This window comes from Sanguibacter sp. Z6_81, assembly GCF_057180625.1.
On sequence record NZ_JBXUFV010000002.1, the window covers coordinates 1 to 457,063 of the forward strand.

Annotated in this window: 414 protein-coding genes, 7 tRNA genes, 1 pseudogene and 1 riboswitch (1 of these 423 cut by a window edge); of the genes and pseudogenes, 209 read left to right on the forward strand and 213 right to left on the reverse strand. The window is 70.5% G+C overall.

Annotation, left to right across the window (positions count from 1 at the left end):
• Nucleotides 1-408: 408 nt before the first annotated feature.
• On the reverse strand, nucleotides 409-1,449 hold the full coding sequence (locus AC2AXK_RS04970; RefSeq protein WP_484344253.1) for a hypothetical protein: 1,041 nt from the start codon (nucleotides 1,447-1,449) through the stop codon (nucleotides 409-411).
• A gap of 234 nt (nucleotides 1,450-1,683) precedes the next feature.
• On the opposite strand from AC2AXK_RS04970, the gene AC2AXK_RS04975 reads away from it, so the two are divergent.
• The 14 genes from AC2AXK_RS04975 to AC2AXK_RS05040 all read left to right on the forward strand — a co-directional run bounded on the left by AC2AXK_RS04975 (nucleotide 1,684) and on the right by AC2AXK_RS05040 (nucleotide 19,412).
• Entirely contained in the window at nucleotides 1,684-2,463 is a 780-nt protein-coding gene (locus AC2AXK_RS04975) for a hypothetical protein (RefSeq protein WP_484344254.1), read from the forward strand.
• A complete protein-coding gene (locus AC2AXK_RS04980; RefSeq protein ID WP_484344255.1) occupies nucleotides 2,460-3,479 on the forward strand; it encodes an HAD-IIA family hydrolase in 1,020 nt (339 codons plus the stop codon). The genes AC2AXK_RS04975 and AC2AXK_RS04980 overlap by 4 nt, the downstream gene beginning before the upstream one ends.
• A gap of 96 nt (nucleotides 3,480-3,575) precedes the next feature.
• Complete coding sequence (locus AC2AXK_RS04985; protein WP_484344256.1) at nucleotides 3,576-3,764, forward strand: hypothetical protein; 189 nt, start codon at nucleotides 3,576-3,578, stop codon at nucleotides 3,762-3,764.
• Entirely contained in the window at nucleotides 3,761-4,660 is a 900-nt protein-coding gene (locus tag AC2AXK_RS04990) for a TlyA family RNA methyltransferase (RefSeq protein WP_484344257.1), read from the forward strand. Before AC2AXK_RS04985 ends, AC2AXK_RS04990 begins: the two co-directional genes overlap by 4 nt.
• Nucleotides 4,657-5,568 carry an NAD kinase gene (locus tag AC2AXK_RS04995; RefSeq protein WP_484344258.1) on the forward strand — a complete coding sequence of 304 codons (912 nt, stop codon included), beginning with the start codon at nucleotides 4,657-4,659 and terminating at the stop codon, nucleotides 5,566-5,568. The genes AC2AXK_RS04990 and AC2AXK_RS04995 overlap by 4 nt, the downstream gene beginning before the upstream one ends.
• 2 nt (nucleotides 5,569-5,570) lie before the next feature.
• Nucleotides 5,571-7,307 (forward strand): DNA repair protein RecN, encoded by a 1,737-nt coding sequence (gene recN, locus AC2AXK_RS05000; protein ID WP_484344259.1) that lies wholly within the window; start codon nucleotides 5,571-5,573, stop codon nucleotides 7,305-7,307.
• A 5-nt stretch (nucleotides 7,308-7,312) separates the two neighbouring features.
• On the forward strand, nucleotides 7,313-8,488 hold the full coding sequence (gene steA / locus AC2AXK_RS05005) for a putative cytokinetic ring protein SteA (RefSeq protein WP_484344260.1): 1,176 nt from the start codon (nucleotides 7,313-7,315) through the stop codon (nucleotides 8,486-8,488).
• 60 nt (nucleotides 8,489-8,548) lie between these two features.
• Complete coding sequence (locus AC2AXK_RS05010) at nucleotides 8,549-9,586, forward strand: copper transporter (RefSeq protein ID WP_484344261.1); 1,038 nt, start codon at nucleotides 8,549-8,551, stop codon at nucleotides 9,584-9,586.
• Complete coding sequence (locus AC2AXK_RS05015; protein WP_484344262.1) at nucleotides 9,583-10,461, forward strand: hypothetical protein; 879 nt, start codon at nucleotides 9,583-9,585, stop codon at nucleotides 10,459-10,461. The genes AC2AXK_RS05010 and AC2AXK_RS05015 overlap by 4 nt, the downstream gene beginning before the upstream one ends.
• The gene (gene murJ, locus AC2AXK_RS05020) at nucleotides 10,458-12,128 is read left to right on the forward strand and encodes a murein biosynthesis integral membrane protein MurJ (RefSeq protein ID WP_484344263.1); all 1,671 of its coding nucleotides are present in this window, start codon (nucleotides 10,458-10,460) and stop codon (nucleotides 12,126-12,128) included. Before AC2AXK_RS05015 ends, murJ begins: the two co-directional genes overlap by 4 nt.
• Nucleotides 12,115-13,335 carry a glycosyltransferase gene (locus tag AC2AXK_RS05025; protein WP_484344264.1) on the forward strand — a complete coding sequence of 407 codons (1,221 nt, stop codon included), beginning with the start codon at nucleotides 12,115-12,117 and terminating at the stop codon, nucleotides 13,333-13,335. The genes murJ and AC2AXK_RS05025 overlap by 14 nt, the downstream gene beginning before the upstream one ends.
• 82 nt (nucleotides 13,336-13,417) lie before the next feature.
• Nucleotides 13,418-15,103 (forward strand): CTP synthase, encoded by a 1,686-nt coding sequence (locus AC2AXK_RS05030; RefSeq protein WP_484344265.1) that lies wholly within the window; start codon nucleotides 13,418-13,420, stop codon nucleotides 15,101-15,103.
• Nucleotides 15,100-15,735: an NUDIX domain-containing protein gene (locus tag AC2AXK_RS05035; RefSeq protein WP_484344266.1), complete on the forward strand. Its 636-nt coding sequence runs from the start codon at nucleotides 15,100-15,102 to the stop codon at nucleotides 15,733-15,735. The genes AC2AXK_RS05030 and AC2AXK_RS05035 overlap by 4 nt, the downstream gene beginning before the upstream one ends.
• 170 nt (nucleotides 15,736-15,905) lie before the next feature.
• Nucleotides 15,906-19,412 carry a carbohydrate binding domain-containing protein gene (locus AC2AXK_RS05040; RefSeq protein WP_484344267.1) on the forward strand — a complete coding sequence of 1,169 codons (3,507 nt, stop codon included), beginning with the start codon at nucleotides 15,906-15,908 and terminating at the stop codon, nucleotides 19,410-19,412.
• 70 nt (nucleotides 19,413-19,482) lie between these two features.
• Here the strand turns inward: AC2AXK_RS05040 and AC2AXK_RS05045 are convergent, their stop codons facing one another.
• From AC2AXK_RS05045 to AC2AXK_RS05055, 3 genes are all read right to left on the reverse strand, one after another.
• Nucleotides 19,483-20,436 carry a COX15/CtaA family protein gene (locus AC2AXK_RS05045; protein ID WP_484344268.1) on the reverse strand — a complete coding sequence of 318 codons (954 nt, stop codon included), beginning with the start codon at nucleotides 20,434-20,436 and terminating at the stop codon, nucleotides 19,483-19,485.
• Nucleotides 20,437-20,520: 84 nt separating this feature from the next.
• A complete protein-coding gene (locus AC2AXK_RS05050; protein ID WP_484344269.1) occupies nucleotides 20,521-21,324 on the reverse strand; it encodes an ABC transporter permease in 804 nt (267 codons plus the stop codon).
• The gene (locus AC2AXK_RS05055) at nucleotides 21,321-22,238 is read right to left on the reverse strand and encodes an ABC transporter ATP-binding protein (protein ID WP_484344270.1); all 918 of its coding nucleotides are present in this window, start codon (nucleotides 22,236-22,238) and stop codon (nucleotides 21,321-21,323) included. Before AC2AXK_RS05055 ends, AC2AXK_RS05050 begins: the two co-directional genes overlap by 4 nt.
• 209 nt (nucleotides 22,239-22,447) lie before the next feature.
• Between AC2AXK_RS05055 and AC2AXK_RS05060 the strand changes: the two genes are divergently transcribed.
• The 8 genes from AC2AXK_RS05060 to AC2AXK_RS05095 all read left to right on the forward strand — a co-directional run bounded on the left by AC2AXK_RS05060 (nucleotide 22,448) and on the right by AC2AXK_RS05095 (nucleotide 29,233).
• A complete protein-coding gene (locus tag AC2AXK_RS05060) occupies nucleotides 22,448-23,146 on the forward strand; it encodes a helix-turn-helix transcriptional regulator (RefSeq protein ID WP_484344271.1) in 699 nt (232 codons plus the stop codon).
• Nucleotides 23,143-24,588: a Fe-S cluster assembly protein SufB gene (gene sufB, locus AC2AXK_RS05065; protein ID WP_484344272.1), complete on the forward strand. Its 1,446-nt coding sequence runs from the start codon at nucleotides 23,143-23,145 to the stop codon at nucleotides 24,586-24,588. Before AC2AXK_RS05060 ends, sufB begins: the two co-directional genes overlap by 4 nt.
• Entirely contained in the window at nucleotides 24,588-25,847 is a 1,260-nt protein-coding gene (sufD, locus tag AC2AXK_RS05070; RefSeq protein WP_484344273.1) for a Fe-S cluster assembly protein SufD, read from the forward strand. Before sufB ends, sufD begins: the two co-directional genes overlap by 1 nt.
• Nucleotides 25,844-26,185, forward strand: a complete 342-nt coding sequence (locus AC2AXK_RS05075) for a non-heme iron oxygenase ferredoxin subunit (RefSeq protein ID WP_484344274.1) — start codon at nucleotides 25,844-25,846, stop codon at nucleotides 26,183-26,185. Before sufD ends, AC2AXK_RS05075 begins: the two co-directional genes overlap by 4 nt.
• Nucleotides 26,186-26,194: 9 nt before the next feature.
• Nucleotides 26,195-26,956: a Fe-S cluster assembly ATPase SufC gene (sufC, locus tag AC2AXK_RS05080; protein WP_484344275.1), complete on the forward strand. Its 762-nt coding sequence runs from the start codon at nucleotides 26,195-26,197 to the stop codon at nucleotides 26,954-26,956.
• Nucleotides 26,957-27,033: 77 nt separating this feature from the next.
• On the forward strand, nucleotides 27,034-28,353 hold the full coding sequence (locus AC2AXK_RS05085; protein ID WP_484344276.1) for a SufS family cysteine desulfurase: 1,320 nt from the start codon (nucleotides 27,034-27,036) through the stop codon (nucleotides 28,351-28,353).
• Nucleotides 28,350-28,865 carry a Fe-S cluster assembly sulfur transfer protein SufU gene (gene sufU, locus AC2AXK_RS05090; RefSeq protein ID WP_484344277.1) on the forward strand — a complete coding sequence of 172 codons (516 nt, stop codon included), beginning with the start codon at nucleotides 28,350-28,352 and terminating at the stop codon, nucleotides 28,863-28,865. Before AC2AXK_RS05085 ends, sufU begins: the two co-directional genes overlap by 4 nt.
• 17 nt (nucleotides 28,866-28,882) lie before the next feature.
• Nucleotides 28,883-29,233 (forward strand): metal-sulfur cluster assembly factor, encoded by a 351-nt coding sequence (locus AC2AXK_RS05095; RefSeq protein WP_484344278.1) that lies wholly within the window; start codon nucleotides 28,883-28,885, stop codon nucleotides 29,231-29,233.
• Nucleotides 29,234-29,371: 138 nt separating this feature from the next.
• On the opposite strand, the gene ypfJ is transcribed toward AC2AXK_RS05095, so the two are convergent.
• The gene (ypfJ, locus tag AC2AXK_RS05100) at nucleotides 29,372-30,259 is read right to left on the reverse strand and encodes a KPN_02809 family neutral zinc metallopeptidase (RefSeq protein ID WP_484344279.1); all 888 of its coding nucleotides are present in this window, start codon (nucleotides 30,257-30,259) and stop codon (nucleotides 29,372-29,374) included.
• 186 nt (nucleotides 30,260-30,445) lie between these two features.
• On the opposite strand from ypfJ, the gene AC2AXK_RS05105 reads away from it, so the two are divergent.
• From AC2AXK_RS05105 to AC2AXK_RS05120, 4 genes are read left to right on the forward strand one after another with little or no spacing between them, the layout of a single operon-like run.
• Nucleotides 30,446-31,213 carry an ABC transporter permease gene (locus tag AC2AXK_RS05105; RefSeq protein WP_484344280.1) on the forward strand — a complete coding sequence of 256 codons (768 nt, stop codon included), beginning with the start codon at nucleotides 30,446-30,448 and terminating at the stop codon, nucleotides 31,211-31,213.
• Nucleotides 31,213-32,037, forward strand: a complete 825-nt coding sequence (locus AC2AXK_RS05110) for an ABC transporter ATP-binding protein (RefSeq protein WP_484344281.1) — start codon at nucleotides 31,213-31,215, stop codon at nucleotides 32,035-32,037. The genes AC2AXK_RS05105 and AC2AXK_RS05110 overlap by 1 nt, the downstream gene beginning before the upstream one ends.
• A complete protein-coding gene (locus AC2AXK_RS05115) occupies nucleotides 32,034-33,068 on the forward strand; it encodes an ABC transporter substrate-binding protein (protein ID WP_484344282.1) in 1,035 nt (344 codons plus the stop codon). Before AC2AXK_RS05110 ends, AC2AXK_RS05115 begins: the two co-directional genes overlap by 4 nt.
• Nucleotides 33,061-33,972, forward strand: a complete 912-nt coding sequence (locus AC2AXK_RS05120) for an NAD(P)-dependent oxidoreductase (RefSeq protein ID WP_484344283.1) — start codon at nucleotides 33,061-33,063, stop codon at nucleotides 33,970-33,972. Before AC2AXK_RS05115 ends, AC2AXK_RS05120 begins: the two co-directional genes overlap by 8 nt.
• A gap of 266 nt (nucleotides 33,973-34,238) precedes the next feature.
• Here AC2AXK_RS05120 and AC2AXK_RS05125 read toward each other — a convergent pair whose 3' ends face one another.
• From AC2AXK_RS05125 to AC2AXK_RS05140, 4 genes are all read right to left on the reverse strand, one after another.
• The gene (locus tag AC2AXK_RS05125) at nucleotides 34,239-34,901 is read right to left on the reverse strand and encodes a GntR family transcriptional regulator (RefSeq protein WP_484344284.1); all 663 of its coding nucleotides are present in this window, start codon (nucleotides 34,899-34,901) and stop codon (nucleotides 34,239-34,241) included.
• Between the two features lie 78 nt (nucleotides 34,902-34,979).
• A complete protein-coding gene (larC, locus tag AC2AXK_RS05130; RefSeq protein ID WP_484344285.1) occupies nucleotides 34,980-36,191 on the reverse strand; it encodes a nickel pincer cofactor biosynthesis protein LarC in 1,212 nt (403 codons plus the stop codon).
• On the reverse strand, nucleotides 36,188-36,922 hold the full coding sequence (gene larB, locus AC2AXK_RS05135) for a nickel pincer cofactor biosynthesis protein LarB (protein ID WP_484344286.1): 735 nt from the start codon (nucleotides 36,920-36,922) through the stop codon (nucleotides 36,188-36,190). The genes larC and larB overlap by 4 nt, the downstream gene beginning before the upstream one ends.
• 7 nt (nucleotides 36,923-36,929) lie before the next feature.
• Entirely contained in the window at nucleotides 36,930-38,348 is a 1,419-nt protein-coding gene (locus tag AC2AXK_RS05140) for a lactate racemase domain-containing protein (RefSeq protein ID WP_484344287.1), read from the reverse strand.
• A 105-nt stretch (nucleotides 38,349-38,453) separates the two neighbouring features.
• Between AC2AXK_RS05140 and larE the strand changes: the two genes are divergently transcribed.
• The 8 genes from larE (at nucleotide 38,454) to AC2AXK_RS05180 (ending at nucleotide 45,284) form a co-directional block, all read left to right on the forward strand.
• Nucleotides 38,454-39,302: an ATP-dependent sacrificial sulfur transferase LarE gene (gene larE, locus AC2AXK_RS05145; protein WP_484344288.1), complete on the forward strand. Its 849-nt coding sequence runs from the start codon at nucleotides 38,454-38,456 to the stop codon at nucleotides 39,300-39,302.
• A complete protein-coding gene (locus AC2AXK_RS05150; protein WP_484344289.1) occupies nucleotides 39,299-39,682 on the forward strand; it encodes a YidH family protein in 384 nt (127 codons plus the stop codon). Before larE ends, AC2AXK_RS05150 begins: the two co-directional genes overlap by 4 nt.
• Nucleotides 39,679-40,017 (forward strand): DUF202 domain-containing protein, encoded by a 339-nt coding sequence (locus AC2AXK_RS05155; RefSeq protein WP_484344290.1) that lies wholly within the window; start codon nucleotides 39,679-39,681, stop codon nucleotides 40,015-40,017. The genes AC2AXK_RS05150 and AC2AXK_RS05155 overlap by 4 nt, the downstream gene beginning before the upstream one ends.
• Nucleotides 40,018-40,045: 28 nt before the next feature.
• Nucleotides 40,046-41,722, forward strand: coding sequence for an ABC transporter substrate-binding protein (locus AC2AXK_RS05160; RefSeq protein ID WP_484344291.1), 1,677 nt, complete (start codon nucleotides 40,046-40,048; stop codon nucleotides 41,720-41,722).
• A complete protein-coding gene (locus AC2AXK_RS05165; RefSeq protein WP_484344292.1) occupies nucleotides 41,719-42,693 on the forward strand; it encodes an ABC transporter permease in 975 nt (324 codons plus the stop codon). Before AC2AXK_RS05160 ends, AC2AXK_RS05165 begins: the two co-directional genes overlap by 4 nt.
• A 31-nt stretch (nucleotides 42,694-42,724) precedes the next feature.
• Entirely contained in the window at nucleotides 42,725-43,558 is an 834-nt protein-coding gene (locus tag AC2AXK_RS05170) for an ABC transporter permease (RefSeq protein ID WP_484344293.1), read from the forward strand.
• Nucleotides 43,559-43,650: 92 nt separating this feature from the next.
• Complete coding sequence (locus AC2AXK_RS05175; protein ID WP_484344294.1) at nucleotides 43,651-44,622, forward strand: ATP-binding cassette domain-containing protein; 972 nt, start codon at nucleotides 43,651-43,653, stop codon at nucleotides 44,620-44,622.
• Complete coding sequence (locus AC2AXK_RS05180; protein ID WP_484344295.1) at nucleotides 44,616-45,284, forward strand: ABC transporter ATP-binding protein; 669 nt, start codon at nucleotides 44,616-44,618, stop codon at nucleotides 45,282-45,284. Before AC2AXK_RS05175 ends, AC2AXK_RS05180 begins: the two co-directional genes overlap by 7 nt.
• A gap of 53 nt (nucleotides 45,285-45,337) precedes the next feature.
• Here AC2AXK_RS05180 and AC2AXK_RS05185 read toward each other — a convergent pair whose 3' ends face one another.
• The 3 genes from AC2AXK_RS05185 to AC2AXK_RS05195 form a co-directional block, all read right to left on the reverse strand.
• Nucleotides 45,338-45,961, reverse strand: a complete 624-nt coding sequence (locus AC2AXK_RS05185; RefSeq protein ID WP_484344296.1) for a CbiQ family ECF transporter T component — start codon at nucleotides 45,959-45,961, stop codon at nucleotides 45,338-45,340.
• Nucleotides 45,962-46,032: 71 nt separating this feature from the next.
• Nucleotides 46,033-46,776, reverse strand: coding sequence for an energy-coupling factor ABC transporter ATP-binding protein (locus AC2AXK_RS05190; protein ID WP_484344297.1), 744 nt, complete (start codon nucleotides 46,774-46,776; stop codon nucleotides 46,033-46,035).
• A gap of 16 nt (nucleotides 46,777-46,792) precedes the next feature.
• A complete protein-coding gene (locus AC2AXK_RS05195; protein ID WP_484344298.1) occupies nucleotides 46,793-47,500 on the reverse strand; it encodes a biotin transporter BioY in 708 nt (235 codons plus the stop codon).
• 162 nt (nucleotides 47,501-47,662) lie between these two features.
• On the opposite strand from AC2AXK_RS05195, the gene AC2AXK_RS05200 reads away from it, so the two are divergent.
• On the forward strand, nucleotides 47,663-49,261 hold the full coding sequence (locus tag AC2AXK_RS05200; RefSeq protein ID WP_484344299.1) for an ABC-F family ATP-binding cassette domain-containing protein: 1,599 nt from the start codon (nucleotides 47,663-47,665) through the stop codon (nucleotides 49,259-49,261).
• Between the two features lie 55 nt (nucleotides 49,262-49,316).
• On the opposite strand, the gene AC2AXK_RS05205 is transcribed toward AC2AXK_RS05200, so the two are convergent.
• Genes AC2AXK_RS05205 through AC2AXK_RS05215 form a run of 3 tightly spaced genes read right to left on the reverse strand, consistent with a single transcriptional unit; the run spans nucleotide 49,317 to nucleotide 50,846 of the window.
• Nucleotides 49,317-50,165: an SURF1 family cytochrome oxidase biogenesis protein gene (locus AC2AXK_RS05205; protein ID WP_484344300.1), complete on the reverse strand. Its 849-nt coding sequence runs from the start codon at nucleotides 50,163-50,165 to the stop codon at nucleotides 49,317-49,319.
• Nucleotides 50,166-50,206: 41 nt separating this feature from the next.
• Entirely contained in the window at nucleotides 50,207-50,455 is a 249-nt protein-coding gene (locus AC2AXK_RS05210) for a hypothetical protein (RefSeq protein ID WP_484344301.1), read from the reverse strand.
• Nucleotides 50,448-50,846, reverse strand: a complete 399-nt coding sequence (locus tag AC2AXK_RS05215) for a DUF3099 domain-containing protein (protein WP_484344302.1) — start codon at nucleotides 50,844-50,846, stop codon at nucleotides 50,448-50,450. The genes AC2AXK_RS05210 and AC2AXK_RS05215 overlap by 8 nt, the downstream gene beginning before the upstream one ends.
• A 252-nt stretch (nucleotides 50,847-51,098) precedes the next feature.
• On the opposite strand from AC2AXK_RS05215, the gene AC2AXK_RS05220 reads away from it, so the two are divergent.
• The 3 genes from AC2AXK_RS05220 to AC2AXK_RS05230 all read left to right on the forward strand — a co-directional run bounded on the left by AC2AXK_RS05220 (nucleotide 51,099) and on the right by AC2AXK_RS05230 (nucleotide 53,275).
• Nucleotides 51,099-51,830: a beta-ketoacyl-ACP reductase gene (locus tag AC2AXK_RS05220; protein WP_484344303.1), complete on the forward strand. Its 732-nt coding sequence runs from the start codon at nucleotides 51,099-51,101 to the stop codon at nucleotides 51,828-51,830.
• A 153-nt stretch (nucleotides 51,831-51,983) separates the two neighbouring features.
• Nucleotides 51,984-52,751, forward strand: a complete 768-nt coding sequence (fabI, locus tag AC2AXK_RS05225) for an enoyl-ACP reductase FabI (RefSeq protein WP_484344304.1) — start codon at nucleotides 51,984-51,986, stop codon at nucleotides 52,749-52,751.
• Nucleotides 52,748-53,275 (forward strand): SixA phosphatase family protein, encoded by a 528-nt coding sequence (locus AC2AXK_RS05230; protein WP_484344305.1) that lies wholly within the window; start codon nucleotides 52,748-52,750, stop codon nucleotides 53,273-53,275. Before fabI ends, AC2AXK_RS05230 begins: the two co-directional genes overlap by 4 nt.
• A gap of 20 nt (nucleotides 53,276-53,295) precedes the next feature.
• Here the strand turns inward: AC2AXK_RS05230 and serB are convergent, their stop codons facing one another.
• Nucleotides 53,296-53,985 (reverse strand): phosphoserine phosphatase SerB, encoded by a 690-nt coding sequence (gene serB / locus AC2AXK_RS05235; protein WP_484344896.1) that lies wholly within the window; start codon nucleotides 53,983-53,985, stop codon nucleotides 53,296-53,298.
• Nucleotides 53,986-54,124: 139 nt separating this feature from the next.
• Nucleotides 54,125-55,363 carry a glucose-1-phosphate adenylyltransferase gene (locus AC2AXK_RS05240; protein WP_484344306.1) on the reverse strand — a complete coding sequence of 413 codons (1,239 nt, stop codon included), beginning with the start codon at nucleotides 55,361-55,363 and terminating at the stop codon, nucleotides 54,125-54,127.
• Nucleotides 55,364-55,420: 57 nt separating this feature from the next.
• Here AC2AXK_RS05240 and glgA point away from each other — a divergent pair, with 57 nt between their 5' ends.
• Nucleotides 55,421-56,641, forward strand: coding sequence for a glycogen synthase (glgA, locus tag AC2AXK_RS05245; protein ID WP_484344307.1), 1,221 nt, complete (start codon nucleotides 55,421-55,423; stop codon nucleotides 56,639-56,641).
• A 9-nt stretch (nucleotides 56,642-56,650) separates the two neighbouring features.
• On the opposite strand, the gene AC2AXK_RS05250 is transcribed toward glgA, so the two are convergent.
• Nucleotides 56,651-57,487, reverse strand: coding sequence for a hypothetical protein (locus AC2AXK_RS05250; protein ID WP_484344308.1), 837 nt, complete (start codon nucleotides 57,485-57,487; stop codon nucleotides 56,651-56,653).
• A 63-nt stretch (nucleotides 57,488-57,550) separates the two neighbouring features.
• On the opposite strand from AC2AXK_RS05250, the gene AC2AXK_RS05255 reads away from it, so the two are divergent.
• The 8 genes from AC2AXK_RS05255 (at nucleotide 57,551) to AC2AXK_RS05290 (ending at nucleotide 65,604) form a co-directional block, all read left to right on the forward strand.
• Nucleotides 57,551-58,375: an ABC transporter ATP-binding protein gene (locus AC2AXK_RS05255; protein ID WP_484344309.1), complete on the forward strand. Its 825-nt coding sequence runs from the start codon at nucleotides 57,551-57,553 to the stop codon at nucleotides 58,373-58,375.
• Nucleotides 58,376-58,458: 83 nt separating this feature from the next.
• Nucleotides 58,459-58,935 carry an NfeD family protein gene (locus AC2AXK_RS05260; RefSeq protein ID WP_484344310.1) on the forward strand — a complete coding sequence of 159 codons (477 nt, stop codon included), beginning with the start codon at nucleotides 58,459-58,461 and terminating at the stop codon, nucleotides 58,933-58,935.
• 67 nt (nucleotides 58,936-59,002) lie between these two features.
• Nucleotides 59,003-60,154 carry an SPFH domain-containing protein gene (locus AC2AXK_RS05265; RefSeq protein WP_484344311.1) on the forward strand — a complete coding sequence of 384 codons (1,152 nt, stop codon included), beginning with the start codon at nucleotides 59,003-59,005 and terminating at the stop codon, nucleotides 60,152-60,154.
• 16 nt (nucleotides 60,155-60,170) lie between these two features.
• Nucleotides 60,171-61,904 carry an ABC transporter ATP-binding protein gene (locus AC2AXK_RS05270; protein ID WP_484344312.1) on the forward strand — a complete coding sequence of 578 codons (1,734 nt, stop codon included), beginning with the start codon at nucleotides 60,171-60,173 and terminating at the stop codon, nucleotides 61,902-61,904.
• 77 nt (nucleotides 61,905-61,981) lie between these two features.
• A complete protein-coding gene (locus AC2AXK_RS05275) occupies nucleotides 61,982-63,877 on the forward strand; it encodes an ABC transporter ATP-binding protein (protein WP_484344897.1) in 1,896 nt (631 codons plus the stop codon).
• An 84-nt stretch (nucleotides 63,878-63,961) separates the two neighbouring features.
• Entirely contained in the window at nucleotides 63,962-64,780 is an 819-nt protein-coding gene (locus tag AC2AXK_RS05280; RefSeq protein ID WP_484344313.1) for a TrmH family RNA methyltransferase, read from the forward strand.
• 66 nt (nucleotides 64,781-64,846) lie between these two features.
• Nucleotides 64,847-65,173 (forward strand): cupin domain-containing protein, encoded by a 327-nt coding sequence (locus tag AC2AXK_RS05285; RefSeq protein WP_484344314.1) that lies wholly within the window; start codon nucleotides 64,847-64,849, stop codon nucleotides 65,171-65,173.
• Nucleotides 65,174-65,220: 47 nt separating this feature from the next.
• Nucleotides 65,221-65,604 (forward strand): YccF domain-containing protein, encoded by a 384-nt coding sequence (locus tag AC2AXK_RS05290; RefSeq protein WP_484344315.1) that lies wholly within the window; start codon nucleotides 65,221-65,223, stop codon nucleotides 65,602-65,604.
• A gap of 3 nt (nucleotides 65,605-65,607) precedes the next feature.
• Here AC2AXK_RS05290 and AC2AXK_RS05295 read toward each other — a convergent pair whose 3' ends face one another.
• Nucleotides 65,608-67,107 carry an MFS transporter gene (locus AC2AXK_RS05295; protein ID WP_484344316.1) on the reverse strand — a complete coding sequence of 500 codons (1,500 nt, stop codon included), beginning with the start codon at nucleotides 67,105-67,107 and terminating at the stop codon, nucleotides 65,608-65,610.
• Between the two features lie 163 nt (nucleotides 67,108-67,270).
• Nucleotides 67,271-67,567 (reverse strand): annotated as a pseudogene (locus AC2AXK_RS05300) (hypothetical protein); the annotation flags it as partial.
• 118 nt (nucleotides 67,568-67,685) lie between these two features.
• Here AC2AXK_RS05300 and AC2AXK_RS05305 point away from each other — a divergent pair.
• Nucleotides 67,686-67,949 (forward strand): hypothetical protein, encoded by a 264-nt coding sequence (locus tag AC2AXK_RS05305; RefSeq protein ID WP_484344317.1) that lies wholly within the window; start codon nucleotides 67,686-67,688, stop codon nucleotides 67,947-67,949.
• 64 nt (nucleotides 67,950-68,013) lie between these two features.
• On the opposite strand, the gene AC2AXK_RS05310 is transcribed toward AC2AXK_RS05305, so the two are convergent.
• The 3 genes from AC2AXK_RS05310 to AC2AXK_RS05320 all read right to left on the reverse strand — a co-directional run bounded on the left by AC2AXK_RS05310 (nucleotide 68,014) and on the right by AC2AXK_RS05320 (nucleotide 69,763).
• On the reverse strand, nucleotides 68,014-68,565 hold the full coding sequence (locus tag AC2AXK_RS05310; protein WP_484344318.1) for a hypothetical protein: 552 nt from the start codon (nucleotides 68,563-68,565) through the stop codon (nucleotides 68,014-68,016).
• A gap of 67 nt (nucleotides 68,566-68,632) precedes the next feature.
• Nucleotides 68,633-69,226, reverse strand: a complete 594-nt coding sequence (locus AC2AXK_RS05315; protein WP_484344319.1) for a YbaK/EbsC family protein — start codon at nucleotides 69,224-69,226, stop codon at nucleotides 68,633-68,635.
• Between the two features lie 6 nt (nucleotides 69,227-69,232).
• Nucleotides 69,233-69,763 (reverse strand): YbhB/YbcL family Raf kinase inhibitor-like protein, encoded by a 531-nt coding sequence (locus AC2AXK_RS05320; RefSeq protein ID WP_484344320.1) that lies wholly within the window; start codon nucleotides 69,761-69,763, stop codon nucleotides 69,233-69,235.
• Nucleotides 69,764-69,903: 140 nt separating this feature from the next.
• On the opposite strand from AC2AXK_RS05320, the gene AC2AXK_RS05325 reads away from it, so the two are divergent.
• From AC2AXK_RS05325 to AC2AXK_RS05350, 6 genes are read left to right on the forward strand one after another with little or no spacing between them, the layout of a single operon-like run.
• Nucleotides 69,904-70,734 (forward strand): hypothetical protein, encoded by an 831-nt coding sequence (locus AC2AXK_RS05325; protein WP_484344321.1) that lies wholly within the window; start codon nucleotides 69,904-69,906, stop codon nucleotides 70,732-70,734.
• Nucleotides 70,731-72,368, forward strand: coding sequence for a DNA polymerase Y family protein (locus AC2AXK_RS05330; protein ID WP_484344322.1), 1,638 nt, complete (start codon nucleotides 70,731-70,733; stop codon nucleotides 72,366-72,368). The genes AC2AXK_RS05325 and AC2AXK_RS05330 overlap by 4 nt, the downstream gene beginning before the upstream one ends.
• Nucleotides 72,361-75,756: an error-prone DNA polymerase gene (locus AC2AXK_RS05335; RefSeq protein ID WP_484344323.1), complete on the forward strand. Its 3,396-nt coding sequence runs from the start codon at nucleotides 72,361-72,363 to the stop codon at nucleotides 75,754-75,756. The genes AC2AXK_RS05330 and AC2AXK_RS05335 overlap by 8 nt, the downstream gene beginning before the upstream one ends.
• A 51-nt stretch (nucleotides 75,757-75,807) precedes the next feature.
• Complete coding sequence (locus AC2AXK_RS05340) at nucleotides 75,808-76,821, forward strand: dihydrodipicolinate synthase family protein (RefSeq protein WP_484344324.1); 1,014 nt, start codon at nucleotides 75,808-75,810, stop codon at nucleotides 76,819-76,821.
• Between the two features lie 26 nt (nucleotides 76,822-76,847).
• On the forward strand, nucleotides 76,848-77,696 hold the full coding sequence (locus AC2AXK_RS05345; protein WP_484344325.1) for a serine hydrolase domain-containing protein: 849 nt from the start codon (nucleotides 76,848-76,850) through the stop codon (nucleotides 77,694-77,696).
• 32 nt (nucleotides 77,697-77,728) lie between these two features.
• Nucleotides 77,729-78,592 carry an alpha/beta hydrolase family protein gene (locus AC2AXK_RS05350; protein ID WP_484344326.1) on the forward strand — a complete coding sequence of 288 codons (864 nt, stop codon included), beginning with the start codon at nucleotides 77,729-77,731 and terminating at the stop codon, nucleotides 78,590-78,592.
• A 186-nt stretch (nucleotides 78,593-78,778) separates the two neighbouring features.
• Here the strand turns inward: AC2AXK_RS05350 and AC2AXK_RS05355 are convergent.
• Nucleotides 78,779-78,863: transfer RNA gene (locus AC2AXK_RS05355), tRNA-Leu, on the reverse strand.
• Nucleotides 78,864-79,122: 259 nt separating this feature from the next.
• Here AC2AXK_RS05355 and AC2AXK_RS05360 point away from each other — a divergent pair.
• From AC2AXK_RS05360 to AC2AXK_RS05370, 3 genes are all read left to right on the forward strand, one after another.
• Nucleotides 79,123-80,334 carry an AI-2E family transporter gene (locus AC2AXK_RS05360; RefSeq protein WP_484344327.1) on the forward strand — a complete coding sequence of 404 codons (1,212 nt, stop codon included), beginning with the start codon at nucleotides 79,123-79,125 and terminating at the stop codon, nucleotides 80,332-80,334.
• A 100-nt stretch (nucleotides 80,335-80,434) separates the two neighbouring features.
• Nucleotides 80,435-82,510 (forward strand): M3 family metallopeptidase, encoded by a 2,076-nt coding sequence (locus AC2AXK_RS05365; RefSeq protein WP_484344328.1) that lies wholly within the window; start codon nucleotides 80,435-80,437, stop codon nucleotides 82,508-82,510.
• 5 nt (nucleotides 82,511-82,515) lie between these two features.
• On the forward strand, nucleotides 82,516-83,853 hold the full coding sequence (locus AC2AXK_RS05370) for a M20/M25/M40 family metallo-hydrolase (RefSeq protein ID WP_484344329.1): 1,338 nt from the start codon (nucleotides 82,516-82,518) through the stop codon (nucleotides 83,851-83,853).
• A 37-nt stretch (nucleotides 83,854-83,890) separates the two neighbouring features.
• Here AC2AXK_RS05370 and AC2AXK_RS05375 read toward each other — a convergent pair whose 3' ends face one another.
• Nucleotides 83,891-84,130, reverse strand: coding sequence for a DUF5703 family protein (locus tag AC2AXK_RS05375; RefSeq protein WP_484344330.1), 240 nt, complete (start codon nucleotides 84,128-84,130; stop codon nucleotides 83,891-83,893).
• A gap of 172 nt (nucleotides 84,131-84,302) precedes the next feature.
• On the opposite strand from AC2AXK_RS05375, the gene AC2AXK_RS05380 reads away from it, so the two are divergent.
• Genes AC2AXK_RS05380 through mshC form a run of 3 tightly spaced genes read left to right on the forward strand, consistent with a single transcriptional unit; the run spans nucleotide 84,303 to nucleotide 86,851 of the window.
• Entirely contained in the window at nucleotides 84,303-84,593 is a 291-nt protein-coding gene (locus tag AC2AXK_RS05380) for a primosomal protein (protein WP_484344331.1), read from the forward strand.
• Between the two features lie 48 nt (nucleotides 84,594-84,641).
• Entirely contained in the window at nucleotides 84,642-85,508 is an 867-nt protein-coding gene (locus AC2AXK_RS05385; RefSeq protein ID WP_484344332.1) for an undecaprenyl-diphosphate phosphatase, read from the forward strand.
• Nucleotides 85,509-85,567: 59 nt separating this feature from the next.
• Nucleotides 85,568-86,851 carry a cysteine--1-D-myo-inosityl 2-amino-2-deoxy-alpha-D-glucopyranoside ligase gene (gene mshC, locus AC2AXK_RS05390; RefSeq protein ID WP_484344333.1) on the forward strand — a complete coding sequence of 428 codons (1,284 nt, stop codon included), beginning with the start codon at nucleotides 85,568-85,570 and terminating at the stop codon, nucleotides 86,849-86,851.
• A gap of 12 nt (nucleotides 86,852-86,863) precedes the next feature.
• Here the strand turns inward: mshC and AC2AXK_RS05395 are convergent, their stop codons facing one another.
• A complete protein-coding gene (locus AC2AXK_RS05395) occupies nucleotides 86,864-87,805 on the reverse strand; it encodes a PAC2 family protein (protein ID WP_484344334.1) in 942 nt (313 codons plus the stop codon).
• Between the two features lie 134 nt (nucleotides 87,806-87,939).
• On the opposite strand from AC2AXK_RS05395, the gene AC2AXK_RS05400 reads away from it, so the two are divergent.
• On the forward strand, nucleotides 87,940-88,815 hold the full coding sequence (locus tag AC2AXK_RS05400) for a PfkB family carbohydrate kinase (RefSeq protein WP_484344335.1): 876 nt from the start codon (nucleotides 87,940-87,942) through the stop codon (nucleotides 88,813-88,815).
• 59 nt (nucleotides 88,816-88,874) lie between these two features.
• Here the strand turns inward: AC2AXK_RS05400 and AC2AXK_RS05405 are convergent, their stop codons facing one another.
• A complete protein-coding gene (locus tag AC2AXK_RS05405) occupies nucleotides 88,875-89,408 on the reverse strand; it encodes a hypothetical protein (RefSeq protein ID WP_484344336.1) in 534 nt (177 codons plus the stop codon).
• Nucleotides 89,409-89,502: 94 nt separating this feature from the next.
• Between AC2AXK_RS05405 and AC2AXK_RS05410 the strand changes: the two genes are divergently transcribed.
• Entirely contained in the window at nucleotides 89,503-90,243 is a 741-nt protein-coding gene (locus tag AC2AXK_RS05410; RefSeq protein WP_484344337.1) for an HAD family hydrolase, read from the forward strand.
• Here the strand turns inward: AC2AXK_RS05410 and AC2AXK_RS05415 are convergent.
• Nucleotides 90,215-91,237 carry a RecB family exonuclease gene (locus tag AC2AXK_RS05415; RefSeq protein WP_484344338.1) on the reverse strand — a complete coding sequence of 341 codons (1,023 nt, stop codon included), beginning with the start codon at nucleotides 91,235-91,237 and terminating at the stop codon, nucleotides 90,215-90,217. The two genes, AC2AXK_RS05410 and AC2AXK_RS05415, sit on opposite strands and share 29 nt — an antisense overlap.
• Before the next feature lie 53 nt (nucleotides 91,238-91,290).
• On the opposite strand from AC2AXK_RS05415, the gene AC2AXK_RS05420 reads away from it, so the two are divergent.
• The 4 genes from AC2AXK_RS05420 to dop all read left to right on the forward strand — a co-directional run bounded on the left by AC2AXK_RS05420 (nucleotide 91,291) and on the right by dop (nucleotide 96,993).
• Nucleotides 91,291-92,418, forward strand: coding sequence for a site-2 protease family protein (locus AC2AXK_RS05420; protein ID WP_484344339.1), 1,128 nt, complete (start codon nucleotides 91,291-91,293; stop codon nucleotides 92,416-92,418).
• 6 nt (nucleotides 92,419-92,424) lie between these two features.
• On the forward strand, nucleotides 92,425-93,573 hold the full coding sequence (locus AC2AXK_RS05425; RefSeq protein ID WP_484344340.1) for a tRNA (adenine-N1)-methyltransferase: 1,149 nt from the start codon (nucleotides 92,425-92,427) through the stop codon (nucleotides 93,571-93,573).
• A gap of 37 nt (nucleotides 93,574-93,610) precedes the next feature.
• A complete protein-coding gene (gene arc, locus AC2AXK_RS05430; protein WP_484344341.1) occupies nucleotides 93,611-95,296 on the forward strand; it encodes a proteasome ATPase in 1,686 nt (561 codons plus the stop codon).
• 92 nt (nucleotides 95,297-95,388) lie between these two features.
• Nucleotides 95,389-96,993, forward strand: coding sequence for a depupylase/deamidase Dop (gene dop, locus AC2AXK_RS05435; RefSeq protein WP_484344898.1), 1,605 nt, complete (start codon nucleotides 95,389-95,391; stop codon nucleotides 96,991-96,993).
• Nucleotides 96,994-97,001: 8 nt separating this feature from the next.
• Here dop and AC2AXK_RS05440 read toward each other — a convergent pair whose 3' ends face one another.
• Entirely contained in the window at nucleotides 97,002-100,856 is a 3,855-nt protein-coding gene (locus AC2AXK_RS05440) for a DUF2157 domain-containing protein (protein WP_484344342.1), read from the reverse strand.
• A 151-nt stretch (nucleotides 100,857-101,007) separates the two neighbouring features.
• Between AC2AXK_RS05440 and AC2AXK_RS05445 the strand changes: the two genes are divergently transcribed.
• From AC2AXK_RS05445 to hisF, 6 genes are all read left to right on the forward strand, one after another.
• Complete coding sequence (locus AC2AXK_RS05445) at nucleotides 101,008-101,199, forward strand: ubiquitin-like protein Pup (protein WP_484344343.1); 192 nt, start codon at nucleotides 101,008-101,010, stop codon at nucleotides 101,197-101,199.
• Nucleotides 101,200-101,205: 6 nt separating this feature from the next.
• On the forward strand, nucleotides 101,206-102,057 hold the full coding sequence (prcB, locus tag AC2AXK_RS05450; protein ID WP_484344344.1) for a proteasome subunit beta: 852 nt from the start codon (nucleotides 101,206-101,208) through the stop codon (nucleotides 102,055-102,057).
• Nucleotides 102,054-102,761, forward strand: coding sequence for a proteasome subunit alpha (gene prcA / locus AC2AXK_RS05455; protein ID WP_484344345.1), 708 nt, complete (start codon nucleotides 102,054-102,056; stop codon nucleotides 102,759-102,761). The genes prcB and prcA overlap by 4 nt, the downstream gene beginning before the upstream one ends.
• Nucleotides 102,758-104,122 carry a Pup--protein ligase gene (gene pafA, locus AC2AXK_RS05460; RefSeq protein ID WP_484344346.1) on the forward strand — a complete coding sequence of 455 codons (1,365 nt, stop codon included), beginning with the start codon at nucleotides 102,758-102,760 and terminating at the stop codon, nucleotides 104,120-104,122. The genes prcA and pafA overlap by 4 nt, the downstream gene beginning before the upstream one ends.
• Nucleotides 104,123-104,183: 61 nt before the next feature.
• Nucleotides 104,184-105,089, forward strand: coding sequence for an FKBP-type peptidyl-prolyl cis-trans isomerase (locus AC2AXK_RS05465; RefSeq protein ID WP_484344347.1), 906 nt, complete (start codon nucleotides 104,184-104,186; stop codon nucleotides 105,087-105,089).
• A gap of 122 nt (nucleotides 105,090-105,211) precedes the next feature.
• The gene (hisF, locus tag AC2AXK_RS05470) at nucleotides 105,212-105,985 is read left to right on the forward strand and encodes an imidazole glycerol phosphate synthase subunit HisF (RefSeq protein ID WP_484344348.1); all 774 of its coding nucleotides are present in this window, start codon (nucleotides 105,212-105,214) and stop codon (nucleotides 105,983-105,985) included.
• Nucleotides 105,986-105,996: 11 nt separating this feature from the next.
• Here the strand turns inward: hisF and AC2AXK_RS05475 are convergent, their stop codons facing one another.
• Nucleotides 105,997-106,662, reverse strand: a complete 666-nt coding sequence (locus AC2AXK_RS05475) for a TIGR03085 family metal-binding protein (protein ID WP_484344349.1) — start codon at nucleotides 106,660-106,662, stop codon at nucleotides 105,997-105,999.
• A 127-nt stretch (nucleotides 106,663-106,789) separates the two neighbouring features.
• Here AC2AXK_RS05475 and AC2AXK_RS05480 point away from each other — a divergent pair, with 127 nt between their 5' ends.
• The 13 genes from AC2AXK_RS05480 (at nucleotide 106,790) to pyk (ending at nucleotide 125,321) form a co-directional block, all read left to right on the forward strand.
• Complete coding sequence (locus AC2AXK_RS05480; protein WP_484344350.1) at nucleotides 106,790-108,592, forward strand: ABC transporter ATP-binding protein; 1,803 nt, start codon at nucleotides 106,790-106,792, stop codon at nucleotides 108,590-108,592.
• A complete protein-coding gene (locus tag AC2AXK_RS05485; RefSeq protein ID WP_484344351.1) occupies nucleotides 108,589-110,424 on the forward strand; it encodes an ABC transporter ATP-binding protein in 1,836 nt (611 codons plus the stop codon). The genes AC2AXK_RS05480 and AC2AXK_RS05485 overlap by 4 nt, the downstream gene beginning before the upstream one ends.
• A 99-nt stretch (nucleotides 110,425-110,523) precedes the next feature.
• On the forward strand, nucleotides 110,524-110,940 hold the full coding sequence (gene hisI, locus AC2AXK_RS05490) for a phosphoribosyl-AMP cyclohydrolase (RefSeq protein WP_484344352.1): 417 nt from the start codon (nucleotides 110,524-110,526) through the stop codon (nucleotides 110,938-110,940).
• Between the two features lie 8 nt (nucleotides 110,941-110,948).
• Nucleotides 110,949-112,520, forward strand: coding sequence for an anthranilate synthase component I (locus AC2AXK_RS05495; RefSeq protein ID WP_484344899.1), 1,572 nt, complete (start codon nucleotides 110,949-110,951; stop codon nucleotides 112,518-112,520).
• A complete protein-coding gene (locus AC2AXK_RS05500) occupies nucleotides 112,517-113,248 on the forward strand; it encodes a Trp biosynthesis-associated membrane protein (RefSeq protein WP_484344353.1) in 732 nt (243 codons plus the stop codon). Before AC2AXK_RS05495 ends, AC2AXK_RS05500 begins: the two co-directional genes overlap by 4 nt.
• A gap of 64 nt (nucleotides 113,249-113,312) precedes the next feature.
• Nucleotides 113,313-113,582 carry an HGxxPAAW family protein gene (locus AC2AXK_RS05505; RefSeq protein ID WP_484344354.1) on the forward strand — a complete coding sequence of 90 codons (270 nt, stop codon included), beginning with the start codon at nucleotides 113,313-113,315 and terminating at the stop codon, nucleotides 113,580-113,582.
• Between the two features lie 185 nt (nucleotides 113,583-113,767).
• Nucleotides 113,768-114,580: an indole-3-glycerol phosphate synthase TrpC gene (gene trpC / locus AC2AXK_RS05510; protein ID WP_484344355.1), complete on the forward strand. Its 813-nt coding sequence runs from the start codon at nucleotides 113,768-113,770 to the stop codon at nucleotides 114,578-114,580.
• Between the two features lie 91 nt (nucleotides 114,581-114,671).
• Complete coding sequence (gene trpB / locus AC2AXK_RS05515; protein WP_484344356.1) at nucleotides 114,672-115,916, forward strand: tryptophan synthase subunit beta; 1,245 nt, start codon at nucleotides 114,672-114,674, stop codon at nucleotides 115,914-115,916.
• Complete coding sequence (gene trpA / locus AC2AXK_RS05520) at nucleotides 115,913-116,737, forward strand: tryptophan synthase subunit alpha (protein WP_484344357.1); 825 nt, start codon at nucleotides 115,913-115,915, stop codon at nucleotides 116,735-116,737. The genes trpB and trpA overlap by 4 nt, the downstream gene beginning before the upstream one ends.
• Nucleotides 116,734-117,642 (forward strand): prolipoprotein diacylglyceryl transferase, encoded by a 909-nt coding sequence (gene lgt, locus AC2AXK_RS05525; protein WP_484344358.1) that lies wholly within the window; start codon nucleotides 116,734-116,736, stop codon nucleotides 117,640-117,642. Before trpA ends, lgt begins: the two co-directional genes overlap by 4 nt.
• A 140-nt stretch (nucleotides 117,643-117,782) precedes the next feature.
• Nucleotides 117,783-122,357, forward strand: a complete 4,575-nt coding sequence (gene gltB, locus AC2AXK_RS05530) for a glutamate synthase large subunit (RefSeq protein WP_484344359.1) — start codon at nucleotides 117,783-117,785, stop codon at nucleotides 122,355-122,357.
• Nucleotides 122,350-123,816 carry a glutamate synthase subunit beta gene (locus tag AC2AXK_RS05535; RefSeq protein WP_484344360.1) on the forward strand — a complete coding sequence of 489 codons (1,467 nt, stop codon included), beginning with the start codon at nucleotides 122,350-122,352 and terminating at the stop codon, nucleotides 123,814-123,816. Before gltB ends, AC2AXK_RS05535 begins: the two co-directional genes overlap by 8 nt.
• 86 nt (nucleotides 123,817-123,902) lie before the next feature.
• On the forward strand, nucleotides 123,903-125,321 hold the full coding sequence (pyk, locus tag AC2AXK_RS05540; RefSeq protein ID WP_484344361.1) for a pyruvate kinase: 1,419 nt from the start codon (nucleotides 123,903-123,905) through the stop codon (nucleotides 125,319-125,321).
• Nucleotides 125,322-125,424: 103 nt separating this feature from the next.
• On the opposite strand, the gene AC2AXK_RS05545 is transcribed toward pyk, so the two are convergent.
• Nucleotides 125,425-126,210, reverse strand: a complete 786-nt coding sequence (locus AC2AXK_RS05545) for a metal-dependent hydrolase (RefSeq protein WP_484344362.1) — start codon at nucleotides 126,208-126,210, stop codon at nucleotides 125,425-125,427.
• 215 nt (nucleotides 126,211-126,425) lie between these two features.
• Between AC2AXK_RS05545 and AC2AXK_RS05550 the strand changes: the two genes are divergently transcribed.
• On the forward strand, nucleotides 126,426-127,397 hold the full coding sequence (locus AC2AXK_RS05550) for a hypothetical protein (protein ID WP_484344363.1): 972 nt from the start codon (nucleotides 126,426-126,428) through the stop codon (nucleotides 127,395-127,397).
• A gap of 46 nt (nucleotides 127,398-127,443) precedes the next feature.
• Nucleotides 127,444-128,664, forward strand: a complete 1,221-nt coding sequence (locus AC2AXK_RS05555; protein ID WP_484344364.1) for an NAD(P)/FAD-dependent oxidoreductase — start codon at nucleotides 127,444-127,446, stop codon at nucleotides 128,662-128,664.
• A 10-nt stretch (nucleotides 128,665-128,674) separates the two neighbouring features.
• Here AC2AXK_RS05555 and AC2AXK_RS05560 read toward each other — a convergent pair whose 3' ends face one another.
• The 3 genes from AC2AXK_RS05560 to AC2AXK_RS05570 all read right to left on the reverse strand — a co-directional run bounded on the left by AC2AXK_RS05560 (nucleotide 128,675) and on the right by AC2AXK_RS05570 (nucleotide 130,669).
• Entirely contained in the window at nucleotides 128,675-129,310 is a 636-nt protein-coding gene (locus AC2AXK_RS05560) for a M15 family metallopeptidase (RefSeq protein ID WP_484344365.1), read from the reverse strand.
• A 231-nt stretch (nucleotides 129,311-129,541) separates the two neighbouring features.
• Complete coding sequence (locus AC2AXK_RS05565) at nucleotides 129,542-130,198, reverse strand: M15 family metallopeptidase (RefSeq protein WP_484344366.1); 657 nt, start codon at nucleotides 130,196-130,198, stop codon at nucleotides 129,542-129,544.
• A 397-nt stretch (nucleotides 130,199-130,595) separates the two neighbouring features.
• Nucleotides 130,596-130,669: transfer RNA gene (locus tag AC2AXK_RS05570), tRNA-Leu, on the reverse strand.
• Between the two features lie 104 nt (nucleotides 130,670-130,773).
• Here AC2AXK_RS05570 and AC2AXK_RS05575 point away from each other — a divergent pair.
• Both AC2AXK_RS05575 and AC2AXK_RS05580 read left to right on the forward strand, forming a co-directional pair.
• Entirely contained in the window at nucleotides 130,774-131,472 is a 699-nt protein-coding gene (locus AC2AXK_RS05575) for an ANTAR domain-containing response regulator (protein ID WP_484344367.1), read from the forward strand.
• A 99-nt stretch (nucleotides 131,473-131,571) separates the two neighbouring features.
• The gene (locus AC2AXK_RS05580; RefSeq protein WP_484344368.1) at nucleotides 131,572-132,258 is read left to right on the forward strand and encodes an N-acetyltransferase family protein; all 687 of its coding nucleotides are present in this window, start codon (nucleotides 131,572-131,574) and stop codon (nucleotides 132,256-132,258) included.
• On the opposite strand, the gene AC2AXK_RS05585 is transcribed toward AC2AXK_RS05580, so the two are convergent.
• On the reverse strand, nucleotides 132,229-132,639 hold the full coding sequence (locus tag AC2AXK_RS05585; protein WP_484344369.1) for a hotdog fold thioesterase: 411 nt from the start codon (nucleotides 132,637-132,639) through the stop codon (nucleotides 132,229-132,231). The genes AC2AXK_RS05580 and AC2AXK_RS05585 overlap by 30 nt on opposite strands.
• Between AC2AXK_RS05585 and polA the strand changes: the two genes are divergently transcribed.
• Nucleotides 132,638-135,352 carry a DNA polymerase I gene (polA, locus tag AC2AXK_RS05590; RefSeq protein WP_484344370.1) on the forward strand — a complete coding sequence of 905 codons (2,715 nt, stop codon included), beginning with the start codon at nucleotides 132,638-132,640 and terminating at the stop codon, nucleotides 135,350-135,352. The two genes, AC2AXK_RS05585 and polA, sit on opposite strands and share 2 nt — an antisense overlap.
• A 57-nt stretch (nucleotides 135,353-135,409) precedes the next feature.
• Here polA and AC2AXK_RS05595 read toward each other — a convergent pair whose 3' ends face one another.
• Nucleotides 135,410-136,231, reverse strand: coding sequence for a class I SAM-dependent methyltransferase (locus AC2AXK_RS05595; RefSeq protein WP_484344371.1), 822 nt, complete (start codon nucleotides 136,229-136,231; stop codon nucleotides 135,410-135,412).
• Nucleotides 136,232-136,379: 148 nt separating this feature from the next.
• Here AC2AXK_RS05595 and AC2AXK_RS05600 point away from each other — a divergent pair, with 148 nt between their 5' ends.
• Both AC2AXK_RS05600 and rpsA read left to right on the forward strand, forming a co-directional pair.
• Complete coding sequence (locus AC2AXK_RS05600; protein ID WP_484344372.1) at nucleotides 136,380-137,405, forward strand: 6-phosphofructokinase; 1,026 nt, start codon at nucleotides 136,380-136,382, stop codon at nucleotides 137,403-137,405.
• A 209-nt stretch (nucleotides 137,406-137,614) separates the two neighbouring features.
• Complete coding sequence (rpsA, locus tag AC2AXK_RS05605; RefSeq protein WP_484344373.1) at nucleotides 137,615-139,102, forward strand: 30S ribosomal protein S1; 1,488 nt, start codon at nucleotides 137,615-137,617, stop codon at nucleotides 139,100-139,102.
• An 85-nt stretch (nucleotides 139,103-139,187) separates the two neighbouring features.
• Here rpsA and AC2AXK_RS05610 read toward each other — a convergent pair whose 3' ends face one another.
• The gene (locus AC2AXK_RS05610; protein WP_484344374.1) at nucleotides 139,188-141,089 is read right to left on the reverse strand and encodes an ABC transporter ATP-binding protein; all 1,902 of its coding nucleotides are present in this window, start codon (nucleotides 141,087-141,089) and stop codon (nucleotides 139,188-139,190) included.
• Between the two features lie 114 nt (nucleotides 141,090-141,203).
• Between AC2AXK_RS05610 and AC2AXK_RS05615 the strand changes: the two genes are divergently transcribed.
• The 3 genes from AC2AXK_RS05615 (at nucleotide 141,204) to uvrB (ending at nucleotide 144,530) form a co-directional block, all read left to right on the forward strand.
• Nucleotides 141,204-141,701, forward strand: a complete 498-nt coding sequence (locus AC2AXK_RS05615) for a MarR family winged helix-turn-helix transcriptional regulator (protein WP_484344375.1) — start codon at nucleotides 141,204-141,206, stop codon at nucleotides 141,699-141,701.
• Between the two features lie 63 nt (nucleotides 141,702-141,764).
• Complete coding sequence (gene coaE, locus AC2AXK_RS05620; RefSeq protein WP_484344376.1) at nucleotides 141,765-142,379, forward strand: dephospho-CoA kinase; 615 nt, start codon at nucleotides 141,765-141,767, stop codon at nucleotides 142,377-142,379.
• Between the two features lie 51 nt (nucleotides 142,380-142,430).
• Nucleotides 142,431-144,530 (forward strand): excinuclease ABC subunit UvrB, encoded by a 2,100-nt coding sequence (uvrB, locus tag AC2AXK_RS05625; protein ID WP_484344377.1) that lies wholly within the window; start codon nucleotides 142,431-142,433, stop codon nucleotides 144,528-144,530.
• Nucleotides 144,531-144,559: 29 nt separating this feature from the next.
• On the opposite strand, the gene AC2AXK_RS05630 is transcribed toward uvrB, so the two are convergent.
• The 3 genes from AC2AXK_RS05630 to AC2AXK_RS05640 form a co-directional block, all read right to left on the reverse strand.
• Nucleotides 144,560-144,847, reverse strand: a complete 288-nt coding sequence (locus tag AC2AXK_RS05630) for a YciI family protein (protein WP_484344378.1) — start codon at nucleotides 144,845-144,847, stop codon at nucleotides 144,560-144,562.
• Between the two features lie 68 nt (nucleotides 144,848-144,915).
• Nucleotides 144,916-146,229: a sensor domain-containing phosphodiesterase gene (locus AC2AXK_RS05635; RefSeq protein ID WP_484344379.1), complete on the reverse strand. Its 1,314-nt coding sequence runs from the start codon at nucleotides 146,227-146,229 to the stop codon at nucleotides 144,916-144,918.
• 80 nt (nucleotides 146,230-146,309) lie between these two features.
• The gene (locus AC2AXK_RS05640; RefSeq protein WP_484344380.1) at nucleotides 146,310-147,068 is read right to left on the reverse strand and encodes an MBL fold metallo-hydrolase; all 759 of its coding nucleotides are present in this window, start codon (nucleotides 147,066-147,068) and stop codon (nucleotides 146,310-146,312) included.
• Between the two features lie 111 nt (nucleotides 147,069-147,179).
• Here AC2AXK_RS05640 and uvrA point away from each other — a divergent pair, with 111 nt between their 5' ends.
• Nucleotides 147,180-150,119 (forward strand): excinuclease ABC subunit UvrA, encoded by a 2,940-nt coding sequence (gene uvrA / locus AC2AXK_RS05645; RefSeq protein WP_484344381.1) that lies wholly within the window; start codon nucleotides 147,180-147,182, stop codon nucleotides 150,117-150,119.
• A 3-nt stretch (nucleotides 150,120-150,122) separates the two neighbouring features.
• On the opposite strand, the gene AC2AXK_RS05650 is transcribed toward uvrA, so the two are convergent.
• Entirely contained in the window at nucleotides 150,123-150,608 is a 486-nt protein-coding gene (locus AC2AXK_RS05650) for an OsmC family protein (RefSeq protein WP_484344382.1), read from the reverse strand.
• A gap of 152 nt (nucleotides 150,609-150,760) precedes the next feature.
• Between AC2AXK_RS05650 and uvrC the strand changes: the two genes are divergently transcribed.
• From uvrC to AC2AXK_RS05695, 9 genes are all read left to right on the forward strand, one after another.
• A complete protein-coding gene (uvrC, locus tag AC2AXK_RS05655) occupies nucleotides 150,761-152,806 on the forward strand; it encodes an excinuclease ABC subunit UvrC (protein WP_484344383.1) in 2,046 nt (681 codons plus the stop codon).
• The gene (gene rapZ, locus AC2AXK_RS05660; RefSeq protein WP_484344384.1) at nucleotides 152,803-153,741 is read left to right on the forward strand and encodes an RNase adapter RapZ; all 939 of its coding nucleotides are present in this window, start codon (nucleotides 152,803-152,805) and stop codon (nucleotides 153,739-153,741) included. Before uvrC ends, rapZ begins: the two co-directional genes overlap by 4 nt.
• A 6-nt stretch (nucleotides 153,742-153,747) precedes the next feature.
• The gene (locus tag AC2AXK_RS05665) at nucleotides 153,748-154,722 is read left to right on the forward strand and encodes a gluconeogenesis factor YvcK family protein (RefSeq protein ID WP_484344385.1); all 975 of its coding nucleotides are present in this window, start codon (nucleotides 153,748-153,750) and stop codon (nucleotides 154,720-154,722) included.
• Nucleotides 154,723-154,786: 64 nt separating this feature from the next.
• Nucleotides 154,787-155,767 carry a DNA-binding protein WhiA gene (gene whiA, locus AC2AXK_RS05670; RefSeq protein WP_484344386.1) on the forward strand — a complete coding sequence of 327 codons (981 nt, stop codon included), beginning with the start codon at nucleotides 154,787-154,789 and terminating at the stop codon, nucleotides 155,765-155,767.
• Between the two features lie 228 nt (nucleotides 155,768-155,995).
• On the forward strand, nucleotides 155,996-157,000 hold the full coding sequence (gene gap, locus AC2AXK_RS05675; RefSeq protein WP_484344387.1) for a type I glyceraldehyde-3-phosphate dehydrogenase: 1,005 nt from the start codon (nucleotides 155,996-155,998) through the stop codon (nucleotides 156,998-157,000).
• Between the two features lie 127 nt (nucleotides 157,001-157,127).
• On the forward strand, nucleotides 157,128-158,330 hold the full coding sequence (locus AC2AXK_RS05680) for a phosphoglycerate kinase (RefSeq protein ID WP_484344388.1): 1,203 nt from the start codon (nucleotides 157,128-157,130) through the stop codon (nucleotides 158,328-158,330).
• A gap of 32 nt (nucleotides 158,331-158,362) precedes the next feature.
• Nucleotides 158,363-159,157 carry a triose-phosphate isomerase gene (tpiA, locus tag AC2AXK_RS05685; RefSeq protein ID WP_484344389.1) on the forward strand — a complete coding sequence of 265 codons (795 nt, stop codon included), beginning with the start codon at nucleotides 158,363-158,365 and terminating at the stop codon, nucleotides 159,155-159,157.
• Between the two features lie 180 nt (nucleotides 159,158-159,337).
• Complete coding sequence (gene secG / locus AC2AXK_RS05690; RefSeq protein WP_484344390.1) at nucleotides 159,338-159,583, forward strand: preprotein translocase subunit SecG; 246 nt, start codon at nucleotides 159,338-159,340, stop codon at nucleotides 159,581-159,583.
• Between the two features lie 37 nt (nucleotides 159,584-159,620).
• Nucleotides 159,621-159,974 carry an RNA polymerase-binding protein RbpA gene (locus tag AC2AXK_RS05695; protein ID WP_484344391.1) on the forward strand — a complete coding sequence of 118 codons (354 nt, stop codon included), beginning with the start codon at nucleotides 159,621-159,623 and terminating at the stop codon, nucleotides 159,972-159,974.
• 75 nt (nucleotides 159,975-160,049) lie between these two features.
• On the opposite strand, the gene pgl is transcribed toward AC2AXK_RS05695, so the two are convergent.
• From pgl to tkt, 5 genes are all read right to left on the reverse strand, one after another.
• Entirely contained in the window at nucleotides 160,050-160,853 is an 804-nt protein-coding gene (pgl, locus tag AC2AXK_RS05700; protein ID WP_484344392.1) for a 6-phosphogluconolactonase, read from the reverse strand.
• A complete protein-coding gene (locus AC2AXK_RS05705; protein WP_484344393.1) occupies nucleotides 160,850-161,773 on the reverse strand; it encodes a glucose-6-phosphate dehydrogenase assembly protein OpcA in 924 nt (307 codons plus the stop codon). Before AC2AXK_RS05705 ends, pgl begins: the two co-directional genes overlap by 4 nt.
• Nucleotides 161,774-161,825: 52 nt before the next feature.
• Nucleotides 161,826-163,367, reverse strand: a complete 1,542-nt coding sequence (gene zwf, locus AC2AXK_RS05710; protein ID WP_484344394.1) for a glucose-6-phosphate dehydrogenase — start codon at nucleotides 163,365-163,367, stop codon at nucleotides 161,826-161,828.
• A gap of 136 nt (nucleotides 163,368-163,503) precedes the next feature.
• Entirely contained in the window at nucleotides 163,504-164,700 is a 1,197-nt protein-coding gene (tal, locus tag AC2AXK_RS05715; protein WP_484344900.1) for a transaldolase, read from the reverse strand.
• Nucleotides 164,701-164,774: 74 nt separating this feature from the next.
• A complete protein-coding gene (gene tkt / locus AC2AXK_RS05720; protein ID WP_484344395.1) occupies nucleotides 164,775-166,952 on the reverse strand; it encodes a transketolase in 2,178 nt (725 codons plus the stop codon).
• 378 nt (nucleotides 166,953-167,330) lie between these two features.
• Between tkt and AC2AXK_RS05725 the strand changes: the two genes are divergently transcribed.
• The 13 genes from AC2AXK_RS05725 to AC2AXK_RS05785 all read left to right on the forward strand — a co-directional run bounded on the left by AC2AXK_RS05725 (nucleotide 167,331) and on the right by AC2AXK_RS05785 (nucleotide 178,439).
• Entirely contained in the window at nucleotides 167,331-168,263 is a 933-nt protein-coding gene (locus AC2AXK_RS05725; protein WP_484344901.1) for a heme o synthase, read from the forward strand.
• 20 nt (nucleotides 168,264-168,283) lie between these two features.
• Nucleotides 168,284-169,213, forward strand: a complete 930-nt coding sequence (gene xerD / locus AC2AXK_RS05730) for a site-specific tyrosine recombinase XerD (protein WP_484344396.1) — start codon at nucleotides 168,284-168,286, stop codon at nucleotides 169,211-169,213.
• A gap of 149 nt (nucleotides 169,214-169,362) precedes the next feature.
• Entirely contained in the window at nucleotides 169,363-170,178 is an 816-nt protein-coding gene (locus AC2AXK_RS05735; protein ID WP_484344902.1) for a ParA family protein, read from the forward strand.
• A complete protein-coding gene (locus tag AC2AXK_RS05740; protein WP_484344397.1) occupies nucleotides 170,162-170,986 on the forward strand; it encodes a segregation and condensation protein A in 825 nt (274 codons plus the stop codon). The genes AC2AXK_RS05735 and AC2AXK_RS05740 overlap by 17 nt, the downstream gene beginning before the upstream one ends.
• Nucleotides 170,979-171,671 (forward strand): SMC-Scp complex subunit ScpB, encoded by a 693-nt coding sequence (gene scpB / locus AC2AXK_RS05745; protein ID WP_484344398.1) that lies wholly within the window; start codon nucleotides 170,979-170,981, stop codon nucleotides 171,669-171,671. The genes AC2AXK_RS05740 and scpB overlap by 8 nt, the downstream gene beginning before the upstream one ends.
• Nucleotides 171,672-172,463 (forward strand): pseudouridine synthase, encoded by a 792-nt coding sequence (locus AC2AXK_RS05750; RefSeq protein ID WP_484344399.1) that lies wholly within the window; start codon nucleotides 171,672-171,674, stop codon nucleotides 172,461-172,463. It abuts the gene before it with no gap.
• 48 nt (nucleotides 172,464-172,511) lie between these two features.
• Complete coding sequence (aroH, locus tag AC2AXK_RS05755) at nucleotides 172,512-172,874, forward strand: chorismate mutase (protein WP_484344400.1); 363 nt, start codon at nucleotides 172,512-172,514, stop codon at nucleotides 172,872-172,874.
• Nucleotides 172,871-173,599: a (d)CMP kinase gene (cmk, locus tag AC2AXK_RS05760; protein WP_484344401.1), complete on the forward strand. Its 729-nt coding sequence runs from the start codon at nucleotides 172,871-172,873 to the stop codon at nucleotides 173,597-173,599. Before aroH ends, cmk begins: the two co-directional genes overlap by 4 nt.
• Nucleotides 173,596-174,300, forward strand: a complete 705-nt coding sequence (locus AC2AXK_RS05765; RefSeq protein ID WP_484344402.1) for a lysophospholipid acyltransferase family protein — start codon at nucleotides 173,596-173,598, stop codon at nucleotides 174,298-174,300. The genes cmk and AC2AXK_RS05765 overlap by 4 nt, the downstream gene beginning before the upstream one ends.
• A gap of 48 nt (nucleotides 174,301-174,348) precedes the next feature.
• Entirely contained in the window at nucleotides 174,349-175,893 is a 1,545-nt protein-coding gene (gene der, locus AC2AXK_RS05770) for a ribosome biogenesis GTPase Der (protein WP_484344403.1), read from the forward strand.
• 98 nt (nucleotides 175,894-175,991) lie between these two features.
• Nucleotides 175,992-177,386: a UTP--glucose-1-phosphate uridylyltransferase gene (locus AC2AXK_RS05775; RefSeq protein ID WP_484344404.1), complete on the forward strand. Its 1,395-nt coding sequence runs from the start codon at nucleotides 175,992-175,994 to the stop codon at nucleotides 177,384-177,386.
• Between the two features lie 81 nt (nucleotides 177,387-177,467).
• Nucleotides 177,468-177,541, forward strand: a tRNA-Pro gene (locus tag AC2AXK_RS05780).
• A gap of 190 nt (nucleotides 177,542-177,731) precedes the next feature.
• Nucleotides 177,732-178,439 (forward strand): DUF4389 domain-containing protein, encoded by a 708-nt coding sequence (locus tag AC2AXK_RS05785; protein ID WP_484344405.1) that lies wholly within the window; start codon nucleotides 177,732-177,734, stop codon nucleotides 178,437-178,439.
• Between the two features lie 42 nt (nucleotides 178,440-178,481).
• Here the strand turns inward: AC2AXK_RS05785 and AC2AXK_RS05790 are convergent, their stop codons facing one another.
• The 4 genes from AC2AXK_RS05790 to gadC all read right to left on the reverse strand — a co-directional run bounded on the left by AC2AXK_RS05790 (nucleotide 178,482) and on the right by gadC (nucleotide 182,603).
• Entirely contained in the window at nucleotides 178,482-179,156 is a 675-nt protein-coding gene (locus AC2AXK_RS05790; protein ID WP_484344406.1) for a hypothetical protein, read from the reverse strand.
• 66 nt (nucleotides 179,157-179,222) lie between these two features.
• Entirely contained in the window at nucleotides 179,223-180,614 is a 1,392-nt protein-coding gene (gad, locus tag AC2AXK_RS05795) for a glutamate decarboxylase (protein ID WP_484344407.1), read from the reverse strand.
• 70 nt (nucleotides 180,615-180,684) lie between these two features.
• Nucleotides 180,685-181,128, reverse strand: a complete 444-nt coding sequence (locus AC2AXK_RS05800; RefSeq protein ID WP_484344408.1) for a hypothetical protein — start codon at nucleotides 181,126-181,128, stop codon at nucleotides 180,685-180,687.
• A gap of 5 nt (nucleotides 181,129-181,133) precedes the next feature.
• Complete coding sequence (gene gadC / locus AC2AXK_RS05805; protein ID WP_484344409.1) at nucleotides 181,134-182,603, reverse strand: glutamate/gamma-aminobutyrate antiporter GadC; 1,470 nt, start codon at nucleotides 182,601-182,603, stop codon at nucleotides 181,134-181,136.
• A gap of 218 nt (nucleotides 182,604-182,821) precedes the next feature.
• Between gadC and AC2AXK_RS05810 the strand changes: the two genes are divergently transcribed.
• The 4 genes from AC2AXK_RS05810 to AC2AXK_RS05825 all read left to right on the forward strand — a co-directional run bounded on the left by AC2AXK_RS05810 (nucleotide 182,822) and on the right by AC2AXK_RS05825 (nucleotide 188,510).
• Nucleotides 182,822-183,886 (forward strand): DUF2776 family protein, encoded by a 1,065-nt coding sequence (locus tag AC2AXK_RS05810; protein ID WP_484344410.1) that lies wholly within the window; start codon nucleotides 182,822-182,824, stop codon nucleotides 183,884-183,886.
• Between the two features lie 83 nt (nucleotides 183,887-183,969).
• Nucleotides 183,970-185,586, forward strand: a complete 1,617-nt coding sequence (locus AC2AXK_RS05815; RefSeq protein WP_484344411.1) for an APC family permease — start codon at nucleotides 183,970-183,972, stop codon at nucleotides 185,584-185,586.
• Nucleotides 185,587-185,704: 118 nt separating this feature from the next.
• A complete protein-coding gene (locus AC2AXK_RS05820; protein ID WP_484344412.1) occupies nucleotides 185,705-187,621 on the forward strand; it encodes a glycoside hydrolase family 127 protein in 1,917 nt (638 codons plus the stop codon).
• 283 nt (nucleotides 187,622-187,904) lie between these two features.
• Entirely contained in the window at nucleotides 187,905-188,510 is a 606-nt protein-coding gene (locus AC2AXK_RS05825; RefSeq protein WP_484344413.1) for a class I SAM-dependent methyltransferase, read from the forward strand.
• Between the two features lie 24 nt (nucleotides 188,511-188,534).
• On the opposite strand, the gene AC2AXK_RS05830 is transcribed toward AC2AXK_RS05825, so the two are convergent.
• A complete protein-coding gene (locus AC2AXK_RS05830; RefSeq protein ID WP_484344414.1) occupies nucleotides 188,535-189,080 on the reverse strand; it encodes a TetR/AcrR family transcriptional regulator in 546 nt (181 codons plus the stop codon).
• Nucleotides 189,081-189,157: 77 nt separating this feature from the next.
• Here AC2AXK_RS05830 and AC2AXK_RS05835 point away from each other — a divergent pair, with 77 nt between their 5' ends.
• The 9 genes from AC2AXK_RS05835 to AC2AXK_RS05875 all read left to right on the forward strand — a co-directional run bounded on the left by AC2AXK_RS05835 (nucleotide 189,158) and on the right by AC2AXK_RS05875 (nucleotide 197,243).
• Nucleotides 189,158-190,114 carry an SDR family NAD(P)-dependent oxidoreductase gene (locus AC2AXK_RS05835; RefSeq protein ID WP_484344415.1) on the forward strand — a complete coding sequence of 319 codons (957 nt, stop codon included), beginning with the start codon at nucleotides 189,158-189,160 and terminating at the stop codon, nucleotides 190,112-190,114.
• Between the two features lie 161 nt (nucleotides 190,115-190,275).
• Entirely contained in the window at nucleotides 190,276-191,460 is a 1,185-nt protein-coding gene (locus AC2AXK_RS05840) for a GDSL-type esterase/lipase family protein (RefSeq protein WP_484344416.1), read from the forward strand.
• A 95-nt stretch (nucleotides 191,461-191,555) separates the two neighbouring features.
• A complete protein-coding gene (locus AC2AXK_RS05845) occupies nucleotides 191,556-191,804 on the forward strand; it encodes a hypothetical protein (protein ID WP_484344417.1) in 249 nt (82 codons plus the stop codon).
• Nucleotides 191,801-192,751 (forward strand): SRPBCC family protein, encoded by a 951-nt coding sequence (locus AC2AXK_RS05850; RefSeq protein WP_484344418.1) that lies wholly within the window; start codon nucleotides 191,801-191,803, stop codon nucleotides 192,749-192,751. The genes AC2AXK_RS05845 and AC2AXK_RS05850 overlap by 4 nt, the downstream gene beginning before the upstream one ends.
• 90 nt (nucleotides 192,752-192,841) lie before the next feature.
• Nucleotides 192,842-193,660 (forward strand): oxidoreductase, encoded by an 819-nt coding sequence (locus AC2AXK_RS05855; protein ID WP_484344419.1) that lies wholly within the window; start codon nucleotides 192,842-192,844, stop codon nucleotides 193,658-193,660.
• A gap of 29 nt (nucleotides 193,661-193,689) precedes the next feature.
• Nucleotides 193,690-194,229, forward strand: coding sequence for a TetR/AcrR family transcriptional regulator (locus AC2AXK_RS05860; RefSeq protein WP_484344420.1), 540 nt, complete (start codon nucleotides 193,690-193,692; stop codon nucleotides 194,227-194,229).
• A gap of 48 nt (nucleotides 194,230-194,277) precedes the next feature.
• Nucleotides 194,278-194,925, forward strand: coding sequence for a hypothetical protein (locus tag AC2AXK_RS05865; protein WP_484344421.1), 648 nt, complete (start codon nucleotides 194,278-194,280; stop codon nucleotides 194,923-194,925).
• Nucleotides 194,926-195,019: 94 nt separating this feature from the next.
• The gene (locus tag AC2AXK_RS05870) at nucleotides 195,020-196,615 is read left to right on the forward strand and encodes an ABC-F family ATP-binding cassette domain-containing protein (RefSeq protein WP_484344422.1); all 1,596 of its coding nucleotides are present in this window, start codon (nucleotides 195,020-195,022) and stop codon (nucleotides 196,613-196,615) included.
• A gap of 100 nt (nucleotides 196,616-196,715) precedes the next feature.
• Nucleotides 196,716-197,243: a DUF4240 domain-containing protein gene (locus tag AC2AXK_RS05875; RefSeq protein ID WP_484344423.1), complete on the forward strand. Its 528-nt coding sequence runs from the start codon at nucleotides 196,716-196,718 to the stop codon at nucleotides 197,241-197,243.
• Between the two features lie 57 nt (nucleotides 197,244-197,300).
• On the opposite strand, the gene AC2AXK_RS05880 is transcribed toward AC2AXK_RS05875, so the two are convergent.
• Nucleotides 197,301-197,900 carry a hypothetical protein gene (locus AC2AXK_RS05880; protein WP_484344424.1) on the reverse strand — a complete coding sequence of 200 codons (600 nt, stop codon included), beginning with the start codon at nucleotides 197,898-197,900 and terminating at the stop codon, nucleotides 197,301-197,303.
• A gap of 190 nt (nucleotides 197,901-198,090) precedes the next feature.
• Nucleotides 198,091-198,762, reverse strand: coding sequence for a DUF1294 domain-containing protein (locus AC2AXK_RS05885; protein ID WP_484344425.1), 672 nt, complete (start codon nucleotides 198,760-198,762; stop codon nucleotides 198,091-198,093).
• A 93-nt stretch (nucleotides 198,763-198,855) separates the two neighbouring features.
• Between AC2AXK_RS05885 and AC2AXK_RS05890 the strand changes: the two genes are divergently transcribed.
• From AC2AXK_RS05890 to AC2AXK_RS05910, 5 genes are all read left to right on the forward strand, one after another.
• A complete protein-coding gene (locus tag AC2AXK_RS05890) occupies nucleotides 198,856-199,446 on the forward strand; it encodes a DUF6318 family protein (RefSeq protein ID WP_484344426.1) in 591 nt (196 codons plus the stop codon).
• A gap of 30 nt (nucleotides 199,447-199,476) precedes the next feature.
• Nucleotides 199,477-200,328 (forward strand): PKD domain-containing protein, encoded by an 852-nt coding sequence (locus AC2AXK_RS05895; RefSeq protein WP_484344427.1) that lies wholly within the window; start codon nucleotides 199,477-199,479, stop codon nucleotides 200,326-200,328.
• Nucleotides 200,329-200,347: 19 nt separating this feature from the next.
• Nucleotides 200,348-202,897 (forward strand): ATP-dependent helicase HrpB, encoded by a 2,550-nt coding sequence (gene hrpB, locus AC2AXK_RS05900; RefSeq protein WP_484344428.1) that lies wholly within the window; start codon nucleotides 200,348-200,350, stop codon nucleotides 202,895-202,897.
• Between the two features lie 13 nt (nucleotides 202,898-202,910).
• Nucleotides 202,911-203,933: a non-homologous end-joining DNA ligase gene (ligD, locus tag AC2AXK_RS05905; protein ID WP_484344429.1), complete on the forward strand. Its 1,023-nt coding sequence runs from the start codon at nucleotides 202,911-202,913 to the stop codon at nucleotides 203,931-203,933.
• 66 nt (nucleotides 203,934-203,999) lie between these two features.
• Nucleotides 204,000-204,392 (forward strand): VOC family protein, encoded by a 393-nt coding sequence (locus tag AC2AXK_RS05910; protein WP_484344430.1) that lies wholly within the window; start codon nucleotides 204,000-204,002, stop codon nucleotides 204,390-204,392.
• A 129-nt stretch (nucleotides 204,393-204,521) separates the two neighbouring features.
• On the opposite strand, the gene AC2AXK_RS05915 is transcribed toward AC2AXK_RS05910, so the two are convergent.
• The 4 genes from AC2AXK_RS05915 to AC2AXK_RS05930 all read right to left on the reverse strand — a co-directional run bounded on the left by AC2AXK_RS05915 (nucleotide 204,522) and on the right by AC2AXK_RS05930 (nucleotide 209,094).
• The gene (locus AC2AXK_RS05915) at nucleotides 204,522-206,654 is read right to left on the reverse strand and encodes an endo-1,4-beta-xylanase (protein WP_484344431.1); all 2,133 of its coding nucleotides are present in this window, start codon (nucleotides 206,652-206,654) and stop codon (nucleotides 204,522-204,524) included.
• 214 nt (nucleotides 206,655-206,868) lie between these two features.
• Entirely contained in the window at nucleotides 206,869-207,930 is a 1,062-nt protein-coding gene (locus tag AC2AXK_RS05920; protein ID WP_484344432.1) for an ATP-dependent DNA ligase, read from the reverse strand.
• A 62-nt stretch (nucleotides 207,931-207,992) separates the two neighbouring features.
• Nucleotides 207,993-208,580 carry a PilZ domain-containing protein gene (locus AC2AXK_RS05925; RefSeq protein WP_484344433.1) on the reverse strand — a complete coding sequence of 196 codons (588 nt, stop codon included), beginning with the start codon at nucleotides 208,578-208,580 and terminating at the stop codon, nucleotides 207,993-207,995.
• A 160-nt stretch (nucleotides 208,581-208,740) separates the two neighbouring features.
• Nucleotides 208,741-209,094, reverse strand: coding sequence for a VOC family protein (locus AC2AXK_RS05930; RefSeq protein WP_484344434.1), 354 nt, complete (start codon nucleotides 209,092-209,094; stop codon nucleotides 208,741-208,743).
• Between the two features lie 111 nt (nucleotides 209,095-209,205).
• On the opposite strand from AC2AXK_RS05930, the gene AC2AXK_RS05935 reads away from it, so the two are divergent.
• Entirely contained in the window at nucleotides 209,206-210,162 is a 957-nt protein-coding gene (locus AC2AXK_RS05935) for an oxidoreductase (protein ID WP_484344435.1), read from the forward strand.
• On the opposite strand, the gene AC2AXK_RS05940 is transcribed toward AC2AXK_RS05935, so the two are convergent.
• Both AC2AXK_RS05940 and AC2AXK_RS05945 read right to left on the reverse strand, forming a co-directional pair.
• On the reverse strand, nucleotides 210,156-211,223 hold the full coding sequence (locus AC2AXK_RS05940; protein ID WP_484344436.1) for a hemolysin family protein: 1,068 nt from the start codon (nucleotides 211,221-211,223) through the stop codon (nucleotides 210,156-210,158). The two genes, AC2AXK_RS05935 and AC2AXK_RS05940, sit on opposite strands and share 7 nt — an antisense overlap.
• A complete protein-coding gene (locus AC2AXK_RS05945) occupies nucleotides 211,220-212,620 on the reverse strand; it encodes a hemolysin family protein (RefSeq protein ID WP_484344437.1) in 1,401 nt (466 codons plus the stop codon). Before AC2AXK_RS05945 ends, AC2AXK_RS05940 begins: the two co-directional genes overlap by 4 nt.
• Before the next feature lie 212 nt (nucleotides 212,621-212,832).
• On the opposite strand from AC2AXK_RS05945, the gene AC2AXK_RS05950 reads away from it, so the two are divergent.
• Nucleotides 212,833-213,360: a hypothetical protein gene (locus AC2AXK_RS05950; protein ID WP_484344438.1), complete on the forward strand. Its 528-nt coding sequence runs from the start codon at nucleotides 212,833-212,835 to the stop codon at nucleotides 213,358-213,360.
• Nucleotides 213,361-213,414: 54 nt separating this feature from the next.
• Nucleotides 213,415-213,714 carry a hypothetical protein gene (locus tag AC2AXK_RS05955; protein WP_484344439.1) on the forward strand — a complete coding sequence of 100 codons (300 nt, stop codon included), beginning with the start codon at nucleotides 213,415-213,417 and terminating at the stop codon, nucleotides 213,712-213,714.
• A gap of 65 nt (nucleotides 213,715-213,779) precedes the next feature.
• Here AC2AXK_RS05955 and AC2AXK_RS05960 read toward each other — a convergent pair whose 3' ends face one another.
• A complete protein-coding gene (locus AC2AXK_RS05960; protein ID WP_484344440.1) occupies nucleotides 213,780-214,112 on the reverse strand; it encodes a DUF3817 domain-containing protein in 333 nt (110 codons plus the stop codon).
• Nucleotides 214,113-214,199: 87 nt separating this feature from the next.
• Between AC2AXK_RS05960 and AC2AXK_RS05965 the strand changes: the two genes are divergently transcribed.
• Nucleotides 214,200-215,906 carry a methyltransferase domain-containing protein gene (locus AC2AXK_RS05965; RefSeq protein WP_484344441.1) on the forward strand — a complete coding sequence of 569 codons (1,707 nt, stop codon included), beginning with the start codon at nucleotides 214,200-214,202 and terminating at the stop codon, nucleotides 215,904-215,906.
• A gap of 21 nt (nucleotides 215,907-215,927) precedes the next feature.
• On the opposite strand, the gene AC2AXK_RS05970 is transcribed toward AC2AXK_RS05965, so the two are convergent.
• From AC2AXK_RS05970 to AC2AXK_RS05995, 6 genes are all read right to left on the reverse strand, one after another.
• Nucleotides 215,928-217,091, reverse strand: coding sequence for an FAD-dependent oxidoreductase (locus AC2AXK_RS05970; RefSeq protein WP_484344442.1), 1,164 nt, complete (start codon nucleotides 217,089-217,091; stop codon nucleotides 215,928-215,930).
• Nucleotides 217,084-217,914: a class I SAM-dependent methyltransferase gene (locus AC2AXK_RS05975; RefSeq protein ID WP_484344443.1), complete on the reverse strand. Its 831-nt coding sequence runs from the start codon at nucleotides 217,912-217,914 to the stop codon at nucleotides 217,084-217,086. The genes AC2AXK_RS05970 and AC2AXK_RS05975 overlap by 8 nt, the downstream gene beginning before the upstream one ends.
• Entirely contained in the window at nucleotides 217,911-219,110 is a 1,200-nt protein-coding gene (locus tag AC2AXK_RS05980) for a type III polyketide synthase (protein ID WP_484344444.1), read from the reverse strand. Before AC2AXK_RS05980 ends, AC2AXK_RS05975 begins: the two co-directional genes overlap by 4 nt.
• A 9-nt stretch (nucleotides 219,111-219,119) precedes the next feature.
• Complete coding sequence (locus AC2AXK_RS05985; RefSeq protein WP_484344445.1) at nucleotides 219,120-220,628, reverse strand: SDR family oxidoreductase; 1,509 nt, start codon at nucleotides 220,626-220,628, stop codon at nucleotides 219,120-219,122.
• Nucleotides 220,629-220,725: 97 nt separating this feature from the next.
• Nucleotides 220,726-222,681: an IPT/TIG domain-containing protein gene (locus tag AC2AXK_RS05990; RefSeq protein ID WP_484344446.1), complete on the reverse strand. Its 1,956-nt coding sequence runs from the start codon at nucleotides 222,679-222,681 to the stop codon at nucleotides 220,726-220,728.
• Nucleotides 222,682-223,033: 352 nt separating this feature from the next.
• Nucleotides 223,034-223,606, reverse strand: a complete 573-nt coding sequence (locus AC2AXK_RS05995) for an arsenate reductase/protein-tyrosine-phosphatase family protein (protein ID WP_484344447.1) — start codon at nucleotides 223,604-223,606, stop codon at nucleotides 223,034-223,036.
• A gap of 159 nt (nucleotides 223,607-223,765) precedes the next feature.
• Here AC2AXK_RS05995 and AC2AXK_RS06000 point away from each other — a divergent pair, with 159 nt between their 5' ends.
• Together AC2AXK_RS06000 and AC2AXK_RS06005 are read left to right on the forward strand one after the other, a co-directional pair.
• Nucleotides 223,766-225,706, forward strand: coding sequence for a DUF4012 domain-containing protein (locus AC2AXK_RS06000; RefSeq protein ID WP_484344448.1), 1,941 nt, complete (start codon nucleotides 223,766-223,768; stop codon nucleotides 225,704-225,706).
• Nucleotides 225,707-225,785: 79 nt separating this feature from the next.
• Nucleotides 225,786-226,310: a peptidase gene (locus AC2AXK_RS06005; protein ID WP_484344449.1), complete on the forward strand. Its 525-nt coding sequence runs from the start codon at nucleotides 225,786-225,788 to the stop codon at nucleotides 226,308-226,310.
• Between the two features lie 89 nt (nucleotides 226,311-226,399).
• Here the strand turns inward: AC2AXK_RS06005 and AC2AXK_RS06010 are convergent, their stop codons facing one another.
• Nucleotides 226,400-228,007 (reverse strand): tyrosine-protein kinase domain-containing protein, encoded by a 1,608-nt coding sequence (locus AC2AXK_RS06010; RefSeq protein ID WP_484344450.1) that lies wholly within the window; start codon nucleotides 228,005-228,007, stop codon nucleotides 226,400-226,402.
• 613 nt (nucleotides 228,008-228,620) lie between these two features.
• On the opposite strand from AC2AXK_RS06010, the gene AC2AXK_RS06015 reads away from it, so the two are divergent.
• The 5 genes from AC2AXK_RS06015 (at nucleotide 228,621) to AC2AXK_RS06035 (ending at nucleotide 234,025) form a co-directional block, all read left to right on the forward strand.
• Nucleotides 228,621-230,009: a sugar transferase gene (locus AC2AXK_RS06015; RefSeq protein ID WP_484344451.1), complete on the forward strand. Its 1,389-nt coding sequence runs from the start codon at nucleotides 228,621-228,623 to the stop codon at nucleotides 230,007-230,009.
• Nucleotides 230,010-230,045: 36 nt separating this feature from the next.
• Complete coding sequence (locus AC2AXK_RS06020) at nucleotides 230,046-230,969, forward strand: glycosyltransferase family 2 protein (protein WP_484344452.1); 924 nt, start codon at nucleotides 230,046-230,048, stop codon at nucleotides 230,967-230,969.
• Nucleotides 230,959-232,128: a glycosyltransferase gene (locus AC2AXK_RS06025; protein ID WP_484344453.1), complete on the forward strand. Its 1,170-nt coding sequence runs from the start codon at nucleotides 230,959-230,961 to the stop codon at nucleotides 232,126-232,128. Before AC2AXK_RS06020 ends, AC2AXK_RS06025 begins: the two co-directional genes overlap by 11 nt.
• 86 nt (nucleotides 232,129-232,214) lie before the next feature.
• Nucleotides 232,215-233,429: an O-antigen ligase family protein gene (locus tag AC2AXK_RS06030; protein ID WP_484344454.1), complete on the forward strand. Its 1,215-nt coding sequence runs from the start codon at nucleotides 232,215-232,217 to the stop codon at nucleotides 233,427-233,429.
• Nucleotides 233,430-233,464: 35 nt separating this feature from the next.
• Nucleotides 233,465-234,025 (forward strand): acyltransferase, encoded by a 561-nt coding sequence (locus AC2AXK_RS06035; protein ID WP_484344455.1) that lies wholly within the window; start codon nucleotides 233,465-233,467, stop codon nucleotides 234,023-234,025.
• Between the two features lie 33 nt (nucleotides 234,026-234,058).
• On the opposite strand, the gene AC2AXK_RS06040 is transcribed toward AC2AXK_RS06035, so the two are convergent.
• Nucleotides 234,059-235,348, reverse strand: a complete 1,290-nt coding sequence (locus tag AC2AXK_RS06040) for an oligosaccharide flippase family protein (RefSeq protein WP_484344456.1) — start codon at nucleotides 235,346-235,348, stop codon at nucleotides 234,059-234,061.
• A gap of 195 nt (nucleotides 235,349-235,543) precedes the next feature.
• Between AC2AXK_RS06040 and AC2AXK_RS06045 the strand changes: the two genes are divergently transcribed.
• From AC2AXK_RS06045 to AC2AXK_RS06055, 3 genes are all read left to right on the forward strand, one after another.
• Nucleotides 235,544-236,803 (forward strand): nucleotide sugar dehydrogenase, encoded by a 1,260-nt coding sequence (locus tag AC2AXK_RS06045; RefSeq protein WP_484344903.1) that lies wholly within the window; start codon nucleotides 235,544-235,546, stop codon nucleotides 236,801-236,803.
• Between the two features lie 357 nt (nucleotides 236,804-237,160).
• Nucleotides 237,161-237,358 carry a DapH/DapD/GlmU-related protein gene (locus AC2AXK_RS06050; RefSeq protein ID WP_484344904.1) on the forward strand — a complete coding sequence of 66 codons (198 nt, stop codon included), beginning with the start codon at nucleotides 237,161-237,163 and terminating at the stop codon, nucleotides 237,356-237,358.
• Between the two features lie 270 nt (nucleotides 237,359-237,628).
• A complete protein-coding gene (locus tag AC2AXK_RS06055) occupies nucleotides 237,629-237,934 on the forward strand; it encodes a YtxH domain-containing protein (protein WP_484344457.1) in 306 nt (101 codons plus the stop codon).
• 75 nt (nucleotides 237,935-238,009) lie between these two features.
• Here AC2AXK_RS06055 and AC2AXK_RS06060 read toward each other — a convergent pair whose 3' ends face one another.
• A complete protein-coding gene (locus AC2AXK_RS06060) occupies nucleotides 238,010-239,131 on the reverse strand; it encodes a hypothetical protein (RefSeq protein ID WP_484344458.1) in 1,122 nt (373 codons plus the stop codon).
• 227 nt (nucleotides 239,132-239,358) lie between these two features.
• Between AC2AXK_RS06060 and AC2AXK_RS06065 the strand changes: the two genes are divergently transcribed.
• On the forward strand, nucleotides 239,359-240,813 hold the full coding sequence (locus tag AC2AXK_RS06065; RefSeq protein WP_484344459.1) for a glycosyltransferase family 2 protein: 1,455 nt from the start codon (nucleotides 239,359-239,361) through the stop codon (nucleotides 240,811-240,813).
• Nucleotide 240,814: 1 nt separating this feature from the next.
• A complete protein-coding gene (locus tag AC2AXK_RS06070; protein ID WP_484344460.1) occupies nucleotides 240,815-241,096 on the forward strand; it encodes a hypothetical protein in 282 nt (93 codons plus the stop codon).
• Here the strand turns inward: AC2AXK_RS06070 and corA are convergent.
• Nucleotides 241,038-242,054, reverse strand: a complete 1,017-nt coding sequence (gene corA / locus AC2AXK_RS06075) for a magnesium/cobalt transporter CorA (protein WP_484344461.1) — start codon at nucleotides 242,052-242,054, stop codon at nucleotides 241,038-241,040. The genes AC2AXK_RS06070 and corA overlap by 59 nt on opposite strands.
• Complete coding sequence (locus tag AC2AXK_RS06080) at nucleotides 242,051-242,788, reverse strand: GAF and ANTAR domain-containing protein (RefSeq protein WP_484344462.1); 738 nt, start codon at nucleotides 242,786-242,788, stop codon at nucleotides 242,051-242,053. Before AC2AXK_RS06080 ends, corA begins: the two co-directional genes overlap by 4 nt.
• A 186-nt stretch (nucleotides 242,789-242,974) precedes the next feature.
• Between AC2AXK_RS06080 and AC2AXK_RS06085 the strand changes: the two genes are divergently transcribed.
• Nucleotides 242,975-243,619: an ANTAR domain-containing protein gene (locus tag AC2AXK_RS06085; protein WP_484344463.1), complete on the forward strand. Its 645-nt coding sequence runs from the start codon at nucleotides 242,975-242,977 to the stop codon at nucleotides 243,617-243,619.
• A gap of 44 nt (nucleotides 243,620-243,663) precedes the next feature.
• Here the strand turns inward: AC2AXK_RS06085 and AC2AXK_RS06090 are convergent, their stop codons facing one another.
• Nucleotides 243,664-244,395: an ANTAR domain-containing protein gene (locus AC2AXK_RS06090; RefSeq protein ID WP_484344464.1), complete on the reverse strand. Its 732-nt coding sequence runs from the start codon at nucleotides 244,393-244,395 to the stop codon at nucleotides 243,664-243,666.
• Between the two features lie 217 nt (nucleotides 244,396-244,612).
• On the opposite strand from AC2AXK_RS06090, the gene AC2AXK_RS06095 reads away from it, so the two are divergent.
• On the forward strand, nucleotides 244,613-245,068 hold the full coding sequence (locus AC2AXK_RS06095; RefSeq protein WP_484344465.1) for a tellurite resistance TerB family protein: 456 nt from the start codon (nucleotides 244,613-244,615) through the stop codon (nucleotides 245,066-245,068).
• 19 nt (nucleotides 245,069-245,087) lie between these two features.
• Here AC2AXK_RS06095 and AC2AXK_RS06100 read toward each other — a convergent pair whose 3' ends face one another.
• The 3 genes from AC2AXK_RS06100 to AC2AXK_RS06110 all read right to left on the reverse strand — a co-directional run bounded on the left by AC2AXK_RS06100 (nucleotide 245,088) and on the right by AC2AXK_RS06110 (nucleotide 248,278).
• Nucleotides 245,088-246,362 carry an ATP-grasp domain-containing protein gene (locus AC2AXK_RS06100; protein ID WP_484344466.1) on the reverse strand — a complete coding sequence of 425 codons (1,275 nt, stop codon included), beginning with the start codon at nucleotides 246,360-246,362 and terminating at the stop codon, nucleotides 245,088-245,090.
• Between the two features lie 159 nt (nucleotides 246,363-246,521).
• Nucleotides 246,522-247,145 (reverse strand): FMN reductase, encoded by a 624-nt coding sequence (locus tag AC2AXK_RS06105; protein WP_484344467.1) that lies wholly within the window; start codon nucleotides 247,143-247,145, stop codon nucleotides 246,522-246,524.
• A complete protein-coding gene (locus AC2AXK_RS06110) occupies nucleotides 247,142-248,278 on the reverse strand; it encodes an LLM class flavin-dependent oxidoreductase (protein ID WP_484344468.1) in 1,137 nt (378 codons plus the stop codon). Before AC2AXK_RS06110 ends, AC2AXK_RS06105 begins: the two co-directional genes overlap by 4 nt.
• Nucleotides 248,279-248,445: 167 nt before the next feature.
• On the opposite strand from AC2AXK_RS06110, the gene AC2AXK_RS06115 reads away from it, so the two are divergent.
• Complete coding sequence (locus tag AC2AXK_RS06115) at nucleotides 248,446-249,015, forward strand: tyrosine-type recombinase/integrase (protein WP_484344469.1); 570 nt, start codon at nucleotides 248,446-248,448, stop codon at nucleotides 249,013-249,015.
• 71 nt (nucleotides 249,016-249,086) lie between these two features.
• Nucleotides 249,087-249,527 carry a hypothetical protein gene (locus tag AC2AXK_RS06120; RefSeq protein ID WP_484344470.1) on the forward strand — a complete coding sequence of 147 codons (441 nt, stop codon included), beginning with the start codon at nucleotides 249,087-249,089 and terminating at the stop codon, nucleotides 249,525-249,527.
• Nucleotides 249,528-249,566: 39 nt separating this feature from the next.
• On the opposite strand, the gene AC2AXK_RS06125 is transcribed toward AC2AXK_RS06120, so the two are convergent.
• From AC2AXK_RS06125 to AC2AXK_RS06160, 8 genes are all read right to left on the reverse strand, one after another.
• A complete protein-coding gene (locus tag AC2AXK_RS06125) occupies nucleotides 249,567-250,058 on the reverse strand; it encodes a DUF6328 family protein (protein WP_484344471.1) in 492 nt (163 codons plus the stop codon).
• Nucleotides 250,059-250,136: 78 nt separating this feature from the next.
• On the reverse strand, nucleotides 250,137-250,721 hold the full coding sequence (locus AC2AXK_RS06130) for a Dps family protein (protein ID WP_484344472.1): 585 nt from the start codon (nucleotides 250,719-250,721) through the stop codon (nucleotides 250,137-250,139).
• Nucleotides 250,722-250,796: 75 nt separating this feature from the next.
• Nucleotides 250,797-251,462 (reverse strand): hypothetical protein, encoded by a 666-nt coding sequence (locus tag AC2AXK_RS06135; RefSeq protein ID WP_484344473.1) that lies wholly within the window; start codon nucleotides 251,460-251,462, stop codon nucleotides 250,797-250,799.
• Nucleotides 251,459-252,778 (reverse strand): DUF58 domain-containing protein, encoded by a 1,320-nt coding sequence (locus tag AC2AXK_RS06140; protein ID WP_484344474.1) that lies wholly within the window; start codon nucleotides 252,776-252,778, stop codon nucleotides 251,459-251,461. Before AC2AXK_RS06140 ends, AC2AXK_RS06135 begins: the two co-directional genes overlap by 4 nt.
• A complete protein-coding gene (locus AC2AXK_RS06145) occupies nucleotides 252,775-253,797 on the reverse strand; it encodes an AAA family ATPase (protein ID WP_484344475.1) in 1,023 nt (340 codons plus the stop codon). The genes AC2AXK_RS06140 and AC2AXK_RS06145 overlap by 4 nt, the downstream gene beginning before the upstream one ends.
• The gene (locus AC2AXK_RS06150) at nucleotides 253,794-254,270 is read right to left on the reverse strand and encodes a hypothetical protein (protein WP_484344476.1); all 477 of its coding nucleotides are present in this window, start codon (nucleotides 254,268-254,270) and stop codon (nucleotides 253,794-253,796) included. The genes AC2AXK_RS06145 and AC2AXK_RS06150 overlap by 4 nt, the downstream gene beginning before the upstream one ends.
• Nucleotides 254,267-255,073 (reverse strand): DUF4129 domain-containing protein, encoded by an 807-nt coding sequence (locus AC2AXK_RS06155; protein ID WP_484344477.1) that lies wholly within the window; start codon nucleotides 255,071-255,073, stop codon nucleotides 254,267-254,269. The genes AC2AXK_RS06150 and AC2AXK_RS06155 overlap by 4 nt, the downstream gene beginning before the upstream one ends.
• Complete coding sequence (locus tag AC2AXK_RS06160) at nucleotides 255,070-256,284, reverse strand: DUF3866 family protein (protein WP_484344478.1); 1,215 nt, start codon at nucleotides 256,282-256,284, stop codon at nucleotides 255,070-255,072. Before AC2AXK_RS06160 ends, AC2AXK_RS06155 begins: the two co-directional genes overlap by 4 nt.
• Nucleotides 256,285-256,318: 34 nt before the next feature.
• Between AC2AXK_RS06160 and AC2AXK_RS06165 the strand changes: the two genes are divergently transcribed.
• The 9 genes from AC2AXK_RS06165 to AC2AXK_RS06205 all read left to right on the forward strand — a co-directional run bounded on the left by AC2AXK_RS06165 (nucleotide 256,319) and on the right by AC2AXK_RS06205 (nucleotide 267,829).
• The gene (locus AC2AXK_RS06165; protein WP_484344479.1) at nucleotides 256,319-257,380 is read left to right on the forward strand and encodes a helix-turn-helix transcriptional regulator; all 1,062 of its coding nucleotides are present in this window, start codon (nucleotides 256,319-256,321) and stop codon (nucleotides 257,378-257,380) included.
• Nucleotides 257,373-258,380 (forward strand): helix-turn-helix transcriptional regulator, encoded by a 1,008-nt coding sequence (locus AC2AXK_RS06170; RefSeq protein ID WP_484344480.1) that lies wholly within the window; start codon nucleotides 257,373-257,375, stop codon nucleotides 258,378-258,380. Before AC2AXK_RS06165 ends, AC2AXK_RS06170 begins: the two co-directional genes overlap by 8 nt.
• Nucleotides 258,381-258,406: 26 nt before the next feature.
• The gene (locus AC2AXK_RS06175; protein ID WP_484344481.1) at nucleotides 258,407-258,730 is read left to right on the forward strand and encodes a hypothetical protein; all 324 of its coding nucleotides are present in this window, start codon (nucleotides 258,407-258,409) and stop codon (nucleotides 258,728-258,730) included.
• Nucleotides 258,731-258,781: 51 nt separating this feature from the next.
• Nucleotides 258,782-259,126, forward strand: a complete 345-nt coding sequence (locus AC2AXK_RS06180; protein ID WP_484344482.1) for a twin-arginine translocase TatA/TatE family subunit — start codon at nucleotides 258,782-258,784, stop codon at nucleotides 259,124-259,126.
• 5 nt (nucleotides 259,127-259,131) lie between these two features.
• Nucleotides 259,132-259,962 (forward strand): twin-arginine translocase subunit TatC, encoded by an 831-nt coding sequence (gene tatC / locus AC2AXK_RS06185; RefSeq protein WP_484344483.1) that lies wholly within the window; start codon nucleotides 259,132-259,134, stop codon nucleotides 259,960-259,962.
• 125 nt (nucleotides 259,963-260,087) lie between these two features.
• Nucleotides 260,088-263,033: a DEAD/DEAH box helicase gene (locus AC2AXK_RS06190; RefSeq protein ID WP_484344484.1), complete on the forward strand. Its 2,946-nt coding sequence runs from the start codon at nucleotides 260,088-260,090 to the stop codon at nucleotides 263,031-263,033.
• Between the two features lie 93 nt (nucleotides 263,034-263,126).
• Complete coding sequence (locus AC2AXK_RS06195; protein ID WP_484344485.1) at nucleotides 263,127-264,809, forward strand: amidohydrolase; 1,683 nt, start codon at nucleotides 263,127-263,129, stop codon at nucleotides 264,807-264,809.
• 420 nt (nucleotides 264,810-265,229) lie between these two features.
• Nucleotides 265,230-266,975, forward strand: coding sequence for an apolipoprotein N-acyltransferase (gene lnt, locus AC2AXK_RS06200; protein WP_484344486.1), 1,746 nt, complete (start codon nucleotides 265,230-265,232; stop codon nucleotides 266,973-266,975).
• A 95-nt stretch (nucleotides 266,976-267,070) separates the two neighbouring features.
• Nucleotides 267,071-267,829, forward strand: a complete 759-nt coding sequence (locus AC2AXK_RS06205) for a polyprenol monophosphomannose synthase (RefSeq protein ID WP_484344905.1) — start codon at nucleotides 267,071-267,073, stop codon at nucleotides 267,827-267,829.
• Between the two features lie 99 nt (nucleotides 267,830-267,928).
• Here the strand turns inward: AC2AXK_RS06205 and AC2AXK_RS06210 are convergent, their stop codons facing one another.
• Nucleotides 267,929-268,273, reverse strand: coding sequence for an RNA polymerase-binding protein RbpA (locus AC2AXK_RS06210; protein ID WP_484344487.1), 345 nt, complete (start codon nucleotides 268,271-268,273; stop codon nucleotides 267,929-267,931).
• Nucleotides 268,274-268,584: 311 nt separating this feature from the next.
• Nucleotides 268,585-269,172, reverse strand: coding sequence for a hypothetical protein (locus AC2AXK_RS06215; RefSeq protein ID WP_484344488.1), 588 nt, complete (start codon nucleotides 269,170-269,172; stop codon nucleotides 268,585-268,587).
• Between the two features lie 179 nt (nucleotides 269,173-269,351).
• On the opposite strand from AC2AXK_RS06215, the gene AC2AXK_RS06220 reads away from it, so the two are divergent.
• Complete coding sequence (locus AC2AXK_RS06220) at nucleotides 269,352-269,723, forward strand: ArsR/SmtB family transcription factor (protein WP_484344489.1); 372 nt, start codon at nucleotides 269,352-269,354, stop codon at nucleotides 269,721-269,723.
• A 22-nt stretch (nucleotides 269,724-269,745) separates the two neighbouring features.
• On the opposite strand, the gene AC2AXK_RS06225 is transcribed toward AC2AXK_RS06220, so the two are convergent.
• The gene (locus AC2AXK_RS06225; protein WP_484344490.1) at nucleotides 269,746-272,451 is read right to left on the reverse strand and encodes a cation-translocating P-type ATPase; all 2,706 of its coding nucleotides are present in this window, start codon (nucleotides 272,449-272,451) and stop codon (nucleotides 269,746-269,748) included.
• A gap of 301 nt (nucleotides 272,452-272,752) precedes the next feature.
• On the opposite strand from AC2AXK_RS06225, the gene AC2AXK_RS06230 reads away from it, so the two are divergent.
• Nucleotides 272,753-274,009, forward strand: a complete 1,257-nt coding sequence (locus tag AC2AXK_RS06230) for a phospholipase D-like domain-containing protein (RefSeq protein WP_484344491.1) — start codon at nucleotides 272,753-272,755, stop codon at nucleotides 274,007-274,009.
• Between the two features lie 79 nt (nucleotides 274,010-274,088).
• On the opposite strand, the gene AC2AXK_RS06235 is transcribed toward AC2AXK_RS06230, so the two are convergent.
• Both AC2AXK_RS06235 and AC2AXK_RS06240 read right to left on the reverse strand, forming a co-directional pair.
• The gene (locus tag AC2AXK_RS06235; protein ID WP_484344492.1) at nucleotides 274,089-274,262 is read right to left on the reverse strand and encodes a hypothetical protein; all 174 of its coding nucleotides are present in this window, start codon (nucleotides 274,260-274,262) and stop codon (nucleotides 274,089-274,091) included.
• 129 nt (nucleotides 274,263-274,391) lie between these two features.
• A complete protein-coding gene (locus tag AC2AXK_RS06240) occupies nucleotides 274,392-277,790 on the reverse strand; it encodes a pyruvate carboxylase (RefSeq protein WP_484344493.1) in 3,399 nt (1,132 codons plus the stop codon).
• 214 nt (nucleotides 277,791-278,004) lie between these two features.
• Here AC2AXK_RS06240 and AC2AXK_RS06245 point away from each other — a divergent pair, with 214 nt between their 5' ends.
• Nucleotides 278,005-278,778 (forward strand): ParA family protein, encoded by a 774-nt coding sequence (locus tag AC2AXK_RS06245; RefSeq protein WP_484344494.1) that lies wholly within the window; start codon nucleotides 278,005-278,007, stop codon nucleotides 278,776-278,778.
• A gap of 1 nt (nucleotide 278,779) precedes the next feature.
• On the opposite strand, the gene AC2AXK_RS06250 is transcribed toward AC2AXK_RS06245, so the two are convergent.
• The 8 genes from AC2AXK_RS06250 to clsA all read right to left on the reverse strand — a co-directional run bounded on the left by AC2AXK_RS06250 (nucleotide 278,780) and on the right by clsA (nucleotide 284,203).
• A complete protein-coding gene (locus tag AC2AXK_RS06250) occupies nucleotides 278,780-279,439 on the reverse strand; it encodes a MerR family transcriptional regulator (protein ID WP_484344495.1) in 660 nt (219 codons plus the stop codon).
• Nucleotides 279,440-279,630: 191 nt separating this feature from the next.
• Nucleotides 279,631-280,116 carry a bifunctional nuclease family protein gene (locus AC2AXK_RS06255; RefSeq protein WP_484344496.1) on the reverse strand — a complete coding sequence of 162 codons (486 nt, stop codon included), beginning with the start codon at nucleotides 280,114-280,116 and terminating at the stop codon, nucleotides 279,631-279,633.
• Between the two features lie 31 nt (nucleotides 280,117-280,147).
• A complete protein-coding gene (gene ftsR / locus AC2AXK_RS06260) occupies nucleotides 280,148-280,906 on the reverse strand; it encodes a transcriptional regulator FtsR (protein ID WP_484344497.1) in 759 nt (252 codons plus the stop codon).
• Nucleotides 280,907-280,971: 65 nt separating this feature from the next.
• Nucleotides 280,972-281,466: an FHA domain-containing protein gene (locus AC2AXK_RS06265; protein WP_484344498.1), complete on the reverse strand. Its 495-nt coding sequence runs from the start codon at nucleotides 281,464-281,466 to the stop codon at nucleotides 280,972-280,974.
• Between the two features lie 200 nt (nucleotides 281,467-281,666).
• Nucleotides 281,667-282,398, reverse strand: a complete 732-nt coding sequence (locus AC2AXK_RS06270; RefSeq protein ID WP_484344499.1) for a DUF881 domain-containing protein — start codon at nucleotides 282,396-282,398, stop codon at nucleotides 281,667-281,669.
• On the reverse strand, nucleotides 282,395-282,727 hold the full coding sequence (locus tag AC2AXK_RS06275; RefSeq protein ID WP_484344500.1) for a small basic family protein: 333 nt from the start codon (nucleotides 282,725-282,727) through the stop codon (nucleotides 282,395-282,397). The genes AC2AXK_RS06270 and AC2AXK_RS06275 overlap by 4 nt, the downstream gene beginning before the upstream one ends.
• Before the next feature lie 31 nt (nucleotides 282,728-282,758).
• Nucleotides 282,759-283,640 (reverse strand): DUF881 domain-containing protein, encoded by an 882-nt coding sequence (locus tag AC2AXK_RS06280; protein WP_484344501.1) that lies wholly within the window; start codon nucleotides 283,638-283,640, stop codon nucleotides 282,759-282,761.
• Entirely contained in the window at nucleotides 283,637-284,203 is a 567-nt protein-coding gene (clsA, locus tag AC2AXK_RS06285) for a cardiolipin synthase ClsA (protein WP_484344502.1), read from the reverse strand. The genes AC2AXK_RS06280 and clsA overlap by 4 nt, the downstream gene beginning before the upstream one ends.
• A 327-nt stretch (nucleotides 284,204-284,530) precedes the next feature.
• Between clsA and AC2AXK_RS06290 the strand changes: the two genes are divergently transcribed.
• The gene (locus AC2AXK_RS06290; protein WP_484344503.1) at nucleotides 284,531-286,429 is read left to right on the forward strand and encodes a DEAD/DEAH box helicase; all 1,899 of its coding nucleotides are present in this window, start codon (nucleotides 284,531-284,533) and stop codon (nucleotides 286,427-286,429) included.
• Nucleotides 286,430-286,493: 64 nt separating this feature from the next.
• Here AC2AXK_RS06290 and AC2AXK_RS06295 read toward each other — a convergent pair whose 3' ends face one another.
• The gene (locus AC2AXK_RS06295; RefSeq protein ID WP_484344504.1) at nucleotides 286,494-287,564 is read right to left on the reverse strand and encodes a LacI family DNA-binding transcriptional regulator; all 1,071 of its coding nucleotides are present in this window, start codon (nucleotides 287,562-287,564) and stop codon (nucleotides 286,494-286,496) included.
• Between the two features lie 361 nt (nucleotides 287,565-287,925).
• Here AC2AXK_RS06295 and AC2AXK_RS06300 point away from each other — a divergent pair, with 361 nt between their 5' ends.
• From AC2AXK_RS06300 to AC2AXK_RS06315, 4 genes are read left to right on the forward strand one after another with little or no spacing between them, the layout of a single operon-like run.
• Complete coding sequence (locus AC2AXK_RS06300; protein ID WP_484344505.1) at nucleotides 287,926-288,912, forward strand: sugar phosphate isomerase/epimerase family protein; 987 nt, start codon at nucleotides 287,926-287,928, stop codon at nucleotides 288,910-288,912.
• A complete protein-coding gene (locus AC2AXK_RS06305) occupies nucleotides 288,909-289,829 on the forward strand; it encodes an NAD(P)-dependent oxidoreductase (RefSeq protein ID WP_484344506.1) in 921 nt (306 codons plus the stop codon). The genes AC2AXK_RS06300 and AC2AXK_RS06305 overlap by 4 nt, the downstream gene beginning before the upstream one ends.
• On the forward strand, nucleotides 289,826-291,616 hold the full coding sequence (locus tag AC2AXK_RS06310) for a dihydroxyacetone kinase family protein (RefSeq protein ID WP_484344507.1): 1,791 nt from the start codon (nucleotides 289,826-289,828) through the stop codon (nucleotides 291,614-291,616). The genes AC2AXK_RS06305 and AC2AXK_RS06310 overlap by 4 nt, the downstream gene beginning before the upstream one ends.
• Nucleotides 291,613-292,104: a ribose-5-phosphate isomerase gene (locus AC2AXK_RS06315; RefSeq protein ID WP_484344508.1), complete on the forward strand. Its 492-nt coding sequence runs from the start codon at nucleotides 291,613-291,615 to the stop codon at nucleotides 292,102-292,104. The genes AC2AXK_RS06310 and AC2AXK_RS06315 overlap by 4 nt, the downstream gene beginning before the upstream one ends.
• Nucleotides 292,105-292,150: 46 nt before the next feature.
• Here the strand turns inward: AC2AXK_RS06315 and AC2AXK_RS06320 are convergent, their stop codons facing one another.
• The 24 genes from AC2AXK_RS06320 to AC2AXK_RS06435 form a co-directional block, all read right to left on the reverse strand.
• Entirely contained in the window at nucleotides 292,151-292,606 is a 456-nt protein-coding gene (locus AC2AXK_RS06320; protein ID WP_484344509.1) for a PH domain-containing protein, read from the reverse strand.
• Nucleotides 292,607-292,669: 63 nt separating this feature from the next.
• Nucleotides 292,670-293,518 carry an ATP phosphoribosyltransferase gene (gene hisG, locus AC2AXK_RS06325; RefSeq protein ID WP_484344510.1) on the reverse strand — a complete coding sequence of 283 codons (849 nt, stop codon included), beginning with the start codon at nucleotides 293,516-293,518 and terminating at the stop codon, nucleotides 292,670-292,672.
• A 47-nt stretch (nucleotides 293,519-293,565) separates the two neighbouring features.
• Nucleotides 293,566-293,829, reverse strand: coding sequence for a phosphoribosyl-ATP diphosphatase (locus AC2AXK_RS06330; protein WP_484344511.1), 264 nt, complete (start codon nucleotides 293,827-293,829; stop codon nucleotides 293,566-293,568).
• A gap of 79 nt (nucleotides 293,830-293,908) precedes the next feature.
• Entirely contained in the window at nucleotides 293,909-294,385 is a 477-nt protein-coding gene (gene ribH / locus AC2AXK_RS06335) for a 6,7-dimethyl-8-ribityllumazine synthase (protein WP_484344512.1), read from the reverse strand.
• Complete coding sequence (gene ribA, locus AC2AXK_RS06340) at nucleotides 294,382-295,761, reverse strand: GTP cyclohydrolase II (RefSeq protein WP_484344513.1); 1,380 nt, start codon at nucleotides 295,759-295,761, stop codon at nucleotides 294,382-294,384. Before ribA ends, ribH begins: the two co-directional genes overlap by 4 nt.
• Entirely contained in the window at nucleotides 295,758-296,363 is a 606-nt protein-coding gene (locus AC2AXK_RS06345) for a riboflavin synthase (RefSeq protein WP_484344514.1), read from the reverse strand. The genes ribA and AC2AXK_RS06345 overlap by 4 nt, the downstream gene beginning before the upstream one ends.
• 8 nt (nucleotides 296,364-296,371) lie before the next feature.
• Nucleotides 296,372-297,529 carry a bifunctional diaminohydroxyphosphoribosylaminopyrimidine deaminase/5-amino-6-(5-phosphoribosylamino)uracil reductase RibD gene (ribD, locus tag AC2AXK_RS06350; RefSeq protein WP_484344515.1) on the reverse strand — a complete coding sequence of 386 codons (1,158 nt, stop codon included), beginning with the start codon at nucleotides 297,527-297,529 and terminating at the stop codon, nucleotides 296,372-296,374.
• 105 nt (nucleotides 297,530-297,634) lie between these two features.
• A riboswitch (FMN riboswitch) is annotated at nucleotides 297,635-297,758 on the reverse strand.
• A 70-nt stretch (nucleotides 297,759-297,828) separates the two neighbouring features.
• Nucleotides 297,829-298,491 (reverse strand): ribulose-phosphate 3-epimerase, encoded by a 663-nt coding sequence (gene rpe / locus AC2AXK_RS06355; RefSeq protein WP_484344516.1) that lies wholly within the window; start codon nucleotides 298,489-298,491, stop codon nucleotides 297,829-297,831.
• Nucleotides 298,492-298,561: 70 nt separating this feature from the next.
• Nucleotides 298,562-300,061: an RsmB/NOP family class I SAM-dependent RNA methyltransferase gene (locus AC2AXK_RS06360; RefSeq protein WP_484344517.1), complete on the reverse strand. Its 1,500-nt coding sequence runs from the start codon at nucleotides 300,059-300,061 to the stop codon at nucleotides 298,562-298,564.
• Complete coding sequence (gene fmt, locus AC2AXK_RS06365) at nucleotides 300,058-301,035, reverse strand: methionyl-tRNA formyltransferase (protein WP_484344518.1); 978 nt, start codon at nucleotides 301,033-301,035, stop codon at nucleotides 300,058-300,060. The genes AC2AXK_RS06360 and fmt overlap by 4 nt, the downstream gene beginning before the upstream one ends.
• 36 nt (nucleotides 301,036-301,071) lie before the next feature.
• Complete coding sequence (locus AC2AXK_RS06370; protein WP_484344519.1) at nucleotides 301,072-303,312, reverse strand: primosomal protein N'; 2,241 nt, start codon at nucleotides 303,310-303,312, stop codon at nucleotides 301,072-301,074.
• 20 nt (nucleotides 303,313-303,332) lie between these two features.
• Nucleotides 303,333-304,526: a methionine adenosyltransferase gene (gene metK, locus AC2AXK_RS06375; RefSeq protein WP_484344520.1), complete on the reverse strand. Its 1,194-nt coding sequence runs from the start codon at nucleotides 304,524-304,526 to the stop codon at nucleotides 303,333-303,335.
• A 52-nt stretch (nucleotides 304,527-304,578) separates the two neighbouring features.
• The gene (coaBC, locus tag AC2AXK_RS06380; RefSeq protein WP_484344521.1) at nucleotides 304,579-305,820 is read right to left on the reverse strand and encodes a bifunctional phosphopantothenoylcysteine decarboxylase/phosphopantothenate--cysteine ligase CoaBC; all 1,242 of its coding nucleotides are present in this window, start codon (nucleotides 305,818-305,820) and stop codon (nucleotides 304,579-304,581) included.
• Nucleotides 305,821-305,834: 14 nt separating this feature from the next.
• Nucleotides 305,835-306,125 (reverse strand): DNA-directed RNA polymerase subunit omega, encoded by a 291-nt coding sequence (gene rpoZ / locus AC2AXK_RS06385; RefSeq protein WP_484344522.1) that lies wholly within the window; start codon nucleotides 306,123-306,125, stop codon nucleotides 305,835-305,837.
• Nucleotides 306,126-306,200: 75 nt separating this feature from the next.
• Nucleotides 306,201-306,803 carry a guanylate kinase gene (gene gmk, locus AC2AXK_RS06390; RefSeq protein WP_484344906.1) on the reverse strand — a complete coding sequence of 201 codons (603 nt, stop codon included), beginning with the start codon at nucleotides 306,801-306,803 and terminating at the stop codon, nucleotides 306,201-306,203.
• A 2-nt stretch (nucleotides 306,804-306,805) separates the two neighbouring features.
• Complete coding sequence (gene mihF, locus AC2AXK_RS06395; RefSeq protein WP_484344523.1) at nucleotides 306,806-307,117, reverse strand: integration host factor, actinobacterial type; 312 nt, start codon at nucleotides 307,115-307,117, stop codon at nucleotides 306,806-306,808.
• 45 nt (nucleotides 307,118-307,162) lie between these two features.
• Entirely contained in the window at nucleotides 307,163-308,050 is an 888-nt protein-coding gene (gene pyrF, locus AC2AXK_RS06400; protein WP_484344524.1) for an orotidine-5'-phosphate decarboxylase, read from the reverse strand.
• Nucleotides 308,047-311,370, reverse strand: coding sequence for a carbamoyl-phosphate synthase large subunit (carB, locus tag AC2AXK_RS06405; RefSeq protein ID WP_484344525.1), 3,324 nt, complete (start codon nucleotides 311,368-311,370; stop codon nucleotides 308,047-308,049). The genes pyrF and carB overlap by 4 nt, the downstream gene beginning before the upstream one ends.
• A gap of 2 nt (nucleotides 311,371-311,372) precedes the next feature.
• Entirely contained in the window at nucleotides 311,373-312,644 is a 1,272-nt protein-coding gene (gene carA, locus AC2AXK_RS06410; protein ID WP_484344526.1) for a glutamine-hydrolyzing carbamoyl-phosphate synthase small subunit, read from the reverse strand.
• The gene (locus AC2AXK_RS06415) at nucleotides 312,641-313,225 is read right to left on the reverse strand and encodes a PH-like domain-containing protein (protein WP_484344527.1); all 585 of its coding nucleotides are present in this window, start codon (nucleotides 313,223-313,225) and stop codon (nucleotides 312,641-312,643) included. The genes carA and AC2AXK_RS06415 overlap by 4 nt, the downstream gene beginning before the upstream one ends.
• A complete protein-coding gene (locus AC2AXK_RS06420) occupies nucleotides 313,222-314,580 on the reverse strand; it encodes a dihydroorotase (protein ID WP_484344907.1) in 1,359 nt (452 codons plus the stop codon). The genes AC2AXK_RS06415 and AC2AXK_RS06420 overlap by 4 nt, the downstream gene beginning before the upstream one ends.
• Entirely contained in the window at nucleotides 314,580-315,587 is a 1,008-nt protein-coding gene (locus AC2AXK_RS06425; protein ID WP_484344528.1) for an aspartate carbamoyltransferase catalytic subunit, read from the reverse strand. The genes AC2AXK_RS06420 and AC2AXK_RS06425 overlap by 1 nt, the downstream gene beginning before the upstream one ends.
• Entirely contained in the window at nucleotides 315,584-316,210 is a 627-nt protein-coding gene (gene pyrR / locus AC2AXK_RS06430; RefSeq protein WP_484344529.1) for a bifunctional pyr operon transcriptional regulator/uracil phosphoribosyltransferase PyrR, read from the reverse strand. The genes AC2AXK_RS06425 and pyrR overlap by 4 nt, the downstream gene beginning before the upstream one ends.
• Before the next feature lie 120 nt (nucleotides 316,211-316,330).
• The gene (locus AC2AXK_RS06435; RefSeq protein ID WP_484344908.1) at nucleotides 316,331-318,058 is read right to left on the reverse strand and encodes an AMP-binding protein; all 1,728 of its coding nucleotides are present in this window, start codon (nucleotides 318,056-318,058) and stop codon (nucleotides 316,331-316,333) included.
• Nucleotides 318,059-318,157: 99 nt separating this feature from the next.
• Between AC2AXK_RS06435 and AC2AXK_RS06440 the strand changes: the two genes are divergently transcribed.
• Nucleotides 318,158-320,374 (forward strand): putative bifunctional diguanylate cyclase/phosphodiesterase, encoded by a 2,217-nt coding sequence (locus tag AC2AXK_RS06440; RefSeq protein ID WP_484344530.1) that lies wholly within the window; start codon nucleotides 318,158-318,160, stop codon nucleotides 320,372-320,374.
• A gap of 109 nt (nucleotides 320,375-320,483) precedes the next feature.
• Here the strand turns inward: AC2AXK_RS06440 and nusB are convergent, their stop codons facing one another.
• From nusB to AC2AXK_RS06605, 33 genes are all read right to left on the reverse strand, one after another.
• Nucleotides 320,484-320,900 carry a transcription antitermination factor NusB gene (gene nusB, locus AC2AXK_RS06445; RefSeq protein WP_484344531.1) on the reverse strand — a complete coding sequence of 139 codons (417 nt, stop codon included), beginning with the start codon at nucleotides 320,898-320,900 and terminating at the stop codon, nucleotides 320,484-320,486.
• Nucleotide 320,901: 1 nt separating this feature from the next.
• Nucleotides 320,902-321,465: an elongation factor P gene (gene efp / locus AC2AXK_RS06450; RefSeq protein WP_484344532.1), complete on the reverse strand. Its 564-nt coding sequence runs from the start codon at nucleotides 321,463-321,465 to the stop codon at nucleotides 320,902-320,904.
• Nucleotides 321,466-321,588: 123 nt separating this feature from the next.
• Nucleotides 321,589-322,005, reverse strand: a complete 417-nt coding sequence (locus tag AC2AXK_RS06455) for a hypothetical protein (protein WP_484344533.1) — start codon at nucleotides 322,003-322,005, stop codon at nucleotides 321,589-321,591.
• Complete coding sequence (locus AC2AXK_RS06460; protein WP_484344534.1) at nucleotides 322,002-322,664, reverse strand: sigma factor-like helix-turn-helix DNA-binding protein; 663 nt, start codon at nucleotides 322,662-322,664, stop codon at nucleotides 322,002-322,004. The genes AC2AXK_RS06455 and AC2AXK_RS06460 overlap by 4 nt, the downstream gene beginning before the upstream one ends.
• A 65-nt stretch (nucleotides 322,665-322,729) precedes the next feature.
• Entirely contained in the window at nucleotides 322,730-323,179 is a 450-nt protein-coding gene (gene aroQ, locus AC2AXK_RS06465; RefSeq protein ID WP_484344535.1) for a type II 3-dehydroquinate dehydratase, read from the reverse strand.
• Between the two features lie 49 nt (nucleotides 323,180-323,228).
• Complete coding sequence (locus AC2AXK_RS06470; RefSeq protein WP_484344536.1) at nucleotides 323,229-323,591, reverse strand: hypothetical protein; 363 nt, start codon at nucleotides 323,589-323,591, stop codon at nucleotides 323,229-323,231.
• A gap of 10 nt (nucleotides 323,592-323,601) precedes the next feature.
• Entirely contained in the window at nucleotides 323,602-324,750 is a 1,149-nt protein-coding gene (gene aroB, locus AC2AXK_RS06475) for a 3-dehydroquinate synthase (protein WP_484344537.1), read from the reverse strand.
• Nucleotides 324,747-325,313, reverse strand: a complete 567-nt coding sequence (locus AC2AXK_RS06480; protein WP_484344538.1) for a shikimate kinase — start codon at nucleotides 325,311-325,313, stop codon at nucleotides 324,747-324,749. The genes aroB and AC2AXK_RS06480 overlap by 4 nt, the downstream gene beginning before the upstream one ends.
• 1 nt (nucleotide 325,314) lies before the next feature.
• Complete coding sequence (gene aroC / locus AC2AXK_RS06485) at nucleotides 325,315-326,502, reverse strand: chorismate synthase (RefSeq protein WP_484344539.1); 1,188 nt, start codon at nucleotides 326,500-326,502, stop codon at nucleotides 325,315-325,317.
• A gap of 94 nt (nucleotides 326,503-326,596) precedes the next feature.
• Entirely contained in the window at nucleotides 326,597-327,355 is a 759-nt protein-coding gene (locus AC2AXK_RS06490; protein WP_484344540.1) for a hypothetical protein, read from the reverse strand.
• Between the two features lie 2 nt (nucleotides 327,356-327,357).
• Nucleotides 327,358-328,056: a PilN domain-containing protein gene (locus AC2AXK_RS06495; protein WP_484344541.1), complete on the reverse strand. Its 699-nt coding sequence runs from the start codon at nucleotides 328,054-328,056 to the stop codon at nucleotides 327,358-327,360.
• Nucleotides 328,053-329,108, reverse strand: coding sequence for a type IV pilus assembly protein PilM (gene pilM, locus AC2AXK_RS06500; RefSeq protein ID WP_484344542.1), 1,056 nt, complete (start codon nucleotides 329,106-329,108; stop codon nucleotides 328,053-328,055). The genes AC2AXK_RS06495 and pilM overlap by 4 nt, the downstream gene beginning before the upstream one ends.
• Nucleotides 329,109-329,200: 92 nt before the next feature.
• Nucleotides 329,201-329,998 carry a prepilin peptidase gene (locus AC2AXK_RS06505; RefSeq protein ID WP_484344543.1) on the reverse strand — a complete coding sequence of 266 codons (798 nt, stop codon included), beginning with the start codon at nucleotides 329,996-329,998 and terminating at the stop codon, nucleotides 329,201-329,203.
• Nucleotides 329,999-330,003: 5 nt separating this feature from the next.
• On the reverse strand, nucleotides 330,004-331,590 hold the full coding sequence (locus AC2AXK_RS06510; protein ID WP_484344544.1) for a hypothetical protein: 1,587 nt from the start codon (nucleotides 331,588-331,590) through the stop codon (nucleotides 330,004-330,006).
• Between the two features lie 41 nt (nucleotides 331,591-331,631).
• Nucleotides 331,632-332,324, reverse strand: coding sequence for a prepilin-type N-terminal cleavage/methylation domain-containing protein (locus AC2AXK_RS06515; protein ID WP_484344545.1), 693 nt, complete (start codon nucleotides 332,322-332,324; stop codon nucleotides 331,632-331,634).
• Entirely contained in the window at nucleotides 332,321-334,216 is a 1,896-nt protein-coding gene (locus AC2AXK_RS06520) for a PulJ/GspJ family protein (protein ID WP_484344546.1), read from the reverse strand. The genes AC2AXK_RS06515 and AC2AXK_RS06520 overlap by 4 nt, the downstream gene beginning before the upstream one ends.
• 195 nt (nucleotides 334,217-334,411) lie before the next feature.
• Nucleotides 334,412-334,846 (reverse strand): prepilin-type N-terminal cleavage/methylation domain-containing protein, encoded by a 435-nt coding sequence (locus AC2AXK_RS06525; protein WP_484344547.1) that lies wholly within the window; start codon nucleotides 334,844-334,846, stop codon nucleotides 334,412-334,414.
• A gap of 278 nt (nucleotides 334,847-335,124) precedes the next feature.
• Complete coding sequence (locus AC2AXK_RS06530; RefSeq protein WP_484344548.1) at nucleotides 335,125-335,544, reverse strand: prepilin-type N-terminal cleavage/methylation domain-containing protein; 420 nt, start codon at nucleotides 335,542-335,544, stop codon at nucleotides 335,125-335,127.
• Between the two features lie 255 nt (nucleotides 335,545-335,799).
• Nucleotides 335,800-336,261 carry a prepilin-type N-terminal cleavage/methylation domain-containing protein gene (locus tag AC2AXK_RS06535; RefSeq protein ID WP_484344549.1) on the reverse strand — a complete coding sequence of 154 codons (462 nt, stop codon included), beginning with the start codon at nucleotides 336,259-336,261 and terminating at the stop codon, nucleotides 335,800-335,802.
• Between the two features lie 255 nt (nucleotides 336,262-336,516).
• A complete protein-coding gene (locus AC2AXK_RS06540) occupies nucleotides 336,517-336,984 on the reverse strand; it encodes a prepilin-type N-terminal cleavage/methylation domain-containing protein (RefSeq protein ID WP_484344550.1) in 468 nt (155 codons plus the stop codon).
• A gap of 251 nt (nucleotides 336,985-337,235) precedes the next feature.
• Nucleotides 337,236-337,697 (reverse strand): prepilin-type N-terminal cleavage/methylation domain-containing protein, encoded by a 462-nt coding sequence (locus tag AC2AXK_RS06545; RefSeq protein ID WP_484344551.1) that lies wholly within the window; start codon nucleotides 337,695-337,697, stop codon nucleotides 337,236-337,238.
• Nucleotides 337,698-337,811: 114 nt separating this feature from the next.
• Nucleotides 337,812-338,231 carry a type II secretion system protein gene (locus AC2AXK_RS06550; RefSeq protein WP_484344552.1) on the reverse strand — a complete coding sequence of 140 codons (420 nt, stop codon included), beginning with the start codon at nucleotides 338,229-338,231 and terminating at the stop codon, nucleotides 337,812-337,814.
• A complete protein-coding gene (locus AC2AXK_RS06555) occupies nucleotides 338,228-339,457 on the reverse strand; it encodes a type II secretion system F family protein (protein ID WP_484344553.1) in 1,230 nt (409 codons plus the stop codon). Before AC2AXK_RS06555 ends, AC2AXK_RS06550 begins: the two co-directional genes overlap by 4 nt.
• Nucleotides 339,457-340,905: a type IV pilus twitching motility protein PilT gene (locus AC2AXK_RS06560; RefSeq protein WP_484344554.1), complete on the reverse strand. Its 1,449-nt coding sequence runs from the start codon at nucleotides 340,903-340,905 to the stop codon at nucleotides 339,457-339,459. Before AC2AXK_RS06560 ends, AC2AXK_RS06555 begins: the two co-directional genes overlap by 1 nt.
• A 71-nt stretch (nucleotides 340,906-340,976) precedes the next feature.
• Nucleotides 340,977-342,650: a GspE/PulE family protein gene (locus AC2AXK_RS06565; RefSeq protein ID WP_484344555.1), complete on the reverse strand. Its 1,674-nt coding sequence runs from the start codon at nucleotides 342,648-342,650 to the stop codon at nucleotides 340,977-340,979.
• A gap of 122 nt (nucleotides 342,651-342,772) precedes the next feature.
• Nucleotides 342,773-343,654: a shikimate dehydrogenase gene (locus AC2AXK_RS06570; protein ID WP_484344556.1), complete on the reverse strand. Its 882-nt coding sequence runs from the start codon at nucleotides 343,652-343,654 to the stop codon at nucleotides 342,773-342,775.
• Nucleotides 343,651-344,832, reverse strand: a complete 1,182-nt coding sequence (gene mltG / locus AC2AXK_RS06575) for an endolytic transglycosylase MltG (protein WP_484344557.1) — start codon at nucleotides 344,830-344,832, stop codon at nucleotides 343,651-343,653. Before mltG ends, AC2AXK_RS06570 begins: the two co-directional genes overlap by 4 nt.
• Before the next feature lie 99 nt (nucleotides 344,833-344,931).
• Entirely contained in the window at nucleotides 344,932-345,438 is a 507-nt protein-coding gene (gene ruvX, locus AC2AXK_RS06580; protein WP_484344558.1) for a Holliday junction resolvase RuvX, read from the reverse strand.
• Nucleotides 345,435-348,128, reverse strand: a complete 2,694-nt coding sequence (gene alaS, locus AC2AXK_RS06585; protein WP_484344559.1) for an alanine--tRNA ligase — start codon at nucleotides 348,126-348,128, stop codon at nucleotides 345,435-345,437. The genes ruvX and alaS overlap by 4 nt, the downstream gene beginning before the upstream one ends.
• Nucleotides 348,129-348,212: 84 nt before the next feature.
• The gene (locus AC2AXK_RS06590; RefSeq protein WP_484344560.1) at nucleotides 348,213-348,572 is read right to left on the reverse strand and encodes a hypothetical protein; all 360 of its coding nucleotides are present in this window, start codon (nucleotides 348,570-348,572) and stop codon (nucleotides 348,213-348,215) included.
• Entirely contained in the window at nucleotides 348,572-348,961 is a 390-nt protein-coding gene (locus AC2AXK_RS06595) for a DUF948 domain-containing protein (RefSeq protein WP_484344561.1), read from the reverse strand. Before AC2AXK_RS06595 ends, AC2AXK_RS06590 begins: the two co-directional genes overlap by 1 nt.
• Nucleotides 348,962-349,174: 213 nt before the next feature.
• The gene (rpsD, locus tag AC2AXK_RS06600; RefSeq protein WP_484344562.1) at nucleotides 349,175-349,801 is read right to left on the reverse strand and encodes a 30S ribosomal protein S4; all 627 of its coding nucleotides are present in this window, start codon (nucleotides 349,799-349,801) and stop codon (nucleotides 349,175-349,177) included.
• Nucleotides 349,802-349,978: 177 nt separating this feature from the next.
• Entirely contained in the window at nucleotides 349,979-351,364 is a 1,386-nt protein-coding gene (locus tag AC2AXK_RS06605) for a replication-associated recombination protein A (RefSeq protein ID WP_484344563.1), read from the reverse strand.
• A gap of 70 nt (nucleotides 351,365-351,434) precedes the next feature.
• Here AC2AXK_RS06605 and AC2AXK_RS06610 point away from each other — a divergent pair, with 70 nt between their 5' ends.
• Together AC2AXK_RS06610 and AC2AXK_RS06615 are read left to right on the forward strand one after the other, a co-directional pair.
• Nucleotides 351,435-353,684: an MMPL family transporter gene (locus tag AC2AXK_RS06610; RefSeq protein ID WP_484344564.1), complete on the forward strand. Its 2,250-nt coding sequence runs from the start codon at nucleotides 351,435-351,437 to the stop codon at nucleotides 353,682-353,684.
• A gap of 40 nt (nucleotides 353,685-353,724) precedes the next feature.
• On the forward strand, nucleotides 353,725-354,222 hold the full coding sequence (locus AC2AXK_RS06615) for a hypothetical protein (protein WP_484344565.1): 498 nt from the start codon (nucleotides 353,725-353,727) through the stop codon (nucleotides 354,220-354,222).
• Between the two features lie 147 nt (nucleotides 354,223-354,369).
• On the opposite strand, the gene aspS is transcribed toward AC2AXK_RS06615, so the two are convergent.
• The 12 genes from aspS to hisS form a co-directional block, all read right to left on the reverse strand.
• Nucleotides 354,370-356,145 carry an aspartate--tRNA ligase gene (gene aspS / locus AC2AXK_RS06620; RefSeq protein WP_484344566.1) on the reverse strand — a complete coding sequence of 592 codons (1,776 nt, stop codon included), beginning with the start codon at nucleotides 356,143-356,145 and terminating at the stop codon, nucleotides 354,370-354,372.
• Nucleotides 356,146-356,301: 156 nt separating this feature from the next.
• Entirely contained in the window at nucleotides 356,302-359,283 is a 2,982-nt protein-coding gene (locus AC2AXK_RS06625; protein ID WP_484344567.1) for an AfsR/SARP family transcriptional regulator, read from the reverse strand.
• A complete protein-coding gene (locus AC2AXK_RS06630) occupies nucleotides 359,274-359,732 on the reverse strand; it encodes a TadE/TadG family type IV pilus assembly protein (RefSeq protein ID WP_484344568.1) in 459 nt (152 codons plus the stop codon). The genes AC2AXK_RS06625 and AC2AXK_RS06630 overlap by 10 nt, the downstream gene beginning before the upstream one ends.
• 5 nt (nucleotides 359,733-359,737) lie before the next feature.
• Nucleotides 359,738-360,121: a TadE/TadG family type IV pilus assembly protein gene (locus AC2AXK_RS06635; RefSeq protein ID WP_484344569.1), complete on the reverse strand. Its 384-nt coding sequence runs from the start codon at nucleotides 360,119-360,121 to the stop codon at nucleotides 359,738-359,740.
• Nucleotides 360,122-360,180: 59 nt separating this feature from the next.
• On the reverse strand, nucleotides 360,181-360,636 hold the full coding sequence (locus tag AC2AXK_RS06640) for a TadE family protein (protein ID WP_484344570.1): 456 nt from the start codon (nucleotides 360,634-360,636) through the stop codon (nucleotides 360,181-360,183).
• A 140-nt stretch (nucleotides 360,637-360,776) separates the two neighbouring features.
• Complete coding sequence (locus AC2AXK_RS06645; RefSeq protein ID WP_484344571.1) at nucleotides 360,777-361,031, reverse strand: hypothetical protein; 255 nt, start codon at nucleotides 361,029-361,031, stop codon at nucleotides 360,777-360,779.
• A gap of 93 nt (nucleotides 361,032-361,124) precedes the next feature.
• On the reverse strand, nucleotides 361,125-362,039 hold the full coding sequence (locus AC2AXK_RS06650; protein ID WP_484344572.1) for a type II secretion system F family protein: 915 nt from the start codon (nucleotides 362,037-362,039) through the stop codon (nucleotides 361,125-361,127).
• Entirely contained in the window at nucleotides 362,036-362,929 is an 894-nt protein-coding gene (locus AC2AXK_RS06655; protein ID WP_484344573.1) for a type II secretion system F family protein, read from the reverse strand. Before AC2AXK_RS06655 ends, AC2AXK_RS06650 begins: the two co-directional genes overlap by 4 nt.
• The gene (locus tag AC2AXK_RS06660; protein ID WP_484344574.1) at nucleotides 362,919-364,226 is read right to left on the reverse strand and encodes a TadA family conjugal transfer-associated ATPase; all 1,308 of its coding nucleotides are present in this window, start codon (nucleotides 364,224-364,226) and stop codon (nucleotides 362,919-362,921) included. Before AC2AXK_RS06660 ends, AC2AXK_RS06655 begins: the two co-directional genes overlap by 11 nt.
• A gap of 41 nt (nucleotides 364,227-364,267) precedes the next feature.
• Entirely contained in the window at nucleotides 364,268-365,044 is a 777-nt protein-coding gene (locus AC2AXK_RS06665; RefSeq protein WP_484344575.1) for a CpaE/TadZ family protein, read from the reverse strand.
• The gene (locus tag AC2AXK_RS06670) at nucleotides 365,044-365,766 is read right to left on the reverse strand and encodes an SAF domain-containing protein (RefSeq protein WP_484344576.1); all 723 of its coding nucleotides are present in this window, start codon (nucleotides 365,764-365,766) and stop codon (nucleotides 365,044-365,046) included. Before AC2AXK_RS06670 ends, AC2AXK_RS06665 begins: the two co-directional genes overlap by 1 nt.
• Nucleotides 365,767-365,971: 205 nt before the next feature.
• Complete coding sequence (gene hisS / locus AC2AXK_RS06675; protein ID WP_484344577.1) at nucleotides 365,972-367,366, reverse strand: histidine--tRNA ligase; 1,395 nt, start codon at nucleotides 367,364-367,366, stop codon at nucleotides 365,972-365,974.
• Nucleotides 367,367-367,588: 222 nt separating this feature from the next.
• Here hisS and AC2AXK_RS06680 point away from each other — a divergent pair, with 222 nt between their 5' ends.
• A complete protein-coding gene (locus AC2AXK_RS06680; protein WP_484344578.1) occupies nucleotides 367,589-369,085 on the forward strand; it encodes a DUF349 domain-containing protein in 1,497 nt (498 codons plus the stop codon).
• Nucleotides 369,086-369,161: 76 nt separating this feature from the next.
• Nucleotides 369,162-369,779, forward strand: coding sequence for a hypothetical protein (locus tag AC2AXK_RS06685; protein ID WP_484344579.1), 618 nt, complete (start codon nucleotides 369,162-369,164; stop codon nucleotides 369,777-369,779).
• Here AC2AXK_RS06685 and AC2AXK_RS06690 read toward each other — a convergent pair.
• From AC2AXK_RS06690 to pdxT, 10 genes are all read right to left on the reverse strand, one after another.
• Nucleotides 369,769-372,213 (reverse strand): RelA/SpoT family protein, encoded by a 2,445-nt coding sequence (locus AC2AXK_RS06690; protein ID WP_484344580.1) that lies wholly within the window; start codon nucleotides 372,211-372,213, stop codon nucleotides 369,769-369,771. The genes AC2AXK_RS06685 and AC2AXK_RS06690 overlap by 11 nt on opposite strands.
• Before the next feature lie 50 nt (nucleotides 372,214-372,263).
• Entirely contained in the window at nucleotides 372,264-372,812 is a 549-nt protein-coding gene (locus AC2AXK_RS06695) for an adenine phosphoribosyltransferase (protein ID WP_484344581.1), read from the reverse strand.
• The gene (secF, locus tag AC2AXK_RS06700) at nucleotides 372,809-373,954 is read right to left on the reverse strand and encodes a protein translocase subunit SecF (protein ID WP_484344582.1); all 1,146 of its coding nucleotides are present in this window, start codon (nucleotides 373,952-373,954) and stop codon (nucleotides 372,809-372,811) included. Before secF ends, AC2AXK_RS06695 begins: the two co-directional genes overlap by 4 nt.
• Complete coding sequence (gene secD, locus AC2AXK_RS06705) at nucleotides 373,954-375,939, reverse strand: protein translocase subunit SecD (protein ID WP_484344583.1); 1,986 nt, start codon at nucleotides 375,937-375,939, stop codon at nucleotides 373,954-373,956. Before secD ends, secF begins: the two co-directional genes overlap by 1 nt.
• A gap of 82 nt (nucleotides 375,940-376,021) precedes the next feature.
• Nucleotides 376,022-376,420, reverse strand: coding sequence for a preprotein translocase subunit YajC (gene yajC, locus AC2AXK_RS06710; protein WP_484344584.1), 399 nt, complete (start codon nucleotides 376,418-376,420; stop codon nucleotides 376,022-376,024).
• A 126-nt stretch (nucleotides 376,421-376,546) separates the two neighbouring features.
• Nucleotides 376,547-377,617: a Holliday junction branch migration DNA helicase RuvB gene (ruvB, locus tag AC2AXK_RS06715; protein WP_484344585.1), complete on the reverse strand. Its 1,071-nt coding sequence runs from the start codon at nucleotides 377,615-377,617 to the stop codon at nucleotides 376,547-376,549.
• A complete protein-coding gene (gene ruvA, locus AC2AXK_RS06720) occupies nucleotides 377,610-378,236 on the reverse strand; it encodes a Holliday junction branch migration protein RuvA (RefSeq protein ID WP_484344586.1) in 627 nt (208 codons plus the stop codon). Before ruvA ends, ruvB begins: the two co-directional genes overlap by 8 nt.
• Before the next feature lie 110 nt (nucleotides 378,237-378,346).
• Nucleotides 378,347-378,916, reverse strand: a complete 570-nt coding sequence (ruvC, locus tag AC2AXK_RS06725; protein ID WP_484344587.1) for a crossover junction endodeoxyribonuclease RuvC — start codon at nucleotides 378,914-378,916, stop codon at nucleotides 378,347-378,349.
• Nucleotides 378,917-378,954: 38 nt separating this feature from the next.
• Nucleotides 378,955-379,710, reverse strand: coding sequence for a YebC/PmpR family DNA-binding transcriptional regulator (locus tag AC2AXK_RS06730; protein WP_484344588.1), 756 nt, complete (start codon nucleotides 379,708-379,710; stop codon nucleotides 378,955-378,957).
• A 3-nt stretch (nucleotides 379,711-379,713) separates the two neighbouring features.
• Nucleotides 379,714-380,316 carry a pyridoxal 5'-phosphate synthase glutaminase subunit PdxT gene (gene pdxT, locus AC2AXK_RS06735; RefSeq protein ID WP_484344589.1) on the reverse strand — a complete coding sequence of 201 codons (603 nt, stop codon included), beginning with the start codon at nucleotides 380,314-380,316 and terminating at the stop codon, nucleotides 379,714-379,716.
• Nucleotides 380,317-380,439: 123 nt separating this feature from the next.
• On the opposite strand from pdxT, the gene AC2AXK_RS06740 reads away from it, so the two are divergent.
• Nucleotides 380,440-381,153 (forward strand): hypothetical protein, encoded by a 714-nt coding sequence (locus AC2AXK_RS06740; protein ID WP_484344590.1) that lies wholly within the window; start codon nucleotides 380,440-380,442, stop codon nucleotides 381,151-381,153.
• 40 nt (nucleotides 381,154-381,193) lie between these two features.
• Here the strand turns inward: AC2AXK_RS06740 and AC2AXK_RS06745 are convergent, their stop codons facing one another.
• From AC2AXK_RS06745 to AC2AXK_RS06795, 11 genes are all read right to left on the reverse strand, one after another.
• Complete coding sequence (locus AC2AXK_RS06745; protein WP_484344591.1) at nucleotides 381,194-381,727, reverse strand: NUDIX hydrolase; 534 nt, start codon at nucleotides 381,725-381,727, stop codon at nucleotides 381,194-381,196.
• The gene (gene pdxS / locus AC2AXK_RS06750; protein WP_484344909.1) at nucleotides 381,724-382,602 is read right to left on the reverse strand and encodes a pyridoxal 5'-phosphate synthase lyase subunit PdxS; all 879 of its coding nucleotides are present in this window, start codon (nucleotides 382,600-382,602) and stop codon (nucleotides 381,724-381,726) included. The genes AC2AXK_RS06745 and pdxS overlap by 4 nt, the downstream gene beginning before the upstream one ends.
• Nucleotides 382,603-382,725: 123 nt before the next feature.
• Complete coding sequence (locus tag AC2AXK_RS06755) at nucleotides 382,726-383,442, reverse strand: hypothetical protein (protein ID WP_484344592.1); 717 nt, start codon at nucleotides 383,440-383,442, stop codon at nucleotides 382,726-382,728.
• A complete protein-coding gene (locus AC2AXK_RS06760) occupies nucleotides 383,439-384,629 on the reverse strand; it encodes a glycosyltransferase family 4 protein (RefSeq protein ID WP_484344910.1) in 1,191 nt (396 codons plus the stop codon). The genes AC2AXK_RS06755 and AC2AXK_RS06760 overlap by 4 nt, the downstream gene beginning before the upstream one ends.
• A gap of 11 nt (nucleotides 384,630-384,640) precedes the next feature.
• Complete coding sequence (locus AC2AXK_RS06765) at nucleotides 384,641-385,594, reverse strand: phosphatidylinositol mannoside acyltransferase (protein ID WP_484344593.1); 954 nt, start codon at nucleotides 385,592-385,594, stop codon at nucleotides 384,641-384,643.
• A 3-nt stretch (nucleotides 385,595-385,597) separates the two neighbouring features.
• Nucleotides 385,598-386,275: a phosphatidylinositol phosphate synthase gene (gene pgsA, locus AC2AXK_RS06770; protein WP_484344594.1), complete on the reverse strand. Its 678-nt coding sequence runs from the start codon at nucleotides 386,273-386,275 to the stop codon at nucleotides 385,598-385,600.
• Nucleotides 386,269-386,925, reverse strand: a complete 657-nt coding sequence (locus AC2AXK_RS06775; RefSeq protein WP_484344595.1) for an HIT family protein — start codon at nucleotides 386,923-386,925, stop codon at nucleotides 386,269-386,271. Before AC2AXK_RS06775 ends, pgsA begins: the two co-directional genes overlap by 7 nt.
• On the reverse strand, nucleotides 386,922-388,883 hold the full coding sequence (gene thrS / locus AC2AXK_RS06780; RefSeq protein ID WP_484344911.1) for a threonine--tRNA ligase: 1,962 nt from the start codon (nucleotides 388,881-388,883) through the stop codon (nucleotides 386,922-386,924). Before thrS ends, AC2AXK_RS06775 begins: the two co-directional genes overlap by 4 nt.
• Nucleotides 388,884-389,109: 226 nt before the next feature.
• Nucleotides 389,110-389,184 (reverse strand) — tRNA-Val (locus AC2AXK_RS06785).
• An 86-nt stretch (nucleotides 389,185-389,270) separates the two neighbouring features.
• Nucleotides 389,271-390,125, reverse strand: coding sequence for an aminotransferase class IV (locus AC2AXK_RS06790; RefSeq protein WP_484344596.1), 855 nt, complete (start codon nucleotides 390,123-390,125; stop codon nucleotides 389,271-389,273).
• 4 nt (nucleotides 390,126-390,129) lie between these two features.
• A complete protein-coding gene (locus AC2AXK_RS06795) occupies nucleotides 390,130-391,218 on the reverse strand; it encodes a chorismate-binding protein (protein WP_484344597.1) in 1,089 nt (362 codons plus the stop codon).
• Nucleotides 391,219-391,401: 183 nt separating this feature from the next.
• On the opposite strand from AC2AXK_RS06795, the gene AC2AXK_RS06800 reads away from it, so the two are divergent.
• From AC2AXK_RS06800 to AC2AXK_RS06815, 4 genes are all read left to right on the forward strand, one after another.
• Nucleotides 391,402-391,473 (forward strand) — tRNA-Gly (locus tag AC2AXK_RS06800).
• A gap of 40 nt (nucleotides 391,474-391,513) precedes the next feature.
• Nucleotides 391,514-391,584: transfer RNA gene (locus AC2AXK_RS06805), tRNA-Cys, on the forward strand.
• Between the two features lie 82 nt (nucleotides 391,585-391,666).
• Nucleotides 391,667-391,741, forward strand: a tRNA-Val gene (locus AC2AXK_RS06810).
• Between the two features lie 106 nt (nucleotides 391,742-391,847).
• Nucleotides 391,848-392,357, forward strand: a complete 510-nt coding sequence (locus AC2AXK_RS06815; protein ID WP_484344598.1) for an N-acetyltransferase family protein — start codon at nucleotides 391,848-391,850, stop codon at nucleotides 392,355-392,357.
• A gap of 55 nt (nucleotides 392,358-392,412) precedes the next feature.
• On the opposite strand, the gene AC2AXK_RS06820 is transcribed toward AC2AXK_RS06815, so the two are convergent.
• The 3 genes from AC2AXK_RS06820 to AC2AXK_RS06830 all read right to left on the reverse strand — a co-directional run bounded on the left by AC2AXK_RS06820 (nucleotide 392,413) and on the right by AC2AXK_RS06830 (nucleotide 396,151).
• Nucleotides 392,413-394,452 (reverse strand): glycoside hydrolase family 31 protein, encoded by a 2,040-nt coding sequence (locus AC2AXK_RS06820; protein WP_484344599.1) that lies wholly within the window; start codon nucleotides 394,450-394,452, stop codon nucleotides 392,413-392,415.
• A 126-nt stretch (nucleotides 394,453-394,578) separates the two neighbouring features.
• Nucleotides 394,579-395,532 (reverse strand): putative PEP-binding protein, encoded by a 954-nt coding sequence (locus tag AC2AXK_RS06825; protein ID WP_484344600.1) that lies wholly within the window; start codon nucleotides 395,530-395,532, stop codon nucleotides 394,579-394,581.
• 25 nt (nucleotides 395,533-395,557) lie between these two features.
• The gene (locus tag AC2AXK_RS06830; RefSeq protein WP_484344601.1) at nucleotides 395,558-396,151 is read right to left on the reverse strand and encodes a TetR/AcrR family transcriptional regulator; all 594 of its coding nucleotides are present in this window, start codon (nucleotides 396,149-396,151) and stop codon (nucleotides 395,558-395,560) included.
• Nucleotides 396,152-396,609: 458 nt separating this feature from the next.
• Here AC2AXK_RS06830 and AC2AXK_RS06835 point away from each other — a divergent pair, with 458 nt between their 5' ends.
• A complete protein-coding gene (locus AC2AXK_RS06835; protein ID WP_484344602.1) occupies nucleotides 396,610-398,745 on the forward strand; it encodes a DEAD/DEAH box helicase in 2,136 nt (711 codons plus the stop codon).
• A gap of 89 nt (nucleotides 398,746-398,834) precedes the next feature.
• On the opposite strand, the gene AC2AXK_RS06840 is transcribed toward AC2AXK_RS06835, so the two are convergent.
• Nucleotides 398,835-399,518 carry a DUF4352 domain-containing protein gene (locus AC2AXK_RS06840; protein ID WP_484344603.1) on the reverse strand — a complete coding sequence of 228 codons (684 nt, stop codon included), beginning with the start codon at nucleotides 399,516-399,518 and terminating at the stop codon, nucleotides 398,835-398,837.
• A 173-nt stretch (nucleotides 399,519-399,691) separates the two neighbouring features.
• Between AC2AXK_RS06840 and AC2AXK_RS06845 the strand changes: the two genes are divergently transcribed.
• Together AC2AXK_RS06845 and AC2AXK_RS06850 are read left to right on the forward strand one after the other, a co-directional pair.
• Nucleotides 399,692-400,972: a sensor histidine kinase gene (locus tag AC2AXK_RS06845; protein WP_484344604.1), complete on the forward strand. Its 1,281-nt coding sequence runs from the start codon at nucleotides 399,692-399,694 to the stop codon at nucleotides 400,970-400,972.
• 3 nt (nucleotides 400,973-400,975) lie between these two features.
• Nucleotides 400,976-401,644, forward strand: coding sequence for a response regulator transcription factor (locus AC2AXK_RS06850; RefSeq protein WP_484344605.1), 669 nt, complete (start codon nucleotides 400,976-400,978; stop codon nucleotides 401,642-401,644).
• 32 nt (nucleotides 401,645-401,676) lie between these two features.
• Here the strand turns inward: AC2AXK_RS06850 and AC2AXK_RS06855 are convergent, their stop codons facing one another.
• A complete protein-coding gene (locus AC2AXK_RS06855; protein WP_484344606.1) occupies nucleotides 401,677-402,042 on the reverse strand; it encodes a hypothetical protein in 366 nt (121 codons plus the stop codon).
• A gap of 177 nt (nucleotides 402,043-402,219) precedes the next feature.
• Nucleotides 402,220-402,453 (reverse strand): hypothetical protein, encoded by a 234-nt coding sequence (locus tag AC2AXK_RS06860; RefSeq protein WP_484344607.1) that lies wholly within the window; start codon nucleotides 402,451-402,453, stop codon nucleotides 402,220-402,222.
• Nucleotides 402,454-402,688: 235 nt separating this feature from the next.
• On the opposite strand from AC2AXK_RS06860, the gene glgX reads away from it, so the two are divergent.
• From glgX to AC2AXK_RS06880, 4 genes are all read left to right on the forward strand, one after another.
• Nucleotides 402,689-404,857: a glycogen debranching protein GlgX gene (gene glgX / locus AC2AXK_RS06865; RefSeq protein WP_484344608.1), complete on the forward strand. Its 2,169-nt coding sequence runs from the start codon at nucleotides 402,689-402,691 to the stop codon at nucleotides 404,855-404,857.
• Between the two features lie 106 nt (nucleotides 404,858-404,963).
• Nucleotides 404,964-407,507: a malto-oligosyltrehalose synthase gene (gene treY, locus AC2AXK_RS06870; RefSeq protein WP_484344609.1), complete on the forward strand. Its 2,544-nt coding sequence runs from the start codon at nucleotides 404,964-404,966 to the stop codon at nucleotides 407,505-407,507.
• Nucleotides 407,504-409,405, forward strand: a complete 1,902-nt coding sequence (gene treZ, locus AC2AXK_RS06875; RefSeq protein WP_484344610.1) for a malto-oligosyltrehalose trehalohydrolase — start codon at nucleotides 407,504-407,506, stop codon at nucleotides 409,403-409,405. The genes treY and treZ overlap by 4 nt, the downstream gene beginning before the upstream one ends.
• Nucleotides 409,402-410,259, forward strand: a complete 858-nt coding sequence (locus AC2AXK_RS06880; RefSeq protein ID WP_484344611.1) for a polyphosphate kinase 2 family protein — start codon at nucleotides 409,402-409,404, stop codon at nucleotides 410,257-410,259. Before treZ ends, AC2AXK_RS06880 begins: the two co-directional genes overlap by 4 nt.
• A 94-nt stretch (nucleotides 410,260-410,353) precedes the next feature.
• Here AC2AXK_RS06880 and zapE read toward each other — a convergent pair whose 3' ends face one another.
• Nucleotides 410,354-411,382, reverse strand: a complete 1,029-nt coding sequence (zapE, locus tag AC2AXK_RS06885) for a cell division protein ZapE (protein ID WP_484344612.1) — start codon at nucleotides 411,380-411,382, stop codon at nucleotides 410,354-410,356.
• A gap of 38 nt (nucleotides 411,383-411,420) precedes the next feature.
• On the opposite strand from zapE, the gene AC2AXK_RS06890 reads away from it, so the two are divergent.
• The 3 genes from AC2AXK_RS06890 to AC2AXK_RS06900 are packed head-to-tail and all read left to right on the forward strand — an operon-like array spanning nucleotide 411,421 to nucleotide 413,254.
• Entirely contained in the window at nucleotides 411,421-411,891 is a 471-nt protein-coding gene (locus AC2AXK_RS06890) for a SufE family protein (RefSeq protein ID WP_484344613.1), read from the forward strand.
• Nucleotides 411,888-412,772 (forward strand): dihydrofolate reductase family protein, encoded by an 885-nt coding sequence (locus tag AC2AXK_RS06895; protein ID WP_484344614.1) that lies wholly within the window; start codon nucleotides 411,888-411,890, stop codon nucleotides 412,770-412,772. Before AC2AXK_RS06890 ends, AC2AXK_RS06895 begins: the two co-directional genes overlap by 4 nt.
• Nucleotides 412,769-413,254: a hypothetical protein gene (locus AC2AXK_RS06900; RefSeq protein ID WP_484344615.1), complete on the forward strand. Its 486-nt coding sequence runs from the start codon at nucleotides 412,769-412,771 to the stop codon at nucleotides 413,252-413,254. The genes AC2AXK_RS06895 and AC2AXK_RS06900 overlap by 4 nt, the downstream gene beginning before the upstream one ends.
• A gap of 57 nt (nucleotides 413,255-413,311) precedes the next feature.
• Here the strand turns inward: AC2AXK_RS06900 and cuyB are convergent, their stop codons facing one another.
• Genes cuyB through gndA form a run of 3 tightly spaced genes read right to left on the reverse strand, consistent with a single transcriptional unit; the run spans nucleotide 413,312 to nucleotide 416,759 of the window.
• On the reverse strand, nucleotides 413,312-414,046 hold the full coding sequence (gene cuyB / locus AC2AXK_RS06905) for a cysteate racemase (RefSeq protein WP_484344616.1): 735 nt from the start codon (nucleotides 414,044-414,046) through the stop codon (nucleotides 413,312-413,314).
• On the reverse strand, nucleotides 414,043-415,326 hold the full coding sequence (locus AC2AXK_RS06910) for a carboxylate--amine ligase (RefSeq protein ID WP_484344617.1): 1,284 nt from the start codon (nucleotides 415,324-415,326) through the stop codon (nucleotides 414,043-414,045). Before AC2AXK_RS06910 ends, cuyB begins: the two co-directional genes overlap by 4 nt.
• Nucleotides 415,323-416,759 (reverse strand): NADP-dependent phosphogluconate dehydrogenase, encoded by a 1,437-nt coding sequence (gene gndA / locus AC2AXK_RS06915; protein WP_484344618.1) that lies wholly within the window; start codon nucleotides 416,757-416,759, stop codon nucleotides 415,323-415,325. Before gndA ends, AC2AXK_RS06910 begins: the two co-directional genes overlap by 4 nt.
• A gap of 143 nt (nucleotides 416,760-416,902) precedes the next feature.
• Between gndA and AC2AXK_RS06920 the strand changes: the two genes are divergently transcribed.
• The 6 genes from AC2AXK_RS06920 to AC2AXK_RS06945 all read left to right on the forward strand — a co-directional run bounded on the left by AC2AXK_RS06920 (nucleotide 416,903) and on the right by AC2AXK_RS06945 (nucleotide 423,787).
• Nucleotides 416,903-417,538, forward strand: a complete 636-nt coding sequence (locus tag AC2AXK_RS06920; RefSeq protein WP_484344912.1) for a DUF3000 domain-containing protein — start codon at nucleotides 416,903-416,905, stop codon at nucleotides 417,536-417,538.
• Complete coding sequence (locus tag AC2AXK_RS06925; RefSeq protein WP_484344619.1) at nucleotides 417,535-418,854, forward strand: HRDC domain-containing protein; 1,320 nt, start codon at nucleotides 417,535-417,537, stop codon at nucleotides 418,852-418,854. Before AC2AXK_RS06920 ends, AC2AXK_RS06925 begins: the two co-directional genes overlap by 4 nt.
• A 168-nt stretch (nucleotides 418,855-419,022) precedes the next feature.
• Nucleotides 419,023-420,297, forward strand: a complete 1,275-nt coding sequence (locus AC2AXK_RS06930; RefSeq protein WP_484344620.1) for a thiolase family protein — start codon at nucleotides 419,023-419,025, stop codon at nucleotides 420,295-420,297.
• Nucleotides 420,298-420,306: 9 nt separating this feature from the next.
• On the forward strand, nucleotides 420,307-422,442 hold the full coding sequence (locus tag AC2AXK_RS06935; RefSeq protein WP_484344621.1) for a 3-hydroxyacyl-CoA dehydrogenase NAD-binding domain-containing protein: 2,136 nt from the start codon (nucleotides 420,307-420,309) through the stop codon (nucleotides 422,440-422,442).
• Nucleotides 422,443-422,659: 217 nt separating this feature from the next.
• Nucleotides 422,660-423,487 carry a sulfurtransferase gene (locus AC2AXK_RS06940; protein ID WP_484344622.1) on the forward strand — a complete coding sequence of 276 codons (828 nt, stop codon included), beginning with the start codon at nucleotides 422,660-422,662 and terminating at the stop codon, nucleotides 423,485-423,487.
• Between the two features lie 9 nt (nucleotides 423,488-423,496).
• Nucleotides 423,497-423,787 carry a DUF1416 domain-containing protein gene (locus AC2AXK_RS06945; RefSeq protein WP_484344623.1) on the forward strand — a complete coding sequence of 97 codons (291 nt, stop codon included), beginning with the start codon at nucleotides 423,497-423,499 and terminating at the stop codon, nucleotides 423,785-423,787.
• Between the two features lie 106 nt (nucleotides 423,788-423,893).
• On the opposite strand, the gene AC2AXK_RS06950 is transcribed toward AC2AXK_RS06945, so the two are convergent.
• The 3 genes from AC2AXK_RS06950 to pflB all read right to left on the reverse strand — a co-directional run bounded on the left by AC2AXK_RS06950 (nucleotide 423,894) and on the right by pflB (nucleotide 427,539).
• Nucleotides 423,894-424,277, reverse strand: coding sequence for a VOC family protein (locus tag AC2AXK_RS06950; RefSeq protein ID WP_484344624.1), 384 nt, complete (start codon nucleotides 424,275-424,277; stop codon nucleotides 423,894-423,896).
• A 65-nt stretch (nucleotides 424,278-424,342) separates the two neighbouring features.
• Nucleotides 424,343-425,260 carry a pyruvate formate-lyase-activating protein gene (gene pflA, locus AC2AXK_RS06955; RefSeq protein ID WP_484344625.1) on the reverse strand — a complete coding sequence of 306 codons (918 nt, stop codon included), beginning with the start codon at nucleotides 425,258-425,260 and terminating at the stop codon, nucleotides 424,343-424,345.
• The gene (gene pflB, locus AC2AXK_RS06960; protein WP_484344626.1) at nucleotides 425,257-427,539 is read right to left on the reverse strand and encodes a formate C-acetyltransferase; all 2,283 of its coding nucleotides are present in this window, start codon (nucleotides 427,537-427,539) and stop codon (nucleotides 425,257-425,259) included. The genes pflA and pflB overlap by 4 nt, the downstream gene beginning before the upstream one ends.
• A gap of 201 nt (nucleotides 427,540-427,740) precedes the next feature.
• Here pflB and AC2AXK_RS06965 point away from each other — a divergent pair, with 201 nt between their 5' ends.
• A complete protein-coding gene (locus AC2AXK_RS06965) occupies nucleotides 427,741-428,310 on the forward strand; it encodes a pyridoxamine 5'-phosphate oxidase family protein (protein WP_484344627.1) in 570 nt (189 codons plus the stop codon).
• 54 nt (nucleotides 428,311-428,364) lie between these two features.
• Here the strand turns inward: AC2AXK_RS06965 and dxs are convergent, their stop codons facing one another.
• Nucleotides 428,365-430,251 carry a 1-deoxy-D-xylulose-5-phosphate synthase gene (dxs, locus tag AC2AXK_RS06970; protein ID WP_484344628.1) on the reverse strand — a complete coding sequence of 629 codons (1,887 nt, stop codon included), beginning with the start codon at nucleotides 430,249-430,251 and terminating at the stop codon, nucleotides 428,365-428,367.
• A gap of 158 nt (nucleotides 430,252-430,409) precedes the next feature.
• Between dxs and AC2AXK_RS06975 the strand changes: the two genes are divergently transcribed.
• Genes AC2AXK_RS06975 through AC2AXK_RS06985 form a run of 3 tightly spaced genes read left to right on the forward strand, consistent with a single transcriptional unit; the run spans nucleotide 430,410 to nucleotide 433,853 of the window.
• Nucleotides 430,410-431,666: a M18 family aminopeptidase gene (locus AC2AXK_RS06975; RefSeq protein WP_484344629.1), complete on the forward strand. Its 1,257-nt coding sequence runs from the start codon at nucleotides 430,410-430,412 to the stop codon at nucleotides 431,664-431,666.
• Nucleotides 431,667-431,692: 26 nt separating this feature from the next.
• Complete coding sequence (locus AC2AXK_RS06980) at nucleotides 431,693-433,141, forward strand: GuaB1 family IMP dehydrogenase-related protein (protein WP_484344630.1); 1,449 nt, start codon at nucleotides 431,693-431,695, stop codon at nucleotides 433,139-433,141.
• A 4-nt stretch (nucleotides 433,142-433,145) separates the two neighbouring features.
• The gene (locus AC2AXK_RS06985; RefSeq protein WP_484344631.1) at nucleotides 433,146-433,853 is read left to right on the forward strand and encodes an NUDIX hydrolase; all 708 of its coding nucleotides are present in this window, start codon (nucleotides 433,146-433,148) and stop codon (nucleotides 433,851-433,853) included.
• Between the two features lie 136 nt (nucleotides 433,854-433,989).
• On the opposite strand, the gene AC2AXK_RS06990 is transcribed toward AC2AXK_RS06985, so the two are convergent.
• From AC2AXK_RS06990 to AC2AXK_RS07000, 3 genes are all read right to left on the reverse strand, one after another.
• On the reverse strand, nucleotides 433,990-436,812 hold the full coding sequence (locus AC2AXK_RS06990; RefSeq protein WP_484344632.1) for an aconitate hydratase: 2,823 nt from the start codon (nucleotides 436,810-436,812) through the stop codon (nucleotides 433,990-433,992).
• 597 nt (nucleotides 436,813-437,409) lie between these two features.
• Entirely contained in the window at nucleotides 437,410-438,780 is a 1,371-nt protein-coding gene (locus AC2AXK_RS06995; protein WP_484344633.1) for a class I SAM-dependent RNA methyltransferase, read from the reverse strand.
• 118 nt (nucleotides 438,781-438,898) lie between these two features.
• Entirely contained in the window at nucleotides 438,899-440,902 is a 2,004-nt protein-coding gene (locus AC2AXK_RS07000; protein ID WP_484344634.1) for an APC family permease, read from the reverse strand.
• Between the two features lie 146 nt (nucleotides 440,903-441,048).
• Between AC2AXK_RS07000 and AC2AXK_RS07005 the strand changes: the two genes are divergently transcribed.
• Nucleotides 441,049-441,699, forward strand: coding sequence for a potassium channel family protein (locus AC2AXK_RS07005; RefSeq protein WP_484344913.1), 651 nt, complete (start codon nucleotides 441,049-441,051; stop codon nucleotides 441,697-441,699).
• Nucleotides 441,699-442,361 carry a potassium channel family protein gene (locus AC2AXK_RS07010; protein ID WP_484344635.1) on the forward strand — a complete coding sequence of 221 codons (663 nt, stop codon included), beginning with the start codon at nucleotides 441,699-441,701 and terminating at the stop codon, nucleotides 442,359-442,361. The genes AC2AXK_RS07005 and AC2AXK_RS07010 overlap by 1 nt, the downstream gene beginning before the upstream one ends.
• Here the strand turns inward: AC2AXK_RS07010 and AC2AXK_RS07015 are convergent.
• The 4 genes from AC2AXK_RS07015 to dut form a co-directional block, all read right to left on the reverse strand.
• Nucleotides 442,306-443,076, reverse strand: coding sequence for a DUF3159 domain-containing protein (locus tag AC2AXK_RS07015; RefSeq protein ID WP_484344636.1), 771 nt, complete (start codon nucleotides 443,074-443,076; stop codon nucleotides 442,306-442,308). The genes AC2AXK_RS07010 and AC2AXK_RS07015 overlap by 56 nt on opposite strands.
• A 30-nt stretch (nucleotides 443,077-443,106) precedes the next feature.
• Nucleotides 443,107-443,475: an OB-fold nucleic acid binding domain-containing protein gene (locus AC2AXK_RS07020; protein WP_484344637.1), complete on the reverse strand. Its 369-nt coding sequence runs from the start codon at nucleotides 443,473-443,475 to the stop codon at nucleotides 443,107-443,109.
• The gene (locus AC2AXK_RS07025) at nucleotides 443,475-444,191 is read right to left on the reverse strand and encodes a DUF3710 domain-containing protein (RefSeq protein WP_484344638.1); all 717 of its coding nucleotides are present in this window, start codon (nucleotides 444,189-444,191) and stop codon (nucleotides 443,475-443,477) included. The genes AC2AXK_RS07020 and AC2AXK_RS07025 overlap by 1 nt, the downstream gene beginning before the upstream one ends.
• 116 nt (nucleotides 444,192-444,307) lie before the next feature.
• Nucleotides 444,308-444,781 carry a dUTP diphosphatase gene (gene dut / locus AC2AXK_RS07030; protein ID WP_484344639.1) on the reverse strand — a complete coding sequence of 158 codons (474 nt, stop codon included), beginning with the start codon at nucleotides 444,779-444,781 and terminating at the stop codon, nucleotides 444,308-444,310.
• 58 nt (nucleotides 444,782-444,839) lie between these two features.
• Here dut and AC2AXK_RS07035 point away from each other — a divergent pair, with 58 nt between their 5' ends.
• A complete protein-coding gene (locus AC2AXK_RS07035) occupies nucleotides 444,840-445,355 on the forward strand; it encodes a DUF3093 domain-containing protein (protein WP_484344640.1) in 516 nt (171 codons plus the stop codon).
• An 80-nt stretch (nucleotides 445,356-445,435) separates the two neighbouring features.
• On the opposite strand, the gene AC2AXK_RS07040 is transcribed toward AC2AXK_RS07035, so the two are convergent.
• Together AC2AXK_RS07040 and AC2AXK_RS07045 are read right to left on the reverse strand one after the other, a co-directional pair.
• Nucleotides 445,436-445,735: a DUF4193 domain-containing protein gene (locus AC2AXK_RS07040; protein ID WP_484344641.1), complete on the reverse strand. Its 300-nt coding sequence runs from the start codon at nucleotides 445,733-445,735 to the stop codon at nucleotides 445,436-445,438.
• Between the two features lie 228 nt (nucleotides 445,736-445,963).
• Nucleotides 445,964-446,818 carry an inositol monophosphatase family protein gene (locus tag AC2AXK_RS07045; RefSeq protein WP_484344642.1) on the reverse strand — a complete coding sequence of 285 codons (855 nt, stop codon included), beginning with the start codon at nucleotides 446,816-446,818 and terminating at the stop codon, nucleotides 445,964-445,966.
• Between the two features lie 144 nt (nucleotides 446,819-446,962).
• Between AC2AXK_RS07045 and sepH the strand changes: the two genes are divergently transcribed.
• Nucleotides 446,963-448,153, forward strand: coding sequence for a septation protein SepH (gene sepH / locus AC2AXK_RS07050; protein WP_484344643.1), 1,191 nt, complete (start codon nucleotides 446,963-446,965; stop codon nucleotides 448,151-448,153).
• 7 nt (nucleotides 448,154-448,160) lie between these two features.
• Here the strand turns inward: sepH and AC2AXK_RS07055 are convergent, their stop codons facing one another.
• From AC2AXK_RS07055 to AC2AXK_RS07065, 3 genes are read right to left on the reverse strand one after another with little or no spacing between them, the layout of a single operon-like run.
• Complete coding sequence (locus AC2AXK_RS07055; RefSeq protein WP_484344644.1) at nucleotides 448,161-449,348, reverse strand: alkaline phosphatase family protein; 1,188 nt, start codon at nucleotides 449,346-449,348, stop codon at nucleotides 448,161-448,163.
• Nucleotides 449,348-449,950, reverse strand: a complete 603-nt coding sequence (locus tag AC2AXK_RS07060) for a DUF5998 family protein (RefSeq protein ID WP_484344645.1) — start codon at nucleotides 449,948-449,950, stop codon at nucleotides 449,348-449,350. Before AC2AXK_RS07060 ends, AC2AXK_RS07055 begins: the two co-directional genes overlap by 1 nt.
• Nucleotides 449,951-449,979: 29 nt before the next feature.
• The gene (locus AC2AXK_RS07065) at nucleotides 449,980-452,757 is read right to left on the reverse strand and encodes a bifunctional acetate--CoA ligase family protein/GNAT family N-acetyltransferase (protein WP_484344646.1); all 2,778 of its coding nucleotides are present in this window, start codon (nucleotides 452,755-452,757) and stop codon (nucleotides 449,980-449,982) included.
• A gap of 102 nt (nucleotides 452,758-452,859) precedes the next feature.
• Here AC2AXK_RS07065 and AC2AXK_RS07070 point away from each other — a divergent pair, with 102 nt between their 5' ends.
• Both AC2AXK_RS07070 and metH read left to right on the forward strand, forming a co-directional pair.
• Nucleotides 452,860-455,328, forward strand: a complete 2,469-nt coding sequence (locus tag AC2AXK_RS07070) for a DNA gyrase/topoisomerase IV subunit A (protein WP_484344647.1) — start codon at nucleotides 452,860-452,862, stop codon at nucleotides 455,326-455,328.
• A gap of 103 nt (nucleotides 455,329-455,431) precedes the next feature.
• A protein-coding gene (gene metH / locus AC2AXK_RS07075) for a methionine synthase (RefSeq protein WP_484344648.1) crosses the window boundary here: on the forward strand, nucleotides 455,432-457,063 show its beginning. The gene runs 1,899 nt beyond the window's last position; the window shows 1,632 of its 3,531 coding nt (coding positions 1-1,632); the start codon lies at nucleotides 455,432-455,434; its stop codon lies beyond the right edge, outside the window.

The following is a 457,063-nucleotide window of genomic DNA, read 5'->3' on the forward strand; positions in this document are numbered from 1 at the left end:
GGAGACTGTGTGGGAGAGTAGGACGCCGCCGGACAACCATTGTCGAAGGCCCACCCCTCAAGGGGTGGGCCTTCGTCATGTCGTAAACTTGAAGACCACGGGGCGCTGCAGCCACAGGATGCCTGCTGAGCGCCGGTGAGAACGTTGATTGAGCCGCGACCTCGTTGGAGGCCGCGATGCGGCACGAGGCCGTGGGGCCAGGTGGTCGACAGAGCACCTCAGGAACGCTCGGCCTGCACCGCAGGTTGCCAGAGTGCCCGCGGTTTACTTGAAGAGGGAGAGCACGTGAGCGACGACCAGGAACGCCCGGGAAGCAACGACCGGCGGGACGAGAGCAGGGGTGCGGGACGCCCTGAGCGTGGCTCCCGTGACAACGGAAGCCGTGCCCCGCGACGGGATGGCAGCAGCTCACGTCCTGAGCGTGGCTCGCGGCCGTACGGTGACCGCGCGCCTCAGGGCGATGACCGTGGTCCGCGTCGTGACGACCGTGATCGTGCGCCTCAGCGTGACTCGCGGCCGTACGGTGAGCGTGCGCCTCAGCGCGACTCGCGTCCCTACGGCGACCGTGCTCCGCAGCGTGATGACCGTGGCCCGCGTCGTGACGACCGCGACCGTGCGCCCCAGCGTGACTCGCGTCCCTACGGCGACCGTGCCCCGCAGCGCGATGACCGTGCCCCGCAGCGCGATGACCGTGGTCCCCGTCGGGACGACCGCGACCGTGCGCCTCAGCGTGACTCTCGGCCCTACGGTGACCGTGCGCCTCAGCGTGACTCTCGGCCCTACGGTGACCGTGCGCCTCAGCGTGACTCTCGGCCCTACGGTGACCGTGCGCCTCAGCGCGACTCTCGGCCCTACGGTGACCGTGCGCCTCAGCGCGACTCGCGTCCCAACGGCGACCGTGCTCCGCAGCGTGATGACCGTGGTCCCCGTCGGGACGACCGCGATCGTGCGCCCCAGCGTGACTCGCGTCCCTACGGCGATCGTGCGCCCCAGCGTGACTCGCGTCCCTACGGCGACCGTGCGCCGCAGCGCGACTCGCGTCCCTACGGTGAGCGCGCTCCGCAGCGTGATGACCGTGGCCCGCGTCGTGACGACCGTGACCGTGCTCCGCAGCGTGATGACCGTGGTCCCCGTCGTGACGACCGCGACCGTGCCCCGCAGCGCGACTCGCTTCCCTACGGCGACCGTGCTCCGCAGCGTGATGACCGTGGTCCCCGTCGTGACGACCGCGATCGTGCGCCCCAGCGTGACTCGCGTCCCTACGGCGACCGTGCTCCGCAGCGCGACTCGCGTCCCTACGGTGAGCGCGCTCCGCAGCGTGATGACCGTGGCCCGCGTCGTGACGACCGCGATCGTGCGCCGCAGCGTGACTCGCGTCCCTACGGCGACCGTGCTCCGCAGCGTGACTCGGCCGCCGGTCGGGAGCGCGCGGAGATGCGGGACGGTCACAGCTCACGTCCGCAGCGGGCACCGCGAACCTTCGGCGAACGCCCCCGGACAGACTCGCGCTCGTCCCACCACGACGAAGCGCCGCGCGCCACGCGACCTCCCGAGCGTGATGCCGCGGGAGTTCGCCCCCCCAGGCACTCCAATCCTGCCGAGGGCCGCGGTCGTGATGAGCGCGCACCCCGCCGCGAAGCGCCCGCCGGTACGGAACGTCGAAGCTCGGGACCGGCGGCACCGGTGGCGCCCTCGATCCCCGAGGGTGTGCAGTTCTCGGACCTCGACCGCGACGCCCGCGGGCGGCTGCGGACCTTGACGAAGGACAACGCGGAAGGCGTCGCCCTGCATCTCGTGATGGCTGGCCGGCTCATCGACACGGACCCCGAGCTGGCGTACGAGCACGCCCAGGCGGCGGTCCGCCGTGCCGGGCGTGTCGACATCGTGCGGGAAGCCGCAGGCCTGACCGCATACAGCACCGGCCGCTTCGCGGAGGCTCTGCGCGAGCTGCGTACCGCTCGCCGTCTCAACGGCTCGTCCGAGCACCTCGCGGTGATGGCCGACTGCGAGCGTGGCCTCGGTCGGCCCGAGGCAGCGCTCGCTCTTGCGGCGTCGCCCGAGGCCGAGACTCTCGACGAGCTGCAGAAGATCGAGCTGGGCATCGTCGTCAGTGGAGCCCGGAGCGACCTGGGTGAGATGGAGTCGGCGGAAGCGACACTTGCCGCGCTCGATGTGCCCGCTGGACACAGAGACATCGAGCTCCGGGTGATCGAGGCTCGCCTCGCGCTGCTGCAGGAGGCAGGCCGTGACGAGGACGCGGCGCGGTTGCTCACCGGGCTGTCGGCCCGGGAGCGCGTGCTCGTGGGTGCAGACGAGCACAGCGACGAGGATGATGTCGTCGTCTTCGACCTCGAGGGGGACGAGAACGCGGATGATCGGTCGCAGGACGAGGCTGCTCAGCCGACCGCCGCACCCAGCGATTCGGTCGCGCCGACCCGTGCCGCCCCGCTGGACGAGGCATGAGGGCGGTGCTCAGAGCGAGCGAGAAGCCGCTCGCAGAGGCGTACGACCTCGCTCTGGTCGACCTCGACGGGGTCGCGTACGCGGGCCACGAGCCGATCCCGTACGCGGCGGAGGGCCTTGCTGGGGCACGGGCAGCGGGCATGCGGCTCGTGTTCGTCACGAACAACGCGTCCCGTGAACCCGTATCGGTCTCCGACCAGCTCTCCTCCCTCGACATCCCTGCGGTGCCGGACGATGTGATGACCGCCGCGCAGGCATGCGCACGGATGCTCGGCGAGCACGTCGAGCCAGGTTCGCGCGTGCTCGTCGTCGGAGGTGCCGGACTCGTCACGGCCGTGACCGAGCAGGGATACGTCGTCGTGACGTCCGCTGACGACGAGCCTGCGGCAGTCGCTCAGGGATTCGCTCCGACGCTCGGCTGGTCAGACCTCGCGGAGGCGGCCTATGCGATCTCGCGGGGGGCCGTGCACGTCGCCAGCAACCTCGACCTCTCGCTGCCCACAGCGCGCGGCTTCGCCCCGGGTAACGGATCCCTCGTCGGCGCCGTCGTCGCGGCGACCGGTGTCACGCCGTTCAGCGCGGGCAAGCCGTCCCCGGCGATGTACGCGATGGCGGTCGAGCGCGCGGGAGCGGCGAAGCCGCTCGTCATCGGGGACCGGCTCGACACGGATCTTGCGGGAGCGCGCGCTGGTGGGTATCCCGGGCTGCACGTGCTCACGGGTGTCAACAGTGCCCGGGACGACATCCTCGCCGTCCCGGGCGAGCGGCCCGACTTCATCGGGGCAGACCTGCGCAGCGTCCTGCAGCCGCACCCGGCGCCGGTGCAGAAGGACGGCTGGTGGGCCTGCAACGATGCCGCAGCGCGGGTGACCGACGGCCGGCTCGAGCTGTCGGAGATGCACGACTCGTCGCTCGACCTCGTCCGTGCGGCGTGCGGCGCGGCCTGGTCGTTCGTGGACGATGGTGGCGTGCTCGATGCGTCGACGGTTCCAGATCTTCCTGTGGGCAGTGCCTGAGTGCACCCGACCGCTGGGTAGTGTGACTGGTCGCGCTCGGCACGAGCGCTCTCCGTGACAACGCACGGTACCGACGACCGACGGGAGAACCACCCCGTGACAGACCCCACCGCGGTACCAGGAGTACCCACCGCTGCCGTCGCAGACAGCTCCGGCCGGGTGACGGAGGCGCTCGCCGCGCTCGACGTCCTCCAGGGGCTCGACGAGCGACCCGTCGCCGAGCACCCCGCGGTGCTCGAGACCGTGCACGAGGCTCTGCGGGCAATTCTCGAGAGCGGCCGGTGAGCTCGATCCACCCGTCCGAGGGTCGCGGTGCGGCGCGGCTCGACAGCGAGCTCGTCCGCCGTGGGCTTGCCCGGTCCCGCGGTACAGCAGGCCAGCTCATCGCGGAGGGCAGGGTCGAGGTTGCCGGACAGATCGCCCGAAAGCCAGCGACGCCGGTCGTTCCCGACGCCGTCGTCGTGGTCCGCCGCGACCCGTCAGTCCCTGACTTCGTCTCACGTGGGGCGTTCAAGCTCGACGGAGCGCTGGCCGCGCTGGGCGTCGACGGCCCCGCGGTGCGAGGCGCCGACTGCCTGGATGTCGGTGCCTCGACAGGTGGATTCACCGAGGTCCTCCTGCGGCGCGGCGCACGACGGGTGATTGCTCTCGACGTCGGGCACGGCCAGCTCGTGGACGCACTGCGCGACGACGAGCGCGTCCACGTCATCGAGGGATACAACGCCCGGGAGCTGGCCGCCGAGGACCTTCCGTGGCAACCCGGGATCGTCGTCGCCGATGTCTCCTTCATCTCCCTGACGATGATCCTGCCTGCGCTCGCACGCGCCGTCGGGCCGCGCGCGGACATGCTGCTCATGGTCAAGCCGCAGTTCGAGGTCGGCAAGGAGCGTCTGGGACAGGGAGGCGTCGTGCGTGATCCTTCGTTGCATGCCGAGGCGGTGCGCGCCGTCACCGCGTGCGGCGCTGCGCTCGGGCTGGGCACCCGGGCGATCGTGCCCAGTCCCTTGCCCGGTCCGCACGGCAACCGGGAGTTCTTCGTCTGGTTCGCGCGTGCAGCTGCCCATCACGCGCCGGGAGATGACACCATCGACCGTGCGGTCAGCGCGGTGCCCGAGGGGTCCGTGCCGAGCGTCACCTGGGTCGACCGACCCGATCCGTCGACTGTTGGAGGACGAGCGTGAGCCGCAAGATCCTGGTCGTGACCCACGGGGGCCGGCAGCAGGCCGTCGCGAGCCTGCGCGGTGCGGTCCCGGAGCTGCGCTCAGCGGGGTTCGACGTCGTCCTGCACGACCACGATCTCGCTGCGGAGCTCGGCACGCACAAGTTTGCGCTCGACGACCCCATGGCCTCGCTGGACGACACCGAGCTCGTCATGGTGCTCGGGGGCGACGGGACGATCCTGCGCGCCGCCGAGATCACCCACGGGAGCGAGGTGCCGATCCTGGGCGTGAACCTCGGGCACGTCGGGTTCCTCGCCGAGAGCGAGCGGGAGGACCTGCGCGATGCGGTCCGCCGGTTGGCGGACCACGACTACGCGGTGGAGGAACGCGGGGTCCTCGACGTCGTCGTCCACCGACCGGGGGCCGAGGTCTTCCGTGACTGGGCGCTCAACGAGGCGACGATCGAGAAGAACGAGCGCGCCCGCATGATCGAGGTCGCCATCGAGGTCGATGGTCGGCCGTTGTCCTCCTTCGGCTGCGACGGTGTCGTCATGGCCACGGCGACCGGCTCGACCGCGCACGCGTTCTCCGCCGGCGGGCCCGTGATGTGGCCCGACGTCGACGCCAAGCTGCTCGTCCCGTTGTCCGCGCACGCGCTCTTCGCACGGCCCCTCGTGGTCGGCCCGCAGTCCCGCTTCGCCGTGGAGGTCACGACGGTCTCGGGAGCCGAAGGAGTGCTCATCACCGACGGGCGGCGGCGTACCGAGCTCCCCGTCGGCTCCCGGGTCGAGGTGTCCACGGGGGCCACACCCGTCCGGTTCGCACGGCTCAGCCAGGCCCCCTTCACCGATCGGCTCGTGAGCAAGTTCTCGCTGCCCGTCGTCGGGTGGCGGGGGACGTCCGACGACCAACCGCACGGGAAGGTGTGAGCGTGCTGCAGGAGATGAGCATCGAGAACCTCGGCGTGATCAGCGCCGCCCGGGTCGAGCTGGGCCCGGGTCTCACCGCCATCACCGGCGAGACCGGGGCGGGGAAGACGATGGTGCTCACCGGGCTGGGGTTGCTCATGGGAGGGCGCAGCGACCCGCAGTCGGTTCGGGCCGGGGCGGCGAACGCGGCAGTCGAGGGACGTGTCACCGTCGACGACCCTGCGCTCGCCGAGCGGGTGGCGGACGCCGGTGGGGTGCTCGACGAGGACGGGACCCTCGTCATCGCCCGGACGGTCGCCGTCCAGGGTCGGTCCCGGACCCATCTGGGAGGGCGGAGCGTGCCGCAGGCGGTGCTCGCCGAGCTGGCGGCCGACCTCGTGACGATCCATGGGCAGTCGGACCAGATGCGTCTGCGCTCCCCGCAGCGGCAACGTGAGGCGCTCGACGAGTTCGCGGGCGACGCCCTCCTGGCGACCCTGGAGGAGTACCGCAGGTGCTGGAACCGGCGGGCGAGGATGCGGGCGGAGCTGACCGAGATCACCGAGCGCGCGGCGGAGCGCGCCCGCGAGGCGGAGATGCTGCGGTTCGGTCTCGCGGAGGTCGAGCGCGTCGAGCCGACGGCGGGCGAGGACGTCGAGCTCGGGCAGGAGGCCGAGCGCCTGAGCAACTCCGAGGAGCTGCGCGCAGCTGCCCGCGACGCGCTCGTCGCCGTCGCGGGAGACGACCCCGAGTCGGTCTCCCTGACCCCGGAGGCGAGCGCAGTCGCTCTCGTCGACCGCGCCCGGCGACAAGCGGAGCACGGCGGGGCCCACGACCCCGCGCTCGCTGCCGTCGCGGCGCGTCTCGCTGACGTCGCGTACGCGCTCGCCGACATCGGTGGTGACCTCGCGAGCTACCTGTCCGGGCTGGACGCCGACCCTGCCCGCCTCGAGGCCGTGGAGGCGCGCCGCGCCGAGCTCGGGCACCTGACCCGGACCTACGGCCGAGACGTCACCGAGGTGCTCGAGTGGGCGTCTGCGGCGAGCGCACGGCTCATCGAGCTCGAGGACGACGACGAGCGGATCGGTGTCCTCGGAGCCGAGCTCGACGAGCTGGACACGGAGCTGGCGACGCTCTCCGGCCAGCTCAGTGCCGCGCGGACCCGGGCCGCCGTGGAGCTCGGGGACGCCGTCACCCGTGAGCTGCGCGGTCTGGCGATGGGTGGGGCGACCCTCGAGGTCGAGGTGAGCCCTCTCGACGAGCCCGGGCCGTGGGGGAGCGACGCCGTCCAGATGCTGCTCAGTGCGCACCGGGGCGGTCCACCGCGGCCCCTCGGCAAGGGCGCCTCCGGTGGTGAGCTCTCCCGGGTGATGCTGGCCATCGAGGTCGCGCTCGCGACCTCGAGCGCCTCCGGGGCCCGTCGGACACCGACGATGATCTTCGACGAGGTGGATGCGGGCGTCGGCGGCAAGGCGGCTGTCGAGATCGGACGACGGCTCGCGCACCTGGCGCGCTCGACGCAGGTCGTCGTCGTCACGCACCTGGCACAGGTGGCTGCGTTCGCCGACACGCACCTCGTCGTGACGAAGGCGGCACCCGGGACCTCGTCCCAGGACGAGATCACCCAGTCGGGGATCCGGGTCGTCGGGGACGCCGACCGCGTCCAGGAGCTCGCACGGATGCTCTCCGGGCAGGACGGGTCGGAGGTCGCGCAGCGCCACGCGGAAGAGCTCCTGGCGATGTCCGCTGTGCGATCATGAGACTGATGAGAATCTTCACGAAGTCGGCTCCGGTCGCCACGGGACCCGGCCTGCGTGGTGTGGCCAAGGTCGACCGCCGGACCAAGGACCTCACCAAGCGCATCGACGTCGGCGACATCGCCGTGATCGACCACCAGGACATCGACCGGATCGCCGCGGAGGCGCTCGTCGGTGCCCGTCCTGCCGCGATCCTCAACGCGTCGCGCTCGATCTCTGGCCGGTACCCCAATCTCGGACCGAGCATCATCGTCGAGGCGGGCATCCCGCTCATCGACGATCTCGGCCCCGACGTCATGTCGATCCGGGAGGGGCGCACCATCCGCGTCGAGGACGGCTCGGTGTACCTCGGCGACCATCTCGTGGCCGAAGGCATCGAACAGAGCCCGGAGTCGGTCGCCTCAGCGCTCGAGGAAGCCCGCGAAGGTCTGTCCGCCCAGCTGGAGTCCTTCGCTGCGAACACGATGGACTACCTCCGCCGAGAGCGGGACCTGCTGCTCGACGGCGTGGGAGTCCCCGAGATCTCGACGAAGATCGCCGGGCGGCAGGTCCTCATCGTCGTCCGCGGCTACCACTACAAAGAGGACCTCCTCACGCTGCGGCCGTACATCAAGGAGTACCGACCGATCCTCATCGGCGTCGACGGCGGCGCGGACGCGATCATCGATGCGGGGTGGTCCCCGGACCTCATCGTCGGAGACATGGACTCGGTCTCCGACAAGGCGCTGCGCTCCGGGGCCGAGATCGTCGTCCACGCGTACCGGGACGGACGAGCCCCCGGGATGGAGCGCGTGGACGCCCTGGGTGTCCCGCACGTCGTCTTCCCGGCCGCAGGCACGAGCGAGGACATCGCGATGCTCCTGGCTGACGACATGGGCGCAGAGGTGATCGTCGCGGTCGGCACGCACGCCACCCTCGTGGAGTTTCTCGACAAGGGCCGTGCCGGGATGGCCAGCACCTTCCTCACCCGGCTGCGCGTGGGGGGCAAGCTCGTTGACGCGAAGGGCGTCTCTCGCCTCTACCGGCACCGGATCTCCAACGCCCAGCTCGTGCTGCTCGCGGTGGCCGGGCTCGTCGCCGTCGCAGCAGCGATCACGTCGACCTCCGTCGGTCAGACCTTCCTCGGTCTCACGGCCGCGCGCCTCGACGACCTCTGGTCGTGGGTGACCCACCTCTTCACGTGACGTCCGGCCCGTGGTCGCCCGCCCACGATCTCTTCCCACTTCTCAGAAGGTTCCACTCCCGTGATCGACTTCCGGTACCACATCGTCTCGCTCATCTCCGTGTTCCTTGCACTGGCCGTCGGGATCATCCTCGGCGCGGGGCCGCTCAAGGAGTCCATCGGTGACCAGCTCACGGGACAGGTGGACGTCCTGCGTACGGAGAAGGACGAGCTGCGTGAGCAGGTCGACTCGACCCAGGCGACACTCACGAGCACCGATGCGTTCGTCGCGGCGTCTGCGCCCGACCTTCTCGAGGGAGTGCTTGCGGGCCGCCGCGTCGGGATCGTCCAGCTCGGCGCGATCGACGACGCCGTCATCGTGGGCGTCGAGGCCCAGATCGCCGCAGCCAGCGGGACGATCAGCATGCGCACGCAGCTCACGCCGGCGTGGACGGACCCTGAGACGGCGGACTCCCGCCAGTCCTACGCGACAAGCCTCACGGACTACCTCGCGGACACCGCCACCACGGACGGGTACGACGTCACGCTCGCTCGTGCGCTCGTCGAGGCGATGACCGCCGCCGACCCCGCCGCACCGGACGCGTTCTCGGCCGACGCGATCCTTGTCCAGGAGATCCTCGTCAGTGCGGAGCTCGTCGAGGTGCTCGGGACGCCCACAGGACCGGCTGACGTCATCGTCGTGCTGTCCGGAGGGGCGCCGACCGTGGGAGACAAGGAGTCTCCGAGCGACGACGAGCTGCGTGCGGCCGCGGCCCTGCAGCGCAACGTCGCCGTCGCCGCCCAGGCAGGGTCGGAGGGCGCCGTGCTCGCGACCGGGACGCCCGCGGAGAACGGTGTCGTGACGATCGTCCGGGAGGACGAGTCGTTGTCCGGGTCGATCACGACCGTCAGCGACATGAACAGGATCACGGGGCAGGTGACGATCCCGCTCGCTCTCGCTGCACGCGTGGCGGGGGTCGTGGGGCAGTACGGGCCCGAGGAGGACGCCACGGCGATCATGCCCGCTCGAGTGGCCCTGGAACCCGTGGACCGGACCCCGGTCGTGGGCGACGGCGCGGAGGCGACGGAGCCCGACCCGGCGATCGAAGGCGCAGGGTGAGCGCCCGCTGGCTGGGCGCCGCACTTGTCGGTGCCCTGACGACGAGCGCCGCCCGCCGCGCCCTCGGGGCGCGGCCACCGGGCGGCAGCGCGCAGTGGACCAGGGAGAACCACCGGTCCGAGCAGGTGAGCCTGCTCGAAGGGCCGGCGGTCGTGCTCGGTCTCATCGGCGGGGCGCTCGCCACCGACGGTGGACCACGTCGGTGCGCGGCGGCGGTGCTGGCCACGGCTGCCGCGGGTGCCTTCGGCGTCCTGGACGACCTCACGGAGGACGTGAGCACACGCACGAAGGGACTGCGCGGTCACCTCACGGCTGCCGCGAACGGGCAGGTGACGACGGGCGCCCTGAAGGTCGTCGGGATCGGGGCCGCGGGACTGGTCGCCGCGGCGCTCGGCGGTGACGCCACACCGTCGTCGCGCACCCGCCGGGTCGTCGACATCGCCGTCGATGGTGCCCTCATCGCTGCCTCCGCGAACTTCATCAACCTCCTCGATCTCAGGCCAGGACGCGCGCTCAAGGTCGGCATGGGGGCTGCCGCCAGCCTCGTGGTCCTCGCGCCCGGCGGCGCAGCCGCAGGCGCGGTGCTCGGAGCTGCCGGCGCCGCGATGCACCGGGACCTCGCGGAGCAGGACATGCTCGGCGACGGTGGAGCGAACGCCCTGGGCGCGCTCCTCGGCACCCAGGTCGCGTTCTGGGCCCCACGTCCGGTGCGGGTCACCGCGCTCATGGTCCTCGTCGGGCTCACTGCGGCGAGCGAACGGATCAGCTTCTCCCGGGTGATCGCCGACGTCCCGTGGTTGCACCGCGTCGACATGTGGGGTCGACGCCCCCCGTCTTCCCCGTCCATGCCCACCACGCAGAGCGCCGCGGAATGAGAGCACGGTTCGCCCCTGCGGCGCAGAGCCTCGCCGGGGCGGCCGTGCTCATCACTGTCGTCACGATCGCCAGCCGGGTACTGGGCTTCGGCCGCTGGGCGGTGCAGGCGGACCAGCTCGGTGTCGGCGGCGTCAACGCGGCGTACGCCGCAGCGAACCTCCTGCCGAACGTGCTGTTCGAGGTCGCTGCGGGCGGTGCGCTCGCGGGCACGGTCATCCCCCTGCTCGCGGGGCCGCTCCTGCGCCAGGAGAAGGAGACCGTCTCCGCCATCGCGTCCGCCCTGCTCACCTGGGCGCTCGCGGTGCTCCTGCCTCTCGGAGTCCTCGTCGCGGTCTTCGCCGACGAGATCGTCGGGCTCATCGCGGACACGGGCGAGGGGGTCGACGCCGAGGTCACCGCGTTCTTCCTCGCGGTGTTCGCGGTCCAGATCCCGCTCTACGGTGTCGGGGTCGTGCTCGGTGGCGTCCTGCAGGCCCATCGGCGCTTCTTCTGGCCCGCGTTCGCACCGATCCTCTCCAGTGCTGTCGTCATCGTCGCGTACGTCGTGTTCGGTGCGCTGGCGGACGGCCAGCAGGGAACGCCTGCGGAGCTGTCGGACTCCTCCCTCAACTGGCTCGCCTGGGGCACCACCGCCGGTGTCGCGGCGATGAGCCTGCCGCTGCTCGTCCCCGTCGCCCGGACCGGCACGCGGCTGCGCCCGACGTTCCGGCTTCCGCCCGGCGTCTCGCGTCGGGCACGGCACCTCGCGACGGCGGGCATCGGCGCGCTGCTCGCGCAGCAGCTGTCCGTGCTCGCCGTGTTCTACGCCGCGACCCGGTACGGGGGCAGCACCGCGTACAACGTGTACACCTTCGCCCAGGCGGTCTACGTGCTGCCCTACGCGATCCTGGCGGTGCCGCTCGCCACTAGTGCGTTCCCGCGCCTGGCCTCCCGGGCGTCCGCGGGTGACCGCGAGGGCTTCGCCCGCCTGAGCGGTGCGACGACGAGGGCTGTCCTCGTCGTGTCCGCGGTCGGTGTGGCAGCGCTCGTCGCGGGGAGCGGACCGGTCGAGGCAGTCTTCGACTCGTTCACGCCAGGAGGCGTGCGGAGCATGGCCGTCGCGATCGCCTGGGCCGCCCCCGGTCTCGTCGGCCTCGGCCTGATCTTCCATCTCTCACGGATCCTCTACTCGATCGACCAGGGCCGGGCCGCGGTGGTCGGGACCGCGACGGGGTGGGTCACCGTCGTCATCGTCTCCCTCGTCCTGCCCGCTCTGCTCGTCGGCAGGAGCATCGACGTCACACGGACCCTCGCGGCGATCGGAGTCGCCCACACGGTCGGCATGAGCGTCGCTGCCGGCATGCTTCTCGCGTCGCTGCGCCGGCACGTGGGCCACGGGGTGCTCCGGGGATTGCCCCGGACCGCCCTCGTCCTGCTCATCGGGACCGTGGTCGGCGCTGGGGCCGGGCACCTGCTCACGTCCCAGCTCCTGCCCACGGACCCGTCGATCGTGGTCAGCGTGCTCGTGGGGATCCTCGGAGCCGCCGTCGGCGGAGGGATCGTCGTCGGAGCGGTCCTCGTCGCCGACAGGTCAGCACTGAGTGGTCTGCGTGGGACGACAGGCACGAGCGGGGCCGACGCGGCCGTCGCACCGAGCGTCACGGGGGCGAGCGATGAGCAGCACTGAACGGCCGATCGTGCTCCAGGTCCTCGGGTCCAGTGCCGGAGGTGTGGCACGACACGTCGCCCAGATCTCTGCCGCGCTGGCGGGCGGGTCCCCGGACCAGTCCGCGTACACGGTGAGGATCGCTGGACCCGATTCGGTGCGACCGATCGTCCTCCCGGTCGATGGGGCGGTCGGTGAGGCGGTCGGTGACGATCCGCACGGATCGGACGCACACGTCGAGCACGGGCAGCCAGTCGTGGCGCCTCCGGAGTTCCACCCGGTGGAGATCGCCGACCGACCTGGCGCTGCGGACACACGGTCCGTCCGGCGCCTGCGCGAGCTCGCCCGGGACGTCGACGTCGTGCACGCGCACGGACTGCGAGCAGGTGCGCTCGCGGTGCTCGCGGTGCGGACGGTGCCGGTCTCCGTGCGTCCCCGCCTCGTGGTGACCCTGCACAACCTCCCGGTCGGCTCGCGAGCGGTCCGCCTCGTGTCGCAGGCGCTCGAGCGGATCGTCGCGCGCGGCGCCGACGTCGTGCTGGGGGTCAGCATGGACCTCGTGCGGCTCGCCCAGACGCGCGGCGCCCGGGCGACCGCCCGGGCGCTCGTCCCCGCACCAGCAGCGAGCACTGTCGTGGCCGAGGCGGACGAGGTCCGACGCGAGCTCGGTGTGCAGGACGGCCAGCGGCTGCTCGTCACGGTCGGACGGCTCGCTCCCCAGAAGGGCCTCGAGACGCTCTGCGACGCTGCGGAGCTCCTGCGTCCCGCTGCGGTGACCGGCGACGACGTCGTGACGCAGCAGGACGTCCTGTGGGTGCTGGCAGGCGGAGGGCCGCTCGAGGCGACACTGCGGCAGCAGGTGACGGACAGGAGCCTGCCGGTGCGCCTGCTGGGGTTCCGCGACGATGCGCCCGCCCTGCTGGGGGCGGCGGACGTCGTCGTGAGCACCGCGGTGTGGGAGGGGCAGCCGTTGTGGCTCCAAGAGGCGCTCGCGGCCGGAGCCGCGGTCGTCGCGACGGACGCCGGCGGGACCCGGGAGGTCACCGGCAGCGCCGCACGCCTCGTGCCTGTGGGGGACGCCGTCGCGCTGGCGAACGCCGTCCGTGCTCTCCTCGACGACGACGAAGCGCTCGCGGCGCTCCGCGCACAGGCACGGGACCGGGCGTCAGAGCTGCCGACGATCACCGACGTCGTGGAGAGCCTCGTCCCGCTCTACCGAGGGGTCTGACGCTGGCGGGCCACGGCGCTCGCCCTTGGCCGCCCAGGCCGGCCGATCCGGGGGAGCGGGCTCGGTGATAGAGTCGAACCCCGTGGCAGATCATGGGAACAGGTTTCAGTCCAACAGCCGAGTCCGGTCGGGATCGACGACGCGGCACATCTTCGTGACCGGGGGTGTGGCCTCCTCCCTCGGTAAGGGATTGACGGCCTCCAGCCTCGGCAGACTCCTCCGTTCGCGCGGTCTGCGCGTGACGATGCAGAAGCTCGACCCCTACCTCAACGTGGACCCGGGGACGATGAACCCGTTCCAGCACGGTGAGGTCTTCGTCACCGAGGACGGCGCCGAGACAGACCTCGACATCGGTCACTACGAGCGGTTCCTCGACGTCGACCTCGCAGCAGCGGCCAACGTCACGACGGGTCAGGTCTACTCGCAGGTCATCGCCAAGGAGCGGCGCGGGGAGTACTTGGGCGACACGGTGCAGGTCATCCCGCACATCACCGACGAGATCAAGGCGCGGATGCGCGCCCAGGCCGGCGACGACGTCGACGTCATCATCACCGAGATCGGTGGCACGGTCGGCGACATCGAGTCCCAGCCGTTCCTCGAGGCCGCCCGCCAGGTGCGTCACGACGTGGGACGCGACGACGTGTTCTTCCTCCACGTCTCCCTCGTGCCGTACATCGGGCCGAGCGGGGAGCTGAAGACCAAGCCGACGCAGCACTCGGTCGCCGCCCTGCGGAGCATCGGCATCCAGCCCGACGCCATCGTGCTGCGCGCCGACCGCGACGTGCCGGAGGGCACCAAGCGCAAGATCGCCAACATGTGCGACGTCGACAACGAGGCCGTCATCACCTGCAAGGACGCGCCGAGCATCTACGACATCCCGAGGGTCATCCACTCGGAGGGCCTCGACGCGTACGTCGTGCGCCGGCTGGGCCTGCCCTTCCACGACGTCGACTGGCACGGTTGGTCGCAGCTGCTCGAGCGCGTCCACGAGCCCGCCCACACCGTCGAGGTCGCTCTCGTCGGCAAGTACGTCGACCTCCCGGACGCCTACCTCTCCGTCACCGAGGCCCTGCGCGCCGGCGGGTTCGCCAACGACGCGAAGGTCTCGATCCGCTGGGTCCCGTCCGACGAGTGCCAGACGCCCGAGGGTGCGCAGAGGGCGCTCGGTGGCGTCGACGCGGTCCTCGTCCCCGGTGGCTTCGGCATCCGCGGTATCGAGGGCAAGCTCGGCGCGCTGCGCTGGGCGCGCGAGGGCAAGGTGCCCACGCTCGGCATCTGCCTCGGCCTGCAGTCGATGGTCATGGAGTACGCGCGCAACGTCGTGGGCCTCGAAGGCGCGTCGTCGTCCGAGTTCGACCCGGACACCCGGCACCCGGTCGTCGCGACGATGGCGGAGCAGAAGGCGATCGTCGGCGGAGACGGCGACCTCGGCGGGACGATGCGCCTCGGGTCGTACGAGGCCGTGCTGGCGCCCGGCTCGGTCGCAGCGGGCGTGTACGGCTCCGAGCGTGTGTCCGAGCGCCACCGCCACCGCTACGAGGTGAACAACGCCTACCGTGCCCAGCTCGAGGAGGCGGGGCTCGTCATCAGCGGCACGTCGCCGGACTCGCTGCTCGTCGAGTTCGTCGAGCTGCCCGCGTCGGTGCACCCGTACTACATCTCGACCCAGGCGCACCCGGAGTTCAAGTCGCGTCCGACGCGTGCCCACCCGCTGTTCTCCGGGCTCGTGACGGCGGCCCTGGCCGCCCGGGACACGGCACAGGCATGACCGGCGGTGCAGGGGACCGGCTGGTCGACGTCCGGGCCCCTCGCCCCGTGACCGCTCACGAGGTGCTGCACGAGGGACGGATCTTCGACCTCGTGCGCGACGACGTGGACCTGGGCGGCTCGACGGTCCGTCGCGAGTACGTCGATCACCCCGGAGCGGTCGCGGTCGTCGTCCTCGACGAGGACGAGCGGATGCTGCTGCTCAAGCAGTACCGGCACCCGGTCGCCCGGGAGCTGTGGGAGCCGCCGGCTGGCCTGCTCGACGTCAGCGGAGAGCCGGCGCAGACCGCTGCCGCCCGTGAGCTCGCCGAGGAGGCGGACCTCGTCGCCGCCCGCTGGGACGTGCTCGTGGACTACTTCACGACCCCTGGCGGCAACAACGAGGCGCTGCGGGTCTTCCTCGCACGTGACCTGTCGCCGGTTCCTCAGGCAGACCGGCACGTCCGCGAGGACGAGGAGCGGGACATGGAGGTGCGCTGGGTACCGCTCGACGAGGCCCGCGCCGCGGTGCTGAGGGGGGACCTGCACAACCCGTCGGCGGTCGTCGGGGTCCTTGCCGCGACGGCGGCACGTGACTCGGGGTGGACCACGCTGCGTCCGGCGGACGCCCCGTGGCCTGAGCGGAAGGGCTGAGGCCGAGCGGAGGGAGCGCCTCGGACGTGCGGAGCGATGTCCGCGCTGCCCCTTTTCGGTAGCACTGTCCAGAGTGTGCGGGGACCGCTACGCTGTGCGGCACAGGACTCGACCAACGGCGGTCGGGTTGACCGCCCACGGGTGGTCGTCGAGCTCGGGGGAGTCGTCCTATGTCCGCACGCCCGTCAGGCACGCTGTCCCGTCTCGCTGCGTTCACCGCCGCAGTGCCCCTCGTGCTCGTGCCGATCCTCCTCGCTCCGGGAGCGCCAGCGGCTGAGCCTGCCGCCCTGTCGGTCCTGGCCGACTTCGAGGGAGGTGCTCCCGCCGGCTTCTTCTCCTACGGCTCCGCCGGCTTCGGCATCGTCGAGGTCGCCGAGGGGGCGCCGGAGGCGCGCCCCGGGCAGGTAGGTCCGGCGGAGGTGCTGTCGTACGGCTTTGACGTCACCATGGAGGGTGCGTTCGGCGGGGTCGGCAACAACCTCTCGACCGCCTCGGACTGGTCCGCGTTCGACGGGGTCCAGCTGTGGTTCCGGGGGACCGGCAGCGGCGCCGAGTTCCAGGTCGAGATCTTCGACGGCGGGTCGGATGCCGACACGTCGGAGCGGTTCGACCACACGGTCGTCGACGACGCCGTGGGGTGGGAGCTCGTGCAGATCCCGTGGGCGGACTTCGCCCGGGCGACGGACTTCCAGCCGGCAGGCGCGCCGGACGACGGGCTGGGCCTGACGACGATGTGGGGGTTCGCGCTGCCCGCCGCTTCCGGGGTCGCGACGGTGCTCGTCGACGACATCGCCGTCTACTCCGAGACCGCGGTCACCCCGACCGTCTCCTTCTCCGCCGCGGCGCTCCAGGCGGTCGAGGGATCCACGGCGCAGGTCACGGTGGGTCTGGACGTCGCCTCGAGCGATCCGGTGACCGTGACCTACGCGACGGCCGACGGCACGGCGACGGCCGGGAGCGACTACACGGCGACGAGTGGCACCCTGACGTTCGCGCCCGGGGTGACGTCCCAGTCCTTCTCCATCACCACGACGGCCGACGACGCGCCCGAGGCAGACGAGACCGTCGGCCTCTCCCTCGCCGAGGCTGCAGGGGCGACCCTGGGGTCCTCGGTCGCGACACTGACCATCCTCGACGACGACACGGCACCGACCGGCCCGTCGCACGACCGATCGATGCTCGTCGATGACTTCGAGCAGCCGTTGCCGTCCGGTGCCGACGGCGCCGTCCCGGTGGGCTGGTTCACCGCGCAGGATCCCCAGGGGACGGTGACGTTCGGCCCCACGACCACCCCGCCGGCACCGGTCCCGGGCTCGCCCGCGGGCAACACCGCCCTCGGTGCGACCTACGACGTCCAGTCCTACGGCGTCGTCGTGCACAACTTCACCGACGAGACCGCGTCGGCGTGGCAGCCGCAGGACTGGAGCTCCTACGAGGGGATCGGGTTCTGGATGTACGGGTCCGGGACCGGCAACGGCCTCTTCCTCGACGTCGTGGAGAACCGGAACGGGGGATCGACGACCGACGATGCGGAGCGGTTCGTCGTGAACTTCACGGACAGCTGGACCGGGTGGCGGTACCTGGAGTTCGACTTCGACGACTTCTCCCGCAAGGAGATCGGCAACGGCGCACCCAACGACGGGTTCGAGAGGACCGACGTCCATGGCTACGCCATCGGTGCGCTCCGGACCGACGTCCCGCGCACGTTCTTCGTCGACGACGTCGTCGTCTACGGGCAGGCCGAGCAGGCGCCGCTCTCCGTGGGCTTCGACCGCGCGGGCTACACCGCGGTCGAGGGCTCACCCGCCACGGCCGTCGTCCGGCTCAACCGGGCGTCGGACGCCGACGTCTCGGTGGCGTACGCGAGCGCCGACGCCACGAGCAGGACCGCGACCGAAGACCTGTCGGCGACGCTCGACCGGGACTACTCGGCAGTGAGCGGGACGGTGACCATCCCCGCCGGGGAGCGGGAGGCGACCATCACCGTGCCGACGCTGCAGAACGCCAAGCACGAGGTCGACGAGACGTTCCTCCTGGGCCTGTCCGACCCGGTCGGTGCCGAGCTCGGGTTCGTGCGCACGGCGACGGTGAGCATCGAGGACGACGACGAGATCGACCCTCGGCTCATCGACGACTTCGAGTCCTTCCCATGGTTGTTCGGGACGCAGGGCGAACCAGGGCTGGCCGTCCGGGAGATCGCGAGCGGCACCTCGGCCGCCTACCCGGGACAGGACTCGTACGAGCACGTCCTCGACATCACGACGGACGGCCAGGCGTCGATCTTCCGCGACTTCCCCGTGGGACAGGACTGGTCGCAGTCGCAAGGACTGAGCTTCTGGTTCGAGGGGCAGGGCGACGGCGGGACGGTGACGGTCGACCTGGCCGACAACGGTGTGCCCGATCCCGGTGCGACCGGGTGGACCCAGGTGTGGAGCGACGAGTTCGACGCACCAGCAGGCACACCAGCCGACCCGACGCGGTGGTCGTACGAGACCGGCGGGTGGGGATGGGGCAACGACGAGCTCCAGTACTACACCGACAGCACGGACAACGCGGCCCACGACGGCGCCGGCAACATGGTGATCACCGCCCGGGAGATCGACCCTGCCACCACGGACCTGCAGTGCTGGTACGGGCCGTGCACGCACACCTCCGCGCGGCTGGTCACGGAGCAGAAGGCCGAGTTCGCGTACGGGCGCATCGAGTCCCGGGTGCTCGTGCCGCGCGGAGCGGGGATCTGGCCCGCCGTCTGGGCGCTGGGGACGGACTTCCGCGAGATCGGATGGCCGCAGACCGGCGAGATCGACATCATGGAGTTCGTGGGCAAGCTGCCCAACGAGGTCTTCGGCACGATCCACGGCCCCGGCTACAGCGGCGGGGCGTCCTTCGGGAACACCTATGAGCTCGACGAACCCGTCTACGAGGACTGGCACACGTTCAGCGTCGAGTGGACGCCCGGCGCGATCACCTGGTTCGTCGACGGGATCCAGTACCACGAGGCGACGCCCGCGGACGTGGCTGACAACCCGTGGGTGTTCGACCACCCGTTCTCGCTCCTGACGAACGTCGCGGTCGGCGGCAACTTCGGCGGGCCCCTCGGGGACGACCTGGACTTCCCCCAGTCGCTCACGCTCGACTACGTACGGGTTTTCCAGGCGGCGGACACGGCTGAGCGGTTCGAGGCCCAGGTCGTCGACGACCAGGCGGGCTGGCGCGAGGTGGTGGTCCCCTTCGACAGCCTTGTCCGCAGCGCCGATCAGCCAGCGGGAGCTCCTGACGACGGACTCACCCTCACGGACGTCCAGGGGTACGGCTTCACCCTCGCGCCAGACGGCTCCCCGAGCGATCGCGCCGCCGCGGCGGCAGTGTCACGGGTGAGCATCGACCGCGTGATGCTCCTCGACGAGCTCCCCGCCGGGCTCCCACCCGTCGTCGCCCCACCCGTCGTCGCGCCGGGTGTGGAGCCTGTCGTCGAACCCGCGCCCGGGCTGGTCCCACCGCGGACGAGCAGTGCGCCGGTGCTCCGAGGGCCGGCCGGCGGGCGGTACGGGTCGCTCCCGGCGACCGGCTCGGACGGGGTCGGCACGCTCCTGGCCGTCGTGATGCTCACACTCACGCTCGGTGGTGGTCTCTACGGCGCGGCCCGGGTCCGTCGGCGCGGAGGCGAGGTCACCTGACAGCCGCGGCCGCGGGGGTTCGGCCGGGCTGCCCGCCGTGGCGAGACCGGTGCTGGCACCGGACCCGTGGTCAGGACCGGGTGCGGAGTGCGAGGGGAACGCGGACGCAGCCGACGGTGAGGAGCGCAGCGCCGAGCATGTGCACGCCCACGAGGATCTCGGGCAGGCCAGTGAAGTACTGGACGTAGCCGATGGCCCCCTGGGCGAGAGTCACAGCAACGAGGACCCACACGACGCGGCGCGCTCGCGTGCCATGTAGCGCGCTCCGGTGCACGAGGACGACGAGGACCGCGAGGACGGCGAGGAAGACCCAGACCGACGCCGCGTGGAACCGGGTGATGTGCGCGGGATCCAGCGCGAAGCGGTACCCGACCTCGCTGTCGCCCGAGTGCGGTCCCGCACCGGTGACGATGACCCCCAGCACGAGGACCGGGACAAGGAGCACCTGCAGCAGGTAGCCCGTCGCGCGTGCCGCTCGAGAGGCGACGGGAACCGGAGGGCCGTCACCCTCGGCGCTGCGGTCGAGGAGCACGGCGGACACCGCGACGAGCGCCATCGAGATGAGGAAGTGGGAGCCGACGATCGCGGGGTGGAGGTCCATGTGGACGGTGATCCCACCGATGACCGCCTGGACGGCCACTCCGGCGAGCGGGAGCGTGCCGAGCACCCGGTACGCGGTGCTGCGTCGCCGGTCCGTCCACACGAGCAGCAGGACGGCCAGGGCGGCGATGCCCACGACGCCGGTGAGCGTCCTGTTCCCGAACTCGATGAACGGGTGGTAGCTCGTGGCCTCGTGCAGCACCGGGGTGAACTGACCGGGCTCGCAGAGCGGCCACGTGGAGCACCCCAGACCGGAGCCGGTGAGGCGCACCGCGCCACCCGTGACGACGATCCCGATCTGCGCGACGAGATTGGCAAGGAGAGCCGTGCGTGTCCAGGGCCGCGCCCGCGCGAGCCAGCCCGCCTCGGGCGCGGGTGCGCCAGCAGTGCCGGGAGCTTCGGGTGCGGAGGTCGGAATGCTCACGATCCCACGGTAACCGCCGTGCGGTCGCCGATCGTCACCCCGCCGGTGTGACATTGGCCGGGTGCGGGTGCGGGTGCGGTGGCGTCAGTGCCAGCGGAAGAACCGAGCCGCAGCCGACCCGAGCAGAACCGTCCACACGACGAGGACCGCCACGGCACCGAGCGGGATGGTCCCGTCGAGGAGGGCGCTGCGCATGGCCTCGCCGAGAGCACCCGACGGCAGGAGGCTCACGACGCTCCCGAGAGCGCCCGGCAGCCGGTCTGCTGGCAGGAGCACACCGCCACCCACCGTGAGGAGCACGAGCAGGACGTTGCCGAGCGCGAGGACGCCCTCTGCGCGCACGGTCCCGGCGAGGAGCATCGCGAGAGCCGTGAATGCCGCGGTGCCGAGCAGCACGGCCAGGAGCGCGAGAGGGACGCCGGTGCCGACCGGTCTCCACCCGAGCGCGAGGGCCGTGCCCGCGAGGACGACGATCTGCACGGCCTCGACGACGAGCACCCCGGCGACCTTCGCCGCCAGCAGTCCACCGCGGCCCAGGGGAGTCGTGGACATGAGCCGCAGGACGCCGTTGCGCCGGTCGAACGCGGTCGCGATGGCCTGCGACGTGAACGCGCAGCTCATCACGGCGAGGGCGAGGATCCCCGGCGTGACGAAGTCGATCCGGGAGGCGCCTCCGGTGTCGAGATCGATGATCGTCGTCCGGGTGAGCCCGAGGAGCAGGAGGACGGGCAGCAGGATCGTCACCATGAGCTGCTCGCCGTTGCGCAGGATCAGCGTCGTCTCGAAGACCGACTGGGCGAGGATCCGGTGGCGTGCGCTCGCGGCGCGCGGGGCGTCGCCCGGCTGCGGCGCTGCGCGCGACGGCCCGGGGTCATGGGTGGCGGTCATCGCAGCTGCCGTCCTGTGAGGTCGAGGAACACGTCCTCGAGCGTGCGGCGCCCTGACGTCAGGCCGGTGAGCAGGATGTCCTGGGCGGCGCACCACCGCGTGAGCTCGAGCAGCAGCGCGGGGGTCGCGGGTGCGGTGACGACGTAGCTCCCGGGACCCGAGGCGACGACGGCGTGCCCCAGGGCGGCGCCGAGCGACTCCAGGTCGAGGTCGGCCACGGTCTCGAAGGAGACGGACGCGGCGCCACCCGTGACGAGCTCGGCCGGAGACCCCTCGGCGATGACCGCTCCGTGGTCGAGGACGACGACATGGTCGGCGAGCGCCTCGGCCTCGTCCATGAGGTGGGTCGTCAGCACGATCCCGACGCCGTGGTCGCGCAGCTCGTGGACGAGCTCCCACACGGCGTGCCGGCTCTGCGGGTCGAGGCCCGCGCCCGGCTCGTCGAGGAAGACCACGTCCGGGCGTCCGACGATCGCCGCGGCGAGCGCCAACCGCTGACGCTGTCCGCCCGACAGCCGGCGCACCGTGGTGCGGGCGAAGCTCTCGAGGCCGAGCCGCTCGACGAGCTCGCCGACATCGAGGGGATCGGCGTACATCGCTGCGACGTGACGCAGCACCTGGAGCGCTCGGGCTGACGTGGGCAGCCCGCCGTCCTGGAGCATGACGCCCACCCGGGCGCGCAGCTCGGGTCCCTCCCGCGCCGGGTCCATGCCCAGCACCCGGACGGTCCCTGCGTCGGGGACGCGCAGACCCTCGCAGCACTCGATGGTCGTCGTCTTTCCCGCACCGTTGGGTCCGAGCACCGCGGTGACCTCACCCATCCGGGCGACGAGGTCGAGTCCGCGGACGATCTCGCGGCCGTCGTAGCGCTTGACGAGGCCGGTGATCTCGACCGCTGCGGGGGAGGGGGGCACGCTGCCCGAGTCTACGGGGCGGGGTGGGGACCTTGGCGGTCCCGCGCGGGTGTGATCCCGAGCACCGGCGGGGCGTGGCGGTGCGGCAGGTGAGGGTTTCCTTCCTTGCGGGAATCGATTTAGCCCACAAGGATGTTGCCTAATAGACGTGCCACCTGGGTGCGTCGACAGGCCGGTCATGGCTGCACGCAGTGGACGGAGGTGGCGGGATGAGTCTGGCAGCAGGAGCTCGCGTACCCAGCACCGACTCCGCGGCGGGCGACGAGTCGACGACCCGCGACCGCGTCCTGCGCCTCATCGTCGCTGAGGGACCGATCACCGCGGCGTCCCTCGCTGCGACGCTCCATCTCAGTGCTGCAGGCATCCGGCGTCACATCGGGTGCCTCGAGGAGACCGGGATGGTCGCCGTGCACGACGGCGGCCGCCGGTCCGGCACCCGGGGGCGACCAGCACGTGCCTACGTCGGCACCGAACGGGCTCACACGACGATGGCGGGGCAGTACCCGGACATCGCCGCACAGGCGCTGCACTTCCTCTCTGACGTCGCTGGCCCGGACGCCGTCGAGGAGTTCGCGGCCCGTCGCCTCGAAGGTTTCGAGGCGCGCTACGCCGAGAAGGTCACCGCGACCGACGTCCCCGGCCGGGTCGAGCAGCTGGCCGAGGCGCTGTCCGCCGACGGCTTCGCGGCGAGCGTCCGGCCCGTCAACGGCGCGATGACGCTCCAGCTGTGCCAGGGGCACTGCCCCGTGCAGCACGTCGCCGCAGAGTTCCCCCAGCTGTGCGACGCGGAGTCCAAAGTCTTTTCCCGTCTGCTCGGTTCTCACACCCAACGCCTCGTGACCCTCGCCTCCGGCGGGCACGTGTGCACCACCAACGTCCCCGTCACACCCGTGGAAGGAACACGATGAGCGCACCTACGCAGGACTCCAACGCTCCCGCAGTCGAGACCGACGAGGAGATCATCGCCTCGATCGGCTCCTACGAGTACGGCTGGCACGACAGCGACGCCGCCGGCTCGCTCGCGCGGCGCGGACTCGACGAGGACGTGGTGCGGAACATCTCGAGCCTCAAGAACGAGCCGGAGTGGATGCTCAAGCTCCGCCTCAAGTCCTTGAAGCTCTTCGAGAAGAAGCCCATGCCGAACTGGGGCAGCGACCTCTCGGGCATCGACTTCGACAACATCAAGTACTTCGTGCGGTCGACGGAGAAGCAGGCCACCACCTGGGAAGAGCTGCCCGAGGACATCAAGGCGACGTACGACCGCCTGGGCATCCCGGAGGCGGAGAAGCAGCGCCTCGTCTCGGGCGTCGCAGCCCAGTACGAGTCGGAGGTCGTCTACCACCAGATCCGTGAGGACCTCGAGGAGCAGGGCGTCATCTTCGTCGACACCGACACCGGTCTGCGCGAGTACCCCGAGATCTTCGAGCAGTACTTCGGCTCGGTCATCCCCGCGGGCGACAACAAGTTCGCGGCGCTCAACACCGCGGTGTGGTCCGGTGGCTCCTTCGTCTACGTCCCTCCGGGCGTGCACGTCGAGATCCCGCTCCAGGCGTACTTCCGGATCAACACCGAGAACATGGGCCAGTTCGAGCGGACGCTGATCATCGCCGACGAGGGCTCCTACGTGCACTACGTCGAAGGCTGCACGGCGCCGATCTACCAGAGCGACTCGCTGCACTCCGCGGTCGTGGAGATCATCGTCAAGAAGAACGCTCGCGTGCGCTACACGACCATCCAGAACTGGTCGAACAACGTCTACAACCTCGTCACCAAGCGCGCCACGGCCGCCGAGGGCGCGACGATGGAGTGGGTCGACGGCAACATCGGCTCGAAGGTGACGATGAAGTACCCGGCGATCTACCTCATGGGCGAGCACGCCCGTGGTGAGACGCTCTCCATCGCCTTCGCGGGCGAGGGCCAGCACCAGGACGCTGGCGCCAAGATGGTGCACGCCGCCCCCCACACGTCCTCGTCGATCGTCTCGAAGTCGGTCGCCCGCGGCGGTGGACGCACGTCCTACCGAGGCCTCGTCCAGGTCCTCGAGGGCGCCAAGCACTCCGCGTCCAACGTGCTCTGCGACGCGCTCCTCGTCGACCAGATCTCCCGCTCCGACACGTACCCGTACGTCGACGTCCGCGAGGACGACGTGTCGATGGGTCACGAGGCGACCGTCTCGCGCGTCAGCGAGGACCAGCTGTTCTACCTCATGTCCCGAGGCATGGCGGAGACCGAGGCCATGGCCATGATCGTGCGTGGGTTCGTCGAGCCCATCGCTCGTGAGCTGCCCATGGAGTACGCCCTCGAGCTCAACCGCCTCATCGAGCTCCAGATGGAAGGGTCCGTCGGCTGATGACCAGCTCTGCCCCCAGCACCACCACACCAGCCCCGGAGGGCGGTCTGACGACCGACCACTCACGCGCGGTCGCCGACGGCGCACACTCGCACGGCACCGGCGGGACGCCCCAGGGATCCCGCGCCGAGCGCGTGACGTCGTTCGACCTCGCGACGATCGGCGTGCCCACCGGGCGCGAGGAGGAGTGGCGCTTCTCACCCGTGGGCCGGCTCGCGCCGCTCTTCGACGCCAACCTCGCGTCGCTCGGTGTCCGGACGACCGTCGTCGAGGCGCACGAGGTCTCCGTGCAGATCGTCGGGCGTGACGACGCACGGCTCGGCCTGGCCGGGCGCCCCGGCGACCGCACCGCGGTCACGGCCTGGAACGCCGTCAAGGAGGCGACGATCGTCACGATCCCCGCCGAGGCCGTCGCCTCGGACGTGACGTCGATCCGCGTCGAGGGCATCGACACCACCCCGACGGCCTCCCACCTGCTCATCCACGCCCAGGCGATGAGCGAGTCCGTCGTCCTCCTCGACCACGTGGGGACCGCGACGCTGTCCGAGACCGTGGAGATCGTCGCCGAGGACGGCGCCCACCTCACCCTCGTGAGCGTCCAGGACTGGTCCGCCGGTGCCGTGCACGCGAGCTCGCACCGCATCCGCATCGGACGCGACGCGAAGGTCAAGCACGTCGTCGTGACGCTCGGCGGCGACGTCGTGCGCGTGACCCCGGACGCGGAGTTCGTCGGCGAGGGCGGTGAGGTCGAGATGGTGGGCCTGTACTTCGCCGACGCCGGTCAGCACCAGGAGCACCGCTTGTTCGTCGACCACGCCGTCCCGCGCTGCAAGTCCCGTGTGACGTACAAGGGCGCGCTGCAGGGCCAGGAGGCGCACACGGTCTGGGTGGGCGACGTGCTCATCCGCGCCGCCGCCGAGGGGACCGACACCTACGAGCTCAACCGCAACCTCGTCCTGTCGGACGGTGCGCGCGCGGACTCGGTGCCGAACCTCGAGATCGAGACGGGTGTCATCGAGGGGGCCGGCCACGCGAGCGCGACCGGACGCTTCGACGACGAGCAGCTGTTCTACCTGCAGGCCCGCGGCATCCCCGAGGCCGACGCGCGTCGGCTCGTCGTGCGCGGGTTCTTCGCCGAGCTCATCCAGGAGATCGGGGTGGCCTCCGTCGAGGAGCGCCTGCTCGCCTCCATCGACGCCGAGCTGGCGAAGTCGATGAGCGTCATCGAGGGCGGCCTGCCCGCCGCGGCTGGCGCATGAGCGCCCAGCTTGCCTGCCTGACGACCGACGTGGCGCCGGAGACTGCGCTGCGCGTGGAGCTCGAGGGCGAGCGGGGAACCGTCGAGGTCGCGATCGTGCGTGACTCCGACGGCGACCTGCACGCCGTCTCGGACCTGTGCACCCACGGTGCTGTGTCGTTGTCCGAGGGCGAGGTCGAGGGTTGCTTCATCGAGTGCTGGTTGCACGGGTCGCAGTTCGACCTGCGCACCGGCCAGCCCACCGCACTGCCCGCCACGCGTCCCGTGGCCGTCTACCCCGTGAGCGTCGACGGCGAGCGAGTGCTCGTCGACGTCGACGCCCCCCTGTCGTCTTCCTAGGAGATCAGAATGTCCACGCTTGAAATCCGCGACCTGCACGTGAGCGTCGAGACCAAGGAGGGCCCCAAGCCGATCCTCCGCGGCGTCGACCTGACCATCAACAGCGGCCACACGCACGCCATCATGGGCCCCAACGGCTCGGGCAAGTCCACCCTCGCGTACTCCCTCGCCGGGCACCCGAAGTACGAGGTCACCGGTGGGACGGTCACGCTCGACGGCGCCGACGTCCTCGCCATGAGCGTCGACGAGCGCGCCCGCGCGGGCATGTTCCTCGCGATGCAGTACCCCGTCGAGGTGCCGGGTGTCTCGGTCTCGAACTTCCTCCGCACGGCCAAGACGGCGATCGACGGCCAGGCGCCGCCCCTGCGGAGCTGGGTCAAGGACATGAAGGGCGCCATGGAGGCGCTGCGCATGGACCCGTCCTTCGCGGAGCGCTCCGTCAACGAAGGCTTCTCCGGTGGTGAGAAGAAGCGCCACGAGATCCTCCAGATGGAGCTGCTCAAGCCGAAGATGGCCATCCTCGACGAGACCGACTCCGGCCTCGACGTCGACGCGCTGCGCGTCGTGTCCGAGGGCGTCAACCGGGTCAAGGCGAGCGGCGACGTCGGCGTGCTGCTCATCACGCACTACACGCGCATCCTGCGGTACATCACCCCGGACTTCGTGCACGTCTTCGTCGACGGGCGCATCGCCGAGGAGGGCGGCCCCGAGCTCGCCCAGCGCCTCGAGAACGAGGGCTACGACCGGTTCCTCACCACCGCGACCGCCTGAGCGTCACGCGTCAGCACGACTGCAGCACACGAGATGGTGGTGACCCGTCCGCGGGTCACCACCAGAAGCGAGGGACGATGACCGCCACCGACCTGGGACGGCCCGCAGCGCTGAGCGCCGCGGAGCTCGCCGCCGTGCGCGCCGACTTCCCGCTGCTCGCGCGGACGGTGCGCGGTGACCGTCCCCTCGTGTACCTCGACTCGGGTGCCACCTCCCAGAAGCCCGACCCCGTGCTCGATGCGGAGCAGGACTTCTACCTCGAGCGCAACGCCGCGGTGCACCGGGGCGCGCACCAGCTCGCCGAAGAGGCGACCGAGGCGTTCGAGGCCGCGCGTCGGGCCGTCGCCACCTTCGTGGGGGCGGACGAGGGCGAGATCGTCTGGACGACGAACGCCACGGCCGGGATCAATCTCGTCGCGTACGCGTTCTCCAACGCCACCGCAGGACGCGGGGGAGAGGCCGCGCGCCGGTTCGCCCTCGCCCCGGGCGACGAGATCGTCGTCACCGAGGCGGAGCACCACGCCAACCTCGTCCCGTGGCAGGAGCTCGCTGCGCGGACAGGTGCCGTGGTCCGCTGGATCGAGGTCGACGACGACGGTCGGCTGCGGACGGAGCAGCTGGCCTCGGTGGTCACGGAGCGCACGCGGATCCTCGCGTTCACCCACGCGTCGAACGTCACCGGAGCGGTGACCGACGTCGCGCCGTTCGTCGAGCGTGCCCGCGCGGTCGGCGCGGTCACCGTGCTCGACGCCTGCCAGAGCGTCCCGCACATGCCGGTGGACCTGCACGCCCTCGGCGTGGACTTCGCGGCGTTCTCCGGCCACAAGATGCTCGGACCCACAGGTGTCGGCGCGCTCTACGGGCGCCGGGAGCTGCTCGAGGCGATGCCGCCGGTGACCACCGGGGGCTCGATGGTCGAGGTCGTCACGATGACCTCGACGACGTACGCGCCCCCGCCGCAGCGGTTCGAGGCCGGTACGCAGATGGTCGCCCAGGCCGTCGGGATGGGCGCCGCCGCGACGTACCTCGCGGACCTCGGCATGGAGGCGGTCGCAGCGCACGAGCGCGAGCTCGCTGCCGAGCTGTTGCAGATCGCCCACATCCCGGGTGTCCGGGTCATCGGTCCGCTCGACACGACGAACAGGCTCGCTGCCGTCTCGTTCGTCGTCGACGGTGTGCATGCCCACGACGTCGGGCAGATGCTCGACGACGCCGGCATCGCGGTCCGGGTGGGGCACCACTGCGCGCAGCCGTTGCACCGCCGGTTCGGCATCGCCGCGACGGCCCGCGCCTCCGCGTCCGTCTACACGACCGTCGACGAGATCCGGGTGTTCCGGGAATCGTTGGCGGGTGTCCGGGCGTTCTTCGGACTGACTGACAAGGACGGTGATGCATGACCAGCTCGATGCAGCAGCTCTACCAGCAGGTGATCCTCGACCACTCGCGCACCCCCCACGGGCGCGGCCTCGTCGAGTCCGACCCGGCGGCGCTGGCCGCGGAGTCGCACCAGGTGAACCCGACCTGCGGCGACGAGGTGACGATGCGCGTGCAGTTCACGCAGGACGAGTCGGGCGCCACGCGCGTCGAGCGCGTGAGCTGGGAGGGCCAGGGATGCAGCATCTCGCAGGCCTCGTTGTCCGTCCTCACGGAGCTCGTCACCGGCAAGGACGTCGCCGAGAGCGAGCACGTCGCGTCCGTCTTCCGTGACCTCATGTCCTCCCGCGGGAAGGGCCTCGACGGGGACCTCGAGGAGCAGCTCGGTGACGGCGCGGCATTCACCGGTGTCTCCCAGTTCCCGGCGCGCATCAAGTGCGCGCTCCTCGGGTGGGCCGCCCTGCGGGACACCTTCGCGCGTACCGGGGTCCTGTCGGACTCCCCGGCCCGCTCCACCTCGTCCAGCCACAGCTGACCTCCCAAGGAGACCCCATGACCAGTGACACGACGAACGGCGCGGCGACTGCCGACGCACCCACGAACGTCGCCGACGTCGAGGAGGCCCTCCGGGACGTCATCGACCCCGAGCTCGGGATCAACGTCGTCGACCTCGGGCTCATCTACGGGCTGGTCCTCGACCAGAACAACCACGTGGTCATCGACATGACGCTCACGTCTGCGGCTTGCCCGCTGACCGACGTCATCGAGGACCAGGCCGGCCAGGCGCTCGAGGGCGTCGTCGACGGGTTCCGCATCAACTGGGTGTGGATGCCGCCGTGGGGCCCGGAGAAGATCACCCAGGACGGCAAGGACCAGCTGCGGGCACTGGGCTTCAACGTCTGACGCCGCCTGCCACCAGGACCACGAACGCGCTGCTCGTCGACGACGGGCGGCGCGTTCGGCGTTGCGCACGCCCTCCGGCGGCAGCGCGATCCTTCGGTGGTGCCGCTCGGGCTGCTCAGCGCTGGGGGATGCCGCCCCTCAGAGGGTCGCGGCCTCGAGGGCGTTGCACTGATCGAACGTGCCGCCCTCGTAGCCCGTGGTGAACCACCGCTGACGCTGCTCGGCGGAGCCGTGCGTCCACGCTTCCGGGTTCACGCGGCCGCTCGACGCCTCCTGGATGCGGTCGTCCCCGACCGCCTCCGCGGCGGAGAGGGCGTCGGCGAGCTGCTCCGGCGTGATGGGCTCGAGGAACGCCTTACCCGTGTCCGGGTCGATGGTCCGGGACGCGTTGCCCGCCCACATCCCGGCGAGGCAGTCGGCCATGAGCTCGATGCGGACGGAGTCCGACTCCGGTCCTGCTCCGGACCGGTCGGCGCCGCCCATGGCGCCGGTGATCTGCTCGATGTGGTGACCCACCTCGTGGGCGACGACGTACTGCTCCGCGAGCGGCCCGCCCGATGCGCCGAACTGGTCACGCAGGACGTCGAAGAAGCCCGTGTCGACGTAGACGGTCTCGTCCGCCGGGCAGTAGAACGGGCCGGTCGCACTCGTCGCCGCGCCGCACCCGCTCGTCGTCGACCCGGTGAAGGCGACCGCTGCCGGCATCGTGTACTCGACGCCCGTGTGGTCCGGCAGCGCCGTTGCCCAGTAGGTGTCCAGCGCTTCCAGCGTCCAGCCGTAGCGGCACTCCGAGTCGCTGTTGGCGCGGTCGGCCGTCTCGCACCCCGTGAGGTCCGTCTCTGTCTGTGCCTGACCGCCGCTGTCGTCCTGACCGACGAGGCCCGTCAGGTCGACGCCGAGCAGCTGGGCGATCACGAACAGCGCGATCGCCCCGAGACCACCACCCAGAGCGATGCCGCCAGTGCGTCCTCCGGACCTCTTCCGGACCCGGCTGCTGTCGAAGGATCCGCCCTCCTGGAATGTCATGGGTGGCAGGTTACCCGGCACCAGGGGCTCACACCGCGGCAGCGACGATCGGATCGCGTAACGATCCGGGGTGGTGGTCCCACAGCGGCCGCACAACTCGAGAGTTGCATGTTGCATGTAGATATCGCATACTCTGCGGAGTGGCTCGATTCCGAGCCGTTACACAACGACGTGTAGGAGGTGTGTGTGAGTCGCAAACTCAGGCACGCGATGCTTCCGGTATTCGGGTTCTTGATCTTTATCGCGGCGTGGTTGATCCTGGCCATGAGTGGAGCCCTCGGCGCCGGCCAGGTCCCGAGTCCGGGCGCCGTGCTGAGCACGCTGGTCGATAGGTTCGCTCACGGCGGCCTCCTGAAGGACGTCCAGCTCAGCGTCCTGCGAGTGCTTATCGGCGTGCTGATCGGTTGCACTGCCGCCCTCCCCGTCGGGTTTCTCCTCGCGTGGTACCCGATCCTCCGTGGGATGTTCGACCCGCTCGTGAGCTTCTTCCGAGCGTTGCCGCCCATCGCGCTGATCCCGCTCGTGATCGTCTATCTCGGCATCGGCGAGCAGGCCCGCATCTCCATCCTCGTCTACGCCGCATTCTTCGCGTCGGTCGTCGTGATCTACGAGGGTGTGTCCGCCATCGACCAGATCTACGTGACGGCTGCACGCGCAATGGGCGCGACCGAGCTGGAGCTCTTCCGGCGGGTCGTCATCCCCTTGACGTTCCCACAGGTGCTTGTCGCTGTCCGCGTGGCGCTCGGTGTCTCGTGGGCGACGCTGGTCGCAGCTGAGCTCATTGCTGCGCGGCGTGGTTTGGGCGCGACGATCCAGAGCGCCGCGAACTTCTTCCAGATGGAGCTCATCTATGGGGGCATCATCCTCATCGGCATCGCAGCTCTGGTGATGGACCGGTTGTTGAGCATGCTCATGAAGCGCATGGTGCGCTGGCAAGAAAGGGTGGAACGTTGATGTCCATTCAGGACGACCGGACGACCAAGCCCGTGACGAAGATCCGCTTCGAAGACATCCGGATGGGCTTTGGCGCCGGGAAAAAGCGAGTCGAAGTGATGGACGGCGTCAGCTTTGACGTTCATGACGGAGAGTTTGTGAGTGTCCTCGGCCCCAGTGGTTGTGGGAAGTCCACGCTGATGACGATCGCGGCCGGGTTCCTCATGCCGAGCGGCGGCGTCGCCCGGGTCGACGGGGAGATCGTGACCGGACCTGACCACCGACGAGGAGTCGTCTTCCAGCAGTACGCGATCTTCCCGTGGATGACCGTCGCAGAGAACATTGCGTTCGGACTCACGCTGCGTCGGACACGGCGCCCGAAGGCCGAGGTGGCGGAGATCGTCGACCGGTACGTGAGGCTCATGGGTCTGCAGGGCTTCGAGGGCGCGCTTCCCAAGACGTTGTCCGGCGGGATGCGCCAACGTGTGGCAATTGCTCGTGCGTACGCCACGGACCCCGAGGTGCTGCTCATGGACGAGCCGTTCGCCGCACTCGATGCCCAGACTCGAGAGTTCATGCAGGAACTGCTGCACGACGCGAACCAAGAAGACCAGCGCACCGCGATGTTCATCACCCATTCGGTCGAAGAAGCGATCTTCCTGAGCCATCGCGTGGTCGTCCTCTCGGCGCGCCCGACGACCGTCTACGAGATCATCGACGTAGACGTGCCCTTCCCCCGCAACGCTGAGTCGAGGCTGGCGCCCGAGTTCATCGAGCTCCGACGCCACCTCGAGGGCGTCATGCGCAGCATGTCCCATTTTCCGGCATCGAAGAAGGCATCATGAGAAAACCATTTCGAAATTTTGCTGCTGTCGCCGTTGGGGCCCTCGCGCTAAGCGGGTGTGGGCTGCTCGACGAATCTGACGGTGGCGGCGAAACCATTGAGGGCGCGACTGTGGTTCGTGTCGGCTATCTCCACACGATCGGCGTGGACGACAAGCTGTGGCTGGGCAAGGCAGAGGGATACTTCGCCGACGAGGGTCTCGACCTTCGGCTCAGCCAGTTCGACACCGGGGTAGCGGTCAGCCAGGCTCTCGCCGGCGGCAGTATCGACGTGGCGATCATGGGCGGTGTGACCGCGAACTTCCCCGCGCAGGGCGAGGGCCAGATCTTCATGGCGAACACGATCGAGACCGACACCGGGCAGGTATGGGCGCACCCGGATTCAGGAATCACGTCGATCACTGATCTTCCCGGCAAGACGATTGTGACCACCGAGGGGACGACAGCGGACATCCTACTTTTCCGGGCATTCGAGGAGGCCGGCATAGATCGCGCGGACGTCGACGTCGTCAACGCGGCGATGCCCAACGCTGTCCAAGCATTCGCCTCAGGGTCGACGGACGCGATTGCTCTGTGGGTCCCGTTTGACCTCCGCGTCGTCGATGCCGTCCCGGACGCAGTGCTCGTCGACAGCGGCAAGAACTACCCCGATGCGGCAGTGGTATCAGGCTGGATCGCGAACAACGAGTGGTACGTGGAGAACACGGAGACGATCGAGAAGATCATCGCTGGATGGCTGACGAGCAATGAGGCCTTCCGCGCTGATCAGGAAGCGGCGCTCACCACCGTGCATGCGGAGGCCTATGCGGAGGACGCGACGTTGGAGGACCTTCAGCACCAGATCAGTTTCCAAACTGACTACACGAACGAGGAATGGCTGGAGCACTACCGTTCCGGTGCGGTCCTCAACTGGGTCGGCAAGGCGGAAGAAGCCTTCGTTGCGCTTGGCGGTGTCCCAGAGTACGTCGAGCCTTCCGAGTTCTTCGACACATCACTGTTCATCAGGGTCGCAGAGGAGAAGTTAGGTGAGTGATCGTGTGGTTTCGCGCAGCGTCGGCGTCATCGGTCTGGGTGCGATGGGCTTCCCGATCGCGCGCAAGTTGCACGGCGCCGGAACCAGGCTGAGTGTCTTCGACATCGGGGATGCTGCCCGTAGCCGGGCCACTGCGGCAGGGATCTCGGTAGCGTCCAGCGTCGCCGCTCTCGTGCAATCGAGCGATGTCGTTGTTCTGTCACTGCCCACGCCCGGCATCGTTGACGATGTCATTGATCAGATCGTTGCTGTCGGAGGCACTGCTCCGCTGGTCCTTGACACGAGCACAGTCGATCCACGTACCTCCGCCAGGAGTCAGCAGCTCTTGGCAGCAGCTGGCGGCGACTACGTCGACTGCCCAGTGCTGGGGCGCCCGGGTGCGGTGGGCCGGTGGACGTTGCCGCTCGGCGGTACTGCCTCCGCATGCGGCGTAGCGCAAGATGTCCTGGCGCCGGTCGCCTCCACGATCCTTCCCGTCGGTCCGGTCGGTAGTGGTGTCACTCTGAAGTTGCTGAACAATCTCATGCTCGGCACGATCAATGCCGTCACTGCGGAGGCGCTCGTCCTCGCCGAGGCGGCCGGGCTCGACCCGGGCGTGTTCGTCGATACGGTCATGAATTCCGGGGCAGCCTCTGTGAGCGGCCTTTTCAAGGAGGTTGCGCCGCGCGCTGTAGACGGGAACTTCGACGCCACGTTCTCCGTGCGACTCATGCACAAGGACAACGCGCTGGCCCTCGAGCTCGCGCGGCACCACGGGCTCAACCTCGCGGTGGCTACGGCGGCCCAAGAGCTCAACTCGCAGGCGATCGAGTCAGGTCACGGTGACGAGGACTCTGTAGCCGTGATCAAAGTGCTCGAGTCGTTGAGCGGGTGCGTGGCTCGCCGGCACGGAGCCAGTCACTGAGAGCACGACGGAGCGCCTGCCCAAGGGCCGCTTCTAGTGGTGTTCGCACCATCCGACGGTCTTATTCGTCGTCAGCCGACCACGCAGGCGCTCGCCGGGGGTATCCCGGGCGAGCGCCCACGTGGTCGGCTGTTGAGATGCCGGGCGACCTCATCGAGGGTCTCGGAACCGGGGGCTTCCAGAGGTTCGGGTCGTTGGGGCACGCACTGGCGCAGCACGTCGTCGTTCAAGACGCGTTGACAAGCCAGCGTGGGTCATAGAGCTGGTCAGGTGGCTGGTGCTGCGCTTACGAGCTCAGCGATGTCTTGACGCACGCGAGCCACGTGGGCGGTAGCCGCGGCGCAGGCGGCGTCGGGGTCTCGGGCGGAGATTGCGTTGAAGATCTCTCGGTGCTCGGTGAGTGCGCGCTGGTGCCATACCGGCGTCGCCGAGAGCATTGCGATCGTGATCTTGCCCTGGACGCGCTCGAGCGAGTCGCTCAGCTCTTTGTTCCTTGCTGCTGACCTGATCAGCGCGTGGAACTGCATGTCGAGCTCAATGTGAGACTCCGACCGCTCGACGGCCTTCTCGTGCTCGTTGAGCGTCTTGCGAAGCGCCGCGAGCTCGTCCGGGGTGACCCGCTCGCACGCGAGGCGAGCCGCGAGGCCTTCGAGGGCTCCCCGAACCTCGTAAAGGGGCACGAGCGCTGACGGATCGAGGCTGGTGACGACGGCCCCCTTGTGGGGGGCCTCGGTGGCGAGGCCCTCCTGGACCAGCCGTTGGACAGCCTCACGCACGGGGCTGCGGCTGACGGCGAGCTGGTCCGCGAGGCTGGGGATGCTGAGCTTGGTGCCGGGTGCGATCTGCTTGGTGAGAATCGCACGGTGCAGGCGGTCGTAAACGTCGTCCGCGACGCGCGGGCGTGGCGTCACTTCTTCGAGGTTGAGCATCACGGAGTCATCGGCCTCTCGGACGTGTTTGTCCCGGATCGCCGAGTCTACATGCAGATCCCGCTGCGGGTTGGTGTGTCACCGCGAGCTTTCGTTTGACCAGAATTCACCGAGGGCGCGTGCCAGGATCGTTTTGGGTGGTTGTCCAAGCTCGTCCGCTGCCACGGCGATGTCGTCCCACTCGGGCTGAGCGTTCACGGTCACGCCGTCGTGGGCTGCGAGCTTGACGCGGATGAGCTGCCCGTCGACCGTCACGGTCGTTGTCTCGCGCTCGAGCGCGTATTTCGCAACCCGGTACGCGCGCAGACCGATCGCAGAGGTCCGCGTGAAGATGATCGAGCGCATGGCGGCTGCCGCGGACGGTGTCGTGAGCACACTCAGCGTGTGGGCGGACCGCCCCTTCTTCATGACGATCGGCGTCAGCCACGCGTCCTCCGCCCCTGCTGCCAATAGCGAGGACAGGACGTCGGGCCATATTCTGCCGTCGAGATCGTCGATGTTGGACTCCATGACGATGCTCTCGGAAACGGCGGTGGTGGCAGGGGCGCTAGGCCCAGCCGTGACGCCCGCGTTCGTGCTGTTAAGCGGTGTGCCAATCACAAGTCGAACGACGTTGGCCCGGTCCGCGATGTCGCGGGTTCCGGCGCCGAAGCCCTGGCGAACGACGTGGAGCGGCGGCTGATCACCCCAGGCGCTGGCCAACGCGGTGACCAGTGCAGCCCCTGTCGGTGTGGTGAGCTCCTGCTGGACGGGCCCGCCGTAGCAGGGGACGCCCTTGAGCAGCTGGACGACGGCGGGTCCGGGCACAGCAAGAGTGCCGTGCGCGGCCTGAACAGTGCCGCCGCCCAGTGCGAGCGGAGAGATTACGAGCCGGTCCAGACCAAGGTGGGCGAACCCGGCGCATACGCCGACGACGTCGGCGATGGCATCGAGTGCACCGACCTCGTGGAAGTGGACGTCCTCCGGAGCGCTGTCGTGCACGGTGCCCTCGGCGCGGGCGAGGGCTTCGAAAGCACGCAACGCCTGTTCGCGGCCAGGGAAATCGACGTCCTGGAGCATCGCGCGGATATCGCGCCAGGTCCGGTGGTGGTGAGACTCGTCGACGTCAACGTGCACCTTGGTTGCGGCGATACCGGCCTTCACGACCCGTTCGCGCCGAAGGACGATGCGCTCCGGCGCGACCGACGCGACCGCGGCATCGATGACCGACAGCGGAACGCCGGCGTCGACGAGCGCGCCGAGGAGCATGTCGCCGCTGACCCCCACCGCGCACTGCAGCCACCCGATCATCGTGCGCCCACCCGTGGCTGTGCCCGGCGTGCGATGCGAGCGGCATGGACTCCGGCGCCGAAACCGTTGTCCACATTGACGACGACGATGCCGGGTGCGCACGAGTTGAGCATGGAGAGCATGGCAGCGTATCCGTGGGCCCCGGTCCCGTATCCCGTCGAGGTCGGTGCTGCGACGAGGGGAACCCCGGTGAGCCCGCCGACGACGCTCGGCAGGGCGCCTTCCATCCCCGCGACGACGACGAGGGCGTCGGCCTCGTCGAGACGGTCGCGGACAGCGAGGATCCGGTGGAGTCCTGCAACGCCGACGTCGTTGATGCACTCGACGCCCGCGCCGTGCGCCGTTGCGGTCACAGCAGCCTCACCGGCGACGGTGGAATCGGCTGTGCCCGCGCTGAGCACGAGGACCAGGCCTCGAGGTTCAGGTAATGGACCGAGCAGCGCGGTTCGAGAGGTGGCGTCGACGACGGCGTCGGGCAGTTCGGCACGCACCGCAGCGAGAGTTGCGGTGTCGAGGCGCGTCGCGAGGATGGCCCGGTCGTTGGTCTCTCGTGCGAGAGCTCTGAGGATGGAGACGACTTGTGCGGGCGTCTTCCCCTGGCCGTAGACGACCTCCGGATCCCCGGTACGAGACGTCCGCCCGATGTCGAGGCGGGCGAACCCGAGGTCGAGGATCGCGTCCGGACTGTGTCGGCCCTGCGTGGTCTTGGAGCGTGAGTCCTTCGTTGTCATGGCCGCGTCAGCCTCGCGTGGCGGTGAGGTGGAAGGCCGGCTTGCTCAGCTCGGGGACCACGAGGACTCGGGGTTCACGCCCGAGGCTCGCCCGGGCTTCGCGTAGCGCTTCCTCGACGGTTGATGTCGTCCGGGCACCCATGGCTCGGGCCAGACCTGGCTTCTTTGCTCCAGCGACATAGATCGCACTGGAGTGTTCCCGGGCGAGTCCGCCCATGTAGATCATGGAGAAGGCGTGGAACGGGTGGTACCCGAAGTTGTTCCGGTACTGGTAGATCCACTCGGCATCGGTTGCCAGTCCTTCTTCGTGCTCGCGCATGTCGGCTGGGTGCTGGCAGCCCTGCAGGAGCTCAAACGCTGCCTCGTAGGGCGGAAACTCCGAGGAGTTGAACCAGCCGTCGCAGACGGATGCCGCGATGACGACCGGCTTGTCGACTAGGGCCTTCTTGGCGCGCACGACGCTCGCTCCGATAGCTTGCATCATGAGCACGGGGTTGCTGCCCATGCCTGCCCCGTAATGGAAGTTTCGCGGCATGCCGACGATGAGGATGTCGGCTGGCTCTATGTCGAGCTGCAGATCGGTACGAGCGGTCGCGAGCGGCCAAGACGCCTGCTCCACCTCCGGGATGGTCCCGGCGAACACTCCGAGCTGTCGCGACCGGGAGTCGAGGACGGCGTCGACGCTGAAGAACGGCCTGGCCATGGCCTCCTCCATGCGGCGTCCGATGGCGGTGAGTTGTGCGCGGAAGCGGCTGGACGTGGAGGCGGGCACGAAGTCGTCGCGGTAGAGGCTGCGGGGGGAGTGGTGTGACGCGATGGAGCGCCAGGATGTCAGACCGGTCGCCGGCATCTTGTACCCACCACTGAAGCCACCGTACGGGTTGCCAGCGGTGTGACCGATGAGGACGGCAAGGTCGGACTCGATGACGGTCCTGTTGGCTTGGACGGCGTCGCCGAGCGCAGACTCGCCGAGGTCGACCATGTTCCCGGGGTCCTCGGCGTCATGGTTGACGAGGTTCTCCGCCGGGATGCGGTCGAGAACATCCTGGCCGAGGTAGTCGACCATCTCCGCCAGGCGATTCTTGCGGTGGAGTCCGATGGCGCACACGAGTGTGATGTCACGGGGGTCGACCCCGGCTGCCTCCAGCTGGTCGAGGATGAGGGGTAGCGCGACCTTGCGGTGCGCGGTGGCGTGGGTGCCGCCCTTGACACGGTCGGGGAATGCCACAGCGACCTTGGAGCCAGGGCCGACGAGCGCGCTGATCGGCGGTGTGCCGAGAGGGGAAGCCAGTGCTAAGCGCGTCGCACCGATCGGGTCCTCCAGTGCTGGAGGTTCGTGGTGCGCTGCATCGGCCCGCACGACGGTCGCATCATCTGGCAGCTCGACAACTACGTGGCCGTCTCCGTACTCAAGTGTCTCGCGCATCTCTGTCCTCTCATTGGCGGGCTATGACTAACTTCATGTTACATGTAGATTGAACTTGCAGGTCGCCGATACCCGGCGTCGGTGGTCACGGACAGGAGACGTGAAATGAGTGCAACGACGCTCGCAAGCGCTTTGTACGACCCGTTTCGGGAACTTCCCGACGACGAGGAGCAGTGCGCAGTGCGGTTCGCCGACGCGATCAGTCACACCGCGAAGGTCGCGGTCGCGTTCTCCGGGGGGGTCGACTCGAGCGTCGCGCTCGCGCTCGCCGTCCGGAGCAAGGGCGCGGACCAGGTCATCGCTGTGCTCGGTGTGAGCCCGAGCCTGGCCAAGGCCGAGCGCGAGCAGGCTCATCACGTCGCGTCCGTCATGGGCGTCGTGCTTGTCGAGGTGCTCACGCAAGAGATGGATGACCCGAGGTACGTGGCGAACGACGCAGACCGATGCTATTTCTGCAAGCATGAGCTCTACTCGCGGTCCGCTCTCGAGAGCGTCTCCGCGACGGGAGCACACGCTCTGCTGAACGGAGACACCGCCGACGACGCCGTGACCACCGACCGTGCAGGCCGCCGAGCGGCCCTCGAGCTCGGTGTCATCTCGCCCCTCGTTGATGCTGGGATCGGTAAGACGCACGTGCGGTCGATCGCGCGCAGCCTCGGTCTGCCGGTCTGGGACAAGCCATCGTCCCCGTGTCTCGCCAGTCGCATCCCGCGCTCGGTCCCGGTCACCATCGGACGACTGCAAGAGGTCGAGCGGGCCGAGGACGGGTTGCGCGCGCTCGGACTGCGTGAGCTGCGCGTGCGCCACCGTGAGGGAACCGGCCTCGTCCAGCTCGGTCCGAACGAGGAGGTGCTCGCCCAGGACGCGGCCGTCCGCGCCGACATCGAGAAGGCTGTCCGGGATGCCGGGTTCCAGCATGTCGAGATGTCTCCGCAGACTTTGCGCAGGGCATGACCGGAAATGCGGCCAAGGCGCCACGTGCCCGGTTCCCTCGCTCCGTGTACGGGTTCGGCATCGAGCCTGACGTGCGTTTCACGTTCGCAAACGAGAGAACTTTCCTGGCCTGGGTGCGCACCGCGCTCGCACTCGACGCTGCTGGCGTCGCGCTCCAGGCGTTCGCGTTGCCCATCGATGGAGGAATGGCCAGAGCCGCTTCCTTTGTCTTTGTCCTCCTGGGGACAGCGGCGCCCGCACACGCGTGGATCAGCTGGACTCGGGCCGAGCGTGCGATGCGCCAGAGTCGACCCTTGCCGGCGCCCGGGTTCGCGAGCTGGTTGGGACTGGGGACTCTCGTGGGGGGCTTGCTCGTGCTCCTCGGGCTCCTCCTCGGATGACCACGGTCCGCACCGTCTTCGACGACGGGCTGCAACCAGAGCGCACCGCACTCGCTTGGCGCCGTACGGCGCTCGCACTCGCGACCGCGGGAGCGGTAGGCGCCCGGCTGCTCATGCCCGTCCTGGGGTGGAGCGCGGTTGCACTCGGCTCAGTCGTGGTTCTCGGCTCTGTCGCTGTCCAGGCGTGCGCGACCGCACGGTACTCAGGGATCAACCACTATGTCGTCCTTGGCACTCGGCAGGCGCTCCCCGACGCGCGGCTGCCTGCCCTCATGGCAGTGCTGGCGGTCATGACGAGCGGCGGCGCCCTGACCTATCTGATCTGGCAAGTGTGATCCAGGCCGGACACGAACGGAGGACACCATGAGTTCACTCACGGAGCGTGCCATGTGTTGCAGTGGACGCAGGACGTTGAGGCGCCCCTCAGGGCTCAGGGCCTGTGCGCTTCTCATCGCCGCTGTGCTCGCAGCTACGGCGGGTTGCGCGGACGTGACACGTACCGGCGCGGTCGACGACCGGTCCGACGCACTCGTCCTTGCAGACGGGTACGAGACGGAGGCGCTCAACCCGGTTGCTGGACACGGCGCCAACGGGGCCTCACGGTTCTACGATGGGCTCGTCCGGCTTGGAGCCACGACCGACGACGGCATCCCGACGCTGGAACCCGCTCTGGCCGCCAGCGCTCCGCAGGCCAACTCGGACGCGACAGTGTGGACGGTGCGCCTGCGCGAGGGGACGACCTTTCACGACGGCAGCGCATTCGGAGCCGAGGATGTCGTGGCGACCTATCAGGCAGTCATCGACCCCGCTGTCGCGTCCCCGTTGGCGTCCAACCTGTCGATGCTCGACTACGTCGAGCAGGTCGACCAACACACTGTCGAGTTTCACCTCGACGCAAGCTATGTGCCCTTCGCCAGCAAGCTGTTGCTCGGTATCGCACCGAGCGAGGCGGTCGAGCTCGGGACCCCCGTCGAACGGTGGGCACTGAACACCGAGCCGATCGGCACGGGGCCGTACTCGCTTGACGCACTCCGCGGCGACCAGGCCGTGCTCATCGCGAATCCCAACTACTGGGATGGAGCGCCCGAAGTCAGACAACTGACGCTCGTGACCGTCCTCGACGACAACACACGGGCCCAGCGGATGGCAGCCGGCGATTTCGATGGAACGACGCTTCCACCGTTGGTGGCTCGCACATTCGAGCACGACGACGACATCCAGGTGGTGAGTTCCAGGAGCGCAGACTTCCGCTCCGTCACGTTGCCCACAGGGAATCCTGTCACGCGCGACCCTGCTATCCGGATGGCGCTGAACCTGGGTGTCAATCGCGACTCCGTCGTCGAGCACGTCCTCGGCGGGTACGGCACCGCTGCATCGACCCCCGTCCCCCCGGCCTTCGGGGACCTGTATGTTCCAGACGCCCGCTTCGAGTACGACCCCGACCGCGCCCGGGCGCTCCTTGACCAAGGTGACTGGGTACCGGGGGCGGACGGGATTCGCGAGAAGGACGGGCAGCGGGCGGAACTCACGCTGATGTACTTCCCCGAAGACACCCTGCGCCGGGACCTCGCCACTGCGTTCACCAGCGACGCGCTCGTGCTCGGCATCGAGGTCACTCCGGAGGCTGTCGATCGATCCGCGTTCCAGCCGCGGTTGTCGACTGATGCCGGGGTCGTCGGCGGTGGCGACTACCCGTTCGACCCTGACACGCACCTCTTTCCTGTCCTATCGTCCTCCTTCAACGCGGACGGCGTTGGCGGCGCGTTCGACAACCCGGGCGAGTACAAGAACGCATCCGTTGACGCCGCGCTCGAGTTCGGCAGGACGTCCACTGACCCCATCAAGCGCGCCGAGGCGTATCGAGCGGTGCAGCTCGAGTACATCGCGGATCCAGCCCAAGTCACCCTCGTGTTCCTCGACCACGTGTACGTGATGCGTGACAACGGGTGGCACGGGTTCGAGACCGTTCTCGAACCTCATTCCCACGGCGTCAGCTGGGGGCCGTGGTGGAGCGTGGCACGGTGGACGCGGGACGCATGAGGTTGACGGTTGCGCGGATCGCCCTGCGGCGCCTCGCTGCGGCGGTACCCGTCATGCTCGCGGTCTCCCTGGCCGTGTTCGCGCTCGCCGCAGCCTCGCCGTTTGATCCCCTGGTCGGGTATTTCGGTGACCAGTACTTCACAGCGAGCACGGCTGCACAGGAAGCCACGGTCGAGGAACTCGGCCTCGACGAACCCTGGCTGGTCCAGTACCTCCAGTGGCTTGCCCAGCTCGTCAGCGGGGACCTTGGCATCTCCCGCTCGTTCGGACAACCGGTCGTCACAGTCCTCGCCGACCGACTCCCCGCCACGTTCCTGCTGATGGGGACGGCCATGCTGATCGCGGTACCGACCTCGCTCGTTCTTGGAACCTGGGCAGCGTGCAGGCCCGGAGGTCTCAGTGATCGGGCGATCACGTGGAGTGCCACTGCGGTCCAGGGCATCCCTCCTTTCCTGCTCGCGATGATCTCGGTCGTCACGCTGAGCGTCGGCCTGCGGCTCCTGCCCGTCGGAGGCCTCACCGATGCAGGAGAAGTCGTCGGCCTTGTGCAGGTCGCCCGACACCTCGTTCTCCCCGCAGGCGTCCTCGCCGTGTCGATGATGCCTTGGCTCGTGCTCCACCTCAGAGAGTCACTTGCGGCTTCCTTGGCGGAGGACTATGTGCGCGGCGCACGCTCCCGCGGACTCACTGAGGGCACCGTTCTCCTTCGGCACGCTCTGCCCACCGCGCTCTTGCCGTTCGCGACGGTCGTCGGCTCAAGGATTGCCGAACTGGTCGGTGGTGCCATCGTGGTTGAGGAGATTTTCTCATGGCCGGGTCTCGCTCAAGCAGTCGTGACAGCGGCCCAGCGTGTCGACTTCCCGCTCCTCGCGGCGCTGTCCTTGCTCGCGACGGCGGCCGTCCTGCTCGGTTCCCTGGTCGCTGACGTCGTCTATGCCGTGCTCGATCCCCGGGTCAGTATCAATGCTTGACGCACCTTGGCGGGTGGCATCGAGCCCGCGCATGCTCGCGCATCCCGCCAGACGGACCGGGGTGTGGATTCCGTGCACGGTTCTCGCGGTCGTCGTCCTCTACGCCGTCGTGGTACCCGCAGTGCTGCACGTCGATCCACGGGAGGCGGACTTCTCTGCAGCGCGCACCACTCCCTCGGCCACCGCGTGGTTCGGCACCGATTCCGCGGGCCGTAGTCTCTTCGTCCGGGTTGCCGAAGGGCTGCGAGTCTCGCTGCTCGTCGCTGGCGCCAGCGCCCTTCTTGCCGCGACGCTCGGCGCAGTCGTCGGCGCGCTGAGCGCTGTGGCCGGCGGGCTCGTAGACGCCGTAGTCATGCGGTGCATCGACACTGTGAACGCGGTGCCGCACCTTCTTACGGGAGTCGTAATTGTCGCCCTCTATCCGGGGAACGTCTGGGTCATCATGCTGTCGATTGCTCTGACGCATTGGACCCAAGTCGCTCGTGTCGTCCGCGCTGAAGCGCTCTCGCTGCGATCGCGTGAGTTCATCGATGCGGCAATTTGCGGTGGGTCGTCTCGCTGGTACGTCACGCGGCGCCATGTGCTGCCCGCCGTCCTACCGCAGGCGATCTTGTGCAGCGCGCTCATGGTCCCGCACGCCGTATGGCACGAGTCGACCTTGAGCTTCCTCGGTCTCGGGCTCGCCCCGCACCAGGCGAGCCTGGGCACCCTCCTTGAGGACGCTCGCACATCGATCCTTCTTGGCGCATGGTGGACCTTGGCTTTCCCAGCAGCGGCATTGCTGGTCACCACCTTCGCCGTCACGACCCTCGCACACCACGTGCGTCCGGTGTCCGCGGGCGCCGACCAGCGGAGTGCCGCGTGACCGCGCCGGTGATCGAGACACGCGCTCAAGCCGTCGTTCCTCACGCGGCATTCGGGGACTGTGCACGCGTCGCACCGGACGCGGCGCTCACCGTGAGCGACCTCGGTGTCCGGCTCACGACCGGTCGGCGCCGCCGACAGCGCATCCATGCCGTGACAGACGTCTCTCTGACGCTCCGAGCTGGCCAGGTCACCGTGCTGGTGGGGGAGAGCGGCTCAGGAAAGTCCACCCTCGTCTCCGCGCTGCTCGGACTCCTCCCGCCGAATGCGAACATTCGCGGCCGGGCGATCCTCGCGGCACGCGGTGGGGCCCCGAGCGTCGATCTCCTCGCCATCTCGGATCGCACGTTCGCGACGCGTGTCCGCGGTCGCCGGATCGCCTACGTCCCCCAGTCGGTCGCAACCCACCTCACACCTGTACGGACAGCCTTGAGCCAACTGGCTGAGACTGTCAGGACGCTCGAACCCGACGTGGGGGACGTCGCCGGACGCGTCCGGGAGATCGCCGATCGGGTGCAGCTGGATGCCGGCGACCTGCGGCGGTACCCACATGAACTCTCGGGAGGGGTGGCTCAGCGCGTCGCGATCGCCATGGCACTCGTTGGCAACCCCGACGTTATCGTGGCCGACGAGCTCACAACGGGGCTCGATCATGCGCTCGCAGATCTGGCCGTCGATGGGCTCCGTTCACTGGCGGACGAGGGTCGGACTGTCCTTCTCGTGACGCACGACCTCAGGGCGGCGGGGCGGGTAGCAGATGAGCTGGCTGTCATGTATGCGGGACGGCTTGTCGAGGTCGGCCCGGCGCTCGAGGTGCTGAACAATCCCTGGCACGACTACACCTCGGCGCTTCTCGGTGCGCTCCCGGAGAACGGTCTTGTCCCGATGCCCGGGGACCCGGCACAGGTGACGTCGGAGGAGTCGGGCTGTCTCTTTCATGAGCGAGTGCGCGGAATCTGTGATGGTTCGACCGCCCGGCAGATTGGCGCTCGCAGGGTCGCGTGCGGTCAGGGTGTGCTCGGTGATGCACGCCAGGCGACAGAATCAGGGAATGGCGCGTGCTGAGCGTTCGTGGACTCGTCGCGGGGTACGTCCACGGGCACCCGGTGCTCGACCGGATTGAACTGGACCTCGCCCGTGGAGAAATCGTCGGACTGGCAGGGGAGAGCGGCAGCGGCAAGTCGACGCTGGCGCGAGTCTTGTGTTTCCTCCTCAGACCCTGGGAGGGAGAGGTGCTGCTCGACGGTGAGCGCGTGACCAGCCAGCGGTACGGGGTCGCACGGCCTCGGCGAACCGCAGTCGGAGTCGTCTTCCAGTCTCCGCGCCACTCGGTCGATCCGCGACTGATGCTTCGTGAAGTGATCCTCGAACCGCTGCGTTCCGCACGCACACCTCGGGCGGATCAGGAAGAGAGGCTGACGGAGCTCCTCCCCATGGTTGGCCTCACGGCGTCTCTCATGGACAGGCTTCCACACGAAGTGAGTGACGGGCAGCTGCAACGTGCATGCCTCGCGCGGGCGCTCGTCCTGCGGCCACGGTATCTCGTGTGCGACGAGATGACGGCGATGCTCGATGCACCATCGACAGCGCGGATCGTGCGGTTGATCAAGGAGATCGTGGAAACTGATGGAACCGGGGTTCTCATGATCAGCCACGATGAACGCCTGCTCGACGTGTCCTCGGACAGGCTGGAGCGTCTGGGTCGCAATGGGCGGCTGGTGCGATAGAGCGGAGCGGACCAGCCTGACGATTGCTGCCTCTCACGGTCGGTGCCGCTCACCTAGCGGTGGTCCACAGCGTGTCCGGTCTGGTGCCGGTCCGCGCTGTCCTCGTCGTCGGACCCCTCGAGGATGCCGCGGGCGGACAACGCATCACCCGTGGTGTGGGCGCGCGCGACGGCGCGGAGCGCGAACGGCACGAGCAGTGCGCGGAGGTTGCGCTCGAGACCGCGCGCCCGGGCGGCGTCGCGCACCTCTGCGGTGATGGAGATGAGAGCGGGGATGGAGCGGAGCATGAGGGCGATGGCTAGGGCGAGTGCTTGCGGGTCGAGCCCCACTCTGCGCAGCGGGCGCGCAGCCCGGACGAGCACGTCGATCATCCGGTCGGTGCGTGTCGTCGCCGTGACGACGGTCGCGAGCACGACGAGCGTGACGAGCGTCCCTGCCGTGACGGCGCCCTGGTGCCAGTCCCTCGACCACCACTGGTACAGCCCGAGGAGGCCCGCGACGACGAGGATGGGGAGCAGCGAACGGAGGGTGCGCCCGAGCGGCAGGCGGGCGACGGCGATGAGGCTCAGGGCTGCGACGAGTGCGCCGCCGACGACGGCGGGGTCGCGCGCGAGGGACAGCGCGACCGACACGACGAGCAGGCCAAGGAACTTCGGTCCGGGTGCGAGGGTGTGCAACCACGAGGTCCCGGGGGTGTAGATGCCCAGCGGCCCCGCCCAGGGGGGCCGTTCGGAGCGGCGCCGGCGCCTCATCGGTCGTCTGCGGCGCTCCACCGCTGGGACATGAGCTGCCGGTAGTGGGAGACGGCGGGAGCGGGAGCGCCGTCGAACACGACGGCTCCGCGGTCGACGACGAGCACGCGCTCGGCGCGCGCGGCTGCGTCGAGGTCGTGGGTGACCTGGATGACCTGCTGGTCCACGGATGCGAGCAGCTCGTCGACATGGGTACGCCACCGCAGGTCGAGGAGCGTCGTCGGCTCGTCGCACACAAGGATGCGAGGTTCCGTCGCAAGCACCCCTGCGAGGGCCAGGAGCTGCTTCTGCCCACCGGAGAGGGCATGGATGCTCACGTCGGCGAGATGGGCGAGGGAGAACCGTTCGAGGATCGCCCGTGCCCGGGCGTCCCGCTCCCGTCCTGAGAACCCGAGACGGCGCAGGGAGAGGCCGATGTCCTCGACGGGCGTGGGCATGACGAGCTGCGCATCCGCATCGCTGAACACGAAGCCGACCATCCGCCGCACGCGAGCACCGTCGTCGTGGGAGTCGAGCCCGTGGACCCGGACGTAGCCGGTCGTCGGGACCGCGAGGCCGTTGATGAGCCGGGCGAGCGTCGACTTGCCGGACCCGTTCGCACCTATGACGACGATGCGGCGCTCGTGGAGCGTGAGCGTCGTCCGCTCGAGGATCGTGATCTCGTCAGGGGCACGCTTACGAGTGGCGCGGCCGCCGCCGGTGCCACGGACGACGACGCTGGCGTCGTCGAACTCGATCACGAGGACGTCACGGCCGTCACGGGCGACGGGTGCGACGCGGGCGGAGGTCGGGGAACGCCCGCAGGACAGCGGTCGCCACGATGGCCGCCACGGCGCTCTTGACGAGGTCACCGGGGATGAAGACCGCATCGGAGACGACGGCCTCGGCGAAGGACTGGTTCGCGTGCCACATCCACCCGAGGATGCCGAGGGGGTGGATGGTCAGCATGCTCGCGGCGACGCAGGACGCGAACGTCAGGCCGGTCTGCGCTGCGCGGCTCGCGCTCGCCGGGATCCGGGCCACGAGGGCGCCCGCGATCATCGCAGCGAGGGGGAACGCGGCGATGTACCCGGCGGACGGGGTGAGGAACACGCCAGGCCCGGAGCGTCCCTGGGAGAAGATCGGGACGCCGGCCACCGCGACGGCGATGTAGAGCAGCACCGCGAGGGCAGCCCGCCGCCAGCCGAGGACCGCGCCGGTGAGCATGATGGCGAACGTCTGGAGCGTGATCGGCACCATCGACCCGCCGACGTTGATCGCGGGGAGGATCGCGCACACGGCGATGAGCGCCGCGAAGGTCGCGATGAGGGCGATGTTCGTCGCGGGGGAGGAACGGACGATCTCCCGGCGCACCGGTTCCTGCGCGTCGTCGTGCTGAGCCGCGGGGTATGGATCATCTGGCGTCGGGCTGCTCGTCGCCGGGCTGTGGGGGGTCGTCGTCTGTGCGCGTGCCGTGTCCTTCATCGCGTCTCCCATGGGACTCGGGGCCCTCCGCTCGTGCGGGACGTGCGCGGATCACACGTGTGATCGGTGCAGCTGGTGCCTGGTGAAGGCTATCGACCGATAGAATCGATGGCGTTTGTGCCCGCCCCCAACACTTGTGGGCATCCTACGGAGGAAACCTCAGTGATCACTGCTCACGCCGTCGAACTACGCTTCGGCGCCCGGGTGCTCCTCGAAGAGGCTTCTTTTCGCATCGCTCCGGGCGACCGGATCGGTCTCGTCGGGCGCAACGGCGCCGGCAAGACGACCCTGACGAAGACCCTGGCGGGGGAGACACTCCCCACCAAGGGCCAGATCACCCGCACGGGTGACATCGGCTACCTTCCCCAGGACCCGCGGACCGGCGACATGGAGATGATCGCCATGGACCGGGTCCTCTCGGCCCGCAACCTCGACAAGCTCGTGCGGCAGATGCGTGAGACCGAGGGCGCGATGGCGAGCGCCGACGAGGAGACCCAGCTCGCGGCGATGGAGCGGTACCCGGCGCTCGAGGAGCGCTTCACCGCTGCCGGTGGGTACGCCGCGGAGAGCGAGGCCGAGCGCATCGCCTCCAACCTCGGCCTCGACGAGCGCGTGCTCTCCCAGCAGATCGGGACGCTCTCCGGCGGTCAGCGACGCCGGGTCGAGCTCGCCCGCATCCTGTTCTCGGGCGTCGGCACGCTGCTGCTCGACGAGCCCACGAACCACCTCGACGCCGACTCCATCGTCTGGTTGCGCGAGTACCTCAAGAGCTACGCCGGCGGCTTCGTCGTCATCAGCCACGACAACGAGCTCATGCGAGCCACCGTCAACAAGGTGTTCCACCTGGACGCGAACCGTGGAGAGCTCGACCAGTACAACCTCGGCTGGGACGCCTACCTCCTGCAGCGGGAGACGGACGAGCGCCGCCGCCGCCGCGAGCGGACCAACGCCGAGAAGAAGGCGTCGGTGCTGCTCGTGCAGGCCGAGAAGATGCGTGCCAAGGCCACCAAGGCCGTCGCAGCCCAGAACATGATCCGCCGCGCCGAGCGCATGCTCAGCTCCCTCGAGGGCGAGCGCGCGAGCGACAAGGTGGCCAAGCTGCGGTTCCCGACTCCCGCCCCCTGCGGGCGCACGCCCCTGACAGCCTCGGGCCTGAGCAAGGTCTACGGCTCCCAGGAGGTGTTCACCGGGGTCGACCTCGCGATCGACCGCGGCAGCCGCGTCGTGATCCTCGGCCTCAACGGTGCTGGGAAGACGACGCTGCTGCGCATCCTGGCGGGCGTCGAGGAGCCGAACTCCGGCGAGGTGCACCCGGGGCACGGGCTCAAGCTCGGGTACTACGCCCAGGAGCACGAGACCCTCGACATGAACCTCACGGTCGTGGAGAACCTGCGTCACAGCGCCCCGGACCTCACCGACGGCGAGGTGCGCTCGACCCTGGGGTCCTTCCTGTTCTCCGGTGACGACGCGAACAAGCCCACGAAGGTGCTCTCCGGCGGTGAGAAGACGCGTCTCGCGCTCGCTGCCCTCGTCGTGTCCTCGGCGAACGTGCTGCTCCTGGACGAGCCGACGAACAACCTCGACCCGGCATCCCGCGCCGAGATCCTCGGAGCGCTGAAGAGCTACGAAGGCGCCGTCGTCATGGTCACCCACGACCACGGCGCGGTGGAGGCGCTCGCCCCCGAGCGGGTGCTGCTCCTGCCCGACGGCGACGAGGACCTGTGGAACGACGGCTACGCGGAGCTCATCGAGCTCGCCTGACCCCGGCTCCCGCACAGCTGGTGCGAGCCGCGTCAGCTGTGCGGCACGAGCACGGTCAGCGCGCGCGGTGCGAGGCGATGAGGTCGTCCTCGTCGTCCTCCGCCGACCGTCCGCGCCCACGTCCGGGACCGCTGCCGCGCCCGGCGTGCGAGGGGTCGGCGAACGGGTGCGGGGCCCCGTCCAGGTCGGCGAGGACCTGCTCGTGCTTCTCCCGGCGCACGAGCACGACCGCCCCGATGCCGGCACCTGCCGCGAAGACCCACCACTGGAAGGCGTAGGACAGGTGGGAGCGCGGGTCGGTGTCGGGCTCGGGCAGCGGCCGCGGAGCGTCAGACGGCGCCGGCTCCTCCGTGGCGAGCGCACCGTACGCACCGTACGTCGCACCTTCCGCCCAGCCCGCCCCGTCCGGACCCGCCTCGAGCACCTGCGCGGTGTTGATCGCCTGGACCTGGCCGACCGGTGCGCCCCGCGACGAGGGGGCTTCGTCCGCGCGGAGCCGCACGACGATCTCGACCTCTCCGGAGGGCGGCAGCGGCATGTCCGCGCCCGTCGTGTCGCTCCGGTACTGCGACCATCCCCGGTTGACGACGAGCACGGTTCCCGAGTCCGTGACGAACGGGACGAGGACGTGCACGGCCGGCTGGCTGTCGACCGGACGGTTGCGCAGCAGCACGGTCGCCTCGGGGACATAGGTACCGCGCACCCGCACCGGCCGCCACACGTCGTCGTCGTCGACGGGTGAACCCACGTCGGGCAACAGCTCGGCGAGGTCCACGGGCTCCGCCGCGTAGTTGGAGGTGATGAGGTCGATCGCGGCGTCGCGCGCGACGTGCCGGTTCCACTGCCACCAGCCAGCGAGCACGCACACCGTCATGACGAGCGCGACGACGGACCAGAGGGTCACCCATTGCAACGGTGTGCGGGCGGGAGCGGGGGCGGGCGAGGTCAAGGCGTCGGGAACCGCTCGAGGTCGGTGACGGGCACGGTGCTGCGCAGGAACCCACGAGCTCCGAGGAAGGTCTCGAGGTGCTCGCGGTGGTCGCCGCACGCCAGCCACACCTTGCGGCGCTCGGGGGTGTGCAGCTTCGGGTTGTTCCACAGCAGACCCCACGAGGCGTCGGAGCGGCATCCCTTCGAGCTGCACACGAGGTCGTCGTCGGAGACAGGGTCTGCCAGACCCAGGAGGTCAACCACTGCGGTCCGTCCTGTCGTCGTGCGGGCTGGTGTCGTGCGTCGTCGTGCCGGGCGTCGCGCCGTCGGGCGGAGCCGTGGCATGGGACGGCAGCTGACGGTACTCCATGGGTGCGGGTGCGACGGAGCGCCGCGGACGGCCCGAGTTGGCGTCGATGACCGCGAAGTAGGGCAGGAGGACCGCTCCCGCGAGCAGGACCCACATGAGCGGTCCGTCGACGAAGACGGCTCCCGCGAAGCACGCCATGCGGATGGCCATCTGGATGAGGTAGCGCTTCGCCCGACGGGACTGGTCGTCGGCGAGCGACTCCGTGGCGGACGTGATGCTGTGCACCTCGACCGTCGCGCCCCCGCCAGTGCGGGGCCCGGAATGCCCGGCGCCACGAATCTTCACGCTGCCGAGTTTACGCCGGGTGTCTGGGCAGGCTCTGGGAGCAGGGGGACCGATGCTGTGACTCCCAGCACGTCCACGGGACCACCAGCCCTCCCCGGGGTGCGTCGCTTTGGAGGTTTCCCACGACCTGGGTCCGCGCAGTCGTGGGTCGACCCCTGAGCGTTCGGCACCGCCGTCGGCTACCGTTTTTATGCGGCGACGGAGGAGCTCCCCGCGCGCACCCCACTTGCTGCCTGTGTATGGAGGAAACCTGTGACTGCCGCTGAGGACACCACCAGGACGGCCCGTGTCGTCCTCGTGACCGGCGCGAACCGAGGCATCGGCCGCGCCATCGCCGAGCGTTTTGTCGCTGCGGGGGACCGCGTCGCCACCATCTACCGCAGCGGCGAGCTGCCCGAGGGTGTCTTCGGCGCGGTCGCCGACATCACCGACACTGCGGCCGTCGACGCTGCCTTCACGGCCATCGAGGCCGAGCTCGGACCCGTCGAGGTGCTCGTCGCCAACGCGGGGATCACCAAGGACCAGCTCCTCATGCGGATGACCGACGAGGAGTTCGAGAGCGTCGTCGACGTCAACCTCACGGGCACGTTCCGTTGCGTGCGCCGGGCGTCGAAGGGCATGATCCGGCTGCGCCGCGGCCGCATCATCCTCGTGTCGTCCGTGGTCGGACTGTACGGCGGCGCGGGTCAGGTCAACTACGCCGCCTCCAAGGCCGCCCTCATCGGGATGGCACGCTCCGTCGCCCGGGAGCTCGGCGCCCGCAACATCACGGCGAACGTCGTCGCACCCGGGTTCATCGACACGGACATGACGGCCCAGCTCCCGCAGGAGCGGCAGGACGCGTACAAGGCGATGATCCCGGCTGGTCGCTTCGCGCTGCCCGCCGAGGTGGCGGGCGCTGTGGAGTTCCTCGCGTCCCCCGACGCCGGGTACATCAACGGCGCGGTCATCCCGGTCGACGGCGGCCTCGGCATGGGTCACTGACCGCACCACCTTCGCACGGGCGTGGCCCGCGTCCCGGGAGGGGCGTCAGCGCTGCACGCCCGCCCACGTATATTCGGACGATGCGCACGGCTTGTTCCTCGCGCAGCGAGCTGACACGTGCACCACGTCTTTACCCTTACCGGAAGGAATCTGATGGGCCTGCTTGAAGGCAAGAAGTTGCTCGTGACGGGGGTCCTCACCGACCACTCGATCGCATTCCACGTCGCCCGCCTCGCACAGCAGGAGGGGGCCGAGGTCGTGCTCACGTCGTTCGGGCGTCAGTTCCGCCTCACGCAGGCCATCGCTAAGCGGCTGCCGGAGGCCGCGCCGGTCGTCGAGCTCGACGTGACCTCCGCCGAGCACCTCGCAGCGCTCGAGGGCGTCGTCCGCGAGCACGTGGACCACCTCGACGGTGTCGTGCACTCCATCGGGTTCGCCCCGCAGTCCGTCATGGGCGGCAACTTCCTCTCGGGCGAGTGGCCTGACGTCGCGACGGCGCTCGAGGTGTCGGCCTACTCGCTCAAGTCGCTCGCCGTGGCCACGAGGCCGCTGCTGAGCTCCGGCGGCTCCATCGTCGGCCTCACCTTCGACGCGCGGTACGCCTGGCCCGTCTACGACTGGATGGGCGTCGCCAAGGCGGCGTTCGAGTCCACGTCGCGGTATCTCGCCCGCGACCTGGGCCCCGAGGGCATCCGCGTGAACCTCGTCTCCGCCGGTCCGTTGCGCACGACCGCCGCGAAGTCGATCCCGGGCTTCGAGAAGATGGAGGGCGGCTGGCCCGAGCGCGCCCCGCTCGGCTGGGACCAGACGAACCCCGAACCCACGGCACGCGCCGTGGCTGCTCTGCTCTCCGACTGGTTCCCTGCGACCACGGGGGAGATCGTCCACGTGGACGGCGGAGTCCACGCGATGGGCCTGTGAGCTCGCCCGACCCCATGCGCCGGCTGGTCCTGCTCCGTCACGCGACGGCAGAACCGGCCGGCGCCGGTCATGACGCCCAGCGTCCGCTCGCGCTCGCGGGACGTCGGCAGGCGACCCGCGTCGGTCAGGGTCTGCTCCGTCGGGAGCTCCTCCCGGACGGGGTGCTGTGCTCCGACGCCGTGCGCACCCGTCAGACGTGGGACCTCGTGCGTGGCGGACTCGGCGGCGCCGAGCAGCACGTGACGATCGCGCCCGAGCTGTACGAGGCCGACGTCGCGCGTGTCCTGGCGCACGTCCGCGAGGTGCCGGACGACGTCCGGACACTGCTTGTCGTCGGGCACGAGCCGGTCATGTCGGCCGTGGGGGAGTATCTCGCGGGGCCGGGGTCCGACGGAGCGGCCCTCGCCCAGGCGCAGGTCGGGCTGCCGACGGCTGCCTACCTCGTCGTCGAGGTCAGCGGTGGTTGGAGCGGGATCGCTCGGAGTGCTGGCCTGCTCGCGGCGTTGGTGCACGCGGACGTCTGACCGCACGACCTCGGCACGGGTCAGGCAGTTCGCCGGGAGACCTCGTCGATGACGTCCAGCGCGGCGTCGAGGCGAGGTCCGTCGATCGCGTACGGAGCCTGCTCACGCACGAGCGGCTTCGCGGCGAACGCGATGCCGATGCCCGCCGCGGCGATCATGTCGAGGTCGTTCGCACCGTCACCGATAGCCACCGTGTGCTCCACGGGGATGCCGGCGTCGGCAGCGAACTCCCGCAGGCTCTGGGCCTTGTAGGCGCGGTCGACGACCTGCCCGGTGGTGCGCCCGGTGAGCATGCCGTCGACGACCTCGAGCCGGTTGGCGCGGAACAGGGTGATCCCCAGGGTCGCCGCGAGCGGAGCGACGACCTCGGTGAAGCCGCCGGAGACGAGGGCGACGATCCACCCGCGCCGCTGGCACTCCGCGACGAGCTCGCGCGCCCCGGGCGTGAAGCTCGTCCGGGAGAGCACGTCGGCGAGGACGCGCTCCGGGACGCCCGCGAGCGTCGCGACGCGCTCGCGCAGGGACGCGGCAAAGTCGAGCTCGCCGCGCATCGCACGCTCGGTCACAGCGGCGACCGCGTCCCGGGTGCCGGCGTGCTCCGCGATGAGCTCGATGACCTCCTGCGAGATGAGGGTCGAGTCGACGTCCATGACCACGAGCCGGCGCGGTCCCACGGCGTCGGACTCGTGCGTCGGGGTGGGCGCCGGGATGGACGGGGGTGTGCTCGACGTCTTCACCGGCCCAGAGTAGGACGTGGCCCGTGGGCTCCCTGCCGGGTGCCCACGGGCCGGACGTGCCCCGACGACCCGCGGCGGGTCGTCGGGTCCTGCTGTTCGACGCTGTGTCCTGCTACTCGACGATGGTGCCCTTGGGGACGACGGTGATGCCCGAGGGCGTCACCGTGAAGCCGCGTGCGCGGTCCTCCTCGGCGTTGAGCCCCACGCGCGCACGTTCCTTGATGACGACGTTCTTGTCGATGATGGCGCGGTGCACCTGGGCGTGCCGGTGCACGGCGACGTTGTCGAGCAGCACGCTGTCGGACACCGCGGCCCAGGAGTGGAGGTGGACGTCGGGGGAGAGGACCGACCCGACGACGGTCGCCCCGGAGATGAGCACACCGGGGGACACGATCGAGTCGGCGGCGTGACCGAGCCGACCGGCGCCGGCGTGCACGAACTTTGCGGGCGGGAGGCCGACGTAGCCGGTGTGCAGGGGCCACTGCGAGTTGTAGAGGTTGAACACCGGCGTCACTGCGATGAGGTCCTTGTTGGCCTCGTAGTAGGAGTCCACGGTCCCGACGTCGCGCCAGTAGTCGCGGTCCCGGTCGGTGGAGCCGGGGACGTCGTTGTGGATGAAGTCGTAGACGCCTGCCGTCCCCCGGTCGACGAAGTACGGGACGATGTCCCCGCCCATGTCGTGCTTCGAGGAGAGGTTCTCCGCGTCCTTGGTGACGGCCTCGACGAGCGCGTCCGCGTTGACGACGTAGTTGCCCATCGAGGCGAGGATCTCGCCGGGGGAGTCGGGCAGGCCGGTCGGGTTGGCCGGCTTCTCGAGGAAGGCCCGGATCTTCGTCTGGTCCTGCGGGTCGGTGTCGATGACACCGAACTCCGTCGCGAGGGCGATCGGCTGACGGATCCCTGCGACGGTCATCTCCGCGCCGGACGCGATGTGCGCGTCGACCATCTGGGAGAAGTCCATGCGGTAGACGTGGTCCGCGCCGACGACGACGACGATGTCGGGCCGCTCGTCCTCGATGATGTTCAGGCACTGGAAGATCGCGTCGGCGCTGCCGAGGTACCAGTGCTTGCCGACCCGTTGCTGGGCCGGGACCGGGGCGACGTAGTTACCGAGGAGAGCCGACATCCGCCACGTCTTGGAGATGTGGCGGTCGAGGCTGTGCGACTTGTACTGGGTGAGCACGACGATGTGCAGGTAGTGCGAGTTGACCAGGTTGGACAGGGCGAAGTCGACCAGTCGATAGATTCCGCCGAACGGCACGGCGGGCTTCGCCCGGTGCGCTGTGAGCGGCTTGAGCCGGTTTCCTTCGCCGCCTGCCAGGACGATCGCGAGAACTTTGGGGGCTGCCATGCCCCGACCTTATGGGTGCGGACGCCGCGGTGCATCAGAAGCGCTACCGTGTCGCACGTGAGAGTAGATCTGCTGACCCGTGAGTACCCGCCCCACGTCTACGGAGGCGCGGGCGTGCACGTCGCCGAGCTCTCCGCCGTGCTGCGCAGCCGCCTCGACGTGCGCGTCCGGTGCTTCGACGGACCGCGCACCGATCCGTCGACGCCCGCGGGCGTGACGGGGTACGCACCGCTCGCGGAGCTGACGGGGGCGAACCCGGCACTGGCGACGTTCGGGGTGGACCTGGCGATGGCGGGGGACGTCGCGGGCGCCGACCTCGTGCACTCGCACACCTGGTACGCGAACCTCGCGGGGCACCTCGCGGGTCTGCTCCACGGCATCCCGCACGTGCTGTCCGCGCACTCGCTCGAGCCGTTGCGCCCGTGGAAGGCGGAGCAGCTCGGTGGCGGCTACGCGCTGTCGAGCTGGGCGGAGCGCACGGCCTACGAGGGCGCCGCCGGGGTGATCGCGGTGAGCGCCGGGATGCGCGAGGACATCCTGCGGGCGTACCCGACGGTCGACCCGGCGAAGGTGCACGTCGTGCACAACGGGATCGACCTCACCGGGTGGCGCCGACCTGAGGGTGCGGAGGCGGAGCGCGCAGAGCGTGTGGTGCGCGCGCTGGGCATCGACCCGGAGCGTCCGGCGGTCGTGTTCGTCGGCCGTATCACCCGCCAGAAGGGTCTGCCCTACCTGCTGCGCGCGGCGGAGCGCCTGCCCGCCGACGTGCAGCTCATCCTCTGTGCCGGCGCCCCCGACACGCCCGAGATCGCCGCCGAGGTCTCCGGAGCCGTGGCGGAGCTGTCCACCCGACGCACCGGCGTCGTGTGGATCGAGGAGATGCTGCCGCGCCCGGACCTGTGCGCGGTGCTCGCTGCCTCGACCGTGTTCGTGTGCCCGTCCGTCTACGAGCCGCTCGGCATCGTCAACCTCGAGGCGATGGCCGTCGGGCTCCCCGTGGTGGGCAGCGCGACCGGAGGCATCCCCGAGGTCATCGACGACGGGGTCACCGGCCTCCTCGTGCCGCTCGAGCAGGTGCAGGACGGCACAGGCACACCGCTCGACCCCGAGCAGTTCGTCTCGGACCTCGCCGAGGCGCTCACCGCGGTCGTCACCGATCCGGTCCGGGCTGCCGGGATGGGGCGCGCGGCCCGGACCCGTGTCGAGGAGCACTTCGCGTGGGACGCCATCGGTGACCGCACGGTCGAGGTGTACGAGGCCGTTCTCGCAGGGGCGTGAGCCCTCTGCTCACCGTCCCTGCGTGACGAGGGTGGCGGCGGCCATCGCGCGGCGCGCCACGCGGTCGATCTCGCGCAGCGCGGTCGCGCGCTGGTCCGCCTGCCACATGTTGATCGCGCCACCGTCGTCGACGGTGGCGAGGTCGACGATCGCCCGCAGCCGCGCTGCGGACTGGAAGACGTGCGTGCGGCGCGGCTCGAGGGTCCTGGGCAGGAGCGCGCGGAGGTCGACGGGGTCCCGGAGCGCGATGATCGCGTCCTGGGCGTCCTCTCGCCACCGCGAGATGTCGAGCTCGGTGAGCGCCGCCGTGGCCTCGCGCAGCCCGCGCTGCAGCGCACGCTCCGCGTCACCGAGCGCGCCGACCGTGCCGATCGCGCGATGCTCCCACGCGGGGATGCGCGTCATCTGCCACGCGACGAGATGACCCGGCTCGAGTGCGCTGCCGAAGGTCTCGATCTCCGGGACGAGAGCCCAGTGCTCGAGCTCCTGCTGTTCGTGCGGGTCGTCTGACCGGAGTGTGACGAGGACGCACTCCTCAGCCTCGATCGCCGCTGAGCTCACCGCGGCAGGCGCCCCCATGACGTCCCCGGGCCCGGGGAAGAGGGCCATGGCCGCCGCCACCCGCCCGGTCCAGGACCGCAGCAGCGCAGCGAGGGTCGGGTCGTGCAGCCCGGTGGGGAGCTCACCGGCGAGCGTGTGAGGTTCATCATCCTGCACCACGGCCCGCAGGGCCTCGTGCTGGGATGCGTCGCCGGGGCGGACGGCGTGCACCCACAGGGCCAGGGACGCGGCGCGTGGCAGGATCGCGCCCGGTCCGGGTCGCGCGGCAGGAGGTGGAGACGTCACCGCACAAAACTACGCGACGGGCGTGTCCACGGATCAGCGGGGATGCGGATAGGGTCGGGGACCATGACCTGGGTTCTCGACCTGCAGAATGTCTCTGTCCGCCGCGCTGAGAAGAACATCGTCGACGACGTCTCCTGGCAGGTGGCGGAAGGTGAACGGTGGGTCGTCCTCGGCCGCAACGGTGCCGGCAAGACGACGCTTCTCCAGCTCGCGGCTGCACGCATGCACCCCACGACCGGCACCGCGAGGATCCTCGAGTCCCAGCTCGGACGCGTCGACGTCTTCGAGCTCCGGCCGCGGATCGGGCTCGCGAGCGCGGCGCTCGCCGACCGCATCCCCGCCTCCGAGCGCGTCCTCGACGTCGTCCTCACGGCCGCGTACGCCGTGACGGGCCGCTGGCGCGAGGCCTATGAGGACCTCGACCAGACGCGCGCCATGGACCTCCTCGCCGCGTTCGGGGTCGAGCACCTCGCCGACCGCCGGTTCGGGACGCTCAGCGAGGGTGAGCGCAAGCGCGTCCAGATCGCCCGGTCGCTCATGACGGACCCCGAGCTGCTGCTGCTCGACGAGCCCGCCGCCGGCCTCGACCTCGGGGGCCGCGAGGAGCTCGTCGGAGCACTCGCAGAGCTCGCCGCGCACCCCCAGTCGCCCGTCCTCGTCCTCGTCACGCACCACGTCGAGGAGATCCCGCCGGGCTTCACGCACGTCATGCTCATGCGGGACGGCTCGGTCCACAGCGCCGGTCCGGTCGCCGACGTCCTCACGGACGAGAACCTCTCGGCCGCCTTCGGCCTCGCGCTCGAGGTGACGCACGCCGACGGCCGCTGGTCGGCACGCGCTGCCTCTGTCGGGTCCGAGCCGGGTCGAACGCGCGGTCAGGCGCACTGACACCCCCGCTCGTCCTGTCAGGAAGCCGCCCTGTCCGGTAAAGTTCGGGTAAAGACGCAACGGAGCTGTCGAGAGGGGTCGTCATGGACTGGTACTGGTGGGTCGCCATCGCGCTCGTGCTCGTCGTCGTCGAGATGATCTCGCTCGACCTCATCCTCATCATGTTCGCGGGCGGCGCCGTTGCCGCGGCCGTGACGAGCCTGCTCGGCGGAGGGCTCGTCGTCCAGATCATCGTGTTCGGCGTGACGTCGACCGTGCTCCTCCTCGCGCTGCGTCCGTACCTCCTCGACCACCTGCGCAAGCGGGTGCCGCTCACCGAGACGAACGTCGCGGCGCTCACGGGCAAACCGGCCGTCGTCGTCGCGGCGGTCACGGACGACGCGGGCCGCGTCAAGCTCGAGGGCGAGGTGTGGAGCGCGCGTGCCGCGACGCCCGCCGTGTACGCGGTCGGCACGGACGTGCGCGTCGTGCGGATCGACGGGGCCACGGCCGTCGTCGAGGCCGAGCCCGCTGCTCCTGGTGGCACGGACCTGCGTTTCCCGCCCCGCGGCGTCTCCTGACGAGAGCCCGCCACAGACCACTCGATGTGCTCCCTGCAGGGAGCGCCCACTGGAAGGACGCGACCACATGGACGCAGACGGCGCACAGATCTTCGGCATCATCCTCGCGGCGCTCATCGCGCTCGTCTTCATCATCGCCCTCGTGCGCGCGGTACGCGTCGTGCCGCAGACCGTCTCGCTCATCGTCGAGCGCCTCGGTCGGTACTCGCGGACCATGGACGCAGGCCTGCACTTCCTCATCCCGTTCATCGACCGCGTCCGCGCCGGCGTCGACCTCCGCGAGCAGGTCGTGTCCTTCCCACCGCAGCCCGTCATCACCTCCGACAACCTCGTCGTGAGCATCGACACGGTCCTGTACTTCCAGGTGACCGACCCCAAGGCCGCGGTCTACGAGATCTCGAACTACATCACCGCGATCGAGCAGCTCACCGTCACCACGCTCCGTAACGTCATCGGCTCCATGGACCTCGAGCAGACGCTCACGAGCCGTGACCAGATCAACGGCCAGCTGCGCGGCGTCCTCGACGAGGCCACCGGCCGCTGGGGCATCCGCGTCAACCGGGTGGAGCTCAAGTCCATCGACCCGCCCCAGAGCATCCAGGGCTCGATGGAGCAGCAGATGCGCGCCGAGCGTGACCGTCGTGCAGCGATCCTCACCGCCGAGGGCTTCAAGCAGTCGCAGATCCTCACCGCCGAGGGTGAGAAGCAGGCCGCGATCCTGCGGGCCGAAGGTTCCGCGCAGGCTGCCATCCTCACCGCCGAGGGTGAGGCACGGGCGATCCTCCAGGTCTTCGACGCCATCCACGAGGGTGACGCCGACCCCAAGCTCCTCGCGTACCAGTACCTCCAGATGCTGCCGCAGATCGCGAACGGCACGTCCTCGAAGATGTGGATCGTCCCCACCGAGTTCACCGCAGCGCTGGGGTCGATCACGAAGGGCTTCGGTGGCGACACCGAGACGGCGCCCTCCGGTGGAGCTGGCGGTCCGTCGACCGGGGAGACGCGCCGCGAGCGGTCCGCCGCGTCGTTCAAGCCGTCCCTCGAGGACCCGACGCAGGCGCTGGCTGAGGCCCGTCGTCTCGCAGAGGCCGCGACGGCGGACGCGACGAGCGCCGGCATCGTGCCGCGCAGCGAGGGTGCGCACCGTCCGCCGCAGGCCCCGGCCGTCCCGCCGGTGGAGCCGCAGCCCGGGAGCGGCACCGCTCCCGAGGCGCAGTAGGCACCCTCGGCCACCGATGCTCCTGACCCTTCTGCGCACACACCTGCGGCCCTACTCGGGACCGCTGGTGCTCGTGCTCGTCCTGCAGCTCGTGCAGACGATGGCCTCGCTGTTCCTGCCGAGCCTCAACGCGGACATCATCGACCGGGGCGTCACCCAGGGCGACACGTCGTACATCCTGCGGGTGGGTGTGCTCATGCTCGGGGTGAGCCTCGGTCAGATCGCGTGCGCGATCGTCGCGGTGTACTTCGGGTCGCGGGTGGCGATGGGGTTCGGCCGGGACGTCCGTGCCGCCCTGTTCACCCACGTGCAGACGTTCTCCGGTCGGGAGGTCGCCCACTTCGGTGCGCCGTCGCTCATCACCCGCACGACGAACGACGTCCAGCAGGTCCAGATGGTCGTCATGCTCGGTCTGACGATCATGGTCATGGCGCCGATCATGCTCGTCGGCGGGGTCGTCATGGCGCTGCGGGAGGACGTGGGGCTCTCCTGGCTGCTGCTCGTCATCGTTCCCGTCCTCGGCGTGACCATCGCGGTCATCGTCGCCCGGATGATCCCGTCCTTCCGGCAGATGCAGAAGCGCATCGACCGCATCAACGCCGTGCTCCGCGAGCAGATCTTCGGTATCCGGGTCATCCGCGCGTTCGTGCGCGAGCGGCACGAGGAGGAGCGGTTCGGCGTCGCCAACACGGACCTCTTCGACGTCTCGCTGCGGGTCGGCAAGCTCATGGCGCTCATGTTCCCGCTGGTCATGCTCATCATGAACCTCGGCAGCGTGCTCGTGCTGTGGTTCGGTGCGTCGCGCGTGAACTCGGGCGAGATGCAGGTCGGGTCCCTCACGGCCTTCCTCAGCTACATCATGTTCATCCTCATGGCCGTGATGATGTCGACGATGATCTTCATGATGGTGCCGCGCGCCGCGGTCTCCGCGGAGCGCATCATCGAGGTCGTCGAGACGCCGTCGAGCGTCGTGGAGAGCGCCGCCCCGGTCCGCATGCCCGCCGTGCGCGGCGTCGTGGAGTTCCGGGACGTGGAGTTCGCCTACCCGGGCGCCGAGGACCCCGTGCTGTCCGACGTGGCCTTCACGGCGGAGCCGGGGCGGACCACCGCGATCATCGGGTCCACCGGCGCGGGCAAGACGACCCTCGTCAACCTCGTGCCCCGCCTGTTCGACGTGACGGGAGGAGCTGTCCTGCTCGATGGCGTCGACGTGCGGGACATCGCGGGGCAGGACCTGTGGGCGCAGATCGGGATGGTGCCGCAGCGGCCGTACCTGTTCTCCGGGACGATCGCGTCGAACCTCGCCTACGGGCTGCCTGACGCGACGCCCGAGCAGATGTGGGACGCGCTCGAGGTCGCGCAGGCGCGCGACTTCGTCGCGGCGCTGCCCGAGGGGCTCGAGGCGGAGGTCTCGCAGGGAGGCACGAACTTCTCCGGCGGGCAGCGTCAGCGCCTCGCCATCGCGCGCGCACTCATCCGGTCGCCGCGCGTCTACCTCTTCGACGACTCGTTCTCCGCGCTGGACTACGCGACCGACGCCGCGCTGCGGCGTGCGCTGGCACCTCGGACCAAGGACGCCACGGTCATCCTCGTGGCGCAGCGGGTGGCGAGCATCCGGGACGCGCACACGATCGTCGTGCTCGACAACGGTCGCGTCGTGGGCCGTGGCACGCACGAGGAGCTCCTCGCCACGTGCCAGACGTACCAGGAGATCGTCCTCTCCCAGCTCTCGGCAGAGGAGGCAGCGTGAGCGACGACGAGAACGTCACCGAGAAGCCTGCGGCACCTGTGCCCCGCCCTCCCCGGGGCCACGGTCCGGGTGCCGGGATGGGGATGCCCGCCGAGAAGCCCATGGACTTCACCGGGTCGCTCAAGCGGTTCGCCGGGTACCTCGGCGTGGAGCGTCTGCGCGTGGCGCTCGTCGTCGTGCTGGCCGTCGCCTCCGTGGCGCTGTCGGTGTCCGGGCCGAAGATGCTCGGCTCGGCGACGAACATCATCTTCGAAGGGTTCCTCAGCTCGCGGCTGCCTGCTGGCACGTCCCTCGACGAGGCCGTGGCAGGGCTGCGGGCGCAGGGCGAGGACCAGCTGGCCGACATGCTCGCGCCGATGGACCTCGTGCCGGGTGCAGGTCTCGACGTCGCCGCGCTGCGCACCGTGCTGCTGTGGGTGGTGGCGATCTACGTCGGCGCCTTCCTCTTCGGGTGGCTGCAGGGCCGCATCACAGCGATCGTCGTCCAGGGAACCGTGCTGCGTCTGCGGGACGAGGTGGAGCGCAAGCTCAACCGGCTCCCGCTCGCGTACTTCGACACCCACAAGCGCGGGGAGGTGCTCTCCCGTGTCACCAACGACATCGACAACGTCGCGCAGACGCTGCAGCAGACCCTCTCCCAGCTCGTGTCCTCGGTCCTGACGATCATCGGTGTCCTCGCGATGATGTTCTGGATCTCGCCGCTCCTCGCGCTCGTCGCGCTCGTGACCATCCCGCTCTCCGTCATCGTCACGGCGGCGATCGCGAAGCGCTCCCAGCCGCAGTTCGTCCGCCAGTGGGCAGCGACCGGGCGCCTCAACGCGCACGTCGAGGAGATGTTCACCGGGCACGCGCTGGTCAAGGTGTTCGGTCACCAGGACGAGGCGATCCGGACGTTCGCGACCGAGAACGACGACCTCTACGAGTCGAGCTTCAAGGCCCAGTTCATCTCCGGGATCATCCAACCCGCCATCGGATTCATCGCGAACCTCAACTACGTCGTCGTGGCCGTGGTCGGTGGGCTGCGGGTGGCGTCCGGGTCGCTGTCCCTCGGGGACGTCCAGGCGTTCATCCAGTACTCGCGCCAGTTCACGCAGCCCATCACGCAGGTGGCGTCGATGATGAACCTCCTGCAGTCGGGCGTCGCGTCCGCCGAGCGTGTGTTCGAGCTGCTGGACGCCGCCGAGCAGTCGCCCGACCCCGCCGACCCCGAGCACGTGCCCGTCGTGCGCGGGCGGGTGACGTTCGAGGACGTCGCGTTCAGCTACTCGCCGGACGCGCCGCTCATCACGTCCCTGTCGCTCGTCGCCGAGCCCGGTCAGACCATCGCGATCGTCGGACCGACCGGGGCGGGCAAGACGACCCTCGTCAACCTCCTCATGCGCTTCTACGAGGTCAACGCCGGGCGCATCTGCCTCGACGGGGTAGACATCTCGCGCATGACGCGCGACGAGCTGCGGTCGAGCATGGGGATGGTGCTCCAGGACCCCTGGCTGTTCAAGGGCACGATCGCGGAGAACGTCACGTACGGCGCGCGCGGCGAGGTCACGGAGGACGACCTGCTGCGGGCGACGGTCGCCACCCACGTCGACCCGTTCGTCCGGACCCTGCCCGACGGCTATGACACCGTGCTCGACGACGACGGGTCGAGCGTGAGCGCGGGGGAGAAGCAGCTGCTCACCATCGCGCGTGCGTTCCTCGCCGACCCCGCCATCCTCATCCTCGACGAGGCGACGAGCTCGGTGGACACCCGCACCGAGGTGCTCGTCCAGCAGGCGATGAACGCCCTGCGCGCCGGGCGCACGAGCTTCGTCATCGCGCACCGGCTGTCGACCATCCGGGACGCGGACGTCATCCTCGTCATGGAGCACGGGGACATCGTCGAGCAGGGGTCCCACGAGGAGCTGCTCCACGCCGGTGGAGCGTACGCGCGGCTCTACGAGAGCCAGTTCGCCGCGGCCGTCGCCGACGGGTAGGCGGCTCCTGACCGGATGGGCCCCCCAGCGCGACCGATCCCCTCGGTGGAGCAGGGTGCTCCGTGGATCCGGGAGAATCGTCAGGTGCTTCCTCTCACCATCACCGACGCCACCGACGAGCGCGTCGCGGACTACACGAACCTCACCGACATCGTGCTGCGCTCGAAGCACGAGCCCGAGAAGGGGCTGTTCATCGCGGAGAGCTCGACGGTCATCCGTCGGGCGCTCGCCGCTGGGCACCGGCCCCGGTCGTTCTTCATGGCGGAGAAGTGGCTCGAGTCGATGGCAGACGTCCTCGCCGAGTGGCCTGACGTGCCGGTGTACGTGGGGACGCCCGCGGTGCTCGAGTCGATCACGGGGTTCCACCTGCACCGCGGGGCGCTCGCGGCCATGCACCGGCCGGCGCTGCAGCCGGTGGCGGAGCTCCTGGCCGGGGCACGGGACGGCGCCGGGGCTCGTCGGGTCGCGGTGTTCGAGGACATCGTCGACCACACGAACCTCGGTGCGGCGTTCCGGTCAGCTGCCGCGTTGGGGGTGGATGCGGTGCTCGTGACGCCGCGGTGCTCGGACCCGTTGTACCGGCGCAGCGTGCGGGTGAGCATGGGGACGGTGTTCCAGGTGCCGTGGACGCGGATCGAGAGCTGGCCCGCGGGGATCACGGAGCTGCAGGCAGAAGGGTTCACCGTCGCCGCGCTCGCGTTGAGCGACGACTCGGTGACGCTCGACGAGTTCGTCGAGCAGCGCAACGAGAAGGTCGCGTTCGTGTTCGGGACCGAGGGTCACGGTCTCGCGCCGGCGACGCTCGGGGCGGTGGACGCCGTGGTGAAGATCCCGATGGCCGGGGGAGTGGACTCCCTCAATGTGGCGGCGTCGGCGGCGGTCGTCTTCTACGCGACCCGGTAGCGTCGCCTCCACCTGGCGTGCGCACGGCACCTCGCCGACTGGGCTCATTCGTCCCTACCATCGGGCATGGAGATCACGCGTGTGCCCCCGCTCCACTTCGACGACGCCCCCGGCGTCGCCATGGCTGCGCTCTGCGACTCGGCGACGGCAGCCCGGACCAGCGTCCACGTGGCGTCGCTCGCGGCGGGCAGCTCGCTGCCGCGTCATGCGGCCGGACCGGACCAGCTCTTCTACGTCGTCGCAGGGGCCGGCAGGGTCGCCGGTGACGACGACGTCGAGCATGCCGTGGGTCCTGGCGACGCCGTGCGGTGGTCGAGCGGCGAGCAGCACACCTCGTGGGCGGACACGGAGATGATTGTCGTCATCGTCCAGTCCCGCACCGCCGCATCGTGACCTCGGACCCGGTGCCGGTGCAGGCCGGGACGTGACAGGCTGTCTACGTGAACACACTGCTGAACGTCATCTGGTTGATCTTCGCCGGTCTCTGGCTGGCCATCGGCTATGTCGTCGCCGGGATGATCTGCTGCATCCTCATCGTGACGATCCCGTTCGGGATCGCGTCCTTCCGCATCGCGGGGTACGCGCTGTGGCCGTTCGGACGCACCGTCGTCGACAAGCCGACAGCCGGCGCGTTCTCGACCATCGGCAACATCATCTGGCTCCTCGTCGCCGGGATCTGGCTGGCCATCAGCCACGTCGTGACGGCCATCCCGCTGTTCCTCTCGATCATCGGCATCCCGCTGGGGATCGCGAACCTCAAGATGATCCCGATCTCGCTCATGCCGCTCGGCAAGGAGATCGTGCCGTCCGCGCGCGTCTGGTAGCTGTCAGGCCTTCTCCTCCGCGTTGCCGCGCTCGGTGAGCGACACCCTGCCGCCGGGGTAGACGACGGCGCACAGCACCGCGCCGACGACGAAGATGCCCGCCGACCACCAGAACGCCGTGTGATACCCGGCGAGCGTCGCCTCGGCCGCCATCTCCGGCGTCGGCTGCGGCGTTCGGGCCTGGGTGAGGAGCTCGGTGAGGCGGTGGGTCCCCGCCGACTGGGACTGGGTGCTCAGCAGCGCCACACCGATCGACCCGCCCACCTGTTGGGCCGTGCTCACGAGCGAGGATCCGACCCCCGCGTCCTCGTCGAGCAGACCGAGGGTGGCTGTCCCGAGGGCGGAGGCAAAGATGAGCCCCGCCCCGATGCCGGCGATGATCAACGGACCCACGACGTCCGGGAAGTACTCGGTCGATTCGTTGAACCTCGTCATGAGGACGAGGGCGGACGCTCCGACGAACATGCCGAGGACGACGAGGTTGCGGGGGCCGAAGCGAGGCAGCAGCACAGTCCCGGTGAAGGACGATGTGGCGGCCAGGAAGACGACCATCGGCAGGAAGGCCAGGCCCGTGTTCATCGCGGTGTAGGACAGCGTGTCCTCGAGGTAGTACGTGAGGAACAGGAACACCCCGAAGATCCCGGACCCTGTGAAGAGGATGGCGAGGAGGGAACCTCCTCGGACACGGTCGGAGATCGTATGCAGCGGGAGCAGGGGCTTCGCGATCTTGCCCTGCACGACGAGGAAGCAGGCGACGAGCACCACGCCGGCGGCGAGCAGCATGATCGTGACGGGGTCCGACCATCCGTCGGTCTCGGCGTACGAGAGGCCGTAGACGATACCGAACAGGCCACCGGCGATGAGGACGGCGCTGAGCGGACCCACGGTCACCTTGCGGTCGGGGAGGGTCTTCGGGAGCAGGACGAGCGCGCCGACGAACGCGATGATCGCGAAGAGGATGTTGACGAGCAGGCACCAGCGCCAGTTGAGGTACTCGGTGAGGAACCCGCCGAGCAGCAGACCGAGCGCACCCCCCGCACCGCTCGTCGCGCCCCAGATACCGAACGCCTTGGGACGGCCCGGGTTGCCCTCGAACGTGACGGTCAGCAGGGACAGGGCCGCGGGCGCCATGAGTGCGCCGAACGCGCCCTCGAGGGCGCGGGCCGCGATGAGGACCTCGTAGGTGGGGGCGGCGCCGCCGAGCGCGGACGCGGCCGCGAAGCCGACGACGCCGATGAGGAAGGTCGTGCGGCGCCCGACCCGGTCTCCGATGCGCCCGCCGATGATGAGCAGCCCGCCGAAGGCCAGGGAGTACGCGGTGATGACCCACTGACGCTCGTCGGTGGGTATCCCGAGGTCCTTCTGGGCCGTCGGCAGGGCGATGTTGACGATGGTCGCGTCGAGCACCACCATGAGCTGGGCCGTGGCGAGGACCGCCAGGATCCACCAGATCTTGAGGTTGTTCTGTGTCGTCCCGCTGCGCTGCTGCGACTGCGTGGCCATGTCTTTCCCCTTTGTCCCTGCGTCCACTCCTCGGCCGGAGCCGTCAGTGGTTCTTTTCAGAGGGTATGTCCGGATCTGCCGGTACGCGCGCGCGCCGTTGCCGACGGGCAGCGCGACGGCCGACAGCGCACCGCATACGAGGGAGGTGCATGCGCATGGCGATCTATGTGAAGCTCGCGAACGAGTACTCGGTGGCGTGGCCGGTGTGGAATACGTCAGGGCTGGCCGAGCGTGAGGAGCTCCCGCTGTCCGACGTGCTCACAGAGAGGTCGGAGCGCTGGGCCGAGGGGTTCAACAACCACGTCGACTGGGACAACCGCCACAGCGCAAGCAGGTTGGCGGTCGAGCCCCCGCCCACGTACACGACGTCCTGGTCCAGCAGCATGCTCGGGTCGGAGTACCCCCACGGCTCGTGGCAGAAGAGGGACAGGACGCAGGTGTCGGCGCGGTCGGCGAAGGCGGCCTCGAACCGTTGGCTGTAGCCGTCGGCATCACCGCTCGCCGTCGGGACGAAGCAGACTGGTCCTGACGTGTCCCGTCGTCACGGTACCGGCCCTTCGGCGTGCAAGGATCTGGCCATGCGCATGCCCGCGTCACGTCCTGTCGTCATCCTCGTCCTGCTCGGTGTCGCCCTCGTCGGGACCGGCATGGTGTGGTTCGCCTCGATCGGTGCCTCGGATTTTGGATGGTTCGCCTACGCGCCGCTGACCGGGGAGACATTCCCCGGGGACACCGTGGTCCTCAGCAGGCAGCACCGTCTGGCGCTCGGTGTCTGCGTGACCGGCGGGCTCCTGCTCAGCGCGGCCGCGGGCTACGCCGTCGGACGACGCCGCGCGTCGTGAACGGCAGAGGGGTGGCGGCGACCACAGCCGCGAAGGCAGCGCGCGACTACATGTGACGTGACCGTCAACGAACCTTGCCGTGTGCCGGTGCCCCCGACACTGGCACCGCCCGCACCTGCTGCTCCTCCGCCCGCGTCATGGTCCGCGGGGAGTCCGGGTTGCCGCCGTCGAGCGGATGGTCGTCCATGCCCCGGGCGGCTGCCCACCACGAGGCGTCGTCGGTGCACCGTGCGTGGTTGGTGTTGGGGATGACCTCGACGGTGCGCCACGCCTCGCCGGTGGATTCCCAGAGGCCCGGGTGCTGGAGCAGCTCGTGGGCCTCGACGTACGGCAGGAGCCGCGACTCGCTCACCGGCTTGAGCTTGTGGCCGCACTCGGTCCACGTGATCGTGCTCTCGAGCAGGAGCACGAGGTTCGCGTCGAGCCACCGGGTGAGGAGGATGGAGCACTGCTCGACGTCCCACGGCCCGTGCACCCGGACATGATCGCCCGGGCCGTGGTCGGTGACGACACCGGGGACGCAGTGCAACCAGCTCTCCTCAAGAACCAAGAGGTGGAGCTGTGACTCGAAGTCCGAGGGCACACGGCCCCCCGTGCGCGGCAACGGTGACGGCATACCTCGATTCTGCGGCGGTCGACACGGGGCGGCAAGCGTGACGACGAGATCGTGATGGAGCCGAGACTCAAGGCTTGACAGGCACCGCCAGGTCGTCGATGACCCGCACTCCCGGGAGGGTTGCGAGCAGGTCCCCGGGCAGCGCGATCTTCGATCGTCGCACCCCGGACCCGATGACGATCCACCCGGCGCACGCGCCGGCGTCCAGCAGCACGGGCCACGCGGAGGGGAGGCCGATGGGGGTGATCCCGCCGTACTCCATGCCCGACTCCGCCACGGCACGATCCACCGGCAGGAACGAGGCCTTGCGCACGTCGAGCAGCCGCTTGACCGCGCCGTTGATGTCCGCGCGCGTCGAGGCGCGGACCGCCACAGCGGCGGTGCGCTCGACGCCGTCGCGCTTGCCTGCCACGAGGACGCAGTTGACGGACATCTCCATGCTGATGTCGTAGGCCGCGGACATCGCCGCCGTGTCGGACACCTCGGGGTCGATGGGTGCGACGACGACCTGCTCGGCCACGCCCGTGTGCTCTGCGGCCCACGCCAGGAGCGCGGCGTGGACCGCGGGCCCGAGCAGCTCGGGGTGCTCGACGGCGCGGACCCAGTGCGGGGTGCCGATCCGCGGCACCCCGCCGTCGTGCAGCGTGGGGGCGTCGGTCACGCGACCTCAGCCCTGCTGGTACGTCGCGGTGAGCGTGGCTCGCGCGATCGTGTGGAAGACCGCCTTGAAGGCGACCATCGTCGGTGTGTCCTCCGGGTCCGCGTCGAGGGTGTCGACGTCGAGGGCGTGGACCGCGAACACGTACCGGTGCGGTCGGTCGCCGCTCGGCGGCGCGGAACCGAGGTAGGAGAACTCTCCGGCGTCGTGCCGGACATGGAACGCGGCGCCCGGGAGCATGAGGTCGCTAGCGCCTTCCCCCTGCTGGAGCTCGGTGACGTCGACCGGGACGTCGACGACCGTCCAGTGCCACCACCCGGCGGGCGTCGGGGCGTCGGGGTCGAACATGTTGACGAGGAACGACTGGGTGGAGTCCGGGAAACCGGACCACGCGAGGTGCGGGGACGTGTTGCCGCCCGCGGCGACGAACTGCTCGGCGAGGGGCTCGCCGTCGACGATGTCGTCGCTCGTGAGGTCGAAGGTCGGGACCTTCGGCAGGAGGGAGTACGGGTCCGGGGGCACTGGCCTGGTGAGATCCATGCCCCCATCATGCGGTGCCATGCCCCCTGCGTGCACGCATGGGGTGATGTCCGTCGGGCGGACGTTCCCTGTCAGCAGGGTGTCGTACGCTTGTTCGAACAGGTGTTCGAACGCCCGAGTCGACCGTGAGGAGAGGGATGATGTCCGCCCAGACCGTCTCCGTCGACCGTGCAGACCGTGCCGCCCGGGCGCGGGAGGCCCTGCGTCGCGCGGAGGAGCACACCGGTGCGCGGACGCTGAGCATCGTGACGACGGTACCGGCGGTGGGTGGGCAGCCCATCCCCACCCCGGTGACTGCCCCGGCATCCCCGTCCACCGGGGCAGCGGCAGGGCCGGAGGTCGGGCTGACCAGCACGGAACGTCCGGCGCTGCCCGTCCCCGCCCAGCTCCGCCCGCTCGTTCCCGAAGGACTGCGGCGGGGGAGCGCCGCCGTGGTCACCGGGTCCACCTCCTTGCTGCTCGCGATGCTCGCCGAGGTCACCCATGACGGCGGGTGGGCCGCCGTCGTGGGCGCACCCGCCGTCGGGCTCGTGGCCGCGGCCCAGATGGGCGTGGTCCTCGAGCGCCTCGTCCTCGTGCCTCGGCCCGGGGTGGAGTCGGCCGTCGTCGTCGCCGCGCTCCTCGACGGTATGGACGTCGTGGTCGTGGGACCAGACGCCGTCCTGCTCGACACCGACCGACGTCGGCTGACGTCCCGTGCCCGGGAGCGTGCGGGTGTCATCCTCGCGACGACACCCTGGCAGGGCGCGCACATGGTGCTGACCACAGAGCACAGCCAGTGGTCCGGCCTCGGCCTGGGATCAGGCCGGCTCCGCAGCCGACAGCTGACCGTCAGCCGGTCGGGGCGGGGCACGGGCGCCGCGCGACGGCTCGACGTCTGCTTCCCGGTCGGCGACGCGGTCGTCGTACCACCCCAGCACGCTCCCGCTCCTGCGGTGGGTCGCGCGCCCGGCCTGGCGAGGGTCGGATGAGCACGCAGGAGGTGACGACCACCCCGGGCGCGCCGCACACCCCGGACACCGCGTATCGCACAGCGGTCGTGTGGGTCCCCGACTGGCCCGTGCTGGCCGCGATGCGGACCGGTGGGGTCCCCGCCGACCGCCCCACCGCGGTGCACGACGGGCGTCGGACCACCGCCGTCTCCGCCACCGCCCGAGCCCAGGGGGTGCGCCGCGGGATGCGGCTGCGCACCGCCCAGGAGTGCTGCCCCGCCCTGGAGCTGCTCCCGGCCGACGACGGACGCGACGCCCGCGAGTTCGAGCCCGTCGCCCTCGCTGTCGAGACCCTCGTCGCCGGGCTCGAGATCGCCCGGCCGGGACTCGTGCTGCTCCCTGCGACCGGGGCCAGCCGGTACCACGGCTCCGAGGAGGCGCTCGCCGGACGCCTCGTCGAGACCGTCGGGCGGGCCGCCGGCTACGAGAGCCAGGTCGGTGTGGCCGACGGCATCCTCGCGGCGGTCCTCGCCGCGCGCACATCCCGGATCCTGCCCCCGGGTGCGTCCGTCGACTACCTGGCCGACCACCCGCTCGGGTCGCTCCTGCACGCCGCGACCACCCCCGCCGCCGTCCGGGAAATCCACGACCTCGTGGACCTCTGGACCCGGCTGGGGCTACGGACCCTCGGTGACCTCGCTGCGCTCGCCGAGGCAGACGTCCACACCCGGTTCGGTCACGTCGGACGCTGGGCGCACCGCCTCGCCCGGGGAGCGGACCTGCGTCCACCTGCCAGGCGCCGGACCGAACCCGACATCGAGGTCGTCAGCGTGCTCGACCCGCCGGCCGAGCGCGTCGACATCGCTGCGTTCGCCGCACGCTCGCTCGCGGAAGAGATCTACGCACTCATCCTCGAGCGCTCCGTCACCTGCGGGCGCATCCGCATCACGGCACGCACCGAGTCCGGGGTGGACCTCGTCCGCACCTGGCGCACCGACGACGGCGCGCTCGGTGGCCTCTCCGCAGGGCGCATCACCGACCGCGTCCGTTGGCAGCTCGAGGGCTGGCTCAACGGAGCCGGAAGCCGCGCCGGGGACGACCCCGAGCCCTCACCCCTCGTGCGGCTGGGCATCGTCGCCGAGGAGGTGGCGCCCGCCGGGTCCCAGCAGGGCCGGCTGTGGGGCGCCGCCAGCGGGCACGACCTGCGGGCCCGCCGCGTCACCGAACGCGTCCAGGGGATCCTCGGCGGCGACGGCGTCCTCTCCGCGACCCTCCAGGGCGGACGAGGTCTCACCGACCGTGTCCACCTCGTGCCCTGGGGGGACGCCGACCCCGCCGTGCGTCCGGCCGAACCACCGTGGCCGGGTCGGCTCCCCGAGCCCGCACCCGCGACCGTCCTCCCCGAGCCCACCCCTGTGCACGTCGTCGACGCCGCCGGGCACCTCGTCGGCGTCAACGTCCGGCTCTCCATGAGCGCAGACCCCGTCGCCGTCGTCACCGCCGACGGTCCCCGCCGGATCGACGCGTGGGCCGGCCCCTGGCCCCTCGCCGAACGATGGTGGACCGGCGACCCCCGACGCCGCGTCTACCTCCAGGCCGTGCTCGACGACGGCACCGCCCTCCTGCTTGCCTGCACCGGTGGGCGCTGGACCTGCGAGGCGCTCTATGACTGAGCGCACCTCGGGCCCCCACCCCGCGTATGCCGAGCTGCACGCGCACTCCGCATTCAGCTTCCTCGACGGCGCGAGCCACCCCGAGGAGATGGCTGCCGAGGCCGTCCGGCTCGGCCTGTCCGCCCTGGCCATCACCGACCACGACGGCCTCTACGGCGTCGTGCGGTTCGCCGAGGTCGCCCGGGAGCTGGGGCTGCCGACCATCTTCGGGGCGGAGCTCCACCTGCCCCGGACCGACGGCGCGCTCGACGCGCCCACCGGTGTGCCCGACCCCCGTGCCCACCACCTCCTCGTGCTCGCCCGAGGACCCCAGGGGTACCGCAACCTCTCGAGCGCGATCGCCACCGCCCACCTCGCGACCGGCCGCAAGGGAGCCGCGCAGTACTCCCTCGAGCAGCTCGGCGAGCAGGCAGCGGGGGAGTGGCTCGTCCTCACCGGCTGCCGCAAGGGAGCCGTCCGGCACGCGCTGGGGCCCGGTCCTCGGTGGGACCCCGCAGCCGCACGCAGAGAGCTCGACCAGCTCGTCGCGCTCTTCGGTCGCGACAACGTCGCCGTCGAGATCACCGACACCGGCGACCCTTACGACGGCGAGCGCAACACCCATCTCGTCGAGCTCGCCCACACCGCCGGCGACCTGCACGTCGTCGCCACGACGGCAGCCCACTACGCCCACCCGCGCAGCGCCGAGCTCGCCGCGACGCTCGCGGCGGTCCGCGCCCGGTCGTCCCTCGCCGACATGGACGGATGGTTGCCCGGTGCCCCGACCGCCCACCTGCGCTCACCGCAGGAGATGCTCGTGCGGCACCGCCAGCACCCGCAGGCCGTCGCCACCGCGGCCGCCCTCGGTGCGGAGTGCGCGTTCGACCTCAAGCTCGTCGCGCCGAACCTCCCGCCCTACCCCGTCCCGGAGGGACACACGGAGGCAACCTGGTTGCGGGAGCTCGTCCGTCGTGGAGCTGCGGATCGTTACGGCACCCGGGACGCGGAACGGGTCCCGGGCGCGTACGCACAGATCGACCACGAGCTGCGGGTCATCGAGGAGCTGAACTTCCCCGGCTACTTCCTCATCGTCTACGACCTCGTCGAGTTCTGCCGCGTCAACAAGATCCTCGCCCAGGGCCGTGGCTCGGCCGCCAACTCCGCCGTCTGCTACGCCCTGGGCATCACCGCCGTCGACGCCGTGCACCACGGGCTGCTCTTCGAACGGTTCCTCGCCCCCGAGCGCGACGGCCCCCCCGACATCGACGTCGACATCGAGTCCCGACGTCGGGAAGAAGTCATCCAGTACGTCTTCGAGCGCTTCGGGCGCACCCACGCCGCGCAAGTCGCCAACGTCATCTCCTACCGGCCACGCTCCGCGGTCCGCGACGCCGCCCGTGCCCTCGGGTACGACGTCGGGCAGCAGGACGCCTGGAGCAAGCGCATCGAACGGTGGGGATCCTTGCGTGCACCCCAACCGATGCCGCCCGCAGACGCACCTGCCGCAGGGTCGGCCGTCGCGTCGACCCCACCGGTCCCGCAGACCGCGAGGGAGGACCGCAGCCTCGCCCGCGAGGGGATGTGGCGGCAGCCCTCTGCGGAGAGCTCCGGTGATCTCGACGACATCCCCGACCAGGTCGTCGACCTTGCCGAGCAGATGCTGCGCCTCCCACGCCACCTGGGTATCCACTCCGGCGGGATGGTCATGTGCGACCGGCCCGTCATCGAGGTGTGCCCCGTGGAGTGGGCCCGGATGCCGGGGCGCACCGTGCTGCAGTGGGACAAGGAGGACTGTGCCGACGCGGGGCTCGTGAAGTTCGACCTGCTGGGCCTCGGCATGCTCACCGCCCTGCGCATCGGGTTCGACCTCGTCCGTGAGCACGAGGGTGTCGAGCTCACGCTCCACGGGCTGCCGCAGGACGACCCCGCCGTCTACGACCTGCTGTGCGCGGCTGACACGGTCGGGGTGTTCCAGGTCGAGTCCCGGGCACAGATGTCCACCCTCCCGCGCCTGCAGCCCCGCTGCTTCTACGACATCGTCATCGAGGTGGCACTCATCCGCCCGGGACCCATCCAGGGTGGTTCCGTGCACCCCTACATCAACCGTGCACGCGGCCGGGAGGCCGTGACCTACCTGCACCCGCTGCTCAAGAAGTCGTTGTCCAAGACGCTCGGCGTGCCGCTGTTCCAGGAGCAGCTCATGCAGATGGCCATCGACGTCGCCGGGTTCACCCCCGCGGAGGCCGACCAGCTGCGCCGGGCCATGGGGTCCAAGCGTTCTGCCGAGCGCATGGAGGCACTCCACGCCCGCCTGCTCGCCGGCATGGCCGGCAACGGGATCACCGCCGCCGTCGGCGAGCAGATCTTCGACAAGCTCAAGGCGTTCGCCGACTTCGGCTTCCCCGAGTCCCACGCCTACTCCTTCGCGCTGCTCGTCTACGCCAGCTCGTGGCTCAAGGTGCACCACCCGGCGGCGTTCTACGCCGGGCTCCTCGCCGCCCAACCCATGGGGTTCTACTCGCCGCAGTCACTCGTCGCCGACGCGCGCCGCCGGAACGTCACCGTGCTGCGCCCCGACGTCCTCACCTCCGACGTCCGGGCCGTCGTGGAGTGGGTGCCGGACGAGTGGGTGCCAGACGAGTGGGTGCCCGACGAGGCCCCACCACCACCGGGCCACCCCCTTCCAGGTCGACGGGCGGGGCAGCAGCTGGCGGTCCGGCTCGGGCTCGAGTCGATCCGCGGGATCAGCGAGGACGTGGCGCAGGCGCTCGTCGACGAGCGGTCCGCCGGGGGTCCGTTCCTCGACCTGCGCGACCTCGCCCGACGCACGCGGCTCACCACTGTGCAGCTCGAGGCGCTGGCCACCGCAGGTGCCCTCGAGTGCCTCGGCGTCGAGCGCCGCGAAGCGTTGTGGGCGGCAGGTGCCCTCTCGCAGGAGCGCCCGGACACCCTGCCGGGAGTCTCGGTCGGCGTCGACGCGCCCACGCTGCCCGGGATGAGCGACATCGAGACGTCCGTCGCCGACGCCTGGGCCACGGGAGTCACCGTCGACTCCTTCCCCACCCAGTACGTGCGCCCGACCCTCGCGCGAGCAGGGGTGCTCCTCGTGTCGCAGGCCTTCACTCACGAGCACGGCAGGAGGGTCGCGGTCGCCGGCATCGTCACCCACCGACAACGTCCCGGTACCGCACGAGGGGTGACGTTCCTGTCCATCGAGGACGAGACCGGGCTGCTCAACGTGGTCTGCTCGCCCGGTCTGTGGCAGCGGTTCCGCCGCACCGCCCGCACCTCCGCGGCCCTCGTCGTGCGTGGCCGCATCGAACGGTCCGACGGGGCCACGAACCTCGTCGCGGAGCACCTGTCAGCGTTATCACTGCAGGTCACGTCATCTTCACGAGACTTTCGCTGACGTGCGCGTTTCGGCTCACCCAAACCCCGCCAATATGACTAGTCTGAACTGATGCCTTCGATCGGTCCCCTCGTCGCCTACCCGTTGACCCCACGCGGGGACGACGGGCGGTTGCTGACCCGCTCGTTCGAGCAGCTCGTCGACGAGGCCATCGTCTCCGGCGCCAGCTCCATCGGCGTGCTCGGCAGCACAGGCGGTTTCGCCTACATGCCCCGCACCGCTCGCAAGCGCATCGCCCGCAGCGCCGTCGAGGTAGCAGACGGCCGCGTCCCCGTGCTCGTCGGAGTCGGCGCCCTGAGCACCGCGGAGGTCGTCGCGAACCTCGCCGAGGCGTCCGCGGCAGGCGCGAGCGGCGCACTCCTCCAGCCGATGGCCTACGAGCCGCTCCACCCGGAGGAGATCCTCGGGCTGTACCGGGACGCCGCCGCCGCATCCGACATCCCGCTGTGGGTGTACAACAATCCCGCCACCACCGGTCACCGCTTCTCCCTCGGAGAGCTCGCGAGGCTCGGCCGTCTGGCCGGCGTGGCCGGCTTCAAGGACCGCGGTGTCAATGCCACCGACATCAAGGACCGCATGGCCAAGGTCGCCGCCGACCTGCCCCAGCGCACCGCCAAGCGGCTCGACTGGGGTTTCAGCGGCGACGCCCTCGGCGCCCAGATCCTGCTCTCAGGCGCATCCTCCTGGCACTCCACCCTCGCTGGCGTCCTGCCGGACATCTGCGTGGCGATCGCCCGCGCAGCAGCCGCCGGAGACACGACCCAGGCCCGGGCACTGCAACGTCAGCTGACGCCGCTGACGGTCATCGTCCGTCAGTACGGCGGCATCCGCACCGCGCACACCATCGCCGACGTCCGTGGCCTCGACGTCGGCGTCCTGCCCAAGCCGCTGCTCCCGCTCCCGCGCAGCGCGCGCGCCCTCGTCGAGATGGCACTGTCCGGGATCGAGCTGCCGAAGCCACCGGCCCCCCGGCGCCCCCGCGACGTCGTGCCGACCACGCCCGACGAGACCGTCGACGCGACAGCCAAGGAATCCTCGGGGCGTCCGGGCCGGCACGCCGGCTGACCGCGGCGGTGTTCTAGGGTCGGGGGATGCACAGCCTCGATCTCGTCTCCACCTGGCCCGTCCACCACGCCTCCGTCGCCGTCGTCAGCGCAAGCGGAGAGATCCTCGGGACGCACGGTGACCCCGACCGGGAGTACCGGCTCGCGTCCGTGACCAAGCTGCTCACGGCCTACGCCGTGCTCGTCGCCGTGGAGGAGGGGGCCGTCGAGCTCGACGACCCGGCCGGTCCCGAGGGATCGACCGTCCGCCACCTTCTCGCTCACACCGCGGGGTACGACTTCAGCGAGGACAAGGTCCGGGCGAAGCCGGGGGAGCGGCGCATCTACTCCAACCGCGGCATCGAGGTCCTCGCCGACCTCGTCGCGGAGCGCACCGGCATCGCCTTCGAGGCATATCTCACCGAAGGTGTCCTCGCGCCACTGGGCATGAACGCGACGTCGTGCCCGGGGTCGCCCGCCGCGGACGCGCGCTCCACGCTCGCCGACCTCAGCCTCTTCGCCGCCGAGCTGCAACGCCCCACGATCCTCCACCCCAGCACACTCACGGACGCGACGACCGTCGTGTTCCCGGGCCGGGTGGGGATCCTCCCCGGCTACGGACGCCAGGACCCCAACGACTGGGGCCTGGGGTTCGAGATCCGCGACGGCAAGACACCGCACTGGACCGGATCGCGGAGCTCACCCCGGACGTTCGGCCACTTCGGCCAGTCCGGGACCTTCCTCTGGGTGGACCCCGACGCCGGGCTCGCCTGCGTCGCCCTCACGGACCGCGACTTCGGTCCGTGGACCCAGGACCTGTGGCCCCAGCTCACGGACGCCATCCTCGAGGAGCGGGCCAGCGCCCCCGCGGTCGCCGACCAGCAGCCCTCCTCGTGACCCGTACCGGTGCGAGCCGTTAGTGTGCCAGGGTGACCACCGTACATATCGGACGCCGCCTCGTCGCAGTCGTCACCCTGTCGCTGCTCGCCCTCACGGGGTGCGGGACAGAGCCGGTCGTCCCCGAGGAGAGCCACGAGCGCGGCCCGACCCCGACCGCCGCCCTCCTCGAGGCCGAGACCGGCCCCTTCGAGGTGCTCGCCGCCGAGATCGCGCCGCAGGTCGACTTCGGCGGCGGCACCCTCTACTACCCGGCGGAGACCGACGAGACGTTCGGCGCGGTCGCCATCTCCCCGGGCTTCCGGTCCCCGGAGTCCGCCGTGGCATGGCTCGGGCCACGCATCGCCTCGCACGGGTTCGTCGTCGTGACCATCGAGACGCTCGCGCTCGATGACCAGCCTCCCGCCCGCGGCGAGCAGCTCCTCGCCGCCCTCGAGCACATCTCCGACGACGGACCCGCCGAGACCCTCGTCGACGACGACCGCCGTGCCGTCATGGGCCACTCCATGGGCGGGGGAGGAGCGCTCGAGGCAGCCGTGGCAGACCCGAGCCTGCAGGCGGCGATCCCGCTCGCCGGCTTCAGCTTCGACAAGACGTGGGGCGAGCTGACGACCCCGACGCTTCTCATCAGCGCCCAGAACGACCCGGTGGCGTCCTCCGAGGACTATTCGCTGCGGTTCTACGACAGCCTCGACGAGGAGACGGACAGCGTGTTCCTCGAGCTCGCGGGGGCCGACCACTCGACCCCCACCGTCCCGACGCCGGCGCTCGCGGCATATTCGATCGCCTGGCTCAAGCGCTACGTGGACAACGACACCCGGTACGAGCAGTTCCTCTGCCCGGGGCCGGTCGCTGACCCACGTGTCTCCGACTACCGGGCGGACTGCGAGGACTGATCGCGACGAGGACTGATCGCGACGAGGACTGATCGTGAGGCTGCGGGGAATCCTCGGACCAGGCATCCGCACCCAGCCGGGGACCCCGCCATGCGGGCAGCCCTCCGCCGGAGGCCGGACAACAGCACAGGCCCCGACTCAGCGTTTCCGCGAGTCGGGGCCTGTACTGTTCGCTGTCTCAACGAGTGTCCGGAGGGGGACTTGAACCCCCACGCCCGATAAAGGGCACTAGCACCTCAAGCTAGCGCGTCTGCCATTCCGCCACCCGGACAGGTGGACCTTCGAGGAGCGTTTCCGCCCTCTTGGGTGCGTCGGAAAATCTAGCACGGTTTCGGCCGGGGGCATGAATCGCCGCCTCGGACCTCAGGGCCGGGCACGGTCGACGCCATAGGTCGACGCGGCCAGAACGGTGCCAGACCTCCGCGAACCGGTCGCAACCGCTGGGCCGAGCGCCCTCGCGTGCAGCAGACTAGTGTTCGCGCAGGTGAACGAGGTGTGCCACATCACATCTCACGGAGACGGGAGTGCGGATGGCAGCGCAACGCGTGCGGACCGCCAGCGCGAGGCGGAACTCCGCGACGATCCGACCGCCCGCACCCGCGGCGCCCACGGACACCGTCCCCGGATGGCTGCAGGCAGCCGCCGGGTGGTCCTGGCGCCTCATCCTCGTCGTCGCGGCGATCTCCCTCGTCTTCTATGCCGCCGCCCAGCTCCACCTGCTGTTCGTCGCGGTCTTCATCGCGCTCGTCCTCACGGCCGTGCTGCGTCCCATCGTCGGGCTGTACGGCCGGATCATGCCCAGGAGCCTCGCCACCGCCCTGGCCATGCTCTCGGGGCTCGCTGTGGTCGGGGCCCTCGTCACGTATGTGGTCGCGTCGGTCGCCGGACAGTGGAAGTCGTTGTCCGAGGAGTTCGCCTCAGGGACCGACCAGATCATCAAGTTCCTCGAGGACGGCCCCCTGCCGTTCACCATCACGCTCGACGACGTCGAACGACTCGTCGCCGAGGGGCAGAAGTGGGTCCAGGACCACGCAGGGGTCATCGCCGACACCGCGTTCGAGCAGGCTGGCACCGTCGTCGAGGTGTTCGCCGTGCTCGCCCTGGCGATCTTCTGCACGGTGTTCTTCCTCGCCCGGGGCGAGCAGATGTGGACGTGGTTCCTCAACCAGCTCCCCGAGGGCGGTCGGGGCGTGTGGAAGGTCGTCGGGGGGGCCGGTTGGTACACGTTCTCCGGGTACACGCGCGGGACGCTCATCATCGCTGTCTCCGACGCGGCCTTCGCCGGGATCTTCCTGTCCATCATCGGCGTGCCGCTCGCCGCGCCTCTCGCGGTCCTCGTGCTCATGGGCGCGTTCATCCCGCTCGTCGGCGCGCCCATCGCGATGGTCATCGCGATGGTCGTCGCCCTCGCCGCGGACGGGATCGTCAAGGCCGCCGTCGTCGGGCTCGGCATCGCCCTCATCGGCCAGTTCGAGGGGCATGTGCTGCAGCCGCTCATCATGGGCAAGCAGGTGTCCCTGCACCCCGTCGTCGTCGCGCTCTGCGTCGCGGGCGGGACCCTCGTCGCGGGCATCTTCGGAGCCGTGATCGCCGTCCCGCTCGTCGCCGTGGCGTGGGCGATCTTCTCCCGTCTGCGACACATGGACCCACCGATGCCGGAGGACGACGAGGACGCCGACCTCGTCGGGGACAGCGACGACGACATCGCGCCGCCGTCCGACCTCCCGGTCGCCAAGGCCTGACAGCGCCCTGCGTCGGCCCGGCACAGGGTGGGGCTCGTAGGCCGTGCGCCGGGAGGTGGGGAGATCGACGTCCGGCTCGATCTCCCGTATGAATGGAGTCATGAGCACCCCCTTCGCGACCCCGTGGTCGCTCCCGTACGGCCTGCCCGACTTCGCCTCGATCCGCACCGAGCACTACCTGCCTGCCGCCCGCGAGGGCATGGCCGCCGAGCGTCGCGAGGTCGAGGCCATCGTGGCGAATCCCGAGCCGCCGACGGTCGAGAACACCCTCGAGGCCCTCGAGCGCTCCGGTGAGCTCCTCGACCGCGTGCTCACGGTGCTCAACACAGTCACAGGAGCGGACGCGACGACGGAGCTCGAGGACATCGAGGAGACGCTGGCCCCCGAGCTCTCGGCGCACCACGACGCGATCTTCATGGACGCGGGCCTCCACGCCCGCGTCCAGCGCCTCGCCGACGAGGCGGCTGCCGGCCACCTGACGCTCGACCCCGAGACGGCATGGTTGCTCGAGAACCTCCTCCGGGACTTCCGACGCTCCGGGATCGCCCTGCCGGCCGAGCAGCAGGAGCAGCTGCGTGCGCTCAACGCCCGCATGACGACCCTCGAGGCAGCGTTCGGACGCAGGCTGCTGGCGGGCGCGAACTCCGCGAGCGTCCTCGTCGAGGACGCCGCCGACCTCGAGGGCCTGGCAGACGACGTCGTGGCTGCCGCTCGGCAGGCTGCAGCCGACCGCGGGCACACCGAGGGGTACCTGCTCGAGATGCAGCTGCCCACGCAGCAGGCCGTGCTCGCGACCCTGCGCCGCCGCGAGGTCCGCGAGCGGGTCCACCGGGCGTCGACGACGCGGGGCGTGACCGGCGACGACACCGACACCCGGGAGATCGTCCTCGAGCTCGCCCGAGCACGCGCCGAGCACGCACGCCTCCTCGGGTACGACCACCACGCGGCCTACATCGCGGAGGACGGCACCGCTCGCACGACGGAGGCCGTCTCCGCGATGCTCAGCCGGCTCGCTCCCGCCGCGGCGGCGAATGCCCGGCGCGAGGCCCAGATCCTCCAGGACGCGCTCGCAGCCGACGTCGGGCCGCAGGCGCAGCTCGAGGCATGGGACTGGGCGTACTACGCGGAGCGGGTGCGCAAGGAGCGGTACGCGCTCGACGACACCCTCCTGCGTCCGTACCTCGAGCTCGACCGGGTCCTCACTCAGGGCGTCTTCGGCGCTGCGACGGCTCTCTACGGCATCACGTTCCGCCCGCGGGAGGACCTGCGGGCGTACCACCCCGATGTCCGGGTGTTCGAGGTCTTCGACGCCGACGGCACAGGTCTCGGGCTCTTCCTCCTCGACCCCTACACGCGTGAGTCCAAGCGTGGTGGGGCATGGATGAACACCTTGGCGGACCAGAGCGACCTGCTCGGTGGACGCCCGGTCGTCATGAACACGCTCAACATCGTCAAGCCGTCGGCGGGGGAGCCGACGCTGCTCGTGTTCGACGAGGTCATCACCCTCTTCCACGAGTTCGGCCACGCGCTGCACGCGCTGTTCTCCGCCGTCCGCTACCCGTCCCACTCGGGCACGGAGGTGCCCCGCGACTTCGTCGAGTACCCCTCGCAGGTCAACGAGATGTGGGCGTGGGACGAGAAGATCCTGCGGGCGTACGCCGTGCACCACGAGACGGGGGAACCCCTGCCCGAGGAGTGGGTGCGGACCATGGATGCGTCCCGTCTCTTCAACGAGGGCTTCGCGACGACGGAGTACCTCGCCGCTGCCGTCCTCGACCAGGCGTGGCACCAGCTCGCGCCCGAGGAGGTCCCGACGAGCGTCGAGGAGGTCGAGGCGTTCGAGGAGGCGGCTCTCGCTGCCGCCGGTCTGGACCTCGCGACGGTCCCGCCGCGGTACCGCACGACGTACTTCAACCACGTCTTCGGCGGCGGCTACTCGGCGGGCTACTACTCCTACATCTGGTCCGAGGTCCTCGACGCGGACACGGTCGGGTGGTTCGCCGAGCGCGGGGGTCTGCGCCGCGAGAACGGCGACGAGTTCCGCCGCACGCTCCTGGCACGGGGCGGCTCCATGGACCCGATGGTGGCCTTCGAGCAGCTGCGGGGCAGGGGACCCGACATCGAGCCCCTGCTCCGTCGTCGTGGGCTGGTGACCACGGCGGAACCGGTAGCCTGACGGCCATGGCCACCCTCCACGACCCCAGCACCGGACACCCCACGGCGGAGGACGAGGTCGCGCGCATCTGCCAGGACCTCCTGCGGATCGACACGTCGAACTTCGGGGACGGTTCCGGGCCGGGCGAGCGCGCCGCGGCCGAGTACGTCATGGACCTGCTCCACGAGGTGGGCCTCGAGCCCGAGCTCTTCGAGTCCGCGCCCGGCCGCGCGAACGTCGTCGTCCGCATACCCGGCCTCGACCCCGCGCGGCCGGCGCTCGTCCTGCACGGTCACCTCGACGTCGTCCCGGCGCAGGCCGCCGACTGGCAGGTCGACCCCTTCGCGGGCGAGGAGATCGACGGGCTCCTGTGGGGGCGCGGCGCCGTGGACATGAAGGACATGGACGCGATGATCCTCGCGGTCGTCCGGCAGATCGTGCGTGAGGGACGCCGTCCCGCGCGCGACGTCGTCGTCGCCTTCTTCGCGGACGAGGAGGCCGGCGGTGAGTACGGCGCCCGGTACGCCGTCGACCATCGGCCGGAGCTCTTCGAGGGCGCGACGGAGGCGGTGAGCGAGGTCGGCGGGTTCTCCGTCGAGATCAACGGACACCGGGCGTACCTGCTGCAGACCGCCGAGAAGGGCATCGGCTGGCTGCGCCTCGTCGCTGACGGGCGCGCGGGGCACGGCTCCCAGGTCGCCCAGGACAATGCGGTCACGCACCTCGCCGCTGCGGTCGCCCGCATCGGCCAGCACGAGTGGCCCTACGTCATGACGCCGACCGTCGACGCCCTCATGCGTGGGGTCTCCGACCTCACCGGGCTGCCCTACGACGCCGAGGACCCGGCGCTCGTCGACGGGCTCATCGCAGCGCTCGGGCCAGCAGCCCGGTTCGTCGGCGCGACCGTCCGCAACACCTCCAACCCCACCCAGCTCTCGGCGGGCTACAAGGCGAACGTCATCCCGGGCCGCGCCGAGGCGTCGATCGACGCGCGATTCCTCGCCGGGCACGTCGAGACCGGCATGGACACCCTGCGGGAGCTCGCCGGGCCGCACGTCCGCATCGAACCGATCCACGAGGACATCCCGATCGAAGCACCGTTCCACGGGCACCTCGTCGACGCCATGGTCGCGTCCGTCCTGGCGGAGGACGAGGGCGCCACCGTGCTGCCCTACGCGTTGTCAGCCGGGACGGACAACAAGTCGCTCGCCCGGCTCGGGATCGTCGGGTACGGGTTCGCCCCGCTCCGCCTGCCGGCGGACATGGACTTCCCCGGGATGTTCCACGGCGTCGACGAGCGGGTGCCGGTCGACGCGCTGCAGTTCGGGGTGCGGGTGCTGGACCGGCTGCTGCGCGACTGCTGAGCGGCCAGCCCGCCGCGCGGAAGGCTGCCGCCGGGCGTCACAGCGTGCTGTGGACCCGGATGATCTTGCGGCGCAACCACACCCGGCGCTCGCCCCCGACGTAGAGCGCCGAGCGCGCGAGCTCCCACCGGCCGTACTCAGCCTCCTCGGTGAGGAGCTGGCGGGTCTGCGAGCGGGAGGCGTCGCGCGGGATCGTCACGACGCGGTACTCGTACTGCCGGCCCTGGGCGGCCCACTGGCCCCCGTGGCCGGAACGTGCGGCGGGGATACCGACCATCGTGCACCACCTTCGACGAGTTCCTGCACACCGGGCCGGCGGGTTCCGGCTGGCGTGCCGTCGAACATACCAGGACAGGATGCAGGCGGGCTGGGCGCCGATACGCGGTATCTCTCCCGGTACGGCCTCACCCCACGTGGAGGCGGGGGCGTGGGAGCGCTACGGTCAGGGTATGACCGTCGACCCCCGCGCCGCTCTCGACCGATTCGTCGCTGCCCTGGAGGCTCACTACTCGGCGATCGTGGGCCGTCGGGGCGAGGATGATCCCGCCATCGACGACGCGTACGACGTGCTCGCCGACGCGTTCGACGTGTACGACGGGGCGCTCGCTCAGGTCCACGGAGAAGCCACGCCGTTCTTCCTCGACGACGACGATGACGACGACGACGAGCAGGGCGACGAGGACGATGAGGACGACGAGATCGTGCCGCTCGACGAGATCGACGCCAGCGACGACGACTGACGGGCGTCCTTCGTAGCCGGTGCCCGGGTGCCGGTAACGTGTCCCACCGTGAATGCCTTCGAAGCCATCCTCCTCGGCCTGGTCCAGGGTCTGACGGAGTTCCTCCCCGTCTCCTCCAGCGCCCACCTGCGGATCGTCGCCGAGCTCCTCGGGATCGACGACCCGGGCGCCGCATTCACAGCGATCACGCAGATCGGCACCGAGACCGCGGTGCTGCTGTACTTCCGTCGTGACATCGCCCGGATCTGTTCCGCGTGGTGGCGGGCGGTGCGCGGGGACAACGGCACCGGGTGGCGGGAGAGGACAGGCGCCGGCGACCACGACGCCCAGATGGGCTGGTACATCGGTCTGGGGAGCATTCCCATCGTCGTCCTCGGACTGCTGCTCGAGGACGCGATCGACAACACGTTCCGCAACCTCTACCTCATCGCGTTCATGCTCGCGGCCTTCGCGCTCATCCTCGGCTGGGCGGACAAGGTCGGCGCGAAGCGCACCCCGCTCGAGGGCCTCACCGCCAAGCACGCCCTGTACTTCGGGTTCGCCCAGGCGATGGCCCTCATCCCCGGGGTGTCACGCTCCGGAGGCACGATCACGGCGGGTCTGCTCATGGGGTACACGCGAGAGGCGGCGGCACGCTACTCGTTCCTCCTCGCGATCCCGGCAGTGCTCGGTTCGGGGTTCTACAAGCTCGTGAGCTCGGCGGGCGAGAGCGGAGCGGCGGGGACCCCCGGCGGCGGTGTGACGTTCCTCGCGACCCTCGTCGCGTTCGTCGTCGGCTACCTCGTCATCATCGCCTTCCTCAAGATCGTCTCGACGTTCAGCTACGCGCCGTTCGTCAAGTACCGCCTCGGACTTGCCCTCGTCGTCGTGGTGCTCCTCGCTGTCGGGGTGCTCAGTCCCACGGGTGGCGCATGAGGCTGCGACGGGCCTGATGGGAGGGCAGGGCGGCCGACATTCGCGGCTAGTCTTGGTCGGTGCTCACCTGGCCCGCCCCACAGATCCCTGAACTCCCCGGACGTGGAGAGGACGTCCGCGTCCACGACAGCTCCACCGGGAGCCTCGTCGTCGCCGCGCCGGGCGAGACCGCCACCCTGTACGTCTGCGGCGTCACGCCGTACGACGCCACGCACATCGGGCACGCGGCCACGTACGTCGCGTTCGACCTGCTCGTGCGTGCCTGGCGCGACTCGGGCCGCACCGTGACCTACGCATCGAACGTCACCGATGTCGACGACCCGCTCCTCGAGCGCGCGACGGCGACGGGGGTCGACTGGCGCCAGCTCGCCGTCGACCAGACCGCGCTGTTCGCACAAGACATGACGGCCCTCGGGGTCGTGCCCCCCGACGTCTACCTCGGTGCGGTGGAGACGATCCCTGCCGTCGCCGAGACCGTCGCGGCGCTCCTCGAGGCCGGCGCCGCCTACCGGGTGCCGCTCGAGCCAGGTGCCGGGGGAGACGCGCCCGGGCTCGGCGACGTCTATGCCGACCTCAGCGTCGATCCGGCGTTCGGGCGGGTGTCCCGCTACGACGCCGCCACGATGGAGCGGCTCTTCGCGGAGCGCGGCGGGGACCCCGACCGCCCGGGCAAGCGTCACCGCCTCGACCCGCTGCTGTGGCGGCGGGAGCGACCGGGCGAGCCCGCCTGGGACGGGGGAGTGCTCGGTCCGGGGCGCCCCGGATGGCACATCGAGTGTGCTGTGATCGCCCGCGGCGCTCTCGGCTCGTCGTTCGACGTGCAGGGCGGCGGTGCGGACCTGCTGTTCCCGCACCACGAGATGGGGACGTCGCACGCCCGCCTCCTCGCGGGCGCCGAGACCGACCCGACCACTGCGGGCGCACGCACGCACGTGCACGCCGGACTCGTGGCGTACGAGGGCGAGAAGATGAGCAAGTCGCGGGGCAACCTCGTGTTCGTCTCCCGCCTGCGCGACGAGGGCGTCGAACCCATGGTCATCCGCCTCGCGCTGCTCGCCCACCACTACCGCAGCGACTGGGAATGGACGGACGCCGACCTCGCGACCGCCCAGGCGCGGTTCGAGACGTGGCGCGCATCGGTCTCGGGCAACGGCGGACCGGACCCCGACCCGACGCTCGCTGCGATCCGCGATGCCGTCGCAGCGGACCTGGACGCGCCAGCAGCGCTCGCGGCCGTGGACGCCTGGGCGGCCCGGTCCCTGGTCGGCGGAGAACCGGTCGTCGAGGGCGCCCCCGGAGTCATCTCACGTGCGGTGAACTCCCTGCTCGGCGTCCGCCTCTAGAGGGAGCGAGTCTCAGGACCCCTTGTCGCGACGGCGCAGGTACTGCTCGAACTCCCGGGCGATGGCCTCACCGCTCGCCTCAGGGAGCTCGACGGTGTCCTTGGCCTCCTCGAGCTGCTGGACGTACTCGGCGATCTCGGTGTCCTCGGCCGCGAGCTCGTCGACACCGTGCTGCCACGCCTCCGCATCCTCCGGGAGGTCCCCGAGCGTGATGCTCTCGCCCAGGAACGTCTCCAACCGCGTGAGGATGGCGACCGTCGCCTTGGGTGACGGCGGGTGTGCCACGTAGTGGGGGACCGCGGCCCAGACCGACAGCGAGTGGAAGCCAGCATCCTGGGCGGCGCTGTGCAGCACACCGACGATCCCCGTCGGCCCCTCGTAGGTGTTGGGCTCGACGTCGAGGAGCGCCTGCACGGCAGGGTCGTCGGAGGTGACGGTCACCGGGATGGGTCGGGTGTGCGGGACGTCCGCGAGGAGGGCCCCGATCGTCACGACCGTGGACGCGCCGAGGGACTTCGCGATCCCGAGGATCTCCGCGCAGTAGCTCCGCCACCGCATCGACGGCTCGATGCCGTGCACGAGCACCACGCGGCGCCCGGTCGTGGAGCCGTGCGCGAGCGAGATGGTCGTCGTGGGCCACGTGATCTCTCGCGACCCGTCAGGGCCGCTCGACACGATCGGCCGGTTCACCTGGAAGTCGTGGTACTCCTCGGGGTCCAGCTCGTCGATCCGAGCCGCGTCCCAGATGTCCGCGAGGTGCAGCAGGGCAGACGTCGCGGCGCTCCCGGCGTCGTTCCACCCCTCGAAGGCGGCGAGGACGATGGCGTCGGACCCGTCCGCGGCGTGCACCGAGGCCGTCGCCTCGGTCGTGGGGACGTGCGGCTCGCCAGAGCCGGGCTGGTCGGAGGTGGACCGGTCGGGGTCGGGCCGGGGATCAGACGCAGGGACGTTCATCCCCTCAGCCTAGAGCGACGGCAGACATCCGGCGGCGCTGCCCGCGGCCTGCTCAGGCACGGGGGCGTGAGCCGCGGACGTTCGTTGTGCTCGGGACCTGGCAGGATGCACTCGAACCCTCCGGAAAGAGACCCATGGCACACCGCATCGCGTTCGTCGGCCTGTGCACCCTCGACGTCGTCCAGCTGGTCGTCGATGTCCCCGCGTCTGACGAGAAGGTCCAGGCGCGCAGGCTCACCGTCGCCGCGGGCGGACCGGCGGCGAACGCCGCGGTAGCCGGCGTGCACTGCGGGAGCGAAGCCGTCCTCGTCACCCGGATCCCGGACCACCCCCTGTCCAACGGGATCACTGCCGACCTGCGCGCGTGCGGGGTCGAGATCAGCAACCACTCGGACGAGGTGGGACCGCCCGTCGTCGCGTCCATCCTCGTCACCGAGCGGTCAGGGGACAGGGCCGTGATCTCCGCGGGCGACGCCTCGCGCACGTACGACTGGCGGGACGGCGACGCCCCGGTCGTGGACGTCTCACGACTCTCGGCCGTGCTGGTCGACCAGTACCACGCTGATCTCGCCCTGCCGATGATGACGAGCGCCCGAGCACTCGGTGTCCCGGTGATCCTCGACGGAGGGAGCGTCAAGGCGCACACGGACCGGCTGCTCCCATGGGTCGACGTCGCCGTCGTCTCGGCCGACTTCTGCCCACCGGGCGTGGAGCACACACCCGGCGCCGTGCTCGAGTACCTGCGCGGTCGGGGGGTCCGGTACGCGGCGGTGACCCGAGGGGGCCGGCCCCTCACCTACGCGGTCGACGGCACCGTCGGTGACGTCGAGCCACCACGCGTCGACGTTGTCGACACGCTCGGTGCCGGTGACTTCTTCCATGGCGCCCTCGCCCACGAGATCGCCGCAGGAGGGCTCAGCCCCGCAGGGTTCGTCCGCGCGCTCGACCGGGCGGCGAAGGTCGCCGCGCTCTCTGTCCAGAGCTTCGGCACGCGGGACTGGCTGGCCTAGCGCCGGAGACGGTCCCCTCGGACCTTCGGCGACCGACGTCGAGCCTGCCCGCTCGGATATCAGGGGACGATGACCTCGAACGCGGACGGATCGGCCTGGGACTCGACCCATGCCGTGACGATGTCGGCGACCTCGTCCTTGGAGGAGGCGTCGTGGACGCCGACGATCTCGAAGTAGGTCGCGCTCCACGCGAGCGCGTAGGTCACGCCGTTCATCGACAGGTACTGCGGGTAGACCACGAAGACGGTCGTGCCGGAAGCGGTGCCGAGGGCACGTGCCAGCTCCTTCGCCATGGTCTGGGCCTCCTGCGACACGACGCGCTGTTCGTCCGTCAGACCGCCGTCCGGCAGGAACTCCAATGACTCGAGAACGACCAGCTTCGCGCCGAGCTGGGCCCTGACATCCTCGACGACCGCTGTCGGGAGCGGGGCGCCGGGAGGGACCACGACGGTCTCGCCGGTCGAGAGCTCCACGGTCGGGAGCTCAGCGGCAGGTGCGACGGCGGGAGCGTCGTCGGGTGCGCACGCGGCGAGGCCCGTCGCGAGAGCGAACGACACCGCGACGGTCGTGATGGCCGTGCGTGGGGGGTGCATCGTGGAAGAGTCTCACGGACCCGGGGCGGGCGTGGAGGGCCGGTTAGGGTCAGAGGTTGCACGACCTCGTTCATCGACAGTCAAGGGGCTCACCGTGTCCACCCGTTCTGAAGCCACGACCGCGCGTCACAACAGCTCGTCCGCGCCCACCGACGGAGCGCTCCCGGCAGCGGTCCTGTGGGACATGGACGGCACTCTCATCGACTCCGAGCAGTACTGGATCGCAGCCGAGATCGAGCTCATGAGCTCCTACGGTCTGCCGTGGACGCACGAGCAGGGGCTGGCGCTCGTCGGCAGCCCGCTGCCTGCCTCGGCCGAGGTGTTCCGCTCGCTCGGCGTGCCGCTGTCGGTGCCGGAGGTCATCGAGTTCCTCATCTCCCGGGTGACCGTGGCGGTCTCGGCCGAGGTGCCGTGGCAGCCGGGCGCCGTCGCCGTCCTCGAGCGGCTGCGGGATGCGGGCGTCCCGTGCGCGCTGGTGACCGCGTCGTTCCGGTCGTTGGCCGACGCCGTCGTCGCGCGTGGCCCGGAGGGCGTGTTCGGTGCGGTCGTCACGGGCGACGAGGTGACCCACGGCAAGCCGCACCCCGAGCCGTACCTCACCGCAGCACGGCTGCTCGGGGTGCCGATCGAGGACTGCCTCGTCGTCGAGGACTCACCCTCGGGGATCGGCTCGGCGCTCGCCTGTGGCGGCGTGCCGGTGGGCATCGAGGTCATGGTGCCGCTCGAGGAGCACCCGCGGCTCACCCGCCTCACGTCCCTGGACCAGATGACTCCCGAGCTCGTCCAGCGCGTCATGAGCGGAGAGGTCATCGACCTCGTCGCAGCACGGGGGTGATCGGGAGCGACAGGCCCGCACCGGGCGCGTGGTCTCCGGGCCGGACGCCGAGCGCTCGCTCCACCGCGTCGGGGTCGACCTCGGGCGGCGTGCCGCCGAACTCCGGGCACACGCTCTGGTGCGCGCACCATCCGCACAGCGGCGTGCGCCGGGTCGACCACACGCCGCTGCGCGCCGCCTCCTCGATGCCGGACCAGATGCTCCGGATGCGGCCCTCGGTCTCGAGCAGGTCGCTCTCCGTCGGCACGTTGCGCAGGACCTTGCCGTCACCGAGGTACACGAGCTGGAGCATCGCAGGGATGGTGCCCCGCTCACGCCACACGACGAGACCGTAGAAGCGCATCTGGAACTCGGCGGACGCCTCGTACCCCCGGCGGGGAGACTTTCCCGTCTTGTAGTCGACGACCCGCACGGCCCCGTCAGGCGCTACGTCGAGGCGGTCGACGATCCCGCGCAGGAGCGGTCCGCCGTCGAGCTGGGACTGGACGAACATCTCCCGGGCGTGCGGCTCGAGCCGGTCCGGGTTCTCCAACGTGAAGTACGTCCGGACGAGATCCCCGGCGCCCGCGAGCCACGCGTCCGTCTCCTCGCTCGACGTGAACAGCGCCGCATACTCCGGGTTCGCCTCGGTGAGTCGACCCCACTGCTGCGGGAGCAGGTCGTGCGCGTGCGCGACGCTGCGCTCCCCGAGCGGCTGGTCGTAGAGCCGCTCCAGCACGGAGTGGACGAGCGTCCCGCGCACAGCAGCGCTGCTCGGTGGCTCCGGGAGCTTGTCCACGACGCGGAGGCGGAACAGCAGCGGGCACCGCGTGAAGTCGTTCGCGCGCGACGGGGACAGTGCGGGGACGCGCGGAGCGCGGGACGCCTCCGGAGACGCGGTGCCGTCCCCGACGGCGCCCGCCCCGAGGGGGGTCGACGCGACCGCGACGGACGCGTCACCGACGAGGGGAGCCTCGCCGGTGGGCGGCAAGGGAGGCAGGTTCGTCGTGGGCATGGGACGAGCCTAGAGCGAGCGTCCGACATGGTCCGCCGCGTAGGGTGACGGCTGTGGACAGGCGCCGGGGCTGGGTGATCGCACGGGTCGTCGGCGCACCCGTCGTCGTCCAGCCGTCCGTGCTCGTCATGGTGGCGTTCCTCACCCTCGCGTTCGTGCCCACCGTCCGCGTCCTCGCGCCGGCGCTCGCGGACAGGGCGCTGCTCGGCGCGTTCCTCGTCGTCCTCGTCCTTCTGCTCTCCGTCTTCCTCCACGAGCTCTCGCACGCGCTCGTGGCCCGTGCACGCGGGCTCGCGGTGACCGAGCTCTCGCTCACGTTCTGGGGCGGGCACACGCGGCTCGCGGGGGAGCGGACCAGCCCGGCGACGAGTGCGCTCGTCGCACTGGCCGGTCCAGCGGCGAACATCGCGCTCGCAGCCGGGTCGTGGCTCGCCTACCGGGCGCAGGTCGAGGACACCGTCCCGGCGCTCCTGCTCTACCTCAGCACGTACGCGAACGCGGCTGTTGCCGCCGCCAACCTCCTGCCGGGGCTGCCGCTCGACGGCGGTCAGGTCGCCGAGGCCGCGGTGTGGGCGGCGACGGGCTCCCGGTCCACCGGGAGGAGGGTCGCGGCGACCAGCGGCCGCATCCTCGGTGTGCTCGCGGTCGTGGTCGTCATCGCTGTGCCGGCCCTGCGCGGGGAGCCGGTCAACCTCCTCCTCGTCGTCTGGGCGTCGTGCGTGGGGGTGTTCATGTGGGTCGCCGCCACGCAGGCGCTCGAGGTCGGCCGGCGTCGCGAGCGCCTCGATGCGCTCGACCCCGTGCGGCTCGCGCGCCCCGTGGTCGTCGTCGACTCCGCGGCGACGGTCGAGGAGGTGCGGGACGTGCTCCTCGCGACCGGAGGTGCGCACGACGACGGCCTGCGCGTCGTGCTCACCGCGGCGGGCGCCCCCGTCGGATACCTCGACGACGAGGCGACGCACGAGGTGCTGACGACCACCGCCAGATCCACACCCGTCCAGACCCTCGCGACCGCGTTCCCGCCGGGCAGCCTGATCGACGCGGACCTGCGCGGCCCTGCTCTCCACGCTGCTGTGTCAGCAGCAGCCCGACAGACCTCCGTGTGCCCGGTCGTGTCGTCAGGCGCGGTCGTGGGCCTGCTGCGGGTGTCCGACGTCGCGCGTGCGGTGCACCTAGACTGAACCGCTGTGACCGACCAACTCAGCGAGCTCCCGCCCGACGTCCCCGACCTCCACCGGTCCGACACGGACGACCAGTCCGGTCCGACGGGAGCACGGGCACGACGGGGCGTCTTCCGGTCGGGAGACCGCGTCCAGCTCACCGACCCGCGTGGGCGGCTGCACACCATCACGCTGAGCGCGGGCGCGGCCTTCCACACGCACCGCGGCTACTTCGCGCACGACGAGATCATCGGTCGCCCCGAGGGTTCCGTGGTGACCACCACCTCCGGCATCGACTACCTGGCGCTGCGGCCCCTGCTCAGCGACTACACGCTCTCCATGCCGCGAGGCGCGGCCGTCGTGTACCCCAAGGACGCCGGGCAGATCGTCGCGATGGCGGACATCTACCCGGGCGCCAGGGTCATCGAGGCCGGTGTGGGCTCGGGCGCCCTGACCATGTCCCTCCTGCGTGCCGTCGGCGACGAGGGGATGCTGCACTCGATCGAGCGCCGGGAGGACTTCGCCGCGATCGCTCGCGGCAACGTCGAGCAGTTCTTCGGTGGGGAGCACCCCGCCTGGCACCTGTCGATCGGCGACCTCTCGGACGTCCTGCCGACCGTCGCGGAGCCCGGGACCATCGACCGGGTCGTGCTCGACATGCTCGCCCCGTGGGAGAACCTCGAGGCCGTCGCCGACGCGCTCGCCCCCGGCGGGGTGCTCGTCTGCTACGTGGCGACGACGACGCAGCTGTCCCGGCTCGCCGAGGACCTGCGTGACGACGGGCGGTTCACCGAGCCGGAGGCCTTCGAGACGATGGTCCGCGGCTGGCACCTCGAGGGTCTGGCCGTCCGGCCCCAGCACCGCATGGTCGGACACACCGGGTTCCTGCTCACCGCGCGTCGGATGGCCGTCGGCACGGACGCTCCCGTCCGCCGCCGCCGGCCGTCGAAGGGCGCCTACCCGGTGGACGCCGAGTGGAGCGCCGAGGAGCTCGGCGAGCGCGCCGTGTCGGACAAGAAGGTGCGCCGGGTGCGCCGCGACGTCGGTCAGGCCCCCCCGGTCGGCGAGGAGAAGCCCGTCACGGCGCCGACCCTCGCCCCCGGGGAGGCGCAGCACGAGGACACGCCACCGACGGACGCGTTGACGGAGGGTGGGGCGACGACGTCCGATCTGTGACAAGGTCGGTACTCGGGCAAGGGACAGGGGCAGCGACATGAGCGACACGTCATCCGGGCCGGGACGCGGCAGCGACGAGCAGGCACGCAGGCTCGCCGCGCTCTCTGCGCAGAACGAACGCCTCGCGCAGGTGCTCGTCGAGGCGCGCGGGAAGATCCTCGAGCTGCAGAGCCAGATCGAGGAGCTTGCCAAGCCCCCCGGGACGTACGCCGTGTTCCTCGCCGCCCACGAGGACGGCACCGTCGACATCATGTCCGCGGGCCGCAAGATGCACGTCGGTGCGAGCCCGTCACTCGACCTCGGTGCGCTGCGGCCCGGTCAGGAGATCAAGCTCAACGAGGCCCTGACCGTCGTCAGCGCGGGCGGTTTCGAGGCGGTGGGCGAGCTCGTCACCGTCAAGGAGCTCCTCGACGACGGGCGCGCGCTCGTCGTCGGTCGGTCCGACGACGAGCGCGTCGTGCGGCTCGCCGGGCCGCTCGCCGACGGGCCCCTGCGCGTCGGGGACGCCCTCACCGCAGACACCCGCTCGGGCTTCGTGTTCGAGCGGATCCCGACGGCGGAGGTCCAGGACCTCGTCCTCGAAGAGGTGCCGGACATCGACTACGAGGACATCGGGGGGCTCGGCCCGCAGATCGAGCTCATCCGGGATGCCGTCGAGCTGCCCTTCAACCACCCCGAACTCTTTCGGGAGCACGGGTTGCGTCCTCCGAAGGGCATCCTGCTCTACGGCCCGCCCGGGTGCGGCAAGACGCTCATCGCCAAGGCCGTCGCACGGTCGCTCGCAGCGGCCGTGGAGCGCCGGGCCGCCACCGCGGCCGCGCAGGACGGGCGCTCGCCCGAGACGTCGTCGCAGGCGAAGAGCTACTTCCTCAACGTCAAGGGCCCCGAGCTGCTCAACAAGTACGTGGGGGAGACCGAGCGGCACATCCGGCTCATCTTCGCCCGTGCCCGGGAGAAGGCTTCACAAGGAAGCCCCGTGGTCGTGTTCTTCGACGAGATGGAGTCCCTGTTCCGCACGCGCGGGACAGGGCTGTCGTCGGACGTCGAGACGACGATCGTCCCCCAGCTGCTCAGCGAGATCGACGGTGTCGAGCGCCTCGACAACGTCATCGTCATCGGTGCGTCCAACCGCGAGGACATGATCGACCCCGCGATCCTGCGTCCGGGGCGGCTCGACGTGAAGATCAAGATCGAACGGCCGGACGCGGAGGGTGCGCGGGAGATCTTCGGCAAGTACCTCACCGCGGACCTCCCGATCCACGAGGACGACCTCGCGGAGCACGGGGGCGACCCCGGTGCCGCCATCGCGGCCATGGTGCAGAGGGTGGTCGAGCGCATGTACTCCGACGCGGAGGAGAACGAGTTCCTCGAGGTCACCTACGCCTCGGGGGACAAGGAGATCCTGTACTTCAAGGACTTCAACTCCGGCGCCATGATCCAGAACATCGTCGACCGGGCGAAGAAGACGGCGATCAAGGACTTCCTGGCGTCCGGGCAGCGCGGGATCCGGGTGGAGCACCTCATCACCGCGTGCGTGGACGAGTTCAAGGAGAACGAGGACCTGCCCAACACGACGAACCCCGACGACTGGGCCCGGATCTCGGGGAAGAAGGGCGAGCGGATCGTCTTCATCCGGACGATCGTCCAGGACAAGAACGGTCGGGGGAAGTCCGCGGGCGCCCGGACGATCGACACGGTGACGAACACCGGGCAGTACCTCTAGGCCGTCGGCTGACGGACGCGCACCGCCCCGGCCGGCGCGCAGCCAGGATCGGAGCGCGCGGCTAGGGTAGCCGGGTGACTGTGCGACGTGTGATGGGGATCGAGACCGAGTACGGCGTCCTGCAGCGGGGGAACCCGATGGCCAACCCGATGCTCATGTCGAGCCAGGTCGTCACCGCGTACCGGGCGATCAGCTCGAGCGCCCGGGGCCGCGCCCGCTGGGACTACGACGACGAGGACCCGCTGCTCGACGCCCGGGGATTTCACGTCCAGCGCGCGTCGGCCCACCCGTCGATGCTCACCGACGACCCCACGCGCCCGGCCGCGCCCGGACCGGCGGTCGGGGACCAGCAGGCCGAGGCCGGCGGTCCGTTCGAGGACGTCGCACGCTCCACGGCCGAGGTGTACGACGACCCGAGCGCCGCCAACGCGATCCTCACCAACGGTGCGCGGTTCTACGTCGACCACGCGCACCCCGAGTACTCCTCGCCGGAGGTGACGAACCCGCTGGACGCCGTACGGTGGGACGTCGCCGGCGAGCGCATCATGCTCGCTGCGTCCCGCGAGGTGGCGCGGTCGATGGGTGTCGACATCCAGCTGTACAAGAACAACACCGACGGCAAGGGCGCGAGCTACGGGACGCACGAGAACTTTCTCGTCGAGCGCGACCTGCCCTTCGACGTGATCATCGAGCTCCTCACGTCGTTCCTCGTCACCCGCACCGTCTTCACGGGGTCGGGTCGGGTCGGGCTCGGCGCGACCGGCCAGGAGCCCGGGTTCCAGCTGTCGCAGCGTGCGGACTTCATGGAGGCGGAGGTCGGGCTCGAGACGACCCTGCGGCGGCCGATCATCAACACCCGCGACGAGCCGCACGCGGACCGCGCCCGGTGGCGTCGGCTGCACCTCATCATCGGGGACGCGAACCTCTTCGAGACAGCGACGTTCCTCAAGCTCGGCACGACCTCGCTCGTGCTGTGGGCACTCGAGCACCTGGGCGACGTCCCCGGCCTGCGGGCTGAGCTCGCATCCCTGCGCCTGGCCGATCCCGTGGCTGCCGTGGCACAGGTGAGCCGTGACCGTGCGCTCACCGGCCGGCTCGCGCTCGTGGACGGCAGGTCGCTGTCCGCGCTCGAGGTTCAGCATGCCTACCTTGCGGCCGTGGTCCGGGCGCTCGACGTGACGGGCTGGGACGACGACACGCGGGTGGTCATGGACCGTTGGCGCTCGGTCCTCGACCGCCTCGTGACAGACCCGGGGTCGTGCGCCCGGGACGTCGAGTGGGTGGCCAAGCTGCGGCTCCTCGACGGGTTGCGCACCCGAGACGGGCTTGCCTGGGACCATCCGCGACTGGCGGCGATGGACCTCCAGTGGTCGGACGTGCGGCCCGAGCGGGGGGTCTACCACCGCCTCGTCGCGGCGGGTGCCGTGGAGCGGCTGACGACGGACGACGAGGTGGGGCGAGCCGTGGCTCATCCGCCCACCGACACGCGTGCGTACTTCCGCGGCGAGGCGATGGCTCGCTTCGGCGCGAACGTCTCCGCAGCGAGCTGGGACTCGGTGATCTTCGACATCCCGGGGGCGCCGTCCCTGCAGCGCGTGCCGATGATGGACCCGTGGCGCGGCACCGTCGAGCACGTCGGTCCCTTGTTCGAGGCCGCGAGCGACGCTGGCGCCTTCCTCGAGGCGCTCCGGGGCTGACGCCGGCGTCAGCGCAGCTGGGAGTACCACCGCGCGCTGGCCCTGGCGGTCCGGATCTGCCGTTCGTAGGTGAGTCCGAGGAGGAGCAGGACACCGCCCACGAGGGCAAGCACCAGCCATCCGGGAACGCCGGCGAGCGCAGCGAGCGCCGGTGGTCCTGCGAGCGCGACGACCTGCACGGCGAGCGCGGCCCCGCCGAGCGCGACCGGTGCCTGCCACCCGAACCGGACGCCGGCGAGCACCCATCCAGCGGCGAGCGTCGTGCCGAGCGCGATGCGCCAGCCCGTGGGCTCGGCAAGCAGGGCGAGCGTGATCGGCACGAGCGTGGCGAGGACCCCGTAGGCGAGGCTCCGCCATGTGGGGACCTGCGGCTCGACCTGGGTGAACCGCACGGTGACGTAGGCGACGAGCCCGCCAGCGACAACGAAAAGGAGATCCGTCGGCGCGCTCGTGCCCGCCAGGCTGAGCGCGGTGAGCTCGGCTCCGACGAGCGGCGGGGTGGCGCGCCGCAGGAACTCGGTGCGGGACGCCACCGGAGGGAGCCCGGGAGGGGTTCCGAGCACCGCAGCGGCGCCCCACAGCGCCACGACCAGCACGGCCCAGCCGCCCGCACCGGTGACGTCGTCCTCGATGAGGAGTGCCACGAGGGGCACCGTGAGCACGGTCGTGACGAGCGTCGGGCCCCAGACGCGCGGCCCGCGCAGCGGCTGCCAGGCCCACGCGCGGCCGAGGACGAGGCAGGACGTCGCGACGAGCGACGTCGCGATCGCTACCCACAGCAGGGCCGACGCATCCCCGGTGGCCGCAAGGACGACGGCGCGACCGCCGACGCCGATGGCCGCGGCGCCGAGCGCCAGGAGCGCGACGCCGCTCGCGGTCGGTGCCCAGACCGCAGGGCGCGTGCCGCGGTCGGAGCGGTCCACGATCACGGCGCTCGCGACGAGGACGAGGACAGCAGCGGCGAGTGCCGGTGCCCGCCATCCGGCCGCCACGGGCGCCATGAGCGTGGTCGGCAGCAGAAGTGCCCCGACGCCGCCGAGCAGGGCGCGGGGGGTGGTGGTCCGTCGTCGGGCGAGGCCGTACAGCCCGACGAGGACGAGGACCGTCGCGCCGGGCGCCGTGTACGCCTCGGGATGGGAGACCTGGCGCTCGGCGAGCGCGACCCATGACCCGGCGACCGCGAGACCTAGCGCGAACCACCCGGCCGCGTGGCGCTGTGGCGTGAGGGCCCATGCGAGAGCGCCCGCGGCCTGGACGAGGAGCGCGGCGATGAGCGCCTGCGGGGGGCTCGTCGCGGCGACGACGACGGTGGCGAGCAGCCCGAGGCCGACGGCGCTCAGCTCCATCGCTCGGCGGGCCGTCTGCGGGACCGGGAGCAGCGCCGCAGCGGCAGGGAGCAGCGCCACGGCGCTGACGCACATGAGCGCCCAGAGCACGCGCTCACCATCGTCGAGCGGACGCAGCGACAGGACGCACACGACGACGAGCACCGGCACGAGGCCCGCGGCGCAAGCACGCAGCGGCGTCGCCCGGGACCGTCCGACGCTCAGAGCCACCGCGGTGAGGAGAGACAGGGCGGCGACGACGACGGCCAGCGCGACGACCCCGTCGGGGACGTCGGTGGTGATCGCGGGGACTGATGGTTCGACACCACCGACGAAGAGTGCAGGTGCGGAGGTCAGGACGGCCGCGAGCAGCAGGACAGGACGCGGCGCGGACCCCTCGCGCGGGGTGCCGCCGTGCGGCGCCGTGGTGGACGGCGCGCGCAGGGACGTCACGGACAGCGCGGCGACTGGCAGCAGGACGGCCAGGGCGGCGACGAACCAGCCGATCGATCGCACGTCGACGAGCGCCTGGACGCCGAGGCCGAGGCCCGTCGCCCCGAGGACCGTCGCGCCCAGGGTCAGGCTGTCGCGCACCCGGCTGGTCGCATCCGCGGTCCTGGGTGGCTGCCACCCACGAGCCATGACGAGGAGCACGGCCGCGCCGAGCAACCCCGCGGCGAGGATGATCTCGCCGGTGGTCCGGGAGGACTCGGCCGCTCCGGCGCTCGCGGCGCTGCCGAGCGCCACGGTGAGACCCACCCCGGCGAGCGCGGTTCCCCGGCTCGCGGTCCGCCACGGGCTCGCCATGCGGCGCTCTCCATGGACGACGAGCAGGAGGGGGAGGGCGAGCCAGACCGTGGCCCGCCACGGGGGAGAGCTGGGCAGGAGACCCAGCATGAGGACCGCCAGGCCAGCGCACAGGGCGGCGATGCGGGCGGCTGGCATCCGCGCCGGATGCCGCATGTGCACGACGACAAGCCCAGCAGCGGCAACGAGGAGCCCCGCGACCGTCGTCACGACGAGGAGGTCGAGGCCGTCGACGGCCGAGGACGGCACGAGCGCCGCGGCGGCGAGCAGAGCTACCGCGGTGGTCGCCGGAAGGACTGCGATGACGGAGAGCGTCGTCGAGGCGGCGGGTGACGCCGCGGCGCCGAGCTGTGGGTACCTGCGCACGGCTGCCGAGACGAGGAATGCTCCGCACGTCGCGCCGAGCGGCGCTGCCCAGAGCGCGTGCGCCGAGAGCCACCCGTCCCATCCGGCATCGAGGACGGCCTGGAGGAGACCGGTGGCGAGTGCCGCCGCGGCCAGCACGCTGCTCGTGCCCGCCGCGACGGACCACCCGGACCGGGCCGGGCCGCCCGGCGGGGCGCCCGGCGGGGCGCCCGCGGGCCGGGTCTCGAGGACGGGGTGGGTCGTCAGCCCGGACCACAGGAAGCACACGAGTGCGGCCGCGGTCAGGCCGCCCGCCGCGCCGAGAGGGCCGTCGACGAGAAGGGCGCCGAACGTCGTCATCGCGCAGAGTGCGAGCAGCGCGACGGCGCCGACTCGCAGTACCCGGACGGCGCGGGGCTCGCACCGGCCGTCGAGTGCGAGGGCGCAGGCGCCGACGGCCACAGCGAGCAGGGGTGCCCGGGCGGTCGGCGACCCCAGCGACATGCCGAGCAGCGCGGGCGCGCACGGCACGAGGACAGTGCCCACCACGCGGGGAGCCGCGAGCCGCAGCCGTCGTCCGAGCGGCACGAGAACGGCCGCGCTCACTGCGGCGACGACCGCGAGATACCAGGGCCCGTCAGGCAGGTCGAGCAGACCGGTTGCCCGCAGTGCCCAGACGTCCAGCACGACGAGGAGGGAGCCCACCGCCGCGAGTGCTTCCGCCGAGGAGCTCAGCTGGCGGCGCCGGGCCACGGAGGCGAGCGCGAAGAACAGCGTGGTGAGCCCGACGATGATCAGGGCCCGCACGGCCACGGGCATGGAGCCCCAGGTGAAGGCAAGGAAGACGATGCTCGCGCCGCCCAGCAGGACGGCGCCGAGGGCGAGCAGAACGTTCTGGAGCGGCCACGATCGGCGGGGCTGGGCAGGGGGGAACGGTCGCGGGGCATGGTGCGCGACCTGCTCGTAGGTAGCGGCGGCGAGCGGTGACCGGACGGCGGCGGGGAGCGGCGGAGTGCGCGGCGGTGCGACGGCACGGGGCGGTGCAGCGGCGCGAGGCGGTGCGGCAACCGCCGGCTGCGAGGTGACGACAGGCTGCGAGGTGACGACCGGCTGCGGGGCAACGACAGGCTGCGGGGCAACGACAGCCTGTGGGGCGGTGCCTGCGCGCATGCTCGCGATGAGCTCGTCCCGCTTCGCTAGGAGGGACACGACCTCCTGCGTGGTGTTCCACAGGTCCAGGCCAGCGGGTCCGCTCGTGTCGAGACCGCACACAGCACAGACGGCCCCCGGCAACGCGGACGCGCACGCCGGGCAGCGGGTGGGGTCCACGAGCGCGTCGCGGTCGAGCAGGGGCGGGCTCGCCGGGGCTGGCCAGGGGCGTGTCATGGCGCCTGATCTTGCCGCACCGTCCGCTCCTTGGCGAAAAGCCTCGACGAGCCTGTGGACGCCCACCGCCCCAGCACGGCGTCGATAGGGTTAGATGGAGATCATCGTCGCAGGTCACCCGGCGGCGACCCCGGAAGCCAGGAGGAGCACCATGGCCGGCCAGGAACACCAGCAGCACGGCGCCCAGGACCGCCCGTCCGACGAGCCGGAACCGGCTCCCGTCGCCGCAGCCCCCCAGGCCCGGGACACCGAGGTTGATGCGCTGCTCGAGGAGATCGACGAGGTGCTCGAGTCCAACGCGGAGTCCTTCGTCCGCGGCTTCGTCCAGAAGGGCGGGCAGTAGACGCTCATGGAGCTCGACTCCGCGGGCGGGCTGCCGGGTGCGTTCCTGGCCCAGGGCTCTGCGTCGTTCATCGACCTCGTGTCCTCTCATGCCCCACGACTCGTCCCGGTTCCGCTGCCTGCCGGGGACGCGCCGCAGAACCCCCACGGCACGACGATCGTCGCGGTGACGTTCGACGGGGGCGTCGTCCTTGCGGGGGACCGTCGAGCGACGATGGGCTCCGCGATCGCGCACCGCGAGATCGAGAAGGTGTTCCCGGCGGACGAGTTCTCGGCACTCGGCATCGCGGGGTCCGCTGGCATCGCTCTCGAGCTCGTGCGCCTCTTCCAGCTCGAGCTCGAGCACTACGAGAAGATCGAGCGAGCGCTGCTGTCCCTCGACGGCAAGGCGAACCGGCTCTCGACGATGATCCGGAGCAACCTCGGCCTTGCCATGCAGGGGCTCGCCGTCATCCCCCTGTTCGTCGGCTTCGACGTGGACCGCGGGTACGGCCGGATCTTCTCCTACGACGTGACCGGCGGCCGGTACGAGGAACGTCATCATCACAGCGTCGGCTCGGGATCGGTCTTCGCTCGCGGCTCCCTGAAGAAGCTGTGGCGGCCCGGCCTCGACGCACCGGGCGCGGTGAGGGTGGCGGTCGAGGCGCTCTTCGACGCCGCTGACGACGACTCGGCGACGGCCGGGCCTGATGTCCTCCGACAGATCTGGCCCGTCGTGGCCACCGTCACGGCCCAGGGCTACGCGCGGGTGCCGGACGCAGAGCTCGGCGAGATCGCGGGAGACACCCTGCGCGCGCGTGCCGCAGCGGAACAACAGGTACGGGACGCGCGCGAGCGCGGGGCGGGGGACCAGCGATGAGCATGCCGTTCTACGTCTCGCCCGAGCAGCTCATGAAGGACCGGGCCGACTACGCGCGCAAGGGGATCGCCCGCGGTCGCTCGGTCGTCGTGGCCGCCTATGACGCGGGCATCGCGTTCGCGACGGAGAACCCGTCACGCGCCCTGCACAAGATCTCGGAGATCTACGACAAGATCGCGTTCGCCGCCGTGGGGAAGTACAACGAGTTCGAGAACCTGCGGGTCGCCGGTGTCCGGTACGCCGACATGCGGGGGTACTCCTACGACCGTACCGACGTCAACGCACGTGGACTCGCGAACGCCTACGCGCAGACTCTCGGGACGGTGTTCACGACGGAGTCGAAGCCGCTCGAGGTCGAGCTCGTCGTGGCAGAGGTCGGGCAGACCCCGGCGGACGACCAGATCTACCGCCTCTCCTACGACGGGTCGGTCGCCGACGAGCACGGCTTCGTCGTCATGGGCGGGCGGTCCGAGCAGCTGCGGGACGTGCTCGCCGAGGAGTGGCGGCCCGGGCTCGGCCTGGCCGAGGTGCTCGCCCTCGTCCGCAGGGTGCTGGCCACTCCCGCTCAGGGCTCCGGCGAGGCACCGGAGCCCGTGATCCCGGCAAGCGGGCTCGAGGTCGCGGTGCTCGATCGTGACCGGCCGCGGCGTGCGTTCCGCCGCATCACCGGCTCGACGCTCGACGAGCTCCTGGAGGGGGCGTGAGCACCCGCCGGATCTTCGGGCTGGAGACCGAGTTCGGGGTGACGTGCGCGAACCCCGACGGCCCCAGCCTCTCTGCGGACGAGGTGGCCCGGTACCTGTTCCGCAAGGTCGTGGCGTGGGGGCGCTCCTCCAACGTCTTCCTGCGCAACGGGTCCCGGCTCTATCTCGACGTCGGCTCGCACCCCGAGTACGCCACGGCCGAGTGCGACGACATACGTCAGCTCGTCGCGTACGACCGTGGTGGCGAACGGATCCTCGAGGGACTCGTCGCGGACGCCCAGCAGCGGCTCGAGCTCGAAGGGATCCCCGGGCGGATCCATCTGTTCAAGAACAACACCGACTCGGCGGGCAACTCGTACGGCTGCCACGAGAACTATCTCGTGCGACGCCAGGGAGACTTCACCCGGCTGGCTGACGTCCTGGTCCCGTTCCTCATCACCCGGCAGGTGCTCACCGGCGCCGGGCGCGTCCAGCAGACGCCCAAGGGAGCGACGTACTGCTTGTCGCAGCGGGCCGACCACATCTGGGAGGCGGTCTCGAGCGCCACGACGCGCTCCCGCCCGATCATCAACACGCGCGACGAGCCGCACGCCGACGCGGAGAAGTACCGGCGGCTGCACGTCATCGTGGGTGACTCCTCGATGGCGGAGCCGACGACGATGCTCAAGATGGGGTCGACCGACATGGTGCTCCGGCTCGTCGAGGCCGGTCTGCCGATGCGGGACCTGGCCCTCGAGAACCCCATCCGGGCCATCCGTGAGATCAGTCACGACATGACGGGCAAGGCGCCCGTGGTCCTGGCGACCGGGCGGACGATCACCGCGATCGATCTCCAGCAGGAGTACCTCACTCGCGTACGAGACCTCGTGGAGGGCGGCGAGGAGATGTCCGCCATGGACGCGCGGGTCTTCGACCTGTGGCACCGCGGTCTCGTCGCTCTCGAGTCCGGGGACCTCACTGACGTGGACCGTGAGCTGGACTGGGTGATCAAGCTCCGGCTGATCCGGCGCTACCAGGAGAAGCACTCGATCGACCTCGGCGACCCGAGGATCGCTCGGCTCGATCTGGCGTACCACGACATCTCACGCACCGAGGGGCTGTACAACCTGCTCGCGGCGCGCGGTCTCGTCAAGCGGGTCGCGAGCGACATCGAGGTCCTCGAGTCCACCGCTGTCCCGCCGCCCACGACCCGGGCAAAGCTGCGGGGCGACTTCGTCCGCAGAGCGCAGGAGGCACGCAGGGACTACACGGTCGACTGGGTGCACCTCAAGCTCAACGACCAGGCTCAACGGACCGTGCTGTGCAAGGACCCCTTCCAGAATGTCGACGAGCGTGTCGATCGCCTCATCGAGAGCATGTGAGCATCGCCCCACCGACGAACCTGGCCGGGACTCTCAGGCTGCTCACCTAAAATATCGGGCTATGCCCCTGCGGACCCTTCGAACCCGAGCTCTGTCCCTGTGTGCTGCCTTCTGCGTCGTCGGTCTCGTCGCGTGCGCCCCCGACGCCGAGGACGGCCCCACCCCGACCGAGGACCCTGGACCGCTCGTCGAGATCACGGGGACGGGCGGCTCGGCCCCAGATCTCGTCTACACGCCCCCGGTGGACGTCGACGAGCCCCTGACCAAGGTCGTGTGGGAGGGAGACGGAGCCGAGCTCGTCGAGGGCGAGCCGGTGCTGCTCTACATCTACTCCGAGAACGGCGCGGACGGCACCGTCGTCCGGGACGACTTCGCGACGGTCCCTCGTCCCTACCTGCTGACGGCGGACGCCATCGGTCCAGACCTCCACTCGACCCTCATGGGGCAGACGGTCGGGTCCCGGATCCTTCATGTCGTCGAGGCGGACGGAGTGCCGCTCGTCATGAGCATCGACATCATGCCCACCCACGCGGTGGGCACCTCTGCCGACCCCGAGGCCGGGCTCCCGACGGTGACCCGTGACGAGAGCGGGGAACCGCAGGTGACGATCCCCGCAGAGACGGCACCGCCCGCGACCCCCGTCGTGCGGCAGACCGTCCGCGGTGCTGGCGACCAGGTGACCGCGGGGCGGCAGGTCGTCATCCAGTACGTCGCGTACAAGTGGTCCACGGGTGAGCTCTTCGACACCTCCTGGGGTGCGGACCTGCTGCCGCGCACGGTGACGCTCGGCACGGACACGCTCATCGAAGGGCTCGACGAAGGCCTCGTCGACCTCCCCGTGGGTAGCCAGGTCATGGTGGTGGTGCCGCCGGACCTCGGATTCGGCCCGAGCGGCAACGACCTCGCGGCAGAGACGCTCGTCTATGTCGTCGACATCCTCGCGGTGTCCCCGGCTGCACCCGCCTGACCCGGCCGGTCTCCCGACGGCCCGCCGCCCGGCCCTGGTATCGGTTGGCACCGGGCGCGCCCCGGCGGGTACGGTTCCGGCGGTAAGCAGGAGTGGCGGTCGCCCTCAGGAAGCAGGAGCCCATGTCTGTCTCGGTCCGAGTGGTCCCGTGCCTCGATGTCGACGCCGGACGTGTCGTCAAGGGCGTCAACTTCGAGAACCTGCGGGACGCCGGCGACCCGGTCGAGCTCGCGGCGCGCTACGACGCGCAGGGCGCCGACGAGCTGACGTTCCTCGACGTCTCGGCGTCCTCAGGGAACCGCGCCACGACGTACGACGTCGTCCGGCGCACCGCGGAACAGGTGTTCATCCCCCTGACCGTCGGGGGCGGCGTGCGCAGCGCGGACGACGTCGACCGCCTGCTGCGTGCGGGCGCCGACAAGGTCGGCGTGAACACGGCGGCCATCGCCCGGCCCGAGCTGCTGTCCGAGATCGCCGACCGGTTCGGCAGCCAGGTGCTCGTGCTCTCGGTGGACGCCCGGCGGGTCACGGGTGACACCCGCACGGACTCCGGCTACGAGGTGACGACCCACGGCGGACGCCGGGGGACAGGCATCGATGCACGCGAATGGGCTGTGCGGGCCGCCGAGCTGGGCGCCGGCGAGATCCTGCTCAACTCGATGGACGCCGACGGGACGTACGACGGTTACGACCTCGAGATGTTCTCGGCGATCCGCAGTGTCGTGTCGGTCCCGCTCATCGCCAGCGGTGGTGCGGCGGCGCCTGAGGACTTCGTCGCTGCCGCGCGTGCTGGCGCCGACGCCGTGCTCGCGGCGAGCGTCTTTCACTTCGGACGCCTGACGATCGGTCAGGTGAAGGACGCGATGGGCGACGCGGGTGTTGAGGTCCGTCGCTGAGCAGACCGCGGTCAGCTGTCCGACGCAGGGGGGGAGCTCGGGGGCGGGAACGCGGCGTCCATCGTCGCGACGTCGGGCTCCGAGCCCTCACGGCGGACCCGGGTGGCGGCGCCACGCCCGAACGCGTGCAGGAGGAGATCCGCGACGCTGCCGCGCAGGACGACGCTCCCGTGCCCGTCACGTGGCCTGCGTGCGACGGTCCGCGGGCCGGTGTCGGCCGCGAGGATCACACCGACGCCGGCCTTGCGGTAGAGCAACGGTGCAGCGCGCCTGAGCTGGTTCCAGAGCAGCTCCTCGACCTCGGGCGCGGTGGTCTCATCGGTGACGTCGGCGCCCGCGCGGACGACGTCCTGTCGGTGGACGTAGAACTCCACGCCGTTCATGAGGTCGCCCGCCCAGCTCCTGGGTGACAACCTGTGCGGGCGGCGGGCCACGCGGCGCACGAGATCGGTGAAGGCTGCCGGATCGGCCGAGTCCGTGGCGAGGTCGTCGATCGCACGCGGAGTGAGCGCCCAGGGACGCGCCTCACGCAGGTACAGGTGGGCAGCGAGGTGCTCGGTGGACCACCCCTCGCACAAGGTCGGCGCGCCGGGACCGGCGGCGAGGAGCGCGTCGGCGAGCGCGAGGCGCTCCTGGTGGTGCTGCGGCACGGTGTTCGAGCGGGTGGAATTTTCCATTCCTTCATCGTGGCACGGCCTGGCGACCTTTGCCGTGAGACGATGCTGTGATCCCCCTGGAAGGACCGAAAGTATCGTGAATTCGCACGCCCTTCGAGGGTCCCGTGCACAACGCTCCGTCGGGCTCATGGCTCGTGGCATCAGAGCCGAGTGGCGCATCTATGTCTGGGCGATCGTCGCCTCCGCCGCCTTCGGGGCACTCACCGTCGCGGTGAGCCAGGTGCTCGGACGGGTGACCGACGACGTCGTCGTGCCCGTGCTCGAGGGGTCCCGGCCCGCGGTGGACGCATGGGTGGGAGGCCTCGCGCTCGCGGCGGTCGCCGTGTCGCTCGCTGTGAGCGTCGCGACCCGGCGGATCCTCGCGGGGATCGGCATCTCGAACCTGCAGGCGCGACACCGGCGCGCGGTCACCCACCGGTACCTCGAGCTGCCGATGACGTGGCACCGGGCGCACCCGGCCGGCCAGCTGCTGTCCAACGTGAGCTCCGACGTCGAGGCCGCGACCGGCGTGTTCAACCCGCTGCCGTTCGCCCTCGGGGTGTGCGTGATGATCGGCGTCGCCGCCGTGGCGCTCCTCCAGCTCGACGTCTGGCTCGCGGTGGCGGCGTTGAGCATCCTGCCCCTCGCCGTCCTCGCGAACCTCGTCTTCCAACGGTTCATGTCGCCGGCGATCACGCACGCCCAGCAGCTGCGGGCGGAGGTCGCCGACGTCGCGCACGAAAGTTTCGAAGGTGCGCTGCTCGTGAAGTCCCTCGGCACCGAGGACCGGGAGGAGGAGCGCTTCACCGAGAAGACCGACGCGCTCAAGGACGCGAGCATCCGCGTCGGGACCATCCGCGCGTTCTTCGACCCGGTCATCGAGGTCCTGCCCTCCCTGGGCACCCTCCTCGTGCTGCTCGTCGGCACCTTCCGGGTGCGGGCCGGCCTCGTCGAGACGGGCCAGGTCGTCTCTGCCGCGTACCTCCTGACGATGATGGCCGTCCCGGTCCGTGCGTTCGGCTGGGTGCTCGGAGAGCTTCCCCGTGGCCTCGTCGGGTACGACCGCATCTCCCGCGTGCTCGACGCGCCCGGCATGCTCGTGCCCGGTACGACCCCCCTGCCCGCGCCCGGTGGTGCGGGCGAGCACGGGATCGCCGTCGCCTTCGACGAGGTGGGTGTGGCGGTCCCGCTCCCGACCGGCGTGGCGCACCTGCTGCGCGACGTGAGCATCGACGTCCGCCCGGGCCAGACGGTCGCCGTCGTCGGCGCGACCGGTGCGGGGAAGACGACGCTCGTGTCCCTGCTCAGCAGGCTCTCGGACCCGACGAGCGGACGCGTCCTCCTCGACGGGATCGACGTGCGCACCCTCACCCCGGCGAGCCTCACGTCCGCCGTCGCGCTCGTGGCGCAGACGACCTTCATCTTCGAGGACTCGATCCGTTCGAACATCACGCTCATGGACGACGACGCCGAGGACGGCCCCGGCGACGAGGAGGTGTGGGACGCCCTCGCGCTCGCGCGGATGGACGGCGTCGTGCGCAACCTCCCGCTCGGCCTGTCGTCGCCACTGGGCGAGCGTGGCGCGAACCTCTCGGGCGGGCAGCGGCAACGCATCGCGATCGCCCGCGCGCTCGTCCGGCAGCCGCGCCTGCTCGTCCTCGACGACGCCACGTCCGCCGTCGACCCCGAGGTGGAGCAGGCGATCCTCGCCGGGCTGCGCGAGCGCACCGGGGCGACGGTCGTCATGGTCGCCTACCGCATGTCGAGCGTCGCGCTCGCGGACCTCGTCGTGCACATCGAGGGCGGGCGCATCGTGGACAGCGGATCGCACGAGGAGCTGCTCGCTCGTGACGAGGGCTACCGAGACCTCGCGCTCGCCTACCAGCGCGAAGCGGCACGCCGCGAGGAGCTCACGGACGAGGAACCCACCGACGAGGAGGTCGGACGATGACCGATTCACACGGCTCGATCGCGTCCGCGACGACCTCGGGCGTCTGGAGCACCCTGCGCCAGGGCCTGGCCATCTCCCCGCAGATCGTCGAGGGCATCCGGGTCACCCTGCTGCTCGCGATGGTCGCGGCGGCGGGCCGGATCGTCGTGCCGCTCACCGTGCAGCAGACGGTCGACACCGGGATCCGGGCAGAAGGCGGCGTCGACGCCGACCGGGTCGTGCTCCTCGTGTGCCTGGCTGCCGGCGTGCTCGTGCTCGCCGCTGCGTGCTCGACACTCGTGAACGTCCGGCTGTTCCGCAGCACGGAGCGCGGGCTCGCCGCGCTGCGCGTGCGCGCGTTCCGGCACGTCCACGACCTCTCGGTCCTCACGCAGAGCACCGAACGCCGGGGATCCCTCGTGTCCCGCGTGACGTCGGACGTCGACACGATCTCGATGTTCGTCCAGTGGGGCGGGATCATGCTCCTCGTCTCGATCTTCCAGCTCCTCGCGGCGACCGTCCTCATGACCGTGTACTCGTGGCAGCTCACCCTCGTCGTCTGGCTGTGCTTCCTTCCCCTGTTCTTCGTGCTGCGCCCCGCGCAGAAGCGGGTGAGCGCCGCCTACACGGCGGTCCGGGCGAAGGTCGGCGCGATGCTCGGAGCGGTCTCCGAGGCCGTCGTCGGCGCCGAGACGCTGCGCGCGTACGGCGTGAGCGCACGCACCGGTCGACGGATCGACACAGCGATCGAGGAGAACCGCAAGGCTGCGGTGCGTGCTCAGAAGCTCGTGAGCGTCGTGTTCTCCGGCGGAGTGCTCGTCGCGAACCTCGTGCTGTCCGCTGTCGTCGTCGTCGGCTCCTACGTCGGCGTAGGTGGTGGCCTGACGATCGGTCAGCTGCTGGCCTTCCTCTTCCTCGTCCAGCTCTTCACGGGACCCGTGCAGATGGCCACCGAGATCCTCAACGAGCTGCAGAACGCGGTCGCGGGGTGGCGCCGGGTGCTCGCCGTCATCCAGGCGCCCGTCACGGTCACCGACCCGGGCGAGGACGGGGTGCACAGCCCGCGCGGCCCCGCTCGCGTCGACCTCGAGGGCGTGTCGTTCGCGTACCCGGGCGGCCCGGAGATCCTCCACGACGTCACCCTCCACCTGCCCGCACGCACCCGCGTCGCGGTCGTCGGTGCCACAGGCTCCGGCAAGACGACCATCGCGAAGCTCGCGACCCGTCTCATGGATCCCACCCGTGGGCGCGTGCTGCTCGACGGCACCGACCTGCGGGAGCTGTCGGCACGCAGCCTGCGTGCCCGTGTCGTCATGGTGCCGCAGGAGGGCTTCCTGTTCGACGGCACCCTCGGGGAGAACATCGCGTACGGGTACCGGCCGGAGATCGTCGGCGGAGCCCCGGGCGCCGAGGACGGCGCCACCGGTCCGCACCTGGCCGAGATGCTGTCGCGTGCGCTGCGGGACCTCGGGCTCGAGGACTGGGTCGCGGATCTGTCCGACGGGCTCGACACGCCTGTCGGTCAGCGTGGGGAGTCGCTGTCGGCCGGGGAGCGGCAGCTCGTCGCGATCGCTCGGGCCTACCTCGCCGGGGCGGACCTGCTCGTCCTCGACGAGGCCACGTCTGCCGTCGACCCCGCTGCGGAGGTGCGCATCGCACGCGCCCTGGACTCGCTGACCCAGGGACGCAGCACCATCACCATCGCGCACCGTCTCTCGACGGCCGAGGCGGCCGACCTCGTGGTCGTCGTCGACGCCGGACGGGTCGTCGAGGTCGGCTCGCACGCCGAGCTCGTCCACGCAGGCGGCACGTACTCGAGGATGCACTCGGCATGGGTGGTCCAGGTCCGCTGACAGGCCGTCGGCGGTCCCGGGCCCGGCCCGGTGGCCGCGCGCGGGCCGGTGGCCGCGCGCGGGCGTGACCCCGCCGAACGGACGTGGGAGGATTCACCGGTGCTGACGTCATCGCCCACCGTTCCCGAGAGCTCCCTCGACCCCGCCGTGGCGGCGCGCCTCAAGCGCGACGCGGCCGGCCTCGTCGCGGCCGTCGTGCAGCAGCACGACACCCGCGAGGTGCTCATGCTGGGGTGGATGGACGACGAGGCGCTCGCGCGTACCCTCCGCTCCGGACGCGTGACCTTCTACTCCCGCTCCCGGCAGGAGTACTGGCGCAAGGGCGACACGTCCGGTCACGTGCAGTGGGTCCGCCGCGTGTCCCTCGACTGCGACGGCGACGCGCTGCTCGTCGAGGTCGACCAGGTGGGCGCAGCGTGCCACACGGGCGCCCGGACATGCTTCATCGAGGGCGGCGAGCTGCCCGCCGTCGTCACCGGACCGCAAACCGAGCAGGAGAAGGAGCCATCGGCGTGACCACGAGCCTGACCCGACCGACGCCCGCACCGAGTGCAGCGGACCTCGCCTGGGGCCGCACGTGGCCGGCGCTGGAAGGCTTCCGGGACCTCGCGGCCGATCGGCGCGTCGTGCCCGTCGTCCGTCGGCTGCTCGCCGACGACATGACCCCTGTGGCGCTCTACCGGGCACTGGCGGGCGGCCGACCGGGCACGTTCATCATGGAGTCCGCCGAGATCGACGGCGGATGGTCGCGGTACTCGTTCGTGGGTGTCCACTCGCGTGCGACGCTCTCCGTCGAGGGGGACGACGCCGTCTGGAGCGGAGAGGTTCCGGCCGGGATCCCGACAGCCGGCGCACCGTTGGACGTGCTGGACGCGACCCTCCGTGCGCTGCACACCGACGCGATCCCCGGCCTGCCTCCGCTGACCGGAGGTCTCGTGGGTGCCCTCGGCTGGGACGTCGTGCGCCGCTGGGAGCCGACCCTGCCCGCGAACGCGCCCGACGAGCTCGACGTCCCCGAGCTGACGCTGTGCCTCGCGAGCGACCTCGCGGTCGTCGACCACGTCGACGGCAGCGTGTGGCTCATCGCGAACGCGATCAACTTCGACGACTCCGACGAGCGCGTCGACGAGGCGTACGCCGACGCCCGTGCGCGGCTGGACGACATGGAGCGGCGTCTCGCAGCGGCTGCGGGCGCCGGGTCCGGCGCGGTGCAGCGTGCCCTCGTCGAGGCCGACGAGCCGGAGCTCGAGTTCCGCTCGACCCGCGCCGAGTTCGAGAGCGCGGTCCTCGCGGGCAAGGAGGCGATCCGCGAGGGCGAGGTGTTCCAGGTCGTCATCTCCCAGCGCCTCGACCTCGAGTGCACGGCGTCGCCGCTCGACGTGTACCGCGTGCTGCGGACCATCAACCCCAGCCCGTACATGTACTACTTCCAGCTCGTCGACGCGCGGGGTCGGGACTTCGCCGTCGTCGGGTCCAGCCCGGAGACGCTGGCGAAGGTCGTCGACGGACGAGTCGTGACGTTCCCCATCGCGGGGTCGCGGCCACGCGGCACCACGCCCGAGACCGACGTGCAGCTCGGGGTCGAGCTCCTCGCCGACCCCAAGGAGGTGGCCGAGCACATCATGCTCGTCGACCTCTCGCGCAACGACCTCGTCAAGGTGTGCGAGCCGACGAGCGTCGAGGTCGTGGAGTTCATGGCGATCAAGCGCTACAGCCACATCATGCACATCTGCTCGACGGTCGTCGGGGCGCTGCGCGACGGCGCGACGGCTCTGGACGTGCTCCGGGCGACGTTCCCCGCCGGCACGTTGTCCGGAGCGCCGAAGCCCCGCGCGATCGCTCTCATCGACGAGCTCGAGCCCGCCTCGCGCGGGATCTACGGTGGGACGGTCGGGTACTTCGGCTTCGACGGGACGATGGACATGGCGATCGCGATCCGCACGGCCCTCATCCGCGGTCAGCGGGCCAGCGTGCAGGCCGGGGGCGGGATCGTCGCCGACTCCGTCCCGGCGCTCGAGTACGAGGAGTCGCGCAACAAGGCTGCCGCCGCCGTGCGGGCCGTGCAGATCGCGAGCCGGCTCCGGACGCGAGGATGACTCAGCCCGAGAAACCCAGGACGCCCCAGCCGGGGGACCCGGAGAAGAACCAGCCGGGGGACCCGGAGAAGACCCAGCCGGGGGACCAGGGCGTGGCCCGACCGGGCAGACGGCGACGCGACGTGGTGCTCGCCCTCGTCGTGCTCGGCGTGGCGACGCTCGTCGCTGCGACGCCGACGTGGGTGCGCGCGACCGGCGCGACCGCCCTGGCACCGGAGGTCGACGTCGCCGTCTCGGGGACCACCGCCGCCCCCGGTGCGAGCGCAGCGGCGCTCGTCGTCGTCGCGGCGGCCCTCGCCCTCGGGCTCGTCGGGCGCATCGGTCGATGGCTCGTCCTGGGCGTGGTCGCGCTCGGCGGGCTCGTGGTGACGCTGGCAGGCATCGACATCATCGTGTCCCCGGACGAGGCGGCGCGCTCCGCCGTGGCAGAGGTCACAGGAACGAGCGAGTCGACCTCCGGGGTCGAGGTCACGGCCGCGCCGTACGTGGCCGCGGCACTCGGTGCGGCGATCCTCCTCGTCGTGCTCGGAGCCCTGCTCTCGCGCGTGGACTGGTCCCGCCGCGCGCAGCGCTACGACGCTCCCGCAGCCCAGGCGGGGGCGTCCGGGGCGGCTGCGCCGGGGACCGTCGCCCCGCGTCCTGGGGAGAGTGCGCGGGGCGCGCAGGACGGGCCGATCGACGAGCGCGAGGCCTGGGACGCGCTGAGTCAGGGCGACGACCCGACCTGACTGGCGCTGCGCACCTGCGCCGGTTCGATACCCTGGGACGACTCTTTGATGAAAGGCACCACCGATGGCTGACAGCTCCGCACGCACCGAGGTCTCCTACCTCCCTCCGTCCACGCCGCCCACGAACCACGGGCACACCACCGCGGCGTGGTTCACGACCGGGACGGTCGTGCTCGGCTCCGTCGTCGCTGGTGTGGCCATGTGCTTCGCTCTCGTCTGGCTGGTCCTCGTGGGCGCGGCGATCGTCGTCGTCGGGCTCGTCGGCGGCAAGCTGCTCTCTGTCGCGGGCTACGGTCAGAAGCGGATCGGCACCGACGACCCGAACGAGCGCTAGCACCACCGTCCGAGCCCCTGCCGTCGTGACGCGTCTCACGGTGCGTGACGCGGTGAGGGGCACAGGTCGAGTCGACCTACCATGGCCCGTAGGTCGGGCCGCCGGGGGCGGTGGCGCGACGCAGATCTCGGGGAGCGTCTTCGAGAACGTGGGTGGCAGGTTGCTGGCGGGGGAGAAGAGGCGTCATGACGGTACTCGATGACATCATCGCGGGAGTTCGGGAGGACCTCGCGGAGCGCGAGGCGGCGACACCTCTCTCGGTGCTCAAGGAGAGGGCGCAACGCCAGACCGGCGCTCTCGAGTGCATCACCCGTCTGAGCGCCGAGGACGCGGTCGGCGTCATCGCCGAGGTCAAGCGCTCGAGCCCGAGCAAGGGCGCGCTGGCGTCCATCGAAGACCCGGCCGCGCTCGCACGGGAGTACGAGAAGGGTGGCGCGTCGGTCATCTCTGTCCTCACCGAGCAGCGCCGGTTCGGTGGCAGCCTGGCCGACCTCCAGGCTGTCCGCGCCGCGGTGGACATCCCCGTCCTGCGCAAGGACTTCGTCGTGTCCCCGTACCAGGTCTGGGAGGCGCGGGCCTATGGTGCCGACCTCGTCCTGCTCATCGTCGCGGCCCTCGAGCAGACCGTCCTCGTGTCCCTGCTCGACCGGGTGCACTCGTTGGGCATGACCGCACTCGTCGAGGTGCACACCCTCGAGGAGGTCAGCCGGGCCGTCGACGCCGGCGCCCGGGTGGTGGGCGTCAACGCCCGCAACCTCAAGACGCTCGAGGTGGACCGCACGACGTTCGCGACTCTCGCCCCTGCCGTGCCCGAGGGCATCGTGCGGATCGCCGAGTCCGGTGTCCGTGGCCCCCACGACGTCATGGACTACGCCCGCTCGGGTGCCCACGCGGTCCTCGTGGGCGAGTCCCTCGTCACGGGTGAGTCACCCCGGTCCGCGGTCGCCGACCTCGTTGCCGCGGGCTCGCACCCCTCCCTTCGCGCCGTACGGCACTGACCGCACGACCGCTCGTTCATCGCGAGGTACGACGGGCCCCGGCCCCGGGCTGCCGCCGCGACCGCAGACGTCAGTACCGAGGAGCACTACCGTGACCGCATCGCTGCAGAACCAGCAAGGCCCGTACTTCGGCGAGTTCGGGGGACGGTACGTCCCCGAGGCGCTCATCGCCGCCCTGGACGAGCTCGACGTCGCCTACCGGGCAGCGGTCGAGGACCCCGTCTTCGGTCAGCAGCTCGCTGACCTCCACCGCACGTACAGCGGCCGTCCGAGCATCATCACCGAGGTGCCCCGCTTCGCGCGGCATGCCGGCGGTGCCCGCGTCATCCTCAAGCGCGAAGACCTCAACCACACCGGATCGCACAAGATCAACAATGTCCTGGGCCAGGCGCTCCTGACGAAGCGGATCGGCAAGAAGCGCGTCATCGCGGAGACCGGCGCCGGGCAGCATGGTGTCGCCACGGCGACGGCGGCCGCGTTGTTCGACCTCGAGTGCGTCGTGTACATGGGCGAGGAGGACACCGAACGTCAGGCCCTCAACGTCGCGCGGATGCGTCTGCTCGGAGCCGAGGTCGTCCCGGTGACGGCCGGGTCGCGGACGCTCAAGGACGCCATCAACGAGGCGTTGCGGGACTGGGTCACGAACGTCGAGACGACGAACTACGTCTTCGGCACCGCCGCGGGCCCGCACCCGTTCCCCGCGATGGTCCGTGACTTCCAGCGAATCATCGGCGTCGAGGCCCGGCAGCAGGTCCTCGACCTCACCGGGCGCCTGCCGGACGTCGTGGCGGCGTGCGTGGGCGGCGGATCCAACGCGATCGGCATCTTCGACGCGTTCCTCGACGACGCCGGCGTGCGTCTCGTCGGCCTCGAGGCCGGCGGCGACGGCGTCGAGACGGGACGCCACGCGTCGAGCATCACCGGCGGGGCCCCCGGGGTGCTGCACGGGGCCCGGTCCTTCCTGCTCCAGGACGAGGACGGCCAGACGAGCGAGAGCCACTCGATCTCCGCAGGCCTCGACTACCCGGGGGTGGGTCCCCAGCACTCGTTCCTCGCCAGCATCGGTCGGGCGGAGTACCGCCCCGTGACCGACGCGGAGGCCATGGACGCGATGCGTCTGCTGTCGCGGACCGAGGGGATCATTCCCGCGATCGAGTCCTCGCACGCCCTGGCCGGCGCCATCCGCCTCGGCCTCGAGGCGCAGGCAGCAGGCCGGACGGACGAGCTCATCCTCGTCAACCTCTCCGGCCGGGGGGACAAGGACGTCGCGACCGCCGCGCGTTGGTTCGACCTCGTGGACGCGGACGCAGACCTCACGGAAGGCACAGACGTATGAGCGCCACAGCGCGACGGATCGACGAGCTGAAGGCGGAGGGGCGCCCGGCGCTCATCGGCTACCTCCCGGTCGGGTTCCCCGACCTCGAGCAGTCGATCACCGCCGCGCGCGAGCTCATCGCCTCCGGGGTCGACATCCTCGAGCTGGGCATCCCGTACAGCGACCCGGTCATGGACGGTGCGACCATCCAGCAGGCCGTGGACGTGGCTCTCGCGGGTGGTGTGCGGGTCCGTGACGTGTTCACCGTCGTCGAGGCGGTCGCTGCACTCGGAGCACCGGTCCTCGCCATGACCTACTTCAACCCGGTCCTCCGCTACGGCGTGCAGGCCTTCGCCCGCGACCTCGCAGCAGCGGGCGGCGCCGGGCTCATCACTCCGGATCTCATCCCCGACGAGGCGGGGGAGTGGATCGCTGCTGCGGACGACCACGGGCTCGACAAGGTGTTCCTCGTCGCGCCGAGCTCGACCCCAGCCCGGTTGGCCTCGACGGCCGCGGCGTCGCGCGGGTTCGTCTACGCGGCCTCGACCATGGGCGTGACCGGTGAGCGTGCCACGGTCGGCGCGAAGGCCGAGCAGCTCGTCGCGAGCACCCGCGAGGCTGGCGCAGAGCGCGTGTGCGTCGGTCTGGGGGTCTCGCGCCCGGAGCAGGCTGCCGAGGTCGGCCGGTACGCGGACGGCGTCATCGTCGGCTCCGCGCTCGTCCGTCCGCTCCTGGGCGCCGGTGCCTTCTCGGAGCGGTTGGCCGCGATGGCCGCTGTGGCGCGCGGGCTGCGGGAGGGCGTGGGCGCTGCCCGCGTGTCGTCAGGCGGTCCCCGGACGTGAACGGCCACGACGCGGCCGCGATCCTCGCGGCGATCCCGAGTCCCGCGCAGGGCGTGTGGCACCTCGGGCCCCTGCCGGTGCGCGCGTACGCGTTCGCGATCCTCCTGGGGATCATCGCAGCGGCGTGGATCACGGCCCGTCGGTTCACCGAGCGGGGCGGGACGGCCGACCAGGTGTACGAGGTGGCGCTGTGGGCGGTGCCCTTCGGGATCGTGGGGGGACGCATCTACCACGTGCTGTCCTCGCCGGACGCGTACTTCGGAGAGGGCGGGGACCCGCTCAAGGCCTTCGCCATCTGGGAGGGCGGGCTCGGGATCTGGGGTGCGGTCGCGTTCGGCGCGGTCGGCGCCTACATCGGGTGCCGTCGCCAGGGTGTCTCCTTCGCCGGGTTCGCTGACGCGTTGGCGCCCGGTCTCCTCGTCGCGCAAGCCATCGGTCGGCTCGGCAACTGGTTCAACCAGGAGCTCTTCGGCGGGGCAACCACGCTCCCGTGGGGCCTGCAGATCGACGACGCTCACCTTCCCGCCGGCTTCGCGAGCGGCACGCTGTTCCATCCGACGTTCCTCTACGAGATGCTGTGGAACCTCGCCGCCGCCGCGCTCCTCGTCATGGTCGACCGTCGGTTCCGCCTCGGTCACGGTCGGGTCTTCTGGCTCTACGTGTTCCTTTACTCGGCGGGGCGCCTGTGGATCGAGACGTTGCGGATCGATCCCGCGGAGCTCGTGCTCGGCCTGCGGCTCAACGTGTGGACGTCCATCGTCGTGGGCCTGGTGGCCCTCGTGGCCTTCCTCGTCCTCAGCCGTCGGTACCCCGAGCGCGAAGAATCCGTGGTCCTCACGGGCTCCGAGCGTGATGTCCTGGGGAGCACCGCGGATGCGGGCGAGAGCTCACCCAAGGACGTGTGACGCACTTCACTTTGTACGATAGCGGTAACGCGTCGTCAGGCGAGTACTGTCGTGTCGTTTGGGCCAAGGACGTCCCCACAACCCCCATATTCAGTCAAGCCCGGGTCAAGTTGCCTGGGCTCTCCGTGAGGACGGTGCATATGACCTCGCTGCAGCAGAGTGCGACCAGCTCCGCGAAGGCCAATGCGCCATCCGCCCAGGGCCTGTACGACCCGCGAGCCGAGCACGACGCCTGCGGCGTGGCATTCGTCGCCACCCTTCGTGGGACACCGGGCAGGGACATCGTCGATGCCGGGCTGACCGCGCTGCTCAACCTCGACCACCGCGGTGCCGTGGGCGCAGAGGAGAACAGCGGCGACGGCGCCGGCATCCTCACCCAGATCCCCGACGCGTTCATCCGCGACGTGGTCTCGGCCGACCTCCCGCCGTCGGGTGCCTACGCGATCGGCATGGCGTTCCTTCCCCAGGACCCCGCCGAGGCCGACGCGGCCGCCCGCGCTGTCGACGCCATCGCCACGGAGGAGAAGCTCGACGTCCTCGCCTGGCGCGACGTGCCTGTCACGGCGGGCCTCGTCGGACCGAGCGCACGCGCTGCGATGCCGACCTTCCGCCAGCTCGTCGTCGCTGCGCCCTCCCGCGAGGTGTCGGGCATCGAGCTCGACCGGCTGACGTTCCGGCTGCGCAAGCGCGCGGAGCGGGAGGTGGGCGTGTTCTTCGCGTCCCTGTCCTCGCGGACCCTGACCTACAAGGGCATGCTCACGACAGCCCAGCTCGAGCCGTTCTTCCCCGACCTGTCCGACCCCCGGTACGCGAGCGAGATCGCGCTCGTGCACTCCCGGTTCTCCACGAACACGTTCCCCTCGTGGCCCCTCGCCCAGCCGTTCCGGCTCATCGCGCACAACGGCGAGATCAACACCGTCCGCGGCAACCGCAACTGGATGGCCGCGCGGCAGGGCAAGCTCGCCAGCGACCTCCTCGGTGACATGACGCCGCTGCTGCCCATCTGCTCGGACGGCGCGAGCGACTCGGCATCGTTCGACGAGGTGCTCGAGCTGCTCCACCTCGGCGGCCGCTCGCTGCCGCACGCGGTGCTCATGATGGTGCCCGAGGCGTGGGAGAACCACACCGAGATGAGCCCCGAGCGGCGCGCGTTCTACGAGTACCACGCCAACCTCATCGAGGCGTGGGACGGCCCCGCGTGCCTGACGTTCACGGACGGCACCCTCATCGGTGCGGTCCTCGACCGCAACGGCCTCCGGCCTGGGCGGTACTGGGTCACCGAGGACGGGCTCGTCGTGCTCGCGAGCGAGGCTGGTGTCCTGGACATCGACCCGGCGACGATCGTCAAGAAGGGGCGCCTCGAGCCCGGTCGGATGTTCCTCGTGGACACCGACAAGGGCAGGATCGTCTCCGACGACGAGGTGAAGTCCCAGCTCGCCGCGCAGCGCCCCTACGCCCAGTGGGTCGAGGAGAACCAGGTGCTCCTCGCCGAGCTCCCGGACCGCGAGCACGTCGTGCACAGTCCCGCGTCGGTGCAGCGTCGGCAGCGGACCTTCGGGTACACGGAGGAAGAGCTCAAGATCATCCTCACCCCGATGGCCAACGCCGGGGCCGAGCCGCTCGGCGCCATGGGCACCGACACGCCCGTCGCGGTGCTGTCCAGCCGTCCGCGCCTGCTCTTCGACTACTTCACGCAGATGTTCGCCCAGGTGACGAACCCGCCGCTCGACGCGATCCGGGAGGAGCTCGTCACCGCGATCGGCGGAGCGATCGGACCGGAGCCGAACCTCCTGTCGGACACACCCGAGCACGCTCGGAAGGTGCAGCTCGCGTTCCCGGTGATCGACAACGACGAGCTCGCGAAGATCATCCACATCCACAAGGCGCCCAAGCTGGGCGGCGTCTTCACCGCGACGACCGTCCGCGGGCTCTACCCCGTGACCGGCGGCGGTGCGGCGCTCAAGGAACGGCTCGACGAGATCTTCGAGCAGGTGGACACGGCAGTGGACTCCGGCACGAGCTTCATCGTGCTCTCGGACCGCGACTCCACCCACGAGCTCGCCCCGATCCCGTCGCTCCTGCTCGTCTCGGCGGTGCACCACCACCTGCTGCGGAAGCACACCCGCACCCAGGTCTCCATCGTCGTCGAGGCGGGTGACGTGCGGGAGGTCCACCACGTCGCGCTGCTCATCGGCTACGGCGCGGCCGCGGTCAACCCGTACCTCGCCATGGAGACCGTCGAGGACCTCGCCAAGCGCGGATTCCTCGACGTCGACCCGGCGACCGCCGTCACGCACCTCATCAAGGCCCTCGGCAAGGGTGTCCTCAAGGTCATGAGCAAGATGGGCATCTCGACGATGTCCTCCTACCGAGGAGCCCAGGTCTTCGAGGCCATCGGCTTGTCCCACGACCTCGTCGCCGACTACTTCTCGGGGACGACGAGCCGGCTGAGCGGCGTCGGGCTCGACGTCCTCGCCGCCGAGGTGGCCGCCCGGCACGCCGAGGCGTACCCGGCGTCCGAGAACCTCCAGGCGCACCAGCGCCTGAGCTCGGGCGGGGAGTACCAGTGGCGCAGGGACGGCGAGGAGCACCTCTTCGACCCCGAGACCGTCTTCCGGCTGCAGCACTCGACCCGTACGCGTCAGTTCGACGTCTTCCGTGAGTACACGAAGCGGGTGGACGACCAGGCCGAGCGGCTCATGACCCTGCGCGGTCTGCTCGAGTTCGCGCCCGACCGCGAGCCGGTGCCCCTCGACGAGGTCGAGCCCGTCTCCGAGATCGTCAAGCGGTTCAACACCGGGGCGATGTCCTACGGGTCGATCTCCGCCGAGACGCACGAGACCCTCGCGATCGCCATGAACCGGCTCGGTGGGCGGTCGAACACCGGCGAGGGCGGCGAGGACTCCGAGCGGCTCCACGACCCGGAGCGGCGCAGCCGCGTCAAGCAGATCGCATCCGGCCGGTTCGGGGTGACGTCCGAGTACCTCACGTTCGCGGACGACATCCAGATCAAGCTCGCCCAGGGTGCCAAGCCCGGCGAGGGCGGCCAGCTGCCCGGCCACAAGGTGTACCCGTGGATCGCGAAGACCCGGCACTCGACGCCGGGCGTGGGCCTCATCTCGCCCCCTCCGCACCACGACATCTACTCGATCGAGGACCTCGCACAGCTCATCCACGACGCGAAGAACGCGAACCCGGACGCCCGAATCCACGTCAAGCTCGTCTCCGAGTTCGGCGTCGGCACGGTCGCCACGGGCGTGTCCAAGGCGTTCGCCGACGTCGTGCTCATCTCCGGTCACGACGGCGGTACCGGCGCGAGCCCGCTGACGTCGCTCAAGCACGCGGGGACCCCCTGGGAGATCGGCCTCGCCGAGACCCAGCAGACGCTCGTGCTCAACAACCTGCGGGACCGCATCGTCGTGCAGGTCGACGGACAGATGAAGACCGGACGCGACGTCGTCGTGGCGACCCTGCTGGGCGCCGAGGAGTTCGGTTTCGCGACCGCCCCCATGGTGGTGTCCGGCTGCATCATGATGCGCGTGTGCCACCTGGACACGTGCCCGGTCGGTGTCGCCACGCAGAACCCCGAGCTCCGGGCGCGGTTCACCGGCAAGCCGGAGTTCGTCGTGAACTTCTTCGAGTTCATCGCTGAAGAGGTGCGTGAGCACCTGGCCGCCCTGGGCTTCCGGAGCATCGAGGAGGCCGTCGGCCACGTGCAGGCGCTCGACACCCGGCGCGCGGTGGATCACTGGAAGGCGCAGGGGCTCGACCTGCTCCCTGTCCTCGATGTGCCCCAGCCGGTGCCCGGCTCGTCCCTGCGCAACACCACGACTCAGGACCACGGGCTCGACAAGGCGCTCGACAACCGGCTCATCGACCTGGCGCGCGAGGCGCTGGACCAGCGCGAGCCGGTGCGGATCTCCGTACCGGTGCGCAACGTCAACCGGACGGTCGGCACCATGCTCGGCCACGAGGTGACCAAGCGGTACGCCGGCGAGGGTCTCCCGGACGACACGATCGACGTGACCCTCACGGGATCGGCCGGTCAGTCCCTCGGCGCGTTCCTGCCGCGGGGGATCACGCTCCGCCTCTTCGGCGACGCGAACGACTACGTGGGCAAGGGGCTCTCCGGCGGACGCATCATCGTGCGCCCGGACCGTGCAGCGGTGCTCTCGGGGTCGAGCAACGTCATCGCCGGGAACGTCATCGGCTACGGCGCGACGTCGGGGGAGATCTTCCTCAGCGGTCAGGTCGGCGAGCGGTTCGGTGTCCGCAACTCCGGCGCCACCCTCGTGGTCGAGGGAGTGGGGGACCACGGGTGCGAGTACATGACCGGTGGGACCGTGCTCGTGCTCGGGCGCACGGGCCGGAACTTCGGCGCCGGGATGTCCGGCGGGACGGCCTACGTCCTCGACCTGCGGGACAAGGCGCTCAACGTCGCGGCAGCCACGACGGGTGAGCTGTCGCTCACCCCGCTGGATGCCGAGGACGCCGTGATCGTCGAGCAGCTCATCCGCCGGCACCACGAGGAGACCGAGTCGGTCGTCGCCGCCCAGCTCCTCCAGGACCTGCCCGCTGCCCTCGCCCGGTTCACCCGGGTGCTGCCCGCGGAGTACGCACGTATCCGACGAGCCCTGTCCCAGGCGGAGGCGGACGGTATCGACCTGTCCGCCCCGGGGACGTGGGAGGAGATCTTGGAGGTGGCCCGTGGCTGACCCACGCGGATTCTTGAAGGTGCGGGAGCGCGAGCTCCCGCCGTACCGCCCCGTGCCGGTCCGGCTCATGGACTGGAAAGAGGTCCGGGACAGCCGCGTCGACAACGCGGCGATCGTCCGGGTGCAGGCCAGCCGCTGCATGGACTGTGGCATCCCGTTCTGCCACCAGGGGTGCCCGCTCGGCAACCTCATCCCGGACTGGAACGACCTCTCCCGGCTCGACCACTGGGAGGACGCGATCGCGCGCCTGCACGCGACGAACAACTTCCCGGAGTTCACCGGTCGGGTGTGCCCCGCGCCGTGCGAGTCGAGCTGCGTGCTCGGGATCAACCAGCCGCCCGTGACCATCAAGAACATCGAGGTCACGATCATCGACGAGGCGTTCGCCCGTGGCTACGTCACGCCGGTCGTCCCGCAGCGCCTCACGGGCAAGACCGTCGCGGTCGTCGGGTCCGGACCAGCCGGGCTGGCCGCGGCGCAGCAGCTCACGCGGGCCGGTCACACCGTGGCCGTCTACGAGCGCGACGACGAGATCGGTGGCCTCCTGCGGTACGGGATCCCCGACTTCAAGCTGGAGAAGGTGCACGTCGACCGTCGTCTGGAGCAGATGAAGGCCGAGGGCACACGCTTCCGCCCGAGCACCGAGATCGGTGTGGACATCACGTGGGACGAGCTGCGATCCCGGTTCGACGCCGTCGTCCTCGCCACGGGTGCGACCGTCCCGCGGGCGCTCCAGATCCCCGGTAACGACCTCGCCGGCATCCACGTCGCGATGGACTTCCTGCACCAGGCGAACGCCGTCGTGGCCGGCAAGACCGTCGAGGACCAGATCCTCGCGACCGGCAAGCACGTCATCGTCATCGGTGGCGGGGACACCGGGTCAGACTGCATCGGGACGTCGCTGCGTCAGCACGCCGCCTCCGTGACGACCTTGGCGATCGGCAAGCGTCCGCCGGAGGAGCGGCCGGCGTCCGCGCCGTGGCCCACCGACCCCGTCCTGTTCGAGGTGTCGAGCTCCCACGCGGAGGGCGGTGAGCGCGACTACCTCGCCTCGACCGTCGAGTTCCTCGGCGACGAGGACGGGAACGTCACCGCGCTCAAGGTCGCCACCACCGAATACCTGCCTGACGGGCGCCGCGTGCCGAAGGAGGGGACCGAGCGGATCATCCCGGCCGACCTCGTCCTCATCGCCATGGGTTTCACCGGCCCGGAGACGCACACCATCGTCGAGCAGTCCGGCATCGAGCTCACACCGCGTGGGCTCTTCGCGCGCGACGGCGACTTCGCGTCGCCGCTCCCCGGAGTGTTCGTCGCGGGTGATGCCGGTCGCGGACAGTCGCTCATCGTCTGGGCGATCGCCGAGGGGCGGGCCGCTGCCGCTACGGTAGATGCATACCTGCAGGGGACGACCGAGCTCCCTGCTCCGATCAAGGCGGACACCGTGGCCCTGCGCCCGTGACGTCACGGTCCCGGGCGGCGCTGCTGCGGGACGAGCACCACGATTTTCCCGACAGCACGACACACACGAGCAACTAGGCTGGAGCTATGCGCAGAGCAAAGATCGTTTGCACCATCGGACCCGTCACCGCATCCCCGGAGCAGCTCCAGGATCTGGTCGACGCCGGGATGGACGTCGCCCGGATCAACCGGAGCCACGGCGAGGCCGACGAGCACGAGGCGGTTTACCACAACGTCCGTGCGGCAGCGAAGGCCTCGGGCCGTTCCGTCGCCGTCCTCGTCGACCTCCAAGGACCGAAGATCCGCCTCGGGCGGTTCGCGAATGACGAGAAGCAGTGGCTGAACGTCGGCGACACCTTCACCATCACCACCGAGGACGTCGTCGGGACCAAGGAGCTGTGCTCCACGACCCACAAGGGCCTGCCCAACGACGCTCGCGTCGGCGACCCCATCCTCATCGACGACGGCCGGGTGCTCGTGCGCATCACCGCCGTCGAGGGCCCGCGCGTCGTCACCCGCGTCGAGGTCGGTGGACCCGTCTCCAACAACAAGGGCCTCAACCTGCCCGGTGTCGCCGTCTCCGTGCCGGCGATGTCCGACAAGGACGAGTCCGACCTCCGCTGGGCCGTGCGCCTCGGCGCCGACATCATCGCCCTGTCCTTCGTGCGCAGCGCCGATGACTACGCGGACGTCCGCCGCATCATGGAGGAGGAGGGCCGTGTCCTCCCCGTCATCGCGAAGATCGAGAAGCCGCAGGCGGTCGAGAACCTCGTCGAGATCATCGATGCGTTCGACGGCATCATGGTGGCCCGTGGTGACCTCGGCGTCGAGCTGCCGCTCGAGCAGGTGCCCCTCGTGCAGAAGCGTGCCGTCGAGCTCGCTCGCCGGGCCGCGAAGCCCGTCATCGTCGCGACCCAGGTCCTCGAGTCGATGATCACGGCGCCGCGTCCTACGCGCGCCGAGGCGTCCGACTGCGCCAACGCCGTGCTCGACGGTGCGGACGCGGTCATGCTCTCGGGTGAGACGAGCGTCGGCGACTACCCGCTCGAGGCCGTCCGCACGATGGCGCGCATCATCGAGAGCACCGAGGAGCACGGCCGCGAGCGCATCGCGCCCCTCGGCTCGACGCCGCACACCCGCGGTGGAGCGATCACCCGCGCCGCTGCGGAGATCGGTGAGATCCTCGGCGTCAAGTACCTCGTGACGTTCACGCAGTCCGGTGACTCCGCCCGTCGCATGTCCCGCCTGCGTTCCGCACTCCCGCTGCTGGCGTTCACGCCGAGCGCCGCGGTCCGCAACGTCCTGTCCCTCACGTGGGGCGCGCAGACGTACGAGGTGCCCTCGGTCGAGAGCACGGACGCGATGGTCCGCCAGGTCGACGTCACGCTCCGTGCCAACGGTCTCGCCGAGAACGGTGACCTCGTGGTCGTCGTCTCCGGTGCTCCGGTCGGCGTCTCGGGCACGACGAACTCGATCCTCGTGCACCGCATCGGCGAAGAGGTCTGACCCTCTCGTCACCGCATGACGACACCCCCTGTCCCGTCCGGGACAGGGGGTGTCGTCGTTCCCAGGCTCGTGCCGCCCGCAGACGGATCGGCAGGTCCGCGTATCAGAGAGCGCTGAGCGCCACTCCCTCGACGAGCCCCACGACCCCGACGCAGAACCCGTAGGTCGCGTAGAGGGTCACGGGCACGGCGAAGGCCCATTCCCGTCGGGACCCTGTGTTCCCGAGGAGTGGTAGCGCGAGGCACCCGTTGCTGCGCCAGACGTCGTTGAGGACGGGTGTGCGGCGCCACCACCGCGGAGGCTTCGGTGTCCACGGCCACAGGAGCGGTACCCCACCGGTCGTGAGCATGTCACCCACGATGTGCACGGCGACACCGATGCCGACCGCGACCGGCAGCCACTCCCACTCGTGAGGGGCATGGATCGTCACGAGCGCCGAGACGCTCAGCGCGATGAGCCACGACCGCACCCATGAGCTGCCGTCGGTGAGGTGCAGCACGCGTGCCGCGTAGGCCACGAGGAGCAACGAGAGCACTCCTGCGCCGAGCGCCACCCGCCCGTAGGTCGCGGTCTCCAGGCCGACGAGGCCCGCAAGGGTCGCGAGACCGACAGCGGCCGCCACGGCCAGCACGCCGTGGGTTCCCCGTCGGTGACCGCCGGAGATGTGCGCGACGGCCCGCGTGACAACCTTCGACAAGGGCGGCAACGACGTCGCGATGGTCCCTGAGTGGTGGTCGGCGTCGGGCAGCATCGCGGCGCCGGCGCAGACGACGGACCCGACGAGCAGACCCGAGGCCGACACCGGGTACCACCCGAGCATGAGCGGACCCGTCCCGGCGACGGCCACCCACGCCGCTGATCCCGTCACGGCATGGTGCGCGCCCATCATCGTCTGCTGACCTCTCGTCGGTGCGTGCGAAGGCCCGACGGGCGTTCGGCGTCCCGGCGCGGGCGGCCGGACAGCACGCCGACGCGCCCCTGACCTGCTCCGGGACTGCGAGGAGGCACGCTACCTCCAGGTGCCGACACTGCCCTCCGTCGGACGGACCCGGGTAGCGTGACCGGGGTCAACACTGACCACGACGACCGGACGGAGAGGCCGAGGTGGACCTCACGACTGCTGCTGACGAGCTGTACGGTGCGCCGTTGGCCGGGTTCGTCGCGGCTCGCACGCGGCTGGAGAAGCAGGCCCGAGCGGACGGTGACCCTGAGGTCGCCGCGCAGGTCCGAGGGTTGCGCAAGCCGTCTCAGGCCGCGTGGGCCCTCAACCAGATCGTCCGGCAGCAGCCAGACCTGCTCGACGACGTGCGTCGCCTCGGGACGGAGCTCCGCGCCGCGCAGGAGGCGGGGGACAGTGCGGCGCTGCGCCGGGCGACCGCGCGCCGGCACGAGGTCTATGCGGCGTTCCGTCGCAGGGCGGAGGAGCTCGTGGTGGCCGACGGACGGCGGTTCGGCGCCGCTGTGGCGCTGGCACTCGAGAGCACGCTGGGGGCTGCGCTGGCCGATCCGGGCGCGTCGGATGCCGTGTGCTCGGGTCGGCTCGTCGTCGACCTCGAGAACGTCGGGTGGGGTCCCGTCGACCTCGACGGAGCGCTGGCTGCGCCCGGTGTCTCGTTGGCAGGAGCGCAGCGGACCGCACCTCGGGTGTCCGGCGAACGGCAGGTGGGCCAGGGCACCCGACGACGGGGGGCGACCGGTGGATCCACGGCCGAGGAGCGTGCCACTCAGCGCCGGGAGGAGGCGCGTCGGACGGCAGCACGCAGGGAGGCCGCGGCCGTGCTGGCCCGAGCGGAGAAGGTCGCCGGCGGCGCCAGGTCCGAGCTCGAGCGTGCGGAGGAGAGGCTCGACGCGGCCGACAGCGAACGACGGCGTCTGGGTGAGCGTACGGCCGAGCTCCGCGAGGAGCTCCGCCGGGTCGAGATGAGCGCGGAACGGGCGACCACCGACGCGCGCACGGCGCGTGAGATGCGCGACGCGGCCGCTCGGAAGGTCGAGCGTGCCGACGCGCAGGTGCGTCGTGCACGAGACGAGGCGGGCACCCTCACAGGCCGCGCGCAGGACGTGGACCGCGCGTAGCGTGCAGGGAGGTGAGTACGCCCGACCGACGAGCCCCGGAGCGACCATGGGTACCCGCAGGCACCATGACGTCGTCATCATCGGCGGCGGCAACGCCGGCTTGTCCCTGGCCGGGCGACTTGTGCGGGACGGAGCCAAGGACGTCGCCGTGATCGAACCCGCGCAGGTCCACCAGTACCGGCCCATGCTCTCGTACGTGGCGGGCGGGGAGGCGACGCTCGAGGAGCTCCGGCGCCCGCAGGCGCGTGTCACGCCCGCTGGGGTGCGCTGGTATCCCGACGTGGTGGTCGCGCTCGACCCGGAGCGGTCGGTCGTGCAGCTCGCCGGTGGAGACGAGATCGAGTATGTCGACCTCGCTGTGTGCCCGGGATCTGAGGTCGACTGGGACGCGTGGCCGGGTGCGGAAGCCGCCGTGGCGACACCGCACGCAGCCACGAGCTATCTCCCCGACTCGGCCGTCGACACCTGGACGATGCTCGCGGCGCTCCGTCGTGGGCGCGCGGTGTTCGCCGTGTCGGACCAGCACGTGCCGTGCGCGCCCGTCGCTCTCAAACCCCTGTTCATGGCGCTCGAGCACTGGCGACGCGAGGGGGTGCGGGATTCCATCGAGGTCGAGCTCGTCGTCGAGGCGGACCGGCTGGTCGACCACGCCCGTGCCGACCGGATCCTCCGGTCTCAGGCTGCTGAGCAAGGCGTGCGGGTCCGGCTCGGCGTGACCGTGCGTTCCATCGCGCCGGCCTCCAGGAGCCTGGAGATCGAGGAGCTGTCCGGTCCCGCGAGTGGCGGGGACGGGAGCACCCGGAGCACACTCGCGTACGACGCGCTGTACCTGGCGCCACCGCACCGCGCGCCCGCATGGGTCGCGGCCAGCGGCTTGGCGACCACACGCCGCGGTGGCTTCTTCCGGGTCGACCCACGCACGCTGCAGAGCCCGGCGTACCCGAGGGTGTGGGGGCTGGGTGACGTCGCGGAGCTCGACGCCATGCCGTCCGGGGGAGCGCTCCGCAAGCAGGTGCCTGTCGTCGCGCGGAACATCGCAGCGCGACGGACCGGCGTGCCGATGCGCGCGTACGACGGGTACTCCATCGCCCCTGTCACCACGGCTCGTCGTCGCCTGCTCCTCGCCGAGTTCGACCGGGACGGGCGGCCCCAACCCTCGGTGCCGTTCCTGGACCTCGTGAGGCCGCGCCTGAGCACCTGGGTGCTCGACCGGTTCGTCGAGCCGCAGGTGTACTTCCGGCGGCTGCTGCAGGGCAAGGTGTCCTGAGGCGCGCCTCTCAATCGTCTGAGTGGCGTCCGGGCTCAGTCAGTGGCGCAGCGTCGTCGAGGCCGACGTACTCGAAGTGCCACGGCTCGAACTTCGCCGTCTTGGCCCACCGCGGGTTCACCCACCCGTACTCGGCGCCGTGCTCGTGCAACCACGCCTGCATCCGACCAGAGACATCGATCGCGAGACCGAAGCCGTGCTGGCTGGTCCCCGGGGCCGCCGCCAGGCCCGGCTTGCTCGCGGCGACGGCGACCTGGCCCTGGAGGGACCGGTACGAGTCAGAGATCGACGAGACCGGCATGCCGGCAGCGCGCGCGTCCTCGAGCGCGAGGTCCGCGTCGCAGCGCAGCAGGTGCTCGGGCGCGAAGGACAGCTCGCAGAGGGCATCCTCGGGGATCGTGCCGTTGGGGTAGGTCGCCGCGACCTTCGCCTGCCTCGTCGCGATCTCCAGGGGCGTCGGTGCCGGCGGGGGAGGCGGGGGCGGCGGGGGAGCGGGCGTGACCGCGAGGTCCGTGACCTCGATGCTCCACGGCGCGTCGGGAGCGGCGGTGACCGGCGAGCCGGCGGAGGGCGGTGGCAGGTCGTCGCGGTGCAGGCCGACGCTCGGCGTTGTCGCAAGCACGGAGAAGACGGCAGCTGACGACATGCCCGCGATGATCCGTGAAGTGATGCGCATCGTGTCGTGGGGCCCTTTCGGAGCGCGCGGCGCACTGGTGACCGGACGTGGGGTCAACGCTGACTCGGCACTCCTGCGTGCCTCTCGGCGGGCGGACCCGTCCGCGAGCACGTGCGACATCCCCTGTAGCAGCCTGAGCCGTGAAACCCCACTCCGCCACTCGAGCGCCGAGGACGACATGAGACGGTCAGCGGGCGCGGATCACCGTGCGCGTGAGCTCGTCCGTGCGTCGTCGTCCAGACCGACGTACTCGAAGTGCCACGGCTCGAACTTCGCCGTCTTCGCCCAGTCGGGGTTGACCCACCCGTACTCGGTCCCGTGCTCGTGGAGCCACGCCTGCATCGGGCCGGAGACGTCGATCGCCAGGCCGAGGCCGTGCTTGCTCGTCCCGGGCACCGCGGCGAGCGTGGGCTTGCTCTCGGCGATGGACACCTGGCCCTCGAGGGACCGGTAGGAGTCGGACATCGACGAGACGGGCATCCCTGCCGCGCGAGCGTTCTCCAGGGCCAGGTCAGCGTCGCAGCGCAAGAGCTGTCCGCGCGCGAAGGACAGCTCGCACAGGGCGTCCTCGGGGATCGTGCCGTTGGGGTACGTGGCGGCGACCTTGGCGCGGGCGGTGGCGATCTGCTCCGGCGTCTGGCGACGCACCGGCTGCGGCGGGGGAGGCGCGGGAGTGACGGCGAGCGTGGTCACCTCGATGCTCCACAGGGCGTCGGGAGCCACCGTGACTGCACGGCTCGCACGCGGACCAGTCTCGTCCTGGGAGGCGAGCGGCTCAGCAGACGCAGGCACCGTCGACAGCACCGCGAGGGCAGTGGCCAACGAGAGGCTCGTCATGATCCGTGCGGCGGTGCTCATGGTGCGGTGGGTCCTTCCGGACGGTGCGGCGCGGGTCCAGGCGTGTGCAACCCCTGCGGGGGTCATGGCGGGCCGTGCGTGACCGTGGTCTCCCGTCTCTCCCCGGACCACTATCGGCGCGGAGCGAGAGAACTGAACCCTTGCGGCGACGTTCACCCGCCCTCTCACCACTGCGCGTGGCCGTGCGGCGCATCGGCGAGGCCTCGGTCGGCACGCCATCGCTGATGACGGGGCCGTGCGAGGGGCACCGCGCTGCACCCGCTGCTGACCAGCGTCGTGAGTAGACCTCGCCTGCGTAGTTGCCGGCGATGCATCCGAGATGAAGGAGATGCGCGCGATGTAAGCCCGTGACCGGAAGGTTCACGTCGCGAAGGAGCTGACATCTATCGACATGGAGTGCCCCGGGTGGGATTCGAACCCACACTGGATCGGGTTTGAGCCGAACGCCTCTGCCGGTTGGGCTACCGGGGCCGGTCGCGCCGCAACGAGTGCCCGACAATGAAACCACATCGTCGCCGTCGGGTACGCACGGCATGTGGACAGCACGGGACAAGGCGCCCCCGGTACGCACTACGATGTGCGGTGTGACCGACAACGACGCGCCCGAAGGCAAGATCCCGCTCGACCTCCCGCCGCTCCTCGAGCCGGTCGAGGTCGCCGTGGACGCTGAAGCACAGGCGCCGCCCGCGGCAGCGCGGCGGGCGCGTCGAGCCGTGGTCGCTGAGGACGAGGCCCTCATCCGGATGGACGTCGTCGAGACGCTCCGCGAGGCCGGCTACGACGTCGTCGGGGAGGCCGGTGACGGGGAGACCGCGGTCCGCCTCGCGATGGAGCTCAAGCCTGATGTCGTCATCATGGACGTGAAGATGCCGGAGCTCGACGGTATCTCCGCAGCCGAGCGGATCGGCAAGGCGCACGTGGCGCCCGTCGTGCTGCTCACGGCGTTCTCGCAGACCGAGCTCGTCGAGCGCGCCCGCGACGCGGGTGCCATGGCGTACGTCGTCAAGCCGTTCAGCCCGGCTGATCTGCTGCCGGCGGTCGAGATCGCGATCTCTCGCTACTCGCAGATCAGCGCGCTCGAGGCCGAGGTCGCGGACCTGGCGGAACGGTTCGAGACCCGCAAGCGGGTGGACAGGGCGAAGGGTCTGCTCATGACGAAGATGGGTCTGAGCGAGCCGGACTCGTTCCGGTGGATCCAGAAGACCTCGATGGATCGACGCCTGACGATGCGTGAGGTGGCCGACGCGGTCATCGAGCAGGTCGGCGGAGCCTGACCGAAGCCCTCCGTGCACACTGGTTGACCTCGCTGCCCTCGGGGAGGAACCTGGGAAGAAGCGGAAGGCCCGAACGCACCACGACGAAAGGGATCTGAGATGCGAGCGTTGGTCGACGTACGGCCCGCCGTGGCTGCCGATCTCCCTGCGGTCGCCCGGCTGTGCACCGCCGCACGCCGCGAGTCGGCGACGGGCATCCAGCTGTGCGTGAGCGACGAGGAGCGGCTGGTCCGCCAGCTCGCCGCGCTGACGAGCGTTCCGGGCGGCAAGGTGCTCGTCGCCCTCCACGAGGAGGAGCCGGTCGGGTTCCTCTTGCTGCGCGTCCTCGACCCCAACGTCTTCAACGACGAGCCGTCGGTGTACATCGAGGCCATCTACGTCTCGCAGGACTTCCGGCGCCGTGGCGCAGGCCATGCGCTGCTCACCGCAGCCGGCGACCTGGCGGCGTCGATCGGCGCGCCGGACGTCTACTCGGTGCCCCTGCCCGGCTCGCGTGGCATGCAGCGGTTCCTCGCGCGGCTCGGGTTCGCGCCCGCTGCCGGTCACCGCGTCGTGGCCACCTCGGTGCTGCAGCGCAAGCTCGCGCTCGACACCGCAGGCTCGCGCCGACAGGTGCGCGGGATCGAGGATCTCATCGCCCGCCGGCGCAAGGCCCGCATCGAGACGCACAGCGGACCCGTCGACCTGCGGAGCTTCCAGGCAGGACTCGCCGGTGCTCAGGGGCAGGACACGTCGTCCGACTCCGGCAACGCTCCGCTATCCAGGGGTCAGCACCAGACAGGTTAGGCGTGCGGTACACACACGTCGCCCGGCCTCGTCCTCGATGACGATCTCGTAGCTCGCGGTCGTGCGGCCCCGGTGCAGCGCCGACGCTGTGCCGGTCACCACGCCCGCGGTCGCGGCGCGGTGATGTGTGGCGCTCACCTCGATCCCGACGGCGTTGCGGCCCGGTCCCGCGTGCAGCTGTGCCGCGAAGGAACCGAGCGTCTCGGCGAGGACGACGCTCGCGCCGCCGTGCAGGAGGCCCGCCGGCTGCGTGTTGCCCTCGACGGGCATCGTTCCCACGACGCGCGACGCCGTGGCCTCGAGGAGCTCGATGCCCATCCGTTCGATGAGGGTGCCGCGGGCGGACTCGGTGAGGGCGTCGGTTCTGTCGATGTCAGCCATGGGGGATAGGTTTGCAGGTGTGACGGACATCGCGCGACCCAGGCTCCTGCTGATCGACGGCCACTCGATGGCCTTCCGGGCGTTCTTCGCGCTCCCCGTGGACAAGTTCTCCACGACGAGCGGTCAACCGACCAACGCCGTGCACGGGTTCATCTCGATGCTGGCGAACCTCATCCGCGACGAGGCCCCGACCCACGTGGGCGTCGCGTTCGACGCCGGCAGCACCACCTTCCGGACCGAGCAGTTCCCGCAGTACAAGGGCACCCGGGACGCCACGCCCGAGCCCTTCCGGGGACAGGTGCCGCTCATCAAGGAAGTTCTCGAGTCGATGCGGATCCCGCACCTCGAGAAGGACATGTTCGAGGCTGACGACATCCTCGCCACGCTCACGACCCAGGCGGCGCGCCTCGGCATGGAGGTGCTCGTCTGCTCCGGTGACCGCGACACGTTGCAGTTCGTCACCGACGACGTCACCGTCCTCTACCCCGTCAAGGGCGTCTCCGACCTCGCACGGATGACCCCAGAGGCCGTGCGGACGAAGTACGGCGTGGAGGCACGTCAGTACCCGGAGCTCGCGGCGCTCGTCGGGGAGTCCAGCGACAACCTCCCCGGCGTGCCGGGCGTCGGGCCGAAGACGGCGGCCAAGTGGATCAACCAGTTCGGGTCGCTCGACGAGATCCTCGAGCGCTCCTCGGAGATCTCCGGCAAGGCCGGCGAGTCGCTGCGCGCGCACCTCGACCAGGTGCGGCTCAACCGCCAGCTCAACCACCTCCTCACCGACATCGAGCTCCCCTTCGGGCCGGACGACCTGCGCGCGCAGCCGTGGGACCGTGAGGCCATGCACCGCGTCTTCGACGCGCTCCAGTTCCGGACGCTCCGGGAGCGGTTGTTCGCGATGCTCCCGGCGCAGGACGCCAGCACGGAGGGTGAGGCGGAACCGGCCCCCGAGGTCGTCCTGCTCGACGTCGCGCCGGGTGGGCTGCGGGACTGGCTGGCCGAGGTGCCCGCGGAAGGCGTCGGGCTCGAGGTGGCGGGCCGCTCGACCCCCGGCGCGGGCGACGCGTGGTCGGTCGCCGTCGCAGATCCCCGGCGCGGCGCGGTCGTCCTCGACCTCGCAGATCTCGCCCCGGAGGACGACGCGGCGCTGGGGGACTGGCTGGCCGACGCCGCCGCGTCCAAGGTGGTCCACGGGGGCAAGGCGGCGTGGCACGCACTCGCTGCTCGCGGGTACGACCTGCGTGGCGTCGTGTTCGACACCGAGCTGGCGTCGTACCTGTGCCACCCCGACCAGCGCACCTACGACCTGGGAGAGCTGGTCGTCCGCCACCTGCACCGTGAGCTCCGGGTGAGCGAACCGGGTCCCGGCGCGCAGGGAGCCTTCGACCTCAGCGAAGGCGGACAGGGCGAGGCGGAGCGCCTCGCCGTCCGTGCGGCTGCGCTCACCGACCTGGCCGAGGTGCTGGCCGGGGACCTGCGCGACAGGGACGCGACGTCGCTGCTCACCGACCTCGAGCTGCCGCTGTCGGAGGTGCTCGCCCACGCCGAGGCACGCGGCATCGCCGTCGACAGCGACTATCTCCGCGAGCTCGAGCAGCACTTCAGCGACGGCGTGGCCGAGGCCGCGCGCCAGGCGTACGAGGTCATCGGCCGCGAGGTGAACCTCGGTTCACCCAAGCAGCTGCAGGAGGTCCTCTTCGACCAGCTGGGGATGCCCAAGACGAAGAAGATCAAGACGGGCTACACGACGGACGCCGCTGCGCTCGCCGATCTCTTCGCCAAGACCTCGCACCCGTTCCTCGAGCACCTGCTCGCGCACCGGGACGTCATGCGGCTGCGGCAGACCGTGGAGGGACTGCTGAAGTCCGTCGCGGACGACGGTCGCATCCACACGAGCTTCCAGCAGACGATCGCGGCGACCGGGCGGTTGAGCTCGACGGAGCCGAACCTGCAGAACATTCCCATCCGCACCGAAGCAGGGCGACGGGTCCGCAAGGCCTTCGTCGTCGGGGAGGGGTACGAGACCCTCCTCACCGCCGACTACAGCCAGATCGAGATGCGGATCATGGCGCACCTGTCCGGCGACGAGGGCCTCATCGAGGCGTTCCGATCGGGTGAGGACCTGCACAACTACGTCGCCTCACGGGTGTTCGGCGTGCCGACCGACGAGGTGACGAGCGCGATGCGCTCGAAGATCAAGGCGATGTCCTACGGGTTGGCCTACGGCTTGTCCTCGTTCGGCCTGTCGAAGCAGCTCGACATCGCGGTCGGCGAGGCCGCGGCGCTCATGGACGACTACTTCTCCCGGTTCGGTGGCGTGCGCACGTACCTCACGGGAGTCGTCGACGAGGCACGCGCGACGGGCTACACGGCGACGATCATGGGTCGTCGCCGGTATCTCCCCGACCTCACGAGCGACAACCGGCAGCGCCGGGAGATGGCCGAACGCATGGCGCTCAACGCGCCCATCCAAGGGAGCGCCGCGGACATCATCAAGGTCGCGATGCTCGGCGTCGACCGCGAGCTGCGCGCCCAGGGTCTGCGCTCACGGATGCTGCTCCAGGTGCACGACGAGCTCGTGCTCGAGGTGGCGCCGGGCGAGCGTACGCAGGTCGAGGCCCTCGTCCGGGAGCAGATGGGCTCCGCGGCGCAGCTGTCCGTCCCGCTGGACGTCTCGGTCGGGGTGGGTGCGAGCTGGCACGACGCCGGGCACTGAACCGACACCGGGCGCTGAACTGACGCCGGGCGCTGAACTGACGCGGCGTGCTGATCCTCAGCGCGCCCCCGGAAGGTGGGCGACGAAGATCGCCGTGCCCGGCAGTCGCTCTCCGCGGGTGCGGCTCCAGCCGCCCCACACGCCGTCGTGGTCGGCGGGCCACTCGGGCTCGACGAGGTCGGCGAGGACGAATCCCGCCCCGGCCACGTCCCGCACGTGGTCCCCGATCGTCCGGTGGTACTCGACGTAGGTCACGGCACCGCGCTCGTCGCGCTCCGCGTAGGGGCGCCTGTCGAAGTACGACCGGGTGGCAGTGAGCCCGCGCTCGGTGGGGTCGTCCGGGAAGGCCCACCGCACCGGGTGCGACACGGAGAACACCCACCGACCACCGGGGCGCAGCACGCGCGCGACCTCGGTGTGGATCGCCGCAGCGTCGGACACGAAGGGGATCGCCCCGTACGCGGTGAAGGCGACGTCGAAGCTGTCGTCCGCGAAGGGCAGGCGCCGTGCGTCCGCCTGGACGACGGGGACGTGCGTCCCGTGCGCCGCGTCGAGGTCCTGGCTCGCCCGGAGCATCCCGCCGGAGACGTCCGTCGAGACGACGTTCACGCCGCGCCCTGCGAGCCACCGGCCGCACTGTGCCGCCCCCGAACCGATCTCGAGGATGGTCTTCCCCACGAGCTCGTCCCGCGGACCGAGCAGGTGCGCGTCCGCCTCCCGGAGCCCCTCGGGGCACCAGCAGAAGTCGTCCGCACCGAGGAAGTCGCCGTGCTCGTCGAGGTAGTCGGCGGCGTTGTCGTCCCACCAGGCCCTCCCGACGGTCCTCGCGTCGGGGTCGGGGACGTCCTGGTAGCCGACACGCGGCGCACGAGTGCTCACGGGGACAAGTCTGCGCCATGCGGTTCTCCACGCCCTGACCGGGACCTATGCCGTACAGAGCCCGCCCGGGAATGGGTAGGGTTGAGTGTGGTCGTCCTGGTCCGGCCAGCACACTGCCCGACCAGTCATGTCGTCTGAGGGAGTTCCCATGCGTATCGGTCTGCTCACCGGCGGGGGCGACTGCCCCGGTCTCAACGCCGCGATCCGCGCCGTCGTGAAGCAGGGCCTGGGGGAGTACGGGCACACGATCATCGGATTCCGCAATGGGTGGAAGGGCGTCGTCGACGGCGACGTCCACACGCTCAACCGCGAGAACATCCGCAACGTCCTGCCGCAGGGTGGCACGCTCCTCGGTACGGCCCGCTACCACCCGCACTCCGCGGACGGCGGGATGGACGCGGTCATGGCGACGCTCGAGGCCGAGCGGATCGAGGCCCTCATCTGCATCGGTGGTGACGGGACGCTCAACGCGGCGAGCAAGGTCGCGGAGCAGGGCATCAAGATCGTCGCGATCCCCAAGACGATCGACAACGACGTCGCAGGCACGGACCTGTCGATCGGGTTCCACACCGCGGTGAACATCGCCACCGAGGCGATCGACCGGATCCACACGACGGCGGAGAGCCACAACCGCGTCATGGTCGTCGAGGTCATGGGACGCCACGCCGGATGGATCGCCGTGAACTCCGGCATCGCCGGCGGCGCCGAGATCGTGCTCGCTCCTGAGGAGCCGTTCGACATGGACCGCATCGTGAAGTTCCTCAAGCACCGCCACCGTGCGCACGCCAACTTCTCCATCGTCGTCGTCGCCGAGGGCGCCCTGCCCAAGGAGGGCAGCTCGATGCAGTACGAGGCGCAGCTGGGCAAGTTCGGGGAGATCATCGCCGGTGCGATCGGTGAGAAGGTCGCCAACGAGATCGCAGCGCGCACGGGCTTCGACACGCGGCTGACGATCCTCGGTCACGTCCAGCGTGGTGGCACGCCCACGCCGACGGACCGGATCCTCGGCAGCCGCTTCGGCGTCGCCGCCGTCGACGCGGTCTCCCGCGGAGAGACGAACGTCATGACCGCCCTGCGCAACGAAGAGGTCGTACTCGTCCCGCTCGAGGAGATCGCTGGCAAGGTCAAGCACGTGCCGCAGGACCTGCTGCGGGTGGCGCGTGTCCTGGCGTGAGTGTCGCGTTGACCGGTGCACGGGGCCGCGACTAGGGTATATGGCGGTGCACTAGGGTCCGGCGCGTCCATTTTTCGTGACGAGACGACCCGACGTGCAGAGCATGAGACGGCGCTGGGTGTCACGTTCGGTCCTCGTCTTGTTGTGAAAAGCCGCAGCTTCATCCCTATCCGTCACTACTTCCTGTCCGCATCGGAGCACCTGACTCAATGACCATCACTACCCCCGCGAAGTCCGCCCCGCAGGTCGCCATCAACGACATCGGTTCTGCAGAGGACTTCCTTGCCGCCATCGACGCCACCATCAAGTACTTCAACGACGGTGACATTGTCGAAGGCATCATCGTCAAGGTCGACCGTGACGAGGTTCTCCTCGACATCGGCTACAAGACCGAAGGCGTCATCCCCTCCCGTGAGCTGTCCATCAAGCACGACGTGGACCCCGGAGAGGTTGTCACCGTCGGTGACGTCGTCGAGGCCCTCGTCCTCCAGAAGGAGGACAAGGAAGGTCGTCTGATCCTGTCCAAGAAGCGCGCACAGTACGAGCGCGCCTGGGGCACGATCGAGAAGATCAAGGAAGAGGACGGTGTCGTCACCGGTACCGTCATCGAGGTCGTCAAGGGTGGGCTCATCCTCGACATCGGTCTCCGTGGCTTCCTGCCCGCCTCGCTCGTCGAGATGCGTCGCGTCCGCGACCTCCAGCCGTACGTCGGCAAGGAGATCGAGGCCAAGATCATCGAGCTCGACAAGAACCGCAACAACGTGGTCCTGTCGCGCCGTGCCTGGCTCGAGCAGACGCAGTCCGAGGTTCGTTCGACCTTCCTGCAGACGCTGCAGAAGGGCCAGGTGCGCCCCGGTGTCGTCTCCTCCATCGTCAACTTCGGTGCGTTCGTGGACCTCGGCGGCGTCGACGGTCTCGTGCACGTCTCCGAGCTGTCCTGGAAGCACATCGACCACCCGGGTGAGGTTGTCGAGGTCGGCCAGGAGGTCACCGTCGAGGTTCTCGACGTCGACTTCGACCGCGAGCGTGTCTCGCTGTCGCTCAAGGCGACGCAGGAAGACCCGTGGCAGACCTTCGCCCGGACGCACGCCATCGGTCAGGTCGTGCCCGGTAAGGTCACCAAGCTCGTTCCGTTCGGTGCGTTCGTGCGCGTCGAGGACGGCATCGAGGGCCTCGTGCACATCTCGGAGCTCGCTGTCCGTCACGTCGAGCTGCCCGAGCAGGTCGCGAACGTGGGCGACGACGTCTTCGTCAAGGTCATCGACATCGACCTCGAGCGTCGCCGGATCTCGCTGTCGCTCAAGCAGGCGAACGAGGGTGTCGACCCCGAGAGCGACGACTTCGACCCCGCTCTGTACGGCATGGCGGCCGAGTACGACGCCCAGGGCAACTACAAGTACCCCGAGGGCTTCGACCCGGAGACGAACGAGTGGCTCGAGGGCTTCGAGGCGCAGCGTGAGGTCTGGGAGGCGGCGTACGCCAAGGCGCACGAGCGCTGGGAGGCGCACCGCAAGCAGGTCGCCGAGGCCGTCCGCGCGGACGCCGAGGCTGCTGACGCGCCCGACAGCGACACAGGTTCTGTGTCGGGTTCGTCGAGCTCCTACTCCTCGGCTCCGGCCGCGGAGCCCACGTCCGGTGGCACGCTCGCCTCGGACGAGGCGCTCGCCGCACTGCGTGAGAAGCTCACGGGCAACTGATCGACCGCGGGTCACGATCCCGCGCGCATGACGAACGGGCCGGCTCCCCTCGGGGGGCCGGCCCGTTCGTCGTCCGCAGGACGGCTCAGACGGTGTCGTCCGCGAACTGCTGGTGGTAGAGGTCGGCGTAGAGTCCGCCGGCCTCGAGGAGCTCGCTGTGCGTCCCCTGCGCGACGACCGCCCCGTCCTCGAGCACGACGATACGGTCGGCCTCGCGGACAGTGGAGAGCCGGTGGGCGATGACCACGGACGTCCGGCCCTGGAGAGCGGCCCGCAGCGCCCGCTGCACGGCCGCCTCCGACTCGGAGTCGAGATGGGCGGTCGCCTCGTCGAGGACGACGATGGCCGGAGCCTTGAGCAGGAGCCGTGCGATGGCCAGGCGCTGCCGCTCGCCCCCCGACAAGCGGTACCCGCGGTCCCCGACCACCGTGTCGAGACCGTTCGGCAGACGGGAGACGAGGTCCCAGATGTGCGCGGACCGCAGGGCGTCCTCGAGCTCGGCATCGCTCGCGTCCGGCCGGGCGTACCGGAGGTTGTTGGCGATGGACTCGTGGAACATGTGCGAGTCCTGGGGCACCGTGCCCACGACGTCACGCAGCGACGCCATGCTGACGTCCCGCAGGTCGCGACCAGCGACGCGCACCACGCCCGACGACGGGTCGTACATCCTCGTCACGAGCTGGGAGATCGTCGTCTTGCCAGCCCCGGAGGGGCCGACCAGTGCGACCATCTCCCCGGGTCGGACGGTGAACGACACGTGGCGCAGGGTGTCCGCGACGGGATCGTTGCTCAGGACGGCGACGGACTCGAGCGACGCGAGGGAGACGTCCTTGGCGTCCGGGTAGCGGAACGTCACGTCGTCGAGCTCGATGCTCGCTCCGTGCTGCGCGACGTGCTCGCGAAGGTCGCTCGCTGTGGGGGAGTCGGTGACGGTCGGGCGCAGGTCGAGGACCTCGAGCACGCGCTCGAAGCTCACGAGCGCGGTCATGACGTCCACCTGCACGTTGGACAGAGCGGTGAGCGGGCCGTACAGCCGCCCGAGGTATGCGGTGAGGGCGACGACGACGCCGACGGTGAGACCTCCGCCGATCGCCATGACACCGCCGACACCGTAGACCACAGCGACGGCCACGGCGGCGACGGTCGTCAGGCCTACCCGGAAGACGGTCGCGTACATCGCCTGCTTGATGCCGATGTCCCGCACCCGGGTGGCTGCGGACGCGTACGTGCGCGACTCGTCCTCGGGACGGCCGTAGGTCTTCGCGAGGTGTGCGCCGGCGACGTTGAAGCGCTCGTTCATGATCTGCGCGGTATCGGCGTTGATGGTGTAGCTCTCCCGGGTGATGCGGGCGAGCCGTGGTCCGATCCACCGGGCGGGCAGGATGAACGCGGGGAGCAGCACGAGGGAGAGCAGGGTGAGCTGCCAGGACATGGTGAGCATGGCCGCGAGCACGAGGATGACGGTGAGCCCGTTGCTGAAGACGCTCGACAGCGTGGACGTGAACGCCTGCTGGGCTCCGAGGACGTCGCCGTTGAGACGCTGGACGAGCGCTCCGGTCCGCGTCCTGCTGAAGAACGCGAGGGGCATGAGCTGGACGTGGTCGAAGACGGCGGTCCGCAGGTCGAGGATGAGACCCTCGCCGATGCGCGAGGAGAACCACCGCTGGGCGAGGGTCAGGGCACCGCTGAGCAGGGCGAGCATCGCGACGAGGCCCGCGAGCCAGAGGACGACGTCGCGTCGTCCTGCGCTGATGCCGTCGTCGATGATGGCCTTGAAGATCAGGGGTGTGGCCGCGCCGATCGCGGCGTCCAGGCCGATGAGGACGAGGAAGGCGACGAGCTGGCGGCGGTAGGGCCGGGCGAAGCGCAGGATGCGGCGGACCGTACCGTCCGCGAGGACGTGGTCCTTGACACTCGCGTCCTGGCGGAAGGAGCGCATGTTGCCCCCACCTGGGCCGCCCCCGCCCGCGGGGATGGGCAACGACATGGATGACCTCCGGTCGAGGGGATCGGGCGGTGAGAGATTCGGGCCGCCCGATTCGTGAGTCTAACTCACAATGTGGTCCGGTGCGCGGGTCGGACAGTGAGCTAACCTCTTTTCATGGCCGACGCGAGCGGAACGCACACGCACGAGGGCGACCCGCCAGGTGCGGAGTTCGTCTCCCTCCTGCACGTCGTCCTGCAGCGCGTACGCCGGGAGGCCATGGAGCAGGACGACTCCACGGGGACGACGCCGGGACAGTACCGTCTGCTCCGCACGCTCGCCGCGGCGGAGGGGCCCCAGCGACTGGGCGACGTCGCGGCGGCCCTCGGGATCGCGCCGCGGTCCGTCACCTCCAAGGTCGACGACGCCGAGAGCGCCGGGCTCGTCCGACGCCTCGCCGATCCCCACGACCGCCGCGCGACACGCGTAGAGCTGACCGCCGAGGGGCGTTCCGTGCTCGAGCGGGTGAGTGCGCGCCGCGCGGAGCACGCCGCACGCCTGCTCAACGGTCTGAGCGACGGCGAGCGGGACGAGCTCTTGCGGCTCCTGCGGCGGGTCGGCCGGGTGGCCGCTCCTCGGTGCTGTGCTGGGGACGAGGGCGGGCCCGCGCACTGACCCCCTCGCGCCGCTCCGTCGGCCGCGCTGGCGAGCAGTGCCCCGGACCGGCAGGATGAGGTGATGTTGCGGATCGGGCTGACAGGGGGCATCGCGGCGGGCAAGTCCGTTGCCTCGGAGCGACTGGCCGAGCTCGGTGCGGTGGTGATCGATCACGACACGCTGGCCCGGGAGGTCGTCGAGCCCGGCACCGTCGGGCTCGAACGCATCGTCGAGACCTTCGGTCCGGAGGTCGCGCCGGACGGCGAGCTGGACCGAGAGGCGCTCGGTCACATCGTCTTCGGGGACGCTCGGGCGCGCGAGGCGCTCAATGCGATCGTGCATCCCGAGATCCGCCGGCTCTCCGCCGAGCGCGAGGCAGCCGCGGACGCCGCCGACCCGGCTGCTGTCGTCGTCCACGACATCCCCTTGCTCGTCGAGACGGGGCAGGCCGACTCGTTCCACATCGTCGTCGTCGTCGACACGCCGGCAGACCTGCGCATCCGGCGGCTCGTCGAGATACGAGGGATGTCGCTCGCCGACGCCCGGCGGCGCGTCGCCGCGCAGGCCGGTGACGAGGAGCGACGCGCAGCGGCAGATCTCGTCCTGTCGGGTGGGGGATCGGTCGACGAGCTCCGTGCGGGGATCGACGCGCTGTGGCGCCGGCTCCAGGTCGAGGTGGAGGAGGAGCTGGTGTGACGAGCACACCGCGCGCGGCGAGATGTCAGCGGGTGGTCGTACGGTGGGTGCATGCGACCCGTCACTGATCTGCAGCGCGCCGTGGCACCGTTCGAGGTGGTGTCCGACTACACACCCTCCGGTGACCAGCCCACCGCCATCGCCGAGCTGACGCAGCGCATCCAGGCGGGCGAGAAGGATGTCGTCCTGCTCGGCGCCACGGGTACGGGCAAGTCGGCGACGACAGCCTGGCTCATCGAGAAGCTCCAGCGACCCACGCTCGTCATGGCGCCGAACAAGACCCTGGCCGCGCAGCTCGCCACCGAGTTCCGCGAGCTCCTGCCCAACAACGCCGTCGAGTACTTCGTGTCGTACTACGACTACTACCAGCCCGAGGCGTACATCGCGCAGACGGACACCTTCATCGAGAAGGACTCGTCGATCAACGACGAGGTCGAGCGGCTGCGGCACTCCGCGACGAGCAACCTCCTCACGCGCCGGGACGTCGTCGTCGTCGCCTCCGTCTCGTGCATCTACGGCCTCGGTACGCCGCAGGAGTACGTCGACAGGATGGTGCGGCTCGACGTCGGGGACGTCGTGGAGCGCGACGCGCTGCTGCGCCAGTTCGTGACGATGCAGTACTCACGCAACGACATGGCGTTCACCCGCGGGACGTTCCGGGTCCGGGGCGACACCGTGGAGATCATCCCGGTGTACGAGGAGCTCGCCATCCGCATCGAGTTCTTCGGCGACGAGATCGAGGCCATCCAGACCCTGCACCCTCTCACCGGGGAGGTGGTCCGGAACGAGACGTCGATCAACCTGTTCCCCGCCACGCACTACGTCGCCGGTCCGGAACGGATGGAGCGTGCGATCAGCTCGATCGAGATCGAGCTGGAGCAGCGGCTGGCGGAGCTCGAGGCGCAGAACAAGCTCCTCGAGGCCCAGCGCCTGCGGATGCGCACGACGTACGACATCGAGATGATGCGGCAGATCGGTTCCTGCTCCGGCATCGAGAACTACTCGCGGCACATCGACGGACGCGCCCCCGGCACGGCGCCGCACACCCTGCTCGACTACTTCCCCGACGACTTCCTCCTCGTCATCGACGAGTCGCACGTCACCGTCCCACAGATCGGGGCGATGTTCGAGGGCGACATGTCTCGCAAGCGCAACCTCGTCGACCACGGGTTCCGGCTGCCCAGCGCCATGGACAACAGGCCGCTGCGGTGGGAGGAGTTCGTCGAGCGGATCGGGCAGACCGTCTATCTCTCCGCGACGCCGGGCAAGTACGAGCTGTCCATGTCGGACGGTGCCGTCGAGCAGATCATCCGCCCGACGGGCCTCGTCGACCCGCAGGTCGTCATCAAGCCGACGACCGGTCAGATCGACGACCTCCTCGAGGAGATCCGGGTACGCGCCGACCGCGACGAGCGGGTGCTCGTGACGACACTCACGAAGAAGATGGCGGAGGACCTCACCGACTACTTCCTCGACAAGGACGTCCGGGTGCGTTATCTGCACTCCGAGGTGGACACCCTGCGGCGTGTCGAGCTGCTGCGCGAGCTCCGGATGGGCGAGTACGACGTCCTCGTCGGCATCAACCTCCTGCGTGAGGGCCTCGACCTTCCGGAGGTCTCGCTCGTCGCGATCCTCGACGCCGACAAGGAGGGATTCTTGCGGTCCGCGACATCGCTCATCCAGACGATCGGTCGCGCGGCGCGCAACGTCTCGGGCGAGGTCCACATGTACGCGGACAAGATCACGGCCGCCATGGCGATGGCCCTCGAGGAGACCGATCGGCGTCGTGAGAAGCAGGTCGCCTACAACCTGCTGCACGGGGTCGATCCGCAACCGCTCCGCAAGAAGATCAGCGACGTCACCGACATGCTCGCCCGGGAGGACATCGACACGGCCGAGCTCCTCAAGGGCGGCTATCGCAACGCAGGCAAGGGCAAGGCCCCGGTACCTGGGGGCGGCAAGGCGGGAGCGACGACGGCGAACCGGCTCGCGGGCGTTGCTGCAGGGGAGCTCGTCGACCTCATCCAGGAGCTCAGCGACCAGATGCACGCGGCTGCGGCGGAGCTGCAGTTCGAGCTCGCAGCCCGCCTTCGTGACGAGATCTCCGGATTGAAGAAGGAGCTACGGCAGATGCAGTCCGCGACAGCCTGACCCGTCCTGCGCGTCAGGCCGTCACCGACTCATTCCGCCCAGGGGCCGAACACCACGGTCCATTCGGCGACGGCGCGGCTGGCGACGAGACCTTCGACGTGGAACGGGTCGGAGTCGAGCAACGTCTCGACCGCGTCCGTCGAGTCCGCCCGAACGACGAGCAGAGCGCCCTGCATCTCGCCCACGCTCACCGGTCCCGACGCGAGCAGGATCCCGGCGGCGAACAAGCCACCCAGGAAGCCACGGTGCGCGGGTCGGTGGACGTCGCGCACGTCCGCGCGGTCGTCGTAGACGTAGGTCACTGCGTAGATCGTCATGGCGCCATTGAAGCACCGGTCGGCCCCGACGGGTGCGCCGTGACCGCCATGTTCGCCACGCACGGCACCTAGCCGGGGGCGAGCCGTCCCACGAGCGCGTGCGCCGCAGCGGTCACCACTGCCCGGTCATACGTCACGACGAACTCGAACTGACGCTCACCGTCCGGTCCCTCGTCGCCCAGATCCTTCGCGATGAGAGCGGCCGCGTGGTGCGCCCCGAGGACGACGACCGTCCACTCGTCTGCCAGCGGGTCGCCTTCCTCGAGTGCCGTTCCCCGGACGCCGACTGCCGGCGCCTTGGGCATGTCGACCGCCAACGCACCCACGAAGGGAAGAGTCTCCGCCAGGTTCTCGTACCGGCGCGCCGTGCCCGGAGTGAAGAACGAGCCGTGCTGGAACGCCGCGAGAAGCAACGGGGGGATGCGCGACTGGATGGCCATCATCTCGAGCGTCCGAGAGATCGGCAGGAGAAGGCTCTTGGGCGCGAGCCGCAGCCGACGGAAGTTCCGGACGAGGTCGTACGGTGTGCCGCGCAGACTCACGCCGATGGGGCGCGGAGCGAACCGGCCGGGACGGGACGCGGTCGCACTGAACTTCCTGCCCCCGTGGCTCCACAGCCAGCCCTGACCGAGCGTGGCCCCGAGGACGAGTGCGCGCCGGAGGTCCTCCTGCGTCTCGACACCTTCCGCGACGACCTCGGCGCCTGACTCCTCGGCGTACCCGCGGACGGCCTCCGCCACGCTGATCGTGCTGATGTCGTCCACGCTGCGGAGCAGCCCTAGGTCGAGCTTGACGACCTCGGGACGCAGCAGGGGGATGAACGCGAGAGAGGCCGGTTCCAGGCCCACGTCGTCGAGCGCGATCGCACACCCGGCAGCCCGGAGACGCTCGGCACCGTGCAAGATCGCTGCCACGTCCGCCGCCAGCGCCCGCTCGGTGATCTCGACGACCACCTGGACGTGCGCGGGCCGGGTCGCGAGGGCGTCGAGCACGACGTCGAGCCGTTGCGTGAGCGTCGTGGGCTCGACGTTGACGAACAGGGTCATGGGCCGACCCAGGGACAGGCGCGCGGCGTCCGCGATCGAGGTGCGCAGGGAGTACGCCTCGAGCTCAGCGAGACGTCCCGTGCGGCGAGCAGCCTCGATGAGGACGAGCGGCGACGCCCACGGCGAGCCGACCGGGCCACGCAGCAGCGCCTCGTGCGCGTAGGCGGAGCCGGTCTCCAGGTCGATGAACGGCTGGTAGACACAGTGCAGCCGGCGGTCAGCGATGAGCGCATCGAGCGGGACCTCCACGGGCGCCGCCTCGCGCACCTCCGCGTCCTGCACGGGGTGATCGACGACCATCGTTCCTGCGCCGCCGGCGCTGTTCTCTGATTCCACGTGGGTCATATCGACAGACGACGGCGCCCCATGAGGATCGCCGTCGACCAACGTCGCTGCCGGGGTGTGACGCGGGCCGCTCACCATCCGCGCTCCTCCCACGACGGGAGGGCCGGTCGCTCGGCGCCCAGCGTCGTGTCGGGCCCGTGACCGGGGTACACCCAGGTGTCGTCGCCGTACCGGTCGAACACCCGCGTCGTGACGTCGCCGAGCAGCTGCGCGAACCGCGTGGCCTCGCCGCCGGTGTTGCCCACGCCACCGGGGAACAGCGAGTCGCCGGTGAAGAGGTGGGTCCGACCGGGCACCCCCTCCGCGAGCCTCTCCCCGCCTGCATCGCTGGACGGCGGGCCGTCGGGGGACAGGGACGGCTCCGTGTAGGCGAGGGCGATCGAGCCGGGGGTGTGCCCGCGCAGCGCGACCACCTCGAGCTCGACCTCACCGAGCGCGATACGGTCCCCGGCGCGCAACCGCTTGACGACGGGCACCCCGAGGGCGTCCGCGTCGTCCGCGCCCGCGGCGGTCACGGCCCCGGTGACGGCGACCATGTCACCGAGGGCGCCGTGATGATCGGCGTGCCGGTGCGTGGTGACGATGAGGTCGAGACGCGCCGACCCGGACCCTTCACGGACGAGCGCGAGCAGCCGGTCCGGGTCTGCGGCCGCGTCGATGAGCAGCTGGTGACCTGTGCGCCGGCACGTCAGGAGGTAGGCGTTGTTGTCCATCGGGCCGACGCTGGCCTTACGGACGACGAGCTCGGGGAGCACCCGGACGTCGCTCTCCAGCCCGGCGCGCACGACGCCGGTGTAGGGGACGGGTGCATCGTGGGGTGGGGTCGGCATAGTCGATTGTGCGCGCAGGCCGGGGATCCGGCACCTGGGTCGACAGCCGTGTGGGGGAGCGCACGTTCGAACACGCGTGCGCATGTCGGACGTTCCCCCTACGATCGACGGGTGAGTGACCGTCTCGTCGTCCAAGGTGCCCGTGAGCACAACCTCCGAAACGTCGACCTGGATCTGCCGAGGGACAAGCTCATCGTGTTCACCGGCCTGTCGGGGTCCGGGAAGTCGTCGTTGGCGTTCGACACCATCTTCGCCGAGGGGCAACGACGATACGTCGAGTCGCTGTCGGCCTATGCCCGGCAGTTCCTCGGGCAGATGGACAAACCTGATGTCGACTTCATCGAGGGGCTCTCGCCCGCGGTGTCGATCGACCAGAAGTCGACGAACCGCAACCCGAGGTCGACGGTCGGGACCATCACGGAGGTGTACGACTACCTCCGGCTGCTCTTCGCGCGCGCCGGCACCCAGTACTGCCCGCAGTGCGGCGAGCGGGTCACGGCACAGACCCCGCAGCAGATCGTCGACCGCCTCCTCGAGCTGCCGGAGGGGACCCGGTACCAGGTCCTCGCGCCGGTCGTCCGCGGACGCAAGGGCGAGTACGCGGACCTCTTCAAGGACCTTCAGGCGAAAGGTTTCGCGCGAGCCCGGGTCGACGGTGACGTCGTCCAGCTCACCGACCCGCCCGTCCTCGAGAAGAAGCTCAAGCACACGATCGAGGTCGTCGTCGACCGTCTCGTCTCCCGCGAGGGGGTGCAGCGGCGCCTCACGGACTCGATCGAGACCGCGTTGGGGCTCGCCGGCGGTCTCGTCGTCGTCGAGCTGGTCGACGCACCGGCCGACGACCCGCAGCGCGAGCGTCGGTTCTCGGAGCACCGGGCCTGCCCCAACGACCACGCCCTCGCGCTCGAGGAGATCGAGCCGCGCACGTTCTCCTTCAACGCGCCCTACGGGGCATGCCCCGAGTGCACCGGCATCGGCGTGCGGCTCGAGGTCGACCCCGAGCTCATCGTCCCCGACGAGGACAAGACGCTCGCCGAGGGTGCCGTCGCCCCCTGGGCCCAGATCTCGTCCGAGTACTTCGTCCGGGTGCTGAGCTCCCTCGCCAAGGACCTCGGGTTCTCCATGGACGTCCCATGGCGCGCGTTGCCGGAGCGGGCCCGCAACGCGGTCCTGCACGGACAGGACCACGAGGTCCAGGTGAAGTACCGCAACCGGTGGGGGCGAGAGCGCCAGTACTCGACCGGGTTCGAGGGCGCGATCACCTTTCTCAAGCGCCGCCACGCCGAGACGGAGTCCGACTGGTCGAAGGAGAAGTACGAGGCCTACATGCGGGAGGTGCCGTGCCCCGTCTGTGACGGGACGCGACTCAAGCCCGAGGTCCTCGCCGTGCGCGTCGGCGGGAAGTCCATCGCCGAGGTGTGCGCGATGCCGCTCCGCGAGTGCCGCGACTTCCTCGATGCCCTCGAGCTCGGCGTGCGCGAGCGCGCGATCGCGACCCAGGTGCTCAAGGAGATCCAGGACCGCCTGGGCTTCCTGCTCGACGTCGGGCTGGACTACCTGTCGCTCATGCGGGCAGCAGGCACGCTCTCGGGCGGTGAAGCGCAGCGGATCCGGCTCGCCACGCAGATCGGCTCCGGGCTCGTCGGCGTGCTGTACGTGCTGGACGAGCCGAGCATCGGCCTGCACCAGCGGGACAACCGTCGCCTGATCGAGACCCTCACCCGCCTGCGGGACCTCGGGAACACGCTCATCGTCGTCGAGCACGACGAGGACACCATCCGACAGGCGGACTGGATCGTCGACATCGGGCCGGGCGCCGGCGAGCACGGCGGACGCGTCGTGCACTCGGGTGACTACGCGGGGCTGCTCGAGGCGCCCGAGTCCGTGACCGGGGCGTACCTCGCCGGCCGGCGCTCGATCCCCATGCCGACCCAGCGTCGGCCCATCGACCCGTCGCGCAAGCTCACGGTCGTCGGTGCCAAGGAGCACAACCTCAACGGCATCGACGTGTCGTTCCCTCTCGGGGTGCTGCTGGCCGTCACCGGGGTGTCGGGGTCCGGCAAGTCCACGCTCGTGAACTCGATCCTCTACACGGTCCTCGCGAACGAGCTCAACGGTGCCCGCCAGGTCGCGGGCCGGCACAAGCGGGTCACCGGTCTTGAGCATCTCGACAAGGTGATCCACGTCGACCAGGGCCCTATCGGCCGCACCCCGCGGTCCAACCCGGCGACGTACACGGGAGTCTGGGACCACGTGCGCCGGTTGTTCGCCGAGACGGCGGAGGCGAAGGTCCGTGGGTACACGCCGGGACGCTTCTCCTTCAACGTCAAGGGTGGACGGTGCGAGGCCTGCTCGGGTGACGGCACGATCAAGATCGAGATGAACTTCCTGCCGGACGTCTACGTCCCCTGCGAGGTGTGCCACGGTGCTCGGTACAACCGGGAGACGCTCGAGGTGCACTTCAAGGGAAAGACGGTGGCGGACGTCCTCGACATGCCCATCGAGGAGGCAGCCGAGTTCTTCGCGGCGGTGCCCGGGATCGCCCGGCACCTGCGAACGCTCGTCGACGTCGGGCTCGGGTACGTCCGTCTCGGGCAGCCGGCTCCGACGCTCTCCGGTGGTGAGGCGCAGCGGGTGAAGCTCGCCAGCGAGCTGCAGAAGCGTTCGACAGGACGCAGCATCTACGTGCTCGACGAGCCCACGACCGGACTCCACTTCGAGGACATCCGCAAGCTGCTCGCCGTGCTCCAGTCGCTCGTCGACAAGGGGAACTCTGTGCTCGTCATCGAGCACAACCTCGACGTCATCAAGAATGCCGACTGGGTCATCGACATGGGTCCGGAGGGGGGCTCCGGGGGCGGCCTCGTCGTCGCACAGGGCACGCCCGAGAAGGTCGCGGCCGTGCCGGAGAGCCACACTGGTCGCTTCCTCGCGGAGGTGCTGGCGCCGCACCCGCCCGTCCCGGTCGGGAAGCTCGTCCCCCCGGCGGTGGCGAGCAAGCCAGCGGCGAAGGCGAAGGCCCCACGGAAGCGCGCGAAGCTCACCTCCTGATGGTCAGGTGGCGCTCGCGGGCACGAGAGGGCTCACGCGGACGGGGAAGTTCACCGAGCGCGCGAGGAAGCAGTGGTCGTGGGCGCGCTGGTGGAGGTCGAGCAGGAGGGCGGTCGCGTCTGCCGGGCTCACGTCCGCGAGGACGACGCGCGGTCGGAGCTCGACCTCGGTGAACTGTCCGGCACCCGCGGTGTCCACCCGCATGGTCCCCACCGGCGTGTCCGAGTACTCGGTGACGACGACGTCGTGCTGAGCGGCCATGTGCAGGAACCACAGCATGTGGCACTGGGCGAGCGACGCGACGAAGAGCTCCTCCGGGTTGGGACGGTGCGGATCGCCGCGGAACGCCGGATCCGAGCTCGCGAGGATCGGGGGTTTCCCCTCGATCGACACGGTGTGGTCGCGTGAGTACGCCAGGTAGCTCGAGGTGCCGGTCGCGCCGGCTCCGGTCCAGGTGATCGTGGCGGTGTACGAGTGAAAGGCTCCCATCGGCACACGGTAGCCGGATCGCCGCGAATGTGACACCAGTCACGTTCCGCTCTCCTCGTCCACGGTGACCGCGGACGAGCGGGACCCGCTCCCGCCCCGGAGGCGACGGGGTCCTGTGCTGGGTGTCGGACGCCTCAACTAGGCTCGAAGGCATGGCCGATCCAGTGACCTACCGACCCGCGCCGGGCGAGATTCCCACGACCCCCGGCGTGTACAGGTTCCGTGACGAGCACCGTCGGGTCATCTACGTCGGCAAGGCGAAGAACCTGCGAGCGAGGCTCTCGAGCTACTTCCAGGACCTCTCGGCCCTGCACCAGCGCACCCGGACGATGGTGACGACGGCGGCCTCCGTGGAGTGGACCGTCGTCGGCACGGAGGTGGAGGCCCTCGCCCTCGAGTACTCCTGGATCAAGGAGTACGACCCGCGCTTCAACGTCAAGTACCGCGACGACAAGTCGTATCCCTACCTCGCGGTGACGATGGGCGAGAAGGTGCCGCGCGCGCAGGTCATGCGGGGCGTCAAACGACCCGGCACGCGATACTTCGGTCCGTTCGCGCACGCCTGGGCGATCCGCGAGACCCTCGATCTGCTGCTGCGTGTCTTCCCCGTCCGCACCTGCTCCGCCGGTGTGTACAAGCGCGCCGAGCAGTCGGGCCGGCCATGCCTGCTCGGGTACATCGACAAGTGCTCCGCCCCGTGCGTGGGGCGCATCAGCATCGAGGACCATCGTGCGCTCGCCGACGACTTCTGCTCGTTCATGGCGGGTGAGACCGCGACGTTCGTCCGACGGTTGACCGAACGGATGAACCAGGCAGCCCAGAACATGGAGTACGAGCAGGCCGCTCGCCTGCGCGACGACATCCAGGCCCTCGAGCGAGCACTGGAGAAGAACGCGGTGGTCCTGCAGGACGCGACCGACGCGGACATCTTCGCTCTCGTGGGTGACGAGCTCGAAGCGGCGGTGCAGGTGTTCCACGTCAGGGGCGGCCGGATCCGCGGTCAGCGGGGCTGGATCGTCGAGAAGGTCGAGGACGTCACGGACGCCGATCTCGTCGAGCACCTCCTGCAGCAGGTGTACGGCACGGCGGACGAGAGCGCCGGTGGTGACGCGCAGGCGGCGAGGGCCGACAGCGTGGTTCCGCGGGAGGTGCTCGTACCGGTGCTCCCCGCGCACCACGAAGAGGTGGCTGCGTGGCTCAGCGGCTTGCGAGGCGCGAAGGTGGACGTCCGGGTGCCCCAGCGTGGGGACAAGCGTGAGCTTGCGGAGACGGTGCGCAAGAACGCCGAGCACGCGCTCGCGCTGCACCGCACCCGCCGGGCCGGTGACCTGACGACGCGGTCCCAGGCGCTGCAGGAGCTCCAGGAGGCCCTCGGTCTGGCGACCGCACCCCTGCGGATCGAGTGCTACGACATCTCCACGACCCAGGGCACGTTCCAGACGGCGTCGATGGTCGTGTTCGAGGACGGGCTCGCACGCAAGAGCGAGTACCGGACCTTCACCGTGCGAGGCCCGGACGGCGACGGTGCGCGTGACGACACCGCAGCGATGTACGAGGTCATCACCCGGCGGTTCCGGCGGTACGTCGCCGACCGCATCGCCGTCGGTGAGCTCGAGGCGGACATGCCCGGGGGAGAGGTCGGCCCCGACGCGAGCGACGGAGAGCCGGAGGGTGAGCGCAAGAGGTTCGCGTACCCGCCCAACCTCGTCGTCGTCGACGGTGGACCACCCCAGGTCGCCGCGGCCGCCCGCGCGCTCGCCGACCTCGGGATCGACGACGTGGCGCTGTGCGGACTCGCCAAGCGCCTCGAGGAGGTGTGGGTGCCGGGTGACGACTACCCGGTGATCCTCAACAGGTCGTCCGAGGGCCTCTACCTCCTGCAACGCGTCCGCGACGAGGCGCACAGGTTCGCGATCTCGGCGCACCGCAAGAAGCGCAGCAAGGGGATGACTGTCTCGGCGCTCGACGACATCCCCGGCCTCGGGCCTGCCCGCAAGGCCGCGCTGCTGCGGCACTTCGGGTCGCTCAAGCGCCTGCGTGCGGCGTCGGCCGAGGAGATCGAGTCGGTGCCGGGCATGGGGCGGCGCACCGCTGAGGCCGTCGTGGCCGCGCTCGCGCCGCAGCAGGGCCCGGTAGCGGTGGAACCGTCCGGCGAGGAGCGGTCCACCGCGGACCGACCTGGCATGCTGGGCGCATGAGCAGCGAACCGGCACCCATGACCGTCCCGCAGGGGATCCCCCAGGTCGAGGCGACGACACACCCTGCCGCACCTGAGGAGAGCGAGGTCCTCATCATCACCGGGATGTCCGGGGCGGGCCGCTCCCGGGCCGCGATGGTGCTCGAGGACCTCGACTGGTACGTCGTCGACAACCTGCCGCCCAGGATGCTCGTGCCGCTCGTCGACATGATGACGCGGACGGGATCGGCGATCACCCGGGTCGGCGCGGTCGTGGACGTCCGTGGCCGGGAGTTCTTCAACGACCTCACTGAGGTCCTGGCGCGCTTCCGCAAGCGAGCGATCCCGTACCGCATCCTGTTCCTGGACTCGTCCGACGAGGTGCTCGTCCGGCGTTTCGAGCAGGTCCGGCGACCGCACCCGCTCCAGGGTGACGGCCGGATCCTCGACGGGATCGGTGTCGAGCGGCAGCTGTTGCGGGCGATCCGGGAACGCTCCGACGTCATCATCGACACGTCCGAGCTCAACGTCCACGACCTCGCGCGCGAGGTCCGCAAGTCCGTCGCGGAGGGCACCACCGAGGCGCTGCGGGTGAACGTCCTGTCGTTCGGGTTCAAGTACGGGATCCCGCTCGATGCGGACCATGTCGTCGACATGCGCTTCCTGTCCAACCCCTACTGGATCACCGAGCTGCGGCACCTCACCGGCCGGGACGAGCCCGTGCGGGACTTCGTGCTCGGCCTGCCGGGAGCGTCAGAGTTCATCGACCGCTACCTCGAGGCGCTCGAGCCGGTGTTCGCGGGGTACCTCCACGAGGAGAAGCGGTACGTCACCCTCGCGATCGGGTGCACGGGCGGCAAGCACCGTTCGGTGGCCGCGAGCGAGGAGATCGCCCGCAGGCTGCGCGAACGTGGGCACCGGGTCGCGGTGACCGCTCGCGACCTCGGAAAGGAGTAGCCGCCCGTGCCGCCGAGCACGAGCGGACAGAACCCTGCGGTCGTCGCCCTCGGTGGTGGCCACGGCCTGTCCGCCAGCCTCTCCGCCCTCCGGCTCATGTCCGACCGCCTCACGGCCATCGTCACCGTCGCCGACGACGGTGGGTCCTCCGGTCGTCTCCGTGAGGAGCTCGGTGTGCTCCCGCCGGGGGACCTCCGGATGGCGCTGTCCGCGCTGTGCGACGACTCCGAGTGGGGCCGCACGTGGCGGGACCTGCTCCAGCACCGTTTCACGTCCTCCGGCGATCTCGACCAGCACGCGGTCGGGAACCTGCTCATCGTCGCGCTGTGGGAGCTCCTCGGCGACTGCGTCGAAGGCCTCGACTGGGTCGGACGTCTCCTCGGCGCCCGCGGCCGGGTGCTGCCCATGGCGTCCGTCCCCTTGTCGATCGAGGCCGACGTCGCGATCGACGGTGGTGTCGTCACGGTCGTCGGACAGTCGCAGGTCGCCTCGGCGGCCGGCAGGGTCGAGCGGATCCGGCTCGTCCCCGACAACCCGCCGGCGCGGCCCGAGGCCGTCGAGGCGCTCATGGCCGCGGACTGGGTCGTCCTCGGTCCAGGGTCATGGTTCTCCTCCGTGATGCCGCACCTCCTCGTCCCTGCGCTCGCTGAGGCGTTGCACGCCACCACCGCGCGCAGGTGCCTCACCCTCAACCTCGCGAGCGAGACCGACGAGACGCTCGGCATGACGACGATCGAGCACCTGCGCGCGCTCTACCGGCACGCGCCCGATCTGCACATCGATGCGGTGATCGCCGACCCGTCGGCCGTCGAGGACCCTGAGCTGCTGCTGCAAGAGGTGGAGAACATGGGCGCGACGCTGCTCATGCGGCAGGTCCGCAGGGGTGACGGCACGCCCCGGCACGACGACCTGCGGCTCGCCGCGGCGTACCGGGACGTCTTCGACCGATTTCTCGGTGACGTGGGGACGGTGACACGGTGACTGCTCACGCTGGTGGTCACGCATCCGCACCGAGCCCCGCAGGAGCAGTGGCAGGATTGGGCACATGGCGCTGACGGCACAGGTGAAGGACGAGCTCGCGCGGTTGAAGGTCGACAAGACGTCGTGCCGCAAGGCCGAGGTCGCCGCGATGCTGCGGTTCGCCGGAGGGCTGCACATCATCTCGGGTCGCATCGTCATCGAGGCCGAGCTCGACACCGCGATCGCGGCACGGCGACTCCGCGAGGCGATCTCTGACGTCTACGGCCACACGAGCGAGATCATCGTCGTCTCGGCGGGCGGGATCCGACGTGGCAGCAGGTACGTCATCCGGGTGGTCAAGGACGGTGAGTCCCTCGCGCGCCAGACAGGGCTCCTCGACAGCCGCGGCCGCCCGGTCCGAGGGTTGCCGCCCCAGGTCGTCTCCGCCGGGACCGCCGAGGCAGAGGCCGCGTGGCGTGGCGCGTTCCTCGCGCGTGGTTCCCTCACCGAGCCCGGGCGGTCGTCCGCGCTCGAGGTCACGTGCCCGGGGCCGGAGGCCGCGCTCGCTCTCGTGGGTGCCGCACGCCGCCTCGGGATCTCGGCCAAGGCCCGGGAGGTCCGGGAGGTCGACCGCGTCGTCATCCGTGACGGCGAGGCCATCGGGGCGCTGCTCTCACGGCTCGGTGCGAAGGAGGCCGTCGTCGTCTGGGAGGAACGCCGCCTGCGCCGCGAGTTCCGCGGGACCGCCAACCGTCTCGCGAACTTCGACGACGCGAACCTGCGGCGTTCCGCCCGGGCGGCCGTCGCGGCGGGTGCTCGCGTGGAGCGTGCCTTCGAGATCCTCGGCCCCGATCTGCCCGAGCACCTGCGGGAGGCGGGCGAGCTCCGCCTCGCGCACAAGCAGGCATCCCTCGAGGAGCTCGGGCAGCTGGCGGACCCACCGCTGACGAAGGACGCCGTGGCCGGACGTATTCGTCGGCTGCTCGCGACAGCGGACAAGCGAGCTCAGGACCTCGGAATTCCCGATACCGAGGCGGGCCTCAGCGCGGATCTTCTCGATCTCTGACGATGGTTGTGCATCCACCCCGTCTCATCGGGACGATCGTCCTCACACGACGACCCGCGGGGGTATAGGCTCGAGTCGTCCGGTTGACCAGCGCCCGCGGCAGGCCACAGGGCCTCGGTGCGACGGCGCATGGCTCCGGACGGTAGGGATCAGCGTACGTCGGCGTACGTGAAACTTTGTCAACAATTGTGTGCGTCGGACCATCCGGCGCGACCTGAGGAGGGTATTTTGACCATCCGCGTCGGAATCAATGGCTTCGGCCGCATCGGACGTAACTTCTTCCGCGCCATTCTTGCTGCCGGGACGGACATCGAGATCGTCGGTGTCAACGACCTCACGGACAACAAGACGCTGGCCCACCTGCTGAAGTACGACTCTGTGCTCGGTCGTCTCGCTGCGGACGTGAGCTACGACGAGGACTCCATCACCGTCGACGGCAAGAAGATCAAGGCACTCGCCGAGCGCGACCCGGCCAAGCTCCCCTGGGGCGAGCTCGGTGCGGACATCGTCATCGAGTCGACCGGATTCTTCACGGACGCGACGAAGGCGAAGGCCCACATCGAGGCCGGCGCGAAGAAGGTCATCATCTCGGCTCCCGCGAGCAACGAGGACGGCACGTTCGTCATCGGCGTCAACGAGGGTGACTACAACCCCGAGACGATGCACATCATCTCGAACGCGTCGTGCACCACGAACTGCCTCGCGCCCATGGCGAAGGTCCTCGACGAGGCCTTCGGCATCGAGCGTGGCCTCATGACGACGATCCACGCCTACACGGGTGACCAGAACCTCCAGGACGGCCCCCACAAGGACCTCCGTCGTGCGCGTGCGGCCGCGGTCAACATCGTCCCGACGTCGACCGGTGCGGCCAAGGCCGTGGCGCTCGTGCTCCCGCAGCTCAAGGGCAAGCTCGACGGCTACGCGCTCCGCGTCCCCGTGCCCACAGGCTCGGCGACGGACCTCACCTTCACGGCCTCCAAGGAGGTCACCGTGGAGTCGGTGAACGCCGCGATCAAGGCTGCCGCCGAGGGCCCTCTCAAGGGCATCCTCGTCTACACGGAGGACCCGCTGGTCTCCTCCGACATCGTCACGGACCCGGCCTCGAGCATCTTCGACGCCGGCCTCACGAAGGTCATCGGCGACCAGGTCAAGGTCGTCTCCTGGTACGACAACGAGTGGGGCTACTCCAACCGCCTCGTGGACCTCACGGTCCTCGTCGGCGAGAAGCTCTGAGCTTCGCCTAGCGAAGCGACTCGGGTCCTGACCCGAACCCCATGATGCGTCCGCGTGAGTACCAGCCGTCTGGCGAGGGTCACTCACGCGGACGTATCTGTGTCCGCACCCACCACCTGGAGAACCCATGAAGACGATCGAGGACCTCGGCGACCTGCGCGGCAAGCGCGTGCTCGTCCGCTCCGACTTCAACGTGCCGCTCGACGGCACGACCATCACCGACGACGGCCGCATCCGCGCCGCGCTCCCCACGCTCCGCTCGCTCGTCGACGCGGGCGCCAAGGTCGTCGTGACCGCGCACCTCGGTCGCCCCAAGGGCGCTCCCGAGGAGAAGTACTCCCTCGCACCCGTCGCTGCACGTCTCGGTGACCTCCTCGGGGTCCCCGTCACGCTGGCGGCCGACACGGTGGGCGAGTCAGCGACGGCCACGGTCGCGGCGCTCAAGGACGGCGAGGTCGCACTCCTCGAGAACATCCGCTTCGACCCGCGGGAGACGTCGAAGGACGACGCCGAGCGTGCGTCGCTCGCCGCCGACCTCGCGAAGCTCGCTGATGCCTTCGTGTCCGACGGCTTCGGAGTCGTGCACCGCAAGCAGGCGTCCGTCTACGACGTCGCGCGCGTCCTGCCGTCGGCGGTCGGCTCGCTCGTGCTCAAGGAGGTCGAGTCGTTGAAGAAGGCGACGGAAGACCCCGCGCGCCCGTACGTCGTCGTCCTCGGTGGCTCGAAGGTCTCGGACAAGCTCGGCGTCATCGCGAACCTCCTCACCAAGGCCGACCGTCTGCTCATCGGTGGTGGGATGGTCTTCACGTTCCTCGCGGCCAAGGGGTACTCGGTCGGCAACTCGCTGCTCGAGGCTGACCAGATCGAGACGGTCAAGGGCTACCTGACGCAGGCCGAGGAGGCCGGCGTCGAGATCGTCCTGCCGACGGACATCGTCGTGGCACCGGAGTTCAAGGCGGACTCGCCGGCCACCGTCGTGCCTGCTGACGCGATCCCCGACGGCATGATCGGCCTCGACATCGGTCCCGACTCCCAGGCACTCTTCGCATCGAAGATCGTTGATGCGAAGACCGTCGTGTGGAACGGTCCGGCCGGCGTCTTCGAGTTCGAGGCGTTCTCCGGTGGGACCCGGGCGATCGCGCAGGCGCTGGTCGACGCGACCGCGAACAACGGCGCGTTCACGATCGTCGGCGGCGGAGACTCCGCGGCAGCGGTGCGCATCCTCGGGTTCGACGAGGGTGCGTTCAGCCACATCTCCACCGGCGGTGGGGCGAGCCTCGAGTTCCTCGAGGGTAAGTCGCTTCCCGGGATCGCCGTCCTCGACGCATGAGCGTCGCCCCCCACACCACGAAGGATTCCACCATGGCCAGCACGCGTACCCCGCTCATCGCGGGCAACTGGAAGATGAACCAGGACCACCACCAGGCGATCCACCTGGTGCAGAAGCTCGCCTGGGCGCTCAAGGACGGCAAGCACGACTACTCGGCGGTCGAGGTCACGGTGCTCGCACCGTTCACCGACCTCCGGAGCATCCAGACCCTCGTCGACGCCGACAAGCTCGAGCTCAGCTACGGGGCGCAGGACGTGTCCCAGCACGAGTCCGGTGCGTACACGGGTGAGATCTCGGCCGTGTTCCTCGAGAAGCTCGGCGTCACGTACATCGCGGTCGGTCACTCCGAGCGCCGCCAGTACCACGGCGAGGACGACGCTCTCGTCAACGCCAAGGCGAAGGCTGCGCTCAGCCACGGCATCGTCCCGATCATCTGTGTCGGCGAGGCGCTCGAGGTGCGCAAGGCCGGGGAGCAGGTGCCGCACACCCTCGCGCAGGTCGACGGTGCTCTCGCCGGGCTGAGCGCCGAGGATGCGGCGAAGGTCGTCATCGCCTACGAGCCCGTCTGGGCCATCGGTACCGGTGAGGTCGCGACCCCGCAGGACGCGCAGGAGGTTGCCGGCGCGATCCGGGCTCGTCTCGCCGAGCTGTACTCGGCCGAGGTGGCCGACGCGGTCCGCGTGCTCTACGGCGGTTCGGTGAAGTCGTCGTCGATCGCCGAGCTCATGAAGGAGCAGGACGTCGACGGCGCGCTCGTCGGCGGAGCCAGCCTCGATGCGGACGAGTTCGCCAAGATCGCCCGCTACCAGGCTCACGCCGCCAGCTGATGGGCGCGCGCACCCCGGTGCGCGTCGCCCCCGGCCGCAGGCCCGTCGGAATCGCACGGTTCTGGCGGGCCTGTGGCCTGCGGCCGGCATCTTGGCCTACTCTTGACCTCGGCGCCAGCGGTGCCACACATCACGGGTCCCACTCGCGGGCCCGGCGAGCTAGAGGAACGAAACGAACCTGTGGACATCCTGCGCATCTCCCTCGAGATCATCCTCGTCCTCACGAGCCTCTTCCTCATCCTGCTGATCCTCATGCACAAGGGCAAGGGTGGCGGGCTGTCGGACATGTTCGGCGGCGGGGTGTCGAGCAGCGTCGGCAGCTCGGGGGTTGCTGAGCGCAACCTCAACCGCATCACGATCGGGTTCGCCCTCGTGTGGTTCGCCACCGTCGTCCTGCTGGGTCTCATGATCAAGGTCGGGTCCTAGGGCCTTACGGCCGTTCACCGCGCACTGAGGAGTCAAAGTGGCTGGTGGTAGTGCGATCCGAGGATCGCGAGTCGGTGCAGGGCCGTTGGGTGAGGCAGAGCGTGGTGATACTGCGCCACGCTTCTTCGTCTCGTACTTCTGCGCCAAGCAGCACGAGACTCGGCCGAGCTTCTCGACGGAGGCCGGGATCGAGGTGCCCGAGCAGTGGGACTGCCCGAAGTGCGGGCTGCCCGCTGGCCCGGACGCGCAGAACCCGCCCGCCGCCGTGCGCAACGAGCCCTTCAAGACGCACCTCGCGTACGTGAAGGAGCGCCGGAGCGAGGCCGACGGGGAGGCCCTTCTCGACGAAGCCCTCTCCGCGTTGCGCGCCCGCCGCGGAGGGCGGATCTGACGCTGAGCGGGGGCTGATCGCCGCTCAGCGGCGCGCCGCCTACCTGTCCGAGCCGGCGCGCCGACTACCTGTCGCCTAGATGTCGGAACTGGTGGCTCCGTCAGATGCTGTCCCACCGCCGCCTGTGGGCGTCGGCAGCGCCGACGCTGCAGCGGTGTCGACGAGCCAGAGGGTCAGGTACTCACCGACGGCGCCCGTGATCGGGGCGACCTCGATGTCCGCTCCGCCGAGTGCGGCGGCGACCGCAGGCGCCTTGTCCTTCCCCGCGGCCACCACCCACACCTCGTGGGAGGCGCGCAGCGCCTCGAACGTCAGGGAGACGCGCTCAGCGGGCGGCTTGGGGGAGTCGAGCACCCCGGTGGTGGGCTGGCCGGTCACGGCGAGCGCAGCGTTGCCGGGGAACAGCGACGCCACGTGGGCGTCCGGGCCCATGCCCACGAGAGTGATGTCGAATGCAGGCGTCGACGCACCTGCTTCTGCGAGGCGCGCGAGCTCCCTCGCGTACTCCTCGGCAGCGGTCTGCGGGGTCCGCTCGCCGTCCGCGGCAGGCATCGCGTGGACGTTCTCCGCGGGCAGCGTCTGCAGCGCGTCGATGAGCGCGTCGCGCGCTTGCGTCTCGTTGCGGTCGGGGTCGCCCGCGGGCAGGAACCGCTCGTCGCCCCACCACAGGTGCACGCCGGTCCAGTCGACGGCGTCGCGCACAGGGTTGCTGCGGACGGCGGCGAGGGTCTTGATGCCGACGGTCCCACCCGTGAGGACGACGTGCACGGGCGACCGGACCGACTGGATGTCAAGGATCCGGGTGAGCAGTCGCGCCGCAGCGGCCTCCGCGAGGACGTCGGCCGACGGGTGGACGACGACGAGCCGGTGCCCGGTCATGCTCCCACCACTGCCGCGTCGAGACCGCGGCTGAGCACCTCACCGTAGACCTCGTCCGGGTCGAGCCGGCGAAGCTCCTCGGACAGGCACTCGCGGAGCTGGCGGACGGGCAACGAGATGCGGTGGACAGGCTGGTCGGGCTGGGTGAGCGTCGCGATGTGGCCCTCGGGACGGTCGATGATGATCTCGCCGGACGCTCGCCGCAGGACGACCCGCGTGATCGCCTGGGCCTCGGGCCGCCGGTTGAGCGTGACGGGGCAGTCGAGCCGGTGCCCGAGCCACGCAGCGAGCAGGTCGACGGACGGGTGTGACTCGTCGCCCTCGACGATCACGGACTCGACGGGCTGGAACGGGGGCTGGTCGAGCGCGGCCGCGATGAGCCCGCGCCACACGGTGATGCGTGTCCACGCGAGGTCGACGTCACCCGGGCGGTGGTTGGCGCGGAGGGTGGCCAGCGTGGCGCACGGGTCGGGCCGGTTCATCGCGTCCGTGATCCGGATCCGCGCCATGGCGCCGACGAGGTCGTCGGAGGGGCTCTCGGGCAGCTCGTTCGGCCACCACGCCACGATCGGCGCGTCGGGCAGCAGGAGCGGCATGACGAGGGTGTCGGGGTGCGCCGACAGGGGACCCGACGGGCGGAGCACGATGACCTCGCTCGCGCCCGCGTCCCCGCCGACGCGGATCTGCGCGTCGAGGTGGTTGGTCGGGCGGTTCTCGTCCGTCGCGATGACGACGATGCGGCACGGGTGCTCACGGCTCGCGTCGTTCGCGGCGTCGATCGATTCCTCGATGTCGTCCTCGTGGCCGATGATCACGAGGGTGAGGACGCGTCCGAGGGCGATGGCACCGCCTTCCTCGCGGAGCTTGATGAGCCGCTTCCCGACTGCTCCGACGGTCGTCTGCGGCATGTCGATGATCACGTGCGGTTCTCCCTCAGCAGTGGTGCGGTCACGTCGGCGGGCAGGGTCGGCCTCATGGTCGACGCCAGGCCCGGCCGTCGCGTGCGAGCATCTCGTCGGCCGACGCGGGGCCCCAGCTTCCCGAGCGGTAGGGGTCGGGGCGGCCTGCGCTCTCCCAGTGGGCGGTGATGGGGTCGAGGATCTTCCAGGAGAGCTCGACCTCCTCGTGCCGGGGGAACAGCGGCGGGTCGCCCAGGAGCACGTCGAGGATGAGCCGCTCGTACGCCTCGGGGGAGGACTCGGTGAACGCGTGCCCGTATCCGAAGTCCATGGTCACGTCGCGGACCTCCATCGCGGTGCCCGGCACCTTCGCACCGAGCCGCAGCGTGACGCCCTCGTCGGGCTGGACCCGGATGACGATGGCGTTCTTGCCGAGCTCGGACGTCGCGGTGGACTCGAACGGTAGGTGGGGCGCCCTCTTGAACACGACGGCGATCTCCGTGACGCGTCGGCCGAGACGCTTGCCGGCGCGCAGGTAGAACGGGACACCCGCCCATCGACGTGTGTCGATGTCAATGCGGATCGCTGCGAAGGTCTCCGTCACGGACTCGGGGTCGGTCCCTGCCTCCTCGAGATAGCCGACGACCTCCTCGCCGCCCTGCCACCCGGCGCTGTACTGGCCGCGAGCGGTATGGGCGTCGAGGTCGGCGGGCAGCCGCATCGCCGAGAGCACCTTGATCTTCTCGGCGATGAGGTCGTTCGCGCTGAACGAGACCGGTTCTTCCATCGCCGTGAGCGCGAGGAGCTGCAGGAGGTGGTTCTGGATGACGTCCCGGGCAGCGCCGATGCCGTCGTAGTACCCGGCGCGACCACCGATGCCGATGTCCTCGGCCATGGTGATCTGCACGTGGTCGACGTAGTTGGCGTTCCAGATGGGCTCGTACATCTGGTTCGCGAACCGCAGCGCGAGCAGGTTCTGGACCGTCTCCTTGCCCAGGTAGTGGTCGATCCGGAACACGGAGTCGGGGTGGAACACCTCGGAGACGACGTCGTTGAGCTCCTGGGCGCTCGCGAGGTCATGCCCGAAGGGCTTCTCGATGACGACGCGGCGCCACGCGTCCTCGGGGGACTCTGAGAGGCCGGACCGCGCGAGCTGCCTGCACACGATCGGGAACGCGCTCGGTGGCACGGAGAGGTAGAAGGCGTGGTTGCCACCCGTGCCGCGCTCGACGTCGAGCTGGTGCACCGTCTCGGCCAGCCGCTCGAATGCGGCGTCGTCGTCGAAGGTTCCCTGGACGAACCGGATGCCTTCGGCGAGCTGCTTCCACACGGACTCCTTGAAAGGGGTCCGCGCGTAGGTCTTCACCGCGTCGTGGACGACTTCGGCGAAGTCCTGGTCCTCCCAGTCGCGCCTGGCGAACCCGGTGAGCGCGAACCCCGGCGGGAGCAGGCCGCGGTTCGCCAGGTCGTAGACGGCGGGCATGAGCTTCTTGCGCGCGAGGTCTCCGGTGACTCCGAAGATCACGAGTCCGCACGGGCCGGCGATGCGCGGCAGACGCAGGTCTCGGGGGTCGCGGAGCGGGTTGGACTCGGCAGTGATGGGTGCGGGGCTCACGTGATCTCACATCTCTTGGTTCGCACGTGCCCCTGGACGAGGCACTGCGGATCTGACCTGCGTGCGCACCGGCGGGACCGGCTCGCGCACCTCGGTGCTGTTCTACAGCAGGGGACGACTGCGCGGGCGGGGTGTCTCAGGATGAGGCGCCGGGGCCCTCGGATGCGTTGGGTCCGCCCGGGGAGACGGGCGAGGAGGGATCGGTGAGGCCCTCGCGCACGGTGTCCAGGAGCTCGGTCCAGCTCGTCACGAACTTCGACAGACCCTCGTCCTCCAGCTGGCGGGTGATGTCGTCGAGGCTCACCCCCACCATCGCGAGCTTGTCGAGGATCTCGCGTGACTCGAGGTAGGTCTCCGTGATGGTGTCCCCGGTGATCTCGCCGTGGTCGGCGACGGCCTCGAGCGTCGCTCGGGGCATCGTGTTCACGACGCCGGGCGCGACGAGCTCCGTGACGTACCGCGTGTCCGGGTACGCGGGGTCCTTCACACCTGTGGAGGCCCACAGGGGGCGTTGCGGGCGTGCACCGGCCGCCGCGAGCCGGGCCCACCGGTCGCTCGCGAGGGTCTCCTCGTGCACCTCGTAGGCGAGCCGTGCGTTCGCGATGGCCACCTGGCCGCGCAGCTCGTTGGCCGCCTCGCTGCCGATCTCGGTGAGCTTGGCGTCGACCCCGCTGTCGACCCTGCTGATGAAGAACGACGCGACCGAGCCGATTCCGCTGACGTCCCGCCCCGCCGCCAGGGCCTGCTCGATCCCGGCGAGGTAGGCGTCGATGACCGCGCGGTAGCGCTCGAGGGAGAAGATCAGCGTGACGTTCACGCTGATCCCGGCGGCGATGGCGGCGGTGATGGCGGGGAGCCCCTCGACCGTCGCGGGGATCTTGATGTAGAGGTTCGGGCGGTCGACCGACGTCCAGAGCTCGTGGGCGAGCGCGACCGTCCCGTCGGTGTCCCGTGCGAGCCGGGGATCGACCTCGATCGAGACCCGACCGTCCTCGCCGTTCGTCGCGTCGTAGACGGGGCGCAGGATGTCGCAGGCGTCGCGCACGTCCTGGGTGACGATGGTCCAGACGTCCTGGGTGAGCTCCTCGTCGTCGGCCGGAGCACCGAGCTCGGTCAGCTGCGCGTCGTACTGCGAGCCCTTCGCGAGCGCGCTCGCGAAGATCGTCGGGTTCGTCGTCACACCGACGACGCCGCGGGTGGAGACGAGCGTGGCGAGCTCGCCGGTGGCGATGAGCTCCCGGGAGAGGTCGTCGAGCCAGATGGCAACTCCCTGCTCGGACAGCTGCACGGTCGCGGGGGACTGGACCGGGGTGGTGTCTGCTGATGCCACGATGACCTCTCCTTACGGTGCTGGACGTCTGGGGAATGCACGACGGGCGGGCCCGTGGGCCCGCCCGTCGTCACTGCTTACTTCTGGTCGCCCGTCCCGCCCTCGGAGGGCGTGGGTGCCGCTCCCGGCGAGGCGGAGCCTGCTGCGGCGAGCGACTCCTTGGCTGCGGCAGCCACGGTCTCGGCGGTGATGCCGAACTCGCGGTACAGCGTCTTGAAGTCGGCCGACGCGCCGTAGTGCTCGATGCTGATGGACCGCCCGGCGTCACCGACGATCTCGCGCCAGCCCTGGGCGATGCCTGCCTCGACGGAGACACGCGCCTTGACGGATGCCGGCAGGACCGACTCGCGGTACTCGGCGTCCTGCCCGTCGAACCACTCGCGGCAGGGCATCGAGACGACGCGCGCCTGGATACCGTCGGCAGCGAGCGCCTCGCGAGCGGCCACGGCGAGCTGCACCTCGGAGCCGGTGCCCACGAGGATGACGTCCGGCTCACCGTTCGCTGCGTCCACGAGGACGTACGCACCGCGCGCGACGCCTGCGGCCGACGCGAACGTCTCGTCCGTCGCCGCGCCGTCGCCGCGCACGTAGGTGGGGACGTTCTGGCGGGTGAGGACGATACCGGCGGGCCGGTCGTTGTTCTCGAGGAGCGTCTTCCACGCCCACGAGACCTCGTTGGCGTCCGCGGGGCGGATGACGTCGAGGCCCGGGATGGCCCGCAGCGCAGCGAGGTGCTCGATGGGCTGGTGCGTGGGGCCGTCCTCGCCGAGACCGATCGAGTCGTGGGTCCACACGAAGGTCGACGGGATGCGCATGAGAGCCGCGAGGCGGACCGCCGGGCGCATGTAGTCGGAGAAGACGAGGAACGTGCCACCGTAGGCGCGGGTGCCACCGTGCAGGACGATCCCGTTGAGGATCGCGCCCATCGCGTGCTCGCGGATGCCGAAGTGCAGCGTGCGCCCGTACTCGTTGCCGATCCAGGCCTTCGTGGCGTGCTCGACCGGGATGAAGGAGGGCTCGCCCTCCATCGTCGTGTTGTTGGACTCGGCGAGGTCCGCGGACCCACCCCAGAGCTCGGGAAGGACGGGGGCGAGGGCCGTGAGGACCTTGCCGGACGCGGCACGCGTCGAGACGTCCTTGCCGCCCTCGAACGCGGGGAGGGCGTCGGACCAGCCTGCGGGGAGGGTGCGGGTCGTCAGACGCTCGAGGAGCGCGGCGCCCTCGGGGTTGCTGTCCTTCCACGCCTCGAAGCCGACGGACCATTGCTCGCGCAGCTTAGCGCCGCGCTCGCCGACCGACCGGGCGTGCGCGAGCACGTCGTCCGCGACCGCGAAGGACTCCTCGGGGTCGAGCCCGAGGGCGACCTTGAGGCCCTTGACCTCGTCGGTCCCCAGCGCGGAGCCGTGGATCTTGCCGGTGTTCTGCTTGCTCGGCGACGGCCAGCCGATGACGGTGCGCAGCGCGATGATCGACGGCTTGCCGGTCTCGGACTTCGCGGCGGCGAGTGCCGCGGCGAGCTCCTCGACGTTCTCGACGTAGCCGGTGCCACCCTGCGTCCAGTCGACGCGCTGGGTGTGCCAGCCGTAGGACTCGTACCGGGCAAGGACGTCCTCGCTGAACGAGATGTCGGTGTCGTCCTCGATGGAGATGTGGTTCTGGTCGTAGATGACCACGAGGTTGCCGAGCTGCTGGTGGCCGGCGAGCGACGAGGCCTCGCTCGTCACGCCTTCCTGGAGGTCTCCGTCGCCGGCGATGACGAACACGGAGTGGTCGAACGGGCTCTCGCCCGGCGCGGCGTTGGGGTCGAGGAGACCGCGCTCACGGCGCGCGGCCATCGCCATGCCCACGGCGGAGGCCAGGCCCTGGCCGAGCGGCCCGGTGGTGATCTCGACGCCGTCGGTGTGGGAGTACTCGGGGTGGCCGGGGGTACGTGAGCCCCACGTGCGCAGCGACTTGATGTCGTCGAGGTTGAGGTCGTAACCGGCCATGAACAGCTGGAGGTAGATCGTCAGCGACGAGTGCCCGGCGGAGAGCACGAAGCGGTCGCGGCCGACCCACTGCGAGTCGCTCGGGTCGTGGCGCATGACCTTCTGGAAGAGGAGGTACGCGGCGGGGGCCAGGGAGATCGCGGTCCCCGGGTGTCCGTTGCCGACCTTCTCGACCGCGTCTGCGGCGAGGGCCTTGATGGTCTTCACCGCACGGTCGTCGAGCTCTGACCAGTCGAAGGGCTGCTCTGCGGGAGCGAACGCGTTCACCGAACCTCATTTCTCCGGGGCGCGAGCCCGCCGGAATCAGTCGTGGACATTCTTGTCACGAGTTCCTCAGGCAACTGCGGCCCACGCTGGCACGCAGTTGCTCCGTCCACCCTATCCGTTCCTGCCCGCGCGCCGGGGGAGTGTCCACGGGGTGACGCACGCGCGGACCCACGCGGGAACCCACGCAGGGACGACGCATCTCACAGCGCACGGAGGGCCGGGCCCCGCCGTGAGAACGCTCCGGGGACGTACCATGGTCGGAGTCCTCCCAGGCATCCGCGCGCTCCGGCCGCGCGCGCACAGCTCGACACTGCCTTCCCTCGGACGCAGAACGGAACCCAGCCCCGCGTGCACACATCGACCCAGGCCACGCCCTCCCTGCCGGACGGACGCGACGACGCGTCGGTCCGGGCAGCAGGCGCACCCGCCCCGCGCAGCAAGGTCGGTGCGTACGTCGCACTGACGAAGCCGCGCATCATCGAGCTGCTGCTCGTGACGACCATCCCGACGATGATCCTCGCCGCGGACGGTCTGCCCTCGCTGTGGCTCGTGCTCGCGACCCTCGTCGGGGGTACTGCGGCGGCCGGTTCGGCCAACGTCCTCAACTGCTACCTCGACCGCGACATCGACGAGGTCATGAACCGCACGAAGCGGCGACCGCTCGTCACCGGGGAGGTGAGCCCGCGCGAGGCGCTCGTCTTCGGTCTCGCCCTGGGTGCGCTGGCGCTCGGCTGGTTCGCGCTCGTGGTGAACGTCGCCTCGGCGCTGCTGACGGCCGGCGCGATCCTCATCTACGTCGTGGGCTACACGATGATCCTCAAGCGACGCACACCCCAGAACATCGTCTGGGGCGGCATCGCGGGGTGCATGCCGGTCTTCATCGGCTGGTCGGCCGTGACGGGCGAGCTCAGCTGGGGCGCACTGGCTCTCTTCCTCGTCATCTTCTTCTGGACGCCGCCGCACTACTGGCCGCTGTCGATGAAGTTCCGCCGCGACTACGCAGCCGCGGGAGTCCCGATGCTGCCCGTCGTCGCGGAGAACACGAAGGTCGCGCGGCAGATGATCGCGTACACCCTCGCGATGGTCGCCTGCTCGCTCGCGCTCGTCCCGCTCGAGGACATGGGGTGGTTCTACACGGTCGCCGCGGTCGTCCTGGGCGCATGGTTCACCTACGACTGCCTGAGCATGTACCGCCGCGCCCAGCATCCCGAGCGGGGCAAGCTCGCCGAGATGCGTGTGTTCCACGGGTCGATCACGTACCTCACGCTGCTGTTCACCGCGGTGGCCGTCGACGTCTTCCTGCCCTTCTGACGGCACAGCGGTTCACTGCCGTGACGTCCGCCGCCGCTCTGCAGGTCTACCTCGACCACCTCGTGGTCGAGCGCGGCAGCTCGCCCAACACCGTCGCGGCCTACCGGCGCGACCTGACTCGCTACGTGGAGTTCCTCGACGCCTCGGGCACGCCGGTGGGCGAGGTCACCCCGGACCTCGTGGAGCGGTACGTGACGACCGTGCGTGAGGGCAGCGACGGACGGGCACCGTTGTCCGCGGCGTCGACGTCCCGCAGCCTGGCAGCGCTGCGGGGCTGGCACCGGTTCTGCGTCGCGGAGGGCGTGGCTGCGGCGGACCCGACGGCGGCGGTCCGCCGTCCGAACCAGCCGAAGCGTCTGCCGAAGGCGATCTCGACCCACGACGTCGAGCGCCTGCTCGACGCGGCGGGTGAGGGGGACGGGCCGGCGCAGCTGCGCGACCGTGCCCTCCTCGAGCTCTTGTACTCGACGGGTGCGCGCATCTCCGAGGCCGTCAACCTCGACGTCGACGACCTCGACCTCGCGCCCGGCGCCGCCTCCGTGCGGCTCCTGGGCAAGGGCAGCAAGGAGCGGGTGGTCCCGGTGGGCTCCTACGCCGTCGAGGCCCTCGAGGCCTACCTCGTCCGGGCCCGCGCGGTGTTCTCGGCGAACGGTCGGGGCACGCCCGCGGTGTTCCTCAACACCCGGGGCACGCGACTGAGCCGGCAGAGCGCGTGGGCGGTGCTGCGGTCCTGTGCCGAACGCGCCGGGCTCCCGGGCGCCGACCACATCTCGCCGCACACCCTGCGGCACTCGTTCGCCACGCACCTGCTGCAGGGCGGGGCCGACGTCCGCGTCGTGCAGGAGCTCCTCGGGCACGCGTCGGTGACGACGACGCAGGTGTACACGATGGTGACCCCGGACGCGATGCGCGAGGTCTACGTCCAGTCCCACCCCCGAGCCCTCGCCTGAGCGCGCCCGCGATGCCGGGGACGGACCTCACACTCCTCGCTCCGGCGCGTTCCGGCCACGCTGCGCCCAGGCTGCGGTAGCGTGAACGCGTGACGAGCCAGGCCCCGACAGAGACCAGTGATCAGACGTTCGACGCCGTCGGACGTCCGATGCCGGACTTCGCCGTCCCCGCTCCGCTGGAGAGCCACGGACCGGCGCGGATCATCGCGATGTGCAACCAGAAGGGCGGCGTCGGGAAGACGACGACGACCATCAACCTCGGCGCGAGCCTCGCGGAGTACGGCCGCCGGGTGCTCATCGTCGACTTCGACCCCCAGGGTGCGGCGTCGGTGGGGCTCGGGGTCAACCCGCACGAGCTCGACCAGACGGTCTACAACCTCCTCATGGAGCGCCGGGCGGACATCCACGAGACCATCGTCCCGACCGGGGTTCCCGGGCTGCACGTGCTTCCCGCGAACATCGACCTGTCCGCCGCGGAGGTGCAGCTCGTCGGCGAGGTCGCCCGCGAGTCCGTGCTGGCGAGGGTGCTGCGTCCGGTCCAGGACGACTACGACGTCATCCTCGTCGACTGCCAGCCGTCGCTCGGGCTGCTCACGGTCAACGCCCTCACGGCGGCCCACGGGGTCCTCATCCCGCTCGAGTGCGAGTTCTTCGCGCTGCGCGGGGTCGCGCTGCTCGTGGAGACGATCGAGAAGGTCCGGGACCGCCTCAACCCCCGCCTCGAGATCGACGGCATCATCGCGACGATGTTCGATCCCCGCACGCTGCACGCTCGCGAGGTCGTCAGCCGGGTGCACGAGGCGTTCGGCGGCACCCTCATGCACACGGTCATCGGTCGGACGGTGAAGTTCCCCGACTCGTCGGTCGCGGCCGAGCCGATCACGACGTACGCGCCCACGCACGCCGGTGCGATCGCGTACCGGCAGCTGGCGCGCGAGCTCGTCGCCCGTGGCGACGCCGCCTGAGCCGCCCGCGGTACCCGCGGGGGGCTTCGAGGTCCGGCTCGACAACTTCACCGGTCCGTTCGACCTCCTGCTCTCGCTCATCGCCAAGCACAGGATGGACATCACCGAGGTCGCGCTCGCGCGGGTGACCGACGACTTCATCGCCTACCTGCGTGCGGGCGACCGTGACCTCGGGACGACGAGCGAGTTCCTCGTCGTCGCCGCGACGCTCCTCGACCTCAAGGCTGCCCGGTTGCTGCCGGCGGGCGACGTCGACGACGCGGAGGACCTCGAGCTCCTCGAGGCCCGGGACCTGCTCTTCGCGCGGCTCCTGCAGTACCGCGCGTACAAGCAGCTCGCCGCCGTGTTCGCCGGGCGGATGGCTGACAGCAGCCGGCGCGTGGCGCGCGCCGTCCCGCTCGAGCCGCACCTCGCCGCGGTGCTCCCGGAGCTCGTGTGGACGTTGACGCCGGAGCGGTTGGCAGCGCTCGCGAACGCCGCCTTCGCGCCGCGGGTGCTCCCCGAGGTCGACGTCGAGCACCTGCACGCCCCGACCGTCAGCGTGCGCGACGAGGCCGACGGCGTCGTCGAGCGACTGCGGGCCCTCGGCGGGGCGACGTTCGACCATCTCGTCGCCGACGCGGGGTCGGTGCTCGTCGTCGTCGCCCGGTTCCTCGCTCTGCTCGAGCTGTTCCGGGAGGGCGTGGTCGCCTTCGAGCAGGAGACGGCGCTCGGCGAGCTCACGGTGCGGTGGACGGGCTCCGCCGTGGGAGCTGTCGACGTCGTCGGGGACTTCGACCTGCCGGTGGAGGTGACCGCCGGTGCATGACGTCGATCACGGTGGCGTCCGCGACGGGGGAGCCGCAGACGTCGCGGACGAGGTGCTCGCAGCGATCGAGGCGGTGCTCATGGTGGCCGACGAGCCGGTGCCGGCGGCACGGCTCGCTGCGGTCGTCGGGCTGCCGACGGTCGACGTCGAGGCCGTCCTCGTGCGCCTCGCCGAGGAGTACCGCGGACGCACCCCGGCGGGGTCCGTCCGGGTCCGGGGCTTCGAGCTGCGCGAGGCGGGAGGTGGCTGGCGCATCTACTCCGCCGCGGCCCACGCGGACGTCGTCGAGCAGTTCATCGTCGACGGGCAGGCCGCACGGCTGTCCCATGCCGCGCTGGAGACGCTCGCCGTCGTCGCGTACCGGCAGCCCGTCACGCGGGGCCAGGTCTCGGCGGTGCGCGGCGTGAACGTCGACGGCGTCATGCGCACGCTCCTGGCGCGCGGACTCGTCGTGGAGACCGGCTCCGACCCGTCCAGTGGTGCGGTGCTGTACGGAACCACGGGATACTTCTTGGAGCGCATGGGTTTTACCTCGCTCGACGACCTGCCCGCTCTGGCCCCGCACCTGCCGGAGATCGACGCCCTCGACTGGGCCGACGACCTCCACGCCCGCGGGCGTGGAGCGGGACCCGGGCCGCAACGGCTCACCGAGCAAACCGACGTGCCTGACCTGGAGGAGAAGTAGATGAGCAACACCCGCGGCGGCCGCAAGCCCGCCCGACCGCAAGAGCCGCCCCGCGACGTCCACGTGCCGGACGGCGTGCGACTGCAGAAGGTGCTCGCCACGGCCGGCCTGGGGTCCAGGCGCGCGTGCGAGAACCTCATCACGAGCGGCCGTGTCGTCGTCGACGGCGTACCCGTCCACGAGCTCGGCGTGCGGATCGACCCGACGCGCAACGTCGTGCACGTCGACGGCCTGCGCATCCAGCTCGACACGTCCATGGTGACGATCGTGCTCAACAAGCCGGCGGGCGTCGTCTCGACGATGCACGACCCGGAGGGCCGTCCCACGCTCGCGGACTACGTCGCGGACCGCAAGGAGCGCCTCTTCCACGTCGGGCGTCTCGATGCCGAGTCCGAAGGGCTCATCCTCCTGACGAACGACGGTGAGCTGGCCAACCGGCTCGCCCACCCCAAGTACGAGATCGTCAAGACGTACCTCGTGAGCGTCGAGGGACGGGTCCCGGGCAACCTCGCGAACACGATGCTGCACGGCGTCGAGCTCGAGGACGGCATCGCGAAGGTCGACCGCTACAAGCTCGTCGACGTCTCGCCCAACGCGAGCCTCATCGAGGTCGAGCTCCACGTGGGTCGCAACCGGATCGTCCGGCGCATGTTCGACGCGGTGGGCTACCCGGTGACGCGTCTCGTGCGCACGCGCGTGGGCCCGATCCGCCTGGGCGACCTGCGCCCGGGGAGCGTCCGGGTCCTCGGGCAGACCGAGCTCGGCACCCTCATGGCCGACGTCGACCTCTGAGCCGCCCCCGTCCTTCGTCCTGACCATCACAACACCAGGGAGTCACCCATGACGGTGCGCGCGATCCGTGGCGCCACACAGCTCGACGTCGACGAACGCGAGCACCTGTTCGAGCGCACGACCGAGCTGGTGCGCGAGGTCCTCGAGGCCAACGACCTCGACTCCGAGGCCCTCATCTCGATCCTCTTCACCTGCACCCCGGACCTCGTGGCGGACTTCCCCGCCGCGGCCGCCCGGGAGATGGGCCTCGGCGACGTGCCGCTCATGTGCGCGACGGAGATCTCTGTCGAGCACGCGCTCCCGCGCGTGGTGCGCCTCATGGCCCACGCGAACCTCGACCGTCCGCGCTCGGACGTGCGTCACGTCTACCTCTACGGGGCGACGTCGTTGCGCAAGGACCTCGCCCAGTGACCGGACCGGACGCGATCGTCGGGACGGGTCTCACGGTCGCCATCGACGGACCCTCGGGCTCCGGGAAGTCGAGCGTCTCGCGCGAGGTCGCTCGCCGGCTCGGGCTGGCGTACCTCGACACGGGTGCCATGTACCGGGCCGCGACGTGGTGGTGCCTCGAGAAGGGCGTCGAGCTCGCCGACGCCGATGCGGTGGCCGCGCTGGTGGCGGACCTGCCGCTCGTCATCGGCGTCGACCCGGACAACCCGTCGGTCGAGGTGGCGGGCACGGACATCGGGGAGGCCATCCGGGAGTCGTCGATCTCCTCAGCCGTGAGCGCTGTCGCGACGAACCCACGGGTGCGCGCGGAGCTGGGCCGCCGGCAGCGGGCCGTCATCGACGAGGAGCGCACGGCGGGCTTCTCCGGCGGTGCCGGGGTGGTCGCCGAGGGGCGTGACATCACGACGGTCATCGCTCCCGACGCCGACGTGCGCCTGCTGCTCACCGCGAGCGAGGCGGCGCGGCTCGCGCGTCGTGCCAGGGACGTCCACGGCGCCGACGACGCTGCCGCCGTCGAGGCCACGCGCGACCAGGTGCTGCGCCGCGACGCGGACGACTCGACGGTCTCCCAGTTCCACGTCGCTGCCGACGGGGTCGTCACGGTCGACTCCTCGGACCTCGACCTCGAGCAGACCGTCGTCGCGGTCCTCGACGTCGTGGCGCAGGTGACGGGCGACCAGGCATGAGCTCCGCCCCACCCGCGGCGCCAGGGCCCTGGGGTCCTCGGTGGGGCCGATGGGTGGGGCGGTTCCTCGCGCGCGGCGTGTGGGACACCCGCGTGCACGGTGCCCACCACGTCCCGGCGACGGGTCCGGTGATCCTGGCCGCGAACCACACCGGTCTCATGGACGGCCCCGTCGTCGTCGGGATCGCGTCACGTGGCGTGCACATGATCGTCAAGGAGTCACTGTTCACCGGCGTGCTCGGGGTGATCCTGCGGGGCGCCGGGCAGATCCCCATCGACCAGGACGGCCTGCGGGACGGCGGACGCGGCGCGCTCGTCTCGGCGCTCGCTGTCCTGCGGCGCGGGGGAGTGGTCGGCATCTTCCCCGAGGGCAACCGCGGACGGGGCGACGCGGCGTCCGCCCGCGCTGGGGTGGCGTGGTTGGCGATCAACGGGCACGCCCCGGTCGTGCCCGTCGCGATCCTCGGCACCCGGCGCACCGGAGAGGCCGTGGGCAGCCTGCCCGGCTTCCGGCGCCGGCTCGTCGTGGAGTTCGGCGCGCCGGTGGTCATCGAACGTCCGCCCGGGGTCAGCGGGAAGCGGGCGCTCGAGGTCGGCCACGAGACGGTCCGCGCCGCGCTCGCGGTCCACGTCGCGGGGGCCGTGCAGCGCACGGGGATCGAGCTGCCGGTCGACGACCCGAACCGCCGCGCCCCGACGTAGTCACGGACGGTGTTCGTGAAAGGGCCCTGAGGCTGGGACAATGGGTGTATGAGTGTGTCTGAGCAGAACCCGTCCGAAGACCTCGTCCCTGCAGGGGACCCCATCGTCGAGCGTGCCGACGGGTCCGTCGAGCGACCGGCCGAGCAGGACGACGAGGTCTCCGACGAGGCCCGCGAGCGGGCGTTGCTCGCCGGCCTCGCCGAGTACGACCTGGCCGAGGACGACCTCGCGCTCCTCGGCGGCTCGCTCGAGGACGGCCGCGCCGCTGAGCCCGCCGCCCCGCTGCCCGTGCTGGCCGTCGTGGGCCGCCCGAACGTCGGCAAGTCGACCCTCGTCAACCGCATCCTCGGCCGCCGTGAGGCCGTCGTCGAGGACAAGCCCGGCGTGACCCGGGACCGCGTGAGCTACCCCGCCGAGTGGTCGGGACGGCAGTTCATGCTCGTCGACACCGGTGGCTGGGAGGTCGACGTCCTCGGCATGGAAGCACGTGTCGCTGAGCAGTCCGAGATCGCGATCTCGCTCGCGGACGCGGTGCTGTTCGTCGTCGACGCGACCGTGGGGCCGACGGCCACCGACGAGAAGGTCGTCAAGCTCCTGCGCAAGTCCGGCAAGCCGGTGGTGCTGTGCGCCAACAAGGTCGACGGCCCCCGCGCCGAGGCGGACGCCTCGGAGTTGTGGAGCCTGGGTCTCGGCGAGCCGCACCCGGTCTCCGCCCTCCACGGGCGCGGCACGGGTGACCTGCTCGACGCCGCGATGCGCGCCCTGCCGACGACGTCGGAGCACGGCGTCGTCGTTCCCGACGGTCCACGCCGCGTCGCCCTCGTCGGACGCCCGAACGTCGGCAAGTCGTCGCTGCTCAACAAGGTGGCGGGCTCCGAGCGCGTCGTCGTGGACTCCACGGCAGGCACCACCCGCGACCCCGTCGACGAGCTCGTCGTGCTCAAGGGCAAGCAGTGGACCTTCGTCGACACCGCCGGCATCCGCCGCCGCGTGCACCAGACGAAGGGCGCTGACTTCTACGCTTCGCTGCGCACCCAGGCCGCGATCGAGAAGGCCGAGGTCGCCGTCGTGCTCCTCGACGCGAGCGTCCCGCTCACCGAGCAGGACACCCGCGTGATCTCCCAGGTGATCGACTCCGGCCGCGCCGTGGTCATCGCCTACAACAAGTGGGACCTCATGGACGAGGACCGTCGACCGTTCCTCGAGCGGGAGATCGAGAAGGAGCTCGTCCAGGTGCAGTGGGCACCCCGGGTGAACATCTCGGCGCAGACGGGCTGGCACACCGACCGCCTCGTGCCGGCGCTGGAGAAGTCGCTCGAGTCCTGGGACACCCGCATCCCGACGGGACGCCTCAACTCGTTCCTCGGCGAGCTCGTCGCTGCCCACCCGCACCCGCTGCGTGGCGGCAAGCAGCCGCGCATCCTCTTCGCGACGCAGGCCTCCACGCGCCCGCCGCGGTTCGTGCTCTTCGCGACCGGCTTCCTCGAGGCCGGCTACCGCCGGTTCATCGAGCGTCGCCTCCGCGAGACGTTCGGCTTCGAGGGGTCACCGATCACGATCTCTGTCCGGGTCCGGGAGAAGCGCAAGCGCTGATCCCCGGCTCGACCGGTGCGGGCGTCGTCCGGAGAGTGTGACCTGTTCCTCACAGGTTCACCTGTCCGGGCGGCGCCCGTCTCCGTACCATCAGAGCCATGAGCGAAACCGGGCTGAACCAGGCACAGCAGAAGATGCTCGACGGTGGCGTGCACCCGACAGCGGTCGACGTCTTCTCCCACTTCTACCGGCTGCTGGAGTCCGGCGACACGGGCGTCATCCCCGAGTCCGAGGTCCAGCCGCTGACCGACGTCCCGCACCAGGCGGACCTCGAGATCTCGGACGAGGTGGGGCGGGAGGCGCTCGCGGCGACCGCGCTCATCAAGCTCAACGGCGGCCTCGGCACGTCGATGGGCATGGACCGGGCGAAGTCGCTCCTCACGGTCCGGGGCACGCAGACGTTCCTCGACGTCATCGTCGGCCAGGTGCGCCACGCCCGCGCAGAGTACGGCGTCCGCCTGCCGCTGATCTTCATGAACAGCTTCCGCACGCGCGACGACACCCTCGCGGCGTTGTCCGCCTACCCGGACCTGGCGGTCGAGGGCCTGCCCCTGGACTTCCTGCAGAACCGCGAGCCGAAGCTCCGCGCGGACGACCTCACGCCCGTGGAGTGGCCCGCCGACCCTGACCTCGAGTGGTGCCCGCCGGGCCACGGCGACCTCTACACCGCCCTCCAGACGTCCGGGGTGCTCACCGCCCTGCTCGAGCAGGGTTTCCGGTACGTGAGCGTGTCCAACTCCGACAACCTCGGGGCGGCTCCCGACCCCGCGGTCGCCGGCTGGTTCGCGGCGTCCGGCGCGCCGTTCGCGGCCGAGGTCGCGCGGCGCACGGCGGCGGACCGCAAGGGCGGCCACCTCGTCGTGCGCACGTCCGACGGGCGGATCGTCCTGCGGGAGAGCGCGCAGGTGCTCGACGCCGACGCCGAGGCGGCCGGCGACATCAGCACCCACAAGTACTTCAACACGAACTCCCTGTGGTTCGACCTGCAGGCGCTCGCCGACGAGCTCGAGCGCACCGGGGGGGTGCTGCACCTCCCGGTGATCCGCAACGCCAAGACGGTCGACCCGACAGACGGCTCGTCCACACCGGTCATCCAGATCGAGTCGGCGATGGGCGCCGCCATCGAGGTGTTCGACGGGGCCGTGGCGATCGAGGTGGACCGCTCCCGGTTCCTGCCCGTCAAGACGACGAACGACCTCCTGGTGCTGCGCTCCGACGTGTACGAGCTGGGGGAGGACTACCGCCTCACCGCCCGCGTGGAGGCTCCGCTCGTCACGCTGGACCCCTCGTACTACAAGACGATCGCAGCCTTCGACGCGCGCTTCGCGGCTGGCCCGCCGTCGCTCGTCGAGGCGACCGCGTTCTCGGTGGTCGGGGACTGGACGTTCGAGGGTGACGTACGAGCGGTGGGCGAGGCCGTCCTCGGCGGCGCTGGCGAGCCGACGATCGTGCCCGCCGGCTCGCTCATCACCGACGACGGCATCGTCGAGTAGCGCGTCGTGTCCTGGAGGGCCTCTCACGTGGGGTAATATTCTCAACGGTCCTGCGGGACCGGTGAGGTCCTCCGGGACCCACGGGCTGTGGCGCAGCTTGGTAGCGCACTTGACTGGGGGTCAAGGGGTCGCAGGTTCAAATCCTGTCAGCCCGACAGACGAGGCCGGCCCTGGCTCAGCGGAGACGCTGAGCCAGGGCCGGCCTTCTGCGTCTGTCGATGTGCTGTGAGCACGGCCAGCAGAGGGCGGACTGTGGGCACGGGCCGACGCGCTCTTTCTCATCCGACGGAGCATGCTGGGTGTGTGCGGTGAGCACACCGCGCGTGCCAGCCGGGAGGACGCGTCATGAGCCCGTCGACCTATCCCGTCCGGGTGGACGCCCACCTCGACCCGACGCTCAACCGGTGGCTGTGGCTCGTGAAGTGGCTGCTGGCCCTTCCGCACTACGTGGTGCTCGTCTTCCTGTGGCTGGCGTTCGCCGTCCTCAGCGTGGTCGCCTTCTTCTCGATCCTCGTCACCGGCCGCTATCCGCGCCCGGTCTTCGACTTCAACGTCGGGGTGATGCGCTGGAGCTGGCGCGTCACCCACTACACCTACGGTGTGCTGGGTACCGACCGATATCCGCCCTTCACGCTGGCGGACGTGCCGGACTACCCGGCCCACCTCGGGGTGGAGTACCCCGAGCGACTCTCCCGGGGTCTCGTGCTGGTGAAGTGGTGGCTGCTGGCGATCCCGCACTACCTCGTCCTGTCGTTCTTCGCTGGCGGCAGCGTCTACCTCGCCAACGAGGCGACGGCCAACGGGCAGGACTCGTGGACGTGGGCCAGCGGGCTCAACGGGCTGCTCGTGCTCATCGCCGCTGTGACGCTCCTGTGCAGCGGCCGGTACCCGACGTCGATCTACGACCTCGTGCTCGGTATGAACCGGTGGATGCTGCGGGTGGGCGCGTACACGAGCCTCATGACGGACCAGTACCCGCCCTTCCGGCTCGATCAGGGTGGCGACGACCCGGGCACCGTGCCGGCGGTGCCCGGACCGGGCGGCACGCGGTAACCGCGTCCACGGGGGGCGCCGCGGCGCGCACCGTCGCGGTCGTCAGTCGAGCACGTTCACCGCCCGGGCCACGACGAGACCGGTGATGACCAACGACGTGACGGCCTGCGCGGACATCACGGCCTTGGCCCACGGCACCAGCGGCATGACGTCCGTCGGGCTGAACGCCGTGGCGTTCGTCAGCCCGAGGTAGAGGTAGTCGAAGAACAGCGGTCGCCAGCCCTCCGGGCCCACACCGGGGTTGAGCTGCTGCGGGAAGGCGAGGTCGGGGGTCTGGGGCATCCGTTCCGCGCGCGCAGCGGACCCGCCGCAGTCGAGCTCGAAGTAGAGCAGCGCGCAGGCGATGACGGTGCCGAGCCAGACGCACCCACCAGCCTGCAGCAGCTCGGTTGCCGAGTCCGTCTCCGGACCGTCCGTGAGGAGGTCCTGGACCAGCTGGACGGTGGACCACACGGCCCCGAGCGACAGCACGGAGATCAGTGCTATCGATGCCACCCGCAGCTCGGTGGTGCGCCGCGAGATCGTCCCGGGGTCGCCCGCGAGCAGCGACACGAGCAGCAGGCCGGAGATCGTGGGGAGCACCCAGGGCTGGGCCAGCCGGAGGCTGTCGGGGAGTGCGACGGTCAGCGCCATGGCGACGACGACGGCAGCCGCCATCGGCCACCGCGTCTCGTCGTACGCCTGGACGGCGTCCTCCGAGCCGGGGTCAGGGGTCATGGCAGGGCCTCACCCCTGACCCCGGCTCGGGATGACCACCGGTCACACCGTTGAGGTCCGACGGCATCAGTTGTGGTGGAAACCACTGCCTTCCTCGGCCGACAGCGGCACCTTGGGCCCGTGCTTGTCCAGGATCTCCAAGGATCGGCGGTAGTCGTCGAGGAGCAGGGAGGCCATGTCGCGGCTGAAGTCGTGCCGGACGAGGATGCGTTGGATGGCGAGGTCCTCCCGGTGCGGCGGCAGCGTGTATGCGGGCACCTGCCATCCGCGGGTGCGGAGCCTGTCAGCCAGGTCGAAGAGGCTGAAGCCGTGGTCCACACCCTCCTTGAGCTTCCAGGTGAGCCCGGGAATCCCACCGCGCCCGTCGTAGATCATCTCGAACGGGCCCATCTGCGCGATCTCGTCGGCGAGGTAGCGCGCCGTCTCGTACCCGGCCTCATGGATCTTGCGGTACCCCTCTCTGCCCAGGCGGAGGAAGTTGTAGTACTGCGCGACGATCTGCCCGCCGGGGCGGGAGAAGTTCAGCGCGAAGACGGCCATGTCGCCGCCGAGGTAGTTGACGTGGAAGACGAGGTCGTCGGGAAGGTCCTCGGCGTCACGCCACACGACCCAACCGACCCCCAGGGGCGCCAGGCCGAACTTGTGCCCCGAGGCGTTGATCGACTTCACGCGCGGCAGGCGGAAGTCCCACAGCAGGTCCGGCTCCACGAACGGGGCGATGAACCCGCCGCTGGCCCCGTCGACATGCATGGGCACGTCGAGGCCCGTGTCCTCCTGGAGCTTGTCGAGGGCCGCCGCCACCTCCGCCACGGGCTCGTACTGGCAGGTGAACGTGACACCGAGGGTCGGGACGACGCCGATCGTGTTTTCGTCGACGCGCTTGAGCACCTCCTCGGGGTTCATGAGCAGGCGGTCACCCTCCATCGGGATCTCGCGGTGCTCCACGTCCCAGTAGCGGGTGAACTTGTGCCAGCAGATCTGCACCGGTCCGGTCACGAGGTTGGGCCGGTCGGTCGGCTTCCCCTCGGCACGGCGCCGTTCCCGCCACTTCCAGAGCAGTGCCATCCCGCCGAGCATGGCGGCTTCGCTCGACCCCGTGGTCGACGTCCCCATGGTGTTGGCGGCGTCGGGACTGTTCCAGAGGTCGGCGAGCATGTGCACGCACCGGCCCTCGAGCTCGGCGGTCTGCGGGTACTCGTCCTTGTCGATCATGTTCTTGTCGACGGACAGTGCCATGAGGTCGTTGATCTCGGGCTCTACCCAGGTCTGGCAGAAGGTCGCGAGGTTCTGGCGGGAGTTGCCGTCGAGCATGAGCTCGTCGTGCACGACCTGGTAGACGTGCCGTGCGACGTGCTCGTCCTTCGGGAACCGATACTTGGGCATCGCGACCGAGAGGTCGTTCGACGCGAAGACGTCGTCCTCCAGGGCGCCTCGGACGGAGTCCTTGTTGTGCAGCATGGATGTTCTCCTCGGGTCAGCGCGTCCTCGCGCAGGTCGGTCTCTGGTGTATGGAGCTGTGCGGGTCGAGCTACGGGATGGGGATGGTCTCCCCTGTCTCGAGGTCCTCGATGACGTCCTGGAACGCGTCGACCTTGTCGGGGCAGTAGGTCTCGACCACCGCGAGGTCATAGGCGACGACGCTTGGATCGAGGATCACCCGGCGCAGGTTCCCGGAGTTGTTGCCGAACTGGGACAGCGACAGCTCCTGCTGCAGCTCACCGACGTTCTCGCAGCTCACGCCGCCGTCGGTGCCGTAGAGGGCAGCAGCCGTTGCCGTGTCGAGCTCCGGCAGGCCTGCTTCGGCGAGGCTCTCGTTGAGCTGGTCGGCCAGCTCTTGTGCCTCGTCCGCGTCGGGATCGGTGGCGGTGCCGGCAGGTGTGCAGGCGCAGAGCGCGGCACCCACGACGACCGCGAGGCTTGCGGCCCGCAGGGTGGCGCGGTGGGCGGCTCGGGGACGCTTCGTGATCATCATGGGACTCAGGCCTCCTGAGCTGGTGCGTCGGAATGTGTGTGGTCCGGCGAGGCCTCGATCTTCCACTCCGGCTTGCGCACCTTGTACAGGACGAACGGCCAGACGCCGAGGAGGACGATGCCCGCCAGGAGGATGAGGATGTAGACGCCCTGGGGCGTCGCGCCGGCGTTCCCGGACGGCTCGACGAAGCCGAGGAGGAAGGCGGCAGCGCTTCCGAGGAAGCCGATGGTCCCGACGAGGGTCATGGCCGGGGTACGGAAGCCGCGCTTGACGTCGGGGTGCGTACGACGCAGCCGCATCGCTGCGAGGAACATGATCATGTACATGATCAGGTAGAGCTGGACCGCCATCGCGGTGAGGATCCAGAAGACCGACTGCACCGACGGGAGCACGGCGAACAGCACGGCCATCGCGGTGACGATCAACCCCTGGACCATCATGATCGGGACCTGCATGCCCTGGCTGTTGGTGCCCTGCAGGCGGGGAGGCAGGTAGCCCTCCTTGCCGACCATGAGGAGACCGCGGCTCGGTCCGGGAATCCATGTCACGACCGACGCGAGGATCCCGACGACGATGAGCAGGGCCATGACCGTGGTGCCCCAGGGGATCCCGAGGTGGTTGAAGAAGACGTCGAACGCCTGCAGCACACCTTGTGTGAGGTTGACGCTCGATCCGGGGACCCCGACGGAGATGGCCAGCGTCGGCAGGATGAAGACGAACAGGATGAGGACGACGGACAGCACGATCGCCTTGGGGAACTCGATGCTGGGCCTGCGCATCTCCGTCACGTGCACGGCGTTCATCTCCATGCCCGCGTAGGAGAGGAAGTTGCTGACGATGAGGACGATGGAGGCGAGTCCGGTGAACGTCGGGAACCACTGCGCGTCGCTCACCGGTGCCAGGTGGGAGCTTCCGCCGTCCGTCATGAAGATGACGGCGAAGACGATCAGGGCGGCTGCCGGCACGATCGTGCCGACGATGAACCCCCAGGTGCCGACCTTGGCGAAGGCGCTCACACCGCGTGTGGCGATGAGGGTCGAGAACCAGTAGACGATGAGGATCACGAGCCCGGTGAAGATGCCGGAGTTCGCAAGGCCAGGGTTGAACACGTAGGCGAGCGCGGAAGCGAAGAAGGCCAGTTGCGCGGGGTACCACGCGACGTTCTGCATCCACTGCTGCCAGATGGCGAAGAAGCCGAGGCGGTCTCCGTAGGCCTCCTTGACCCAGACGAACACACCGCCCTTCCATCCGCTGGCCAGCTCGGCAGCGACGAGAGCCACCGGGACCATGAAGAGGATCGCAGGCAGGACGTAGAGGAAGATCGACGCCCACCCGTAGGCAGCCATCGCGGGTAGGCCGCGGACGCTCGCCACGGCCGTGGCGATGAGTATGGCCATAGAGGTCCAGCTGATGAATGAGCGGCCCGGCGCCGATCTCTGCGACGCCGGGGGCTGACCGTCTGCACGAGTAGCCATCTCCACACCTTTCGCTACGTGCCCTGGCCGGCGAGGTAGGTGCCGGTCGTTCCGTGGTAACACGTTCTAGATTCGCATAACGTGCTGAAGCACGCACCCGGAACATTCGGGACATCTACGGCGCGTCGAACGATCTGGTGCTCTACTGAAAGTCGACGGGAGAACCGTCGGTCGACGCGTCAGCGTCGACCCTTGTCGCCGCTGAGGGGCGTGGTCACGTGAACTGGTGGGTCAGTGTCATCTTCCGGGCCATCCCGCTGGCCATGATGGCGGTCTGTGTGGGATACGGGCTGGACGTCTGGACCGCGGGAGAGGCCTCCGGCAACATCGTGGCCGGGCGCGTCGTGACGTTCCTCGGTGCCATCTGTCTCTGCCTGTTCTGCACCGCCGCGACGATCATCCGTCAGCTCATCGGCCGTTTCGATGCCGTCGACCGGGTGGTGTACCCCGCGCTCGGGTTCCTCGCCGCGGTCGGCACCGCGACGTACGGCATCGTCGTCTTCGCTGGCGCTTCCGGTGACGGCCAGGACCCCTACTACGTCGCGGGGCACGTCGTGCTCGGACTCGCCCTGATCTGCGGGTGCATCGCCACCGTCGCCACCGCCTCCACGAAGTTCTCCCTGATCCCGGCCAACTCCGCGCGGCCGCCAGGGGACGACGCACCGCCCGCGCAGGCGTTCTCCCGCGGGACCGCCGCCCTGCTCGCGGCGCTCCCCGTGATCCTGGCCGCGGTCGCCTGGGGGGTGGGGATCACCAACCTCGTTCTGCCCGCGTCCCCGAGCAGGTTCACGGTCGGGCACGTGGTCTGCGGACTCGCGATGATCTGCACGAGCCTCATCGGCCTGGTGTGGAGCATCCTGCGCCAGGTGCAGAACTCCTACAGCCCCAGGGACCGGGTCGGGTGGCCCTGGCTCGTCATCGTCATGGGCGTGGTCGGCATGGTCTGGGGTGTCCTGCTGCTCATCGTCGACGACGAGCCCTACTACAGGACGCCCGGGTTCGTCATGATCGGACTCGGACTGGTCTGCTTCAGCATCCTCAGCAAGGTCGGGCTCCTCGCGCTCGTCTGGCGTCGGAGCTTCAGCCTCGCGAACCGGGTGCCCCTCATCCCCGTCGTGACGGCGCTCGCGTGTCTGTTCCTCGCGGCATTCGTGTTCCAGGCGGCCTTCACAGATCCGAGCGTCTTCATCGCGGCGCACGTCCTCGTGGGTCTCGGCGCGATCTGCTTCACGCTGTACTCCATCGTCTCCATCCTGGAGAGCGGCACGTCCTCGTCGGGGTGACCGCAGGACCGGCCAGTGCGCACACCGCACGCGCACGCTGTCCGGAAAGCCCGCAATGTTCCTCCGAGACGTATCGTTCGGGAATGGACCAGTCACGCGCACCCGGTCGGTCGCTGGGCACTCTGGCGCTGACCTTCGTCGCCGTCGGGGGAGTCGTCGGCTCCGGGGTCCTGTTCGCCCCGCTCTTCGCAGCACAGCAGGCCGGGCCGGCCGCGGTTCTCGCGTGGCCGATCGCGGGTCTGATGTTCGTGACCGTCGCGCTGGTCTTCGCGGAGGTCTCGGCGATGCTCCCTGTCGTCGGGGGACTGGGGCTGCTGCCCACCTTCAGCCACGGCCCGGGCGTGGGTGTCGCCATCGGCTGGGTGGCATGGGTCGGCTACGTGACGGCCGCGCCCATCGAGACCCAGGCGATGCTCGAGTACGCGAGCAACGAGCCGGTGTTCGACTGGCTCTTCGTCGCGGACTCGGCGGCGAACGGACAGAGCGGGTTGAGCGTGCCAGGGCTAGCCGCCGCCGCCGTCGTCCTCGTCGCATTCACGGCGCTCAACGCGTTCGGCGTCGCGCTCTTCGCCCACGTCAACACGGCCCTGACGTGGGCCAAGCTCCTGATCCCTGCCCTCGTCGCCGTCGCACTCCTCACCCGCTTCTCACCCGAGCCGATCCGCTCCACGGGCTTCGCTCCCGAGGGGATCGCGGGAGTGCTGAGCGCCATCACGAGCGGAGGCGTCGCGTTCGCCTTCCTCGGGTTCAGGCACGCACTCGACCTCGCGGGCGAGGCACGGCGCCCGCAGCGGACGATCCCCGTCGCGCTCGTCGGCGGCATCATCATCTGTACGGTGCTCTTCACGCTCCTCCAGCTCGGATTCATCGGTGCGACCGACCCCGCTGACCTCGATCGCGGCTGGGCAGGTCTGGACCAGGGGGGCGCCAACGGACCCCTCGCCGCCGTGCTGACCGCACTCGGCATGACGGCGCTGGCGCGACTCCTGGTCGCCGACGCCGTGCTGGGCCCCTTCGGTGCAGGACTCGTCTCCACGGCATCGACCGGGCGGCTCGCGGTGGCGGTCGCGAGCAACGGCCTGTTCCCACGCTCGGTCGCCCGCTTCTCCCGGCACCGGGTACCGGTGCGAGCAATGATCCTCAACCTCGCCGTCGGTCTGGTGCTCCTGCTCGTGTTCCGTGATGGCTGGGCGGAGCTGCTGTCCTTCAACTCGGGCGCCGTCGTGCTGTCGATGTGCCTCGGGCCGGTCACCGTCGTCGCGCTCCGCCGCCAGGTGCCGGACCGGCCTCGACCGTTCCGGCTCCACGGTGTGTCCGTCCTGGCGCGGGTCGCTTTCGTCGCGATCAGTCTGATCATCTACTGGACGGGATGGGAGACGATGATCAAGCTGACCATCCCGATCGCCGTCGGGGTCGCCGTGCTGGGTTGGCGCTTGGTCCGTGAGCCGTCCCTGCGGCGGTCGCTCGCACTGCCGTCGCTCGTCTGGCTGGGCCCCTACTACGCCGGACTGCTCACGATCACGTTCCTCGGGCGGTTCGGAGGGGGCCGCGAGGTGCTGCCCCTCGGCGTGGACATGCTCGTGGTGTCCGCCTTCGCACTGGCGCTGTTCGGATGGGGAGTGCGGTCCGCGCTGCCGGCCGCCGCAGCGGCTGCCGCGGTCGCCACCGTCCCCATGGTGAGGGTGGACCGACCCACGTGACCACGCCGTGTGCCGGGCGCGGCAGCGCGCCGTCCCCGTGCAGGGGCCCGCTCCTGCTCGCGCCGCGGCCGTTGCTGACGTCCGAACCGCAGGCCGCAGCGGACCTACCATGGTCGCCATGGCACAGATACGCAATGACGCGACCCCTGCCCTGCCCACCGCCGACATCGCCGCACACCGTCCGCTCGACCTCCGAGCGGTACGGCTCACAGGCGGCCCTCTCGCCGCCTGGCAGTCCCTCAACGCCGAGGCGACGATCCCGCACTGCATCCGTCAGCTCGAGACCTCGGGCGTCATCGACAACCTGCGCCGCGTCGTGGGGGAGTCGGGTGCCGAGTACCGGGGCTTCGTCTTCGCCGACTCCGACCTCTACAAGGTCATCGAGGCCGTCGCGTGGGAGATCGCGCGCACGGGCACCACCGCCCACGACGCATGGCTCGACGACGTCATCGCCCTCGTCGCCCGCGTCCAGGAGCCCAGCGGTTACGTCATGAGCTGGATCCAGGGTGTGCACCCCGAGAAGAAGTTCGCGGAGCTGCACTGGACGCACGAGATGTACGTCCTGGGGCACATGGTCCAGGCGGCGGTCGCCCTCGACCGGGCAGCGGGCCGCTCCGACCTGCTCGACATCGCCCGCGCGTTCGTCGACCTCGTCGACCGCCGGTTCGGTCCGGGGCGGGACGACGGCATCTGCGGTCACCCCGAGATCGAGACCGCGCTCGTCGAGCTCTACCGCCACACCGGCGAGCGTCGCTACCTCACGCTCGCCGAACGCATGATCGACCTGCGCGGGCGCGGGCTGCTCCCGGTGGGCGGTCTGGGTGCCCGCTACTACCAGGACCACGCGCCGGTGCGCGAGGCCCGCGACGCCGTCGGGCACGCGGTGCGCCAGCTCTACCTCAACGCTGGTGCGACGGATGTCTACCTGGAGAACGGTGACCCCACGCTCCTGTCGGCGATGGACAGCCAGTGGGCCAGCGCGCACGAGCGCAAGATGTACATCTCCGGTGCGTTCGGGTCGCGGCACCGCGACGAGGCCTTCGGCGACGACTACGAGCTCCCCAGCGAGCGTGCCTATGCCGAGACCTGCGCGACGATCGCCGACGTCCACTGGACGTGGCGGATGCTCCTCGCCGGTGGTGCGGCAGGCGCGGCCCGCTACGCGGAGACCATCGAGCGCGAGGTCCACAACGCGCTCGCGGCCGCGGTAGATGCGTCAGGCACGAGGTTCTTCTACTCCAACCCCCTGCAGCAGCGTCCCGACCGCTACTCCGAGGAGAACGCGCCGCGGGAGCGCACGACCTGGTACGCATGCGCGTGCTGCCCGCCGAACATCGCCCGGACCGTGGCGCAGATGTCCGCGTACGTCGCCTCGACGACGACCGACACACTCTGGTTGCACCAGGTCGCCGCCGCCGAGATCGACCTGCCGGCGCACCTCGGTGAGGGGGTGCTGCGGGTCGAGACCGACTACCCGGCGAACGGTTCCGTGGTGGTCACGGTCGACGGCCGCGTCACGCCCGGGTCGCGCCTCGCCGTCCGCGTCCCCTCGTGGTCCTCCACGAGCGCCCTCACGAGGTCCGGAGGGGCGTCCCCCGACGTTGAGGCACGCGTGAGCGACGACGGCTACGCGCACGTGGACCTCGTTGACGGCGCGACGTACCACCTCGAGCTCGACCTCACCCCACGGTGGACACGGGCTCACCACCGCGTCGACGCCGTGCGGGGGTGCGTCGCGCTCGAGCGCGGGCCCCTCGTCTACTGCATCGAGCAGGCGAGCATGCCCGACGGTGCCGTCGTCGACGACCTCGCCGTCGTGCCGAGCGCGCCGGTCGAGGTGCGCGACACAGACGTCAGCCTGACGGTCACGTCCGCGAGCTCGGAGGGCCTCTACGCGGCGTCCGACCCGCAGCCCGCGCTCCCAGCCGGCGATCGCGCGACCTTCACGGTCCGCGCCATCCCCTTCGCCACGTGGGGGAACGCGACGCCCGGTGCGATGCGCGTGTGGATCCCCGTCGCGCCGGCCGGAGTCTGACGGCGGCGGACTGCGCGTCGCCGACGGCGCGACCACACGGGCGGTGGCGACGAGGGACGCAGTTGACCGCATCCCTCGTCGTCGCCGAGGCGCCGGTCACCCCGCTCCGGCGAGAAGATCGTCCGGGAGCGCCTGGAGGAGTGTCGCATCCTGCAGGAGCACGAGGTTCGATCGAGCTCGCCGTGGAGCACCGCCGACGACCTCGCCGGCACTCATCACCTGGAGCCGTCGTGACCACCACCTCATCCCTGCCGGGTGAACGCGTTCCCCTCGACGAGGCACGGTGAGCCTCCGGGACGTGCAGCGCGCGTACGGGCGACGGGCACCGGAGTACGCGGAGCGTCTGGGCAGGATGGATGCGGTCGCCCGACCGGACCGTGAGCTCGTGCGCTCCTGGGCGCAGGACCTCGACGGCCCGGTGCTCGATGTCGGGTGCGGCCCCGGCCACTGGGCCGCCTACCTGCACGAGCTCGGCACAGACGTCACCGGGATCGATCCGACCCCAGAGTTCGTCACTCACGCGCGAGCGACATACCCGGCGGTCACGTTCCGTGCCGGCCGGGCCGATCACCTCGACGTCCCTGACGCGACGCTGGGCGGTGTGCTCGCCTGGTACTCACTCATCCATGCGGAGCCGGCCGACGTGGCGGCGGCGCTCGTCGAGTTCGCCCGAGCCCTCCGTCCCGGGGGCGGGCTCGTCCTCGGGTTCTTCGAGGGTCCGGCGTTCGAGCCGTTCGAGCACGTGATCACCACTGCGTACCGGTGGCCCGTCGATGCTCTCAGCACTCTCGTCGGGGAGGCCGGGTTCGCCGTGACCGAGACGCACACCCGCGCCGATCCTGGTGTCCGCCCGCACGGTGCGATCGTCGCGACCAGAAACCCGGGATGAGCGAACTCGTCGCGAGCGGTTGCTCTAGCGGTCCGAGGGGCGACCGAGGCCACTGATCATGACGTCGAGCAGCAGCGCCTGGTCGCGCCTGCGTCCCAGGCGGACCGCGTACTCGACTCCGCACACGAGTCGCAGGCTCTGCTCGATGGAGATCTGCGGCCGCACGAGCCCTTCGCGGATGGCGGCCTGGAGCGCGATACCGGCGGACCGCTGAAGCTCCTCGCGCAGCGCGCGCACCTCGGGGGAGACGTTGTCGGCGGTGAGCAGCTCCTTCATGCCGTCGTGCGCCAGCTGCACCTCGGCGACCCTTCGGACCAGGGCGAGGAACGGCGCGCCGCCACGAGGGGACCGCGCAGCCTCACGTGCCGCCGCGACGAGCTCTTCGAGAGCATCGAGATTGAGCGCCTCGAGCAGCGAGGTCACCGTCGGGAAGTGTCGGTAGACGGTTCCGACGCCGAGGCCGGTGTCACGGGCGAGATCGTTGAGGCGGATGCTGTCCGACGGGCGTCCGCGCGCAGCCTCGAGGATGCGGGCACGGGAGCGAGCGGCATCGGATCTCAGTGCGGCCATGACCTCATCCTAGGCGAATCGGATAGGGATTCCGGTTGTGTTAGCGTAACCGGACAACCTATCCATTTGGAGTGATCATGACCTGGAACCCGCGCCAGCTGCCCGACCTGAGCGGCCGCGTCTACGCGATCACCGGCGCGACCGCGGGCATCGGGTACTTCGCCGCCGAACAGCTCGCCGCAGCGGGTGCTGAGGTCGTGCTGGTCTCACGGTCGTCGGCAAAGCTGCAGCAGGCCAGCGAGGTCATCGCCGAGCACGTGCCCGGCGCGGTCACGCGCCACGTCACCGTCGATCTCACCTCCCTGGCGTCGGTTGCTGCGGCGGGCGACGAGCTCGGTGCGCTCCCGCGCCTGGACGGGATCTTCCTCAACGGCGGTCCGATGCAGCTCTCCCGCAGAGCACGCACCGCGGACGGACTACCCCTGATGCTCGGCGCGCACGCGGTGGCGAACGCCGCGCTCGTCGCACACATGCTTCCGTTCCTCGGCGGACGCACCGGGGAGCGGCCGTGCCGCATCGTTCATGCGTCGACGAGCTACGTGCAGCGATTCCACGTGAGCGTGACTGACGTCGACCGCACGCCACGCACCGCTATCGGGGCGTACGTGAAGGCGAAGACGATCACCGAGGTCTTCGCGTTCGAGCTCGATCGCCGCCTCCGAGCGGCAGGGCTCCCGCTGGCGTCGATCGTCACCCGCCCCGGCATCGCGGTCGACGCGAAGACGCCACGCCGTCCTGGGATCCGCGACGAGTCGGTGCCGTACCGGCGCAACCCCTATGCGCGTTGGGCGCAGGGCAAGGACACCGCCGCGTGGTCAGGCGTCCGGGCGCTCGCGGATCCGCACGCGCGCGGCGGCGAGTACTACGCACCAGCCGACGGCGCGCGCGGGGAGCCTGTGCGCGTCCAGCCGGACCCGGCCACGGCATCTCCCGCTCCCGAGGTCGTGACGCAGGTCTGGTCCCGCCTCGCCGAGCTGAGCGGCACCGACACCTTGCTGCGGCTCGCCAGCGACGACCTCAGCCGAGGACGTTGACCGCTCGGGCGACGACGCGACCGGACAGGACGAGCGATGTGGCGGCCTGGATCGACATGACGGCCTAGAGCGTGACATCCGAGTACGAAGCATGCTTGTCGGGAAGGGCGCGAGGCCGTTGCGGCTCGCACCACCGAGCGCCATGGCAGGAGACTGACACCATGACCGTCCGACCCGAGCTCACCACCACGCCCGTGACCCCCGACCTCGTGCGAGGCGCGCTCGAGCTCGAACGCACCGAGCACGGCCTGCGCCCGCACCGGTTGCCCGCGTGGGCGCGGGCGCAGTGCCCCGACCCGCAGCTGCTCATGGCCGAGTCGCACCCGTCTGGTGTTCGACTTGCACTGCGTACTGCGGCGACGGTCCTCGAGCTGGACACCGTGCCCACCCGGACGGGGTATGCCAACGCGCCCGCCCGCCCCCCGGGCGTCTACGACCTCCTCGTCGACGGCCGGCTCGTTGCCCAGGCTGTCGCCGAGGGCGGCGTCCTCGTCACCATCAACATGGTCACCGGTGCGGCGACACGCACGGACGGCCCGGATGCGACGCTGCGCTTCGCCGACCTGCCGGACGGCACCAAGGACGTCGAGATCTGGCTGCCCTACAACGAGGCGACCGAGCTCGTCGCACTGCGGTCCGACGCGCCCGTCGTGCCCGTGCCGCCGTCGTCCCGGCCGCGGTGGTTGCACTACGGCAGCTCGATCAGCCAGGGTTCGAACACGACGCACCCGACCGGCACGTGGCCCACCCTGGCGGCGGCCGCCGGGGGAGCGGAGCTCACCAATCTCGGGTTCAGCGGCAGCGCGCTGCTCGACCCGTTCGTCGCCCGCGCCATGCGCGACGCCCCCGCCGACCTCATCAGCCTGAAGATCGGCATCAACCTCGTCAACGCCGACGTCATGCGTCGGCGAGCGCTCGGCCCGGCCGTGCACGGCTTCCTCGACACGATCCGCGACGGCCACCCGCACGTGCCGGTCGTCGTCGTCTCGCCGCTCTACTGCGGAATCCACGAGGACACGCCGGGGCCGGCGGCGTTCGACAGCGCGGCGCTCGCCGAGGGCAAGGTCCGGTTCCGCGCGACCGGCGACCCGGCCGAGCGGGCAGCGGGCAGGCTCACCCTGACGGTGATCCGGGAGGAGCTCGCGCGCGTGGTCGAGCAGCGTACGGCGGACGACACCCGCTTGTCGTACCTCGACGGCCTGGACCTGTACGGTGCGGACGACGCGCAGGAGCTGCCCCTGCCGGACGGGCTCCACCCGGATGCCGCCGCGCACCGGCGCATCGCGGACCGCTTCGCCCGCTTCGCCTTCGGAGACGGTGGGCCCTTCGCCTCCGAGCACCGCTGAGCCGGAGGGGTCGCGGCGAGTGGGTCGCCGGCGACATCTCGACGTCCTCAGCAACCCAGGTTGCTCGTCGTGGTTGAGCAACGTAGGTTGACACCATGTCGTCACCCGAGGTCGCTGTCGTCGCCGCGGACACCACGGACCCGCGCGCGGGTCTGCGTGCGGTCGCGTCCCTGCGACTGCTCACCGAGTCCCTCGAGCTGCGCCAGGTCGAGGCTGGGCTCCGGGCCGGCATGAGCTGGCAGGAGATCGCCGACGCGCTCGGTGTCACGCGCCAGGCCGTGCACAAGAAGTACGCCAAGCGGATCGACCCATCCATCGACGTCCCCAGGAGGAACAGAACATGAGCAGGCTGACGGGCGCGATGGTCCTGAGCCAGCAGGTCTCGATCACGGCGCGGGAGGAGGCCTCACGATGGGGTCACCCCGCGATTGACGTCGACCACGTGCTGCTCGCCCTCGTCGTGAGCAACGGTCCGGCGGGCCGTGTGCTGCGGGAGGCCGGCGTCGATCTCCCGGCCGCGCGCGATGCCGTCGAAGGACTGCACCGGGACCGTGTCGCCAGCCTGGGGATCGCTGTGCCGGTGAGCGAGCCGGGTGCGATCACCGACGCCGCGACGGGAGACGTCGACTGGTCGCCCCGTGCGCTCGCGATCCTGCGCGGGCTGTCCGACTACACGACCGACCTTCCGCTCCTGCTCGCGGTCCTCGACGAGCCGTCGGGGCTCGTGCTCTCTGTGCTCGAGCGGCTGGGGATCGACGGCGACGAGGTCCGGACCGCGGCGCATGCGGAGAGTGGTCACGCTGTCGGCGGGGGAGCGGACCGCGCGGTGCCGGGGCGCGAGTGGTTGTGGTCCCGGCACGACGGGTTCATCCCCGCACCCCTCCACGAGGTGTGGGCCCTTCTTGCCGATCCCGCGCGCCGGCCCGAGTGGGACGGCTTGGTCGAGCGCGTCGAGCCGGTGGGCACGGACCGCTGGGACCTGTGGCACGTTCGCGAGGACGGCGACGAGGTCGGCGACCCTCGCGCGCGGCTGCGGGAGGTCGAACGCATCGAGGATTCGCGCATCGTGTGGGAGATGACCTTCCTCCGCCAGGGCCGCCCGCGCACCCAGGTGCACACCGTGGAGCTTGCCGCGGCCGACGGGGGCACGGCGATCGAGCTCACGCTCCAGGTCCGTCGGCGCACGGGCGTGCGAGGCATGGTCCAGCGTGCGCTCGGGCCCTTCGGGCGCTTCCTCTTCCGTCAGCTCCTCATGCAGCAGGTGGCCGGCGTCTCCCGGTGCTTCCGCTGAGTCGTCGCGACGACGCGAGGGTGACCCTTGCCATAACGTGAATGGTCATTCATCCTTAACGTGAACAGTTACTCACGTTAGGGGATCGTCATGACCACGAAGGTGGCACTCGTCACGGGGGCTTCATCAGGAATCGGGCGTGCCGCAGCGCTCGAGCTCGCGGACCGGGGCCTCACGGTCTACGCCGGCGCACGGCGCACCGACCGGATGGAGGACCTGCGAGCGCACGGGATCAGGCCGATCGCGCTCGACGTCACGGACGGCGCGTCAGCACACGCGACCGTCGCGACCATCGAGCAGGAGGCCGCACGGCTCGACGTGCTCGTGAACAACGCCGGGTACGGGTCCTACGGGGCCGTGGAGGACGTGCCACTGGAGGAGGGCCGCAGACAGTTCGACGTCAACGTCTTCGGCGTGATCCGCCTCGCCCGGCTCGTCATCCCGCTCATGAGACACCAGGGGAGCGGACGCATCATCAACGTCACCTCCGTCGGCGGCAAGATCCACACCCCGCTGGGTGCGTGGTACCACGGCACGAAGTTCGCCGTCGAAGGCATGAGCGACGTGCTCCGGATCGAGCTCCGGAGGTTCGGGATCGACGTCGTCGTCGTGGAGCCCGGGACGGTCCGGACCGAGTGGGGGGACATCGCCGCCCAGCGACTGCTGGAGACCTCGGGGGAGGGCGCCTACGCACAGGCGGCGCACGAGGTGGCGGCGACGTTCACCGGACGCCTCGCGGAGCGCGCATCCGACCCGTCGGTCATCGCGAAGACCATCGCCGCAGCAGCGACGCGCTCACGTCCACGGACCCGCTATGCGGCCGGCCACATGGCCCGTCCTGTCCTCGCGCTCCGCCGGATCCTGCCGGACCGCGCCTTCGATAGGCTCGTCCTCGGAAGCATGACGTAGGCGACATCCGCCGGGAACGAGGGAGAGCGATGCGCGCGGATGCACGGCGCAACCAGCAACGCATCCTGACAGCCGCTCGCGAGCAGATCGCCGCGCACGGCCAGGACGTCTCGATGGAGCAGATCGCGCGGGCTGCGGGCGTCGCCGTCGGGACGCTCTACCGGCACTACCCGACGAAGACGGACCTCGTCCAGGCGATCCTCGCCGAGCACTCCGCGGACATCCTCGCCCGCGCCGAGGAGGCCGCCCGGACCGCCACCGCACCAGGCGACGCGATGACCGCGATCGTCACGCTGCTGACCGATCTCCTGGCGGAAGCCGCGCAGAACCTCGCGCTCAAGGCGGCTGCCGCCGGCCTCGGCGCCGAGAACGCTGCGGGCGACCAGGCGGACCGGGGCCGGGCAGCGATCGAGACCCTCCTGCAGGCGGCCCGGACCGACGGGCACCTGCGCCCGGACACCACCGTCGATGACATCTACCTCATCATGACCACGGCGCCCACCGCGCTCGACGAGCCGAGCCGCACCAGGTGGTTGGAGATCGTCCTGGCGGGGATACGCGCCCACTGACGGCGGACCGGGACGTGCACGAGTGGGCGCACACTGCATAGTGGTCCGATGCAGCTCTACTCGGCGCTCCCGACCACGCGCATCCGCCAGCTCCTCGCCGACGTCCTCGCCGTCGGTCTCATCGTCGTGTTCGTGCTCCTCGGGCGAGCCGCGGACGCGATGATCAGCGGGACCTCCGCGATCGGGGTGACGATCGAGGACGCGGGCACGTCCTTCGAGGGGCACATGATCGACGCCGCCGAGGCCCTCGGTGAGGTGCCCTACGTCGGCGACGACGCCCGCGTGCCCTTCGACAGCGCGAGCGGCGCGGGCGCACAGCTCGCCCAGACCGGCCGCGACCAGCAGGAGTTCGTCCGGACCGCCGGCACGATCACGGGCCTGGCCGTCGCGCTGTTCCCGTCCGTGCTCGTCGCCCTCTTCTGGCTGCCGGGCCGGATCCGCTTCATCCGACGTGCCCGACAGGTCCGCGCCCTCGCTGCGCAGCCCGACGGACGGGAGCTGCTCGCCGCCCGCGCCGTCGTCGAGGCACCACCGCGTGCGGTGCTCGCCGCGGGACCTGATGTCGTCCAGCGGTGGCGGACGGGTGACGCCACGGCGATCTCTGCGCTCGCAGACCTGTCGATGCGTACTGCGGGCGTCAAGGCCGCGCGGTCCGCGCGGCGCACCCAGGGTCCCGTTCCACCGCCTCCGAGCTAGTGGTCCGGACCCGTCGGGATGTCAGGCTGCTGCGTCCTCCGACGTGCCGCGCCGTACCCTGAGCGACGGAGATCCACCCGAGAGGACCGCAGGAATGAGCCTGATCAGGCTGCACGACGTCAGTGTCCGGTACGACAACACCCAGATCCTGCGGGAGGCGTTCTTCCGGCTCGATCCCGGTGACCGCGTCGGGCTCATCGGCAAGAACGGGTCGGGCAAGACGACGATCCTCAAGCTCGTCCTCGGTCAGGTGGAGCCCGACAACGGCACCGTGACGCTCGAGAACGGCGTCCGCGTCGGGTACTTCTCGCAGTTCTCCTCCCTCGACGGCACGGCCACGATCACCGAGGTGCTCCATGAGCTGTTCTCCGAGATCAAGGCCGTGGAGGCCGAGCTCGCTGACATCGACGCCGCCATCGCCACCGACTCATCCGACCCCAGGGCGCTCGACGCGCTCATCACCCGGCAGGCCGCACTGTTCGAGGAGATGGAGCGGCTCGAGGGCTGGGACTACGAGCGCCGCATCGACACGGCGCTGACGACCCTCGGGTTCGACGAGGCACACCGCACGTGCCCCATCGATGCGCTCTCCGGTGGTTGGCGCAACCGTGCCGCGCTCGCCAAGATCGTCCTCGAGCGCCCCGACGTCCTGCTCCTCGACGAGCCGACCAACTTCCTCGACGTCGCCGGCGTCGAGTGGCTGGAGACATGGTTCCGCGACTTCCGCGGGGCCGCGATCATCGTGTCCCACGACAGGGCGTTCCTCGACGCCGTCGTCACCCGCATCATCGAGGTCGAGAACTTCCACCTCCACGAGTACGCCGGGAACTTCGCCGAGTACGTCGTGCAGAAGCAGTTCCGGCTCAAGACCCTCGACGCACAGTTCGTCCACGAGTCCGAGCTCCTCGCCTTCGAGGCCGAGGGCATCGCCGACCGCCGGGAGGCCGCCAAGGCCGCGAACCGCAAGCTCGGCAACCAGCTCGCGAAGATCAAGAAGGCCCGTGCCCCACGCCCCGTGGACCAGATCATCACGGAGATCTACGGCGGCCTGCACGTCAAGGACTCCCTGTGCCGCGTCGAGGGCCTGACGAAGTCGTACGGGGACAAGACGCTGTTCGCGGACCTCGGGTTCGAGATCAAGCGCGGCAACCGGATCGTCGTCGTCGGGCACAACGGCAGCGGCAAGACGACGCTGCTGCGCGTGCTCACCGGCGAGGAGCAGGCCGACGCCGGGGAGGTCGTCTGGGCGAAGGGCACCACCGTCGTGTCCTACAACGCCGTGCTCGACGACCTTGACCCCGCCGACACCGTGAGCCACGCCGTGAACTCCATGCCCGACTCGCTCGCGCTCACCGCCACGCGCAAGTCGGTCAACCGGTTCCTCACGATGTTCCAGTTCTCCGACGCGGACCTCAAGCAGAAGATCGGGAACCTCTCGGGAGGGCAGCGGGCGCGCGTCGCGATGGCACAGTGCCTGCTCTCCGGGGCGTCCGTGCTGCTGCTCGACGAGCCCACGAACCACCTCGACCTGTCCAGCACCCAGGTGATGGAACGCGCCCTGCAGCACTTCCCCGGTGCGGTCGTCGTCGTGAGCCACGACAGGTTCTTCGCGGACAAGGTCGCGAACCGGCGCCTGGTGTTCGGGGCGGATGCCGCTCTGCCGGGCGCTGTGGAGATGCGGGTCGCCTGACGAGCGGCACGTCCGCGCGCGTGCCGGGTCCCGTTCCCGGGAAGCGCGGTGGGGCAGTCCCCAGCATGATGGCCTCTGCACCCGACACGAGGAGACACGCATGGACGAGGCAACCTTCTGGGCACTCATCGACGAGACCCGCGCTACCGCTGGCGGTGACCCCGAGGCGCACGTCGAGGCTCTCCGCGGGATGCTCACCTCGATGCCCGTGGGCGACGTCGTCGCCTTCGGGGGAGTGATGTCCGGCCTCGCCAGCGAGCTGTACACGTGGGACCTCTGGGGCGCGGCATACGTCATCCTCGGCGGGTGCTCGGACGACTCCTTCATCGACTTCCGGCACTGGGTCATCTCGCAGGGACAAGACGCCTATCGGCGAGCGGCGACGGCCCCGGACTCCCTCGCGGAGATCCTCGACGGCGATGCGGACGAGAGCATCGGCGACGGCGAGGGGTTCATCTACGTCGCGGCGGAGGTGTGCGAGCAGCAGACCGGCCAGGACATCTACAGCGCACCCGGCGCTGCCATCGTGCCGTCCGTGACGTCGGCCGAGCCCACGGGCGAGCCCTTCGACGAGGACGAGGAGTCGCTTGCGCTCCGCTACCCGCGCCTGAGCTCGCTCTTCCTCTGACCGAGGATGAGCCCGCTCGTCTACGCTGCGCGGCTCATGCAGCGGGCAGGTCCGCGGTCAGCCGCCCGGGCAGTCACCCGTCGTGCCGAAGCAGGCTCCGGGCTCCTTGATGGGCATTGGGACATCGTCGGCATAGCTGGTCAGACCGGAGACGATCTGGGCGGTCTCCTCGTGCCGGGTCGGCGTCAGCCCCTCGGGGCAGGTCACCTCGTCCGTGGTGACGTGCCCGCGTTCGCCGACGGTCCCGTACTGCGAGCCCACCGTCGCGACGATCCGCACGCACGCCCCGAAGATCTCGTCGCCGTAGGAGCCGTCCGGCTCGATCTCATCCACCGCGATCGCCACGACGACCGTGATGCTGTCGTCGTCAAAGCTCGACTGACTCTCCTCAGCCAGGCGGGCACCGACGAACTCCTCCACCGCGAGCTCCCCGGTTGCCTCCGGGGCACGGGAACGCACGGCGAGCATTTCCCTGTGCAGCCACCGGGCGACGCCCTCGACATCGGACAGGACCTCCTCACCGGGCGCGTCGATCCGTCGACCGTCGTCCTGCGCGCACCCGGTCAGGGCGAGCGCCGCTGCCAGCGCGACCAGGACGGCCGCTCGGGCAGCTGCGGACCGACGCGGTCGGCGCCGAAGGTGGTGATGACCGTACATCTCACTCCCGCGCCTCGGCCTGGTGGGTGTTCTTGATCAGTGGCGCGGCTCCGCACGCGAACGGAGCAGCACGGTGAGAGTACAGGTCAAACCGGACATCCAGGTAGGGGAGTGGCCCGCAATGAAAGGCGGTGGGGCGCCCGACCGGCGCGCCAGCCTCGTCCGGCGGGTGCGCTCATGCTCGGGTGACTCACCGCGCGTGCACGACCTCCGTCAGCTGGTCCAGGACCCCACTCGACACCGGTGAGCAGAGGAGCACGAGGGTGAGGACGTTGACGACGACGGTCAGCCAGAACACCCGACGGAAGCTCACCTTCGACGTCTTGTGCCGCAGGACCTCCTGAGCGACGACGGCACCGGGCCACCCGCCCAGCAGTCCGAGCAGGAGAAGCGTGCTCTCCCTCGTCCGCCACCTGCCGCTGATCGCCGCGCGCTTGTCCGCGGCATAGGCGGCAGCGCAGACGAGGCTCCACGCGATGTACCACCAGACCACCCACGCAGGCAGGGACCACACCTGGCTGATGACGAATCCCACGACGACGATCGCCGGGATGCTCCACCTCGCGACGCGTGGACGGGACGACGGCCGGGACGATCGCGCTGCCCGCTCGCGCGCGGCTGGGTGGCGTCCGGGTGTCGTTCCTGCAAGGTGGGCGCGGACCGCCTCGGGGCGACCGTCGCGGCCTTCGCCGGTCTCGAACCCGACGGCTGCGCCGACCGAGGGGCGCGCTGCTGTCCGCGGAAACGCGGTGGCATGGACGAACAGGTCAGGACCGCCGGAATCCGGGCGGATGAAGCCGAAGCCTCTGTCGTCGTTCCACCTGGCGAGGGTCCCGCTGCTCAGTGTCGAGGGTCGAGGCACGCGCAGAGCGTACAGGCGGGAGGCGGTGGTCGTTTGTCCACAGATCGGCGACGGGATGGCTTTCGTGGCTTTCTACCCCCTAGGGTCTGGCGCATGACACTGCTCGACGCGCGGCGCGGCGCTCTCGTTCTCCTCGGATGCCTCCTCGTCGTCGGCGGGTGCACAACTGACGAGGAACCCGAACCGGCACCGACCTCAAGCACCGCGAGCCCGACTCCGACGACGGAGCCGAGCGAAGCGCCGGTCATCGAGCCCCCCGAGAAGCCAGCGGCCATGGCCAACGACGACGAGGCGGGAGCGCGCGCGGCGGCGGACTACTTCCTGGCTCTCTACGGCTACTCCTTCCAAGCGGCGGACACCGCGCCGCTTGATAACTACTGCGACGACGAGAGTTCCTTCTGCTCGACCATCGTGGAGGAGGTCAAAGCCCAGACCATGGAGACCGGCCGCTATACCGGCGGAACTGTGCAGTGGGTGAGCGAACCCACGGCCGTCCTGACCGCGGGGACGAGCGGCTATGAAGTGTCGGGCTCCGCGATGCAAGAGGCGTTTGAAGTCACCTCCCCGGACGGTGATGTCATCCGCTCGGGAGAAGGCGACGAGCTCACGCTGGCAGTGTTCGTGTACTTCAAGGACGGTGAATGGCACGGCTTCGACGTCGTTACCGAGGATGGGGCGGAGTAGGTGGCTCAACGTGCCGACACGATCGCTCACATGGCATCGATCTGGTTGGTCGCGATGCTGGTCTTGGGTGTCGCGGGGAGCGCCAGTGCTGAAGAAGGTGACGGCAGGATCCGGGGCGCAGCCAGCGAGAGCTCCATCGGGCTTGAGGGGGTGAGGGATGCATTCGCGGACGTGCTTGAGCCTGGCGGCGTTCCCACTGCGACCGGCTACGACGTGGCGGAGACAGACCGGTGCACCGCCGGATTCCGTGGAGTCCCAACTGAGGGAATGATCGACTGCCTGTTCCAAGGCGTGGAAGATCTGGACGCCTGTGAGTCGGCTGAGCCTCCGGTGCTGGACCCCACTGACATCTCTTTTCGGCAGCCTGACGGGACATGGTCAGACCCCGAGTTGAACTCCGTTCTCGAGTGCGCAGCCACGGCGGATGCCATACCCATCACCGTGACGGAGGCGGACTTCCGTTCGCTGCCGCTCGCAGCGTCGTCGATCTCGGTGGGCCCGGAGGGTGGCTGGTTGCCGGTGAACATGGTCGTCGCCGTCTATGCGAGCAGCGACGCGCAGGTGCTTCCCACGACCGTCCTCGGGCAACCGGTCCTTGTCCGCGCCACGCCGACGCAGTATGCCTGGGACTTCGCGGACGGGAGCGCACCGCTCGTCACGACCGACCCGGGTGCCGCCTTCCCCGACCACACGGTCTCGCACGCCTACTCGCGGGCGGGGGACTACGTCGTCACGCTCACCACCACATGGGCAGGGGAGTTCTCCGTCGACGGCGGATCCACATATACGGACATCGATGGCACGGCGACGACCACGTCCACCGCACCGACTCTGTCGGTCACGGAGCTAAGGTCCCAGCTCGTCGACGGTCTCGTCACCTGAGAGCGGGCAGAATGCAGACGTGACTCTCGACCCCATCGCCCGGCTGCTCGCCGACCCGCCGGACCTGCCCGTCCGCGCCGGTCTCGCCGAGCTCGTGCGGGTCGTCGGGGATCGCGGCGTCGCCGTCATGCAGGCACCGCCCGGCACCGGGAAGACGACGCTGGTGCCACCCGCCCTCGCCGCAGGCGTCCCGGGCAGGGTCATCGTCACCCAGCCGCGGCGCATCGCCGCCCGCGCTGCGGCCCGCCGACTGGCGCAGCTCCTCGGCGAACCGGTCGGGCAGACCGTCGGCTGCACCGTCCGGGGCGAGTCCGCGACGAGCGCGGCCACCCGCATCGAGGTCGTCACCACGGGGATCCTGCTCCGGCGCCTGCAGCGCGACGCCGAGCTGCCCGGCGTGGGAGCCGTCGTCCTCGACGAGGTGCACGAGCGCCAGCTCGACGCCGACCTCACCCTCGCCCTCCTCGTCGACGTCCGGGCGAACCTCCGCGACGACCTCGCCGTCGTGGCCATGTCCGCGACCGTCGAGGCCACCCGGACAGCAGAGCTCCTCGGTGGCGGCAGCCCGGCCCCCGTCATCGAGGTTCCCGGCGCACTGCACGACGTCGAGACGCGGTGGTGCCCGCCACCGCCGCGCATCAGCGCCCTGGACGACCGCGGGATCACGCCCGCGTTCCTCGACCACGTCGCCGCCACCGTCCGCCGCGCCCTTGACGAGCGCACGGGGGACATCCTCGTGTTCGTCCCCGGTGCCGGGGAGGTTGGTGGCGTCACCCGGCGCCTCGCGGGCGTCGACGCTGACGTCCGGCCGCTGCACGGGCGGTTGCCCACACGCGACCAGGATCTTGCCCTCCGTGCCGGGCCGCGGCGTCGTGTCGTCGTCTCGACGGCCGTCGCTGAGTCCTCGCTCACCGTGCCCGGGGTGCGCGTCGTCGTGGATGCCGGGCTCTCGCGCGAGCCGCGTGCGGACCACCGGCGCGGTCTCGCCGGTCTCGTCACGGTCCGCGTGAGCCGCGCCGCGGCGGAGCAGCGCGCCGGGCGCGCCGGGCGGGAAGGACCGGGCGCCGTCTACCGGTGCTGGTCGCCGGAGGACCACGCGCGCCTGTCGGCGCACCCGCTGCCGGAGATCGCCACCGCCGATCTCACAGCCTTCGCTCTCGAGCTCGCCTGCTGGGGCAGCCCCGACGGCGCGGGACTCGCGCTCATGGACTCACCTCCCCAGGCGGCGATGACGGTCGCGCGGCACACGCTCGTCGGGCTCGGCGCCGTCCGACCGGACGGCACCGTCACCCCGCGCGGCCGGGACATCGCCGCGGTCCCCGCCGATCCCCGCCACGCGCGCGCCCTCCTCGACGGCGCAGACGCCGTCGGTCCGCGCCGCGCCGCCGAGGTCGTCGCGATGCTGTCCGACGACGCGCGCAGCCCGGGTGGCGACCTCGGCGCGGACCTGCGCACGCTGCGTCGGGGAGGGCGCGACGCCGCGACCTGGGCCGCGCAGGTCGACCGCCTCCGCCGAGCCGTCCCGCGCAGCACGAACCCACGCACCGCCGGGTCCGGCGGGCGCGGTCGTACCGGCCCATCCGCAGGCACCCCTCGGGGCGCCGGGGAGCTCTCGGACGACCTCACGGTCGGGCTCGTCGTCGCCCTCGCGCACCCCGACCGGATCGCTCGGCGTCGCCCGGGCGGCACGACCTACCTCATGGTGTCCGGGACGGGCGCCGCCCTCGCGCCCGGGTCCCCGCTCAGCGGCTACGACTGGCTCGCCGTCGCAGATGCTGACCGGACCGCCGGGCGCCGCGACGCGACGATCCGCAGCGCCGCCCCCCTCGACGAGGACCTCGCTCTCCTCGCCGCCGGGTCCGCACTGCGCGAGGACGACGACGTCTCCTGGTCCGACGGGCGCGTCGTCGCCCGCCGCACGACGTCGCTCGGCGCCATCCCGCTCACCTCCGAGAACCTCGCGACCCCGCCGCGGGACCGGGTCGTCGCGGCCGTCCGTGACGGCCTCGAGCGCGACGGCCTCGCCGCGCTGCCCTGGCGAGACGGCGCGGTCCGCCTCCGCCAGCGCATGGCGTTCCTGCACTCCGCGATGGGCGCACCGTGGCCCGACGTCTCGGATGCCGCACTCCTTGCCGACCTCGACACCTGGCTCGGTGACGACCTCGCCCGCATCCGCCGCGCACGGGACCTCGAGCGCATCGACGTCCTCGCCGCGCTGCGCCGCCTCCTGCCGTGGCCCGAGGCAGGTCGGCTCGACCAGCTCGCCCCGGAGCACCTCCCGGTACCCAACGGCCGGCCGGCACGCGTCGACTACTCCGGGGACCAGCCCGTGCTCGCCCTCCGTGTCCAGGAGGCGTTCGGGTGGTCGGCCGCCCCGGCGCTCGCGGACGGACGCGTGCCCGTCGTGCTGCACCTCCTCTCGCCAGCCCGCCGGCCGGTCGCGGTGACGGCGGACCTGCGGTCGTTCTGGGCGACCGGGTACACGCAGGTGCGCGGTGAGCTGCGGCGCCGGTACCCGAAGCACGCGTGGCCCGAGGACCCGGCCCTGTGGCGGCCCGGCGGCGCGTGAGTACGTTGGTCCCATGGCCAGCGAAGCGACCGTCCTGCCCGTGCCCGGACCCCACGGTGAGCGCGAGGTGCGGATCTCGAGCCCCAGCCGCGTGCTGTGGCCGGACCGCGGGATCACGAAGCTCGACCTCGCGCGGTACATGATCGAGGTCGGGGAGGCGTTCGTCGCCGCGAACGGCGACCGGCCGCTGTCCCTGCAGCGCTTCCCGGGCGGGATCGACGGGGAGCAGTTCTTCTCGAAGAACCCGCCACGCGGCGCCCCGGAGTACGTCCGTTCGGTGCCCGTCGTCTACCCCAGCGCCCGGTCTCACCCGCAGCTCGTCATCGACGAGCCCGCCGCCGCGGTCTGGGCGGTGCAGATGAACACCGTCGTGTTCCACCCGTGGCCCTCGCGTGCAGACGACTCCGACAACCCTGACCAGCTGCGCATCGACCTCGACCCCCAGCCCGGAACCGACTTCGACGACGCCGTACCCGTCGCCGTCGAGCTGCGGAGCGTCCTGGAGGAGGTCGGCCTCGAGGCGTTCGTCAAGACGTCAGGCAACCGTGGGCTGCACGTGTTCGCACCGATCGAGCCCGTCCACGAGTTCCTCGACGTGCGCCACGCGGTCATCGCCGCCGTCCGGGAGCTCGAGCGCCGGATGCCGGAGAAGGTCACGACGAAGTGGTGGAAGGAGGAGCGCGGGCCCCGCATCTTCCTCGACTACAACCAGGCCAACCGCGACCGCACGATGGCCGGGGCGTACAGCCCGCGCGCACTCCCGCACGCCTCCGTGTCCTGCCCCCTCACGTGGGACGAGCTCGAGACCGCGGACCCGACGACGTTCACCATCGAGACGGTGCCGGAGCGCCTGCGGGCGACGGGGGACCCGTGGGCGCGGATGCACGACCACGCCGGGACGATCGACGAGCTCCTTCGTTGGTGGGAGCGAGACTGCGCGAACGGCCTCGGCGAGCTGCCGTTCCCACCGGACTACCCGAAGATGCCGGGGGAGCCGCCGCGCGTGCAGCCCAGCCGGGCGCGCAAGCACGACTAGCCCGCGCCCGCACCACCGGGGCATGTCTCCTCACGGGCAGCCCGGCTCGGGTGACACACTCGTCAGGTGGCGGGATTTCATCATGTCGAGGTGTGGATCGCGGATGCCGAGCAGGCGCGAGCGGAGTGGGGCTGGCTTCTGAGGAGGTTGGGATTCGCTCTGGATGGCGAGTGGCCCGGCGGGCAGTCCTGGAGTGCCGGCGGTGCGTACCTCACGCTCACGACGTCACCGAACCTGTCATCCTCCACGCACGATCGACGCCGCGCAGGAGTGAACCACCTCGCGTTCAAGGCGAGCTCCGAGGCCGCGGTCGACACGATGATGCACGACGCGCCCGCGCATGGCTGGCAGCCGCTCTATGCGGATCGTTACCCGCACGCGGGTGGAGCAGACCACTATGCGGGCTGGCTCGAGAACGCCGCCGGGTTCAAGGTCGAGATCGTCGCTGACCTCTCCTGAGCCCAGGCCCAGGAGAGGCCCCGGCTGCGGCCGGGCGGCGTGGCAGTGCAGATGAGGTCCCTGGGTCGCGCTCGGACGCCCACCGACCCTGGTGGGCGGCGGGCGTCCGAGTGGAGCGACTGCGCGGGACTACGCGTCGCCGAGCAGTGCCTGGGTATCGCCGCGGCGCCGGCGGGAGACGACCACGGCCGCGGAACCGACCAGCAGGAGCAGCCCGCCTGCGAGCACCAGCCCCGAGACCGCGGACCCCGTCAGCGGGAGGTCGTCCGAGCGGCCACCGGCCGCTGACGCATCACCGGCACGTTCCGCGCCGCCAGCACCGCTCGCGGTCCCGCGACCGTCGGTGACGTCGACGCCGTTCCCGCCGTTGGTGCCGTCAGCACCGCCCGGCCCCGTGGTGTCGGGCACGCCAGGTCCACCGGGCTCACCCGGTCCGCCAGGTGTACCGGGCTCCCCGGGCTCCCCGGGCTCCCCGGGCTCCCCGGGCTCCCCGGGCTCCCCGGGCTCCCCGGGAGTACCCGGGTCAGCAGGTGTGCCGGGCTCCTCGGGCGCTACGGCCTCGCCCGGCCAGCTCACGAGCTGCTCGTCACCGTCGTCGGTCACCTTCTCCACCGCGATGCGGTTGATCGTGTACGCGCTGCCTCCGCCGCCGCCACGGATCCCGATGTTGCCGATGAGCCCGTCGGCCGGCTGCGACCCGTCGAGGGTGATCTCCGTGACGAGGTCGTAGGTGCCCATGTTGACCATGCCGTTGTTGAAGTACGCGGGGATGGTCGTGGCGACCTGGTCGGCCGAGTACGGGTGGTCGTTCACCGCCGCGCCGTCGGCGCTCGTGTAGCCGCCGTTGGTGTTGTCGCCGAGCCACCGCACCCGGAACGCCGTCGTTCCCTGTGCGGTGACGTTGACGGTCAGTCGGTAGGTCGCGTCCGGCTCGGGCCGGAAGGCCACCTCCTCGTCGTCCGTCGTGGACCACGGCCACACCGATGCGTCGTCGCCCAGGATGATGTTCGCGCCGGTCCAGGCGTCCCCGGCCGAGGTGTGGAAGACGTGGATCCCGGGAACCGGCTCGTGCTCGTCGCCGGCGCCCGGCACCTCGACGTACTCGTGCGTGGCGAGGAACTCCGAGGGGTACAAGATGCCCAGCAGCGCGAGCTTCGCCCGACCGTCGTAGTCGTACGGCATGGCGAACTCGCCACCCCGCCACCCGGTCTGGACGTCGCGCACGCCTGCCAGCTTCACCGCGGTGATCACGTGCGGGTTGCTCGTCGTGTTGGCCGGCCCGGCAGCGTAGTCGCGGTAGATCTCGAACAGCTCGGCGTACTTCATGCCCTGGTTGTTCTCGGCGGCGGGCGTCAGCACACCGGGAGGCACGCCGATGTCCATCTCCGTGATGTTGATCTCGATGCCCTCGAGCGTCGCGAAGAGCTTGATGTTCTCCTCGACGGCCTCGGCGTCGGTCGACAGGTTGTAGTGGCCCTGCATGCCGATCACCTCGATGAGCGGCTTGCCGTCGGGTCGCACGCCGGCGTAGCGCTCGTTGATGTCCTTGACCATCTCGTAGACGACGCGCGCCTTGGCCGGGGAATCGAGCCCGAAGTCGTTGTAGACGAGCTTCACGTCCCATCCGTTGGCGTCGACCACCTCGGCGGCCCGCAGGAAGGCGAGCTCCACCCAGTCAGCGCCCAACGCCTGGTACCAGCCCTCGCCCTTGGCCAGCGAGCCTCGCCAGTCGGCGGGGTCCGCGGTGCCCACCGCCTCGTTCACGACGTCGATGGCCACGAGGCGGCTCCCGTAGCGTTCGAGCACGGTCTCGACGTGGGTGTTGAGGTTGTCCAGCGCCACGGTGCGGTCGAACGTGCCCGGTTGGCCGAACCTGGCCGGGGGCGCGTCCCACATCCACGTGGGTGTCTGGGAGTGCCATGCCAGGGTGTGCCCGTAGAAGAGCAGGTCCGGGTTCTCCGCCGCGTGCAGGTCGAGGGCCGCGTCCGCCGCGTCGAAGGTGAACACGCCCTTGTCCCGTTGGGTGCTCTCGGGCTTCATCTCGTTGCCCGGGGTGTAGGACGCGTAGTTGTAGATCAGGCCGTCCATCTCGCCTCGGCCGAAGATGCCGAACGAGAAGTAGTCCTCGTAGGCGTCCTTCATCGCCGGGTAGTGCTCGAACGTCTGCCCGCTGGGCGGGAGGGCTGGCTCGGCGGCCGCGACGACCTGGCTGCCGGCCCCCAGGGTGGTGAGTGCGACCATCCCCGCGAGCAGGGCTGTCATGACGGCACGAGGTGCACGCTCGCGGCCGGGCTCGGTCGGTGTGGCTCGTTGTCGATCGGACACAAGGATTCCTCCGGTGATCTCCCTGGTGCGCGGCCCTGCGCAGCCCGGGTCGGCGCAACGCGTGCTTCGTTGCAAACGTTGTCATTGCGTGTCATATCACCCTAGGGCGCACCAGCAGCGGGGGTCAAGGGGTGCTGGCCGGAATGCCGGGCTACGCGAGCACCCGGTCGAGGTCGTAGGCGACGGGCGTCTCAAGCTGCTCGTAGGTGCAGGACCGCGCGTCGCGGTCGGGCCGCCACCGCAGGAACTGCGCGGTGTGCCGCAACCGGTCACCCTCCATCTGGTCGTACCGCACCTCCACGACACGCTCCGGGCGCAGCGGCACGAACGCCGTGCTCCGGCCCGAGGAGAAGCGGCTGCGTTCGGTCTCCGCCGCGACGATCTCGCCGTCCTCGTCGCGCAGGACGAACGGCTCGAGCTCCTCGACGAGCTCGAGCCTGCGCTTGTCCGTGAAGGCTGACGCGCCACCGACGTTGCGCAGCCCACCGCCGGCGTCGTACAGCCCGAGCAGAAGAGAACCCACGCCGCGCCCGCTCGCGTGCACGCGGTAGCCCAGGACGACGAGGTCCGCGGTGCGGTGGTGCTTGATCTTGAGCATGACGCGCCTGCCCGGCGCGTACGGCGCCTCGAGGGGCTTCGCGACGACGCCGTCCAGCCCGGCGCCCTCGAACTCCACGAGCCAACGACGCGCGACATCGACGTCGTGCGTCGTCTGGCTCAGGTGGACCGGGGCGCCGACCCCGGCCAGCAGGCCCTCCAACGCGGCGCGGCGCTCCCGCAACGGGGCGTCGAGCATCGACTCGTCCCCGCGGGCCAGCAGGTCGAACGCGACGAACGACGCCGGGGTCCGGCTCGCGAGGGTCCGCACCCGGCTGGCAGCCGGATGGATGCGTTGGGACAGCGCGTCCCAGTCGAGCCGCTCGGCTCCCGGCTCGCCGCTGCGCAGGACGATCTCGCCGTCGACCACGCACGGGCCCGGCAGCAGGCGGGCGAGCGCCTCGACGAGCTCAGGGAAGTACCGGGTGAGCATCTTCGACCCACGGCTGCCGATCTCGACCGACTCGCCGTCGTAGTAGACGATCGCGCGGAAACCGTCCCACTTCGGCTCGTACAGCAGACCCCCGTCGACCGCGTCCGGCTCCGGGACCGCGGGCACCGCCTTGGCGAGCATGGGGGAGACCGGGGAAGCAGGCGAGACGAGCACAGGGTCCATGCAGCCGATCCTGCCGTACCTGTCCGGCGCCGGCGCGTCAGCACCCCGGACGGTCGGCCGTGTCAGTCCCGGACCTGGCGGTTGCGCATCTGGCTCTGCAGCACGTAGCTGCGGATGCGCTGCGCGACGGCCTCGGACGGCTCGTACACGACGACGACCTCGGCGGGGTACCCCTCGATCTGCGGCAGCAGGCGCAGCACGTGACCTTCGAGGTCGAACGTCTCACCGCCGAGAACGATCTGCAGCGACACCGTGTCCTGGGGGAGGAGATCGGGCGAGGGGAGCTGCAGGCGTGCGCCGCGCTCGCTGACGTCGGCGACGGTGCCGTGCACCGTGTGCGGCTCAGGCGCGTCGACGGGCGCGTCCTCGGCGTCGGCCCCGGGGCGAGCGATCCGCGTGACGCTCACCGGTTCCCCGCCGCCGCCCCGCACGTACCGGCGGTCCTGGGTGATGCTCACCTGGCCGTCCGTCTCGAGGTCCCACTGCAGACCCCCGTCGGTGCGACGGCCCAGGAACACCGACCCGATGCTGTGGCGACCACGGGCACTGTGCCAGCGCACCGTCACCGGCGCCCCCGGTGCCGGGAGATCGCTCAGCAGGACGTCGTGCGGTGTGAAGACGCTGATGCTGTACCCGTCGGTCCGGTCCACCCACGTGGTGTAGGAACGGTCCGCGGAGGTAGCGACCTCCACCTGGTGCCCGACCGGGGGCGTGGCCCACCGCGTCACGAGCTGCCCCCAGGGCGCACAGTCGTCATGTCCATGCCATCGGCCACCGTCCTCCCGGGATTAGCAGCCCGCGAACGCTGGTTCACGGCAGGACCAGGCAGAAGGGATGCCCGGCCGGGTCCGCGTAGACGCGGAACCCCTCCTCCGCGCTCGACAGGTGCCGTGCCCCGAGCGCCAGGACGCGCTCTTCAGCAGCGTCGATGTCCTCGACCTCGAGATCGAGGTGGAACTGCTGGGGACGGGCCGGGTCCGGCCACTGCGGGGGCACGTGGTCCGGCGCGTGCTGGAACGAGAGCTTCCACCCCTGCCCGGAGTCGAGGTCGATCCAGTCCCCGTCCTGCCGCATCCGGGAGAAGCCGAGGAACGCCTCGTAGAACCGCGCGAGAGTCTCGGTGTCGGCGGCGTCGAGGACGACGGAGTTCAGGCGAGCGATCATTCCCTGATCCTGCCGCGCGGCTTCCTCCGACGCCAGCCCCCCACGCGTATCTGTGCGCAGGCACGTGCCCGAGCACGGTCGTACGCTGGCCGGACTGTCTGCGGAGGTCCCATGAACACCACCAGCTCGTCCCAGTCCGAGCCGCACGCGTCCGAGTCCAGCGCCTGGTCTGCCGACGACATCCCTCCTCTCGACGGCAGGCGGGTCGTGGTCACCGGAGCCAACAGCGGCATCGGTCTCCAGACGTCGCTCGCGCTCGCGGCCCACGGTGCCGAGGTGACGATGGCCTGCCGTGATGCCGCTCGTGGGCGTGCGGCGGCCGACCGCGTGCGACGCGTGACGGGGTCCGACGCCGTGGAGCTCGCCCGGCTCGATCTCGCGGACCTCGCCTCGGTCCGGGAGTTCGCCAGCGCGTGGGAGGGGCCGCTCGACGTGCTCGTCAACAACGCGGGCGTCATGGCCGTGCCGCACTCGCGCACGGCCGACGGGTTCGAGATGCAGCTCGGCACGAACCACCTCGGTCACTTCGCGCTCACAGGTCTGCTGCTGCCTGCGTTGCGGCGTCCGCCGGCGGCACGGGTCGTCACGGTGACGAGCAGCGCCCACCGGTTCGGCCGCATCGACCTCGACGACCTCCAGGGGGAGCGACGCTACGGCGCGTGGCGGGCGTACGGGCAGAGCAAGCTCGCGAATCTCCTGTTCACCCGTGAGCTGGACCGCCGGTTGCGGGCGCACGACGAGACGATCGTGGCCGTCGCGTCGCAGCCGGGCCTCGCGGCGACGAACCTCTCCGCGAGCGTCGAGTCGCGCTCGCTCGTCTCCAGGTTGATGGCGGGTGCGTTCCGGCTCGCGGAGCGCAGGATCTCGCAGACCGACGCGGCGGGCGCCCTGCCGACGCTCTACGCGGCGACGATGCCCGACGTCGTGGGCGGCGAGTACTTCGGTCCGTCGGGGGCGATGCAGAACGGGCCGACGACGCGTGAGACGCCGTCGGCCCGCGCACGTGACGACGTCATGGCCGCGCGCCTGTGGGCGGTGAGCGAGGAGCTCACCGGCGTGCACTACTGAGCGGCAGCCGCCTGCTCGTCGAGGACCGTGGTGGCGTCGGTGACCTCGCCGATGAGCTCCTCGAGGATGTCCTCGAGGAACAGCACGCCGGTCGTGCGCCCCTGCGCGTCGAACGATCGCGCGACGTGCGAGCCCGACCGACGCATCGTCGCCAGGGCGTCCTCGAGCTCGGACTCGCGGTACACGGCGGCGAGCCGGCGGATCCGCTTCGTCGGGACGGGCGCCGTGAACTTCTCCGGGGAGGACAGGCTCAGCACGTCCTTGAGGTGCAGGTAGCCGGTGGGTGCACCTGACTCGTCGCTGACGATGTACCGGGAGTAGCCGTGCTCGGAGACGGCGTGCTGGACGTCCGCCGGTGTCGCGCCCGCGGGCAGGACGACCATGTCGTCGATCGGTACCTCGACGTCGAGCACCCGCTTCGCGGTGAACTCGAACGCCGCCGACAGCGTCCCCGAGGTGTCGTCCAGCACGCCCTGACGGGTGGACTGCTCGACGATGTTCGCCACCTCGTCGAGCGTGTACGTGCTCGTCGCCTCGTCCTTGGGCTCCACGCGGAACAGGCGAAGGACGCCGTTGGCGAGAGCGTTGAGCGTGAAGATCACGGGCTTGAACACGCGCCCGACGAGCACGAGCGGCGGCGCGAGGATGAGCGCTGCACGGTCCGGCACCGAGAACGACAGGTTCTTGGGCACCATCTCGCCGAGGACGACGTGCAGGAACGTCACGAGGATGAGCGCCGCAGCGAAAGCGATGACGCTGATCGCATCCTCGGACAGGCTGGTCGCGGCGAGCGGGATCTCGAGGAGGTGGTGGATCGCCGGCTCGGCGACGAGGAGGATGAGCAGCGAGCAGATGGTGATGCCCAGCTGGCTCGTGGCGAGCATGAGCGTGGCGTGCTCCATCGCCCACAGGGTCGTCTTCGCAGCCTTGCTGCCCTGCTCGGCGCGGGGCTCGATCTGGGAGCGCCGCGCCGAGATGACGGCGAACTCGGCGCCGACGAAGAACGCGTTGACGGCCAGCAGGACGACGAGCCACAGGAGCCCTGGCAGATACTCGCTCATGAGATGTCCTCGCTGATCCGGTCGACGACCGCGTCGTGCTTCGCTGTCCGCTCGGCGGCGGCACCGGTGGCCGCGGCCGCTGCGGCGTCGGGCGCCTCCGGGGCGGGCAGGTGGGGGATGAACCGCAGGCGGTCCACGCGGGCGCCGTCCATCCGCTCCACCCGGATGACGCCGCCCTCGACCTCGACCTCGTCCCCGACCTCGGGCATGCGGTCGAGGCACTCGACGACGTATCCGGCGACGGTCTCGTAGTCGCCGTCGTCGGGGACGTGGACGTCGGCGCGCTCGAGGAGCTCGTCGGGGCGCAGGCTGCCCTGGAAGGACACGGACCGTCCGGTGCGCAGGACCCCGACCCGGGTGCGGTCGTGCTCGTCCTCGAGCTCTCCGACGATCTCCTCGACGAGGTCCTCGAGGGTGACGAGGCCCGCGGTGCCGCCGTACTCGTCCGTGGTGATCGCGATCTGGAACCCGCTGCGGCGCAGGAGCACGAGCAGGGTGTCCACGCGCATCGACTCCGGCACGTAGGGCGGGTCGACCTTGAGCTCCTCGGCGAGGACGGACTCGCGTTCGTCGAGGGGGATCGCGAACGCGTGCTTGACGTGCACGACGCCGATGAGGTGGTCGACGTCCTCACCGACGACCGGGAACCGGGAGAAGCCGGTGGAGGTCGCGAGGTCGATGATCGTCTGTGCCGTGTCGTCGGCGTGCACGGTGGTCATGAGCACGCGGGGGGTCATGACCTCCGAGGCGTCGTGCGCGGAGAACCGCAGCACCCTGCTGAGGAGGACGGCGTGGTCCTCGTCGAGCATGCCCTTGAGCGCCGAGCGGCGCACGAGCGAGCTGAGCTCCTCGGCCGACCGCGCCCCGGAGAGCTCCTCCTTGGGGTCGATGCCCAGGCTGCGGATGATCGCGTTCGCCGTGTTGTTGAACAGCAGGATCACCGGCTTGAACACGGTGGTGAAGAGGGTCTGGAAGGGGACGACGGCCTTGGCGGTCGCGAGCGGCAGCGCCAGGGCGAAGTTCTTGGGGACGAGCTCACCGATGACCATGGAGAAGAGGGTCGCGACGAGGATACCGAGGACGCTCCCGACGGCGGTCAGTGCCCCGTCCGGCAGACCGGTGGCTTCGAGGGGTGCGCGCAGGAGTGCGCTGACAGCCGGCTCGAAGGTGTACCCGGTGAGGAGTGTGGTGAGGGTGATGCCCAGCTGCGCGCCGGACAGGTGCGTCGAGGTGATGCGCAGGGCGGCGATGGTGCGTCCGAGACGCTTCTCGCCGCGTTCCTGACGCGCCTCGAGGTCGCTGCGGTCGAGGTTGACGAGCGCGAACTCGGAAGCCACGAAGAGGCCGGTGCCGATGGTGAGGACGAGGCCGATCCCGAGGAGGATCCATTCGTTCAACGGAGTGCCCCCTCGTGACCGAGCGCCGGCCGGCTGGCCGTGCGTTCACGACGGGGCGTGGGACTGTGGGAAGGAGGGTCGTCCATAGTCTGACGATCCTATCGCCCCGTGAGCCATCCGTCGGGGCGGGCGGCGTCCGGTTCGTTCCAGTTGCCGGGTCCGTGGGTGAGCCGCACCCTTGGTGGGTTCCTGTCGGTCATCTGGAGGTTTCCATGTCACAGCGCAACACCCTCTCCCGCATCGCCCACGACATCGGTCTTGCTGCCTGGTTCGGCGGTGCACTCATGGGGGCCGTCGGCCTCAACGGCGCCGCGGCGGCGGCGAAGGACCCGACAGAGCGGCTGCGCCTGTCCTCGCTCGGCTGGGCCCGGTGGACACCCGTGGTCGTCGGGGCCGTCGGCCTGCACAGCCTCGGCAGCCTCGGACTCATCGCGGGCAACAAGAAGCGTCTCGACGCGCAGCCCGAGGCGCGGTCCAACACGGCGATCAAGACGATCGTCACCGTGGCCGCGGCAGCCACGACCCTCTACTCGGGTCTCGTGGGCAAGAAGCAGGCCGCGCACGCCGGTGAGGGTGCGAAGGGCGCGACCGAGGCGTTCGCGGGGAGCTCCTCGGAGCTCGAGTCGGCGCAGAAGCAGCAGGCGACCCTGCAGTGGATCGTCCCGGTTCTCACCGCGGTCCTCGTCGCGCTCGCGGCGCAGCAGGGCGAGCAGCAGCGTGAGGCGCGCACGCGCCGCTAGGTCGACCACGCGCCCGCACCGGGCGTGAGAGACGGGACGGGCCCGTCACGCGGTATGCGTGACGGGCCCGTCGTCGTCCTGTCAGACGGTGGTGGGACGGTGGTGCTCATGGCAGCCTGCGACGTCCCGGACTACTCGAAGCTCGTCGTCAACCGTGGCGAGTTCCGGCCATCGACACCCATCGATCCGCCGCGCCCGGTGCTCGTGCGGACCCTCACCTACGGCGGCGAGGTCGAGACCCTCGTCCTCGAGGCCGTGGGGACCGCACGCGGTCACGTGTGCGTCAACCAGTCCGTGCACGGGTGGCCGTCGTGGAAGGCGTGGATCCCTGCCGCGGAGTGCCGCCCCGTCTAGCGGGCGCAGAGGCCCCTGGCGCGTGGAGCGGCCCGCCGAGGCCGGTGCCGACGCGAAGGGTCGAGCTACGCGGCGACGCGGGCCGCGGCCCGGCGGCTGGCCTCGAGGTATCCGCGGCGCTCGGCCCAGCGGTCGAAGACGATGGTGCAGAACGGCGGGATGGCGGCGACGAGGCCGACAACCTGCGTGCGCAGCGGCCAGCGGTACCGCACGCCGACGACGATGGTCATGAGCACGTAGGCGATGAACGCCCCACCGTGCATGGGCCCGAAGATGTGGACGCCGATCTCGCTGCCGCTGCCGAGGTACTTCACCGCCATGCCGGCGAGCAGTCCGGCCCAGGTGAAGGCCTCGAAGATGGCGACGATGCGGTAGACGAGGGGGAGGGCGCGATCCATGCACCGACCTTCTCACGCACGACGAACGGGACGGCAATCCTCGCGGTGTGCCTTGCGCCACGCCCCACCAGGTGGCACCGTGCGGGCGTGACCACCCCCTCCCCGCACACCGTCGCTGCCCGCACCGCCGTCCCCGACGCCGCAGCGGTGCCTGACCCGCTGCCCACATCCGCCGTGCGGTACGTCCTCTTCCCCGGGCGCCACCACCTCGTCACGAGCTTCCAGGTCGCGTACCTGCGGGCGTTGCTGCGCGGCGAGGTGACGGACACGCGGGGCGTCGCGGTGACGTGCGCCCCGGACGTCGAGCTCGTGTGGGCGGTGACGTCGGCGACGCACTCCGGTACGCGTCGCAACCCCGTCCCGGCGCACCGCCGCGAAGCGCTCATCGAGCGGGTGTCGGTCGCGGAGGACCTGCCGTCGGTGGTCGCCCCGATCGCCGACGTGCCACCGAGCGACCGGTTCGCCCGGACCGTCGTCGCGGGTGTGGAGGCGACGACGGGCATCACGCTGACCCCGCAGACCACCGTCGTCGCGTGCTCGACCCCGTCTGTCGCGGCTCTGTATGCCGCGGAAGGTTTCCGGATCGCCCCGGTCGAGGAGGGGCACCCCGACAGCCCGGCGCGTCCGTGGGACGTCCTCGAGCTGCTCGCGGCGGACGACCCGAGATGGCGGGAGCTCGCGCACCCGCAGACCGTCGCGTACGTCGACCGCAACCGCCTCGCCGGGGCCATCCGCCTCGTGCACCACGACCCGACCGTCTCCGCGGAGGGGGACCTCACCGAGACGCGTGACTACGGCACGTACACCGCGGACTTCGACGGTGCGTCCGACCGCAAGTGGGCGCAGGTGGCGCCGTACGTGCAGCCCGGCCGTGTCGTGGACCTCGGCTGTGCCGCCGGCGGTCTGCTCGAGCGCGCGGCGCGGGCCACGGAGCTCGGGGAGTCGGACCTCTACGGGGTGGACGTGTCCCGGCACCTCGTCGCCGAGGCCGAGCACCGCAAGGCCCAGGGAGTGTTCGCCAACCCCAACGTCTTCTTCGCGCAGCGCAACTTGCTGCGTGCCCCGGTGTTCCCCGAGGCCACGGTGAACACGACGCTCACTGTGGCGCTCACCCATGAGATCTCGAGCTATGGCGCAGGGGTGCCGGACCTCGAGCAGCTCGCCCGGCGCATCTACGAGCACACCGCACCGGGCGGGGTGTGGGTGTGCTCGGACGTGCTCGGGCCCGACGACCCGGACCGCCTCGTCCACCTGCGTCTGGAGGCCTCCCCGCGCAGCGACGGCCCGGCGACGACGTACACGCCGGTGGACCTCTCCGGCTGGTCGGCGCCCGACGTCGCCGCGCACGTCGCGTCCTTGTCCCCGGCGGACATGCTCCGCCAGTTCTCCCGCGACTTCCCGGCGCTCTCCGGCGGCCGCTGCGACGTCCGCTGGCTCGAGTCCACGGGCGACCCCGGGGGCACGGAGGACGCAGCGGACGGCTCGCGCCAGACGGAGGTCGCCGAGCTGACGTTGCGCGCCGCCATGGAGTTCCTCTACACGCGCGACTACACGGAGAACTACCTCTCGGAGTGCCACGAGCGCTTCTGCGACATGACGTACCCGGACTGGGTCCGCCTGCTCACGGCGGCGGGCTTCACGCTCGAGCCCGGCAGCGGTCCGTGGCGCAACGACTGGCTCGTGGAGAACCGGCTGTCCGTCGGGGCCAGCCTCACGGATGCCCGCACCGGCGGGGACGTCCCGTGGCCGGACACGCACGTCCTGTTCGTCGCGCGCCGCCCGGTCACCGCCTGACGGACGGGGCCGCTGGGCGCGTCAGGTCCATCGCATCGCGTACACGGACGCGAGGGCGGGGCCGGCCGCACGCAGCGCTGCGGTGAGCGCGCGCTCCCGCACGACGAGCGCTGCGCCGCTGATCGGACGCCCCAGGCGCATGTTGAGCTCGGACTGCCGGGCGGCCCGGGCGGCGCGACCCAGGCGCTCGCGGCTGAACCGCTGTGCGGCGCCGTCGTCGAGCGACCCGCGTGCGACGCCGTCGGCGAGGAGCGGGGCGAGGGCCACGGCGTCGAGCCAGCCGAGGTTCATGCCCTGCCCGCCGATGGGGCTGATCTCGTGGGCGGCGTCCCCGACGAGGCTCACGCGACCGCGCACCATGTGCTGGGCGGCGCGGCGCCGGGTGGCGAAGTCGCTGAGCATCGTGCAGGTCGTGGGATCCACCTGGACCCCGGTGCGGTGCGCGACGATCTCGGCGAGGTCGTCCGCTGTCGGCGCCCGTCCGGCGCCGGTGGACGTGTACGTGGCGTGCGGCGTGCCCATCGTGTGCACGACGAACCTGCGCACCCCGCCGGGCAGCGGGAAGGACTCGACGACGCCGTCCGGCTCGAGGGAGACGACGGCGTCCGCGCCGGCGCCGGTGCTGTCCGTGACGTCCCCCATGAGGTAGGTGTCGGGGTACGTGCGGGCTGCGGTGGGGATGGCCAGCAGGCGCCGCACGGCGCTGCGGGCCCCGTCGGCGCCGACGACGAACCGCGCACTCTCCTCGAGCACGCCGGCCTCGGTGCGCCCGGTGACCTGGACGTGCTCACCGGCGTCGCGGATGTCGTCGACGGCGACCCCGCGGGTCAGCGCGTCGGGGGCGAGCTCGGCGAGGCGCTGGGTGAGCAGGCGTTCGGTGCGGAACTGGGGGAGCGCGGCGACGAACGGGAAGTCCGGGACGCGCGCGAAGGTCACCGTCCCCAGGCTCCGCCCCCGGCACATCCCGAGCCCGCGCCGGACGAGGACGGCCTCGTCGAGCACGGCATCGGTGATGCCGGCCGTGCCGAATGCGCGCAGCGACGGTGCGTGGATGCCGATCGCGCGGGACAGGGCGGCGGGCTGCTCGCGCTTCTCCCACACCGCGACGTCCAGGCCGCGGCTGGCGAGCAGAGTCGCGAGGAACAGCCCGACCGGTCCGCCGCCGACGACGAGGACGTCACGCATCGCTCTCCCCGGCGGTCACGCTCCCGACGCTGTCGTCCGCGTGGACGGGCTCGGCGACGTCGTCGGGGTGGTCCGGACGGTCGGGTGCGCCGTCCTGGAGGAGCAGGACGCGGTAGGGGTGCTGCGTCTCGACGCGCCACCCTGGTGCGACGGCGGCGAGCTCGTCGCGGGTGTAGCTGCGGCGGATGGACAGCAGCCCGTCGTGGCGGATGAAGGACCCCCGGGACAACGGTCGTGCTCCGACCCAGAACGCCCCGTAGGCGATGCGGCTGCGGGCGATGTCCGAGTGCAGCACGAGGTGTCGGGCGAGCGAGCTGCTGTCGGCGAGGAGCACGTCGAGCTCGTCCGCGGTGAGGTGGTGGAGCACGTGGTTGGACACGACGACGTCGAACCGCGCCCCCTCGGCGACGAGGTCCGAGCTGAAGGCCTGCCGGAACCGTAGGCCCGGCACGGGTGGCAGGGCGCTGGCGTAGGCGTGAGCGCGGTCGTCGGGGTCGATCCCGGTGATGTCGAGCCGCAACCCGTCCCGCTCGGCCCACCGTGCGAGGGCGCGGGGCACGTCACCGCCGCCGTACCCGATGTCGAGCAACGTCGTCGTCCGGTCCGTGGACAGCAGTGGGCGCAGCCGGCGCACGTACGTCCGGCGCCACCCGGACACGAGCCGGTTGACGAGCCCGAACTGCTCGTAGGTGCGGCGCAGCGCGACCGGGTCGCACGCCGGGTCGTCCATGAGCTCTGTGGCCCGCAGGTCCCGCACGGAGAGGTTCATGGGCGGCGCGGGGTTCATGTGCGCTGCGGGGTTCATGTGCGCTGCGGGGTTCATGTCGTGCGGCGCGTGAGCGTCGCGGACTCCACGGTGAGACCCGGACCGAAGGCCATCGCGCAGACCCGCCCGGCTCCGGCCGTGTCCGCACCTCCGGGGACGTCGTCGACGCCGTGGAGGATGCGGCGCAGGATGAACAGGATCGTCGCGCTGGACATGTTGCCGTTGACCCGCAGGGTCTCCCGGGACGGCCGCATCTGGGCGTCTGTGAGGCGCAGGGTGTCCTGCACCTTGTCGAGGATGCTGCGCCCTCCGGGATGCACGGCCCAGTGCTCGATCGCGGTGGAGGGCTCCTCGTTCGCCCCGGGCACCGTCGCGAGCAGCGGGGTGAGCGCGGCGGTGATGTGCTCCTCGATGATGTGGGGGACGTACCGGGAGAGCACCATGTCGAAGCCGAGGTCACCGATCTTCCACGCCATGTCCTGCTCCCCGACGGGGGTGAGCACGGTCGTGTGGGTGTCGAGGTCGAGGACCGTCGCGCCGCTGGGCGCGGGACGTCCGGTGACGATGGCGGCCGCGGCGCCGTCGGCGAACACGGACGCCGCGACGATCGTGTCAGGGTCGTCGGAGGTCTGCAGGTGCAGCGAGCACAGCTCGATGCTCACGATGAGCACGACCGCGTCGGGGTCGGCCGTGCAGAAGTCGTGCGCGGCCCGCAGGGCGGGGAAGGAGCCGTAGCAGCCCATGAACCCGAGGTGGAACCGCCGCACCGCCGGGTCGAGGTCGAGCCCCCGTACGAGCACGTAGTCCGGTCCGGGCGCGTAGAACCCGGTGCAGGAGATCGTGATGACGTGCGTGATGTCCGCGGCGGTGATTCCCTCGGCCGACTCCACGGCGCGCCGTGCGGCGTCGAGGATGAGCTCGGGGGTGCGTTCGATGTAGATGTCGTTGCGGGTCCCCGTGCTGGGCCCGAGGATCGTGCCTGTCGTCGCGTCGTAGAACACAGGTGCCTGGCCGCCGGCAGAGGTGTCGCTCGCGACGCCCCCTGCTGCGCTCGCGGCCGGTGCGGCGAGCGAGGCGAGGTCGTCGAGCACGGTGTGCCGGGTGTCGATCGCGGAGGCGTCGAAGGCGGCGCGGGTCAGCCGCTGGCCGAGCCGGCTCGAGCTCAGCTGCGACGCGAAGACGTCCCGGGCAGCGGTCTGCGGGACGATCGTGGCCGGGACGGCGGTCTCGATGGATCGGATGCTGATGGGCATGGAGCGACCCTAACCGGCGGTGTTGTCCGCCGCGCGGTGCGGCGTCCGGGCGTCGACATGCCGCGCGCGGGCGAGGATGTTCGTCGCCATCGACGGGAAGATCACGCTGTGGAAGGGGACGACCGCCCACCAGTAGAGCTTCCCGGCGAGGCCGCGGGGGAGGTAGATGGCGCGCTGGCGGTAGCGGGTGCCGCCATCCTCGAGGGGCTCGGCGGTGAGCTCGAGCCACGCTCCGCCGGGTACGCGCATCTCGGCGCGCAGCCGCAGCTGGCGCCCACGGTCGATGTGCTCCACCCGCCACCAGTCGACGGCGTCCCCGACGACGAGGTGGTCGGGGTTGCGTCGTCCGCGGTTGTGCCCGGCGCCACCGACGATCTTGTCCGCGATGCCGCGGATGACCCACGCCGCGGGGAGCGAGTACCAGCCGTTCTCGCCACCGATGCTCTCGATGACCGTCCACACCGCGGCCGGGGGGACGTCCGTGGTCCTGGAGCGGTCGTCGACGTACACGGTGCGCCCGGCCCAGTCGGGGTCGCTGGGCAGGGGCTCGTAGGGCTTGCCGCTCGTCGCGCCGGTCCACGACGTCTCGACGGCGCCGTCCTCGATGTGCCCGAGGGCGAGGCGCACGGCGGACCGGTAGTCGGTGAGCCCTTCGGCCGGTGGCGGGACGTAGGTGTCGATGTCTCGTTCGAGGGTGACGGCGTCGTGCTGGAGGGACTGCACGAGCGGCACGGCCATGGAGTGCGGGATGGGGGTGACGAGCGCGACCCACCACCCGGCGAGCCGCGGCGCGGGCACGGGCAGGGCGTAGATGCGCCGGGTCTGCAGGCCCGCCTCGTGGGCGTACCCGTACATGAGCGCGGCGTAGGTGAGCACCTCGCGGGACCCGATGTCGAAGGTCCGGTTGACGTCCTCGGTGATGCCCGGCGCCTCGACGAGGTAGTGCAGCACGTCTCGGATGGCGATGGGTTCGATGCGGTTGGTCACCCAGCTGGGCGCGGGCATGAGGGGCAGGTTCTCGGTGAGGTGACGGATCATCTCGAACGACGCGGACCCGGAGCCGATGACGACGCCCGCCTGGTAGACGATGGCCGGGACGGGGGAGTCGAGGAGGATCTGCCCGACGGCGGTGCGGGAGCGCATGTGCGTCGACAGCTCGACCCCGTCCGGGTGCAGCCCGCCGATGTACACGATGCGCGAGACACCGGCGGCCTCCGCGGCGTCGGCGACGAGGTGCGCGGTGCGCCGCTCGGTCTCCTCGAAGTGCCGCCCGGAGCCCATCGAGTGCACGAGGTAGAAGAACGTGTGCACGCCCTCGCACGCAGCGGTGGTGTCCTCGAGCGAGGTGAGGTCACCCTCGACGATCTCGACGTCGTCACGCCAGGGCACGACGTCGAGCTTGCTCGGGGTCCGCACGAGGACCCGCACGCGGTACCCGCGGGCAAGCAGCCGCGGGACGAGCCTGCCGCCGATGTAGCCGGTGGCGCCGGTGACGAGGACGCGCTCGCGGGCAGTCATCTGCCGAGCGTACGGCCGCCGTCCGGCACCCGCCCGAGCGCGAGACGCCGGCGGTGGGAGGCCGCCCCGGTGCGAGCCCGCTCGCGCCCAGCGCCCGCTACCCGCGGTCGTGACCCGGGCGCCCGCCGGTGCGCCTCCCGGAGCCCGTGCCCACAGCAAGGACACCGACCGCGAGGAGCACGCCTGCTGCTGCGGCGAGGGATGCGACTCCCGCTCCCGTCCGGGCGAGGCTCCCGTCGCGCGGCCCGGCTGCCGCCGCAGACGCACCACCTGGGAAGGTCGTCCGCACGGGCAGGTCCATGTACTGGAAGTCGGCGCTCGCGGTCCCGTCGGGCGTGACGAGCGTGAACGTCTCGAACCCTGCGGTGCACGGGGGCGTGATGAACATGGCGCGGTCGCGCGACTCGTCGACGACCACGTCGTCGGCCGGCACGAGCACCCCGCAGATGACCACCGACGTCTGCCCGGGTGCCAGCCCCTCACCGGAGACGAGCACGCTCGATCCGCCGTAGGCGGGCCCTGCCGGGGGAGCGACGTCGGTGATCTCCGGCGCCGGCGACGCCTGCCGCTCGGCGCCGTCCAGCGCATAGCGCAGCGGGGCGGACGCGACCGTCCCGACGGTGACCACGGCCACGGCGCCTGCGCCGTCGGCGTGCCCCTCAGCGAGGTCTCCGGTGCCGTGCCCGCCCGCGCCCGAGCCAGCCGCTGGTGCTACGGCGACGAGGGTCGTGGGACTGAGGACCCGGACGTCCGTCGCGCTCGCCCCCGCGACCGTCACACCCGTCGCTCCGACCTCGAACCCGGTACCCAGGACGAGCAGGGTCTGGCCGCCCGACGCCGCACCGCTGCCCGGCGCGATCGACCGGACCTTCGGCACCGTGCGGTACGTCCACGCTCTGGGTGCGGTCGCGTCGGCGGCGGGGCCGACGACCTTGACGTCCGCCGCTCCGGGCATGCCGGCCGGTGCGCGTGCGGTGAGCGACAGGCCGTCGGGCGCGACGGCCAGGTCCGTCGCCGCGACGCCGTCGATGAGCACCTGGCTCGTGCCCGTGAGGTTCGTCCCGGTGAGGGTGAGGAGCGTCCCCCCTGCCGTGGGACCGTCGCTCGGGCTCAGTGCGCCGATCGTCGGCGCGAGGTCGCCACCACCTGCCCCCTGGGCGGTGCCGTCCGTGCCCGGCGCGGTGCCGTCCGGGCCCCCACCCGGTGCCGGCACGTCAGGCTCGACGCCAGGCACGGACCCGCTCCCGCTCGGCGCGCTGCCGGACTGGGGGCCGGTCCACGGGGTCGTGCTGGGCGGCGTCCCGGGGACGCCGGCGGGCGTCTGACAGGACGCCTCCGCGAGAGTCACGGATCCAGCCGGCACGACGACTGCCGCCCCGGACGCGGTCCCCGTGACCTGGAACGTCACGACGAGCGACGCCGCACGGACCCCCGCGGGTGATTCCTCCTCCACCGACGCCACGCTCGCACCGAGCCTGGCATCGGTGGCCCCCGCGACACTGACCGCCACCGGCGGGACCGCCACCGCCACGCCGCCAGCGAGAGTGCTCGCCGCCAGCGCCGTCCCGAGGACCACGAGGTCGACGGCGTCCGTGCTGGCCGTGCCGCCCGCACCCGTGACGCAGCGCGCGTCCGCGGTGGCCGACCCGGCCGTCACCGCATCGACACCGAGCAGCTCGAGGTCGACGTCCGCGACGCTCGCCGTCGCTTGCGAGCTCGTCGTGCCGCGGGTCGCGCTCGCCCCGAGCGCGCCGGCGCTCGCAGTGACGCCCGTGGCGTCGAGGTGGAGGTCCGGGACGGCTGGTGCGTTGGTCCCGGGTGTCGCAGGCGCGGCGACGGGGTTGTCGGCGCGCCCGCTGAGGACCTCGGAACCGAGGAGCTGGGCTTCGAGGTCGAGCCGGACCGCCGAGGCGGATGCGTCTCCGGCCGTGCTGGCCGCGGACCCGGTACCGCTCCCCGCACGCACGGCGGGCGCCGATCCGGCGGGTGGCGCCCCGAGCGCGGGGACGCACGTGAGGGCCGTGATCGTGGCGACTGCACCGATCGTTCGCATGCAACGCTGAGTGAGTCTCATCGTTGGTCCCCCCACGACGCAGCTGCTGGGCGCGCGTGGCGCCCCGGTGTTCCTGTGTGAACGAGTCACGTGTGTGGGGCGACCTGAGCGGGGATGCGTCACCCGCTCGTCGGTGATGGCGGTCGGGCCCGGGGAGACGTCGGGCTGGACCTCGGGGTGGGAGACGGGAGGTGGCGGCCGCACCGACCTACCCCCGTGGTCGGTGCGACCAGCCATCCCCGCTCGTGCCCCCTGCTACGCCGCGTACCCCCCGGCTACCGTGGCGTTACTAGCACTGTGACCCCGATCACAGGCCGTTGCAAGCGGTCAGACATGGCCAGCGGGTGAATTTTCAGAGGCCGCGAGGACGCACTGTCGCGGCTATCATCTCGACCGCTGGCAGCAGCTGCTCGAACGACTCCGCGTACACGCTCTCGCTCCGGCGGTAGGGGTCGATGACGTCGTCGTCCTCGGCGGTTGCGGGGTGCAGGCCGCGCTGCCCGGCGGCCAGCGGGGGGAGCGCCCGGAGACGTTCTGCGGCCGTCCCGTCGGGCAGGGCGTCCGGCCCGACGGCGGCGGCCAGGCGCGCGAGCTCCCGCACCGTGAAGGTGCGCCGGACCGCCCCGGGGTAGAGGTCGACGATCGCTGCGCGGTGCGCGCGGGTGAGCGCGAGCACGAGGTCGGCGTCGCGCAGCATGTCCGGGGTGAGCTGGCGGGACGCGAAGGCGTCCGGCGACACGCCGACGGAGGAGACGAGCGCGGCCATCTCGGTGGGCATCGCCGCCCCGACGACGGCGGACGTCCCCGCGCTGCGGACGCTCACCCCGGAGTCGGGCCCGAGGCGGGCGGCCAGGACACGCTCGACGGCGGGGGAGCGGCAGATGTTGCCGGTGCAGACGGCGAGGACGGAGAAGTCGGTGGGCACGCGGGGGTCTCCTCGGAGAAGGTGGGACGGGAGTGGTGCAGACGTTCAGGCTGGGGGCTCCAGTGTGTCGTATCACCGGGGGTGTCCTGAATCCACCGATAGACTCGCGGCGCCTGCCGGTCGGCGAGGACGGGCGTGCCGACACCTTGGAGGAACCGCGTGACGCAGGACAGCCCCCACCGCAGGGACGGCTCCGTCAGCCCCGACGCTACGGACCGCTCGGACGCCCCTACGGCGTGGGAGGGCTGGGACACGGTCGAGCCCGCTGGGGCTGCGGGGACGCGGCGAGCTTCTCGCGGCGCGGCGCGGCGCGGACGCAAGCGCCGCAACCGCACCGGCCGCACCGTCGGCTACGTGTTCCTCGTCGCTGTGCTCCTCGTCGTCGCGGGTGGCGTGTGGCTCGGTGTCGATGCGCTGCGGGCCAAGGGGGAGCTCGAGACGGCGGCCGACCTCGTGAGCACGCTGCAGGAGCAGGTGGTCGCCGGGGACCGCGACGCGGCCCAGGTGACTCTCGCCGAGTTGCAGGACCACGCGGCGACGGCCCTCGACTCCACGCACGGCCCGCACTGGTCCCTCGCCGGCGCGCTGCCGTGGGCGGGACCGAACGTCAAGGCGGTGCAGGTGGTCAGCGAGGTCGTCGACGACCTCGCGAGCGACGCGCTGCCGGGCCTCATGGACGCGACCGATCTCGTCGACCCGTCCGCCTTCTCCTTGGCCTCGGGCAGGATCGACCTCGCCCCGCTCATCGCCGCGGAGCCCGCGGTCGTCGCGTCGGACGCCTCGATCCAGGACTCGCTGCACCGTGTCGCGGGCATCGACACGACGGCGCTCCACTCCCTCATCGCAGGACCCGTCACGCAGCTCGAGGAGCAGGTCCGCGACGTCGCGGGCACGACAGCGACGGCCGCCAAGGCCGTCCAGCTGCTGCCCCCGATGCTCGGCGCCGAAGGCCCCCGCGAGTACCTGCTGCTCGTGCAGAACAACGCGGAGCCGCGCGCCACCGGCGGCATCCCAGGGTCGGTGGTCAAGCTCCGTGCGGACAACGGCGCAGTCGAGGTCGTGGAGCAGCGGTCCGGCGGTTCCCTCGGTGACTTGCCGGCGCCGGTCCTCCCACTGCTGCCTGTGGAGGACACGCTGTTCGGGGAGGACCTCGCGGCCGATATGCGCGACGTGACCTTCACACCGGACTTTCCGAGGACCGGGGAGATAGCTCGGACGATCTGGACCCAATACGTCGGAGGTGAGATCGACGGCGTGTTCTCCGTGGATCCCGGGACGCTCGCGCTGGTGCTCGGTGCGACCGGGCCGGTTCCGCTCACGCCAGGTGACGTCGCTGATTCCGTCGGGGGGCAGCTGACGAGCGAGAACGCGTCGGACGTCCTGCTCAACACGGTGTACATGGTTCTCGAGGACCCGGAGGAGCAGGACGCGTTCTTCGCGGCCACGGCGGCGACGGTGTTCGCGGGGATCATTGCGGGCCAGGGTGACCCCGCTGCTGCGGTCGAGGCTCTCGCGGAGGCAGCGCGCCAAGACCGCCTTCTCGCGTGGTCGGCGCACCCGGAGGAGCAGAGTCTCATCGCGGGCACGGTGCTGAGCGGGGAGCTGCGCGGGAACAACGGGGACTCACCGGTGGTCGGCGTCTATTACAACGATGGCTCGGCCGCGAAGATGGGCTACTACCTCTCGAGCGACGTAATTGTGGCTACGCAAGAGTGCAGGGTCGATGGCACCCGTGCCGTCACGATCAGTGTGACGCTCACGAACACGGCCCCCGCTGATGCGGCGACGCTGCCGCGGTACATCACCGGCGCGGGGGTTGCCGTCCCCAAAGGCGAGGTGCGTACAAACGTCCTCGTCTACGCCCCGACCGGCGGAACTGTGGCGGGGATTCGTCTGAACGGCGAGAACACGGGTGTCACGGCCCAAGTCCATGAGGAGCTCACGGTGGTGGGTAAGACCATCCAGCTCAAGCCAGGGGAGGCGGCGACCATGGAGTACGACCTCGTCACCGGTGCGCAGCCTGGTGAGATCGACGTCCGAAGTACGCCGCTCCGTGACGGGCGGGTGACGTTTACGGACGGCACTACCGTGTGCGCGTGAACGCGACTAGATTAAGCGCGGAGTCTCGCATGTATTGCTGTGACACTAATCTGATAAACCGATCCCTTGGGGGAAACCTATGACTCGTCGTACTGCGCTCGTCGCCGCTTCCGCACTGACCCTGCTCGCTGTCCCGGCTACTGCTCTCGCTTATGAGGCGCCCGGGATCGATGTCACGGTGACGGACCCGACGCCGGCCGTCGGCGACGCGATCACGGTCTCTATCGCTGGCGCGGAGCCGCGCGGCCAGGTCACCTTGACGGTCACCTCGAACCCTGCGTCCATCCCGAACGACGCCATCACGATCGCCGGTACGAAGTCCCTGCCGAAGGCCGCCGATGCTGCGGGCGTCGCGACGTTCTCGGTGTCGTTCTCCGAGGAGGCCACCTACACCGCGGTCGCCACCGATGCAGCGGGCAACATGCTGGGCGACGCGATCCTCGTCGTCGGGGGTGGCGCTGCTGCCGCTGGCGAGCAGGCTTCGGACGGTAGCCCGCTGCCTGTGACCGGCTTCGACGGGACGCAGTTGGCGCTGGGCGCGGGAGCGCTCCTCGCTGCTGGTGCGGGAGCGGTGTTCGTTGCTCGCCGCCGCGGTACCAACTGATCGAAGAGCTCGCTTGCTGATCTGACCAGCTGAACGGCTGAGGGCCGGAACTCCAGTGGAGTTCCGGCCCTCAGCCGTTCAGGCAACCATCAGTCGTTGATGGGACCCCCGGGCCATCGATTGGCCGCAGCGGGCTCTTGGTCGTTGAGAAGTGTCTCAAGCGACGCCGTCGTGTCGGCGTTTGCCATGCGGCGGGACCGCTGACCGTTGTCCGCTGGGGATCTCCGCTGGACACTCGCGCCCTCCGTGCCTGAGGAGGTTTGGCTGCGAGCCGCTTTGCGATTGCTAGCCGCACCAGCGGACTTGCTTCCGCGGCCAACTCCGCGCTTCGTAGTCTTCGCGGCCGCGGGGTCGAGAGGCGAGTAGTCGTAGTACGCGTAAGCGTTGCCCTGGGTGCGCTCGAGGCGGTTGAGCACGATGCCGAGCGTCCGCGCACCCACGGTCTCCAACGATCCCATCGATTCACCGAGCTGTTGCCGCGTGAGAGTGTTTGCGCCGACGACTACGAGGGCGCCACCAGTCAGACGAGCGAGGATTGCCGCGTCGGTAACGGGAAGTAGTGGCGGAGTGTCGATTAGCACGACGTCATACTCCGCCGCGAGCTCCTCGAGCAGTTTCGCCATCGAATTCGAGCCGAGAAGTTCGCTAGGGTTTGGCGGAACCTGACCGGAAGGGAGGACGTGGAGGTTACCGTTCCCCCAAGGCTGCACGACGTCCGCGACGGTCGCACGCCCGATGAGAACCGTCGTCAGGCCGACGTTGCCTTCGAGGCCCATGTACTCGGCAACTGACGGTCGGCGGAGGTCAGCGTCGACAAGGACCACCCGCGAGCCCGCGTCGGCGAGGCTGATAGCGACATTGATGGAGGTCGTTGACTTGCCCTCGCCCGGCAACGAGGACGTGATGACTATCGTCTGAGGCCGGCCAGCGATATCGAGGAACTGAAGGTTCGTCCTCAGGCGCCGGAAGGCTTCAGCACGAAGGCTGTGTGGGTGAGTTTGAACAATCAACGGGTGATCGGGGGCGTCGTCGTCGTACCCAATGGTCGCGATAACCGAGGCGTCAGTCACTTGCTTTACGTCGGCTTCAGACCGGACCTTCGTGTCGAGTATCTCGCGCAGCACTGCAGCGCCAATTCCAAGGATCAGGCCAGCAACAAGACCGAGCGCCAAATTCAGAGTCGTGTTAGGGGAAGTCGGCACGACGGGGGCGGTCGCAGACCGAACAGTACTTATCTTGACGGGTGACGCCTCTGTCTCTGGTTTCTCGAGCGCCGTGACCTCAGCTGCTAGGCTGTTTGCTGTTGCATTCGCAATATCACTTGCCAACTGCGGGTCCTCATTTTCAGCCGAGATGTTGATGAGGACCGTGTCAAGCGGCGAGCTCGCCGATATCGACTCGGCGAGCTCGTCTGGCGTGGTAGATAGATCGAGTTGCTCAATCACGGGGATTAGAACCCGAGGGCTCGCCACGAGATCTGTATAAGACTTCACCTGGCGTTGGGAAAATGTGCTGCCTTGAGCAAGGTCAGCAGTCGACCCACCAGTCCTCACCGACACGAACACTTGGGCGCGGGCCTCGTAGCGCGGAGTAATAAGAATACTGGCCGCCAAGGCCAAGAGCACGCTCGCGAGAGTAATCGCCGTGATAGAGATCCAGCGCTTACGAAGGACCTTGAGATAGTCCTGAACTTCCACCGTCGTTCTCCCCTGCTACGTCGCATTGACCTGGCTCTAGCGCCAACGCTTATCATCTCACGGACGCTGGGTCGGTCACTCAGACAGGCGCTGTCTTGTAGAGAGTCTCCCAGATCGAACCAGTTGGGGGAACCAACACACCCGGCCCTTGACCCGCTCAATTGGAGACTAGGTAACGGGCTATGGCCTGTCCAAAGAGGCCAACCTAGACGCTCGCACGAGCGGCGAAGAGCGAACGTGCCGTTGCCCATCCCGTGCCAGACCGAGTGACCGGTCGGGCGCGACTTGCTGTTGGCGCAGGGTTGAATGCAGCGCTGTCGCCGCGTGGCGCGCGAACGCCGTTACGCGACGGCGCCTGCATCGCGCCGACCAAGGCGCATACCATTCACCCCCATGGTTTAACCTTGAGGCGACCTAGTTCGCGAAAGCGCAGAGCCACGGAGGTAGCACGATCTGCACAGCGAAGAGTAGCGAAGCTGGGTCCATCAGGAACCGGGACCGGCGTATAGCAGTCCGGGCCGAACCTACCCATGAGGGAACTCTGTCGGCTACGGCATCCAACGCGACCACCAACCTCCGTGGACCCGGATGGTTCAACTCGTACCGCACGAGAGTGCTGGTCGCGGACGTGATGGCCATTTATGTTGCTGTATTCAGCGCCTATCTGGTCCGTTTTGACGCTAGCGGTGCTGCGCGAGTGGGCGGAGACCTGTCGCCCTCATACCTTCTGGTGTCGATTATTCTCCTGTGGGCGTGGATGGGGGCGCTTGCAATAGGGCGTTCGCAGGACTGGCGGTTCGTCGGAACCGGGGCGATCGAGTACCAGCGCGTAGTGACGGCAACATGGCAGTTATTCGCGGCGATAGCGGTTATCGCATACATGCTCCGAATGGTTATTGCGCGTGGATATCTGGGGATCGCGTTCCCGTTTGGTCTGATCCTAATCCTAATTGGACGGTACTACATGCGGTCGTGGTTGCGTCGCAAACGACGCAATGGCGAACTTCAAATGCGCGTGCTCGTCGTGGGTGATTCAGCTTCGGCGGCGTCCCTAATCCAGGAGTTCCGACGTAATCCAGAGGCAGGCTTTGGCGTCATAGGCGTATGCATACCGAGCCCGGAAGAACACGCGGGAGATATCGAAGGCGCACCCGTTCTGGGTTCGATCGAAGAAGCGTCAGAGGTCGCAGTTAGCGCTGGCGTCGACATTGTGACCCTGGACGGTTCCAATATTTCATCTAGTCGCGCCGTTAAGACCCTTGGATGGGATCTGGAGGGCACGGGAATCGACCTAGCTCTGACGACTGCAATCCGCGACGTGGCCGGGCCGAGAGTGATCATGCATCCGGTCAATGGCCTCCCGCTTGTCTACGTCGACCATCCTCAATTCACCGGACCTAAGTACGCCCTAAAGAGCATCTTTGACTGGTTTGGCGCGTTGTTTCTTCTAATATGCCTCACGCCCCTCATGGTCATTATCGCGACGTGGGTGAAACTGGATAGCAGAGGGCCGGTGTTCTACAAGCAGGAGAGGATTGGCGTCCGAGGCGAGTCGTTCCTGATGTATAAGTTCAGAACCATGCGTGTCGGTGCGCATGAGCAACTAGAGGATGTCTTACGCGCGTCGGGAACCGAAGGGGTCGGACTGTTCTATAAGCCGAAGAACGATCCACGCGTTACGCGTGCTGGTCGGATGCTGCGACGCTATTCTATAGACGAGTTGCCTCAGTTGATTAACGTGTTAAAAGGGACGATGAGCCTCGTCGGGCCGAGGCCCCAGATCCGCCAAGAGGTCGCAATGTACGACCGGGCTGCCAACCGACGGCTACTTGTCAAGCCAGGACTAACTGGGCTGTGGCAGGTGTCTGGACGATCCGAGCTGAGTCCGCAGGAGGGCATTCGCATGGACGTATATTACGTTGAGAACTGGACTCTTTTCGGTGATCTATTAATTCTACTCCGAACGGCAAAGGCGGTGCTTGGTGGCGAAGGTGCGTACTAAACAGAAATCGGACGCGCCCAGCAGATCTGACATCCGATGACTACGCCCACGGTCGCCGTCGTTGTGCCAACAATCGGCCGTCCGGAACTGCAGAGAGCGATTAACAGTATCCGCTCTCAGAGCTATACGAATATCTCACTGATACTGGTTGTTGATAAGCCGGAGGGCACGCTACTCGACGCGCAGATTCTTCAGGCCTGTGATCAAGTGCTCTTCACTGGCGGTGGTCAGCGAGCGGCGGCAGCACGCAATCTTGGCGTGGACGCTTCCTCGTCCGACTATGTCGCTTATCTAGACGACGACGACACGTGGGAGCCTGGCAAGATCGCGGCTCAGGTCGCGGTAGCAGAGGAAGCCCGCGCGCGAGGAAGCGTCCCGATTGTGTCTTGCAGAGTTCATCAGCGCTCGTCGGACTCGGGGAGGGTGCTGAGCGGGCTACCGAAAGTGCCGTATCAGGGCGGTCAGAGCGTAGCGTCGTATCTCTTCCGAAAGCGCAGGCCAGGCGCACTACGCGCCAGTATCCCGCTGCCGACAGTCCTCGTGGCTCGCGAGATTTGTGACGCAGTGAGATGGGATGAGAGCCTAAAGCGCCACCAAGACTGGGATTGGTTAATTCGCGCATCTAGGGAAGACGCTGTTGAGCTCGTTCAGTTAGACGACGTTTTGGCCTCGGTCTACGTCGGATCGGCTGGCTCGATCTCCGCTAGCTCGGACTGGAATAGTTCCCTCTCCTGGGCGGTGTCTGCGCTGGCGAAAGAAGAAAGTCAGGTCTTAACAGACTTCCTTATCGGTCAATCACTTCGATATGCCCTTCAGGCTCGTGACTTGAGAGGTGTCCTCGCAGTCTGTCGTGCCGCCGTTGCGACCCGGAGAGCTCCTTCAACTGGACCGCTTATCCTTGCCTTTTCGGGAATTCTTACGCGGAAGTGGCTCGAAAGGTTGATGCGGTATGTCAAATAGCTTCGACGATCGAGACGGTGCGCGGCCCGTCGGCAAGCTCGTCGAGAGGGCGGGTGGGCGCAGAAGGGTCGCGTTTGTGGTTTCCGAGTTGATGCCCAGACTCGGGATGGAGGCCGCAGCAATGGACCTTGTCGAGAGCCTAGGGAACTGTGTCGATCTGGACCTTTACTGCCTCGGTGGAAATGAAAGTGATTTAGACGGGGTGCCCAACGGTCGACTTTTGGGTGGCCCGATGTCTGGACTTGCTCGTCGCGACACATTTAGGCGCCTGAGAAGCCTTAAAGGGCTACAGAATTATGATCGTATTGTTCTTGTTGGGTTGTGGGTAGCCGTGCCGTGGCTCGCGATGTTCGGCCGGCGATATCCAGTTATCGTGTGGGAGCATTCGCTCCTGGCGGAAACGGCCGGAAGAACGCTCAAGATGCGGTTGCTTCGGCGTCTTTCGCGCAGGCTTTACAGACGGTCGTCCGCTGTTGTATGCGTGAGCCCTCCTTTGAGAGACGACCTTCGAATGGATGTTCCGGGCCCGACCATCGCATACATTCCAAATCAGCATCGAGAGCCGCCCGTCGACTTCAAAGAAAAGGATGTGGAGCGAGCGCGGCAAGGTTCTGTCTGTCTGATCTCAATTGGCTCGTTAACCAAGAACAAGAACCAGAGCGAAGTGGTCCGGGCTTTGCCCGAGCTTCCCGATAATGTTTCGTTGCTGCTCGTTGGCGACGGTCCAGAGCGGCCGAGTTTGACACGACTCGTGCATGAACTGGGGCTAAGGGAGCGTGTCCGATTCGCCGGTCACCTTCCGCATGAAGAGGCTATGGAGGCACTCCGGGCGGCAGACGTTCTCGTGCATCCGTCCTTGGGAGAAACGTTTGGTCACGTCTACCTTGAGGCGGCGGCGAGGGATGTCCCTGTCGTAGCAAGAACGCACCGGGTTTCGGAGTTCATGGTTAAGAGTTACGTACCAGGAATTCTCTACGGGCCAGGAGGCATGCGGCTGGCGGAAGCGCTGCAAGTGGTGATCGACGGGAATGCGCTAGTGCTGTCGCGTGAGGCCGCGCGGGACGCGAGAGTGCGCGATTTTAGTTCGGTTGCGGTCGTAGCGGCGTGGTGCCGTTTAATTGGCCTGACGCCCCCTGCAAATAACGGGGGTGCAGTGTGAGCAGTGCATTTCTAGTGCTTTCTGGCCTCCTTAGCGCTCTCCTCCTGTGCGCAGTGGTGGTGCAGGCTCGTGTGAGCCTCCGAGGGGTGGACTTCTGGAGCGCGTGCGCCGTGGCGATCGTTGTCGTCGCAGGATTCGTTCAAGAAGCTTCCTTTCAAACAAGTCCCAGGACGCTCCAAGTGGCCACGGTCGGCGCGGTGCTGATGCTTGTAGCCCTGACCGGGGCTTTGCGGCACCGCGTCGCCAGGGATGAGAGCCGTGGAGGGCGGACATCTGGCTCGACCGAGAGCTTGGTTCTGGCGCCCGCGTATATCTCGCTCGCACTGTTCGTGGCAAACATCGCTTTGAATTCCGAGATACCAATCGAACAGACTTCTTCGCGGGCCCTCGCGGTGCTTCTGTGGTTCGGCCTGTGCGTAATTCTCAGTCGTTCCGGTATCTCACTTAGGCAGTTTACGCTCCTGTACCTTCTCATAATTGCCGTAGTGCTGCTAGCCTCGGCGGGCTCACCATTGAACTCTCGTGCATGCGACTCCTTTAAGTGCGGTCCGTTCGGTGGAATATTCACGGGGATATTTATCTCTGAAAATTATCTAGCCCAACTGTGCTCCATCGCGCTCCTTCTATCCATTCTGTCTCTCCGCGGGAGCCTGCTTTATATCTCCCTGGCTGCGAACGGCCTGGTCCTGATCGCAACGAGCTCACGGACAGCGATCCTAGCTCTCGCAGTTGCTGTGGCAGTTTCGTTGCTGCTGCGACGGCAGGCGGGGACGAACTCGGTTTCCCGGGGAATCGGTCTACCCGCTTGCGTTGCAATCGTTCTTAGCGCGTTGCTAGTAGCCTGGTATCTAATGATAAACGCGACGCCCTATAGTTTCAGCAACCGAGGGATCGTTTGGCTTCGGGCAAAAAGCGCCTTGGAAGATAGTTGGTGGACGGGGCTTGGTATCGACCGATGGTCACTCTTGCAGGGAACGGGCGTGCTCTCGCAACATTTCGCACACAGCCAATACCTCCTCCTCGCATTCTGCGGTGGAGTACTCGCCGTTCTCTTGTACGCAGCCATGCTTGTCTACGTTCTCGCTCGAACGCGGTCCATTCCTGGCCACCAGTATGCCGCGGTGGTGCTGGTCGTGTACCTGTTGGTATCGGGCTTGACCGAGGTCGTGTGGAATCCCCTGACAGTTGACGGTCAATCGTTCGTAATACTTCCGCTGCTGATTGTTCTTTATAGGACCCACAATGACGAGCCGGGTGGCAGCGTGACACCCGAGTCCCGGAGTCGATCAGTCGCACGATGAGGCTGCCGTAACTGGGAGGCAGTTAGACTGTGGAGATGCTGACGTTCACGAGAGCATTTGCAGGGTTCACGAAAGCTCGCCGTCTCGTCCGTGGGTTCGCCTTCAAAATCTGGGTCGAGGCTAATGGCGGGACTATCGGGCGCGGTCTCCAGATGGAGCGCGGCGTCTGCCTACGCTGGGGTCCGCACGAAGGATTGCGGATTGGTCGGGGGGCTTATCTGGGCCGAGGAGTGATTCTTGACCTGCCGCCAGGAGGTGTCCTCGATATCGGCGATGGCACAAAGATTATGCACTATACGGTCCTTGCCGCGCAGGTTTCATTGACAATCGGTAAAATGAGTCAGGTGGCCGAACACTGCTCTATTCGGGACTCCGATCATGGAATGTCGCGCGAAACTCCCATGATGGGCCAGAGCGTGTCGACGGAGGTCCGCTTGGGCAGTGACGTTTGGGTCGGTGCTGGAGCACGCGTGCTGCGCGGAGCGATCCTGTCCGACGGCTGTGTGGTGGGGGCAAACTCGGTTGTCAAGGGTGGCTATCCCCCTTTCTCTGTGATCGTGGGAAGTCCAGGTCGGATTGTGCGCACCCGTTCGTAGATTTCCGCGCGCGTGCATGCTCTTTTCAGTAGTTTATTTGCACACGGCGCGGTTTGCCACTTCTCTAGATTCCTTGATCGCGAGTCGAAGTACGATTAGCCACAGGAGCACGGCCAAGACGCTCTCGGTTATCAGGCTCGCCAGCACCGCGCCGCGCCAACCGAGGTCGGGAATCAGTGCGAAGTTTAGAAAGAAATTCACGATCGCTACCGAGATCTGGACGGCTGTACGTGCAGCTTGATGATTTGAGACTGTTAGCGTGTCTGCAGCGATGTAGTGGCAACCCTTGATTACAAGGAGAATGGCTAGACCTTGTAGCGCCGGCACCGCGTTGGCATAATCAGCCCCGAGCAGGCGTGGGAGTAACCCAGCTCCTGCGACCATGGCGACGGATCCAACGCTGCAGTACGCCAGCGTCTGGATTATTACTCGTTGACGAGCGATCTGTAGGGTGGCGAGAATCCCCTCCTGCCCGGCTCGCCAGAGTGCGGGGTAGGCGGCCGAAATCAATGCGCGTACTGGTGCGTACGACATGTCAACAATTCTGTACGCCGCGGAGTATATGCCTGTCTCCTGGAGCGTTCCTAACCTTGCGAGCATCGTCTTATCGATGTCATTATATATTGTTTGGGAAGAGGCGCTTATTGAGTATAGGAACGCAGTTCGCCATTCCTGAGCATACTCCCGGAGATCTGGACGCGTATATCCGATTCGTCGCGTCGTTGATACGCCGAGGATAAGCGCCAGCGGTACGGACGCAATGGCGTATGTGGCAGCCCAGTTGCCGAGAGTGACGCTCGCCGGAGCAACGACGAGGGCCCCTAGAGCCACTAGCCGCACACCCTGCAGTATGAGGGGGTAAACCGCGGTCCGCACCATGTTCTCGTGTGCTTGGTGATAGCTTCCCGCGCCCTCGATTATTCGCGCGCAGACGAGGTCGCTGAAACCGAGGAGCAGCACCACATAAAAGGATATTCCCGGAGGAGCGACGTACGGTGCAGCTATGGCGAGGCACACTGTCAGAAGAGTCCCAGTGAGGAACGTAATCGTGAGCATGTTCGACCACTGGATTCGTGCGCTGCTGCTTGATCGAGCGACGTTCTTCAGCAGCAAAATACCTGTTCCCAGGCTGGCGAAGGGAACTAGCATCGCAATGAGCGCGATAACCGCGGCGGTGGCGCCGTATCCTTCGGCACCTAGTTCACGGGCCAGTACGAGGAAGTAGGTGCCTTGAAGTGCGATTCGAGCCACGTGCCCGATCAGCAGCGCTATCGTATTGCGCCGGAACCGAGACGGCGGTTCGGGCTTGCGTGCGGTGTCCATGCCGACGATGATGCCATCTGCTCGGGCCTCTGACGATCCTCCATTGTCCTCAGCGCACCTCTCGTGATGCTGCGTTCAAACAGAGAAGTGAGGTAGTGTCGTGCGCGGGCGGCGGACATGGCGAGAGTGGCCGGGTCGGCCTGTCTCCCCATTGTGAGATTTCTCGTCGACGACGCCGAAACGGGTGAGGTTTCTATGGATGTAACGGCCGCGATCATCGGGTTGGGTTATGTTGGGCTGCCACTCGCTCGGGAGATGTCGAGATCGGGTTTGCGGGTGCTCGGATTCGATGTTAGTGAGTCCGTCGTCTCCTCCTTGAATTCCGGACGTTCGCACGTGGACGATCTTTCGGACGCGGACATTGCGGAGTTGCTTGCCGGAGGGTTCGTTGCGACGACAGATGCTCAAAGTCTGGCAGCGGTCGACGTAATAGTGATATGTGTGCCGACGCCACTCGGAGAGAACGGCGCGCCAGACCTTGCCGCAGTCATTGGGGCAACGAGTTCTATACGCGGAGTGTTGCGCGCTGGTCAGTTGATCGTCCTTGAATCCACGACTTATCCAGGGACGACGGAAGAGATTTTGCTGCCTTTACTCGAGCAAAGCGGACTTGCAGTAGGCGTTGATTTTCACTTGGCCTTTTCGCCAGAGCGCGTTGACCCTGGGAATAAAGTGTACGGTATTAAGAATACGCCGAAGGTCGTCGGTGGCGTTACTGGCGACTGTGGGAAGCGTGCTGTTCAGTTCTACTCGCAGTTCGTCGATTCTGTGGTGTTGGCACGTGGTACCCGCGAAGCTGAAACCGCAAAGTTGCTTGAGAATACCTACCGGCATGTAAATATTGCGTTGGTCAACGAGATGGCGCGGTTCTGCCACGACTTGGATATTGATCTATGGGACGTCATTAGTTTGGCGCGCACCAAGCCGTTCGGATTCCAGGCGTTTTATCCGGGGCCGGGTGTAGGCGGACACTGTATACCGATCGATCCGAACTACCTTAGTTATAATGTTCGATCCCGGCTCGGGTATCCTTTTCGTTTTGTCGAACTAGCCCAGGAAATTAATTCGACGATGCCGCAGTACGTCGCGGGGCGTGCGCAGGGAATCCTCAATGCCGACAGGATCGCGGCTAACGGGGCAAAGATCCTGCTCTTAGGTGTCACCTACAAGGCCGATATTGCAGATCAGCGTGAGTCGCCGGCAACCATGCTTGGTCATCATTTACTGGATCTAGGCGCGACTCTCTCTTATCACGACCCTTACGTGAGCTCGTGGACTGTGGACGGGGTTGATGTGGATGCTGCACTCGACCTTGATAGGAGTGTCGCGGATGCGGACCTGGTGATTCTTGTTCAAGCCCACACCGTCTACGACGTCGACGCCCTGGCCGCCGCATCTGCGCGCTTTTTCGATACCCGGGGTGTGTGCTCTGTACCTGGTGTGCACCGGCTCTAGTTCGCCGCGATCAGTGTGTCGGAAGGGGAGGGGTTGAGGGTGGTGCGTGTGGTGAGGTCTGCGATGTACATGACGTTCGCGCGATGGCTCCCTTCGTCCGCCATGCCTGGTGGCCGGATTTGGCGGTGGATTCGCTCTGGTGTGGCGGGACCTTTGTTTGCGACTGCGGGTCGGCGGATAAATGTCGAGCGCGGCGCGTATTTCGGACGCGGGGCTTTGGTGCACATTGGGGACAGGTCTGGTATTGGTGTGAACTGTCGGCTTCACGGTCCTGTCCGCATCGGAAGTGACGTAATGATGGGTCCGGATGTCGTCATGATCGCTACAAACCATGCGTTCGGTGACGTCGACCGACCGATGATTGAGCAGGGGTACGCGCATTCAGCCGAGATAAGTGTTGGCGATGATGTTTGGATTGGCACACGAGTCATAGTGTTGCCTGGAGTCAGCATCGGGTCTGGGGCGGTCGTCGGAGCCGGAGCCGTTGTTACGCGTGATGTGCCGCCGCGCGCCATCGTGGCGGGGAATCCGGCTCGCGTTGTCGGGTCCCGTTAGCACCATAGCTTTCGGCGTTGTGTGCGGAGTCGAGAGTTGGGATTTAGCAGAGCTCTGGGGTGTGGCAAGACGAGCATTTGGAGGTCCAGTGTCCCGTGACTCCAAGCGCAATCTGCAGTCGGAATGCGAACGCTGACTTGACTCGCGCCCTCCGTGGGGCGCGGGTCGCTGGAGATCTCGCTTGGTGTGGCGATTGGGCTGTCGTCGTGCGTGTCGCGCGCGACACGCCTACGCTCTTCAGCACACCCCCACCCCGCGGAGGAGACGCACATGAAGACCAAGATCGCACTCATCGTCGGAGCCGGGATCGGCTACGTCCTCGGCACGCGCGCCGGCCGCAACCAGTTCGAGGTCATCAAGACCCGCGCCAACGAGCTGTGGCAGAGCGACTCCGTCCAGTCCGGCGTGAGCACCCTCCAGGAGAAGGCCGCCACCGTCGCCAAGGAGCAGGGCGGCGCACTCAAGGAGAAGGTCACCGAGGCCGTCAAGCACAAGAAGAACGACAACGACCCCGAGCTCACCGACGGCAACACCACCGAGCCCTGGTCCACGGACACCGGGTCCGGGCACGCCTGAGCATCGCCAGGACACAGAACGACGGGCGGGTGGTGTGCACTGAGCACACCACCCGCCCGCTCTGTTCAGGCCTGACTACACGCGTGCGCGCCGCGTGCGCAGCCCCACCAGGCCAGCGCCGAGCGCCACCATCACCAACGCGAGTCCAGCGCCACCCGCCGCAGTCATGCCCGTCACGGGCAGCTGCGCAGCAGTCGAGGGCGATTCCACCGCACGCGTACCCGGTGCTGCGCCGGATACCGGCGTCGTCACCGTGCTGGTGACTGGCGTCGTCGCCGCGCCGGTGACCGCGACGACCTCGAGCACGCCGTCGACGAGACCGCTTGCCGCCACGTCGGGAAAGACCTCGCCGTCGTACTGCAGCACGTACCCGCCGGGCGCAGTATCCGTCGGCACCACCAGCGTCACGTCATACGTCCCGTCTGCTGCGACCGTCACCGAACCCAGGAGCACCGAGTCCGCGCCCGGAGTCTCCGCAGCGACCGTCCCCGCGCGGAGCGCCAGGGTGAGACGCGTGCCGGGCCAGAAGCCTGCACCCGTCACGCGGACCGTCCCGCCGGGGGACACCTGTGAGGTGTGCAAGGTCGAGGACGACTCCACGACGCCGATCGGGCCGATGCCCGCACTCGTCACCGTGGTCAGCTCCGTCCCGCTGAGAACGCCGAGGATCGCGACGCTGATCGTCGTCCCGTAGTCGTCCGCAACAGGCTGGTAGGTCGGGCTGCTGTTGCTGTCGATCGGCACACCGTCCCGCATCCAGGAGTAGACGAAGTAGGGAGCGGGCTCCCACGTCCCCGGGTGCGCGACGAGCGTGCCCCCGATCACGGGATCACCCGTGATCGTAGGCTGGCCGACCACCGTGAAGTCCGCCGCGCGCGGAACCGCTGGAGGTGCGATGTCCGCACCTCCCGGGGACGGGACAGCCTCACGAGGCGCCACCGGCAGCGCGGCACTGACGTCGGCAACGCCCTCGACACCGGGATCGGGCGCCGCGTCGAGCGGGTCGACGGTGCTCCCGTCGGGCGGGTCGAGGATCGGCGCGACAGCGCTCTCCCCAGGCACCGCGCTGTCGGCGGGTTCCACGATCGTGTCGTCGGCGGTGGCCGACGCAGCGGCGGAGACAGGAAGGAGGAGAGCAACACACAGAGCAGCTGCCGCCCGCCGTCGGGCGATGGACCCCTGCGGAAACCTGGTCATCGGAGGACGACCTTTCTCGGAGATGAAGGTTGTGCTGCGTGCGCAACCGAGAGGCAATCTAGGGCCTCAAGGTGTCCTTCGTCACCCAACCCGACAGAACTGAACAGACAGCACGCAGACGCGCCGTTCGGAAGGGACACGGCCGCCAACTTCACCCGTCCGCGGATTCGGCTGCTCCGAAGCTCCGTTGATAACGTGAACGGCAGTCGCAAGGGGATAGAAAAAACATGTGGAACAGGTGGTTCGAGCGAGGCGTCGGCATCGTCATCGCCGTCCTCGCGATCACCGCCGCAGCTGTCCTGTGGTTCGTCGTCGCGGTGGACGCGCCCATGGGGGGCGGCGAGACCCGGACGGGCCTCCTGTTCGGCGTCTGGAACCTCTTCTACGACGCCGAGGCGCCCGCCACCCACGTCGTCGTCGGCGCCATCGCGCTGGCCGTGCTCCTCGCTGTTGCCGTCGCCGTCCTCGAACGACGCATCACCAACCGCTCACGCCGCTCCACGAACGCGGCCCAGCAGCCCCTCGCACCGAAGATCATCATGACCGCCACCCGCGGCGTGTTCGCCGGACCCGTCACGGTCACCGTCCTCATCCCCGCGCACAACGAGGAGGCGTCGCTCGCCGCGACCATCTCCTCCCTGCTCACCCAGTCCCACCGGCCCGATCGGGTCATCGTCGTCGCCGACAACTGCACCGACTCCACCGTCGCCATCGCCCTGCGCGCTGGCGTCGAGGTCATCGAGTCCGTACACAACGCGCACAAGAAGGGCGGAGCCCTCAACCAGGCGCTCACGCACCTGCTGCCCCAGCAGGGCGACAACGACCTCGTCATGGTCATGGACGCCGACACCGTCCTCGACGACGGATTCCTCGAAGCCGCCGTCCAGCGGTTCACCTGGGACCGCGCACTCATGGCCATCGGCGGGCTGTTCTACGGCGAGGACGGCCACGGCCTCCTCGGGCAGTTCCAGCGCAACGAGTACATCCGCTACGGGCGCGAGATCAAGCGCCGACGCGGCCGCGTCTTCGTCCTCACCGGCACCGCCTCCCTGTTCCGCCCCGCCGCCCTGCGCGCCGTCGCCGAGAACCGCGGGGGAGCGCTGCCCGGGACCCACGGCAACGTCTACGACACCACGGCGCTCACCGAGGACAACGAGCTCACCATCGCCATCAAGTCCCTCGGCGGGCTCATGATCTCCCCGGCGCAGTGCACCGTCGTCACCGAGCTCATGCCCACGTGGCGCGACCTCTGGGCACAGCGCCTGCGCTGGCAGCGCGGGGCCCTCGAGAACATCGGCGCCTACGGGATCACCCCCCAGACCGTCCGCTACTGGGCGCAACAGTTCGGCATCGGGTACGGCGTCATCGCCCTCGGCTCGTACCTGCTGCTCATCGTCCTCATGCTCGTGTCCGTCGACTTCTGGGTGTGGTTCCCGTTCTGGATCAGCATCGGCCTGCTCTTCATGCTCGAGCGCGTCGTCACCGTGTGGAAGGGCGGCTGGCGGGCGCGGATCCTCGCGGCCGCCCTCATCCCCGAGCTGCTGTTCGACATGTTCCTCAACATCGTCTACGTCAAGGGCATCATCGACATCTCCCGCGGCGCGCAAGGCACCTGGAACCACGTGCACCACACGCCGACGCGCACCGACGCCCCGCCGACCGCCCTCGCGGGGGTGGGCTGACGTGCGCGGCCCCACCGTCCACGCCGGGATCTTCCTCCCCGCGTCCACGCTCCAGTCCGAGCTCTTCGCGGTCCTCGCGACCTTCGTCGCGCTCAACACGATCATGTACGCCGCGCTCGCGACGGCAAAGATCCTGCCGAAGATCTATCTCAGCGACTGGGTCCGCAGGAAGAACGAGCGGTCCGAGACACGCAGCATCTACCCCGACGCCCCCGTCGGCGGGCCTACAGCCACTTCTTCGACCGGAAGACGACGTACAGCGCCCCAGCACCGAGGACCATGAGCGCCAAGGACAACGGATACCCGTACGTCCAGTGCAGCTCAGGCATGTGCTGGAAGTTCATGCCGTAGACCGACCCCACGAGCGTCGGCACGAAGAAGATGGCCGCCCACGAGGAGATCCGCTTCATCTGCTCGTTCTGCTGCAGGCTCGTCTCGGACATGCTGCGCATCTCCTCGTTCTGCCGCTCACCGACCACCGTGGCGTTGACGGTGAGGGCGTTGAGGAGCACCGAGCGAAACCCGTCCGCGCGCTCCACCACCCGCACCACGTGGTCCTTGACGTCGCGGAGGTTGCGCTGCAGCTCCTCGTGCACCGCGTACTTCGACGCGCCCGCGTCCAGCGCGTCGAGCATGGCGAGGAGCGGGTGTGTCGCGCGCTGGAACTCCATGACCTCCCGGAAGAGCTGGTAGATGCGCCGCGACACCGCGGGATCCCCACCGAACAGCTGCTCCTCGATCTCGTCGATGTCGTTCTCGAGGCCCGCCACCACCGGCGCATACTCGTCGACCACCTCGTCGAGGAGCGCATACAGCACCGCCTGCGGGCCCATCCGCAGGAGCTCCGGCGTGGACTCCAGGCGCTGCCGCACCCGTGCGACGTTCGGGGCCTCCGCGTGACGCACCGTGACGACCACGCCGGGACCGACGAACACGTGGAGCTCACCGAACTCGACACGCTCGTCCTCGTCGAGGTAGCGCGCGGGCCGGAGCACCGTGAACAGCACGTCGCCGTACCGCTCGAGCTTCGGGCGCTGGTGCGCCTTGATCGTGTCCTCCACCGCCAGCGGGTGGATGCCGAACTCCTGCGCGATCGACTCGATCTGCGCGCGATCCGGGCGGTACAGACCGATCCACGCCATGCCGTCCCCGGCCCGCACCGCCTCGTAGGTGAGGTCGAGCGATGCCGGCGCAGAGTGCCGGTGGCCGTCGATGTAGACGGCGTTGTCGATGATCGTCACCGCGCGACGCCCGGGATGATCCCGTCCGACGCGATCTGGGCGGCGACCTCGTGCAGCTTGACGTTCGTCTCCTGCGACACCCGGCTCAGCACCGCGAAGGCCTGGACCGCGGTGACGCGGTACCGCTCCATGATGATGCCCTGCGCCTGACCGATGACGTTGCGGGTCCGGATGGCCGAGTGCAGTCCCTCCTCGGTCTCGGCGGACGTCAGTGCCAGCATCGCGACAGTGGCGAACATCGTCGCGATCGGGTGGGTGTCCTCGCCGAAGGCATCGACCTCACGTGAGTACAGGTTGAGGTGCCCATGGTGCGTCTTCGCCGTGTACAGCTGGATCGCGAGGAGGCTCCGCATCCCGAGGTTCTCGGCGACCCACCGCCCCCACCTGGGCCAGCGAGCGTCATGGCGCAGGTCCCGGGACCGCACGAGCTCCGCGTCCTGGAAGGGTTCGAGGCTCGGACCGTCGTCGAGCTCGCGCTGCATGCGGTCGGCCTCCGCGACCCAGTCCGCGGACGGGGCTGCCGTGCGCACCGTCGCCGGCCGGGCCACGAGGACGACGCCCGCCGCCTCGCACCCCTCGACGAGCCGGACGGCGTACTCGACGGTCCCGTCGATGGTCTGCTCGACGTCGGGCTCCTCGGCGAGAGAGCGCGCGGCCTCGCTCACGCGCTCGACGAGCGGGCGCTTGTCGGTGACACCAGCAGGGTCGCCTGCGGTGTCCTCTACCTGTGCCATGCCGTCGTCCTCTCGTGGTGGATGCGCGCACCGGGCGTGGACCGCCGCCTCGCACGGAGCGCTCCATCCTAGGGCCCCACGCGGAACGTCACCGCGCCTCGACCGAGCACGACCGAGCATCCGGGCGTATCCTCGTCATGGGTCTAGAAAAAGGTCCGTGCAGTGCGCGATTTGCAAGGAGTACCCATGTCGCGCGGTTCCACGAGTACCGACCACGCCACGAGCAACCTCACCGGCCGATTCACCTTCGACGTCGCGACGAACCACTGGCAGTGGTCGGACGAGGTGTTCGAGATCCACGGGTTCGCGCCCGGCGAGATCGTCCCCACCGTCGAAGCGATCACGGTCCACGTGCACCCGGACGACAGGGAACGGGCGCTCACGTCCGTCCGCGCGTCCCTCCTCGGGAATCTCCCGTTCAGCTCCTTCCACCGCGTCGTCGACGGGCAGGGGCGCACCCGCAACGTCGTCGTCGCCGGAGAGGGGCACTGGGAGGACGGTGAGCTCGTCCAGGTCACCGGGTACCTCACCGACCTCACCGAGACGCAGCGTGCCCACCTCGAGCACGAGGTCCGCAACGCGGTGCAGCAGTTCCGTGCCCGCGCTGCAGTCATCGAGCAGGCCAAAGGCATCCTCATGCAGCACTTCGGCATCGACGACGAGAACGCGTTCGCCCTGCTGCGCGAGCAGTCCCAGCAGTCGAACATCAAGGTGCACAGCCTTGCGCAGCAGCTCGTGCAGTGCGCTGGCGACGAGCGGGTCGAGGCGCTCCTCAGCGTCTCGCGCGAGACCATCCGCGCCCGGGCGTCCCGCACCGCAAGCTACGTCTGACCGCAGCGCCGTCCCCCCGTGCAGGCCGCACAGGGGGACGGACGTCATCGGTCCTCGCTCCAGTTCTTCTGCCCGGCGCCGGTGAAGTCCAGCTCACGGTCGAGCACCGACGTCGCGATCGCGTCGAGCGACGCCGAGAGGGCGAAGGCGTGGGCTCGGAGCAGCGCGAGCGCGTCCGGTGCTGAGACACCCAGCTGGGCGATGACCATGCCCGTCGCCTGGTGGATCCTCGCGCGGTCCGCCCATGCCACGCTGCCCGTCGCCCCGAGCGATCCCGGGTCCTGCTGGAGGGCGGCACCGACGGCATCGGCGAGGAACTGCGCCTCCGCGCTCGGTACCGCACGCACGAACCCGGGCCGGCCGTAGACGGTGAGGACCCCGACGGTACGTGCCGCCGGACGCATGGGCAGGGAGTACAGAGCGAACGGTGCCAGCTCACCGCGGGCCAGGTCGTCACGCACCGTCGCGGAGAACGCCGCCCATCGCTCCTCTGCCGCCTGCTCGTAGTCGGCGACGACAGGATGGCCGGAGACGAACGCCTCGAACGCCGGCCCTTCGCCGAGGACCTCCTGGAGGTCCTCGAGGCGCGCCGCCAGCGCGGTCGAGGCACTCAAGGTCACCCGGTCCGGCGTCGCCACGCTCAGGGTGATGGCGCCACCTTCGGCACCGAGGATGCGTACCGCCCCCTGGCACAGCCGGGAGGAAAGAGGCTGCCCGAGCGGGCCCGAGGAGACGACGTCCGCGAGCTGGGCAAGAACTCCCGCTCTGTCGGCCATGTGCGCTGCTCCGTCCCCGGCCGGGCATCCCCGGTCGCCATCGTCCAATCTATGTGGCTGCGCGCATCTGCGCGCTCCAGCCCAGATTCCCGGCACGGATACCCGGCTCAGCCCCGCGGCGATACGATGCCCGGGCCTGCTCGCCCGCCCCATGGTGGGGACCAGCAGGACACGGGGCGACGACCGCCGCCCCGACACACACGCGCAAGGAGAGCTCATGGCGTTCTGGGACCAGCTCAAGTCGAAGACCGCGGAGATGAACGGTCAGCTGCAGACGAAGGCGAAGCAGTTCAAGAACAAGGAGTTCGCCGCCGGAAGCATGGCGATGTGTGCGCTCATCGCCGCAGCCGACGGCAAGATCGACCCCACCGAACGCAGCAAGACCGCCGGGCTCATCATGAGCAACGACGTGCTGTCGGTGTTCCCGCCCGCCGAGCTCCGTGAGAAGTTCGACTACTACTGCGGCAAGCTCGACAGCGACTACGACTTCGGCAAGGTCGAGGCCGTCTCCGCGATCTCGAAGCTCAAGGCCAAGCCGGACCAGGCCCGCGCCGTCCTGCAGATCGGCATCATCATCGGCGGAGCCGACGGCGACTTCGACGAGAACGAGCGCCGCGCCGTCAAGGAGGCATGCTTCGCCGTGGGGATCGCCCCCGCCGAGTTCGACCTCTGACCGACCCGGCCAGCGAGCCCTAGGGCTCGAGCGCGGACCTCACCCGGACGGTGGCCTGGACATCCTCCAGCGCCACCGTCTTGGTGAGACCGGGATTGATGTTCTGCGCTGCGCCCGCACCGCTCGGCGCCGGGTGCGCAGCCGTGGCGGCCACCGGGTCCGGCACCTGGGGCAGGGGCACGAGGGTCTCGACCGTGACGAACGACGAACCGAGCTCCGGCTCCGCGAGGTTCGCGTCACCCGTGAGCGCGAGGCGCACGGCGGCCCACGGGAGGTTCACCCCGGTGAGCGACGCCGCGAACATCCCTCCGGAGGGCCTCGTGTTGACCTCGAGGAGAGCGAGCTCGCCGCGCCACCACCGCAGCTGGGTGTTCGTGAGATAGGCGAGCTGGTAGGAGTCCACGACGCGGCGTGCGATCTCGGCGGCGCGCGGCGTGTCGTCGAGGAACGTCCGGCGTCGGCCCGCCTTCGCGCGCGGGAGCGCCGCGAGGGTCTCCCCGAACGGCGTCGAGAGGCAGTCGACGCTGATCTCCGGGGACGCCATGTATGGCATGACCATGAACCGTGGGACGTCCCTGCCTGCGGCCTCGGCTGCGCGCATCGCGGAGACGACCTCGTCGAGCCGGACGCGGTGCGCCGGGGCAGCGAGCAGGTCGTCGAGGCTCAGCGGGCGGTCGTCGAGCACCCGGAACCCCTCCGCACCGACGCCGCTGATCGGCTTGAGGCACATCGCCTCGTCAGGCTCGAGCTCGGAGCGCAACGACGCGCACGCCGCCTCCAGCTCGTCCGCGCCGAGCGCCGTGCGCCACGGCGGCACGGGGATGTCGAGGGTGCGGGCGGACCGGTACGTCGCGTCCTTGTCGTCGAGCAGGGCCACCGACGCGGCCGGCGACGCGAGCACCCGGGTGCCGGCGGCGGCGAACTCCGCGCTGCGCTGCGCGATGGCAGCCATCTCCTTGCCCGGGAGCAGGACGTCGATGCTGTGCAGCCGGCAGAGCTCCAGGGCCCAGTCGACGTACGCCTCTCCGCTGAGCTCCGGCTCCAGGAGCGCGACGTCCGCGGCACGCAGCACCGGTGACGTCGGGTCGGTGTGGGTCGCGAACAGGCGGACCGTGACGTTGTCCGGGTTGGAGCGCAGCATCTGGAGGAACCAGTAGCTCGTCGCATACGTGCGGTTGAGCCAGATGTGCAGCGGCCGGCCGGCCGGCAGCGCGGCGGCGAGGTCGGCCGCGTCCGGGTCGGTGTCGGAGACGAGGGAGAGAGCAGGGAACGACGCGGGGGCGAAGGTGGACAAGGCATCCTGATTCGGGGGCGTGAGGAGCTGGCGCAGGCCGAGCCGTGAGGGCAGGGCCGTGCGCTGGCAGAGGTGGAGGGACGAGCGGTCGCGTGCGGTCGCAACCCTCCCATTTTACGCCCCGGACCGGCACATCCGGGACCCCCCGCGAGGGTGACGTCAACGACCTCGGAGCTGTTCCTCGAACGGGACGAAGGACGCGAACGGATCGGTGAGGTCCGGCCCCTGCTCGTGGGAGCGGACGAGCGCCGCGAACTCGTTCCCGGCGCGCTCGATGCGGTCGCCGAGCGCGCTGCCGGTGGCAGCCCCTGCGCCCCAGTCCTCGGACGCTGCGAACACCGCGGTCGGCGTCGTGAGCGCCCGGAGGTAGGAGAACAACGGTCGCATCGCGTGCTCGATCGCGAGGGAGTGGCGCGCGGACCCCGCCGTGGCACCGAGGAGGACCGGTGTCCCCACGAGCGTCTTGCTGTCGAGGACGTCGAAGAACGACTTGAACAGTCCGGAGAACGACGCGCTGAACACGGGGGAGACGGCGATGACGCCGTCCGCCGCGGTCACCGCGTCGATCGCCGTCTGGAGACGCGCTCCGGCGAACCCCGTGAGGAGGTTGTCGGTGATCTCGTGGGCGAGGTCACGCAGCTCCACCACCTCGAGCTGGGCGCTCGTGCTGCCGTCCACGGCGAGGGCATCGCTCGTGGCGGCGGCGAGCCGGTCGGCGAGCAACCGGGTGGACGACGGCTGGCTCAGGCCGGCTGAGACGACGACGATGCGGCGGCTGGTCATGCGTGCTCCCCGACGGTCTCGGTGGTGGCGCCTGCGGTGCCCGAGGCCTCGTCCCGGCCCGTACGCGCGGCAGCCACGCGGGCGCCGTGGGTCGGGGCGTCGGGGACGTGCGCCGGACGTCCGACGGCGAACTCCTTGCGGAGTGCCGGGACGACCTCGCCACCGAGGATCTCCAGCTGCTCGAGGACGGTGGTGAGCGGCAGGCCCGCGTGGTCCATGAGGAACAGCTGACGTTGGTAGTCCCCGACGTGCTCGCGCATGGTGGCGTACCGGTCGATGACCTCCTGGGGGCTGCCGACCGTGAGCGGCGTCTGCGCGGTGAAGTCCTCCATCGAGGGCCCGTGTCCGTACACCGGGGCGTTGTCGAAGTACGGGCGGAACTCCCGCTTGGCGTCCTGCGACCTCGCACGCATGAACACCTGACCGCCGAGACCCACGATCGCCTGGTCCGCGCGCCCGTGACCGTAGTGCTCGAACCGCTGGCGGTAGAGCTCCACCATCTGCCGGGTGTGGCTGAGGGGCCAGAAGATGTTGTTGTGGAAGAACCCGTCGCCGTAGTAGGCGGCCTGCTCCGCGATCTGCGGGCTGCGGATGGACCCGTGCCACACGAACGGCGGGACCCCGTCGAGCGGTCGCGGCGTCGAGGTGAAGCCCTGCAGGGGAGTGCGGTGCTGGCCCTCCCAGTCGACGATGTCCTCACGCCACAACCGGTGCAGGAGCGCGTAGTTCTCGACGGCCAGCGGGATGCCGTCGCGGATGTCCTTGCCGAACCACGGGTACACCGGGCCGGTGTTGCCACGGCCCATCATGAGGTCCATGCGCCCGTCGGTGAGGTGCTGGAGCGTCGCGTAGTCCTCGGCGATCTTCACGGGGTCGTTCGTCGTGATGAGCGTCGTCGACGTGGAGAGCAGGATGCGCGACGTCTGGGCGGCGATGAACGCGAGCGTCGTCGTGGGGGAGGAGGGCACGAACGGCGGGTTGTGGTGCTCACCGGTGGCGAAGACGTCGAGGCCGACCTCCTCGGCCTTGAGGGCGATCTGGATCGTCGCCTTGATCCGCTCGCGCTCGGTCGGGGTGCGGCCTGTCGTGGGGTCGGGGGTGACGTCCCCGACGGTGAAGATGCCGAACTGCATGGTCGCGCTCCTTGCCGGTGGGTCGGGGTCCTAGCCTAGTTTAGCCTTCAACTATTTGGGTGGCCGATGTATTCCGGCGTATGCGAACGGGAGACTGGCGGACATCGGTGACTGCTCAGAAGAAAAATAGTGTGCCAAGCGCACTCACAGCCAACTAGGGTCACCCCATGCACGACACGCAAAAACCAGCAGGGACGAACCGGTATCCCGTGCCCGCCATGCCCCTGGCCGACGCCGAGCGGGCGTGGTGGGACCTACGCGCAGAGGCGCTCGGCGCGGGCGCACGGTCGGAGGTGGTGCGGCTCGCCGTCGTCGTCGGACTGGCACGCGCGACGGGGGGCCGGTACGGAGACCTCCTGCGCTGCACCGTCGACGACGTCGCGCCGGACCGGGGGAGCGTGCAGCTCGCCCACGGCAAGCACCGCGTCGCGCGCGTCCACGAGCTCGACGACCCGGTGCGGCACGTGCTCCGTCGCTGGGACGACCACCGGGCGACGCTCTGCGCAGAGCTCGAGGGTTCCGTCCCGCGCGCGCTGCTGCTCACGGTGCACCACACGCACGACAACGGGGTCACCGTCGCGGCCGGACTGCCGATCACCCGTCAGGGCCTCGTGCTCTCCTGGCGCCGCTACGTCCACCGGACGAACGCACGCACAGTCGGACTCCGCCCCCCGCTGCCCACGCGGTTCGAGCAGCTGCGGCGCGCATGGAGCGAGGCGCCGGCGGAGCCGGGCTGACGGTCGGCTCGTCGCGCGCCGACGTCGGCAGACTGCGAGGATTGTCCTACCTCGAGGGGGAGGACGCGGGAATGGTCTGGGTGCTTCTGTACGTGCTCGTGGTGGCCGGGTTCTTCGTCGTGCTCGACGTCGTCACGCGGCCATCAAGATTCTTCGATGCGCGACAACGGCGTCGCCACCGGATCGCCCACGCGGTGCGCAAGCACGAGCCGGTCGCACGGACCACGGACATCATCGACCCGTTCACCGTGCTCGCCGTGCAGTTCCGCCTCGCCGCCATGGCCGACGAGATCCAACGGATCGAGTCCGACCGGGCGTCCATGGGTCGCGCACACCACCTCCGGGCCAGTCAGCAGGCCTACGACAAGCTGCTCCTCCAGGCGTGCGCCCTCGCCGGCCTGGACGCGCCGGCATGCGAACCCGACCTGCGGGTTCCGAGCCAGTGGGTCCTCGACGCGGACGAGCGCATGCGGTCCGAGCTCGAGCTCGGAGCCCGCGGCTGGTCCTGGTGACGCTCCTGGTCCTGGCGACGCTCCTGGTCCTGGCGACGCTCACTGCTTCGGGCGACGGAGCAGCACCTCGGGGAGCACGAACCACAGGCTGAACAGCGCCACCCCGACCGCTCCGGACACGGCGATCGCGACGCCATGGCCCCACGTGACGTCGAACAGCAGGAAGACGCATCCGGTGAGCTCCAGACCGAGCACGACCATCCCTGTCCGCGCGAGCCGATGACCGACGACGACGACGACAGGTGGGGGAGCCTCAGCCCGGCGGTACAGCGTCCGGTGTACCGCGACGGGGGCGACGATGAGCGCGACGGCGGTCACCGAGAGGATGACGAGCACGAGGAAGGCTGTGCGCTGGTACGGCTCGAGCGTCTCGAAGCGCTCGTGGAAGGGCACCGTGAGCAGGAAGCCGAGGATGATCTGCGCGCCGGTCTGGGTGACCCGCAGCTCCTGGAGGAGCTCGGTCCATCTGCGTTCGATGAGCTGCGGATCTACAGGCTGGTCCGGCGACACTGCCGGTACTCGCTGATCCATCAGGACCCCTCCGATCGTCGATGACAGCCGGTGGCTCCGACGGTCGCCGTGCCCGTGGCACGGCGACCGTCAGCAGCGCTACTTCGCGGAAGGCTTCTCCGCAGCGGCCTGGGCCTTCTTCGCGGCCCCCCGCTCGGTCGTGGCACTCGCGGTGCTCAGCGCGCCGCCCGCGGACTCGAGGTGCGCACGGACGAACCAGTGGAAGAGCTCGAGCTCTCCGAGGTGGCTGATGAGCAGGTCGTTCGTGACGTCGTCGATCTCCTCGACCGCCTCTGCCGCCTCACGGTGGGCGGTGATGACACCCTCGTAGACGGAGTCGAGCGCCCCGAGGTGGGCGATGGCCGTGTCGCGGCCGAGGGAGTAGTCGTCCCATGTCCGCGCCGCCACGATCTGGCCCGGCGTGCCCAGCGGGGCACCACCGAGGGTCGCGATGCGCTCAGCGATGGCGTCGACCATCGCACGGACCGCCTCGACCTGCGGGTCGAGCATCTCGTGGACCGCGATGAAGTGCGGCCCGACGACGTTCCAGTGCACGTGCTTGAGCGTCAGAGCCAGGTCGTTGAGGGCGTGGAGGCGCATCTGAAGGACGTCCGCGACCTCAGCACCCTCCTCAGGGGTGAGCGACGGAACCGTGTACTTCGGGATGTGCTTGCGAGCAGCCATGGGCGTGTTCCTCCAAGAGACTCGAGGGTCAGTGACACAACACATCGTGCCCGCGACCGTCCCGTCCCGCAGAAGTTACGCCGTCGGTGAACCCCCGGTGCGCGGTCCCGTCCCTGGTCGCAGCCGCGGCAGCAGGAGCACACCGGCCAGCACGACGAGCGCTGCGCCCCCCGCCACGGCGAAAGCGACGTGCGACCCGACGCCACCACCGTCGCGGACGCTCGCAAGGGCCGCCGACACGAGCACGAGTGCCTGACCGACACCCTGGAACGCACCGAACCGCCGTCCCTCGCGCGCCAGCACCGCGAGCTCGACGCGCGACGTCGCCGTGGTGGCGACCGCGAACCACGAAGCACGCGCACACACGTGCAGGAGGAGCACGAGGACGTGGGCGCGCCACGGGTACCCCGACGCCGGCGTGAAGAGGTACGCGGCCGCAGCAAGACCCGCGGCCGTCACGACGAACACGTGGTCCCCCTTGCGCAGGCTCCGCACACCCAGCACGAGGAGCGTGACGCACACGGTCACGAGCAGGCCGGGCAGCATCGCTGCCGTCGTGCCCGCGCAGACCACCGCGCTGATGCCGGTGACGAGAAGGACGACGTCGAACACCCATCCCGGCGCGCTCGGCCCGATGCCCAGCTGCAGCTGCGCGGCGGGCGCGTGGGGGCGGTCGTCCGCCCGCACGAGCTGCGTCGCGCGCTGCACGAGCCCTCGCCACGCCTGCACCGCGGCCTTCATCGCCGTGCTCCGCTACCGACGCGACGACCCGCCCGGACCACGGCACCGAGCACCGCGAGCGGGTCGTCGCCGGCCCAGCGCAGCACCGTGATGCCGGCGGCCCGCAGGGCGTGCAGCCGGTCCTCCCGGGCGACCGCGGTGAGACGCCACGCGTACATGTCCCGTTCCGTGAGCGCCCACGTGTCCTCGACGGGCAGCGTGTCGATCGCGATGACCTGGTGGCCGCCCGCCGACCACTGCAACGCGGCGTCGTGCGCGTCGTCGTCGAGGAACGTCGAGAAGAGGTAGACGAGGGCGTGCGCGGGGATCCGCGGAGCACGCACCCGCGCCCGGGGCGCGCCGAACGGACGCGCCAACGCGATGGCGTGGAGCGTCCGGTCGAGGTGACGCTTGCCGCCCGACGACGGCAACGGGCTGTGCGGCCGGCCGAGGTCCTCGAACCCCACACGGTCGCCCGCCTCGACGACGGCACGAGCGATCGCTCCCGACGCCTCGCGCGCGAGGTCGAGCGACGTCTGCTGGTCGGGGCGTGCCTGACGCAGGGCGCCCCACGTGGCGATCTCCGGGCCGACGTCGTCCCGCGAGTCGAGTACGAGGACCACCGACGCCTCGGCCGACGCGTACGTGCGCCGGACGTACAGGTGCTCCACCTCGGGTGAGCGCCGCGCCGTGACCCGCCAGTCGATGCGGCGCACGCTGTCCCCGCTCGTGAACCTGGCCACGTCGCGCATCTCGCTGCCGTCACCCAGCCGGCGCGACGTGTGCGGACCCGTGAGCCCGCGCAGCTGGCGGGAGACCGGGACCTCGGCGATGCGACGCACCGCCGGGAGGACGAGCACGTGCTCGGGCTCGGCGTGGCGCGGCCCGCGGAACCACCCACCCTCGTCCGTCACGGCGATGACGTCGACCGTGAAGAGCTCGCGCACGCCCGTGCGGACCGACGGGGTCTCGAGCACGACCTCGCGGGTCCCGTCGATGGCGATGATCGCCTCCCGGCGCGCCGTGCCCGGGCTGGTCACGAGCACCCGCGCTGCGGGTGCGCCGGCAGGAGCCGTCACCGTGAGCGTCGCCTCGAGCCCGTCCGAGCGGACCGTCGTGCCCACGGCGCGGGTCGTGGCCACGATGTCGTCGTCCTCGGCCGGTGCCCGCCACCCACCCCAGACGGCGCTGAGCAGCAGGGGAGCGGCGACACCGACGAGCTCCGCACGGCCCGTGACGAGGCCGAGGACCGCGACGAGGAGACCCGCGACCGCCGACGCGCCGACGACGCGGTCGCGGTACCACGGGCTCACCGCGACTGGACGGGGACCGGTCACCGGCTCGGGACGGTGGACGGTCCGGCGACGTGGTCGAGCAGCCCGGTGACCAGCCGTTCGGTGCTCACCCCACCAGCCCACGAGCCCGGGCTCAGGGTGAGGCGGTGCGCGAGGACGGGGACGGCCACGGCCTTCACGTCGTCCGGGAGCACGTGGTCGCGGCCCGAGATCACCGCGAGGGCCCGTGCGACGAGCATGAGGTTCTGCGACCCACGCGGGGACGCCCCGACCTCGAGCTCCGCGAGATCCCGCGTCGCGGCAGCGATGTCCACGCAGTACCGCACGATGTCCGGGTCAACCGCGACGTCCTCGATCCCCGACTGCATCGCCAGCACTGTCGCGGGGTCGACGACGCGTGCGACGGCCGAGAACTCACGTCGGCGGTCGAGGCGGCGGGCCAGGACGTCGGTCTCGGCGTCACGGTCCGGGTACCCCACAGCGAGGCGGACCATGAAGCGGTCCAGCTGGGCCTCGGGCAACGGGTACGTGCCCTCGTACTCCACGGGGTTGGACGTGGCGACGACGTGGAACGGCAGCGCCAGCGGGTACGTCGTCCCGTCGATCGTCACCTGCCGCTCGGCCATCGCCTCGAGCAGCGCCGACTGGGTCTTGGGCGCTGTGCGGTTGATCTCGTCGGCGAGGAACAGCCCTGTGAAGACGGGTCCCGGCCGGAACTCGAACTCGCGCCGCGCCGGGTCGTACACCGAGGAGCCCGTGATGTCCGCGGGGAGCAGGTCCGGCGTGCACTGCAGGCGTGCGAAGTCGAGGCCGAGAGCCGTGGCGAGGCTGCGGGCGGCGAGCGTCTTGCCCAGGCCCGGCACGTCCTCGAACAGCACGTGCCCCCCGGCGAGGATCGCCGCGAGAGCCACCGTGAGGGGTTCGCGCATCCCCACGACGACGGTCCCGACCTCGTCGAGCACCCGGGTGGCCAGGTGCGCGATCTCGGGGACCGCGAGGGCGTCGCTGGTCGCTGCGGGGTCGTGGGTGGCGGGTGCGTCGGTGACGGGTGCGTCGGTCATGTGCGGGTCCTTGTCGGTGGCGGGGCCGGGGCGATGCGTTCGAGGGCGTCGATGCACGTGCGGAGCTGTCGGACGTTCGGGGGCGCGCCGTGCAGCGTGTCGTAGACGTCGGCGCCGAGGAGCGCGCGGGCACGGTCGGCGTCGAGCGGGTCGTCGAGGTCGACGCTGTGGTGCTGCAGCCGTCCCGCGGCGATCGACCGCAGGGTGCGCAGGCCCTGGGACGTGACGTTGCCGTCGCGGCCGAAGAACGACCAGGACAGGGTGGCGACCTCGTCACGGGCGCCTGCGCGGCGGACGCTGCGGTCCACCGGGAACCGCGCCCGGGTGCCGTGCTGCACGTAGAACGCAGCGATGGTGAACGCGGCGACACCGAGGACGAGCATGAGGGCGTGCCCGACGTCGTACCCGGCTTCCCGCTGGCCGATGACCACGAGGGCCGCCGCGACGGCGACCACGACGACGACCTTGATCATGTGCCCTCCTCAGCGCCGTGCGGGGGGACGGCGGGCTCCGGCGAGCCACCGAAGTCGGCTGTGAGCTGGACGAGCGCCCGCTCCGCGCGGTCGACGTGCGCGGGCGTGGCCGGCGTGCGGGTGAACCGGGCGAGGTGGTAGAGCGCGAGGAGCTCCTGGACCGCGGGCGGCGACGCAGGTGTGGTGTCGAGCACCGAGACCGTGAACTCGGTGGGCGTCTGCGACGGGATGCGCTTGGCGCCGCTGGCCTCCGCCGCTTCCTCGAGAGCGAGCCAGGCGGCGATGATCGCGTCCGTCGACGTCTCGGCGCCGCGGAGCCGGGCGGTGGCCTCCGTGACTCCCTCCTGGAGCACCGGCACCGAGACGAGGCCGGTCGGGGCGGCGACGACGCTCCCCGCGGAGCGCTCGGTTGCCTGCGAGCGCGAGGTCTGGGCCATCTCTCGGCGGACCCACGAGATGATCCGGGTGATGAGGAACGCCGCGAGGAGGAGCCCGAGCACGCCGGCGACGAGGAGCACGACGGTGCCCAGCGTCCTGGAGTCTCCCGTGGTCGCGTCGAGCTGTGTGAGCCCCTCCGGGCGCGCGGGCGGCGGCTCTGCGGGAACGGTCTCGATCGGCGCCGGCTCCGCGAGGGTGATGTCCCAGGGCCCGGCGAGGGTCGAGCCGACGGCCACGACGACGAGCAGCACCGCGGTGACGAGGACGAGGAGGAGACGGAACCCGTCCTGCGGCGCCCGCGCCGGATCGGCCGTGCTGCCGGGGCCCCGGGTGGTCTGTGGTGCGGTGACGCCCGCGCCGCTCATGCGTGCCCGCCGAGCAGTGCGACGGCGTGCATCCCTGCGACACCGGCGGCGAGGAACGCGGCGGGGTCGGCGGCGAGGGACCGCCCCATGGTCGAGAGTCCGACGGGGGTGTCCGCGAGCGCCTGCTGGAGGGCGTCGGTGGCGCCGACGGTGACGAGACGGTGGGCGGCGTCGGTGCGGGCGAGCGGGGCCACCTGGTCGGCGACGAGGGCGTCGAGGGCCGCGGCGTCCTGGTCGGTCGTGGTGAATGCGGCCGGGGCACCGGCGAGGACGGGGACGACGACGTCCGCGGGGCGCAGGGCGACCCGTCCGTAGGCGGTGAGGGAGTGGTGGGAGACGCCGAGGTGGCGGGCGCGGGCGTCGGCGCCCGAGATGCGCAGGGACGCCACGGGACGTCCGCCGAGCACGCTCGCCGCGTTGACCGCCTCGCCGGCGGCGACGCCGGAGAATCCCCAGCGGGTGCCGGTGCCGAGGTTGCCCGGGCCCTGGGTCACGACGACGAGGTCGGCCTCGTCGACGAGGTGCGCGGCGAGCAGGCCCGTGTGCAACGAGACGGCTTCGAGGTCGCCGCCGAACGCCTGGCCGACGGTGATGCAGGTGCTCAGCCAGCCCGCGTCGCGCAGCCCGGCGACGGTGCGCGAGAACCAGGCGGGCAGGGCGCCGCCGTCGGTCATGACGTACGCGACGCGGGGGAGCGGCCGGTCGGCCTCGCGGGCGGCGAGCCGCGCACCGGCGACGATCGCCGGGAGCGCGGAGTGGAGGTCGGCGACGACGACGGGCATCCCGCCGAGGTCGTCGGCGTCCTGGAGCAGACCGTGGTGGGGGGACTCCTGCTCGTCGACGCCGAGCACCATCGTCTGCAGCGGCGTGTAGCGAGCCTTGACGAGGTGGCCGGGCTGCGGCGCGCCGTCGCCCGGCGGGGAGGGGACCGTCTGGTCGTCGAGGACCGTCTCGTCGTCGGGGAGCGCCGCGCCGCCCGCGGGCTCCGCGGGAAGGACGGCGATGACGAGGGCGTACCCGCCGGTGCCGAGGCCGCGGTCGAGCGCCGTGGTGTTGAGCACGACGGTGTCCCCGAGCTGCGTGGGGCCGACGAGCCCCGGGTAGGCGAGCGCCCGCACGGGGCCCTGGGGAGCGACGTCGACCATGAGCTCCTGGGCACCGTCCCAGTGGCGCCCGAGCGCCACGACCCGACCGTTCCGCCACGTGATCACGCGGTAACGCTACTCGACGCTAGCGTTAGCAGTGATGCCTGCCCAGACGCCCCCCGCCGCCCGCCTCCTCAATCTCGTCATCGCGCTCATGAACACGCCGGTGCGGATGACGAAGGACGAGATCCGCACGTCCGTCGCCGGATACGACGAGGCGTCCTCCACGGAGGCGTTCGAACGCATGTTCGAGCGCGACAAGGATGCGTTGCGGGAGCTGGGCGTGCCCATCCTCATCGTCGAGACGGGGTCCCACGCGACCGAGACCGGCTACCGCATCGACAAGGACGCCTACGCTCTCGCCGAGATCGACCTCACGCCGGCCGAGCTGGGCGTGCTGTCCCTCGCCGCGCAGTTCTGGCAGGACAGCGCCCTGCAGGTGGACACCTCGCGCGCGCTGACGAAGCTGCGGTCCGTGGCCGGCGCGGAGGAGGGCACCGACGCCGTCGCCGGGCTCGCACCGCGGGTCCGCCCGCTCGGCTCCGCCTACGAGCCGATCCTCGACGCCGTGGCCGCACGCCGGGTCGTGACCTTCACCTACCGGGCTGCGAGCACCGGCGAGGTCCGCACGCGCACGGTGGAGCCGTGGAAGGTCGCGGTGCGCGACGGCGGCTGGTACCTCGTCGGGTTCGACCGCGACCGCGGGGCGCCGCGGTCCTTCCGGCTCAACCGGGTCGAGGGGGCGGTGCGTGTCCGCGGCGTCCCCGGGGCCTACACGATCCCCGACGACGTCGACGTCGACGCCCTCATCGGGCGCGGCACGCCGGAGACGCTCGAGCACGCGCTGCTCGCCCTGCGTCCCGAGCGCGCGAGCGCCCTGCGCGCGCAGGCGACGGCGGTCACCGGGGGTCCGCGCGTCCCGGGCCGGGACATGGTGCGGCTGGCCTACGGGTCGTTGCGGGCCGCTGCACAGGACATCGCCGGGTACGGCGACGCCGTGCTCGTGGTGAGCCCCCCGGCACTGCGCGACGCGGTCGTCGAGCAGCTGCGGACCGCCGCGTCGTTCCCCGGACCGTCGGCCCGGACCAGCCCGCACGGCACCGACCCGCGCGGCATCCCCCGCACATCAGGGACCACCAGCGAAGGGAACCGTCGTGGCTGAGCGCGCGACCGAGCGGTTCGTCCGGCTCATCGGCCTCGTGAGCTACCTGGAGACGAGTGGGCCCGTGCCCGTCGAGGACCTTGCGCGACGCTTCGGTGTCACCCCGAAGCAGATCCTCGCCGACGTGGACACGCTGTGGATCTCCGGGACACCGGGCTACTGGCCCGAGGACCTCATCGACTTCGACGCCGACTCCTACGAGCGCGGCATCGTGCACCTCACCGAGTCCCGGGGCATGACACGGCCGTTGCGCCTCGGCACGCGTGAGGCGATCGCGCTCATCGCCGCGCTGCGCGCGATGCGCGAGGTCGTCGCGGTGTCCGGTGACGACGAGCAGGCGGCGGTCGTCGACGCTGCACTCGCGAAGCTCACCGCGGCCTCGGGGGAGGCTGCGGCGGCGCTCGACGTGCGGCTCGCCGTCGACGGGGACCCGCAGGTGCTCTCAGCCATCCGCACCGCCGTCCAGACCGGGCGCCGTCTGCAGATCGAGTACGTCAACAACTCCGACGTCACCTCCACCCGCGTCGTCGAACCCATCCGGCTCCTGCCGTCCGACGACTTCACCTACCTGCACGCGTGGTGCCTGAGCGCCCAGGGGGACCGGACGTTCCGCACCGACCGCATCCTGCGCGCCGAGGTGCTGCCTGACCCCGTCTCCGACCGGGGGCGCGATGCCGCCGCCGGCGGTGACCACCCGGCGCCCGCCGCGTACCGGCCCGAGGGGGACACCCTGGCCGAGCTCGTGCTCTCCAGCCGTGCCCGGTGGATCGCCGAGCAGGTGCCCGTCGAGTCCGTGGAGAACCTCCCCGACTCGGACTTCCTCCTCACGCTCCGCGTCGGCAACCCCATGTGGCTGCGGCACCTGCTGCTCCGCAACGCCCACGACGTGCGGGTCGTCGGACCGGCCGAGGTGCACGACGACGTCGTGGCGGCGGCGTCCGAGGCGCTGGCCGAGTACGCGGCCCTCGCCGAGCTCGAGGCGAGCGGCGCGCTCGACTGACGCGCCCGTGCCCCTAGGCTGCTCCCATGTGGTTCTGGATCTGGTGCGCCCTCGTGCTCGGCACGGCAGCCCTCGCGTTCCTCGGCGCCCGGGACCTCTGGCGACGCACGAAGAGCGTCTTCGGAGCCGTCGGGGAGCTCACAGCCACCCTGGGCGACGTCGCGGTCCGCGCCGAGAAGCTCGCGGCGCGGGGCCCCGCGACCACGCCCCGGCCCGTCGACGTCTTCGCGACGCCGGACGAGCGCGCCGCCCTGCGCGAGTCCCGACGCCGGGCCCGCACCGCCCGGACCCTGCGCCGCCGCGAACGTCACGCTGCGAGGTACGAGCGCTGGCGCACCATCGACCTCTGAGGCGCCTAGGATGGACAGACATCCCACGGACTCCGGAGGTCAACCATGGGCATGCTCAAGCCGGTTCACGTGCTCCTCTTCCTGCTCATCGTTCTCCTGCTGTTCGGTGCGAAGCGGCTGCCTGACCTCGCGCGCAGCGTGGGTCAGTCCCTGAAGATCCTCAAGACCGAGGTCAAGGACCTCGCCGACGACGACGTCCCGGTCACCCCGGCCAGCACCGTGCCCGGTGCGGTCCCGGTGTTCAAGGCCCCCGGTGCGTCCGCCACCTCGCCCGAGCCCGTCCACCTGCCCCCGACCGAGACGAAGCCCCCGGGTTTCGACGCCGACAGCGGGGTGCCAGCGGCCGGTACGGACACCATCAGCGGGTCTGAGGACGCCACACCCCCGAAGCTCTGACCGGCGTGGCAGGCACGGACAAGGTTCTCGCGCGCAGCCTGCGCCGGGCCGAGGAACGCGCCGAGCGCCTCGCCGCCCGCCGCCGGATGCCCCTGCGCGGCCACCTGCAGGAGCTCCGCCGTCGGCTGTTCCTCGCAGCCGCCGGGATCCTCCTCGGCGCCGTCGGCGGCTGGTTCCTCTACGACCCGGTCATCGCACTGCTCCAGGAGCCTGTCCTCGAGGCAGGCCGCGCACGCGACCAGCTCGTCAACCTCAACTTCAGCGGGCCGGCCACCGCGCTGGACATGAAGGTCAAGGTCGCCTTCTTCATCGGCGTCCTCGGCACGAGCCCCTGGTGGCTCTACCAGCTCTGGGCGTTCATCACCCCCGGGCTCACCGGCCGCGAGAAGCGGTACACCGTCGGGTTCGTGGGCGCTGCCGTCCCGCTGTTCCTCGCCGGCGCGGGACTCGCCTGGATCGTGCTGCCCTACGCCGTCCGCATCCTCACCGAGTTCCTCCCCGAGAACGCCACGAACCTCCAGGACGCACAGGTCTACCTCGGGTTCGTCATGCGACTGCTCCTCGCGTTCGGGCTCGCGTTCGTCATGCCCGTCCTCATCGTCGCCCTGAACTTCCTCGGCCTCGTCAGCGCGGCCACCTGGGCGAAGGGCTGGCGCTGGGCCGTCGTCATCGCCTTCGGGTTCGCCGCCGTGATGACCCCCACCCCGGACGCCCTGACGATGATCTTCGTCGCCCTGCCCATCTGCCTGCTCTACTTCGTCGCGCTCGGCGTGTGCGTCCTGCACGACCGCCGGGTCGCCCGGGACGCCGCCGAGCTCGAAGCCAGCCTGCGCTGAGCAGGCGGGGCGCACGCCGCGCCCCGCGTGAGCCCGGGTCCGGGTCCGGTGTGTGCCCTGGCCCGCGCCGCGTGAACGTGCCCGGTGGACGTGCCCGCGTCGGGGGCGGGTCCTACCCTGGGGGGATGGTTCCCCCCGCACGATCCTCCCGTTCCGCAGCCCGCTCCGCACGTGACGCAGCACCCGCGAAGAGCTCCGCCGCGGACGAGGGACCCGGCCCGGCCGAGCGGTACCGCCTCTTCCGCGAGCGCAGCGCGCGCGAGGCGAGCGAGCTGGGTGCGTTCCGACGGAGCCTGGACTTCGAGCTCGACGACTTCCAGATCGAGGCGTGCGAGTCGCTCGAGAAGGGCCAGGGCGTCCTCGTGGCGGCTCCGACCGGCGCGGGCAAGACGATCGTCGGCGAGTTCGCCGTGCACCTGGCCATGACGAGCGGCCGCAAGGCGTTCTACACGACGCCGATCAAGGCGCTGAGCAACCAGAAGTACGCGGACCTCGTGCGCCGGTACGGACCGGAGTCCGTGGGGCTGCTCACGGGGGACACGACGATCAACGGCGAGGCACCCGTGGTCATCATGACCACCGAGGTGCTGCGCAACATGCTCTACGCCGACTCCCCGACCCTGCAGGGGCTCGGTTTCGTCGTCATGGACGAGGTGCACTACCTCGCCGACCGCTTCCGCGGCGCCGTGTGGGAAGAGGTCATCATCCACCTCGCGAGCGACGTCCAGCTCGTCTCCCTCTCGGCGACCGTGTCCAACGCGGAGGAGTTCGGGGACTGGCTCGAGATGGTCCGCGGCGACACGGCCGTGGTGGTGAGCGAGCACCGGCCTGTCCCGCTCAGCCAGCACGTCGTCGCCGCGAGCCGGGGCACGACGCCGGGCGGGATCCTCGACCTCTACGCGCACGACGTCGACCCCACCAACCCGGGGACGAACCCGCCGATCAACCCCGACCTGCTGGCGATCATGCGCCAGAGCACCGACCATCGGGCGCCGGGTCGGGGACGCGGGTACGGACGCGGTGGCCGCGGTGGTGGGCCCGGGGGAGCGTCGGGCGGCCAGCACACCGGGCGGCGCGGCCCGCCCCGGTTCGCGGTCGTGGACCTCCTCGACGGCGACGGCCTGCTGCCGGCGATCTTCTTCATCTTCTCCCGCGCCGGTTGCGAGGGTGCCGTCACCCAGTGCTTGTCCGCGGGACTGCGGCTGACCACTCCCGAGCAGGAGGAGCAGATCCGGGAGATCGTCGAGGACCGCTGCTCGGCCATCCCGTCGGAGGACCTCGCGGTCCTCGGGTACTGGGGGTGGATCGACGCCCTGAGCCGGGGGATCGCCGCCCACCACGCGGGCATGCTGCCGCTGTTCAAGGAGACGGTGGAGCAGCTGTTCAGCATGGGCCTCGTCAAGGTGGTCTTCGCGACGGAGACGCTCGCCCTGGGCATCAACATGCCCGCACGGAGCGTCGTCCTCGAGAAGCTCGTCAAGTGGGACGGATCGAGCCACGTCGATGTCACGCCGGGGGAGTACACCCAGCTCACGGGGCGCGCCGGCCGCCGCGGCATCGACATCGAGGGCCACGCCGTCGTCGTCGACCACCCCGGGCTCGATCCCGTGGCGCTGGCGGGGCTCGCGTCGAAGCGGCTCTACCCGTTGAGATCGAGCTTCAAGCCGACGTACAACATGGCCGTCAACCTCGTGTCCCAGGTGGGCCGCGAGCGCGCCCGCGAGATCCTCGAGACATCCTTCGCGCAGTTCCAGGCGGACCGCGGTGTCGTGGGGCTCGCCCGGCAGGCGAACGCGCAGGCGGAAGCCCTCGAGGGCTACGCGGAGGCGATGCGCTGCGACAAGGGCAGCTTCGCCGAGTACATGGGGCTGCGTCGGGCGATCTCGGCCCGGGAGGGCGAGCTGTCGAAGCGCGCGAGCAGCGAGCGCCGTGCGGAGATCGTCGCGTCCCTCACGGCGCTCTCGCGCGGGGACGTCGTCGAGATCCCGTCAGGTCGACGCGCCGGGTACGCCGTGGTCATCGAGCCCGGGCAGGACGCCGGGTTCGACGGACCCCACCCCCTCATCCTCACGAGCGACCGTCAGGTGAAGAAGCTCACCCTCGCGGACGTCCCGCAGGGGGTGCGCGTCGTGAGCAGCGTGCGGATCCCGAAGGGCTTCAACGCCCGGAACCCCGCGGCTCGCAGGGACCTCGCCGCGACCCTGCGCACCTCCCTCGGTGCCTACGCGGGCTCGACGGACGGCAGCTCGCCGACGCGCGGGACGGGGCGCCGGGGCGGCAAGAACCGGGGCGCGGTCCGCGCGCGGACGACGGCCGGGGACGACGCAGAGCTCTCGCGGCTGCGGTCCGCCCTGCGCGAGCACCCGTGCCACTCGTGCCCGGAACGGGACGATCACGCGCGGTGGGCTGAGCGGTGGGCCAAGCTCGAGTCGGAGCACAAGGCGCTCCTGCGCCGGATCTCCGGGCGCACCGGGTCGATCGCCAAGGTGTTCGACCGCATCTGCGACGTGCTGGGGACGTTGGGTTACCTCGAGCCCGGCGACGACGGCGAGCTGCGGGTCACCGCTCCGGGAGCCACGCTGCGCCGGCTCTACGCCGAGAGCGACCTGCTGCTGTCCGAGTGCCTGCGCCGTGGCGCGTGGGCGTCCCTCGAGCCCGCGGGGCTGGCGGCCGCGGTCTCGACCATCGTCTACTCCGCGCGCCGGGACGACCGCGACGGGGACCCACGGATCCCGGGGGGCCCCACGGGGACGCTCGCCCGCGCGCTCGACGAGACCGTGCGCGTGTGGTCGGAGCTCGACGACCTCGAGGCCGCGCACCGGCTCGAGGCCACCGGCCCGCTCGACTTCGGTCTCGTCGAGGCGGTGCACCGCTGGGCGTCCGGACGGAGCCTCGACGCCGTGCTCAAGGAGACCGACTTCGCGGCGGGCGACTTCGTCCGGTGGTGCAAGCAGGTCATCGACGTGCTCGACCAGCTGACGAAGGCGGCGCCCGACGAGCGGATGCGGCGCTCGGCGGACCGGGCGATCACCGCCCTGCGACGGGGGGTCGTTGCCTACTCGAGCGTCTGACACCGGTCTGGCATATCGCGCACAGGCGCGGTGGCTGTTCGAGCACGGTCCCGGTGGCGGTTCGAGCACAGCCCCGTGGCATATCGTGCTCGCGTGACCTCGACTCTCTACCGCAACGGCATCATCCACTCCCCGTCCGACCCCTTCGCCGAGGCGCTGCTCGTCGTCGACGGGGTCGTGGCCTGGATGGGCGCGGAGGACACCGCCGAGGGGCACGCCGCGCAGGCGGACCGCGTCATCGACCTCGCTGGTGCCCTCGTGGCGCCGGGCTTTGTCGACGCTCATGTCCACGTGCTCGAGTCCGCGTTCGCACGGCAGAGCGTCGACCTGTCCGTGACCGGCGCCGGTGCGACGCGTCAGCTCGCCCTCGAGGCGATCGCGGACCGCGCACGGGTCGACGCCGGGGGAGTCCTTGGGGCCGGCACGGCACCGACCGGCGGCCCGGACGGTGACCACGGTGTGCTCCTCGCCCACGGCTGGGACGAGTCGCACTGGGCGGACGCCCGCCGTCCGACCGCCGCCGAGCTCGACGTGCTCACCGGGGGCGCAGCCGTGTACGCGGGTCGCGTGGACGTGCACTGCGCCGTCGTCTCCTCACGCCTGGCGGACCTCGGCGGTCTGCGCGACCTCACCGGGTGGCACGACGACGGGTACGTCACCCTCGCCGCGAACGAGGCGGCGCGGGCCCTGGCCCGCCGCGTCGGTGAGCAGCGCCGCGCCGCCATGTACGCAGCGGAGCTGCGGCACCTCGCCCGGAGCGGGGTCGTCGCCGTGCACGAGAACAGCGCCCCCGGCATCGACACGCGGGACGGGCTGGCGACGCTGCTCGAGATGACCGCCGACCCCGCGAGCGGCTTCCCGCTCGTCGTGGGCTACCGCGGCGAGCTGTGCCGCACGACCGAGGACGCACAGGCCCTGCTGGCGGCCGTGCCGGGCCTCACCGGCCTCGGGGGAGACCTCTGCGTCGACGGCTCCCTGGGGGCCCGTACGGCAGCCCTGCGCGCCCCCTACAGCGACGCCCCGGACACGACCGGGAGTCTCCTGCTCACGGCGGACGAGATCCGCGACCACGTCCTGGCCGCCACGGGTGTCGGCGTCCAGCCCGGGTTCCACGTCATCGGCGACCGCGCCCTGGACGTCACCCTCGACGGGCTGCGGGCCGCCGCCGCGACGTCGGCCGCCGCCCGCAGTGCGATGCGCCGGATCGGGGTGCGCCTCGAGCACGTCGAGATGTTCGACGACAGCCAGCTGGCCACGCTCGTCGAGCTCGGCGTCCGGCTCAGCCTGCAGCCCGCGTTCGACGCCCGGTGGGGTGGACCGCACGGGATGTACGCCGAGCGGGTGGGGGAGCGCGCCGCAGGGATGAACCGCTTCGCGACCCTGGCCTCGGCGGGGATCCCCATGGCGTTCGGCTCCGACGCACCCGTGACGACGTCGGACCCGTGGGAGCCCGTGCGCGCCGCCGTCCACCACCACGACCCCGCGCAGCGGATCTCCGCACGCGCCGCGTTCCGCGCGTCGACACGCGGGGCCTGGCGGGCAGCCGGGCTCGACCACACCGGTGCCGGGGAGCTGCGGGTCGGCAGCCCGGCGCACCTCGCGGTCTGGCGGGCCCAGCACGTCGTCGTGCAGAGCGGCTCCGCCGCGGTGTCGTCGTGGAGCACCGACGCCCGGTCGGGCACACCGCTGCTCCCGGACCTCGGCCCGGACGCACCCCGACCCACGTGCCTGCAGACGGTGCGTGACGGGGTGCCGATCTACGACACGTTCGACTGACCGGGCACCTGCTCCCGGACACGCCCGGGGGCACGTACTTCACCCGGCGTGTCGCAGTTTTTCACCCGCTCCGGGTGAGGTAGATCACAGGTGGCGACCAGGCTCTGACCAGCCAGAAAGCCCCTGACCTGCACATTTCGTCGTTTGACACGATGGCGACCTGTGCGAGTAGGTTCATGAACGTGCCCCACGGGTCACGGGCGCGGCGGAAGCAGCTCCCGTGCGCAGCACTGGTTGGTCCGCGTGTTCAGTAGAAAACGTATGTCGCGCTCGCGCGACGTCGGCACGAAGGACACGCGGACCGCCAGCTGCGCGCACGACGAGGAGGGTGCCGTGGCCCACGGCACCGGAACCCGGACACCTGCTCTCCGAACCCCGCCGTCACAGCAGACGACCAGCGCCGTGACGTAATCTGCACGGGTGCTTCCCGGTCCCCTCCCTCGATGGCTGGCTCTGCTGCTCGCCGTCGCCGGCGGGCTCCTCACCGACCTCGCCTTCCCGGACGCCGGCATCTGGATCGCCGCCGTCGCAGGAGTCGCGCTCTTCTACCTCGCCGTGCGACGCGACGCACCGGCGTGGAACTTCCTCGTCGGGTTCGTGTGGGGGCTCGCGTTCTTCCTCCCGCACATCCGATGGGCGCAATTCGCCGTGGGCGACGTCCCGTGGGTGGCGCTGAGCACGGCCGAGGCCGCCTTCGTCGGGCTCGTGGGTCTCGCGTGGACGTTCGTCCGACGCATCCCGCTCGTGTCACGCAACCACGCGGCGCACGTGGTCGCCTTCGCCGTGCTCTGGGTCGCCGCCGAGCTCACGCGCTCGCTCGTGCCCTTCGGTGGGTTCCCGTGGGGGCGCCTGGCGTTCTCCCAGTCCGAGTCTCCGGTCGGACGCCTCGCGTGGCTCGCCGGGACCCCGCTCGTCTCGCTCGCCGTGGCCGCGGCCGGGGTGCTCCTCGCGCTCGCCATCCTCGGAATCCGACGGATCGACCCCTTCGAGGTCGGGACCTGCGCCACGGCTGCCGCAGTCATCATCGGCGTGGGGTTCCTCGTGCCGCTCGAGACACGAGCCGAGAACGGGACGCTGCGCGTCGGCGCCGTCCAGGGGAACGTCGCCGGAGAGGGCCTCGACGCCTTCGCGGAGCGTCGCGAGGTGCTGAACAACCATGTGCAGGGCACCCACGCCCTGCTCGACGGCGTCGAGCAGGGCGACCTCGACGTCGTGCTCTGGCCCGAGAACGGCACCGACATCGACCCGCAGGTCGACGCAGCCGCCGCTGCCGCGATCGACGGTGCCGCCCAGGCCGTGGGCGCACCGATCCTCGTCGGAGCGCAGGAGTACCCCGAGTCCGGCGGCCGCTACAACGTCTCGCTCCTGTGGGAGCCGGGCGTCGGGGTCGTGGACCGCTACGCCAAGCAGCACCCCGCGCCCTTCGCGGAGTACATCCCCATCCGCGAGCTCGTCCGCCCGTTCTCCTCCGCCGTCGACCTCGTCCAGACCGATATGGTCGCGGGCCAGGAGGTCGGCATCGTCGAGCTCGAGGCACCGCGGCTCGGACGCACGGTGGTCATCGGCGACGTCATCTGCTTCGAGGTCGCCTACGACGGCCTCGTCCGCGACGCCGTGGCCGCGGGCGCGGAGATGCTCGTGGTCCCGACGAACAACGCCTCGTTCGGCCCCACCGACGAGTCGACCCAGCAGCTGGCGATGTCCCGGCTCCGTGCGATCGAGACGGGCCGCACGACGGTGCAGATCTCGACCGTCGGCGTGAGCGCGATCATCGCTCCCAACGGCGCGACCATCGCTCGGACGGGCCACTTCACCGCAGAGCAGATGGTCGACTCCGTGGCCCTGCGTACGAGCATCACCCCGGCCGTCGCCCTCGGCCCGTGGCCCGCCTGGGCGGTCCTCGGCGCAGCGGTCGCCCTGCTCGTCGCCGCGATCGTCCAGCGGCCCCGGCCGGACGCGGCTGCCCGGACGACAGGACGCAGCACCACCCCGCGTGGTCGCGCGGCGGCGGTCGGCACGAGTCGCGCGCGACCCGCGGCACCCGCACAGCGATCGACTGGCCGCGCGTCAGCGGGCTCCACGGCTGGTCGGGGAGCTCGACCGCGAAGCACGAAGCGCACCGGTGCGGGTCAGACAGGGCGCGCACGACCTGCGCCGAAGTCGTGATGTCGTCGGTGCCGGAGAACCGTCCCGCGTCGCCCGAGCCCGACCCCGGGCCCACGGCGTCAGCGCCCGCGAACCGTCGACGAGCCCTCGTGGTCATGCCCACCTACAACGAGCGACTCACGCTGCCCACGACCCTCGCCGGCCTGCGCGAGCACGCCCCGACGCTCGACGTCCTCGTCGTCGACGACGCCAGTCCCGACGGGACCGGGCAGCTCGTCGAGTCGCTGCGGGCCACCGACCCCCACCTGCACGCGCTGCACCGGGCGGGCAAGGACGGACTCGGGGCTGCGTACCTCGCGGGGTTCGCCTGGGCGCTCGACCGCGACTACGACGTCGTGGTCGAGATGGACGCGGACGGCTCGCACCGCCCCGAGGACCTCGCCCGGCTGCTCGAACCCCTCGACGCGGTCGACCCGCCGGACCTCGTCCTAGGATCGCGCTGGGTGCCCGGGGGAGACGTCCTCAACTGGCCGGCCCGCCGGGAGTGGCTCTCGCGAGGGGGCAACACGTACGTGCGGTGGGCCCTGGGGCTGCCCCTCGGCGACGCGACCGGCGGCTTCCGTGCCTACCGCGCGAGCACGCTGCGCTCGCTCCCGCTGTCCGACGTCGCCTCCCAGGGGTACTGCTTCCAGGTCGACATGGCGTGGCGCGTCGCGCAAGCAGGCGGGCGGATCGTCGAGGTGCCGATCACGTTCGTCGAGCGCACGGCAGGGGAGTCGAAGATGAGTCGCGACATCGTCACGGAAGCCCTGTGGAAGGTCACCGCCTGGGGTGTCACCGCTCGGACGCGGTCACTGCGACGACTGCTGGGACGGGCTGCGGCGGGCGCGAGCCGGTCGCGGGCTCCGCGCTGACCACCGCACCAGTCCGCACGTCGCACCCGCTCGACCGTCAGGGTGCCGGAGACGCGCAGATGCCCCGGACCGTCGTGGTCCGGGGCATCTGTCGGCGATTCACGCGCTGCGGCGCAGCTTTCCCGCACGCAGGAGGGCGAGGCGCTCATCGAGCAGGTCCTCGAGCTCCTTCATCGTGCGGCGCTCGAGCAGCATGTCCCAGTGCGTGCGAGGAGCCTTGCCCGACTTCGGCTCGGGGCGGTCGGCATCCCGCAGGAGCGCCTCCTCGCCGCAGCGGCACTCCCAGACGACGGGGACCTCGGCCTCGGTGGAGAAGGGGAGGATGACCGTGTGGCCGTTGGGGCAGTCGTAGTGAGCCTGGAACCGGGGAGCGAAGTCGACGCCCTCGTCCGACTCCATGCTCTTGGCGCCAATGCTCATCCCACGCAAGGATCGGTCGGCCATAGGTTCCTCCAAGTTGTCTGCGGTACTGCTCGACCGGGGCCGGTGTGCCGGCGGTCGTGAGGGTGATGCGTCCTGCTGTCTTCAACGTCGTGCGGCCGCACCCTGTTCCACGGTGTGGTGAAGGTCTCGTGAACGCGTCGCTGTCGTCACGATGCTGGCTGACGCGCGGGACCGCATCCGAGAGGCGGAGCGGGCGGGCGTGCACAGACCTCGTGAGCCTGGCTGGAAGCGGGTGGGCAACCGCACCACTGTACCGCGTTCGGCCGACGAGCGACGGGGCGAGCGCACCTGCGGGCCGCCGCAGACGGACCTCAGCCGGTCGGACCTCGGACCGAGCGGCACCGCGCACGGTCCAAGGTCCGCGCCCGCCCCTCACCGACGGCGACGACGGACCTCAGGGACCACCCCGTGGCGTCCGCAGCAGCCCAGAGGGCGGTGGCCCAACGTCGCTCGAACGCGCCGTAGTCACCTCCGTCTGCCCGGACGATCGCCACGAGCGTCCGAGCGCCAGGGAAGTTGTCCCGGACGACGGTGCGCACGAGCTGCTCGATGGTGTCGACCGCGTCGCGGTCCGGGAGGACGGGGAGGTCCTCGAGGGGGATCGCGACAGGGAGCACCCGCTCGTCGTCACCCAGGAAACCGACCCACAACGCGGGTGGGCCCGCGGCCTCGGGGCCGACGAGACCCACGAGGTGGTCGAGGATCGCTGCGTCCGTCGTGAGCCGCGAGCCGGGTTCGGCGGGCGCGTGCCGCGCGGACAGGACCTCGAGCGGTCCGTCGAGGAGCGCGTGGAGCTCGAACGGGTCGGGGGCTGTGGCGCGGGAGCGGTCGGGGTCGGCCGCGCGGCGCACACGGTCGTCGTCATGGTCGTGGCTCGAGCCTGCGGAGGTCGTCGTCATGGCCGCGATCCTGCAGGCGTGGTGCCGGGCGATGTGGCGACTGGCGGTCAGCGGTGGACCGGCACCGCGATCCACAGGGCCTCGTCCGCGAGAATCCCGGAGAAACCGCGAAACAGGCAGCATCGATGGTCGTCTATGCTTGGGGCATCGAGCGCGGCAGGACGCAGGGGAAGAGACACATGCCCAGGACAGGCGAACCATCCACTCCGGGGCAACCCGACATCGCGCGGCCCAGCGGCGAGGTCGCGCTGGCACGCATGTTCCGGGCGCTGGGGGAGCCGACCCGGCTGCGACTGTTGTCGCTCGTCGCGGCGCACGAGAACGGTGAGGCAACCGTCCTCGACCTCACGGAGCCCACCGGTCTGCGTCAGCCGACCGTCTCCCACCACCTGAAGATCCTCACCGACTCAGGGCTGCTCACGCGCGAGAAGCGCGGTGTGTGGTCGGTGTTCTCGCTCGTCCCGGGCGCACTCGGTGCGCTGGGCCAGCACCTCAAGGATGCCGACGAGGCATGGACGTCGAACGAGCCAGCCGCCACCGACCCGAGGTAGCACCGCGACGCTCCGCCGACCGTCAGGTGCGCCGGCGTACCAGGGGCTTCGACGCCTCGACGAGGACGAAGACGACGAACGCGAGGGCGACGATCATCATCCACTGGCCGATGCCGAGGGGCGCCGTGCCGAAGAGGTCGTGCATGACCGGCAGGTAGACGAAAGCGAGCTGCAGCGCGAGCAGTGCGAGGCACGCCCACCACACGGACCTGTTGCCGCGCAGGACGTCGACGGTGAGGCTCGAGCGGTCGAGGAACCGGCACGAGAACAAGTAGGCCATCTGCCCGACCGCGAGCATGGTCACGGCCGCGGTCCGCGCCTCCGCGAGGGCGACGCCGTGGTTCGTCTGCCAGTAGAACAGACCGAACGCAGCCGCACCGACGAGGACGGACGCGACAGCGATGCGCCGGAACATCGTGCCGTCGAGCAGGGGAGCCGCCGCATCGCGCGGTGGTCGGGCCATGAGTCCCTCCTCGGCCGGCTCGTTCGCGAGCGCGAGCGAGAGCGTGATCCCTGCCGCCATGTTGATCCACAGGACCTGCACGGGCTGGAGGGGGAGCGTGAGGCCGAAGAGCACCGCGACGAAGATGACGAGCGACTGCGCACCGTTGGCCGGGAGGAGGAACAGGACGGACTTGCGGATGTTGTCGTAGATCCGCCGTCCTTCTTCCACCGCGCGCTCGATCGTCGCGAAGTTGTCGTCCGCGAGCACCACGTCGGCAGCCTCCTTGGTCGCCTCGGTGCCCTTGATGCCCATCGCGACCCCGACGTCGGCCTGGGTCAGCGCCGCAGCGTCGTTGACGCCGTCACCGGTCATCGCGACGACCTGCCCGTGACGCTGCAGGCTCCGCACGATGCGCACCTTGTGGGTGGGGCTCGTGCGCGCGAAGACGGCTGTCCGGGGGACGACCTCCTCGAGCTCCCGGTCGCTCATCGCGTCGAGCTCGGCCCCGGTGAGCACGGTCGTGCCGGGACGCACGATGCCCATCTCGCGGCCGATCGCCACCGCCGTGTCGGCGTGGTCGCCGGTGATCATCATGACGTCCACGCCGGCGTCCTGGCACTGCGCCACTGCGACCACGGCCTCGGGCCGGGGCGGGTCGGCGATGCCGACGAAGCCCACGAGCTCGAGGTCCCCGCCGACCTCGGCGTCGGTGAGCGGACCGGCACCGCTGGCCGGGGCACCGCGCGCCCCGGCGAGGACCCGCAACCCGCGCGCCCCGATCGTCTCGATCTGCCGCAACCACAGGTCTCGGTCCACCGGGACGGGACTTCCGTCGGCGTCGGTCTGGTACGTGCAGCGGTCGAGGATCCTGTCCGGGGCACCTTTGACGAGCAGGTGCGCGGCGCCGTGCGGGTCCTCGACGAGGACGGCCATGTACTTCGTGTCGGACTCGAACGGCAGGACCGCCCGTCGCACCCACCCGCTGTCGGTGAACCCGGCCTTGTGCGCGAGCACCCGCACGGCTCCCTCCGTCGGCGTCCCCGACAGGCGCCACCGCCCGGTCTCGTCCTGGGTGACGTGGGCGTCGTTGCACAGCGCCATGACTTCCGCGAGGGCCCGCAGGTCGCGCCTGTCGGCGGCTGTGACAGCTGCGCCGTCTGGCCCGAGGACCTGTCCCTCGTCCGCGTAGCCGGTCCCGGTGACGGCCAGCTCCTCGGCGGCGGTGCGGACCGTGCGGGCCGTCATCTCGTTCTGCGTGAGGGTGCCGGTCTTGTCCGAGCAGATCGTCGTCACGGCCCCCAGGGTCTCGATCGCCGGCAGCTTGCGGGTGATCGCCTTCCGGCGCGCCATCTGCTGCACACCGAGCGCGAGGGTGATCGTCACGAGCGCCGGGAGGCCCTCGGGGACGGCGGCGACCGCGAACCCGATGGAGGAGCTCACGAGGTCCTCGATGGACCACCCGTGCACGAACCACCCGACGGCCACCATGACGACGGCGAGCACGAGGATGGCGAGAGCGAGCTGCTTGCCGAAGCGGTCAAGGGCTCGTGCCAGGGGAGTCGTGAGGGGCTCGGCCTCGGCGACCATCGCCTGGATCTGGCCGATCTCCGTCCTCGGCCCGGTGGCGGTGACGACGCCGACACCGGTGCCTGTCGTGACGAGGGTGCTGGAGAACGCCATGTCCGTGCGGTCGCCGAGCTCCGTCTCACGGTGCACGGCGTCGACGGACTTGGTCGTGGGGACGGACTCGCCCGTCAGCGCGGACTCGTCCATCTGGAGCCGGGTCACCTCGACGAGGCGCAGGTCGGCCGGGACCCCGTCACCCGAGCGGATGCGGACGCGGTCGCCGGGGACGAGCTCGGCGGCATCGACGCGCACCCAGGTGCCGTCACGCAGCACGTCGGCGGTGCGGGGGAGCATCGTCGAGATGGCGTCGAGTGCCTTGCGCGCGCGACCCTCCTGGACGAGGCCCACGACGGCATTGATCACGGTCACGGCGAGGATCACCCAGAAGTCCACCCACTGCCCGAGCACGGCCTTGAGGACGGCCGAGACGAGCAGCACGTAGATGAGGACGTCGCGGAACTGGTCGGCGACGGCGCGCCACCAGGGGCGCCGTGGTGGCGGCGGCAGGCGGTTGGCCCCGGCGACCGCCCGACGGCGGACCGCCTCGGCGTCGGTCAACCCGCCGGTGCCGACGTCGAGCGCCGCGAGCACGTCAGGGACGGGCACCGCCCAGGGCGCTGGCAGCGTCGCCTGTGCCGCATCGACATCGTCGTCCATCGCTGGACCGTCCTCTCGCTCGCCGGAGCACCGCGGTCGGCACGAGCTGCGAGGCGCAGCGAGTGTCCGTTCTGTCCAGCATGACCGGACCCCGGCGGTCTGGCGCGTCGACCCCTTCTGCGATGGTTCCTCCGTCGCCGATAAGGTACGTTATGACATTGCACCTGCATCTGCGAGGGCGAGGACGTCCCCCGACGGGCTACGGAGCCGACAGCGCCCCGCCCACGTGACGAAGCAGCCGATGGCCAGACTCCTCGTGTCCGCTCCTTCGCGGCGCCGCGCGCCGACTAAGGTCCCTCATGTGACCTCCGCAGAGAACAGCGCCGTCGCGTTCGTGCGCTCGACCATCAAACGCACGCTCATCGCCTACGCCGTCGTGCCGGTCGTGGCCGCATCGGCGATCGTCGCCATCGACCACTGGACGAAGCGCAAGCACTCGCGCAAGGCGATCTTCCCGCACGCCAAACCCGTGGACGCCGTCATCGGCGAGTCGACGACGACCGTCTACACCTTCGGTGTGGAGCTGTACGAGGAGATGCTCCGCGCGATCGACGGCGCCGAGGACTACATCTTCCTCGAGACGTACATCTGGAAGAGCGACCCGATGGGTCGACGCTTCAAGGACGCCCTCATCGCCGCGTCCCGGCGCGGCGTCCGGGTCTACCTCGTCTACGACGGCTTCGCGAACCTCGTCGTCCCCCGTTCCTTCTACGAGTTCCCGCCGGAGATCGAGGTTCTGCGCTTCCCCGTCGTCCGCCCGAAGGTGCTGCTGGGGAACCTCAAGCACACCGGCCGCGACCACCGCAAGATCCTCGTCGTCGACGGCCGGGTCGGTTTCGTCGGCGGCTACAACATCGGGTCGCTGTACGCGACGCAGTGGCGCGACACCCACATGCGCATCGAGGGCCCGGTCGTGTGGGAGCTGGCGAGCGCGTTCATCGACTTCTGGAACCTCACGGACATCCGCACGTCAGTGACGCTCCCCGACGCCGGTGTCCCGCCACACTGGGAACCGGACTTCCAGGCGGCGAGCAACGCCCCGGTGCGGCGCGTCTACCCCATCCGCAACATCTACCTCGAGGCCATCCGCCGGGCGACGAGCCACATCTACCTCACGCAGGCGTACTTCATCCCCGACCGGGAGCTGCTGCGCGCGATCACCGCCGCGGCCGAGCGTGGCGTCGACGTGCGGATCATCATGCCCGAGGCGTCCAACCACGTCCTCACCGACTGGCTGTCACGCGGTCTCTACTCCCAGCTCCTGCGCTCCGGCGTGAGCATCTGGCTGTACCGCAACGCGATGGTGCACGCGAAGACGGCGACCGTGGACGGCCGGTGGACGACGATCGGCACGGCGAACATCGACCGCCTGAGCCTCACGGGCAACTACGAGATCAACATGGCGATCTACGACGAGACCCTCGCCGGCCAGATGGAGCAGATCTTCGAGATCGACCTCACGAACTGCCGTCGACTCGACCTCGAGGAGTGGGAGCGCCGCTCACCGCTCGCGAAGATCGGTGAGATCGTCCTCACTCCCCTGAGCCCGCTCCTCTAGCCCGTCGCAGCACACAGGACGAGGGACGTGACAACGTCCCTCGTCCTGTGTGCGGTCCGGCGCTCTCAGGCCTGGCCTCTCAGACCTGGCGCTCCTGCCGGCCGACGTCGGCGATGGCTTCCTCGGGACGCGGCGCGACGGTCTCGTCGACCTCGAGCTCCGGGACCTCGTCGAACTCGGGGTGCTGGGCGTGGAGCGCCTCCGCGACCTTCGTCGCGCGGTCGTCGTCGGGCAGTTCGGGTGTGCTGGTCATCGTGTCTCCTCCGGTCGGTCTCCCCCACCGTAGGTGCCCCGGCCCACCCGCGCGACCTGCACGGACACCCGGTCCCACACGCCTCGGGGCACGACCCGACGGGTCGTGTCCCGAGGCCCACCTTGGGCGTCAGGCGATGACGAGCACGAGGTCGCCGCCCTCGAGCTGCTGCACCGCACCGATGGCCAGCCGCTGCACCACTCCCCCGATCGGGGTGGTGATCGCTGCCTCCATCTTCATGGCCTCGACCGTCGCGACCGTCTGGCCCGCCTCGACGCGCTGGCCCTCCTGGACGACCGCTGTCACGGCCCCGGCGAACGGCGCGGCGATCTGGCCCGGCGTGCCCGGATCAGCCTTCTCCGCCGCGTCGAGGTCGACCTCGGCGTTGCGGTCGCGGATCTGGATCGGGCGGATCTGGCCGTTGAGCGTGAACATCACCGTGCGCATGCCGCGCACATCAGGCTCCCCCACGGCCTCGAGCCCGACAAGCAGACGCACGCCGCGCTCGAGAGCGATCTCGACCTCGTCGCCCGCCTGGAGACCGTAGAGGTAGCTCGACGTGTCGAGCACGCTCACGTCCCCGTAGGCCGCCTGGATCGCGAGGAACTCCTTGGTCGGACCCGCGAACAGCAGGTGGTTGAGCCGGTTCCGGCGGGCTTCCGACGATCCGTCGAGCTCGCGGCGATCCTCGTCGGACAGCGGCGTGACACCGCCGCGCACCGTCCGACCGGCGAGAGCCTTCGAGCGGAAGGGCTCGGGCCACCCACCGGGCGGGTCGCCGAGCTCACCCCCGAGGAAGGCGATGACAGAGTCCGGGATGTCGTAGTCCTGCGGGTTCTCGGCGAAGTCCGCCGGGTCCGCTCCTCGTGCCACGAGCTGGAGCGCGAGGTCGCCGACCACCTTGGACGACGGCGTCACCTTGACGAGGCGACCGAGGATCCGGTCCGCCGCGGCATACGTGGCCTCGATCTGCTCGAACTGGTCCCCCAGTCCCAGCGCGATCGCCTGCTGGCGGAGGTTCGACAGCTGTCCGCCGGGGATCTCGTGCGTGTAGACGCGCCCGGTGGGTCCTGCGAGCCCGGACTCGAACGGTGCGTAGAGCTTGCGCACCGCTTCCCAGTACGGCTCGAGGTCGCACACGGCGCGCAGCGACAGCCCGGTGTCACGCTCGGTGTGCTCGAGGCCGGCGACGAGCGCGGACATCGGCGGCTGGCTCGTCGTGCCCGCCATCGCAGCGCTCGCGACGTCGACCGCGTCGACCCCGGCCTCGACCGCGGCCATGATCGTGGCCATCTGGCCACCGGTCGTGTCGTGGGTGTGCAGGTGCACGGGAAGGTCGAAGCGCTCCCGGAGCGCGGTGACGAGTGCGGTCGCCGCGGCTGGCCGGAGGAGCCCCGCCATGTCCTTGATCGCGAGGATGTGCGCGCCGGCAGCGACGATCCGGTCCGCGAGATCCAGGTAGTAGTCGAGGGTGTAGAGCTTCTCGTCCGGGTCGAGGAGGTTGCCGGTGTAGCACAGGGCCACCTCGGCGACGGCTGTCCCGGTCGCCCGGACCGCCTCGATGGCGGGGCGCATCTGCTCGACGTCGTTGAGCGCGTCGAAGATGCGGAAGATGTCGATGCCGGTCGCGGCCGCCTCACGGACGAACGCCTCCGTCACCTCCGTCGGGTACGGCGTGTAGCCGACCGTGTTGCGACCGCGCAGCAGCATCTGCAGAGCGACGTTGGGCATCGCGGCGCGGAGCGTCGCCAGGCGGTCCCAGGGGTCCTCGCCGAGGAAGCGCAGCGCGACGTCGTACGTCGCGCCACCCCAGGCCTCGACCGAGAAGAGCTCCGGCAACTGGTGTGCCACGTACGGCGCGACGCCGGCGAGGTCGTAGGTGCGCACACGCGTCGCCAGGAGCGACTGGTGGGCGTCGCGGAACGTCGTGTCCGTGACCGCGACGGCGGTCTGCTCCCGCAGCGCTCGTGCGAAGCCCTCCGGCCCGAGCTCGAGGAGCCGCTGGCGCGAGCCGGCTGGAGCCTCGGCCGCGAGGTCAGCCGTCGGGAGCTTCGCGCGGGGCACGATCGTCGACGGCAGAGGTCCGTGCGGACGGTTCACCGTGACGTCACCGAGGAAGTTGAGGAGCTTGGTCCCGCGGTCCGCGCTCTCCCGCGCGGCGAGCAGCTCCGGACGCTCGTCGATGAACGACGTGGACAGGTGGCCCGCGACGAACTCGGCGTCCTCGAGCACCGCCTGCAGGAACGGGATGTTCGTCCGGATGCCTCGGATGCGGAACTCCGCGAGGGCCCGGCGCGCTCGGCGCACCGCCGTCGGGTAGTCCCGCCCGCGGCAGGTGAGCTTGACGAGCATCGAGTCGAAGTGGCCGGAGATCTCCGAACCAGCGGTCGCGGTGGCCCCGTCGAGGCGCACACCGGCGCCGCCCGGGGAGCGGTAGGCGACGATCCGGCCCGTGTCGGGGCGGAACCCGTTGGACGGGTCCTCCGTCGTGATCCGGGTCTGCAGGGCGGCGCCGTTGACGCGCACGTCCTCCTGACGGATGCCGAGGTCCTCGAGGGTCTCCCCCGCCGCGATGCGCATCTGGGAGGACACGAGGTCGATGTCGGTGACCTCCTCGGTCACCGTGTGCTCCACCTGGATGCGGGGGTTCATCTCGATGAACACGTGCTGGCCGGCGCGCTCCCCCACGGTGTCGAGGAGGAACTCGACGGTACCCGCGTTCTGGTAGCCGATCGACTTCGCGAACTTCACCGCGTCCGCGCACAGCGCGTCGCGGATCGCCGGGTCGAGGTCCGGCGCCGGGGCGATCTCGATGACCTTCTGGTGGCGACGCTGCACGGAGCAGTCACGCTCGAAGAGGTGGACGACGTTGCCCTGGCCGTCAGCGAGGATCTGCACCTCGATGTGCCGCGGCCGCAGGACGGCTGCCTCGAGGAACATCGTCGGGTCGCCGAACGCACTGTCGGCCTCGCGCATCGCGGCAGCCAGCGCCGCAGGAAGGTCCTCGCGGTTGTCGACGCGGCGCATCCCCCGGCCGCCACCCCCCGCGACAGCCTTCGCGAAGATGGGGAAACCCACCTCGTCCGCGGCCGCGATGAGCTCGTCGATGTCCGCCGACGGCTTGCTCGAGGCGAGGACCGGGATCCCGGCCTCACGGGCGGCCTGCAGGGCTCGAACCTTGTTCCCGGCGAGCTCGAGGACCTCGGCGGGCGGGCCCACGAACGTCAGGCCCGCCTCGACGCACGCCCGAGCGAGGTCCGGGTTCTCCGAGAGGAAGCCGTACCCGGGGTAGACGGCGTCGGCACCGGCGTCCTTGGCGACGCGGATGATCTCCTCGATGTTGAGGTACGCGCGGACGGGATGCCCGGCCTCACCGATGAGATAAGCCTCGTCCGCCTTGAGACGGTGCTCGGAATTGCGGTCCTCCTTGGGGAAGACCGCAACCGTCCGCGCCCCCATCTCGTACGCAGCACGGAACGCCCGCACGGCGATCTCTGCCCTGTTGGCAACCAGAACCTTCGAGAACACCCAGCACCTCATCACTCGTCGTGTCCGGCCAGGACCGGCCTCTTCGCCCGGCCCGGGACGGTGCAACATCGAACCCGCCGCCCCGCGCACGGTGGCGTACGCGGAAGTCGCCTGCGATCTTCCCACGCCGGGCGAGATTCCTCCTCGGATCATCCACGTATCGGTCGTCGGGGACTTGTGGGATTGCGCACATGGAGGCACTAAGGTTCGGCGGGTGGCGATCCTCGGTGTCTGCAGTCTCAAGGGAGGCGTCGGCAAGACGTCGGTGACGCTCGGCCTGGCCTCCGCCGCGATCGCCGCGGGATATCGCACGCTCGTCGTCGATCTCGACCCCCAGGCCGACAGCACGCTCGCGCTCGGCGTGACGGGGGCCGCTGCGCAGGACGTCGCCGCCGTCCTCGACAACCCCGCCGGGTACGTGCTCGAGTCGGCCCTCGCGGCCTCGGCGTGGGAACCCGATCTCCTCGAGGTGGTCGTCGGGTCGGCGGAGTCTGCGCGTCACGACGGTCCGACGCACGGACACCGGACGGGGCGGCTCGCGACTGCTCTCGCGACGGTCACCGGCTACGACCTCGTCCTCGTCGACTGCCCACCCTCGTTGGGGGGTCTCACCCGGCAGGGCCTCACCGCGTGCGAGCGTGCCCTCGTCGTCTCCGAACCCGGGCTCTTCTCCGTGACGGCGGCGTCGCGGGCGTTCCACGGGATCGACGACCTGCGCAAGGGACCAGCACCCGGCCTGCAGCCGCTGGGCGTGGTCATCAACCGGGTGCGGGCACGCTCGAGCGAGCAGGCCTTCCGCCAGGCGGAGCTGGAGACGATGTTCGGTCCGCTCGTGCTGGCTCCGGCCATCCCCGAGCGCGCCGCGCTGCAGCAGTCACAAGGAGCGGGCCGCGCCATCCACGACTGGCCGGGCCACGCGGCTGCGGAGCTCGCCACCATCTTCGACGCGCTCCTCGCCCGGGCGATGCGCGCGATGGGCGTGGGGTAGGTCAGCCCGCCGAGCGCGACTGGCGACGCAGCGCGAGCTCGTCCGGGGCTCCCGGCACCGTGTCCGGGGTGACGGAGCCGTCCGCCCCGAGCCGCTCGCGCGGGAGGGAGGCGAGCGTCCCCTCGACCTCTCGCCACACGCGGCCGACGGCGATCCCGAAGACCCCCTGGCCTCCCTGCACGAGGTCGATGACCTCGTCCGCGGACGTGCACTCGTACACCGACGCACCATCGCTCATGAGAGTGATCTGCGCGAGGTCCTCGACCCCACGTTCCCGCAGGTGGACGACAGCCGAACGGATCTGCTGCAGCGAGACGCCGGTGTCGAGCAGACGCTTGACCACCTTGAGGACGAGGATGTCGCGGAAGCTGTAGAGACGGTGCGTGCCGGATCCGCTGGCGGTCCGCACGGTCGGTTCGACGAGGCCGGTGCGCGCCCAGTAGTCGAGCTGCCGATAGGTGATGCCTGCGGCACGGCAGGCCGTCGGGCCGCGATATCCGATCGACGCGTCGAGGTTCGGCAGGTCGTCACCGAAGAGCAGGCCCTGCGTCCGCGCTCCCCGTGGGAACCCGGTGTCATCGCTACCGCTCACTCTTGCCTCCTCTGAAGCATCACCACGGGACCGTGGCACTCGCCCGGCGGCACGTGCGTCTACCTCCATGGTGACACGCGGCTCTCGGGCTGCCAGCGAACGATGAGCACCGGTCGTGCGGAGTGCTCGTGCGGCCCGGTCGGGCCAGCGAGGTTGGCGGGTCACACGCTAGGGGTCGGCCCCTCCGCGGTCAACGACCGCGGCCTCGCGGGATCCGGCGTGTCGCACCACCGACGTCGGACCCTCGACCCGGGCGTCCATCAGGGGGTGAAGTCTTCCGGAGTCACCCCGTCGAGGAACGCCCGGAACCTCTCGAGCTCCTCCACGTCGGGATCGGAGACCACCTCGAGGCCGACGAGTCCGACGACCTCGGCCGAGCAGAGCACCATGGCGTTCTGGCGGACGGCCAGAGCGATCGCGTCCGAGGCGCGAGAGTCGATCCGCGCTCCTGTGCTCAGCACGAGCTCGGCATGGAAGATGCCGTCGTGCAGCGCGACGATCTCCACATGGTCGAGGGTGACGCCCACGGCGTCGAGGACAGCACAGATGACGTCATGCGGCGTCGGGCGCGGAGCCGGGACGCCGGACTGCCCGAGTGCGATCGCCCCGGCCTCGCGTGGACCCACGACGATCGGCACGACGAGCTCCGCGTCCGCGTCGAGAAGCAGGACGACGATCTCCTCGTTGGCTGCACGACGGCGCACTCCCAGCACGTCTACGGGAACCATGGGGACGTCGTCGGACATGTCTCCACCGTACGGCCAAAGCGGACGACCGTCAGGTGGTGAGGTCCGCGACCCCCTGGCGCACCCACGCCGTGTGCAGCTGGGCGCACATCTCACCCAGCTCTGCCGCCGTGACGGAGGCACGGGCGCGGGCGGACGTCGTGTGCTGACCGCGCAACGGAGCGATGGCCTGGTCGACGAGCGAGACCTGCCTGTCCGCTGCAGAACGCAACGACCGCAGGTGCCGGGAGCCGATCCCGTGCTCGGCGAGACCAGCGGCGAGGACCGCGACCTGCCGGGCCGACGCGTCGAACTGACCGTCCGGTCCGGGCCGGAGGATGCCCGCGTCGACGAGCTCCTCGACGACGCCGACGTCCACGCCCGCGTCGTGCGCCAGCGTGGCGAGCGTCATCGACGAGGGAACGACGGCTGCCGGCTCACCGTCCCGGGTCACCAGGCGCGGGATGAGCGGCTGATCGCTTCCCGTGACCCCCGCGTCCAGCGCGGCGAGCTTGTCCTTGATGACCTTGAGCGGGAGGTAACGGTCACGCTGCTCGACGAGGACGAATCGAAGCCGCTCGATGTCCGCGGCGCTGTACTGCCGATAGCCCGCGGCAGTCCGCACGGGCTGCACGAGACCCTGCTCCTCGAGGAAGCGGAGCTTCGAGTGGCTCACCGCGGGGAACTCGACCTTGAGGCTGTTGAGCACGTCGGAGATGCGCATCGACGGCGTGCGTGAGATCCCCTGGGGCCACGTCTCCCGCTCGCCGTCCGCACGCACCGGGTCAGCAGCTCGCGGCTCAGAGCTCACGGAGGACCGCGACTCCTCACGGACCGCGGCGACGAGATCGGCGTGTCGAGAAGGACGCGCTGCGCTCACTGGCCTGCCTGCGCCTGGCCGGACTCCGACCGGGACCGGGGGCTCGGGTAGTACCGCATGCGGTACTTGCCGATCTGCACCTCGTCGTTCGCGTGCAGGACGACGGACTCGATGCGGTTGCGGTTGACGTACGTCCCGTTGAGCGACCCGACGTCACGCACGACGAAGTCCTCGCCCTCGCGGACGAACTCCGCGTGCTTGCGGGAGACCGTCACGTCGTCGAGGAAGATGTCCGAACGCTCGCTGCGACCCGCAAGGGTGCGGTCCGCATCGAGCAGGAACCGCGACCCGCCACTGTTCATGATGAGCAACGCGGAGGTCGGCGGCAGCGCCGCGACGGCCGCCTGCTGCTCCGCGCTGAGCCCGACGCCGGGCGCGTCGTCGAACCGCAGCGCCGTGCCGAAGCTGATGGTCGTGTCGCTGAACCCGTGCGGCGCCCCAGGACCAGCGGCGGCCGACCTCTCGTCGGGGGTGTCGTTGATGCTCCTCATGCCGCCTCCTAGAACGTTCGCACGCCGGGCATCATCGACCCGCCGGTCCATCGGCTTCCGTTGCGCACCACCATAGTTCGTCATCGGGTGTTTTCTGAACCGCCTCGCCGACCTCTGTGCACCGAACCGGCTGGTCAGCAGGCCGCGGGGCGGCTCGACAGCACGGCACGGGCCGCGGCCACGGATCGGTGCGGTGCGCGTCAGTCGTTCTCGACGGGCGTCGCGAACTCCGGCTCGACCGGCGTGCGCACGGACAGGATCTCGACCTGCTCGCGCTGCTTGATGCGTGTCTCGCCGCCCTTGCTCCGGATCGTCGCCATCGCACCTCCCGGGATCTCCACCGCAGGCTCCAGGGTGGAAGGATCACCGATGACCGACCACGTGTACGGCTGGTCGACGGTCTCGCCGTCGATGACGATGCCGTCACCGGCGTCCGCGAAGTAGCTCGTGGTGACCATGCGGATGCCGTTGACCTCGATGGCCTCCGCGCCCGCGTTGCGGAGCTCCTCGAGAACGTTGAACAGCTGCGCCGCCCGGATCGGCTCGCCGTCCTCGCGGATCGTGATCTCGATCCCGGGCCCCTGCGCGGGCAGCCGCCCGGACAAGATGCCCTGCGTGATCGCCGTCTGCTCGGCGAGCTCAAGAGCTGCCTGCTGGGAGTCGCTGCCCGAGCGCAGCTCGAACTCGGTGTCGCGCAGCTCCGTGGCCTCCTTCGAGAGCTCCTCGGACCGGCGTGTCACGTCGTCGAGGATCCGCACGAGGTCCGACTGGCGCAGGTTCGCGAACTCGTCCTGGCTCGTCTGGCGCAGCTGCACGACGAGGGCGAAGCCCAGCACGGCGCAGAGCAGCGCGGCGAGGATCTGGGCACGGCTCGCCCGCGGCCGCAGGACGCCCCGCAGCCGCCGCCATGCGGATTCCGGCTCGCCCGTCATGCTTTGAACAGGTGGCGGCGGATCGAGGCCGCGTTGGAGAAGATCCGGATGCCCAGGACCACGACGACGCCCGTGGAGAGCTGACTCCCGACACCGAGCTGGTCACCGAGGAACACGATGAGGGCAGCGACGACGACGTTCGACAGGAACGAGACAAGGAAGACCTTGTCGTCGAACAGTCCGTCGAGCAGTGCCCGCAGACCACCGAAGAGCGCGTCCAGGGCAGCGACCACAGCGATGGGCAGGTACGGCTGGAGATAGACCGGGACGGTCGGCTCGAGGAACAGCCCCACCGCCACCCCGATGATCAGTCCGAGGACCGGTATCACTGTGCACTCCCCCGCAACGTCGGATTCACGGTCAATTATCCCCGCCCGCGACCTGTGCGTAGAACAGTACCGTCGCGCTGCCCGCAGGAAGAGTGAGCTCGTCGCTCGGCGAGACCTTCGTCGTGATGCCGAACCCGCCGCGCAACGCTTCCATCTGTGTCGCCGCCGTCGACCTCGCATACCCCGTCTCGAGCGCGTTGCGGTCCCCCACGGCGGTGATCTCGTAGGGCGAGCTCACCCCCACGAGGTCGACGAGGATGACCTGGCCAGCGCTGCGGATCGCGGTCGTCGGCGTCAGACGGTGCCCGTCGACGGCAACGGCCTCGGCGCCGCTGGCCCAGAGCGCGTTGACGACCTGCTGGAGGTCCTGGTCCTGGACGTAACCGCGGGGGTCGTCGACGGCGTCCGGGCCGTCGTTGACGGTGACCGTGAGTCCCGGTCCTGTGACGGCGACGCTGCCCGTCGCGAGGGCGTCGCGTTCGAGGAGCTCGAGGAGCTCTGGGTCCTGCGTGGCGAGCACTGCGGCCTGCAGCGAGTCGATCTCAGCGCGGAGCTGGGCGTTGCGCGCGCTCGTGGCCTCGACCTCGGTGCGACGCTCGACGATCTCCTGCTCGAGCAGGGTCCGCGCGGCGAGCACGGAGGGCTGTGGTGCGCGGAGCTGGACGGCAGCGCTGGCTGTCGCGAACCCGAGAACCACCGCCAGCGCGAGCAGGCCCGCGGCCGCTGCCCGGGACCGGGGGGCGTCACCGCCCCGGGCGCGGCGCCGCGCGGCGTGCGCGTAGCTCGGGTCGAGAGGGCGGAGCATGACCTCGTTGAGCAAGGTCATCGACGCGTCGACGGGGGGCCGCGACCCCTGCGGCTCCTGCGGCTCCTGCGCGCTCCGTCGTCCCTCGCTCACGGTGTGCTCGCTCACGGCGTGATCGCCGGCTCACGCAGCAGCGGGAGCGCCTGCTGGACGTACAACGCGCCCGCATACCAGTAGAGGCCGACCCCCCACAGCGCGAAGGCCCATCCCAGCACGGACGCGACGACGCCCACCGCGCCGGTCGACTCCGCCAGCAGCAGGAGCGGGAAGGCGTACAGCAGGGCGAACGTCGCGGCCTTACCGACGATGTTCACCGGGAGCGGGCCGTGCCCGCGACGGGCGAGCCCCGGCGCCAGCGCGAGCAGGAGAAGGTCGCGCGAGACGATGACCACGACGAGCCACACCGGGACGATGTCCCGCCAGGCGAGCGCCACGAGGGTGACGAGGATGAAGAGGCGGTCCGCAGCCGGGTCGAGCATCTGCCCGAGCCGCGACACCTGATCGAGGCGACGCGCCGCGACGCCGTCGAGCCAGTCCGTGAACCCGGACACCGCCAGCACGACGAGGGCCCACACGTCGTGCCCCTGGACGATGAGGACCGCGAAGACGGGGACGAGCGCGAGGCGCAGGAGGCTGATGACGTTCGGGACTGTCAGGACACGGCTGCTCACGTGCTGCACTGGCGCCACGCCCGACCTCACATCTGTCGTCCCGGTCCCCCGTGGGGAGATCACGCCCATCTTAGGCCGGGACGTGCGGGGGGCGGCACGAGGAGTGCGTGGCGCGCCTGTGTTCCAGGTCACCAGGGGGGTGCTCGCGTCGGGGGACGGGGCGCGCTAGGCTTGCACAACTCCACGGAGTTTGTCGCAAGTCCCGCGTGTACGTGTGTCAGTGGCCGCCAGCGGCCCAGTGTGTGTTTTCGGGATAGCGACGCCGGATCGACCCAGCACGAGGGTCGACCACCGCTCCACCAACACCACTGAATGGTTGGCTTCTTCATGACGTCTTCGGACATCTCTGTGCCCACGCACGCCCTCAGCACGCCCGTCGAGACCGCCGCACCCGTGGCCACCCCGGAGCTTGCTCCCGCGGTGACGTTCGCGGACCTCGGCCTTCCGGCCCCGCTCCTCCAGGCCGTTCTCGACCTCGGGTTCACCACGCCGTCGCTCATCCAGGAGCAGGCCATCCCGGCCCTCCTCGCCGGCAACGACATCACCGGTGTCGCCCAGACCGGTACCGGCAAGACGGCAGCCTTCGGCCTCCCGATGCTCGCCGCCATCGACCCGAACCTCCGTCAGACGCAGGCACTCGTCCTCGCGCCGACGCGTGAGCTCGCGATGCAGGTGGCCGAGGCGATCGAGTCGTTCGCCAAGCACCTCCCCGGCCTCGAGGTCGTCCCCGTCTACGGCGGCGCGCCCTACCAGACCCAGGTCCGTTCCCTCCAGCGCGGTGCGCAGGTCGTCGTCGGAACGCCCGGTCGCGTCATCGACCACCTCGAGCGCGGCACCCTCAAGCTCGAGGGCATCCGCTTCCTCGTCCTCGACGAGGCGGACGAGATGCTGCGGATGGGCTTCGCCGAGGACGTCGAGAAGGTCTTCGGCGCGGCGCCGGTCGAGCGCCAGGTCGCCCTGTTCTCGGCGACCATGCCGCCCCAGATCCGCCGCGTCGCCCAGCACCACCTGCGTCAGCCGATCGAGATCGCCGTCTCGCGTCAGTCCTCCACCGTCACGGCCGTCACGCAGCAGTTCGCCGTCGTGCCGTTCCGTCACAAGATCGGGTCGCTCGTCCGCGTGCTGGCGACGTCCGACGCCGACGCTGCGATCGTCTTCTGCCGCACCCGTGGCGCAGCGGAAGAGGTGGGCAGCGCGCTCATCGAGCGCGGGATCTCCGCCGCGACGATCTCTGGTGACGTGGCACAGAAGGACCGCGAGAAGATCGTCGAGCGCCTGCGTGCTGGTTCGCTCGACGTCCTCGTCGCGACGGACGTCGCTGCGCGTGGTCTCGACGTCGACCGCCTCGGGCTCGTCGTGAACTTCGACATCCCGGGCGAGCCCGAGGCGTACGTGCACCGCATCGGCCGCACCGGCCGCGCCGGGCGCACCGGCGTCGCACTGTCCTTCGTCACGCCGAGCGAGCGTGGTCGCCTCAAGTCGATCGAGCGGACGATCCGTCAGCAGCTCGTCGAGATCGAGATCCCCTCCCCCGCCGACGTCTCCGCCTACAAGGTCCGCAGCGCACTGAGCAAGGTGACCGAGCGCCTCGAGGCCGGCCGTCTGTCGATGTACCGCGACCTCGTCCGCGAGTTCGTCGAGGCCAACGGCACGGACCCGATGGAGCTCGCCGCCGTGCTCGCGGCCCTGTCCGTCGGTGACGACGGCCCCAAGGCACGTGCCGAGGAGGAGCTCTTCGAGGCGCAGCGCGCCGAGGCCCGCGACACCCGCAAGCGGGACATGGAGCGGGGCAACGACCGTGACCGCGGTCCCCGCCGCGACAACGACTCGCGCGCACCGCGGGGCGCTCGTCGCGACGTCGCCGGGACGCGGTACCGCCTCGCGGTGGGCCACACGCACGGCGCCCAGCCGAGCGGGATCGTCGGCGCGCTGACGAACGAGGGCGGCCTCGCCGGGAAGGACCTCGGCAAGATCGACATCTTCCCGAGCTTCTCGCTCGTCGACATCGCCGCCCCGCTCGACACCGCCACGATGGACCGCATCTCGCGGGCACGTGTCGCCGGCAAGGCGCTGCGGATCACCGTCGACGAGGGTGGGCCCGTCTCCCGCGCCCCGCGCGCCGGCGGCCGGGACTCCGGACCCAGCTCGTCCTTCTCGGGCCCGCGGAACAGCGCGCCGTCGACGCGCCGTGACGACCGCAAGCCGCGTACGCACGCCGCGTACTGAGCACCGAGAGCTCGACGCACGACCCGACGCTCGTCGGTAGACCACGCACGACGCCCGGCCGGGATCACCTGGCCGGGCGTCGTGCGTGTGCCGTCGACGCCCGGACGACGAGCGTCGTGGCGAGCTCGAAGTGGTGGGTCTCCGGACGCGTGCCGTCAGCGATGTTCAGCAAGGTCTGCACCGCCTGGCGGCCCATCTCCCGCATGGGCTGGCGTACCGTCGTCAGCTGCGGGAAGGTCCAGACCGCGAGCGGTGTGTCGTCGAAGCCGACGATGCTCAGGTCCTCCGGCAGGCGCATCCCGCGTTTGTGCGCTGCCTCCATGACTCCGAGCGCGGACGTGTCCGAGCCCGTGACGATGGCTGTCGGCGGCTCGGGCAGGTCGAGCAGGGCCTCACCCATGGCTCGTCCGTCCTCGTAGCTGAACCCCTCGTGGCGGACGAGCGCGCGGTCCACGTCCTGACCCCACGTCGTCAACGCCGCCATGTGCCCGTGCAGCCGGTGCCCGCCGGGGCGCGACTCGGGCCGCCCGCCGGCGAAGCCGATCCGGCGGTGCCCGAGCTCGAGCAGGTGCTCGGTCGCCTGCATGCCCCCGGCCCAGTTGGTCGCGCTGACGCTGATGATCCCCTCGGTCGACTCCGACCCGGTGCTCACCGGGTCGATGACGACGAGCTGGAGGCCCGCGTCCGCGCACGCCTGCACCTGCGCGCGGGTCAGCGCGGTCGTCACCCCGATGACGCCCACGTGCCCCTGACGTGCCAGCGACCGGAACCATTCGGGGCGCAGCTCCCCGATCCCGGTCTCGCCGCTCACGTCCGTGCCGCGCGCTCCGGGAACGTGGGTGACGACGATGTCCACGTCCTGTTCCGCTCCGGCGCTCAGCAGACCCGACAGCACCTGCGCCGCGTACGGGTCGACGACGGCCGAGAAGACGACCGAGACGGACCGCCGGTGCTGCGCGACGCGGCTGCCGGTGGTCGGGGCGTAGTCGAGCTCAGCGATGGCGACCAGAACCCGCTCGCGGGTGGCGGCTGCGACGTCGCGGCGCCCGTTGAGGACCTTGGAGGCGGTCGCCTTGGAGACCCCGGCGGCCCGGGCCACGGCGTCGAGCGTGGGGCGAGAGGTGCGCTGCGTCATGCGAGGACTCGTCTCTCCGGCGGGCGAGGAAGTATCGAAACATTTTCAGGCACAGTCTACGAGTGCCACGGTGCAGGCTACGCCCTTTCGCGTAGTTGACCCGCCGCACCCGGGCGCCTAGTCTCAAAGCCGGACGACGCCATGAGTCGAAACAGATTCGGCACCGGCCCGACGACGGGCTCCTGGCCGCCGCCTCCATCCGTCAACGTCGACACCGGGAGCCGCATGAGCAGTCGTCGAGTCCCCGGACGCCGCCGCGCAGACCCCACCGAGGTGGGCCCTCGTCTCCACTGACCGCAGCCCGCGCCGAATCCCCGCCTGCCCGACAGACTCAGCACCACCCCCGCACGCGACCACCGGAGTGATCACCATCAGCGACCTCGACCCCGCCTTCCCCAGCGCCGAGTGGCCCATCGCGGCCGCGATGCTGCCGTTCCCGTCCGCGCAGGACGCCACCGCCGACACCTGGCACGACCACCTCGCCGAGGTCGCGTTCGAGGGATTCACCGAGGTCGACGTGACGGACTCCTGGGTCCGCGTCGGTGACCTGGAGCCCTCTCGGCTCACCGAGCTGGCCGACGTGCTGCGCCACACGGGCCTGCGCCCCGAAGCGGTCTCAGCGATCCGCCGCAGCGTCATCGACCCCGAGACCGGCGACGACAACCTCGCCTACTCGCACCGCACGATCGATGCCGCAGCCGAGCTCGGCTGCTCCGTCGTGAGCGTCGGCCTGCACCGACCGCTCACCGCTGCCCAGCGTGAGGTGCTGTGGTTCTGGACGATCGACGGGCCGCGCGACGACGACTCCGCCGAGACCTGGCAGCTCGCGGTGACCCGTCTGCGTGAGCTCGGCGAGCACGCCGCCGACGCCGGCGTCGCGCTGTCCCTCGAGATGTACGAGGACACGCTCCTGGGCTCCGCGCAGTCCGCGGTGCGCCTCGTCAACGACATCGCGCACCCGTCCGTCGGCCTCAACCCCGACCTCGGCAACCTCTTCCGTCTGCACCGCGACATCGAGGGCTTCGCCGCAGCGGTCGAGGCCTGCCTGCCCGTCTCGAACTACTGGCACGTGAAGAACTACCACCGCGACACCGACCCGTCGGGCGCGGTCGTCGCCGTCCCGGCCCCGATGTACGCGGGATCGATGAACTACCGGCAGGCGATCAAGACGGCGCTCGACGTCGGGTTCTCCGGGGCATTCTGTGTCGAGCACTACGGCGGCGACGGCCTGTCCGTCATGGCCGAGAACCGCACCTACCTGCGCAAGATCCTCGCCGTCGCCACCGGTGAGGTCGCCCGGGCCAGCCGCGCGGGCGAGCAGGTCACGTTCGCCGGAGGTGCCCGATGAGCGCCCGCGTCGCGGTCCTCGGCCTCGGTGCGATGGGCCTGCCCATGGCCACGCACCTCGCCCGCACGTACGACGTCGTCGCGTTCGACATCAGCGCCGAGCGCCTGCGGCTCGCGCAGGCGGCGGGCGTGAGCCCCGCCGACTCCCCCGCGCAGGCCTGCAGCGACGCCGACGTCGTCCTCATCGGGGTCCGGGACGCCGCCCAGCTCGAGCAGGCCCTGTTCGGCGACGCCGGTGCAGCGCAGACGCTGCCTGCCGGCGCCGTCGTCGTGCTCACCTCGACGGTCGGCGTCGACGCCGCTCGCGCCGCCGAGGCCCGCCTGGCCGTGGGCGGGGTGCACCTCGTGGACGCGCCCGTCAGCGGTGGCCCCGTCCGCGCCGGACAGGGAGACCTGCTCATCATGGTCGGCGCGCCCGACGAGGCCGTGGACCGCGCCCGCGCGGTGCTCGGGTCGCTCGCGTCGACCCTCACGGTCGCCGGCGCCCGGGTGGGCGACGGACAGATGCTCAAGACCGTCAACCAGCTGCTGTGCGGCATCCACACCGCTGCCGCGGCGGAGGCGCTCGCCCTCGCGCACGCCCTGGGGCTCGACCTCGACGCGACGATCGAGGTGCTCGGCAAGGGGGCCGCTGCGTCGTTCATGCTCGCCGACCGCGGTCCGCGCATCGCGCAGCAGCTCACCGGCCAGCGGCCGGAGCTCCGCTCCCGCCTCGACGTCATCTCCAAGGACATGGGCATCGTCGCGCGCCTCGCCCGGGAGGCGCACGTGGCCACCCCGGTCGCGTCCGCCGCCGAACAGCTCTACCTGCTCGGCGAGGCACGCGGGCTCGCGGCGTCCGACGACTCCATCATCGCGACCACGCTGTCCGCCCCGGTCGCGGTGGACCCCACCGCGACCACGGAGGGCCGGTCATGAGCGTCCTGTCGAACGACCCGGCGCAGTTCGCGGACGAGGCGCTGCGCGGGTTCGCCGACGCCTACTCGGACGTCGTCACGCTCGTCCCCGGCGGCGTCGTCCGGGCAACCGCCACCCCGTCGGGCAAGGTCGCCGTCGTCGTCGGTGGAGGCTCGGGGCACTACCCCGCGTTCAGCGGGCTCGTCGGACCCGGGTTCGCCGACGGCGCCGTCGTGGGCAACATCTTCACGTCACCGTCGGCCGACGACGCCGCCTCGGTCGCCCGCAGTGCCGCGTCCGACGCCGGCGTGCTCATGCTCACCGGCAACTACGCCGGGGACGTCATGAACTTCGGCCTCGCGCAGCGACGCCTCACCGGCGAGGGCATCGACGCGCGCTACCTCGTCGTCACCGACGACATCGCCAGCGCACCGGCCGGCCAGGAGGACAAGCGCCGCGGGATCGCCGGCGACCTCACGGTCTTCAAGGTGGCCGCGGCCGCCGCGGAGGCCGGGTACGACCTCGACGAGGTCGAGCGGGCGGCCCAGCACGCGAACGCGCGCACCCGCACGCTCGGCGTCGCCTTCGACGGGTGCACGTTGCCCGGGGCCGACGAGCCCCTGTTCACCGTCGCGGAGGGCTCGATGGGCCTCGGTGTCGGCATCCACGGCGAGCCCGGCATCGGCGAGAGCCCCATGCCGACCGCGGCGGAGCTGGCCGCGGTGCTCGTCGAGCGCGTGCTCGCCGAGGCGCCGGAGCCCGGCCCCGCGCGCGCCGCCGTCGTGCTCAACGGACTCGGTCGCACGAAGTACGAGGAGCTGTTCGTCGTCTGGTCCACCGTCGCGCCGCTGCTGCGCGAGGCGGGCGTGACGATCGTCGCGCCCGACGTCGGCGAGCTCGTGACGAGCCTCGACATGGCGGGCTGCTCCCTCACGCTCATGTGGCTCGACGACGAGCTCGAGCAGCTGTGGACGGCACCCGCCGCGGCACCCGCGTACCGCAAGGGCCGGGTGACGGACGTCGCCGGACGCGGACCTGTGCGGGACGAGGCGGACGCAGTGGCCGCAGCCGCGCCGCCAGCCGCCGCCGTCGTGCCCGCCAGCGAGGACGGCCGCGCGCACGCCGTCGCCCTCCTCGCGGGGATGGACCGCGCCGTGACCGCGCTGGCGGACGCCGAGACGACGCTCGGTCGGCTGGACTCCTTCGCCGGCGACGGTGACCACGGCCGCGGGATGGTGCGGGGCAGCTCCGCTGCGCTCGCCGCCGCACGCGAGGTCGTCGAGGCGGGCGGTGCCCCCGGGGAGATGCTCACCCGCGCCGGACAGGCATGGTCGAGCCGCGCGGGTGGCACGTCCGGCGTCCTGTGGGGCGCCATGCTCGAGGCCGCGGCAGCCGTCGTCCCCGACGACGCCGCGACGTGGAGACGGTGGGACACCGACGCAGCCGGTGTCCTCGCCGACGCCGTGGGCGCGGCGATCGACGCGATGCGCACGCTCGGCAAGGCGGAGCCCGGCGACAAGACGATGCTCGACGCCCTCGGACCGTTCCACGAGGCGCTCGTCGCCAGCGCGACCGGCGCACCGGGCGGCGACGTCAGCTCCACGTGGTCGGATGCCGCCGCGCGTGCCACACAGGCCGCGGAGGCCACCGCTGCGCTGCGTCCCCGGCTCGGTCGGGCCCGCCCGCTCGCAGAGCAGAGCGTCGGCCACCCCGACCCCGGTGCCGTCTCGTTGGCCCTCATCGCGACCGCGGTGACGAGCACGTCGGGCAGCGACCCCCGATCCACCACCCCCCAGGAGGACGCATGACCGACAAGCTCCGGATCGTCGTCGGCAGTGACGACGCCGGCCTCACCCTCAAGGACCTCATCAAGGCCGCCCTGGAGAACGACGACCGCGTCGAGGTCGTGGCGGACGTCGGCGTGCAGGCGGACGAGGAGACGGCGTACCCGCACGTCGCCGTCTCCGCGGCACGCCAGGTGGCCGCCGGTGACGCCGACCGCGCGCTGCTCGTGTGCGGCACGGGCCTGGGCGTCGCGATCGCCGCGAACAAGGTCCCCGGCGTCCGCGCGGTGACCGCGCACGACAGCTATTCCGTCGAGCGCGCGGTGCTCTCCAACGACGCGCAGGTGCTGTGCCTCGGCCAGCGTGTCATCGGCACCGAGCTCGCGTTGCGCCTCGTGAAGGAGTGGGTCGGGTACCGCTTCGACACGGCGTCCGCGTCAGCCGCCAAGGTCGCCGCGATCGGCGAGTACGAGACCGGGGCCCCCGACTCCGGGTCCACGGGCGCCTGCTGACCGTCGGTTCACGCTGAGCACCCGGCGGCGCCTCGTCGCCGGGTGCTCAGCGGACAGGTTCGCGTCCCTCGCCGTGCGCGGCGACGAGGGTCGCGAGCCGCTCCGCCTCCCGGGACGCCCGCGCCCCGTCGGCACGCTGGACGGCCATGACCGCGCACGTGCTGCCGTCCGCGAGCTCGAGCAGCACCCACGGATCGCCCTCCCCGAAGACGACGCCGAGGATCTGCGGCCAGGCCAACGTGCGCGCCCGCACCGGGTTGCGCACCCGGATCCCCGTCGTGTCGACGTCGGCACGCACGGTCGCGAGGCGCCACAGGATCGTGCCCACGACGGCGACGAAGAGCACCATGCTCACGACGGTGCCGCGCGTGTAGCCGACGTCGTCCCCGGGGGCGACCCAGAGCAGGACCGCCAGCCCGCACACCGCGAGTGCGAGGACGGCGAGGCCCACGACGCGCACGAAGCGCGGCCGGAAGGGCTCGTACAGGTGCTCGACGCTCACGCGTGGGCGCCCCTCGCTCGCGAGGTCATCCCGGCTCGCCCTCTCCTCGTGGCGGTTGGAGTGTCAGATGCGGCAGGCGTGGATCGACGTGACGAGGATCGCGCGGGCTCCCACGTCGTAGAGGGCGTCCATGACCTTGTTCGTGTCCGCACGCCGGACCATGGCGCGGACGGCGGCCCAGTCGCGGTCGTGCAGCGGAGAGACGGTCGGGGACTCGAGGCCGGGCGTGATCGCGACCGCGGCGTCGACGAGCTCGACGGGCACGTCGTAGTCCATGAGCACGTACGAGCGCGCGGTGAGCACGCCCTGGAGGCGCCGCGTGAGGGTCTCCAGACCGGCGGGGACGTCGGCGTCGCGGCGGCGGATGAGCACCGCCTCGGACTCGAGGATCGGGTCGCCGAAGATCTCGAGGCCCGCGGCCTTGAGCGTGGTCCCGGTCTCGACGACGTCCGCGATGACCTCCGCGACCCCGAGCTTCACGGAGCTCTCCACCGCGCCGTCGAGGTGCACGATCGCCGCGGGGGTCACACCCTGCTCGGCGAGGTAGGAGCCCACGAGGACCGAGTAGGACGTGGCGACCCGACGACCGTCGATCTGCGCGACCTCGGTGATCGATCCCGTCGGCGCCGCGAAGCGGAACGTGGACCGGGCGAACCCGAGCGGCAGGTGCTCCTCGGCGGCCGCCCCGGAGTCGAGCATGAGGTCCCGGCCGGTGATCCCCGCGTCGACCGTCCCGGCACCGACGTAGACGGCGACGTCACGGGGGCGCAGGAAGAAGAACTCGACGTCGTTGTCCGGGTCGGCGAGCACGAGCTCGCGTGTGTCACGGCGCTGACGGTAGCCCGCCTCACGCAGCATCTCGGACGCCGGTTCGGACAGTGAGCCCTTGTTGGGGACGGCAATGCGGAGCACAGGATCCTCGCGATCAGTGATGAGTGTGGGCGCCCGACGGCACCGCGTCAGAGGTAGGAGTAGACGTCCTCGAGGCTGATGCCCTTGGCGACCATGAGGACCTGCAGGTGGTACAGGAGCTGCGAGATCTCTTCGGCAGCCTCCGCGTCGCTCTGGAACTCGGCGGCCATCCAGACCTCGGCCGCCTCCTCGACGATCTTCTTGCCGATGGCATGGACGCCGGCGTCGAGCTGGGCGACGGTGCCGGACCCGGCGGGGCGCTCCACGGACTTGGCGGTGAGCTCTGCGAACAACTCCTCGAACGTCTTCACCGGGCAAGCCTAGTCGCCGACGCAGGTCCGACGGCACGCCTGACCACGGCGACGACCGGTCGCACCGTGCGGACGCTCCTCATGCGCGGAGCCCGCGCAGCGCGAGGACCGTCGCGATCGCGGCCTCGACGGCCTCGGCTCCCTTGTCCTCGCGCGATCCCTCGAGCCCGGCGCGGTCGATCGCCTGGTGCTCCTCGTCGACGGTGAGGACACCGAACCCGACCGGGACGCCCGTGCGGACAGCGACCTCCGTGAGGCCCATCGTCGCGGCCTGGCAGACGAACTCGAAGTGCGGCGTCCCACCGCGCACGACGACGCCGAGCGCCACGACGGCGTCCACTCCGGCGGTCGTCGCGGCCACCTGAGCCGCGACGGGCAGCTCGAACGAGCCGGGCACGCGGATCTCCGTGACGTCCGTGACGTTCGCGGCAGCCAGGGCGCGGCGCGCGCCACCGAGCAGTCCGTCCATGATGACCGTGTGCCACTGCGCGGCGATGACGACCACCCGCAGTCCTGAGCCGTCGACGGCGATCGTGGGTGCTCCTGCTCCGCTCATCGCGGGTCCTCCTGGGTGTCGGTGGTGGTGGTGGCCCCGTCGGTGGTCACGTCCGTGGTCACGGTCGGGATGGGCGGCTCGACGACGACCGTCTCGAGGCGGTGACCCATCGAGACCTTCTTCGTCACGAGGTACTGGTGGTTCTCGGGCGTGTGACCCACCTCGATGGGCACCGTGCTCACGACGTCGATGCCGCTGGCCATGAGGCCCGTCGACTTCGCGGGGTTGTTCGTCAGCAGCCGGATGCGCTCGAGGCCGAGGTCGGCGAGGATCGCTGCCGCGGCGCCGTACTCCCGGCGATCGACCGGCCACCCGAGCTCGAGGTTCGCCTGCACGGTGTCCAGGCCCGCGTCCTGAAGCTCGTACGCGCCGATCTTCGCGAGCAGGCCGATCCCCCGGCCCTCGTGCCCCCGGAGGTACACGACCGCGCCCCCCTCGGCCGCGACGGTCGCGAGCGACGCCTGCAGCTGAGGACCGCAGTCGCAGCGCAGCGACCCGAAGGCGTCCCCGGTGAGGCACTCGGAGTGCACCCGCACGACGGGCAGCGACTCGGCCCCCCGCGCGGTCGTACCCACCTCGCGCGGCACGAGCGCGACGTGCTCCGCCCCGGTCCGCACGTCGCGGTAGCCGTGGATGGTGAAGGTCCCGTGAGCCGTGGGCAGCTCGGCGACGGCGGTCGGCTGGACGCGCGCCGGCTCCGGGGCCGCGTCCTCGGACGCCACGACGGGGTCGTGCTCCCGGCGCCACGTGATGAGGTCCGCGATGGTGAGCAGCACGAGGCCCTCGCGCTCCGCGAGCACCCCCGTCTGCTGCATCCGCATCATCGTGCCGTCGTCGTTGACGAGCTCCGCGATCCCCGCGACCTCGCCGAGCCCTGCGAGCCGAACGAGGTCGACCGCGGCCTCGGTGTGCCCGGCACGGTGCAGCACTCCCCCGGCGACAGCGCGCAACGGCAGCACGTGACCGGGCCGGATGAGATCGACCGGCCCGGAGGCCGGGTCGGCGAGCACGCCGAGCGTCCGGGTGCGGTCGGCCGCGGAGATGCCCGTCGTCACGCCCGTCGCGGCGTCGACGGTCACCGTGTAGGCGGTGCGCCGCGGGTCCTGGCTGTGCGGAACCATGAGCGGCAGCTCGAGGGCGTCCGCGCGCGGGCCCGGCATCGGCGCGCAGAGGTAGCCCGAGGAGTGGCGGATCGTCCACGCCACCCAGTCGGTCGAGACGTTGGAGGCGGCGAAGACGACGTCTGCCTCGTTCTCCCGGTCGGGCGAGTCCGCGACGAGCACGGGACGGCCCGCCCGCAGCGCGTCGAGCGCCTCCTCGACGGTGCCGAGGTGGACCTCGGAACGGCCGGCGGTGTCGTTGTGCGCGGTGGTCATGAGCGGGCTCCCAGGAGTCGTTCTACGTACTTGGCGATGACATCGACCTCGAGGTTCACGGGGGCACCCGGTGCGAGGGCGCCGAGGGTGGTCGCCGCGAGGGTCGTGGGGATGAGCGAGACGCCGAAGGCGTCGTCCGACACGGTCGTCACGGTGAGGGACACGCCGCTGATCGTCACGGAGCCCTTCTCGGCGATGTACCGGGTGATCGTCGGCGGTGCCTCGAAGACGAGGTCGTCCCAGCGGGCCCCCGGCGTCCGGCTGCGGAGCGTGCCGACCCCGTCGACGTGACCCTGGACGATGTGTCCGCCGAGGCGCGCGTCGGCGCGGACCGCACGCTCGAGGTTGACCGCGTCACCCGCTGACAGCGCACCGAGCGCGGTCCGGCTCAGCGACTCCGGCATGACGTCCGCGGTGAAGGTGCCGTCCTGCGGCAGCGAGGTGACCGTGAGACACACGCCGTTCACCGCGATCGAGTCGCCGAGGGCGGCGTCGGAGGTCACGAGCGGACCGCGGACGGTGAGCACGGCGTCGCCGTGCGTGGCGTCCGGGGTGCGGATGTCCGCGACGGTCCCGAGCTCTTCGATGATTCCGGTGAACATGGTGATCCTCACTGTTCGGGGTTCGGTACGGCGCGGTCCGCGCTGCGGGCACGGCGGGCGACGACGAGCACGTCGTCCCCGAGCCGCTGCACGTCGGTGGTGCGGAACCGGTGGGCATCGTCGATGGACCGGGCGCCGGTGTCGGCGACGGCGCGTCGCCCGGAGCCGAGGAACGCGGGCGCGACGTAGGAGTGGATCTCGTCGACGGCGTCGGCGGCGAGGAAGGCCGCGGCCAGGCTGGGGCCGCCCTCGACGAGGAGGTGCCGGACCTCGCGCTCCGCGAGCTCCGCGAGCACCTGCGTGACGTCGTGCGTGCGGATGTGGACGAGCTCCCCGCCGGGCCCCGTCAGTCGGGCCCCCGCCGGCAGGTCGCGGTGTCCCACGACGACGCGCAGCGGCTGGTGGGCGGCGAGCGATCCGTCGGACGCGCGGGCGGTGAGCGACGGGTCGTCGACGACAGCGGTGCCGGTCCCGACGGCGATGGCGTCGACCTCGGCGCGCACGGCGTGCGCGTGCAGGCGTGCGGCCTCCCCCGTGATCCACCGGCTCGTGCCGTCCGCCGCCGCGACGCACCCGTCGAGGGTCGTGGCCGTCTTGAGGGTGACGTAGGGCGTCCCACGCCGGACGGCGGTGAGCCAGACGCGCAGCAGCTCCTCCCCCTCGTCCTCGCGCAGACCGTGCTGCACGACGACGCCGTGCGAACGCAGGTACTCGGCGCCGCCGGTCGCGGCGGGGTTCGGGTCGCCGACGGCGTGCACGACCTCAGCGACGCCGGCGGCGGCGAGCTCGTGCGCGCACGGACCCGTGCGTCCCGTGTGGTTGCACGGCTCGAGGGTGACGACAGCGGTGGCGCCCCGGACGGAGATCCCAGCGGCGGCAGCGCGGGCGAGCGCGTCGGCCTCGGCGTGGGGGGTGCCGGCTCCGCGGTGCCATCCCTCGGCGAGGACGGTGCGCGCCAGGTCGGCCGGAAGATCCGGCGGCGCGATGGTGTCGTCGTCGCGGGCGGTGCCGTCGTCCCCGAGCAGCGGGGCAAGCAGGACGCACCCCACGCGGGGGTTGGGCCCGTGGGCCGGGCCGCGTGCTGCGAGCTCCAGGGCCCGGGACATCGCACCGTCGACGGTGAGACTGCGCTGCTGCGCGCGGTCGCTCAGCTGCGTCTGGTCCATGCGCGTCCTCCGTCCCGGGCTCAGCGCTCCGGGGTGAGGGTCGACGACGGGTCAGCGCAGCGCTGACACATCACCCGCGTGCCCGGCACGGACGGCCAGGTACGCCACGAGACTCTTCCCATCCGGACTTTGACCGTCGGTCCTGGAGTTCCACCAGGTCAACCACGCCGAGGCGTGGGTCGCGGACTATGACCGCCGGCTCGGATTTTCACCGACCCCAGAGCACGTGTAGTAATCGGTCCCACTATGCCACGGGGTCGCGCGGGGGCGGGAGCGCCACGACAGTGGCGCACGTCACGTCAGTGGATGTGGGCGCGCGCCAGGTCCCGCAGCGCGTCGATCTCCGACGGGATGTCCTGCGCGCCGTAGACGGCCGAGCCGGCGACGAAGACGTTCGCCCCGGCCTCTGCGGCGCGCGCGATCGTCGAACGGGAGATCCCGCCGTCCACCTGCACCCACACGTCGAGATCCGCTTCGCCGATAGCCCGGCGTGCCCGCTGGATCTTCGGCAGCGTGCCCTCGATGAAGGACTGACCACCGAACCCGGGCTCGACGGTCATGACAAGGAGCATGTCGATCTCGGCGAGGAGGTCGACGAACGGCTCGAGCGGCGTCGCCGGCCGCAGGGCGAGGCCGGCACGAGCGCCCAGCCGGCGGAGCTCGCGGGCCAACCGCACGGGAGCGGAGGCGGCTTCCGCGTGGAAGGTGACGGACTGCGCGCCGGCCTCGGCGTACCCGGGAGCCCAACGGTCCGGGTCGGCGATCATGAGGTGGACGTCGACGGGGAGCGGGCAGACCTCGACGATTCGTTGCACGACGGGCAGACCGATGGTGAGGTTCGGGACGAAGTGGTTGTCCATGACGTCGACGTGGGCCCAGTCGGCGCCGGAGATCCGGCCCAGGTCGCGCTCGAGGTTGGTGTAGTCGGCGGACAGGATGCTCGGCGAGATGAGAGGGTCCATGGCCCCAGCCTAGGTGTGCCGGGACCGACGCACCGGCCGGCTCGGGGCGGGCCGGCCGGCGACCGCCCCGTCAGGCGGGCGGCGCGAGGCGGCGCACCAGCGTGAGGTGCATCGCGTCCGTGCCGTGCAGGTGCGGCCACAGCTGGACGTCCTGGCGGTCGGCGAGGGGCATGTCGGCACCGGCGATGCCCGTGACGAGGTCGCGCGCGTCGAGGACCTCCACGGAGCCGGGCGGCAGGCCGCGCAGGACGTCGGTGACCACGGACCGGGTCTCCGCGAGGTGCGGCGAGCACGTCACGTAGGCGACGACGCCCCCGGGCCGCACCGCCTCGAGGGCGGAGGCGAGGAGCTCGCGCTGCAGCTGGGCGAGCACGGGCACGTCGCCGGGAGTGCGGCGCCACCGCGACTCCGGGCGACGCCGGAGCGCGCCGAGCCCGGTGCACGGCGCGTCGACGAGCACACGGTCGTAGGAGGCGGGCTCCTGGGTACCGATGTCCCGGCCGTCCCACACCTGCACCCGTTCCACCGCGTCGGCGGGCACCGCGGCGAGGGCACGCTCCACGAGGTCCGCGCGGTGCGGTTGCACCTCGTTCGCGACGATCCGCGCGCCGCGGGTCCCCGCGATCGAGGCGAGCAGCGCGGCCTTGCCCCCGGGCCCGGCGCACATGTCGAGCCACCGCTCGTCCGGTCCCTCGACGGGTGCGTCGACGAAGGCGAGCGTGACGAGCTGGCTGCCTTCGTCCTGGACCCCGGCGGCGCCGTCGCGGACCGCGGCGATCGCTCCCGGGTCGGAACCCTGGAGCACGACGGCCGTCGGCGCGTACCGGCCCGGGACCGACTCGGTGCGGGCGCCGAGCTCTTCCGCGGAGATGAGTCCGGGCCGGGCGACGAGGGTCACCCGGGGTGAGGCGTTGTCGGCCTCGAGCAACGACCCGAGCTCTTCTGCCGGGCGCCCGGAGGCGACGAGGGAGTCGCGCAACGCCCGCGTGATCCACCTCGGGTGGCTGTCGACGACAGACATCCGGCTGATCTCGTCGGACTCGCGGCTCTCGATGATCTCGAGCCAGTCCTCGAGCTCGGTGCGGGCCACCTTGCGCAGCACGGCATTGACGAGCTGCGCGCTCCCGGCGCCGACCCGCGCGCGAGCGAGACCGACGGTCTCGGAGACGGCGGCGTGCGCCGCCACCCGCATGCCGAGGACCTGGTGCGCCCCGAGCCGCAGGACGTCGAGCACCGGCGGGTCGATCTTCTCGAGCGGGCGGTCGACGCACTCGGCGAGGATCGCGTCGTACCGTCCGCGCATCCGCAGCGTCCCGTAGGTGAGCTCGGTCGCGAACGCGGCGTCGCGCCCGCTCATCCCCCGGGATCGCAGCATCGGCGGCAGGACGAGGTTCGCGTACGCGTCGGAGTCGGCAACCTGGCGCAGGACGTCGAACGCGACCGTCCGTGCGGGGTCGGTCCCCTTGCGCCGGTCTCCCGGCGCCAGGGCGGTGCGGTCAGCGTCGCCGCGGGATCGCGCGGCTCCCCGCTCGCGCCCCCGGGCGTCACGCCGGCCCTCGGCGCCGCTCATGCGGACACCTCCTGACCGAGGCGGAACCCGGGCTCGATGCGCGCACCACGCGCCCAGTCGCTCGCGGGCATCGGCCTCTTCCCGGCGGGCGTCACCTCGCCGAGCTCGACCGGGACGGTCGCGGTGCCGACGAGGACCTGGCGCTTCGTCGCGTGCACCTCACCGGGTGCGAGCGAGAGCTCCTGAGGAGCGCCGTCCGACGATCGGGGCGCGGAGCGGTCGTCCAGGAGCCGCACGGGCCCGATGCCCAGCCGGGAGCCGTCCGGGAGGGTCGTCCACGCGCCGGGCTCGGGCGTGCAGCCGCGCACGAGACGGTCGACGGCGTGCGCCGGATGGGTCCACGTCACGCGTGCGTCCTGCGGGGAGAGCTTCGCCGCGAGGCTCACGCCATCGGCCGGCTGCGGGACGGCGACGAGCGCTCCGTCCTCGAGAGCGTCGAGGGTCGCGACGAGGAGCCCGGCACCCGTGCGGGAGAGCCGGTCGAGGAGGTCCCCGGCCGTGTCGCGGGGTCGGATCGTCTCCGTGGCGGTGCCGAGGACGGGCCCGGTGTCGAGCCCCTCCTCGATCCGGAACGTGCTCGCGCCGGTGACCTCGTCGCCGGCGATGACGGCCCGCTGCACCGGCGCAGCGCCCCGCCACGCGGGCAGCACGGAGAAGTGGAGGTTGATCCACCCGTGCTCGGGGATCCCCAGGACGTCGGCTGGCAGGATCTCGCCGTACGCGACCACCGGGGCACAGTCGACATCGAGCGAGGTGAGGAGCTCGACGAAGCCCTCAGAGCGTGGACGGTCGGTGAGGACGGGGATCCCCGCCTCCTCGGCCCGGACCCGGACCGGGCTCGGGGCCAGCTGGCGGCCCCGCCCGGCGCGGGCGTCCGCCCGGGTGAGCACCGCGACGACCTCGTGCCGGGAGTCGATGAGGGCCTCGAGGGCTGGGACAGCCACGGCCGGGGTCCCGGCGAAGAGCAGACGCATGAGGCCATTCTACGAGCCGGAGCACGGGCCCCCCGGTCAGAGCATCTCCTTGGGGTCGAGCATGACCGAGACGAGACCGGCTTCGCGCCGCGCGCTGGCGACGGCCAGCGCACCTGACATCGCGCGCGCCAGGTCCCGTCCCCGCGCGACGGGGACGCGGACGATCGCCCGGACCGGGGCCTCGAGCGCACCGCCGGTGCGCTCGGTCGCGCGGCGGGTCTGGCCGGGTCCCGGCGCGCCCCGGCGGTCGGATGTCTCGGGCAGCTCGACGGGTCCGAGGACGGAACCGCCCTCCGGGAGAGTCACCCGGGAGAGGAAGAGGGCGACCGCGTGGCGGTCACCGGTGACGGACGCGATCCGCACGGCGGGCGGCATCTGGAGCTCGACGCGCTCGTCGAGCTCCCGCTGGGCGAGACCCGCAGGGTCCCATCGGACGAGGGCGTTCGTGGGTGTGGGGGCGGCGTCACCGACGAGGAGGAGACGGCCACCGGCGGTCGAGGGCCGCACGAGCGCGCCGGCGGCCAGCCACCGGTGCAGTGCCTCCTGGTCGGTGTAGAGACCGACGTGACTCGTGGACACCGCGGCGTCGAGAAGCACTCCCACCGCGTAGCCCGCCGCTGCGACCGGCTCCGCGCCCGGTGTCGCGACGACGAGGGCCGGAGTGTCGGAGACCTGGGCGATCACTCCCGCCGCTGAGCGCGCCCCGGAGACCCGCACGGGGACGCCGGGGAACGCCCGGCCCAGCTCCTCGGCCGTCCGGTCGCTGCCCACCCGCACCGAGCGCAGGCCCGTCGCCGAGCACTCGGGGCACCGCCACCCGCCCGCCAGGGCGCCGCACCAGGAGCACTGGGGCACGGCGTGCGCGCCCGAGAGTGCGAGCGGCCCGGAGCACACCGCGCACCGCGCTGCCGTCCGGCACCGCACGCATGCGACGACCGGGAGGTACCCGCCCCGGGGAACCTGGACGAGCACGGGGCCGCGGGTGAGCCCGGTGGAGATGGCCTTCCACGCGGCCCCGGGAAGCCGCGCAGCCCCCGCGGGACCCTCCCGGGCGACATCGACCGATGTCAATGGCTCGACGCGCGGCGTGCGTGCTCGCACGACGGCCCGCTCCGCCACGAGCTCGCGTGCCCAGCCGCTCACGACGAGCGCCTGCGCGTGGATCGAGCGGCTCAACGACCCCACGAGCACGGCGCACCCCGTCTGCTCGGCCCGCAGGGCGAGCACCTCGCGCACGTGCGGATACGGAGCCCGGCGCTCCTGGTGCATCGGGTCGATGTCGTCCCAGCACACGACGAGACCGAGGCGGTGCACCGGTGCGAAGGCCGCCGCACGGGTGCCGATGACGATCGATGCCTCACCCCGCAGCGCGGCGAGGAAGCTGCGGTACCGAGGGGTCGGCCCCAGGTCGGCGCTGAGCCGGACGAACGCCACGTGCGGTGCCGACTCCCGGGTGGGCCCGGCCAGCTCCGCCACGCCAGCCTCGACGAGGGCGGCGGCGAGCCGGTCCACGTCCCGGGCATCAGGCAGCACGACGACGACGCCGCGGCCACCTTCGGCCACCGTCCGCGCGACCTCAGCCAGTGCGGCCGGCCACCCGGCGACGGGTCCCACGCCCGGCAGGGCGCTCCACACGGCGCGCGGGCAGTCGCCGGCGGCCAGGCGGGAGAGGAACGCCTCTCCCCCACGGATGTCCGACCATGCCGACGCGCCACGGCCCGGGGCCGCGGCACCGGTCACCCCGGCGTCAGCCACCATCGCGCCGCTCTCGCGGCCACCAGCCGGGTCGGCGGGACGCGCGGGGGCCGACGCCGGGACGGTGGGCACCTCCCCTTCGACCCGTGCCAGACGCGGGGGGACGGCCAGACGCAGCACGTCCGTGAGCGATCCCGCGTAGTAGTCGGCGACCCGGCGGCTCAGCGCGGCGATCTCGGGAGAGAGCACGACCTCGGGCGAGACGACGCGGCGCAACGCCACGAGACCGCCCTCGTGCGTCGTCCGGTCGACGCGCTCGATGATGTACCCGTCCACGTCGCGCGGTCCGAACCGCACCTTGACGCGCACGCCCGGCAGCGCGGTCTCGGACAGCGCTTGCGGGACGGTGTAGTCGAACAACCGGTCGAGGTGGGGCGGGGAGACGTCGACGCACACGCGCGCGATGGGCAGGTGCGTCGCGAGCGGCACCCCCGTCTCGCTCCGCGGGGTGGTCGTGCCGCGCGCCGTCGACCCCGCGCCCATCCCGGGCAGGGTGAGCTGCTCGCCGGGATCAGGTGTCATCGCGGAGGTGGCGCCGGTCGTCAGATCGCGGCCTGCAGGTCCGCGACGCGGTCGGTGCGCTCCCAGGTGAAGTCGGGCAGCTCACGACCGAAGTGTCCGTAGGCGGCCGTCTGCTCATAGATCGGGCGGAGGAGGTCGAGGTCCCGGACGATCGCGCCGGGTCGCAGGTCGAACACCTCGCGGATCGCCGCGGTGATCCGTTCGAGCGGCACGCTCTCGGTGCCGAAGGTCTCCACGTAGAGACCCACCGGTTGCGCCTTCCCGATCGCGTACGCGACCTGGACCTCGCAGCGGCGCGCGAGGCCGGCGGCGACGACGTTCTTCGCGACCCAGCGCATCGCGTAGGCCGCCGACCGGTCCACCTTGGAGGGGTCCTTGCCGGAGAACGCTCCTCCGCCGTGGCGGGCCATACCACCGTAGGTGTCGACGATGATCTTGCGCCCCGTGAGCCCTGCGTCGCCCTTCGGGCCGCCGACGACGAACGTCCCGGTGGGGTTGACGATGAGCCGGTGCCCGGCGCTGTCGAGGTCGAGCTCGCTGAGCACGGGGGCGACGACGAGCTCCGCCACCGCAGCGGCGAGATCGTCCTGCAGCACCCCTGGGTCGTGCTGCGTCGACAGCACGACCGTGTCGAGCCGGACGGCACGGTCGCCGTCGTACGCGATCGTCACCTGCGTCTTGCCGTCCGGACGCAGCCCCGGGATGATCCCCTGCTTGCGGACCGCGGCGAGGCGCTCGGCGAGGCGGTGCGCGGCGTAGATGGGCAGCGGCAGGAGCGTGGCCGTCTCGTCCGTGGCGTACCCGAACATCAGACCCTGGTCCCCGGCGCCCTGCGTGTCGAGCGGGTCGTGGTCGTTCGCGTCGATCCGCTGCTCGAGCGCCTTGTCGACGCCCTGCGCGATGTCCGGCGACTGCTGGCCGATGGACACGGAGACCCCGCAGGAGTCGCCGTCGAACCCGATGGCGGACGAGGTGTAGCCGATCTGCTTGACGACCTGACGCACGATCGCGGGGATCTCGACGTACGCCTCCGTGGACACCTCGCCGGCGACGTGCACGAGCCCGGTGGTCACGAGGGTCTCGACGGCGACACGGGACGTCGGGTCCTGCTCGAGGAGCGCATCGAGGATCGCGTCGGAGATCTGGTCGCAGACCTTGTCCGGATGCCCCTCCGTCACGGACTCGGACGTGAAGAGGCGCAGGGAGTCAGTCATGAGCCAAGGATACGGTCTCGTCAGGGTCGCCCGGCGGGGCGTCCACAGTGGCTCACTGCCCCCGGAGCACGTCCACCACGGCGTCGAGGACGACGTCGGCGACACGGTCCTTGGTGCCGGCCGCCGAGGCCAGCACCGTGCCGTCGGGCCCGAGGATGGTCACCTCGTTGTCGGGGGTGCCGAACGCGCGTCCCCCGGAGACGTCGTTGACGACGAGCAGGTCGGCGCCCTTGCGGACGGCCTTGGCGCGGGCGTGCGTGAGCACGTCGCCGTCCGCGTCACCGGTCTCGGCCGCGAAACCGACAACGACCTGGCCGGCGCGCAGCCGGTCGGCTGCGAGCTCCGCGAGGACGTCCGGGTTGGCGACGAGCTCGATCGTCGGGACGACGCCGTCGGAGCGCTTCTTCATCTTGTGCGGGGCGGTGCCCACGGGGCGGAAGTCGGCGACCGCCGCGGCCATGATGATCACGTCGGCGGTCGGTGCTGCGGAGCGCACCGCGGTCCGCAGCTCCGCGGTCGTCTCCACGGGCACGACGTCGATGCCGTCAGGTGGCGCCAGCGAGGTGTTCGCGGCGACGAGCGTCACCTGGGCACCCCGGCGCCGGGCAGCGGCCGCCAGCGCGTGGCCCTGCATCCCTGTGCTGCGGTTGCCGAGGTAGCGCACCGGGTCGAGCGGTTCGCGCGTCCCGCCCGCGGAGACGACGACGTGGCGCCCCTCGAGGTCGCGACGTGGCTCGCCGACGGACCGTTGAGGCGCTGCGGGTGCGGACGGCTCGACGAGTGCCAGCGCGGCGGAGAGGATCTCTGCGGGCTCGGGGAGTCGACCGGGGCCGGAGTCCGCGCCGGTGAGCCGACCGACGGCCGGGTCGAGCACATGGATGCCCCGGGAGCGCAGCGTCGCGACGTTCGCCCGGGTGGCAGGGTGCTGCCACATCTCCGTGTGCATCGCTGGCGCGACGAGCACGGGACAGCGGGCGGTGAGCAGCGTCGCGGTGAGCAGGTCGTCCGACCGTCCGGTGGCCATCCGCGCCAGCAGGTCGGCGGTGGCCGGCGCGACGACGACGAGGTCGGCCCCCTGTGCGATCGCGACGTGCTGCACCTGGGGCACCTCGTCGAAGACGCTCGTGCTCACCGGCTGACCGGAGAGTGCCTCCCAGGTCGGCGCACCGACGAACCGCAGGGCAGCGTCGGTCGGGACGACCCGCACGCTGTGCCCGGCCTCGGTGAGGGCGCGCAGGAGCAGCACGGCCTTGTAGGCCGCCACTCCCCCGCTGACGCCCAGGACGATGCGCATACAGCTCGCCGTTGTCAGCGCTTCTTCGGAGAACCCTTGGGTGTCGGCTCGGTCGCCTCGATCGTCAGGAGCCCGGCGTTGATCTCACGCATCGCGATCGACAGCGGCTTCTCCTGGTGGCGGGTCTCGACGAGCGGGCCGACGAACTCGAGCAGGCCCTCGTGGAGCTGCGAGTAGTACGCGTTGATCTGACGGGCGCGCTTGGCGGAGTACACGACGAGGGCGTACTTGGAGTCCGCACGCTCGAGCAGGTCGTCGATGGGCGGGTCGGTGATGCCGACGGGGGCGGCGACGGTTCCAGACACAGATGACTCCAGAGGATGCAGGGGCGGGACCCCGCGCTGCGGACGGTGCGCGGGCGGGGCAGTCAGTCCGCCAGTCTACCCGGCGGCGGGCCCCGGGGCGACGAGCCCCATGATCGACATGATCTCGTCCGTCGCGCGGTGGACGTCGTCGTTGACGACGACGTGGTCGAACTCGGGCTCGGCCGCGAGCTCCACGCGCGCTGTGGCAAGTCGCCGCTCGCGCTCCTCCGGGCCCTCGGTGCCGCGCCCGACGAGGCGCCGCTCGAGCTCCTCCCAGCTCGGTGGGGCGAGGAACACGAACCGGGCGTCGGGCATGCTCTCCCGCACCTGCCGCGCGCCCTGGAGGTCGATCTCCAGGAGCGCGGGAACCCCCTCGGCGAGCCGCTCCTCGACGGCCCGGCGAGGCGTGCCGTAGCTGTTCTGCCCGTGCACCACGGCCCACTCGAGGAGCTCGCCGCGCTCGACCATCTCAGCGAATCGCTCCGGTCCGACGAAGTGGTAGTGCACCCCGTCGATCTCCCCGGGCCGTGGGTCCCGTGTCGTGGCCGAGACGGACAACCACACCTGCGGATACCTGGCGCGGATGTCCGCGGAGACGGTTCCCTTACCGACAGCCGTGGGTCCCGCCAGGACCGTCAGACGAGCGGGCTGCGGTCCGGGGAGGGGCGAAGCAGAGATGATCAACCAAACCTTTCGATGAGGGCAGCCGCCTGGTGCGGGCCCAGTCCGCGCACTCGGCGGCTCTCGGCGATGCCGACCTCCGCCATGATGGCGCGCGCCTTGACCTTGCCGACACCGGGCAGGGACTCAAGCAGCGACACGACCTTGAGCTTCCCGATGACATCGTCGGTTCGACCCTGGGTGATGACGTCGGAGAGTGCCCCTGAAGAATACTTCAGACGGTTCTTCACCTCCGCCCGGGCCCGGCGTGCAACTGCGGCTTTCTCGAGCGCGGCGGTCCGCTGCTCCGGGGTGAGCTCAGGTAATGGCACTCCGGTCACCTTCTTTGGGGACGGACGGAAAACGTCTCTGTGAAACTAGCCACGTTTCCGCTGGTCGGCAAGGCGAACGCGAGTACCGAGCGCTCCGGCTGCATCGTCCGCCGCGCGACGCGCCGCTGCGAGCAGCGCGCGCGTGTCCGGACCGGCGCCCAGGACCCCGCGCGACGACGAGGCCAGAACCTGCGAACGGGCGTCACCGAAGACCGCCGCGAGCTCTGCCGGCCCCGCGCCCTGGGCGCCGACGCCGGGTGCCAGCAACGGTCCCCCGACCGCGAGGTCGACGCCGGCGCGCGCTGCCGCGTCGCCGATCGTCGCACCGACGACGAGCCCCACGGACCCGAGCGTCCCCCGGGCGGCCGCCTCGGTGTTGAGCGCGGCGACCTCCGCCGCGATCGACGCCGCCACGGTCGTCCCCTCGGCCGTCCTCGCGTGCTGGACCTGCGGGCCCTGCGGGTTGGAGGTGAGGCACAGGACGAAGAGTCCGCGACCGCTCGACGCGGCTGCCTCGATCGCGGGCGCGAGCGACCCGAACCCGAGGAACGGGGACACCGTGAGCGCGTCGCCCGCAAGGGGCGACCCCTCGCGCAGGTACGCGTCGGCGTACCCGTCCATGGTCGAGCCGATGTCGCCCCGCTTGGCGTCGACGATCGTCAGCGTCCGCGCCGAGCGCGCGACGGAGACGACCTCCTCGAGGACAGCGACACCTGCCGAGCCGTGACGCTCGAAGAGCGCGGACTGCGGCTTGAGCGCCGCGACCTGCCCACCGAGCGCATCGAGGACGGTGAGCGAGAAGTCCCGCAGACCCCGGGCGTCGTCGGGGAGCCCCCAGGCGGCGAGGAGCCCGGGGTGGGGGTCGATGCCCACGCACAGCGGACCGTGCGCGGTCATCGCCGCCGCGAGCCGCTCACCGAAGGGCGCGGTCACCGCGGGGCCTCACCGAGGTCGTACTCCTGCAGGCTGCGCACGTCGAAGGGGCCGGCGAGGACGGCCTCGATGCCCTGGACCGCCGCCGCCATCTGGGCGACGGTCGTGACGATCGGCTTGTCGGCCGCCGTGGTCGCCGCGCGGATCTCGTAGCCGTCGGCGCGTGCTCCCTGCCCCGACGGGGTGTTGACCACCATCGCGACGCGGCCCTCGGTGATGAGGTCGACGATCGTCGGCTCTCCCTCGGCGCTGCGCCCCTCGGAGTACTTGCGCACCACGGTGGACTCGATGCCGTTGCGACGCAGGACGTTCGCCGTGCCGGCCGTGGCGAGGATCTCGAAGCCCAGCTCCGCGAGACGCTTGACCGGGAAGACGATGCCCCGCTTGTCGCGGTCGGCGACGGACACGAACACGGCACCGCTCGTGGGCAGCCCCCCGAACGCGGCAGCCTGGGACTTGGCGAACGCCGTCGGGAAGTCGACGTCGAAGCCCATGACCTCGCCCGTCGAGCGCATCTCCGGGCCGAGCACCGTGTCGACCGCGACGCCCTCGGTCGTGCGGAACCGCTTGAAGGGCAGCACGGCCTCCTTGACGGCGATCGGAGCGTCGAGGTCGATCGTCCCGCCGTCGCCGGTGAGCGGGAGCACGCCGGAGGCGCGCAGGTCCGCGATGCTCCGTCCAGCCATGACGAGCGCCGCAGCCTTGGCGAGCGAGACGCCCGTCGCCTTGGACACGAACGGGACGGTCCGCGACGCGCGGGGGTTGGCCTCGAGCACGTAGAGCACGTCGGAGACGAGGGCGAACTGCACGTTGAGCAGCCCGCGGACCCCGACGCCCTTGGCGATCGCCTCGGTCGATCGGCGGATCCGTTCGATCTCCGACTCGCTGAGCGAGACGGGCGGCAGGACGCACGCCGAGTCACCGGAGTGGATCCCGGCCTCCTCGATGTGCTCCATGACACCGCCGAGGAACATCTCCTCGCCGTCGTACAGGGCGTCGACGTCGATCTCCATGGCGTCGTCGAGGAACCTGTCGATGAGGATGGGCGCGAGGTGGCCCCCCGCGAGGGCGACCTCCCCGAGCGCCCGCTCGACATACCCGGTGAGCTGCTCCTCGCTGTACACGATCTCCATGCCGCGTCCGCCGAGGACGTAGGACGGGCGGACGAGGACGGGGTAACCGATCCCGGCCGCGACCTCGCACGCCTTGGCGAGCGTCGTGGCCGTGCCGAACGCAGGCGCGGGCAGCCCCGCCTCGGCGAGCACGCGGCCGAACTCGCCGCGGTCCTCCGCCGCGTCGATGGCCTCGGGCGACGTGCCGAGGATCGGCAGACCGGCGTCGGCGAGACGCTGTGCGAGCGCGAGCGGCGTCTGCCCACCGAGCTGGACGATGATGCCCTTGACGGGGCCCGCGGCGAGCTCAGCCTCGTACACCTCGAGCACGTCCTCGAACGTCAGGGGCTCGAAGTAGAGGCGGTCCGCGGTGTCGTAGTCCGTCGAGACCGTCTCAGGGTTGCAGTTGACCATGACGGTCTCGTACTCGTCCTTGAGGGCGAGTGCGGCGTGCACGCACGAGTAGTCGAACTCGATGCCCTGGCCGATGCGGTTGGGGCCGGAGCCGAGGATGATCACGGCTTCGCGCTCACGCGGGCGGACCTCGCTCTCGAGGTCGTAGCTCGAGTAGTAGTACGGCGTCTCGGCCTTGAACTCCGCCGCGCAGGTGTCGACCGTCTTGAACACGGGACGCACACCCAGGGCCCGCCGCACCTCGCGGACCGTCGCCTCGCCGGCACCGCGCTCGCCGCGGATGCCCCGCAGGCTCGCGACCTGGGCGTCGGACAGGCCGTGGCGCTTGGCACGCTCGAGCACGACGCGCGTGAGGGCGTGGGCTGACGCGACCTCGGCGGCCACCTCGTTGACGAGCTGGATCTGGTCGAGGTACCACGGGTCGATCTTCGTCGCCTCGAACACCTGCTCGATGCTCGCGCCCGCGCGCAGCGCCTGCTGCGTCTGGACGAGACGGCGCTCTGTGGGGCGGGAGATCTCGACGAGCAACGCGTCGAGCGCCTCACCGGAGACGGGCTCGCCGTCCCAGTGGAACTGTGCCCCGGTCTTGTCGATCGAGCGCAGCGCCTTGCCGAGGGCCTCGGTGAAGTTGCGGCCCATCGCCATGGCCTCGCCGACGGACTTCATCGTCGTGGTGAGCGTGTCGTCGGCTGCGGGGAACTTCTCGAACGCGAAGCGTGGGACCTTCACCACGACGTAGTCGAGGGTCGGCTCGAACGAGGCCGGCGTCGAGCCGGTGATGTCGTTCGTGATCTCGTCGAGGGTGTAGCCGACGGCGAGCTTCGCGGCGATCTTCGCGATGGGGAACCCGGTCGCCTTGGACGCCAGCGCCGACGACCGCGACACGCGGGGGTTCATCTCGATGACGACGACACGCCCGGTCTCGGGGTGCACCGCGTACTGGATGTTGCAGCCACCGGTGTCGACGCCGACCTCGCGGATGACGGCGATGCCGATGTCCCGCAGGTTCTGGTACTCACGGTCCGTGAGGGTCAGCGCGGGGGCGACCGTGACCGAGTCGCCCGTGTGCACGCCCACCGGGTCGACGTTCTCGATGGAGCACACGACGACGACGTTGTCCGCCTTGTCGCGCATGAGCTCGAGCTCGTACTCCTTCCACCCGAGGATCGACTCCTCGAGGAGCACCTCGGTCGTCGGCGAGTACTGCAGGCCCTGGCCGACGATGCGGCGCAGGTCCTTCTCGTCGTACGCGATGCCCGATCCGAGGCCGCCCATGGTGAACGACGGCCGCACGACCATGGGGTACCCGAGGTCGTCGGCGGCCGCGACGGCCTCCTCGACCGTGTGGATGATCTCGGAGCGCGCCGACTCCCCGCCGCACTTCTCGACGACGTTCTTGAACTGGAGGCGGTCCTCACCCTTCTGGATCGCCGGGATGTTCGCCCCGATGAGCTCGGCCCCGTACTTCTCGAGGATCCCGGCCTCGTCGAGCGAGATCGCGGCGTTGAGGGCCGTCTGCCCGCCGAGCGTCGCGAGGACGGCGTCGGGACGCTCCTTCGCGATGATCGACTCGAGGACGTCGGTGGTGATCGGTTCGATGTACGTGGCGTCCGCGAACTCCGGGTCCGTCATGATCGTCGCCGGGTTGGAGTTGACGAGGATGACCCGCAGGCCCTCCTCCTTGAGCACGCGGCACGCCTGGGTGCCGGAGTAGTCGAACTCCGCGGCCTGACCGATGACGATCGGGCCGGACCCGATGACCAGGACGGAGGTGATGTCGGTTCTGCGAGGCACGGTCAGTTCTCCTTGTCGGACGTCATGCCGGGGGCGGTGCCAGCGGGGTCGGCGGACAGGCCGGCCGCGGTGCGCGCACCCGAGCTCATGAGGTCGAGGAATCGGTCGAAGAGGTACGCGGCGTCGTGGGGACCCGCGGCTGCCTCGGGGTGGTACTGGACGGAGAACGCGGGGATGTCGAGGCACTCGAGGCCCTCGACGACGTTGTCGTTGAGGCCGACGTGCGAGACGACGACCCGCCCGTAGCGGCCTCCGTCGTGCGGCGCGGTCGCCTCCTCGCCGATGGGCGCGTCGACGGCGAAGCCGTGGTTGTGCGAGGTGATCTCGACGCGTCGCGTCGCGAGGTCCATGACGGGCTGGTTGATGCCCCGGTGGCCGTACGCGAGCTTGTAGGTGCCGAACCCGAGGGCACGCCCGAGGATCTGGTTGCCGAAGCAGATGCCGAAGTACGGCAGGCGGCGGTCGAGGACGGCGCGCAGCAGCTCGACCTCGTGGGTCGCGGCGCCGGGGTCGCCGGGCCCGTTGGAGAAGAACACGCCGTCAGGTGCGAGCGCCTCGATGTCCTCGATCGTCGACGACGCGGGGACGACGTGCACGCGCACGCCGCGCTCGGCGAGGCGCTGGGGAGTCATCGTCTTGATGCCGAGGTCCACGGCCACGACCGTGCTCACCGGGTCCGTTCCCTCGAAGGGTCCGCAGGGCTCGATGACGTAGGCCTCGGGGGTGCTCACCTCGTTCGCGAGGTCGGCGCCGGACATCGACGGCGTCGCGCGCACATCGGCGACGAGGTCCTCGATGGACCGCGGGTACCCGTTCGCCAGCAGGTCAGCACCGGAGAAGATCGCGGCGCGCATGACGCCGCGGTCGCGCAGGTGACGGGTGAGGGCGCGGGTGTCGATGTCGCTGATGCCGACGACGCCCTGGGCGACGAGCTCGTCGTCGAGCGACCGCTCCGAGCGCCAGTTGGACGCGCGACGGGCGGGGTCGCGGACGACGTAGCCGCTGACCCAGATCTTCAGGGACTCGTGGTCCTCGTCGTTCACACCGGTGTTGCCGATGTGCGGGGCCGTCATCACGACGATCTGGCGGTGGTAGGACGGGTCCGTGAGGGTCTCCTGGTACCCGGTCATGCCGGTGTTGAAGACGATCTCCCCGCGCGTCGTCCCGACGGCGCCGTACGAGCGTCCGGCGAAGGTCCGGCCGTCCTCGAGGACGAGGAGCGCCGAGTCGGTCACCTCGCCGGTCGGCTTGGTCGCGTGCAGTTGCGTGGTCACTCGGACTCCTCGGGGTCGTTCTGCGAGTCGGGGATGTGTGTGCCGGCGGGTGTGCCGGAGGACTGGTGTGAGGTGAGGGACCCGACGGCGGCGACGAGCACCGCACGGTCGGCCCGTGCGACCCGGAGGCCGGTGTCGAGGAGCGTCGTCGAGCCGTCCGGCGCCGGCGTCGCCCAGCTGAGGACGACGAGACCGTCCTTGCCGACGTACTTGCCCGCCATGCCGGGGCTCAGGGTCACGCCGCGCACGGCAGCGACGGGCACGAACACGTCGGCCGCTCCCCCACGCTCGATGAGCACGCCGGCGTCGAACACCTGCACGACGGCGGAGGACCGGACACCCAGGTCCGAGGCGACGACCCGGGCGAGCCAGTCGCCCGACGTCGTGCTCGAGACGTACGTGGCCGCGATGGGCTCCGTGCGGGGCGCGCCGAGCGACGTCGCGGGCGGGACGGACGGCAGCTCGCCGACGAGGGACGCGGAGCGCTGTCCGCGGCGTCGCCAGCCGAGCCACATGAGGACGAGCATCGCTGCGCCGACACCGAGCATGATCGCGACAGCGACCGGCAGGGGAAGGTTCACGCCAAACCGCCGGACTGCTCGACGGGCACGCCGTCGAGCACGGTCGCACGGCCACGCAGGAAGGTCGCGACGACCTGCCCGGGGAGCTCCCGACCGCCGAACGGCGAGTTGGCCGAGGCGGTGGCCTGCTCGGCGGGCACGACGACCCGCCGCGCTGCCGGGTCGACGAGCACGACGTTCGCGGGCTCACCGACGGCGAGCGGGCGCCCCTGGGGACGGTCCCCCTCGGTGATGCGGCCGATGCGTGCCGGCGCGGCGGACAGCACGCGGGCGACGTCGGCCCACGTCATCCGGCCCGTGTCGACCATCGTCTGCTGCACGATGCTCAGCGCCGTCTCGAGCCCGGTCATGCCGAAGGCCGCCGAGGCCCACTCGCAGTCCTTGTCCTCGCGCGTGTGCGGGGCGTGGTCCGTCGCGACGATGTCGATCGTCCCGTCCGCGAGGCCCTCCCGGACCGCCTCGACGTCGGCCTGTGTACGCAGCGGCGGGTTGACCTTGTACAGCGGGTCGTAGTCCCGGGCGAGCTCGTCGGTGAGGATGAGGTGGTGCGGGGTGACCTCGGCCGTCACGTCGACCCCGCGGGCCTTGGCCCACCGGATGAGGTCGACGGACCCTGCGGTGGACAGGTGGCACACGTGCAGGCGCGAGCCGACGTGCTGGGCGAGCAGGACGTCGCGCGCGATGATCGCCTCCTCGGCGACCGCGGGCCAGCCCTGCAGGCCGATCTCGGCCGAGACGACGCCCTCGTTCATCTGCGCGCCCTCGGTGAGGCGGGGTTCCTGTGCGTGCTGGGCGATGACGCCGTCGAACGCCTTGACGTACTCGAGGGCACGGCGCATGAGGATGGGGTCCGACACGCACTTGCCGTCGTCCGAGAAGACGCGGACCTGCGCGGCGGACGACGCCATCGCGCCGAGCTCGGCGAGGTGCGTGCCCTCGAGGCCGACGCTCACCGCGCCGACCGGGTGGACGTCGACCCAGCCGGCCTCGGCGCCGATGCGCCACACCTGCTCCACGACACCGGCGGTGTCCTGGACCGGGGTCGTGTTCGCCATGGCGTGGACGGCGGTGAACCCGCCGACGGCTGCGGCCCGCGTCCCGGAGCGGATCGTCTCGGCGTCCTCGCGTCCCGGCTCACGCAGGTGGGTGTGGAGGTCGACCAGGCCGGGCAGCGCCACGAGTCCCGCGGCGTCGATGACCCGCGTGCCGTCGGGGACGGGGTCGTCCGACCACAACGTGCCTGCGGGGGCGATCTCCTCGATCACTCCCCCGGCGAGCAGCATGTCGACCGCGTCACCACCGAGCGGGTGCACGCCCCGCAGGAGGTACCGGTCCGTCGTCGTGCTGGGAATCATCACTGCCCTGCCCTCTCCTGCGAAACCTCGGTCGAGACGTCTCCTGCGAGCAGGAGGTAGAGCACCGCCATGCGCACCGCGACACCGTTGGCCACCTGCTCGACGATCACCGCGCGGGGTGAGTCGGCGGCCTCTGCGGAGATCTCCAGGCCGCGGTTCATCGGGCCGGGGTGCATGACGATGGAGTGGTCCGGCAGCAGCCCGAGCCGGCGTGCGTCGAGCCCGTAGTTGCGCGTGTACTCCAGCGGCCCGGGGAAGAAGCCCCCGCCCGCGCTGCTCATCCTCTCGCGCTGGACCCGCAGCATCATCACCGCGTCCGGCTGCTGGTCGGCGAGCACCTCGTCGAGGTGGAACGACACGTCGCACGGCCACTGCTCGACGCCCACGGGAACGAGCGTGGGTGGGGCGACGAGCGTGACGTGCGCCCCGAGGGTGTGCAGCAGGTGGACGTTCGAGCGGGCGACCCGTGAGTGCAGCACGTCACCGACGATGGCGACGCGGACGCCCGCCAGGTCTGTGCCGATGACGGAGCCCGGGTCCGTGACGCCACCGGAGGCGTCGACGTGGCGTCGGATCGTGTACGCGTCGAGCAGCGCCTGCGTGGGGTGCTGGTGCATGCCGTCCCCGGCGTTGATCACCGCGGAGTCGACCCAGCCGGCGTGGGCCAGCATGTGCGGGGCACCGGACGCCTGGTGGCGGATGACGACGGCGTCGGCGCCCATCGCCTGGAGGGTCAGCGCGGTGTCCTTGAGCGACTCCCCCTTCGAGACGCTCGAGCCCTTCGCGGAGAAGTTGATGACGTCTGCCGAGAGCCGCTTCGCGGCCGTCTCGAAGGAGATGCGCGTGCGGGTGGAGTCCTCGAAGAAGAGGTTGACGACGGTCCGGCCGCGCAGGGTCGGGAGCTTCTTGATCTCCCGTGACTGCGTCGCCGACATCTGCGCCGCGGTGTCGAGGATACGGATCGCGTCCGCGCGGGAGAGGTCCCGCGTGGTGAGCAGGTGCTTCACGCCGCGCCTCCCGCCGGGTGGCTGATGAGGACGGCGTCGTGCCCGTCGGTCTCCTCGAGGAGGACGCGCACCCGCTCCGTGAGCGACGTCGGGAGGTTCTTCCCGACGTAGTCGGGGCGGATCGGCAGCTCCCGGTGACCGCGGTCGACGAGGGCGGCCAGCTGGACGGCCCGCGGTCGGCCGACGTCGCTGATCGCGTCGAGCGCTGCACGGATCGTCCGGCCCGAGAAGAGCACGTCGTCGACGAGGACGACGACCTTGTCGTCGATCCCGCCGTCGGGCAGGTCGGTCGAGCCGATCGCGCGCGGCGGCTGGCGGTGGAGGTCGTCGCGGTACATCGTCACGTCGAGCGTGCCGACGAGTGAGGAGGCGTCGAGACCGGGCTCGACCTCCGCGATCCGCTGCGCGAGACGCTCCGCGAGCGGGGCGCCACGGGTGGGGATCCCGAGGAGGACGACGTCGGCGCCGCCCTTGTTCTTCTCGAGGATCTCGTGCGCGATGCGGGTGAGCGCACGGGCGATCTCGGTGGCACCGAGCACCTCGGTGGTCGAGGTGCTCATGGTGGCAGGGGCGGACGCGTCGTTCGCGTCGTGCCCGGAGGGCGTGACAGGGCCAGACGTCATCTGGCGACCTCCTTCTCCGCCTCACGGGACGGCTCTTAAAGGATGTCTTGCAGGATGCTTCACCCTACCGTCCTCACGGGCTTCGCCCGGCCAGGCGTCCGCAGGGCGGACCGCGACGGATCACTCCGGGTCGTTCTTGAGCACCCGCTCACGCACCACGCGGCGCAGCACCTTGCCGATCTGGGAGCGGGGCAGCTCCCGGACGATGACGAGCTGACGCGGCAGCGCGTACCGCGCCAGGCGCGTCTCGCACCAGGCGCGTACCGCAGCGAGGTCCACGGGGTTGGCGTCGGAGGCGAGCACGAGCGCCGCGACGACCTTCTCCCCCAGGTCCCCACCCGGGACACCGACGACTGCCACGTCGTCGACGCCCGGCATCTGTCGCAGCCACTCCTCGACCTGCGACGGGAAGACCTTGAACCCGCCGGTGATGATCATCTCCTTGATACGGTCCACCACCTCGACGAACCCGTCCTCGTCGACGACGACGACGTCACCGGTCCGCACCCACGTACGCCCGTCAGCCTCGACGAGGGACTCGGCGCTCTCCTCCGGGCGCGCCCAGTACCCGGCGAAGACCTGCGGTCCGCTGATGAGCAGCTCACCGCGCTCGCCCACCCCGACGGGCCGGGTCGGATCGTCCTGGTCGACCACCCGGATGTAGGTCGACGGGAAGGGCAGGCCGAGCATCCCCGGACGACGGGCCGGGGACAGCGGGTTGCCGAGAGCCACGGGCGACGTCTCGGTCATCCCGTACCCCTCGATGGCCAGGCCCCCGGTGACCTCCTCCCACGCCGCGGCGGTTGCCGCCGGCAGCGCCATGGCACCGCAGATCGCGTAGGCGAACGACGTGAGGTCCGCGTCCGCCGCCCGGGCCGCCGTCGTGAGCCGGTCGAGCATCGGCGGCACCGCGGGCAGGAACGTGCCAGGGATGCGCCGCTGCGCGGCCAGCACCGCCACCGGGTCGAACTTCGGGAACAGCACGAGCGTCGCCGCGATGCGGATCGCGTACGACAGGCACAGGGTCAACCCGAAGGCATGGAAGAACGGCAGGACGCCGTACACGACGTCGTGCGGCGCACCCGCGGCGGCGCGACGCTCCGCACCCGTCCACTCCGCCCCCTGGACCGCGTTGGCCACCAGGTTGCGGTGGGTGAGCATCGCCCCCTTGGGCGTGCCCGTCGTGCCACCCGTGTACTGCAGCAGGGCCAGGTCGGACCCCGCCGGGCGCGGGTGGTTCGCCGGCAACGGCCTGGCTGCCCGCACGAGCGTGCGCCACCGGGGCACGCTCCGGGGGACATCGGCACGCATCGATGCCCGCAGCTCCCGCGCCCGCCCGACCGGCAGGGACAGTGCCGCCCGCTTGAGTGCCGGCAGATCGCGCGACAGGTCGACCGCCACCACCGTGCGCACCGCCGTGGCGGACTGCACCTCGAGGACGCGCAGCGCCGTGGGCTCCCAGCAGATCGCCACGACAGCCCCCGAGTCGGCGAGCTGGTGCTCGAGCTCCGCGGCAGAGTACGTGGGGTTGTGCTCCACCACGACCGCTCCGATCCGCAGCACGGCATAGAACGCGACGACGTGCGCGGCACAGTTCGGCAGTGCCACAGCAACCCTGTCCCCCGGGCCGACCCCGAGCCCGAGCAACGCCGACGCGGCCCTGGACACCTGGGCGGCGAGGTCCCGGTAGGTCGTGTGCCTGCCCATGAAGTCGAGCGCGACACGCTCCGGATGATCCCGAGCGGCACGGTCCAACGCATCGGTGAGGGGCTCGTCCGGCACCGTGACATCAGGCGCCACATCAGGTGCGTACGAGGACAACCAAGGGCGGTCGGCAGACGGCGTCATCACCCTGCCAGGCTAACCTACGCACCCGTAACTTTTGCTCACGCAGCCTCACCGGCCCAGTGTGCTCAAGTTTTTCCGTTCACTACCGATACTTGATCCATGCATGACACCACCACCGTCTGGATCGTCATGGCGCAGTGCGTCGCGGCCGGACTCGCAGCAGGACTGTGCGTCCTGCACACGGTGTGGCGCAACGACGAACGACAGCGACCGTCCGTGCACTGGACGCTCCTGTGGTCGATCAACCTCGCCGCCGTGTTCCTTCTCGACGCGCTCGCGGGTGCGACGCCCGACGGACCCGTGCACCGGACGCTGGCGATCCTCGCCACCGCGGCCGTCGCGGGAGCGCTGCTCCTCGCGCTCCCGGTGGCGCGCTCCTTCGCCGAGGGGCCGAGCTACCGCTGGCACCTCATCATCGCGAGCGTCCTGTTCTCGGCGCACATCTTCCTCCTCACCGTGGGGATCGTCGGCACCCGCAGCGAGTCGCGCGAACCTGGCCTGCAGACGGTGCTCGACATCGGCACGTTCCTCCTGCCCGCCGCGATCGTCGGCAGCTACCTCGTCATGACGATCCTGCGGTCCCCGCGGCGTCACACGCGCAAGGCTCTCCTCGGGGCCAGCGCCCTGGCCGTCGCGCTGCTCACGGCGTCCTACCTCGTCCCCGTCCCCGCCGTCCGGGCGGCGCTGATGAGCACGTGGCTCATCCCCCTCATCGTCGCCCTCGAGATCCTCGCGCTGCGCCGCATCCGCGGCAGCCAGCACAGCGCCGAGCTGCAGAGCGTCATGCGCGACGCCCAGGGCAGGATCAGCAACCTCGCCTGGTACGTCAAGGACCCGCAGTCGTTGCTGCGCCGCGCCGAGGACGAGGCACGGTGCGTCCTCGGCGACACGTCCATCCGCGGCACCATCCGCCCGTTGTCCCGCGGCCGCTTCGTCACCGAGCTCGCGCCCGCCGACCGTGTCGTGACCGACGCTGACGAGCGCAGGTTCCTGCTGTCCATCGCCAACATCGTGTCGTCCGCCGCCGAGCGGCACGCGCTCGCGGACCGCCTGAGCAAGGCGGCCTTCACCGACACGCTCACCGGCCTCGCCAACCGCGCCGCGCTCGAGGAACACCTCATGAACGCCCTCGAGCGTGCCAACGTCGAGCGCACCCGGGTGGCGCTGTACTACGCAGACCTCGACGGGTTCAAGCGCGCCAACGACCAGTACGGCCACGCATGGGGCGACCACCTGCTCGTGCTCGCCGCGACCCACCTGCGCAAGATCGCGGGTGACGATGGTTTTGTCGCCCGCCTGGGAGGCGACGAGTTCGTCGTCGTCATGGAACGGGTCGGGCGGGACGACGAGCAGCTGGCGCTCGGTATGAGGTTCCGTGGCGAGTTCGAGTCGGCCACCACCACGCGCTCGATCCCGCGCATCAGCGTCGGTGTGACGACGTGGGAGCCCGGCGCGCAGGTCGACCCGGACGCGCTGCTGCGCTTCTCCGACACGGCGATGCTCGAGGCCAAGCGCAGCAAGCGTGGCGTCGTGGTCTTCGACCACAAGCTCGAGTCCCGCGTCGCCGCCGAGGCACGCTTGCGCCGCGAGATCGACGAGGCCGTGAACAAGGGCCAGTTCTGCGTGCACTTCCAGCCCATCGTCGACACGACGACGCTCCAGGTCCGTGGCCTGGAGGCCCTGGCACGCTGGGAGGACAACGGCCGGCTGCGCGAGCCGAAGGACTGGATCGTCTACGCCGAGGACTCCGGCCTCATCGTGACGATCGGCAACATGACCTTCCGCCGTGCCTTCGCCGCGACCGAGCGGTTCGACCTGCCGATCGCGGTGAACATCAGCGCACGCCAGCTGGCGGAGCCGAGCTTCCTCGACGATCTCTCCGACGCGTGGGGCGAGCGTGACTGGCGCCTGCTCACCATCGAGATCACCGAGAGCGCACTCCTCCACGACTCGTTGCAGTCGGCGAGCATCCTGTCCCAGCTGCGCACCAAGGGTGCCAAGATCGCGATCGACGACTTCGGCACGGGGTACAACTCGCTCGCGCGGTTGTCCTCGCTGCCGGTCGACATCCTCAAGATCGACCAGTCGTTCGTCCGCGACATCGCGACGCCCACCGGCCTCGCGGTGCTGCAGGCGATCGTCGCGCTCGCCCGGGCGCACGGCCTCGAGATCGTGGCCGAGGGTGTCGAGCGGGTGCACGAGCTCGAGGCCCTCGTCGCGCTCGGCGTCACGCAGGCGCAGGGCAACATGCTCGGCCGTCCCGCCGAGGCCGTGCCGAGCACCGTCCAGGCGACGACGGGGTTCTTCGTGCGCTGAGTCCAGCCGCGCACGGGCGAATGACACGAGGCTCCGACCCTTGCAGGTCGGAGCCTCGTGTCGTTCGCCGGGCGCAGTGCCCGTCTCCTGCTGTGTCCGGCTGTGGGCCTCAGCCGCGGATCGTCGGCTTGAGCTCGAGGATGCGGCCGAGAAGACCGTTGACGAACGCCGGCGAGTCGTCGGTCGACAGGGACCGGGAGAGCTCGACGGCCTCGTCGATGGCGACGGCGTCAGGGACGTCGTCGTTGAAGAGGATCTCCCACGACCCGATCCGCAGGAGGGCGCGGTCGACGGCGGGCATGCGGTCGAGCGTCCACCCGTGCGAGTAGGTCTCGAGCAGCTCGTCGATGCGGTCCTGGTTGTCCAGGACACCTTCGACGATGTCGACCGAGTACTGCGGGAGCGACGACTCCGTCCCCGGCTCGATGACGCGGTCGGCGAGGAGGACGGCGGGGTCGAGCTGACGCTGCTCGGCTTCGAACAGGACGTCGAGCGCGCGCTTGCGCGCCTTGGTACGGGCTCCCACGTCAGTCGTTCACTCGGCCCAGGTAGCTCGAGTCGCGGGTGTCGACCTTGACCTTCGTGCCCTGCTCGAGGAACAGCGGCACCTGGATCTCGTGGCCTGTCTCGAGGGTGGCGGGCTTGGTGCCACCGGTCGAGCGGTCACCCTGGAGGCCCGGCTCGGTGTACGTGATCTCGAGGACGACCGACGGCGGGAGCTCGACGTAGAGGACGGTGCCCTCGTTCGTCGCAACCTGCGCGGTCTGGTTCTCGAGGAGGAAGTTCTTCGCGTCCCCGACCGTGGTCTCGGGGATGTAGATCTGGTCGTACGTGGAGGAGTCCATGAACACGTAGTCCGTGCCGTCCTTGTACAGGTACTGCATGTCGCTCTTGTCGACGCTCGCGGTCTCGATCTTCAGGCCGGCGTTGAACGTCTTGTCGACCGTCTTGCCGGACGTGACGTGCTTCATCTTCGTCCGGACGAACGCGCCACCCTTGCCGGGCTTGACGTGCTGGAACTCGATGACGGTCCACAGCTGGCCGTCGAGCTTGAGCACTGTGCCGTTCTTGATGTCGTTGGTGGTAGCCACGTTCGATCTTCCTGTCGGTGTTGACTGTCACGTTCACATTCGACTGCGGCCGGGGTCAGGCCGGGCACGAGGGGTCCCGGTGAGGGGCTGGCGCGCGTGGGCCGCAGGAGAGCGGAGGCCAGTCTAGCCTGCGGTGATCGCCCAACGTCCCAGGAGGCCGAGCCCGCCCGCCCAGAGCATCGAGGCGAGCGTGCCGATGACGAACCGTTCGGACGCCTCGGGGTTGTCCCGCAGCTCCGGGTAGCGCCCCAGGCCCTTGACGGCCACGAGGATCGCGACGCCGGTCGGGTAGTTGACGAGGATGAGTGCCGTGATGGCGAGGCGCTCGAGGATGCCGATCCACGTCCCACCACGCAGCGCAGCGCGGGCGCGCAGGCTGTTGGGCCCTGCGTCGGCGGCCTGCTCGGGCGCACCGCCCGGCGCCTGGCCGGCCGTGGACTGCGCGGTCGGCTCGTCCGTGGCGGTCCGTGCGGCAAGGGTGAGGACCCCGCGCGTGACGTACCAGCCGCCGACGACGCTGACCGCCAGCACCCCGATCACGATGGCGAAGATCGCCCCTGCACCCACTGGTCCGCCTCTCGTAGCAGCCGGGCCGCGAGGGGCCGGGCTGCCAGCTCTTCTGCCCACAGCGCGGAGCGCACCCGTTGGCTCACTGCCTGTTCGCTGATGCCGAGGATACGGGCCACGTCCTTCTGCGTCCTGCCGGGGCCGGGGTGCGCGGGTGTGCCGGTCGTCACGTCGGGGCGCAGGAGGTCGACGACCTCCCACCCCTGCGTGGTGCGTCGCTCGACGACGGCACCCAGCAGGCGCAGCAGCGCCTCGACGTCGGCGGCGGTGGGGCTGTCGCTCTCGACCGCGACCGGCACCGCGGTGCTGCGGCCCTTGGCCCGGTCGACGGCCGCACGGGCGTGGATGAACGCCTGCCCCGAGGCTGCCCGGCTCGTCTCCGGGAGGGGTGTGGTGACGGCTCCGATCCCCAGGCCGGCGCGCCAGCCGCCGAGCCGGACGACCTCGAGGACGACGGTGAGGGTCGAGGCGGCGTCGTCGAGGACGGCCTGGACCTCGTCCCCGACCGTCCGCTCGAACGGGAAGCGGACGCCTGGGAGGGCGTCGAGGACCGGCGCGAGGCGGGCGAGGAGCTCGGGCACCTTGTCGCCGCGGGAGGTGCTGCGTTGTTGGTCGACGGTGAGAACGAACATTGATCCAGGCTACAGGCTTGATTGCGGCCAATCAAGGCCTAGGGCTTGATTGGCGGTGCGGCGCGTCAGGGAGCGACGGACCCGTCCGCCAACGCCGAGAGCGCCAGGCGGTACGAGTCGAACCCGAAGCCGGCGATCGTCCCGGTCGCCACAGCGCCGACGACGGACGTGTGGCGGAACTCCTCGCGCGCGTAGGGGTTGGAGATGTGCACCTCGACGAGCCGCAGGCCACCCTTGGTCACCTGCGCGGCGGCGTCCCGCAGGGCGTAGGAGTAGTGCGTGAATGCGGCAGGGTTGAGCACGACGTCCGACCGGGTGTCGACGGCCTCGTGGAGCCAGTGCACGAGCTCAGCCTCGTCGTCGGTCTGACGCACCTCGACGTCGATGCCGAGCTCGCTCCCCCACCGCTCGCCCGCAGCGACGAGGTCCGCGAAGGACAGGGCGCCGTACACGTCCGGCTCCCGCACGCCGAGCCTGCCGAGGTTGGGTCCGTTGAGGATGAGTGCACGCGTCATGGTGCTGGAGCCTAGTACGGCGGGGCCACGGCCCGCGCCGGGACCCCGACTACTCGATGAGCCCGAAGGAGCGGCGCTTCGCGGCCTCGGCGTTCTTGTCCACGGCGTCCACGGCGTGGAGAGCGCGCCCGGAGACGTACGCGACACGGAACAGGAACATTCCGACACAGGCTGCGACGAGCGCGAGGACGCCCAGGATGACGCTCCACACGGAGAACCAGGTGACGACCGCACCGACGAAGCACACGACCTCGACGGCGAACACCACGGGGACGACGCGCCGTGACCGGGCGGTCGCCTCACGCACCGTCGCGAGCTGGGCCTCGGTGACGGTGTCTGCCGCCGGCTGTCCGTAGGCCGGGTGGTGGGCCGGCTCGCCGTAGGCGGGGTGGAAGGACTTCTCGGCGCTCATGGGTGTCCTCTCAGAGGGAGATGGCGCGGCTCGACGGCGCGTCGGCGCTGATCTCGGCGTACGCGGCGGCGAGGAGCGTCGGGTCGGGCCCTTCGAGGCGCGACGGCTTCGCGACGTCGTCGAGGACGACGAACCGCAGGAGGTCCCCGCGGGACTTCTTGTCGCGTCGCATGACGGCGAGCAGCTGCTCCCAGCGGTCCCCACGGTAGGTCAGCGGCAGTCCGACGGAGCCAAGGATGGACCGGTGCCGGTCGACGACCTCGTCGCTGAGCCGCCCGGCGAGACGTGCGAGCTCGGCCGCGAAGACCATGCCGACCGACACGGCAGCGCCGTGGCGCCAGGCGTACCGCTCGACCTGCTCGATCGCGTGGGCGAGAGTGTGCCCGTAATTGAGGATCTCGCGCAGCGACGCTTCCTTGAGGTCTTCGCTGACGACGCGGGCCTTGACGGCGACCGAGCGCTCCACGAGCTCCCGGACGACGTCCCGGAGGTGGTCGTCGGCGGTGGGCCATGCCTGGAGGGCGGCGGCGTTGGCCTCGACGAGGTCGAGGATGACGGGGTCCGCGATGAACCCCGTCTTGATGATCTCGGCGAGCCCGGCGACGAAGTCCCACTTCGGCAGGGTCTCGAGCGCGACGAGGTCGCAGAGCACGCCGGCGGGGCTGTGGAACGCACCGACGAGGTTCTTGCCCTCGGCGGTGTTGATGCCGGTCTTGCCGCCGACGGCCGCGTCGACCATCGCGAGGAGCGTGGTGGGGATGTGCACGACCTTGATGCCGCGCAGCCACGTGGCGGCGACGAACCCTGCGGCGTCGGTGGTGGCTCCCCCGCCGATGGAGACGATGGCGTCGCTGCGGGTGAAGTCGGAGGTGCCGAGGATCTGCCAGCAGAACGCGATGACGTCGATGGACTTGGCGCCCTCGGCGTCCGGGATGGTCGCCATGAGTGCCTCGTACCCCTGCGCGACGAGGTCCTCGCGAACGGCCTCCGCAGAGGCTTCGAGGGCTTCGGTGTGGATGACGAGGACCTTACGGACGCCGTCACCCAGCAGGCGGGGCAGGGCACCAAGGAGCTGACGGCCGATGACCACGTCGTAGGTGCGCTCGGCGGTGACGGTGACGACGGAGTGCGGCGGGGTGGTGGCGTCGGTGTCGGTCACGACTGGTCCTCGGGGTCGGAGGGGGCGGCAGGCGGTGTCTGGAGGGCGGCGACGATCTCGCGCGCGACCTGGCCGGTGCTCTTGCCGTCGGTGTGCACGTGGAGGGTGGCGATCCGCTCGTAGACGGGTCGGCGGGCTGTCATGAGCGACTGCCACTTGGCGCGGGGGTTGCCGAGGAGCAGCGGGCGGGCCTGGTTGAAGCCGACACGCGGCGCGACCTGGGCGAGGCTGACGTCGAGGAACACGATGGTTCCGCCAGCGGCCGCGTAGGCGGCGAGGGCCTCCTCGGTGTGCGGGTCGAGGATCGCTCCGCCGCCGAGCGCGAGGACACCGTCATGGACGGCGAGCGCTGTGGTGACGGCTTCGCGCTCCAGGGCGCGGAAGTGGGGTTCCCCGTCGTCGACGAAGATGTCGGAGATGCTCTTGCCGGCGGTGGTCTCGATGTCGGCGTCGGTGTCACGCCAGCGGACGTGAAGGCGCTCCGCCAGGGAGCGTCCGGTCGTGGTCTTCCCGGAGCCGGGTGGTCCGATGAGGACGACGCGGGGTCCCGTCGGGGTGGTCATGTCAGCGCAGCAGCTCGGGGATGGACGCGAGGTAGGCGTCGGCGTTGCGGCGCACCTCGGCGACAGAGTCTCCGCCGAACTTCTCGAGGACGACGTCCACGAGCGTGAGGGCCACCATGGCCTCCGCGACGACCGCAGCGGGCGGGACGGCGCAGACGTCGGACCGCTGGTGCTGGGCCTTGGCGACCTCACCGGTGGAGACGTCGACGGTCGCGAGCGCGTGCGGGACGGTGGAGATGGGCTTCATCGCGGCACGGACGCGGACGATCTCGCCGTTGGTCATGCCGCCCTCGATGCCGCCGGCCCGGTTGCTCAGGCGCCGGATGCGGCCGTTGGCGTCCCGCTCGATCTCGTCGTGCGCCTGCGACCCGCGGCGCGCAGCGGTGCGGAACCCGTCGCCGACCTCGACGCCCTTGATGGCCTGGATACCCATGAGCGCAGCCGCGAGCTTCGCGTCGAGGCGCCGGTCGCCGTGCACGTAGCTGCCGAGCCCGGAGGGGACGTTGTATGCGAGGACCTCGACGACTCCCCCGAGGGTGTCGCCGTCCTTGTGGCACTGGTCGATCTCCTCGACCATCGCTGCTGACGTCGCCGGGTCGAAGCAGCGGACGGGGTCGGCGTCGAGCAGGTGCACGTCGTCCGGTGTCGGGACGGCGGCGTCGTCGGGGGCGAAGACCGGGCCGATGCTCGTCACGTGGGACACGAGGCGGATGCCGAGGGCCTGCTCGAGGAACTTCGCGGCGACCGTGCCGAGGGCGACGCGCGTTGCGGTCTCGCGGGCTGACGCACGCTCGAGGACCGGGCGGGCGTCGTCGAAGCCATACTTGCGCATGCCGACGAGATCAGCGTGACCCGGGCGGGGTCGGGTGAGCGGCGCGTTGCGTGCGCGGTTGAGGAGCTCAGGGTCCACCGGGTCCGACGCCATGACGTCGACCCACTTGGGCCACTCCGTGTTACCGATCTCGATGGCCAGCGGACCACCCTGGCTCACGCCGTGCCGCAGGCCGGCGAGGATGCGGACCTCGTCCTGCTCGAACTTCATCCGCGCACCACGCCCGTAGCCAAGCCGGCGGCGGGCGAGGGCCGCCTGGATGTCGGAGGTCAGCACCTCCACACCTGCGGGAACACCCTCGATGATCCCCACGAGAGCAGGGCCGTGCGACTCACCAGACGTCAACCAACGAAGCATGGCTGCATCTTCCCACGACGTACAGACACGAATGCCGGGCGCCCGCAGAACGGACGCCCGGCGGGCGGTGGTGCATGTGACCCGTGAGACCGGCCTACTGACCGAGCAGGGGGTTCTTCCCGGGGTCAGGCACGGGAAGCTCCGTCGGCGCGTCTGCGTCGTCGGTCGTCTCCGAGCCGTTCTTGTCCAGAAGGACATACATCTGTCCGGTCAGGAGCAGCGAGAGGTCACCGTCGCTTGTTGCGGGGGACCCTCCCGACCCGTCCGACTGCTTGACAGCAGTCCCGTCGAGACCTGTGAGCAGGATGAGGCGAGGGTTCACCGTCTGCAGCTCCGTGACGAATGCGAGGACGTTCTCATAGGTGCCGACCAGATCGACCGTCACGGGCACCTCATAGAGGCCCGCGAGCGACTGGGGCCCCGCAGGCGCTCCGGCCGCGGCATCCGAGCCCGCACCGTCCGGGTCCTCGGCTGGCGGGTCGGCGGCGGCAGGTGCCGGGAACTCGACCGGTGTCGACCCACTGGTGGTTAGGGAAATCACCGTCACGCCGTGAGCAGCCGCGATGGTCGCCATGTCGCGTTGGAACTGGCTGTGGTCGAGGTTCGCGGGGATCGCTCTCCGGAGGGATGCAAGCTCTGCCTTGTAGCTGTCGATGTTGTCGAAGTCGGCCTTGAGCTTCGCCACCTTGCCCTGCTCGATCACGTTCTGGCTATCCTGCGCGTGAGCCGTCTCCGACGTCTCGCTCGCGTTGGCGAGCACCGGTGAGATCAGCAGGAACCACGCCGCCACAAGGATCACCAGTGCTGCTACGACAGTTCCCGTGATCCAGGCACGTGCCTTCGTCGCCTGCATGGTCACTCCTTCACTTCGACGAATCGGTTCGCGAGCGCTGACTCGTCCACCTCGATCGTGGATGTCATCGAGTAGTAGGAAAGCGCTTCTTCCTCGGTCAGTGTGGCGCTCTGCATCGTGGGATCGGTGAATCCGGGGATCGAGTCGAGTCCGTCCAGCCAGGCAGAGGCATCAGGAAGAGTCGCGGACCGCGCGGTGAACGCGATCGAGGCGACACGAGGTCCGTTGAGGGGGTCACCAGGGACTCCCATCTCCTGCGTGGGCGATGCCTGGGTGATGCTGAAGGACTCAATGCTCGTCCCGGGAGGCAGCACCGCAGCGATCGCGGAAATGTGCGGAGCCCAGGCGACCTCGGTCGACATACCCAGCAAGCGGGCCTGCTCGACATCCGCGATGGCGCCGAGCACCACAGGCACCTCGGCGTACTTCGCCTTCTCCTGAGCTAGGTCAGCCGAGGTCTTCTGGGCCTTCGCGAGATGCGCGTCGGCTTCACGCTCCGTGAGGAATGCCCAGCCGTACCCCAGGCCAGCAACCATGACGGTGACGATGAGGGACACACCCAGCCACCGCTTGGTCTGGGACAGCCCTCGGCCTGCGCGCACCTCGGGCGGGAGCAGGTCCACCTGTGGGCGGCGCGGGGCGCCAAGATCAGCGCTCTTCGACGGCTTCTGCCGTCCTGTCTTCTCAAGCAGTGAGGTCATGCTGCAACTCCATATGCGAGGCCGAGGGGTAGCGCCATCCGTGACTCCAGTCCGACGAAGCGTTCGCGGCCACCGATGCTCTTCGCGACGTGGAGCGCGCCGAGCGGATCACCGAGCGTGACGCTGAGACGGCTCGCGCTGGCGAGGAACTGCCCCAGACCGGGGAGATGCGCGCCGCCCCCCGTGAGCGCAACAACGTCGATCGGCGAACCTGCTCGGGAGCCCGCGTAGTAGGTGAAGGTGTTGCGGACGGCCTCGACGAGGTTTTGCGAGACGTGCGCCAAGGCTTCTGCGCCATCGGCGTACTCGGGTTTCGAGGTCATGCCGACGCCGATCTCGCGCTTGATGCGCTCCGCATCGTTGTTGGAGACACCGAGGCCGCGTGCGACCGCGTCAGTGGCATCCTGACCACCAGCAGGCAGGGCACGAACGAACCGTGGCACCCCGTTGGCGACGATCACGACGTTGGTGATCCGAGCACCGATATCGACGAGGGCAACGGTCTTGGAGCCCAGAGGGCCCTGGGTCATACCTCGGAGTAGCGCAAACGCGTTGAGATCCACCATGACGGGCGAAAGACCAGCTGCTTCGACAGCCAGGACGTTCGCCGCGACGGTATCCCGCGCCGCCGCGACCAGCAGGCCCTCGAGCACCCGTCCGTTGTCACCCTCGTAGTCGTCTGTCGGGTAGAAGTCGAGCAGCGCCTCGTCGGTCGACATCGGCAGGAGGTCCTGGACCTGGAACGGCAGGGACGCACGAAGCTGCGCCATCGGCATCCACGGGAGCGCGAGCTCGCGGACAGCAACACGCTGGTTCCCGACGCCAAGGACGACGTCCTTCGTGCTGAACTTCGCCTTGCCCCAGAGCTCCTTGAGTGCTGCCGCGACCGTTGGCTGGTCGGCGACCTCGCCGTCACGGATCGCTCCGAGCGGGAGTGCTACCTCGTCGTAGTTCGTCAGGGTTGCGGGGGAACCGCCCGACCCGAAGTCGACCTCGGCGGCGCGCACCGCCGTCGTCCCCAGGTCGAGTCCGATCACTCGATGCTTGGCCACACTGGTCCCCTCTCGGCGCGAGATCTTCTCACTCTGTGACGTATCGGCACGCAGAGCCGGAGGATTAGTGTCGGAGAGGGTGTTCTTGTGGCTCAGACCATGAGGCCGAGATACGCGTCCCAGAGGCGCTCGCCCCAACCGATCCCAACAGCGGCCCCGAGGATCATCCACGGGCCGAAGGGAATACCGCTCTTGCGACCAGCGCGACGACTCGCAAGCAGCATGACGGAGAAGATTCCGCCGAGGAGGAATGCCCCGAAGGCACCGACGACGAGGGCTCCCCAGCCAACCCAGGCGAGAGCCAGCCCGAGGACCCCAGCGAGCTTCACGTCCCCGAAGCCCATCCCGCCTGGGTACGCCACCATGGCCACGAAGTAGAAGACGTACAGCGCGACCCCGCCGATGAAGGCCCGGAGCAGCGCATCCCAATCCCCATCGATCCAGCTACCGGCGAGAAGGAGGGCAGGTAGCACGAGGTAGGCAGGCAGGACGATGACATCGGGCAGCCGTTTGACGTCGATGTCGATGAGGAAAAGTGCGACGCAGATCGCAGCGAGGTACAGGTACGCCGGCAGCGCACCGGAGATGTCGAACCGACAGAGCACCAGCGCGAACAACGCGGCCGTCCCTGCCTCGACCGCGGGGTACCGGGCGGAAATGGACTGCCCGCAGTCACGACACTGCCCCCGCAACAGGAGCCACGACACAACCGGGATGTTGTCGTATGCCCGGACGCAGTGCCCGCAAGCAGGGCACGCACTCGGTGGGCGCACGACCGACTCACCCCGCGGCACTCGCCAGATCACGACGTTGAGGAAGGACCCGAGCATGAGGCCGAGAAGCACGAGGAGGACGAGGGTGAGCCAAAAGAGCACACGGTCGTCGGTCATGGCGTTCAGGTGTTCAGCTCCCGGAAGTTGTCGACCGTGGCATCCTGCTCGAAAGCGGGCGCATTCCACTTCTGGTCAGGGGCACTCGAGCACTCCGCGACGACCATGGTCGACCAGTTGGGAAGGTCGTTCTGAAGAGGTTCACCCTTCGGACCGATGGCCAGGCACCGCCCGTACGAGTCCTCGAACCGCCAGCTCGTCTGCTTGTCCCCCGTGTCCGCACTGCGGTACCAGGTGACGTCCTTGCCAGAGCAGGTCTGAGTGAACGTGATGTAGGCGGGGACGGCCCCGGGTGCCGCGGTCTTCATGCACCAGACCTGGTTGCTCTTGTCGTCGACCTTCACCGTGACCTGCTGAGCGTCCGTCCGGCCGAACAGACCGCACGAACCATCCGCGAGCGGTTCGCACGGCTCCTGGTAGAACCACCGGTGGTTCCACTGCACCGCGTCGCCGCCGGTGACGGCCGGATTCTGCTTGCAGGGATAGACAATCATGAATTTGTAGTTTGTCTTCTGCGTCGTGACATCGGCGCACCGCCCAAATTCCGCGTAGTTGACGATCTGGTCGGTCTTCTTGGAGGCAGCGGCCGCGCCGACCTTCGGGCTCGGCGCGAAGGAGGACCAGTTGTTGTTGTTACCGCAGTCTCCGACCATCAATTTCGGCTTGCCCGACAACGGCGTCCCCGCGGATCCCGTACCGAGACAGAACTCCCAGGTCCCATTGGTCCCGGACTTGGAGTGCCTCGTGCTGTTGTTCTCAGGATTCTGCACCTTAAAGAGCGCCCCACCGTGCCAGCTGAACAGCTGGCTGGACCCGATCTCGTCCTGGTCCGCGGTCCTCGCTCGGCACACCTGGAGCGTCGCATTCACACGCGAGTTCTTTGCAGCAGGACGCCCTGTGATGCACAACGGGGTGGAAGTCAGATCAGAGACCGACAGGTGGATCTTGTAGTCGTCCTTCCAGCTCCACTGCTGCTTCTCGTCGTTGGCGGCGCACGTCTTGCTCTCGACGTACGAGATGGTCGATCCGACGGTCAGGCCGTCCGCCTGCAGGCAGTAGCCGTTCCCGAAGGCGTAGATGGTGCCGCCCTGGATGTTCTGGTTGATGGTCTGGAACGTGTAGACCGATTCGATCGTTCGGTCGCCTGAGTCCGCCGCACGTCCGGGAACGGTAGCGTCCGTGCCACGTGAGGTGATGACGGCAAAAGCTGGGACGGCGCGGTTGATCCGCTCGCAGTACCTGGTGATGACGTTCGATGACCGCCATGCCGCGTTCTTCCCACGCGGATCGTCCAGGAAGTACGTCACGGTCGCGGCGTACGCGTACTCGCCCGACTCGTCCGATACCGTCCCGGCAACGCTGCAGGGCAACTTCTTCGGGTCTCCGAGGACGTCGCCGGAGACCTTGTGCTTGCTCGTCGCAGAACGGATCTGGCTCAGCGCGGCATCGATCCCGGCTTCCGCTGCCACGACCGTCCGGCTGTACTTCTCGCCGTAGAGGGTCGGCTTCACCTGGGCCACCATCACACCGAGCATGAGCACGCTCAGCGATCCGATGACCATGATGAGCATGATCGCGGTGAGCAGAGCCATCCCGCTCTCGTCATCGCCGACACGCGGCCTCCACCTCATGGTCATGTCCGTCCTACTCCCTTGCACACGGGCGTGTCACTGACGTTGTCGCCGTTCTTGTCGGTCCGCGTCACAGTCTGGTCGGTGGTGTTCCGGGCAACGAACAGGGCGTCGAGCCCCGCACCCTTGCGGGCCTCCGACCCCGCCCGACCAGGACCGACGTCGAGGACGACGCGGAGCTGCTGCTTGAGGGTGACGGACATCTGGAACGGTCGCTGGTCCGACTTGGTGAGATCGTTCCGTACGTTCGACGCCTCGGTGACCCACTTGGGCGACGGACTGGGCGTGGGCACGTCCGGCCAGGTGCGGCGCTGCAGCACGCCCCCCGTCCCTCCCGCGCCGGGCACGTAACGCCACTGGGTGCACTGTGCCGTCGCGCCACCTTCGACAGCGGTGATCAGGTACTCGACGTAGTAGGCGTCCCTGCCGGTTCCCGTGCCGTACCCGGGCAGGTTGATCGCGGACGCGTAGCGGACATCCCGGTCGAACCGCTGGAATGCGCTCCGTACCTCCGTCCCCGCGTCAGACACCGACTGTGCCCTCGCCGTGTTCTTCGTCATGACGACGACGCCCGCCATGAATATCGCGATAATCACCGTGAAGATGCCCATCGCAACAATCAGCTCGACGAGGGTCATACCGCGATCGCCGCGACGCTTCTCGGGCTGCTGCCTCAGGCTCCGGAGGCCCGTCATGAGCGGACCGTCACCGTCGCGTACTCGGAGTAGTAGGCAGGCTGCGGCATCCCCTGGACGGTCATCTTGATCCTGTACGTGAACGTGCACGTCGTGTACTTTCCCCAGCTCCACTTACGTGTCACGGAGAACTTCCCTTCCTTGGCGTCGGTGAGGGACGCAGCCGTGCAGGTCGTCGTACCGAACTCGTAGGTGAAGTTGGACGGCAAGGGGGTGGCATTGGGCACGTTCGCCGTCTTCGACGGTGTCACCCCGACCGTCGCCCCGCCGCCAGGGGTCCTGCTGTCGTTAGTCGCCAGAGGTTTCACGATGAAGGTTCCGGTGTATGCGTCCTGAGAAGGTGTCCCGTCCGTGCCGATGACCCTGAACGTGAAGGACTGCACCCCAGCGACGTTCGCACGGCGCTGGTAGGAGAGGCCGTCGGGCGGTCCCTCCGTTGTGGCAGCCCCCGCACTGTTCACTATCGGGAATGACGGTGTCTCGATCCGGACGCGCTGGCCGTCCGTGACTTTGCCGAACAACTTCCCCGCAAAGTCGAGCTTGACCGGATCGTTGTTCGCACTCGTGGCGACCCCGTTCATCTCGCCGAAGAAGATGTTGTCACCCACAGGAATCTCCGCGGAGGGCGGAACAACGTCGACGGTGACGGTTGCGGATTGCTCGCTGATCCCCTTGGTCGGGTGGTCCTTGAGAGCAACGTTCTGGACCTTGTAGGTGAAGCTCGCGGGGCCCACGGGAGCACCTTTCTTAGCCGAAACCTTCAGTTGTCCGTTCTCGATCTTGGCCTCGACCTCGGCACGTGTACCGGGGGCCGCAACGACCTCGGACACAGTGAGGCCGGTCGCCGGATAGTCGTTGCCCAGGACAGGGACAACGACGCCAGGCTTCCCGACCTCGACCTTGGCCCTCTCCACCCCGGTCGCCGGATCGTTGTTCGCCCTGGGCAGTACCGTGATGTTGAAAGGGACGGGAGCGGTCTTGGCGTTGATCCCGTCGTCCAACGTGTACATGATCGTGACCGGCCCGGAGTAGTCCGTCCGAGGTTTGTACTTGATCGATCCCAGACCGAGGGCTCCGGTCTCCACCGACCAGTCACCGCGGCTCGGTGGCGTCGTCACAGCCGTGGGGTTCCTCAGGAGCGGGATGCCCTCGAGCGCCGGCGGCAGGAAGTACTTCCAGTCGTCGCCCGCCGTGTATGTGGCCTCGGACGGATAGGCAAACAGTCCTTCCGAGATGTTCCACTCGGCATCAGGATTGACGTCGATGAGCGAGCTGAGCTCGTAGCTGCACGTCCCGCCGTCGCAGCGCTCGCTGCCGCCGGGCTTCCAGGTGACGACCACCACCGCCCGGTAGAGCTTCACCCAGCTCGCGGGTGCGGAGTAGATCGACGGGTCGGAGGTCCCGCAGCTGTCCTGGCGCCAGCTGGCCGCCTTCTGCCGGTAGCAGGAACCGATGTGAGTCGTCACCGTGAAGTCCATGTCAGAGACGCGGACGGTGTCCGTCACCGGTATCGCAGGAGCTCCTACCGCTTTGGGGTCGGACTCGGGCGTCGTGTTGGCGAGCAGCTGTGGATCCGCCGCGTTCCAGGCGGCGGTCACCGCAGCCGCGGACCGCCCAGCGAGGAGCGGGCTCATGGAAGCACCCGCCGGCGGTCGGGGGTCGACCGCCCGCACCCGTTCCATCCCCTGAGTGGCGATGGCAGCCGCTGCCTGGGTCCGCTGCAGGTGCGAGGTGCTCTGCATCGTGTTCATGAAGAACAGGAGCGAGCCCGCGGCCACAGCGCCAAGGAGCATCAGTGAGACGACGACTTCAATCAAGGAGAAGCCGGCGGCGCGCTCATTCGGGCTCTGGTCAGTCAGGACCTGCGGACGCTCCGTCACGACGATTCTCACCGCTTCCCTCTCGACTCGATCCGCTCGCACGGGGTCCTATCGGCAACAGTCAGGTCTTTCTCAAGCAATTCGGTTGCATCCCCGGTCGGCGCCGTACGAGGCGCAGCGCCGAAGGAACAGGTGAAACTGTTCAACCGCCGCTAGGCGCGGGGTGGGTGGCAGCTGGACCGTCACACCCCGCATGGATCATGCTGATCAGGTGCAGCTCTCGATTCCCTTAGCCTGGAGACCACCAGCGCCGCTCTTGTACACCCACTTCTGAGTGGCCTTGTTCGCGGGCCCCTCAGCCACCAAGCAGTAGGACTCGCCGGTGACTGTGGCGGTCACCTTGTTGCCGGAGGTGATGCTCACGGTCACCTGCGAGGGGGATGCGCCCAACTTCACCGATCCGATCGTCGCACCGTCGACTGCGGGGTACGCCTGCGCGTCGGTGTAGTAGGTCTCCATCTCGTTGGCGACCGTACGCAGGTCGGACTTCAGCGAGGAGTCGACGGCCTTCTTGCGCTGGTTCATGAACACCGGGATCGCGATCGCCGCGAGGATACCGATGATGATGATGACAACGAGAAGCTCGATCAGGGTGAAACCCTTGTCCTTCTCGTTCATGGACTGGCGAATGCGAGCAATCATGCCCGACCTCATTTCAGAAGCAGAGTCAAAGTGAGATGGTGCGCCAGGTACGACTAAGAGCCCATGGGACCGCGCGAGTCCGACAACCTCCATATCGGCACGTGCCGGACGTCGGATGAGGCAGGAGGGCAGGCGCACCGCTTTTCACCCACCCACGCCGGGCGTCCGCGAGCTCGGCCGTGACGACCACGTCGAGCCGAGGCGCTGTCGCACCTCGGCCCGACGTTCACGGCGACGTGTTGCAAGGTCCTCGCCGCCACCAGCTCCAACCGGGGCTATCAGGGGCAGGCAGTGTCCGTGAGTCCACCGGTCGTGCTGTTGTAGTAGAAGCTCTTCGTCGCCTTCGTGTTTGCGCCCGTCAGGCAGTAGCCCTCGGTTCCGATGAGCTTCCCCGTAATCGTGTTTCCGGGGCTCGTCGTGACACTCACGGCCCCGGTGCCCGTGCCGATCGTCGACGTGCCGGCCGAGCCGGTCACAGCGACGTAGACCTGGGCGTCGGTGTAGTAGGTCTCCATCTCGTTGGCGACCGTACGCAGGTCCGACTTCAGCGAGGAGTCGACGGCCTTCTTGCGCTGGTTCATGAACACCGGGATCGCGATCGCCGCGAGGATACCGATGATGATGATGACAACGAGAAGCTCGATCAGGGTGAAACCCTTGTCCTTCTCGTTCATGGACTTGTGGATGCGAGCAATCATGCCCGGCCTCATTTCAGAATCAGTTTCAGGGTAATAGGAAGATGCAGCTGACGGGTACTCGTCGAGCCCCGCCGGGTTGCTACATCCCTCATCGGCGCTCCGAGCACTCATGGTGAGCGGACCATGAGCTTTTCACCCGTGATCACGGCTGCGCAGTATGCAAATGGGGCCCGACGGTCGGGAAAGACCGTCGGGCCCTGCTTGCCGCAGAATCGCCAGCGACGCTTGCTACGAGTATGCGGTCCTAGTCGTCGCTCACGGCGCGGCCGGAGCGCCGGGACGCAGCCCGCCGCTCGCACTGTCGTACTTGAACACCTTCGTGCCTGCGTTTGCCGTGCCCTTCGGGTTATGTCCTCGCAGGACATAGGACTGGCCGTCACCGGAGACCGTGTATGTGATCACGTTCCCCTTGGTGATGTTAATGTCGGTCGCGGTGCCGCCCGCTGCTGCAGGGATGACGAGCTTCGCGACCGCGTCACTGGACGCTGTGATCGCCGCGGGGTACGCCTGGGAGTCGGTGTAGTACGTCTCGATCTCGTTGGCCACGGTACGCAGGTCGGACTTGATGCTTGAGTCGACGGCCTTCTTGCGCTGGTTCATGAACACCGGGATCGCGATCGCCGCGAGGATACCGATGATGATGATGACAACGAGAAGCTCGATCAGGGTGAAACCCTTGTCCTTCTCGTTCATGGACTTGTGGATGCGAGCAATCATGCCCGGCCTCATTTCAGGATCAGACTCACAGTAAGAAGAAGGATGCACTCGGCTGAGCTCGCTGAGCCGCGCCGGAGTACTACCAGCCCCATCGGCGGCGCTGCGCTGATCGTGAATCCGCCGCCCAGACTTCACCCACCGACCCGACCGTGCTGCAATGCAGAAGTGCCCGGCACTCAAATCGACCACCGGGCACTTCTGAGCATCGTCATCGGCGCGGAGCGCCGGGGCGAATCACGCGGGACTAGCCACGGATCACGGCGCGGCCGGAGCGCCGCCCTTCAGCCCACCGTTCTTGCTGTCGTACTTGAAGACCTTCGTCTCGCTGTTCGCCGTCGCCTTCGTGTTGTGACCCACGATGGTGTACGCCTGCGAGTCGGTGGTGTTGAGCGTGTACTTGATGACGTTGTCGGCCGAGAGCTTGATGCTGACCGCCGTGCCACCTGTCGGTGCGGGAAGCGTGAGGGTGTTGGTGGCACCACCCGAGCTCGTGATGGACCCCGTCGGGTACGCCTGGTTGTCGGTGTAGTACGTCTCGATTTCGTTCGCGACCGTACGCAGGTCTGACTTGATGCTCGAGTCGACGGCCTTCTTGCGCTGGTTCATGAACACCGGGATCGCGATCGCCGCGAGGATACCGATGATGATGATGACAACGAGAAGCTCGATCAGGGTGAAACCCTTGTCCTTCTCGTTCATGGACTTGTGGATGCGAGCAATCATGCCCGGCCTCATTTCAGGATCAGAATCACAGTGAGATGGCGCGTTCACCCAGCAGCGCTCACCGAGGCTTGCTGGAGTCATATCAGCCTCATCGGCGCTCATGCACAGAACGTGACCCGGCGGGTGAGACTTCACCCGCCGCCCTATTCGTGCTGACTACACAGAAGGGCCCGATGGTCGGAACGACCATCGGGCCCTTCTGTGTAGTCAGCCGAGCCGAGCGCCGCGCTACATCGCGCGGGACTAGCCGATTATGGGGCGGGAGTGGTGGTACTGGTGGGACCGCCGGCCTTCAGGCCGCCGTTCTTGCTGTCGTACGTGAACACCTTCGACGCGCTGTTCGCGGTGCCCTTCTCGTTCCAGCCAGTCACGACGTACGACTCCTTGTCGCTGCTAAGCGTGTACGTGATGACGTTCCCGGACGTCAGGGTGACATCCGTTCCTGTCGCCACCGTGAACTTGCTGTTGGTCTTCGTAGTCGCGATGGGGCCCGCGGGGTACGCCTGGGCGTCGGTGTAGTACGTCTCGATCTCGTTGGCGACCGTACGCAGGTCAGACTTGATGCTCGAGTCGACGGCCTTCTTGCGCTGGTTCATGAACACCGGGATCGCGATCGCCGCGAGGATACCGATGATGATGATGACGACGAGAAGCTCGATGAGGGTGAAACCCTTGTCCTTCTCGTTCATGGACTTGTGAATGCGAGCAATCATGCCCGGCCTCATTTCAGGATCAGAATCACAGGGAAGGTCTTACTCGCCACATATCGACACTTTCCCTGGCGACTTGAGGACGTCACACCAGCAATCAAACGATTTCACCCACGGTCATGGCAGGGTGAAGTCCGCGGCGTCGGCGCATGCCGAGACCGACCCGTCCCGAAGACCTCCAGCGCTGTCGTAGACCCAGTCCTGGGAGGGCCGTCCACTGCTCGCCTTGGTGCCGACGAGGCAGTACGCGGAGCCGTCGAGATGCACGGACACTCGCACGCCGGGGCTCAAGCGGAGGTTCTCGAGCAACGCGCTCTTCGTGACAGACACCTCGTCGTCGGTGCGCAGAGCCTCGACGGAACCAGCGACCAGGCGCAGATCGCTCTTGACGGTGCTGTCGGCGGCCCGCTCACGCTGGGCTGTGAGCACCGGAATCGCGAGCGCCGCGAGTACTCCGAGGATCGCAATGACGACGAGCAGCTCCGTGAGCGAGAAGCCGACGTCTGATCGCCTGCCGCGACGCCAGCGCGCTCTCATTCGATGATGTCGAAGATCGAGAAGATCGGCATGTACATCGCGATGACCATCCCGCCGATCACGGCGCCGAGGACGACGATCATGAGGGGCTCGATGAGGCTTGTCAGCTGCTCCGTCGTCGCCTCGACCTCTTGGTCGTAGAACTCGGAGATCTTGCCGAGCATCGTGTCCAGGGCACCCGTGTCCTCACCCACGGCCATCATCTGCACGACCATGGACGGGAAGACGGGGTGCTGGGACAGGGGTCCGGTGAGCGACTGGCCCTGGCGCACGGACTCCTGGACGGCTTTCGCTGCGCGCTCGATGACGAGGTTTCCGCTCGTCTCCCCCACGATGTCCAGCGCTTGGAGGATGGGAACGCCAGCGTGGAGCATCGCACCGAAGTTGCGTGTGAACCTCGCCACGGCGATCTTCTTGAACAGGTTGCCGAACACCGGGACCTTGAGCTTCCACGGGTCAAGCTTCTCGCGCACGGCGCGGTCGTTCTTGTGCTTGCTCCACCACGCGGCGACGATGACGAGCACGACGACGATCGGACCGGCGCCCCACTTGAGACCCGTCGACATATGCATGAGGATCTGCGTCGGCATGGGCAGTTCGCCGCCGAGCGTGGCGAACATCCCTGCGAAGATCGGGACGATGAAGATGAGCATGCCGCTCGTCGCGAGGATCGCGATGACGAACACGACGACCGGGTAGGTCATCGCGGACTTGATCTTCCCGCGAAGCTTGACCTCGTCCTCGAAGTTCTCCGCGATCGACACGAGGACCTGGTCGAGGAAGCCCCCGACCTCCCCCGCCTTCACCATGTTGATCATGAGGGGCGGGAAGATCTCCGGGTGCTTCGCCAGAGCTACGGAGAAGGCGACACCCGTCTCAACGTCACTGCGAACGACGGCGAGGACCTTCGCGAGCGGCTTGCTCTCGGTCTGCTCAGTGAGGATCGAGATCGCGCGCAGCAGCGACAGCCCGGCGTTGATCATCGTTGCCAGCTGCCGCGCCATGATGGCGAGGTGCTTGAGCGTGACCTTTTCACCGAAGCCCGGGATATTGATCTCTCGCTGCAGGCCGGTGCTGCTGACCTCGGTGATCGAGATCGGTGCGACGCCCATGACCTTGAGCTTGTTAGCCACAGCAGACTGGCTGGCCGCCTCGAGCCGCCCCTTCGTCAGCTTCCCCTGCTTGTCGCGGATGACGTAGTCGTACGCCTTCGTTGCGGTAGCCATCACAGAGCCCTGCTCTCGTAGTTGGAGCCGCCCATGTTCGCGTTCGCCATGCCCGCACCGGCCGAGCTCGTGCCTCGACCCGTGAGCCGGTTGAAGTCCGCGATGTGCTGGCACTTCTCCAGGCCGGTCTCGTAGGAGATCCGCCCGGTGCGTGCGAGGTCAGCCAGGTGCTGGTCCATCGTGTGCATCCCGAGCTGCGCCCCAGCCTGCATCGCCGAGTACACCTGGTGCGTCTTGCCCTCGCGGATGAGGTTGCGGATAGCGGGCGTCGCGATGAGCACCTCGGTCGCGACGGCCCGCCCGGGCCCATCAGCACGCTTGCACAACGTCTGGCACACCACGCCCTGCAGCGCGCTTGCGAGCTGGGTCCGGATCTGCCCCTGCTGCTCGGGCGGGAAGACGTCGATGATGCGGTCGATCGTCTGCGCCGCATCCTGCGTGTGCAAGGTCGCGAACACGAGGTGCCCGGTCTCGGCTGCGGTCAACGCCACGGACATCGTCTCGAGGTCGCGGAGCTCACCGACGAGGATGATGTCCGGGTCCTGGCGCAGCACGTGCTTGAGTGCGCTGGCGAAGCTGTGCGTGTCCTGGCCGACCTCACGCTGGTTGATGATCGACTTCTTGTGGCGGTGCAAGAACTCGATGGGGTCTTCGACGGTCATGATGTGGTCAGCACGGGTGCGGTTCGCGAGATCGACGATCGACGCGAGCGTCGTCGACTTTCCGGAACCGGTGGGACCCGTCACGAGGACCAGGCCGCGGGCCAGACCCGCGAAGTTCGCGACGACCCCCGGGATACCCAGGTCCTCGAGGGGCTTGATCTCGTAGGGGATCACGCGGAAGGCAGCACCGATCGACTCACGCTGCTGGTAGATGTTCACGCGGAACCGGGCGAGACCACGCACGGCGTAGGAGATGTCGAGCTCGAGGTTGGTCTCGAACTTCTCACGCTGTTTCTGCGTGAGGATCGAGTAGATCGACCGCTGCAGCCCCTCGGGCATGACCGGCCCGTGGCCCTCGAGCGGGAACAACGAACCGTCCCTGCGCACCATCGGCGCGGCGCCCACCGTGAGGTGCAGGTCGGACCCACCGGCCTCGACCATCGCGCGGAGCACAAGGTCGAGCTGGACGTCGCTCTCCTCCGCCTGGCGGCTCATCCCGATCCGCGTCGTCGACGCTGTCGGTGCGCGCTTCACAGCGGCCGGCGCCGCGGGTGCTTGTGCGGTCGGCTGGACCTGGGTCGCAGTCGGGGCCATCTGGCGTGCCGGGCTCGTGGACATCTGGTCGGCGAGGGACCGCCTCGCGGGGACGCCCGCGCCCTGCTGGAAGGGCGGGGCCGTCTGCGTGCGGTCGTCAGGGTCATGCGGCTGGAACGTCTGCCCGACAACCCCCGGCGCCATCGGGCCGCGCAACGTGGGATCGCCCGCCGGCACACTGAAGTTGTTCACAGGTCAGCCTCTCGCCTCAAGTCCCGCACGGATCGTCGCGACGCCTCCTTATCGGCTCAGGGCGGGGGTTCTTAAGCAACGACCCGGACAATCTCCTCGACGGACGTCTGGCCGCCGATAACTTTGAGCCAGCCGTCGTTGCGCAGGGTGCGCATGCCCTGCGAGATCGCGGTGCGCAGGATCTCCGCGGAGGACGACCCCTGCACGGCGTGGCGCTCGATCTCTTCGGTGACCCGCATGACCTCGTGCAGCGCAAGGCGACCCTTGTAGCCGGTCTTCGAGCAGGTCACGCATCCGACCGGGCGGTACAGGATCGGCTTCTCCTCCCCCGGGAGCCACGGAAAGCGCGCTGCCTCGAGCTCGAGTTCGCTCGGCTCGTACTGCTCCTTGCACTTGGAGCACAGTCGACGCGCGAGGCGCTGGGCGACGATGCAGTCGATCGCTGACCCCACGAGGAAAGGTTCGATCCCCATCTCCACAAGACGCGTCACTGCGGACGGTGCGTCGTTGGTGTGCAGGGTGGAGAGCACGAGGTGACCGGTGAGCGCCGCCTCGATGGCGATCTGCGCGGTCTCGTGGTCACGGATCTCACCGAGGAGCACGACGTCGGGGTCGGACCGCAGGATCGACCGCAGCGCTCCAGCGAACGTCAGGCCAGCCTTCGGGTTGACCTGTACCTGGTTGATGCCCGGGAGCCGGTACTCGACCGGGTCCTCGACCGTGATGACGTTGATCTCCGGCTTCGACACCGCGTTGAGGGTCGCATAGAGCGTCGTCGACTTACCCGAACCGGTCGGTCCGGTGACGAGGATCATGCCGTACGGCTTGTTGAAGGCCTCGGAGTAGACCTCGTAGTTCTCCTCCTCGAACGACAGGTCCCGCAGGTCGAGGCTCGCCGTGGAGTTGTCGAGGATTCGCATGACGATCTTCTCGCCCCACACCGTGGGCAAGGTTGCGACGCGGAGATCGATCTTGCGGCCGTTGTGTGTGATGGACATACGGCCGTCCTGCGGCTTGCGCCGCTCAGCGATGTCGATGTCGGAGAGGATCTTCACGCGGGAGGTCACGGCACCCGTGATGTTCTTCGGAGACCGCTGCATCTCGTGGAGCACACCGTCGATCCGGTACCGGACCCGGAGGTCGTGCTCTGCCGGCTCGATGTGGATGTCCGAGGCACGGTCGGTGATCGCCTGGCTGACGATGAGGTTGACGTATCGGACGATCGGCGCGTCGTCGTCCGTGGTCCCGACCATCCGGGAGAGGTCGACCTGCTCCTCACGGCTCTGCTCCTCGAACGTGCTCGTGAGGTCGTCCATCTCGCCGTCAGCACGGACGTACCGGTCGATGGCGCGCAGGAGGTCCTCGTGCGTCACCACGACGGGGAGCACCTGCAGGCCGGTGAGCGATTGGACGTCGTCCACGGCGAGGACGTTGCCCGGGTCCGCCATCGCGAGCTGCAGGGCGCCGTCCTTGAACCCGATGGGCAGCACCGTGTGTCGCCGGCACACCGCCCCGGACAGCCGGCTCACGGCGGTCCTGTCCACGGGGTAGACATCGAGGTCGGCGAACTGCATGCCGACCTGGGCGGCGAGCGTCGCGACGAGCTGTCCCTCGGTGAGGACCCCGATGTCGACGAGGGCGCGCCCGAGGCTTGTCCCGCTCGTGACCTGCTCGTCGAGGGCAGCGAGGAGCTGCGTCTCGTCGACGAGACCTTGTTCGAGAAGAATCTCACCGAGCTGCTTCACTGCACTCTCCTCATCACCCGTCGTTGCACACGGCCGTGCGACGACGAGACTCACCTACCGTTGGTCGACATATCGGCAGGCGCGCCGCGGGTGATAAGGGTTCCGGCGAGGAAGGTCGTTCGTCAGGCGGTCATGGCGGCAGCCAGTGCCGCGGACATGACGTCGACCGGCGCCGTCAGGCCGGTCATGAGCCGCACCTGCTCGGCGGCCTGGTGCAGGAGCATCCGCTCTCCTCCGACGACCGCGCCGCCCCGCTCCCGCCAGGCCGCAGCGAGGGCGGTCGTCCGGGGCTCGTACGCCACGTCGAGGAGCACGCCTGCGACGGCGGCCGTGTCACGCTGACCTGCGGCGGCGATCTCCGTAGCGATGCTGTCCGCACCGTGGGGCGGCAGCGTCGAGACGACCACGTCGGCAGCTGCCATCGCCGTGGCCGCGTGCTCGAGCGTCCGGAAGGTCGGCGAGACCCCCATGCGGTGGGCCGCTCGTTGGAGCGCACCGGTGCGGCCCAATGACCGGACGTAGACCTCCGCCCGGGGGTATCCGAGCTCGGCCAGCGCGGCGAGGGTCGACGACGCCGTCGCACCTGCGCCGAGCACGACCGCGGTGCCCCGTCCGTCACGCTCCGGCGCGAACGCACCCTCGCGCAGCGCCGCCACGATCCCGTGGACGTCCGTGTTGGCGCCCACCGTCGTGCGCACTCCCCCGGGCCAGCTGAGGATGACCGTGTTCACCGCTCCGGTGACGTCCGCGAGCGGATCGACGTGGTCGAGCAGGGGGATGATCGTCTGCTTGAGCGGCATCGTCAGGCTCAAGCCCGCCCAGGACGGGTCGAGCCCCTCGACGAAACCCTGGAGCGCCTCCTCCTCGACGTCGACGGCCTCGTACTGCCATGCATCCAGCCCGAGCGCGGTATAGGCCGCGCGATGCAGGACCGGGGACAGCGAGTGCCCGATGGGATGGCCGAGGACGGCCGCACGCCGCACGTCGGTGGCTCGCGTGCTCACTCGCCGGTGTTCTCCCGGATCCAGTCGTAGTACAGCTGCGCGTTCTTGTCGTGCTCCGGCTTCGTCTCCGCGAACAGGGTCTCCTTCGTGTCGAGGTTGACCGTGACGAAGAAGATGTAGTCCGTGTCGGCGGGAGCCAGCGCCGCCTCGAGGGATTCGAGCCCGGGGGTGGCGATGGGACCGGGCGGCAGTCCCTTGTACTTGTACGTGTTGTACGGGTTGTCGCTGGCCCGCTCTTCCGCGGTCGTGGTCGCGTCGTCGCTGCCGCCGGCGTAGTAGTGCACCGTCGAGTCGAACTGCAGCATCATGTCGATCGCCAGGCGGTTCTCGATGACGCTCGCGACGAGCGGCCTGTCCTCGGCGCGACCCGCCTCACGCTCGACGAGCGACGCCTTCGTGAGGAGCACCTGGCGGTCGGGGCCCGCCGGGACACCGAGTCCGTCGAGCGTCGTCACCGTCCGCGCGACCATCTCCGTGACCATGGCGACGGGTTCGGTACCGAGCGGGAACTGGTACTGCCCCGGGGCCAACCATCCTTCGTAGCTCCCGTTCGCCTCTGCTGGCAGACCGGTCGCCGCGGTGTCTGCGATGGCCGCGACCACGTCGGCCTCCGGGACCGCTGTGAGCTTCGCGATCCTCGCGACGATCTTCTCCTGGTTGAAGCCCGGCGGGATGTCGACGATGTAGTCGGAGCGGTTCGCGACGTCGAGCAGCGCGGAGACCGCGTCGGCTGCCCGCATCTCCTTGAACAGGGTGTACGTGCCCGGCTGGATTCCCGCGGCATCAGGGTTCCCGTTGTACGCGATGACGAACGCCTGCTGCGAGGCGACGACTCCCGCCGCCTCGAGCGTCGTACCGATGGCCGCACCGGAGTCTCCCGCGTTGACGGTCACCGTCTGCTCGCCCGCGCCGGGCCCGGGGAAGTCGGCGACGTCGTCCTCGGACGACCCGGACCCCAGGCCGTCGAGACTGCTGAAGAAGTCGACCCCACGCGTCCAGACGAGGTACCCGCCAGCACCGATGACGACGATCGCGATGAGGACCGCGATGAGAGCTCGCCGCCTGCGGACTGCGGCCTTGCGCCGCTCCTCACGCAGGGCGCGCTTCTCGGAACGAGACAGCACGGCCTCGTCCGGGGCCTCCTGGGAGACCGACGGTCCCTCGAACAGATCGTTCACCGGTTGGTGCCTCCACGTATGTCACTCATCTGGCCTCTGCACCCCTGCGGACCCATCGACAACCTACTCCACGGTCCGCAGCGGGTGATATTCCCGTCCTCAGTCCACCAGCTCGCCTGCGCGCCGCCCCGAGTGTCGCTCGACATCCAACGCGGACTGCAGGATCACCACGGCGGCGACCTGGTCCACCACCGCACGGTGCTTGCGTCCTGCTCGGCCTGCAGCATGGAGCGCCTGGTGGGCGCTCACGGTGCTCATTCGCTCGTCAACCATACGCACCTGGACGGGCGTGACAGCCCGAGCGACCGACCTAGCGTACGCGCGGGCAGCAGCGGATGCCGAACCCTCCGTGCCTGACAGGTGCCTGGGCAGTCCGACGTACACGACCGCCGCGCCCCGCTCCGTCACCTCCCACGCTATCCGAGCGACGTCCGCAGGCACAGACCCGTCGGTCGGCAGAACACCCCGCGCGACGGTGTCCACGGGGGTCGCGACGAGCCCGTCGGGGTCGCTCGCCGCGACCCCGACCCGCACGCTACCGACGTCGATCGCCAGCCGGACGCCGCGCGTCACCTCATCTGGACGGGCGGTCGAGGAGCCGCTCATGCCCCGAGCTGGGCAGCAACCGCGTCCCGGATGCTGCGCAACGCGTCCGGGAGGGCCGTCGCGTCCTGGCCGCCGCCCTGCGCCATGTCGTCCTTGCCACCGCCACCACCACCGAGCACACCGGACGCGGTCCGCGCGAGGGCGCCAGCCTTGATGCCGGCTGCACGCGCCGTGGCGTTCGTCACGACGACGACGAGGGGACGATCCTTGCTCACGCCGGCGATCGCCACGACCGAGGCGGTCGCCTCACCGAGCCGACCGCGCACGTCGAGCGCGAGGGCCCGGAGGTCGTCCGCTGATGCGACGGCCCCGGCGTCGTGTACGACGACCCGGGCGCTCCCGACGCTCTCTGCGGACGCGACGAGCGAACCGGCAGCCGCGAGAAGCTGTGCCTGCCGCAGGGCCGCGAGCTCCTTCTCCGTCTCCTTGAGGCGGGTGAGCAGACTGCCGACACGGTCGGGCAGCTCGTCCGTGCGGACGTTGAGCAGCCCGGTGAGCTGACCGACGAGGGCGTGCTCCTTCGCCTGGAACCCGTAGGCCCCGTCCCCGACGAGGGCGTCGACGCGGCGTACGCCGGACCCGATGGAGGCCTCACCCAGGAGGGTGACGAGCCCGAGCTGGCCGGACCGCTTGACGTGCGTGCCCGCGCACAGCTCGCGCGACCAGTCGTCCCCGATGGAGACCACGCGCACCCGGTCGCCGTACTTCTCACCGAACAGGGCCATGGCACCGAGGGCACGCGCCTCGTCGATGTTCATGATCTGCTCGGTGACCTCGAGGTCCTCGGCGAGCTGGGTGTTCACCCGCTCCTCGATCTCGCTGAGCACTCCCTGCGGGACGGCCTGGCTGGCCCGGAAGTCGAACCGGATCCGGCTCGGTGCGTTCTCGGACCCCGCCTGGGTCGCGTCCTTGCCGAGCGACTCCTGGAGCGCCTTGTGGATCATGTGGGTGGCCGAGTGCGCACGGCTGATCGCCTTGCGGCGGGTGGTGTCGATCGTCGCCGTCCCGGAGTCACCGAGCGCGAGGGTGCCCTCGACGAGCCGACCACGGTGGACGGACAGGCCCTTGAGCGGTGCCTGGACGTCGTCGACCTCGACGGTCGCACCACCGTCGAGGACGATCGTGCCGTGGTCGGCGAGCTGACCACCGGCCTCCGCGTAGAACGGTGTCCGGTCGAGGATGACGTCGACGTTCGCGGGGGCGGTCGCCGCCGGTCCGGGCACGCCGTCGACGACGAGACCCACGACGGACGCACGGGAGGTGACGTCCGTGTAGCCGATGAACTCCACGGGGGCCGCGAGGTCTGCGCGCAGCGCCTCGTACGCGGCCTTGTCAGCGCCACCCGTGCGCTTGGACAGCGCGTCGGCGCGCGCACGCTCGCGCTGGGCCTGCATGAGGCTCCGGAACGCCGTCTCGTCGACGGTCACGCCGTGCTCCGAGGCCATCTCGAGCGTGAGGTCGATGGGGAACCCGTAGGTGTCGTGGAGCGCGAACGCCTCGTCGCCGCCCAGCAGGGGTGACCCCGTGGACCCGGCCCGCGCCTTGGCGCTCTGCACAGCGGTGTCGAGGATCGTCGTCCCGGCGACGAGGGTGCGCCGGAAGGCGTCCTCCTCGGCGTACGCGATCGACGAGATGCGCTCGAAGTCGGTGCCGAGCTCCGGGTACGAGGCCTGCATGGCGTCACGGCTGGCGGGGAACAGGTGCGGGAGCGCCGGGTCCTCCACCCCGAGCAGGCGCATCGCGCGCACGCTGCGGCGGAGCAGACGGCGCAGGACGTACCCACGGCCCTCGTTCGAGGGTCGGATGCCGTCGCCGATGAGCATGAGCGAGGAGCGGATGTGGTCCGCGACCACCCGCATCCGGACATCGTCGGTCGTCGATGCGCCATACCGCTTGCCCGAGAGCTCCTGCGCGGCGGTGATGACGGGGAACACCTCGTCGATCTCGTACATGTTGTCGACGCCCTGGAGGAGGTACGCGACGCGCTCGAGACCCATGCCGGTGTCGATGTTCTTCTGCTTGAGCTCACCGAGGATGGGGAAGCTGTCCTTGCCGCCGCCGTCGCCGCGCTCGAACTGCATGAAGACGAGGTTCCAGATCTCGATGTACCGGTCCTCGTCGACGACGGGCCCGCCCTCGGCCCCGTACTCGGGCCCGCGGTCGACGTAGATCTCCGAGCAGGGACCGGCCGGGCCACGTGCCCCGGTGGACCAGAAGTTGTCCTTCATGCCGCGCGACTGGATGCGCTCGTCGGGCAGGCCGGCGATCGACTTCCACAGCTGGCGTGCCTCGTCGTCGTCGTGGAAGACCGTCACCCAGATGGTGTCGGGGTCGAAGCCGTACTTGCCCTCGGCCACGGGGCCGGTGACAAGGTCCCACGCGTAGGCGATGGCCTCGGCCTTGAAGTAGTCCCCGAACGAGAAGTTGCCGTTCATCTGGAAGAAGGTGCCGTGCCGGGTCGTCTTGCCGACCTCCTCGATGTCGAGGGTCCGCACGCACTTCTGCACGCTCGTCGCGCGCTTCCACGGCGGGGTCTGCTGCCCGGTCATGTACGGGATGAACGGCACCATCCCCGCGATGGTGAAGAGCGTCGACGGATCCGGCGAGATGAGCGACGCCGAGGGCACGACGGTGTGGTCGCGCTCGGCGAAGTAGTCGAGCCAGCGCTGGCGGATGTCGGCGGTACGCATGAGGTTCCTTCGTCAGGAGCGGCTCTGGCGGGCAGAGCACGGGGTGTGATTCGAAAGTGCCGGGCACGCGGCACGGCACCGGTGTCAGAACGAGTAGCCGAGGGTGTCCTCGTCGTCGTCGTCCGTGACGGACGCCGGGCGCTGCGGACGCCCGGTGGTGTCTGTGCGACGGGAGTCGCGACGCGCACGCAGGTCCTCGACGCTGCCCTGGGACCGCGCGAGGAGCGCGTCCGCCAGCGCTGTCGCGCGCTCGTCCCGTGCCGCACGGAAGTCGGACGCGAAGTGCTGCACGACGTCCGACAGGTGTGCCGTGGTCTCCTCGACGGTCGCGGTGGCGCGCTCGGCGACGGCGGCCGGGGTGTAGCGACGCACGACCCGGCGGCCCTTGAGGATGACGGCGACGGTGACCGCGGAGCCGGTCGCGATCCAGAACAGGCGTGCCATCAGGGCCGCTTCCCGTCGGCGGCGACGCCGGTCCCCCGCATGCGGGACGCGGCCTGCCCGAACGCCTGGCGCACGCCGTAGGAGAACGCGGCCACCTTGACGAGGGGCGCACCGAACGCGGCAGCGTACAGCCCGGTGAGTGCCGAGACGTTCTGGCTGACCTCGGAGGCCGCCGTCGTGATCTCGTCGACCTTGACCAGCTGTGTGTTCGCGCTCGCGACGGTCTGGGCCGACTCGTCGAGGATCGGCACGGAGTGGGCGGTGATCTCCTTGATGCTGGCCGTGGTGGTGTCGAGCACCCGGCCGAGCTTGACGAGGGGCACAGCCAGGAGGCCGACCAGCGCGACGAACGCCACGGCCGCGATGAGTCCAGCGATGTCACCGATCACACGAACAACCCCTTAGGTCTCGAGCACGGGCCCGACGCCGGGCCATGAGCACATCCGCGAAAACACTACCCGCTCGGCGGCTGGCGTCAGCCATGGGTATGGAGCTCCCGTCGCACCGCGCGTACGGGCGTGTGCCCGCCGCACGTGCCGTGCACGCACGAACGCCTCGTCCCCGGGTGCGGGACGAGGCGCTCGTGACGGACGGGGTGCGGGTCAGCGCGAGTAGTGCTCGACGACCAGCTGGACCTCGCAGGTCACGGGGACCTCGGCACGCTTGGGCGCACGCGTCAGCTGGAACGACAGCTTCTCAAGCTGGACCTCGAGGTAGCCGGGGACGGCGGGGAGCACGTCGCGGTGCGCGCCGGCGGCGGCGACCTGGAACGGCGTCATGGCCTGGCTCTTCGGCTTGACCTGGACGGTCTGTCCGGGCTTGACCTTGAAGGACGGGCGGTCGACGATCTTGCCGTCGACGAGGATGTGGCGGTGCACCACGGCCTGGCGCGCCTGCAGCGTCGTGCGAGCGATGCCGGCACGGAGCACGAGGGCGTCGAGGCGGGTCTCGAGGAGCTCGACGAGCGCCTCACCGGTCAGACCAGGAGCCTTGCGGGCCTCCTCGAACGCACGGGCCATCTGCTTCTCGCGGAGGCCGTACTGGGCGCGCAGACGCTGCTTCTCACGAAGACGCACCGCGTAGTCGGACTCGGTACGGCGGCGGGCACGGCCGTGCTCGCCGGGCGGGTAGGGGCGCTTCTCGAAGTGCTTGACGGCCTTCGGGGTGAGCGCGATGCCCAGCGCGCGGCTCAGGCGAACCTGGCGGCGCGAACGGGTGACAGAAGACATGAAGCTACGTCCGTTCCTGATCGTGATGACGTCACACCCGCACGCGGAGGTGCGTGGGGTGCGGGACCAGCCGTTGGGGCAGCTGCAGCGTGCTGCGGCTCCCACGGGGCCGAGGTCCCAGGTGGTCGCCCCCAGATACTCATGGGGCAACCTCACGATTCTAGCATCGGCGAGCAGTCAGTCGGTCCCGCCCCGGAGGATCGCGCGCACGCGCTCCATCCGCTCCGTCACGCTGCGCTCGTACCCACGGTCGGACGGGACGTAGTACCGCGCCCCGACGAGGTCGTCGGGCAGGTACTGCTGCTCGGCGACGGCGTGCGGCGCGTCGTGCGCGTACCGGTACCCCTTGCCGTGGCCGAGCGCGGACGCTCCCGAGTAGTGGGCGTCCCGCAGGTGCGCCGGCACGCTGCCCACGCGGCCCGCGCGGACGTCCGCCAGGGCTGCGTCGATGGCCATGTACGCAGCGTTCGACTTCGGCGCGGTGGTCACATGGATGACTGCCTCGGAGAGGATGATCCGGGCCTCGGGCATCCCGATGAGCGCGACGGCCGACGCCGCGGCCATGGCGGTCTGCAGCGCACTCGGGTCGGCCATGCCGACCTCCTCGGCTGCCGCGATGACGATGCGCCGGGCGATGAAGCGCGGGTCCTCCCCCGCCGCGATCATCCGCGCGAGGTAGTGCAGTGCGGCGTCGACGTCGGACCCACGCATGGACTTGATGAACGCGCTGATGACGTCGTAGTGCTGGTCCCCGTCGCGGTCGTACCGGACGGCGGCGACATCGATCGCCCGCTCCATCGTCGCGAGGTCGATGAGCGCACGTGCCTCGTCGGGCTCGTCCGCGGCGCGGTCCGAGAGTGCAGCACCGGCGGCCGCCTCGAGGATCGTCAGCGCCTTGCGTGCGTCGCCGCCGGCGAGCCGCAGGAGGTGGTCCAGCGCGTCGTCCTGCAGCTCGACCGACCCGGCCAGACCCCGCTCGTCAGACACCGCGCGCAGGACGAGCGTCCGGACGTCGTCCGTCGTCAAGGGTTGCAGCGTGAGCAGCAGGGACCGGGACAGCAGCGGGGAGTTCACCGAGAAGCTGGGGTTCTCCGTCGTCGCCGCGACGAGGGTGACCCACCGGTTCTCGACGCTCGGCAGCAGGGCGTCCTGCTGGGACTTGGAGAACCGGTGCACCTCGTCGATGAACAGGACGGTCTCAGCCCCCCCGGTCGCCAGCCGACGTCGAGCATCCTCGATGACCGTCCGCACGTCCTTGACGCCCGCCGTCACCGCGGAGAGCTCGACGAAGCGCCGGGCGGAGCTCGTCGCGATGAGGTACGCGAGCGTCGTCTTGCCGGTGCCAGGTGGCCCCCAGAGGATGACGGATCCGGGCGCCGCCCGGCCGGAGCGGCTGTCCGCGGGCTCGACGAGCCTGCGCAGCGGTGAACCCGGCACCAGAAGGTGCGCCTGCCCGGCGACCTCACTGAGGGACGCCGGCCGCATGCGCACCGCGAGGGGTGTCCCCGGGCCCGCGAGGGGCACCCCGGCAGACCCCTGGGTGGTCGAGTCGAACAGGTCCATGAGGTCAAGGGTAGGTCTCGTGCACACCCCTGCGTGGCAGGATGCGGTGCCGGGATGGGATGCTGGCCGCGTGTTTGAATCCCTGGGCCGACGAGTCAGCGCACACCCACGTTCCGCGATCATCGTGTGGGTCGTGCTCACCGTCCTGGGCCTCGCTCTCGCGGGCGTCGGGGTCGGTGGTGACACGCTCTTCGACCGGCTGGCCAGCTCGAACTCGGACGTCACAGGCTCCGAGAGCGCCGAGGGCTCCCGCATCCTCGACGAGATCAGCGAGGAGGGCGAGACGCTCACCCTCATGGTCGACGGCGTCGCACCCAGCGCCGAGGGGGTCACCGAGCCGCTCGGCGCCGCGCAGGCGGAGGTGCTCGCCGTCGACGGCGTCGAGTCGGTGCTCGACCCGGTCATCGTGCCGGGCGGACCCGACAGCGAGATCGGTCAGCTCTTCACGGCACAGGACGGGAACGGCTTCCTCGTCGTCGTGAGCCTCGAGCCCGACCTCACCGCGGACGAGGAGTCCGCGGCCGTGAGCACGGTCGCCGAGATCCTCGAAGCCGTGCCGGCCGCGCTGCCCGGCGACGACGTCACAGGGATCGTCGGGGCGTCTCCGCTCATCCTCGAGGCCATCACGGACCAGGTCGAGGAGGACCTCACCACCGGCGAGGCCATCGCGCTGCCGATCGCCCTCATCATCATGGTGTTCGTGTTCGGCGGCTTCCTCGCCGCTGCGATGCCCATGGCCGGGGCCCTCGCCTCGATCGGCGTCGGCCTCGGGTTCCTCCTCGCGCTCACGTACATCGTCGAGGTCGACGCGTCCGTCGTGAACGTCGTCACGCTCCTCGGCCTCGGCCTCTCGATCGACTACGGCCTCCTCATCGTGTCCCGCTTCCGCGAGGAGCTCGGTGACCTCACCGCCAAGGACGCCGCCACGGGCCGGGAAGGCGGCCGCCGGCGCAGCAGGTCGGACGCGCTCGTCTCCGAAGCGGTGGTCCGCACCATGGCCACCGCGGGGCGCACCGTGACGTTCTCCGCGCTCACCGTCGCGATCTCCATCGCCGGACTCCTGGTGTTCACACCCGCGATCCTGCGATCCATCGGGGGCGCGGCCCTCGCCGTCGTCCTCATCGCCGTCGCCACGGCGCTCACGCTCGTCCCGGCCCTGCTGCGGCTCGCCGGTCGGCGGCTGCTGCGTCCCGGCATCCTTGCGACCGTGCCGGTCGTGCGGACCATCATCGCGCGGACCGCAGACGTCCGCACCGACGACGGTGTCTTCTCCCGTCTCGCAGAACGTGTGCAGCGCCGCCCGGCGATGGTGGCAGCCGGGTGCGTCCTCGTCCTCGCGGTCCTGGCGACCCCCGTGCTCGGGCTCCAGATGCGCAACTCCGGCATCGAGCTGCTCCCGGTGGACTCCACGCAACGCGTGTTCCTCACCCGCCTCGCCGAGCAGTATCCCGGGACCGCCGCCCCGGAGATCAGCGTCCTCGCGGCCGGCACGGCTGAGGACGTCAGCGGTCTTCGCGACGAGATCGCGGGGATCGACGGCGTCGAGTCGGTGACCGAGGCGTCCGCCCCGGACGGCAGCGACGAGTACGTCACCCTCGGGGTCGAGATCAGCTCCGGGGACCCGGGCGGGGAGCAGGCACTCGAGGTCGTCCGCGACATCCGCAGCCTCGACCCCGGGCTCGACACGTGGGTGATCGGGCAGGCCGCCGGCCAGGTGGACTTCATCGAGGCGCTCGGCGACCGCGTCTGGGCCGCCGTCGCCATCGTCGTGCTCGCGACGTTCGTGCTGCTGTTCCTCATGACGGGGTCCGTCGTCATCCCTCTCAAGGCGCTGCTCACCAACGCGCTGTCCATCGCCGCGTCCATGGGCGTGCTCGTCTGGGTGTTCCAGGACGGGCACCTGTCCGGGCTCCTCGGGTTCGTCTCCACCGGGGGCATCGAGACCTTCGTCGTCGCCCTCGTCATCGCCTTCGCGTTCGGGCTCGCGATGGACTACGAGGTCTTCCTGCTCTCACGCATCAAGGAGCTGCACGACGCCGGGAGCGGGGACGACGAGGCCGTGCGCGTCGGGCTGCAGCGTTCCGGGCGGATCATCACCTCGGCCGCGGCGATCATCATCGTCGTGTTCTCCGGGTTCGTCTTCGGGGAGCTGCTCGTCATCAAGCAGGTCGGGTTCGCCCTCGCGGTCGCGATCTTCATCGACGCGACGATCGTGCGGATGCTCCTCGTGCCCGCGACGATGACGCTGCTGGGCCGCTGGAACTGGTGGGCACCCGCCCCGCTGAAGAAGGTCTACGACCGGCTCGCGATCATCCACTGAGGCCCTGTCCGGGCACGTCCAGGCGTGCCATCCTGTGCGGATGGAATCTCGGGTGCGCCAGGGGGCAGCGAGCGGGGAGCCCGGTCCGGGTACGCCGTGGGTCCCCGACACCTGGGACGACTGGTCGCGCGTGGACCGGGACAAGCGCGAGCGGCGAGCCGTCGAGGTGGCGGTCCGTGCTCGACGCGCTGCGGCGGGTCTCGCCCACCAGGAGGCGATGCGGCAGTTCCGCACGGCGCTCGGACGGGCCGGGCTGCACACCGTTCTCGTCCTCGCCCCGGTCGTGGCCGGCTGGTGGCAGGTCCTCGCGGCGCGGGACGCCGCGATCGCGGCCGGTCTCGGCGACCGCTCGTTCGTGGCCGGCGGGCTCCTCCTCCTCATCCTGACCTGCGTCGCAGGGGCCCTGCTCGTGCGTATATGGCAGCGAACCCTGCGCGCCCACCCTGGCCCGCTTCTGCTCGAGGTCATGCCCGACTCCCCCACCGCACGTCGGCACGGCGCGTTCACCGGCGAGACGGAGCCGCCGCGTCGCTGGTGACGACGCGCCGGGCCGTGCCCACGGGCCCCGTGCGGACGTCAGATGTGACGCCTGCCGGCTCTGGGGACCAGGGCCGCGGACGACGACGGGGCGTGCCCCTCGTGAGAGGAGCACGCCCCGTCGGGCGGTCGTCGACCCCGTCGCGGGTCAGCCCTCGGCGGGCGCCTTCGGCTTGGCGTCGACGCCCGCCTCCTTGCGCTGCTGCGCGGTGATCGGCGCCGGGGCCTGCGTGAGCGGGTCGAACCCGCCACCGGACTTCGGGAACGCGATGACGTCACGGATGGACTCGGAGCCCGTGAGCAGCGTGAGGATGCGGTCCCAGCCGAACGCGATCCCGCCGTGGGGCGGCGCGCCGAACGCGAAGGCCTCGAGCAGGAAGCCGAACTTCTCCTGCGCCTCCTCCTCGCCGATCCCCATCATCCGGAACACGCGCTCCTGGACGTCCCGGCGGTGGATACGGATGGACCCGCCACCGATCTCGTTGCCGTTGCACACGATGTCGTAGGCGTATGCGAGGGCCTCGCCGGGGTTCTCCTCGAAGGTGTCGATCCACTCCGGGGTGGGCGACGTGAACGCGTGGTGCACGGCCGTCCAGGCGCCCTCGCCCACGGAGACGTCGTCGTCCTCGCCGGTCGGCTTGAACAGGGGCGCGTCGACCACCCACACGAACGCCCACTCGTTCTCGTCGATGAGCCCAGCCTTCTTGGCGATCTCGAGCCGGGCGGCGCCGAGGAGCGCGCGCGCCTCGGTCGTCTTGCCCGCAGCGAAGAAGATCGCGTCGCCCGGCTTGGCCCCGGTCGCCTCCGCGAGACCGGCGCGCTCGGCGTCGGACAGGTTCTTGGCGACGGGACCACCGAGCTCGCCCTCGGCGGAGATCGTCACGTAGGCCAGGCCACGGGCGCCGCGCTGCTTGGCCCACTCCTGCCAGGCGTCGAACCCGCGTCGCGGGGTGGCCGCTCCCCCGGGCATGACGACGGCACCGACGTACGGCGCCTGGAACACGCGGAACGGGGTGTCGCTGAAGTACTCGGTGAGCTCGACGAGCTCGACGGCGAACCGCAGGTCCGGCTTGTCCGAGCCGTAGCGGCGCATCGCCTCCGCGAACGTCATGCGCGGGATCGGCGTCGGGATGGTGTAGCCGATGAGGTCCCACAGGGCGACGAGGATCTGCTCGCCGAGCGCGATGACGTCGTCCTGCTCGACGAAGCTCATCTCGACGTCGAGCTGGGTGAACTCGGGCTGGCGGTCCGCGCGGAAGTCCTCGTCGCGGTAGCAGCGGGCGATCTGGTAGTAGCGCTCCATGCCGGCGACCATGAGCAGCTGCTTGAACAGCTGCGGGGACTGCGGCAGGGCGTACCAGGAACCGGGCGCCAGACGCGCGGGAACGAGGAAGTCACGTGCGCCCTCGGGGGTCGAGCGCGTGAGGGTCGGTGTCTCGATCTCGACGAACTCCTGTGCGTCCAGCACGCGGCGCGCGGCAGCGTTCGCCTTGGCACGCAGGCGGATGGCTGCCGCCGGCGCGGGACGACGCAGGTCGAGGTAGCGGTGCTTGAGGCGTGCCTCCTCGCCGATCGTCTCGGTCCCCTCGAGTGCCGTCGAGACCTGGAAGGGCAGCGGTGCCGACTCGTTGAGCACGACGACGTCGTTGGCGACGACCTCGACCTCGCCCGTGGCGAGGTTCGTGTTCTCGTTGCCGTCGGGACGGCGGGACACCTCGCCGGTGACCTGCAGCACGTACTCGTTGCGCAGCGGGTGCGCGACGGCCTCGTCGCGGATGACGACCTGGGCCACACCGCTCGCGTCACGCAGGTCGATGAAGGCCACACCGCCGTGGTCACGACGACGATCGACCCATCCCGTGAGGGTGACGGTCTGGCCGATGTGCTCGGCCCGGAGCGATCCGGCGGTGTGGGTGCGCAGCACAGAAGAACCCTTCAGAAGTGGTGTGGAGCCCCTGGGCGCCTCGGCGCACCGGAGTCCGGCATTCAAGCGCCAAGTCTAGAGCGTCGGACCGACCCGGCCAGCATGCCCGGCCGGCACGTCCAGCGGTGGGCGTGCGGAGGTGGCCGGCGTGCCTCATCAGGCGGGTACCGACCGCGACCACCGTCCCGGAGCGAGCTCCTCGAGGAGCGAGAGGGTCTCGGGCTCCATCTCGCGCGATCCCGCGGCCTGCAACGCCTGGTCGAGCTCGGCGGCGGCGGTACGGACGCCGTCCACCCCGGCGCTGCGGTGCGCGACGCGGATCCGCTCGCGCCACAGCACCTCGGCGACCGGATCCACCCGGTGGCCGACTGCGAGCGCCGCGAGGGCCGCCGAGGGGTCGTGCGTGAGCTGCCCCTCGAGGACAGCGAGCCGGTGCGCGGCGGCGACGAGGCGATCGCGCGTGGGACGCTCGAGGCGCGCGCGGGCGAGCCACGAATAGCGGTTCGTCGGGCGTCCCGCGAGCAGCGCTCCTCGGGCGATGCGTGCGACGTCCCGCAGGTGGGCGCGCTCGGCCTCGGGGGTGGGGGCCTGCTCCGCCAGCTCGAGGCATCGCTCGACGACCGGCCAGTCGACGCGCACGTCGGGTCCGAGCTCGAGGAGGCCGCCGGGCGTCGTGCGCAGGCGCGCCTCGCCGGTGGCGTCCGTCCCGAGCCAGGCGCGTGCGCGGTCGATCGTCGCCGCGAGGACCTCCGGCTCGACGCCCCGTGGCCACAGGGCCGCTCCGAGGACGGTCGGGTGGACCCCCGGGTGCAGGGCAAGGTGCACGACGAGCTCGGTGAGCAGCTCGCGGCGTTCGGCGTCCACCGCACCAGGGGCTTCGACGAGGGGCGCACCGAGGACGCGGACGCGGACGGGCGCGCTCGCGAACGTCGCGGCGTCGGTCTGGCCCGCTCCGTGGACCCGACCTGCGCGGGGTCGTGTCCTCTGGGAGGCCGGGTCGCCCTCGTGGAAGAGCTCGCTGACGCTGCCGAGGGTGGCCTGCGAGAGCCGGTTGGCGGTGAGGTGCAGACCGAGCACGTCGAGGCTCACCTCACCGGAGGCGCCGACGGTGAGGGTCCACCGCGCGGAGGGCACGGGGCCGAGTGCCACGACACCGAAGGGAGACCGTCCGGCGCGGGTCAGCGCGTCCTGCATCTCGGTGGCGAGCCCGGCGTCGATCGGGCTCCCCACGACGAGGTAGTCCGGCACCCAGCGGTCCTCGCCGGTGAGCCGGCCGCGCAGCACGTTCTCGTTCGCCGGGTCGGAGGTGCGGCGTGCCGCGCGCCTCAACCATTCCCGCACGTCGTCGTGTGCCTCGTACCGGTCCCCGCCGATGTCGGTGAGGCGCTCGGGCAGGTCGACACCCGTCACACGGAGCTCGTCCGACCAGGGGTTCGTCGCCAGCTCGGCGGCGATCGCGGTGACGACCTCACGGGCGGCCTGGGGGTCGCCGACGACGGCGATGACCCCCTGGGCGGCTTCGAGGTCCACGAGGACAGCGGCGTGCTCGGAGTCGTGCCCGAGCGAGACGAGCCCGGGGAACGGCGCGGCGGCGCGGGACTCCGGGAGTCGCGCGATGGCAGCGGTGTCGATGCTCCAGCGGCGGCCGTCGTCGAGCGCTGTCCAGGGCGCCGGGGCGAGGGGCTCGGCCGGGGCGAGCGCGAGCTCGACGGTGTCGTCGCCGACCCGGACGGCGTAGACGCCCGGCAGGGGCTGACCCGTCACGGAGGCGAACTGCGTGAGCGAGCGCAGGGTGCGGTCCAGCCGGTTGGTGCGGGCGGTGTCGGCGCTGGCGCGCAGGCCGACCTCGGCCTCGACCGCGGCGTCCGACGGCTCGATGGTGCGCCGGCGACGGCGGAGCGACTCGATGGCCGCAACGAGCGAGCCGGCGAGCATGCCCGCTCCGAGCAGCCCTTGGGTGCTCATGAGGCCGGCCGGCCCCGCGTGCGCCACCGACCACGACTCGTCGGTCGCGGGCGCCTCGGCGACGACGTCGGTACTGCCGGCGCCGTCGTCACCAGCCACGTCACCAGCCACGTCACCAGCCACGTCGCCAGCCACGTCGCCAGCCACGTCGTCACCAGCCACGTCACCAGCCACGTCACCAGCCACGTCGTCAGCCACGTCGTCACCAGCCACGTCGCGGTCGATCGGCGGTGGCGTCCAGCTCGGCCCCGAGGGAACCTCTGCGGGCACCTCGGCGACGACAGCCGTGACCGTCTGCACGCCGACCGCGTCGTCAGGCACGATGAGCACCCATCCGGGCTGGATGAGCCTCGCCAGGCTGAGCTCCTGCCCGTCGGGCTGCTCGCGTCCGGCGTTGAGGTCGAAGATCTCCTGGTACCTGCGCCCGTCACCCAGGGTGCGCTCGGCGATGTCCCAGAGGTTGTCGTGGTACCGGCCCTCGGGCGGTTCGACGACGTAGACGTTCCGGCCGACGAGGTCGGCGGCCGTCTCCGCGGGGACCTCCATGTCGCCGATCCGGTACGTCGCCACGGCCGCAGCGCTCGTCGGCCCGGAGCCCTGTGCGGCAGCCTGTCCGGGAGCGACACCGTCCGCGGAGCGCGCGACCGGAGCGGCGTCCGTGGTGTGCTCGTGCTCGACGCTCGAGACGGACGTGGTCTGGTCCGTGGCCTGCAGGCTGGCCTGGGGCATGAGGGCTGTGGCGTTGCTCGAGACGGTCAGCACGAGCAGCACGGTCGCGACGAGCGTCCGCGCCGCCCGCTGGGACGGGCCCGCGAGCGGTACCCGCGCGGGCAGCCCCACCCCGCGGACCGCGGAGACGATCTCGACGACGACGCACACCGTGAACTGCAGCCAGGCGAGCCACACGACCCACAGGAGGATCGCGACGACGGCCTCGATCTCGAGCGCCTGCGCCAGCTGCTCACGTCCGGGCAGCGACGTCGGGATCGGCGGGGTCCCCGCGAGCCACAGGAGGAGCGCGGGGACGCCGACGACCAGTGCGAGCAGCGCCAGTGCGGCGCCGAGCGCAGCAAGCCGTCCGCGTCGCGGCTCGGAGCCCTGCGGCTCCTGGAACCGGCCGGGGCCGAACGACGTACGGGTGCTGCGCACCGGTGCCGAGGACGTCACGGACATGCTGTCTCCATTCCTTCACAGACGATCCCGCTCGCCGCCCGGGCGGTCGCGGTACCGCGGACGTCGAACTCACGAATGAAGATCACCGACAAGATCGTCGTGGGCATCGAGTCGTCGACCGTGACGGTGAACTCGTCCGGTCCGCCCCTGCTGCCGAAGGCGATCTGCGTGTAGCCACGGTCGGTGAGGTATGCCCGCGCGGCGCTCTCGGCGGAGGGCCGGTCGATCTGCGGTGTCTGCCCACCGCGGACCGCAGCGACGTCCAGGCTGTTGGCGCCCAGTCGCGCGGCATGCTCGGCGTCGTCGATCACGCGGAGGTGGGCGTTGAGCGCCCGTCCCCCGTCGATGACGAGCCCTGCGACGAGGAACAGCGCGACGACGAGCCCGAGGACGAAGACCGAGATCGATCCCTTGTCGTCGCTCCGGGCAACGGCAACCGTACGACGCACGATGATCATCCTGTCCTCCGGTACTGGTCGAGAGGGGCGGTGCTCGTGCCCTCGATGCGCACGACGCTGCCGAAGCCGAGCACGCCGAGGTCGCTCATCTTCGCGTCGCAGCCGACGTCGATGATGACCTCCCCGCCGGGGGCGAAGTCGCCTCCGAATCCCGACACCGCGCAACCGGTCAACCAGGAGGAGGTCGTGCTCCCCTGCGTGACCACGCTCGCGGCCGCGGCGCGGGCAGAGGGGACGTCCCGCTCGAGGGACGCCGCCCGGGCGGCGTCCCTCGCCAGGGACTGCACGTCACCCTGTGCGGAGACGTAGCGGCCACCGGCGACGACGAGCAGCATGACGAGAAGAAGCAGGGGCACGAGGATGACGACCTCGACGGCCATCGAGCCGCGGTCCCCCGCTGAGCGCGGGACCACCACGCGTCCCGGTCGCCGGTGCCCGCTCACAGGTCACCCCGGAACGTCTCGAGCGGCGCCTGGGACCGACCCTCGACCCGCGGGGGCAGGCCAGGGACGAGCTCGATCGCGCGTCCCGAGACGGTGACCGAGACGTAGAGCTCGTCCTCGCCCGCCGCAGGTGGGTCCCCGTCCGCATCCACGACGGCGACGGCGACGGCGACGTCGGTGAGCGTGCGTCGGCCGACCTCAGCGGCGAGGTCGAGACCACGCTGGCGCGCAGCCTCGAGGGCTGCAGGGGTGACGTCGCTCGTCCGCGCAGCCCGCGCGGTCTCGCGCGCGACGGCGCCCGCGACGGAGTTGCCGTGCCACGTGAGCGCGAACTGCACGGTGAGGAAGATGACGAGCATGAGGATGGGTGCGTAGAGCAGCAGCTCCACGGAGGATGCGCCGGCATCGCCGCGGCGCAGCACGCCACGGCGTGCTGATTGTCGTCCGCGCATCCCTCCCCCTCCCCGCTCGTCAGCACGTCACACATGAACCTGCTCGCTACCGGCTACCCCACGCCAGGACGGGGGACGCCGCGCCACCCTCACGCGACATCCCCCCTGCGCCATCACGAGGGTGGCGCGCCGCTGCGCCCTCAGGTGCCGCCGTTACCGCCGCCGCCACCGCCACCCCCACCGCTGCCGGGCAGGTCGGGCATGTCGAGGGACCCGGCCTCGTCGTTGACCATGTTGTAGATCGCCAGGCCCACCGCGCCCGCGAGCACGAGGAGCACGCCGGTGATGATGACCCACTCGACGGCCGAGGCCCCGAGGTCCTTCGTGGAGCGGGCGATGTCGATGCGTCGTCGCAGGGTGAGCCAGGCCCATCCCACAGGTGTCGAGAGATTCATGTGTCGTCTCCTTGCGTCGTGTTCGTCACGGTGGTGCTCGGTCCGTCGGTCAGTATGTGGGTTGGTGCGTGTTCGTGCGGTTCGGTCCGTCCTTCAGTACCCGGTGACCTTGACGATCGCCGGGTAGATGAGGAAGACGAGGAAGCCGACGCACAGCAGCAGCTGCGCGACGAGCATGGACTGGGACTTCTCGCCTGCCTTGCCCTCGGCCTCGGCGAGCTCGCGGCGACGCATCGAGTTCGCGCGCGCAGAGAGCGATTCGCGGACCTTGGCACCGTCCTCGGCGACGAGCGCCAGCGCGGACGCCATGTCCCGCAGCTCCGTGATCCGCACCTCCTCGCCGAGCTCGCCGAGCGCGGACCAGGGTGTCTGCCCGTGCAGGCGCGCGGACTGCAGAGCGTTCCGCAGGCGCACCATCGCCCACCCGTCACTGAGCGCCGCTGCGCTCTGCAGAGCCTCCGGCACGCCACGGCCGCCGGCGAGGCTCATGGCGACGAGGTCGAGGAACGAGCCCACGACGTGCCGGAAGTCCCGCCGGCGGTCCTGCGCCCGGCCGTGCACGACGACCGTGGGCAGCGCGAGGCCGGCAAGCCCCCCGACGAGAGACGCGAGCGCGGGCACAGCGGGCTGGACCGAGCCGGTGAGCACGGCGAGCAGGGCGCCGAGGAACAGAGGTCCGAGGAAGCCGACGACCCCCGCGATGACGCTCGTGGCGACGTGACCCTCGAGAGTTCGACCGAGGATCGACAGGTCGCTGCGCAGCGCAGGGAGCTCGACCCCCCAGGCATTGAGCGGTTTCACGAGCCGCAGGCCGAGGTCACGGCGGAACGCCGATCCGCTCGCGCGCGGCGCGAGCGTCTCGGCAACTGTGCGCGCCCGGTCCTGGCTGCGCTGCAGGTCGAGCTGGGCGAGCGTCGCAGCCGGCTGGTTCGCGGGCGGCGCGAGCGTGAGCACCAGGAGGAGGATCCCGAGGCCCGCGACCGCCCCGGCGGCGAGGATGGCGGTCATCGTCCGGCCTCCGTCCCGCGCAGGACCGCCGCGGAGTCTGTCGAGTGCACGAGGAAGCGCTCGGGCAGCTCGACGCCGGAGAGACGCTTCATCCACACGAAGCCGGCTGCGAAGAAGCCCACGACGACGAGCAGCACGAGCTGCCCCGTCGGGGTGGTGTACGGCTCGACGTACTCCTTGTTGAAGACGGCGAGGAGCAGGATGACGGACACGGAGAAGATCATGACGATCTGCGCGGACTTGCGCGTCCCGCTCCGCCCGGCTCCCACGCGCTGGCGCATGTCGAGCTCCGCGCGGGCAGCGTCGGACAAAGAGCTGAGGACCTGCCGCAGGCCCGGTCCCCGCATCTTGGCGTTGAGGATGAGCGCGGCGACGACGAGGTCCGCGCTGGGGTCGTCGAGGTCGTCGGCGAACCCCTGCAGCGCGACCGGCAGAGGGACGCGCACGCGGAGCCGGTCGACGAGCAGGCGCAGCTGCGGCCGGATCGACGGCGAGGACGCGTAGAGCGTCGCGGGGATCGCCTGCTCGAGCCCGACGGCACCGGCGATGGTGTCTCGCAGCGACTCGATCCACGCCGCGAGACCCTCGACCCGCTGTGTCGCCTCACGCTCGGCCTTCCCACCCCCGAAGAGCATGGGCCAGGCCAGCACGAGCACGACGGCCGCCAACCCTGCGACGAGCCACTGGGTGAGGACGAGCACGACGAGGCCTGCAGCGCCCGCGGCGACGGTGCGCCGGCCGAGGCGATCGACGAGGTCGGACGACGAACGAACCGTCGGGACCCGCTCCGGCCGGGGCATGAACGCCACGACGAGCAGCACGACCCCACCGCCGACGACGGCGCCGAGCGCGATGATGAGGAGCAGCGACGGTGTCATGTCAGCCGCCATGCCCGCTCATCGCCGGGGTGAGGTAGCCGGCCTCGAGGAGATCGTCCATGCACGAGATGGGGGCAGCAGGCATCCCCACCCCGTCCGGTCCGGGTGCGAAGACCTCGCTCGACAGGACACGCCCGTCGATCCCGTTGACCTCGCGGATGCTCGAGACGAACCGGCGGAGCTTGCCGCCACGGGTGAAGTCGTTCTGCTTCTGCACGAACACGACGAAATCGATGGCTCCCGCGATGAGCATCTGGCTCGCCTCGAGCGGCAGGCGCTCCGCAGACTGGATCGCATACGTGGAGATCCTGTTGAAGACCTCGAGGGAGGAGTTCGCGTGGATGGTCGACAACGACCCGTCGTTGCCCTGGCTCATGGCGTTGAGCATCGTGACGATCTCGTCACCGAGGACCTCGCCGACGATCACGCGGCTGGGGTTCATGCGCAGGCTGCGTCGCACGAGCTCCGCCATGCTCACGTGGCCGTTGCCCTCGGAGTTCGGCAACCTCTCCTCGAACGCGACGACGTTGGGGTGCAGGTCGGGGAACTCCCCCAGGCCGAGCTCGAGCGCCCGTTCCACGGTGATGAGCCGCTCTCCCGGCGGGATCTCGTTCGCCAGGGCACGCAGCAGTGTCGTCTTCCCCGCGTTCGTCGCGCCGGCGATCATGAGGTTCTTGCGCGCACCGACGGCCGCGGACAAGAAGGCCGCGATCTCGGGCGTGACGGACCCGTACCCGACGAGGTCGTCGAGCGCCACGCGTGACAGCCGCGCGCGGCGGATGGACAGCGACGGCCGCGCGCACACGTTCATCACGGCGGAGAGGCGGCTGCCGTCGGGCAGACGAAGGTCGAGCTGGGGATTCGCGGAGTCGAACGGCCGGCTCGTGAGGCCGGAGTACGCACCGAGGATCTGGACGAGCTCGACGAGCTCGTCGTCGCTGTCGGCCACGGGTGCGCCGCGGACCTCCCGGCCGTCGGAGTACTGGATGAACACGTTGTCGTACCCGTTGATGTCGATGTTCTCGACGTCGCGGTCCTCCAGCAGCGGCTGCAGCCGCCCGACGCCGAAGAGGGCGGCGTGGATCCCCGAAGCGATCTCCTCCTCCTCCGCCGGCGTGAGCGGCGTGCGACCGGCACCGACCTCGGCGCGCGCGTACCCGTCGAGGACCCGGCTGATGACCGCCCGGGCGAACTGGCGCTCGTCCTCGGTGGACATCGGCGGGAGACCAGCGGTCGCGTCGTCACGGCGCTGGCGCGCGAGGATGTCGGCGACGTCCTCACGCAGGGTGCGTACCAGTGCCTGGTCCACTGTGGCTCCTGACGGTCGAAGGGGAAGGGAGACGCGAAGTCTCAGGGATACGCCATCTGCTGGCGACCGGAGGCAGCGAGCTCCCGGATGGGCGTGACCACCCCACGAGCGCTGCGCACGAGGAGCGACCGGGCGATGCCGCGGCTGCGACGTCCGCACAGCACCTCGGCCGCCCGGGGATCGTCGGCGATGCGCCCCACGACGGGGACCGGGATCCCGCTGTGCGCGAGCAGCCTCTGCAGGTCGGCGGCCGCCTCCGTGTCGTTCCACGACGTTCGCAGCAGGACCCCGAGAATTGGAGGAGCCGGTTGGTCGGCGCCAGCGCTCAGGAGCCACCGCAGCCGGTCGCGCAGGTGCCCGTACGACTCGGTGGTGGGGGTGACGCAGACGAGCACGACTTGCGCCGCGGCGAGGACCGGCTGCACCCGCGTACCCGGGGCGATGCGTCCACAGTCGACGATGACGTCCGCCGGTGCGCTCGCGAGGGCGGTGGCGATGGTCGACCAGGCCGGACCCACACCGGTGACCTGCTCAGGCCGGTCGACGCCGAGCAGGACCCGCAGTCCTCCGTCGACCTGCTGGGACTGCTGCACGAGGGACTGCGGGGTGAGCCCGCGTCGGGCCTCCGTGGCCAGGGAGAGCAGACCCCGTTCCGGGTCGAGCGGGCGCCCCTGGGGGTCGCGGTGGCGGTAACCGAGGTCCCCGCCCGACGGGTCGCAGTCCGCGACGAGCACGTCGTCCGGCCAGACCGTCCCCAGCGCGACGGCCGTGGTCGTGACTCCGGGCGACCCCTTGGCGGAGGCGAGCGCGACGAGCATCAGTCGCCCTCGAGCGGCACGCCGCGGTCGACGAGCACGATCGTCAGCTGCTTCGCGGCGATGACGGCCGCGAGGCGGTCGATCTCCTCCGCCGGGTTCTCCGGGACGAGGAGGCTGACAGTCCCCCCGGACGTGCCGTCGAACTGGTCCGTGCCCGAGCTGAGGAACGACGAGACGCGAGCCTCGGGGTACAACGTCTCGCCGTCCGGGGTGACGGTCGAGATGAGTCGCACGACGTCACCCGGCTGGAGGCCACGCGCTGGCACGCGCCCGGCGTCCAGGGACGCTCCGATGGAGACGACGCCGTCGGCGAGGGCGGGGCTCGAGGTCACCAGGCCGGCGTCGAGGAGCTGGCCCGCCTCGATGGCGACACGGGCGTAGGAACCGACCACGAGGCCGGCCTCGTCCTCGGGGACGAGGCGCAAGCCCTCGGACGCGACCGGGGTCGTCGTGACGACGTCGGCGGTGATCTCCTGTCCGGCCGCGATGTTCGCGGAGGCGACGAGCACCGGCACGCGGTCGTCGACGCGGAGCGCCAGGAGTGCCGCGATCGCTGCTCCTCCGACGATGAGGAGGACCGCGAGCGCGGCGAGCAGCGGGCGCCGTTCGCGCGGAGCCGGAGGCAGCCGGTCGCTCTTGGCGGCCTTGGCCGTCTTCGTGCTGCGGATCCCGCGGTCCTCGCGCTGGCGTCGGCGGTCGGCCGTCGTGGTCGTCGTGCTCATCGTCTGGACCTCTGGTTCGTCACGCGGTCGGTGTCCTGTGCTCGTCTGCTCGTCTGCTCGTCTCTCGCACGGGGGTGCGGAGCGATCCTTGTCGATCGACGGCGTGTCCGCGATGGGGAGGAATACCCATAAGGCCGCCTGGCGCACGCACGGAGGAGCTGGCGCACCACCGTGGGGTGGTGCGCCGGGCGTCCCTGGTGGGGCGTCAGACCGCCGCGACCCCGGGCCAGAGGTCCTGCGCCGGGGGCGCCCAGGTCGCGGGATCGGCGTCGACCTGCTCGCCGCTGCGGATGTCCTTCACCTGGTGCGGGCGGCCCTCCGCGGGTGGCTGGTCCTCCCCGCCGACGGAACCGGGCACAGCCGGGAACCAGACGTAGGGGATCCCCCGGCGGTCGGCGAACTTGATCTGCTTGCCGAACTTCGCAGCGGCCGGGGCAACCTCGACCGGGATCCCCCGCGCACGGAGAGCGGCGGCGACCGCGTCGGACTCCGGGCGGGTGTCCTCAGCCGTGACCGCGACGACGACGGCACTGGGGACGCTCCGGGTGGCGGTCACGAGCCGCGCCCCCAGGAGTCGGGACACGAGACGTGAGATGCCGATGGAGAGTCCGACGCCCGGGTACGTGTTCGCCCCGTCCGACGCGAGCGTGTCGTAGCGACCTCCGGAGCAGATCGACCCGAGGTCCTCATGACCGACGAGCACCGTCTCGTAGACGGACCCGGTGTAGTAGTCGAGACCACGTGCGATCTTCAGGTCGGCCCGCACGACGCCCGGCGCACGGACGGCCGCGGCGTCCATGAGGGCGCCGAGCTCCGCCAGCCCCTCGTCGAGCAGCTCGCTCGCAGCGCCGTGGGCGGCGGCGAGTTCGCGCACCTGCGCGACGACGGAGGCGTCGGTCCCGGAGATCGAGGCCAGAGCGAGGCACGCGGCCGCCTGCTCGGCGGTCGCCCCGACCTCTGAGACGAGCGCGGCCCCGACCTTCTCGGCACCGATCTTGTCGAGCTTGTCGATGGTGCGCAGCACGTCGTCGACGGCGTCGAGCCCGATCCCGCGGTAGAACCCTTCCGCGACCTTGCGGTTGTTCACGAGGATCCGGACCTCCGGGACCCCGATGGAGCGCAGGGACGCGAGCGCCTCAGCCATGACGAGCGGCACCTCCACCTCGAAGTGGTACGGGAGGGACCCGGCACCGACGACGTCGATGTCCGCCTGGGTGAACTCGCGGAACCGGCCGTCCTGGGGGCGCTCGCCGCGCCAGACCTTCTGGATCTGGTACCGCTTGAACGGGAACGCGAGGTGACCAGCGTTCTCCAGGACGTAGCGGGCGAAGGGCACCGTGAGGTCGAAGTGCAGCCCGAGGGGCTGCTTGTCCGCTGCGGGGGCGTCGTCCTCGGCCTGCAACCGGCGCAGGACGTAGACCTCCTTCGAGGTCTCTCCCTTGCGCAGGAGCTGGTCGAGGGGCTCTGCCGCACGGGTCTCGATGCCCACGAAGCCGTGGAGCTCGAAGGTCCGACGGACGGAATCGAGGATGTGCTGCTCGACGATGCGGTCGGCGGGCAGCCACTCGGGAAAACCGGACAGGGGCGTGGGACGGGCCATAACCAGAGATCTTCCCAGATTCCGCCGCCGCGCCACGTCAGCGCCCACGGCCAGACTTCCCTAGACTGTCGGGAAGTCCTCCGACGCAGCGGTACCGCCGTGGCGTCGCAGTGACCGGCACGCCGATCGAGAACCGGCTCGTGGTCCTTCCCCGAGCAGTCGCTGACGTGCGTGTCACGGCCACCCCGTGACACGTGCGCCATCATCCAAGGAGCTGAACCTGTGACCGAGAGCACCGACCAGACACCGGACGTCACCGAGAACGTCGTCGTGACACCGGCGGACGCTCCGGGCGCAGGTGCGAGCGAGGCAGAGCCGGCGGCTGCAGCCCCCGCGCCGGCTCCTGCTGCTCGTCCGGTCCCCCGCCCCGTCCCGAGGCCGAGCGCGCGCCCGATGGTGCCCGCCGCGCAGGCTGCAGCTCCGGAGCGTCCGGTCGCGGCCATCCCCGACGAGCACGCCCAGACCCAGGCGGCCCTGGCGTTCGGGCGCGTCGAGGAGGACGGCAGCGTCTACGTGACGGAAGCCGCGGGCGAGCGCCTCGTCGGTCAGTTCCCGGGCGTCTCGAAGGACGAGGCGATCGCGCTCTACGTCCGGCGCTACCTCGACCTGCAGGCGAAGGTCGCCCTGTTCGAGGCTCGGCTCGGGTCGGCAGAGCTCACGCACAAGGAGATCGACTCGACGCTGGCGAAGCTCGAGGAGGAGACCGCTGAGCCCGCCGCAGTCGGTGACCTCGACGGCCTCCGTGCGCGCATCGCCGCGCTGAGCACCGCCGCCGCAGCCCGACGCGCCGAGCTCGACGCCGAGCGGACGGCCGCGAAGGAGGTGGCGCTCGCCGCCCGCACCGCGATCGTCGAGGCTGCCGAGAAGCTGGCGTCGACCGATCCCGCGAAGATCCAGTGGAAGCCCGCGGGCGAAGAGCTCCACCGGCTGCTCGAGGCCTGGAAGACAGCGCAACGTTCCGGTCCCCGGATCGACCGCCCCTCCGAGGAGGCGCTGTGGAAGCGGTTCAGCCACGCACGCACGACCTTCGACCGCGAACGCCGCCACTTCTTCGCCGAGCTCGAGAAGCAGAACTCGGGGGCCAAGGCGACCAAGCTGGCTCTCGTCGCCGAGGCCGAGCGGCTGGCGACGAGCACCGACTGGGGCGGGACGGCAGCGGCGTACCGCGATCTCATGGCGCGCTGGAAGGCCGCCGGGCGCGCGAACCGCAAGGACGACGACGCGCTCTGGACGAAGTTCCGTGCAGCGCAGGACACGTTCTTCGCTGCCCGTGAGGCGGCGAACGCCGCCACCGACGCCGAGTACGGCGAGAACCTTGTCGTCAAGGAGGCGATCCTCGCCGAGGCCGAGGCCCTGCTGCCCGTGAAGAACCTCGAGCAGGCGAAGGCGTCCCTGCGGGTGCTGCAGGACCGTTGGGAGGCCGCGGGCAAGGTGCCCCGTGGTGACGTCCAGCGCGTCGAGGCCCGCATGCGTGCGGTCGAGACGGCGGTGCGTGACGCCGAGCAGGCCAAGTGGACCCGCTCGAACCCGGAGACCCGCGCGCGGGCAGAGGGCGCGGCCGCTCAGCTCGAGACGGCGATCCAGGGGCTCGAGCAGGACCTCGCTGCTGCGCAGGCCGCGGGAGACACGCGGCGGGTCAAGGAGTACGAGGCGGCCCTCGCTGCCCGGCGGTCCTGGCTCGAGCAGATCGTCCGGGCCGCGGAGGACTCGAAGGGCTGACGCTGCGGGGGGCCGGTGTCCACAGGACCCGGCTCCACGCTGGCGCGCGGGGACCGCGCCGGTGCACTGTGGCGCCATGTCGACGACACCCGCCCGCAGCACCCGGCCGAGCCTCGCCGAGCTGCTCGCACCCCGGCCCGCGCCCACGCCACCCTTCACGCGCGAGCAGCTCGGCAGCCGGACCGCGTGGGACGCGCTGGTGCGCGACGGGGACCTCCTCGAGGTCCGTGACGGGTGGGCCGTCCCCGGCGGAACCCTCGTGACGCCCGCCGTCCGGGCCGCATCTCTTGCGTCGAGCCTCCCCCGGGACGTCGTCGTCGGCCGGGCCACCGCAGCCTGGGTGCACACCGGGCGTCACCGCGCGGACCGGTTGTGCGTCCTGTACGCGGTGGGCGGCTACCGGCCGCGCTCGGGGCCGGGCCTCGAGGTCGCTCAGGCCACGGTGCGGCCGTGGGAGACCGAGCGTGTCGGCAGCGTGGTCGTCACGACCCCTGTGCGGACGGCGCTCGACGTCGCGACCTGGTGTCCGGACGGAACGGCCGTGCCCGTCCTGCGCGCACTGCTCGCGCACGGTGTGGTCGTCGAGGACGCCCTCGCCAGGCTCGCGACGTTCGCGAACTGGCGGGGTGCCGCGCGCGCACGGGCCCGGCTCATCGCAGCGGGGCACGCGTACGCCCCCACCGTCACGCGGTGACGCGCTTCTCCGCCATCTTGGACCCGGTGATCCGGTAGACGTCGAAGACGCCCTCGATCTTGCGCACCGCTGAGAGCACCGTGGCGAGGTGGGCGGGTTCAGCCATCTCGAACACGAAGCGGGAGACCGCGACCCGGTCTGTCGACGTCGAGACGGTCGCCGAGAGGATGTTCACGTGGTTGTCGGAGAGCACGCGCGTGACGTCCGACAGCAACCGTGAGCGGTCCAGCGCCTCGACCTGGATCTGCACGAGGAACAGCGTGTTGCCCCCGACGGTCCACTCGACGTCGACGATCCGCTCGGGCTGCGCCAGCAACGCTTCGACGTTGCCGCAGTCCTCCCGGTGCACGCTCACACCCTGTCCGCGGGTGACGAAACCGATGATGGAGTCGCCAGGGACGGGGGTACAGCACTTCGCGAGCTTGACCCAGATGTCCTCGACACCCTTGACGATCACGCCGGGGTCGCCGGTACGCGGGCGTCGCGCGGCCTGACCGGGACGAGCGGTCTCCGCCAGGTCCTCGGCGTTGCCCTCTTCACCGCCCATCGACTGCACGAGGCGGTGCACCACGGTCGCGGCGGACACCTGGCCCTCGCCGATCGCCGCGTAGAGCGCGGAGACGTCCGCGAACCGCATCTCGTGAGCCGTCGTGACCATCGACTCGTGGGAGAGCAGGCGCTGGATCGGCAGGTTCTGCTTGCGCATCGCCTTGGCGATCGCGTCCTTGCCGTGCTCGATCGCCTCCTCGCGGCGCTCCTTGGAGAACCACTGACGGATCTTGTTCTTGGCACGCGGGCTCTTGACGAAGGTCAGCCAGTCCCGGCTCGGCCCGGCGGACTCAGACTTCGTCGTGAGGACCTCGACGACGTCGCCGTTGTCGAGGGCTGAGTCCAGCGGGACGAGGCGGCCGTTGACGCGCGCACCCATCGTGCGGTGGCCCACCTCGGTGTGCACGGTGTAGGCGAAGTCGACCGGCGTCGACCCGGACGGGAGCGCCACGACGTCACCCTTGGGGGTGAAGACGTACACCTCTCCCCCGCTGATCTCGAAGCGCAAGGAATCGAGGAACTCCGACGGGTCGGCCGTCTCCCGCTGCCAGTCGACGAGCTGCTTGAGCCACTGGAGGTCGCTGCCGCCGGAGTCCCCGGTCTTCGCGGCCTTGTCGGCCTCCTTGTACTTCCAGTGGGCCGCGACGCCGTACTCAGCGCGCCGGTGCATCTCGTGGGTGCGGATCTGGATCTCGACCGGTTTGCCCCCGGGGCCGATGACCGTGGTGTGCAGCGACTGGTACATGTTGAACTTCGGCATCGCGATGTAGTCCTTGAACCGGCCGGGCACCGGGTTCCAGCGCGCGTGGAGGGATCCCAGCGCCGCGTAGCAGTCCCGGACCGAGTCGACGAGGACACGTGTGCCGACGAGGTCGTAGATCTCCGCGAAGTCGTGACCGCGGACGATCATCTTCTGGTAGATCGAGTAGTAGTGCTTGGGCCGCCCGGTGACCGTCGCCTTGATCTTCGCTGACCGCAGGTCGGCCGCCACCTGCTCCCGGACGAGTGCGAGGTACTCCTCCCTCGCGGGCGCCCGCTCGGAGACGAGGTGGACGATCTCGTCGTAGACCTTGGGGTAGAGGGTCTGGAACGACAGGTCCTCGAGCTCCCACTTGATCGTGTTCATCCCGAGCCGGTGCGCGAGCGGCGCATAGATCTCGATCGTCTCGCGGGCCTTGCGCTGCGCCGAGGCGGACGGGACGAACTTCCATGTCCGGGCGTTGTGCAGCCGGTCGGCGAGCTTGATGACGAGCACCCTGATGTCCCGCGCCATCGCCACGACCATCTTGCGGACCGTCTCAGCCTGCGCGGCATCCCCGTAGGTCACCTTGTCGAGCTTCGTCACCCCGTCGACGAGCATCGCGATCTCGTCGCCGTAGTCCGCGCGGAGCTGGTCGAGGGAGTACTCGGTGTCCTCGACCGTGTCGTGCAGCAGTGCCGCAGCGAGGGTCGGCGGTGTCATTCCCAGCTCGGCGAGGATCGTCGCGACGGAGACGGGGTGCGTGATGTACGGGTCACCGCTCTTGCGGAGCTGACCGCGGTGGGCACGCTCGGCGGTGACGTAGGCGCGCTCGATGATCGAGACGTCAGCCTTCGGGTGGTTCGCACGGACCGCACGCAGGAGCGGCTCGAGGGCGGGGGTCCCGACGGAGTGCCGGGCCCCGAAGCGCACGAGTCGCGACCGCACGCGGCTCGCCGAGCTGATCGGCACCGGACCGGTGGGAGGCGAGGGGGGAACCCATTCCCCGGTCCCCGTCTGCTTCGGTTCCGCGGGGTTGACCTCGCGCACCGTCCGAGAATCGGGGGTCGCGCGGCCGTCGGCGGAACTCTCGGCGCTGCGCTCCTCGTGGACAGGAGTCGCTGTGCTGCGGGTGTCGTCGCTCATGTGCGCCTCCTCGTACCCCGGGCATCGTTCACCGTCCCGAGAAGCACATCTTACGGTTCGGCGCGCAGGACTGACGACACGGAGCGGCCGGAGAGGCGGTCCCGTCCTCCGAGGCCCTCAAGCTCGAGGAGGAACGCGAGCGCCACGACCTCGGCCCCGAGCGCCTCGAGGAGTGCCGCGCCTGCCGCAGCCGTTCCTCCGGTCGCCAGCACGTCGTCCACGAGGAGCACCCGCGACCCGGGCGCGACGGTCCGTTCCCTGATCTCGAGGGTCGCCTGCCCGTACTCGAGGTCGTAGGAGTGGCTGTGCACCGGAGGCGGCAGCTTCCCGGACTTGCGCACCGGGACGAACCCGAGACCGAGGCGTGCAGCGAGAGCGGAGCCGAGGATGAATCCTCGTGCTTCCGTCCCTGCGATCAGCTGGACCTCCGGGGGTGTCATCTCGACGAAGGCGTCCACCGTGGCGCGGAACGCGTCGGCGTCGACGAGCAGTCCGGTGATGTCCTTGAACAGGATTCCCGGCGTCGGGTAGTCAGGGACGTCGCGGACGTACGAGGCCAGGTCCGCGACGGGACGCGGGCTGCCCGTGGCGGGGCTCACCGATGGCCCTTGCGCTTGCGCGGCTGGGCGCGATGGCCCTGGTGCCCGCCCGGCTGCAGCTGCCCTGTGTACCGGATCCCCGCGCCGGCGGGCTCGAGCCCGTCCACGTCGTCCGGGGTTCCGCCGGCGGACGGGGAACCACCGCCGGCCGGGGCTGCGCCGACCGCTGGACGACGGGCTGCGAGCACCTTGGCCGTGTGGTCGCGCACAGCAGGTTCGCGCTCGCGCAGCGTGACCTCGAGCGGGGTCGCGAGGAAGATCGACGAGTACGTCCCGACAGCCATACCCACGAACAGCGCGAGGGCGATGTCACGCAATGTGCCCGCCCCGAGCACGAACGCCCCGATGAAGAGGATGGCAGCGACGGGCAGGAGTGCGACGACCGACGTGTTGATCGACCGGACGAGCGTCTGGTTGACCGCGAGGTTGGCCTTCTCCGCGTAGGTGCTGCGCGACTGGACCTCGAGCCCTTCGGTGTTCTCGCGCACCTTGTCGAAGACGACGACGGTGTCGTAGATCGAGTACCCGAGGATCGTGAGGAAGCCGATCACCGTTGCCGGGGTCACCTCCCAGCCGATGAGTGCGTACACGCCCGCCGTGATGATGAGGTCGTGGAACAGCGCGATCATCGCCGCGAGTGCCATCCGCCACGCACGGAAGTAGAGCGTCATGACCCCCGCGACGAGGACGAGGAACACGACGAGGCCTGTGAGCGCCTTCTTCGAGACGTCGTCGCCCCACGTCGGTCCGACCATGGAGCTCGAGACCTGCGTCTCCGGGACGTCGTAGGCCTCAGCGAGAGCGGCACGGACGGCCGCGGTCTCGTCGGCGTCGAGCTCGGCGGTCTGCACCCGCAGGGACGAGGATCCCACGGTGGAGATCCGCGGGACCTCGGTGTCGTCGACCGTGGCGACCGCCTCCGCCGCAGGCTCCTGGCTCGTGGAGGAGACGCCGTCCACGGTGAACTCCGAGCCGCCCCGGAAGTCGATCCCGAGGTTGAAGCCCCGCGTGAGGAGGATGAGGAGGCTCGCGACGACGAGCACGCCGGAGACGATGTAGAACTTCCGGCGCTGGCCCACGATGTCGTAGGACGTGCGGCCGGTGTAGAGGTTGTTGCCCCACTGGGCGAATCCCACGGCCATCAGAGGTCCCCGTCCTTGCGCTCGTCCGCGTCGTCGACTGCTGGTTGCTCGCCCGATCCCTGCTCGGCGGCGAGGCTCTGCTCCTCGCGCAGGCGCGCGGCACGTCGCTCGGCGATGGTCATCTGCCGTCCATCGCTGCTCGCCGGCCCCCCGGACGTGACGAGCACCTTCGGCTCAGCCGCGGTGGTGGGTACCTTGGTGGCGTCCTTCGACAGGGCGCTGCTCGCCACCCGGCCCCGGCCCGCGTAGCGCAACCCGGGCACACCGAGCCGGCGCGGGTCCAGCCCGGAGGCCGGGTGTCCGTTGCTGAAGAACTTCGTCTTCGCGAGGAGCTTCATCAGGGGGTGCGTGAAGAGGAACACGACGAGGATGTCGATGAGCGTCGTGAGGCCGAGGGTGAACGCGAACCCGCGGACCCCGCCGACGGCGAGGAAGTACAGCACGACCGCCGCGAGGAAGTTCACCGCGTCGGACGCGAGGATGGTTCGGCGCGCACGTTCCCAGCCGACGTCGACGGCAGACGCCAGCGACCGACCGTCCCGCAGCTCGTCGCGGATGCGTTCGAAGTAGACGATGAACGAGTCGGCGGTGATGCCGATGGCCACGATGAGCCCGGCGACGCCGGGCAACGACAGCCGGTACCCCTGTGTCCAGGACAGCACCGTGATGAGTCCGTAGGTGATGAGTCCGGCGACGAGCAGCGACGCGACGGTCACGAGACCGAGCGCGCGGTACTGGAAGAGCGAGTACACGACGACGAGGAGCAGGCCGATGACGCCGGCGATGAGGCCCTTCTCGAGCTGCTCGCTACCGAGCGTCGCCGAGATCTGGGCCTCGCTCTGCACCTCGAAGGTCAGCGGGAGCGCGCCGAAGTTCAGCTGGTTGGCGAGCTGGGTGGCGCTCTCCCGGTCGAAGGACCCCGTGATCTCGGCCCTGCCGTCGGAGATCACCACGCTGGAGTTGGGCGCGGAGATGACGAGGTTGTCGAGCACCATGGCGAACATGCCAGGGGCGGACGTGGGGGCCGCCGGGTTCCACATGTCGCTGCTCGGCAGGGTCGCCAGACGCGCGGTGGTCTCCGCGAACTTCTTGGTGCCCTCGGAGTTGAACTCGATGTTCACGGCCCACTCGTTGAGCGTCGCGCCCTGCTGGTTCGTCCGCAGGCCCGAGCTCGCGCTGGCGATCTCGGTGCCCGCGATCTCCATCGGGCCGAGGATGTACTTGGCCGAGCCGTCGACGGCGCACACGACCACCGGCTTGCTCGGGCTCGAGTCCCCACCGCCGACGAGGTTCTCGGGAGCCGTGCAGTCGAGGGCGTCGAACTCCGCGAGGAGCTCGGGGGTGACCTGAGCGATGTCGCTCGGGTTCGTCACCGCGGGCTCCGGAGTGGCGAACGGGTCGACCGTGGTCTCCTCCGACGGCTCCGCGGTGGGGTCCGCGCCCGCCGCGGTCTCGTCGGTCGGCACCGCGTCGTCGCCCGCGGCGACGTCCGGTGCCGGGTCGGTCACGCCGTCGCCGGCTGCCTCACCCTCCGTGGCCGCGTCGTCCGCACCCTCAGGGGTCTCCACGGCGGCGGGTCCGCCGAAGTACAGCACCGGGCGGAACTGCATCTGCGCAGACTCCCGCACGAGGTCGAGCGTCTCCTCGGACGGCGTCCCGGGGAGGGCGACGACGATGTTGCTGCCGCCCTGGCTCGTGATCTCCGCCTCGGCGACACCCGACGAGTCCACCCGCTGGCGGATGATCGCGATCGCCTGGTTGACGTCCTCGGTCGTCACCTCCTCGTTGTTCTCGGTGACGGGACGCAGGATGATCTGCGTGCCGCCCTCGAGGTCGAGCGCGAGCTTCGGGGCCCAGGACGCCTTCGTCTCCGGGTTGCTGATGAAGGTCCCGGCGAAGATCGACCCGAAGAGGGCGAGGAGGATGAGCGCGAGTCCGATGAGCGGGCGGCTCGGTCGGGACTTCTTGCGGCTGGTGGTGGCCAACGGAGTGTCTTCTCTCATGCGCGCCGGCAGACACGGTTGCGTCTGCCTGTGGGGCGTCGGACGGGACGAGCGTCCCGGTGGTCTACGAGGCGGCGTCGTCCCGCTTCGGCTTCTCGATGAGCCCCGAGATGTCGTCCGGGACGTTGAACGCCTGCTTGTTCTCGATGTCGACCTTCGCGGGCGTGGCAGCGTCGCCCTCCGCGGTGGATGTGGCATCGATATCCGTCGATGGTGCGTCGACCTGCTTCGCGATCGCGGCGCGGAGCCAGCGGGAGGTGTTCCCCGGGGTCGTCTCGAGCGTGATCTCGTCGTCGGCGACAGCGACCACCGTCCCGAGGTAGCCCGAGGCGGTCATGACGTTGTCACCGGGCTTGAGGTTGTCACGGAACGACAGCGCGGCCTGCTGCTTCTTGCGGGAGCTGCGCGACATGAGGAACATGGCGCCGACAGCGATGACGAGGATGAGGATCATGGGGTCCATGACGGGGAATCACGTCCTGTTCTGCTCAGGGGAACTCATGGAGTCTAGGCGCAGGCACGCCCAAGACACTAACGCCCCAGGTACCCCAAAAGTGCCCGCCCGTGCCCACCGGTCCGGGGCGGGCCGTCACGAGAACAGCATCGGGTCCGAGGCGGGCGGGACGAGTCCGAGGTGCTGCCAGGCCGCCGGGGTCGCGACGCGGCCGCGGGGCGTGCGTCCGACGAGCCCTTCGCGGACGAGGTAGGGCTCGGCCACGGTCTCCACCGTCTCCGGTTCCTCGCCCACGGTCACGGCGAGGGTCGTCAGGCCGACGGGGCCACCTCCGAACCGGGTGCACAGCGCTGTGAGGACCGCGCGGTCCAAGCGGTCGAGACCGAGCGAGTCGACCTCGTAGACGTCGAGGGCCGCATGAGCAGCGCGGAGGTCGAGCGAGCCGTCGCCCCGGACCTGCGCCCAGTCGCGCACGCGTCGGAGCAGCCGGTTCGCGATCCGTGGCGTGCCCCGCGATCGCGAGGCGATCTCGCTCGCGGCCTCGGCCTGGAGCGGCGCGCCGAGGAGCCCGGCCGAGCGGGTGAGCACCCGCTCGAGCTCCTCGGCCGAGTAGAAGTCGAGGTGCCCGGTGAACCCGAAGCGGTCACGCAGCGGCGCGGGCAGCAGCCCGGCGCGCGTCGTCGCGCCCACCACGGTGAAGCGCGGGAGGCTCAGCGGTATCGCGCTGGCGCCGGCCCCCTTGCCGACGACGACGTCCACGCGGAAGTCCTCCATAGCGACATAGAGGAGCTCTTCCGCGGGCCGGGCAAGCCGGTGGATCTCGTCGATGAAGAGCACCTCGCCCTCGTCGAGCGACGACAGGACGGCGGCAAGGTCCCCGGCGTGCTGGATCGCGGGGCCGGAGGTGACGCGCAGCGACGCGCCGAGCTCGGCCGCGATGATCATCGCGAGGGTCGTCTTGCCCAGCCCCGGCGGTCCGGAGAGCAGGACGTGGTCGGGCGCGGCGCCGCGCCCGAGCGCAGCCTGCAGCACGAGGGAGAGCTGGTCACGCACGACGCATTGTCCGACGAACTCGTCGAGGGTGCGTGGACGGAGCGCGGCCTCGGCTGCACGCTCGAGCTCGTCCGCCCCCGCGCCGGTCGTGCGTGCGGGCGTGAGGTCGAGGCCGAGGGCGTCGAGCTGGGCGTCGACGTCCGCGTCATCCACGGGAGCCGCCCAGCACCTTGAGGGCGGAGCGCAGCACCGTGGGCACCTCGGCCGCAGCCACCTCGGTGCTCCCGGCGTCCGAGAGCACGACGGCGATCGCGTCCTGTGCCACCTTTGCGGACCAGCCCAGGCCGACGAGCGCCTCGACCACCTGCTCGGTGTGGTCCCCTGCAGGCGCCGCACCTGCGTGGCCGTGTGCCGCCCCGGCGTCGCCGGCAGGTGCACCGAGCTTCCCGCCGAGCTCGAGGATGAGTCGCTGCGCACCCTTCTGCCCGATGCCGGGGACGCGCGTGAGGGCTTTGACGTCCTCCGCGGCCACCGCGCGCCTCAGGGCGTCGGGGGTGAGCACGGCGAGCAGGGCGAGGGCGAGCCGCGGGCCGACCCCGCTGACGGTCTGCGTCGTCTCGAAGATCGACCGCTCGTCGTCGTCGGCGAACCCGAACAGCGTGAGGGAGTCCTCCCGCACGACGAGGCTCGTGGCGAGCGTCACCGGGTTCCCGGTGCGCAGACCCGCGAGGGTGGCCGGGGTCGCATGCACGAGGTAGCCGATTCCGTTCACCTGGACGACCGCACTGTCCAGACGCACGGACTGCACGGTTCCGCTGAGTGACGAGATCACGCTGGTTCCACCTCTGACTCCATCGAGCGACGCGGTCGCGTCCCACCGGTACCGGCCCCGCAGGTGCGGAGCGTGCGAACACGTGTACTAATCGCTCACCGTACCAACCCTCAGCGGGTGCCCTTCGCCCGACGCGCCGCCTGCTCCGCGGACGCCCAGGCGCGCTGCGCAGGCGTGAGCTCGGACCGCTCGACGGAGTCGAGCAGGGCCGCGGGCCTCCACAGCTGGCAGATCGCCAGCGCCAGGGCGTCGGCGGCATCCGCCGGCCGAGGGATCTCGGCGAGCCCGAGGATGCTCGCGACCATCCGTTGCACCTGGGCCTTCTCGGCCCGCCCGTTGCCGCTCACGGCGGCCTTGACCTCGCTCGGGGTGTGCATCGCGACGGGTATCCCACGCCGCGCGGCCGCGAGCATCGTCAGCCCGGCCACCTGGGCCGTGCCCATGACGGTGGAGACGTTGTGCTGGGCGAACACCCGCTCCACCGCAACGACGTCCGGGCGGTGGCGGTCCAACCAGGCCTCGACGACCTCGGCGATCGTGAGCAGCCGGCGATCGACGGACAGGTCCGGCGACGACGTCGCGACCCCGACGGCGACGAGCGCCGCCCGGCGCCCGGGCACGGAGTCGACGACGCCGATCCCGCACCGGGTGAGACCGGGGTCCACGCCAAGTACCCGCACTCCCCCGCCCTCCGGTCGTGCCCGTCGAACCGGACCGTTCAGTCGTTCTCGAGCTCGGCCATGACCTCGTCCGACGCGTCGAAGTTCGAGTAGACGTTCTGCACGTCGTCCGAGTCCTCGAGCGCATCGATGAGTCGGAGAACCTTGCGTGCTCCGTCGGCGTCCACCTCGACCTGCATCGACGGGTGGAACACGACGTCAGCGGAGTCGTACTCGATGCCCGCTTCCTGCAGGGAGGTCCGCACGGCCACGAGGTCCGAGGGCTCCGAGAGGACCTCGAACGACTCTCCGAAGTCGTTGACCTCCTCGCCACCGGCCTCGAGCACCGCTTCCATCACCGCATCCTCGTCGGTGCCCTCCTTGGGCACGATGACGACGCCCTTGCGGGAGAACAGGTACGCGACCGAGCCCGGGTCGGCCATCTGGCCACCGTTGCGGGAGAACGCCGTGCGCACCTCAGCAGCTGCGCGGTTGCGGTTGTCGGTCAGGCACTCGACGAGCAGGGCGATGCCGCCGGACGCATACCCCTCGTAGAGGATCGTCTGGTAGTCGGCCCCACCGGCCTCCTGACCCGAGCCACGCTTGACGGCGCGGTCGATGTTGTCGTTGGGGACGGAGGTCTTCTTCGCCTTCTGGATGGCGTCGAAGAGCGTGGGGTTACCGGCGACGTCTCCGCCACCGGTGCGCGCCGCCACCTCGATGTTCTTGATGAGCTTCGCGAAGAGCTTGCCGCGACGAGCGTCGACGACGGCCTTCTTGTGCTTGGTGGTGGCCCATTTGGAGTGACCTGACATGCGTTAGTACTCCTTGCGAACGATCGATACGAACATCTCGTGGACCCGGGCGTCGCCCGTGATCTCCGGATGAAATGAGGTTGCCAGCACAGAGCCCTGTCGAACCGCGACAATCCTACCGGCGGCAGGGCCGCCCTGGATGGTCGCGAGGGCCTCGGCCTTCTCGCCCACCTCCTCCACCCACGGTGCACGGATGAACGCCGCGTGGAAAGGAGGACCGTCGATGCCGTCGACCTCGAGGTCGGTCTCGAACGAGTCCACCTGCCGACCGAAGGCGTTGCGCCGGACGGTGATGTCGAGACCACCGACGGTCTGCTGGTCGTTCGTGCCGTCGAGCACGCGGTCAGCCAGGAGGATCATGCCTGCGCACGAGCCGTACACCGGCAGTCCGTCTGTGATGGCTGTGCGCAGCGGTTCGTAGAGGTCGAAGATGCGCAGCAGCTTGTCGATCGTCGTGGACTCGCCGCCGGGCAGCACGAGACCGTCGATCGCCGCGAGCTCCGCGGGCCGCCGCACGCCCGTCGTCCGGGCACCTGCGGACTCGAGGGCCGCGCGGTGCTCGCGGACGTCTCCCTGCAGGGCCAGGACACCGATGAGAGGATTCACGAGGAGACATCGTACGCGTGGGGGACATCGCGTCCGCACGCCGTGGGTCCGACCTCGCTAGGGTGGCCGCACGTCCCCCGCCCTGCCCCGCCCCGCCGTGGCACCCGCCCATGAGGAGCCGCTGTGTACCAGTCGCCCACACCGCCCGCGTTCCCGTACGGCCCGACGCCGGTGCGGCCCGGAACCCGCGGGCCGAAGATCCTCACGCTCATCGGCGTGGTGACGCTCGTCCTGGGTGCGGTCCTCGTCGTCGGCGCGGTCGGCCGCTTCACGGACCTCGTCCCCGACGGGTTCTTCGCCGCCGAGTCCGAGACGAACGCGTACGTGCGGGGCAGCATGCCGGTGCCGGGCACCGCCGACGTCGATGCTGTGGCGGACCGGCGGTACGGGGTCGTCCAGAGCGGCGGGACCCGGACGCTGCCGTCCGACGCTGTCACCGTGGAGGGCCCGGACGGCCAGGAGGTGCCGGTGGTGGCGCGCACCCGCTCGTCGCCGGACGACAGCACCCCGTCCGCGGACAGCACGTCGTCCACCGACGTGGTGACGGTCGACGACGTCGGGAGCTTCAGGACGCACGAGGCAGGTACGTACACGGTCACGGTGACGCCGCCCGCGGGCTTCGACGCGAGCGGCGTCGAGGTCCGTGTCGTCGACGAGGAGTTCCTCGGGGACATCGCGGCTGACGCGGGTACCGGGATCCTCCAGCTCGTCGCCGGGTGTCTCGTGGGGTTCGTGGGGCTCGGGCTGACGATCGGCGGGGGCGTGTGGTGGGCAGTCCGCGCCGACGCACGCCGGCGCGCGGTGCCGCCCGGTGCGGTGTACCCGCGGCCCTACTGACGCGCCCGGCGCACGCGTCCCGTCCGTCCCTCGAGCGCAGCTACTCCTGCTCCTCACCGAGGTGGCGGACGGTCCCGTCCCACCCCTGGACGAGATCGGCGAGCAGGTCCGCGAGACCGCGAGGGAACACCTCCTCGGTCACCGCACCGAGCTCCGCCAGAGACATCCACGCCATGTCGTCGAGGAGGTCAGCCTCGAGGACGGTCCACCCCGCTCGCGTGAGAACCACGCTCGACGCGGCCCGTGCGAGGTAGAACGTCTCGTGCTGGCGGCAACGCGCTCGCGCGAAGTCGAAGACCGCTGACCGGGTGAGGACCGGACCGACGAGGTCGGCCTCCGTGAGCTCGATGCCGGTCTCTTCGCGGACCTCGCGGACCGCCGCGGCCGCGGACGTCTCCCCCGGGTCGATGCCGCCACCCAGGGTGAACCACCAGTGCCGGTCGGGTTCGTCCGCGTCGTGCCCGCGGACGAGCAGCACCCGGTCCTGCTCGTCGAGGAGCAGGACGCGGGCGGCGCTGCGTTCGAGCACACCGTCGGGGCCGGCCTCCCAGCCGGCGCCGGCGGCGGGAGTCACCAGCCGCGCTCGGCGAGGCGGTGCGGCTCGGGGATCTCCTCGACGTTGATGCCCACCATGGCCTCGCCCAGGCCGCGGGAGACCTTCGCGATGACGTCGGGGTCGTCGTAGAACGTCGTCGCCTTGACGATGGCCTCGGCACGCTGGACCGGGTTGCCGGACTTGAAGATGCCGGAGCCGACGAACACGCCCTCGGCGCCGAGCTGCATCATCATCGCCGCGTCGGCAGGCGTCGCGATGCCGCCCGCCGTGAACATGACGACGGGAAGCTTGCCCGTCCGCGCGACCTCCTTGACGAGCTCATAGGGAGCGGAGAGCTCCTTGGCGGCGACGAAGAGCTCGTCCTCGGCCATGGACGTCAGGCGACGGATCTCCGCGCGGATCGTGCGCATGTGCGTCGTCGCGTTGGAGACGTCACCGGTGCCGGCCTCGCCCTTCGAGCGGATCATGGCCGCACCCTCGTTGATGCGTCGCAGCGCCTCACCGAGGTTCGTCGCGCCGCAGACGAACGGAGCCCGGAAGGCCCACTTGTCGATGTGGTTCGTGTAGTCGGCGGGCGTGAGCACCTCGGACTCGTCGATGTAGTCGACGCCGAGCGACTGCAGCACCTGCGCCTCGACGAAGTGCCCGATGCGGGCCTTGGCCATGACGGGGATGGAGACGGTCGCGATGATCGAGTCGATCATGTCGGGGTCGCTCATCCGCGAGACCCCGCCCTGGGCACGGATGTCCGCGGGGACCCGCTCGAGCGCCATGACGGCGACCGCTCCGGCGTCCTCGGCGATCTTCGCCTGCTCGGCGGTGACGACGTCCATGATGACGCCACCCTTGAGCATCTCCGCCATCCCGCGCTTGACCCGGGCACTTCCCACGATGTCCGTCGTACCGACCGCAGCAGCGGTTGTCTCAGCGGACGTGTTCTCACTAGGCACAGCAAACCTCACTCAGTCCTGCGTCGGGGGCGTCGGCTCGAAGTCGACCGTCGCGTCGGCCCAATCCTACGCCGCAGGTGCTACCACCGGTCCGGACTGACCACCTGTCGATCCGGGTCGGCGCAGCGCGCTCGGCCAGGCGTCGTCGAACTCCACCGTGCTGGGCATCTCGGCGTGCCCGGCGAGTCGCACGAGGCGGACGACCCCGTTGCTGCGCATGCGTTGCGCCTGCGCGACCGCCTCGTTGTGGAACCGGCGGGCGAGCTGGACGCGGTACCACGCAGCGGCGAGCGCCTCGAGGAGCTGGGCGCTGTGCAGGTCCTCGTAGAGGTCGGCGACCTCGTCCGGGTCCTCGAGGACGGTGCGCAGGGTCGCGGAGAGCGCGCTCTCCGCAGCGGTGCGGTGGTCTCCGAGCCCGGTCCCGAGTGCGCGCCCCACCGTCGTGCGGGACGGGCTGCGGTGCTCGACGGCGTCCTGGCGGGTGTCCGCCACGAGCTCCGCGAGGTCCGGTACGGCGACGACGAGCTCGCGCCGGCCCCCGTCGTGGCTGGACGCCTCGTGCGCGGCCTCCGCGACCAGCAGCGCGCTCACCGGGTCGAGCAGCCCCGAGGCCGCGAGGTCCTTCGCGGCGAGCGAGCGGCGTACGAGCTGCGCGTCGAGCGCGAGGCGCGACGCGACGACCTTGCGGTGCAGGCGGTCGAGCCGCGTCGCGGAGACCCAGATGAGCCACGCGACGAGCGCAAGGACGAGCGCGACGAGTACAGCGGTCTCGGACCAGGTCATTGCTCGACCTCCGTCCAGCGTCCCCGGCGCGAGCGGACCGAGGCGGGGTCCTCCTGGACACCGCCGAGCGCGCGGCTGGCAGCGAGCACCATCTCGTAGACGGTGAGGACCTGCCCGGTCACGCGCGACCAGTCGAACTGCTGCACCATCTCCTTCGCGAGGGCCACGCGAGCGGCCCTCGCGGGCACGTCTGCGAGAGCACCGACGACCGTGTGCGCGAGGGCTGCACTGTCCCCCACGGGGAAGAGGAAGCCTGCACGTCCGTCGTCGAGCACCCGGACGAACGCGCCGAGGTCGCTCGCCACCACGCAGGCGCCCGCGCTCATGGCCTCGACGAGGACGATGCCGAAGCTCTCTCCGCCCGTCTGGGGCGCGATGTACAGGTCGACGGAGGACAGCAGAGCAGCTTTGGCGTCGTCGGTGATGGCGCCGAGGAACTCGACCGCCGCCGCGTGGTCGCCGAGGTCCTCGAGAGCCTGCTGGTGTCCTTCCTCCCCGCGACCGGCGACGAGGAAGCGAGCCCCCGGGACAGCGGCGAGAATCGCGGGGATCGCGCCGGTGAGGACCGGCAGACCCTTGCGGGGTTCGTCGAGCCGGCCGAGGAACGCGATGGTGGGTCGGTCGGTGGTGCCCGTCCAGGCATCCTCCGGCGCTGCGGCCGCGAACGCGTCGACGTAGACCCCGTTGGGGATGACGACCGCGTCGCCCCCCATGTGCTCCACGAGTGTCCGGCGGGCGTCCTCGGAGACGGCGATGCGCGCCGAGATCTTCTCCAGGCTCGGCCGGACGAGGGGGTAGGCCATCTGGAGGGCGCGGGACCGGATGAGGGCGGTGTGGAACGTCGCCACGATGGGACCTTCCGCGATCCACAGGGCGAGCATGCTCAGGCTCGGAGTGACCGGCTCGTGGAGGTGCAGGACGTCGAACTGCCCCTCCTTGAGCCACCGCCGCACGCGGGCGGCCGTGCGAGGGCCGAACGTCATGCGGGCGACCGAACCGTTGTACTTCACCGGGACCGCTCGCCCGGCCGACGTCATGTAGTCCGGGAGCAGCGTGTCCTCGTCCGAGGGTGCGAGGACGGACACCACATGCCCCTGTGCCATGAGCGCCTCGGCGAGGTCACGGACGTGGAACTGGACCCCCCCTGGTGCCTCGAAGGAGTACGGGCAGACGATGCCCACGCGCAGGCGCCGGGTCGTCATGTCGCACTCCTCGCGACGGTCTGCGCGTACCGGACGGGATCGAGGTCGTCCACGAAGACCTTCTGGAGCATGTGCCAGTCCTCCGGGTGGTGCGCGATGTCGGTACCGAGGGCGTCCACCCAGCCCTGGCTGAGCGCCCGGATCTTCTCGGCGGACGTGCCGTGCTCGGGCTGCGGGACGGGTGGGTGGAAGTGGATGACGATCCCCCAGCGCGTCCCCGCGGCACGGCGGCGGGCGCCGGTGAGGCGCTCGTACCAGATCGCTGCCGGGAGGAGCGGGACGCCGCAGGACAGGGCGAGCGCCGCAGGGCCAGCGGCTACCCGGGCGCGGTGCCCGAGAAGGTCGACCTCGACGCCGTGGCGGCTGAGGTCCCTGTCGGCCAGCAGGCAGACGAGACGCCCAGGGACGTGGCAGGCCCGCATGAGCGTGCGGAAGACGCTGGGATCACCGGCGGTGAGGATCTCCATGCCGAGGTCCTCCCGGAAGCCTTTGAACTCCGCGTAGAGGGTCGGCGGCTCGAGCCGTTCGGCGACGGTGATCACGGGCGCGAGCCACGCGGTCGCGTAGACCCCGGCGAGGTCCCAGTTGCCCTGGTGCGTGAGCGCGACCACCGGGCTCCCGCTCCCCTCGAGTGCTCGGGCGCAGTTCTCGTACCCCGTCACGCGCACGCGGGAACGGATCTGCTCCTGGGTGGCTCCACGCAGCACGAACACCTCCCGGTAGTACCGCATGTAGGAGCGCATCGCGCGCCGGCTCAGTGCCCGCAGGTCCCGGTCGGTGCTGTTCGGGCGGACCTTGCGCAGATTCCGCTCGAGCTGACGCACGCCGTCGGTCCGCGCGACCCACGTGAGGTCGGCGCCGACGTTGGCCAGGGCTGCCAGCACGGGCGTCGGGACGCGGTGCGCATGGCGCCACGCGAGGTGGAAGAGCCGTCCGGCGTCGAGTCCCACGGCTCAGACCTCGGTGCCGGTAGCGGGGCCGAGGCCTGCCTGGGTCGCGGCGCTGCTGGACGCGGCAACCGCGTCCATCGCCTGGCGGCGCACCGTCGCCATGCGCTGGAGCACGGTGACGAGGCTCGCGAGCGCGAGCGCGGCGAGGGCGACGACGAGGGCGACCGCAGGGACCCCGATCCCGACGAGCCCAGCCATGACGAGCGACACGACGAGCCGCTCCGCACGCTCGGCGATACCGACGGCTGCGGTCATGCCGAGTCCCTCAGCGCGTGCTCGCGCGTAGGAGACGAGGGCGCCCAGGACGAGGCAGGCGAGCGCGGTGCCGGTCCCCCACGCGCTGAGGGCGCCGTCGTGGTGAACGAGGAAGTAGGCGACGAGCCCGCAGAAGATGGCGCCGTCGGCGACCCTGTCCAAGGTGGAGTCGAGGAATGCTCCCCAGCTTCCCGAGCGGCCAGCGAGGCGGGCCATCGTCCCGTCGAGCGAGTCGAGGAAGGCGAAGGCGCCGATGACGATCGCGCCGAGCAGGAGGTGGTCGGTCGGGAACGCCCACAGCGCCGTGACGAGCACGCCCACGGTGCCGAGGATCGTGATGGCGTCCGGGGAGACGCCCGCGCGCAGGAGCACCTTGGCGAGCGGCGTGAAGATCGCGGTCATCACGCCGCGGAGGCGGCTCAGCATGCGTCGTCCCCCTGGATGGTCGTGCCCTGCTCGGTCGTGCCCTGCCCGGTGGGGACCGTGGGGTCCAGCGTCACCCAGGCGGCAGCCAGCAGCTCCCTCGTCTGCGAGAGCAGCTCCGGGAGCGCCTTCGTCCTCGCGACCACCGGCAGGAAGTTCGCATCGCCCGACCACCGGGGTACGACGTGCTGGTGGAGGTGGGCGGCGATACCGGCGCCGGCCACCGCACCCTGGTTCATGCCGAGGTTGAAGCCGTGCGCGTCGGAGACGGTGCGCACGGTGCGCATGGCTCGTCGGGTGAGGACGGCGACCTCGATCATCTCGTCCTCGGTGAGCTCTGTGTAGTCCGCGACGTGCCTGTACGGGCACACGAGGAGGTGGCCGGAGTTGTAGGGGTAGAGGTTGAGCACGACGTACGCGTGCTCACCCCGGGCCACGATCAACCCGTCCTCGTCGCTGCGCGCCGGGATGGTGCAGAACGGGCACTGCGCGCTCGTGGCGTCCTGCGGCTTGTCCTGCCCACCGATGTACACCATGCGGTGCGGCGTCCACAGGCGCTCGAGCCCGTCGGGTACCCCCGGGTGGTCGCTCGCGCGCTCCCGGTCCTCCCCCCAGAGAGCGCCGGGGGCGTCGTTCGCAGCGGGGCCGCTCACACCTGCGCCCGCTCCTGCACCGCTGCGACGATGCGCGCGACCGCGTCCGCGACGGCGACGCCGTTCTCCTGGCTGCCGTCGCGGAAGCGGAAGGAGACGGCCCCGGCCTCGACGTCCTCGCCGCCAGCGATGAGCACGAACGGGATCTTCTGGGTCGAGGCCGTGCGGATCTTCTTGGCGAACCGCTCCGTGCCGTCGTCGAGGTCCGCGCGGATGCCCTGCGCCCGGAGCTGCGCGACGACGTCACCGAGGTAATCGTTGAACGGCTCGGCGACGGGCACGGCGAGCACCTGGACGGGCGCGAGCCAGGCCGGGAACGCTCCGGCGTAGTGCTCCGTGAGGACCGCGAAGAAGCGCTCGATGGAGCCGAAGAGTGCGCGGTGGATCATCACGGGCCGCTGGCGCGTGCCGTCGGCGGCGGCGTACTCGAGGTCGAACTTCTCGGGGAGGTTGAAGTCGAGCTGGATGGTCGACATCTGCCAGGTGCGGCCGATCGCGTCCTTGGCCTGCACGGAGATCTTCGGCCCGTAGAACGCGGCCCCGCCCGGGTCGGGCACGAGGTCGAGGCCGGAGTCGGTGGCCACCTCCTCGAGCGTCCGGGTCGCTTCCTCCCACACCTCGTCGGAGCCGACCGACTTCTCGGGGTCGCGGGTCGAGAGCTCGAGGTAGAAGTCGTCGAGCCCGTAGTCGCGCAGGAGGTCGAGGACGAAGTTCAGGGCGTCCGTGAGCTCGGCCTTCATCTGCTCGCGCGTGCAGTAGATGTGCGCGTCGTCCTGCGTGAACCCGCGAGCGCGGGTGAGGCCGTGCACCACGCCCGACTTCTCGTAGCGGTAGACGGTGCCGAACTCGAACAGCCGCAGCGGGAGCTCGCGGTAGGAGCGGCCCCGCGCTCCGAAGATGAGGTTGTGCATGGGGCAGTTCATGGGCTTGAGGTAGTAGTTCTGCCCGGCCTTGCGCACGTTGCCGTCCGCGTCGAGCTCCTCGTCGAGGTGCATCGGGGGGTACATGCCCTCGGCGTACCAGTCGAGGTGCCCGGAGGTCTCGAAGAGCTGCTGCTTGGTGATGTGCGGGCTGTTGACGAAGGAGTAGCCCGCCTCGGTGTGCCGCTTGCGGGAGTACTGCTCCATCTCGGAGCGGATGATGCCGCCCTTGGGGTGGAAGACGGCGAGCCCGGAGCCGATCTCGTCGGGGAACGAGAAGAGGTCGAGCTCCACCCCGAGGCGTCGGTGGTCGCGACGCTCGGCCTCGGCGAGTCGCTCGAGGTAGGCCTTGAGCTCGTCCTTCGTGGGCCAGGCGGTGCCGTAGATGCGCTGGAGCTGTGGGTTCTTCTCGCTGCCGCGCCAGTAGGCGGCGGCGCTGCGCATGAGCTGGAACCCGTTCCCGAGGAGCTTCGTGGACGGCAGGTGCGGTCCACGGCAGAGGTCCTGCCAGGCGACGTCGCCGTTGCGGCGGACGTTCTGGTAGATCGACAGTCCGCCCTCGCCGACCTCGACGGACGCGCCCTCGGCGGCGTCGGCGCTCGAGGACTTGAGGCCGATGAGCTCGATCTTGTACGGCTCGTGGGCGCACTGGTCCAGCGCCTCGGCGTCCGTGACCTCGACGCGGCGGAAGGTCTGGCCCTCCTTGACGATGCGCATCATCGCCTTCTCGAGGGCTTTGAGGTCCTCGGGGGTGAAGGGCTCGGTGACGTCGAAGTCGTAGTAGAAGCCGTCGGTGATGGGCGGGCCGATGCCGAGCTTCGCCGACTGGTTCACCTGCTGGACGGCCTGCGCCATGACGTGGGCGGCGGAGTGGCGCAGCACGGCCAGACCCTCGGGCGAGTCGATCGTCACGGACTCGACGACGCTTCCGGCGGTGAGGACCTCCGCGAGGTCCTTGAGCTCGCCGTCGACGCGCATGACGACGACGTCGCGCCGGTCGGCGAAGTGCTCGGTCCCCGTGGTGCCCGCCGTCACCATGGTCTCCGCGCCGTCGACGGTGAGGGTGACAGAAGGCTGTGACGCAGCGGGCGACTCGAGCACGAGGGACGTCTCCTTGAAGGGGCTGGGCGCACCCGTCGACTGAGGGTGCGCCCTCGATGTTACCGATGTTGGCCCGACCCCGGGGTCGGCCGGGTGGTTGTGGCGGAGTGCGCCGGGGAATGACGAAGGCCCGGGATCGTCGGACCCCGGGCCTTCGTCGTGCTGGTGGGCGATACTGGGTTCGAACCAGTGACCTCTTCGGTGTGAACGAAGCGCGCTACCACTGCGCCAATCGCCCGCTGAGCACCCGGACGTGCGGTGTTCGTGGACGATGCTAGCCGCTCAGTGCCCCGGGAAGCCAACCGGGCTCCCACCGGCGCGGGCTCACGGGTCGATGTTCTCGGCGACGTGCCGGTTGAAGAGCACCTGGGCCGCGAGCGTGAGCAGCCCCGGTGCGATGTCCTGGCCGTCGAGCGAGACGACGGGCACGACGTTGCGGATGCTTCCGGTGAGGCCGAGCGCCGCGCGGCCGGCGAGGACGTCGTCGAGCACCGTGAAGGGAAGCTCGTCCGGGCGCGCCTCGCGGACGGGCAGCCCGTCGAGCGCGGCCCACTCGAGGAGGAGCTCGCGGGTGATGCCTGCGAGGCACCCGGTGGACAGGCTGGGCGTGAGCAGCTCGCCGTCACGTTCGACGAGGACGTTGGAGCCCGTGCCCTCGCACAACGCGCCGAGCGTGTTCGCCATGAGGCCCTCGTCCGCCCCGTGCTCCGCGGCCCGGGCGAGGCCGACGACGTTCTCGGCGTACGACGTCGTCTTGAGTCCTGCCACAGCGGAGCGCTCGTTGCGCACCCAGGGCAGACGCACGGCACGGGAGGTCACGGCCGGCGACGCGGGCCCGGCGGCGACGAGCACGGTCGTCGGGGCGTCCCCGCGCAGGGAGCCGAGCGGGCCGGCACCGGCCGTGACGGTGATGCGCAGCCTGCCCGCAGCGGTCCCCGCGTGCGCAAGGACCTGCGCGACGCCGTCGCGCACGAGCTCCTCGTCCGGCGGGCTGATCCCGAGGCCCGTGGCCGAGCGTGCGAGGCGGCGCAGGTGCCGGGTGAGCGCGAACGGCCTGCCGTCGTAGACGGCGAGCGTCTCGAAGACGCCGTCGCCGACGGTGAGGCCGTGGTCGACTGCGCTGACGGCGGGCTCGTCGGGCGACACGAGACGTCCGTCTGTCCACGTGAGAACGGTCATCCGATCAGTGTGCCGCAGATGCGAGCGCGACGAGCCGGTGAGCCTTGAGCTCGGTCTCCGCCCACTCGCGGTCAGGGTCGCTCCCCCACGTGATGCCCGCCCCCGTGCCGAAGTGCAGGTACGCGCCGCCGCCCGGGACGTGCGGGCTGTCCCGGGTCCACCAGAAGGTCCGGATCCCGACCGCGAGCTCGGCGGTCCCCGCGTCGCCGTCGATCCAGCCGACGGCACCGCAGTAGGGGCCACGCGGTACCGGCTCGAGCTCGGAGATGACCCGCAGGGCCGAGGACTTCGGTGCGCCGGAGACCGAGGCGGGCGGGAAGGTCGCATCGAGCACGCGCGCCCAGAGATCAGGGGCGGCGACGATGTCGGGGCGCACCGTGCCCGTGACGGTCGAGACGAGGTGCACGAGCCCGGGGTGCTCCTCGAGCGCCAGGAGCTGGGTGACCTCGACGCTGCCCGGTGAGCAGACATGGTGCAGGTCGTTGCGGACGAGGTCCGTGATCATGACGTTCTCGGCCCGGTCCTTGGCGGTGAGTCCCTCGGCGGTGCGCGCCGTGCCCTTGATCGGGCCAGAGGTCAGTGCCGTCCGACCGCCCTCCGCGGAGATCCTCAGGAAGAGCTCGGGTGACGCCGTGACGACCCACACCGGATCGAGACCGGACGCGGCCGGCACGTGGAGCACGCCCTGGTACGGCGCGGGGTTCCCCGGGGCGAGATGGTCCGCGAGCGCCCGGGCGTCCGGCTCGTCGTCCCCCTGCCCTGCCCACGGGGCGGCCATCACCCGGCAGATGTTCGCCTGGTAGACGGTCCCGTCGAGCACGTGCTTCCGGACGGCGCGTACCGCGTCCCGGTACTGCGTGCCGTCGAGCGACGAGGTCCACGAGTCGGCGGCCGGCCCGTGCCACCCGTCCCGTGCGGACGCCCGACCGGTGGTCCGCCGGACGTCGGCGAACCGCCAGGCCCGAGCCTTGCCCTCGAAGTCGGCGACGACGAACCACACCCCGTGCAGCAGTGCGTCGGGACGGGTCGCCACGTCGATCACCTCGACCGGTTCTCGGGCCTCGACGTCACCGAATCTCGCATATCCGTCCACGCGGGTAACGGTACCGACCCGTCCGAGCGACGCGACCGTGACCAGCGACAACGGGTTTTCCCTGGAATCCCGCCGATCAGGGCGGCACAGCGAGGGCCGGTTGGACTATCGGCGCTCAGGTCTATTAGAGTCTGGGACGCGCCGAAAACGCCGGGGAGAACTTCCCCGGAGTGATCGAAGCATGCGGACGTGGCTCAGTGGTAGAGCATCACCTTGCCAAGGTGAGGGTCGCGGGTTCGAATCCCGTCGTCCGCTCGGAGAGATTTCCGGGCAACCCCTGGAAGTGCTTCTCAGCGGTGGAGTGGCCGAGAGGCGAGGCAGCGGCCTGCAAAGCCGTCCACACGGGTTCGAATCCCGTCTCCACCTCGCACCGTCAGGCATGCAGCACCGCGAGCATGTCTGGCAGCACGAGCACCACCCGCAGTTGATGCAGGACAGCACGACGCTTGGGCGATTGGCGCAGCGGTAGCGCGCTTCCCTGACACGGAAGAGGTCACTGGTTCGATCCCAGTATCGCCCACCAGCAAGGCCCCAGGTCATCGACCTGGGGCCTTCGTCGTCCCCGCGGACGCGCAGCCGTTCCGGTCAGGATCGGGTTCATCTGGATCTCGGTCTGGGATCATCCTTTCGTGAGCAACGAGGTCAGCGCCGCAGAGGAGATCACATACCGACCAGCGGAGGCGAGGGATCGCGCCTTCCTGTTCGAGATGCTCGTAGACGCGTTCAACTGGCGTGAGGACCCAGACTTCGACCGGTCGCTGCTGGAGCAGCCCCAGATCGCCCACTACCTGATCGGGTGGCCAGCCGCCGGAGATGTCGGCGTCGTCGCCGAACGCGGCGGCGCGCCAGCGGGCGCGGCCTGGGCACGCCCGTTCAGCAGCGATGACCCGGGATACGGCTACGTTGCCGACGACGTGCCCGAGATCACGGTGGCTGTCGCCGCCGGCCACCGCGGTCGGGGCTTGGGGCGTGGGCTGCTCACCCACCTCATCGAAGCTGCCCGCGCGTCCGGCGCTCGAGGTCTGAGCCTCAGCGTCGAGGACGGCAACGCCGCACGGGGACTCTACGAGCGGATGGGCTTCACGGTCGTCGGGCGAGAGGGAGACTCCGACACGATGAGCCTGAGGATCGCGTCGTGATGGTCACCGGAGCGAGTCACGGACAGTGGTCGCTCCTGCGTCGGGCCGGTCGGCCTCAGCCCTTCGGGATGCGTCCCACGAGCTGGGGCAGGGCGCCGTCGCGCGCGAACACGGGCACGGTCGCCAGCGGTGCGTCGACGTCGATCCGCTGGCCCCCGTCGTGCACCTGCCCGGTGACGAGCGACGTCCACGTCGCCCCGGCGGGCAGCCAGACCGAACGTGATCTCACACCTGCCTCCATCACCGGGGCGACGAGCAGCGAGGGCCCGTAGAGGTACTGGTCGGCGATCGTCCAGGCCTGCGGGTCGTCGGGGAACTCGTGGGAGAGCCCACGCATGACGGGTTGGCCGTCGGTGTGCGCCGCGGCCATGAGCTCGCGGGTGTAGTCGCGCAGGTCCTCGCGCAGGTGGACGTAGTGGGACAGCACGTCGTAGACGGCGTCGCCGAACGACCACAGCTCGTTGCCGGCGCCGCTCGCGTTGCGCTCGGTCCCGTCGGCGGCGTGCACGGGGTGCGAGGGCGCGCGGTCGCCGTGCAGGCGCATGACGGGCAGGAACGTGCCGACCTGGAACCAGCGGACAAGGAGCTCGTGGAACGCGGGGTCGTCGGTGCGACCACCCCCGAACCCGCCGATGTCCGTCGTGAACCACGGGATGCCGGCGGCGCCCATGTGCACGCCGGCAACCACCTGACGGCGCAGGGTCGCGAAGTCCGAGTGGATGTCGCCGGACCACACGAGGGCGCCGTACCGCTGGGACCCGGCCCACGCGCACCGCACGAGGTTGACCACCTCGGTCTCGCCGTCCCCCGTCTGTCCTTCCCAGAACGCGCGGGAGAACGCCTGCGGGTACAGGTTGCCCACCTCGAGCCCCTGCCCGGCGTGGTACCGGTAGGCGTCGTAGTCGTAGATGCCGTACTCGGGCTCGGCCTCGTCGAGCCAGAACATCCGGATGCCGTAGCGGGCGTAGCCCTCGCGGCACCGGTCCCACAGGTATGCCCGGGCGCGCGGGTCGGTGACGTCGACGAACCGGCTGGGGCCGCCGAACCACATCTGCACGTCGATGCCGCGGTTGGTGCGCACGAGCAGGTTGCGCGCCGCCATGTCGGCGAAGTTCTCCGACTCGAACGACACCTGCGGCCAGACGGACACCATGAGCTCGACGCCCAGCTCGGCCAACTCGGCGACCATGGCGGCCGGGTCGGGCCAGAACTCGTCCTCGAAGCGGTAGTCGCCCAGGTGCGGCCAGTGGAAGAAGTCAGCGACGATCACATCGAGCGGCAGACCGCGGCGCACGTGCTCGCGCGCGACGGACAGGAGCTCCTCCTGGCTGGAGTACCGCAGCTTGCACTGCCAGAACCCGAGGCCGTGCTCGGGCATCATGGGCGCGTGCCCGGTCGCCTCGGCGTAGCGGGCGCTGATGGCCGCCGGCGACGCGCCCGTCGTCACCCAGTAGTCGATCTGACGGCAGCTCTCGGCCGTCCACTCGGTGCGGTTGGACGCGAACGTCGCACGGCCGATCGCGGGGTTGTGCCAGAGGAACCCGTACCCGGCGCTCGACCGCACGAACGGCACGCTGGCCTGGGAGTTGCGGTGCGCGAGCTCGAGCGTGCAGCCCTTGAGGTCGACGAGATCCTGCTGGTACTGGCCCATGCCGGTCAGGTGCTCGCCGTCCGGCGCCCGCAGCGCCAACCCCGCACGTACGCCACCGCCCGGCAACGGCTGGTAGGTGCGTGCGCGGACCTTGAGCGCGCCACCGGAAGGCTCTTCAGCGAGCAGGAGCGTGCCCTCGTGGTCCTCGAACGCCAGGCGGCAGCTGTGCCTCATCGCTCCGCTCTGCCAGTCCTTGCCGCTGCTCGCGGTCGCCACCACGCGGATCCGACCGTTCGTCAGCGTCGCCGTCGTCCCGTGCACGACGATCGCCGCCCCGGCGTGCGCGGCAGGGTCCGGTGGCAGCAGGGCCCAGTCGGCGTCGACGACGTCGCCGAGGGCCGAGCGGACGCGGACACTGTCGCGGCCCCACGGCTCGACGACGAGGGTCTCACCGTCACCCCGCCAGACGAGTGTGCTGCCGTGGACGTCGAACGGGTGTGTCACGGGGCTGCGTCCTGTCCGCGCCGGCTGACCGGCGCTGGTGCTCGGCGGCCCGGGGGAACCGCATCCTCATGCGCCGCGACGGCGGTGCGCCACGCTGCGCAGCACTGCCGATCGGCAGCACGATCGTCACCGTATCCCGTGTCGCGGTCGCACTCCCCCGCCTCCCGCCGGAGTGTCGTCGTCTCGGGGGGTCTCGCGGCTGTGCAGCCGGCGTGCAGCGATCGCCTCGAGTGTCCGTGACTTGACGGTCGTGAGGTGCTGCAGGTCGGGAAGCTCGTCCGCCCTGGCCAGCTGGAGCTTCGGCAGGTCGGAGTAGTGCACGATGCCCCGGTCGACTCCAGCGGCGATCGCGGTCTCGACAAGAGCAGGGGTGAGGTAGCCGGCGAGGTCGACCGCACCGCCGACGGCGTGCACGGACCGGACGACGCCCGCGAGCAGGCGCGCGAAGCCGGGCACGGGTCCGGTCCGGAGGGAGGACCCTCGACGTCTCGCCGTGAGGAGGCTCGTGAGGTCGTTGGACCCGACGACGAAGCGCCGGCACCCGGCCGCGGTGAAGTCCTCGATGTCGACGGCAGCAGCCGGCGTCTCGATCATCGTCCCGACGACCACCTCGTCACCGAGGACCGCGTACACACGCTCCCGGAACCAGCAGAACTCGTCGATGGACGTGACGAACGGCGCGATCACCTCGAGGTCGGAGTACTGGCGCCGGACCTTCCCGACGGCGTGGAGCTCGGCGTCGAGGCTCTCGGGGAACGCCATGTGCCGTCGGACGCCACGCAGGCCAAGCAGGTCGTCGCCGTCCTCGTCGTCTGCGTGCTCGACACCGCGCAGGACGTTCGCCTCGGCCTGCGTGACCTCCATCGTGCGGTAGGTCACCGTCCCCGGGCAGCGCTCGCAGATGACGGACAGGTAGCGTTCGAGCTCACGACCGGCGAGGGGGTCGGTCGGGTACCGCAGGACGCCACGGAAGACGTACTCGCCCCGGACGAGTCCGACACCTGCGAATCGGCTCAGCAGAGCGCGTGACGGTGACTCGCCGCTGAGCGCGAGCGACATGGGAAGACCAGCCGTGTTCATGGAGTCACTCTCTCGTTGGCGGACGTCACCTGCTGGCGCGCTCGTCGAGGCGCCGCACGGACTCGGCGACGGCGCCGTGCAGCATGAGCTCGAGGTCCCCGACGAGACGGTACGGATCCTCCACCATGCCGCCGTCGACCCACCGCAGCACGATCGACAGCACGGCCGAGGTGTAGAAGTCGACGACAAGCGCGCGGTCGGAGTCGAGTGCCGGCCCGCCGTCTCCCACCTCCGCGACGACGGCCTCGGTGACGGGTCGCATCTGCCCGAACAGGAAGTTCTCGAGGCCGGCCCGCCCGAGCCCGTCGAGCACCGCGACGGTCGAGGAGCGGTTGTCCAGCAGGTAGCGCAGCAACCGGTGCAAGCCGTCAGCCCATGCGTCGGCCGTCGCCGAGACGTGCACCTGCTCCCGCACCTCAGTCTCGAACACCCACTGCCCCAGATGGCGGACGTCGCGGAAGTGGTAGTAGAAGGCCTGCCGCGTCAGCCCGCAGTCGCGGGCCAGCTCGCTGACGGTCACCTTGTCGAACGGCTGGGTACGGAGCCTGCGCTTGAGCGCGGCCGCCAGGAGGTCCCGGGCAGACGCCGACCGACCTGCGGGCGCGCTGTTCCGGCTCATGTCTCACGGTAGGCCGGTACCTGCACGGGCGCCCGTGAGCAGGACGCGACGCACCGGACGACGTCGTGCGCCCCGGAGTCCTCTACGCTGGGAGTCACCAGTTCCCTGACGCCTGAGCGAGACGGCTGGGTGTCGACTGATCTCCTCCCGGACACGGAAGAGGTCATCGATCCCGTGTCGCTCACAGCAGCACACCAGGAGGCAGGTCCGGAACGATCCGGGCGCCCCTCGTGCATGTCGGGAAGCGTGCGCCGTGTGCGGACGTGCTTGAGGCTCACGCCGCGAGCTGCACCTCGCGGCAGGGTGCCTGCTGTGCCTGATGTCGGAGGCGGCCCGGACCTCGGTGCGGTTGGCACTGCTCGACCGAAGGACGTCCCGACCGCCGACCGGCGACGGGACGCTGTGAGATGTTCGTGCCGCGCCCCGGTCGGGGCGCGGATGCTTCAGAAGGAGGACATGTGGCGCGACGAGGCCAAGGACGGTCGGGAGGCACCCAGGGTGCCGTCAGTGCCCAGCGACGCCGGGCGCCGCGCCGCACAGCCCAGGGGCTCATCCCGGTGCTGGCCGACGTCGCCCGTGAGGTCGACGTCGCCGTCAAGCGCCCGCCCGCGAGCTCGACGGTGCGCACGAAGTTCCAGGTCGTCGCGCTGCTCGTACGCGAGGAACGAGCCCGGTTGATGGCCGACGACGGTCTGACGACGTCTCGACGCGGCGAGGAGCTCAAGCGCCTCGACGGCATCGCGACCATGCTGGCCCGGACCGCTGCCCGGGACACGTCGCTGCTCGCGCTGCTCGCTGACGACGCCCGGGTCTCCGACTCCGCACGTGCCTTCAAGGCGACCGTGATGCGCGCTGGTGGGCTGGAGCCGACGGAGGAGCCGCCGCCCGTGGCGCCGACCACGCCGGCGCCCGCACCGACCGGGGTGGTCCCCCAGTCGGTGCGGGCCCGTCAGATGGCGAACCCCTTCCTCGCGCCGGACTACGCGGCTGCCGCCGAGCGTGCGGCGCCCCGTGCCCGCCGTCTGGCCGGCTGGGAGCTGCTCGAACCGCTCTTCCGGTCCTTCGAGCGGGCCGCCACGGGGGCGCCCGCCTGCATGACGCTGCCGGATCCCCGGCCCGTACCGTCTCCCCGCGGCCGGGAGGTCATGCCGCACCAGGCGCAGGTCGTCACCGCGACGGCCCGGGGCCACCGCACCTTCCTCCTCGCCGACGAGCCCGGGCTCGGCAAGACCGCCCAGGCGTTGCTCGCCGCCCAGGCGGCCGACGCGTACCCCTTGCTCGTGGTCGTGCCCAACGTCGTGAAGGTGAACTGGGCGCACGAGGTGGCACTGTGGACCCCGTCCCGGCGGTCCACCGTGGTCCACGGGGACGGCGACCAGATGGACGGGTTCGCCGACGTCGTCATCGTCAACTACGAGCTGCTGGACCGGCACGTCGGGTGGCTCGGCGACCTGGGCTTCCGCGGCATGATCGTCGACGAGGCCCACTTCATCAAGAACAGGACCTCACAACGGTCCCAGCACGTCCTCGCCCTCTCGGAGCGGATCCGCACCCGCGTCTCCCGGCCGTTGCTCATGGCTCTCACCGGCACCCCGCTCATCAACGACATCGAGGACTTCCGCGCGATCTGGCAGTTCCTCGGCTGGATCGACGACACGGGCCCGCTCGGCCCGCTCCAGGCGGCCCTCGAGGACACGGGGCTCACCCCGGCGGACCCGGGGTTCTCCTCGGCTGCGCGCGCGAGCGTCATCGACATGGGGATCGTGCGCCGCCGCAAGGCCGACGTGGTCGCCGACATCCCGGCGCGCCGGGTCGCGGACCTCGTGGTCGAGCTCGACGGCGCCGCCGGACGATCGATCCGTGCCGCCGAGTCCGCGCTCGTCGACCGGCTGGTCCAGCGCTACCGCACCGCCCTCGAGATGCGCTCCGGGGAGGCCACCGTGGACGGGATCGACCAGGAGCTCGTCCGGCGGGTCGCGTCAGCGGAGCTCAAGGACTCGAGCTCGACGAGCGAGAACGTGTTCTCGATGGTCCGTCGGATCGGCCAGGCCAAGGCCGGGCTGGCCGCTGACTACGCCGCGCAGCTCGCCCGCAACGTCGGCAAGGTCGTCTTCTTCGCGAAGCATGTCGACGTCATGGACCAGGCCGAGCAGCTCTTCGCCGACCGTGGTATCCGGTACGCCTCGATCCGTGGCGACCAGACGCCGAAGGTGCGGGAGAAGAACATCGCCGCGTTCGTCGACGACCCGGACGTCTCGATCGTGGTGTGCTCCCTGACCGCCGCCGGTGTCGGGCTCAACCTCCAGGTCGCGTCGAACCTCGTGCTGGCGGAGCTCTCCTGGACCTACGCGGAGCAGACCCAGGCGGTCGACCGGATCCACCGGATCGGTCAGGCCGAGCCTGTCACGGCGTGGCGGATCATCGCCGCACAGACCATCGACCCGAAGATCGCCGAGCTCATCGACAGCAAGTCCGGGCTCGCCGCCCGCGCGCTGGACGGGGCGGACGAGGAGGAGACGTCGTCGTCGACCGTGCAGCTCGACGCGCTGGCCGGTCTGCTCACGGACGCGCTCGCCTCGAGCATCGAGGTGTGATCGACGCCGCCCGCCGGGTGACCGCCCGGCGTCGATGACGAGACGAGAGGTCCCGGGACATCCCGGGACCTCTCGTCGTCACGGCTGGGTCAGCCGAGAGTGACCGTCACCCCGCCGGAGAACGCCGAGTCGTGCAGCTCGAGCGAGGCGGGCACGGCATCGGCGGGGATGTCGAAGACGACGATGCCGTCGACGCTGTTCCCCGGGTTCACGCTCTCGAGGAAGCTGTTGCCATCGAGGTAGATCGCTGCCGCGCCGTCCGCCGAGTGCTCACGCCCTTGCGTGTCGACGAGCTTCTGGGAGCTGGAGTCGAAGTACTGGGCTGCGTCGCCGATGTTGCGGACGGTGACGTGCACGAGCACGAACTGGCCCTGGGCGTCCTCGCCGAACATGTCAGCGCCGATGCGGCTCACACCCTGCTCGACGTTCGTCACCGTGAACTCGAACGAGCCGTCCGCGGCCGCGGTCCCGACACCTGTACCGGCAGGTGGCGCGTCCTCGACAGGAGCGGGAGCCGCGGGGTCGACGGGGGCCGCGGGGTCGACCGGCGCTGCCGGGTCTGCCGGCGCGGCGGGAGCGGGCGCAGTGGTCTGCGCGGCGTCGGGCGTCGACGCGTCGCCCGACCCGGCCTGTGCGGCGACGACGATCCCGACAACGACGAGGATCGCCGTGAAGATCTTGTGCCGGGCGAAGAAGTTCTTCCGAGCAGGCTGCACGGGAGCGGGCTGGGCGTAGACGGGCTGGGACGGCGCGGGGCCGGCGGGCTGAGACACGAGAACCTCTTCTGGTGGTGGTCGGATGCGATGCCTCATCCCATCCCGGGGTACCTGTCCACCACATCGCCCGACCGGGTGGACATGAGCACCCGATCGGGCGACGCTCGGGCGGGAACGCGTCACCCGGTCGGACGATGCCACCGGACCGGCACGGACCCTACGCTGACGACGTGCCCTCCTCCCCCACAGCCTCCCTCGCCGGTCCGGGCGCCCGCGGGCGCCCGGACACGCTGCTCACCGTCGGGCTCGTCGCGGTGACAGCCGCGTCGATCCTCGTGTCGTCGGCCTTCGCGGGTTCGTCCGTCACCGGCCCGGAGGGCACCTCCGCCACCTGGCCCGCGGTGCGCGCCGTCCTCTCCTGGGGCCCGGGCGCCGGCATCTGCGTCCTCGTCGCCCTCCGGCGTCGCCTGCCGATGGTGCTCGTGGTGGCGGCCTCGCTCTACACCCTGCTCTTCCCCGTCGACTCCGTCGGCGCGCTCGTCGGCCTCGCGACGGTGATCGCGTACCGCCCAGCGCGTGATGCCTGGCGCGCCGGGGCTCTCGCCACCCTGGCCACGGTCGTCGCCGTCACCCGCGACGCCGTTCGTCCCGGGGAGTTCCAGGTCTTCTCCCCCAAGACCCCGGAGGGCGGCGCAGCGCTCCCCTGGTGGTTCTACGTGCTCGTGGCTCTCGTCGCTCTGGGTGCGGCCGTGTCCGCCGGCCTCCTGCGGCGCAGTGCGCGGACCGTCGGCCGGATCCGCTCGGAGCGGGACGACCAGGCAGCCCGGAGCGAAGAGCTGCGGACCGAGCTCACCCGCCAGGAGGAACGCGACCTCCTGGCCCGGGAGGTGCACGACGCGCTCGCGCACCGTCTCTCGCTCGTGTCCTTGCAGGCGGGCGCTCTCGAGGTCGCCGCTCATGCTGACGCCGGGCTGCGCTCGGTGGCGCAGGCGGTCCGTTCCAACGCCCACCGGTCCCTCGAGGACCTGCGCGACCTCATCGGCGTCCTGCGGGACCCGACGCGCGCCGATCAGCACGACGACACCACGCCGGACCCGTCCGTCACGCTCGCGGACCTTCCCGATCTCCTCGAGTCGTCGCGTCGTGCCGGTACGCGGATGCTCGCGACCGTCCTCGTCGACGATGCTCACGCGGCAGGGTCCGCGCTGACCCTCGCGACGTATCGCATCGTGCAGGAGGCGTTGACCAACGTGCACAAGCACGCCCCGTCTGCCGAGGTCGACGTCCGGGTGACCGGCGGCCCCGGGCGCGGGGTCTCGATCCTCGTCCGCAACGCCCTTCCGGTCTCACCTGCGCCCCACGTGCCGGGTTCGGGGTCGGGTCTGGCAGGGATCCGGGAGCGAGCGCGCCTCCTCGGGGGCGAGGCGACCACGGCGACCGAGGACGGGACCTTCATCGTCGACGTGCACCTCCCCTGGCCTCCCAGCGCCACCGGTGCACCTAGCATGTGACGCGTGATCAGAGTGCTCCTCGTCGACGACGACCCGATGGTGCGCGCCGCGTTCGCCATGATCCTGTCGAGCGACCCCGAGGTAGAGGTCGTGGGCGAGGCGGAGGACGGCGACGGCGTCGTCCGCGCCGTGCAGGAGCACCACCCCGACGTGATCATCATGGATCTGCGCATGCGACGCGTCGGAGGTGTCGAAGCAACCGCCGCTGTCCGGATGCTCCCAGACCCGCCGCACGTCATCGCGGTCACGAGCTTCGACGCGGACGACGCCATCCTCCGGGCGCTCGACGCGGGCGCCCGCGGCTACCTCCTCAAGGACTCGGCACCTTCAGAGATCTCGCTCGCGATCCGCAGCGTCGTCGAGGGTGACGCGGCGCTGTCACCCCGCGTCGCGCGCTACGTCGTCGAGGAACTCACCCGCGCGGGCCGTCTCGAGCAGCACGCGCGTGCGCGCGACCAGTTCCAGCTGCTCTCCGAGCGCGAGCAGCAGACCGCCAGGGGTGTCCATGCCGGTCTGACGAACGACGAGATCGCGACGCAGATGCACCTCAGCGCGGCGACGGTCAAGACGCACCTGTCCAACATCTCGACAAAGCTCGACCTGCCGGGACGCGTCCAGGTCGCGCTCCTCGTGGAACGCGCCCACACCGCGGGGCGTGGCGCTCCGAGATGACCGGAGGGCGAGCCTGAGCACTGACCGCAGGGTCAGTGACGGAGCTCGTCGGCCCGGACGGACAACCGGACGACGTCACCCTCGACGCCCGCGACCTCGTCGCCGGCGGCGGTCCGCGACCCTGCGAAGAGCCCGGACATCTTCACCCGCACCCATCCGAGGCGCTCCAGACGGTCGTCGTGGGGGCGTTGGATGTCACGACCCTGCAGCGCCTCCATCGCCAGCGGGATGAAGCCGACCGGCTCGTGGAGCTCCTGGCCCTCGGCGGTCACCGCCTCCGGGTCACCGATGCTCACGTCGGAGACCTCACCGATCTCCTGGCCGTCGGCATCCACCACACGCATGCCCTCGGTGACGTGCGCGATGGGCCCGGGGTCGTTCACCGGAATCTGCGTCATCGTCTCTCCTCCTGGTCACAGTGGTCGGACCTCGCCCGCAGCACCCTGGGGACGCGTCGTACGACCAGTTAACACGTGGTCGAGCCGGCCCGCCTGCGGCGGCGTGCCTCCACGGACGCAGGACCTGGTGCCGCGTCAGAGGGGCGTCATCATCAACGGGACGTGCGGTGCCATCGGTCAGATCTCGTCAGGGTTGTCCCAGTCGTCGCCCGCGAGGATGGCGTCGCCGTTGCCGCGCCACCCGACCTCGCGCAGGTTGCGAGGCGCTCGGCTGGCGTCGCCGCCCCCGAGGACGTCGCCGGTGCCCTCCGGCTCGGCGTCGTCGTAGCGACCGTCGTGCTGGGTCTGGAGGTTCCGCCGGCTCTTGCTCGTCGCGGCGGGGTCCTCGGGAGTCGATGCATCGATGCTCATGGCTCCATCACACCAAAGACCCGCGACGGGCGCGAGCGGCGACGCACCCGCGGTCGGACGCGCACCGTCCTCGGGGCCGCGAACCGTCCACGTACCGGTATGTGCCAGACGTCACATCCTCGTCGGGGAGGGGTTAGAGCGGTTTGAGCCCTCTGTGCCGCGCATCACGTCGCTGGGAGGGCACTCACGCGCTGCCCGGCATGACGGGGCACCGTTCCTGGTGCACTCTTTTGGCATGCAGATCTGGCCTGGACATCCCTATCCACTCGGCGCGACGTTCGACGGGAGCGGCACCAACTTTGCGATCTTCTCCGAAGCGGCGGAGCGCATCGAGCTCTGCCTGTTCGAGAGCGACGGTTCCGAGACCCGTGTAGAGCTCACCGAGGTCGACTCGTTCGTCTGGCACGCCTACCTCCCGGCGGTCCAGCCGGGACAGCACTACGGCTACCGCGTGCACGGACCGTACGACCCCGCCAACGGTCACCGGTGCAATCCCTCGAAGCTCCTCCTCGACCCGTACGCGAAGGCCATCGACGGCAGCGTCGACGGCGATCAGAGCCTCTTCTCCTACACCTTCGGTGACCCGGACAGCCGCAACGACGACGACTCCGCGGCGCACACGATGAAGTCCGTCGTCGTCAACCCGTTCTTCGACTGGGGCCACGACCGGCCGCCGAACCACGAGTACCACGAGAGCGTCATCTACGAGGCGCACGTGCGCGGGATGAGCCAGCAGCACCCGGACATCCCGGAGGAGCTCCGCGGGACCTACGCCGGGATGGCGCACCCGGCGATCATCCAGCACCTGGTGGAGCTCGGGGTGACCGCCGTCGAGCTCATGCCGGTCCACCAGTTCGTCAACGACTCCACCCTCGTGGAGAAGGGGTTGTCGAACTACTGGGGCTACAACACCATCGGGTTCTTCGCGCCCCACAACGCCTACTCGTCGTCGGGTTCCGCGGGCCAGCAGGTCCAGGAGTTCAAGACGATGGTCAAGGCCCTCCACGAGGCCAACATCGAGGTCATCCTCGACGTCGTCTACAACCACACGGCAGAGGGCAACCACCTCGGTCCGACCCTGAGCTTCCGCGGCATCGACAACTCGGCGTACTACCGGCTCGTCGACGAGGAACCGGAGCACTACTTCGACACCACCGGCACGGGGAACTCGCTGCTCATGCGGCACCCGCACGTGCTCCAGCTCATCATGGACTCCCTGCGGTACTGGGTCACCGAGATGCACGTCGACGGTTTCCGCTTCGACCTCGCCTCGACCCTCGCGCGGCAGTTCCACGAGGTCGACCGGTTGTCCGCGTTCTTCGACCTCGTCCACCAGGACCCGATCGTCAGCCAGGTGAAGCTCATCGCCGAGCCCTGGGACCTCGGGGACGGCGGCTACCAGGTGGGCGGCTTCCCGTCCATGTGGTCGGAGTGGAACGGCAAGTACCGCGACACGGTCCGCGACTTCTGGCGCGGCGAACCAGCCACCCTCGCCGAGTTCGCTAGCCGGATCACCGGGTCCTCGGACCTCTACGAGCACACCGGTCGCAAGCCGATCTCGTCGATCAACTTCGTCATCGCCCACGACGGCTTCACGCTCGCCGACCTCGTGTCGTACAACGAGAAGCACAACGACGCGAACGGCGAGGGGGGCAACGACGGCGAGAGCCACAACAGCTCGTGGAACTGTGGGGCTGAGGGCCCCACGGACGACCCGGAGATCAACGCCCTCCGGCGTCGGCAGCAGCGGAACATCCTCGCGACGCTCCTGCTGTCGCAGGGTGTGCCGATGATCGCCCACGGTGACGAGATCGGCCGCACCCAGCACGGCAACAACAACGTGTACTGCCAGGACAACGAGCTCTCCTGGATGAACTGGGACCTCGACCGGGAGAAGCAGGACCTGCTGAAGTTCTCCCAGCAGCTCGTCCACCTGCGCCTGCGACACCCGGTGCTGCGCCGGCGGCGCTTCTTCTCCGGCGACCAGGACTGGTCGGACGACGCGCTCGGAGACATCGCGTGGCTCAACGTCGCGGGCGAGCCCATGCAGGACGAGGCGTGGAACGAGGGTCATGCGCGCTCCGTCGCTGTGTTCCTCAACGGCGAGGCCATCCCGGAACCCGACGTCCGGGGGCAGCGCATCGTCGACGACAGCTTCCTCATCCTGTTCAACGCCCACCACGAGGAGCTCGAGTTCACCCTCCCGGACGCGGAGTTCGGCAAGGAGTGGGTCGTGGCCTTCGACACCGCGGTGGAGGAGGTCGGCGACTCGGCGCCACTCGTGCAGACGACCACGCCTGTCGAGCTCCCGGTCCCGGGCGCCGGGATCGTCGAGGCAGGCGCCACGCTCTGTGTCGCCGCACGGAGCGTCGTCGTCCTCACGCGTCCGCCGCTGGAGGGCTGACGCACCTGCACGGCACAGGGCCCGGACGCGGAACCTCCACGTCCGGGCCCTGACTCACCCCACTGCTCGGGTGGGGCCGAAGTACGTCATCAACTGAGGAGCACGCATGTCCCGCGAGTCCACCGAGCCTGACACCACCTCCCCCCTCGAGCGCGTGTCCCCCCGACGCCATCCCGCCCCGGGACGCGTCACCCCGACCTCGACCTACCGCCTCCAGCTGGGCGCCGACCTCACGTTCGACGACGTCGCCGACCGCGTCGCCTACTACCGGTCCCTCGGGGTCACACACCTGTACCTGTCCCCGATCCTCGCCGCCGCGCCGGGCTCGACCCACGGGTACGACGTCGTCGACCACGACCGGGTGAGCGACGTCCTCGGGGGGCGTGACGGGCTCGAGCGCCTGGCTGAGCGCGCCCACGCGGCCGGGCTCGGCATGATCCTCGACATCGTGCCCAACCACATGGCCGTCCCGTCACCCGCGTGGCACAACCGTGCGCTGTGGTCCGTGCTCACGAAGGGCCCCGAGTCACGGTTCGCGAAGTGGTTCGACGTCGACTGGTCCGCGGGCGACGGCGCACTGCTCATGCCCGTCCTCGGCTCCCGCATCGGGGATGTCCTCGCGTCAGGCGAGCTGACCCTCGAGGAGACGGAGATCCCCGGCATCGGCACGCAGACCGTGCTGCGGTACTACGACCACGTCTTCCCCGTGCGCGAGGGGACGCAGTCGCTCCCCCTCGCTGAGCTCGTCGACCGCCAGCACTACCGTCTCGCGCACTGGCGGGTCGGCGACGAGGAGCTCAACTACCGACGCTTCTTCGACGTCGGGACCCTCGCGGCGATCCGCGTCGAGGACGACGAGGTGTTCGACGAGACGCACGCGCTCATCCTCGAGCTGCTCGAGACGGGCGTGATCGACGGCCTGCGCATCGACCACCCCGACGGTCTCGCGGACCCGAGCGGATACCTCGCGCGCCTGGCGGAGAAGTCGGGCGGTGCGTGGGTGGCCGTCGAGAAGATCCTCGCTGGCGAGGAGGAGGTGCCGCGTGACTGGGCAACCGTGGGTACCACGGGGTACGAGGGTTTGTGGCGTCTGCAGTCCACGTTCGTCGAGCCGACGGGCGAGGCTCGCCTCGCGAGCGTCATGCACCGTGTCACCGGGGACATCGGCGACGGCCTTCCCGCCCTCGTCGACGAGTCGAAGCGCGAGATCGTCGCCGGACCGCTGTACGCCGAGGTGTACCGCCTCACCGATCTCGCGGCGGCCGTGTGCCGGGACGACCCCCGCCTGCGAGACCACACCTGGCGGGCGATCAACGAGTGCCTCGTCGAGCTGCTCGTCGCCTTCGACCGCTACCGCGCCTACGTCGCGCCCGGCAGGGACACCCGTCGCGAGTCGGTCCAGGCCATGAACGACGCTGCGGAGGTCGCCCGCCGCCGGATCGGGGCGGAGCGGCGCGAGACGCTCGACATGCTCGTCGAGCTCCTGCTCTCCCGCGAGGTCGGCAGCGCCGGCCGGCTCCGCGAGCCGCGCCGTGACGAGCTCGTCATCCGCTTCCAGCAGGTCTGCGGGGCCGTCATGGCCAAGGGTGTCGAGGACACCGCCTTCTACCGGTGGATGCAGCTGACGTCTCTCACCGAGGTAGGTGGTGAGCCGGGGCACTTCGCGTTCAGCGCCGACGCGTTCCACGCGTTCGCGGAGCGTCTCCGCGTCCAGACACCGCTCGGGCTCACCACGGGCTCCACCCACGACACCAAGCGCAACGAGGACACCCGCGCTCGCCTGGGCGTGATCTCGGAGGTCGCAGACGAGTGGGCCGCTCTCGTGGACGCCCTCCGCTCGCACACGGCGGCCTACCGCTCCACGCTCCTGGACGGCCGCACGGAGTACCTCATCTGGCAGACCCTCGTCGGGACGTGGTCCGACGACGGGCCCATCAGCGCGGACCGTCTCACCGCCTACCTCACCAAGGCCGTTCGCGAGGCCAAGTCCCTCACCACATGGACAGCACCTGACGAGGCCTACGAGAGCGCCGTCATGGATCTGGCGACGCGCGTGCTCACGGACCCCGTCGTCCTCGAGCTGCTCGCCGGCTGGGCGGCGCGCACGTCCGCCGCGGTGCGTGCGGCGAGCCTCGGCATCAAGCTCGTCCAGCTGACGATGCCCGGGGTCGCGGACGTCTACCAGGGGACGGAGATCTTCACCCCGACCCTCGTCGACCCCGACAACCGCCGCCCGGTGGACGCTGACGCCTTGCACGGCGTGCTGGATCGCCTGGACTCCGGAGCGCATCCGAAGGATCTCAGCGAGGAGAAGCTCCTCGTCACGTCGCGCGCGCTGCGCACGCGACGGACGTACCCGGCGGCGTTCGTCGGCCCCGAGGCCGGGTACCGCCCCCTGGCCGCGTCCTCGGGGAGCGCGCTCGCGTTCGCCCGCACCGAGGGCGACGCGGCTCGCATCGTCACGATCGTCACCCGCGGTGCAGAAGCGCTCGACCGGTTGGGCGGGTGGGGAGATCACACGATCACGCTGCCCGAGGGCCGGTGGGTCGACGTCCTCACCGACCGCTGCTACGCCGGCGGGCACCAACGGATCGCCCCGCTGCTCGAGGACCACCCTGTCGCACTGCTCGTCCCGGAGGCCGACGCATGAACACCACCGCCCCACTGAGTGCCCCGACCCCTCCCCCCGCTGCGACCGCCACCGCCACGACGAGCTGGGCGGCACGCGTCTGGGCACCGGACGCCAGGTCGGTCGACCTCGTCCTACCCGTGCCCGGGGTGGTCGGATTCGGATCCACGGAGGACCCGCCCGCGCACCGGGTCGCGCTGGTGCGCGAAGGTGACGGGGGCTGGTGGACCGCACCCCCCGGAGACGAGGCGCTCCTCGCACCCGGGACCCGGTACGGGTTCTCCATCGACGACGGCCCGCCGCTCCCGGACCCCCGCAGCCCTCGTCAGCCGGACGGCGTGCACGGGCCGAGCCAGGTCGTCGACCTTGCGGGGTTCCCGTGGTCCGACGAGTCGTGGGCGGGCACCGACGTCCGGGGCGCCGTGATCTATGAGCTCCACGTCGGGACCTTCACGGCCGAGGGGACGCTCGACGCCGCGATCGAGCGCCTCGGGCACCTCAAGGGCCTCGGGGTCGACGTCGTGGAGGTCATGCCCGTCGCCGCGTTCGACGGACGCTGGGGATGGGGGTACGACGGCGTGCACCTGTACGCCGTCCACGAGCCGTACGGAGGGCCGGCGGCACTCCAGCGGTTCGTCGATGCCGCGCACGCGCACGGGCTCGGCGTCGCGCTCGACGTCGTGTACAACCACCTGGGCCCGAGCGGGAACTACACGGGTGAGTTCGGCCCGTACTTCAGCGGAGCTCACGAGACCCCGTGGGGCGCCGGGATCAACCTCGATGCCGAGGGCAGCACCGAGGTCCGACGATGGATCATCGACAACGCGCTGCGCTGGTTGCGGGACTTCCACATCGACGCGTTGCGTCTCGACGCCGTGCACGCACTCATCGACGACTCGACGCCGCACATCCTCGCCGAGCTCTCCGACGCGGTCGCCCAGCTCTCCGCCGAGGTCGGACGGCCGCTCGGGCTCATCGCGGAGTCCGACGAGAACGACCCCCGCACCGTGGCACCCGTCACCGGGGGCGGGCGTGGCATGACGGCGCAGTGGGCGGACGACGTCCACCACGCCGTGCACACGTTCCTCACCGGGGAGCGGCACGGGTACTACTCCGACTTCGGTCCGGCGGAGGTGCTGCGCAAGGCATTCACCGGTGTGTTCGTCCATGACGGCACGTGGTCGAGCTTCCGCGGCAAGGAGTGGGGCGCTCCGGTGCCGCGTGACATCGATGCGCACCGGTTCGTCGTCTTCGCGTCCGACCACGACCAGGTGGGCAACCGCGCCCGGGGCGACCGCCCCTCGGACCAGCTCGACGCGGGCGGCCTCGCGATCGCCGCCGCGCTCATCCTCACCTCCCCCTTCACGCCGATGATCTTCATGGGAGAGGAGTGGGGCGCGTCGACGGACTGGCGCTTCTTCACGGACTTCCCCGACGAGGAGCTGGGTCGTGCCGTCACCGAGGGCCGCACGAAGGAGTTCGCCGGGCACGGGTGGGCAGAGATGTACGGGGAGGGCTTCACCGTCCCGGACCCCCAGGACCCACAGACCCGCGAGGCGAGCGTCCTGCGATGGGACGAGCTCGGCGAGGCACGGCACGCGGACCTTCTCGACTGGTACCGGGCACTCATCGCCCTGCGTCGGACAGAGCCGGACATCGCCTCCGGTGATCTCGAGACGTGCGACCTCGAGATCACCGAGGGCTCTCCGCTCGTCGTGCTGCGGCGCGGGTCCGTACGCATCGCGATGAACGTCGGTGAGGGTCCCGTGACGTACGACCCAGGCACGACCGTGGACCTGCTCACCAGCTGGGGCGACATCACCCTCGCTCCTGCCGACCCCGGCTCTGGGGCAGCCGGCGGGGGGACGCGCGTCTCGCTGCCGGGCCGTAGCGTCGCCGTCCTCGTGAGTCGTCCGTGACCAGGTCGTCGGCGCCGCCGCTCGCCGGTCTGTCCGACGCGCTCCGCGCACAGCCCGGGTTCCGGCTGGCCGACCTCGATGCACGCAGCACACCGGGCTTCACGGGCGGAAAGGCTGCTGGCACGGAGCTGCTGCCCCTGTACGGCGAGCAGCTCTCGGAGCAGCAGGAGCGCCTCTTCGCCGAGGGCCGGACCGGTGGCCACCGGTCCGTCCTCCTCGTCCTGCAGGGGATGGACACCGCGGGCAAGGGCGGCATCGTCCGGCACGTCGTCGGCATGGTCGACCCCCAGGGCGTCCAGCACCAGTCCTTCGCTGCACCCACCGCGAAGGAGCTGTCCCACCACTTCCTCTGGCGGGTCCGCCGCGCGCTGCCCTCACCTGGTCACCTCGGCGTCTTCGACCGGTCGCACTACGAGGACGTCCTCGTCGCGCGTGTCCGTGGCCTCGTGCCTCCGCCGGTGTGGGCGAGCAGGTACGACGAGATCAACGCGTTCGAGGCCGAGCTCTCCGCATCCGGCACGACGATCGTCAAGGTGGCGATGTTCGTGTCCCCCGAGGAGCAGAAGAAGCGTCTGGCAGCGCGCCTCGAGCAGCCGGACAAGCACTGGAAGTACGACCCGGCCGACGTCGACGGGCGCCTCGAGTGGCCGCAGTACCAGGAGGCGTACCAGGCGGTCCTCGACCGCACGAGCACCGACGCGGCCCCCTGGCACGTCGTGCCCGCGGACCGCAAGTGGTACGCGCGGCTCGCCGTCTCGCACCTGCTGCTCGATGCATTCCTCGGCCTCGGGCTCGGCTGGCCCCGCGCACAGTTCGACGTCGAGCACGAGCAGGCGCGCCTCGCCGCGACCTGAGCCTGCCGCAGGACACCCGACGAGCGGTCCGGCCACGTGCGGCACCGTCGGCCGCCCACAGTCACCGCTCGTGCGTCGACCTCGTGCAGGCTGGTCAGGCGGGCTGCTCCACGAGCTCGCGGCCGTCCTGGGCGAGCGAGCCGAGCCGGGACAGCGCGCGGTAGTACTTCTTGCGGTACCCCCCGCCGAGCATCTCCTCCGTGAAGAGATCCGTGCCCGCCCCTGAGAGCACCACCGGGACGTCGCGGTCGTAGAGCCGGTCGACGAGGACGACGAGCCGCAGCGCCGCCGACTGGTCCTCCACAGGGTGGACGCCGGTGAGGCCGAGGAGCGTCACGCCGTCGAGCAGGGCGCCGTACCGGCTGGGGTGCACGCGCGCGAGGTGCGCGAGCAACGCGTCGAAGTCGTCGACCGCCGCACCCGCGCGTCCCGCGGTGCTGGCGAGCACCGCGTCGTCGTCGAAGGTCGGCACCGCCCCACCGACCGAACGGTGGCGGTAGTCCTCGCCGTCGACGCGCATGACCTCGAAGCGTGCCGCGAGCGCCTGGATCTCCCGGAGGAAGTCCTCGGCGGCGAACCGTCCCTCGCCGAGCGAGTCCGGGAGCGTGTTCGACGTCGCAGCAAGGGCGACGCCGCGGTCGGCGAGCTCGCGGAGCAGACGGGACATGAGGACGGTGTCCCCCGGGTCGTCGAGCTCGAACTCGTCGATGCACACGAGACGCTTCTCGGCGAGAGCGTCCACCGTGGCGCCGAAACCGAGCGCGCCGACGAGGTTCGTGTACTCCACGAAGGTGCCGTACGCGCTGTCCCCCGTACCGACGGCGCGCGCGAGCGAGGTGAGCAGGTGCGTCTTGCCGACGCCGAACCCACCGTCGAGGTACACGGCCGGCGGCTGGGCCGGTCCGCGCAGCCGCCGCAACCATCCTCCGCGCGCACCCGTGAGCTGCTCGGCGACCGCGCGGAGCCGCTCGACCGTGGCGGCCTGGCTCGGGTACGTGGGGTCGGCGCGGTAGGAGTCGAACGATGCGTCGACGAAGTGCCGGGGTGGGACGAGGTCCTCGAGCAGCCGCCCTGCGGAGACGTCGGGGCGGACCGTCGTGAGATGCACAGGCGAGGAGGTCACAACTGCCGAGCGTACCGGCCAGCGCCTAGGCTGGGGCTGTGTCGATCACCACTCCCCCCGCGTCCGACGGCGCCCTCCCGTCCGCCCTCGCCGAGCTCGTCGCGGAGTTCGGGGCGCTGCCTCCCGCGCAACGGCTCGAGATGCTCGTCGAGCTCGGGGACAGCGTCCGCGAGGTCCCCGACCGGTACCTCGTGCACCCCGAGCTCATGGAGCGCGTGGAGGAGTGCCAGTCCCCCGTGTACGTCGCCGTCGAGCGGGCGCCAGGTGTCCGCACGGTCACCCTCCACGTCCGGGCTCCACGCGAAGCCCCGACGACGCGGGGGTTCGCCGGGGTGCTCACCGAAGGACTCGACGGGCTCGACGCCGCGGCGGTGCTCGCGATTCCCACCGACCTGCCGGCGCGCCTCGGTCTCGCCACGCTCGTCAGCCCGCTGCGGCTGGCGGGTATGGCGTCGCTCCTGGGCCGTGTGCAACGGCAGGTGCGGGCGCTCGACGACCCGGGCGCGTGAGCTCCGCGCGCTTCCCGGACCTCGACGTGCTGGTCGGGCGCTCCCGGCCCGGCGGGTCCGGACGCAGCACCCCCGGTCGCACCGACGACGTGCCCGGCGCACCGGTGGACCCGGGCGCGGTCCTCCCGTACACGACGGGCGACCCGGCGCTGTGCTCGTTGTACGCCTACCCGGACCGGGTGCGCGACGGCGTGGCCGTGGTCCGCGCGAACATGGTCACCTCGATCGATGGTGCGGCCTGGGGGGCTGACGGACGCTCGGGGTCGATCAACGGGGCCGCTGACCATCGGGTGTTCCGGGTCCTGCGCGCGCTGTCGGACGTCGTCCTCGTCGGTGCGGGCACAGCGCGCGCCGAGCGGTACACCCCCCTGTCGGTCGACGGCGACCTCGCGCCGGCGAGGGCGGCCCGCGGGCTGCCGATGGACCTCCAGGTGGCCGTCGTCACCCGCTCGGGCGTGCTCCCGGACGCTCTGGCCCGGGCCACGGACGACCGGGCACCGTTCGTCCTCACGTCCCGCCGCGGTGCCCGGTCCCTCCCGGGGCATCTGCCCACCGAGCGGGTGCTCGTGCTCGGTGAGGAGGACGTCGACGTCGTGGCGGGAGTGGCCGCACTCGCCGGGTTCGGGCTCACGCGTGTGCTCTGCGAGGGGGGTCCACGGCTCCTCGGGACCCTCCTTGCGGCGGGCGCCGTCGACGAGCTCTGCCAGACGACGAGCCCGCTCGTCGTGGGCGGGCCTGCCACGCGCACCGTGGTGACCGACGCCGAGCTGACGAGCACGGGCCGGCTGGATGTGCTCCTGCACTCGCACGGAGTGCTTCTCGCACGATGGGCGCTGCGTCGCGAGCCCGGAGAGCCGCTGGCCGATAGTGTGGCCGGGTGACCGACACCATCCTTGTCCTGACCGAAGACACCCTTGCTGACGTCGACGTCCAGCACATCACCGGGTTGTACCCCGGCGACGACCTCGACTACCGCGTGCTCGTCCCGGCCGACACCGACCGGAGCCTGCTCGGCGACATCCTCAACCACGTCGCCGCCGGGCAGTTCCGACAGGCGTGGGAAGACGCGACCCGTGACCAGCCGAGCCCGGGCCTCGCGCGCGCAGAGGCGTCGGAGCGCCTCGTGCGGAGCATCGCTGAGTTCCGGGCGCGTGGCTGCGAGGCCTCCGGAGAGGTCGTGTCCGACGACCCGCTCCCCGCTCTGCGCGCTGCGCTCGACGCGCAGGACATCCGCGAGATCATCGTCGTCACCGACAAGCACCCGCTCGACGACACGTTCCGCCGCGACTGGGCGTCCCGTGCCCGTGAGGAGCTGTCGGTCCCCGTGCTGCACCTGTACACGCGGACGTCGCAGATCGGCTGAGCCGGGCTCCCGCACAGCGGGGACGCCCGGCGGGGTTCGGCACCCGCCGGGCGGGGTTCAGAGCCGCAGGCGGTGGCCAGCCCGGACGATCGTCCGGCGGGCCAGGACGTCGAGCGAGTCGACGTACAAGGGCTCCGCGAGCAGCTCGAAGTCGTCCGCGATGACCGAGAGCTCGGTGCACCCGAGGACGACGCTCTGCGCGCCAGCGTCCACGAGCCGCGCGACGAGCGCGCGGAACGCGTCGATGTCGACGGGGAGCCCGGCCTTGACCTGCTCGTAGATGATGCGCATGAGGCCCGCCTGGTCCTCGTCGTCGGGGACGACCGCCTCGAGGCCACGGGAGGCGAGCGCGCTCTGGTAGACGCCCGAGCTCACCGTTCCGCTCGTCGCGAGGAGGCCGACCCTGCGTGCGTGGGGCGCACGGGCCACGACCTCGTCCACCGTCTCTTCGATGATGCTCACCACCGGGACGGTGACGGCGGCGACGATCTCCTCGGTGAAGTTGTGGGCCGTGTTGCACGGGAGCACGAGGAACGCCGCACCGAAGGCCTCGAGCCGCCGCGCGTCGTCGGCCATGACCGGGCCGGGATCGCTCGCCGACTCTCCGAGGATGTACGCCGTGCGGTCCGGGATGGTCGCGTGGTTGAACACGACGAGGTCGACGTGGTCCTGGTCGCGCTCCGCAGCCGTGAGCCGCACGACCTTGTCGAGGAAGTACACGGTGGCGAGCGGGCCCACCCCACCGATCACGCCGACGAGGTCACGGGATGTGGGCTCGCTCGCCCCGTTCATGCCGACGCCGTCCGGCGCGCCGCGTCCCGCTCGGAGAGCGGATAGAACCGGGCGTACTTGCGGAACTGGTTGAGCTGCGCGACGACCAGGTACGCGATCCGGCGGGGATCGGTCTCCGCGCGGTACCACAGCGGGTTCGTCGCGCGGCGGGACCGGAAGAGCCCACGGGTGCGCGCCTGCAGGGACACGTCCGCAACGTAGCGCAGAAGGAGCTGGCGCGGCAGGACCGTGTACAGGTGCTCGTCCGTGACCTCGAGCGCGCCGGGAGCACCGGGCAGGTCGTCCCGCTGCTCGATGTACTCCCGCACGTAGGGCTCGGCCGTGTTGCACCCGGCGGCCGTGATGTAGAAGTTGGACCGCCCCAGCCGGGGGTTGAGCTCGAAGAAGACGGTCCGTCCGTCACGCGGGTCGAACTTGAGATCGAAGTTCGCGTACCCGGTCCATCCGATGTGCTCGAGGAACCGGACGGCCTGGGCGACGACCTCGGGGGACGTCTGCGTGATGATGCCGGCGGGGTTGCCCAGCGCTCCCGGGGTGTGCTCCTCGAGGAGCACGTGCCCGAACGACGCGAACCGGACCCGGCCGGACCGGTCGCTGTAGCAGGTGAGGATCCGCATGCCCGAGTCGTCGCCGGGGATGAAGTCCTGGATGACGAAGTCGTCCTGGTATCCCGACGCCTCCACCCGCGCCAGCAGCTCGAGGAGCTCGGCGTGCGAGTCGACCGTGAAGACCTTCTTCTTCCCCGGGAACTCGACCGCGTGGTACGCCGCCGTGTTCCCGGTCTTCGCGATGACCGGGAACGTCAGGCCCGAGGTGTCGACCGCCTCTCCCGACCCCACGCGGTGCACGACCGTCGTCGGGTGCGCCAGGCCCAGCTCGGTGCACAGCTCACCGAAGCGGGCCTTGTCCGTGACGAGGTCGAGCAGCTCCACAGGGACGTACGGGATGACGAACTGCTCCTCGAGCTCCGAGCGGTGCTCGACGATCTCCCGCACGAGCCAGTCGGCACTGCCGAGCAGGATCAGCCGCTTGCCCGGATGCTCGGACGCGATCCGCCGCAGGGTGGCGACGAGGACCGTGCCGTCGTCCATCCGCGGCTCGACGACGCTGTGCAGGATGCGCGAGTGCCGCACGAGCCCCGTCGACGCGCTCGAGACGACGACGGAGCGCACCCCGTAGGCCTCGTGGAACGTCCGGGCCAGGCTGTACGCGCCGATGTCCCCACCGAGGATGACGGGCTGGAGGTCTCGCGCGGCCTCGAACGTCGGCGCCTGTGTCACTGAGCGGTCTCAGACCGGTCGAGCGACCACTCGGTGTGGAAGGTCCCGGGCTTGTCGACCCGCTGGTAGGTGTGCGCACCGAAGAAGTCGCGCTGGGCCTGGATGAGCGCTGCGGGCAGGCGCTCGGCACGGACCCCGTCGTAGTAGGCGAGGGAGGACGAGAACGCCGGGACCGGGACCCCGTTGAGGGCAGCCTGGGAGACGATCCGACGCCACGCACCGACACCGTTGCCCACGGCGCCCGTGAAGTACGGGTCAGCGAGCAGCAGGGGGAGCTCGGCGTCGCGCTCGTACGCCTCGGTGATGCGGTTGAGGAAGCGTGCACGGATGATGCATCCGCCACGCCAGATCCGCGCCATGGCGCCTCGGTCGATGTCCCAGCCGTACTCCACGGACGCAGCCGCGATCTGGTCGAACCCCTGGGAGTATGCGACGACCTTGGAGGCGTAGAGCGCGAGCCGCACGTCCTCGACGAACGCGTCGCGGTCCTGCACGTCCCAGGTGCCCGTGTCCCCCTCGAGGACGCCGAGCGCCGCGGCACGCTGCGGCACCGAGCCGGACAGGGCGCGCGCGAAGGTCGCCTCCGCGATGCCGGTGATGGGCACGCCGAGGTCGAGACCGTTCTGGACGGTCCAGCGACCGGTGCCCTTCTGCTCGGCACGGTCGAGGATGATGTCGACGAAGGCCTTGCCCGTCTCGGCGTCGACGTGCTGGAGCACGTCCGCGGTGATCTCGATGAGGAACGACTCGAGGTCGCCGGAGTTCCACTCCTCGAAGATCTTCCCGATCTCCGCAGCAGAGGCACCCAGTCCCTGCTTGAGCAGGTCGTACGCCTCGGCGATGAGCTGCATGTCGGCGTACTCGATGCCGTTGTGGACCATCTTGACGAAGTGTCCGGCGCCGTCCGGTCCGACGTACGTGCAGCACGGCACGCCGTCGACCTTGGCGGAGATGTCCTCGAGGATCGGGCCCAGGGTCACGTACGACTCCCGCGATCCCCCAGGCATGATGCTCGGACCGTTGAGGGCACCCTCCTCGCCGCCGGAGACCCCGGTGCCGACGAAGTGCAGGCCGAAGCTCTTGAGGTACTCCTCGCGGCGACGGGTGTCGGGGAAGTGCGCGTTCCCGGCGTCGATGATGATGTCACCCTCTTCGAGGAGGGGGACGAGCTCTTCGATCACTGCGTCCGTCGGGCCGCCGGCCTTGACCATGATGACGACCTTGCGCGGCCGCTCGATCGAGGCGACGAAGTCGGCCATGGACTGGGACGGCAGGAACGTACCGTCGTCGCCGTGGTCCGCGATGAGCGACTCGGTCTTGGCGTAGGACCGGTTGTGCACCGCGACGGTGTAGCCGTGCCGCGCGAAGTTGCGGGCCAGGTTGCGGCCCATGACGGCCAGGCCGGTCACACCGATCTGCGCGAGTGCAGACATAGGGAAGTTCTCCTTGTTCGCCAGGGTGATGCTCGTCGACGGAGCGCGGACACGCCCTCCACAGTAGTGCGATCATCTCGGACGCTGCTGTCCGCGCGCCGGTCCGCTCAGATGTCGGACCTCAGCCGTAGTCTGCTGCCGTGATGACCGCCGACCAGACCGAGGCGCCCGCCGATTTCCTCCGGGCGCTGGGTTCGTTGCGCGCCGCCCGGCCGCGGCCGTTCCTGCAGCTGCGGGAGATCGACCCGCCCCGTTCGGTCGCACCGTTCGCCGCCGCCCTCGACGGTGACATCACCTCGGCAGAGCTCGAGGAGTCGGGCCAGGTCGCGTCGGGCAGGTTCGTCGTCCTGCACGATCCGGCGGGTCAGGAAGCCTGGGAGGGCACGTACCGTGTGGTCACCCTCGTCCGTGCGTCGTTGGACGTCGAGATGGGCGCCGACCCGATGCTGGGCGAGGTTGCGTGGTCGTGGCTCGAGGAGGCGCTGCTCGTCGCGGGCGTCCGTACCCGCGCGCTCGGCGGGACGATCACACGTGTGGTTTCCGAGAGCTTCGGCGTGCTCGACGGCCGACCGAGCGAGTCGGAGATCGAGATCCGCGCGTCGTGGACACCGTCTCCCGGGTCAGCGCGGGACAGGAGCGACGCCGCGACCACCGACCTCGGACCCCATCTCGACGCATGGGCGAGCCTCATGCTGGCGACCACCGGCATGCCCTCACCCCTCGACTCCGTGATGCCGCTCCCCCGGCAGCGCGGCCCGCGCGGGGTGGTCCGCCCATGAGCACGGGTGTCCCGCACGAAGACGGTGCGTCCCTGGACCACCACACGGTCGACGCCGTCCCGGCTCGGCTCGATGTCACCGACCTGCCGGACGACATCTCACCCGAGGTCGTGCCCGAGCTCACGCTGCTCATCGAGCCCGCCGACGGCGTGCCTCCGGTCCTCACGACGACCGCGGAGCTGTCCAGCGCTGCCCGCCGCCTCGCAGCGGGCAGCGGCCCTGTCGCCGTCGACGCCGAGCGGGCGTCGGGGTACCGGTACGGCCAGCGCACCTACCTCGTCCAGCTGAGGCGCGAGGGCGCGGGGACGTTCCTCATCGACCCGATCGCACTGCCGGACCTCTCGAGCATCTCCTCCGCCCTCGAGGGCACGGAGTGGGTGCTCCATGCCGCCTCCCAAGACCTGCCCGGGCTGCGTGAGCAGAACCTGCACCCGTCCCGGGTGTTCGACACCGAGCTCGGTGCGCGTCTGCTGGGTCTGCCGCGCGTGGGCCTCGCTGCGGTCGTCGCGGAGCTGCTGGGACTGGGCCTGGCCAAGGAGCACTCCGCGGTCGACTGGTCCACCCGCCCGCTGCCCGCGGAATGGTTGCGCTACGCAGCGCTCGACGTGGAGGTGCTCGTCGAGCTCCGGGACGTCATGGCGGCCCGTCTCGAGGCTGCTGGCAAGAGCGAGTGGGCGGCACAGGAGTTCGAGGCTGTCCGGCTGGCACCTCCGACGGCGCCCCGGGTGGATCCCTGGCGGAAGGTCTCCGGAGCGCACGCGTTGCGCGACCGCCGGAAGCTGGCGATCGTCCGCGAGCTGTGGCTCGCCCGGGACCGCCTCGCACAGTCTCGGGACACGGCTCCGGGCCGCGTGCTGCCCGACCGCGCGATCATCGCTGCGGCGCAAGCGATGCCTCGGTCCGTCGGCGAGCTGACGAAGGTCCACGCGTTCGGCGGGGCAGCCACCCGACGGCGCGCGGCCACCTGGCAGCGCGCCGTGGACACGGCCCTGGCTCTGCCGGACGACCAGCTCCCGGACACCCGCGGCCCCCGGACGGACGCTCCGCCGCCGCCGAAGGCCTGGGCGGACAGGGACCCGGACGCTGCTGCACGGCTGGCTGTCGCGCGCGCGTCGATGGCGCAGCTGTCCGAGGAGCACCAGGTGCCGCTCGAGAACCTCCTGCAACCCGATCTCCTGCGACGGGTGTGCTGGCGGCCACCTGCCGACACCTCTCTCGAGGGCGTCCGCGCGCGCCTCGCCGAGGGCGGTGCGCGTCCATGGCAGATCGACCTCACTGCTGGCCCCATCGCGGAGGCCCTGCGCGCGAGCGCCTGACGACCTCCTGAGTTCCGCTGACGACCTCCTGAGTTCCGCGAGCGGCCGGCGTCCCGTGTACCTCGGCGTGCGCTCCGTGCGTTTTCCTGAGACGACCGGTAGCGTGTATCTCGTGCTTGTTACCCACGAGTACGTCCGGACACCGTCGTCCCCCTTTCAGGAGCCTCCATGCCCGCTGCAGCGCCCACCCCTGCTGTGACCTCCCGCCCCGCCATCCGTGACGTCGTCTTCGTCGAGGGGGTCCGCACCCCGTTCGGCAAGGCACGGCCCGACGGTCTCTACGCCGAGACCCGTGCCGACGATCTCGCGGTGAAGGCCGTGCGAGAGCTCCTGCGACGCCGCCCTGAGCTGCCCGTCGAACGCATCGACGAGGTCGCTCTCGCCGCCACGACCCAGACGGGCGACCAGGGACTCACCCTCGGACGGTCCGTCGCCGTCCTGGCCGGACTGCCGACCACGGTCCCCGGCTTCGCGATCGACCGCATGTGCGCAGGCGCCATGACCGCAGTGACGACCACCGCGTCAGCCATCGCCGTCGGGCAGCAGGACGTCGCTCTGGCCGGAGGCGTCGAGCACATGGGGCACCACCCGATGGGCTTCGACTCCGACCCCAACCCCCGGTTCGTCTCGGAGAAGCTCGTCGAGCCCAGCGCTCTCGTCATGGGAGCCACGGCCGAGAACCTCCATGACCGCTACCCGCACCTGACGAAGGCCCGGGCGGACGCCTACGCCGTAGCGAGCCAGGCCAAGTACGCCGCAGCCCTCGCCGCGGGGCACATCACCCCGGACCTGTCACCGGTCGCCGTACGCTCGGCGGCGCGTGGGTGGGGCCTTGCCACCGCGGACGAGCTCGCCCGGCCCGGCACGACCGTCGAGGACATCGCCGACCTCTCCACCCCGTTCCGCCCGGGCGGACGAGTCACCGCGGGCAACGCCTCCCCCCTCACGGACGGAGCTGCGGTCTGCCTGCTCGCTGCGGGCGACGTCGCCGCCGAGCTGGGCCTCCCCGCGCGGATGCGCCTCGTGTCCTACGGCTACGCCGGCGTCGACCCCGAGGTCATGGGCATCGGCCCCGTCCCCGCGACCGAACGCGCTCTGGCCAACGCTGGCCTGACGATGGACGACATCGGCCTGGTCGAGATCAACGAGGCGTTCGCTGTCCAGGTCCTCGCGTTCCTCGACCACTTCGGCTTCGCCGACGACGACGAGCGGGTGAACCCGTACGGCGGAGCGATCGCTGTCGGTCACCCGCTCGCCTCGTCGGGCGTGCGCCTCATGACGCAGCTCGCCCGGCAGTTCGAGGCGGACCCGTCCGTGCGCTACGGCATCACGACGATGTGCGTGGGGCTCGGCATGGGCGGCACCGTCGTGTGGGAGAACCCTCACCACGCCGACTACTCGGGCCACCTCCCCGCCGCCCTGTCTGCACCGACCGAGAGCTGAGGACCACTCATGACGAGCACCACGCAGCCCACCGCCGGCCAGACCGGTGCGCGCTCCGAGCGCGTCACGCACACCTTCACCCGCGACATCGCCCTGCCAGACGGCCGGACCCTCGCGCTCCTCACCCTCGACAACGGGCTCGACCACACGAAACCCAGCACGCTCGGCCCGGTCGGCATCGCGGAGCTCGACGACGACCTCGCCGCGGTCGCCCGGCGGGCAGCGGACGGCGAGGTCGCAGCCGTGGCGGTCACGGGCAAGCCGTACGTCTTCGTCGCGGGCGCCGACCTCACTGCCGTGGGCTCCCTCGCTGACCGCGACGCCGCGCTCGGGCTTGCTCGCGCCGGGCACGCCGCGTTCCGTCGCCTCGCCGAGATGCCGGTTCCCACGTTCGCGTTCGTCAACGGCGTGGCGATGGGAGGTGGCCTCGAGCTGGCGCTGCACTGCACGTACCGCACCGCGGCCAGCGACGTCCGCGCGCTGGCGCTGCCGGAGACGTCCCTGGGCCTCGTGCCCGGCTGGGGCGGCTGCTACCTGGCGCCCCGCATCGTCGGTCTCCCCCATGCTCTCGACCTCATCCTCACGCGGCCTGCCGCGGCGAAGCCGTACACCGCCGCACAGGCAGCGGACATCGGGCTCGTCGACGTGGTGCTCGAGCCCGCGGACTTCCTCGAGCGCTCCGTGGCCTGGGCTGCCGGGGTGCTCACCGGGGAGATCTCGGCCCCCGCGCGCCCCGAGCTCCTCCCAGCGGACGAGTGGGCTGCGGCCGTGGCAGCCGCCCGTGAACGTGTCGACGCCGTCGTGCACGGTGCTCGGCCGGCCCCGTACCGCGCCCTCGACCTCCTCGCCGCGGCCCGCGACGCCGACGTCGAGGCAGCGTTCGAGGCCGAGGACGAGGCCCTCGCAGACCTCATCATGTCCGACGAGATGCGGGCGAGCGTCTATGCCTTCACGACCGTCAACGCCGCGAAGCGGCCCGCAGGGGCGCCTGACGCTTCTCGGGCGCGCCCGGTCACGTCCGTCGGGATCGTCGGCGCCGGGCTCATGGCATCGCAGCTCGCCCTGCTGTTCGCCCAACGGATGGGTGTCCCGGTGACGATGCGCGACCTCGACGACGAACGCGTCGAGGCGGGGCTCGCGTCCGTCCGTTCGACCGTCGAACGTCTCGTGTCGACGGGTCGCATGTCTGCGGACTCCGCCACGAAGGTGGTCGGCGCCGTCCGGGGTACGACGGACCTCGCCGACCTGGCCGGGTGCGACCTCGTCATCGAGGCCGTCACGGAGCGGATGGACCTCAAGAAGCGCGTCCTGGCGGAGCTCGAGGGCGTCGTGCGCCCGGAGACGGTCCTCGCGACGAACACGTCGGCGTTGTCGGTCTCAGAGATGGCCGCGGACCTCAAGCACCCGGGGCGGATGGTGGGGCTGCACTTCTTCAACCCCGTCGCCCAGATGCCCCTCGTCGAGGTGGTGCGTGCGGAACGCACGAGCCTCGAGGCGCTGGCGACGGCGTTCGCCGTCGCCACGACGTTGCGCAAGACGGCGGTGCTCGTCGCCGACCGGCCGGGATTCGTCGTCAACCGGCTCCTCGTGCTGCTCATGGGCGAGATCGTCGGCACGGTCGAGCGGGGGACCCCGGTCGAGGTCGCGGACCGCGCGTTGCGTCCGCTCGGCCTGCCGATGGGTCCGTTCGCGCTCTTCGACCTCGTGGGGCCGGCCGTCGGACTCCACGTCCTCACCTCGCTGCGGGAGGACCTCGGGGACAGGTTCCCCCGGTCCCCGGGTCTCGAGAAGATCGTCGCCGACCACACGCCGGTCGTCCTGCCACCACCGGCCCGCGGTGTCCCGGCGTCGGTCGATCCTGCGCTACAGGGCGTGTTCGACTCGGTCGCGGGCGAGCGAGAGCCAGCACTCGACGAGCAGGGCGTCCTCGACGAGGTCCTCACGTCCCTCACCCGCGAGATCGGGTTCATGCTCGACGAGGGGGTCGTGTCGGGGCCGAGCGAGATCGACGTGTGCATGATCCTCGGCGCCGGGTGGCCCTTCAGCGCGGGCGGCATCACGGCGTTCCTCGACCGCGCAGGCTACTCGGAGCGGGTCCTCGGGAGGCGCCTGCTGCCGGACGGCGTCGCGAACGTCCCACGGTGACCAGGGTGGCCGCTCGTCTCGCCCGATGAGATGGGCGGCCACCGTTGGCGGTCGAAGAGTGCCGTTCTGAGCCGATCCGCGCCTTCTTGATGTCTCACGGACCGGGACGGCTATGGTGAGCGGCGGAGCCCTCCGTTAGCGTCGGCGGCGTTCATCCGTCCCGGCCGTCCCGGTTTGTACGCTCACCGGCGGCTGCACCAGCCGAGGAGCACCACCGATGGCACGCACCGACGTACTCGTCTCAGCCGACTGGGCAGAGGCCAACCTGCACACCCTGGGCGTGGTCTTCGTCGAGGTCGACGAAGACGTCTCCGCGTACGACAAGGGGCACCTCGAGGGCGCCATCAAGCTCGACTGGAAGCTCGACCTCCAGGACCCGGTCCGTCGCGACTTCGTCAACAAGGAGCAGTTCGAGGCCCTGCTGTCGGCCAAGGGCATCAGCAACGACGACACCGTCGTGCTGTACGGCGGCAACAACAACTGGTTCGCCGCGTACGCCTTCTGGTACTTCACGCTCTACGGCCACACGGACGTCAAGCTCATCGACGGCGGCCGCAAGAAGTGGGAGCTCGAGTCCCGTCCCCTCAGCGACGGCGTCGTGCCCCGTCCCGCCACGACCTACGTCGCGCAGGACCAGGACCTCACGCTCCGTGCGTTCCGCGACGAGGTCGTCGCGTCGATCGGTCAGAAGAACCTCGTCGACGTGCGCTCCCCCGAGGAGTTCGCCGGCACCATCCTCGGTCCGGCGCACCTCCCCCAGGAGCACGCGCAGCGCGGTGGGCACGTCCCCGGCGCCATCAACATCCCGTGGAGCAAGGCGGCCAACGACGACGGCACGTTCAAGTCCGACGAGGAGCTCGCGGCCCTCTACGGCGCAGCGGGCCTCGACACGAGCAAGCCGACGATCGCGTACTGCCGCATCGGCGAGCGGTCGAGCCACAGCTGGTTCGTGCTCAGCCAGCTCCTCGGCCAGGAGGACGTGAAGAACTACGACGGGTCATGGGTCGAGTACGGCTCCCTCGTCGGCGTCCCCGTCGAGCGCTGAGCCGCGCGGATGTCCTGCGCAGCCCCTGACCAGTCCCTGCCCTCCCAGGCAGCCGCCGGCGCCACGGTGATCGAGGGCACCGTGCGCTCCGCCACCGGGCCCGCAGCGGGTGCGTACGTCCGGCTGCACGACGCCACCGGCGAGTTCACCGCTGAGGTCGTCGCCAGCCCCGAGGGCGCGTTCCGCTTCTACGCGGCGCCGGGCACCTGGGAGATCCGGGTGCTTGCGCCCGGGGCCACCACCCGGGGGGAGGTCGTCGCCAGCACCGGCGTCACCCGCACGGAGCTCCTCCTGGCCTGAGCCCACATGCCGGTACGACGACGGCGCACGTCCCGGTGGACGTGCGCCGTCGTCGTACCGGCGAGCCGCGTCGTCTCGTCGAACCACCCGGCGTGAGCCGGATCGGTCAGATGAGCACGCGGTTCGTCGTGTGCTGCAGCACGATGCCGTTGCCGTCCGGATCCTCGAACGTCGCGAAACGGCCCCAGGGCTGCTCCTCGATCCCGCCGGCGAAGACGACTCCCGCCCCGGTCAGCCGGGCGATGTCGCCCTCGAGGTCGTCTGACTCGAGGACGATGCCCTTGACGTCACCCGGCTTCATCGTGGGCAGCCAGGTGACGAGCGAGATGGACGTGGACCCGCTCGGGGGCGCGAGCTGCACCCAGCGCATCCCGGGCGCGATCTGCTGGTCACCCAGGACCTGGAACCCGAGCACGTCCCGGTAGAAGTCCCGGGATCGGTCCTGGTCGGTGACGGGGACGGAGAACAACTGGATCTCGGTGATAGCCATGCGCCCACTCTGCCAGGACCGCGCAGCGCAGGCACGTCCGTCCAGCAGCTCCAGCCGCCAGAGCGTCAGTACACCGTGAGGCCGCGGACCCGGAACTGGTCCCGCACCCGCTCGGTCTCCTCGGTCGTCGGGGGCCGGGCGTCCTCGAGCTCGTACTGCAGACCGAGGGTGGCCCACTTGTCCTTGCCCATCTGGTGGAACGGGAGCACCTCGACGCGGGTGACGGACGACAGCGTCGCCGCATACTCGGCAACAGCTGCGACGTTGGCAGCGTCGTCGGTGAGTCCCGGGACCAGGACGAACCGGATCCACGTCTCGATCCCGCGCTCCGACAGCCGCCGGCCGAAGTCGAGGGTCGGGGCCAGCTCACGTCCGGTGACCCGCTGGTAGGTCTCCGGGTCACCCGACTTCACGTCCAGCAGCACGAGGTCGATGGTGTCGAGCATCTCGTCCGTGCACGCCGCGCCGAGATACCCGGACGTGTCGATCGTCGTGTGGATCCCGCTCTCCTTGGCGCCACGCAGGAGTGTCGCCGCGAAGGCCGGCTGCATGAGGACCTCTCCACCGGAGAGCGTGATCCCGCCGCCCGTCGCGGCGAACACGGAGCGGTAGCGCCGGATCCGCTTGAGCAGCTCGTCCGCCGTGACCGGCTCTCCGTCCTTCATCCGCATCGTGTCCGGGTTGTGGCAGTACAGGCACCGCAACGGGCAGCCCGCGAAGAAGACCGTCATCCGGGTCCCGGGGCCGTCCACCGCGGTGACCAGCTCCCAGGAGTGGATGGACCCGAGCTGCCCGGCCCGCATCTGCTCGAACTTCTCACCACGGTTGACCGCACTGACGTGGAGCCCGCCGGTGCCAGCACCGGACGCCCGACGCTCGGGAGCGTCGAAGTCCTGGTCGCGCAGGACGTCCCGCGCGACCGCGGGGTCCAGAGGCTCACAGCCTCCCACGGCGCCGACCGTCGCGGCGGGCCCCGTGCTCATGCGGTGTGGTGGAACGTCCGGGTGAGCACGTCCTGCTGCTGCTCGCGCGTCAGCTTGACGAAGTTCACCGCGTACCCGGACACCCGGATCGTGAGGTTGGGGTAGTTCTCGGGGTGCTCGATCGCGTCCTCGAGGGTCTCCCGGTTGAGGACGTTGATGTTCGCGTGGAACAGCCCCTCGTTCATGCCGGCGTCGAGGATCCCGACGAGGTTGCCCACCTGCTCGTCCTTGGTCCGGCCCAGGCCGCTGGGCGTGATCGTGTTCGTCAGGGAGATGCCGTCCAGGGCGTCGTCGTAGTCGAGCTTGGCCACGGAGAGCATCGAGGCGACCATCCCGTGGGTGTCCATCCCGTTCTCCGGGTTCGCGCCCGGCGAGAAGGGCTCACCCTTGCGGTGGCCGGACGGGAAGGAACCCGTGGCCTTGCCGTAGACGACGTTCGAGGTGATGGTGAGCACCGACTGCGTCGCCACCGCGTCACGGTAGGTCGGCAGCGCCCGGATCTTGTCCATGACGGTGTGCACCACGAGCTGCGCGATCTCGTCAGCGCGGTCGTCGTCGTTGCCGTAGACGGGGAACTCGCCCTCCGTGATGTAGTCGATCACGAGACCTGTGTCGTCACGGACCGGCGTGACCTTCGCGTACTTGATGGCGGAGAGGCTGTCCGCGACGATCGACAGCCCGGCGATGCCGCATCCGAGGGTGCGCAGGATCTCGCTGTCGTGGAGCGCCATCTCGATGGACTCGTAGGCGTACTTGTCGTGGCTGTAGTGGATGATGTTCAGCGCCTCGACGTACGTCTCGACGACCCAGTCGAGCATCGCGTCGTACTTGGCCCACACCTCGTCGTAGTCGAGCGGACCGTCACCCGTGATGGGCTCGAAGCCGGTGACGACCTGCTTGCCGCTCATCTCGTCACGACCGCCGTTGACGGCGTAGAGCAGGGTCTTGGCGGCGTTGACGCGGGCCCCGAAGAACTGCATCTGCTTGCCGACCCTCATGGGCGAGACACAGCACGCGATGGCGGCGTCGTCGCCCCAGTGCGCACGGATCTGCGCGTCGGACTCGTACTGGACGGCGGACGTCTCGATGCTGATCGCGGAGCACAGCTCCTTGTAGCCGCGCGGCAGCTTCTCGTCCCAGAAGATCGTGATGTTCGGCTCGGGAGCCGGGCCGAGGTTGCGCAGCGTCTGCAGGAGACGGAACGACGTCCGGGTGACGAGGGTCCGGCCGTCTTCACCGAAGCCCGCGTCGGACCACGTGGCCCAGTACGGGTCGCCCGAGAAGATCTGGTCGTAGTCGATGGTGCGCAGGAACCGCACGATACGGAGCTTGAGCACGAGCGCGTCGATGTACTCCTGGGCCTCAGCCTCGGTGAGGGTACCCTCCGCCATGTCCCGCTCGATGTAGATGTCGAAGAACCCGGAGAGACGACCGAAGCTCATGGCGGCGCCGTCCTGGGACTTCACGGCGGCGAGGTAGCCGAAGTACGTCCACTGGACGGCTTCCTGCGCGGTGGCCGCGGGGCGCCCGAGGTCGAACCCGTACTGCTCGCCGAGGTTCTTGAGCTTCTTCAGCGCACGGATCTGCTCTGAGTGCTCCTCGCGGTAGCGTGCCCAGCTCTCGGAGAACGGCTGGTCGGCGACGGAGTCCTTCGCGGCGATCTTCTCGGCGATGAGGAAGTCCACGCCGTAGAGCGCGACGCGGCGGTAGTCGCCGATGATCCGGCCACGGCCGTAGGAGTCCGGGAGGCCCGTGATGATGTGCGAGGAGCGGGCGGCACGGATCCGCGGGGTGTAGATGTCGAAGACCCCCTCGTTGTGGGTCTTGCGGTACTTGGTGAAGGTCTCGCGGACAGCCGGGTCAGGCTCGAGACCGGCTTCCTTGATCGCGGTCTCGACCATGCGCCAGCCACCGTTGGGCATCATCGCGCGCTTGAGCGGGACGTCGGTCTGGAGGCCGACGATGACGTCGTCGTCGTCGGAGATGAAGCCGGCCGGGAACGCGTCGATGTCTGCGGGGACATGGGTGTCGACGTCGAAGACGCGCTTCGCGCGCTCGACGGACAGGTAGTCCTTCTCCAGGGTGTCCCAGACCGAGAGGGTCTTCGCGGTCGGGCCCTCGAGGAACGACGCGTCACCTTCGTACGGGGTGTAGTTGCGCTGGATGAAGTCTCGGACGTCGATCGACTCCGTCCACGGTCCGCGGACGAACCCGCGCCAAGCATCGGGGGTGCTGGCACCTGCGGGGGTGATGCTGGTGCCGTCTGCTGTGGTGGTCATCGCCATCTCCTCGTTGCTGTCGAGCCTGTACCTCCACGCTATGGACGGAGGCGGCTCTCGTCGCGGGACTTTCGGCCCGCCCCCAGGCTACAGGGGTGTGCCGCGCGTCACACGATCCACCCGGATCGGCACGAATGTCCCAGTCTCCGTACCGTGAGATCCCTCTTCTCGACTGACGGACTCCAGCGGTAGCGTGCCGAGATGAGCAAGGTCTTCGACGCCATCGACACCGCACTCGCCGCATGGATCGGTGCGCAGCCCATGTTCTTCGTCGCGAGCGCTCCCCTCGCCGAGGACGGGCGCGTGAACGTCAGCCCTCGCGGGCTCGACTCCTTCTCCGTTCTCGGACCGCATCGCGTCGGATGGGTCGACCTCACCGGGAGCGGCATCGAGACGATCTCCCACCTCCAGGAGAACGGCCGGATCTGCATCATGTTCGCGTCGTTCGGGGCGCGGCCACGCATCGTTCGCCTGCACGGCACCGGTCGCGTGGCGTACCCGGGCGACCCGGACTTCGAGCTCGTCTCGCAGCAGCACCCCGCGCACCCCGGGACCCGCGCCGTCGTCGTCGTCGACGTCGGCCGGATCAGTGACGCCTGCGGGTGGGGCGTGCCGGTCATGGAGGTCGTCGAGGAGCGCGACCTTCTCGAGTCGTGGAGCACGAAGAAGGGTGCCGACGGGATCGCGACGTATCAGCGGGAGCGCAACTCACGAAGCATCGACGGGCTGGCGGGACTTCCCAGCCCGGGTCCGGGCTCCGTGGCCCAGTAGGGGCGTCACGGCGTCCGCGCGAGTGCGGCGGCGCCCTGCAGATCGACGGTGTGCTCAGTGCGCGAGGTCGTCGAGCACGTCGCGCGCGACGTCTGCCGCCGTGAGCCGGTGCGTCGCGATGATCTGGTCCCGGCTGGCATGGTCGAGGAACACCGTCGGGAGCCCCACAGCCCGCACAGGCGTGAGGACACGCGCCCGCGCCGCGTGCTCCCCGAGCAGGGCGCCGATGCCCCCCTCGGCGAGCCCGTCCTCGAGCGTGACCACGAGGTCGTGCTCGCCCGCGAGCTTGACGAGTGCGGGCGGGAGCGGCAGCACCCATGTCGGCGCGACGACCGTGGCCGTGACGTCGTGCGCGGCGAGGATCTCGCCGACCTCGAGCGCTGTCCCGACCATCGCCCCGATCCCGACGACGAGCACCCTGCGAGGCGACGTCGCGGTCTCGGCGGCCTGGGTGCGGGCGACGACGTCGACCCCGTCGACGACGTCGACCGCGGGGATCGCCTCGACGACCGGGCCCTTGGGGTACCGCACGACGCTCGGCGCGTCGTCGATGTCGACGGCGGCCCGCAGCGCGGACCGCAGTGTCTCCTCGTCGCGCGGTGCGGCGAGGTGCAGGCCCGGGACGATGCGCAGCATCGCCAGGTCCCACATGCCGTTGTGGCTCGCCCCGTCGGAGCCGGTGATCCCGGCGCGGTCGAGGACGAACGTCACGCCGGCCTTGTGCAGCGCGACGTCCATGAGGACCTGGTCGAAGGCGCGGTTGAGGAACGTCGCGTACAGGGCCACGACGGGGTGCAGGCCGGCGAACGCCATCCCTGCGGCAGACGTCGCGGCGTGCTGCTCGGCGATCCCGACATCGAACGTGCGTCCGGGGAACTCCTTGCCGAACGGCGCGAGGCCGACGGGGGCGAGCATCGCGGCGGTGATCGCCACGACGTCCGGGCGACTGCGCCCGATCGCCACGATCTCGTCCGCGAAGACCTTCGTCCACCCGAAGCGTGACGGGGCGACCGGGAGGCCGGTCTCGGGGTGGATCTGACCCACGGCGTGGAAGCGGTCCGCCACGTCCTGCTCGGCCGGGCTGTAGCCGCGCCCCTTCTCGGTGATGACGTGCACGAGGACGGGCGCTCCGTACGCCCGGGCACGCGCAAGAGCACGCTCGACGTCCGCGATGTCATGACCGTCCACGGGCCCCACGTACTTGATCCCGAGGTCCTCGAACATCCCCTGCGGGGAGACGACGTCCTTGATGCCCTTCTTCAGGCCGTGCAGCGCCTCGTACGCGAGCCGGCCGGGCGGGCCCGACCTCCGCAACGTGCGCTTGCCCCAGTCGAGGAAGCTCTCGTAGCCCCGCGTCGTGCGCAGGGTGTCGAGGTGGTGCGCCATGCCGCCGATGGTCGGCGCGTAGGACCGGCCGTTGTCGTTGACGATCATGATGAGGCGGCGGTCGTGACCGGCCGCGATGTTGTTGATCGCCTCCCAGGCCATGCCGCCGGTGAGCGCACCGTCGCCGATGACGGCCACGACGTGGCGGTCGTCGCGACCGCGCACGACGTTCGCCTTCGCGATCCCGTCGGCCCAGCTGAGCGCCGTCGACGCGTGCGAGTTCTCCACGACGTCGTGCTCCGACTCCGCGCGGCTCGGGTAGCCCGAGAGCCCGCCGCGGGTGCGGAGGTCGGCGAAGTCCTGGCGGCCCGTGAGGAGCTTGTGCACGTACGACTGGTGCCCGGTGTCGAAGACGAAGGTGTCCTTCGGGGACGAGAAGACGCGGTGCATCCCGATGGTGAGTTCGACGACCCCGAGGTTCGGGCCCAGGTGCCCTCCCGTGCGGGACACCGACTGCACGAGGAAGTCCCGGATCTCGGCCGCCAGCTCCGTCGCTTGCGCCGGGGTCAACCTCTGCACGTCGCTCGGTGACGTGATCGTCTCCAGCAGTCCCATGGTGCTCTTTCCTTGCGGGGCAGGCCCAGCATGCGTGGTCCACCGGTTCCTCGCGCATCGAGTGGATCGGCGCGTGCGGGTGACCACTCTATCTCCCGGGGCTGGACGGCGGGTGGAGAGGGCCGACGCGCACCGGTCACGGGTGCTTGGATGAGCAGATGGACACCACGACAGCCCACATCGATGACCTGTCCGCGTTCCTCGCGGCGTCCCCGTCCTCCTACCACGCAGCCCACGAGGTCGGGCGGCGGCTCGTCGCCGCTGGCTTCACACAGCTCGCCGAGAACGAGCCGTGGCCCACCAGGACGGTCCGTGGCTTCGTCGTGCGCGACGGAGCCGTGATCGCGTGGGTGCGGCCTGCCACGGCCGCCGCGACGAGCCCGCTGCGCATCCTCGGTGCGCACACCGACTCCCCCGGCTTCAAGCTCAAGCCCCGCCCGACGATCACTGCGCACGGTTGGCTCCAGGCCGGGGTCGAGGTGTACGGCGGTCCGCTCCTCAACTCCTGGCTCGACCGTGAGCTCGAGCTCGCAGGACGCCTCGTGACGCGCGACGGCGCCGAGCACCTCGTGCGCACGGGACCCTTCCTGCGCATCCCCCAGCTCGCGATCCACCTCGACCGCAGCGCGAACGAGGGGTTGACCCTCGACCGGCAACGCCACACGCAACCGGTCTTCGGCGTCGGTGAGCACGCTGACCTCGTCGCCCACCTCGCGTCGCTCGCCGGCGTCGAGGCGGCCGACGTCGCCGGCTACGACGTCCTCACGGCGGACACCGCCGCCCCGGCGCGCTTCGGGCTCGACGCGTCGTTGCTCGCAGCAGGCCGCATGGACGACCTCGTCTCCGTGCACGCCGGTCTCGTCGCGCTCCTCGACGCACCCGAGGACGGCGAGCACACGAGCGTGCTCGCGGCGTTCGACCACGAGGAGCTCGGGTCCGAGTCGCGGTCGGGCGCGTCCGGACCGTTCCTCGCCGACGTGCTGGCACGGTTGTGCGGCGGCTCGGAGAGCGAGCGGCTGCAGGCGTACGCCGCGTCGTGGTGCGTGTCGAGCGACGTCGGGCACTCGGTGCACCCCAACTACCCGGAGCGGCACGACCCCGCGAACCGCCCGCTCGCGGGGGGTGGCCCGCTGCTGAAGATCAACGCGAACCAGCGGTACGCCACCGATGCGCACGGTGCGGCGCTGTGGGCGCGCGCGTGCGACGAAGCGGGAGTGCCGATGCAGGAGTTCGTCTCGAGCAACTCGGTCCCCTGCGGATCGACGATCGGCCCGCTGACGGCGACGCGCCTGGGCATCCGGACCGTCGACGTCGGCATCGCTCTGCTGTCCATGCACTCCGCCCGCGAGATGTGCCACGTCGAGGACCCGGGCACCCTCGCCCGAGCGATCAGTGCCTTCTTCGCGGGAGCCTGACGCACCCTGTTCGTAGACTCGTCGACATGCGCTTCCTCGACGGCCACGTCCCCACGACCGACCTCACCTACGGCGACGCCTTCCTCGTCCCCTCGTACTCGGAGGTCGCGTCGCGGTTCGACGTGGACCTCGCGACGACGGACGGGACGGGGACGACGCTCCCCCTCGTCGTCGCGAACATGACCGCCGTGTCGGGGCGCCGGATGGCCGAGACGGTCGCGCGCCGCGGGGGTATGGCCGTCATCCCGCAGGACATCCCCACAGACGTCGTCGCGGACGTCGTCGCCGGAGTGAAGTCGCGCCACACGGTCGTCGAGACCGCGGTGACGGTCACGCGGACCGACACCGTCCACACCGTGCTCTCGCTCATCGGCAAGCGGTCGCACGGCGCGGCGGTCGTCGTCGACGGGCGCCGCCCCGTCGGGATCCTCACGGCTCACGACTGCCTCGACGTCGACCGGTTCGCCCAGGCGCACCAGGTGATGACCACCGACCTCACGCTCCTCGACGCAGACCTCCTGGAGTCCGAGGAGGGACTGCGTGCGGCGTTCTCCCGCCTGCACGAGTCCCGTCGACGGATCGCGCCGGTGGTCCGGGACGGTGCGCTCGTGGGCGTCCTCACGCGCATCGGCGCACTGCGATCGAGCATCTACACGCCCGCCGTGGACAGCTCCGGTCGACTCCGCGTCGCCGCCGCGGTCGGCATCAACGGAGACGTGGCTGCCAAGACCGCGGAGCTCCTCGCCGCCGGCGTGGACACACTCGTCGTCGACACGGCGCACGGCCACCAGGAGAAGATGCTCGCCGCGCTCCGCGCCGTGCGGTCGGTGACGCCGGCGGTTCCCGTCGTCGCCGGGAACGTCGTCACGGCTCGGGGCGTCGAGGACCTCGTCGCCGCGGGCGCGGACATCGTCAAGGTCGGGGTGGGCCCGGGTGCCATGTGCACGACGCGCATGATGACCGCCGTCGGGCGGCCCCAGCTCTCCGCGGTGCTCGAGTGCGCGGCGCGGGCGCGTGAGCTCGGTACGCACGTGTGGGCCGACGGCGGCGTGCGGCACCCGAGGGACGTCGCGCTCGCGCTGGCGGCCGGCGCCTCGCAGGTGATGATCGGCTCCTGGTTCGCGGGCACGCACGAGAGCCCGGGCGACCTGCACGACGACGGCACGGGGCGCCTGTACAAGGAGAGCTTCGGCATGGCCTCGGCCAGGGCAGTCGCGGCCCGCAACGCGGGCGGGGACCCGTTCGACCGGGCGCGCAAGGCGCTCTACGAGGAGGGCATCTCCTCCTCCCGCATGTACCTCGACCCGCAGCGCCCGGGCGTCGAGGACCTCATCGACCAGATCACGTCCGGTCTGCGGAGCGCGTGCACGTACGCGGGCGCGTCGTCCCTCGAGGAGTTCGCGGAGCGCGCGATCGTCGGGATCCAGTCCGCGGCGGGGTACGACGAGGGTCGGCCGCTGCCCGCCGGGTGGTGACGGCATGACGAGACGTGCCGGGGGCAGCGGGCCGAGCAGCGCACCCGATGCGCGGGCGGACCTCCTGCGGGTGGTCCGGGACGGCATCGCGCTGCCCCCGCTCCTCGTGCCGGGGAGCGAGCCCGCCACCGGCGTACCCCGCCCGGCGGCGGTCCTCGTGCTCCTCGGCCGGCTCGACGACGTGCCTGCCGTGCACGGCACGGCGCACGTGCCCGCCGATCTTGATGTGCTGCTCCTGCAGCGCGCGCCTGCCCTCCGCCACCACCCGGGCCAGGTGGCCTTCCCCGGCGGCCGCCTCGACGCCGACGACGACGGCCCGGTCGGTGCAGCGCTGCGCGAGTCCCGCGAAGAGACAGGCATCGACACCGGTGGCGTCGAGGTTCTCGGGACGCTCGCGGCGCTCCCCCTGCCGTTCAGCAACCATCTCGTCACCCCCGTCCTGGGCTGGTGGACCCGCCCGAGCCCGGTGCGGGTGGTCGACGACGGGGAGACGGCCGCGGTCTTCCGTGTCCCCGTCGCCGACCTCGTCGATCCCGCGAACCGTGGGATCGGCGTCATGTCCCGCACCGGGCAGCGGTTCCTCGGGCCAGCGTTCGAGGTGGACGGGACGGTCGTCTGGGGCTTCACCGCCTTCGTTCTCTCCGGACTGTTCGACGCTCTCGGCTGGGCCGAGCCGTGGGACGAGCGTCGCCACATCGACGTATCTCGATGACGACCCGGGCCCACCTGCGGCGCGAGAGCTGACAGCGCGACTGGCGTCGTATCGCCAGACCTCGATGGCATTCCTCGCGCACGACGACGGGCGCCCACCATTGAGGTGAGCGCCCGTCGGCGTGCGGTGCGGAAGGTCAGCTCGTGACGAGCGACCGGAGCACGTACTGCAGGATCCCGCCGTTGCGGTAGTAGTCCGCCTCGCCGGGGGTGTCGATGCGCACGACGGCGTCGAACTCGACGATGCCCCCGTCCGCCTTCGTCGCGGTGACCTTGACCGTCGAGGGCGTCGTGCCCTCGTTGAGCGCGGTGACGCCCGCGATGTCGAAGGTCTCCGTGCCGTCGAGGCCGAGGCTGTCCGCGGACTGGCCGGCCGGGAACTGCAGCGGCAGCACGCCCATGCCGATGAGGTTCGAGCGGTGGATGCGCTCGAAGCTCTCGGTGATGACGGCCTTCACACCGAGCAGCGCCGTGCCCTTGGCCGCCCAGTCACGCGACGACCCGGAGCCGTACTCCTTGCCACCGAGGATGACGAGCGGGGTGCCCTGGGCCGCGTAGTCCTGCGCCGCGTCGTAGATGAACGACTGCTCGTTCGTCACGAAGTTGAACGTGTACCCGCCCTCGACGTTGTCGAGGAGCTGGTTGCGCAGACGGATGTTCGCGAACGTTCCGCGGATCATCACCTCGTGGTTCCCGCGGCGCGAGCCGTACGAGTTGAAGTCCTTGCGCTCGATGCCGTTCGCCGCGAGGTAGTCCGCAGCAGGCGTGCCGGGCTTGATCGCGCCAGCGGGGCTGATGTGGTCCGTCGTGACGGAGTCACCGAGCTTCGCGAGCACGCGTGCGCCCGTGATGTCCGTGACAGCGTCCGGCGTCATCGTCATGCCCTCGAAGTACGGGGGCTTGCGCACGTAGGTGGACTCGGCGTCCCACGTGAAGGTCTTGCCCTCAGGGGTCGTCAGCGCACGCCACTGCTCGTCGCCCGCGAACACGTCCGCGTAGTCCTTCGTGAACATGCCGCGGTTGATCGACGTGTCGATCGTGGTCTGCACCTCGTCCGCGGACGGCCAGATGTCAGCGAGGAAGACGTCGCTGCCGTCCTCTGCCTGCCCGAGCGGCTCGTTCTCGAAGTCGAAGTCCATCGTCCCGGCCAGGGCGTACGCGATGACCAGGGGCGGGGACGCGAGGTAGTTCATCTTCACGTCGGGGTTGATGCGCCCCTCGAAGTTCCGGTTGCCCGAGAGCACGGAGACGACGGAGAGGTCGTGCTCGTTGACGACCGCCGAGACCTCTTCCGGCAGGGGGCCGGAGTTGCCGATGCACGTCGCGCAGCCGTAGCCGACGAGGTGGAAGCCGAGCTTCTCGAGGTAGGGCCACAGCTCGGCCTTCTCGTAGTAGTTCGTGACGACCTTGGACCCGGGGGCCATCGACGTCTTGACCCAGGGCTTGGCGACGAGACCCTTCTCGACGGCCTTCTTCGCGAGGAGGCCGGCGGCGAGCATCACCGACGGGTTGGACGTGTTGGTGCACGAGGTGATCGACGCGATGACGACGGCCCCGTGGTCGATCTCGGTGACGGTCCCGTCCGCGAGGGTGACCGGGACACGCTTGTGCGGCCGCTTCGCGGCGTCTCCGTTCGGGACGTGCGCCGGGGCGTCGCTCTCGTCCTCGTGCTCGCCGGCGGCGATGGGGTCGGACGCGGGGAACGTCTCGGCGACCGACTCGTCCAGGCCGGTGAACGCCGCTGCCTCGTCGGCCCCGACGTAGTCGAGGATGGAGGTCGCGAAGGACTCCTTCGCGTTCGTCAGCTCGATGCGGTCCTGCGGGCGCTTGGGCCCGGCGATGGACGGCACGACGGTCGACAGGTCGAGCTCGAGGTACTCGGAGAAGACGGGCTCGGTGTACCCCTCGATCGTGGGGTCGTGCCAGAGGCCCTGCTCCTTGGTGTACGCCTCGACGAGCGCGAGCTGCTCCTCGCTGCGGCCGGTGAGGCGCAGGTAGTCCATCGTCACGTCGTCGATCGGGAAGATCGCGGCCGTGGAGCCGAACTCGGGGCTCATGTTGCCGATGGTGGCGCGGTTGGCGAGCGGGACAGCGGCGACGCCGTCTCCGTAGAACTCCACGAACTTCCCGACGACGCCGTGCTGGCGCAGCTGCTGGGTGATGGTGAGCACGACGTCGGTCGCGGTGACGCCTGCGGGGATCTGGCCCGTGAGCTTGAAGCCCACGACGCGCGGGATGAGCATCGAGACGGGCTGGCCGAGCATGGCTGCCTCGGCCTCGATGCCGCCGACGCCCCAGCCGAGGACGCCGAGGCCGTTGACCATCGTCGTGTGCGAGTCGGTGCCGACGCAGGTGTCGGGGTAGGCGCGCAGCACGCCGCCGACCTCGCGCGTCATGATGACGCGGGCGAGGTACTCGATGTTCACCTGGTGCACGATCCCGGTGCCCGGGGGGACGACCTTGAAGTCGTCGAACGCCGTCTGGCCCCAGCGCAGGAACTGGTAACGCTCACGGTTGCGGACGTACTCGAGGTCGACGTTGCGCTGGAACGCGTCCGCGCGGCCGGCGACGTCGATCTGCACAGAGTGGTCGATGACCATCTCGGCGGGGGCGAGCGGGTTGATCCGCGTGGGGTCCCCGCCGAGCTCCGCGACGGCCTCGCGCATGGTGGCGAGGTCGACGATGCACGGGACACCCGTGAAGTCCTGCATGATCACGCGGGCGGGCGTGAACTGGATCTCCGTGTCGGGCTCCGCGGTCGGGTCCCACGAGGCGAGGGCACGCACGTGGTCGGCCGTGATGTTCGCACCGTCCTCGGTGCGCAGGAGGTTCTCCGCGAGAACCTTGAGGCTGAACGGGAGTCGCTCGGTCCCGGGGACTGCTGAGAGCCGGTAGATCTCGTACGAGGCATCTGCGACCTCGAGAGTTCCCTTCGACCCGAACGTGTCGACGCTGCTCACGTACGCTCCTTCTTCGTTGCGGTGACGGTCTCGCCCGACGCCCGGTGTCTCACGTGCGACGGCGGGCCCGTCTGGGGCTTGTCGTCCAGCCTACGGCCGGACCTCCTTCGCGGGAGGTGTGCGCCGTGCGCACGGCCCGCGAGCTCTGCCCCATCATACCGCATATATCTTGACGTCAAGATAGTTTGGGTGTCCTAACCGGACGCCCCCGTCGGCGCCTGGTCCCCGCGCCCCTCCCCCGGACAGCACGAAGCGCCGGGAACCCGAAGGTTCCCGGCGCTCCGCCTGTCGTCGAACCAGAGGTCAGAGCCGGATGCGGTCCGGGTTGCTGACGGACACGAGGACCTCACGACCCCGCTCGGCTCCCTGGACCTGCTCGTTGTTCTCGTTCATCGCCATCTCCCCCCGGGTGGTGTGTCAGTAGGACAAGCCTGCCGCATATGGCGTTTCCTGCACGTCCACACAAGATGAATTGTCCGTTACGACATCCTCTCGCCGGGTGGGAGCCGCCCCTCCGTGAGCACCACCACACCGCGACCCACCACACCGCGACCCACCACGGCGCGGCGGGACCGCCGGCTCGACCGTGTCACGCACCTACCGAGTGAGCACCGCCACGCACTCCACGTGGTGGGTCATGGGGAACAGGTCGAAGGCGCGGAGCTCGCCGAGCTCGTACCCGGCCTCCATGAAGGAGGCGATGTCGCGCGCGAGCGCCGCAGGGTCGCAGGCGACATAGACGATGCGCGACGGGGACAGGGCGACGATCTCGGCGACCACCTTGGCACCGGCTCCCGTGCGCGGCGGGTCGAGCACCACGACGTCGGCCCCGCCCACTGCCCCGTGCCCCGCCGTGCGCAGCACCCGGTCGACGGGTCCGTGGTGGATCTCGACCTGCTCGAGATCGTGGGCATTGCGACGGGCGTCCTTGACGGCGCGCTCGTCTCCCTCGACGGCGACGACGCGTCCCACGATGCCAGCTGCCCGCGCGAGCGGCACCGTGAACAGCCCTGCTCCGGAGTAGAGGTCGACCACGGTCGCGTCGGTGAGGTCACCGCCGCCCCGGGCGGCGTCGAGGACCACCTGCGCGAGCAGCGAGGGCGCCTCGCGGTGCACCTGCCAGAACCCCTCGCCTGCCACACGGTACGACAGCTCGGTCCCGTCGACGCGGACGGTCTCGGTGACCGCCCGGCGCGCGTTGGGGCGCTTGTCGAGGTGCCCGCCGCGGGACACCTCGCCGTCCACGAGGACGAGCGCACCCGAGCCGTTGGCCGGTGCCACGATCTCGATGCGGGTGCCGGGGCGCCACCGGCGGGTGAACACCTTCTCGGCCTGCGCGGCCGCGAGCACCTCCGCGGAGGCGAGCGGCATGGTGTGGAGCGGCATGATGTCGTGCGACCGGAACCGGCTCATCCCGGCCCGGCCGTCGGCGTCGGCGACGAGGTCGATGCGGGTGCGCCAGCCGAGCCCGCGGCGCTCGTCGTCCCCGGGAGCGGCTTCGACCACGACCTCGCGATCGATCTTCGCGAGCCGGGAGAGCTGCTCGGCGACGACCGCCGCCTTCCAGCGCCGCTGCCCGTCGAGCGAGACGTGTGCGAGCTCACCCCCACCGACACCGCCGGGCCCCGCCTGCGGCCAGGCCGACCGCACCCGGTCCGGTGAGGCCTCGAGGACCTCGACCGCGTCGGCGCGCCAGAAGGAGGACTTCTCTCCCGCCTCGGTGATCCGGGCACGGACGCGCTCCCCCGGCAGGGTGTGCCGGACGAAGATCACACGGCCCTCGTGGCGCGCCACGCAGTGACCCCCGTGGGCCACGGGGCCGACGACGAGCTCGACGAGCGGCGCCTCGGGCTCTGCCGCTGCGGCGGCGTCGACCGCGACGTCCCCCGCCGGGGTCGTCAGGGGCGGACGGTTGTCGTCCTCAGGGGTCGGAGCATCGGGACCGGGCACAGCAGAAGAGATAGGCACGCTCCCCAGTATCCCTGCTCGCACGAGCCGTCTCGCTCGTGGTCCGGTCCCACTACTGCGTGCGGCGCCCCCGCACCGCCGCCTGCGACGGGCGTCTCACCGCCCGTGCGGTGGCCTCTCAGGGACGCAGCTGCTGGCTCTCGTAGACGCCACCCTCGACGACGGACTGCCCCTCCGTCGACGCCAGCTGCCACGGCACGGATGCCACGACGACACCCGGCATGAACAGCAGCCGACCCTTGAGGCGCAGCGCGCTCTGGTTGTGCAGCAGCTGCTCCCACCAGTGCCCGACGACGTACTCCGGGATGTAGACGACGACGAGGTCCCGCGGGCTCTGCCGGCGGATCGACTTCACGTACCCGAGGATCGGTCGCGTGATCTCACGGAACGGCGAGTCGAGGATGCGGAGCGGGACGGGCAGCTCGAGCTTCTCCCACGCCTCGGTGGTCCGTGCGACGTCCTCGGCGTCGACACCGACGGTCACCGCCTCGATGGTGCTCGGGCGCGAGGCACGGGCGTAGGCGAGCGCACGCATCGCGGGCTTGTGGAGCTTCGAGACGAGGACGATCGCATGCACCCTGCTCGGCAGCGCCCGCGACGCGGCGGGGTCGTCCCCGAGCTCGAGCTCCTTCGAGACGGAGTCGTAGTGCCGACGGATGCCGCGCATGATCGCGAAGACGGCAGCCATCGCCAGGAGCGCGATCCAGGCCCCGTGCGTGAACTTCGTGAGGAGCACGATGACGAGGACCGTCCCCGTCATGCCGAAGCCGATCGCGTTGACGACGCGCGAACGCGTCATCCGCGCCCGCGCACGCGGGTCGGTCTCCGTACGCAGGTGGCGCGTCCAGTGCTTGACCATGCCGAGCTGGGAGAACGTGAACGACACGAAGACGCCGACGATGTACAGCTGGATGAGGCGGGTGACCTGCGCGTCGAACATCCAGATGAGCACGATCGCTCCGACGGCGAGCGTGATGATCCCGTTGGAGAACGCGAGCCGATCGCCCCGGGTGTGCATCTGGCGCGGCAGGTACCCGTCCTTCGCGAGGATGGACCCGAGGACCGGGAAGCCGTTGAACGCTGTGTTGGCCGCAAGGACGAGGATGAGCCCGGTGATGGCGGAGATGACGTAGAACGCGACGGGGAACCCGCCGAACACGGCTTCGGCGATCTGCCCGAGGACGGGGTGCTGGAGGTAGTCCTCCGGCAGCGGCGCACCACCGTCGGTGAGCTGGGTGTGGGGGTCTTCGGCGTAGTGCACTCCCGTGGCGCGTGCCAGGGCGAGGATCGTGATGATCATCGCCGCCGAGATGCCACCGAGCAGGGCGAGGGTCGTCGCCGCGTTGCGCGACTTCGGCTTCTCGAACGCCGGGACACCGTTGCTGATCGCCTCCACGCCGGTGAGGGCGGCGCAGCCCGACGCGAAGGCGCGTGCGATGAGGAACGCGCCTGCGATGCCGACGAGCCCCTCGTCGAACCCGGGCTGCGCGACGAGCTCGAAGCTGGCGCTCTCGGACGGCGGCAGGGTGCCGGTCACCTGGCGCAGGAACCCGACGACCGCCGTCGCTCCGATGGCCAGCATGAACAGGTAGACCGGGATCGCGAAGAGCCGCCCCGACTCCTTGACACCTCGCAGGTTGACGAGTGTCAGAACCGCGATGAGGGCGGTCGCGAACGCGGCCTCGTGGCCCCGCAGGGCCGGGATCGCGCTCGCGGCGTACTGCGCGCCGGACGAGATGGACACTGCGACGGTGAGCACGTAGTCGACCATGAGCGCGCTCGCGACGCCGACACCCGCGGCAGGCCCGAGGTTCGTCGTGGCGACCTCGTAGTCCCCACCCCCGGACGGGTAGGCGTGGACGTTCTGCCGGTAGGACGCGACGACGGTGAGCAGGACGACGACGACGCCGAGGCCCACCCAGGGCGACACGGCCGTCGCCGCGAAGCCCGCGACGGCAAGCGTCAGGAGGATCTCGTCTGGGGCGTAGGCGACCGACGACAACGCGTCGGACGCGAAGACCGGCAGTGCGATCCGCTTCGGAAGGAGGGTGTGCCCCAGCCGATCGCTGCGGACAGGACGTCCGAGCAACAACCGCTTGGTGGCATCGACGATTTCGGACACGTTGAACAATGCTAGGCCCATCTGGACCGAACGGACCCCGCCGCAGGCCTACGAGTCTGCAGGCCGACCAGCGCGGTGTCCGCAGCGAGGAATGTCGCGTGGGATCCCACAGGGGTATAGCGTTCCGGGTTGTGCACTTCGTCATCATGGGTTGTGGCCGCGTCGGCGCCACGCTCGCCCAGTCGTTGGAGAACCACGGCCACTCCGTCGCCGTCATCGACCAGAACCCGGACGCGTTCCGGCGCCTCACTCCGGACTTCGGGGGCAAGAAGGTCACCGGCCTCGGTTTCGACCGCGACACGCTCCGTCAGGCCGGGATCGAGGACACCTACGCGTTCGCCGCGGTGTCCGACGGCGACAACTCGAACATCCTGGCGGCACGCGTCGTGCGTGAGAACTACGGGATCGACAACGTCGTCGCGCGCATCTACGACCCGCGTCGGGCCGAGATCTACCAACGCCTGGGCATCTCGACGGTCGCGACCGTCCGCTGGACCGCGGACCAGGTGCTGCGCCGGATGCTCCCCATGGGCGCGACCGACGAGTACCGCGACCCGTCGGGCCAGATCAGGCTCTGCCAGGTCGACGTCCACCCGGGGTGGCTGGGTCGCTCGATCCGGTCGATCGACGAGGCGAGCGGTGCCCGTTCCGCGTTCGTCACACGCTATGGCGACGGTGTCGTCGTCGGCCCGGGGACGGTCCTGCAGGAGAACGACATCCTCCACGTCCTCGTCCACACCGATGCGGCCGCGTCGATGGAACGGATCCTCACGCACGCACCCAAGCAGGAGAGCTGATGCGCGTCGTCATCGCGGGAGCAGGTTCCGTCGGCAGGTCGATCGCTCGCGAGCTCCTCGCGAACAACCACGAGATCACGATCATCGACCGCCAGCCGACCGCCATGCGGGTCGCGCAGGTCCCGGAGGCGGAGTGGCTGCTCGCCGACGCCTGCGAGCTCTCCAGCCTCACCGAGGCTTCCGTCGACGAGTGCGACGTCATCGTGGCCGCGACCGGTGACGACAAGGCCAACCTTGTGATCTCGCTCCTGGCCAAGACCGAGTTCGGGGTGCCCCGGACCGTCGCTCGGGTGAACAACCCGAAGAACGAGTGGATGTTCGACGAGTCGTGGGGCGTGGACGTCGCCGTCTCCACCCCGCGGATCATGACGGCGATGGTCGAGGAGGCGGTCGCCGTCGGCGACCTCGTGAAGATCTTCACGTTCCACCAGTCCGGCGCGGACATCCTCGAGATCACGCTTCCCGAGGACTCACCGCTCACGGGCCAGCGCGTCGGTCAGATCGTCTGGCCCGCCGACACGGTGCTCGCCGCGATCGTCCGCGGCACCCAGCCCATCGCTCCGAGCCCCGACGACACGCTCGAGGTCGGCGACGAGCTCCTCATCGTCACGGGACGGGACGCGTCGGAGAGTGAGCTGCACTCGCTCCTCGTTGGCGGATGAGCACCCAGGTCGCCCACAGCACGAGCGCCCAGAGCGGGATGCCCATGACGAGGCGGGCCGTGCCGAGCAGCTCGACCTCGTCGGCGTGGTACAGCGGCAGCTGGACGGCGAGCCGGATGCCGAACACGGCGATCCACAACCACGTCGCAAGTGCGTACCGCCGCAGGAGCTGTGCGTCCTCGCGCCATGCAGAGGACCACACGGGCGCGGCGCGTGCGGGCTCCTCCGCGGCGATCTCGCCGGGAGCGGATCCCCGAGTCCTCGCCACCGGAGACGGCGAACCAAAACCCGCCCGCAGGCCCTCGACGACGACGCCGACCGCCGGCCAGCGCACGAGGACGGTGACGAGGAGCACCGCGAGGTAGATCCCGTTCGTCCAGAAGCCGGGGACGAAGTAGTCGCTCGCTTCCCCGGACCGCGCTGCCCACAGCACGCCGATCCCGACGCCGAGCAGTCCGCCGAACGCCTGCGTGACCGGGGTCCGCTGTGCGAGCCGCACCACGACAGCAACGACGGAGACCGCGAGGGCAGCCACGAGAGGGGGCGTGAGCTCACGGGTGATGACGAACAGCACGACGAACACGAGCCCTGGCGCCATCGCCTCGACGAGGCCCCGGACTCCGCCGACGGACTCGCTGATGGAGAACTCGTCAGCCGTCAGCGCGCGCACGCCCTTGCCTGCGGGTGGCTCCGGAGCACTCTGGGGGGCTGTCACGTCGTCTTCGTGGTCACGATGGCTCACGGCTCACTCTCCCGGCCGCGCGCGCAGCTCGTACCGCGGGTTGTAGATGGTGCGCCGGCCGTTGCTCAGGCACACGAGTCCTTCGACGCGCACACGGCGTCCGGGTTCGATCCCGGCGATCTGTCGCCGCCCGAGCCAGACGAGGTCGATCGACGCCGACCCGTCGTAGAGCTCGGCCTCGAGCGCCGGCACACCCTCGCGTGGGCGCAGGATGACGGACCGCAGGACGCCCGACAGCGCTGCGCGCTCACGGGTGCGCACCGTCGCAGCGGCGCTGCACCCGACCTGCGCGCGAGAGTCGATGCGCTCCTCGTCAGCGGCCACCTGCTCCTGAGAGGCGAGCGCATGGTGCAGGGCGGTGCGCAGGCTCATCAGTGGATCTCGGTGATCTCAGGTCCCCGGCGGGTGATGTCGAGGTCCGGAGCCGCGGGGGCAGGAGTCGGCGGCACCTTCGCTCCTCCGGGAAGCGTCAGGGCGAGCAGGTCGCGGGGCGGGCGTGCGTCGTCGCCACGCAGCACCACGGTCTGGGCGAACACGCTCTCGAGGGCTGCCGCTGCCTCCACGTCGACGGCTGCACGGCCGCTGATGACTCCTCGGAGGAACCACCGGGGCCCGTCGTGCCCGATGAAGCGGGCGGGTCGGTGCCCCGTTCGGCCGTCCGACGTCCGCGCGGGCAGGCGGGCCAAGAGCTCACGGCCGAAGGGCCCGGGGACGTCGTCGACGGATCCCCCCTGCTTCGTCACCGACTCGGCGATCTCCGCACGGATGTCGTCCCAGATCCCGTCGGTCTTGGGGGCCGCGAAAGCCTGGAGCTGGAGCGACGACCCGTCGAGAGCGACCCCGACTCCTGTGACGCGCTGCGTCTTCTGGTCGACCTCCATGCGCAGCTCCATGCCTGGGAGCCCCGGGAGCCACAGCGCACCGAGATCGACGCGCGGCCCGCGCTCGGACACTTCGGACACGTCCCAGGGACCGGACGTCCGCCCGCTGGTCGGAGCACCTTCGGCGACGTCCCCGCCGGGCTGCGTGTCTCCCGTGTGCTGCTCGGGGTCGGTCGGTTGCTTGGAACCGCGTCGGAACAGCGCCACTGATCAGTCTCCTTCGGTGTTCACCGGGCAGGGCACGTCCACACTAGACGCTCCTGCGCGGTGCTCTGGACAACACACGCCACGTCCACAGTAGGCCGCGACCAGCGGCCTACGGACTACCTGTCCGCTGCTGGCGAAGCGGTCCAGCCGCCGCTCGATCCGAAGCCGCCCTCGCCGCGGTCCGAGCCGGGCAGCCGGTCCGCCTGCACGAACCGGGCGCGCGCGACCCGTTGCACGACCATCTGGGCGATCCTGTCGCCCCGCACCAGACGGACCGCCTGGGCCGGGTCGCTGTTGTAGAGGGTCACGCGGATCTCTCCCCGGTAGCCGGCGTCGACCGTGCCCGGGGCGTTGACGATCGTCAGGCCGTGCCGCGCGGCCAGTCCCGACCGCGGGTGGATGAAGGCGGCGTAGCCGTCGGGCAGGGCGATCGCCACGCCCGTGGGCACGGTCGCCCGGGCGAGCGGCGCCAGCTCGACGTCGACCGTGGTCACGAGGTCGGCGCCCGCGTCGCCCGGGTGCGCGTACGCGGGGAGCGGGACCCCGGGGTCGAGGAGGGTGATGAGAACTTCAGGAGCATCCGTGGTCACGGGAGACGACTCTATCGGGCGCTGCCGCGTGCTTCCGGCCGGCTGGCATCATGGAGGAATGAGTCGCCCTGCCCCAGACCACCCTGACGTCCCCTCCGCACTGAGCCGGCCCGAGGAGACACGGTCCGCGACCGCTCCCGTCGTGTTCTCCGAGCGCCTCGTCCCCGGTCCGGGCTCGTGGGTCGCGGTCGTCCTCTCCGGCGTGGTCCTCGCCGCGGGGCTCGTTCCCGTGTCCGCCGCGGTCGGGTACGGAACAGGTGCGGCGATCGCCGTCGTCGGATGCATCCTCCTGTGGGTGTGGTCACCACGGGTGGAGGTCACGGACTCCGAGCTGTCTGCGGGGAGTGCCCGGATCCCGCTGAGCCATCTTGCGGCGCCCGTCGTCCTCGACCGCGCCGGTGTCTCCGAGCAGATGGGTCCCGCCTGGGATCCCCGGGCGTTCGCCTGCCTGCGCACGTCAGCCGGCGGAGCGGTGCGCGTCGAGGTGACGGACCCGCAGGATCCCACGCCCTTCTGGCTCGTCTCGAGCCGCAGGCCGGACGCGCTGGCCGCGGCCCTCGGACGGCACGGGTAGCGCTCCGGCCGAGGGCGGCGAGTGATGCGTGTCGCGCTGTCCCCCGGGGTGGACGGACAGCGCGACGGGGTGGGTCGCTGTCAGGCAGCGCACTCCGAGCAGATCTGCTGGCCGTTCTTCTCCTCGGCCAGCTGGCTGCGGTGGTGCACGAGGAAGCAGCTCGCGCACGTGAACTCGTCGGCCTGTCGTGGGAGGACACGGACGGAAAGCTCCTCGCCTGAGAGATCGGCTCCGGGGAGCTCGAATCCTTCTGCGGCTTCCGTCTCGTCCTCGTCCACGACTCCCGAGCTCTTGTCAGACCGACGCGCCTTGAGCTCTTCGAGCGAGTCCTCGCTGAGGTCCTCCTCGGTCTTGCGGGGGGCGTCGTAGTCAGTTGCCATGTGTGGCTCACACTCCGTTGCAGGTGTTGTTCGGGTCCGTGGGCTCGGGGCCCCGGCGGGCGTAGCGGGTCGCGTACGCGTCTCATGCAGGTAATACCCAGGTTGTTCGTGGGTCGAGAAGGGATTGTGCATCATTTACCTGCGCGTCGCACATCCACCAGGCCGTGTCCTTGCTCACTCCTCCGGGCGCTCACGACAGCCGCGCTCCACACGGCTCGACCGGACCGCTCAGGCGCCTGCGTCGGCCCCGAGGTCTCCGAGGATCTCCGCGAGCGCTGCGACCTGCCCGGCCGGGCCCGCGACGGTCATGTCAGTACCGGCACGGCGGCCCCGGAGTCCCGTCACCACCCCGCCGGCCTCCTCGACGACGAGCGCTCCCGCGGCCATGTCCCACGGCTTGAGGCCGCGCTCGTACGACAGGTCGAGCCGCCCGTCCGCGACCATGCAGAGGTCGAGCGCAGCCGACCCGATCCGGCGGATGTCCCGGACGAGCGGCAGAACCGTGGTGAGCACCTCCGCCTGCGCCGCCCTGCGCGCGGACTCGTACCCGAAGCCGGTGCCGACGAGGCTCTGCGCGAGCGGCTTGTCCTCTCCGATCCTGAGGGGCTCACCGTCCCGTGTGGCGCCACCACCCCGGGATGCGGACCACGTGGTGCCGGTCGAGACGTCGACCACGCACCCGGCGAGCGGGGTCCAGTGCTCCGGCACGGGCGGACCGGCCACGACAGCGACCGAGATCGCGAACGCCGGGATCCCGTAGAGGTAGTTGACCGTCCCGTCGATCGGGTCGACGACCCAGGTGAGCCCGCTCCGTCCCGCGACGTGCCCCTCCTCCTCCCCGAGGACCGCGTCGTCCGGTCGTTCGGCGAGGATGAGCCTGCGCAGCAGGTCCTCGCTGTCGGCGTCCATCTGCGTGACGACGTCGACCGAGGACGTCTTCGTCGACGCGACCTGCACCTGGCTCGGCCGCGTGCTGCGCACGAGCTCAGCGGCCGCGCGGGCGACCCGCTCGGCGAGATCGCGCAGGGCCGCGACGGCGTCGGGCTCGGGGAGGGCGGTCGGAGCGTTGGCATCGTCAGTCATGGATCCATCCTGCCCGACCCACGCGCGGTCGGGCAGGATGGCCGCGGCGTGGGACATCTGTGACGCGGCGCACCGGCGGAGGTCCGCGGGTCGAGCAGGTCGGGATGGCACCCTGACGTGTACGCAGGTGCCACAGGAGGACGCATGGTTGAGCAGGGTGCACGCGGGCTGCGGCTCGTCGGGCTGCACGACGACGGGGAACACCTCGTGCTGGCGGGACCGGGTGACCAACGGTTCACGCTGCCGATCACCGACGTGCTGCGCGCCGCGGTACGCCGCGATCGCCCACGGCTCGAGCACCTCCAGTCCCAGGCCGCCGGGTTCCTCCCCCCACGGGAGATCCAGGCCCGCGTCCGTGCCGGTCTGACGGCCGAGGAGATCGCCGCGGACGCGGGGATCTCCGTCGAGCAGGTGCGTCGTTACGAGGGTCCGGTCCTCGCCGAGCGTGAGTTCATCGCGCGCAGGGCCACCGGCACGCGGGTGGGGCGTGACACCGGCTCCCCCACGCTCGGCGACCTCGTCACCGATCGTCTGGCCGCGCGTGGCGTCGATACCGCCGAGCTCGTGTGGGACGCGGCGCGCCCCGAGGGTCACGGGTGGATCGTGTCGGTCGCGTTCGAGGTCGGGGGGCAGGAGCGCCTCGCCCGGTGGACCTTCGATGCAGCCGCGCAGTCGCTGCACGCCCTCGAGGACGAGGCACGCTGGCTCTCGGAGACGGAGATCGTCGACGAGCCCATCCCCCGCCGACACCTCGCCGCCGTGCGTGCCTCCGTGTTCGACGTCGAGGCAGACGCGATCCGCCCGGTCCTCGACGCCGTCGACGGACCGCCGCTCGCGGTCCGTCGCCCGGACGCACACGACACCCCGTCGGAGCTCGACGTCACCTCCGCGCTCCTCGAGGACCTCCGGGAGCGCCGCGGCGTGCGTCATCAGCGTGCCGACGACGACGTCGCGTTCGAGGGCTTCGGCCCGCCCAGCGCCTTCCACCTCGACGTGCCGGGGCACCCCCGGCGGAGCGAGGACATCCCCGGCGGGCACCCCGTGGACGCGGACGAGCGGATCTCCGCGCGGGTCTACCCGATGCCGGGAAGCCCTCGCGCGGGCGAGCCGGTCGACACCGCCGAGCCGCACGACGCCGGACCGCCCGAGATGCAGACCGAGACCCTGGAGGCGCCGACCGTGACCGGAGCCGTCCCCGCGCAGTCGGGTCCGGGCCACGATCCGTCCCCGGAGGAGACGGGGCCGGTGCCCGCGACACGCGTCCGGCCTGCTCGTCGCTCGCGGTCGAAGGTGCCCAGCTGGGACGAGATCGTGTTCGGGGCGAAGCCCGAGTAGCTCGTGCTCAGACGCGCAGGGTCAGGCAGGGGACGTACATCTCCCGTCGCGTGAGCGATCCGTGGACTCCCAGCAGGTCGAGCGACTGCGGCGTCTGCGTGCGCGAGTCGACGACCGTGACCCCTCCGGTGGGCGCCACGACGACGTCGCCGATCGACGGCTCCACGTGTGCTGAGACCGTGCCGAACAGCCCTGCGGCGATCGCGTCCTCCTTCGTCACCACGAGTGCGGCGTCGCCGAGCACGTCGCGCCATCTCTCGACGATCGTCGCGACGCCGCTGCGCTTGCGGGCGTGGATGTGCAGCGCCCTCGGCTCCCCCGCGACGAGCCGCACCCCGTCGGACAGCCCCGGCGTCGTGGCCACGTCCCACCTCTGGCGTTGGTCGACGTCGACCATGCCGTGGTCGGCCGTGACGAGGATGAGCGTCCCGCTCGGCACGATCCGTGCGAGGCGCGCGAGCTCACGGTCGGCGCGCTCCAGCTCGTCCGCCCACTCCCGGGAGCGGGAGCCGTGGTGGTGGCCCACCTTGTCGACGTCACCCCAGTAGAGGTACACGAGCCCGGGAGCCATGAGCTCGTACGCGGCGGCGTCGACCCGGTCCGCGAGCGACTCGGCGCTCCGGTGCGATCCTCCACGGAAGGCCGCCCGGGTGAGGCCCGAGTCAGCGAAGCGCGCGGGACCGACGGAGGTCACGGGGATCCCGGCGGCCGTCATCCGCTCGAACATCGTCTCCTCGCGCTGCAGCTCTTCGGGGGGCTCGGCGCCGTCCCAGGAGACGAGGTTGGCGAGCAGGCCGGTGTGCGGGTTGCGGATCGTGTAGCCGAGCATCCCGGTCCGGCCCGGGGTGGTCCCCGTCCCGAACAGACCCATCGACGCCGCGGTCGTCGACGGGAACCCGCACGTCAGACGCACCGCATCGGGCAGGAGCGACCGCAGGAACGGCGCCCGGCTGCTGCCCTCGGTGAGGTTCTCCAGGCCGAGACCGTCCACGAGGACGACGCACACCCTGCTGACGGGCTCCAGGCGCAGCAGGGCACGGGAGCGCTCCCCCGCGCCGGACGGGTCGCTCACGCCGAGCGCTGCGGCGACGGCCGGAAGGACCGCGGAGAGGCTCGCACCGTCGTAGTCCGGCAGGACGAACCCGCAGCGTTCGGCCTCCGCGACGAACCCGCCGGCGACCAGGGGAGCCGTCATCAGCTCGTCGACCCCCGCCCGGCGGTCGCTGCCGACAGCGCCTTGGCGAAGGACACCGCGGCTCGCACCGCGTCCGCGCCCTCTGCCTGGGCGCTGATCCGCACGAGAGCGTCGTCGGTCGCGACCGATCCCGACAGCCCATGGTCGGCGTCGCACTGCGGGTCGGGGCACTGGACGGGTTCGAGATCGATCCGGGAGACCGCGCCCCATCCGATGGCGAGCGTCAGCTCGGCCGGCGCCTCACCGCTCACGTGCTTCTCGGGAGCGTTGACGACGTGCGTGAGGACGACCGACCGCACCTGTCCCAGCGGCACTGCCTCGGTCGTCGCGGCGGCACTCGCCCGGGGGTGCCCGTGCTCCTCGCCCTCGGCATGGTCGTCGACGTGCGCGAGGACGAGCCGGGTCGGGGTGAGGACGAGCACGGTCACGTGGCGGCGGACCTCGGCGGTGGCGAACGTCGTCTCCACGTGGACGAGGTGCGCCTCGACGACCTCGCCCGCGAGGGCGATGTCGAGGACATCTGCGACCAGCTCCGGGTAGTACCCGGCCCGGTCGAGCTGGCGGCGGAGGTCGGCACGGTGGTCAGCGATGGGTCGGGGCACGTCTTCATCCTAATCCGGTCTCCCGGGCGTCAGTCAGGTAGGACGCGCCTGAGACCATCCTTGCGGTTGGCGGCCCCCAGCGTGATCCGTGCGCCGAGCACGGCCACCCCCTCGTCGTTGGCGACCACGGGGTAGAGCTCGAGCAACCGGATCTCGGGATGGTCGTCAGCCAGCTGCGAGACGCGGCCGATGACGTCCTCGATCGCGGCCGCGTCAGCCTCGGGCAGCCCCTTGTACCCGAAGAGCCGGGGCGCCGCCCGCACGGACCGCACCATCCGGGCGACGTCCCCGGTGGTGAGCGGTGGCACGCCATAGCTCACGTCGCCGAGGAGGTCGACGGCGTCGCCGGACAGGCCGAACGACACGACCGGGCCGTAGAGGAGGTCCTCCGTCGACCGGATGACGCACGCCACACCCGGCCGGGCCATGTGCTGCACCTCGAACGGGGCCGCCCCGGCCGTCAGCCGGTGCTCCGCCGGCAGGTGCTCGGCGAGCGTGCGGTGCATCTGCTCGAAGTCGGCGCGGAGCTCGGTCACGTCCTTGATGTCGAGCCGGACCCCACCCAGGTCCGCCCGGTGGCGCAGGGACTCCGCCGTGCTCTTGAGCGCGACGGGCCACCCGAGCTGCTCCGCGGCGGCCTCCGCCTCCTGCACGTCACGCACGGGGACGGCCTCCCATGCCGCGATGCCGTAGCAGCGCAGCAACGCGCGCGCCTCACTCGGCGCGAGCTCCCCGTCGGGCCGGGACTCGACGATCGTGCGTGCACCCCCGACGTCGACGTCGTACTCGAGGGCGGTGCCGTGGTCGGCCGACCGCCACATCGCGTAACGCGTCACGGCGCCGAGGGCGAGGACCGCGTCCTCCGGGGTGGAGTACGCCGGGACGTGCGTGACGCGTCCGTCGGGACCCGTCGTCGTGAGCTCGGGGGTGATGCCGTGGAAGCCGAGGATGCTCGCGACGGTCGGCCGTCCGGTCCGCGCAGCCGCGGCCGCCACAGCGGCTGCGAACCCCGCGACGTCGTCCCCGAGGACGGGGACGTGGACAGCCACGACGACGTCGCACGCGCCGTCGGCGAAGACGTCGTCGTACGTGCCCGCCGCCTGCTCCGGGTCGGCCGGTATCCCGGCCGTCACCGCCACCACGAGCCCCGCGGAACCCACCGCCTCCGCGACGATCGCCACGAGCGGTGCGGAGGTCGCGATGATGCCGACGCGCCGGCCGCCGGGCAGCGGCTGGTGGGCGAGCAGCTGCACGATGTCCATCATCTGGTGCGTGTTCTCGGCGCGGATGACGCCCGACTGCCGGAACATCTCCTCGAGCGTGCGACGCGGTGCACTCGTCGTGCGCACGGCATGCCCGGCGGGCACCACGTGCCCCGAGGTGCCCGCGGTCACGACGACCACCGGCTTGACGCTGCTCAGCCGCCGGGCGATGCGGGAGAACTTGCGCGGGTTGCCGATGGACTCGAGGTAGAGCCCGACGACGGTCGTGGCGTCGTCGTCCTGCCAGAACTGCATGAGGTCGTTCCCCGAGACGTCGGCGCGGTTGCCCGCCGACAGGAAGGACGAGATGCCGAGCCCGCGCCGGCGAGCGGTCGCCAGCACCGTGACAGCCATCGGCGCGGACTGGCAGAAGAGCCCGACCGTGCCGGGCGGCGGAAGGTCCGTCGTCAGGGACGCGTTGAAGCTCGCCGCCTCGCGGCGCGCGAACAACCCGTAGGACGCCGGCCCGACGACCCGCATGCCGGCGGCGTGGGCCGAGCGGACGAGCTCGCGCTGCAGACCGAGCCCTGCCTCCCCCGTCTCGGCGTACCCCGACCCGACGACGACGACGGCGCGGACCCCGAGTCCCGACAGCGCACCCACCGTCGCGAGGGAGTCGCTGGCCCGGACCGTGAGGACGGCGAGGTCGACCGGCCCGGGCACCTCCTCGAGCGTGTCGTACCGCTCGAACTCGTCGATGGAGCCGTGCGCATCGAGCGCGTCCCGGACCGTCACGGCGGACAGCCCCACGACGATGAGGCGCAGGTGCGCCCCGCCGGTCGCACCACCGCGCACCACCGCGCGGGCGAGCCGGGTCTCGTGCTCGTCCGGCGCGCCGTGGGCAGCGGCGACCACGACGACCGACCGCGGCGTGAAGAGCCCGTTCATGCTCCGCGCCTCGGCACGGTGCTCACGCTCGGCCATCACCTGCCGGGACCGCTCGGTGGGGTCGAGCCGGATGCTCACCGTGACGATCCCGTCGTCGACGTGCTGCGTCGTGTCGTAGCCCGCCTCGCGGAACACCCCGAGCATCTTGCCGTTCTGGGGCAGCACCTCCGCGGTGAAGCGTTGCACCCCGACCTCGCGGGCGGCCGCCGCGACGTGCTCGAGGAGGACCGAGCCCAGTCCGCGGCCCTGGTGGCTGTCACTGACGTTGAACGCGACCTCGGCCTCGTCCGCAGCGACCCGGTCGAACCGCGCGACGCCGATGATCTCCTCGCCGCCGTCGGGCAGGGAGCTGACGGCGACGAGCGCCACCCGGTCCCGGTGGTCGAGGACGGTGAAGCGGGTGAGGTCCCGCGGTGACAGGTGCTCCATCGCCGCGAAGAACCGCATGTACGTCGAGCGTTCCGACTGCCCGGAGTGGAACCGTTGGAGCGCGTCACGGTCCTCAGCGCGGATGGGCCTGAGGTGGACGGTGCTCCCGTCCCGGAGCACGACGTCCGCCTCCCACTCCACCGGGTACGGGAACGGGTGCTCGCGCGTGCCGACGCTCCGGCCGTCGTCAGCGGGGCGGTGCTCTCCTGCGCCGTCAGCGGTAGTCACCCCCTCAGGCTAGGGCAGGTCCGCCCGTGGGCGGGGGCGCCACGTCCCCCGTGCGAAAATGTGGCGACCGCAGGACCCGCACAGCTGGAGGAGCCGCACCCGATGGCGCGTAGAGCGACCGGCGAGGATCGACCGCTCGATCCCGTCGCGGAGACGATCGTCGACATCGACGTCACGAAGGAGATGGAGGGGTCGTTCCTCGAGTACGCCTACTCCGTCATCTATGCCCGCGCACTCCCCGACGCCCGTGACGGGCTCAAGCCGGTCCAGCGCCGCATCCTCTTCCAGATGTACGACATGGGGCTGCGCCCCGACCGTGCCCACGTGAAGTCCGCGCGCGTCGTCGGCGAGGTCATGGGCAAGCTCCACCCGCACGGCGACACCGCGATCTACGACGCGCTCGTGCGGCTCGCGCAGCCGTTCTCGCTGCGGTTGCCGCTCGTCGACGGGCACGGCAACTTCGGGTCGCTCGACGACGGACCGGCAGCTCCGCGCTACACCGAGGCGCGCCTGGCGCCCGCAGCCATGGTGATGACCACGGGCCTCGACGAGGACGTCGTGGACTTCGTCCCGAACTACGACAACAAGCTCACCCAGCCCGAGGTCCTGCCCTCGGCGATCCCCAACCTCCTCGTCAACGGCGCGTCCGGCATCGCCGTGGGGATGGCCACCAACCTCGCCCCGCACAACCTCATCGAGGTCATCGCCGCCGCCCGGCACCTCGTCGCCGACCCGGACGCGACCCTCGAGGACCTCATGCGGTTCGTCCCGGGACCTGACCTCCCCACGGGCGGCAAGATCATCGGCCTCGAGGGCGTCCGCGACGCCTACCGCACCGGCCGCGGGTCGTTCCGCACCCGGGCGACGACCCGGATCGAGAACGTCACCCCACGGCGCAAGGGCATCGTCGTCACCGAGCTGCCGTACCTCGTCGGCCCCGAGAAGGTCATCGAGAAGATCAAGGAGGGCGTGCAGAACAAGAAGCTCTCCGGGATCACCGCCGTCACCGACCTCACCGACCGGTCCCACGGCCTGCGCCTGGTCATCGAGGTCAAGACGGGCTTCAACCCCGAGGCCGTCCTCGAGCAGCTGTACCGGTACACGCCGATGGAGGACTCCTTCGGCATGAACAACGTCGCTCTCGTCGACGGTCAACCCCGGACGCTCGGGCTGCGCGAGATGCTCCGGGTGTGGGTGGACCACCGCATCGACGTCGTCCGGCGGCGGTCCGCCTTCCGGCTCGCCAAGCGCCAGGCGCGGCTGCACCTCGTCGAGGGTCTGCTCGTCGCGATCATCGACATCGACGAGGTCATCCAGGTCATCCGGTCCTCGGACGACACGGCCACCGCCCGCGCACGGCTGCGCGAGGTCTTCGACCTCTCCGAGCTCCAGGCGGAGTACATCCTCGAGCTCCAGCTGCGGCGGCTCACCAAGTTCTCGCGCCTCGACCTCGAGAAGGAGCAGCAGACGCTCACCGAGGAGATCGCCGAGCTCATGGCGATGCTCGCGGACGAGGCGCGCCTGCGTGGCGTGGTGAGCCAGGAGATGGCGGACGTCGCGCGCGTCTACGGCACTCCGCGGCGCACGATCCTGCTCGACTCCGCCGGCGCGGGCGTGACCGGGGCGCCCGGCGCACCGACGAGCCGCGGCGCAGCCGTCCCGCTCGAGGTCGAGGACTCCCCGTGCTGGGCGATGCTCTCGGCCACGGGCCTGCTGGCGCGCTCGAGCGGCCCCGAGGCACCGGTCCGTGACGACCACCGGCACGCGCACGACGTCCTGCGGGGGGCGGTCCTCACGTCCGCACGCGCGGAGATCGGCGCCCTCACCTCGCGGGGCCGCATCGTGCGCGTCTCCGTGCTCGACCTCCCGTCGCTCCCACCCACGCAGGGTGCGCCGAGCCTCTCGGGCGGCGTACCGGCCGGGGAGGTGTGCCCGCTCGAGAAGGGCGAGTCCCTCGTGACGATCGTGTCGCTCGCCGACGACGCACCGCCGCTCGCGCTCGGCACCCGCTCCGGCGTCGTCAAGCGCGTCGCCCGTGGAGACGTCCCCGCGAAGGAGACGTGGGAGGTCATCGCGCTGCGCGACGGCGACGAGGTCGTCGGAGCGGCTCCGGCCGACGACGACGACGAGCTCGTGTTCATCAGCTCGGACAGCTCGCTCCTGCACTACCCCGCGAGCCTCGTGCGCCCCCAGGGCCGCACCGCGGCGGGCATGGCGGGCATCAAGCTCGCTCCCCAGCAGCACGTCGTGCACTTCGGTGCCGTGCGCGTGGGCGAGGAGCCGCTCGCGGTCGTGACCATCGCCGGGAGCGCAGACGCACTGCCCGGGACGCAGGCGGGCAGCGTGAAGACGACGCCGTTCGAGGTCTACCCGGCCAAGGGGCGGGCGACCGGCGGGGTGCGCTCGCAGCGGTTCCTGCGCGGCGAGGACACGCTCGTGCTCGCCTGGGTGGGCGCGGCGCCGCCGCACGCGACGGGCTCCGGCGGGCAGCCGATCGACCTGCCCGAGGCGGACCCCCGGCGTGACGCCTCCGGGGTCTCGCTGGCTGCCCCCGTGCACGCTGTGGGCTGAGACGAACCGTGCGCCCCGCCCGGTGCGGGCGGGGCTCGCCGGTGGTCTGCCCGGCAGGCGGGCACCAGCCCGGGGGCCAGACCCCGGAACCTAGAATCGCCTCATGCTCACCCCCCGCGCCGCCGCCCTGAAGTCCGCCATCGCCACCCGGGTGGTCGTCGCCGACGGGGCGATGGGCACGATGCTCCAGGCGCACGACCTCACGCTCGACGACTTCCAGGGGCTTGAGGGCTGCAACGAGATCCTCAACGTCACGCGTCCCGACGTCGTCGAGGCCGTCCACGACGAGTACTTCGCGGTGGGGGTCGACTGCGTCGAGACGAACACCTTCGGCGCGAACTGGTCCAACCTCGGCGACTACGGCATCGACGACCGGATCTTCGAGCTCGCGGAGGCCGGAGCGCGGATCGCACGCCGCAGCGCCGACAAGCACGCGACGCCCGACAAGCCCCGGTGGGTGCTCGGCTCCATGGGGCCGGGCACGAAGCTCCCCAGCCTCGGGCACACGACGTACGCGCACCTCAAGGAGACGTTCGCCGAGCAGGCCGCCGGGCTCATCAGCGGTGGCGCGGACGCGATCCTCATCGAGACGAGCCAGGACCTCCTCCAGGCGAAAGCCGCGATCAACGGCTCGAAGCAGGCGATGGCCGCCAGCGGCACCGACCTGCCGATCCTCGTGCAGGTCACGGTGGAAGCCACGGGCACGATGCTCATGGGTTCGGAGATCGGGGCGGCGCTGACGACCCTCGCGGCGCTGGGGATCGACTCCATCGGCCTCAACTGCGCGACCGGGCCCGCCGAGATGAGCGAGCACCTGCGCCACCTCGCCAAGCACTCCACGGTCCCGGTGACGTGCATGCCCAACGCCGGGCTCCCGGTCCTGGGCAAGAACGGCGCGCACTACCCGCTCACCCCGGTCGAGCTCGGCGCGGCGCACGAGCAGTTCGTCAAGGAGTTCGGCCTCGGTCTTGTCGGCGGGTGCTGCGGCACGACGCCGGAGCACCTGCGGCAGGTCGTCGAGCGCGTCGGCGGCAGCGCCGTCGTGCAGCGCTCCGCGCAGCCCGAGCACGGCGTGGCGAGCCTCTACACGCACGTCGACTTCGAGCAGGACGCGTCCTTCCTCGCCATCGGCGAGCGCACGAACGCCAACGGGTCCAAGGCGTTCCGGGAGGCGATGCTCGCGGAGAACTGGGAGGAGTGCGTGCAGATCGCCCGCGCCCAGACGCGCGACGGCGCCCACCTGCTCGACGTCTGCGTCGACTACGTCGGTCGCGACGGCGCCGCGGACATCCGCTCGCTCGTCTCGCGCCTCGCGAGCGCCTCGACGCTCCCGCTCGTCATCGACTCGACCGAGCCGGCCGTCATCCAGGCCGGGCTCGAGCTCATCGGTGGTCGCGCCGTCGTCAACTCCGTGAACTTCGAGGACGGGGACGGCCCGACGTCCCGCTACGGACGGATCATGCCCCTCGTCAAGGAGCACGGCGCCGCCGTCATCGCCCTGACGATCGACGAGGACGGGCAGGCCCGGACCGCGGAGGGCAAGGTCGCGATCGCGTCCCGGCTCATCGACGACCTCGTCGGCCGATGGGGCATGGCGGTGGAGGACATCATCGTCGACACCCTCACGTTCCCCATCGCGACGGGTCAGGAGGAGACGCGGCGGGACGCCATCGAGACGATCACCGCGATCCGTGAGCTCAAGGCGAAGTACCCCGGGGTGCACACCACCCTCGGC

Bases quoted from the DNA above. Each gene is read 5' to 3' on its own strand.
- AC2AXK_RS05840 (WP_484344416.1), top strand. From the start codon at position 190,276: ATGACCGTCCGACCCGAGCTCACCACCACGCCCGTGACCCCCGACCTC.
- AC2AXK_RS05970 (WP_484344442.1), bottom strand. From the start codon at position 217,091: ATGCGTGACGTCCTCGTCGTCGGCGGCGGACCGGTCGGGCTGTTCCTC.
- AC2AXK_RS06460 (WP_484344534.1), bottom strand. From the start codon at position 322,664: ATGTTCGTTCTCACCGTCGACCAACAACGCAGCACCTCCCGCGGCGAC.
- AC2AXK_RS05440 (WP_484344342.1), bottom strand. From the start codon at position 100,856: ATGACACGCCCCTGGCCAGCCCCGGCGAGCCCGCCCCTGCTCGACCGC.
- prcA (WP_484344345.1), top strand. From the start codon at position 102,054: ATGAGCATGCCGTTCTACGTCTCGCCCGAGCAGCTCATGAAGGACCGG.
- trpA (WP_484344357.1), top strand. From the start codon at position 115,913: ATGAGCGCCACAGCGCGACGGATCGACGAGCTGAAGGCGGAGGGGCGC.
- AC2AXK_RS05785 (WP_484344405.1), top strand. From the start codon at position 177,732: ATGAGCCCGTCGACCTATCCCGTCCGGGTGGACGCCCACCTCGACCCG.
- AC2AXK_RS06540 (WP_484344550.1), bottom strand. From the start codon at position 336,984: ATGATTGCTCGCATCCACAAGTCCATGAACGAGAAGGACAAGGGTTTC.
- AC2AXK_RS06590 (WP_484344560.1), bottom strand. From the start codon at position 348,572: ATGGCACGCCTGTTCTGGATCGCGACCGGCTCCGCGGTCACCGTCGCC.
- sufU (WP_484344277.1), top strand. From the start codon at position 28,350: ATGACCAGCTCGATGCAGCAGCTCTACCAGCAGGTGATCCTCGACCAC.
- AC2AXK_RS06605 (WP_484344563.1), bottom strand. From the start codon at position 351,364: ATGGACCTGTTCGACTCGACCACCCAGGGGTCTGCCGGGGTGCCCCTC.
- AC2AXK_RS06270 (WP_484344499.1), bottom strand. From the start codon at position 282,398: ATGACGGGCGAGCCGGAATCCGCATGGCGGCGGCTGCGGGGCGTCCTG.
- glgX (WP_484344608.1), top strand. From the start codon at position 402,689: ATGCAGATCTGGCCTGGACATCCCTATCCACTCGGCGCGACGTTCGAC.
- AC2AXK_RS05820 (WP_484344412.1), top strand. From the start codon at position 185,705: ATGGCACAGATACGCAATGACGCGACCCCTGCCCTGCCCACCGCCGAC.
- trpC (WP_484344355.1), top strand. From the start codon at position 113,768: ATGACGGTACTCGATGACATCATCGCGGGAGTTCGGGAGGACCTCGCG.
- AC2AXK_RS06655 (WP_484344573.1), bottom strand. From the start codon at position 362,929: ATGGCGGCTGACATGACACCGTCGCTGCTCCTCATCATCGCGCTCGGC.
- AC2AXK_RS05475 (WP_484344349.1), bottom strand. From the start codon at position 106,662: ATGGAAAATTCCACCCGCTCGAACACCGTGCCGCAGCACCACCAGGAG.
- AC2AXK_RS05170 (WP_484344293.1), top strand. From the start codon at position 42,725: ATGCTCGCGCATCCCGCCAGACGGACCGGGGTGTGGATTCCGTGCACG.
- thrS (WP_484344911.1), bottom strand. From the start codon at position 388,883: ATGGTGACGGCGGGCACCACGGGGACCGAGCACTTCGCCGACCGGCGC.
- uvrC (WP_484344383.1), top strand. From the start codon at position 150,761: ATGGCCGATCCAGTGACCTACCGACCCGCGCCGGGCGAGATTCCCACG.
- AC2AXK_RS05160 (WP_484344291.1), top strand. From the start codon at position 40,046: ATGAGTTCACTCACGGAGCGTGCCATGTGTTGCAGTGGACGCAGGACG.
- AC2AXK_RS06220 (WP_484344489.1), top strand. From the start codon at position 269,352: ATGCCCAGGACAGGCGAACCATCCACTCCGGGGCAACCCGACATCGCG.
- AC2AXK_RS06855 (WP_484344606.1), bottom strand. From the start codon at position 402,042: ATGACGCAGATTCCGGTGAACGACCCCGGGCCCATCGCGCACGTCACC.
- AC2AXK_RS05095 (WP_484344278.1), top strand. From the start codon at position 28,883: ATGACCAGTGACACGACGAACGGCGCGGCGACTGCCGACGCACCCACG.
- AC2AXK_RS05585 (WP_484344369.1), bottom strand. From the start codon at position 132,639: ATGGCTGACATCGACAGAACCGACGCCCTCACCGAGTCCGCCCGCGGC.
- AC2AXK_RS05260 (WP_484344310.1), top strand. From the start codon at position 58,459: ATGGACTGGTACTGGTGGGTCGCCATCGCGCTCGTGCTCGTCGTCGTC.
- sepH (WP_484344643.1), top strand. From the start codon at position 446,963: ATGGTTGAGCAGGGTGCACGCGGGCTGCGGCTCGTCGGGCTGCACGAC.
- AC2AXK_RS06645 (WP_484344571.1), bottom strand. From the start codon at position 361,031: ATGAATCTCTCGACACCTGTGGGATGGGCCTGGCTCACCCTGCGACGA.
- AC2AXK_RS05680 (WP_484344388.1), top strand. From the start codon at position 157,128: ATGAAGACGATCGAGGACCTCGGCGACCTGCGCGGCAAGCGCGTGCTC.
- AC2AXK_RS05875 (WP_484344423.1), top strand. From the start codon at position 196,716: ATGGACGAGGCAACCTTCTGGGCACTCATCGACGAGACCCGCGCTACC.
- AC2AXK_RS06105 (WP_484344467.1), bottom strand. From the start codon at position 247,145: ATGACCAGCCGCCGCATCGTCGTCGTCTCAGCCGGCCTGAGCCAGCCG.
- AC2AXK_RS05920 (WP_484344432.1), bottom strand. From the start codon at position 207,930: ATGGACCCTGTGCTCGTCTCGCCTGCTTCCCCGGTCTCCCCCATGCTC.
- AC2AXK_RS05860 (WP_484344420.1), top strand. From the start codon at position 193,690: ATGCGCGCGGATGCACGGCGCAACCAGCAACGCATCCTGACAGCCGCT.
- AC2AXK_RS05060 (WP_484344271.1), top strand. From the start codon at position 22,448: ATGAGTCTGGCAGCAGGAGCTCGCGTACCCAGCACCGACTCCGCGGCG.
- AC2AXK_RS07040 (WP_484344641.1), bottom strand. From the start codon at position 445,735: ATGGCAACTGACTACGACGCCCCCCGCAAGACCGAGGAGGACCTCAGC.
- AC2AXK_RS05480 (WP_484344350.1), top strand. From the start codon at position 106,790: ATGGCTCGTGGCATCAGAGCCGAGTGGCGCATCTATGTCTGGGCGATC.
- AC2AXK_RS05305 (WP_484344317.1), top strand. From the start codon at position 67,686: ATGCGCATGCCCGCGTCACGTCCTGTCGTCATCCTCGTCCTGCTCGGT.
- AC2AXK_RS05615 (WP_484344375.1), top strand. From the start codon at position 141,204: ATGGCCGACGCGAGCGGAACGCACACGCACGAGGGCGACCCGCCAGGT.
- larC (WP_484344285.1), bottom strand. From the start codon at position 36,191: ATGATCGGGTGGCTGCAGTGCGCGGTGGGGGTCAGCGGCGACATGCTC.
- AC2AXK_RS06205 (WP_484344905.1), top strand. From the start codon at position 267,071: ATGCCCACCTACAACGAGCGACTCACGCTGCCCACGACCCTCGCCGGC.
- ribH (WP_484344512.1), bottom strand. From the start codon at position 294,385: ATGAGCGGAGCAGGAGCACCCACGATCGCCGTCGACGGCTCAGGACTG.
- AC2AXK_RS05500 (WP_484344353.1), top strand. From the start codon at position 112,517: ATGACTCAGCCCGAGAAACCCAGGACGCCCCAGCCGGGGGACCCGGAG.
- pgsA (WP_484344594.1), bottom strand. From the start codon at position 386,275: ATGCTGAGCCGCCTCCGCGGCGTGATGACCGCGATCTTCACGCCGCTC.
- AC2AXK_RS05575 (WP_484344367.1), top strand. From the start codon at position 130,774: ATGTGCGGTGTGACCGACAACGACGCGCCCGAAGGCAAGATCCCGCTC.
- hisF (WP_484344348.1), top strand. From the start codon at position 105,212: ATGTCTGTCTCGGTCCGAGTGGTCCCGTGCCTCGATGTCGACGCCGGA.
- fmt (WP_484344518.1), bottom strand. From the start codon at position 301,035: ATGCGTCTGCTCTTCGCCGGGACCCCGGCCGTGGCTGTCCCAGCCCTC.
- AC2AXK_RS05025 (WP_484344264.1), top strand. From the start codon at position 12,115: ATGAGCAGCACTGAACGGCCGATCGTGCTCCAGGTCCTCGGGTCCAGT.
- whiA (WP_484344386.1), top strand. From the start codon at position 154,787: ATGGCGCTGACGGCACAGGTGAAGGACGAGCTCGCGCGGTTGAAGGTC.
- AC2AXK_RS06420 (WP_484344907.1), bottom strand. From the start codon at position 314,580: ATGATTCCCAGCACGACGACGGACCGGTACCTCCTGCGGGGCGTGCAC.
- AC2AXK_RS05565 (WP_484344366.1), bottom strand. From the start codon at position 130,198: ATGAGCACCGCCGCACGGATCATGACGAGCCTCTCGTTGGCCACTGCC.
- AC2AXK_RS05935 (WP_484344435.1), top strand. From the start codon at position 209,206: ATGAACACCACCAGCTCGTCCCAGTCCGAGCCGCACGCGTCCGAGTCC.
- AC2AXK_RS06080 (WP_484344462.1), bottom strand. From the start codon at position 242,788: ATGGCACAGGTAGAGGACACCGCAGGCGACCCTGCTGGTGTCACCGAC.
- prcB (WP_484344344.1), top strand. From the start codon at position 101,206: ATGGAGCTCGACTCCGCGGGCGGGCTGCCGGGTGCGTTCCTGGCCCAG.
- AC2AXK_RS05870 (WP_484344422.1), top strand. From the start codon at position 195,020: ATGAGCCTGATCAGGCTGCACGACGTCAGTGTCCGGTACGACAACACC.
- AC2AXK_RS06515 (WP_484344545.1), bottom strand. From the start codon at position 332,324: ATGACGGGCCTCCGGAGCCTGAGGCAGCAGCCCGAGAAGCGTCGCGGC.
- AC2AXK_RS05195 (WP_484344298.1), bottom strand. From the start codon at position 47,500: ATGAAGGACACGGCACGCGCACAGACGACGACCCCCCACAGCCCGGCG.
- AC2AXK_RS06860 (WP_484344607.1), bottom strand. From the start codon at position 402,453: ATGAGCATCGATGCATCGACTCCCGAGGACCCCGCCGCGACGAGCAAG.
- AC2AXK_RS05040 (WP_484344267.1), top strand. From the start codon at position 15,906: ATGTCCGCACGCCCGTCAGGCACGCTGTCCCGTCTCGCTGCGTTCACC.
- der (WP_484344403.1), top strand. From the start codon at position 174,349: ATGAGTGTGTCTGAGCAGAACCCGTCCGAAGACCTCGTCCCTGCAGGG.
- tpiA (WP_484344389.1), top strand. From the start codon at position 158,363: ATGGCCAGCACGCGTACCCCGCTCATCGCGGGCAACTGGAAGATGAAC.
- AC2AXK_RS05360 (WP_484344327.1), top strand. From the start codon at position 79,123: ATGGCAGCGCAACGCGTGCGGACCGCCAGCGCGAGGCGGAACTCCGCG.
- AC2AXK_RS05580 (WP_484344368.1), top strand. From the start codon at position 131,572: ATGCGAGCGTTGGTCGACGTACGGCCCGCCGTGGCTGCCGATCTCCCT.
- AC2AXK_RS06050 (WP_484344904.1), top strand. From the start codon at position 237,161: ATGATTGAGCAGGGGTACGCGCATTCAGCCGAGATAAGTGTTGGCGAT.
- AC2AXK_RS06120 (WP_484344470.1), top strand. From the start codon at position 249,087: ATGGTCTGGGTGCTTCTGTACGTGCTCGTGGTGGCCGGGTTCTTCGTC.
- AC2AXK_RS05240 (WP_484344306.1), bottom strand. From the start codon at position 55,363: ATGGCAGCCCCCAAAGTTCTCGCGATCGTCCTGGCAGGCGGCGAAGGA.
- AC2AXK_RS05310 (WP_484344318.1), bottom strand. From the start codon at position 68,565: ATGCCGTCACCGTTGCCGCGCACGGGGGGCCGTGTGCCCTCGGACTTC.
- AC2AXK_RS05165 (WP_484344292.1), top strand. From the start codon at position 41,719: ATGAGGTTGACGGTTGCGCGGATCGCCCTGCGGCGCCTCGCTGCGGCG.
- sufD (WP_484344273.1), top strand. From the start codon at position 24,588: ATGACCAGCTCTGCCCCCAGCACCACCACACCAGCCCCGGAGGGCGGT.
- AC2AXK_RS06310 (WP_484344507.1), top strand. From the start codon at position 289,826: ATGAGCGTCCTGTCGAACGACCCGGCGCAGTTCGCGGACGAGGCGCTG.
- ligD (WP_484344429.1), top strand. From the start codon at position 202,911: ATGGCCAGCGAAGCGACCGTCCTGCCCGTGCCCGGACCCCACGGTGAG.
- AC2AXK_RS06980 (WP_484344630.1), top strand. From the start codon at position 431,693: ATGCGCTTCCTCGACGGCCACGTCCCCACGACCGACCTCACCTACGGC.
- AC2AXK_RS05980 (WP_484344444.1), bottom strand. From the start codon at position 219,110: ATGCCCATCAGCATCCGATCCATCGAGACCGCCGTCCCGGCCACGATC.
- dop (WP_484344898.1), top strand. From the start codon at position 95,389: ATGGGGATCGAGACCGAGTACGGCGTCCTGCAGCGGGGGAACCCGATG.
- aroQ (WP_484344535.1), bottom strand. From the start codon at position 323,179: ATGACGCGTGCACTCATCCTCAACGGACCCAACCTCGGCAGGCTCGGC.
- AC2AXK_RS06505 (WP_484344543.1), bottom strand. From the start codon at position 329,998: ATGACCGACGACCGTGTGCTCTTTTGGCTCACCCTCGTCCTCCTCGTG.
- AC2AXK_RS06650 (WP_484344572.1), bottom strand. From the start codon at position 362,039: ATGACCGCCATCCTCGCCGCCGGGGCGGTCGCGGGCCTCGGGATCCTC.
- AC2AXK_RS06635 (WP_484344569.1), bottom strand. From the start codon at position 360,121: ATGGCCGTCGAGGTCGTCATCCTCGTGCCCCTGCTTCTTCTCGTCATG.
- AC2AXK_RS07035 (WP_484344640.1), top strand. From the start codon at position 444,840: ATGAGTCGCCCTGCCCCAGACCACCCTGACGTCCCCTCCGCACTGAGC.
- fabI (WP_484344304.1), top strand. From the start codon at position 51,984: ATGGGCCTGCTTGAAGGCAAGAAGTTGCTCGTGACGGGGGTCCTCACC.
- AC2AXK_RS05415 (WP_484344338.1), bottom strand. From the start codon at position 91,237: ATGCCCACGACGAACCTGCCTCCCTTGCCGCCCACCGGCGAGGCTCCC.
- AC2AXK_RS06295 (WP_484344504.1), bottom strand. From the start codon at position 287,564: ATGACGCAGCGCACCTCTCGCCCCACGCTCGACGCCGTGGCCCGGGCC.
- AC2AXK_RS05895 (WP_484344427.1), top strand. From the start codon at position 199,477: ATGGCATCGATCTGGTTGGTCGCGATGCTGGTCTTGGGTGTCGCGGGG.
- AC2AXK_RS06145 (WP_484344475.1), bottom strand. From the start codon at position 253,797: ATGACCGACGCACCCGTCACCGACGCACCCGCCACCCACGACCCCGCA.
- AC2AXK_RS06935 (WP_484344621.1), top strand. From the start codon at position 420,307: ATGACGAGCACCACGCAGCCCACCGCCGGCCAGACCGGTGCGCGCTCC.
- murJ (WP_484344263.1), top strand. From the start codon at position 10,458: ATGAGAGCACGGTTCGCCCCTGCGGCGCAGAGCCTCGCCGGGGCGGCC.
- AC2AXK_RS05075 (WP_484344274.1), top strand. From the start codon at position 25,844: ATGAGCGCCCAGCTTGCCTGCCTGACGACCGACGTGGCGCCGGAGACT.
- AC2AXK_RS06640 (WP_484344570.1), bottom strand. From the start codon at position 360,636: ATGCGCGGACGACAATCAGCACGCCGTGGCGTGCTGCGCCGCGGCGAT.
- AC2AXK_RS06625 (WP_484344567.1), bottom strand. From the start codon at position 359,283: ATGTCCGTGACGTCCTCGGCACCGGTGCGCAGCACCCGTACGTCGTTC.
- AC2AXK_RS05285 (WP_484344314.1), top strand. From the start codon at position 64,847: ATGGAGATCACGCGTGTGCCCCCGCTCCACTTCGACGACGCCCCCGGC.
- AC2AXK_RS05505 (WP_484344354.1), top strand. From the start codon at position 113,313: ATGGCTGACAGCTCCGCACGCACCGAGGTCTCCTACCTCCCTCCGTCC.
- AC2AXK_RS05270 (WP_484344312.1), top strand. From the start codon at position 60,171: ATGCTCCTGACCCTTCTGCGCACACACCTGCGGCCCTACTCGGGACCG.
- gndA (WP_484344618.1), bottom strand. From the start codon at position 416,759: ATGTCTGCACTCGCGCAGATCGGTGTGACCGGCCTGGCCGTCATGGGC.
- aroH (WP_484344400.1), top strand. From the start codon at position 172,512: ATGACGGTGCGCGCGATCCGTGGCGCCACACAGCTCGACGTCGACGAA.
- AC2AXK_RS05330 (WP_484344322.1), top strand. From the start codon at position 70,731: ATGAGCACGCAGGAGGTGACGACCACCCCGGGCGCGCCGCACACCCCG.
- AC2AXK_RS06005 (WP_484344449.1), top strand. From the start codon at position 225,786: ATGACTCGTCGTACTGCGCTCGTCGCCGCTTCCGCACTGACCCTGCTC.
- AC2AXK_RS05560 (WP_484344365.1), bottom strand. From the start codon at position 129,310: ATGTCGTCAGCTGCCGTCTTCTCCGTGCTTGCGACAACGCCGAGCGTC.
- AC2AXK_RS06265 (WP_484344498.1), bottom strand. From the start codon at position 281,466: ATGAGGAGCATCAACGACACCCCCGACGAGAGGTCGGCCGCCGCTGGT.
- AC2AXK_RS06945 (WP_484344623.1), top strand. From the start codon at position 423,497: ATGTCCTGCGCAGCCCCTGACCAGTCCCTGCCCTCCCAGGCAGCCGCC.
- AC2AXK_RS06095 (WP_484344465.1), top strand. From the start codon at position 244,613: ATGGCGTTCTGGGACCAGCTCAAGTCGAAGACCGCGGAGATGAACGGT.
- AC2AXK_RS06305 (WP_484344506.1), top strand. From the start codon at position 288,909: ATGAGCGCCCGCGTCGCGGTCCTCGGCCTCGGTGCGATGGGCCTGCCC.
- AC2AXK_RS06830 (WP_484344601.1), bottom strand. From the start codon at position 396,151: ATGAGCCGGAACAGCGCGCCCGCAGGTCGGTCGGCGTCTGCCCGGGAC.
- AC2AXK_RS06150 (WP_484344476.1), bottom strand. From the start codon at position 254,270: ATGATCAAGGTCGTCGTCGTGGTCGCCGTCGCGGCGGCCCTCGTGGTC.
- pflB (WP_484344626.1), bottom strand. From the start codon at position 427,539: ATGACCACCACAGCAGACGGCACCAGCATCACCCCCGCAGGTGCCAGC.
- AC2AXK_RS06315 (WP_484344508.1), top strand. From the start codon at position 291,613: ATGACCGACAAGCTCCGGATCGTCGTCGGCAGTGACGACGCCGGCCTC.
- AC2AXK_RS05155 (WP_484344290.1), top strand. From the start codon at position 39,679: ATGACCACGGTCCGCACCGTCTTCGACGACGGGCTGCAACCAGAGCGC.
- AC2AXK_RS06250 (WP_484344495.1), bottom strand. From the start codon at position 279,439: ATGGAGGTAGACGCACGTGCCGCCGGGCGAGTGCCACGGTCCCGTGGT.
- alaS (WP_484344559.1), bottom strand. From the start codon at position 348,128: ATGCGTACCGCCGACATCCGCCAGCGCTGGCTCGACTACTTCGCCGAG.
- steA (WP_484344260.1), top strand. From the start codon at position 7,313: ATGAGAATCTTCACGAAGTCGGCTCCGGTCGCCACGGGACCCGGCCTG.
- AC2AXK_RS06215 (WP_484344488.1), bottom strand. From the start codon at position 269,172: ATGACGACGACCTCCGCAGGCTCGAGCCACGACCATGACGACGACCGT.
- coaE (WP_484344376.1), top strand. From the start codon at position 141,765: ATGTTGCGGATCGGGCTGACAGGGGGCATCGCGGCGGGCAAGTCCGTT.
- AC2AXK_RS06370 (WP_484344519.1), bottom strand. From the start codon at position 303,312: ATGACACCTGATCCCGGCGAGCAGCTCACCCTGCCCGGGATGGGCGCG.
- AC2AXK_RS05610 (WP_484344374.1), bottom strand. From the start codon at position 141,089: ATGTCGTTGCCCATCCCCGCGGGCGGGGGCGGCCCAGGTGGGGGCAAC.
- AC2AXK_RS05395 (WP_484344334.1), bottom strand. From the start codon at position 87,805: ATGAACGTCCCTGCGTCTGATCCCCGGCCCGACCCCGACCGGTCCACC.
- AC2AXK_RS05275 (WP_484344897.1), top strand. From the start codon at position 61,982: ATGGGGATGCCCGCCGAGAAGCCCATGGACTTCACCGGGTCGCTCAAG.
- ribA (WP_484344513.1), bottom strand. From the start codon at position 295,761: ATGACCACCGCGCACAACGACACCGCCGGCCGTTCCGAGGTCCACCTC.
- AC2AXK_RS06685 (WP_484344579.1), top strand. From the start codon at position 369,162: ATGTCGACGACACCCGCCCGCAGCACCCGGCCGAGCCTCGCCGAGCTG.
- AC2AXK_RS05985 (WP_484344445.1), bottom strand. From the start codon at position 220,628: ATGACTGCCCGCGAGCGCGTCCTCGTCACCGGCGCCACCGGCTACATC.
- AC2AXK_RS06020 (WP_484344452.1), top strand. From the start codon at position 230,046: ATGACTACGCCCACGGTCGCCGTCGTTGTGCCAACAATCGGCCGTCCG.
- AC2AXK_RS05115 (WP_484344282.1), top strand. From the start codon at position 32,034: ATGAGAAAACCATTTCGAAATTTTGCTGCTGTCGCCGTTGGGGCCCTC.
- aroC (WP_484344539.1), bottom strand. From the start codon at position 326,502: ATGCTTCGTTGGTTGACGTCTGGTGAGTCGCACGGCCCTGCTCTCGTG.
- AC2AXK_RS05845 (WP_484344417.1), top strand. From the start codon at position 191,556: ATGTCGTCACCCGAGGTCGCTGTCGTCGCCGCGGACACCACGGACCCG.
- AC2AXK_RS05380 (WP_484344331.1), top strand. From the start codon at position 84,303: ATGACCGTCGACCCCCGCGCCGCTCTCGACCGATTCGTCGCTGCCCTG.
- AC2AXK_RS06975 (WP_484344629.1), top strand. From the start codon at position 430,410: ATGGACACCACGACAGCCCACATCGATGACCTGTCCGCGTTCCTCGCG.
- rpsD (WP_484344562.1), bottom strand. From the start codon at position 349,801: ATGTCTTCTGTCACCCGTTCGCGCCGCCAGGTTCGCCTGAGCCGCGCG.
- AC2AXK_RS05035 (WP_484344266.1), top strand. From the start codon at position 15,100: ATGACCGGCGGTGCAGGGGACCGGCTGGTCGACGTCCGGGCCCCTCGC.
- larE (WP_484344288.1), top strand. From the start codon at position 38,454: ATGAGTGCAACGACGCTCGCAAGCGCTTTGTACGACCCGTTTCGGGAA.
- AC2AXK_RS06985 (WP_484344631.1), top strand. From the start codon at position 433,146: ATGACGAGACGTGCCGGGGGCAGCGGGCCGAGCAGCGCACCCGATGCG.
- ruvX (WP_484344558.1), bottom strand. From the start codon at position 345,438: ATGAGCGGCTCCTCGACCGCCCGTCCAGATGAGGTGACGCGCGGCGTC.
- AC2AXK_RS05960 (WP_484344440.1), bottom strand. From the start codon at position 214,112: ATGGATCGCGCCCTCCCCCTCGTCTACCGCATCGTCGCCATCTTCGAG.
- AC2AXK_RS05340 (WP_484344324.1), top strand. From the start codon at position 75,808: ATGCCTTCGATCGGTCCCCTCGTCGCCTACCCGTTGACCCCACGCGGG.
- AC2AXK_RS06790 (WP_484344596.1), bottom strand. From the start codon at position 390,125: ATGACCGTTCTCACGTGGACAGACGGACGTCTCGTGTCGCCCGACGAG.
- AC2AXK_RS05265 (WP_484344311.1), top strand. From the start codon at position 59,003: ATGGACGCAGACGGCGCACAGATCTTCGGCATCATCCTCGCGGCGCTC.
- AC2AXK_RS05775 (WP_484344404.1), top strand. From the start codon at position 175,992: ATGAGCGAAACCGGGCTGAACCAGGCACAGCAGAAGATGCTCGACGGT.
- uvrB (WP_484344377.1), top strand. From the start codon at position 142,431: ATGCGACCCGTCACTGATCTGCAGCGCGCCGTGGCACCGTTCGAGGTG.
- AC2AXK_RS05790 (WP_484344406.1), bottom strand. From the start codon at position 179,156: ATGACCCCTGACCCCGGCTCGGAGGACGCCGTCCAGGCGTACGACGAG.
- AC2AXK_RS05955 (WP_484344439.1), top strand. From the start codon at position 213,415: ATGCGTGACGGGCCCGTCGTCGTCCTGTCAGACGGTGGTGGGACGGTG.
- AC2AXK_RS06825 (WP_484344600.1), bottom strand. From the start codon at position 395,532: ATGAACACGGCTGGTCTTCCCATGTCGCTCGCGCTCAGCGGCGAGTCA.
- AC2AXK_RS06690 (WP_484344580.1), bottom strand. From the start codon at position 372,213: ATGAGCGACGACACCCGCAGCACAGCGACTCCTGTCCACGAGGAGCGC.
- AC2AXK_RS07005 (WP_484344913.1), top strand. From the start codon at position 441,049: ATGGGTTGTGGCCGCGTCGGCGCCACGCTCGCCCAGTCGTTGGAGAAC.
- treY (WP_484344609.1), top strand. From the start codon at position 404,964: ATGTCCCGCGAGTCCACCGAGCCTGACACCACCTCCCCCCTCGAGCGC.
- AC2AXK_RS06190 (WP_484344484.1), top strand. From the start codon at position 260,088: ATGGTTCCCCCCGCACGATCCTCCCGTTCCGCAGCCCGCTCCGCACGT.
- AC2AXK_RS06435 (WP_484344908.1), bottom strand. From the start codon at position 318,058: ATGACGCCGTCTGCCGACCGCCCTTGGTTGTCCTCGTACGCACCTGAT.
- treZ (WP_484344610.1), top strand. From the start codon at position 407,504: ATGAACACCACCGCCCCACTGAGTGCCCCGACCCCTCCCCCCGCTGCG.
- AC2AXK_RS06490 (WP_484344540.1), bottom strand. From the start codon at position 327,355: ATGCAGGCGACGAAGGCACGTGCCTGGATCACGGGAACTGTCGTAGCA.
- ypfJ (WP_484344279.1), bottom strand. From the start codon at position 30,259: ATGACATTCCAGGAGGGCGGATCCTTCGACAGCAGCCGGGTCCGGAAG.
- AC2AXK_RS06965 (WP_484344627.1), top strand. From the start codon at position 427,741: ATGAGCAAGGTCTTCGACGCCATCGACACCGCACTCGCCGCATGGATC.
- secF (WP_484344582.1), bottom strand. From the start codon at position 373,954: ATGGCCGTGGGATTCGCCCAGTGGGGCAACAACCTCTACACCGGCCGC.
- gadC (WP_484344409.1), bottom strand. From the start codon at position 182,603: ATGGCTACTCGTGCAGACGGTCAGCCCCCGGCGTCGCAGAGATCGGCG.
- AC2AXK_RS06525 (WP_484344547.1), bottom strand. From the start codon at position 334,846: ATGATTGCTCGCATTCGCCAGTCCATGAACGAGAAGGACAAGGGTTTC.
- AC2AXK_RS06535 (WP_484344549.1), bottom strand. From the start codon at position 336,261: ATGATTGCTCGCATCCACAAGTCCATGAACGAGAAGGACAAGGGTTTC.
- AC2AXK_RS05835 (WP_484344415.1), top strand. From the start codon at position 189,158: ATGACCTGGAACCCGCGCCAGCTGCCCGACCTGAGCGGCCGCGTCTAC.
- AC2AXK_RS06495 (WP_484344541.1), bottom strand. From the start codon at position 328,056: ATGACCTCACTGCTTGAGAAGACAGGACGGCAGAAGCCGTCGAAGAGC.
- AC2AXK_RS05085 (WP_484344276.1), top strand. From the start codon at position 27,034: ATGACCGCCACCGACCTGGGACGGCCCGCAGCGCTGAGCGCCGCGGAG.
- AC2AXK_RS05110 (WP_484344281.1), top strand. From the start codon at position 31,213: ATGTCCATTCAGGACGACCGGACGACCAAGCCCGTGACGAAGATCCGC.
- AC2AXK_RS06055 (WP_484344457.1), top strand. From the start codon at position 237,629: ATGAAGACCAAGATCGCACTCATCGTCGGAGCCGGGATCGGCTACGTC.
- AC2AXK_RS05255 (WP_484344309.1), top strand. From the start codon at position 57,551: ATGACCTGGGTTCTCGACCTGCAGAATGTCTCTGTCCGCCGCGCTGAG.
- hisS (WP_484344577.1), bottom strand. From the start codon at position 367,366: ATGGCCCGTCCCACGCCCCTGTCCGGTTTTCCCGAGTGGCTGCCCGCC.
- coaBC (WP_484344521.1), bottom strand. From the start codon at position 305,820: ATGCGCATCGTCCTGGGCGTCAGCGGGGGAGTGGCGGCCTACAAGGCC.
- AC2AXK_RS04980 (WP_484344255.1), top strand. From the start codon at position 2,460: ATGAGGGCGGTGCTCAGAGCGAGCGAGAAGCCGCTCGCAGAGGCGTAC.
- AC2AXK_RS05405 (WP_484344336.1), bottom strand. From the start codon at position 89,408: ATGCACCCCCCACGCACGGCCATCACGACCGTCGCGGTGTCGTTCGCT.
- AC2AXK_RS06025 (WP_484344453.1), top strand. From the start codon at position 230,959: ATGTCAAATAGCTTCGACGATCGAGACGGTGCGCGGCCCGTCGGCAAG.
- AC2AXK_RS06730 (WP_484344588.1), bottom strand. From the start codon at position 379,710: ATGTCAGGTCACTCCAAATGGGCCACCACCAAGCACAAGAAGGCCGTC.
- larB (WP_484344286.1), bottom strand. From the start codon at position 36,922: ATGACAACGAAGGACTCACGCTCCAAGACCACGCAGGGCCGACACAGT.
- AC2AXK_RS05940 (WP_484344436.1), bottom strand. From the start codon at position 211,223: ATGAGCGAGTATCTGCCAGGGCTCCTGTGGCTCGTCGTCCTGCTGGCC.
- AC2AXK_RS05915 (WP_484344431.1), bottom strand. From the start codon at position 206,654: ATGACAGCCCTGCTCGCGGGGATGGTCGCACTCACCACCCTGGGGGCC.
- AC2AXK_RS05545 (WP_484344362.1), bottom strand. From the start codon at position 126,210: ATGATGGGCGCGCACCATGCCGTGACGGGATCAGCGGCGTGGGTGGCC.
- AC2AXK_RS06345 (WP_484344514.1), bottom strand. From the start codon at position 296,363: ATGTTCACCGGAATCATCGAAGAGCTCGGGACCGTCGCGGACATCCGC.
- dxs (WP_484344628.1), bottom strand. From the start codon at position 430,251: ATGGGACTGCTGGAGACGATCACGTCACCGAGCGACGTGCAGAGGTTG.
- AC2AXK_RS06510 (WP_484344544.1), bottom strand. From the start codon at position 331,590: ATGGCTCTGCTCACCGCGATCATGCTCATCATGGTCATCGGATCGCTG.
- AC2AXK_RS05800 (WP_484344408.1), bottom strand. From the start codon at position 181,128: ATGATGATCACGAAGCGTCCCCGAGCCGCCCACCGCGCCACCCTGCGG.
- AC2AXK_RS07020 (WP_484344637.1), bottom strand. From the start codon at position 443,475: ATGAGCCTGCGCACCGCCCTGCACCATGCGCTCGCCTCTCAGGAGCAG.
- AC2AXK_RS06110 (WP_484344468.1), bottom strand. From the start codon at position 248,278: ATGCAGTTCGGCATCTTCACCGTCGGGGACGTCACCCCCGACCCCACG.
- AC2AXK_RS06175 (WP_484344481.1), top strand. From the start codon at position 258,407: ATGTGGTTCTGGATCTGGTGCGCCCTCGTGCTCGGCACGGCAGCCCTC.
- AC2AXK_RS05890 (WP_484344426.1), top strand. From the start codon at position 198,856: ATGACACTGCTCGACGCGCGGCGCGGCGCTCTCGTTCTCCTCGGATGC.
- gltB (WP_484344359.1), top strand. From the start codon at position 117,783: ATGACCTCGCTGCAGCAGAGTGCGACCAGCTCCGCGAAGGCCAATGCG.
- sufC (WP_484344275.1), top strand. From the start codon at position 26,195: ATGTCCACGCTTGAAATCCGCGACCTGCACGTGAGCGTCGAGACCAAG.
- AC2AXK_RS06165 (WP_484344479.1), top strand. From the start codon at position 256,319: ATGCCTGCCCAGACGCCCCCCGCCGCCCGCCTCCTCAATCTCGTCATC.
- AC2AXK_RS05990 (WP_484344446.1), bottom strand. From the start codon at position 222,681: ATGCGAACGATCGGTGCAGTCGCCACGATCACGGCCCTCACGTGCGTC.
- AC2AXK_RS05830 (WP_484344414.1), bottom strand. From the start codon at position 189,080: ATGGCCGCACTGAGATCCGATGCCGCTCGCTCCCGTGCCCGCATCCTC.
- AC2AXK_RS06550 (WP_484344552.1), bottom strand. From the start codon at position 338,231: ATGAGAGCGCGCTGGCGTCGCGGCAGGCGATCAGACGTCGGCTTCTCG.
- rapZ (WP_484344384.1), top strand. From the start codon at position 152,803: ATGAGCAGCGAACCGGCACCCATGACCGTCCCGCAGGGGATCCCCCAG.
- AC2AXK_RS05140 (WP_484344287.1), bottom strand. From the start codon at position 38,348: ATGCGCGAGACACTTGAGTACGGAGACGGCCACGTAGTTGTCGAGCTG.
- AC2AXK_RS06035 (WP_484344455.1), top strand. From the start codon at position 233,465: ATGCTGACGTTCACGAGAGCATTTGCAGGGTTCACGAAAGCTCGCCGT.
- metK (WP_484344520.1), bottom strand. From the start codon at position 304,526: ATGACTGACTCCCTGCGCCTCTTCACGTCCGAGTCCGTGACGGAGGGG.
- AC2AXK_RS05335 (WP_484344323.1), top strand. From the start codon at position 72,361: ATGACTGAGCGCACCTCGGGCCCCCACCCCGCGTATGCCGAGCTGCAC.
- AC2AXK_RS06045 (WP_484344903.1), top strand. From the start codon at position 235,544: ATGGATGTAACGGCCGCGATCATCGGGTTGGGTTATGTTGGGCTGCCA.
- AC2AXK_RS05640 (WP_484344380.1), bottom strand. From the start codon at position 147,068: ATGCCGACCCCACCCCACGATGCACCCGTCCCCTACACCGGCGTCGTG.
- AC2AXK_RS05375 (WP_484344330.1), bottom strand. From the start codon at position 84,130: ATGGTCGGTATCCCCGCCGCACGTTCCGGCCACGGGGGCCAGTGGGCC.
- rpsA (WP_484344373.1), top strand. From the start codon at position 137,615: ATGACCATCACTACCCCCGCGAAGTCCGCCCCGCAGGTCGCCATCAAC.
- polA (WP_484344370.1), top strand. From the start codon at position 132,638: ATGGGGGATAGGTTTGCAGGTGTGACGGACATCGCGCGACCCAGGCTC.
- AC2AXK_RS06085 (WP_484344463.1), top strand. From the start codon at position 242,975: ATGTCGCGCGGTTCCACGAGTACCGACCACGCCACGAGCAACCTCACC.
- pflA (WP_484344625.1), bottom strand. From the start codon at position 425,260: ATGAGCACGGGGCCCGCCGCGACGGTCGGCGCCGTGGGAGGCTGTGAG.
- AC2AXK_RS05950 (WP_484344438.1), top strand. From the start codon at position 212,833: ATGTCACAGCGCAACACCCTCTCCCGCATCGCCCACGACATCGGTCTT.
- AC2AXK_RS06480 (WP_484344538.1), bottom strand. From the start codon at position 325,313: ATGACCACCCCGACGGGACCCCGCGTCGTCCTCATCGGACCACCCGGC.
- AC2AXK_RS05600 (WP_484344372.1), top strand. From the start codon at position 136,380: ATGCGTATCGGTCTGCTCACCGGCGGGGGCGACTGCCCCGGTCTCAAC.
- AC2AXK_RS05850 (WP_484344418.1), top strand. From the start codon at position 191,801: ATGAGCAGGCTGACGGGCGCGATGGTCCTGAGCCAGCAGGTCTCGATC.
- AC2AXK_RS05445 (WP_484344343.1), top strand. From the start codon at position 101,008: ATGGCCGGCCAGGAACACCAGCAGCACGGCGCCCAGGACCGCCCGTCC.
- AC2AXK_RS06950 (WP_484344624.1), bottom strand. From the start codon at position 424,277: ATGGCTATCACCGAGATCCAGTTGTTCTCCGTCCCCGTCACCGACCAG.
- AC2AXK_RS05975 (WP_484344443.1), bottom strand. From the start codon at position 217,914: ATGAACCCCGCAGCGCACATGAACCCCGCAGCGCACATGAACCCCGCG.
- AC2AXK_RS05880 (WP_484344424.1), bottom strand. From the start codon at position 197,900: ATGTACGGTCATCACCACCTTCGGCGCCGACCGCGTCGGTCCGCAGCT.
- AC2AXK_RS06115 (WP_484344469.1), top strand. From the start codon at position 248,446: ATGCACGACACGCAAAAACCAGCAGGGACGAACCGGTATCCCGTGCCC.
- rpe (WP_484344516.1), bottom strand. From the start codon at position 298,491: ATGGACCCTCTCATCTCGCCGAGCATCCTGTCCGCCGACTACACCAAC.
- AC2AXK_RS06545 (WP_484344551.1), bottom strand. From the start codon at position 337,697: ATGATTGCTCGCATTCACAAGTCCATGAACGAGAAGGACAAGGGTTTC.
- AC2AXK_RS06155 (WP_484344477.1), bottom strand. From the start codon at position 255,073: ATGAGCGGCGCGGGCGTCACCGCACCACAGACCACCCGGGGCCCCGGC.
- yajC (WP_484344584.1), bottom strand. From the start codon at position 376,420: ATGGACCCCATGATCCTCATCCTCGTCATCGCTGTCGGCGCCATGTTC.
- AC2AXK_RS05320 (WP_484344320.1), bottom strand. From the start codon at position 69,763: ATGGATCTCACCAGGCCAGTGCCCCCGGACCCGTACTCCCTCCTGCCG.
- AC2AXK_RS06360 (WP_484344517.1), bottom strand. From the start codon at position 300,061: ATGAGCGGCGCCGAGGGCCGGCGTGACGCCCGGGGGCGCGAGCGGGGA.
- AC2AXK_RS05750 (WP_484344399.1), top strand. From the start codon at position 171,672: ATGAGCAACACCCGCGGCGGCCGCAAGCCCGCCCGACCGCAAGAGCCG.
- AC2AXK_RS06670 (WP_484344576.1), bottom strand. From the start codon at position 365,766: ATGAGCACGACGACCACGACGGCCGACCGCCGACGCCAGCGCGAGGAC.
- pgl (WP_484344392.1), bottom strand. From the start codon at position 160,853: ATGACCGGGCACCGGCTCGTCGTCGTCCACCCGTCGGCCGACGTCCTC.
- AC2AXK_RS06180 (WP_484344482.1), top strand. From the start codon at position 258,782: ATGCTCAAGCCGGTTCACGTGCTCCTCTTCCTGCTCATCGTTCTCCTG.
- AC2AXK_RS05855 (WP_484344419.1), top strand. From the start codon at position 192,842: ATGACCACGAAGGTGGCACTCGTCACGGGGGCTTCATCAGGAATCGGG.
- AC2AXK_RS05325 (WP_484344321.1), top strand. From the start codon at position 69,904: ATGTCCGCCCAGACCGTCTCCGTCGACCGTGCAGACCGTGCCGCCCGG.
- AC2AXK_RS05345 (WP_484344325.1), top strand. From the start codon at position 76,848: ATGCACAGCCTCGATCTCGTCTCCACCTGGCCCGTCCACCACGCCTCC.
- AC2AXK_RS06235 (WP_484344492.1), bottom strand. From the start codon at position 274,262: ATGACCAGCACACCCGAACTGCCCGACGACGACCGCGCGACGAAGGTC.
- AC2AXK_RS06555 (WP_484344553.1), bottom strand. From the start codon at position 339,457: ATGGCTACCGCAACGAAGGCGTACGACTACGTCATCCGCGACAAGCAG.
- AC2AXK_RS06290 (WP_484344503.1), top strand. From the start codon at position 284,531: ATGACGTCTTCGGACATCTCTGTGCCCACGCACGCCCTCAGCACGCCC.
- AC2AXK_RS07045 (WP_484344642.1), bottom strand. From the start codon at position 446,818: ATGACTGACGATGCCAACGCTCCGACCGCCCTCCCCGAGCCCGACGCC.
- pyk (WP_484344361.1), top strand. From the start codon at position 123,903: ATGCGCAGAGCAAAGATCGTTTGCACCATCGGACCCGTCACCGCATCC.
- AC2AXK_RS06470 (WP_484344536.1), bottom strand. From the start codon at position 323,591: ATGAGCGCCGAGAAGTCCTTCCACCCCGCCTACGGCGAGCCGGCCCAC.
- AC2AXK_RS06090 (WP_484344464.1), bottom strand. From the start codon at position 244,395: ATGGCCGACAGAGCGGGAGTTCTTGCCCAGCTCGCGGACGTCGTCTCC.
- AC2AXK_RS05465 (WP_484344347.1), top strand. From the start codon at position 104,184: ATGCCCCTGCGGACCCTTCGAACCCGAGCTCTGTCCCTGTGTGCTGCC.
- AC2AXK_RS05815 (WP_484344411.1), top strand. From the start codon at position 183,970: ATGGACCAGTCACGCGCACCCGGTCGGTCGCTGGGCACTCTGGCGCTG.
- AC2AXK_RS05765 (WP_484344402.1), top strand. From the start codon at position 173,596: ATGAGCTCCGCCCCACCCGCGGCGCCAGGGCCCTGGGGTCCTCGGTGG.
- AC2AXK_RS05295 (WP_484344316.1), bottom strand. From the start codon at position 67,107: ATGGCCACGCAGTCGCAGCAGCGCAGCGGGACGACACAGAACAACCTC.
- AC2AXK_RS05365 (WP_484344328.1), top strand. From the start codon at position 80,435: ATGAGCACCCCCTTCGCGACCCCGTGGTCGCTCCCGTACGGCCTGCCC.
- AC2AXK_RS05650 (WP_484344382.1), bottom strand. From the start codon at position 150,608: ATGGGAGCCTTTCACTCGTACACCGCCACGATCACCTGGACCGGAGCC.
- AC2AXK_RS05050 (WP_484344269.1), bottom strand. From the start codon at position 21,324: ATGACCGCCACCCATGACCCCGGGCCGTCGCGCGCAGCGCCGCAGCCG.
- AC2AXK_RS06925 (WP_484344619.1), top strand. From the start codon at position 417,535: ATGAGCACGGGTGTCCCGCACGAAGACGGTGCGTCCCTGGACCACCAC.
- AC2AXK_RS06225 (WP_484344490.1), bottom strand. From the start codon at position 272,451: ATGGACGACGATGTCGATGCGGCACAGGCGACGCTGCCAGCGCCCTGG.
- AC2AXK_RS05930 (WP_484344434.1), bottom strand. From the start codon at position 209,094: ATGATCGCTCGCCTGAACTCCGTCGTCCTCGACGCCGCCGACACCGAG.
- AC2AXK_RS06135 (WP_484344473.1), bottom strand. From the start codon at position 251,462: ATGAAGGCCGCGGTGCAGGCGTGGCGAGGGCTCGTGCAGCGCGCGACG.
- AC2AXK_RS06940 (WP_484344622.1), top strand. From the start codon at position 422,660: ATGGCACGCACCGACGTACTCGTCTCAGCCGACTGGGCAGAGGCCAAC.
- AC2AXK_RS05370 (WP_484344329.1), top strand. From the start codon at position 82,516: ATGGCCACCCTCCACGACCCCAGCACCGGACACCCCACGGCGGAGGAC.
- AC2AXK_RS05150 (WP_484344289.1), top strand. From the start codon at position 39,299: ATGACCGGAAATGCGGCCAAGGCGCCACGTGCCCGGTTCCCTCGCTCC.
- AC2AXK_RS06130 (WP_484344472.1), bottom strand. From the start codon at position 250,721: ATGGCTGCTCGCAAGCACATCCCGAAGTACACGGTTCCGTCGCTCACC.
- AC2AXK_RS07055 (WP_484344644.1), bottom strand. From the start codon at position 449,348: ATGACGGCTCCCCTGGTCGCCGGCGGGTTCGTCGCGGAGGCCGAACGC.
- AC2AXK_RS06060 (WP_484344458.1), bottom strand. From the start codon at position 239,131: ATGACCAGGTTTCCGCAGGGGTCCATCGCCCGACGGCGGGCGGCAGCT.
- AC2AXK_RS07070 (WP_484344647.1), top strand. From the start codon at position 452,860: ATGGCGCGTAGAGCGACCGGCGAGGATCGACCGCTCGATCCCGTCGCG.
- AC2AXK_RS06040 (WP_484344456.1), bottom strand. From the start codon at position 235,348: ATGGACACCGCACGCAAGCCCGAACCGCCGTCTCGGTTCCGGCGCAAT.
- AC2AXK_RS06615 (WP_484344565.1), top strand. From the start codon at position 353,725: ATGGAATCTCGGGTGCGCCAGGGGGCAGCGAGCGGGGAGCCCGGTCCG.
- sufB (WP_484344272.1), top strand. From the start codon at position 23,143: ATGAGCGCACCTACGCAGGACTCCAACGCTCCCGCAGTCGAGACCGAC.
- AC2AXK_RS06530 (WP_484344548.1), bottom strand. From the start codon at position 335,544: ATGATTGCTCGCATCCACAAGTCCATGAACGAGAAGGACAAGGGTTTC.
- AC2AXK_RS06065 (WP_484344459.1), top strand. From the start codon at position 239,359: ATGTGGAACAGGTGGTTCGAGCGAGGCGTCGGCATCGTCATCGCCGTC.
- AC2AXK_RS05865 (WP_484344421.1), top strand. From the start codon at position 194,278: ATGCAGCTCTACTCGGCGCTCCCGACCACGCGCATCCGCCAGCTCCTC.
- AC2AXK_RS06755 (WP_484344592.1), bottom strand. From the start codon at position 383,442: ATGACCTGGTCCGAGACCGCTGTACTCGTCGCGCTCGTCCTTGCGCTC.
- AC2AXK_RS06665 (WP_484344575.1), bottom strand. From the start codon at position 365,044: ATGCTCGTCGCGCTCGCCTCCGCCAAGGGGTCGCCCGGAGTCACGACC.
- AC2AXK_RS05400 (WP_484344335.1), top strand. From the start codon at position 87,940: ATGGCACACCGCATCGCGTTCGTCGGCCTGTGCACCCTCGACGTCGTC.
- AC2AXK_RS05735 (WP_484344902.1), top strand. From the start codon at position 169,363: ATGCCGGACTTCGCCGTCCCCGCTCCGCTGGAGAGCCACGGACCGGCG.
- AC2AXK_RS06210 (WP_484344487.1), bottom strand. From the start codon at position 268,273: ATGGCCGACCGATCCTTGCGTGGGATGAGCATTGGCGCCAAGAGCATG.
- pyrR (WP_484344529.1), bottom strand. From the start codon at position 316,210: ATGACGTCTGGCCCTGTCACGCCCTCCGGGCACGACGCGAACGACGCG.
- AC2AXK_RS05630 (WP_484344378.1), bottom strand. From the start codon at position 144,847: ATGACGATCTACGCAGTGACCTACGTCTACGACGACCGCGCGGACGTG.
- AC2AXK_RS06440 (WP_484344530.1), top strand. From the start codon at position 318,158: ATGCATGACACCACCACCGTCTGGATCGTCATGGCGCAGTGCGTCGCG.
- AC2AXK_RS07010 (WP_484344635.1), top strand. From the start codon at position 441,699: ATGCGCGTCGTCATCGCGGGAGCAGGTTCCGTCGGCAGGTCGATCGCT.
- arc (WP_484344341.1), top strand. From the start codon at position 93,611: ATGAGCGACACGTCATCCGGGCCGGGACGCGGCAGCGACGAGCAGGCA.
- ribD (WP_484344515.1), bottom strand. From the start codon at position 297,529: ATGGACCAGACGCAGCTGAGCGACCGCGCGCAGCAGCGCAGTCTCACC.
- AC2AXK_RS05555 (WP_484344364.1), top strand. From the start codon at position 127,444: ATGGGTACCCGCAGGCACCATGACGTCGTCATCATCGGCGGCGGCAAC.
- AC2AXK_RS06920 (WP_484344912.1), top strand. From the start codon at position 416,903: ATGACCGCCGACCAGACCGAGGCGCCCGCCGATTTCCTCCGGGCGCTG.
- cuyB (WP_484344616.1), bottom strand. From the start codon at position 414,046: ATGAACGGGGCGAGCGAGCCCACATCCCGTGACCTCGTCGGCGTGATC.
- AC2AXK_RS06125 (WP_484344471.1), bottom strand. From the start codon at position 250,058: ATGGATCAGCGAGTACCGGCAGTGTCGCCGGACCAGCCTGTAGATCCG.
- AC2AXK_RS05125 (WP_484344284.1), bottom strand. From the start codon at position 34,901: ATGCTCAACCTCGAAGAAGTGACGCCACGCCCGCGCGTCGCGGACGAC.
- AC2AXK_RS06930 (WP_484344620.1), top strand. From the start codon at position 419,023: ATGCCCGCTGCAGCGCCCACCCCTGCTGTGACCTCCCGCCCCGCCATC.
- AC2AXK_RS05485 (WP_484344351.1), top strand. From the start codon at position 108,589: ATGACCGATTCACACGGCTCGATCGCGTCCGCGACGACCTCGGGCGTC.
- gad (WP_484344407.1), bottom strand. From the start codon at position 180,614: ATGCTGCACAACAAGGACTCCGTCCGAGGCGCCCTGGAGGACGACGTC.
- AC2AXK_RS06255 (WP_484344496.1), bottom strand. From the start codon at position 280,116: ATGTCCGACGACGTCCCCATGGTTCCCGTAGACGTGCTGGGAGTGCGC.